This window comes from Amycolatopsis sacchari, from assembly GCF_900114035.1.
Classification (GTDB): domain Bacteria; phylum Actinomycetota; class Actinomycetes; order Mycobacteriales; family Pseudonocardiaceae; genus Amycolatopsis_E; species Amycolatopsis_E sacchari.
The window spans coordinates 453,134-850,596 of record NZ_FORP01000001.1 but is presented as its reverse complement, the minus strand read 5'-3'; the positions used below and the strand labels follow the sequence as shown (position 1 = coordinate 850,596).

The 397,463-nt window shown below is 71.9% G+C and carries 369 protein-coding genes, 1 tRNA gene and 7 pseudogenes (1 of these 377 cut by a window edge); 188 read left to right on the top strand and 189 right to left on the bottom strand.

Annotation, left to right across the window (positions count from 1 at the left end; all coding sequences use genetic code 11):
- Positions 1 to 26 precede the first annotated feature (26 nt).
- Positions 27 to 296 carry a transposase gene (locus BMZ92_RS38760; RefSeq protein ID WP_425425786.1) on the top strand — a complete coding sequence of 90 codons (270 nt, stop codon included), beginning with the start codon at positions 27 to 29 and terminating at the stop codon, positions 294 to 296.
- On the opposite strand, the gene BMZ92_RS04045 is transcribed toward BMZ92_RS38760, so the two are convergent.
- Positions 232 to 1,017 carry an SDR family oxidoreductase gene (locus tag BMZ92_RS04045; RefSeq protein ID WP_177228526.1) on the bottom strand — a complete coding sequence of 262 codons (786 nt, stop codon included), beginning with the start codon at positions 1,015 to 1,017 and terminating at the stop codon, positions 232 to 234. The genes BMZ92_RS38760 and BMZ92_RS04045 overlap by 65 nt on opposite strands.
- A gap of 230 nt (positions 1,018 to 1,247) precedes the next feature.
- On the opposite strand from BMZ92_RS04045, the gene BMZ92_RS04040 reads away from it, so the two are divergent.
- Positions 1,248 to 2,837, top strand: coding sequence for a DEAD/DEAH box helicase (locus BMZ92_RS04040; RefSeq protein ID WP_091504254.1), 1,590 nt, complete (start codon positions 1,248 to 1,250; stop codon positions 2,835 to 2,837).
- Between the two features lie 110 nt (positions 2,838 to 2,947).
- On the opposite strand, the gene BMZ92_RS04035 is transcribed toward BMZ92_RS04040, so the two are convergent.
- A complete protein-coding gene (locus BMZ92_RS04035) occupies positions 2,948 to 3,847 on the bottom strand; it encodes an AraC family transcriptional regulator (RefSeq protein ID WP_091504359.1) in 900 nt (299 codons plus the stop codon).
- Between the two features lie 93 nt (positions 3,848 to 3,940).
- Here BMZ92_RS04035 and BMZ92_RS04030 point away from each other — a divergent pair, with 93 nt between their 5' ends.
- Positions 3,941 to 5,014, top strand: a complete 1,074-nt coding sequence (locus tag BMZ92_RS04030; RefSeq protein ID WP_245782870.1) for an acyl-CoA dehydrogenase family protein — start codon at positions 3,941 to 3,943, stop codon at positions 5,012 to 5,014.
- A gap of 311 nt (positions 5,015 to 5,325) precedes the next feature.
- Here the strand turns inward: BMZ92_RS04030 and BMZ92_RS38755 are convergent.
- A pseudogene (locus tag BMZ92_RS38755) lies at positions 5,326 to 5,514 on the bottom strand (replication-relaxation family protein); the annotation flags it as partial.
- 642 nt (positions 5,515 to 6,156) lie between these two features.
- On the opposite strand from BMZ92_RS38755, the pseudogene BMZ92_RS37990 reads away from it, so the two are divergent.
- The 5 genes and pseudogenes from BMZ92_RS37990 to BMZ92_RS04005 form a co-directional block, all read left to right on the top strand.
- Positions 6,157 to 6,303, top strand: a pseudogene (locus BMZ92_RS37990) (hypothetical protein); the annotation flags it as partial.
- 62 nt (positions 6,304 to 6,365) lie between these two features.
- Positions 6,366 to 6,536: a hypothetical protein gene (locus tag BMZ92_RS37985; protein ID WP_245782869.1), complete on the top strand. Its 171-nt coding sequence runs from the start codon at positions 6,366 to 6,368 to the stop codon at positions 6,534 to 6,536.
- Positions 6,537 to 6,672: 136 nt separating this feature from the next.
- Complete coding sequence (locus BMZ92_RS04015) at positions 6,673 to 7,995, top strand: MFS transporter (protein ID WP_245782868.1); 1,323 nt, start codon at positions 6,673 to 6,675, stop codon at positions 7,993 to 7,995.
- A gap of 25 nt (positions 7,996 to 8,020) precedes the next feature.
- Positions 8,021 to 8,419, top strand: a complete 399-nt coding sequence (locus BMZ92_RS04010; RefSeq protein WP_218153381.1) for a carboxymuconolactone decarboxylase family protein — start codon at positions 8,021 to 8,023, stop codon at positions 8,417 to 8,419.
- Positions 8,416 to 9,303, top strand: a complete 888-nt coding sequence (locus BMZ92_RS04005; RefSeq protein ID WP_091504251.1) for an NAD(P)-dependent oxidoreductase — start codon at positions 8,416 to 8,418, stop codon at positions 9,301 to 9,303. The genes BMZ92_RS04010 and BMZ92_RS04005 overlap by 4 nt, the downstream gene beginning before the upstream one ends.
- A gap of 41 nt (positions 9,304 to 9,344) precedes the next feature.
- Here the strand turns inward: BMZ92_RS04005 and BMZ92_RS04000 are convergent, their stop codons facing one another.
- Positions 9,345 to 10,316: an AraC-like ligand-binding domain-containing protein gene (locus BMZ92_RS04000; RefSeq protein WP_143249786.1), complete on the bottom strand. Its 972-nt coding sequence runs from the start codon at positions 10,314 to 10,316 to the stop codon at positions 9,345 to 9,347.
- A 40-nt stretch (positions 10,317 to 10,356) separates the two neighbouring features.
- The gene (locus BMZ92_RS03995) at positions 10,357 to 11,283 is read right to left on the bottom strand and encodes a LysR family transcriptional regulator (protein ID WP_091504249.1); all 927 of its coding nucleotides are present in this window, start codon (positions 11,281 to 11,283) and stop codon (positions 10,357 to 10,359) included.
- Between the two features lie 122 nt (positions 11,284 to 11,405).
- Between BMZ92_RS03995 and BMZ92_RS03990 the strand changes: the two genes are divergently transcribed.
- From BMZ92_RS03990 to BMZ92_RS03980, 3 genes are read left to right on the top strand one after another with little or no spacing between them, the layout of a single operon-like run.
- Positions 11,406 to 12,596: a cytochrome P450 gene (locus BMZ92_RS03990; protein ID WP_091504248.1), complete on the top strand. Its 1,191-nt coding sequence runs from the start codon at positions 11,406 to 11,408 to the stop codon at positions 12,594 to 12,596.
- A gap of 13 nt (positions 12,597 to 12,609) precedes the next feature.
- Complete coding sequence (locus tag BMZ92_RS03985) at positions 12,610 to 12,936, top strand: 2Fe-2S iron-sulfur cluster-binding protein (RefSeq protein ID WP_091504247.1); 327 nt, start codon at positions 12,610 to 12,612, stop codon at positions 12,934 to 12,936.
- Entirely contained in the window at positions 12,933 to 14,153 is a 1,221-nt protein-coding gene (locus tag BMZ92_RS03980; protein WP_091504246.1) for an NAD(P)/FAD-dependent oxidoreductase, read from the top strand. The genes BMZ92_RS03985 and BMZ92_RS03980 overlap by 4 nt, the downstream gene beginning before the upstream one ends.
- 80 nt (positions 14,154 to 14,233) lie before the next feature.
- Here the strand turns inward: BMZ92_RS03980 and BMZ92_RS03975 are convergent, their stop codons facing one another.
- On the bottom strand, positions 14,234 to 15,157 hold the full coding sequence (locus BMZ92_RS03975; RefSeq protein ID WP_091504245.1) for a LysR family transcriptional regulator: 924 nt from the start codon (positions 15,155 to 15,157) through the stop codon (positions 14,234 to 14,236).
- 60 nt (positions 15,158 to 15,217) lie between these two features.
- Between BMZ92_RS03975 and BMZ92_RS03970 the strand changes: the two genes are divergently transcribed.
- The 15 genes from BMZ92_RS03970 to BMZ92_RS03905 all read left to right on the top strand — a co-directional run bounded on the left by BMZ92_RS03970 (position 15,218) and on the right by BMZ92_RS03905 (position 30,964).
- A complete protein-coding gene (locus BMZ92_RS03970; RefSeq protein WP_177228525.1) occupies positions 15,218 to 16,384 on the top strand; it encodes a CaiB/BaiF CoA transferase family protein in 1,167 nt (388 codons plus the stop codon).
- Positions 16,384 to 17,568, top strand: coding sequence for a thiolase C-terminal domain-containing protein (locus BMZ92_RS03965; protein WP_091504243.1), 1,185 nt, complete (start codon positions 16,384 to 16,386; stop codon positions 17,566 to 17,568). Before BMZ92_RS03970 ends, BMZ92_RS03965 begins: the two co-directional genes overlap by 1 nt.
- Before the next feature lie 7 nt (positions 17,569 to 17,575).
- On the top strand, positions 17,576 to 17,974 hold the full coding sequence (locus BMZ92_RS03960; protein WP_091504242.1) for a Zn-ribbon domain-containing OB-fold protein: 399 nt from the start codon (positions 17,576 to 17,578) through the stop codon (positions 17,972 to 17,974).
- Between the two features lie 13 nt (positions 17,975 to 17,987).
- A complete protein-coding gene (locus BMZ92_RS03955) occupies positions 17,988 to 19,175 on the top strand; it encodes an ABC transporter substrate-binding protein (RefSeq protein WP_091504241.1) in 1,188 nt (395 codons plus the stop codon).
- 2 nt (positions 19,176 to 19,177) lie between these two features.
- Complete coding sequence (locus tag BMZ92_RS03950) at positions 19,178 to 21,085, top strand: ABC transporter permease (RefSeq protein ID WP_091504240.1); 1,908 nt, start codon at positions 19,178 to 19,180, stop codon at positions 21,083 to 21,085.
- On the top strand, positions 21,069 to 21,794 hold the full coding sequence (locus BMZ92_RS03945; protein ID WP_091504239.1) for an ABC transporter ATP-binding protein: 726 nt from the start codon (positions 21,069 to 21,071) through the stop codon (positions 21,792 to 21,794). The genes BMZ92_RS03950 and BMZ92_RS03945 overlap by 17 nt, the downstream gene beginning before the upstream one ends.
- Complete coding sequence (locus BMZ92_RS03940; RefSeq protein WP_091504238.1) at positions 21,781 to 22,524, top strand: ABC transporter ATP-binding protein; 744 nt, start codon at positions 21,781 to 21,783, stop codon at positions 22,522 to 22,524. The genes BMZ92_RS03945 and BMZ92_RS03940 overlap by 14 nt, the downstream gene beginning before the upstream one ends.
- Entirely contained in the window at positions 22,521 to 23,912 is a 1,392-nt protein-coding gene (locus tag BMZ92_RS03935) for an aldehyde dehydrogenase family protein (RefSeq protein WP_091504356.1), read from the top strand. The genes BMZ92_RS03940 and BMZ92_RS03935 overlap by 4 nt, the downstream gene beginning before the upstream one ends.
- A gap of 3 nt (positions 23,913 to 23,915) precedes the next feature.
- Entirely contained in the window at positions 23,916 to 24,746 is an 831-nt protein-coding gene (locus BMZ92_RS03930) for a mycofactocin-coupled SDR family oxidoreductase (RefSeq protein WP_091504237.1), read from the top strand.
- 7 nt (positions 24,747 to 24,753) lie between these two features.
- Complete coding sequence (locus BMZ92_RS03925; protein WP_091504355.1) at positions 24,754 to 25,866, top strand: NDMA-dependent alcohol dehydrogenase; 1,113 nt, start codon at positions 24,754 to 24,756, stop codon at positions 25,864 to 25,866.
- Between the two features lie 288 nt (positions 25,867 to 26,154).
- A complete protein-coding gene (locus BMZ92_RS03920) occupies positions 26,155 to 27,240 on the top strand; it encodes an NAD(P)/FAD-dependent oxidoreductase (protein ID WP_091504236.1) in 1,086 nt (361 codons plus the stop codon).
- 10 nt (positions 27,241 to 27,250) lie between these two features.
- The gene (locus BMZ92_RS37980; protein WP_245782867.1) at positions 27,251 to 27,820 is read left to right on the top strand and encodes a hypothetical protein; all 570 of its coding nucleotides are present in this window, start codon (positions 27,251 to 27,253) and stop codon (positions 27,818 to 27,820) included.
- Positions 27,821 to 27,834: 14 nt separating this feature from the next.
- Complete coding sequence (locus tag BMZ92_RS03915) at positions 27,835 to 28,593, top strand: hypothetical protein (protein WP_342743456.1); 759 nt, start codon at positions 27,835 to 27,837, stop codon at positions 28,591 to 28,593.
- 21 nt (positions 28,594 to 28,614) lie between these two features.
- Positions 28,615 to 29,595 (top strand): LacI family DNA-binding transcriptional regulator, encoded by a 981-nt coding sequence (locus BMZ92_RS03910; protein WP_091504235.1) that lies wholly within the window; start codon positions 28,615 to 28,617, stop codon positions 29,593 to 29,595.
- A gap of 58 nt (positions 29,596 to 29,653) precedes the next feature.
- Positions 29,654 to 30,964: an MFS transporter gene (locus BMZ92_RS03905; protein WP_091504234.1), complete on the top strand. Its 1,311-nt coding sequence runs from the start codon at positions 29,654 to 29,656 to the stop codon at positions 30,962 to 30,964.
- 9 nt (positions 30,965 to 30,973) lie between these two features.
- On the opposite strand, the gene BMZ92_RS03900 is transcribed toward BMZ92_RS03905, so the two are convergent.
- Positions 30,974 to 31,720: an SDR family NAD(P)-dependent oxidoreductase gene (locus BMZ92_RS03900; RefSeq protein WP_177228524.1), complete on the bottom strand. Its 747-nt coding sequence runs from the start codon at positions 31,718 to 31,720 to the stop codon at positions 30,974 to 30,976.
- Between the two features lie 69 nt (positions 31,721 to 31,789).
- On the opposite strand from BMZ92_RS03900, the gene BMZ92_RS03895 reads away from it, so the two are divergent.
- Positions 31,790 to 32,635 carry a LysR family transcriptional regulator gene (locus tag BMZ92_RS03895; RefSeq protein WP_091504232.1) on the top strand — a complete coding sequence of 282 codons (846 nt, stop codon included), beginning with the start codon at positions 31,790 to 31,792 and terminating at the stop codon, positions 32,633 to 32,635.
- Between the two features lie 1,078 nt (positions 32,636 to 33,713).
- Here the strand turns inward: BMZ92_RS03895 and BMZ92_RS37240 are convergent.
- Positions 33,714 to 33,890, bottom strand: a complete 177-nt coding sequence (locus BMZ92_RS37240; protein WP_177228523.1) for a hypothetical protein — start codon at positions 33,888 to 33,890, stop codon at positions 33,714 to 33,716.
- Between the two features lie 722 nt (positions 33,891 to 34,612).
- On the opposite strand from BMZ92_RS37240, the gene BMZ92_RS03890 reads away from it, so the two are divergent.
- Both BMZ92_RS03890 and BMZ92_RS37235 read left to right on the top strand, forming a co-directional pair.
- The gene (locus BMZ92_RS03890; protein ID WP_218153379.1) at positions 34,613 to 36,169 is read left to right on the top strand and encodes a flavin monoamine oxidase family protein; all 1,557 of its coding nucleotides are present in this window, start codon (positions 34,613 to 34,615) and stop codon (positions 36,167 to 36,169) included.
- Between the two features lie 204 nt (positions 36,170 to 36,373).
- The gene (locus BMZ92_RS37235; RefSeq protein WP_177228478.1) at positions 36,374 to 36,544 is read left to right on the top strand and encodes a hypothetical protein; all 171 of its coding nucleotides are present in this window, start codon (positions 36,374 to 36,376) and stop codon (positions 36,542 to 36,544) included.
- A 58-nt stretch (positions 36,545 to 36,602) separates the two neighbouring features.
- Here BMZ92_RS37235 and BMZ92_RS03880 read toward each other — a convergent pair whose 3' ends face one another.
- Both BMZ92_RS03880 and BMZ92_RS03875 read right to left on the bottom strand, forming a co-directional pair.
- Positions 36,603 to 37,331: an SDR family NAD(P)-dependent oxidoreductase gene (locus BMZ92_RS03880; RefSeq protein ID WP_091504230.1), complete on the bottom strand. Its 729-nt coding sequence runs from the start codon at positions 37,329 to 37,331 to the stop codon at positions 36,603 to 36,605.
- Positions 37,319 to 38,074 carry an SDR family oxidoreductase gene (locus BMZ92_RS03875; RefSeq protein WP_091504229.1) on the bottom strand — a complete coding sequence of 252 codons (756 nt, stop codon included), beginning with the start codon at positions 38,072 to 38,074 and terminating at the stop codon, positions 37,319 to 37,321. The genes BMZ92_RS03880 and BMZ92_RS03875 overlap by 13 nt, the downstream gene beginning before the upstream one ends.
- Before the next feature lie 45 nt (positions 38,075 to 38,119).
- On the opposite strand from BMZ92_RS03875, the gene BMZ92_RS03870 reads away from it, so the two are divergent.
- On the top strand, positions 38,120 to 38,719 hold the full coding sequence (locus tag BMZ92_RS03870) for a TetR/AcrR family transcriptional regulator (protein ID WP_091504228.1): 600 nt from the start codon (positions 38,120 to 38,122) through the stop codon (positions 38,717 to 38,719).
- A 16-nt stretch (positions 38,720 to 38,735) separates the two neighbouring features.
- Here the strand turns inward: BMZ92_RS03870 and BMZ92_RS03865 are convergent, their stop codons facing one another.
- Together BMZ92_RS03865 and BMZ92_RS03860 are read right to left on the bottom strand one after the other, a co-directional pair.
- Positions 38,736 to 39,857 (bottom strand): epoxide hydrolase family protein, encoded by a 1,122-nt coding sequence (locus BMZ92_RS03865; RefSeq protein ID WP_091504227.1) that lies wholly within the window; start codon positions 39,855 to 39,857, stop codon positions 38,736 to 38,738.
- A gap of 25 nt (positions 39,858 to 39,882) precedes the next feature.
- Positions 39,883 to 41,298 (bottom strand): MFS transporter, encoded by a 1,416-nt coding sequence (locus tag BMZ92_RS03860; protein WP_091504226.1) that lies wholly within the window; start codon positions 41,296 to 41,298, stop codon positions 39,883 to 39,885.
- A 51-nt stretch (positions 41,299 to 41,349) separates the two neighbouring features.
- On the opposite strand from BMZ92_RS03860, the gene BMZ92_RS03855 reads away from it, so the two are divergent.
- Together BMZ92_RS03855 and BMZ92_RS37230 are read left to right on the top strand one after the other, a co-directional pair.
- A complete protein-coding gene (locus BMZ92_RS03855; protein WP_091504225.1) occupies positions 41,350 to 41,925 on the top strand; it encodes a CGNR zinc finger domain-containing protein in 576 nt (191 codons plus the stop codon).
- A 431-nt stretch (positions 41,926 to 42,356) separates the two neighbouring features.
- The gene (locus BMZ92_RS37230) at positions 42,357 to 42,659 is read left to right on the top strand and encodes a hypothetical protein (protein WP_177228522.1); all 303 of its coding nucleotides are present in this window, start codon (positions 42,357 to 42,359) and stop codon (positions 42,657 to 42,659) included.
- A gap of 606 nt (positions 42,660 to 43,265) precedes the next feature.
- Here BMZ92_RS37230 and BMZ92_RS03845 read toward each other — a convergent pair.
- The gene (locus BMZ92_RS03845; protein ID WP_091504224.1) at positions 43,266 to 43,775 is read right to left on the bottom strand and encodes a GbsR/MarR family transcriptional regulator; all 510 of its coding nucleotides are present in this window, start codon (positions 43,773 to 43,775) and stop codon (positions 43,266 to 43,268) included.
- A gap of 83 nt (positions 43,776 to 43,858) precedes the next feature.
- On the opposite strand from BMZ92_RS03845, the gene BMZ92_RS03840 reads away from it, so the two are divergent.
- The 4 genes from BMZ92_RS03840 (at position 43,859) to BMZ92_RS03825 (ending at position 48,831) form a co-directional block, all read left to right on the top strand.
- Complete coding sequence (locus BMZ92_RS03840; RefSeq protein ID WP_091504223.1) at positions 43,859 to 45,520, top strand: CocE/NonD family hydrolase; 1,662 nt, start codon at positions 43,859 to 43,861, stop codon at positions 45,518 to 45,520.
- A gap of 316 nt (positions 45,521 to 45,836) precedes the next feature.
- Positions 45,837 to 46,847, top strand: a complete 1,011-nt coding sequence (gap, locus tag BMZ92_RS03835) for a type I glyceraldehyde-3-phosphate dehydrogenase (protein ID WP_091504222.1) — start codon at positions 45,837 to 45,839, stop codon at positions 46,845 to 46,847.
- A 3-nt stretch (positions 46,848 to 46,850) separates the two neighbouring features.
- A complete protein-coding gene (locus BMZ92_RS03830) occupies positions 46,851 to 47,882 on the top strand; it encodes a lysylphosphatidylglycerol synthase transmembrane domain-containing protein (protein WP_091504221.1) in 1,032 nt (343 codons plus the stop codon).
- 88 nt (positions 47,883 to 47,970) lie between these two features.
- Positions 47,971 to 48,831 carry a hypothetical protein gene (locus BMZ92_RS03825; RefSeq protein WP_218153378.1) on the top strand — a complete coding sequence of 287 codons (861 nt, stop codon included), beginning with the start codon at positions 47,971 to 47,973 and terminating at the stop codon, positions 48,829 to 48,831.
- On the opposite strand, the gene BMZ92_RS03820 is transcribed toward BMZ92_RS03825, so the two are convergent.
- Both BMZ92_RS03820 and BMZ92_RS03815 read right to left on the bottom strand, forming a co-directional pair.
- Positions 48,809 to 49,756: a galactose-1-phosphate uridylyltransferase gene (locus tag BMZ92_RS03820; protein WP_091504220.1), complete on the bottom strand. Its 948-nt coding sequence runs from the start codon at positions 49,754 to 49,756 to the stop codon at positions 48,809 to 48,811. The genes BMZ92_RS03825 and BMZ92_RS03820 overlap by 23 nt on opposite strands.
- Positions 49,756 to 51,012: a glycosyltransferase gene (locus tag BMZ92_RS03815; protein WP_091504219.1), complete on the bottom strand. Its 1,257-nt coding sequence runs from the start codon at positions 51,010 to 51,012 to the stop codon at positions 49,756 to 49,758. Before BMZ92_RS03815 ends, BMZ92_RS03820 begins: the two co-directional genes overlap by 1 nt.
- Positions 51,013 to 51,159: 147 nt before the next feature.
- On the opposite strand from BMZ92_RS03815, the gene BMZ92_RS03810 reads away from it, so the two are divergent.
- From BMZ92_RS03810 to BMZ92_RS38545, 3 genes are all read left to right on the top strand, one after another.
- The gene (locus BMZ92_RS03810) at positions 51,160 to 51,927 is read left to right on the top strand and encodes a slipin family protein (RefSeq protein WP_091504218.1); all 768 of its coding nucleotides are present in this window, start codon (positions 51,160 to 51,162) and stop codon (positions 51,925 to 51,927) included.
- Positions 51,924 to 52,202, top strand: a complete 279-nt coding sequence (locus tag BMZ92_RS03805) for a 2TM domain-containing protein (protein WP_091504217.1) — start codon at positions 51,924 to 51,926, stop codon at positions 52,200 to 52,202. Before BMZ92_RS03810 ends, BMZ92_RS03805 begins: the two co-directional genes overlap by 4 nt.
- A gap of 110 nt (positions 52,203 to 52,312) precedes the next feature.
- Positions 52,313 to 52,804, top strand: coding sequence for an RICIN domain-containing protein (locus tag BMZ92_RS38545; protein ID WP_091504216.1), 492 nt, complete (start codon positions 52,313 to 52,315; stop codon positions 52,802 to 52,804).
- A gap of 44 nt (positions 52,805 to 52,848) precedes the next feature.
- On the opposite strand, the gene BMZ92_RS03795 is transcribed toward BMZ92_RS38545, so the two are convergent.
- Together BMZ92_RS03795 and BMZ92_RS03790 are read right to left on the bottom strand one after the other, a co-directional pair.
- Positions 52,849 to 53,910 (bottom strand): hypothetical protein, encoded by a 1,062-nt coding sequence (locus BMZ92_RS03795; protein ID WP_091504215.1) that lies wholly within the window; start codon positions 53,908 to 53,910, stop codon positions 52,849 to 52,851.
- Entirely contained in the window at positions 53,907 to 54,428 is a 522-nt protein-coding gene (locus BMZ92_RS03790) for a hypothetical protein (protein WP_091504214.1), read from the bottom strand. Before BMZ92_RS03790 ends, BMZ92_RS03795 begins: the two co-directional genes overlap by 4 nt.
- A gap of 392 nt (positions 54,429 to 54,820) precedes the next feature.
- Here BMZ92_RS03790 and BMZ92_RS03785 point away from each other — a divergent pair, with 392 nt between their 5' ends.
- Positions 54,821 to 57,454, top strand: a complete 2,634-nt coding sequence (locus BMZ92_RS03785; RefSeq protein WP_091504213.1) for a cation-translocating P-type ATPase — start codon at positions 54,821 to 54,823, stop codon at positions 57,452 to 57,454.
- A gap of 123 nt (positions 57,455 to 57,577) precedes the next feature.
- On the opposite strand, the gene BMZ92_RS03780 is transcribed toward BMZ92_RS03785, so the two are convergent.
- The gene (locus BMZ92_RS03780; protein WP_091504212.1) at positions 57,578 to 58,006 is read right to left on the bottom strand and encodes a pyridoxamine 5'-phosphate oxidase family protein; all 429 of its coding nucleotides are present in this window, start codon (positions 58,004 to 58,006) and stop codon (positions 57,578 to 57,580) included.
- A gap of 147 nt (positions 58,007 to 58,153) precedes the next feature.
- On the opposite strand from BMZ92_RS03780, the gene BMZ92_RS03775 reads away from it, so the two are divergent.
- From BMZ92_RS03775 to BMZ92_RS03755, 5 genes are all read left to right on the top strand, one after another.
- Positions 58,154 to 58,771 carry a CBS domain-containing protein gene (locus tag BMZ92_RS03775; protein WP_091504352.1) on the top strand — a complete coding sequence of 206 codons (618 nt, stop codon included), beginning with the start codon at positions 58,154 to 58,156 and terminating at the stop codon, positions 58,769 to 58,771.
- A complete protein-coding gene (locus BMZ92_RS03770; protein WP_091504211.1) occupies positions 58,764 to 59,636 on the top strand; it encodes a universal stress protein in 873 nt (290 codons plus the stop codon). Before BMZ92_RS03775 ends, BMZ92_RS03770 begins: the two co-directional genes overlap by 8 nt.
- Positions 59,633 to 62,005 carry a phosphoketolase family protein gene (locus BMZ92_RS03765; protein ID WP_091504210.1) on the top strand — a complete coding sequence of 791 codons (2,373 nt, stop codon included), beginning with the start codon at positions 59,633 to 59,635 and terminating at the stop codon, positions 62,003 to 62,005. The genes BMZ92_RS03770 and BMZ92_RS03765 overlap by 4 nt, the downstream gene beginning before the upstream one ends.
- Before the next feature lie 81 nt (positions 62,006 to 62,086).
- Entirely contained in the window at positions 62,087 to 62,887 is an 801-nt protein-coding gene (locus tag BMZ92_RS03760; RefSeq protein WP_342743455.1) for a methyltransferase domain-containing protein, read from the top strand.
- Positions 62,888 to 62,977: 90 nt separating this feature from the next.
- Complete coding sequence (locus BMZ92_RS03755; protein ID WP_177228521.1) at positions 62,978 to 63,421, top strand: DUF488 domain-containing protein; 444 nt, start codon at positions 62,978 to 62,980, stop codon at positions 63,419 to 63,421.
- On the opposite strand, the gene BMZ92_RS03750 is transcribed toward BMZ92_RS03755, so the two are convergent.
- Positions 63,403 to 64,197 (bottom strand): hypothetical protein, encoded by a 795-nt coding sequence (locus tag BMZ92_RS03750; RefSeq protein ID WP_245782865.1) that lies wholly within the window; start codon positions 64,195 to 64,197, stop codon positions 63,403 to 63,405. The genes BMZ92_RS03755 and BMZ92_RS03750 overlap by 19 nt on opposite strands.
- 203 nt (positions 64,198 to 64,400) lie before the next feature.
- Between BMZ92_RS03750 and BMZ92_RS03745 the strand changes: the two genes are divergently transcribed.
- The gene (locus BMZ92_RS03745; RefSeq protein ID WP_091504207.1) at positions 64,401 to 67,043 is read left to right on the top strand and encodes a bifunctional acetate--CoA ligase family protein/GNAT family N-acetyltransferase; all 2,643 of its coding nucleotides are present in this window, start codon (positions 64,401 to 64,403) and stop codon (positions 67,041 to 67,043) included.
- A gap of 8 nt (positions 67,044 to 67,051) precedes the next feature.
- Positions 67,052 to 68,146: an acetate/propionate family kinase gene (locus BMZ92_RS03740; protein ID WP_091504206.1), complete on the top strand. Its 1,095-nt coding sequence runs from the start codon at positions 67,052 to 67,054 to the stop codon at positions 68,144 to 68,146.
- 275 nt (positions 68,147 to 68,421) lie between these two features.
- Here BMZ92_RS03740 and BMZ92_RS03735 read toward each other — a convergent pair whose 3' ends face one another.
- Entirely contained in the window at positions 68,422 to 68,646 is a 225-nt protein-coding gene (locus tag BMZ92_RS03735) for a hypothetical protein (RefSeq protein ID WP_091504205.1), read from the bottom strand.
- Positions 68,647 to 68,657: 11 nt separating this feature from the next.
- Complete coding sequence (locus tag BMZ92_RS03730; RefSeq protein ID WP_091504204.1) at positions 68,658 to 69,122, bottom strand: universal stress protein; 465 nt, start codon at positions 69,120 to 69,122, stop codon at positions 68,658 to 68,660.
- Between the two features lie 169 nt (positions 69,123 to 69,291).
- Here BMZ92_RS03730 and ppsA point away from each other — a divergent pair, with 169 nt between their 5' ends.
- On the top strand, positions 69,292 to 71,553 hold the full coding sequence (gene ppsA, locus BMZ92_RS03725) for a phosphoenolpyruvate synthase (RefSeq protein WP_091504203.1): 2,262 nt from the start codon (positions 69,292 to 69,294) through the stop codon (positions 71,551 to 71,553).
- A gap of 7 nt (positions 71,554 to 71,560) precedes the next feature.
- Positions 71,561 to 71,992 (top strand): universal stress protein, encoded by a 432-nt coding sequence (locus BMZ92_RS03720; RefSeq protein WP_091504202.1) that lies wholly within the window; start codon positions 71,561 to 71,563, stop codon positions 71,990 to 71,992.
- Here the strand turns inward: BMZ92_RS03720 and BMZ92_RS03715 are convergent.
- A complete protein-coding gene (locus BMZ92_RS03715; protein ID WP_091504201.1) occupies positions 71,973 to 72,509 on the bottom strand; it encodes a GNAT family N-acetyltransferase in 537 nt (178 codons plus the stop codon). The genes BMZ92_RS03720 and BMZ92_RS03715 overlap by 20 nt on opposite strands.
- 107 nt (positions 72,510 to 72,616) lie before the next feature.
- On the opposite strand from BMZ92_RS03715, the gene BMZ92_RS03710 reads away from it, so the two are divergent.
- Positions 72,617 to 75,286 (top strand): cation-translocating P-type ATPase, encoded by a 2,670-nt coding sequence (locus tag BMZ92_RS03710; RefSeq protein ID WP_091504200.1) that lies wholly within the window; start codon positions 72,617 to 72,619, stop codon positions 75,284 to 75,286.
- Here BMZ92_RS03710 and BMZ92_RS03705 read toward each other — a convergent pair.
- The gene (locus tag BMZ92_RS03705; RefSeq protein WP_091504199.1) at positions 75,238 to 75,465 is read right to left on the bottom strand and encodes a PLDc N-terminal domain-containing protein; all 228 of its coding nucleotides are present in this window, start codon (positions 75,463 to 75,465) and stop codon (positions 75,238 to 75,240) included. The genes BMZ92_RS03710 and BMZ92_RS03705 overlap by 49 nt on opposite strands.
- Before the next feature lie 106 nt (positions 75,466 to 75,571).
- On the opposite strand from BMZ92_RS03705, the gene BMZ92_RS03700 reads away from it, so the two are divergent.
- Positions 75,572 to 75,973: a hypothetical protein gene (locus BMZ92_RS03700; RefSeq protein WP_091504198.1), complete on the top strand. Its 402-nt coding sequence runs from the start codon at positions 75,572 to 75,574 to the stop codon at positions 75,971 to 75,973.
- Positions 75,970 to 78,219 (top strand): heavy metal translocating P-type ATPase, encoded by a 2,250-nt coding sequence (locus tag BMZ92_RS03695; RefSeq protein WP_091504197.1) that lies wholly within the window; start codon positions 75,970 to 75,972, stop codon positions 78,217 to 78,219. The genes BMZ92_RS03700 and BMZ92_RS03695 overlap by 4 nt, the downstream gene beginning before the upstream one ends.
- Positions 78,220 to 78,223: 4 nt before the next feature.
- Here the strand turns inward: BMZ92_RS03695 and BMZ92_RS03690 are convergent, their stop codons facing one another.
- Positions 78,224 to 78,505 carry a hypothetical protein gene (locus BMZ92_RS03690; RefSeq protein ID WP_091504196.1) on the bottom strand — a complete coding sequence of 94 codons (282 nt, stop codon included), beginning with the start codon at positions 78,503 to 78,505 and terminating at the stop codon, positions 78,224 to 78,226.
- A gap of 422 nt (positions 78,506 to 78,927) precedes the next feature.
- Positions 78,928 to 80,817 (bottom strand): ATP-dependent zinc metalloprotease FtsH, encoded by a 1,890-nt coding sequence (gene ftsH, locus BMZ92_RS03685; protein WP_091504195.1) that lies wholly within the window; start codon positions 80,815 to 80,817, stop codon positions 78,928 to 78,930.
- A gap of 146 nt (positions 80,818 to 80,963) precedes the next feature.
- Here ftsH and BMZ92_RS03680 point away from each other — a divergent pair, with 146 nt between their 5' ends.
- Positions 80,964 to 81,620 (top strand): CBS domain-containing protein, encoded by a 657-nt coding sequence (locus BMZ92_RS03680; protein WP_177228520.1) that lies wholly within the window; start codon positions 80,964 to 80,966, stop codon positions 81,618 to 81,620.
- Positions 81,621 to 81,666: 46 nt separating this feature from the next.
- Here BMZ92_RS03680 and BMZ92_RS03675 read toward each other — a convergent pair whose 3' ends face one another.
- A complete protein-coding gene (locus BMZ92_RS03675; protein WP_091504194.1) occupies positions 81,667 to 83,136 on the bottom strand; it encodes a bifunctional aminoglycoside phosphotransferase/ATP-binding protein in 1,470 nt (489 codons plus the stop codon).
- A 214-nt stretch (positions 83,137 to 83,350) separates the two neighbouring features.
- Here BMZ92_RS03675 and ppk2 point away from each other — a divergent pair, with 214 nt between their 5' ends.
- A complete protein-coding gene (gene ppk2, locus BMZ92_RS03670) occupies positions 83,351 to 84,142 on the top strand; it encodes a polyphosphate kinase 2 (RefSeq protein WP_091504193.1) in 792 nt (263 codons plus the stop codon).
- Positions 84,143 to 84,209: 67 nt separating this feature from the next.
- Entirely contained in the window at positions 84,210 to 84,923 is a 714-nt protein-coding gene (locus BMZ92_RS03665; RefSeq protein WP_143249785.1) for a sigma 54 modulation/S30EA ribosomal C-terminal domain-containing protein, read from the top strand.
- A 4-nt stretch (positions 84,924 to 84,927) separates the two neighbouring features.
- On the opposite strand, the gene BMZ92_RS03660 is transcribed toward BMZ92_RS03665, so the two are convergent.
- The 6 genes from BMZ92_RS03660 to BMZ92_RS03635 all read right to left on the bottom strand — a co-directional run bounded on the left by BMZ92_RS03660 (position 84,928) and on the right by BMZ92_RS03635 (position 91,064).
- Positions 84,928 to 86,661, bottom strand: a complete 1,734-nt coding sequence (locus tag BMZ92_RS03660) for a GAF domain-containing sensor histidine kinase (RefSeq protein ID WP_177228519.1) — start codon at positions 86,659 to 86,661, stop codon at positions 84,928 to 84,930.
- Between the two features lie 78 nt (positions 86,662 to 86,739).
- A complete protein-coding gene (locus BMZ92_RS03655) occupies positions 86,740 to 87,930 on the bottom strand; it encodes a sensor histidine kinase (protein ID WP_143249784.1) in 1,191 nt (396 codons plus the stop codon).
- On the bottom strand, positions 87,927 to 88,598 hold the full coding sequence (locus tag BMZ92_RS03650; protein WP_281245141.1) for a response regulator transcription factor: 672 nt from the start codon (positions 88,596 to 88,598) through the stop codon (positions 87,927 to 87,929). The genes BMZ92_RS03655 and BMZ92_RS03650 overlap by 4 nt, the downstream gene beginning before the upstream one ends.
- Complete coding sequence (locus BMZ92_RS03645; RefSeq protein WP_091504190.1) at positions 88,595 to 89,323, bottom strand: FAD:protein FMN transferase; 729 nt, start codon at positions 89,321 to 89,323, stop codon at positions 88,595 to 88,597. The genes BMZ92_RS03650 and BMZ92_RS03645 overlap by 4 nt, the downstream gene beginning before the upstream one ends.
- The gene (locus BMZ92_RS03640) at positions 89,323 to 89,733 is read right to left on the bottom strand and encodes an FMN-binding protein (protein ID WP_091504189.1); all 411 of its coding nucleotides are present in this window, start codon (positions 89,731 to 89,733) and stop codon (positions 89,323 to 89,325) included. The genes BMZ92_RS03645 and BMZ92_RS03640 overlap by 1 nt, the downstream gene beginning before the upstream one ends.
- 11 nt (positions 89,734 to 89,744) lie before the next feature.
- Positions 89,745 to 91,064 (bottom strand): ferredoxin reductase family protein, encoded by a 1,320-nt coding sequence (locus tag BMZ92_RS03635; RefSeq protein WP_245782864.1) that lies wholly within the window; start codon positions 91,062 to 91,064, stop codon positions 89,745 to 89,747.
- A gap of 115 nt (positions 91,065 to 91,179) precedes the next feature.
- On the opposite strand from BMZ92_RS03635, the gene BMZ92_RS03630 reads away from it, so the two are divergent.
- The gene (locus tag BMZ92_RS03630; protein ID WP_091504188.1) at positions 91,180 to 91,686 is read left to right on the top strand and encodes a DUF2231 domain-containing protein; all 507 of its coding nucleotides are present in this window, start codon (positions 91,180 to 91,182) and stop codon (positions 91,684 to 91,686) included.
- A 90-nt stretch (positions 91,687 to 91,776) separates the two neighbouring features.
- A complete protein-coding gene (locus tag BMZ92_RS03625) occupies positions 91,777 to 92,754 on the top strand; it encodes an Acg family FMN-binding oxidoreductase (RefSeq protein ID WP_091504187.1) in 978 nt (325 codons plus the stop codon).
- 22 nt (positions 92,755 to 92,776) lie between these two features.
- Here the strand turns inward: BMZ92_RS03625 and BMZ92_RS03620 are convergent, their stop codons facing one another.
- Positions 92,777 to 93,379 (bottom strand): hypothetical protein, encoded by a 603-nt coding sequence (locus BMZ92_RS03620; RefSeq protein ID WP_091504186.1) that lies wholly within the window; start codon positions 93,377 to 93,379, stop codon positions 92,777 to 92,779.
- A gap of 141 nt (positions 93,380 to 93,520) precedes the next feature.
- Here BMZ92_RS03620 and BMZ92_RS37225 point away from each other — a divergent pair, with 141 nt between their 5' ends.
- Positions 93,521 to 93,679, top strand: a complete 159-nt coding sequence (locus BMZ92_RS37225) for a hypothetical protein (RefSeq protein ID WP_177228517.1) — start codon at positions 93,521 to 93,523, stop codon at positions 93,677 to 93,679.
- Between the two features lie 76 nt (positions 93,680 to 93,755).
- Here the strand turns inward: BMZ92_RS37225 and BMZ92_RS03615 are convergent, their stop codons facing one another.
- Positions 93,756 to 94,361, bottom strand: coding sequence for a DoxX family membrane protein (locus BMZ92_RS03615; protein WP_091504185.1), 606 nt, complete (start codon positions 94,359 to 94,361; stop codon positions 93,756 to 93,758).
- A 158-nt stretch (positions 94,362 to 94,519) separates the two neighbouring features.
- On the opposite strand from BMZ92_RS03615, the gene BMZ92_RS03610 reads away from it, so the two are divergent.
- Genes BMZ92_RS03610 through BMZ92_RS03600 form a run of 3 tightly spaced genes read left to right on the top strand, consistent with a single transcriptional unit; the run spans position 94,520 to position 96,992 of the window.
- Complete coding sequence (locus tag BMZ92_RS03610; protein ID WP_091504184.1) at positions 94,520 to 95,416, top strand: universal stress protein; 897 nt, start codon at positions 94,520 to 94,522, stop codon at positions 95,414 to 95,416.
- Between the two features lie 5 nt (positions 95,417 to 95,421).
- Entirely contained in the window at positions 95,422 to 96,087 is a 666-nt protein-coding gene (locus tag BMZ92_RS03605; protein ID WP_091504183.1) for a CBS domain-containing protein, read from the top strand.
- An 11-nt stretch (positions 96,088 to 96,098) separates the two neighbouring features.
- Positions 96,099 to 96,992: a universal stress protein gene (locus BMZ92_RS03600; RefSeq protein WP_245782863.1), complete on the top strand. Its 894-nt coding sequence runs from the start codon at positions 96,099 to 96,101 to the stop codon at positions 96,990 to 96,992.
- A gap of 81 nt (positions 96,993 to 97,073) precedes the next feature.
- Here the strand turns inward: BMZ92_RS03600 and BMZ92_RS03595 are convergent, their stop codons facing one another.
- On the bottom strand, positions 97,074 to 97,490 hold the full coding sequence (locus BMZ92_RS03595; RefSeq protein ID WP_091504181.1) for a CBS domain-containing protein: 417 nt from the start codon (positions 97,488 to 97,490) through the stop codon (positions 97,074 to 97,076).
- 130 nt (positions 97,491 to 97,620) lie between these two features.
- Between BMZ92_RS03595 and BMZ92_RS03590 the strand changes: the two genes are divergently transcribed.
- The 6 genes from BMZ92_RS03590 to BMZ92_RS37220 are packed head-to-tail and all read left to right on the top strand — an operon-like array spanning position 97,621 to position 100,599.
- Entirely contained in the window at positions 97,621 to 98,190 is a 570-nt protein-coding gene (locus BMZ92_RS03590) for an Rv1733c family protein (protein ID WP_143249783.1), read from the top strand.
- Complete coding sequence (locus BMZ92_RS03585; RefSeq protein ID WP_091504179.1) at positions 98,187 to 98,780, top strand: CBS domain-containing protein; 594 nt, start codon at positions 98,187 to 98,189, stop codon at positions 98,778 to 98,780. Before BMZ92_RS03590 ends, BMZ92_RS03585 begins: the two co-directional genes overlap by 4 nt.
- On the top strand, positions 98,777 to 99,640 hold the full coding sequence (locus tag BMZ92_RS03580) for a universal stress protein (RefSeq protein WP_091504178.1): 864 nt from the start codon (positions 98,777 to 98,779) through the stop codon (positions 99,638 to 99,640). The genes BMZ92_RS03585 and BMZ92_RS03580 overlap by 4 nt, the downstream gene beginning before the upstream one ends.
- Positions 99,641 to 99,651: 11 nt before the next feature.
- Entirely contained in the window at positions 99,652 to 99,921 is a 270-nt protein-coding gene (locus BMZ92_RS03575; RefSeq protein ID WP_091504177.1) for a DUF1918 domain-containing protein, read from the top strand.
- Positions 99,918 to 100,397 (top strand): universal stress protein, encoded by a 480-nt coding sequence (locus BMZ92_RS03570; RefSeq protein WP_091504176.1) that lies wholly within the window; start codon positions 99,918 to 99,920, stop codon positions 100,395 to 100,397. The genes BMZ92_RS03575 and BMZ92_RS03570 overlap by 4 nt, the downstream gene beginning before the upstream one ends.
- Before the next feature lie 37 nt (positions 100,398 to 100,434).
- Entirely contained in the window at positions 100,435 to 100,599 is a 165-nt protein-coding gene (locus tag BMZ92_RS37220) for a hypothetical protein (RefSeq protein ID WP_177228516.1), read from the top strand.
- A gap of 51 nt (positions 100,600 to 100,650) precedes the next feature.
- On the opposite strand, the gene BMZ92_RS03565 is transcribed toward BMZ92_RS37220, so the two are convergent.
- Together BMZ92_RS03565 and BMZ92_RS03560 are read right to left on the bottom strand one after the other, a co-directional pair.
- Positions 100,651 to 100,884, bottom strand: coding sequence for an SHOCT domain-containing protein (locus tag BMZ92_RS03565; RefSeq protein WP_281245140.1), 234 nt, complete (start codon positions 100,882 to 100,884; stop codon positions 100,651 to 100,653).
- Complete coding sequence (locus BMZ92_RS03560) at positions 100,881 to 101,879, bottom strand: Acg family FMN-binding oxidoreductase (protein WP_091504174.1); 999 nt, start codon at positions 101,877 to 101,879, stop codon at positions 100,881 to 100,883. Before BMZ92_RS03560 ends, BMZ92_RS03565 begins: the two co-directional genes overlap by 4 nt.
- Before the next feature lie 168 nt (positions 101,880 to 102,047).
- Here BMZ92_RS03560 and BMZ92_RS03555 point away from each other — a divergent pair, with 168 nt between their 5' ends.
- The 3 genes from BMZ92_RS03555 to BMZ92_RS03545 are packed head-to-tail and all read left to right on the top strand — an operon-like array spanning position 102,048 to position 104,856.
- Positions 102,048 to 103,409 carry a DUF4389 domain-containing protein gene (locus tag BMZ92_RS03555; protein WP_091504173.1) on the top strand — a complete coding sequence of 454 codons (1,362 nt, stop codon included), beginning with the start codon at positions 102,048 to 102,050 and terminating at the stop codon, positions 103,407 to 103,409.
- A 15-nt stretch (positions 103,410 to 103,424) separates the two neighbouring features.
- On the top strand, positions 103,425 to 103,940 hold the full coding sequence (locus BMZ92_RS03550) for a flavodoxin family protein (protein ID WP_091504172.1): 516 nt from the start codon (positions 103,425 to 103,427) through the stop codon (positions 103,938 to 103,940).
- Positions 103,941 to 103,968: 28 nt separating this feature from the next.
- Positions 103,969 to 104,856: a universal stress protein gene (locus BMZ92_RS03545; protein WP_091504171.1), complete on the top strand. Its 888-nt coding sequence runs from the start codon at positions 103,969 to 103,971 to the stop codon at positions 104,854 to 104,856.
- 2 nt (positions 104,857 to 104,858) lie between these two features.
- Here the strand turns inward: BMZ92_RS03545 and BMZ92_RS03540 are convergent, their stop codons facing one another.
- Positions 104,859 to 105,509, bottom strand: coding sequence for a response regulator (locus tag BMZ92_RS03540; RefSeq protein ID WP_091504170.1), 651 nt, complete (start codon positions 105,507 to 105,509; stop codon positions 104,859 to 104,861).
- A 178-nt stretch (positions 105,510 to 105,687) separates the two neighbouring features.
- On the opposite strand from BMZ92_RS03540, the gene BMZ92_RS03535 reads away from it, so the two are divergent.
- From BMZ92_RS03535 to BMZ92_RS03495, 9 genes are read left to right on the top strand one after another with little or no spacing between them, the layout of a single operon-like run.
- Positions 105,688 to 106,641: an Acg family FMN-binding oxidoreductase gene (locus BMZ92_RS03535; protein WP_091504346.1), complete on the top strand. Its 954-nt coding sequence runs from the start codon at positions 105,688 to 105,690 to the stop codon at positions 106,639 to 106,641.
- A gap of 46 nt (positions 106,642 to 106,687) precedes the next feature.
- Entirely contained in the window at positions 106,688 to 107,284 is a 597-nt protein-coding gene (locus BMZ92_RS03530) for a universal stress protein (RefSeq protein WP_091504169.1), read from the top strand.
- A gap of 48 nt (positions 107,285 to 107,332) precedes the next feature.
- The gene (locus BMZ92_RS03525; protein ID WP_091504168.1) at positions 107,333 to 107,599 is read left to right on the top strand and encodes a DUF1876 domain-containing protein; all 267 of its coding nucleotides are present in this window, start codon (positions 107,333 to 107,335) and stop codon (positions 107,597 to 107,599) included.
- 6 nt (positions 107,600 to 107,605) lie between these two features.
- On the top strand, positions 107,606 to 108,706 hold the full coding sequence (locus BMZ92_RS03520) for a 4Fe-4S dicluster domain-containing protein (RefSeq protein ID WP_245782862.1): 1,101 nt from the start codon (positions 107,606 to 107,608) through the stop codon (positions 108,704 to 108,706).
- A complete protein-coding gene (locus tag BMZ92_RS03515) occupies positions 108,703 to 109,161 on the top strand; it encodes a Crp/Fnr family transcriptional regulator (RefSeq protein ID WP_091504167.1) in 459 nt (152 codons plus the stop codon). Before BMZ92_RS03520 ends, BMZ92_RS03515 begins: the two co-directional genes overlap by 4 nt.
- On the top strand, positions 109,158 to 109,985 hold the full coding sequence (locus tag BMZ92_RS03510; RefSeq protein WP_245782861.1) for an FAD/NAD(P)-binding protein: 828 nt from the start codon (positions 109,158 to 109,160) through the stop codon (positions 109,983 to 109,985). Before BMZ92_RS03515 ends, BMZ92_RS03510 begins: the two co-directional genes overlap by 4 nt.
- Positions 109,985 to 110,752, top strand: coding sequence for an NADH-quinone oxidoreductase subunit B family protein (locus BMZ92_RS03505; RefSeq protein WP_091504166.1), 768 nt, complete (start codon positions 109,985 to 109,987; stop codon positions 110,750 to 110,752). The genes BMZ92_RS03510 and BMZ92_RS03505 overlap by 1 nt, the downstream gene beginning before the upstream one ends.
- The gene (locus BMZ92_RS03500; RefSeq protein ID WP_091504165.1) at positions 110,736 to 112,028 is read left to right on the top strand and encodes a Ni/Fe hydrogenase subunit alpha; all 1,293 of its coding nucleotides are present in this window, start codon (positions 110,736 to 110,738) and stop codon (positions 112,026 to 112,028) included. The genes BMZ92_RS03505 and BMZ92_RS03500 overlap by 17 nt, the downstream gene beginning before the upstream one ends.
- Positions 112,025 to 112,483: a hydrogenase maturation protease gene (locus BMZ92_RS03495; protein WP_091504164.1), complete on the top strand. Its 459-nt coding sequence runs from the start codon at positions 112,025 to 112,027 to the stop codon at positions 112,481 to 112,483. Before BMZ92_RS03500 ends, BMZ92_RS03495 begins: the two co-directional genes overlap by 4 nt.
- Here the strand turns inward: BMZ92_RS03495 and hypE are convergent.
- From hypE to hypF, 4 genes are read right to left on the bottom strand one after another with little or no spacing between them, the layout of a single operon-like run.
- Positions 112,466 to 113,518, bottom strand: a complete 1,053-nt coding sequence (gene hypE / locus BMZ92_RS03490) for a hydrogenase expression/formation protein HypE (RefSeq protein WP_091504163.1) — start codon at positions 113,516 to 113,518, stop codon at positions 112,466 to 112,468. The two genes, BMZ92_RS03495 and hypE, sit on opposite strands and share 18 nt — an antisense overlap.
- Positions 113,515 to 114,624 (bottom strand): hydrogenase formation protein HypD, encoded by a 1,110-nt coding sequence (hypD, locus tag BMZ92_RS03485; RefSeq protein ID WP_091504162.1) that lies wholly within the window; start codon positions 114,622 to 114,624, stop codon positions 113,515 to 113,517. The genes hypE and hypD overlap by 4 nt, the downstream gene beginning before the upstream one ends.
- Positions 114,621 to 114,872, bottom strand: a complete 252-nt coding sequence (locus BMZ92_RS03480) for a HypC/HybG/HupF family hydrogenase formation chaperone (RefSeq protein WP_091504161.1) — start codon at positions 114,870 to 114,872, stop codon at positions 114,621 to 114,623. The genes hypD and BMZ92_RS03480 overlap by 4 nt, the downstream gene beginning before the upstream one ends.
- Positions 114,873 to 114,877: 5 nt before the next feature.
- Positions 114,878 to 117,157 (bottom strand): carbamoyltransferase HypF, encoded by a 2,280-nt coding sequence (hypF, locus tag BMZ92_RS03475; protein WP_091504160.1) that lies wholly within the window; start codon positions 117,155 to 117,157, stop codon positions 114,878 to 114,880.
- A gap of 134 nt (positions 117,158 to 117,291) precedes the next feature.
- On the opposite strand from hypF, the gene BMZ92_RS03470 reads away from it, so the two are divergent.
- Positions 117,292 to 118,635, top strand: a complete 1,344-nt coding sequence (locus BMZ92_RS03470; RefSeq protein ID WP_091504159.1) for a wax ester/triacylglycerol synthase family O-acyltransferase — start codon at positions 117,292 to 117,294, stop codon at positions 118,633 to 118,635.
- Here BMZ92_RS03470 and BMZ92_RS03465 read toward each other — a convergent pair.
- Entirely contained in the window at positions 118,596 to 120,092 is a 1,497-nt protein-coding gene (locus BMZ92_RS03465) for a WS/DGAT domain-containing protein (RefSeq protein WP_091504158.1), read from the bottom strand. The two genes, BMZ92_RS03470 and BMZ92_RS03465, sit on opposite strands and share 40 nt — an antisense overlap.
- Positions 120,093 to 120,218: 126 nt before the next feature.
- Between BMZ92_RS03465 and BMZ92_RS03460 the strand changes: the two genes are divergently transcribed.
- The gene (locus tag BMZ92_RS03460; RefSeq protein ID WP_091504157.1) at positions 120,219 to 120,563 is read left to right on the top strand and encodes a spore germination protein GerW family protein; all 345 of its coding nucleotides are present in this window, start codon (positions 120,219 to 120,221) and stop codon (positions 120,561 to 120,563) included.
- 3 nt (positions 120,564 to 120,566) lie between these two features.
- Here the strand turns inward: BMZ92_RS03460 and cydC are convergent, their stop codons facing one another.
- From cydC to BMZ92_RS03445, 3 genes are all read right to left on the bottom strand, one after another.
- Positions 120,567 to 123,539, bottom strand: coding sequence for a thiol reductant ABC exporter subunit CydC (cydC, locus tag BMZ92_RS03455; protein WP_245782887.1), 2,973 nt, complete (start codon positions 123,537 to 123,539; stop codon positions 120,567 to 120,569).
- 339 nt (positions 123,540 to 123,878) lie between these two features.
- Positions 123,879 to 124,886, bottom strand: a complete 1,008-nt coding sequence (gene cydB / locus BMZ92_RS03450; protein WP_091504156.1) for a cytochrome d ubiquinol oxidase subunit II — start codon at positions 124,884 to 124,886, stop codon at positions 123,879 to 123,881.
- Between the two features lie 11 nt (positions 124,887 to 124,897).
- Complete coding sequence (locus tag BMZ92_RS03445; RefSeq protein WP_091504155.1) at positions 124,898 to 126,292, bottom strand: cytochrome ubiquinol oxidase subunit I; 1,395 nt, start codon at positions 126,290 to 126,292, stop codon at positions 124,898 to 124,900.
- 653 nt (positions 126,293 to 126,945) lie between these two features.
- On the opposite strand from BMZ92_RS03445, the gene BMZ92_RS03440 reads away from it, so the two are divergent.
- The gene (locus tag BMZ92_RS03440) at positions 126,946 to 127,620 is read left to right on the top strand and encodes a CBS domain-containing protein (RefSeq protein ID WP_091504154.1); all 675 of its coding nucleotides are present in this window, start codon (positions 126,946 to 126,948) and stop codon (positions 127,618 to 127,620) included.
- Positions 127,621 to 127,660: 40 nt separating this feature from the next.
- Here the strand turns inward: BMZ92_RS03440 and BMZ92_RS03435 are convergent, their stop codons facing one another.
- Genes BMZ92_RS03435 through sqr form a run of 3 tightly spaced genes read right to left on the bottom strand, consistent with a single transcriptional unit; the run spans position 127,661 to position 129,710 of the window.
- Positions 127,661 to 128,128: a DsrE/DsrF/DrsH-like family protein gene (locus BMZ92_RS03435; RefSeq protein ID WP_091504153.1), complete on the bottom strand. Its 468-nt coding sequence runs from the start codon at positions 128,126 to 128,128 to the stop codon at positions 127,661 to 127,663.
- A 14-nt stretch (positions 128,129 to 128,142) separates the two neighbouring features.
- Positions 128,143 to 128,460, bottom strand: coding sequence for a TusE/DsrC/DsvC family sulfur relay protein (locus BMZ92_RS03430; RefSeq protein WP_091504152.1), 318 nt, complete (start codon positions 128,458 to 128,460; stop codon positions 128,143 to 128,145).
- On the bottom strand, positions 128,457 to 129,710 hold the full coding sequence (gene sqr, locus BMZ92_RS03425) for a type III sulfide quinone reductase, selenoprotein subtype (RefSeq protein WP_091504151.1): 1,254 nt from the start codon (positions 129,708 to 129,710) through the stop codon (positions 128,457 to 128,459). Before sqr ends, BMZ92_RS03430 begins: the two co-directional genes overlap by 4 nt.
- A 234-nt stretch (positions 129,711 to 129,944) precedes the next feature.
- Here sqr and BMZ92_RS03420 point away from each other — a divergent pair, with 234 nt between their 5' ends.
- Entirely contained in the window at positions 129,945 to 130,340 is a 396-nt protein-coding gene (locus tag BMZ92_RS03420) for an Hsp20/alpha crystallin family protein (protein ID WP_177228515.1), read from the top strand.
- Between the two features lie 62 nt (positions 130,341 to 130,402).
- On the opposite strand, the gene BMZ92_RS03415 is transcribed toward BMZ92_RS03420, so the two are convergent.
- The 5 genes from BMZ92_RS03415 to BMZ92_RS03395 all read right to left on the bottom strand — a co-directional run bounded on the left by BMZ92_RS03415 (position 130,403) and on the right by BMZ92_RS03395 (position 137,776).
- The gene (locus tag BMZ92_RS03415) at positions 130,403 to 132,022 is read right to left on the bottom strand and encodes an NAD(P)-binding protein (RefSeq protein WP_091504149.1); all 1,620 of its coding nucleotides are present in this window, start codon (positions 132,020 to 132,022) and stop codon (positions 130,403 to 130,405) included.
- Complete coding sequence (locus BMZ92_RS03410) at positions 132,019 to 133,020, bottom strand: thiamine pyrophosphate-dependent enzyme (RefSeq protein ID WP_091504148.1); 1,002 nt, start codon at positions 133,018 to 133,020, stop codon at positions 132,019 to 132,021. Before BMZ92_RS03410 ends, BMZ92_RS03415 begins: the two co-directional genes overlap by 4 nt.
- A 10-nt stretch (positions 133,021 to 133,030) precedes the next feature.
- Positions 133,031 to 134,212, bottom strand: coding sequence for a transketolase C-terminal domain-containing protein (locus tag BMZ92_RS03405; protein ID WP_091504147.1), 1,182 nt, complete (start codon positions 134,210 to 134,212; stop codon positions 133,031 to 133,033).
- Positions 134,196 to 134,786 (bottom strand): 2-oxoacid:acceptor oxidoreductase family protein, encoded by a 591-nt coding sequence (locus tag BMZ92_RS03400; protein ID WP_091504146.1) that lies wholly within the window; start codon positions 134,784 to 134,786, stop codon positions 134,196 to 134,198. Before BMZ92_RS03400 ends, BMZ92_RS03405 begins: the two co-directional genes overlap by 17 nt.
- 176 nt (positions 134,787 to 134,962) lie before the next feature.
- Positions 134,963 to 137,776 (bottom strand): tetratricopeptide repeat protein, encoded by a 2,814-nt coding sequence (locus tag BMZ92_RS03395; RefSeq protein WP_091504145.1) that lies wholly within the window; start codon positions 137,774 to 137,776, stop codon positions 134,963 to 134,965.
- Between the two features lie 1,282 nt (positions 137,777 to 139,058).
- Between BMZ92_RS03395 and BMZ92_RS03390 the strand changes: the two genes are divergently transcribed.
- The 3 genes from BMZ92_RS03390 to BMZ92_RS03380 all read left to right on the top strand — a co-directional run bounded on the left by BMZ92_RS03390 (position 139,059) and on the right by BMZ92_RS03380 (position 143,717).
- Positions 139,059 to 139,370, top strand: coding sequence for a CU044_2847 family protein (locus tag BMZ92_RS03390; protein ID WP_143249782.1), 312 nt, complete (start codon positions 139,059 to 139,061; stop codon positions 139,368 to 139,370).
- Positions 139,371 to 139,372: 2 nt separating this feature from the next.
- The gene (locus BMZ92_RS03385) at positions 139,373 to 143,032 is read left to right on the top strand and encodes a S1 family peptidase (protein ID WP_091504143.1); all 3,660 of its coding nucleotides are present in this window, start codon (positions 139,373 to 139,375) and stop codon (positions 143,030 to 143,032) included.
- 115 nt (positions 143,033 to 143,147) lie between these two features.
- Complete coding sequence (locus BMZ92_RS03380) at positions 143,148 to 143,717, top strand: hypothetical protein (RefSeq protein ID WP_245782860.1); 570 nt, start codon at positions 143,148 to 143,150, stop codon at positions 143,715 to 143,717.
- 62 nt (positions 143,718 to 143,779) lie between these two features.
- Here the strand turns inward: BMZ92_RS03380 and BMZ92_RS03375 are convergent.
- Positions 143,780 to 143,998 (bottom strand): annotated as a pseudogene (locus BMZ92_RS03375) (integrase core domain-containing protein); the annotation flags it as partial.
- 417 nt (positions 143,999 to 144,415) lie between these two features.
- Between BMZ92_RS03375 and BMZ92_RS36740 the strand changes: the two are divergent.
- The 4 genes from BMZ92_RS36740 (at position 144,416) to BMZ92_RS38750 (ending at position 147,995) form a co-directional block, all read left to right on the top strand.
- Positions 144,416 to 145,465: a hypothetical protein gene (locus BMZ92_RS36740; protein ID WP_143249781.1), complete on the top strand. Its 1,050-nt coding sequence runs from the start codon at positions 144,416 to 144,418 to the stop codon at positions 145,463 to 145,465.
- 190 nt (positions 145,466 to 145,655) lie between these two features.
- On the top strand, positions 145,656 to 147,098 hold the full coding sequence (locus tag BMZ92_RS03370; RefSeq protein ID WP_177228514.1) for an ATP-dependent nuclease: 1,443 nt from the start codon (positions 145,656 to 145,658) through the stop codon (positions 147,096 to 147,098).
- Positions 147,099 to 147,730: 632 nt separating this feature from the next.
- Positions 147,731 to 147,901, top strand: a complete 171-nt coding sequence (locus BMZ92_RS36735; protein WP_218153396.1) for a hypothetical protein — start codon at positions 147,731 to 147,733, stop codon at positions 147,899 to 147,901.
- 1 nt (position 147,902) lies between these two features.
- Positions 147,903 to 147,995: a hypothetical protein gene (locus BMZ92_RS38750; protein ID WP_177228513.1), complete on the top strand. Its 93-nt coding sequence runs from the start codon at positions 147,903 to 147,905 to the stop codon at positions 147,993 to 147,995.
- Between the two features lie 281 nt (positions 147,996 to 148,276).
- Here BMZ92_RS38750 and BMZ92_RS03360 read toward each other — a convergent pair whose 3' ends face one another.
- Positions 148,277 to 148,540, bottom strand: a complete 264-nt coding sequence (locus BMZ92_RS03360) for a winged helix-turn-helix domain-containing protein (RefSeq protein ID WP_177228512.1) — start codon at positions 148,538 to 148,540, stop codon at positions 148,277 to 148,279.
- Between the two features lie 879 nt (positions 148,541 to 149,419).
- Between BMZ92_RS03360 and BMZ92_RS03355 the strand changes: the two genes are divergently transcribed.
- Positions 149,420 to 150,841, top strand: a complete 1,422-nt coding sequence (locus tag BMZ92_RS03355; RefSeq protein ID WP_091504140.1) for a hypothetical protein — start codon at positions 149,420 to 149,422, stop codon at positions 150,839 to 150,841.
- On the opposite strand, the gene BMZ92_RS03350 is transcribed toward BMZ92_RS03355, so the two are convergent.
- From BMZ92_RS03350 to BMZ92_RS03340, 3 genes are all read right to left on the bottom strand, one after another.
- A complete protein-coding gene (locus tag BMZ92_RS03350; RefSeq protein WP_091504139.1) occupies positions 150,813 to 151,163 on the bottom strand; it encodes a signal peptidase I in 351 nt (116 codons plus the stop codon). The genes BMZ92_RS03355 and BMZ92_RS03350 overlap by 29 nt on opposite strands.
- Positions 151,164 to 152,531 (bottom strand): transcriptional regulator, encoded by a 1,368-nt coding sequence (locus tag BMZ92_RS03345; protein ID WP_425425785.1) that lies wholly within the window; start codon positions 152,529 to 152,531, stop codon positions 151,164 to 151,166.
- 257 nt (positions 152,532 to 152,788) lie between these two features.
- On the bottom strand, positions 152,789 to 153,172 hold the full coding sequence (locus BMZ92_RS03340) for a transcriptional regulator (RefSeq protein WP_091504137.1): 384 nt from the start codon (positions 153,170 to 153,172) through the stop codon (positions 152,789 to 152,791).
- A 317-nt stretch (positions 153,173 to 153,489) separates the two neighbouring features.
- Here BMZ92_RS03340 and BMZ92_RS03335 point away from each other — a divergent pair, with 317 nt between their 5' ends.
- The 4 genes from BMZ92_RS03335 to BMZ92_RS03320 are packed head-to-tail and all read left to right on the top strand — an operon-like array spanning position 153,490 to position 156,699.
- Positions 153,490 to 153,819, top strand: coding sequence for a WhiB family transcriptional regulator (locus BMZ92_RS03335; protein WP_091504136.1), 330 nt, complete (start codon positions 153,490 to 153,492; stop codon positions 153,817 to 153,819).
- A 50-nt stretch (positions 153,820 to 153,869) separates the two neighbouring features.
- Positions 153,870 to 154,106, top strand: coding sequence for a hypothetical protein (locus tag BMZ92_RS03330; RefSeq protein WP_245782886.1), 237 nt, complete (start codon positions 153,870 to 153,872; stop codon positions 154,104 to 154,106).
- Positions 154,103 to 154,711, top strand: coding sequence for a hypothetical protein (locus BMZ92_RS03325; protein ID WP_245782859.1), 609 nt, complete (start codon positions 154,103 to 154,105; stop codon positions 154,709 to 154,711). The genes BMZ92_RS03330 and BMZ92_RS03325 overlap by 4 nt, the downstream gene beginning before the upstream one ends.
- Entirely contained in the window at positions 154,708 to 156,699 is a 1,992-nt protein-coding gene (locus tag BMZ92_RS03320) for an FtsK/SpoIIIE domain-containing protein (RefSeq protein ID WP_091504134.1), read from the top strand. Before BMZ92_RS03325 ends, BMZ92_RS03320 begins: the two co-directional genes overlap by 4 nt.
- Before the next feature lie 102 nt (positions 156,700 to 156,801).
- Here the strand turns inward: BMZ92_RS03320 and BMZ92_RS03315 are convergent.
- Positions 156,802 to 156,885, bottom strand: a tRNA-Leu gene (locus tag BMZ92_RS03315).
- A 196-nt stretch (positions 156,886 to 157,081) separates the two neighbouring features.
- Between BMZ92_RS03315 and BMZ92_RS03310 the strand changes: the two genes are divergently transcribed.
- Positions 157,082 to 158,275: a thiolase family protein gene (locus BMZ92_RS03310; protein ID WP_091504133.1), complete on the top strand. Its 1,194-nt coding sequence runs from the start codon at positions 157,082 to 157,084 to the stop codon at positions 158,273 to 158,275.
- 1 nt (position 158,276) lies between these two features.
- Here BMZ92_RS03310 and BMZ92_RS03305 read toward each other — a convergent pair whose 3' ends face one another.
- Genes BMZ92_RS03305 through BMZ92_RS03290 form a run of 4 tightly spaced genes read right to left on the bottom strand, consistent with a single transcriptional unit; the run spans position 158,277 to position 162,610 of the window.
- Positions 158,277 to 159,437, bottom strand: a complete 1,161-nt coding sequence (locus BMZ92_RS03305; RefSeq protein WP_091504132.1) for an acyl-CoA dehydrogenase family protein — start codon at positions 159,435 to 159,437, stop codon at positions 158,277 to 158,279.
- 11 nt (positions 159,438 to 159,448) lie between these two features.
- Positions 159,449 to 160,924 carry a 3-hydroxyacyl-CoA dehydrogenase gene (locus BMZ92_RS03300; RefSeq protein WP_091504131.1) on the bottom strand — a complete coding sequence of 492 codons (1,476 nt, stop codon included), beginning with the start codon at positions 160,922 to 160,924 and terminating at the stop codon, positions 159,449 to 159,451.
- Between the two features lie 13 nt (positions 160,925 to 160,937).
- The gene (locus BMZ92_RS03295; protein WP_091504130.1) at positions 160,938 to 161,693 is read right to left on the bottom strand and encodes a CoA-transferase subunit beta; all 756 of its coding nucleotides are present in this window, start codon (positions 161,691 to 161,693) and stop codon (positions 160,938 to 160,940) included.
- Positions 161,690 to 162,610: a CoA transferase subunit A gene (locus BMZ92_RS03290; RefSeq protein WP_091504129.1), complete on the bottom strand. Its 921-nt coding sequence runs from the start codon at positions 162,608 to 162,610 to the stop codon at positions 161,690 to 161,692. The genes BMZ92_RS03295 and BMZ92_RS03290 overlap by 4 nt, the downstream gene beginning before the upstream one ends.
- Before the next feature lie 115 nt (positions 162,611 to 162,725).
- Here BMZ92_RS03290 and BMZ92_RS03285 point away from each other — a divergent pair, with 115 nt between their 5' ends.
- From BMZ92_RS03285 to BMZ92_RS03260, 6 genes are all read left to right on the top strand, one after another.
- Positions 162,726 to 163,625 carry a LysR substrate-binding domain-containing protein gene (locus tag BMZ92_RS03285; RefSeq protein WP_091504128.1) on the top strand — a complete coding sequence of 300 codons (900 nt, stop codon included), beginning with the start codon at positions 162,726 to 162,728 and terminating at the stop codon, positions 163,623 to 163,625.
- 96 nt (positions 163,626 to 163,721) lie between these two features.
- Positions 163,722 to 165,020, top strand: coding sequence for an MFS transporter (locus tag BMZ92_RS03280; protein WP_091504127.1), 1,299 nt, complete (start codon positions 163,722 to 163,724; stop codon positions 165,018 to 165,020).
- Positions 165,017 to 165,475 (top strand): MaoC family dehydratase, encoded by a 459-nt coding sequence (locus tag BMZ92_RS03275; RefSeq protein WP_091504126.1) that lies wholly within the window; start codon positions 165,017 to 165,019, stop codon positions 165,473 to 165,475. The genes BMZ92_RS03280 and BMZ92_RS03275 overlap by 4 nt, the downstream gene beginning before the upstream one ends.
- 129 nt (positions 165,476 to 165,604) lie before the next feature.
- Positions 165,605 to 166,027: a response regulator gene (locus BMZ92_RS03270; RefSeq protein ID WP_177228511.1), complete on the top strand. Its 423-nt coding sequence runs from the start codon at positions 165,605 to 165,607 to the stop codon at positions 166,025 to 166,027.
- Positions 166,024 to 170,448, top strand: coding sequence for a HAMP domain-containing protein (locus BMZ92_RS03265; RefSeq protein WP_245782858.1), 4,425 nt, complete (start codon positions 166,024 to 166,026; stop codon positions 170,446 to 170,448). Before BMZ92_RS03270 ends, BMZ92_RS03265 begins: the two co-directional genes overlap by 4 nt.
- Positions 170,449 to 170,521: 73 nt before the next feature.
- Entirely contained in the window at positions 170,522 to 171,058 is a 537-nt protein-coding gene (locus BMZ92_RS03260) for a hypothetical protein (RefSeq protein ID WP_091504123.1), read from the top strand.
- Between the two features lie 39 nt (positions 171,059 to 171,097).
- Here the strand turns inward: BMZ92_RS03260 and BMZ92_RS03255 are convergent, their stop codons facing one another.
- Positions 171,098 to 172,051, bottom strand: coding sequence for an alcohol dehydrogenase catalytic domain-containing protein (locus BMZ92_RS03255; RefSeq protein ID WP_091504122.1), 954 nt, complete (start codon positions 172,049 to 172,051; stop codon positions 171,098 to 171,100).
- Positions 172,052 to 172,169: 118 nt separating this feature from the next.
- Here BMZ92_RS03255 and BMZ92_RS03250 point away from each other — a divergent pair, with 118 nt between their 5' ends.
- Positions 172,170 to 173,030 (top strand): MerR family transcriptional regulator, encoded by an 861-nt coding sequence (locus BMZ92_RS03250; protein WP_091504121.1) that lies wholly within the window; start codon positions 172,170 to 172,172, stop codon positions 173,028 to 173,030.
- On the opposite strand, the gene BMZ92_RS03245 is transcribed toward BMZ92_RS03250, so the two are convergent.
- Positions 173,021 to 174,619, bottom strand: coding sequence for a phytoene desaturase family protein (locus BMZ92_RS03245; protein ID WP_091504341.1), 1,599 nt, complete (start codon positions 174,617 to 174,619; stop codon positions 173,021 to 173,023). The genes BMZ92_RS03250 and BMZ92_RS03245 overlap by 10 nt on opposite strands.
- Before the next feature lie 52 nt (positions 174,620 to 174,671).
- Here BMZ92_RS03245 and BMZ92_RS03240 point away from each other — a divergent pair, with 52 nt between their 5' ends.
- Positions 174,672 to 175,733 carry an NAD-dependent epimerase/dehydratase family protein gene (locus tag BMZ92_RS03240; RefSeq protein WP_091504120.1) on the top strand — a complete coding sequence of 354 codons (1,062 nt, stop codon included), beginning with the start codon at positions 174,672 to 174,674 and terminating at the stop codon, positions 175,731 to 175,733.
- Here BMZ92_RS03240 and BMZ92_RS38540 read toward each other — a convergent pair.
- The 5 genes from BMZ92_RS38540 to BMZ92_RS03215 form a co-directional block, all read right to left on the bottom strand.
- Complete coding sequence (locus tag BMZ92_RS38540; protein WP_091504119.1) at positions 175,722 to 177,146, bottom strand: sensor histidine kinase; 1,425 nt, start codon at positions 177,144 to 177,146, stop codon at positions 175,722 to 175,724. The two genes, BMZ92_RS03240 and BMZ92_RS38540, sit on opposite strands and share 12 nt — an antisense overlap.
- Positions 177,143 to 177,826, bottom strand: a complete 684-nt coding sequence (locus BMZ92_RS03230; RefSeq protein ID WP_091504340.1) for a response regulator transcription factor — start codon at positions 177,824 to 177,826, stop codon at positions 177,143 to 177,145. The genes BMZ92_RS38540 and BMZ92_RS03230 overlap by 4 nt, the downstream gene beginning before the upstream one ends.
- Before the next feature lie 37 nt (positions 177,827 to 177,863).
- Complete coding sequence (locus BMZ92_RS03225; RefSeq protein WP_091504118.1) at positions 177,864 to 178,643, bottom strand: ABC transporter permease; 780 nt, start codon at positions 178,641 to 178,643, stop codon at positions 177,864 to 177,866.
- Complete coding sequence (locus BMZ92_RS03220) at positions 178,640 to 179,554, bottom strand: ABC transporter ATP-binding protein (RefSeq protein ID WP_091504117.1); 915 nt, start codon at positions 179,552 to 179,554, stop codon at positions 178,640 to 178,642. Before BMZ92_RS03220 ends, BMZ92_RS03225 begins: the two co-directional genes overlap by 4 nt.
- A gap of 108 nt (positions 179,555 to 179,662) precedes the next feature.
- Positions 179,663 to 180,100: an SRPBCC family protein gene (locus BMZ92_RS03215; RefSeq protein WP_342743453.1), complete on the bottom strand. Its 438-nt coding sequence runs from the start codon at positions 180,098 to 180,100 to the stop codon at positions 179,663 to 179,665.
- Between the two features lie 60 nt (positions 180,101 to 180,160).
- On the opposite strand from BMZ92_RS03215, the gene BMZ92_RS03210 reads away from it, so the two are divergent.
- The 3 genes from BMZ92_RS03210 (at position 180,161) to BMZ92_RS03200 (ending at position 182,131) form a co-directional block, all read left to right on the top strand.
- The gene (locus BMZ92_RS03210; protein ID WP_245782857.1) at positions 180,161 to 180,640 is read left to right on the top strand and encodes a hypothetical protein; all 480 of its coding nucleotides are present in this window, start codon (positions 180,161 to 180,163) and stop codon (positions 180,638 to 180,640) included.
- A 69-nt stretch (positions 180,641 to 180,709) separates the two neighbouring features.
- Positions 180,710 to 181,084: a thioredoxin gene (gene trxA, locus BMZ92_RS03205; RefSeq protein WP_091504116.1), complete on the top strand. Its 375-nt coding sequence runs from the start codon at positions 180,710 to 180,712 to the stop codon at positions 181,082 to 181,084.
- A 12-nt stretch (positions 181,085 to 181,096) separates the two neighbouring features.
- Positions 181,097 to 182,131 (top strand): zinc-binding dehydrogenase, encoded by a 1,035-nt coding sequence (locus BMZ92_RS03200; protein ID WP_177228535.1) that lies wholly within the window; start codon positions 181,097 to 181,099, stop codon positions 182,129 to 182,131.
- Positions 182,132 to 182,138: 7 nt separating this feature from the next.
- Here the strand turns inward: BMZ92_RS03200 and BMZ92_RS03195 are convergent, their stop codons facing one another.
- Both BMZ92_RS03195 and BMZ92_RS03190 read right to left on the bottom strand, forming a co-directional pair.
- Complete coding sequence (locus BMZ92_RS03195; RefSeq protein ID WP_091504114.1) at positions 182,139 to 183,569, bottom strand: amidase; 1,431 nt, start codon at positions 183,567 to 183,569, stop codon at positions 182,139 to 182,141.
- A 63-nt stretch (positions 183,570 to 183,632) separates the two neighbouring features.
- The gene (locus BMZ92_RS03190) at positions 183,633 to 185,135 is read right to left on the bottom strand and encodes a long-chain-fatty-acid--CoA ligase (protein ID WP_091504113.1); all 1,503 of its coding nucleotides are present in this window, start codon (positions 185,133 to 185,135) and stop codon (positions 183,633 to 183,635) included.
- Between the two features lie 204 nt (positions 185,136 to 185,339).
- Between BMZ92_RS03190 and BMZ92_RS03185 the strand changes: the two genes are divergently transcribed.
- From BMZ92_RS03185 to BMZ92_RS03160, 6 genes are all read left to right on the top strand, one after another.
- Positions 185,340 to 186,128, top strand: coding sequence for an ABC transporter ATP-binding protein (locus BMZ92_RS03185; RefSeq protein WP_091504112.1), 789 nt, complete (start codon positions 185,340 to 185,342; stop codon positions 186,126 to 186,128).
- Positions 186,121 to 186,828, top strand: a complete 708-nt coding sequence (locus BMZ92_RS03180) for an ABC transporter ATP-binding protein (protein WP_091504111.1) — start codon at positions 186,121 to 186,123, stop codon at positions 186,826 to 186,828. Before BMZ92_RS03185 ends, BMZ92_RS03180 begins: the two co-directional genes overlap by 8 nt.
- Positions 186,829 to 187,707, top strand: a complete 879-nt coding sequence (locus BMZ92_RS03175) for a branched-chain amino acid ABC transporter permease (protein WP_091504110.1) — start codon at positions 186,829 to 186,831, stop codon at positions 187,705 to 187,707.
- Complete coding sequence (locus tag BMZ92_RS03170; RefSeq protein WP_091504109.1) at positions 187,704 to 188,720, top strand: branched-chain amino acid ABC transporter permease; 1,017 nt, start codon at positions 187,704 to 187,706, stop codon at positions 188,718 to 188,720. Before BMZ92_RS03175 ends, BMZ92_RS03170 begins: the two co-directional genes overlap by 4 nt.
- Before the next feature lie 23 nt (positions 188,721 to 188,743).
- The gene (locus BMZ92_RS03165; protein WP_091504108.1) at positions 188,744 to 190,048 is read left to right on the top strand and encodes an ABC transporter substrate-binding protein; all 1,305 of its coding nucleotides are present in this window, start codon (positions 188,744 to 188,746) and stop codon (positions 190,046 to 190,048) included.
- Between the two features lie 99 nt (positions 190,049 to 190,147).
- A complete protein-coding gene (locus BMZ92_RS03160) occupies positions 190,148 to 190,738 on the top strand; it encodes a TetR/AcrR family transcriptional regulator (RefSeq protein WP_091504107.1) in 591 nt (196 codons plus the stop codon).
- A 21-nt stretch (positions 190,739 to 190,759) separates the two neighbouring features.
- Here the strand turns inward: BMZ92_RS03160 and BMZ92_RS03155 are convergent, their stop codons facing one another.
- The 5 genes from BMZ92_RS03155 to BMZ92_RS03135 all read right to left on the bottom strand — a co-directional run bounded on the left by BMZ92_RS03155 (position 190,760) and on the right by BMZ92_RS03135 (position 195,478).
- Positions 190,760 to 191,890 carry an FAD-dependent oxidoreductase gene (locus BMZ92_RS03155; RefSeq protein WP_091504106.1) on the bottom strand — a complete coding sequence of 377 codons (1,131 nt, stop codon included), beginning with the start codon at positions 191,888 to 191,890 and terminating at the stop codon, positions 190,760 to 190,762.
- Positions 191,887 to 192,597: a TetR/AcrR family transcriptional regulator gene (locus BMZ92_RS03150; protein WP_091504105.1), complete on the bottom strand. Its 711-nt coding sequence runs from the start codon at positions 192,595 to 192,597 to the stop codon at positions 191,887 to 191,889. The genes BMZ92_RS03155 and BMZ92_RS03150 overlap by 4 nt, the downstream gene beginning before the upstream one ends.
- A gap of 125 nt (positions 192,598 to 192,722) precedes the next feature.
- Positions 192,723 to 193,601, bottom strand: a complete 879-nt coding sequence (locus tag BMZ92_RS03145) for an SAM-dependent methyltransferase (protein ID WP_177228510.1) — start codon at positions 193,599 to 193,601, stop codon at positions 192,723 to 192,725.
- 298 nt (positions 193,602 to 193,899) lie between these two features.
- Positions 193,900 to 194,499 (bottom strand): hypothetical protein, encoded by a 600-nt coding sequence (locus tag BMZ92_RS03140; RefSeq protein ID WP_091504103.1) that lies wholly within the window; start codon positions 194,497 to 194,499, stop codon positions 193,900 to 193,902.
- 31 nt (positions 194,500 to 194,530) lie between these two features.
- The gene (locus tag BMZ92_RS03135) at positions 194,531 to 195,478 is read right to left on the bottom strand and encodes an Lrp/AsnC family transcriptional regulator (RefSeq protein ID WP_177228509.1); all 948 of its coding nucleotides are present in this window, start codon (positions 195,476 to 195,478) and stop codon (positions 194,531 to 194,533) included.
- Between the two features lie 93 nt (positions 195,479 to 195,571).
- Between BMZ92_RS03135 and BMZ92_RS03130 the strand changes: the two genes are divergently transcribed.
- Entirely contained in the window at positions 195,572 to 196,960 is a 1,389-nt protein-coding gene (locus tag BMZ92_RS03130) for an MFS transporter (RefSeq protein ID WP_091504101.1), read from the top strand.
- On the opposite strand, the gene BMZ92_RS03125 is transcribed toward BMZ92_RS03130, so the two are convergent.
- From BMZ92_RS03125 to BMZ92_RS03115, 3 genes are read right to left on the bottom strand one after another with little or no spacing between them, the layout of a single operon-like run.
- Positions 196,896 to 198,413 carry a CHAD domain-containing protein gene (locus BMZ92_RS03125; RefSeq protein ID WP_091504100.1) on the bottom strand — a complete coding sequence of 506 codons (1,518 nt, stop codon included), beginning with the start codon at positions 198,411 to 198,413 and terminating at the stop codon, positions 196,896 to 196,898. The two genes, BMZ92_RS03130 and BMZ92_RS03125, sit on opposite strands and share 65 nt — an antisense overlap.
- A gap of 21 nt (positions 198,414 to 198,434) precedes the next feature.
- Positions 198,435 to 199,565 (bottom strand): glycoside hydrolase family 3 N-terminal domain-containing protein, encoded by a 1,131-nt coding sequence (locus BMZ92_RS03120; RefSeq protein ID WP_091504099.1) that lies wholly within the window; start codon positions 199,563 to 199,565, stop codon positions 198,435 to 198,437.
- 41 nt (positions 199,566 to 199,606) lie between these two features.
- Positions 199,607 to 200,602 carry an aldo/keto reductase gene (locus BMZ92_RS03115; RefSeq protein ID WP_091504098.1) on the bottom strand — a complete coding sequence of 332 codons (996 nt, stop codon included), beginning with the start codon at positions 200,600 to 200,602 and terminating at the stop codon, positions 199,607 to 199,609.
- 90 nt (positions 200,603 to 200,692) lie between these two features.
- Here BMZ92_RS03115 and BMZ92_RS03110 point away from each other — a divergent pair, with 90 nt between their 5' ends.
- Genes BMZ92_RS03110 through BMZ92_RS03085 form a run of 6 tightly spaced genes read left to right on the top strand, consistent with a single transcriptional unit; the run spans position 200,693 to position 204,031 of the window.
- Positions 200,693 to 201,400 carry a TetR/AcrR family transcriptional regulator gene (locus BMZ92_RS03110; protein ID WP_091504097.1) on the top strand — a complete coding sequence of 236 codons (708 nt, stop codon included), beginning with the start codon at positions 200,693 to 200,695 and terminating at the stop codon, positions 201,398 to 201,400.
- Between the two features lie 10 nt (positions 201,401 to 201,410).
- On the top strand, positions 201,411 to 202,556 hold the full coding sequence (locus BMZ92_RS03105) for a M24 family metallopeptidase (protein WP_091504096.1): 1,146 nt from the start codon (positions 201,411 to 201,413) through the stop codon (positions 202,554 to 202,556).
- On the top strand, positions 202,553 to 203,020 hold the full coding sequence (locus BMZ92_RS03100; RefSeq protein WP_091504095.1) for an Lrp/AsnC family transcriptional regulator: 468 nt from the start codon (positions 202,553 to 202,555) through the stop codon (positions 203,018 to 203,020). Before BMZ92_RS03105 ends, BMZ92_RS03100 begins: the two co-directional genes overlap by 4 nt.
- Positions 203,021 to 203,045: 25 nt before the next feature.
- The gene (locus tag BMZ92_RS03095) at positions 203,046 to 203,279 is read left to right on the top strand and encodes a hypothetical protein (RefSeq protein WP_091504094.1); all 234 of its coding nucleotides are present in this window, start codon (positions 203,046 to 203,048) and stop codon (positions 203,277 to 203,279) included.
- Complete coding sequence (locus BMZ92_RS03090; RefSeq protein WP_091504093.1) at positions 203,266 to 203,565, top strand: hypothetical protein; 300 nt, start codon at positions 203,266 to 203,268, stop codon at positions 203,563 to 203,565. The genes BMZ92_RS03095 and BMZ92_RS03090 overlap by 14 nt, the downstream gene beginning before the upstream one ends.
- A gap of 40 nt (positions 203,566 to 203,605) precedes the next feature.
- Entirely contained in the window at positions 203,606 to 204,031 is a 426-nt protein-coding gene (locus BMZ92_RS03085; RefSeq protein WP_091504092.1) for a pyridoxamine 5'-phosphate oxidase family protein, read from the top strand.
- Here the strand turns inward: BMZ92_RS03085 and BMZ92_RS03080 are convergent.
- From BMZ92_RS03080 to BMZ92_RS03065, 4 genes are read right to left on the bottom strand one after another with little or no spacing between them, the layout of a single operon-like run.
- Complete coding sequence (locus BMZ92_RS03080; RefSeq protein WP_091504337.1) at positions 204,028 to 205,107, bottom strand: GDSL-type esterase/lipase family protein; 1,080 nt, start codon at positions 205,105 to 205,107, stop codon at positions 204,028 to 204,030. The genes BMZ92_RS03085 and BMZ92_RS03080 overlap by 4 nt on opposite strands.
- Before the next feature lie 22 nt (positions 205,108 to 205,129).
- On the bottom strand, positions 205,130 to 205,783 hold the full coding sequence (locus tag BMZ92_RS03075; RefSeq protein ID WP_091504091.1) for an ABC transporter ATP-binding protein: 654 nt from the start codon (positions 205,781 to 205,783) through the stop codon (positions 205,130 to 205,132).
- A complete protein-coding gene (locus tag BMZ92_RS03070) occupies positions 205,780 to 206,397 on the bottom strand; it encodes an ABC transporter ATP-binding protein (RefSeq protein WP_091504336.1) in 618 nt (205 codons plus the stop codon). Before BMZ92_RS03070 ends, BMZ92_RS03075 begins: the two co-directional genes overlap by 4 nt.
- 52 nt (positions 206,398 to 206,449) lie before the next feature.
- Positions 206,450 to 209,029: an FtsX-like permease family protein gene (locus BMZ92_RS03065; RefSeq protein WP_091504090.1), complete on the bottom strand. Its 2,580-nt coding sequence runs from the start codon at positions 209,027 to 209,029 to the stop codon at positions 206,450 to 206,452.
- Between the two features lie 156 nt (positions 209,030 to 209,185).
- Between BMZ92_RS03065 and BMZ92_RS03060 the strand changes: the two genes are divergently transcribed.
- Genes BMZ92_RS03060 through polX form a run of 4 tightly spaced genes read left to right on the top strand, consistent with a single transcriptional unit; the run spans position 209,186 to position 213,454 of the window.
- Positions 209,186 to 209,617, top strand: coding sequence for a hypothetical protein (locus BMZ92_RS03060; RefSeq protein WP_245782856.1), 432 nt, complete (start codon positions 209,186 to 209,188; stop codon positions 209,615 to 209,617).
- A gap of 53 nt (positions 209,618 to 209,670) precedes the next feature.
- Positions 209,671 to 210,591, top strand: a complete 921-nt coding sequence (locus BMZ92_RS03055) for a DMT family transporter (protein WP_091504089.1) — start codon at positions 209,671 to 209,673, stop codon at positions 210,589 to 210,591.
- On the top strand, positions 210,588 to 211,715 hold the full coding sequence (locus BMZ92_RS03050) for a glycosyltransferase (RefSeq protein ID WP_091504088.1): 1,128 nt from the start codon (positions 210,588 to 210,590) through the stop codon (positions 211,713 to 211,715). The genes BMZ92_RS03055 and BMZ92_RS03050 overlap by 4 nt, the downstream gene beginning before the upstream one ends.
- 5 nt (positions 211,716 to 211,720) lie before the next feature.
- Positions 211,721 to 213,454, top strand: a complete 1,734-nt coding sequence (gene polX, locus BMZ92_RS03045) for a DNA polymerase/3'-5' exonuclease PolX (protein ID WP_091504087.1) — start codon at positions 211,721 to 211,723, stop codon at positions 213,452 to 213,454.
- On the opposite strand, the gene BMZ92_RS03040 is transcribed toward polX, so the two are convergent.
- Genes BMZ92_RS03040 through BMZ92_RS03030 form a run of 3 tightly spaced genes read right to left on the bottom strand, consistent with a single transcriptional unit; the run spans position 213,390 to position 216,697 of the window.
- A complete protein-coding gene (locus BMZ92_RS03040) occupies positions 213,390 to 214,223 on the bottom strand; it encodes a pentapeptide repeat-containing protein (protein ID WP_091504086.1) in 834 nt (277 codons plus the stop codon). The genes polX and BMZ92_RS03040 overlap by 65 nt on opposite strands.
- A gap of 14 nt (positions 214,224 to 214,237) precedes the next feature.
- Positions 214,238 to 215,305, bottom strand: a complete 1,068-nt coding sequence (locus BMZ92_RS03035) for an FAD-dependent oxidoreductase (RefSeq protein ID WP_091504085.1) — start codon at positions 215,303 to 215,305, stop codon at positions 214,238 to 214,240.
- A 24-nt stretch (positions 215,306 to 215,329) separates the two neighbouring features.
- A complete protein-coding gene (locus tag BMZ92_RS03030) occupies positions 215,330 to 216,697 on the bottom strand; it encodes a KamA family radical SAM protein (RefSeq protein WP_091504084.1) in 1,368 nt (455 codons plus the stop codon).
- Positions 216,698 to 216,795: 98 nt separating this feature from the next.
- On the opposite strand from BMZ92_RS03030, the gene BMZ92_RS03025 reads away from it, so the two are divergent.
- Genes BMZ92_RS03025 through BMZ92_RS03015 form a run of 3 tightly spaced genes read left to right on the top strand, consistent with a single transcriptional unit; the run spans position 216,796 to position 220,799 of the window.
- The gene (locus BMZ92_RS03025) at positions 216,796 to 218,397 is read left to right on the top strand and encodes an amidohydrolase (protein WP_245782855.1); all 1,602 of its coding nucleotides are present in this window, start codon (positions 216,796 to 216,798) and stop codon (positions 218,395 to 218,397) included.
- Positions 218,398 to 218,407: 10 nt separating this feature from the next.
- Positions 218,408 to 220,009, top strand: a complete 1,602-nt coding sequence (lnt, locus tag BMZ92_RS03020; protein ID WP_091504083.1) for an apolipoprotein N-acyltransferase — start codon at positions 218,408 to 218,410, stop codon at positions 220,007 to 220,009.
- Between the two features lie 25 nt (positions 220,010 to 220,034).
- Positions 220,035 to 220,799, top strand: a complete 765-nt coding sequence (locus BMZ92_RS03015) for a polyprenol monophosphomannose synthase (protein WP_091504082.1) — start codon at positions 220,035 to 220,037, stop codon at positions 220,797 to 220,799.
- A gap of 78 nt (positions 220,800 to 220,877) precedes the next feature.
- Here the strand turns inward: BMZ92_RS03015 and BMZ92_RS03010 are convergent, their stop codons facing one another.
- Both BMZ92_RS03010 and BMZ92_RS03005 read right to left on the bottom strand, forming a co-directional pair.
- The gene (locus tag BMZ92_RS03010; RefSeq protein WP_091504081.1) at positions 220,878 to 221,225 is read right to left on the bottom strand and encodes an RNA polymerase-binding protein RbpA; all 348 of its coding nucleotides are present in this window, start codon (positions 221,223 to 221,225) and stop codon (positions 220,878 to 220,880) included.
- Between the two features lie 248 nt (positions 221,226 to 221,473).
- A complete protein-coding gene (locus BMZ92_RS03005; protein WP_091504080.1) occupies positions 221,474 to 222,217 on the bottom strand; it encodes a thymidine kinase in 744 nt (247 codons plus the stop codon).
- A gap of 212 nt (positions 222,218 to 222,429) precedes the next feature.
- On the opposite strand from BMZ92_RS03005, the gene BMZ92_RS03000 reads away from it, so the two are divergent.
- Positions 222,430 to 223,107 carry a transglycosylase family protein gene (locus tag BMZ92_RS03000; RefSeq protein ID WP_091504079.1) on the top strand — a complete coding sequence of 226 codons (678 nt, stop codon included), beginning with the start codon at positions 222,430 to 222,432 and terminating at the stop codon, positions 223,105 to 223,107.
- A 4-nt stretch (positions 223,108 to 223,111) separates the two neighbouring features.
- Here the strand turns inward: BMZ92_RS03000 and BMZ92_RS02995 are convergent, their stop codons facing one another.
- Positions 223,112 to 223,492 carry a winged helix-turn-helix transcriptional regulator gene (locus tag BMZ92_RS02995; protein WP_177228508.1) on the bottom strand — a complete coding sequence of 127 codons (381 nt, stop codon included), beginning with the start codon at positions 223,490 to 223,492 and terminating at the stop codon, positions 223,112 to 223,114.
- Between the two features lie 87 nt (positions 223,493 to 223,579).
- Between BMZ92_RS02995 and BMZ92_RS02990 the strand changes: the two genes are divergently transcribed.
- Entirely contained in the window at positions 223,580 to 224,398 is an 819-nt protein-coding gene (locus BMZ92_RS02990; RefSeq protein ID WP_091504078.1) for an NAD(P)H-binding protein, read from the top strand.
- On the opposite strand, the gene BMZ92_RS02985 is transcribed toward BMZ92_RS02990, so the two are convergent.
- A complete protein-coding gene (locus BMZ92_RS02985; protein WP_091504077.1) occupies positions 224,395 to 225,171 on the bottom strand; it encodes a glycerophosphodiester phosphodiesterase family protein in 777 nt (258 codons plus the stop codon). The two genes, BMZ92_RS02990 and BMZ92_RS02985, sit on opposite strands and share 4 nt — an antisense overlap.
- A gap of 67 nt (positions 225,172 to 225,238) precedes the next feature.
- On the opposite strand from BMZ92_RS02985, the gene BMZ92_RS02980 reads away from it, so the two are divergent.
- The 5 genes from BMZ92_RS02980 to BMZ92_RS02960 all read left to right on the top strand — a co-directional run bounded on the left by BMZ92_RS02980 (position 225,239) and on the right by BMZ92_RS02960 (position 234,263).
- Entirely contained in the window at positions 225,239 to 225,601 is a 363-nt protein-coding gene (locus BMZ92_RS02980; RefSeq protein ID WP_091504076.1) for a hypothetical protein, read from the top strand.
- Between the two features lie 36 nt (positions 225,602 to 225,637).
- On the top strand, positions 225,638 to 226,072 hold the full coding sequence (locus BMZ92_RS02975) for a helix-turn-helix transcriptional regulator (RefSeq protein ID WP_245782854.1): 435 nt from the start codon (positions 225,638 to 225,640) through the stop codon (positions 226,070 to 226,072).
- A gap of 5 nt (positions 226,073 to 226,077) precedes the next feature.
- Positions 226,078 to 226,488, top strand: a complete 411-nt coding sequence (locus BMZ92_RS02970; RefSeq protein WP_091504332.1) for a VOC family protein — start codon at positions 226,078 to 226,080, stop codon at positions 226,486 to 226,488.
- 2 nt (positions 226,489 to 226,490) lie between these two features.
- Positions 226,491 to 228,878, top strand: coding sequence for an ATP-binding cassette domain-containing protein (locus BMZ92_RS02965; protein ID WP_091504074.1), 2,388 nt, complete (start codon positions 226,491 to 226,493; stop codon positions 228,876 to 228,878).
- A 138-nt stretch (positions 228,879 to 229,016) separates the two neighbouring features.
- On the top strand, positions 229,017 to 234,263 hold the full coding sequence (locus BMZ92_RS02960; RefSeq protein ID WP_091504073.1) for an RHS repeat-associated core domain-containing protein: 5,247 nt from the start codon (positions 229,017 to 229,019) through the stop codon (positions 234,261 to 234,263).
- 320 nt (positions 234,264 to 234,583) lie between these two features.
- On the opposite strand, the gene BMZ92_RS02955 is transcribed toward BMZ92_RS02960, so the two are convergent.
- Together BMZ92_RS02955 and BMZ92_RS02950 are read right to left on the bottom strand one after the other, a co-directional pair.
- Positions 234,584 to 239,875 (bottom strand): RHS repeat-associated core domain-containing protein, encoded by a 5,292-nt coding sequence (locus BMZ92_RS02955; RefSeq protein ID WP_091504072.1) that lies wholly within the window; start codon positions 239,873 to 239,875, stop codon positions 234,584 to 234,586.
- A 228-nt stretch (positions 239,876 to 240,103) separates the two neighbouring features.
- Positions 240,104 to 240,448: a YybH family protein gene (locus tag BMZ92_RS02950; protein WP_091504071.1), complete on the bottom strand. Its 345-nt coding sequence runs from the start codon at positions 240,446 to 240,448 to the stop codon at positions 240,104 to 240,106.
- A gap of 341 nt (positions 240,449 to 240,789) precedes the next feature.
- Between BMZ92_RS02950 and BMZ92_RS02945 the strand changes: the two genes are divergently transcribed.
- Complete coding sequence (locus BMZ92_RS02945; RefSeq protein WP_245782853.1) at positions 240,790 to 242,340, top strand: DUF2235 domain-containing protein; 1,551 nt, start codon at positions 240,790 to 240,792, stop codon at positions 242,338 to 242,340.
- Position 242,341: 1 nt separating this feature from the next.
- Here BMZ92_RS02945 and BMZ92_RS37960 read toward each other — a convergent pair whose 3' ends face one another.
- Complete coding sequence (locus tag BMZ92_RS37960) at positions 242,342 to 242,941, bottom strand: cytochrome P450 (RefSeq protein WP_245782852.1); 600 nt, start codon at positions 242,939 to 242,941, stop codon at positions 242,342 to 242,344.
- 899 nt (positions 242,942 to 243,840) lie between these two features.
- Between BMZ92_RS37960 and BMZ92_RS02935 the strand changes: the two genes are divergently transcribed.
- Genes BMZ92_RS02935 through BMZ92_RS02920 form a run of 4 tightly spaced genes read left to right on the top strand, consistent with a single transcriptional unit; the run spans position 243,841 to position 249,883 of the window.
- Positions 243,841 to 245,661, top strand: coding sequence for a peroxidase family protein (locus tag BMZ92_RS02935; RefSeq protein ID WP_091504069.1), 1,821 nt, complete (start codon positions 243,841 to 243,843; stop codon positions 245,659 to 245,661).
- On the top strand, positions 245,658 to 247,346 hold the full coding sequence (locus tag BMZ92_RS02930; RefSeq protein ID WP_091504331.1) for a hypothetical protein: 1,689 nt from the start codon (positions 245,658 to 245,660) through the stop codon (positions 247,344 to 247,346). The genes BMZ92_RS02935 and BMZ92_RS02930 overlap by 4 nt, the downstream gene beginning before the upstream one ends.
- A 6-nt stretch (positions 247,347 to 247,352) precedes the next feature.
- Positions 247,353 to 248,705 carry a Dyp-type peroxidase gene (locus BMZ92_RS02925; protein WP_091504068.1) on the top strand — a complete coding sequence of 451 codons (1,353 nt, stop codon included), beginning with the start codon at positions 247,353 to 247,355 and terminating at the stop codon, positions 248,703 to 248,705.
- Positions 248,702 to 249,883, top strand: coding sequence for a catalase family protein (locus BMZ92_RS02920; protein ID WP_091504067.1), 1,182 nt, complete (start codon positions 248,702 to 248,704; stop codon positions 249,881 to 249,883). Before BMZ92_RS02925 ends, BMZ92_RS02920 begins: the two co-directional genes overlap by 4 nt.
- A 4-nt stretch (positions 249,884 to 249,887) precedes the next feature.
- Here the strand turns inward: BMZ92_RS02920 and BMZ92_RS02915 are convergent, their stop codons facing one another.
- On the bottom strand, positions 249,888 to 250,649 hold the full coding sequence (locus tag BMZ92_RS02915) for a putative protein N(5)-glutamine methyltransferase (RefSeq protein WP_091504066.1): 762 nt from the start codon (positions 250,647 to 250,649) through the stop codon (positions 249,888 to 249,890).
- An 84-nt stretch (positions 250,650 to 250,733) separates the two neighbouring features.
- Here BMZ92_RS02915 and BMZ92_RS02910 point away from each other — a divergent pair, with 84 nt between their 5' ends.
- Together BMZ92_RS02910 and BMZ92_RS02905 are read left to right on the top strand one after the other, a co-directional pair.
- Positions 250,734 to 251,420: a FadR/GntR family transcriptional regulator gene (locus tag BMZ92_RS02910; RefSeq protein WP_091504065.1), complete on the top strand. Its 687-nt coding sequence runs from the start codon at positions 250,734 to 250,736 to the stop codon at positions 251,418 to 251,420.
- Positions 251,417 to 252,199 carry an ABC transporter ATP-binding protein gene (locus BMZ92_RS02905; protein ID WP_091504064.1) on the top strand — a complete coding sequence of 261 codons (783 nt, stop codon included), beginning with the start codon at positions 251,417 to 251,419 and terminating at the stop codon, positions 252,197 to 252,199. The genes BMZ92_RS02910 and BMZ92_RS02905 overlap by 4 nt, the downstream gene beginning before the upstream one ends.
- On the opposite strand, the gene BMZ92_RS02900 is transcribed toward BMZ92_RS02905, so the two are convergent.
- On the bottom strand, positions 252,156 to 252,860 hold the full coding sequence (locus tag BMZ92_RS02900) for an alpha/beta fold hydrolase (protein WP_091504063.1): 705 nt from the start codon (positions 252,858 to 252,860) through the stop codon (positions 252,156 to 252,158). The genes BMZ92_RS02905 and BMZ92_RS02900 overlap by 44 nt on opposite strands.
- Before the next feature lie 89 nt (positions 252,861 to 252,949).
- On the opposite strand from BMZ92_RS02900, the gene BMZ92_RS02895 reads away from it, so the two are divergent.
- Positions 252,950 to 253,828: a LysR family transcriptional regulator gene (locus tag BMZ92_RS02895; RefSeq protein WP_091504062.1), complete on the top strand. Its 879-nt coding sequence runs from the start codon at positions 252,950 to 252,952 to the stop codon at positions 253,826 to 253,828.
- A gap of 217 nt (positions 253,829 to 254,045) precedes the next feature.
- On the opposite strand, the gene BMZ92_RS02890 is transcribed toward BMZ92_RS02895, so the two are convergent.
- Positions 254,046 to 255,080 (bottom strand): coiled-coil domain-containing protein, encoded by a 1,035-nt coding sequence (locus BMZ92_RS02890; protein WP_091504061.1) that lies wholly within the window; start codon positions 255,078 to 255,080, stop codon positions 254,046 to 254,048.
- Between the two features lie 94 nt (positions 255,081 to 255,174).
- Between BMZ92_RS02890 and BMZ92_RS02885 the strand changes: the two genes are divergently transcribed.
- The 5 genes from BMZ92_RS02885 (at position 255,175) to BMZ92_RS02865 (ending at position 260,195) form a co-directional block, all read left to right on the top strand.
- Entirely contained in the window at positions 255,175 to 256,254 is a 1,080-nt protein-coding gene (locus tag BMZ92_RS02885; protein WP_091504060.1) for a tyrosine-type recombinase/integrase, read from the top strand.
- A gap of 207 nt (positions 256,255 to 256,461) precedes the next feature.
- Positions 256,462 to 256,797 carry an STAS domain-containing protein gene (locus tag BMZ92_RS02880; protein WP_177228507.1) on the top strand — a complete coding sequence of 112 codons (336 nt, stop codon included), beginning with the start codon at positions 256,462 to 256,464 and terminating at the stop codon, positions 256,795 to 256,797.
- A gap of 27 nt (positions 256,798 to 256,824) precedes the next feature.
- On the top strand, positions 256,825 to 257,934 hold the full coding sequence (locus BMZ92_RS02875) for a glycosyltransferase (protein ID WP_091504058.1): 1,110 nt from the start codon (positions 256,825 to 256,827) through the stop codon (positions 257,932 to 257,934).
- A 43-nt stretch (positions 257,935 to 257,977) separates the two neighbouring features.
- Positions 257,978 to 258,739, top strand: a complete 762-nt coding sequence (locus BMZ92_RS02870; protein ID WP_091504330.1) for an SGNH/GDSL hydrolase family protein — start codon at positions 257,978 to 257,980, stop codon at positions 258,737 to 258,739.
- A 106-nt stretch (positions 258,740 to 258,845) separates the two neighbouring features.
- Complete coding sequence (locus tag BMZ92_RS02865; RefSeq protein ID WP_091504057.1) at positions 258,846 to 260,195, top strand: MFS transporter; 1,350 nt, start codon at positions 258,846 to 258,848, stop codon at positions 260,193 to 260,195.
- Positions 260,196 to 260,201: 6 nt separating this feature from the next.
- Here the strand turns inward: BMZ92_RS02865 and BMZ92_RS02860 are convergent, their stop codons facing one another.
- From BMZ92_RS02860 to BMZ92_RS02840, 5 genes are all read right to left on the bottom strand, one after another.
- On the bottom strand, positions 260,202 to 260,657 hold the full coding sequence (locus BMZ92_RS02860; protein WP_091504056.1) for a pyridoxamine 5'-phosphate oxidase family protein: 456 nt from the start codon (positions 260,655 to 260,657) through the stop codon (positions 260,202 to 260,204).
- Positions 260,657 to 262,072 carry an SPFH domain-containing protein gene (locus tag BMZ92_RS02855; RefSeq protein ID WP_245782851.1) on the bottom strand — a complete coding sequence of 472 codons (1,416 nt, stop codon included), beginning with the start codon at positions 262,070 to 262,072 and terminating at the stop codon, positions 260,657 to 260,659. Before BMZ92_RS02855 ends, BMZ92_RS02860 begins: the two co-directional genes overlap by 1 nt.
- A gap of 27 nt (positions 262,073 to 262,099) precedes the next feature.
- The gene (locus tag BMZ92_RS02850) at positions 262,100 to 262,531 is read right to left on the bottom strand and encodes an NfeD family protein (protein ID WP_091504055.1); all 432 of its coding nucleotides are present in this window, start codon (positions 262,529 to 262,531) and stop codon (positions 262,100 to 262,102) included.
- A gap of 73 nt (positions 262,532 to 262,604) precedes the next feature.
- A complete protein-coding gene (locus tag BMZ92_RS02845; RefSeq protein ID WP_091504054.1) occupies positions 262,605 to 263,411 on the bottom strand; it encodes a DUF3097 domain-containing protein in 807 nt (268 codons plus the stop codon).
- Between the two features lie 26 nt (positions 263,412 to 263,437).
- Positions 263,438 to 264,820, bottom strand: coding sequence for an MFS transporter (locus BMZ92_RS02840; protein WP_342743452.1), 1,383 nt, complete (start codon positions 264,818 to 264,820; stop codon positions 263,438 to 263,440).
- Between the two features lie 183 nt (positions 264,821 to 265,003).
- On the opposite strand from BMZ92_RS02840, the gene BMZ92_RS02835 reads away from it, so the two are divergent.
- Complete coding sequence (locus tag BMZ92_RS02835; protein ID WP_091504053.1) at positions 265,004 to 265,363, top strand: winged helix-turn-helix transcriptional regulator; 360 nt, start codon at positions 265,004 to 265,006, stop codon at positions 265,361 to 265,363.
- 20 nt (positions 265,364 to 265,383) lie between these two features.
- Here BMZ92_RS02835 and BMZ92_RS02830 read toward each other — a convergent pair whose 3' ends face one another.
- The 3 genes from BMZ92_RS02830 to BMZ92_RS02820 form a co-directional block, all read right to left on the bottom strand.
- Positions 265,384 to 266,070 carry an aminoglycoside phosphotransferase family protein gene (locus tag BMZ92_RS02830; protein WP_342743458.1) on the bottom strand — a complete coding sequence of 229 codons (687 nt, stop codon included), beginning with the start codon at positions 266,068 to 266,070 and terminating at the stop codon, positions 265,384 to 265,386.
- 150 nt (positions 266,071 to 266,220) lie between these two features.
- Positions 266,221 to 267,024 (bottom strand): SCO1664 family protein, encoded by an 804-nt coding sequence (locus tag BMZ92_RS02825; protein ID WP_245782850.1) that lies wholly within the window; start codon positions 267,022 to 267,024, stop codon positions 266,221 to 266,223.
- 3 nt (positions 267,025 to 267,027) lie between these two features.
- Complete coding sequence (locus BMZ92_RS02820) at positions 267,028 to 267,603, bottom strand: DUF3090 domain-containing protein (RefSeq protein ID WP_091504052.1); 576 nt, start codon at positions 267,601 to 267,603, stop codon at positions 267,028 to 267,030.
- 100 nt (positions 267,604 to 267,703) lie between these two features.
- Between BMZ92_RS02820 and BMZ92_RS02815 the strand changes: the two genes are divergently transcribed.
- From BMZ92_RS02815 to BMZ92_RS02805, 3 genes are read left to right on the top strand one after another with little or no spacing between them, the layout of a single operon-like run.
- Entirely contained in the window at positions 267,704 to 269,617 is a 1,914-nt protein-coding gene (locus tag BMZ92_RS02815) for a S9 family peptidase (RefSeq protein WP_091504051.1), read from the top strand.
- A complete protein-coding gene (locus BMZ92_RS02810; protein WP_091504050.1) occupies positions 269,614 to 270,462 on the top strand; it encodes a S66 peptidase family protein in 849 nt (282 codons plus the stop codon). Before BMZ92_RS02815 ends, BMZ92_RS02810 begins: the two co-directional genes overlap by 4 nt.
- Positions 270,452 to 270,844 (top strand): TIGR03668 family PPOX class F420-dependent oxidoreductase, encoded by a 393-nt coding sequence (locus BMZ92_RS02805; protein WP_091504049.1) that lies wholly within the window; start codon positions 270,452 to 270,454, stop codon positions 270,842 to 270,844. The genes BMZ92_RS02810 and BMZ92_RS02805 overlap by 11 nt, the downstream gene beginning before the upstream one ends.
- Here BMZ92_RS02805 and mptB read toward each other — a convergent pair.
- From mptB to BMZ92_RS02765, 8 genes are all read right to left on the bottom strand, one after another.
- Positions 270,836 to 272,425 carry a polyprenol phosphomannose-dependent alpha 1,6 mannosyltransferase MptB gene (mptB, locus tag BMZ92_RS02800; protein WP_091504048.1) on the bottom strand — a complete coding sequence of 530 codons (1,590 nt, stop codon included), beginning with the start codon at positions 272,423 to 272,425 and terminating at the stop codon, positions 270,836 to 270,838. The genes BMZ92_RS02805 and mptB overlap by 9 nt on opposite strands.
- Before the next feature lie 14 nt (positions 272,426 to 272,439).
- Entirely contained in the window at positions 272,440 to 274,077 is a 1,638-nt protein-coding gene (nikE, locus tag BMZ92_RS02795) for a nickel ABC transporter ATP-binding protein NikE (protein ID WP_091504047.1), read from the bottom strand.
- Positions 274,074 to 274,964 carry an ABC transporter permease gene (locus BMZ92_RS02790; RefSeq protein WP_091504046.1) on the bottom strand — a complete coding sequence of 297 codons (891 nt, stop codon included), beginning with the start codon at positions 274,962 to 274,964 and terminating at the stop codon, positions 274,074 to 274,076. The genes nikE and BMZ92_RS02790 overlap by 4 nt, the downstream gene beginning before the upstream one ends.
- Positions 274,961 to 275,980, bottom strand: coding sequence for an ABC transporter permease (locus BMZ92_RS02785; RefSeq protein WP_091504045.1), 1,020 nt, complete (start codon positions 275,978 to 275,980; stop codon positions 274,961 to 274,963). Before BMZ92_RS02785 ends, BMZ92_RS02790 begins: the two co-directional genes overlap by 4 nt.
- 4 nt (positions 275,981 to 275,984) lie before the next feature.
- Entirely contained in the window at positions 275,985 to 277,778 is a 1,794-nt protein-coding gene (locus tag BMZ92_RS02780; RefSeq protein ID WP_091504326.1) for an ABC transporter substrate-binding protein, read from the bottom strand.
- A 112-nt stretch (positions 277,779 to 277,890) separates the two neighbouring features.
- The gene (locus BMZ92_RS02775) at positions 277,891 to 278,862 is read right to left on the bottom strand and encodes a YVTN family beta-propeller repeat protein (protein WP_091504044.1); all 972 of its coding nucleotides are present in this window, start codon (positions 278,860 to 278,862) and stop codon (positions 277,891 to 277,893) included.
- 291 nt (positions 278,863 to 279,153) lie between these two features.
- Positions 279,154 to 279,927, bottom strand: coding sequence for a hypothetical protein (locus BMZ92_RS37215; RefSeq protein WP_091504043.1), 774 nt, complete (start codon positions 279,925 to 279,927; stop codon positions 279,154 to 279,156).
- A gap of 118 nt (positions 279,928 to 280,045) precedes the next feature.
- Positions 280,046 to 281,059: a polysaccharide deacetylase family protein gene (locus tag BMZ92_RS02765; RefSeq protein WP_245782849.1), complete on the bottom strand. Its 1,014-nt coding sequence runs from the start codon at positions 281,057 to 281,059 to the stop codon at positions 280,046 to 280,048.
- A gap of 94 nt (positions 281,060 to 281,153) precedes the next feature.
- On the opposite strand from BMZ92_RS02765, the gene BMZ92_RS02760 reads away from it, so the two are divergent.
- Genes BMZ92_RS02760 through BMZ92_RS02750 form a run of 3 tightly spaced genes read left to right on the top strand, consistent with a single transcriptional unit; the run spans position 281,154 to position 282,830 of the window.
- Positions 281,154 to 281,891 (top strand): maleate cis-trans isomerase family protein, encoded by a 738-nt coding sequence (locus BMZ92_RS02760; RefSeq protein WP_091504324.1) that lies wholly within the window; start codon positions 281,154 to 281,156, stop codon positions 281,889 to 281,891.
- A 35-nt stretch (positions 281,892 to 281,926) separates the two neighbouring features.
- Complete coding sequence (locus BMZ92_RS02755) at positions 281,927 to 282,532, top strand: molybdopterin-dependent oxidoreductase (protein ID WP_091504042.1); 606 nt, start codon at positions 281,927 to 281,929, stop codon at positions 282,530 to 282,532.
- Between the two features lie 13 nt (positions 282,533 to 282,545).
- Positions 282,546 to 282,830: a DUF6510 family protein gene (locus BMZ92_RS02750; protein ID WP_091504041.1), complete on the top strand. Its 285-nt coding sequence runs from the start codon at positions 282,546 to 282,548 to the stop codon at positions 282,828 to 282,830.
- On the opposite strand, the gene BMZ92_RS02745 is transcribed toward BMZ92_RS02750, so the two are convergent.
- A complete protein-coding gene (locus tag BMZ92_RS02745; RefSeq protein WP_091504040.1) occupies positions 282,809 to 283,399 on the bottom strand; it encodes a class F sortase in 591 nt (196 codons plus the stop codon). The genes BMZ92_RS02750 and BMZ92_RS02745 overlap by 22 nt on opposite strands.
- On the bottom strand, positions 283,396 to 284,211 hold the full coding sequence (locus BMZ92_RS02740) for a choice-of-anchor P family protein (protein ID WP_091504039.1): 816 nt from the start codon (positions 284,209 to 284,211) through the stop codon (positions 283,396 to 283,398). The genes BMZ92_RS02745 and BMZ92_RS02740 overlap by 4 nt, the downstream gene beginning before the upstream one ends.
- 474 nt (positions 284,212 to 284,685) lie before the next feature.
- On the opposite strand from BMZ92_RS02740, the gene BMZ92_RS02735 reads away from it, so the two are divergent.
- On the top strand, positions 284,686 to 285,774 hold the full coding sequence (locus BMZ92_RS02735) for a carboxylate-amine ligase (protein ID WP_091504038.1): 1,089 nt from the start codon (positions 284,686 to 284,688) through the stop codon (positions 285,772 to 285,774).
- Here the strand turns inward: BMZ92_RS02735 and BMZ92_RS02730 are convergent.
- The 5 genes from BMZ92_RS02730 to BMZ92_RS02710 form a co-directional block, all read right to left on the bottom strand.
- Positions 285,771 to 286,211, bottom strand: coding sequence for a GNAT family N-acetyltransferase (locus BMZ92_RS02730; RefSeq protein ID WP_091504037.1), 441 nt, complete (start codon positions 286,209 to 286,211; stop codon positions 285,771 to 285,773). The two genes, BMZ92_RS02735 and BMZ92_RS02730, sit on opposite strands and share 4 nt — an antisense overlap.
- A gap of 213 nt (positions 286,212 to 286,424) precedes the next feature.
- The gene (locus tag BMZ92_RS02725; RefSeq protein ID WP_091504323.1) at positions 286,425 to 287,321 is read right to left on the bottom strand and encodes a helix-turn-helix transcriptional regulator; all 897 of its coding nucleotides are present in this window, start codon (positions 287,319 to 287,321) and stop codon (positions 286,425 to 286,427) included.
- Between the two features lie 51 nt (positions 287,322 to 287,372).
- Positions 287,373 to 288,185, bottom strand: coding sequence for an SDR family oxidoreductase (locus BMZ92_RS02720; RefSeq protein ID WP_091504036.1), 813 nt, complete (start codon positions 288,183 to 288,185; stop codon positions 287,373 to 287,375).
- A 114-nt stretch (positions 288,186 to 288,299) separates the two neighbouring features.
- Entirely contained in the window at positions 288,300 to 289,892 is a 1,593-nt protein-coding gene (locus tag BMZ92_RS02715; RefSeq protein ID WP_143249779.1) for an ATP-binding protein, read from the bottom strand.
- Between the two features lie 101 nt (positions 289,893 to 289,993).
- The gene (locus tag BMZ92_RS02710) at positions 289,994 to 291,649 is read right to left on the bottom strand and encodes an alpha-keto acid decarboxylase family protein (protein WP_091504034.1); all 1,656 of its coding nucleotides are present in this window, start codon (positions 291,647 to 291,649) and stop codon (positions 289,994 to 289,996) included.
- 102 nt (positions 291,650 to 291,751) lie between these two features.
- Here BMZ92_RS02710 and BMZ92_RS02705 point away from each other — a divergent pair, with 102 nt between their 5' ends.
- Entirely contained in the window at positions 291,752 to 292,234 is a 483-nt protein-coding gene (locus BMZ92_RS02705) for an Lrp/AsnC family transcriptional regulator (RefSeq protein ID WP_091504033.1), read from the top strand.
- Here BMZ92_RS02705 and BMZ92_RS02700 read toward each other — a convergent pair.
- Both BMZ92_RS02700 and BMZ92_RS02695 read right to left on the bottom strand, forming a co-directional pair.
- A complete protein-coding gene (locus tag BMZ92_RS02700) occupies positions 292,218 to 292,847 on the bottom strand; it encodes a class I SAM-dependent methyltransferase (RefSeq protein ID WP_091504032.1) in 630 nt (209 codons plus the stop codon). The two genes, BMZ92_RS02705 and BMZ92_RS02700, sit on opposite strands and share 17 nt — an antisense overlap.
- Entirely contained in the window at positions 292,816 to 293,901 is a 1,086-nt protein-coding gene (locus tag BMZ92_RS02695) for a TetR family transcriptional regulator (RefSeq protein WP_091504031.1), read from the bottom strand. The genes BMZ92_RS02700 and BMZ92_RS02695 overlap by 32 nt, the downstream gene beginning before the upstream one ends.
- An 88-nt stretch (positions 293,902 to 293,989) precedes the next feature.
- Between BMZ92_RS02695 and BMZ92_RS02690 the strand changes: the two genes are divergently transcribed.
- Both BMZ92_RS02690 and BMZ92_RS02685 read left to right on the top strand, forming a co-directional pair.
- On the top strand, positions 293,990 to 295,135 hold the full coding sequence (locus BMZ92_RS02690; protein WP_091504030.1) for a cytochrome P450 family protein: 1,146 nt from the start codon (positions 293,990 to 293,992) through the stop codon (positions 295,133 to 295,135).
- A gap of 14 nt (positions 295,136 to 295,149) precedes the next feature.
- The gene (locus BMZ92_RS02685; protein WP_091504029.1) at positions 295,150 to 296,139 is read left to right on the top strand and encodes an LLM class F420-dependent oxidoreductase; all 990 of its coding nucleotides are present in this window, start codon (positions 295,150 to 295,152) and stop codon (positions 296,137 to 296,139) included.
- Between the two features lie 41 nt (positions 296,140 to 296,180).
- On the opposite strand, the gene BMZ92_RS02680 is transcribed toward BMZ92_RS02685, so the two are convergent.
- From BMZ92_RS02680 to BMZ92_RS02670, 3 genes are read right to left on the bottom strand one after another with little or no spacing between them, the layout of a single operon-like run.
- Positions 296,181 to 296,624 (bottom strand): response regulator, encoded by a 444-nt coding sequence (locus tag BMZ92_RS02680; RefSeq protein WP_245782848.1) that lies wholly within the window; start codon positions 296,622 to 296,624, stop codon positions 296,181 to 296,183.
- Positions 296,602 to 298,197, bottom strand: a complete 1,596-nt coding sequence (locus BMZ92_RS02675) for a sensor histidine kinase (protein ID WP_091504028.1) — start codon at positions 298,195 to 298,197, stop codon at positions 296,602 to 296,604. Before BMZ92_RS02675 ends, BMZ92_RS02680 begins: the two co-directional genes overlap by 23 nt.
- On the bottom strand, positions 298,194 to 299,402 hold the full coding sequence (locus BMZ92_RS02670) for a PP2C family protein-serine/threonine phosphatase (protein WP_091504321.1): 1,209 nt from the start codon (positions 299,400 to 299,402) through the stop codon (positions 298,194 to 298,196). The genes BMZ92_RS02675 and BMZ92_RS02670 overlap by 4 nt, the downstream gene beginning before the upstream one ends.
- Before the next feature lie 181 nt (positions 299,403 to 299,583).
- Here BMZ92_RS02670 and BMZ92_RS02665 point away from each other — a divergent pair, with 181 nt between their 5' ends.
- A complete protein-coding gene (locus tag BMZ92_RS02665) occupies positions 299,584 to 300,249 on the top strand; it encodes a hypothetical protein (RefSeq protein WP_245782847.1) in 666 nt (221 codons plus the stop codon).
- Between the two features lie 83 nt (positions 300,250 to 300,332).
- Here the strand turns inward: BMZ92_RS02665 and BMZ92_RS02660 are convergent, their stop codons facing one another.
- Genes BMZ92_RS02660 through BMZ92_RS02615 form a run of 10 tightly spaced genes read right to left on the bottom strand, consistent with a single transcriptional unit; the run spans position 300,333 to position 311,639 of the window.
- Complete coding sequence (locus BMZ92_RS02660; RefSeq protein ID WP_091504027.1) at positions 300,333 to 300,518, bottom strand: hypothetical protein; 186 nt, start codon at positions 300,516 to 300,518, stop codon at positions 300,333 to 300,335.
- Positions 300,515 to 301,975 carry a rhamnulokinase gene (locus tag BMZ92_RS02655; protein WP_091504026.1) on the bottom strand — a complete coding sequence of 487 codons (1,461 nt, stop codon included), beginning with the start codon at positions 301,973 to 301,975 and terminating at the stop codon, positions 300,515 to 300,517. Before BMZ92_RS02655 ends, BMZ92_RS02660 begins: the two co-directional genes overlap by 4 nt.
- Complete coding sequence (locus BMZ92_RS02650) at positions 301,975 to 303,396, bottom strand: L-fucose/L-arabinose isomerase family protein (RefSeq protein ID WP_091504025.1); 1,422 nt, start codon at positions 303,394 to 303,396, stop codon at positions 301,975 to 301,977. Before BMZ92_RS02650 ends, BMZ92_RS02655 begins: the two co-directional genes overlap by 1 nt.
- 10 nt (positions 303,397 to 303,406) lie before the next feature.
- Positions 303,407 to 305,437 (bottom strand): bifunctional aldolase/short-chain dehydrogenase, encoded by a 2,031-nt coding sequence (locus tag BMZ92_RS02645; protein WP_091504024.1) that lies wholly within the window; start codon positions 305,435 to 305,437, stop codon positions 303,407 to 303,409.
- A 5-nt stretch (positions 305,438 to 305,442) separates the two neighbouring features.
- Positions 305,443 to 306,618, bottom strand: a complete 1,176-nt coding sequence (rhaI, locus tag BMZ92_RS02640) for an L-rhamnose isomerase (RefSeq protein WP_091504023.1) — start codon at positions 306,616 to 306,618, stop codon at positions 305,443 to 305,445.
- Positions 306,615 to 306,941, bottom strand: coding sequence for an L-rhamnose mutarotase (locus BMZ92_RS02635; protein WP_091504319.1), 327 nt, complete (start codon positions 306,939 to 306,941; stop codon positions 306,615 to 306,617). Before BMZ92_RS02635 ends, rhaI begins: the two co-directional genes overlap by 4 nt.
- Before the next feature lie 59 nt (positions 306,942 to 307,000).
- Positions 307,001 to 308,065 carry a rhamnose ABC transporter substrate-binding protein gene (gene rhaS, locus BMZ92_RS02630; RefSeq protein ID WP_091504022.1) on the bottom strand — a complete coding sequence of 355 codons (1,065 nt, stop codon included), beginning with the start codon at positions 308,063 to 308,065 and terminating at the stop codon, positions 307,001 to 307,003.
- Positions 308,066 to 308,078: 13 nt separating this feature from the next.
- The gene (locus tag BMZ92_RS02625; RefSeq protein ID WP_091504021.1) at positions 308,079 to 309,071 is read right to left on the bottom strand and encodes an ABC transporter permease; all 993 of its coding nucleotides are present in this window, start codon (positions 309,069 to 309,071) and stop codon (positions 308,079 to 308,081) included.
- Positions 309,064 to 310,116, bottom strand: a complete 1,053-nt coding sequence (locus tag BMZ92_RS02620) for an ABC transporter permease (protein ID WP_091504318.1) — start codon at positions 310,114 to 310,116, stop codon at positions 309,064 to 309,066. Before BMZ92_RS02620 ends, BMZ92_RS02625 begins: the two co-directional genes overlap by 8 nt.
- 5 nt (positions 310,117 to 310,121) lie before the next feature.
- On the bottom strand, positions 310,122 to 311,639 hold the full coding sequence (locus BMZ92_RS02615; protein WP_091504020.1) for a sugar ABC transporter ATP-binding protein: 1,518 nt from the start codon (positions 311,637 to 311,639) through the stop codon (positions 310,122 to 310,124).
- Between the two features lie 172 nt (positions 311,640 to 311,811).
- Here BMZ92_RS02615 and BMZ92_RS02610 point away from each other — a divergent pair, with 172 nt between their 5' ends.
- A complete protein-coding gene (locus tag BMZ92_RS02610) occupies positions 311,812 to 312,867 on the top strand; it encodes a LacI family DNA-binding transcriptional regulator (protein ID WP_091504019.1) in 1,056 nt (351 codons plus the stop codon).
- Here BMZ92_RS02610 and BMZ92_RS02605 read toward each other — a convergent pair.
- The 9 genes from BMZ92_RS02605 to BMZ92_RS02565 all read right to left on the bottom strand — a co-directional run bounded on the left by BMZ92_RS02605 (position 312,821) and on the right by BMZ92_RS02565 (position 319,815).
- Positions 312,821 to 314,266: a sensor histidine kinase gene (locus BMZ92_RS02605; protein WP_091504018.1), complete on the bottom strand. Its 1,446-nt coding sequence runs from the start codon at positions 314,264 to 314,266 to the stop codon at positions 312,821 to 312,823. The two genes, BMZ92_RS02610 and BMZ92_RS02605, sit on opposite strands and share 47 nt — an antisense overlap.
- Positions 314,263 to 314,958, bottom strand: coding sequence for a response regulator transcription factor (locus tag BMZ92_RS02600; protein WP_091504316.1), 696 nt, complete (start codon positions 314,956 to 314,958; stop codon positions 314,263 to 314,265). The genes BMZ92_RS02605 and BMZ92_RS02600 overlap by 4 nt, the downstream gene beginning before the upstream one ends.
- Positions 314,959 to 314,994: 36 nt before the next feature.
- Positions 314,995 to 315,570, bottom strand: coding sequence for a M15 family metallopeptidase (locus tag BMZ92_RS02595; protein WP_143249778.1), 576 nt, complete (start codon positions 315,568 to 315,570; stop codon positions 314,995 to 314,997).
- A 123-nt stretch (positions 315,571 to 315,693) separates the two neighbouring features.
- Entirely contained in the window at positions 315,694 to 316,059 is a 366-nt protein-coding gene (gene crcB / locus BMZ92_RS02590; protein WP_091504017.1) for a fluoride efflux transporter CrcB, read from the bottom strand.
- Positions 316,056 to 316,532 carry a fluoride efflux transporter CrcB gene (gene crcB, locus BMZ92_RS02585; RefSeq protein ID WP_091504016.1) on the bottom strand — a complete coding sequence of 159 codons (477 nt, stop codon included), beginning with the start codon at positions 316,530 to 316,532 and terminating at the stop codon, positions 316,056 to 316,058. The genes crcB (BMZ92_RS02590) and crcB (BMZ92_RS02585) overlap by 4 nt, the downstream gene beginning before the upstream one ends.
- A gap of 114 nt (positions 316,533 to 316,646) precedes the next feature.
- Positions 316,647 to 317,126: a hypothetical protein gene (locus BMZ92_RS37210; RefSeq protein ID WP_091504015.1), complete on the bottom strand. Its 480-nt coding sequence runs from the start codon at positions 317,124 to 317,126 to the stop codon at positions 316,647 to 316,649.
- Between the two features lie 18 nt (positions 317,127 to 317,144).
- On the bottom strand, positions 317,145 to 318,077 hold the full coding sequence (locus BMZ92_RS02575; RefSeq protein WP_091504014.1) for an ABC transporter permease: 933 nt from the start codon (positions 318,075 to 318,077) through the stop codon (positions 317,145 to 317,147).
- Complete coding sequence (locus BMZ92_RS02570; protein WP_218153377.1) at positions 318,074 to 318,700, bottom strand: ABC transporter ATP-binding protein; 627 nt, start codon at positions 318,698 to 318,700, stop codon at positions 318,074 to 318,076. Before BMZ92_RS02570 ends, BMZ92_RS02575 begins: the two co-directional genes overlap by 4 nt.
- Before the next feature lie 20 nt (positions 318,701 to 318,720).
- Positions 318,721 to 319,815 (bottom strand): polyprenyl synthetase family protein, encoded by a 1,095-nt coding sequence (locus tag BMZ92_RS02565; RefSeq protein WP_091504012.1) that lies wholly within the window; start codon positions 319,813 to 319,815, stop codon positions 318,721 to 318,723.
- A gap of 320 nt (positions 319,816 to 320,135) precedes the next feature.
- Between BMZ92_RS02565 and BMZ92_RS02560 the strand changes: the two genes are divergently transcribed.
- Both BMZ92_RS02560 and BMZ92_RS02555 read left to right on the top strand, forming a co-directional pair.
- Positions 320,136 to 321,218, top strand: coding sequence for a terpene synthase family protein (locus tag BMZ92_RS02560; protein ID WP_091504011.1), 1,083 nt, complete (start codon positions 320,136 to 320,138; stop codon positions 321,216 to 321,218).
- Positions 321,208 to 321,465 (top strand): hypothetical protein, encoded by a 258-nt coding sequence (locus tag BMZ92_RS02555; protein WP_091504010.1) that lies wholly within the window; start codon positions 321,208 to 321,210, stop codon positions 321,463 to 321,465. The genes BMZ92_RS02560 and BMZ92_RS02555 overlap by 11 nt, the downstream gene beginning before the upstream one ends.
- Positions 321,466 to 321,469: 4 nt before the next feature.
- Here BMZ92_RS02555 and BMZ92_RS02550 read toward each other — a convergent pair whose 3' ends face one another.
- Both BMZ92_RS02550 and BMZ92_RS02545 read right to left on the bottom strand, forming a co-directional pair.
- On the bottom strand, positions 321,470 to 322,666 hold the full coding sequence (locus BMZ92_RS02550) for a cation:proton antiporter (protein ID WP_091504009.1): 1,197 nt from the start codon (positions 322,664 to 322,666) through the stop codon (positions 321,470 to 321,472).
- 72 nt (positions 322,667 to 322,738) lie between these two features.
- Positions 322,739 to 323,050, bottom strand: a complete 312-nt coding sequence (locus BMZ92_RS02545) for a hypothetical protein (protein WP_091504008.1) — start codon at positions 323,048 to 323,050, stop codon at positions 322,739 to 322,741.
- A gap of 98 nt (positions 323,051 to 323,148) precedes the next feature.
- Here BMZ92_RS02545 and BMZ92_RS02540 point away from each other — a divergent pair, with 98 nt between their 5' ends.
- Complete coding sequence (locus tag BMZ92_RS02540; RefSeq protein ID WP_091504007.1) at positions 323,149 to 324,114, top strand: DNA polymerase domain-containing protein; 966 nt, start codon at positions 323,149 to 323,151, stop codon at positions 324,112 to 324,114.
- 51 nt (positions 324,115 to 324,165) lie between these two features.
- On the opposite strand, the gene BMZ92_RS02535 is transcribed toward BMZ92_RS02540, so the two are convergent.
- The gene (locus BMZ92_RS02535) at positions 324,166 to 326,085 is read right to left on the bottom strand and encodes a glycoside hydrolase family 3 protein (protein WP_218153376.1); all 1,920 of its coding nucleotides are present in this window, start codon (positions 326,083 to 326,085) and stop codon (positions 324,166 to 324,168) included.
- A gap of 246 nt (positions 326,086 to 326,331) precedes the next feature.
- On the opposite strand from BMZ92_RS02535, the gene BMZ92_RS02530 reads away from it, so the two are divergent.
- From BMZ92_RS02530 to BMZ92_RS02525, 3 genes and pseudogenes are all read left to right on the top strand, one after another.
- Positions 326,332 to 327,366: an LLM class flavin-dependent oxidoreductase gene (locus BMZ92_RS02530; RefSeq protein ID WP_091504006.1), complete on the top strand. Its 1,035-nt coding sequence runs from the start codon at positions 326,332 to 326,334 to the stop codon at positions 327,364 to 327,366.
- A 107-nt stretch (positions 327,367 to 327,473) separates the two neighbouring features.
- Positions 327,474 to 327,602, top strand: a pseudogene (locus BMZ92_RS38645) (PhoD-like phosphatase N-terminal domain-containing protein); the annotation flags it as partial.
- Between the two features lie 25 nt (positions 327,603 to 327,627).
- A pseudogene (locus BMZ92_RS02525) lies at positions 327,628 to 328,641 on the top strand (MFS transporter); the annotation flags it as partial.
- 67 nt (positions 328,642 to 328,708) lie between these two features.
- Here the strand turns inward: BMZ92_RS02525 and BMZ92_RS02520 are convergent.
- The 4 genes from BMZ92_RS02520 to BMZ92_RS02505 form a co-directional block, all read right to left on the bottom strand.
- Positions 328,709 to 329,749: an ABC transporter permease gene (locus BMZ92_RS02520; RefSeq protein ID WP_091504004.1), complete on the bottom strand. Its 1,041-nt coding sequence runs from the start codon at positions 329,747 to 329,749 to the stop codon at positions 328,709 to 328,711.
- The gene (locus tag BMZ92_RS02515; protein ID WP_091504003.1) at positions 329,739 to 331,286 is read right to left on the bottom strand and encodes a sugar ABC transporter ATP-binding protein; all 1,548 of its coding nucleotides are present in this window, start codon (positions 331,284 to 331,286) and stop codon (positions 329,739 to 329,741) included. Before BMZ92_RS02515 ends, BMZ92_RS02520 begins: the two co-directional genes overlap by 11 nt.
- Entirely contained in the window at positions 331,273 to 332,229 is a 957-nt protein-coding gene (locus BMZ92_RS02510) for a substrate-binding domain-containing protein (protein WP_177228506.1), read from the bottom strand. Before BMZ92_RS02510 ends, BMZ92_RS02515 begins: the two co-directional genes overlap by 14 nt.
- Before the next feature lie 61 nt (positions 332,230 to 332,290).
- Complete coding sequence (locus tag BMZ92_RS02505; protein WP_091504001.1) at positions 332,291 to 333,166, bottom strand: mycofactocin-coupled SDR family oxidoreductase; 876 nt, start codon at positions 333,164 to 333,166, stop codon at positions 332,291 to 332,293.
- A gap of 166 nt (positions 333,167 to 333,332) precedes the next feature.
- On the opposite strand from BMZ92_RS02505, the gene BMZ92_RS02500 reads away from it, so the two are divergent.
- A complete protein-coding gene (locus tag BMZ92_RS02500) occupies positions 333,333 to 334,172 on the top strand; it encodes a mycofactocin-coupled SDR family oxidoreductase (protein WP_091504000.1) in 840 nt (279 codons plus the stop codon).
- Positions 334,173 to 334,265: 93 nt separating this feature from the next.
- On the opposite strand, the gene BMZ92_RS02495 is transcribed toward BMZ92_RS02500, so the two are convergent.
- From BMZ92_RS02495 to BMZ92_RS02475, 5 genes are read right to left on the bottom strand one after another with little or no spacing between them, the layout of a single operon-like run.
- Entirely contained in the window at positions 334,266 to 335,645 is a 1,380-nt protein-coding gene (locus BMZ92_RS02495) for an FAD-binding oxidoreductase (RefSeq protein ID WP_245782846.1), read from the bottom strand.
- A complete protein-coding gene (locus BMZ92_RS02490; protein ID WP_091503999.1) occupies positions 335,626 to 337,110 on the bottom strand; it encodes an aldehyde dehydrogenase in 1,485 nt (494 codons plus the stop codon). The genes BMZ92_RS02495 and BMZ92_RS02490 overlap by 20 nt, the downstream gene beginning before the upstream one ends.
- A complete protein-coding gene (locus BMZ92_RS02485) occupies positions 337,107 to 339,299 on the bottom strand; it encodes an acetate--CoA ligase family protein (RefSeq protein ID WP_091503998.1) in 2,193 nt (730 codons plus the stop codon). Before BMZ92_RS02485 ends, BMZ92_RS02490 begins: the two co-directional genes overlap by 4 nt.
- Positions 339,290 to 339,652: a MaoC family dehydratase gene (locus BMZ92_RS02480; RefSeq protein ID WP_091503997.1), complete on the bottom strand. Its 363-nt coding sequence runs from the start codon at positions 339,650 to 339,652 to the stop codon at positions 339,290 to 339,292. The genes BMZ92_RS02485 and BMZ92_RS02480 overlap by 10 nt, the downstream gene beginning before the upstream one ends.
- Entirely contained in the window at positions 339,649 to 340,098 is a 450-nt protein-coding gene (locus BMZ92_RS02475; protein ID WP_143249777.1) for a hypothetical protein, read from the bottom strand. The genes BMZ92_RS02480 and BMZ92_RS02475 overlap by 4 nt, the downstream gene beginning before the upstream one ends.
- Positions 340,099 to 340,277: 179 nt before the next feature.
- Here BMZ92_RS02475 and BMZ92_RS02470 point away from each other — a divergent pair, with 179 nt between their 5' ends.
- On the top strand, positions 340,278 to 341,981 hold the full coding sequence (locus BMZ92_RS02470; protein WP_091503995.1) for a sigma-54-dependent Fis family transcriptional regulator: 1,704 nt from the start codon (positions 340,278 to 340,280) through the stop codon (positions 341,979 to 341,981).
- Between the two features lie 39 nt (positions 341,982 to 342,020).
- Here the strand turns inward: BMZ92_RS02470 and BMZ92_RS02465 are convergent, their stop codons facing one another.
- Together BMZ92_RS02465 and BMZ92_RS02460 are read right to left on the bottom strand one after the other, a co-directional pair.
- Positions 342,021 to 343,175, bottom strand: coding sequence for a mandelate racemase/muconate lactonizing enzyme family protein (locus BMZ92_RS02465; protein WP_218153375.1), 1,155 nt, complete (start codon positions 343,173 to 343,175; stop codon positions 342,021 to 342,023).
- A gap of 50 nt (positions 343,176 to 343,225) precedes the next feature.
- Positions 343,226 to 344,833: a flavin-containing monooxygenase gene (locus BMZ92_RS02460; RefSeq protein WP_091503993.1), complete on the bottom strand. Its 1,608-nt coding sequence runs from the start codon at positions 344,831 to 344,833 to the stop codon at positions 343,226 to 343,228.
- A 396-nt stretch (positions 344,834 to 345,229) separates the two neighbouring features.
- On the opposite strand from BMZ92_RS02460, the gene BMZ92_RS02455 reads away from it, so the two are divergent.
- The 6 genes and pseudogenes from BMZ92_RS02455 to BMZ92_RS02430 all read left to right on the top strand — a co-directional run bounded on the left by BMZ92_RS02455 (position 345,230) and on the right by BMZ92_RS02430 (position 351,303).
- Positions 345,230 to 345,793, top strand: coding sequence for a hemerythrin domain-containing protein (locus BMZ92_RS02455; protein ID WP_091503992.1), 564 nt, complete (start codon positions 345,230 to 345,232; stop codon positions 345,791 to 345,793).
- A gap of 458 nt (positions 345,794 to 346,251) precedes the next feature.
- Positions 346,252 to 347,332 (top strand): annotated as a pseudogene (locus tag BMZ92_RS02450) (glutathione-independent formaldehyde dehydrogenase).
- 124 nt (positions 347,333 to 347,456) lie between these two features.
- A complete protein-coding gene (locus BMZ92_RS02445) occupies positions 347,457 to 348,245 on the top strand; it encodes an SAM-dependent methyltransferase (protein WP_091504313.1) in 789 nt (262 codons plus the stop codon).
- 111 nt (positions 348,246 to 348,356) lie between these two features.
- The gene (locus BMZ92_RS02440) at positions 348,357 to 350,402 is read left to right on the top strand and encodes a S53 family peptidase (RefSeq protein WP_091503991.1); all 2,046 of its coding nucleotides are present in this window, start codon (positions 348,357 to 348,359) and stop codon (positions 350,400 to 350,402) included.
- A 66-nt stretch (positions 350,403 to 350,468) separates the two neighbouring features.
- Complete coding sequence (locus BMZ92_RS02435; RefSeq protein ID WP_091503990.1) at positions 350,469 to 350,873, top strand: TetR family transcriptional regulator; 405 nt, start codon at positions 350,469 to 350,471, stop codon at positions 350,871 to 350,873.
- Positions 350,874 to 350,961: 88 nt separating this feature from the next.
- Positions 350,962 to 351,303: a nuclear transport factor 2 family protein gene (locus BMZ92_RS02430; RefSeq protein ID WP_091503989.1), complete on the top strand. Its 342-nt coding sequence runs from the start codon at positions 350,962 to 350,964 to the stop codon at positions 351,301 to 351,303.
- Positions 351,304 to 351,337: 34 nt separating this feature from the next.
- Here BMZ92_RS02430 and BMZ92_RS02425 read toward each other — a convergent pair whose 3' ends face one another.
- Positions 351,338 to 352,612, bottom strand: coding sequence for an MFS transporter (locus BMZ92_RS02425; protein WP_218153374.1), 1,275 nt, complete (start codon positions 352,610 to 352,612; stop codon positions 351,338 to 351,340).
- Between the two features lie 374 nt (positions 352,613 to 352,986).
- On the opposite strand from BMZ92_RS02425, the gene BMZ92_RS02420 reads away from it, so the two are divergent.
- Both BMZ92_RS02420 and BMZ92_RS02415 read left to right on the top strand, forming a co-directional pair.
- On the top strand, positions 352,987 to 353,613 hold the full coding sequence (locus BMZ92_RS02420; RefSeq protein ID WP_091503988.1) for a hypothetical protein: 627 nt from the start codon (positions 352,987 to 352,989) through the stop codon (positions 353,611 to 353,613).
- Positions 353,614 to 353,943: 330 nt separating this feature from the next.
- Positions 353,944 to 354,546 (top strand): alkaline phosphatase D family protein, encoded by a 603-nt coding sequence (locus BMZ92_RS02415; RefSeq protein ID WP_245782845.1) that lies wholly within the window; start codon positions 353,944 to 353,946, stop codon positions 354,544 to 354,546.
- A gap of 6 nt (positions 354,547 to 354,552) precedes the next feature.
- On the opposite strand, the gene BMZ92_RS02410 is transcribed toward BMZ92_RS02415, so the two are convergent.
- Positions 354,553 to 355,350 carry an inositol monophosphatase family protein gene (locus tag BMZ92_RS02410; RefSeq protein WP_091503987.1) on the bottom strand — a complete coding sequence of 266 codons (798 nt, stop codon included), beginning with the start codon at positions 355,348 to 355,350 and terminating at the stop codon, positions 354,553 to 354,555.
- On the bottom strand, positions 355,343 to 355,981 hold the full coding sequence (gene ribA / locus BMZ92_RS02405) for a GTP cyclohydrolase II (protein WP_091503986.1): 639 nt from the start codon (positions 355,979 to 355,981) through the stop codon (positions 355,343 to 355,345). The genes BMZ92_RS02410 and ribA overlap by 8 nt, the downstream gene beginning before the upstream one ends.
- Before the next feature lie 52 nt (positions 355,982 to 356,033).
- On the opposite strand from ribA, the gene BMZ92_RS02400 reads away from it, so the two are divergent.
- A complete protein-coding gene (locus tag BMZ92_RS02400) occupies positions 356,034 to 356,729 on the top strand; it encodes a creatininase family protein (protein WP_091503985.1) in 696 nt (231 codons plus the stop codon).
- Between the two features lie 87 nt (positions 356,730 to 356,816).
- Here BMZ92_RS02400 and BMZ92_RS02395 read toward each other — a convergent pair.
- The 5 genes and pseudogenes from BMZ92_RS02395 to BMZ92_RS02375 form a co-directional block, all read right to left on the bottom strand.
- Positions 356,817 to 357,557: pseudogene (locus tag BMZ92_RS02395) on the bottom strand (lysylphosphatidylglycerol synthase domain-containing protein); the annotation flags it as partial.
- A 23-nt stretch (positions 357,558 to 357,580) separates the two neighbouring features.
- On the bottom strand, positions 357,581 to 358,381 hold the full coding sequence (locus BMZ92_RS02390; RefSeq protein ID WP_218153373.1) for a methyltransferase domain-containing protein: 801 nt from the start codon (positions 358,379 to 358,381) through the stop codon (positions 357,581 to 357,583).
- Positions 358,378 to 359,406 carry a glycosyltransferase family 4 protein gene (locus BMZ92_RS02385; protein WP_218153372.1) on the bottom strand — a complete coding sequence of 343 codons (1,029 nt, stop codon included), beginning with the start codon at positions 359,404 to 359,406 and terminating at the stop codon, positions 358,378 to 358,380. Before BMZ92_RS02385 ends, BMZ92_RS02390 begins: the two co-directional genes overlap by 4 nt.
- A complete protein-coding gene (locus BMZ92_RS02380; RefSeq protein ID WP_091503982.1) occupies positions 359,403 to 359,801 on the bottom strand; it encodes a 6-pyruvoyl trahydropterin synthase family protein in 399 nt (132 codons plus the stop codon). The genes BMZ92_RS02385 and BMZ92_RS02380 overlap by 4 nt, the downstream gene beginning before the upstream one ends.
- Position 359,802: 1 nt before the next feature.
- Positions 359,803 to 360,780, bottom strand: a complete 978-nt coding sequence (locus BMZ92_RS02375) for a zinc-dependent alcohol dehydrogenase (RefSeq protein ID WP_091503981.1) — start codon at positions 360,778 to 360,780, stop codon at positions 359,803 to 359,805.
- Between the two features lie 25 nt (positions 360,781 to 360,805).
- On the opposite strand from BMZ92_RS02375, the gene BMZ92_RS02370 reads away from it, so the two are divergent.
- Complete coding sequence (locus BMZ92_RS02370) at positions 360,806 to 361,606, top strand: CDP-alcohol phosphatidyltransferase family protein (protein ID WP_091503980.1); 801 nt, start codon at positions 360,806 to 360,808, stop codon at positions 361,604 to 361,606.
- Here the strand turns inward: BMZ92_RS02370 and BMZ92_RS02365 are convergent.
- Positions 361,510 to 362,475, bottom strand: a complete 966-nt coding sequence (locus BMZ92_RS02365; RefSeq protein WP_091503979.1) for a magnesium transporter CorA family protein — start codon at positions 362,473 to 362,475, stop codon at positions 361,510 to 361,512. The genes BMZ92_RS02370 and BMZ92_RS02365 overlap by 97 nt on opposite strands.
- A gap of 411 nt (positions 362,476 to 362,886) precedes the next feature.
- Between BMZ92_RS02365 and alr the strand changes: the two genes are divergently transcribed.
- From alr to BMZ92_RS02350, 3 genes are read left to right on the top strand one after another with little or no spacing between them, the layout of a single operon-like run.
- The gene (alr, locus tag BMZ92_RS02360; RefSeq protein WP_342743450.1) at positions 362,887 to 364,032 is read left to right on the top strand and encodes an alanine racemase; all 1,146 of its coding nucleotides are present in this window, start codon (positions 362,887 to 362,889) and stop codon (positions 364,030 to 364,032) included.
- The gene (locus BMZ92_RS02355; protein ID WP_091503977.1) at positions 364,025 to 365,149 is read left to right on the top strand and encodes a D-alanine--D-alanine ligase family protein; all 1,125 of its coding nucleotides are present in this window, start codon (positions 364,025 to 364,027) and stop codon (positions 365,147 to 365,149) included. The genes alr and BMZ92_RS02355 overlap by 8 nt, the downstream gene beginning before the upstream one ends.
- 49 nt (positions 365,150 to 365,198) lie before the next feature.
- Complete coding sequence (locus BMZ92_RS02350; protein ID WP_091503976.1) at positions 365,199 to 365,867, top strand: hypothetical protein; 669 nt, start codon at positions 365,199 to 365,201, stop codon at positions 365,865 to 365,867.
- Positions 365,868 to 365,875: 8 nt separating this feature from the next.
- Here BMZ92_RS02350 and BMZ92_RS02345 read toward each other — a convergent pair whose 3' ends face one another.
- From BMZ92_RS02345 to BMZ92_RS02330, 4 genes are all read right to left on the bottom strand, one after another.
- Positions 365,876 to 367,516 (bottom strand): PP2C family protein-serine/threonine phosphatase, encoded by a 1,641-nt coding sequence (locus tag BMZ92_RS02345; RefSeq protein ID WP_177228504.1) that lies wholly within the window; start codon positions 367,514 to 367,516, stop codon positions 365,876 to 365,878.
- 85 nt (positions 367,517 to 367,601) lie between these two features.
- Entirely contained in the window at positions 367,602 to 367,991 is a 390-nt protein-coding gene (locus BMZ92_RS02340) for an ATP-binding protein (protein ID WP_177228503.1), read from the bottom strand.
- A gap of 84 nt (positions 367,992 to 368,075) precedes the next feature.
- Entirely contained in the window at positions 368,076 to 368,459 is a 384-nt protein-coding gene (locus BMZ92_RS02335; RefSeq protein WP_091504310.1) for an STAS domain-containing protein, read from the bottom strand.
- 85 nt (positions 368,460 to 368,544) lie between these two features.
- Positions 368,545 to 368,967, bottom strand: coding sequence for a DUF5709 domain-containing protein (locus tag BMZ92_RS02330; protein ID WP_091503974.1), 423 nt, complete (start codon positions 368,965 to 368,967; stop codon positions 368,545 to 368,547).
- Between the two features lie 96 nt (positions 368,968 to 369,063).
- On the opposite strand from BMZ92_RS02330, the gene BMZ92_RS02325 reads away from it, so the two are divergent.
- Together BMZ92_RS02325 and BMZ92_RS38530 are read left to right on the top strand one after the other, a co-directional pair.
- Entirely contained in the window at positions 369,064 to 369,564 is a 501-nt protein-coding gene (locus BMZ92_RS02325; RefSeq protein WP_245782844.1) for a hypothetical protein, read from the top strand.
- A 189-nt stretch (positions 369,565 to 369,753) separates the two neighbouring features.
- Entirely contained in the window at positions 369,754 to 371,085 is a 1,332-nt protein-coding gene (locus BMZ92_RS38530; RefSeq protein ID WP_245782883.1) for a CYTH and CHAD domain-containing protein, read from the top strand.
- 2 nt (positions 371,086 to 371,087) lie between these two features.
- Here BMZ92_RS38530 and BMZ92_RS02315 read toward each other — a convergent pair whose 3' ends face one another.
- Positions 371,088 to 372,308 (bottom strand): lytic transglycosylase domain-containing protein, encoded by a 1,221-nt coding sequence (locus BMZ92_RS02315; RefSeq protein ID WP_091503972.1) that lies wholly within the window; start codon positions 372,306 to 372,308, stop codon positions 371,088 to 371,090.
- Between the two features lie 205 nt (positions 372,309 to 372,513).
- Entirely contained in the window at positions 372,514 to 373,290 is a 777-nt protein-coding gene (locus BMZ92_RS02310; protein ID WP_091503971.1) for an ANTAR domain-containing protein, read from the bottom strand.
- Between the two features lie 72 nt (positions 373,291 to 373,362).
- Between BMZ92_RS02310 and BMZ92_RS02305 the strand changes: the two genes are divergently transcribed.
- On the top strand, positions 373,363 to 373,962 hold the full coding sequence (locus BMZ92_RS02305) for a hypothetical protein (RefSeq protein WP_091503970.1): 600 nt from the start codon (positions 373,363 to 373,365) through the stop codon (positions 373,960 to 373,962).
- A 4-nt stretch (positions 373,963 to 373,966) separates the two neighbouring features.
- Here BMZ92_RS02305 and BMZ92_RS02300 read toward each other — a convergent pair whose 3' ends face one another.
- From BMZ92_RS02300 to BMZ92_RS02280, 5 genes are read right to left on the bottom strand one after another with little or no spacing between them, the layout of a single operon-like run.
- A complete protein-coding gene (locus BMZ92_RS02300) occupies positions 373,967 to 374,791 on the bottom strand; it encodes an endonuclease/exonuclease/phosphatase family protein (protein ID WP_245782843.1) in 825 nt (274 codons plus the stop codon).
- 50 nt (positions 374,792 to 374,841) lie between these two features.
- Entirely contained in the window at positions 374,842 to 375,765 is a 924-nt protein-coding gene (locus tag BMZ92_RS02295) for a patatin-like phospholipase family protein (RefSeq protein WP_245782842.1), read from the bottom strand.
- Between the two features lie 9 nt (positions 375,766 to 375,774).
- Positions 375,775 to 379,866 carry an AAA family ATPase gene (locus tag BMZ92_RS37780; protein WP_245782841.1) on the bottom strand — a complete coding sequence of 1,364 codons (4,092 nt, stop codon included), beginning with the start codon at positions 379,864 to 379,866 and terminating at the stop codon, positions 375,775 to 375,777.
- Positions 379,867 to 379,894: 28 nt separating this feature from the next.
- Positions 379,895 to 380,650: an adenylate/guanylate cyclase domain-containing protein gene (locus BMZ92_RS02285; protein WP_091503969.1), complete on the bottom strand. Its 756-nt coding sequence runs from the start codon at positions 380,648 to 380,650 to the stop codon at positions 379,895 to 379,897.
- Positions 380,651 to 380,660: 10 nt separating this feature from the next.
- Entirely contained in the window at positions 380,661 to 381,815 is a 1,155-nt protein-coding gene (locus BMZ92_RS02280) for a low temperature requirement protein A (RefSeq protein ID WP_091503968.1), read from the bottom strand.
- 50 nt (positions 381,816 to 381,865) lie between these two features.
- On the opposite strand from BMZ92_RS02280, the gene BMZ92_RS02275 reads away from it, so the two are divergent.
- Genes BMZ92_RS02275 through BMZ92_RS02265 form a run of 3 tightly spaced genes read left to right on the top strand, consistent with a single transcriptional unit; the run spans position 381,866 to position 384,289 of the window.
- Positions 381,866 to 382,570: a FadR/GntR family transcriptional regulator gene (locus BMZ92_RS02275; protein ID WP_091503967.1), complete on the top strand. Its 705-nt coding sequence runs from the start codon at positions 381,866 to 381,868 to the stop codon at positions 382,568 to 382,570.
- Complete coding sequence (locus tag BMZ92_RS02270) at positions 382,567 to 383,493, top strand: acetamidase/formamidase family protein (RefSeq protein ID WP_091503966.1); 927 nt, start codon at positions 382,567 to 382,569, stop codon at positions 383,491 to 383,493. The genes BMZ92_RS02275 and BMZ92_RS02270 overlap by 4 nt, the downstream gene beginning before the upstream one ends.
- A 43-nt stretch (positions 383,494 to 383,536) precedes the next feature.
- Positions 383,537 to 384,289 carry a hypothetical protein gene (locus BMZ92_RS02265; protein WP_245782840.1) on the top strand — a complete coding sequence of 251 codons (753 nt, stop codon included), beginning with the start codon at positions 383,537 to 383,539 and terminating at the stop codon, positions 384,287 to 384,289.
- Between the two features lies 1 nt (position 384,290).
- On the opposite strand, the gene BMZ92_RS02260 is transcribed toward BMZ92_RS02265, so the two are convergent.
- From BMZ92_RS02260 to BMZ92_RS02245, 4 genes are all read right to left on the bottom strand, one after another.
- Positions 384,291 to 386,435 carry a transglycosylase domain-containing protein gene (locus BMZ92_RS02260; RefSeq protein ID WP_143249776.1) on the bottom strand — a complete coding sequence of 715 codons (2,145 nt, stop codon included), beginning with the start codon at positions 386,433 to 386,435 and terminating at the stop codon, positions 384,291 to 384,293.
- A 93-nt stretch (positions 386,436 to 386,528) separates the two neighbouring features.
- Positions 386,529 to 387,749, bottom strand: a complete 1,221-nt coding sequence (gene fdhA, locus BMZ92_RS02255; protein WP_091503962.1) for a formaldehyde dehydrogenase, glutathione-independent — start codon at positions 387,747 to 387,749, stop codon at positions 386,529 to 386,531.
- Between the two features lie 85 nt (positions 387,750 to 387,834).
- Entirely contained in the window at positions 387,835 to 389,181 is a 1,347-nt protein-coding gene (locus BMZ92_RS02250) for a chitinase (protein ID WP_091503960.1), read from the bottom strand.
- 15 nt (positions 389,182 to 389,196) lie between these two features.
- A complete protein-coding gene (locus BMZ92_RS02245) occupies positions 389,197 to 390,462 on the bottom strand; it encodes a ricin-type beta-trefoil lectin domain protein (RefSeq protein ID WP_091503959.1) in 1,266 nt (421 codons plus the stop codon).
- Positions 390,463 to 390,967: 505 nt separating this feature from the next.
- On the opposite strand from BMZ92_RS02245, the gene BMZ92_RS02240 reads away from it, so the two are divergent.
- Positions 390,968 to 391,090 (top strand): ribosomal protein bL36, encoded by a 123-nt coding sequence (locus BMZ92_RS02240; protein WP_091503957.1) that lies wholly within the window; start codon positions 390,968 to 390,970, stop codon positions 391,088 to 391,090.
- Between the two features lie 51 nt (positions 391,091 to 391,141).
- Here BMZ92_RS02240 and BMZ92_RS02235 read toward each other — a convergent pair whose 3' ends face one another.
- From BMZ92_RS02235 to BMZ92_RS02210, 6 genes are all read right to left on the bottom strand, one after another.
- Entirely contained in the window at positions 391,142 to 391,444 is a 303-nt protein-coding gene (locus BMZ92_RS02235; protein WP_245782839.1) for an EthD family reductase, read from the bottom strand.
- An 81-nt stretch (positions 391,445 to 391,525) separates the two neighbouring features.
- Entirely contained in the window at positions 391,526 to 393,067 is a 1,542-nt protein-coding gene (locus BMZ92_RS02230) for an MFS transporter (protein ID WP_143249775.1), read from the bottom strand.
- A gap of 47 nt (positions 393,068 to 393,114) precedes the next feature.
- Positions 393,115 to 394,104, bottom strand: a complete 990-nt coding sequence (locus BMZ92_RS02225; RefSeq protein ID WP_091503952.1) for a PHP domain-containing protein — start codon at positions 394,102 to 394,104, stop codon at positions 393,115 to 393,117.
- A 484-nt stretch (positions 394,105 to 394,588) separates the two neighbouring features.
- A complete protein-coding gene (gene groL, locus BMZ92_RS02220) occupies positions 394,589 to 396,280 on the bottom strand; it encodes a chaperonin GroEL (RefSeq protein ID WP_091503950.1) in 1,692 nt (563 codons plus the stop codon).
- Between the two features lie 10 nt (positions 396,281 to 396,290).
- Positions 396,291 to 397,316: an NAD(P)-dependent alcohol dehydrogenase gene (locus tag BMZ92_RS02215; protein WP_091503949.1), complete on the bottom strand. Its 1,026-nt coding sequence runs from the start codon at positions 397,314 to 397,316 to the stop codon at positions 396,291 to 396,293.
- Positions 397,313 to 397,463, bottom strand: partial view of an iron-sulfur cluster assembly protein gene (locus BMZ92_RS02210; protein WP_091503947.1) — the final stretch only. Its footprint extends 527 nt past the window's final position; 151 of the gene's 678 nt are visible here — the last part of the coding sequence; the start codon falls outside the window, past its right edge; its stop codon occupies positions 397,313 to 397,315. The genes BMZ92_RS02215 and BMZ92_RS02210 overlap by 4 nt, the downstream gene beginning before the upstream one ends.

Sequence of the window (397,463 nt, the reverse complement as noted above, 5' to 3'; positions counted from 1 at the left end):
GTTTCCGCTCCAGCGCCGCGTTCGCCATGCACACCGGAGCCGCCCCCATCCCCGTCTGGTCCAGCAACAAACCCCAATACCGGCTCAACCGACACGGCAACCGGCAACTCAACGCCTGCCTCCACCGCATCGCCCTCACCCAACTCGTGCACCACCCACCCGCCCGCACCTACCGCGACCACTGGCTCGAACACCACCCCCACGCCACCCGAAAAGCCGCCATCCGCGCCCTCAAACGCCACCTCTCCGACGTCCTCTACCACGCACTCCACACCGACCACCACCACTTGACATAGAAGCTTCCTGGGCACCGAAGCTCTGCACCTGTTCCTCGGGCATGGTCGAGGGGATCAGCGGCGTCCAGATCGGCCCCGGCGCCACGCTGTTCGCCCGGATTCCCTTCGGACCGAGCATCTGGGCCAGCGCGGCGGTCATGTTGGCGAGCCCCGCCTTGGTCACGTCGTAGGGCAGCAGCTGGGGCGGCGGGTTGTCGGAGTTGACCGAGCTGCTGGCGATGATCGAGGAGCCCGGCGCCATGTGGGGCACCGCCGCCTTCGTCAGGTGGAAGAACGCGCTGAGGTTGAGGGCCAGCGTGTGGTCCCATTCCTCGTCGGGGATGTCTTCGATCCACTCGTGGGTCATCTGGAACGCCGCGTTGCTGACCAGCACGTCGATCCGGCCGAACTCGGCCACCGCGGTGGCGATCACCGACCGGCAGTGCGCGGGTTCGGCCAGGTCACCGGGTACCAGGACGGCCTTGCGCCCGGCCTCCTCGACCCACCGCTGGGTCTCCCGCGCGTCCTCGTGCTCGTCGAGGTAGGAGATGAGCACGTCCGCGCCCTCGCGGGCGTACGCGATCGCCACGGCACGGCCGATACCGCTGTCGGCCCCGGTGATGACGGCCGCTTTCCCGGCCAGCCGCCCGGAGCCGCGGTAGCTGTGCTCCCCGTGGTCGGGCGCGGGATCCATGGCGCCGGTGGCGCCTGGCGGGGTCTGCTGCTGGGGAGGCTGGGACACGGGAACTCCTGTCGTCGGTTCTTCGCCTGTCGCCCCGGTCGGTACCCGCTACCACCGCGCTCACACGGGACACGCGCGTGCGTCGGGTACACTGATCACGCGGCCCGTCCAGTTCTGCCTCGGGCCGCATTTCCGTTGTCGGCTACCACGCGCCGCGGTCACCAGGTCCGCGCCGGGCAGGACAACCCTCTACTTACGGAGATCCAGGGCGCCCCGCGTCCACAACGCTTATGACCACACCTACTTTCACCGAACTCGGTCTGTCCGCGACCCTCGTCGACGCGCTGGCCGGGCAAGGCGTCACCAGTCCCTTCCCCATTCAGACCGCCACGCTCCCGCATTCGCTCGCGGGCCGGGACGTCCTGGGCCGCGGCCGCACCGGCTCCGGCAAGACCTACGGTTTCGTGCTGCCTGTGCTGGCCCGGCTCGCCGCCGCCCCGGCGCGGCGCCGGCCCGGCCGCCCGCGGGCCCTGATCCTCGCGCCGACCCGTGAGCTGGCCACCCAGATCGAAGGCTCGATCCTGCCGCTGGCCAGGCCGCTCGGCCTCAAGGTCACCACGATCTTCGGCGGCGTCAGCGCCAACCCGCAGATCTCCCGCCTGCGTGACGGCGTCGACATCGTCGTCGCTTGCCCGGGGCGGCTGGCCGACCACATGCGTTCGGGAGCCATCGGGCTCGACGCCGTCGAGATCACCGTGCTCGACGAGGCCGACCACATGGCTGACCTCGGTTTCCTGCCCGAAGTCCGTCGCATCATGGCGGCCACTCCCGCGCGCGGGCAGCGGCTGCTGTTCTCCGCGACCCTCGACGCGGGGGTCGACGTGCTGGTCAAGCGGTTCATGAACAACCCGGCCACGCACAGCGTGGACTCGGCGCAGTCGCCGGTGTCGACCATGGCGCACCACGTGCTGCACCTGGAGGAGAGCCACCGGCTGCCGGTGCTGGTCGACCTCACCGCCGCGGCGGGCCGGACGCTGGTGTTCACCCGGACGAAGCACCGTGCGAAGCAGTTGACGCGCAAACTGGTCGCCTCCGGCGTGCCGGCGGTCGAACTGCACGGCAACCTCGGGCAGGCGGCGCGGACGCGCAATCTGGCGGCGTTCTCGTCCGGAGCGGCGAGGACGCTGGTGGCGACCGACATCGCGGCCCGCGGAATTCACGTCGACGACGTCACGCTCGTCATCCACGCGGATCCGCCGGTCGAGCACAAGGCGTACCTGCACCGGTCCGGCCGCACGGCGCGGGCCGGGGCGGCCGGCACGGTGGTCACGCTGATGACCGACGAGCAGGTCGCCGACGTCCGCGACCTGACCCGCAAGGCGGGGATCAAGCCCACCACGACGCGGCTCGGTCCCGGTCATCCGCTGCTGTCCGAGCTGGCGCCGGGGGAGCGGTCGTTCACCGCGCCGCCGTCGCGGCCGGCCGCGGACACGCGGCCGAAGAAGGTGTCCGCGAAGGGTGGTGCGGCGCGGTCGCGTGCGGAGGACCGCTCGTCCGGGTCGGGCCGCGGCGGGGCCGGGAGTGCCCGTGGCGCGCGGCGTGGTGCCGTAGCCGGACGGCCGGGGCGGTCCCGGGCCGGCCAAGACCACGGTGGCCCGTCCGCTGGTGAGGGCCGCCGCTCGGCCGAACCCGCCGGACGTCGCGAGGGCGCCGGGAAGTCCGGCCAGGCTCGTCGTGGTGCCGCCGAGTCCCGTCAGCGCAGTTCCGGTGGCGTGAAGTCCGGGTCCGGCCGGGACTCCTCCGGTGGCGTTCCTGCCCGAACCGGCGGTGTCGCCGCCTTCTCGGCCGGTGCGCGCGCTGGTTCCCGCCGCTCGCGCTGACCCTCGTCGGCCGCGGCGCCACGGGCACGCCCGTACCCGGCCCCGCACGGCGGCCACGTGGGGCGGCTCTTCGCCGCGACCGACCGCGATGGTGTCCGCCTTCGGCGCGGTTACGCCCCGAGCTCGGTGGGAGTGCGGCGGAAGCTGGTCGGCGACATGCCGTACTCGCGGCGGAAGGCGCTGGAAAAGGCGAACTCGCTCGAATACCCGGTCCGGCGGGCGATCGTCGCGAGGGTGGCGTCGGTTTCCCGGAGCAGCCGGGCGCCGTGCCCCAGCCGGCAGCTGATCAGGTAAGCCATCGGCGGCCGGCCCACCTCCGCGGTGAAGCGCCGGGTGAACGCCGTCCGCGACATCCCCGCGGCCTCGCTGAGCCCGCCGACGGTCCACGACCGCCCCGGGTCCTCGTGCACCATCCGCAGGACGCCGCCGATCACCGGGTCCTCGGTCTTCGGCCAGCGGGCCGTGGCGTCGTGCTGGTCGTGCCACTGCCTCAGCGTCTGGACGACGATCAGGTCCAGCAGCGCGGGCAACGTCGCCCCGGTGCCCAGCCCCTTCCCGGACGTGTCCACGCGGAGGAGTTCGGCCAGTGCGAGCAGGCCGGGAAGCCGGTCGGCGTCCGGCGAGACCACGATGAGATCGGGCAACGCGCGGAGGTACTGCGGGACCTGGCCGTGGTCGAGCCGGTAGGCGCCGCACAGGAACTCGAAGTCGAACGGCCCCGGCGCCGGCGGGAACGGGCCCAGCTCCAACGGGGGCAGGTCCTGCAGTGCGGCCGGGGCGTGGCTGAGCCCGTGCGCGGCACCGGAGGAGGTGAGCACGACGTCTCCCGGCTTCAGCGCGACCGGCTCCTGGTCCTCGGTGATCAGCCAGCACGAGCCGTGCAGGACGAAGTGGAACCCGCTGCCGGCGAACGCGGGGAACCGCAGCCCCCAGGCACCTGACTGCCGGATCACGCGGCTGCCCACAGCGCCGGTCCGCATGCCGCGGAGCCCCTCGCTCATCAGGTCCATGCGGCCGATGCTAGCGAGCAGCCGCACAAGCGCGCATGGACCGGTGCCGCGCGCGCATGGTCCCGGTGCGGCTTCCGGTGCTTGGCTGGCGCCGTGATCGATGACTCCCCGAAGGACGAAACCAGCGAGATCCTGCGTGCGCACGCGGAAAAGGCGGAACAGTACGACCGGCCCGCGACGGAAAGCCTTGGCGCACTGCGCAAGGACGGCGTCTTCGCGCTGCGCACACCGCGGGCCTACGGAGGCGAGTGGGCGGGCGCGGAGACCATTGGGCGCCGCCTGGCCGGTCTCGGCCGCGCGTGCCCATCCACGGCGTGGATCGCGGGGGCCTGCGTGACCGCGAAGAACCTCGTTGTCGGCTCTTTTCCCGGCTCGCGGTCGGACGAGTTCTTCGCCGACCCGGACGCCCTCTTCTGCGGCTCGGGTGTGCCCGCCGGACAGGGCGTGCGGGTGGCCGAAGGCGTGCGGATCACGGGCCGCTGGCCGAACGTGTCGGGGTGCGAGGACGCGGCCTGGGCCGTGCTCGCCCTCGCGGTGGAAGGCACGTTGTCCTTCACCGTCGTGCCGGTCGCCGACCTGACCGTCGACCGGACGTGGCACATGGCGGGCATGCGCGGCACCGGCAGCCACAGCCTGGTCGCCGACGATCTGCTGGTGCCCGCGCGGCGCGTGGCCGCCGCATCCGCCTTCGCCGCCCAGGACCTGCTGCTGTACTCGATCACGGTGCTCGGTCCGGTGGTCGGCGCCGCCAGGGGCGCGCTCGACGCGACCGCGGCGATGTTCGCCTCGGACCGCAAACCGTTCATGTCCACCTACTCCCGGATGGGCGAGTCACCCGGTGCCCGGCACTGGCTGGCGGAGGCCGCGCACCTGGTGAACCGCGCCGAGAACACCATGCTCACGGTCGCCAGGGCGGCGGAGTCCGCCGGGCTGTCCGGCGCCGCCAGCGCCCGCCTGCACATGGAGCTCGCCGACGCCGGCCGCGACTGCCGGTCCGCCGTCGAGCGCATGCTCGACCTGCACGGCGCGAGCGGCTTCGCCACCGGGAACGTGCTCCAGCGGTACTGGCGCGACGTCGCCGTGGGCAGCCGCCACCCCCACCTGAACCCGTACCTCGCGGTGGAAAGGTTCGGCACGGCCCTGGTTTCCCCCGAGAACACGGACTGAAGGCAGGACGGGCACTGCGGTGAAGGGCGCCGAGGCGGCGTGCGGGTGTGCTTCGGCAACCCCGGCACGTCCGAGATGCATTTCGTGGCGGCCTTGGACGGGGTCGCGCGCTCCGTGTCCGCGTGGCTTTACCGCCCGGCGGACTTCGGCGAACTCAGCCGTGACGTCGCGACGGCCATTGCCGCGACGCGGGGCTTCGGCGACGACCGGTGTCTCCGGTGCGGTCGCGACGGTCGTCGTCGGGGCCGACCTTTCCTGGTCGGACGGCGCGGAACCCGCTGCCGCGGTGCCGCTTTGCCGGCCGGAGACCGGTCGCCGAAGTGGCGGGCGCAGCGGGTCTCCGACCACCGGTTGACGCCGACGGTGTGGGCCAGGCGCAGGTTGTGAGCGACGCCGAAGACCCGGTCGTGCCGGTAGCCGAGGTCCTTGACCTCGAGGTCGTCCCCGGCGGCGAGCACGGCCGCGCCGGCGGGCGCCAGGAAACAGTGGATGGGTGTGGTGTCGATCTGGAATCGCCTGGTCGAAGGGTGCGGTGCGGGTGATCTTTCGAATCCGCGCTACACCGGCACGCCACGTGTGGAACAGGCGGCGGAAGGAGGAAGTCCTCATCGACGTGGACGACGTGGGCTCGGTCACGAAGCCCGGATGCGCTGCAACGGGCGGGACAAGCTGCCCGCGGTGACGCGGGAACGGAACCGCACACGACACCGATATGTGTTGCGTGGTCTGGTGCGCGGCGGGCAGCAGAGCCGGGAGGTGTTGTTCTACGGCTCGCCGTGTGGTGGAGAAGCGCGACCAGGCGCTGGTGCGCCATCGAGCGGCCTTGGAATCGGGGGCGGACCCGCAGCTGCCGACCCGCTGGATGGTTGAGACGCAGGTCCGGCGCGCGGAGACACTTCCGAAGACGCGTCCGGGTGTGCAGTCGTCACGGCTGTCCCGGTGTGCGATCCGGCAGCTCGTCACAGGCCTGAACGATATCCGCCAAGTCTTGACCCTTGTGGACCCAGACGACAAGGCAGAGGTCTACCCATCGGGGCCTGTAGCTGCTGGTGGGTGCCCCTGCCGCCGATCCCGTGCCCGGCGTTGAGCACGAGGCCCGCGCGACGCCCCAGGCGCCGGCGAAGGGACCGGCGCGTTCACCTATGACCCCGCCGACCCCGGTACCGACCACCGGCGGCGCCTTGCTGATGTCGAACGAGTTCCCGCCCGGCCCGCTCGACCAGGCCCGCGGCGAGGCCAGACCCGACGTACTCGTCTACACCACTGACGCGCTCTCCCAGGACCTCGAAGTCACCGGCCCGATCCGCGCCCACCTCACGGCGAAGACCGACGCGCCGGCCACCGCATCCGGGTGCACGTCACCTCCAGCAACTTCCCGCGCTGGGACCGCGACCTCAACACCGGGGAACCCATCGACCAGGCCAGGGACTGGCGCCGGGCCAGGCAGGAGATCGCGCACGACGCGGACCGCCCTTCGCGGATCGTGCTCCCCGTGATCCCCGCCGCGCGACCGGGTTCGTAGCCAGCCGTTCCCGCTCGCAGGTCTGCGCGCCCGTCTGGTGCGCCTGCGGTCAATACCCCTTCAGCGCGAGGCAACGGTGCCGCCCCGCCGCCGGGCGAAACTACCGGGACGGGAGCGCGACGAAGGGAGTTCAACGGTGAACCAGACCCGGAACGTGGTGGCCCCGGCTCGCACATCGGGCCGGACGGTGGGGTGGGCGAGCTTCATCGGCACCAGCGTCGAGTGGTACGACTACCACGTCTACTCGATCGCCTCGGCGCTGGTGATCGGCAAGCTGTTCTTCCCCGCTTTCTCGTCGCTGGCGGGGACGCTCGCCGCGTTCGCGACCTTCGCCGTCGGGTTCGTCGCCCGGCCGGTCGGCGGGATCCTCGCCGGGCACCTCGGTGACCGGATCGGGCGCAAACGCGTCCTGCTCGCCACGCTGATCACGATGGGCGCCTCCACCACGCTGATCGGCCTCCTGCCGACCTACGACACGATCGGCCCCGCCGCGCCGGTGCTCCTGGTGCTGCTGCGCCTGGTCCAGGGGATCAGCGCGGGCGGCGAATGGGGCGGCGCCTCGCTGATGGCCGTCGAGCACGCGCCACCGGCCAAACGCGGGCTGTTCGGCAACTTCACCCAGCTCGGCACACCCGCCGGCATGTTCCTGGCGAACGTCGTGCTGCTGAGCACCACGTTCGCGCTGCCGGACGAGGCGTTCCGCTCGTGGGGCTGGCGCATCCCGTTCCTGCTGAGCTTCGTGATGGTCCTGGTCGGGTACTTCATCCGCCGGCGCGCCGAGGAGAGCCCGGTGTTCCGCGAACTCCAGCAGGCGAAGGAAACCCTCTCGGTGCCGCTCGCAGAACTGTTCCGCCACCACAAGAAGCGCATCCTCATCGCCGTCGGCACGTTCGTGGGCAACAACGCGTGCGGGTACATCTTCCTGACGTTCGTCACCGCGTACGGCACGAGCGCGCTCGGCCTGTCCCGCAACTTCCTGCTCGACGTGCTGCTCGTCGGCTGCGTGTCCTGGTTCGGCAGCATGATCTTCTTCGCGTGGCTGTCCGACCGCGTCGGGCGGCGGCCGGTCTACCTCGGCGGGTACGCCGGGATCATCGTGTGGGCCGTGCCGTTCTTCGCGCTGCTCAACACGGCGAACCCGGGGCTGGTGATCCTCGCCGTGGTGGTGCTGACGTTCGGCCTCGCCGCGACCTACGGGCCGCAGGCCGCGTTGTTCGCCGAGTTCTTCCCCGCCGCGGTGCGGATGAGCGGCAGCTCCGTCTCCTACGCCGTCGGCGCGTGCCTCGCGGGCGGGTTCTCCCCGCTGATCGCGACCGCGCTGTGGGGCGCGTCGGGCACGGTGTTCGCCGTGTCCGCCTTCATGATCGCTTTCTGCCTCGTCAGCGTGCTGGCCGTGCACGCGCTGCGCTGGTACTCCTCGACGCTGCCCGAGGCCGACGGCAGCCACCGCCGACTGTGACCCTCATCGGAAAGGGAGGAAAAGCATGATCCGGGACGAGCACTTCGAACTCGGCCGCGAGCTCCGCAGGCGGATGTTCGGGCGGGCCGGGGCCGACGACCAGATCGAGTCGACCACCGAGCTCGACGACAAGCTGCAGGACATCGTCACCCGCCACGTGTTCGGGGACATCTGGCAGCGGCCCGAACTCGACGTGCGCACCAGGAGCATGATCACCCTGGCCATGCTCGTCGCGCTCGGGCGCGCCCACGAGATCCGCATCCACCTGCGCGGCGCGCTGGCCAACGGCGTGACGCCGGAGGAGATCCGCGAGATCATGCTGCACTCGACCATCTACTGTGGACTGCCCGCCGGGGTCGACGGCATACTGGCCGCCGGCGAGGTCTTCGCGGAGCAGGGCGTGGACACCGGGAGCGCGGCATGACCCGCGTGGCGTTCATCGGCCTCGGCACGATGGGCGAACCGATGTCCCGCAACGTGGCGAAGGCCGGTTTCCCGTTGCTGCTGCACGACGTCGACCGCGCCCGCGCGGAGCGGCTCGCCGCCGAGTACGGGGCGAGCGTGGCGACCGCGGTGAGCGACTTCGCCGAGATGGACTGCGTGGTCACCATGCTGCCGACGAGCGCGCTGGTCGCCAGTGCGCTGACCGGGGACTGGCCGGACGGCGGGTCCGTCGCCGGGGCGCTGCCCGAGGGCGCGGTGGTGATCGACATGAGTTCGTCGAACCCGCTGGAAACCAAGGTGCTGTCGGAAAAACTGGCCGGGCACGGCGTCCGGCTCGTCGACGCGCCGGTTTCCGGGGCCGTGGAGCGGGCTCGGGCCGGGACGCTGTCGATCATGCTCGGCGCTGACGACGAGGACGCCGTCGCCGTGGCGGTCCCGGTGATCGAGGCGATGAGCGAGCGGATCTTCCGCACCGGCCGCGTGGGCACGGGCCACACGATGAAGGCGCTCAACAACTACGTCGCCGCGGCCGCCTACACCGCGGCGTCGGAGGCGTTGCTCGCCGGGCAGCGGCAGGGGCTCGACCCGCAGCTGATGGTGGACATCCTCAACGCCTCGACCGGGCAGAGCTTCGTGACCACGCATGTGCTGGGCCCGCACGTCGTGCAGGGCCGGCACGCGTCCGGGTTCGCGCTGCCGCTGATGACGAAGGACGTGGGCATCGCCAAGGAGGTCACGCACGCGGCCCTCGGCGAGGCGCCGGTGTGCGACGCCGTGCACGGCAGGCTCGCCGACGCGCTGGAGGCGCTGGGCAACGTGGACCACACGCTCGCCTTCGAGCACTGGAAGCGGCGCGCGGAGTAGCCGCCGCGACGGCCGCCGTCCGAAGTGGACGGCGGCCGTCGTCATGCCGACAGGTCGCGGTACCGCGCGGGTGGCACGCCGTAGCGCGCCTTGAAGGCACGGCTGAAGTGGGCCGGGTCGCCGAAGCCCCAGCGCCGCCCCACCGCGCCCACGGGCTCGCCGGCCCGCAGCGGGTCGGCGAGTTCGCGGCGGCAGCGTTCGAGCCGCCGGCTCCGGATCCAGCCGGTCACGGTGTCTCCCCGGTCGCTGAACAGGTTCTGCAGGTACCGCGGGGAAACGTAGTGGGCCTGGGCGATGCGGCCCAGTGAGAGACCGGGGTCGGACAGGTTCGCCTCGATCCAGTCGAGCACGTCCGCCAGGGTCGGGACCCGGTCCCGGCGCACGCGGTGGTGCCCGCCCTCCAGCACGTCCGTGAGCAGGGTCGTGACGAGGTCGAGCGCGTTGTGGGCGAACCGCAGCGCCTGCGCCTGCGGCAGGTCGAGCACGGTGTCGGCGAGCGTGCGGAGGAACGGGACGACGAGCCGCCCCGAGGGGCTGCTGCCGTCGATCCGCACGGCCGTCACCTCGCGCAGACTTCCGGTGCCGAGCCCGATCGCGCTGCGGGGGAAGGCGAACACCAGGCAGCGGATCGTGTCGTCGAAGGCGAGCGTGTACGGCCTCGCCGTGTCGTACACCGCGACGTCGCCCGGGGAAAGGACCGCCTGGCGGCCGTCCTGCACGATGAGACCGCCACCATCGAGCTGCACGCTGAGCTTGAGCAGGGCCGGGTCGTCCGGCGAGATCTGCGACGAGGCGCGGATGACGCGGTGCGAGTCGGCGGTGATCTCCGAGACCGAGACGTCCCGCAGCACGCGCTCGCGCAGCGTGCCGGTGAACGCCGCGCCGTGCTCGCTGACCAGCCGCACCGGGACGAACCGGTGCCCGAGCATGCGTTTCCACTCGTCGAACCCGGACGCGTGCCGGACCCCGTCCTGGCTCGTCCCGCTTCCCGTCGGCAGCGTTGCACCGTCCACGACCCGCTCCTTCGCGACGTGACCCTCATCCTTCACGATCTCATATACGATCTGGAACCGGAAGACCCGTGTCCCGCACCTGGTCCACGGCCGCCGCGATCATCGCCTTCGCGCGGTCGGTGAGGCGGACGTCCCGGGGCCACGCCATCCGGACGCCCACCCCGGGCACCTCCGGGGTGATCGTTCGCGGCACCACCGGCAGGCCCTCGTAGGACCGGTCCACCGCCGGGCGCTGGACCAGCACCGCGTAGCCGAACCCGCGAGCGACGAGTGACCGGGTCAGTTCGAAGTCGGACGTGCGCTGGGCGATGCGCGGGGTCAGCCCGGCGCGCTCGAACAGCGACAACGTGTGCTGTGCCGCGGGCGGCAGGTCGAGCAGGATCATCGGCTCGGCGGCCAGTTCCGCCAGCGTCACGGCGTCCCGTGCGGCCAGCGCGTGGTCCGGGGGCAGCAGTGCATACGCCGGGGTGGTGGTGAGCAGCACCGAGTCGAGCCCGGGTGGCAGCGCCATGTCGTAGACGACCGCGAGGTCCAGCTTGCCCTCCAGCAGGAGGTGGGGCAGCTCGGCCTGGCTGCCCTCGGCGAACGTCAGCCGCACGCGCGGGTGGTGCACCGCGAACCACTCCAGCAAACCGGGCACGATCGTCGGGGAGATCGTGACGTAGCAGCCCAGCACGAGCGGGCCCGACAACTCCCGCCCGCCACTGGGGGCGGCCAGCTCCAGCTCGTCGGCGGTGTGCAGCAGCTCCGCCGCCCTGGCGCGGACGAACGAACCGGTCGGCGTGAGGCTGACGCCGTGGGCCTTGCGGCGCACCAGCAACTGGGTGCCGAAGATCCGCTCCAGCTCGGTCAGCGCGGCGGCCACGGCGGTCGGGGACACGTGCAACCGTTGTGCCGCCCGGGAAATCGAGCCGACCTCGGCGACCGTCACGAGGTACTCGAGCTGCCGCAAGGTGTAGTGCGCCATTGCACACCTCACTAGTGGAAGTTGCGAAGTTCTTTGAACTTTACCTGCGCTGTCCGCCGCGAACACACTCTAGGCGAACGCGGGAGCCAGCGGCGGTCCCCGCGAGGAGGGACAAGTCGACGATGACCGTGGAGCTGACCGGCGCGCGTCCGGTACCCGTGGCCGACTGGGTCACCATCGCGGACCTCTACCGCGACCCCTATCCCATCTACCAGCGGCTCCGGCCCGAGTCTCCGGTGCACTGGGTGCCCGCCGTGAACCGCTACCTCGTGGTCCGCTACGCCGCGTGCCACGAGATCGAACAGGACCAGGAACGGTTTTCCGCCAACGAAACCGGCTCGCTGATGAAGCGCGCGATGGGCCACAGCATGCTGCGCAAGGACGACCCCGAGCACGACGTCGAGCGCCGGTCCTACGGCGGGGTGCTGCGGCCCAAGGCGATCAAGCAGCACTGGCAGGCGGTGTTCGAGGAGAACGCGGAGACCTACCTGCGGCGGTTCCTCGACGCCGGGCCGGGCGCCGACCTGATCGAGCACTTCGCCGCCCCGTACGCGGCCGAGAACCTCCGCCGCATCCTCGGCTTCCGCAACGCCACCCAGGAGGACCTGCAGCGCTGGTCGCAGACCCTGATCGACGGCACCGGCAACTACGGCGACGACCCGGAGGTGTGGGCGAAGGCGGAGCGGTCCTACCGGGAGGTCGACGAGGCGATCGACGAGATGCTGCCCTACCTGCGGGAGCACCCGGACGCGAGCCTGCTGTCGGGGTTGTCGGGGCTGCCGATCCCGCTGGAAGCGGTGCGGGCGAACCTCAAGATGACGATCGGCGGCGGGCTCAACGAACCGCGGGACGCGCTGGGCACCACGGTGTGGGCGCTGCTGCGGCACCCGGACCAGCTCGCCAGCGTCCTCGACGGCGGCCGGTGGTCGGACGCGTTCGAGGAGTCGATCCGGTGGGTCGCGCCGATCAGCATGTACCCGCGCGAAGCCACGGCCGACACCGTGCTCGACGGGGTGCTCGTGCCGCGGGGCGCGCGCCTGGGGGTCGTGGTCGCGGCGGCCAACCGCGATCCGGAGGTGTTCGCCGATCCCGAGTCCTACGACGTCGACCGCCCGCGGCAGCCGCACCTCGCTTTCGGCGGTGGCAACCACTTCTGCGCCGGGGCGTGGGTCGCGCGGGCGTCGGTCGTGGGGGTGGCGTTGCCGAAGTTGTTCGCGGAGCTGCCGGGGCTGCGGCTCGACCCGGACGCCCCGGCGGTCGCCGGCGGCTGGGTGTTCCGCGGGATGCTGCGCCTGCCCGTGCGGTGGGGCTGAAAGGGGAGTTGCGATGCCGAAGGTGACCTACCACCAGCTCGCCGGGGACCCGGACGTGCTGGAGGTGCCCGCGGGCACCAACCTGATGCGAGCCGCCGTGACGAACGGCGTGCGCGGGATCGTGGGGGAGTGCGGCGGCCAGGCGATGTGCGCGACGTGCCACGTCTACGTGCGTGAGCCCTACCTCGGCCGGCTGCCGGAGATCGGCGAGGACGAGGAGGAGATGCTGGAGTGCACCGCTGCGCCGCGCGACGAGCGGCGCAGCAGGCTGGGCTGCCAGGTGACCGTGGGGGACGGCCTCGAAGAGATCGAGGTCGACGTCCCGGAGACGCAGGTATGACGGCGGTCGTGGTCGTCGGCGCGGGACAGGCCGGGCTGCAGGCCGCCGACGCGCTGCGGGCCGGCGGCTACGGCGGTGAGCTGGTCGTCGTCGGCGAGGAGCCCGACCCGCCGTACCAGCGGCCGCCGCTGTCGAAGGACTACCTCATGGCCGAGACGGACCCGTTGCCCTTGCGGGGCCCGGCCTTCTTTGAAGGGATCACGTACGCCGGCGGTGCCCGGGTACTGGCCGTGGACCGCCGGAGACGGGAGGTCGAACTGGACGACGGCCGCCGGATCGGGTATTCGGCGCTCGTGCTCGCCACGGGAGCGGTGAACCGGACGCTCCCCGGAGCGGACCTCGCCGGGGTGCACGGGCTGCGCACCCTCGCCGACGCCAGGGCGTTGCGCGCCGAGCTGGCGGATGCCCGCTCGGTGGTGGTGGCCGGTGCTGGGTTCATCGGGCTGGAGTTCGCGGCGGCCGCGCGGGCACGGGGGCTGGCGGTGACCGTGCTGGAGGCGGCGGAGCGCCCGCTGGCCCGCGCGGTGTCGCCGGTGATGTCGGACTTCCTCGCCGGGGCGCACCGGTCGGCCGGGGTGGAGCTGCGGCTGGGCGAGGGCGTTTCCGCGCTCGAGGGCAGCGGCGGCCGGGTGCGTGCGGTGGTGGGGACCAGCGGCGCGGTGCTGCCGGCGGACGTGGTGCTCGTCGGCGTCGGGGTCCGCCCGCGGACGGAGCTCGCGGAGGCGGCGGGCCTGGCGGTGGACGACGGTGTGGTGGTGGACGAGTACCTCCGCACGGCCGACCCCGCCGTGTACGCGATCGGTGACTGTGCCCGTTTTCCCTGCCACCACGCGGGAGTCCCGGCACGGCTGGAGTCGGTGCAGAACGCCGCCGACCAGGGGCGGCACGTGGCGAAGGTCCTGCTCGGCACGCCGGAGCCCTACCGCGAGCTGCCGTGGTTCTGGAGCCACCAGGGCCCGGTGCGGCTGCAGATCGCGGGCCTCGCGCAGGCGGCGGACACCGCCCTGGTGAGCGGGGACGTCGCAAGTGGACGGTTCTCGGTGCTGCGCTTCCGGGAGGAGCGGCTGGTCGCGGTGGAATCGGTGAACCGGCCTGCCGACCACCTCGCCGCCCGGCGGCTGCTGGCGGCCGGAGGGGCGCTCAGCCCGGCGGACGCCGCGGCGCCTTCGTTCAGCCTGAAGGAGTTCGAGGCACGGGATCGCGCGGCGGTGGGGTAGTCCCCGGGGCCGCGCCCGAGCGCGATCTCCCCTTCGACCCCGGGCGATTCCGCGCCCTCGCGGCCCGCCGTGCCAAGGGCTCAGTCCGCGGCCGCGCTTTCCCGGCTGTACCGCACGAACGCCTCCGCCCGGCGGGTGAGGTGCGTGTGGCGGGGCCAGCCGAGCACGACCGGCACCTCGCGGCCGGGCAGTTCGGCGATCTCCTTGTGCACCACGCGCAAACCCTCGTAGGTCCGGTCGTTGGGCGGGCGCTGCATGATGATCGCGTATCCCAGCCCCCGGCCGACGAGGGCGCGCGCGGTCTCGCCGTTGCGGGCGCGGTAACGCACGACCGGCGTGATCCCGGCTTCGTGGCACAGCCCCAGCGAGTGGTCCGGGCTCGGCGGTTCCTGCAGCAGCACCATGGGTTCGTCGGCGAGGTCGTGCAGCGCGACCACGGGTTCCCCCGCGAGGCGGTGGTCCGCGGCGAGCATGACGTGCGGGCGCATCCGCGCCAGCTCGACCACCTGGATGTCCGGGGTGAGCGAGACGTCGTAGAGCATGACCAGGTCCAGCTTCCCGGCGAGCAGACGCTGCTGCAGCCCCGTCTGGTCACCCTCCTCGAAGTCGATCGTCACGCCGGGATGCCGGTCCCCGAAGCCCTGCAGCAGTCTCGGCAGGAACACCGGGGCCAGTCCCATGAAACAGCCCACGGACAGCACACCGGACAGCGGGCCGTCCACATTGGCCAGTTCGTGCTCAAGTTCGCGCGCCTGCCGCAGCAGGGTGCGCGCGTGCCGGAGCAATTGCGTGCCCGAGACCGTCAGCGTGACGCCGTGCGCCTTGCGCCGCACGCACAGTTGGACCTTCAGCGCCCGTTCGAGTTCGGTCAGCGCCAGCGAGACCGCCGACGGCGAGACGCGCAGCCGTTCGGAGGCCCGGCTGACCGTGCCCTCCTCGGCGACCGCCACGAAGTAGGCCAGCTGGCGGAGCGAGTAGCCCGGCGGCTTCTGCGGTTTTTCCACGGTACCTCCGCACAACTGTGTGCTTTACCTGTGGTTATGGCCGCTGTCACTGTAAAACACGTGAGTTCATCGGAGAACCGCCCAGCCCCGGCGCTGGCCGGCGTGCGGGTCCTCGACCTGACCCACCAGGTCGCGGGGCCGTCGGCCACGCTGGCACTCGCCTTCCTCGGCGCCGACGTGGTGAAGGTCGTACCACCCGGCGACCGGTCCAGTTACGACGCCACCCCCTTCTACCTCAACAACGCGAGCAAGCGGTCGATCGCGATCGACCTGAAGTCCGAGGCGGGGCACGACCTCGCCCTGCGCCTCGCGGACGCCGCCGACGTGTTCGTCGAGAACTTCAGCCCCGGCGTCGTGGACCGCCTCGGGCTGTCCTACGACGTGCTGAGGGAACGCAACCCCCGCCTCGTCTACGCGCAGATCAAGGGCTTCGCGAGCGACTCGCCGTACGCGAACTTCCCGAGCTTCGACCCGCTCGTGCAGGCCGTGTCCGGTGCCTCCAGCATCACCGGCGACCCCGGCGGGCCGCCCATGAAACCCGGACCGGACGTCGGCGACACGGGGACCGGGATGGTCGCCGCGGTCGGCATCCTCGCCGCCCTCTACCAGCGGATCGCGACGGGGGAGGGGCAGCACCTGGAGCTGGCGATGGCCGACCACGTCGCGACGTTCCTGCGCATCCACTACGGCTGGCCGGTCGAGCGCGACCTCGACACGCCGCGGTTCGGCAACGGGCCGCCGTTCCTGGAGACCACCGCGCCGTCGGACATCTACCCGTGCCCGCCCTTCGGTCCCAACGACTACGTGCAGATCCACTGCGGCAACGACAAGCAGTGGCTGCGCTTCGCCGAGGCGATCGGACGCCCGGAGCTGAAGGACGACCCGCGGTTCGCCACGATGGCCGGCCGCGGTGAGCACAAGGCCGAGATCGACGCGATCGTGACCGAGTGGACGTCCACGAAGGACAAGGTCGAGGCGATGGTGATCCTCGGCGAGGCGGGGGTGCCCGCCGGCGCGGTGCGGACCACCGGGGAGGTGCTGCGTGACCCGGACCTGCGCAAACGGGGGATCTTCGTGCCCGTCGAGCACCCGGTGTACGGCGAGGTGCCGATCCCGGCGTGGCCGGTGCGGATGTCGGGTTCACCGGTCACCGTCACGCCGCCCCCGGAGCCGGGCCGCCACCGGGCCGAGGTGCTGCGGGACTGGCTGGGCGAGGAGGAGGGCTGATGCGCCGTGAGGTCGCGATCGCCGGGATCGGGCAGAGCGAGTTCAGCAAGGCCTCCCCGTACCCGGCGTGGGAGCTGGCGCTGCAGGCCATCCTGGGTGCGCTCGCCGACGCGGGGGTCGAGGGGTCCGAAGTGGACGGTATGTGCCGGTTCGCGCCCCCGTTCGAGCCGGTGAGCGAACCGATGGTGGTGCGGGGGCTGGGAATCCGCGAGCTGTCGTTCTTCGCCGAGTCCCCGCTCGGCGGTGAGGCGCTGGGCGCGGTGATCGCCCACGCCGCCGCGGCGGTGAGCACCGGGCTCGCGAACGTCGTCGTGGTCTACCGGGCGCTCAAGCAGAGCGGTGGCGCCCGGTTCGGGCGGGCCGACCAGGGTCCCGCCGGTTCGGCCGCGACGGGCGAGCACGTGCTCGTGCCCGAGGACGAGAACCGCTCGTTCGCCTGGCCGTACGGCCTGCTGTCGCCCGGCCAGCTGTTCGCACTGTGGGCTGCGCGGTACCAGTACGTCCACGGGCTGCGCGAGGAGGACCTGGCGCGGGCGCTGGGCAGCGTCGCGATCCAGCAACGCCGTTACGCCAACGAGAACCCGGCGGCGCTGATGCGGGACCGCGTGCTGGACTGGGACACCTACCTCGGCGCGCGGATGATCAGCCGCCCGCTGCGGCTGTTCGACCTGTGCCTGGAGAACGACGGCGCCTGCGCGCTCGTGCTCACCTCGGCGCGGCGGGCGCGGGCGCTGCGGGAGGACCCGGTGTACGTGCTGTCGGCGACCCAGACGCTGGCGCCCTACCGCGAGCCGATGGGCCTCTACACCGACGACCTGCTGGAGTCCTTCCCGCCCGCGGCGGCGGAGCGGCTCTACCGCACCGCCGGTGTCGGCCCTCGCGACATCGACTTCGCCGAGCTGTACGACGCGACGTCGTTCATGACGGTGAAGGGCCTGGAGAGCTACGGGTTCGTGCCCGAGGGCAGCGGGTGGAAGCACGTGACCGAGGCCGGGATCGGCCCGGACTCGCCCCTGCCGGTCAACACCCACGGAGGGCACCTGTCCGAGGGCTACCTGCACGGGATGAACGGCGTGACCGAGGCGGTCCGGCAGCTCCGCGGAACCGCCGTGAACCAGCTGCGTGACCCGGAGGTGGCGCTCGTGGGTGCCCCGTCGGGCAGCGCCATGATCCTGAGCAGGTGAGGGCGAAATGGCCATCCTTCCCGTTCCCGGTGAGCTGACCGCGCCCTACTGGGAGCACGCGCGGCGGCACGAGCTGGCGCTCCAGCACTGCCGGTCGTGCGACCGCTCCTGGCACCCGCCGCTGCCGCGCTGCCCGCACTGCCACTCCGCAACCCTGGACTGGCAACGCGTTTCCGGCCGCGGCACCGTCTACAGCGCCACCGTGGTGGAGCACCCCACCCACGCCGCGCTCGCCGATCGCGTCCCGTACGTGGTCGCGCTCGTCGAGCTGGCCGAAGGCCCGCGCGTGGTCGCGAACATCCGCGGCTGCGCGCCGGACGAGGTCCGCATCGGGCAACCGGTGCGCGTGACGTTCGAGGACGTCACGGACGAGATCACCCTTCCGCAGTTCACCGTCGAGCGTTAGCGGAGTCGAAATCATGAGAAAGCGTATTCTCCTGGCCGTGGCCGCCGTGTTCGCGGCCACCGCGTGCGCCAGTGGCGGCGCGTCCGGCGGTTCGGCCGGCTCACCCGTCCTGTTGGCCGCGATGGGGCCGAATTCCGGTCCCGAGTACAACCCCGGTCCCCAGAGCACGCAGAACCAGTACCAGGCGCTGGCCGACGCGTGGAACGCGCTCGGCGGCATCAACGGCCACCCGATCAAGCTGGAGTTCCACGACACCCAGTCCTCGGCGCAGACCGCGGTCACGATCGCGCAGAAGGTCCGTCGCAGCGGCGCGAAGGCGTTCTTCAGCTGCTGTTTCGCCGCCGAGAGCCAGGCGGCCAACACGCCGCTGGAAAACAGCGGGCCGGTCACCTTCAACGCCGCGTCGCCGCTGCCGACCCCGGCGAACAGCTACGTCTTCGACGCGGCCGCCCCCGCCAGCACCGGCTACACGGTCATCCAGAAGTTCCTCGGCCTCAAGCAGTGGAAGCGCGTCGCGCTGATCACCGACACCACGCCCGGCGAGGACGCGGCGCGCGACGCCATCAGCGCCGGGCAGGGCACCTACGGCTACCAGCTGGTGACCAGCCAGATCTTTGACGTGAGCGCGACCTCGGTGGCCACCCAGGTCGCGCAGGTGGCGCAGTCCCAGCCGGACGCGATCGTGCTGTTCTCGACCGGACCCCAGGTGGCGACGGTGTTCTCCGCGCTGCGGGCGGCCAACCTCGCGAACGTGCCGGTGGTCCTCGCCGACGGCGAGCTGAACCGGGCCATCCTGGCCAAGTTCGCGGACTCCTTCCCCGCCGAGGTCTACGCCCCCGCCGCCTACTACCTCGTCGCCCCGGCCGACGTCACCGGCGACAACAAGGCCGTGCTGGACCACTTCCTCAAGGCGCAGGGCTTCGCCGACGGCCAGAACGACAACGTCGCCTCCTACCTGGTGGACGATTTCGGCGTCGTGGTCCACGCCTTGCGCGCACTCGGCCCGGACGCGAGCAACGAGAAGATCCGCGACTACATCCAGAACCTCAAGGGCTACCAGGGCATCGGTGGCACGTACAACTTCTCGCCCGCCGATCACCGCGGCACGGGCGGCGAAGGCTGGGGCGTGGTGCGGATCGAGGGCGGCACCCTCGCCATGAAGCCGGTCACCAACCCCGGCGTGACGGCGCTGGCGGGCTGATCATGGGCGGCTTCCTCGGCATCCTCATCGCCGGTGTCTCAGCCGGCGCGATCTACGCCCTGTGCGCGCTCGGGTTCACGCTCGCGTTCAACTCCTCGGGCGTGCTCAACATGTTCCAGGGCGTGTTCATCGTGCTCGGCGGGCTGCTCACCTACACCGGCGTGCACGACTGGCACCTCGGCGTTCCGCTGGCCGTGCTGTGCGCCGTGCTCGTGGTGACCCTGCTGGCCGCCGTGTGCCAGGTGGTGGTCGTCGCGCCGAACCAGCACCGGCTGTCCCTGCAGAACGTGCTGCTGGTGCTGCTCGGCGGGCTCATCCTCACGCAGGGCGCGGCGACGATGATCTGGGGCCAGTTCGCGTACTCGCTCGACCCCTTCAGCGCGAAGGCGAGCGTCGTCGTCGGCGGGCTCGCGGTGCCGACGCAGGTGCTGTGGATCCTCGGCGCCACCGCCGTGGTGTGCCTGGTGCTGCTGGGCGTGCTGCAGCGCACGAACCTCGGCCGCGGCCTGCGGGCGCTCGCGGAGAACCCGTGGGGCGCCAGGGCTCTCGGCATCAGGGTGGGCAGGCTGTCCCTGCTGAGCTTCGCCGCGACCGGCACGCTGGGCGCGCTGGCCGGGGCGTTCGTCACCCCGTACCTGTCGGTCACCGTCGGCGGCGCGACGAACTTCACCGTCATCGGCATCATCGCGATCTCCCTCGGCGGCTTCGGCTCGTACTTCGGCGCGACCGTCGGCGGGCTGGTGCTGGGGCTGGTGGAGACGTTCGCGACGGCGTACGTATCCTCGCTGTTCGGCCAGTCGGTGATGCTCGTGGCGCTGATCCTGATCCTCGCGGTGCGGCCCGAAGGGCTGCTGAGGGTCGTCCGGCGGGTCCGCGCCGACACCGTGGCGCGGGTCGCGGTGTCCTATGTGGAGCGGGCACCGAAGGCGCTCGGGCGCCCGGTGCTGGCCGCGCTCACGCTGCTGATGGCGCTGCTGCCGCTGTTCGTGCCGGGCGAGGCGGTCTACTACGTCAACATCATCGGCATCACCGCGCTCGCGCTCATCGGGATGGACGTGCTGCTGGGCTACCTCGGGATGCTCAACCTCGGGCAGTCGGCGTTCATGGCCGTCGGCGGGTACACCAGCGCGCTGCTGATGGTGCTGCGCGGCTGGTCCCCGCTGCCCGCACTGCTGGCCGGTGTCCTGGCGGCGGTCGCGGTCGCGGCGGTGTTCTCCCTGGTCACGCGGCGGCTTTCGCCGCACTACCTGGCGATCGTGAGCCTGGCGTTCGCGTTGCTGGCACAGGCGCTGGCCGGGCAGCTGACGGTCACCGGCGGCACCGCCGGGCTCAACGGCATCCCGCCGTTCTCGGTCGGCGGTCTGACCTTCGACACCGACACCGGCTTCTACTACCTGGTGTGGGGCCTGGTCGCGGTGTTCGGCTTCGGCACGCTCCTGGTGGTCCGCGGCCGCACCGGGCGGGTCATGAAGGCCATCGCCTTCGACCCGGGCGCGGCCTCGGCGCTGGGCGCGGACGTCCGCCGCTACCGGCACTGGGCGCTGCTGTACTCGGCGGTGCTCGCCGGACTGGCCGGGGGCCTGTACGCGATGTACTTCCAGTTCCTCGCACCGAGCATGGTCGGGATGAGCCTGTCGTTCACGCTCATCGTGAGCACGGTCGTCGGCGGGTCGGGCACGCTGCTCGGCCCGATCCTCGGCGGCGCGCTGTTCACCTACCTCGCCACCGCCTCGCAGTCCTTCCAGACGTGGGCCACCGTCGCGCAGGGCGGGCTGATCATCCTCGTGCTTTCCCTGGCGCCCGCGGGCCTGCTCGGCAGCGTGCTCAACCTGATCGGCCGCCTGCGGAGGCCCGCTCCCGCACCGGTCGCCGCGCCCGAGGAGGTGCTCAGCCATGCCGCACGGCCTTGAGGTCCGCGGGCTCGCGAAGTCCTACGGCGGGGTGCGCGCGGTCGACGGCGTGTCGTTCGCCGCCGCCGCGGGCCGGATCACGGGGCTCGTCGGCCCGAACGGCGCGGGCAAGACCACCGTGCTGAACCTGCTCACCGGCGTCGACCGGCCCGACGCGGGCGAACTGCTGCTCGACGGCCGCCCCGTGGAAACCCGGCAGCCGCACCGGATCGCCCGCCTCGGCATCGTGCGCACCTTCCAGTCGGCGCGGGTCTTCCCGAACCTCGACGTGCTCGACAACGTGCTCGTCGGCGCCGACTGCGGGCGGCAGCGGGACGGGGCGACCGAGCGGGCGCGCGAGCTGCTCGACGTGTTCGGGCTGGGCGCTCGAGCCCGGGACCGCGCGGCGGACCTGTCGTCGGGCGCGCAGAAGATCCTCGAACTGGCGCGGCTGCTGCTGGCCCGGCCCAAGGTGATCCTGCTCGACGAACCCGCCGCCGGGCTGTCCGAGCACGAGACGCAGCGGCTGGCCGACACGCTCGTCGCGGCCCGCGACGCCGGCCTGACCGTGCTGCTCGTCGAGCACAACCTGCGGCTGGTGATGGGGGTCTGCGAGCGCATCGTCGTGCTCGACGCGGGCAAGGTCATCGCGACGGGATCACCGGAGCAGGTGCAGGCCGACGCGGCCGTCCGTCAGGCGTACCTGGGAGGTCAGCGTGTTGCGGGCTGAAGGCGTCTGCGCCGGTTACGGCACGGGCGACGTGCTCACCGGGATCGACGTCATCGTCGAGCCGGGCACCGTCACGGCACTCGTCGGGGCGAACGGCGCGGGCAAGACCACGCTGCTCAAGACGCTCACCGGGCTGCTGCGGCCCCGGCGGGGCCGGGTCGTCGCCGACGGCCGCGACGTGACGGAGCTGAGCTGCTCCGCCCGGGTGCGGGGCCCGCGGATCGTGATGGTGCCCGAGGGACGGCAGATCTTCGGCAGTCTCAGCGTCGAGGAGAACCTCGCGCTGGGCGCGTGGACCGGCCGCGACGGGAGCAACTGGGACCTGGTGTGGGAGCTGTTCCCCGCGCTCACCGAGGTCCGCGCCCGCCCCGCCGGGCTGCTTTCCGGCGGGCAGCAGCAGATGGTCGCGCTCGGCCGGGGCCTGCTGGCCGCGCCGCGGTACCTGCTGCTCGACGAGCCGTCGCTCGGGCTGGCCCCGCTGGTCGTCGACTCGATCTTCGAGCGCATCCGGCTGCTCGCCGGCACCGGGATCGGCGTGCTGGTGGTGGAGCAGAACGCGACCGTCGCACTCGCGGCGGCCGAACGGGGTTACGTGGTCGAAGGCGGGCGCATCGCCGATGAGGGCACGGACCTGCTGGACAAGCCGGAACTGGTGGCGCGGTTCTTCGGCACGCGGGGCGTCATCCGCGGCAGGGCCGCCGGACTGGGAGGACAACTGTGGAGACGATGACGATCGGCGGCCGCGCCGTCGAAGGCGCGGGCACGTTCGGGGTCGAGAACCCCGCGACGGGACGGGTGTTCGCCCAGGCGCCCGAGTGCTCGCCGGAGCAACTCGACGAGGCGCTGCGCGCGGCGTCGGACGCGTTCCCGGCCTGGCGGTCGGACGAGGGCGCGCGGCGTGATCTGCTGCGGGCGGCGGCGAAGCGCGTCGAGGACGCGGCTGACGAGCTGGCCGCGCTGATCACCGCCGAACAGGGCAAACCGCTCGCCGACGCCCGCCTGGAGGTCCAGGGCACCGTCGCGGGCCTGCGGTTCGTCGCGGACCTCGAGGTGCCGCGCGAGGTGCTGGCCGACGACGACCAGGCGCGCGTCGAACTGCTGCACCAGCCGTTCGGGGTGGTCGCGGCGATCACCCCGTGGAACTTCCCGGTCGCGATCGCGGGGCTCAAGCTCGGGCCGGCACTGCTGACCGGCAACACGGTGGTGCTCAAGCCCTCCCCGTTCACGCCACTGTCCACTTTGCACCTCGGCGGGGTGCTGCGGGACGTGCTGCCGCCGGGGGTGCTCAACGTCGTCAGCGGCAGCGACCCGCTCGGCGCGCGCCTGACCGCGCACCCGGTGCCGCGCAAGATCTCCTTCACCGGTTCGGTCGCCACGGGCCGGAAGGTCGCGGCGGCCGCGGCGGACGACCTCAAGCGCGTGACGCTCGAGCTCGGCGGCAACGACGCGGCGATCCTGCTCGACGACTTCGACGTGGACGCGCTGGCCGACCGGCTGTTCTGGGGCGCGTTCCTCAACTCCGGGCAGGTGTGCGCCGCCATCAAACGGGTCTACGTGCCCCGCCGCCTGCACGACGTGGTGGTGGACGCCCTCGCGGACCGGGCGCGCTCGGTCGTGGTGGGGGACGGCACCGCCGAAGGGACCCGGCTCGGCCCGCTCACCACTCGCCCGCAGTTCGAACGCGTGTCGGAACTGGTCGCGGACGCGCTCGCCCGCGGCGCGACCGCGGTGACCGGAGGCGGCCCGCTGGACCGCGAGGGCTACTTCTTCCAGCCCACGATCCTGCGCGACATCGACGACGGGGTCCGGCTGGTCGACGAGGAGCAGTTCGGCCCGGCGCTGCCGGTGCTCGCCTACGACGACGTCGAGGACGCGATCCGCCGGGCCAATGCGACGCACTACGGCCTCGACGGGTCGGTGTGGAGCGCCGACCCGGAACGGGCCGCCGCGGTCGCGGAACGGCTGGAATGCGGCACGGCGTGGCTCAACACCCACGCGCTGCCGCACCCCGCGGTGCCGTTCGGCGGCTGGAAGCACAGCGGGCTCGGCGTCGAATCGGGCGTGCCGGGGCTGCTCGCGTTCACCGAGTCCAAGGTGCTGTACCGGGTGAAGGGATAGGACATGCTGTCAGGGAAGGTCGCGCTGATCACCGGCGCCGCGCGCGGGCAGGGCCGTTCGCACGCGGTGCGGCTGGCGCAGGAGGGCGCCGACGTCATCGCCGTCGACGCGCTCACCACGCCGCCGTGGATGACCTACGAGCAGGCCGGCGCCGACGACCTCGCCGAGACCGTGCGGCTGGTGGAGAAGGAGGGCCGCCGCATCGTCGCGCGGCAGGCCGACGTCCGGGACTTCGCCGCCCTGGACGCGGCCGTCGCCGAAGGGGCCGCGGAACTCGGCGGGGTGGACATCGTGTGCGCCAACGCGGGGATCTTCCCGCCGGGCGCGCTGACCTGGGAGATCGACCCGGGGCAGTGGCGGGACGTCGTGGACGTCAACCTCACCGGGGTGTTCCACACGGTCAAGGCGGCGATCCCGCACCTGCTCGAACGGGGGCCGGGCGGGTCGATCGTGCTCACCAGCTCCGGGGCCGCGCTCATCTCCGGTTCGCACTTCGCCGACTACTCGGCGGCGAAGGCGGCGCTGCTCAGCCTGAACCGGACGCTCGCCTACGAGCTCGCCCCGCACTCCATCCGCTGCAACGCGATCTGCCCGACGTCGGTGGACACACCGATGATCCACAACGACAACCTGTACCGGATGCTGCGCCCGGACCTGGCCGCGCCGGGGCGGGAGGACATCAAGGCGCCGTTCCAGGAGAAGAACCTGCTGCCGGTGCCGTGGATCGAGCCGGGCGACGTGAGCAACGCCGTCGTCTGGCTCGCGTCGGAGCAGGCGCGGTACATCACGGGCGTGACGTTGCCGGTGGACGCCGGCAACGCGCTGAAATGCTGAGGTGAGCATGCGTACGCGAGCGGCAGTGCTGTGGGAGGCCAGGACCGACTGGAAGGTGGAGACGATCGACCTGGACCCGCCGCGGGCGGGTGAGGTGCTGGTGCGGATCGTCGCCGCCGGGATGTGCCACTCCGAGGACCACCACGCGACGGGGGACGTCCCGTTCACCGCGCCGATGATCGGCGGGCACGAGGGGGCCGGCGTCGTCGAGGAGACCGGGCCGGGGGTGACGTCGGTGGCGCCGGGGGACCACGTCGTGTTCTCGTCGCTGCCCAGCTGCGGGCGGTGCCCGTCGTGCTCGGTGGGCCGGCACAACCTGTGCGACCTGGTGATGCACATCGGCGCGGGGCGGCAGCTGTCCGACCACACGGCACGTCACCACCTCGGCGGCGAGGACCTGGCGATCAACTGCTTCCTCGGCGCGTTCGCCGAGCACACCGTGGTCAACGAGATGTCACTGATCAAAGTGGACAGTTCGCTGCCGCTGGAGAAGCTGTGCGTCCTCAGCTGCGGGGTGCCGACCGGCTGGGGGAGCGCGGTGTACGCGGGCGAGGCGAAGCTCGGGGACGATGTGGCGGTGGTCGGCGTCGGCGGGCTGGGCTCGGCCGCGGTGCAGGGCGCCAGGAACGCCGGCGCGCGGCGGATCTTCGCGATCGATCCGGTGGAGTGGAAGCGTGAGAAGGCGCTCGGCTTCGGAGCGACCCACACCGCCGCGGGTGTGGCGGAGGCGTTCGACGTGATCCAGGACGTCACGTGGGGCCGGATGTGCGACGTGGTGGTGCTGACCATGGGCGTCGGCCGCGGTGGGCTGATGGCGGACGTGATGAGGCTGGCGGCCAAGCGCGGCCGGGTGGTGGTGACGAACATCCACCCGGCCGACGAGATCGACGTCAGGCTGAGCATGAATGATTTGATCCAGATGGAGAAGCGGATCGTCGGCGCGATCTTCGGCTCGGTCAACGCCCGGCGCGACATCCCGGCGCTGATCGAGTCCTACCGCGACGGCCGCCTCGACCTCGATGGGATGATCACCCGGGAGTACCCGCTCGACGAGATCAACCAGGGCTACCGCGACCTGCGTGCGGGCCGCAACATCCGCGGAGTGCTGCGAATGGGGTGACGCCGCCTTGGCCCTGGGCGGCGGGGCTGCGAAATGTCGCTCGGGTTGTGAAGATGCGCCCTTGAGGTCCTCCTTCGCGGGCGTCGACCTGTGTTTGCCACTCGCTTCAGCCAGTACTGCGCCATGCCGCCACATTCCAGCGCGGCTCGCGATCTCGTCGCCCGGCGGCTCCCGCGGCCAGGGCAAGTGCTGGAAGGCCGACCTTGACGGGCCGTGAGGTCCCGTGCTCTAGTCATGTAACTAGCTACTGTAACTAGTTACATGCCGCTGAAGAGAGGGAATCGGCTCATGGCCGAGCAGGTCGTTGTCATCGGTGCCGGGATCGACGGCGCCGCGGTGGGCGTCGAACTGGCGCGGCGCGGTGCGCGGGTCACGGTCGTCGATTCGGGCCCGCCCGCGGCCGGGACGTCGGGTGCGACCTTTTCCTGGACGAACTCCAACGGCAAGCAGCCGCGGGCGTATCACGAGCTCAGCATCGGCGGGATGCGGGCACACCGGCGCCTCGCCGGGGAAGTGGCCGGCAGCGACTGGTACCACGAGGGCGGCAACCTGGAATGGGGCGATGACGAAACCGAACGGGAACAGCTGCGGCGCAAGGTGGATTCGGTTCTCGAGTACGGATACGAAGCCCGCTGGCTCACCCGCGCGGAGGTGCTTCGCCTCGAACCCGACATCAACCCCGCCGAACTGCCCGCCGAGGGGATCGCCTACTTCCCGTCCGAAGGCTGGGTCGAACCGGCTCGGCTCATCGGACACCTGCTGTCCACAGTAGACATCGAGCGGTGCTGGCACGACGCGGTCACCGGTATCGACGTGGCCGGCGGCCGGGTGCGGTCGGTTCGGCTCGCCTCGGCACGACGGCTGCCCGCCGATGCCGTGGTGAACTGCGCCGGCCCGGCGGCGGCGCAGGTCGCGGCGCTCGCCGGGCTGGAGCTGCCCATGAACAACACACGCGGGGTGCTCATCTACACCTCGCCGGTCGCGGTCTCCGTCGCCCGGGTCGTGCACGCTCCGCGCGTCCACCTCCGGCCGGACGGCGGCGGGCGCTTGTTGCTGCATACGCACGAACTCGACGACGCGGCGGACGGCGCGACCGTGGACGAGGCCGCGGTCGAGAAGGTCGTCGAGGCCGGGTGCGCGCTGTACCCGGGAATCCGGGCGGCGAGCGTCGAGAGCGTACGCGTCGGCGTACGACCGATCCCCGCTGACGGCCTGCCGGTGCTCGGCCGCGCGCGTGAGCTGCCGAACTTCCACTTCGCCGTCTCCCACAGCGGGGCGACGTTGAGCCTGCACGCGGGTGCCCTCGTCGCGGCGGAGGTGCTGGGCGAGGACCGTTCCGAAGAGCTGGCGCCGTTCCGGTTCGAACGATTCTGAAGGAGGACCTGTGGCGACGACAGTCCTGCACGGCTGCGACCTCATCGACGGCACCGGCGCGGAACCCCGGCACGCTGTCGACATCGTGGTCACGGATGACACGGTCCGCGAGATCGTGCCCACCAGGCCGGCGGAAACCTACGGCACGGTCACCCTCGTCGAGGCCTCGGGCCAACTCGCGATTCCCGGCCTGATCAACAACCACACCCACGGCACCGCCTACGGCCCGCTGTTCCCCAGCGGTCACCAGGCCCTGCCGCCCGAACAGGTGCGGGCCAACCTCGACCGGCATCTCCTGGAGGGGACGACGACCGTGCTGTGCGTGGACGGGTTCGTCACCGCCGAGGGGCTCGCGCGGACCAACGACGACCACCCGCTCACGGTCAAACTGGCCTCCTGCAACACCCCGGCCTGCCTGGAAGCGGCGACGGTCGCGGACGGCGGTGGCCTCACCGGCGAGGCGCGTGCGTTCACCGCGCGTCAGGCCGTCGAAGCGGGGCCGTCGCGCTCGGTGAGATCGGCGCCGGGCACACCCTCGGCGGCGGGGGAGCGAGCTACCTGTACATCCCGGCCGAGGTAGCCAGGCGCACCGGCGTGACGATCACCGCCCGGCAGGCGGACGCGCTCAAGGTCGCCGTGCTGGGCAGGCACATCTCGGCCTCCTCGTTCGACAAGGACGCGGTCGAGGAGGCGCTGGAGGGAGCCGGCCTCACCGGGAAGTTGTCCGTCGAGGAGGTCCGGGAGATGGTCTCGGACATCGTGCTGCCCGCCTTCGACATCGCCCTGCACGGGCTCGCCGAGGCCGCGGACTACGCGCGGCGGGCGGAAGTCCCCGTGCTGGTGCACAACGCGGCGGCGTCCATGACGCAGGTCGCGGCGATCGCCAAAACCGGTGTGCCGCTCATCGCCGGGCATTCGAACCATTCGAGTTTCGAGCTGCGGGAGGCGCTCCAGCACGCCGAACGGCTCAAAGAACTGGACGCGACCATCGATGTGTCCACTTTGGACACCTTTGGGGCGCGGCGGCTGACCAACGGGCCGGAGCTGCTGTACGCGATGTTCGAGGCGGGGCTCGTCGACACGATCTCGACCGACTACGCGGGCGGGCACCACGACCCGATCCTCCTCGCGATCGATCGGGCCGGCAAGGCCGGTGTGGTGCGCCTCCCCGCCGCGATCGCGATGGCCACCGCCCACGTCGCCGACGCCATTCCCGGAGTGGCGCCACGACGGGGGCGGGTCGTCCCGGGCGCGGTCGCGGACCTCGTGTTGACCGACCCGATGGAGCTGCCGCGCGTGCGGACGGTCATCATCGGCGGCGAGATCGTGGTCCGCGACGGCGCACGCGCCTGACCGGCGGGAAAGGACGAGACGGTGAAGCGAGCGACCATCGGCGACGTGGCGGCGGCGGCCGGGGTATCGGTGGCGACGGTGTCGCGGGTGCTCAACGGCGGTGCCGTCCGGCAGGCGACCGCGGCCAGGGTGTGGGAGGCCGTCACCAGCCTCGACTACACGCCGAACGCGCTCACCAAGAGCATCTTCGCCGGGCGTTCGAGCACCATCGGCGTGGTCATCGACGATCTGACCAGCCCGTTCTACCTCGACCTGATGCGCGGGATCGACGAGGTCGCCTCCGCCAACGGCAGCCTGGTCATGTTCGCCAACACCTTCCACGACCCCGGCCGCGAGGTCGCGCACGTGCGGACGATGGACGAGCAGCGGGTGCGCGGGCTGGTCGTCACCAGCGGCGCGTCCACCGACGAGCGGACGCGCCGGATGGCCGAAGGGGGCACGCCGTGCGTCATCATCGCGCGTTCGCTGCCGCAGCCACCGCCGCACCTGCATTCGGTCAAGCTGGACAACCGGGCAGCCGGCCGGATGATGGCCGAACACCTGGTCTCGTGCGGGCGCCGGTCGGTCGCGGTGATCTCGTCGGGCCCCCGGCCGTCCCACACCGAACGGATCGAGGGGCTGCGACGGGGACTCGGCGAGGCGGGCCTGGCGCTCCCCGACGACGCCATCGCCTCGGCGGACGCCAACTCGGAAGTGGACGAAGCGATGGCGGCGTTACTGGTCCGCCGTCCGGACGCGATCGTCTGCCTCACCGGCCGCCGCACCGTCGCGGTCCATTCCGCGCTGGCCGCACGCGGGCTCCGCTTTCCCGACGATCTCGCCTTCCTCACGATGGACGATTTCGCCTGGGGCCCGGCGTTGGGCATCACGGTGATCGCGCAACCCGCCTACCGGATGGGGCAACGGGCCGCCGAGCTCATCGTCGAGAACCCGAACCGGGCCGCGCGCCTGACCTTCAAACCTGAACTCATCACCCGCACCTCGTGTGGCGAGAAGGGCTGACCTCGGGTCCTGCCGCCGACGGCGAAAGCGCCGAAGGCATTCCAGAAAGGGGCGATCCATGCCCGTCGGAAAGCGTGAAAAAATTGTCGCCAGAGAACCAGGGCAGTTCGCGGTGCGCATCGGTGGCGCCGCCGGTCAGGTGATCGAGTGGTACGATTTCACCATTTACGGCTATTTCGCCGTTTACCTCTCGGCTCAGTTCTTCCCGGCGAAGAACGACGTCGCGAGCTTGCTGGCCACCTTCGCCGGCCTGCTTTCGACCTTCATTTCCCGGCCGCTCGGGGCGGTCGTCATCGGCCATTTCGCGGACCGGCTCGGGCGGCGCAGGATCCTCGCGGTCACCGTCTTCGGCGCGTCGGGTGCCGTCGCGATCATCGGGGTGCTGCCCCCGGCCTCCTCGATCGGCGCGGCCGCGCCCGTTCTCGTGGTGCTGTGCCGGCTGGTCCAAGGGGTGTTCGCGGGCGGCGAGGTACCCGCGGCGGGCTCGCTGGTGCTCGAGCACAGCGCCCACGGCCGGCGCGCGTTCTCGGCGAGCTGGGTGCAGGTCGGCGCCACCGCGGGGAGCATCCTCGCCCTGCTGGTCGCGACTTTGCTGTCGTCGACGCTGTCCCATGACTTGATGGGCTCGTGGGGCTGGCGGATCCCGTTCCTCATCGCGGCTCCGCTGGGCGCGGTCGGCTGGTTCGTGCGCTCCCGCCTGACGGAGACGCCGCAATTCCGCAAGATCGAGGAGGAGGGCGCCGTCGCCCGCGCGCCGATCGTCGAACTGCTGACGAACAAAGAACATCTGGGCCGGATGCTCCGGCTGCTCGGGATATTCCTGTGCGGCAGCTTCTTCGCGTTCTACGTTTTCCTCACCTATGCCCCGACGTACCTGATCAGCCATACCCGGATCGGGACGGGTTCGACGTTCCTGAGCGCGCTGATCGCGCAGTGTTTCATGATGTGCGTCATCCCGCTTTCCGGTCGGCTCGCCGACCGGGTCGGGCGCCGCCCCGTGCTGTTCGCGGCACAGGTCCTGTTCATGATCATGGCGGTTCCGGCGTTCCTGCTCATGGGCCGGGGCACGTTCGGCTTCGTGCTGCTGGCGCAGCTCGCGATCGTCATCCCGATCGGGCTGCACCAGGCCGTCCAGCTCCCGGTCATGCTGGAGCTGCTCCCGACCCGCGTCCGGGTCAGCGGTGGCGGGCTCGCGTTCGCGATCGCGTCGGCGCTCTTCGGTGGTACCGCGCCGATCTTCGCGGTGTGGCTCGTGGGCCGGACCGGAACCGGGACGAGCGTCGCCATAGCCGTGGTCGTGGCGGCGGCGATCAGTTTCGCCGCCACCGCGCTGACCCCGGAAACCGGCCGTCGCGAGCTGGCCTCCTAGACCGCCGGCTCACCAGGGCAGTCTGCCGTTGTCGTCGAAGAAGCCGCCCGTCGGACACTCCCGCCCGAGGGTGGCCAGCCGCACCACGATCGCGGCGCCCTCGGCCGCGGTCCGGGTCAGCTGGAACGGCAGGCCCTTGGCGAAGTCCGTGTCACACGCGCCAGGCGCGACCGCGTTCACCAGGATCCCCTCGCGTGACAGCGCTTTCGCGTACTGCACCGTGAGCATGTTCAGTGCCGCCTTCGACACCGGGTAGCCCAGCGAACCCGGCATCCGGCTCAGGTAGTGGGTGGCGTCGGTCGTCCACCCCATCGACGCGGTGCCGCTGGAGACGTTCACGATCCGCGCCGCGGCCGAACGGCGCAGCAGCGGGAGCATCGCCTCGGTCACGGTGACGACACCGAACAGGTTCGTCTCGAACACCGCCCGCAGCCCGTCGAGGTGGGCGGAGCCCGGCGCCTGCGCCGCGAGGTCGCCGGCGATGCCGGCGTTGTTGACCAGGACGTCGAGGCGGCCGAACCGGTCGGCGATCTGCTCGGCCGCCGCGCTCACCCCGCGTTGGTCGGTCACGTCGAGGCCGATCGGGTGCGCGGTACCACCCGCCGCGTTGATCTCGGCCACCGCCTCGGCGCCCTTCTCCGGGTCCCGGGCACCGACCACCACCGTCATCCCGAGCTCCGCGAGCCGGCCCGCGACGGCCCGCCCGATCCCCTTGTTCGCCCCCGTCACCAGGGCAATGGTTGCGTCATCACTCACATGATCAGCGAACCACCCGTCGTCCCCCTGGGCCAGGACCGGCTTGATCTCGCTCGATACCCTCGTTGTATGGACGTCCAGACCCGGGAACTGCGCTACTTCGTCACGGTCGCCGAGGAACTGCACTTCGGGCGGGCCGCCCAGCGGCTGGGCATCGCCCAGCCACCCCTGTCCCGGGCGATCCGCCTGCTCGAACAGCGGATGGGCCTCACCCTGCTGGACCGCACCAGCCGCGGGGTCCGTCTCACGGCGGCCGGGGAGGTGTTCCTGGCGGAGGGACGCGTCGCACTGGATGCTGTGGCCGCCGCGGTGCGCCGCGCGCGAAGGGCGGCGGCCACCACTCCGCGGCTGGTCCTGGCGCTCAAACCCGGCAGCGACGCCGACCTGTTGCAGCCGATCCTGGACCGCTACGCCGCCACCCCTGGCGCCGTTCCGGTCGATCTCGCCTTCAGCGTCGGCGAACGCGCCGCGATGGTCCGCGACGGCCGCGCCGACCTCGCACTGCTGCACCGGCCGCAGAACGACCTGAGCGGCCTGGACAGCGAGGACCTCCACGTCGAAGGCCAGGTCGTGGTGCTTCCGGAGGGGCACCCCCTGACCGCCCGCACCGAGGTGTCGATGGCCGACCTGCGCGGTGGCACCCAGCCCCGCTGGCCGGAGTCCCGCCCCGAGGTGACCGGCCCCCTCGTCAGCGACACCGAGCAACTGCTGCAGCTCGTCCGGCTCGGGCGGATGGTCGCGGTGCTCCCGGAATCGATCCGTGATCGCCTGCCACCCGGTACGGTCAGCCGTCCCGTCGTCGACGCCGAGCCGGCCACCCTCGTGATCGCCTGGCACCGGGAGTCCACGTCTCGCCACGTCGCCGCCTTCATCCGCGCCGCGACCTCCGTCAAGACCGAGCTGGAACAGGTCTGACAGGGGACGGCCGGAACCTTGGCAGTGGGGTTTCAAGAGTCAGCCACCGGCTCTGATGCGCTGCGCGGACGATGGTTCCGGGCTCGTCCGCTGACACCGCTCGGCAACGTCTGGAGGCTGCGGAGGCGAAGCTGCTGCGGCTGCGGTCAGCGATCGAGGCAGGAGTTGATCCGGCCGCGCTGGTCGAAGCGATCAACGACGCGCAGGCGCAGCGGGCTCGACGGGGCGCCGAGACGGAACCTGCTGGCAGCCGCCGAGGTATACGCGATGGTCGACTCACTCGGCGTCGTAGGCTGGGAGCTGAACAGGGCCAAGCCGGAGAAGCTGCAACAGCTGGTACGAGAAGCTCGGCCTGGAGATGGTCTGCCAACATGAAGAACGGGCGGGGATGTCTCCATCCGTCCCGCCCGTAGGGTTAGTACCGGTGTCCGAGGGGGAGCTGCACACTAACCACACGACTTGGGCTGTCCAGATGAGACACGGCCGATTTCATCCATGACGGGCCGACTACGCTCGCAGCTTCCGACGACCTTGCGGGGGAGCGCCTCATGCTCGATGAGCCCGGCCCGCTCGGCGCGGGACCATCCCCGCTCGCGCGGGGAGCACCAACTGCTCAAGCAGGTCAACAGGTTCAATCTGGGACCACCCCGCTCGCGCGGGGAGCACGGACAGATCACGGTCACACCGTCCAATGGGGACGGACCATCCCCGCGCCCGCGGGGAGCACTTACGACTGCCGTGGCTTCGGGTGTGGGGGACCACTCCCGCTCGCCCGGGGACAACCGGGTTCCGACGTCGCCCAAGCCCTCGTCGGTCGGACCACCCCCGCTCGCGCAGGGACAACTCCGGTGTTTCGGCGCGCTGCGCGAGCGCGACCGGACCACCCCCGCTCGGGCGGGGACAACTTCAGTGAGGAATCCGCGAGCACGAACTGCGGGGGACCACCCCCGCTCGCGCGGGGACAGCACTTCTTGAACAGGGGGTTTGTGAATCGAAACGATGTTACTTCGGCGGGAGGCCTTTGCGGAAGGTGGCAGTTGTAGCCGTGCCGGTGGTGACGCCTCCTTCGCACGCTGCTTCATTGGGTGCCCGAAGTGACGGCGACGATGGACCGGACGGCGGCTTCGATCTTGCTGGTGTCGGGCACGTCCGCGAAGACGGAGATGCCGACTTTGCGGAGGTGGCAGGCGATGCGGGCAGCCTGGTCGGTGGTCGGTGGTCGGTGGTCGGTTTCCCCGTCGTCGATGCGCCCCACTGCCCGTCGCGTGCTCGTTCGAGGTGATGGCGGGCGCGCCGGACGGAGTCCAGAGTGTCCCGCGCGGGTCCGGGCAAGTCGGCTGGAGGTCAACCCGGTCAAGCGCACTGGTCGCACGCGACCTTGCGCGACGGGCGCCGGGGGGACGGTGAGCTGTTGACTTTCGTGGTGCGCACCAGCCGCGAGGCGAACATCTTCCATTTCGGCGACTCGGCGCTGCGCACCACCAAGGCAGGGCCCTCGGGTTCACCGTGGCGGCTACGTGCAGGAATCGGCCAAGGAGACTGTACCGGTGCGGGAGCTGTTCCCCGCCAGACTTGAGCACCTGCGCCACTGCGCAATCGATGTTCAGTGGCGATTCCAGGAGTCGGGGCGAAGACTCAGCTTGCCGGATTCGGCGCACCTCTTACCGCCAAGGCGAGCATGCCGGCCGCCATCGACGTTGAGGCGCAGGCGGCCTGCAGTTCCTGGATCGCCACACGCGCTCGGGGAAGTACCTGCCGCCGACGCACGGAGCGGTTCCCGTGCTGCGTGGTGCGAGGAGGAAGCCCTGCCTATCGCTCTCCGCCGGGCACCGGCGATCGCGAGTCAGGCTCACGTGGCAACCGGTCCGGCTGTCCGGCTTCTTGTTACACCGGCGGGAAACAAGCCACCGCCGCTACCAACACGTACGACATCTCCGCGTCATGTGGCTGATCGTCGGCGCGCCTCATGCTGAGGACATGATCACGCGCCGGGCTTTGCTGAAGTCGATCGGGATCGCCGGTGGTGCGGGGGTGATGTTCGAGTCCATGCAAGCATTGGGACTCACCGCGCCTGCGATCGCCGCCGCGGACTACCAGGCACCGGCCCGTGGTGGCGGGCACACGAAGGTCGTCATCCTCGGCGCGGGGATCGCCGGCCTCGCCACCGCGTACGAACTCGGCAAGGCTGGCTACAACTGCACGATCCTCGAAGCGAAGAACCGGGTCGGCGGGCGGAACTGGACGGTCCGCGGCGGCACGACCGAGACCGATCTCGACGGCTACAAGCAGACCGCGCGCTTCAGCGAAGGCCAGTACCTCAACGCGGGCCCGGCGCGGCTGCCGCAGTCGCACATCACCCTCGACTACTGCCGGGAGCTGGGCGTCGAGGTGCAGCCGTTCCTCAACCAGAACGCCAACGCGTTGCTGTACTACGACGGCAAGGCGCCGGTCCGCTACCGCACCGCGAAGGCCGACGTCTACGGCTACGTGTCCGAACTGCTGTCGAAGGCGATCGACCAGGGCGCGCTCGACAAGGAGCTGACCGCCGACGACAAGGAACAGCTGCTGACGTTCCTCGAGGACTTCGGCGACATCGGCGGCAAAGCCGACGGTTTCGCCTACACCGGCAGCAGCCGTCGCGGCTATTCGGTCGAGCCTGGCGCGGGCGACACCCCGGGCGTGGTTCTCGGGCCGCCGCCGTCCCTTTCGGAGGTGATCGCCGCGCGGCTCGGGCGGACGTTCACGTTCGAGTTCGAATACGACCAGGCGATCACGATGATGCAGCCGGTCGGCGGGATGGACGCGATCCCGATGGCGCTCTACCGCGCGGTCGGCACGCACAAGGTTCGCCTCGGCGCGGAGGTCACCCGCGTGACGAACCACGCGAACGGCGTCGAGGTCGCCTATCGCGACGCCACCGGCGAGCGCACGATCAGTGCGGACTACTGCGTCGCCGCGCTGCCGCCGCACATCATGGCGCGCGTGCCGACCAACCTCGGCGACGCCGTGACCGCCGCGCTCAAGACACCTACGCTGACACCTGTCGGCAAGATGGGTCTCGAGTACAAGAGCCGCTGGTGGGAGGCGGAGGACCGGATCTACGGCGGGATCACCGAGACCGACCTCGATCTCACGCACGTCTGGTACCCCTCGTACGGCTTCCACGGCAAGCGCGGCACGATCGTCGGCTACTACAACACCGGCGCCAACGCGCGGACCTATGGATCACTGACGCCGGGACAACGGGTCGAGCGCGCGCTCGCGCAGGGTGCGAAGATCCACGGCGACAGGTACCGGACCGAGCTGGCGAACGCGTTCTCGGTCGCCTGGCACCGCACGCCGTACGTCGAAGCGGGCTGGGTCGGCTGGCCGTCGCGCACGACCGGTGAATACGAGCTGTTGAACCAGCCACAGGGCCGCGTCTATTTCGCGGGCGACTGGCTCACCTACTGGATCGCCTGGCAGAACGGCGCCTTCGACTCGGCGCGGAAAGTGGTCACCGCACTGCATTCTCGTGTCCAAGCGGGCGGTTGATCACCAAACAGGAGTGCGGGTAACGGCCGCCGCCCACCACTTCATGGCCGAGCGAGCCAAGAACGAGATCGTCAGCATCGAGGGCGCGTCCCACGCCGCGGTCGCCTCGCATCCGGCCGAGGTCGCCGATCTAGTTGCACTGACCTGTGGGTGGGCCTGCGAGCGGGGTGTGGCCACGGTGATGGTTATAGGTGTGCGGCCAGTGTGGCGGGCAGGTCGACGCGTTCGACGGCGTGGGTGAGCACGAACCCGTCCATCCGGGTCGACCGCATCGCGGGGTCACTCGGATCGCCGGGCGCGCGGTTCACGCCGCGCCCGCCGCCCGAGGAGAACACGGCCGCCTACGTCTCGCACGGCATCAGCTCGGCGCCGTGAAGCGGGCGCGAAGGACTGTCCGGACCGGTCCAATCCGGACGGCGTCGCCGCGTGGGTCCTACCTGATCGTCAATCCACCGTCGACGTGCAGCACTGTGCCGGTCACCCAGCGGGCGTCGTCCGAGGCGAGGTAAACGGCGGCTTCGGCCACGTCCTCGGGTTCGCCGATCCGCTGGGCCGGATACGCGTCGTGGACGTAGTGCAGGTAATCCGCGCGCTGGTCCGAGGTCATTCGCGCGAGGTAGGCGCGTTCGAACGTCGGCGTGCGGATCGAGCCGGGTGCGATGGCGTTGACCCGGACACGCGGACCGAGTTCGTTCGCCAGCGCCTTGGTGAGCGAGTTGAGCGCGCCGCGGGTGGCCGAATAGACCGAAGAGGGGCGCCCGGCGACCATTTTGTCCGCCCAGTAGCTGGAGATGTTCACGATCGCGCTCAGCCGCTCGCGCAGCAACTGGGTCAGCAGCACCGGTACGCGCAGGTTGAGGTGCACCATCGCGTCGAACTGGGGCTTGGTGAGCTCGGACAGCGGCGGCATGTGCGAGACACCGGCGTTGTTCACGAGCACGTCGACGTCCAGGGATCCGGCAGCGGCGACGAGTGCGTCCTCGTCGTTGAGGTCGACGGCGACGGTGCGCGTGTTCGGCAATGTCACGGCGTCGAGCTTGCGGCTGTCGCGCGCGAGAAGCACGAGGTTCGCCCCTTCCCGCGCGAAGGCCGTGGCGATGGCGAGGCCGATTCCCTCGCTGCCACCGGTGATCAACGCGGTCTTGCCGGTCAGGCGATCCATCGGGTCTCCAAGTCGGCCAGCTGGCGGATCCGGGCGGCGCGGATTCCGGCAGTGGCATCGGTGCCGACGGTGAGCCGCAAGGGCGGTTGCGGCAGGCCGACCAGCGCGATGATCGCGGCCGCCACTTCCTCCGGCTCGGTCGGCCGCCGAGCATCGCGCCCCATGCGGCCGAGCCGGGCGGCGAGATCGTCGTAGTCGGCGATCGTCCCGGGACGCTCGCGTTCGGCCCAGCTCCGCCGAAATCCTGTGTTGACGGCGCCCGGTTCGACGATGCTGACCTGGATGCCGAACGGAGCCAGCTCCTCGGCGAGCGACACCGACAACCCTTCGAGCGCGTGTTTGCTCGCCGTGTACGCGCTCATCCCGGGGGCGCCGATCTGACCGGCCAGCGAGCTGATCTGCACGATGTGACCCGAGCGAGCGGCCCGCAGGTACGGCAACGTCGCACGCAGGACGTTGGCGGCCGCGAAGAAGTTGACCTCGAACTGTTCGCGCAGCGCCGAGTCGGACAGCTCCTCGAAGGCGCCCGCCGCCGCATAGCCGGCGTTGTTCACCACGACGTCGATCCGGCCGACAGCGGTGACGGCCCCGGCGACAGCCCGCCGGACTTGCTCAGGGTCGCTGATGTCCACGGATTTCCTGCTGATCGCGAACACCTCGTCCCCGGCCGCGCGGACCGCGCGCACCAGCGCCGAGCCCAGTCCTCCGGACGCACCGGTGACCAGCCAAACTCGTTTTCCCATGCCCCCACGCTAGACGGAGAACCCCTCTCCGTCTAGCGTGGGGGCATGGCTGGACTGCGGGCGGACGCCCGGCGAAGCGAGGCGGCACTGGTCGCGGCGGCGCGAAAGGCGGTCGCGGAAGTCGGGCTCGACGTGTCGACCAACGAGATCGTCAAGCGGGCCGGTGTCGGGCCGGGCACGTTCTACCGGCGCTTCCCGTCACGGCAGGCGCTGCTCGAGACGATCCTGCTGGAGGTCATCGGCGAACTGGAGGACAAGGCGCGAGCCGCGCTCGAGGATCCCGATCCAGGCCGGGGTTTCGCCCGGCTGTTGCGGGCGTTCACGCTGTCCCAGGTGGAGAACAAGGGCCTGTCGGACGCGCTGGCCGCGCAGGGCGGAAGTCCCGAGGCCGACAAGGCGCGCGACCGTCTGCGCGATCTCATCCGCCGGACGACCGAACGGGCGCAGCGGGCCGGCGCCGTGCGCCCGGACCTGTCGTGGACCGACGTGCCGTTCCTCGCCGCCGCCGCGGCGGGGATGACGCAGAACTGTCTGGACCTCCAAGCCGGTGCCGCACAACGAGACCGGGTGCTCGCCGTACTCCTCGCCGGAACTGCGAATTCCGGCCCCGAACTCCCCGGGGAAGCCGCCGCCTTCGCAAAGTGACGCGGTAGCCGATTCCTTAGCGGACGAGGCGGAAGAACCCGCGCACTTGGTCGACCAGCGACTCCGGCTGCTCCAACGCGGCGAAATGACCGCCTCGCGGCAGTTCCTCGAACCAGCGCAGGTCGGTGAACCGCAGCTCGGCCTCCCGCCGCGACGGGCGGGTGATGTCGCGTGGGTAGACCGAGAGCCCGGATGGCGCGGTGACGGTGTCCCGGAAGTTGGCGAAGCTTTCCCAGTACAGGCGCGCCGATGAGGTGGCCGACGCGGTGAACCAGTAGACCGAGATCTCGTCGAGGATGGTCTGCCGTGACAACGCGTCCTCGGGGTGTCCGTTGTTGTCCGTCCAGGCCCAGAACTTCTCGGCGATCCAGGTGGCCTGGCCCGCCGGGGAATCGGTGAGGCCGTAGCCGAGGGTCTGCGGCCGGGTCGACTGGATGGCCGAATACCCCCGGCCGGTGCGCTGGAACTCTTTCTCGGCCTCGAGGTTCGCCAGCTCCGCGGGTGTCGGGTCGTCGAAGGTGCCCGCCGCCACGGACCCCAGGTTCAGGTGCACGCCGGCGACGCGCTCGGGCGCCACCTCGCCCAGCGCGCCGGACACCGCCGAACCCCAGTCGCCGCCTTGCGCGCCGTACCGCTCGTATCCCAGCGAAACCATCAACGTGTCCCAGGCGCGCGCGATGCGCGTGACGTTCCACCCGGTCGTCGACGGCTTGTCACTCCAGCCGTATCCGGGCAACGACGGCGCGACCACGTGGAACGCGTCCGCCGGGTCGCCGCCGTGTGCGCGCGGGTCGGTCAGCGGGCCGAGGATCTCCAGGAACTCGAGCACCGAACCCGGCCATCCGTGCGTGAGCACGAGCGGGAACGCGTCCGGTTCCGGTGATCGGACGTGCAGGAAGTGAATGCCCAGTCCGTCGATCGTGTCGCGGTACTGCGGGAAGGCGTTCAGCCGCTCGGCGAACCCGAAGTCGTAGTCCTCGGCCCAGCTGCGGCAGAGCTCCTGCGCGTAGGCCAGCGGCACCCCCTGCGACCAGTCGTCCACCGGCTCGGGCTCGGGCCATCGCGTCCGCCGCAACCGTTCCCGCAGATCCGCGATGTCGGTTTCGGTGATGCTGACCTTGAATGGCTCGGGGGCCATGGCGGGCTCCTTTCCGGTCACGGGGTTATCGGATGCCGGCACCGGGGCGCCGGGTCAGGCTGAGGACGAGTCCGGTCAAGGGAAGTGCCGCGAGCATGGCGAGGGCCACCGGCACCGGCGCGATGCCGGACAGACCCGCGACCGCGGCCGGGCCGATCCCGCCACCCAGGTTGATCACGAAGGTGAGCAGGCCCTGTGCGGTGTCCCGATCGTGCGCGGTGACCAGTTCCGGTGCGAGACCCACCAGCACGGCTTGGGCGCCGGCGAATCCACACACGGTCAGCGCCACGCCGACGACAACCGGGATCGGCCCGGTGAAGATCGCGATCACGAGCACGCCGACGGCGGTGAGTGCCGCGAGCCCAGCCGACACCTGCCACGCGGTGAACCGTGCGGACGCGGCGCCGGCCAGCCGCCCTGCCGGTACCGAGCAGGCGGCAGCCGGAACCAGGAGCACGCCGGCTTCCAGGGCGCCACCGCCGGTGGCCTGCTCGATCAGGGACGGGGCGAGGAACAGGACGCCGTAGTAGCCGGCGAAGACCGTCCCGCCGATGAGCCCGGCTGGCAGGAAGCCGGGGGCGGTGATCACCCGCCGGGGCACGAACCCCCCGGGCGTGCGCCGCACGCGCCACCACAGTCCCGCGGCGGCGAGCGCCCCGGCGGCAGCCACGACGAGCGTGACCGAAGTGGACAGACCGACCGAATGGGCCTGCAGCAACGTGATCAGCGAACCGGCGAGCACCGACAGCACGGCCGCGCCGACGATGTCGAGTCGCTCGGCCGAGTTGTTCCCTTCCCTGCCACCGTTCCGCGTCAGTGCGCGCCTACCCGGCACGGCGGCCAGCAGGAGGGGGAGTGCGAGGACCGGGATCGCGAGCACGGCACGCCACCCCAGCCAGGCCGTCACCGCCCCGCCCAACAGCGTCCCGCACCCCGACGCCGTGGCGCTGGCGGCTGCGACGATTCCCAGCGCGCGAATCCGTTCCCGCCGTGGAAGCGCAGTGGCCGCGGCGAAGACGGCGATCACGGTCGTACCCGCCCCGGCGCCACCGATCAGCCTGCCGATGATCACGACTGCCAGTGTCGGGCCGAACGCCGCGAGCGCCGAGCCCGCGGCGAGTGCCACGACCCCGGCGACGAGTACCAGGAAGGGGCTCCGCCGGGCCATCAGGCGACCCGCGACCGGCATCGCGAGCGCGGAGGTCAGCGACCACGCGGCGAGAATCCACGCCGTGGCCCCGAACGGCACCCCCAGCGCGCGGCCGATGACCGGCAGCGCCACCGACGGTGCGCCCAGTGCCACGTACATCGGCAGCACCAGCAGGCCAAGCGCCAGCCCGAGCCGGCGTCCGTCCGGGGCGTGTCCCGATCCGTCGCGGAGGACCCTTCCAGACGGGATCGCCTGCGGCATCGCCATCTCCTCCGGGGTACGCTGTGACATGTAAAAGCTAGAACGGGTGTCACGTTATAAGGCGGCGAGGAGACACGTCAAATGCTTGACGCGTGTTACAACCCATCGGCGGTCCAGGCGGCCGTCGATCTTGCGAACACCTTGAAGCCGGTCAAGGGGGAGGACGAGCTCGAGACCGTGGAGCAGCTGCGGGACTTCCTCGACGAGCATTCCCCAGCCGAGCCCGCGGACCACGGAGCCGGCCGGCGGTGGCGTCTCACCCGCGCCGATTTGGCGGAGGTCCGCGCGTTGCGCGAGACGGTGCGTGCCGTGCTCGAACGAGCGAACACGGACGCGGTCGAAGCCGCGGCCCTGATCAACGACGGTCTGCGCCGCAGCCGCGCCACCCCGGCGCTGCGCCACGATCACGACCGTTGGCGGATCGAGATCACCTCCGACACCGACCGCTGCTGGACGCACCTGGCCGCGACCACACTCAGCGCACTGGCCTCCGTGATCGCCACGCTCGGTCCGGCCCGCCTCGGCGTCTGTGCCGGCCCGGCCTGCCGGGCGACTTTCGTGGACCTCTCGCGCAACGGGTCGAAGCAATACTGCACACGAACCTGCGCACACCGGGCCAGCGTCACGGCCTACCGGAGCCGGCAAAGCGCGCGTTGAGTCCCGGCACGGCCCTGTCGGGCAGGCGCCGGGTTTGGGTGTCCAGACGATCGCTGATCACGGCGGCTGACCCTCGTCGCCGGGCGATGTTCCGTGTGCTGGAACGCCACGGGCACGCGGACCCGGTTCGCCGGCAGCGTCAGCGCTCGGCCTACACCGCCTCGCCGTCCGCCGCGGGAATCGCGCCGCGGAACGACGTTGATCGGCCAACTGTTTGACTCTGATGGGGTGGGTTCGTCGAGTGGGCGGTGTCCCCCGTGAGCGTCGATGCGGTTCCGGTAGGCGCCGTAGACGCGGCGGGTGTCGTCGGTGACCGCGGCTGAGACGATTGGGATGTGCTCATGGAAGGTGGGCATCGTTGGCCGGGCGGCGGGCGTCGTGAGGAGGTCCTCGGGGGACAGGCCCAGGCGGGTCAGCAGCAGGCGCGCGGCGTGCAGGTCGCGCTGGCGCCGGCCGCTCTCGGCGCACGGGTGACCGTGGTGGCTCGTCGAACGGACCGTCTCGACGCGATCGTCGGCAAGACCGCCGCCATTGGTGGCCAGGCTCTCGCCGGGCGCGCCGACATCACGGACGAGGAACAAGCTCACGGTTTGGGCGACATCCGCCGGACGCTGATCAACCCCGACCCGGCGGACAAGGCGGAGGTCTACCACCCTGGAAAACGAACAGTGCGAGTCGAGACGAATCTCGACCCGCACAGTTGGGGTTATGGGAAGTGTCCGAGGGGGAACTGACCCAAGTCCCCAGCCTGGTGTATGCGACCAACCTGCAGCTTCCTTGACGGTGACTGTGCCCTGCGTGTGCGGCGTAGCGCTTCGCTTACGTGCTTGGCCACAAGGGCTGGAGCGCGCGCCGCGGCCCGGGCAGAGCTCGGGGGTCAGGGGTAGGGCGTTGCAGGCGCTGTTGGACGCCTATTTGCTGCACAGCGAGCTCGTGACGAAGGTAAATGTTCCCGGCGCCGAATGCTCCTGAGGCCGCTTCGATCAGGTGGGAAGTCTGGTTCGCGCTGGTCCACGAGATCATCGAGTAGGTCTGTCCGCACCGGCGAAGGTCGGTGCGGACGGGCAGCTCCTGCTGCGACGTGACCGTCGAGGGGGTCCCTGGAACTGTCGGGTCGTCCGGGATCGAAACGACGTCGTGTGCGTTCTACTGGCGCACCGGCCCTGCCGGCCAATCTGACGGCGCTACCTGGCCCGGACGGCACAGCAGGCGGGCCGCCCCATGGCCGATCGATGGATTACTCGGCAGGCCGTGGCACACAACTACTAGCTGACCGAGCTGTGGCGGCTGCTGGAGTACTACGAGGGGTGCGGCCGGGAGCGCCTCGAAGATCTTGGCCGTCAGGCCCGGCCCGCGGTTCGTCGTGTGCGTGGCGCCGCTTTGCGTTCGTGCCAGCGACGCATCATGGCGCGGGTCTCCTCCTTGAGGAACTGGATGAGCTCGAGTGTTTCGGTCAGCCGGTCGGCTGCTGGTGACTCGCCCAGGACGGCGATGCCTTCGCGGAGGTCGGCCTCGCCCCTTTCGAGGAACGGGTTCGCCGTGACTGTGGACTCGTACCACGAGCTGTCGACGACGTAGGCGTGGCGGCGCGTCCCGGGGTCCCGTTCGGTGCGGATGAGGCGGAGCTGGACCAGGTAGCGGACGGCACCCGAGACCCCGCCGGTGCTGGCGCGCAGGCGTCCGGAGAGTTCGGCGGCGGTCATCCGCCCGCTCTCGCTGACCAGCAGCGTCGCGAAGACACGGGCGGCCAGACGGGGAAAGCCGGTGTCGGTGAGGGTGGCGGCGAAGCGTTCGGCGAACCGGCTGACCTCGTCTCTCTCGTCTTCGCGCACGGCGCCCCCTTCGGTCATCTCACCGCCACCCTACCGCACGAACTTTCAATAAATTCTGAAATCTGGTGTAGGTTGTGGTCAGGTGGCGGGACGGAGGACGGATGAACCAGCGAGCCAGGGAACGGACGCTCGGGCAACGGCTCGCCGACCTGCTGTGGACGAAGTACGCCCGGCTGCCCGCCGCGACGACCGGCTACCGCACGACCCGTGACGTGCGGATCCCAATGAGAGACGGTGTCGACCTGCTCGCGGATCTCCTGGAGCCGGAAGGGCCGGTGTCCGGAACGATCCTCGTCAACTCGCCCTACGGCTACAACGTGATGGGCATGGCGATGACCGGCGGGCTGTTCGCCCGCCGTGGCTACCGGGTCCTGCTGGTCCGGTGGCGGGGCACGTTCGGGTCGGGCGGAACCTTCGAACCGCACATGCGGGAGGCCGACGACGCGGCCGACATCGTCGCCTGGATGCGCGAGCAGCCGTGGTTCGACGGGCGCTTCGCCGCGCACGGCTTCTCCTCGGTCGGCTTCGCCGCCTGGGCTCTGCTGAAGGATCCTCCGCCGGAGCTGGTCACCGCCGTCATCGCGCACGCGCCACACGACTTCCGCGCGCTGGTCTATACCAATGGAGCGTTCACGCTCAGCACGGTGCTGGAGTGGTCGTTCGTCACGACCCAGCAGGAGAAGCCGATCCTGTCCCGGATGCTCGCGGTGCTGTCCGCCCGGGGCCGTGTCAAGAAGGCCTTGGCGGGTCTTCCGCTGGTGGACGCGGCCGAGAAGCTGATGGGCGGACAGGCACCCTGGTATCGCGAGTGGGTCAGCCGGCGGGACCTGGACGACCCGTGGTGGAAGCGCGCGGACCTGACCGGTGCGCTGGACCGTGCGCGCGTCCCGGTGCTGCTGCAGGGTGGCTGGCAGGATGGTTTCCTCCGCCAGACGCTGGCGGGGTACGCGCGGCTGGCCGAACGGGGCATCGATGTCGGGCTCACCCTGGGCCCGTGGACGCATGCGCAGGGGGGCGCCGAGGGCGCCCGTGTCCTGCTCCCCGAAGCCCTCGCCTGGTTCGACGAGCACCTGGCCGGATCGGGGGTTCAGCACCGGGTCACGCCCGTCAAGGTGTTCGTCAGCGGCCCGGGCGAGGGGTGGCGCGACCTCCCGGCCTGGCCACCCCCGACGGTCGAGCAGGTCCTGTACCCGCGCTCGGGCGAGCTTCTGGCCACGCGGCCGGCGGAGCCGGGAGAGGTGGGCGGGTTCACCTATGACCCGGCTACGCCGACGCCCACCTGCGGTGGCCCCTTCGTCACGCAGGTTTCCCCTGGTATCACCGCTGGTTACACCGACGACAGCGCGCTCGCCTCGCGTTCCGACGTGCTGGCCTTCACCTCGGAGCCGTTGACCGCGCACCTCGAAGTCCTCGGCAGCCCCGTGGTGGAACTCGGTCACCGGTCCGACAACCCCTTCGCGGACCTGTTCGTCCGTCTGTCCGAAGTGGATACTCGTGGCCGCTCGCGCAACATGAGCGACGGGTTCGTCCGGCTCGACCCGTCGGCGCCCCCGGAGGTGGTCCGGGTCGAGCTTGACCCCGTCGCGCACCGGTTCGCGCGGGGCAACCGGCTTCGGCTGATCGTCGCGGGCGGGTCGCATCCGCGCTGGGAACGCAACCTGGGTACCGGCGAGGACCCGGCCACCTCGACGAGAATGCTGCCGTCGCACCGGACGATCGACCTGTCGGCCTCACGGGTGGTGCTTCCGGTGGCGCCGGTCTAGCCACCGCGGAGGTCCGGGATGGGGGCCGGCGTGCTGGTGGGCCGCGGGCGAGCGAGCAGGAGGTGATCGCCGGCCGGCTGGCCTCATGCGGGTGCGGTGGTGCTCCGCGGGCTTGCTGGTGCGGGCAAGTCCGCTCTGATGGAAGTGGTTGGACCGGGAGTCGGTGGGCGTCCTCGACCTCGCGTCAGTTCGCGCCGTGAGCCGCACCGGAGTCGGCCAAGCGGCCTCGGGCCTCACGGCAAAGGCCGGAAGTCCCTAGGCCGTGCACGCCCGGCGGACGAAGCATGGGCCGAAAGCCCGGCGAAGGAGACGAGACATGGCGACGCGAGTGGCGATCAACGGGTTCGGCCGGATCGGGCGGGACGTGCTGCGGTGCGTGCTCGCCGCTCCCCGCGAGGACATCGAGGTGGTGGCGGTGAACGACCTGGTGCCGGCGGAGACGCTGGCGCACCTGCTGGAGTTCGATTCCACCTACGGTCACCTCGGCACGCCCGTACACGTGCGCAAGTCGGCCATGGTGGTCGGGACGCAGACGGTCCACGTGACCGAGGAGGCCGACCCGGCACGCCTGCCGTGGGGCGAGCACGACGTGGACGTCGTGATCGAGTCCACCGGCCGGTTCCGCACCCGCGAAGCGGCCGCCGCGCACCTGACGGCGGGGGCGCGGAAGGTGATCGTGTCCGCGCCTGGCAAGGGGGTCGACGCGACGATCGTCATGGGGGTCAACGAGGACGCCTACGATCCGCACCGGCACGACGTGGTCTCCAACGCCTCGTGCACCACCAACTGCGTGGCGCCCATGGCGCAGGTGCTGCACCGCGCGTTCGGGGTGCGGCGCGGTTTCATGACGACGATCCACAGCTACACCAACGACCAGTCGCTGCTGGACGGCCCCCACAAGGACCTGCGGCGCGCGCGGTCGGCGGCGGTCAACCTGATCCCGACCAGCACCGGTGCGGCGCGGGCGATCGGCGAGGTGCTGCCCGAACTCGCGGGCCGGCTGGACGGCGTGTCGGTGCGGGTACCCGTCGAGGACGGTTCGCTGACGGACCTCACCGTGGAGCTCGAAGAACCCGCCACGGCCGGGCAGGTGAACCGGGCGTTCGCGGAAGCCGCGTCGGGCGGGCTGAAGACGGTGCTGCGCTACACGGACCGGCCGATCGTCTCGCGGGACATCGTGGGTGATCCGGCTTCGTGCGTGTTCGACTCGAGCCTGACGAAGGCGGACGAGAACCTGGTGAAGGTGTTCGGCTGGTACGACAACGAGTGGGGCTACGCCCACCGCACGCTGGACCTCGTCGAGCTGGTCGCCGCCTACCTCGGCTGACCGGTGCTGCGGGAGGCGCTGCGCACCGCCCGGCGACCTGCCGTGCGGCTGGTCCTCGACGTGGTGCTGGCCGCGGGCGGCATCGGGATCGCGGTGTGGCGGGTCGCGCCGGCGCTGACGACCGTCGGTGACTTCGGCACGCGGTTCGCCGCGGTGCGCTGGCAGTGGGTGGCGCTCGCCGTGGCCGCCGCGCTGTCGTCGTTGGCGGCCTACGGTGAGCTGCACCGCCGCCTGCTGGTCACCGCCGGCGCGCGCGTGCCCGTGGGAACGGTGCAGGCCGTCAACTTCGCCGGAAACGCCATCGCACAAACGATGCCGTCCGCCGGGTCCACCGCCGGCGCCGCCTACACCGTGGCGGCACTGCGCGCGCGAGGTGTGGACACGGCGGCGTCCCTCTGGTCGGCCACGGTGGCGGCGCTGCTGTCGGCGGCGGTGCTCGTCGTGCCCGCTCCCGCGATGCTCGCCGGCGCCGGTGTGCTCGGCTGGCCCGCGGCACTGGGACTGGTCGCGTTGTTCGCGGCGCTCGCGGTTCTCGGTTCGCGGTTGGTTCACCGGCCCGCGGCGGCGCACTGGGCCGCCCGCCGGGTTTTCGCGTTGGTGCGGCACGTTCCCGCGCTCCGCAACGGCCGGTGGGTGCACGCTGGGATCAGTCCGCTCGACGAACTCCTCGGCCGGTTGGCGCGGTTCCGCCCGTCCGCGAGGGCGTGGTCGGGGTTCGCCTCCTGGGCCCTGCTCAGCTGGGCGCTGGACTACGTCGCGCTGGTCGCCTGCGTCCTGGCGAGCGCCAGCACGGTGCCCTGGCTCGCGCTGGCCGCCGGCTACCTCGCGGTCCAGGTGAGCATCGGGATCCAGCTCACCCCGGCCGGTGCCGGACCGGCGGAGACGGGTCTGCTGGCCGCGTTGGTGGCCGGGGGACTGGCCGCACCTGGGGCGGCGCTGGCGGTGGTGCTGTACCGGGCGATCACGTGGCTCGGGCTGACCGCCGCGGGCTGGCTCGTCTTCGCTGTTCACGCGGTGCGGACGGACGGCAGGTGAGAAGTCTTTGGTCCGCCTTCCCGGGGACTTCGGTATCTCGCCGCCACGCTCGTGCCGGGCGCACGGTGGCGGGTGAGGTGATGTGGTCATGAGTGCACCCGTCGAACAACCGTCCCCTCCCGCGTCGAAGTCCCACCGGCGGCGCTGGATCGCCGTGCTCGCGGCCGTCGTGGTCGTCGTCGCCGGGGTGCTGACCGCCGTGCTCCTGCGGTCCGGCCCGGGTGAGCGGGAAGCCTCTCCCGGCTCCCCGCCCGGCACGACCGAGAGCACGCCCGCCCCGGTGGTGCCGGTCCCGTCTTCGCCCCCGGCGCCCCCGCCGTCCAGCTCGCGGAGCCTGCCGGTTCCGGGGTTCGGGTTCCCGCCGTTGTGGCCCTTCACCGGCACCGCTGACGCGCTGGCCTGGCAGCAGAGCTACCGCAGCGGCGGGCACCAGCCGTGGCACCTGGACGCGGGCAGCACCGCCCAGTCCTTCACACAGGGCTACCTGGGCTACCAGAACGTCGACCTCGTCACGGAAACGACCGTGCACGGCCGGGAGGCGTGGGTCGGCGTCGGCTACCGGAACCCGAGCGGAACACCGTCCACCGCGGGGGTGATCCACCTGGCGAAGCTGGGCTCGGGCACGGACGCGCCGTGGGAGGTCGTGGGTACCCGCGACACCCTCCTCACCCTCACACAACCGCGTTACGGCGCCATGGTCGCCTCGCCGGTGACCGTCGGAGGCCGCGTCACCGGCGTGGACGAGAACCTCGTGACCCAGATCCGCGAATCGCGGCTGGGCCTCGTCGGGCAGGCGCCCGGTGTTCCGGCGGGCGGTCAGAACACCCCGTGGTCAGTGCGGGTTTCGTTCAGGGCACCCGTGGGCAGTGTGCTCACGATCGCCGTCGCCACCGGTGGACACGTCACCGACGTCGAACGGTTCGCCGTCACGGCGGTGGTGGCGGGATGACGTCCGGCTCGAGGCCGGCGATCCACGCCCGGAGGCGCTCGGCGGCGTCTTCGGGCGTGACGGTGCTGACCGGGACACCGGTGGCGAGCTCCAGCCCGGCGGGGACGCTCAGCCGGGGCAGGATCCGCAGCCACCACGACAGGTAGGGCACCTGCTCCAGCCCGGTCGGTGCACTGTGGACGATGAGGTTGTACGGCGGGTCGACCAGTCCGATGCGCAGCGCCGCGAGCACGATCCGCAGCACGTGGGCGACGGCGGCCAGTTCCGCGGGGGAGGCCGCGCAGAAGTCCGCGTGGTGACGGGTCGGCACCACGCGGACCTCGAAGTTCGCGGCGGGGGCGAACGGCGTGAACGCGACCGCCTGACCGTGGGAGAGCACGATCCGCTCGCCGTGGGCGAGCTCGCCGGCCAGCAGCTCGACGGCGAGGGGCCGGGTCGTCGCGTCGTAGTGCTCGCGGGCGACGGCGAGCTCCCGCTGGGTGGCCGCGGACAGCACCGGCAGGCCGACCACCTGCGAGTGGGGATGGCTCAACGAGGTCCCGGCGGCTTCTCCGTGGTTGCGGAAGACCAGCACCTGCGCCGTGCCCGCCCTGGTCATGAGGTGGCGGTGCTGCCACGCCTTCAGGAGCGCCGTGGCTTCCGCGTCGGTGGCCATGGCGAGATCCCAGCCGTGGTCGGGTGATTCGATGACGACTTCGTGGTGGTCGGACAGCGCGTACCGGTTGGGCACGGCGCGCATGCGCCAACCGCCGCCGGGATCCGGCAGGCGCCAGGTCTCGGGGGGCGTGTCCTCGCCGGGGCCAGGGCAGAACGGGCAGGTGACCGCGCCGTGCGGACGACCGGCCCGGCCGGGAGCGAGCACGGTCCACTCCCCGCTGTGGTGGTCCCAGCGCAGTTCACCGCCGTGCCAGCGTTTCGCCGTCATCACCGCTCCTGGGCCAGTGCGTCGAGCAGGGTGAGCTCGTCGAGCAGGAGCCGGGGCAGCAGGAAGTGGCGGCGGACGCGTTCGTGGCCGGCGGCGGCCAGCGCCGCCGCGCGGGGCCGGTCGGTGAGCAGCCCGGTGATCGCTTCGGCGCAGCCGGCCACCGAGTCGACGAGGACGCCGCCCACGCCGTCGGCGATCTGCAGCGGGATCCCGCCCGCTCGTCCCGCGACGACGGGGGTGCCCTTCCACAGCGCTTCGCAGACGACGAGCCCGAAACCCTCGCGCAGCGATTTCTGCACCATCACCGCGGACATCCGCTGGAACGCGTTGACCTCGACGTTGCCGACGCCGGTGAGGTTGGTGAACAGGTGCACGGCAGGGTCGTCGCGGGCGGCGTCGGCGATGGTGCGGTAGACCTCCCACGCCTCCGGGTCGTCCAGCGCCATCGACCCGACGAGCGCGAGCTGCAGGTCCGGCACTTCCTTGCGGACCAGCCGGTAGGCGTCGATGACGCCGAGCGGGTCCTTCCACGGGTCGAACCGGGACACCTGCGTGATCAGCGGCCGCCGCGGCTCGATGCCGATCCAGTTGAGCACGGCGTGCGCGGTCCGGTCGTCCAGCGACATGTTCTTGGGGCTCAGCGGGTCGATCGCGGGCGGGATGATCTCAACCCGGCCGGGCGGCAGGTCGGGCGGGACGAACTGCGCCGTGGTGAACACGGTGGCGTCGTAGGGTTCGAGGAAGCGCCGCAGGTAGTGCCAGGTCGCGAGGTCGGGCTGCGACGTGTCGATGTGGCAGCGCCAGACCCACCGGGCGCGGGATCCGTCCACATAGGACCGGACCGCGGTCGGCTGGGGGTCGTGGACGAAGACGTAGTCGAAGCCGGCGAACTCCGGGTCGGCCCGCAGCTGGGCGGCGTTGCGCTCGGCCGTCCGTTCGTACAGGGCCCGGTCCTCGGCGGTGACCGGGGTGGTGGCGCCCTGCAGCGCGTTGTGCATCTTCTTGGTGACGGCGAAGAACGGCGGCAGGCCGGTGATGATCTTCCAGGTCGCGTGGACCCCGAGGTCGTTGTAGAGCGGGACAGCGGACCGCAGCAGCTCCGACACCCCTCCGCCGTAGGGGGTCGCGCTGAGGTGCAGCACGCGGGCGCCACGCAGGCGGCCGGCCACCTCCAGCAGCGGGGCCATGATCTCCTCGGGCACGACCTGCAGGTAGGCGCCGATCGACAGCTCACCCACGTCCACGGTCTGCAGCACGGCGCACCTCCGTCGTTCCGCCTCGAACACTGGCGTGGGCTGCGCCGCGGCACAGGAGACTTCGGTCCCGCGGACGGGGGACTCTCGGTCCCTGTGGAGGCGGTGCCGGCGGACGAGCATGGTGGCCGTCGACCGAAGGAGGCGGCTGTGAGCAGTCTGGGTGTGGCCATCGTCCGCCAGTACCAGCGCGGCGTGGTGTTCCGGTTCGGGAAGATCCGTCCGGTGCGGGAGCCCGGTATCCGGTTCATGATCCCGCTCGTGGACCGGATGCGGAAGGTGAGCCTGCGGACGGTGACGATGCCGATCCCGTCCCAGCAGGTCATCACGAAGGACAACGTGTCGATCGGGGTGGCCGCGGTGGCGTACTTCCAGCGCGTGGACCCGGTGCGCTCGATCGTGGCCATCGAGAACGTGGAGGCGGCGATCAGCCAGATCGCGCAGACGACGGTCCGCAACGTGGTCGGCCGCTCCAACCTCGACCACGTCCTGTCGGAGACGGACAAGCTGAACGAAGCCATCAAGACGATCCTCGACACGACCACCGAACGCTGGGGCGTGCTGGTCGAGCTGGTGGAGCTCAAGGACATCGAGCTGCCGCAGTCGATGCAGCGCGCGATGGCGCGGGAGGCCGAGGCGGAGCGGGAGAAGCGCGGCAAGATCATCGCGGCCGAGGGGGAGGCCCTTTCGGCGGGCAAGCTCGCCGAGGCCGCCGACGTCATCGCACGGCACCCGGTCGCGTTGCAGCTGCGCAACCTCCAGGTGCTCTCGGAGATCGCGATCGAGCGCAACTCGACGATCGTGTTCCCCGCGCAGCTGATGGACAGCTTCCGCTCACTGACCTCGTTCGTGGGCGGGGAGACGACCGCCGCGCCTGCGGGTTTCGAGCCCGTGCTGAAGGGAGATGGCCGGTCATGACCGAGCAGACACCCGAGGAGAGGCCGGACCCGCGTGCGGAGGCACTCGCCCGGCTGAAGAAGAGGCGGGACTTCTACCAGCACGTCCTGGTGTACGTGCTGATGAACGGTTTCCTCGTGCTGATCTGGTGGCTCGTCCTCGCGCCGGGCTTCTTCTGGCCGGCGTTCCCCCTCGGCTTCTGGGGTGTCGGGCTGGCCCTGCACGCCTGGGACACCTTCACCCCCGCGAGGATCAGTGAGGAGAGGATCCGCCGCGAAATGAACCGCCGCCGGTGACGCTCACCGCGAGGGGCGTTTGTCACTGGCACAAGAGCAGAAATGCTGTGTTGCGAGTTCCTCCTGCCCGATTCGCTGGCCCGGCCGTCCGCGAATCCGAGGAGGGAAACATGCGCAGAATACCAGCCGTGCTCGCCATTTTCGTGCTGGTGGTGGCGTCCACCGGACTCTCGCTGTTCTGGGCAGCGCCTGCGAACGCGACGTCGCCTTACACGACAGAGCGCTCTGGCTACAACGGGAGATGTCTGGATGCGGATCTGAACACCATGGGAACCAACGGTGGGAAGGTGCAGCTCTGGGACTGCAACGGGCAGCCGCAGCAGTCGTGGACACCGTTGCGTGACGCCACGATCCGGAGCGCCAACGCCCGGTGCCTGGACGCGGACCTGAACCGGATCGGGTTCAACGGGGTTAAAGTGCAGCTGTGGGACTGCAACGGCCAACCGCAGCAGAGGTGGTTCCTGCAGGAGGACGGTTCGATTCGCAGCGGGTACAACGGCCGGTGCCTCGACGCCGACCTCGCCACGCTCGGGGCGAACGGGACCAAGATCCAGCTGTGGGACTGCAACGGGCAGATCCAGCAGAAGTGGACCACGGAGTAGGAGACCCCGCCCGGCGGGTTCCGCACCCGCCGGGCGGCCCTCGTTCAGCGGAGCGGCACGACCCACGCGGTGGCGGTGTCGTTCCCGGTGTCGCCCACGACCAGTCCGCTGCCGTTGACGAACATCGGGCGGGCATCACCGCGGTCGGGCACCGGCAGCAGCGCGGTCGTGCGCCCGCGGTACCACAGGGCGGCGCCGCTGCCGGGCACGCTGCCCAGCACCGGCCCGAACCCGTGCGCCGCGCTCGGGACGAAGTTGCCCAGGTCGACGAACCTGTCCTGGTACCACAGGAATCCGTGCTCCGACGACGCCCCGGACGGCTGGTAGGTGCCGAAGATCTCGCCCCGCTCGCCCAAGCCGGTCACGCCTGTCGGCAGGGCGATGCGGCGGCCGTGGTCCCAGAGGAAGCGGGACACCTGTCCCTGCTCGTCGGTGCCGTCGACGAGGACACGGCCCTGCTCGTCGAGCGCGGTCACCCGCCCGGGGCCAAGGTCCACGACCCGGCCGCCGGTCCACAGAACCGCGTGCACACCCGTCCCCAGTGAGCTGTACCCGGCCACGTCGCCGCGGTCGTTCACGAACCCCGGGTTGTCGTATTCGGCGCCGGCGAGCGCCGGGAGGACGGTCATGACGCCGCGATACCACGTGACGGCGCGGAACTGCGGAGCGTGGAGTTCCGGCTGGCTGTTCCCCACGATCATCCCGCGGTCGTTGATGGCCGCGGCGAAACTGTTGCCTCCCAGCGTTCCGAGGTCGGTGATCGTGCCGTGGTGCCACAGCACGGCGTGCAGCGGGCCGAGCGGGTAGATCCCGCTGTAACCGGCGATGTCGCCGGACTCGTTGATCGCCGTCGCGAGGCTGTAGTCGCCGCCGGGCAGGGTGCCGAGGTCCGTCACCACGCCCTTGCGCCAGACGTAGCCGTGGACGTCGGCCCCGACGACGTGCGCGCCGAGCACCTCACCGCGCTCGTTGAGTCCGGACGCCCAGCTCGCGCCGTTCCCCGGCTCGAGCGCTACGCCCGGTACGGACGCCGGTGCGGTCGCGGCCGCGGAGACGCCCGGAACCGCCGCGACGGCGAGGGACAGGGCCAGAAACAGCGTTTTCATCGCACTACCTCCTGAGATGAGCTGTCGTGGCAACGCCAGAGCACGGCGTGGCTCTGGCCGTTTCCGGGGGAGCCGGCGAAACCGGCGACGGCGACCGCGGTGGCTCCCGCGTAAGTCCGTCCGCCGACGGTGCCGAGAGCGGGCAGGACGTTCACCCGGCCGCTGATCCCGATGACCACTCCACTGTCGTCGACGGCGAAGGCGTCGCTGCCGGTCGTGCCGGGCCCGGTGGCCAGTCCGGGCAATTCCGCGATCGCGCCCCTGTTCCGGCCGACCGCGTGCGGAAAACCGTTCGCGTCATGGGTGGTACCGACGACCGTGCCCCGGTCGTCGGACGCCGGCGCCGCGCTGTCCGGGTGGCGGGGCAGCGTTCCGAGGTCGGTGGGCCGGCCGGTGGCGGCCCAGGCGACGGCGCGGGTGCCGGCCGCGAGCGACACGCTGCCCACCACCGTTCCGGTGTGGTCGACGTCCGTAGCGTTGGCCGACCAGGCCTCCGCCGGGATGGGCAGCACCGTCACCGGTCCACTCCACCGCTGGCGACGCGTAAGCCAAGCCTGCGACATCGGTGTAACCGGCGATGTCACCGTGGTCGTTGATCCCGCCGTGCCGGTCCCAGCGCACGGTGTGGAACTCCTGCCCCGGGGCCCAGGTTGGCCGGGTTCGCGCAGGCAGCCCCGGCCGACGCCACCCCGGTGAGCGTTCGCGCGGCGAGTGCCGTGATGGTGAGCAGTGTTTTCGTCGCGGTGCCATGCGATCTCCTCGCTGCCGTCGTGTGCCAGGACGTTCGCGGCGAGCCGGACACCGGAACAGAACCGAAAGTCCCCCGTGCGTGGCGCGGAGACCATCGGCCCTGCCGAAAGGACTTAAGCAACCAGCGGTCACCCCCTACGCGCTGCCACTGTCGTGAGCCATGACGCTGACTTCCGCCGCCCCGGTGCCCGACGACATCGATCCGCGGGAGCCTGCCGCCGCGCTGATGCGCGACCTGCGCACCGGCAGCGCCGGGCTCGGTGAGCGGGAGGCGGCGCGCCGGCTGGAGCTGTACGGGCCGAACGAGCTTCCGCAGCGGCGGGGCCGCCGCTGGTGGGTTTCGCTGGGCAAGCAGTTCACCCATCCGCTCGCCCTGCTCCTGTGGCTGGCCGCGGTGCTGGCGCTGGTGTCCGGTTCGACGTCGCTGGGCATCGCGGTGTTCGTCGTGATCGTGCTCAACGCGGTGCTGGCGTTCTGGCAGGAGAGCCAGGCCGAGCACGCGGTGGAGGCGCTGGGCCGCTTCCTGCCGCAGCAGGTCTGGGTCGTGCGCGACGGGCACCGCACCCGCGTCCCGGTGCGGGAGCTGGTGCGCGGCGACCTGCTCGTGGTCGAGGAGGGGGAGCGTGTTCCCGCCGACGCGCGGCTGGTCGACGGGGCCGTCGAGGTGGACATGTCCGCGCTCACCGGCGAGTCGAACCCGGTGCCGCGCAGCGCCTCCGCCGCCGACGACGCGGACCGGACGCTGGATTCGCCGGTGCTGGTGTTCAGCGGAACGGTCTGCACCGGTGGCGAGGGACGGGCCGTGGTGCACGGCACCGGAGTGCACACCGAGCTGGGCCGGATCGCGGCGTTGTCGCAACGGGTGCGGCAGGACGAGAGTCCGCTGGAGCGGCAGGTCCGGCGGGTGGCGTGGCTGATCGCGGCGGTGGCGGTGGGCGCCGGGGTGGCGTTCCTGCCGCTGGGGCTGGTGGCGGGGCTGTCGCTGGGGGCGGCGTTCCTGTTCGCGATCGGGCTGCTGGTGGCCAACGTTCCCGAAGGGCTGCTGCCGACGATCACCCTGGCGCTGGCGGTGGGTGTGCGGTCCATGGCCCGCCGGGGTGCCGTGGTGAAACGGCTGTCCGCGGTCGAAACCCTGGGCTCGACGACGGTGGTCTGCACCGACAAGACCGGAACGCTGACGGCCAACTCGATGCGGGTGGTCGAGGCGAGTGCGGACTCGCCGGAGCTGGGGGAGGTGCTGGCCTGGTGTTCCACGGCGGAGCTGGGGGAGCACGAGGCGGGTGATCCGATGGAGATCGCGCTGCTGCGCTACGCGGAGTCCGCGGGCACCGCGTTGCCGCCGGACCGGCGTGAGGCCGGGAGGCGCGTCCTGAACGCCTTCGACCCGCGCCGCAAGATGATGTCCACTGTGGACCAGATCGGTGGAGCACTTCGGGTGCACGTGAAGGGCGCGCCCGAAGCGGTGCTGCCACGCTGCGGTTCCACTGTGGACGTTCAGGACCGGGTGGACGAGTGGACCGGGCGCGGGCTGAGGGTGCTCGCGGTCGCCTGCCGGGACTGGGACGGGCCGCGCCTGCCGTCGCAGGAAGAAGCCGAGCAGGGGCTGCGTTTCGTCGGGCTGGTCGGGTTGCTCGACCCGCCCCGGCCGGAGGTGTCCGCCGCGGTGGGGGTGGTGCACGCCGCGGGAATCCGCGTGCACGTGATCACCGGCGACAACGGGCGGACCGCGGGGGAGATCGCGCGGGAGGTCGGTATCGGTGCGGACCGGGTGGTCGACGGGACGGCGGTGGACGCGATGTCCGACGCCGAGCTGGACGCGCTGCTGGCCGCGCCGGGCGAGATCGTGTTCGCCCGCGCCACCCCCGAGATGAAGCTGCGGATCGCCGATGCCCTGCGCCACAACGGGGAAACGGTCGCGATGACCGGTGACGGCGTGAACGACGCCCCGGCGTTGCGACGCGCCGACATCGGCGTCGCGATGGGCAGGGGCGGGACCGATGTGGCCCGGGAGGCCGCGACCCTGGTGCTGACCGACGACAACTTCGCCACGATCGCCGCCGGGATCGAGGAGGGCCGCCGGGTCTTCGACAACGTCCGCAAGTTCGTGCTCTACATCTTCGCCCACGCCGTCCCGGAGATCGTGCCGTTCCTGCTGTTCGCGCTGTCCGGCGGCCTGATCCCGCTACCGCTGACGGTGCTGCAGATCCTGGCGATCGACCTGGGCACCGAGACCTTGCCCGCCCTCGCGCTCGGCCGCGAACCCGCGGAGCCCGGGCTGATGTCGCGGCGCCCGCGCCCGCGCACCGAGGGCGTCATCACGCGGCGGCTGCTCGCTCGCGCCTGGGGTCTGCTCGGGGTGGTGTCGGCGGTGCTGGTGACCGCCGGGTTCTTCGCCGTGCTCCTGGCGGCGGGCTGGCACCCGGGTGACCCGGTGGGGGAGGGCACGCCGTTGCACCACGCCTACCTGCAGGCCACCACGGTCACCTTCGCCGGGATCGTCGCCTGCCAGGTGGGCACCGCGTTCGCCGCCCGCACCGAGTGGGCGTCGCTGCGGTCCGTCGGCGTCTTCAGCAACCGGCTGCTGCTGGGCGGGATCCTGTTCGAACTGGTCTTCACCGCCGCGCTGGTCTCCGTGCCGCCGTTGCAGGACGTGTTCGGCACGGCCGCGCTGTCGCCGTGGATGCTCGCGATGCTGGTGCCGTTCCCCGTGGTCGTGTGGGGTGCCGACGAGCTGCTGCGCTACCGGCGCCGCCGGAGGGACCAGTCGCGTCGGGCGGCGTTCCCCGGGAGCTGACCGCGATGCGGCCGTGGATGCATCGGACGGACCGCTTGCGAATCGAAGTCGAGGACGGATCGGGCACCCGGCCCGTGCTGCACCAGTCTCCCTGACCCCGGGTACGGGGGGTAGCCGGTGGCTTCAGCTCGCGGCGACGGTCTCCGCCGGGCCGACGTCGTACGCCTCGAACGTGCGGCCGCTGACGATGTCGATGGGCAGCCGCAGGAAACACGACCGTTCCCCACCCGGCCACGGCCGCCGACGCGGATCGGCGAGGGTCACCAGTTCCTCGATGTTCGTGACCGGGTGAATCTTTCCGACCACGACGACGCTCCAGCCGGTGTGGGTGGCGGGGTCGATGTCGTCGACCTCGAACGCGACCACCTCGTCGACGAGCTTCGCGATCGATCCCGTCCGGCTCGTGCGGATGACGAGGTCTCCGCCGTGCAGCAGGAAGTTGACCGGCCGGATGGCCGGCATCGCGTGCTCGGAGAAGGCCAGCCTGCCCACGGTCCCGGAGGACAGGAGATCCATGCACTGCCGTGGGGACAGCGCGCGCAACTCGGTCATGACTCGATCCCTGCGATTTCGGTGGAGCGATGGTGTCAGGGTCGAGCGTGCCCGGGAGGTCCCGGCTCCGATGAGGGCAGGAAGTCACTTGATCCCGGGACGGTCGGCCGCTGTCCGGCCACCCCTGCTGTTCCTAGCGTGGTCGGCATGCGGGCACAGGACATCATGAGCAGGCCGGTGACCACGGTGACCACCGGCACCGCGGCCAAACACGCGGCGGAACTGCTGACCCAGCACGGGTTCACCGCACTGCCGGTGGTGGACGAGGACGACCGGCTGGTCGGCGTCGTGACCGAGGCCGACCTCATCGCCGACCGGATTCCCCGGGACGCGCGGTGCGCTCCCGGCGAACGGGTGGGACCGCGGACGGCCGGAGCCACTGTCGGTGCCCTGATGAGCACCCCGGCCATCGGGATGGCGCCGGGCGCGGACCTCGCCGAGGTGGCCAGGGCACTGCTGGATTCCCGCATCCGCGCGATGCCGATCGTCGACGGTTCACGCGTGGTCGGGATCGTCACCCGCGGCGACCTCGTGCGCGTCTTCGCCCGGCGGGACAACGACATCGCCACCGACGTCCGCCACCACCTGTCGGTGTACGGCGGGCCGGAACGGTGGGAGGTCGAGGTGCACGACGGGGTCGTGCGCGTCCTCGACGAGTTCGACGACCAGACCGACCGCCACGTCGCGAAAGTCCTGGCGGAATCGGTACCGGGAGTGGTCAGCGCGACCGTGCTGACCCGGAACAGGGAGAGAACCGATGACTGACTCCGCTGGCGCGATCGTCGCCGGTGTCGATGGGTCCGAGTCGGCACTGCGGGCGGTGACGTGGGCGGCGGCCGAGGCATCGGCCCGCAAGCTGCGCCTGCACCTGGTGTCGTGCTTCGACCCGGCCCTGGGCTACTACGGCGCGGGTCTTCCGATGCCGCAGGAGGCCTTCGACGCGGTCGAAAAGCTCGCCGAGGACCGGCTGGCCGAAGCCGCGGAAATCGCCCGCGACGTGGACGGCGATCTGGTGGCGACCACCGAGCGGGTGCGCGTGTCGCCGGTGCCGTTCCTCATCGAACTGTCCCGGGTGGCCCGCATGATCGTCCTGGGACCCACCGGGCGGGGCGGGTTCGGCGGCATGATGACGGGCTCGACCGCGGTCGCGGTGGTGGCCCACAGCGAGTGCCCCGTGGTGATCGTCCGCGGGGACGAACCCGCGAGCGGGCCGGTGGTGGTCGGCGTCGACGGCAGCCCCACGAGCGTCAAGGCGCTGGGAGCGGCGTTCGAGGAAGCGTGCCGGCGCGAGGTGCCGCTGGTGGCGGTCCACGCCTGGAGCGACTACGAGTACGTGACCGCGGTGCCGGTCGAGTACGCGGTGCTCGACCTGGAACCCGCTGAGGAGGAGCAGGCCCGGGTCCTGGCCGAGAGCCTGGCGGGCTGGCAGGAGAAGTACCCCGACGTGCCCGTGGAGCGGGTCGTGGTGAAGGACCGCCCACGCCACCAGCTGCTCGACTGGAGTGCGAAGGCGCAGCTGGTCGTGGTCGGCAGCCGCGGCCGTGGCGGGTTCCAGGGGCTGCTGCTGGGCTCGACGAGCCAGGCGCTGGTCCACCGCGCGCAGTGCCCGGTCATGGTGGTGCGCCCGTGAGCACCGCGACCGAGGTCCGCGCGGCGCTGAGCGAGGACGAGCTGAGCCAGGTGGACGCGTTGTGGCGGGCGGCGAACTACCTGTCGGCGGGGCAGATCTACCTGCTGGACAACCCGTTGCTGCGCGAGCCGCTGCGGCCGGAACACATCAAGCCCCGCCTGCTGGGGCACTGGGGCACCTCGCCGGGGCTGAACTTCGTGTACGCGCACCTGAACCGCCTGATCCGACGCCATGACCTGGACATGATGTTCGTGACCGGGCCGGGTCACGGTGGTCCGGCGCTGCTGGCGAACACGTGGCTGGAGGGCAGCTACCCGGAGGTGGCGCCGGAGGCGGGACAAGACGCCGACGGGATGCGGGTGCTGTTCCGGCAGTTCTCGTTCCCGGGTGGGGTTCCGAGCCACGTGGCACCGCAGGTTCCCGGGTCGATCCACGAGGGCGGTGAACTGGGCTACTCGCTCGCGCACGCCTACGGAGCGGCGTTCGACAACCCGGACCTGATCGTCGCCTGCGTGATCGGGGACGGGGAGGCGGAGACCGGGCCGCTGGCGACGAGCTGGCACGCCAACAAGTTCCTGGACCCGGTGCACGACGGTGCGGTGCTGCCGATCCTGCACCTCAACGGGTACAAGATCGCCAACCCGACTGTGCTGTCCCGCATCCCCGGGGCCGAGCTGGACGAGCTGCTGCGCGGTTACGGGTACGCGCCCCATTACGTGACCGGAAGCGATCCGGCGCTGATGCACCAGGCGATGGCGGCGACCCTGGACGACGTGCACGCGCGGATCCGGCGCATCCAGGACGAGGCGCGCGGCGGTTCCCGCGAGCGCCCGCGCTGGCCGGTGCTCGTGCTCAGGTCCCCGAAGGGCTGGACCGGCCCGTCCACTGTGGACGGCAAGCCGGTGGAGGGCACGTGGCGCTCGCACCAGGTGCCGTTGCCGAACGTGCGGGGCAACCCCGAGCACCTGCGTGCGTTGGAGGCGTGGCTGCGCTCCTACCGTCCCGAGGAGCTGTTCGACCGTGACGGCGGGCCGAAACCGGAGGTGACCGCCCTGGTGCCGCGCGGGGAGCGGCGGATGGGCGCGAACCCCCACGCCAACGGCGGGCTGCTGCTGCGGCCGTTGCCGTTGCCGGACTTCGCCGCGCACGCGGTCGTGGTGCCCGAGCCGGGTGCGTCGAGCGCGGAACCGACCCGGGCGCTGGGCCGCTACCTCAAGGAACTGTTCGCGAATGACGCCGGGCGGCGGGACTTCCGGCTGTTCGGCCCGGACGAGACGGCGTCGAACCGGCTGGACGCGGTGTACGACGTGACGGCGAAGGCGTGGCAGGCTGAGGTCGAGCCGGCCGACGAGCACCTCGCGACCGACGGGCGCGTGGTGGAGGTGCTTTCGGAGCACCTGTGCCAGGGCTGGCTGGAGGGCTATCTGCTGACCGGGCGGCACGGGTTGTTCTCCTGCTACGAGGCGTTCGTGCACATCGTGGACTCGATGGTCAACCAGCACATCAAGTGGCTGCGCACCGCGCGGGGAATTCCGTGGCGGCGGCCGGTCGCGTCGCTGAACTACCTGCTGACCTCGCACGTGTGGCGCCAGGACCACAACGGGTTCTCCCACCAGGACCCCGGGTTCATCGACCACGTGGCGAACAAGAGCGCCGAGGTCGTGCGGGTGTACCTGCCGCCGGACACCAACACCCTGTTGTCGGTCGCGGAGCACTGCCTGCGCAGCCGGGACTACGTGAACGTGATCGTGGCGGGCAAGAACGAGACGCCGAACTGGCTCGGCCCCGAGCAGGCCGCCCTGCACTGCGCGCGCGGCGCGGGCATCTGGGAGTGGGCGAGCACCTTCCCCGAACGCGAACCCGACGTGGTGCTCGCGTGTGCCGGGGACGCGCCGACGATGGAGGTGCTGGCCGCGGCGAAACTGCTGCGCGAGCACCTGCCGCGGCTGGCGGTGCGGGTGGTCAACGTGGTGGACCTCATGCGCCTGCAGCCGGACACCGAGCACCCGCACGGCATGACGGGCTGGGAGTTCGACGCGCTGTTCACCCCGGACCGCCCGGTGATCTTCGCCTACCACGGGTACCCGTGGCTGATCCACCGACTGGCCTACCGGCGCACGAACCACGCGGAGTTCCACGTGCGCGGTTACAAGGAGCACGGCACCACCACGACCCCGTTCGACATGCTGGTGCTCAACGACATGGACCGCTTCCAGCTGGTGATCGACGTGATCGACCGCGTGCCGGGCCTGGCCCGCACGGCGGCGCCCGTCCGCCAGGCGATGACGGAGGCGCGGGAGCGGCACCACCGCTGGATCAGTGAACACGGCGAGGACCTGCCCGAGGTGCGGGACTGGACCTGGAGCTGAGTGACCGCTGTTTGCGGGGCCGGAGGCTCCTCGGTAGTCTCCCATCATGTGGGTTTCGTATCCCACATGATGGGAGATATCGTGGCACCTCGGGACATCTACACCCACGGGCACAGCGAGGTCGTCGTGCGCAGCCATGCGGCTCGCACGGCCGCGAGCTCGGCGGCCTACCTGCTGCCGCTGTTGCGGCCGGGACTGGACCTGCTCGATGTGGGCTGTGGGCCCGGAAGCATCACCCTCGACCTCGCGGAGGCCGTCGCGCCGGGGCGGGTGCGCGGCATCGAGATCACCGAGGCGCCATTGCAGGAGGCTCGCCGGAGCGCCGCCGAGCGCGGGCTGGCCGTCGAGTTCGCCGTCGACGACGCCTACCGGCTCTCCGATCCCGACGACACCTACGACGTCACCCACGCCCACCAGGTGCTGCAGCACCTGTCCGACCCGGTGGCGGCGCTGCGCGAGATGCGGCGGGTGACCAAGCCCGGAGGGGTCGTGGCGGTCCGCGACGCGGACTACGCCGCCTTCACGTGGTGGCCCGCGGACGAGCGGCTGGACGCCTGGCTGGAGCTCTACCGCGCGGTCGCCCACGGCAACGGCGCGGAGCCCGACGCGGGCCGGCGCCTGCTCGCCTGGGCGCACGAGGCGGGATTCACCGAGGTCACGCCCTCGGCTTCGATCTGGAGCTACGCGACCCCCGAGGACCGCGCGAGCTGGGGCGGGATGTGGGCCGAGCGGATCCACTCCTCGGTGGGGCGGATGGCGCTCGAACGCGGCCTGGCCACGGAGGCCGACCTCGCGGCGATCTCGCAGGCGTGGCGGGACTGGGCCGCCCATCCCGACGGCGTGCTGCTGATACCCCACGGCGAACTGCTCGCCCGGGCCTGACCACCGGTGCGGGTAGCGCGAGGTGGCTGCCCTGCAGCGGGCGGCGTCGCCTGTGAAAGGGTGGCGGGCGTGGCAGCGCGTCGAGGTGTGATGGGAGTGGGTTATGAAGGTCGCGACGTCGGCGGTTTCGTCGCCGATCTGCGTGCCTCCGGCGCGGAGCTGCTGGTGGATGTGCGGTTGACGCCGCTGTCCCGTAAACGCGGTTTCAGCAAGCGCGCACTGGCGGCCGCTCTCGAAGAGGCGGGTGTGCGGTACCTCCACCGCCCGGCACTGGGAAACCCGAAGGAGAACCGGCCGGGTTTCGCCGGGAAGGTGGACGAGCTGGCGGCCGCTCGCAGCACCTATGCCGACCTCATCGAGCGGAACCCCGCGAGCCAGGCGGCACTGTCCGAACTCGTCGACCTCGCACGGGAGTCCAAGGTCGCGGTGCTGTGTTTCGAGGCCGACGAGCAGCGCTGCCACCGGCACGTCGTGCTGAACCTGGTCGAACAGCGGTTGCGGGAGACTCGGGATCCTCACCGGGGCGGCGAGTAGACCCCGAGCACGCTGAAGACGTGCTGCCGCTTCGCCTGGTTGCCGACGTAGAAGGCGGCGTTCCGGCCGGGAGCGCAGAGCTGCCCGAGGAACCTGGCGCGCAATTCGCGGGCGAGGGCGTCGTCGTCGAGGTGGTTCAGACGACGTTGCAACGCGACGAACTCCCAGTCGAGGATGCCCTGGCGGTGCCCACGGCAGGAGGCGTCGCAGCGGTAGCGGTACCAGCCCCGCAGTCTCGGAGCTTCCAGTGCACTGCGCTCGGTGCCGAGGAGGTCGAGCTGGCTCACGTACTGGTCGATCTTCGCGCGGTCGTCTTCGTTCCAGCCCGGGTGGGGTTCGATGTCCAGGCCCACGATCCGCGCGGGCCGGACGATGGCGAGCGACCGAGCGGGCGGAGCCGACCGGACAGCGGCGAGGAGTTCGCACATGGTCCCGCCCAGGTACGGCTCGACGTGGGGGCGACGGGGGTTCCACGGGTTCAGGTGCCTCTCGACGCGCAGGCTGTGCAGGTCCGGGCGCCAGCTCTCCACGCGGGGATCGTTGCGTGCGGGCCGCGCGCGGACTCTCACCACGTCGTACTTCCTGAAGGAACGGTCGCTCTCGAGATCGCGGAAGTTGATCGGGTAGAGCCGAACCCAGCCGGGGCTGGCGAGATCGAGCCGGATGCCGGCGACGCACACGGTCTCACCGTAGGTCGCCGACGGGTTCGGAGCCGCTTTCACGGTGATCAGGACGCGCAGCACCTGCCACTGGTCGCCGGCAGGTTTGCCCGTCATGGTTTCACCCGGTCCGAACAAGCTTTCCTGGCTCATCCCGCCTCCCCACGGCCGCGACCTCCCACCGTGCGGGTCCGGTTGATCAGTGTGCAATCCGGCAGCCGGGTGATCGGCGCCTGACCCCGGCGCGAGGGACCTTGGTCATCGCCATTGGGGGACTCCGGCCGCGTCGGGGCCGGGGCGGTTGACGGTTCTCTGAAGGCATGCCTCCTACCTCCGCGGGCACCAGTGCCGTGCTGGCCGACGGCGAGGTCGTTTTCGTGCGGCCCCTGCACCCTCCGGACACCGCCGCCGTTCTGGCCCTGCACGAGGGGCTCGGCGATCGCGACCGCTACCTGCGGTTCTTCGGCCTGCCCTCGGGGCTGGACCGGTTGTGCGCGCAGATCGCCGGAGAGGCTGGGCCCCGGCACGCGGCCGTGGGCGCGTTCCGGCGTGAGCGGCTCATCGGCGTCGCGCACTTCGAGGTCTCGGCCGATCCCACCGAAGCCGAAGTGGCGCTCGCCGTGGACGGACGGGCTCAGGCGCACGGTGTCGGCACGCTGCTGCTGGAGCACCTCGCGTCGCTGGCCAGGAACCAGGGCATCCGCCGGTTCACCGGGGAGGTGATGGCCGAAAACAACCGCATGCTCCGCGTCTTCACCGATCTGGGCTTGCCCTACCGGATGAGCCGCGGCGGTCCGGAGCGGGAGTTCGTCATCGTGCTGGAACCCGGCGAGGATTACTGGACCGCGCTCGCCGAGCGGGAGCGGGTGGCGGACGTCGCGAGCCTGCAGTCGGTCCTGCGGCCGGAGTCCGTCGTGGTGGTCGGGGCGAGCCGCCGTACCGGCTCGGTGGGGCGTGCCGTGCTGAGCAACCTGCTCGATGGCGGCTTTCCTGGGCGACTGTTCGCGGTGAACCCGCATGCCACGGAGGTCGCCGGAGTGCCATGCGTGCCTTCGGTGCCGCAGCTGCCCGAGTGCCCGGAGCTGGCGGTCGTCTGCGTGCCCGCCGCGGCCGTGCCCGAAGCGGTGGAGGAGTGCGGGAAACGCGGTGTCCGTGCCGTGGTCGTCATCTCGGCCGGGCTGACGGGCACCGAGCTCGGCGACCGCGTCGTCACCGCCGCCCGCACCTACGGCATGCGCCTGGTCGGCCCGAACTGCGTCGGGGTCGCGGACCCGGGAGCCGGGCTGAACGCCACGTTCGTGCCCGGCACGGTACCGGCGGGCCCGGTCGGCGTGGTGAGCCAGTCGGGCGGGTTCGCGATCGCGCTGCTGGAGTCCCTGCGCCGGCTGGGACTCGGGCTGTCCAGCCTGGTGTCCACAGGCGACAAGTACGACGTCAGCGGCAACGACCTGCTGCTGTGGTGGCTGCGCGACCCGGCGACGGAGATCGCCGTGCTGTACCTGGAGTCGTTCGGCAACCCCCGCAAGTTCAGCCGGCTCGCCCGGATGCTCGCGCGGGACAAACCGGTGGTGGCGATCCGCACCGGTGAAACCGAGGTGGCTCAGCGTGCCGCCGCTTCGCACACGGCCGCCGCGGCGACTCCGGCGGTCACCCGCGATGCGCTCTACGAGCAGGCCGGGGTGATCGCCGTGGACACGATCAGCGAACTGGTCGAGACCGTCGCCGCACTGTCGTGGCAGTCCTTTCCGGCGGGCAACCGGGTCGCCGTCCTGAGCAACGCTGGGGGTGCCGGGGTGCTCGCGGCCGACGCCTGCGTGCGGCACGGGCTGGTCCTTCCCGGGATCCGGCCGGAAACGGCGGACACCCTGCGTGCGCTGCTGCCGGCCCAGGCTTCCCTGGCCGATCCCATCGACACCACCGCGGCCGTTGCTGCCGAAACCTTCGGCGCGTGCCTGGACGCGGTGCTCGCCGACCCGGAGGTGGACGCCGTGCTCGCCGCGACGGTGCCGACCGCACTCGGCGATCCGATGACCGCGGTACCCGCGCGGATCCGCCGGGCGGGTAAACCGGTGCTCGCCGTGCGCCTGGGGCAGCTCGCCCACGTCGAACCGCTCGCCGACGAGCAGGGGCCGGTGACCGCGAGCTACACCGATCCCGCCGACGCCGCCGCGGCACTCGGGCACGTCGTGCGGTACGCGCGGTGGCGGGCGGCACCGGCCGTGCCCGCACCGGAGCTGTCCGATGTGGACGCTTCGCGCGCGGCGTCCCTGGTGCGTTCGTACCTCGCGGCAGGCCGTCGCTGGCTCGCGCCACCTGAGGTCGTGGACGTGCTGGGCTGCTTCGGCATCCCGCTCGTCGAAACCCGCTACGCCGGGACCGAGGACGAGGCCGTCGCGGCGTTCGCCGACCTGGCGCGGCCGGTGGCGCTGAAGGCCGACGTCGAGGGGATGTTGCACAAGAGCGCCCAGGGCGGTGTCGCGCTCGATGTGTCCGACGAGGCGCGCGTGCGGACGATCGTGGCCGCCTGGCGGCGGGAGTTCGGCGCCGGCTGGCGCGGGGTCGTGCTGCAGCCGATGGCCGCGCGGGGGCGCGAGTTCCTGGTGGGGATCAACTCGGACGAGGTGTTCGGCCCGCTGGTCGTGTTCGGTCTCGGCGGGACCGACACCGACGTGGTCGCGGACCGGGCGGCGCGCCTGGCACCGCTGACCGCGACCGACGCCGATCGCCTGCTCGACGGCCTGCGCTCGTCGACGAAACTGTTCGGCGGCGGGCAGCTCGACCGGGACGCGGTGCGGAACGTGCTGCTGCGCGTCAGCCGGCTGGCGGAGCTGCTGCCGGAGGTCGCGGAGCTGGATCTGAACCCCCTCGTGGCCGGCGGTGATGGGTGCCTCGCGCTCGACGCGCGCATCCGGATCGAGCCGCGCACCCCTGCCGACCCGTTCCTGCGGCGACTGCGGACCTGAGGAGAAGCATGCGCATCCTGACCCTGAACCCCGGTTCGTCCAGCATGAAGGTGTCGCTGGTCGAGGACGGCGAGTCGGTGCACGCCGAGACGTGGGCCGCCGCGGAAGCGGTTTCGGACGAACGCGCGGTGCGGGAGGCGATCGAGCGCTGGGGACGCCCGCAGGCGATCGCCGTGCGGTTCGTGCACGGTGGCTCACGCCCCGGTCCCGCGTTGGTCGACAGCGAACTGCTGCGGCAGCTGGAGCGGCTTGGCACCCTCGCGCCGCTGCACCAGCCGCTGTCGGTGGACATCGCCCGGCTGGTCCGCGCCGCACTACCCGACCTGCCGGTCGTCGCCTGCTTCGACACCGCGTTCCACAGTGGACTCCCCGAGGCCGCGTCCCGCTACGCGCTCCCACGCGCGTGGACGGCGCAGAACAGGTTGCGCCGCTACGGTTTCCACGGGCTGTCGTGTCAGTACTCCGCACGCCGGTGCGCCGAGCTGCTCGCGGCGTCCGACGTGCAGATGCTGTGCTGCCACCTCGGCGCGGGCGTGTCGGTGACGGCGATCCGGAACGGCCGCAGCGTCGACACCTCCATGGGCTTCACGCCGCTGGAAGGCGCGGTGATGGCCACGCGGTCTGGCTCGGTGGATCCCGGGCTGCTGCTGCACGTCCTCACGACCGGGGAGGCGGATGTCGACAGCCTGGCGGACACGCTGTACCACCGCTCGGGCCTGGCGGGGATGACCGGAACGAGCGGGGACCTGCGCGAGGTGCTGGCGGTACGGGCGGCGGGGGAGGACTCGGCGGAGACCGCGGTCGCGGTCTACCTGCACCGGCTCCGGCGCGAGATCGGAGCCGCGGTGACGAGCCTGGACCGGCTCGACGCGGTCGTGTTCACCGGCGGCGTCTCCGAGCACCAGCCCGGGCTCGTCGGCGAGCTGGTGGACGGTCTTGGCGTGCTGGGGCTGCGGACCGACCCGGCGCGGCTCGCGGGCAGTGGCGACAGGGTGATCAGCCCGCCGGAGGCGCCGGTGACGCTGTTCGCGGTGACCGCGCGGGAGGACCTGGAACTGGCCCGCGAAGCGGCGGCCCTGCTGGGGGCGACGGCGCCGGCGTGAGGCTCACGCCGGTCAGGGACTTCGAAGTTGTCGCGCTCCGTCCCGGCTGTCAACGGCGACTTGGGACGCGACGGCGGTGAACGCTGTGACGTCGCGACCGTCCACGCGGCTTGGTGCGCGCGGCCCGGCGGACCGGGTGCCTCCGGAGGTAGTGCAGCACACATTTCCCGCCATCGATGGCAATCAGCTCGCCTGCCAGCAACAACGTGTCTTGGCGGGCTCATCGTGAGGCCGAGGGACCGGCCTGATCTCGATGCTACTCATCGCGTCCGAGTCTAAATGTGCTGCAGCAGCTCGCCCAGCTCGGCGATCGACAGGTGCTTGTTGTGCTGCCGCGGCGCCTGGGGCCGTTCGGGTCGCGGGTGGACGTCGGTGGCCTTGAGGCCGAGCATGTCCAGGAGCTCGACCAGGTCTTCGGCATCCTTCGCGTGACCCGCAACGGTCCGCACCGCTCTCGCACGGCGTTCCGGTTCGGGCATGCGCGGACTGGTGCTCGCCATCGCCGGTCCTTTCAGGACAGTCGCTGTGCGGACTCGGCGGTGAGGACGACCACGGGGCAGTGAGCGTGGCGCACGCACTGCGTCGCGACGCTGCCGAGCAACAGCTCTGTGACCATCCGGGCGCCGTGTGAGCCGACGACCAGCAGGTCGGCCGCGCTGGATTCCTTGATCAGCTCGGTGGCCGGGTCGCCGTCGGCGACGAGGTCCTCGACGAGCGGCGGGTTCTCGATGTTCTGCAGCGTCTTCCGCACGCTCTCCCGGAGCAGGCCGGCGTAGTCCTCGTCCTGGGCCACTGGTCGGCGGCCGTGCGGCTGGATGGCGTACGACGTCCCGGGCAGCAGTTCGTCCCGTGCGCGCACGAGCACCGCGCGGACCTCGCCGCGGTCCGCGGCGGCCTCGCCGACCGCCCAGCGCAGCGCGGCCTCGCTCTGCGGGGAACCGTCGACACCGACGACGATCTTTCGCTTGCGCGCCATGGCTTCCTCCCTTTCCGGTTCGCCACCAGCCTGCGCGCCGCGGGCACGGGGCGGGAGAGGCGAAGGTCATGCCGGGAGGCCTCGTCCCAGAGGACTTCGGGCCCTCGTCCCCGCTTCCGCGCGTGGTGACGCTGGCAGCAACGTCGCCCGGAACACCAGGAGGAGCACGATGGCCGTCGTCAAGGATCTGGGAGAGCTCCGCGCCGTGGACGCCGAATCCGCGGGCGGGAAAGGCGCCAACCTGGGTGAGCTCGCCTCGGCGGGGTTCCCCGTCCCGCCCGGCTTCACGGTGCTGCGGGAGGGGTACTGGGCCGCGATGGAGTACAGCGGGATCCGCGAGGACCTGGCCCGCCTGCACGCCGAGACGCTCGCCGCCGCCGACGACTCCGACCGGCTGACCGAGAACTGCGCGCAGATGCAGAAGATGGTGCGCGGGGCGGCGCTGTCACCCGGGGCACGGGACGAGGTCGTGGCCGCCTACGCCCGCCTCGGCGAGGACGTGCCCGTCGCGGTGCGCTCCTCGGCGACCGGGGAGGACGGCGCCGACGCCTCGTTCGCCGGGATGAACGCGACCTTCACCAACACCACAGGGGAAACCGCCGTGCTGGAACGGCTCGTGGACTGCTGGGCGTCGGCGTTCTCGCCGCGCGTCGTGGCGTACCGAGCCGAGCGGGACTTCACCGGTGAACCCGCCATCGCCGTGGTGGTGCAGCGGATGGTGCGCGCCGAGCGCGCCGGGGTGATCTTCACCGCCGACCCCCGCACCGGCGACCGGGACCGGCTGGTCGTCGAAGCGGTGTTCGGGCAGGGCGAGACGCTCGTCAGCGGGTCGGTGGAACCCGACTCGTACGTCGTGGCCAAGGGCGAGCTGCACGTCGAGGACGTCCGGATCGGCGACAAGAAGTACAAGATCGTGCGCGGGCCCGACGGGCGGGACGCCCGGGTGGACCTGCCCGAGCCCGCCGCGCACCGCCGCGTCCTCGGCGACGAGACCGTCCTGGAGCTGGCGCGCCTCGCCGTCCGCGTCGAGGACCACTACGGCTGTCCCCAGGACATGGAGTGGGCGATCGACAACGGCGGCGCGGTGTTCCTGGTGCAGACCCGGCCGATCACCACGCTGCCGGCCGGTCCGTCCACGCCTGGCGAGCCGATCCTGCGCGGCCTGGCCGCGTCGCCCGGTCTCGCCGGAGGTGCCGTGCGCGTGCTGACCAGTCCCGAGCAGGGCAAGCAGCTGCGCGACGGGGAGATCCTCGTCGCCCCGATGACCAACCCGGACTGGGTGCCGGCGATCCGCCGTGCCGCCGCGCTGGTGACCGACGGCGGCGGCATGACCTGTCACGCCGCGATCGTCGCCAGGGAGCTCGGCGTGCCCTGCGTCGTGGGCACCGAGCGGGCGACTGAACTGCTCACCGACGGCCAGCTCGTCACGGTCGACGGCGGGACAGGAGAGATCACCGCCGGAGCCCGGCGAACACCAGCGCGCACCCAGCCGGTGACGGTCGAGGTCTCGGCCGCCGTCGAAGCCATCGCAACCCGGATGTACGTCAACCTCGCCATGCCGGAGCAGGCCGAGCACGCCGCGGCCCTGCCCGGAGTCGACGGGGTGGGGCTGCTGCGCGCGGAGTTCATGCTCACCGAGGCGTTGGGAGGACGGCATCCGCGCGACCTGCTCGCGCACGGCGAGCAGCAGTCCTTTGTGGACGAAATGACCGAGTACCTGCTGAAGATCACCGAGCCGTTCGCACCGCGGCCCGTGGTCTACCGGGCGACGGATCTGCGCAGCAACGAGTTCCGGGGCCTCGTGGGCGGAACGGCCTACGAGCCGGAGGAGCACAACCCGATGATCGGCTACCGCGGCTGCTACCGCTACGTCCGCCAGCCCGACCTCTTCGCGCTGGAGCTGGAGGTGCTGGCACGCGTGCGTGAGCAGACGCCGAACCTGCATCTGATGATCCCGTTCGTGCGCACCAAGTGGGAGCTGGAGGAGTGCCTGCGGCTGGTCGACGCGAGCCCGCTCGGGCGCCAGCGCGGGCTGCACCGCTGGGTCATGGCCGAGGTGCCCTCGGTGCTGTACTGGCTCCCGGAGTACGTCGGGCTCGGCGTCGACGGGGTGTCCATCGGCAGCAACGACCTGACGCAGCTGATGCTCGGCGTCGACCGTGACTCGACCGAGTGCGCGGAGCTGTTCGACGAGGCCGATCCGGCGGTGCTCGACGCGATCGGCGGCATCGTGTCCAAGGCCCGGGCGCTGGGCATCACCTCGTCGCTGTGCGGGCAGGCCCCGTCGAACCGGCCGGAGTTCGCCGACCACCTGGTGCGGGCGGGCATCACGTCGATCTCGGTCAACCCGGACGCGGTGGCGGCGGCCCGTGGCGTGATCGCCTCGGCGGAGCGGCGCGTGGTGCTCGAACACGCGCAGGGGTTGCGGTAGGTACGCCATGAGCGGTAAGCGCTTTCTCATCGTCGGTGTGGACGGATCGGCTTCGGCCACCGCCGCGTTGCGGTGGGCGATGCGCTACGCGGCCGCCACCGGCACGGAGGTGGTGGCCGTGACCGCCTGTGCGTCTCCGCCCGCGGTCGGCGGCAGCCGCCTGGCGCTGGACGAACTGGTGGGACAGACGCGGCCGCCGGCCGTGACCGTGGGTACGCGGGCGGTCGTGGGCGATCCCGCTCAGGTGCTCCTCGCGGCCGCGGAGGACGCGGACCTGCTGGTGCTCGGCAGCCACGGGCACGGCCTGGGGCTGCACGCGCTGCTGGGCTCGGTGAGCGCCCAGTGCCTGCGGTTCGCGTCCTGCCCGGTGGTCATCCTGCCGGTGCGGTGTGCCGGCCGGACCGCTCGCGACGGCGCCGTCAGCCTGGAGGCGAAGTGAGCCGGGCGGTCGCCTCGGCGATGCCGTCGCTGATCACCCGCGCACCGTGCACCGACGCCAGCAGCTCGGCCACCGGACGGTTGTCGGCCAGGTACAGCGCGGTGAACCCGGTGAACCCCCGCGCCTGGGCCGCCTCGGCGAGCATCCGCAGGAGCGCGCTCGCCAAGCCGTTGCCGCGCCAGCCGGGAGCGACCACGACGGCGACCTCGGCGACACCAGGCGCACCGGTGGCTTCGTAACGCGCGACCGCCACACCCTTTCCGGCGGGGTCGCGGGCGACGAGCGCGAAGCGGCGGACGTAGTCGAGCTCGGTCAGGTACCGCAGCAGCTCGGGGGTGACCTTCGGCGGCGTGCCGCAGAAGCGCCGGTACAGCGTCTCGGAGTCGGCGTGCCGCAGCGCGTCGCCGAGCTCCTCGGCGTCGCCGGCCGTCAACGGCGCGATCACGACTTCGCGCCCGTCGCGCAGGCGCAGCGACCGCCGGAACCCGGTCGGCGGCTCAGGCTCATTTCCGTGCACCGCCCGAGTGTGGCGTGCGCGGACGGTGGCGGGAAAGGTCGTTGGTCCCCGGGATCCGGGCAGAACGGCCACAGTGGTGATCGCCGGGGACGCGGGACCGTTGCCGCATGCAGACAGTCGACGCCACGGCGGGCTTCCACGCGCTGACCGTCCGCGAGAGCGCCGAGCACCTCGGCACCGACCCCAGCGGGGGCTTGACCGCGAGCCAGGTGCGGGATCGTGCGGGCCGGTACGGCCCGAACGCACTGGAGCCCCCGCCCGGCCACGGGGTGCTGTGGCGGCTGGTGTCGCAGGTCCGCGATCCGCTCGTGTACGTGCTGCTGGTCGCGGGAGTGGTCACGGCGGTCTTCGGCGGCTACCCGGACGCGGCGGTGATCGCCGGGGTGGTCGTGCTCAACGCGGTGATCGGCTACGTCCAGGAGTCCCGCGCTCGGCGGGCGCTCGACGCGCTCGCCCGGATGGTGCGCACCCACGCCACGGTCGTCCGCGACGGGCTGGCCGCGCGGGTGCCCGCCGAGGACCTGGTGCCCGGCGACGTGCTGGAACTCGCTGCGGGGGACCAGGTTCCCGCGGACGTGCGGATCGTCGAGGCGCATCTGTTCGAGGTGGACGAGTCGGCGCTGACCGGCGAGTCGCTGCCGGTCGCGAAGACGACGGGGGAACTGCCGCCGGCCACCGCGCTCGCGGACCGGGTGAACACGGCCCACTCGGGGACCATGGTGACGCGGGGATCCGCGCGTGCGCTGGTCACCGCCACCGGCGCGGCCACCCAGCTCGGGGCCGTCCAGCGGATGGTGGCCACCGCCGGCCCGGTGGCCACGCCGTTGACGCGCAAGCTCGCGGGCTTCTCGAAACAGCTGAGTGTCGGCATTGTGGTGATCGCGGTGCTCACGTTCGCCGTGGGGCTCGTGCGCGGCACGGGCGTCGCGGAGATGTTCACCGCCGCGGTCGCGCTCGCGGTCGGGGCGATTCCCGAGGGGCTGCCGGCGGCGGTGTCGATCGTGCTCGCGATCGGCGTGGTGCGGATGTCGAGGCGCCGCTCGGTGGTGCGCAACCTGCCCGCGGTGGAGACCCTGGGCGGTACCACGGTGATCTGCACCGACAAGACCGGCACTCTCACGCTGAACCGCATGACGGTGACCGCGGTGGCCGCTGGAGGCCGCACCGTGGACGCGGGGAACCTGCCGGACGACCCGGCGGTCCGGGAGTGCCTGACGGCCGGGGTCGTGTGCAACGAGGCGGCACTGTCCCGCGTGGACGGTCTCTGGAGCGCCCAGGGCGATCCGACCGAGACGGCCCTCGTGCCGGCCGCCGAGCGCGCCGGACTGGACCCGGCGGAGCTGAGGGCCCGGCACCCGCGGGTGGACCTCGTGCCGTTCGAACCGGAGCGGCGGCTGATGGCCACAGCGCACGCGGGCGGAGTCGGCTACGCGAAGGGCGCGGTGGAAGAGATCCTCGCCCGGTGCGACCGGGAGCTGCGCGCCGATGGCTCCACCGGGCCGCTGGACGCGGCAGCGGCCCACCGGCTCCAGCGGGAGTTCGCCGAGCGGGGCCTGCGGGTGCTGGCGTTCGCCCGGTTCCGGTCCGGTGAGGAGCCGCTCGCCGCGCTCGTCGACCGCGGCGGCTGGACCTTCCTGGGCCTGCAGGCGATGCAGGACCCGCCCCGGCCGGAGGTGGCCGGCGCGATCGCCGCCTGTCACAGTGCGGGCATCGCGGTCAAGATGATCACCGGGGACCACGCGGGCACCGCCCGCGCGATCGGCAGGGCGGTGGGCCTGGCGGACGAGCCGGTGGTGCTCACCGGTGCGGGGCTCGACGAGCTGACGGACGGGGAACTACCCGCCGCGGCAGCGCGCACGACCGTGTTCGCACGCGTGTCGCCGGGCCAGAAACTCCGGCTGGTCAAGGCTTTCCAGGGCGCGGGTCACATCGTCGCGATGACCGGCGACGGGGTCAACGACGCGCCCGCGTTGCGCCGGGCGGACATCGGGGTCGCGATGGGCCGCGGCGGCACGGACGCGGCCCGCGACGCCGCGGACATGGTGCTGACCGACGACGACTTCGCCGCCATCGAGTCCGCGGTCGAGGAGGGGCGCGGGGTGTTCGACAACCTGCGCAAGTTCCTGGCGTGGACGCTGCCCACCAACATCGGCGAGGGCATGGTGATCCTGGCGGCGGTCCTGCTGGGCGCGACGCTGCCGATCGTGCCGGTGCAGATCCTGTGGATCAACATGACCACCGCGGTGTTCCTCGGGCTGACCCTCGCCTTCGAGCCGAAGGAACCGGGCCTCATGACGCGCCCGCCCCGCCCGCCGGACCGGCCGCTGTTCACGCCGGCCCTGTTCCGCCGCGTGGGCCTGATCTCGCTCCTGCTGGTGGTGGCCGCCTTCGCCGCGTACCGGTGGGAGCTCGGCGGCGGCGCGTCCGTGGCGCAGGCGCGCACGGTGGCGATCAACCTGTTCGTGGCCGTGCAGATCGGCTACCTGTTCAGCTGCCGGTCGCTGGAGCACCCGGTGGTGCGGGCCTGGCCGCGCGGGAACCGGATGCTCGCCGTGGGCATCGGCATCACCGTGGGGCTGCAGGTGCTGTTCACCTACCTGCCCGCCATGAACACGATCTTCCACACGGCGCCGATCGGGGCCGGCGCATGGCTGCGGATCCTCGCGGCCGCCGTGCTCGCGTTCGCGGTTGTCGAGGCGGACAAGCTGCTGTGGATCCGGCTGAGGCGCTACACCGCCGGAACGCCGGGGACGCGGCGGCGGCCGAACCGCAGGTAGGCCAGCGGTCCCGCGAAGTTCACGGCGATCGCGAACGCCCACACCGTCTTCGAGCCGCGCACCGCGGCCGCGGGCCGCCGGGACAGGTCCCACCAGGCGAACCCGGCGAGTCCGAACTGCACGAGCGCGGCCCCGGCCAGCGCGGAGACCTGCGGGGCGCTGAGCTTGCGGTGAGTCATGCGGCGAGACTGCCACCCGCCGTTGCGCCGGCGAAGGGCACAAGGTCGCTCCACGCGGGGACGTGCTCCCCTGTGCCGGGCTCGCGGGTGCTTCGACAGTGGGGGCATGAGCAGACTCGACTGGCACAGCGACACCCGGCGGCACGCCTGGCTCGCCTCGTTCACCGGCCTGATCGCGATCCTCGCCTACGCCGGCGCGGTCGCGGTGGCGACCGGAGTGCTCGGGCCCGGGGTCGAGGCGCGGTTGCCCTTCGAGAGCCCGGTCTTCGCCGGGGTGGCGCTGGCGGTGGTCGTCGGCGTGCCGATGACCGTCGTCACCACCCTCGGTCTCCGCGGTGACGCCCGGACCAGTGCCGCGGCGGTGGTCGCGGGCGCACTGTTGATCGCGTGGATCGCCGTCGAGGTGGGGTTCGTGCGTACCTACAGCTGGCTGCAGCCGGTGTTCGCGTTCGCCGGGGTCGCGGTCCTGCACACCGGGCTGCAGGGACTCCGGGGAGTCCGCAGGTGAAACTCTCGTGGGAAGCCCGGCTGCTCATCGCGGTGGCCTCGTTGCTGGCGGCGGGCGGCTTCGCGCGCCTGGCCGGCCCGGTGCCCGCGGACGTGCTGTGGGCGGTGGCTGACGCGCTCGCCCTCGTTCCGGCTGTGTGGTGGGTGGCCGCCGATCTGCGGGCGCACCGGTGGGGCGCCGACCTGCTGGCGGTGCTGGCGCTGGCGGGCACGCTCGCGGTCGGCGAGTTCCTGGCGGGCGCGATCATCGCGGCCATGGTGGCCACCGGCCGCCTGCTGGAGTCCGCAGCGCAGCGGCGGGCGGGGCGTGACCTGTCGGCGCTGCTGGAGCGGGCGCCGAGCCAGGCGCACCGCCGTCGCGGCCATGAGCTGGAAACCGTGCCGGTGGGGCGGATAGCCGTCGGCGACCGCGTGGTGGTGCTGCCCGGCGAGGTCGTGCCCGTCGACGCGACGCTGCTCGGTGACAGCGCCTTCGACGAGTCGGCGCTCACCGGGGAGGCGGCCGCCGTCGCGCGGCGCAGCGGGGACCCGGTGCGCAGCGGCGTGGTGAACGCCGGAGCGGCCGTGGACCTGCGCGTCACCGCCACGGCGGAGGCCAGTACCTACGCGGGCGTGGTCCGGCTCGCCGAGCAGGCCGCCGCCGGAACGGCACCGGTCGCGCGCCTGGCCGACCGGATCGCGATGTGGTTCCTGCCGCTGTCGGTGCTGATCGCCGCGGCCGCGTGGGCCCTCACCGGGGACCCCGGGCGTGCCGTGGCCGTCCTCGTGACGGCCACGCCGTGCCCGCTGCTGCTGGCCGTGCCGGTTGCGGTCACCAGCGGGATGTCGCTGGCCTCGCGGGCCGGTGTGGTGCTCAAGGACGGCGCGGCGCTGGAGCTGCTGGGGCAGGCGCGGCGGTTGGCGATGGACAAGACCGGCACGGTCACCGAGGGACGGCCGGAGGTCCTCGCGGTCGTGTGCGCGCCGGGGGTCACCGCGGGACAGGTGCTGGCCGAAGCCGCCGGGGTCGAGCGGTACTCCCCGCACGTACTGGCCACCGCGGTCACGCGAGCGGCCCGGCGGGCCAACGTCGTCGCGGCGCAAGCGGAATCGGTGACCGAGGAACCCGGGCGCGGCGCGCACGGGACGGTCGGCGGGCACCTCGTCCACGTGGGAAAGCTGGGTTCCGCCGCCGACCTGCCCCCGTGGGCGCGCAACGCGATGCGGCGGGGAAGTCTCGATCTGGCGTCGCTGGTGTGGGTCACACGAGACGGGGTGCCAACGGCGGCGTTGCTCGTGCGGGACCAGGTTCGCCGCGACGCCGCCCGGACGCTGCGGCGGCTGCGCGCGGCCGGGCTCGCGCACGTCGTGCTGCTGACCGGCGACCGGGTGGACAACGCGGGGGAGGTGGCTGGGCTCATCGGGGTCGACGAGGTCCAGGCCGATGCCACGCCCGCGCAGAAGATCGAGCGGGTCCGGGCCGAACACGAGCGCGACGTCACGGTCATGGTGGGCGACGGTGTCAACGACGCACCCGCGCTCGCGGCAGCGGACGTCGGCATCGCACTGGGGTCGCGAGGATCGACCGCGGCCGCGCAGGCCGCCGACGCGGTGATCCTCGACGACCGCATCGACCGGCTCGCGGACGTCATCGAGATCGCTCGCCGCACGCGACGGCTGGCCGTGCAGAGCGCGGGAGCCGGGACCGTGCTGTCGCTGCTGGCCATGGCGGCCGCGGCCTTCGGCTGGCTCGTGCCGGTCGCCGGCGCGGTCGTGCAGGAGGCCATCGACGTGGCGGTCATCCTCAACGCACTGCGGGCCCTGCACCGCCGCCGTCCGCGCACCGGCCCGGACGAGCTGCTGCACCGGTTCTCCGGTGAGCACGCAGGACTTGTGCCGGTCCGCGCCGCGGTCCGCCAGGCCGCCGACGCGCTGGCCGAAGGCGCGGGCCCGGCGGCGGACGCGGCGGTGCGGGAGGCGCACCGGATGCTGGTGGCGGAGCTGCTGCCGCACGAGCGCGCGGAGGAGTCGGAGCTGTACCCGGCACTGACCCCGGTACTCGGCGGCCCGGAGGGCACCGTCACGATGAGCCGCTCCCACGCCGAAATCGAGCGGCTGGTGCGCAGGCTCGGCAGGCACCTGGCGGCGGGGCCGATCCAGCCGGATCAGGTCGACGATCTGCGGGCCACCCTGTACGGCCTGGATGCCGTGCTGACCCTGCACTTCGCCCAGGAGGAAGAGGCGTACTTCACGCTCGCGCGGGAGTGAGGGGTCACCGCTTCCCGGCACGTTCCCGGAGCGACTCGACGTAGTCCGTACGCAACACGCGGCGAGAACGTGGGCGCTTCCCGGCGTTGATGTCGCGCACGTACTGCGCGAGCCGTTGCGGGTTCTTGCCCGACCAGCCGTTGGCGAGCGCCCGGCCCTGCATCGCCTCGCCGTCCATCGGAACGCCGGCGTCGTGCAGTGCGAGCAGGGTGCCGACGACCATGTCCTTCTCGAAACCCGCGGAAATGGTGTTGCTGTGGTTGATCGTCTTGGTGAGGCTCTTCATCTCTGATCGCTTCGTGATCCTGAGCCAGGACGCAGAGCGCGCGGATGCGATGGCCGCTGTGCTGCGTCAGCTGCCCGATGTCGTCCATGTCCGGCCACGCCATCAGCACCGGACCAGTGCCCCGGACGGACCCGCCGCCCCTGCCGGTCACGTGCACGACGTCGGAGTACCGGGCGACGAACTGCTGCAGCGGCGTGCAGTTCCGCAGGTTGGACTTGAGGTAGGTCCACACGGTGAGCGCGTCGCCGTCCCGCAGGTGCTCGCAGCACCAGTCGATCGCGGCGTCCACCCCTTCGTCGTCGTAGCTGGCGACAGCCTTCGGGTAGTCCGCGTCGCGTTCGAACATGTCTGCTCCAGGTTGATCGGCAGTGACAGCCCGACGCTAGCCCCACCCACCGACAGAAAGGACCACGTGTCCGGCTTCACCTCGTCGGTGCCAGTGCGCCTTCCCGCGCCAAGGCCTCGAGGACCGCCCCGCCGTCCACGGTTTCGTGGGTCATCAGCTCGGCGGCGAGGTTGTCGAGCGCCGGGCGGTGCGCGGTGAGCAGCGCGACCGCTCGCTTCTCCGCCTCCCGCAGCAGGCGCGCGACCTCCTCGTCGATGACGCGCTGTGTCTCCTCCGAGTACCGGTGCCCTGCCGCTCCCGGCGCACCGGGCAGGTAGGCCGCCTCGGTCGCCGGGTAGCCGATCGGCCCCAGCGCGGGGGACAGGCCGAACTCGGTCACCATCTTCGTGGCGAGGTCGGTCGCGCCCGACAGGTCGTTCGCGGCACCGGTGGAGCCCTGGCCGAACGCGACCAGCTCGGCCGCGCGGCCACCGAGCCGCACCGCGAGCAGGTCCTTCAGGTAGGCCTCGTTGTAGAGGTGCCGTTCGGCTTCGGGCAGCTGCTCGGTCGCGCCGAGCGCCATGCCGGCGGGCAGGATCGTCACCTTCTCGACCGGATCGGCGTGCTCGCACAACGCCGCGACGAGCGCGTGCCCCGATTCGTGCACGGCGACGGAGTGGCGTTCCTCGGGCAGCAGGGCGTTGGAGGTCTCGCGGCGCCCGAGCAGGACCCGGTCGCGGGCGGCGCCGAGGTCGTCGCGGGTGATGAGGGTGCGGTTGTCCCGGACGGCGTTGATCGCGCCCTCGTTGACGAGGTTCGCCAGGTCCGCCCCGGAGAAACCGGGTGTGCCACGGGCGATCAGCTGCAGGTCCACGTCGGGGGCGAGGTGCTTGTCCGCCACGTGCACCGCGAGGATCGCGGCGCGCTCGGCCTGGTTCGGCAGGGGCACGGTGACCTGCCGGTCGAACCGGCCCGGCCGCAGCAGCGCCGCGTCCAGTGTCTCGGGACGGTTCGTGGCCGCCAGTACCACGATGCCGCTGCTCTGGTCGAAACCGTCCATCTCGGCCAGCAGCTGGTTGAGGGTCTGTTCGCGTTCGTCGTGCCCGCCCACACCGCCGATCCCGCGGCGGCTGCCGACCGCGTCGATCTCGTCGATGAAGATGATCGACGGCGCGCGGTCGCGGGCCTCGGTGAACAGGTCCCGTACGCGGGACGCGCCGACGCCGACGAACATCTCCACGAAGGCCGAGCCGGTGACCGACAGGAACGGCACGCTGGCCTCGCCCGCCACCGCGCGGGCGAGCAGTGTCTTGCCGGTGCCCGGCGGCCCGACCATGATCACCCCGCGGGGGCCCTTCGCACCGGCGGCGGCGTAGCGCTCGGGGTTGCGCAGGAAGTCGACGACCTCGCTGACTTCCTGCTTCACACCTTCGTATCCGGCGACGTCGGCGAACCGGGTCGTGGGCCGCTCCGCTTCGATGATCTTCGCCTTGGACCGGCCGAACCCGCCAAGGCCCCCGGCCAGTGAGCGTTGCGCGTTGCGCCCGGCCCAGGCGATGAACGCGATGAGCAGCACCACCGGTACGAGTCCGATGAGGACGGCCAGCCAGGCGGAGCCCGACGAGGAGACCTTGCCCGTGACCTGAACTCCGTGCGCCTGCAGCTTCTGCTCCAGCTGCGTGTCGCCGAGCGCGGTGGGGAGCTGACTGGTGAACTTCGAGTCGTCGGAGTAGGTGCCGCCGACCGAACCGTGATCGTCGATCTCGACCGCCTTGACCTGCCCGGAGTCCACTTTGGTCACCAGCTCGGTGTAGGACAGCGAGGGCGTGGTACCCGCCGAACTGGTCAGGATGCTGGGCAGGAACAGCAGGAACATCACGGCCAGCAGACCGAGCGAGACCAGCCACGTCCGCCACACCGGGGGCTTGGGCGGCTCCGGTTTCGGCACGGGATCCGGCGGCGGCCCGGACTGGGCGGTTCGCGACATGGGCCTTCCTTTCGTCGGCTTCCAGGAGACCGCACGCCGGCACGGCGGCAGCAGCGGCGAAAGTCCTCCACCGCGATGCCTGAAGTCTCTCCTTCCGCTTGTGGCGCCGCGCCTAGCTTCGGTGACCGAGGAACGAGGAGGAGCCCATGCGAACGTTGACCGTCGGAGCGGTGATGACGAGGGACCCGTACGTGGTCTCACCCGAGGCCGAATTCAAGGATGTCGCGGTGTTGCTGGCGCAACGCGAGATCAGTGCCGTCCCCGTCGTAGGCGACGACGGCACCCTGCTGGGCGTGGTGTCCGAGGCCGACCTGCTGCCCAAGGAGGAGTACGCCGGGGACCAGGAGCCGCCGTCCGGCTTCGCCCGGTCCCGCACCAAGGCAGCGTGGCACAAGGCCGGTGCTGTGCGGGCGCGTGAGCTGATGACCGCACCGGCGCAGACGGTGGACGTCGGCGAACCCCTGCCCGCGGTCGCCCGCAGGCTGGGCGGCGGTGGGTTGCGGCGGTTGTTCGTGCTGGAAAACGGAAAGCTCGTCGGCGTGGTGGCCCGGCGCGACCTGCTCGGGGTCTTCCTCCGCCCGGACGAGCAGATCAAGGCGGACGTCGAGACCGAGGTGTTCGGCAAAGCACTGGGGGCCGCGCCGGGCTGTTACAGCGTGACGGTGCACCACGGCGAGGTCATGTTGCTGGGCCGGCTGGAATACCGCAGTTCGGCCGCGGCAGCCGGGTCCCTGACCGCCTCGGTGCCCGGGGTGGTCGAGGTGTGCAACCGGCTCGGGTACGTGTGGGACGACGGGCGCTGAAACCGCGGAAGGTGCCGCCGGGAAGCCCCGACGGCACCTTCCGCGGTCAGTCCAGGTAGGCCAGCGCCTGGGTGAGGGAATCCCGTTCCGTGCCGGCGGTGAAGACGACGTGCGCGTCGGGCCACGGGTGCACGTGGGTCGCCATGTGCCGCGCGATCCGGGGCGTGGCGTCGGAGATCCCGCCCTTCCGTGAGGCGAGCCGCGTGGACGTCGTCGCCTCCGGCGCCCAGCAGCGCAACGGCTTCAGGCGGCTGTGGGTCCGGGTGCCCAGTGCCGCGGCTACGGCACGGTGCTCGGCGGAGTTCCACGACGCGTCCAGGACGACCGTCTCACCCATCGCCAGCAGGCGTTCGGCGCGCCGGACGAGTTCGTCGTAGGTCCGTTTCGTGTGCTCCGGCGAGTAGATGCCCCGCTCGTACTCGGCGGCGGCGCTCTGCTCGGCGGGCAGGCCGGCCAGCTCCTTGCGCACACGGTCGCTGCGCAGCACCGTCGCGCCGAGGTGGTCGGCGAGCGCACCGGCCAGGGTGGACTTCCCGGACGCCGGGAGCCCGCCGACGAGGATCAGCCGCACCACGCCCTGGCGCAGGTGCCGCAGCGCGATGTCCGCGTAGTCGCGCGCCAGCTGCGCCGACGCGTCGTCGCCCTGCTGGTGGCGCAGGCACGCGACCTTCACCCGGACGAACGCCCGGTAGGCCAGGAAGTGGTGGCGCAACGCGGATGGTGCCGGGTCGCCGGAGAACTCGGCGTAGTGGTCCAGCAGCGACCGCCCGAGCTCGCGTGCGCCCAGCCGCTCGAGGTCCATGGCGAGGAACGCGACGTCGTCGAGCGCGTCCACCCAGCGCAGGTGGTCGTCGAACTCCAGGCAGTCGAGGATCTGGGGGCCTTCGTCCAGGCAGAAGATGTCGTCCGCGAGCAGGTCCCCGTGCCCGTCGACGACACGTCCGGTGTTCACCCGGTGCTCGAACAACGCCTCTCGCCCCGCGAGGAACTCCTCGGTCCGCTGCTCGATTTCGGCCGCGATGTCCGCGTCCAGCACCGGTCCGTGGAAAGGCCGGACCTGGGCGAAACTGGCGCGCCACCGGGCGCGGATGGCGTCCCGGGTGCCCTGCGCGGAGACCTCCGGACCACGCTGCGCCCGGTCGTGGAACCGTGCCAGAACGCGGGCGAGGTCGCGGACCGTGCCCGCCAGGGGTGCGCCTTCGCGCACCAGCGTGGCCAGCCTGCGGTCGTCGGGCATCCGCCGCATCACGACGAGGTGGTCGCACACCTGACCGTCCGGCCCGGTGACGTCCGCGACGCCGAGGTAGGCGTCCGGGGCGAGCCGGCGGTTGAGGGTGACCTCCTTGTGGCACACCCGTTCCCGGGTCTCGCGGCGGGTGAAGTCGAGGAAGCCGAGGTCCACGGGCTTTTTGAGCTTGTAGGCGCGGTCGCCGACGAGGAACACCGAGCCGATGTGGGTCTCGCGCACCGCAGCCCAGTGGCCGGTGGTGCGGGAGGTCAGGGCGCTGACGGTCATGGCCCGAGCGTTCCGCCGGACCCGGCGGGCGGGGAAGGGCACTACGTCATGGTCGCCGGGGCCGGCAGTCCCTAGCCCCGGTTCCGGCCCGGGCGGAGCCTGGGGGTGTGACAGAGCAGACCTACCGGCACACGGTGCCGGAGCGGGGGGACGGACGGCCCGTCGAAGCCGGGCATGAAACCTTCGCCGGCGTGCTGTCCCCGGGCGGCGTGTGATGGGGGACAGGCTGCCGCGCAAGGTCTACGAGCGCGAACTGGCGCGGCTGCAGGCCGAGCTGGTCAAGCTGCAGGAGTGGGTGCGCGCCGAGCGGCGGCGGCTCGTGGTGATCTTCGAAGGGCGCGACGCGGCGGGCAAGGGCAGCACGATCAAGCGCATCACCGAGTACCTGAACCCGCGTGTCGCGCGGATCGTCGCCCTGCCACGCCCCGACGACCGGGAGCGCGGGCAGTGGTACTTCCAGCGCTACGTCGAACAGCTGCCCGCGGCGGGGGAGATCGTGTTGATGGACCGCAGCTGGTACAACCGCGCTGGGGTCGAGTGGGTGATGGGCTTCTGCTCGAACGAGGAGCACAGACGGTTCCTGCACCAGTGCCCCATCTTCGAGCGGCTGCTGGTGGAGGACGGCATCCTGCTGCGCAAGTACTGGTTCTCGGTCAGCGAAACCGAGCAGGAGCACCGGATCCGCGCCCGCCTGAGCGACCCGGTCCGCCGCTGGAAGCTGTCCGCGGTGGACCTGGAGTCCATCGAGCACTGGGACGACTACTCCCGCGCCAAGGACGAGATGATCCTCTACACCGACATACCCGAGGCGCCTTGGTCCATCGTGGACAGTGACGACAAGCGCCGCGCGCGGGTCAACATGATCGCGCACCTGCTGGGCAGCGTGCCGTACCACGAGGTGCCCCCGCCGGCGATCCGGCTGCCGCAACGTCCGCCGGCCACGGGCTATCGGCGCCCGGAGAAGAACCCGGGCAACTACGTGCCCGACCACGCCGCCACGTTGTGACCGACGTCCGGTCCCCGAGGTCTTTGTGCCCTCCGCGCTCACGACCACGCGGAGCAGGGTCGGTGGCGTGAACGACAACGGAATTCCCCTCGGCAGCATCGAAATCAGTGTGCGAGGGCAGTTGCCCGGCGCGGGCGAGCACCTGCGCCGCCGCCTGCACGACGCCCTGGCGCGAGCACCCCGGCCGGTACTGGCGGCCCGGGCGACGATCGCCCGGCGCAACGACGCGGCCGCGGCCGTCCGGATCTCCGCCACCATCGATCTCAACGGGCGGATCCTGCACGTTGACGTGGACGGCGAGACCGTCGCCACGGCCGTGGATCACCTGCAGGACTGCGTGCGGCGGGCGCTGGACCGGGCGGGGCGGCACCGCGCGGCGGCGGACCGCCACCGCCCGGCCCGGCCGGTCGCGGTCCGGGACCGGGAGATCGTGCGGCACCGCACGTTCAGCCTGGCCCCGGTCGCCGTGGCCGTCGCCGCGGAGGAACTGCAGGCGCTGGGCTACGAGTTCCACCTGTTCACCGACGCGGGCACCGGGCAGGACTGCGTGCTCTACCGGGTTCCCGGCGGCCTTCGGCTCGCAGGGCTCGATCCGGCCGTGCAGGGCGGCCCGGCCACGGTAAGCCCCCATCCCGCCCCGCGCCTGACCCTCGACGAGGCCCGCGAGCGCTTCGAGCTCGACGACCGCCCGTTCCTGTTCTTCGCCGAGGCCGGCACGGGCCGTGGCGCCCTGCTGCACCGGCGGCACGACGGCGACCTCGGTCTTGTCACCGCCGGCTGACGCTTCACGAGACGGGCGCGCTCCAGACCAGTTTGGTGCCGCCGGCCTCGGCTGTCTGGACGCGGAAGGCGCCGCTCGCTTCCTCTGCCCGGGTCGCGAGGTTGTGCAGCCCGCTGCGGGCGACCGTGGCGGGCATGCCCCTGCCGTCGTCGGTGACGTCGATGACGAGGTCGTCGCCGACGGAGATGGTGATGGTCACCGTGTTCGCCCGTGCGTGCCGCACGGCGTTGCTCACCGCCTCGCGTACGACGGCCTCCGCGTGCTCGGCCAGCTCGGCCGACACGACGCCGAGCGGGCCGGAGACCCGTACGGTCGACCGGAGCCCGGATTCGGCGGTGATCTCCGCGATGATTTCGTGCAGCCGCTTGCGCAGCTGGGTGGTGCCCTGCAGGCCGCCGTGCAGGTCGAAGATCGCGGTGCGGATTTCGGCGACGATGCTTTGCACGTCCTCCACGGCGTCGGACAGTCGGCGCTGGATTTCGGGGGAGCGGGTGCGCAGTCGGGTGCTTTGGAGGGCGAGGCCGTGGGCGAACAGGCGTTGGATGACGTGGTCGTGGAGGTCGCGGGCGATGCGGTCGCGGTCGGCGAGGACTTCGAGTTCGTAGAGGCGGCGCTGGTCGTCGGCGAGCTGGAGGGCGAGCGCGGCCTGGTCGGCGAAGGACGCCGCCAGGGGCAGCTGGTCGGCCGCGAACGGTTCGCGGCCGAGCCGGCGTAGTGCGACGAGGACACCGGAGACGGTGTCGGCGGAGGCGCGCAGCGGCAGGACGAGCGCCGGGCCGAACTCCTCGTCGAGGTCACGGTCCAGGTCGTAACGCAGCCGGTGGGTGTGCACCGGCTTGGCTTCGTGGAAGGCGGTGCCGCAGCTGGACCCGTGGACGGGGATGCGCCGCCCGCGCAGCCTGTCCGAGTCCAGCCCCACGCTGACGGTGACCACCAGCGTCTGCACCTCGCTGGCGGGCAGTTCGGGATCTTCGGGCTGGGCGAGGAAGGTGTAGTCGGCGCCGGTGAGAGCCAGGGTGCGGTGCGCGATCAGGTCCAGGACCTGCTCGGAGCCGGTCTGGGAGAGCAGTTCGGCGCGGATCTCGCTGGTGGCCTCCTGCCACTGCTGGCGCAGTTTCGCCTCCTCGTAGAGGCGCGAGTTCTCGATCGCGATGCCCGCGGCGGCGGCGAGCGCCTGCACGACGACCTCGTCGTCCTCGGTGAAGGGCTGCCCACCGGCCTTCTCCGTGAGGTAGAGGTTGCCGAACACCTTGTCCCGCACCAGGACCGGCACGCCGAGGAAGCTGCGCATCGGCGGGTGGTGCGCCGGGAACCCTGAGGAGGCCGGATGCTGCCCCAGGTCGTCCAGGCGCAGCGGTTTGGGCTGCTGGATGAGCAGGCCGAGCAGGCCGTGGCCCTCGGGCAGGTGCCCGATCTCGGCGCGTTTTTCCTCGTCGATGCCCTCGTAGACGAACTGCGCGAGCCCGACCCCGTCGGCGTTGAGCACGCCGAGCGCGCCGTAGCCGCAGTCCACCAGCTCGATGGCGGCGTGGACGATCCGGCGGAGAGTTGCTGCCAGGTCGAGGCCCGCGGCGATGGCGAGCATGGCTTCGAGCAGCCCGTCCATCTGGTCCCGGGCGCCGACGAGCTGCTCCACCCGGTCCTGCACCTCGCGCAGCAGCTCCCGCAGCCTCAACTGCGACAACGTGCTGCGCAGCGAGGGAGACGCTTCTCCGTGCCGGGGGTCCTCATCAACCATCGGCCCAGCTTGACATTCGCGCTCCAGGATTACCATGGCTGGCGTCGTCGCTGGTTGCGCCACCTCGGGCCTCAGCCGTCAGGACGCACGGGGCAGGGAGAGGCGCAGGACGGCGCCGTGTCCGTGGGCGTTGTGCGCCGATACCGAGCCGCCGTGGCGGGCGGCGATCTCGCTGACGAGGGCGAGCCCGAGACCGTAACGGCGGCGGCCGGTGGGTGCGTGCCCGGCCGGGCCCGGGGCGAAGCGGGTGAACAGGGTCGGCATGACCTCGGGGTCGATGCCTGTCCCGTCGTCGGTGACGGTGAGGGTGACGTGCTTGCCGGACTGCTGCACGGCGACGGTCACGGTGCTCGTGGCGTGCCGGATTCCGTTGTCGAGCAGGGCGGTGACCGCGCGGCGCAGCGCGGTCTCGGTGCCGTTGACGGGCGTGGCGGCGCTCTCGGCGAGGTCGAGCTGGATGCCTCGTTCGGTGGCGGCGGGACGGGCGGCCGTCACCGCGTCGCGCACGGTCGCGGCGAAGTCGGTGCGCTGGTGGGAACGGCCCTCACGCGGATCCGCGGCGAGGAGCAGATCCTCGAGTATCCCGGTGAGGTGGCGGGCATCGGTGACGAGTTCGTCCACTTCGGACTCGAGCGGGGTACCCACTGCGTGGCGCCGCAGGAGCTGCGCGCGAGTGGTGAGCAACGTGAGGGGGGTGCGCAGTTCGTGCCCGGCATCGGCGACGAACCGGCGCTGCAGGGACAGCGCGCGGGCCAGCGGGACGAGCGCGCGGCGGCCGGACCAGGCACCTGCGGCGGCGGCGAGGACGAGCCCGACCGCGCCGGTGACCAGCAGCGCCTTGATCAGGCGGTCGCGTTCGACATGGGCGGGGCGCAGGTCGAGCACGGCCTGGACCACCTCGTCTCCGCGGCGCTGGGTCAGCGTGCGGTATTCGTCGTGCCGCGCGGACGTCCCGGTCGTGCGGGTGACGCCGTCCGCGGCGGTCGCGGCGAGTGCGTTCCGGTCGAGGGCCTCGGCGGGCAGGCCAGGGGTGAGGTCGAGGTGCCCGTCCCGTTCGATGGCCAGCCACAACCCCGCCGGCGGGTCGGTGACGTCGTCGGTGCGCTCCACGGTGGTGACCAGCAGGGTGTTCTGGTCGGCTTCCTGGCTGCGCAGCACGATGAGCACCGCGACCCCGCACAGCACGCCGACGGTGATCGCGACCGCGAGCGCGGACTGCAGGCCGGCGGCGAGCGCCGTGCGCCGCAGCATCCGGGTCTCGGGGTTCACGCGGTCCGGCCCAGCTGGTAACCGCGCCCGCGCACGGTGTCGATCACTTTGCGGCCGAGCTTGCGCCGGAGGTAGTGCACGTAGCTGTCGACCACGGCCTCGTGTTCGGCCTCGTCGAACACCAGCGCCAGTAAGCGGGCGCGGGAGAACACGTGCCCGGGCCGGGTGGCCAGCAGCGCGAGCAGGGCGGACTCCCGTTCCGACAGCCGGACCGGTTCGGCGGTGTCGCGGACGACCAGGCGCGTGTCGAGTTCGAGCCGTCCGCCGGGCACCGGCAGGGTCCGCGCGGTGTCGAGGTGGCGGCGGCGCAGCGCGCGCAGGCGCGCGAGCAGCTCGTCGATGTCGAAGGGCTTCGCGAGGTAGTCCTCGGCCCCGGCGTCGAGCCCGACCACCCGGTCCGCGGGGTTGCCGAGCGCGGACAGGATCAGGGTGGGCGTCACCACGCCGCGGCCGCGCAGCCGGGCGAGCAGGTCGAGCCCGTCGACGGCGGGCAGGCCCCGGTCCAGCAGCAGGACGTCGTAGTCGCGGGTCAGGCCCAGGTGGAGCCCGCGCTGGCCGTCGGCGGCCTCGTCGACGTCGTAACCTTCCTCGGTCAGCAGCCGGGTGAGCATGGCCAGCAGCTGGGGATCGTCCTCGACCACCAGCACGCGCGGTGCCTGCCCGTTCACGACGCCATTGTGCCGGGCGGCACGAGCAGGCCGCCCAGCGCGGACGAGTGGTGCACCCGGCGTCCGGCGTCGACCGCGTGCACGAGGCATCCCGGCTGCGCGGCGGCCCAGGCGATGCCGTCCCGGCCGAGGGCGAAGGCGGCGGTGGACACGGCGTCGGCCGTGGTGAGGTCGGCGGCTACGACGGTGAGGCTGACGAGCTCGCGCGCCGGGCGTCCTGTGCGGCCGTCGATGACGTGCTCGCCGCGTTCGTAGCTGCCCGACGTGGCGACGGCCAGGTCGCGGACCGCGAGCACCGCGCACACCGCCATCGGCTGGTCGGGGTGGCGGATGCCGACCGACCAGGTCCGGCCCGCGGCGAAGACGTCACCTCCGGCGTTGAGGCAGAACTCGCCCACCCCTTCGGCCCGCAGCAGGTCGGCCGCCCGTTGCGCCGCCCAGCCTTTCACGACGCCGGACGGGTCGAAGCCGCGGCCGGGCAGCCACGCGCGGAAAGCGCCGCCGCTGCGGTGCTCGTAGGTGCGGCAGAGATCGAGGATCTCCCGCATCTCTTCGCTGTGCGGGCCGCCGGGCGTGAACCGGGTGACTTCGCTGTCAGCGCGGAAGGGGCTGAACCGCCGGTCCACCTCGCGCAGCCACGCGAAGGCGCGCTCAGCCGCGTCGGCGGCGTCGGCGGGCACTTCGAGCGAGATGGGCAGGCTCATGATCTGGCGTACCAGCCGCATCAGTGGCCTTTCGCGTCGAGCGCGCCCTGCAGTGACTGCGCGTAGGCCTCGCTGGTGGCGGTGGCGCCGGAGACGGTGTCGATGTGCGCGCTCTGCGCCTGCAGGGCTTCCTGCCGCAGGGTCGGCGCGGCCCGGTTCGCGATGCGCTGGCTGTGCCGGTCCCCGGGTTCGGTGATCAGGGTGACGTCGGTGATGCGACTGCCGCTGAAGGTGACCCGCACCTGGTAGGGACCGTAGTCGCTGTCGACGACTGGACCGTCCACAGTAGACCCGTTGCTGCCGCTCGGTGCCTGGGAGGCCGGGGGAGCGGTAGCGGCAGCGGGCTGGGCGGCCGACGGTGTGGACTGGTAGCGCAACAGCGGCAGCGCGGCCGCGACGCCCAGCACCACCACGACGAGGGTCTTGCGCATCGGGGCTCCTTTCACGCGGCGAAGGCGAACCGTTCGGTGTGGCACTGCCCGGCCGGGACGCCGAGCTCGGCGAGGGTGCGGCGGACGGCGTCGGTCATCCCGGGCGGCCCGCACACGTACACGTCGCGCTCGCGGACGTCGGGCACCATCGCGTGCAGGTGCCGGGCACCCAGCACCGGACCGAAGCGGCCGACCGCCGTGGAGGGCCCGAGGACGAGGAACATCCGCGCGCCGCACAGGGAGGCGAGGCGCCGCAGCTCGTCGGCGAGCACGGCGTTCTCCGCGGTGTTGGCGCGGTAGATCAGGGCGATGTCGTCGTGCTCGCGGGCGAACTCCTCCAGCAGTGCGCGGACCGGGGTCACCCCCACCCCGCCGGCGATCAGCAGCACCCGCCGCCGCGTGCGGCGCCGCGCGGTGAACGCGCCGTAGGGGCCCTCGGCGAGCACCCGCGTGCCGGGCGGGACGGTCTGCAGCCAGGCGCTGCCGTCCCCGAGCGCTTTGACGGTGATCCTCAGGCTCCGGCCGTCCGGCATGGCCGACAGCGAGTACGGGTGGGCTTCGTGCCAGTGGCCGGGGGTGAGGAAGCGCCAGAGGAAGAACTGCCCGGCCCGCGCCGGGAGCGCGTCGAGCGCCCGCCCGGTGATCACCACCGAGACCACGTCTGGGCTTTCGCGGATCACGGACTCCACGCGCAGCCGGTGGCGCAGGTTCCGCACGAGTGGCAGGCCGATGCGGGACACCGCGATCAGCCCGAGTGCGAGCCCGTAGAGCGACCACCAGTACACCCGGCCGATCGGGGAACCCGTGAAGTCCTGGCCGACCGTGACCTGGTGCAGGAACCCCAGTACGACCGCGAGGTAGGCGAGCAGGTGCACCAGGTGCCACGACTCGTACCGCAGCCGCCGCCGCGCCACGCGGGCGGATGTCGCGGCGACCGCCAGCAGCAGGACGAACGCGATTGTCGCGATGAGCACGTCGTCGGTGTGGAACACGAGGGTGCCGACCTCGGCGAGGACGGGCGAGCCGTCCTGCGACGCGTAGCCGAGGGTGATGAACACGACGTGGGCCACCACCAGCCACAGCACCCAGAACCCCGTCCACCGGTGCCACAGCGTCAGCCGGTCCAGGCCCAGGCGGCTCTCCAGCCACGGCAGCCGGGAGATCAGCACCAGCTGCAGCACGAGCGCCAGCGCGCCGTAGAGGCCGGTGAGGCGGCCCAGCGCGGTCAGCGGACCGGCGGGCGCGCTGAGCTCATGGCCCAGGACGAACAGGTCCGTGACCCACGCCGCGTTGAGCCCCAGCAGGGCGGTCAGCCACCATCTCGCGTTCACGAACCCCAGTTTCGGCGCGGTTTCTGGGTGAAACCTGGGAAGTTCGGCGTTCCCAGGAATCTCCCAGGAACCGTCGGCAGGCTGTGCCGCGTCCGCCGCACGAACAGGGGGCTTGATGCCTGTCTTCATCTCCGGTCTGCCGCTGCACGTCATGGTCGTGCACGCGGTGGTCGTCCTGGTACCGCTGTCGGTGCTGGCCGCGCTCGTGGTCGCGCTGTGGCCCGCCGCGCGCCGCCGCTACGGCTGGCTCGCCGTGGGTGTCACCGCGGTCGCGACGGTGTGCATCCCGATCGCGACGAGCAGCGGCGAGGACCTGCGCGACCGGCTGGTGCCCACCGAGCTGATCCGTGAGCACGCGCACCTGGGCGACCAGCTGCTGGTGTTCGTCGCCGCCCTGCTGGTGGTGCTCGCGGCGTTGGTCTGGTTCGCCCGTCGCCCGCGGGAGGCCCCGGGCGCGGCCCGCCCGCCGCTGCGGGCGGTCGTGCCGGTGCTCGTGGTGCTCACGGTCGGCCTCGCCGTCGTGTCCGCCGTGCAGGTGGTGCGCATCGGTGACTCCGGTGCCCGCGCCGCGTGGAGCGGCGTGCAGTACACCGCGCCCCAGCACGAGGGCGACGACGGCTGACGGAGGTCCCGTGGACCGGGGACGTCGGCCTCTCCGGAGCGCTGCCGGCTCGGCGGATCATCCCTCCCACAGCCTCGGAGGAGGAATGAGATGCCTGGTTCCGGTCTCTCCGGCCCGCTGACCGCGGCACTGGAAGCCGCCGTGCGGGCGCCTTCACCGCACAACACCCAGCCGTGGAGCTTCGAGTTCGACGGTGACCGGATCGCGGTGTTCCTCGACCCGCGGCGGGTGCTCGGCGTCGTCGACCCCGACGGCCGGGAGGCCCGCCTGTCGTGCGGCGCCGCGGTCCTGAACATGCGGGTCGCCCTGCGGGCCGCGGGGCGCAGGTCCGTGGTCCACCTGCTGCCGGACCACGAGCGCCCGGAGCTCGTCGCGCTCGTCGGCGCGGGCGGGGTGCACCACCCCGCTCCCGCTGACGAGGTGCTGGCGAGGGCGGTCTTCCGCCGCCGCAGCAACCGGCGTCCGTTCACCGACCAGCCGGTGCCGGTGCGGGTGCGGGAGTCACTGGTGCGGGCCGCGCGGGTGGAGGGCGCGGAGCTGTTCGTGCTCGAGGAGCCCGCGCGCCTCGACGAAGCCGCGAGGCTGCTGCGCCGCGCCGAGCACGTGCAGAGCCAGGACCCGGCGTTCCGCGAGGAGCTTCGGCGGTGGACGGTCGAGGGGCGTGACCGCGAGGACGGCGTGCCGGTGCTCGCCGGGGGACCGCGGCCGGCGGTGGGCAGCCTGCTGTCCCTCCGGCAGTACGCGGACGAGGACACCCGGGCGGAACGGCCTTACGAACAGCAGCCGCTGGTGGCGGTGCTGGCCTCGTACACCGACACGGCCCTGGCACACCTGCGCACCGGCCAGGCAATGCAGCGGGTCCTGCTGACGGCCGCGTCACAAGGGATCAGCGCATCGTTCCTGTCGCAGCCCGTCGAGGTGCCTGCCACCCGCACGGCGCTGCGCGCACTGGTCGGCGGCCGCGCGCACCCGCAGGCCATGCTGCGGTTCGGCTACGGGTTCCCCAGCCCAGGAACGGGACGCCGTCCGGCGGAAGCGGTTGTGCGGCGGGGTGGCGCCTCCCGTTGAGAGGTAGCGGCGATCCCGGTCCTCAGCCCTCCGGCTGCTCGGCGTGCCGCGCGGCCGTGCGCAGTGTCGCGTTCTGCACGGCCCCGACGAGAGGCGCCGCCACGGTCCAGTAGGCGCGGAACTTCGCCTGGCTCGCGCGGTCGGCGAGCGCCACCCGGACGTCGTAGGTGAGCACGGCCCGCGCCCGGCCGTAGGGCAGTGCCGACAGCGAAAAGACGATCTTGCCCCAGCCGGGCTCGGAGAACGACGCGAACTCCTCCGGTTCGATCCGCCGCCACTCGACGACCGGTTTCCAGAACCGGCCGCCCACGCCGGCCGCGATCTCGGTGCCCGGCCGTTCCCCGAGGACGACCCACTCGGAGCCCGCGGTCATGTCGTCGATCGTCAGCCTGGTCGGCCTGCGGGGCATCCGGTGGTGGCGGTTGTGCCACCGTTCCGGTAGCTCGCGGACGCGGAACGCGGCGTCGACGAACCCGCCGCCCACCTCCGTGAAGTCGAGCGCGCGCAGGGCGTGGTACGCCCGCTCCGCAGGAGCCGCGGCCACCAGGTGCCGGGTCTGCATGAAGTCGTAGTGCGGCGCGAAGCGGTCGGCGAGCAGCGTGGGCAGGCCTTCGGTGGTGCTCATGGCGACTCCTTCCGGTGCGTGCCCCGGAGTCCACCCGGGGGGACGGGTGGCGGGCAGCGGCCGAAGGTCCCCCGGACAGGGGCCCAACAGCCCCAGACCGGCGCCCACCCCGGCCGTAGCGTCGCGCCCGAGGTGAGGACGATGACCGTCATCTGGCTGATCGTGTGGCTGATCTACCGCACACCCGAGGTGGCCTCCTGGGGCCCGTGGAACAACTGGGGCGTCGCGTTGTTCGTCTGCCTCGCCATCGATCTCCTGGGCGCGCTCGCCTCCGGTGGCAAGCGGACGGCGCGGCGGTGACCCCGCGGCGGCGGCACCCGTCGCGTAGTGGGGGCCCGGACGAACGCCCGGGCCCCCACTACGCCGAGCCACGCTTTCAGAGCAGCCAGCGGCGCTGCCGCACGACCTGCGCCCACCGGCGGCCGAAGCCCCAGGTGTTGCCGGCGTAGACCGCGGCCAGCGCGATGAGCGCGATCGCGTAGAGCAGGTGGTAGTCGATGATCGGGTTGGTCGAGCCGCTGGGCTGGCCCGCTTCGGTGAACCGGTCGAGCGGCCACTCGGCGACCCACATCAGCAGCAGCATCAGCGTGCCGGTCACGGCGGCGACGCGCAGGCCGATCCCGAGGACCACGGCGAGTCCGATGGCGAGCAGGCCGGTCATGAACAGCCAGTCCGCCCAGGGCGCTCCGGCCCACGAGCGCAGCGTGCCCGCGAAGGGGCCGACGTCGACGTGGCTGAGGAACCCCTTGGTCGGCGAGCCGCCGTTGATCCACGCCTGTGCCGACGTGGTCGAGTAGCCCCAGCCGAAGGTCTTGTCCAGGAACGCCCACAGGAAGACCAGCCCGGTGGCCACCCGCAGCACGGCCATCACCTTCGCCGCGGTCGGGGTCATCACCGCGCCGTGCACGCGGGCGGTCTGCGCCGCGCGCTGGGGCGGCACCTGCAGTTCGTCGTTGAGCTTGGGGTCGTACTGAATGGACATCGGATCTCCTCTCCTCGCTCCGCCCCGGATTCCACTCCCCGGCGCGGAGGGAGTCTGGGGGACAAAGTCCTCTGGGCGGAGGACGAACGCCCGCCGTCGCTGTGCCGCGATGCGGCTAGCTTTCGCTTGAGTGACAAGGAAAAGAGGAGCGAACGGCGATGGTGGACAACAACACGGGCATGCTGGCCGTCGGCGTGGACGCGGCGCCTGGTGCGCTGCACGCCGCTCGCTGGGCCGCGCGGGAGGCGGTGCGACGCCACCGCGGACTGCGGCTGGTCCACGCGACCGACGAGCGGTCCCTGCACTACCCGCGTGGCCTGCCGGTCGGCGACGACCTGCTGGAGGTGGTCCGGATGCGCGGGCACCGCCTGCTGCGGGCGGCCCGCGATGCCGTCCGGGAAGTCGCGCCGGAGTTGCCCGTCGAGCTCGTCCTGAGCCGCGAAGCACCGGGTGAGGTACTGCTGGACGAGTCGAAGGCGGCGCCGCTGCTCGTCCTCGGCACACCGGGGCTGCGGCCGCTGGCGCGGGTGTTCGCGGGATCGTTGTCGATCGCCCTCAGCGCGCACGCCGCGTGTCCGGTCGCGCTGGTGCGCGGGCACGCGGGGGACGACGAACCGCCGTCGGAGGGGCCGGTCGTGGTGGGCGTCGACGGGTCGTCGTCGAGCGAGGAGGCCGTGGCGATCGCCTTCGAGGAGGCGTCATGGCGGGATGTGCCGCTGATGGCGGTGCACGCCTGGGACGACGCGTTCCTGTCCGCGGTGTTTGAGGAGACCCACTGGACCCCCGACGAGGCCGCGGTCGAGGCGAGGGAGTCCGAGGTGCTCGCCGAACGGCTGGCCGGGTGGCAGGAGAAGTTCCCGGAGGTCGCGGTGGAGCGGGTGATCACCCGGGGCAGGCCGTCGGCGGCACTGCTCGACGTGGCCGACCGCGCGCAGTTGCTCGTGGTCGGCAGCCGGGGCCGGGGTGGGTTTTCGGGCCTGCTGCTGGGTTCCACGAGCCAGGGGGTCATGTCGTATGCGTTGTGCCCGGTCCTCGTCGCGCGGCACAGGAGGTGAGGCCGGTGCGGAAGCCGCTGGTGGCGGACCTGATGACCCATCCGGTCGTCACGGTGTCGCCCATGACTCCGTTCAAGAACCTGGTCGCGATCCTCACCGAGTACAAGATCGGCTCGGTGCCCGTGCTCGACGGCGGCGACCACCCGGTCGGCGTGGTGTCGGAGACCGACCTGCTGCTGAAGGAAGGCCAGCGCGAAAAGGCCGAGCCCCCGTCGGTGCTGGCTTCCCGCGCTCGCTGGCGGCGCTGGGACCGCGGCAGGGGAACGACGGCGCGGGACGTGATGAGCGACCGGGTTCACGTGATCGGCCGCGAGGAACCGGCCGCGGCCGCCGCGCGGCGCCTGCTGCGCCAGGGGCTGCGGCGGCTGTACGTCGTCGACGGCTCCGGCCGGCTCGTCGGCGTACTGTCCAAACGGGACCTGCTGCACGTGTTCCTGCGCTCCGACGAGGAGCTGCGCGAGCAGGTCGAGCAGGACGTGCTGCGCCGGTGCCTGTGGGCGGATCCCGACCGGACGAGTGCCCGGGTGCGCGATGGTGAGGTGACGCTGAGGGGGTCGGTGGAACTGCGCAGCGAGGCCCGCCGCGCGGTGGCTCTGACCGAAGCCATTCCCGGTGTCGTCGCGGTGTACGACGAGCTGAAGTTCGACGTGGACGACGCCGGGGCGGTCTGAAGGAGGACGACATGCCTGTCGTATCCACAATGGAGGATGAGCGTGCCGTCGGCGGGATCGTCGTCGGCGTCGACGGATCCGCGCGGGCGCTCGAAGCCGTCCGCTGGGCGGCGCGCGAGGCGGCGAGCCGGCACGCCGGGCTGCACCTGGTGTCCGGGTTCGATCCGGCGATCGCGTGGTACGGCGAGGGCGGTCCCGTCCCACCTGTGCCGGTCGACTCGGTCGAGCAGGCGGCGAAGGCGGACCTGGTGCGCGCGGCCGCGGTGGCCCGCGAGGTCGCGCCGCGGGTTCCGCTGCGGACCGAACGGGCCCGGCACCAGCCCGTCCCGTTGCTGCTCGACGAGTCGCGACGGGCGCTGATGGTCGTGCTCGGCGCGTCCGGCCGTGGAGGCTACCGCGGGATGCTGACCGGCTCCACCGCGGTCTCGGTCGTCGCGCACGCCGCCTGTCCGGTCGTGGTGGTCCGTCCACCCGGGACACCGGGCGGGCCGGTGGTCGTCGGCGTCGACGGCAGCCCAGCGAGCGCGCGGGCGCTGGAGGTCGCCTTCGACGCGGCTTCGCGGCGCGGGGTGCCGCTCGTGGCGGTCCACTCGTGGAGCGACGCCGACTACGTGACCCTTCCCGTCCAATACGGGCTCGTCGAGACCGCGCCGACGCGGGAGGAACAGGCCCGTGTGCTCGCCGAATGCCTGGCGGGCTGGCAGGAGAAGTACCCGGACGTGCGGGTGGATCGCGTGGTGCTGAAGGACAGGCCGCGGCACTGCTTGCTGGAGTGGAGCGGGAAGGCGCAGCTGGTGGTCGTCGGCAGTCACGGCCGGGGCGGCTTCCAGGGCATGCTGCTGGGCTCGACGAGCCAGGCGCTCCTGCACCACGCCCGCTGCCCCGTGCTGGTGGTCCGCCCGTGAGCGGGTGCTGATTCCCCCAGTTCCTCCCCGTCATCGTCCGTACGGGAAACGGGCGATCCGCTGCCGCTCCCGCGCCCTTCCTCAGGTGCGCGGGAGCAACTGCGCCAGCACGTCCCGCCAGCTGATCATGCCCACCAGGCGGTTCCCGTCGGCCACCACGGGCACGCAGCGGCGACCCGAGTCGACCATGATCGCGATGACGTCCGTCAGCTCCGTGGTGACGGGCACCGGTGGAACGGTGTGCACGAGCTGCCGGACGCGCCTCGGTGCGAGGCCGGGGATCGTGCCGCTGTCGGGAGCGGGCTCGCCTCGGGCGCCGGGCACGAACCGGGCGCCGACGAGGTCCGCCTCGGTCACCACACCGAGCAGCCGCCCTTCGCCGGTGACCACCGGCAGCGTGGTGAACCCGCGCTCCAGCATCAGCGCGGCCGCTTCCTCGATGCCGGCATCGGCGGTGACGCCGAACACCGGGCTGCTCATGATGTCGCTCGCTCGCATGACCCGAGCTTCGCGCCCGCACGGCCGCCGGAACAGAGGCACCAGTGCTGACCGGGACAGGGCCTCGGGCACCGCCGGAAAGGACCAACGACCCTTCGCCGCCACCCGTGCGGTGCGGAACCTTCGAGGCATGAAACGGTGGTGGAGAACGGCACACGTGACGCCGAACCCGCTCGTGCGGCCGGTGGACCGGCTGGAGAGCGCGCTGCTCGTCTTCGTGGTGGCGCTGGTTCTCGCGGCGGTCCCGTTCGCCTGCGCGTTCGGCTCACAGACCTACGCCGACCGGCGCGCGGCCGAGGCCGCGACGGACCGGCGGCCCGCGACCGCGGTGCTGCTGGCCGACGCCCCACCTGAAGCCGTTACACCCCAAGGAGTTCCCCTCGACAGCCGGGCCGCGGTCGTAGCGGCGTGGCAGCTGGCCGATGGCAGCGAACGCACCGGGACGATCTCCGCCGACCGCGGTACGGCGAAAGGCACGCGGGTGCCGGTCTGGCTCGACGCGACCGGAAACCCGGTGGCGCCACCGCCGCAGCCGGGAGATCTCGTCGTGGTCGGGGTCATGACCGCGCTGATGACCTGGCTGGGGTTCTCCGCGGTCGTCGGCGGTGCGTTCCTCGCCTCCCGCGCCCTGCTGGACCGGCACCGGCGCGCGCTGTGGGACCGGGAGTGGGCGGTACTACACCTGAGGAGGACCCCGTGAGAGCACGCGACATCATGACCGCACCCGTGGTCGCCATCCACACCGCCGAGGACGTCAGGATCGCCGGGCAGCTGCTGGCCGAGCGCGGCTTCACCGCGCTGCCGGTGGTGGACGACGACAACCGGGTCACCGGCATCGCGACCGAGGCCGACTTCATCGCCGACCGGTTCCCCGGCGAGCCGCGCCGCCCGGCGCACACCGTGGCCGAGCTCATGACGGCCCCGGTGCGGACCGTCGACGTCGACGACGACGCGGCACGGCTGGCACGGCTGATGCTCGACGAGCACCTGCGCTGCCTGCCGGTGGTCGACCGGGGCAAGCTGGCCGGCGTGGTCACCCGCAGGGATTTCCTGCGCGTGCTGGCCCGCCCGGACGAGGCACTGGCGAACGACGTCCGCGGCCGGCTGGCCGTGTTCGGCGGCGGGGACCGGTGGATCGTCGACGTCCGTGACGGCGAGGCCACCATCCTCGACCGGTTCGACAGCGACAAGGACCGCGAGGTCGCCGTGATCCTCGCGGAAGGGGTACCGGGCGTGATCCGCGCACGGTGCTACGTGGGAGAAATCGAGCACCAGGAGGAAAAGGCATGAACGCCCCGGTCGTCGTCGGAGTGGACGGAACCCGGCAGTCGCTGCGCGCCGTCGAGTGGGCGGCCGAGGAGGCCGCGCTGCGCCACTTGCCCCTGCACGTGGTCAACGGGTTCGGCATCCCGGACGCGTTCTACGGCGAAGCGCTCCCGCCCCGGGACTGGCTGGACTCGCGCCGCCTCGAAGCGGAGGAGATCGTGCGGGAGGCCGCGGCGGCGGCCGGGCACCGCGAGCACCACCCGGTGGTCGAGCAGGAGTCCGTTCTGGACTCCCCGGTGCCGTTGCTGCTGCGGCGGTCGGAGGACGCGACGATGCTCGTCGTGGGTTCCGCCGGCCGCGGGGTGCTGGGTGACCTCGTCGTCGGCTCGGTGGCCACGGCGCTGACAGCCCACGCGCATTGCCCCGTGGCCGTGGTGCGGGGTGAGGACCGGGCGGGCACGGCCCCGGTGGTGGCCGGGGTGGACGGCGGACCGGCTTCGGAAGCGGTGCTGGCACTGGCCTTCGAGGAGGCTGCCGTCCACGGCGTGCCCCTGGTGGCGGTGCACGTGTGGGCCGACGCCGACCCGGGCCGGGTGTTCGCCGAAGCGATGGCGCCGTTCGACTTCGAACCGTTGCGGGAGAAGGCGAACCGGGTCCTCGCGGAGGCACTCGCGGGCTGGCGGGAGAAATTCCCCGACGTCGAGGTCCGCCGCGTCGTCGAGGAGGACAAGCCGCGTCAGCGGCTGCTGGACTGGAGCCGGAGCGCGAGGATGGTCGTCGTCGGCAGCCGCGGCCGCGGCGGGTTCACGGGGCTGTTGCTGGGTTCGGTGAGCCAGGCCCTGGTCCAGCACGGCGGCTGCCCCGTGCTCGTCGCCCGCGGTTGAGGAGCGCGGCGATGCGGGCGAGGACGGGCGACTGGATCGTCGTCAAGAGCCGCACGGTCGGTGCGGCGGAACAGCGCGGCCGGATCGTCGAGGTGACCGCTCCCGACGGAGCACCACCCTACGTCGTGCACTGGGTGCACGACGACCACGTCTCGACCTTCTTCCCCGGTGCCGACGCCCAGGTGCTGACACCGGACGAGCTCGCCGCCGCAGAGGAGAGGCAGCGCAGGCGGTTCCTGGCCGTGCAGCAGGAGATCTTCCGGACGAGGAGGGCATCATGAGCGAACACAAGATCGTGGTCGGCGTGGACGGTTCGCCGATGAGCGCCGCCGCGTTGCGGTGGGCGGTGCGCCAGGCCGAGCTGACCGGCGGTGCGGTGCACGCGGTCACGGCCTGGTCCTACCTCCCCGTGCTCGACCTCGGTGCGGTGCAGAGCACGGCCCAGGAGATGGCCGAAGCACACCGGCGCGCGCAGGCGAAGTTCGTCGACGCCGTGCGCGTGCCCGGCGTACCCACCCGGGCGGAGGTCGTCGAGGGCGATCCGGCCGACGTGCTGCTGGCGGCGGCCCGGGACGCGGACCTGCTCGTGGTGGGCAGGCACGGGCACGGGAGGCTGGTGCGGGCGCTGGTCGGTTCGGTCAGCGCGAAGTGCCTGCGGGACGCGACGTGCCCGGTGGTGGTCCTGCCCGCGAAGGCCGCGGAGGCCGAGCGCGAGGTGATGGGCTCCCTCGGCTACGAAGCCGGGCCGATCGTCTGATTCGTCCACGGTGTCCACAAGGGACAGGAGAGGTGTCATGAACGACAGGGAAAGCGCCAACGCCACCCGCGAGGCGAAGGAGTCGGCGAAGAACCGCGTCTCGTCGCACAGCACGGAGGAGCTCGCCGAGCGGGCCATCCGGGTGTACTTGGCCACGCAGAAGCGGGAGAAGCAGGACAAGCACGACGACGAAGACGAGTGACGACAGCGGCGACCGCCGCCGGGATCCGTGGTGTCCCGGCGGCGGTTCTCGTCATTCGAGCAGCGCGGCACGCCGCCGTTCGTACTCCTCCTGGTCGATCTCCCCGCGCGCGAAGCGCTCGTCGAGGATGCGCAGCGCCTTGTCCTCGGGCCGGGCGCGGCTGCCCCGCAGCAGGACGGCCACCAGTACGACGAGGGTGACCGCCAACAGCACCGACAGCAGGAGTGCCGGCAGTCCCCAGCCGGCGTTCATGTGGTTCCAGTACGGCATTTCGTCGCTCCTCATCGGCGGACGGGACGGTCCAGGGGCGCCAGGACCTCGGCGAGGTCGCGCCGGGGTGTCGCGGGCAGCGGGTCGGCGTTGATCGGGGCCCAGCCGACCCGCAGCACCATCTGGGGGTAGCTGCCGCCGGTCACGCGGGTGCGCAGGATCTCCCGGGTGTCCGCGACTTCCAGCGGTTCGCTCAGCGGGCAGGTGGCGAGCCCCAGCGCGGTCGCGGTCAGCAGGACCGCGCTGGTCGCCTCGCCGGCCCGCAGCTGGGACATCCGGTCGTCGGAGGTGGTGCCCAGGACGAGCAGCATCGTCTCGTCCGCCTCCCCGTCGGCGTCGGCGGGCTGCGCCAGCCGAGGATCGGCGAACCGGCGGCCGGGCAGTGCTCCCGGTTTCGGATCCGGCGCGGGCGTGTTCGCACTCGGGACTCCGTCGGGTGCGGCGTGGCGGCCGCTCCACTCGGCGAGCTCGGCCCGGTACGCGGGATCGTGCTCGTGGTGCCGCGCGGCCGTGACGATGGCGCGCCACAGGTGGTAGCGGGCCGATCCGTCGCTGGTGCTGAGAAAGGTGCCTTCGGCCGCGGCGCGCCGGGCCATCAGCTGGACGTCCTCGTCCGGCACGGGCCAGGAGCTGTGGCGGCGCCGGTCGCTGCGCCGCCGCGGGATCGCGGCGGCGAGCTCGATGTCCTGTTCGGACGCGTCATGCCGGTGCAGCTCGACCGCGGCGAGGTGGTCGGGGTCGGCGGGGTTGGGCAGCCGGTGCACCTGGGCGCGCCAGCCCAGCGCGGCGAACCCGGTGCGCAGGTGGTGCAGCGCCGCACCGCAGCTGAGCAGGAGGTCCCGGCCCTGCGGGTCGGTCTCGGGCAGCAGCCGGGTGCGGTCGGCGTAGAGGTGCACGCTGCGGTCGCCCACTCGCCAGCGCCACGGCTGCGAGTTGTGCAACGACGGCGCGCGGACCGCGAGGGCGATCGCCGCTTCGACGGTCTGGGTGTCGGGAAAGCCACGGTCCATCGAAAAAACCTGCCTCGGTCTGCGGATGACGGCCTACGGCCCGAATCTCGCAGCCCGGGGGCGAGGTGGAGCAGAGCCGAAGTTCCCGAGCACCGGGGACCTTGGTGCCTGGCCCCGCCCCTGCCGCGGCGCGCACGGTCGGGGGGACTTCGAAGGAGGTGGCTCCCGATGACCGCTCCCGCGCCGTACCCGGTCCGGGTGGAAGCGAGACCGGACCCCGTGCTGTCCCGGTGGCTGTGGCTGGTGAAGTGGCTGCTGGCCCTGCCGCACTACTTCGTGCTGGCGTTCCTGTGGTTCGCCTTCGCCGCGCTGACCGTGGTCGCGTTCTTCGCGATCCTGTTCACCGGCCGCTACCCGAGGGCGATCTTCGACTTCAACGTGGGAGTCCTCCGCTGGACGTGGCGGGTGCAGTACTACGCCTACGCCGCGCTCGGCACCGACCAGTACCCGCCCTTCACCCTCGCCGAGGTGCCGGAGTACCCGGCGCGGCTCGACGTGGCCTACCCGGAGCGCCTGTCGCACGGGCTGGTGCTGGTGAAGTGGCTGCTGGCGTTCCCGCACCTGGTCGTGACCGGACTGTTCGTCGGCGGCGGGGTGTGGCTCGCCGGAACGGACCGCGGCGGGAACTTCGACTGGGCCGCGGGCGGGCTGGTCGGCGTCCTGGTGCTCGTCGCCGCGGTGGTGCTGCTGTTCACCGGCCGCTACCCGCGGCCGATCCACGACTTCGTCGTCGGCATGGACCGGTGGGTCATCCGCGTCGGCGCCTACCTGGCCCTGATGACCGACGAGTACCCGCCGTTCCGGCTCGACCTGGGTGGTGAGGACACCGGCGGATCGCTGGGCGGTCCCCACGAGGCACGCCCGTCGCAGCACCGCTGGACGGCCGGGCGCGTCGTGTCCGTGGTCGCCGGGGCGGTGCTGGCGCTGACCGCGATGGGTCTGCTGACCGGCGGGGCCGCGCTGCTGTGGGCGGATCGGACCGGCCGGGACGCCGACGGCTACCTGTCGGCGTCGAACACGTTCACCACGGGCACATACGCCTTGATCACCGAGCCGTCCGGTCCCGTTCCGTTCACCGCCGCGGTCGGGGACGTGCGGGTCCGCGTCGCGGCGGCCGATCCCGCGAGCGCTGTGTTCGTCGGCGTCGCGCCCGCCGGGCAGGTGCGCGACTACCTCGCCGGGGTGAACTACGTGACCCTGCGCGGGCTGTCCGGCCGGGACACGACTGTCCACAATGGAAGTGCGCCCGCCGTTCCGCCGCAGGACACCAGGATCTGGACCGCCCGCGCGAGCGGCACCGGTACGCAGACCGTGCGCCTGCCGGCCACCGGCGGCGACTGGACGCTCGTGGTGATGAACCTGAACGGCGCTCCCGGGCTCGCTGTGCGGGCCGAAATCGGGGCCACGGCACCCGGTCTCGGCTGGATCGCCACGGGCGTGCTGGTCACCGGCGCGGTGCTGCTGGCCGGTGGGGCCGTCCTCGTCGCGGTGCCGGTGCACCGGGCGTCGAAGCAACTCCAGAACCTGTAGGAAAGGAGAGGACCGATGCGTGCGCTCATCGTGTACGAGTCGATGTTCGGCAACACCGAGGCGGTCGCCAAGGCCGTCGCGGGAGGAATGGCGCCCGAGGTCAGCGCGAAGGTCGTCAACGTCGATGACGCGCCCGGCGACCTCGCGGAGTTCGACCTGCTCGTCGTCGGCGGCCCCACCCACGTCCACGGCATGAGCCGGCCCGCGACCCGCAAGTCCGCCGCCGAGCAGGCGAAGGACGGCGTGTGCTCCCGCGGGGGCGTGCGGGAGTGGATCGCTTCGCTGAAGCCGGTACCGGCGGGCCTGCTCGCCGTCACCTTCGACACCCGGCTCGACAAGCCGCGCTGGCTCGTCGGTTCCGCGGCGGCCGGGGCGGCCAAGGCGCTGGAGCGACGCCACGTCCGGATCATCTGCAAGCCGGAGAGCTTCTTCGTCACCACAGCCGAGCCGCCCGCCCTCGCCGGCGGCGAACGGGAACGCGCGTGGGGCTGGGGCACGGCGATCGCGGCCGAGATGACCGCCAAGCCGTGATGCGTCGCGACTTCGAGGGGCGAGGCGGATGAACACCAGCGGTGTGGTGGTGGGCGTCGACGGTTCCGCGTCGGCACTGGCGGCCGTTCGCTGGGCAGCCGAGGAGGCGCGGTCGACGGGGGAGCCGCTGACCCTCGTGCACGCGTACTCCCCGGGCGGGCAGAGCTACGCGGCCCGGGAGCTGCGCGCGGTCCAGCAGCGTGAACAGGGCACTGCCCACCTGCGCGAGGCGGAGGTCGTGGCGTCGCTGGCGGCTCCCGGTGTGCGGGTGGCGAGCCGGCTGCGTGCCGGTGACGTGCGGAAGGTGCTGCTGGCCGAGTCGAGCGGGGCGCGGCAGGCGGTCCTGGGCTCGCGCGGAGCGCACAGCGTCAGCCGCCTGCTGCTGGGCTCGGCAGGGCTGGCGCTCGCGATGAAGGCCTTGTGCCCGGTCGTGGTGGTGCGCGACCGGGCACCGGCGACGGGGCCGGTGGTCGTCGGGCTCAACGGGTGGCCCGAGTGCGCCCCCGCCGCCCGGTTCGCGTTCCTGTGGGCCGCGGCGCACGGAGCACCGGTCACCGCGCTGCGGGTGTGGCGTGCGCTGGGCACCACGAACTCGGCGGGCGTCCACGAACGCGCACGAGCGGCCCTCGCGGCTGAGCTCGCCCCGATCGCGGGCGAGTTCCCCCAGGTACCCGTCGAGCACCTCGTGCTGCGCGGACCGGCGGGCGAGACCCTCTTGCAGTTCGGCGAGCACGCCAGGCTGCTGGTGGTCGGCGCGCGGGGGCACACGGGATTCGCGCGGCTGCTGCTGGGCTCGACGAGCACGCACGTGGCCGGCCAGGCGGCGAGTCCGGTCGCCGTGATCCGTTCCGCGGAAGTCGTGCGGCACTGGCGGGAGGGCGCCCGGCTGGATCCGGCGGCCGACGGGGCCGGCTGAGATCAGTCCCCGTCGGGGTGCCGGCGCTCGTGCAGCTTGGTCGCCAGCACGGCGGCCTGGGTGCGGCGTTCGAGACCCAGCTTGGCGAGCAGGCGCGAGACGTAGTTCTTCACGGTCTTCTCCGCGAGGAACATGCGCCCGGCGATCTGCCGGTTCGTCAGGCCCTCGCCGATGAGCTCGAGCAGGGTGCGCTCCTGCTCGCTGAGGTGCGCGAGCGGGCCGTGGTCGGCCGCGTCGGCACGCAGCTTGGCCATCAGGGTCGCGGCCGCGCGGTTGTCCAGCAGTGACCGGCCCGCGCCGATCTCCCGCACCGCCGAGATCAGCTGCAGGCCCTGGATGTCCTTGATGACGTAGCCGCCTGCCCCGGCGAGGATGGCGTTGAGCATGGCCTCCTCGTCGGTGTAGGAGGTCAGCATCAGCACGTTGAGGTCGGGCAGCTTCGAGCGCAGCTCGCGGCACAGCTCGACCCCGTTGCCGTCGGGCAGGCGCACGTCGAGCAACGCCACGTCGGGGCGGAGAGCGGGAATGCGCGCGAGCGCCTGCGCGGCGTTCGACGCCTCACCGATGACCTTGAGGCCCGGATCGGTCTCGAGCAGGTCGGCCACGCCGCGGCGGACGACCTCGTGGTCGTCGACCAGGAAGATCGAGATCACAGTCCTCACCTTTCCGCTCGGTCGTCATCCAGGTTAGGACCACCCCTTGTCCCGGCGGCGTGGCGTTTGGTCCCCGGCTTCGGGGACCAAGGTCATCTCTTCGGTAGGCAGCGGGGCTCTGTCGTCCCCCTCGCCGCACGCGAACGCTGGCGGCGGAGGAAACGGGAGGGTGGTCACGATGACCTGGTCGGACATCGAGGTGGGAGTGCTCGCGCGCGCGGCGGCGAACGCGCCGTCGGTGCACAACAGCATGCCGTGGGCGGTGGAGATCCACCCGGACGGAGCCGAGGTGTACGAGCGGTTCGAGGCCCGGCTGCCGCGGCACGACCCGAGCGGGCGCGACCGGATGATCTCCTGCGGCGCCGTGCTGACCAATGTGGAGCTTGCCGTGCGCGCACTCGGCCGGCGCGCGGAGGTGACCCTGTTCCCCGACGGCGCCCGCCCGGACCTGGTCGCCCGCGTCGCCGCCCGCGGACGGGAACCGGCGACCGAGGACGAGGTGAACCGCTACAGCGCGATCTACCGGCGGCGCAGCTACCGCGCACCGTTCGCGCTGCAGCGGCTGGCCAGGCACGAAGTCGCCGCGCTCGTGGCGGCCGCCGGTGTCGCGGGCACGCAGATCCGGCCGGTGCACGCCGACCGGGAGTCCCCTGCGCTGGCCGAACTGCTCGGCTACGCGGGGCGGGTGCTGCGCGCCGACCGGGCCTACCAGCGCGAGCTGTCCGCGTGGTCCGACCAGTTCCGCGACCCACTGCCGCTCGAGCCGACGCTGCCGTGGAGCGGGCTGGTGCGCGCCGACAGCCACCTGCCCGACACGATCACCCTGGCCGAGCGCCTCGCCAGGGAGCAGCTGCTGCTGGTGCTGACCCCCGACGACGCCCGGCGCGACCACGTGCTCGCCGGGCGCGCGTTGCAGCAGGTCTGGTTGACCGCGGTGGCGAACGGCCTGGTCGGCTCGGTGCTGACCCAGCCGCTGCAGCTGCACGAGGTGCGGGCCGGGCTCATCGCACGACTCGGCCTGGCGGGACACCCGCAGGCGTTCCTGCGGTTGGGCTACCCGGTCAACGGGGTACTGACGGCGCAGCGCGCGGCGGCAGGTTCCGGTACGGGCCTTGGTCCCCGCCGCCGGTGACCCCGGACCCTGCCGGAACGCGAAACGTGGCGCCACTCTGGCCCGCATGGGTGAGACAGCAGCACAACGCGCGATCCTCGTGGGCGTCGGCGGATCGGCTTCCGCGTCCCGCGCAGTCGCACGGGCGGCGAGAGAGGGGGCGCGCCGCCACGTTCCGGTGCACCTGTTCCACACCTGCGACTTGCCTTCGCTGGGCCCGCACATCACCGCGGGCAGCAGGCACGGCCTGACCGAGACCCCCGTCGAGCAGGGCCACCACCGGCTGCACCTGGCGAAGGTGCAGGCGCGCGAGGCGGCGGCGCGGACCCGGGTCGAGACGGAACTGAAGGTCGGACCGCCGACGGGCGAGCTCGTAGCGGCTTCGGCCCACGCACTCATGGTGGCGCTGGGTTCCCGTGGCTTCGGTGGGTTCCGCGGCATGCTGATGGGTCCGGTCTCCAGCAGCGTCGCGGTTCACGCACACGGCCCCGTGGTCCGCGGCGGTGAGCCGCACGCGCGCGGCGCGGTCGTGGTGGGAGTGGACGGGTTCCAGCCCGCCGAGGCCGCTGTGGCGTTCGTTGCCGACCGGCATCGACTGGGAGGCCGTGGGCCGGGACGAGCAGCGGCTGCTGGTCGTCGTCGGCTCACGAGTGCCCTGTCGTGATCGTCCACACCGGACACGAGGGAACCGCGAGCCAGGAGGAGGAAGAAAATGCGTGAGAAGCGCTGGCGCGTCGACGTCTTCATCGACGAGCACGACAACCGCACCCGTGCCCAGGCCCGGCTGCACAACCCGGACGACACGGGCTTGGCCGGTACCGGCCTGGCCCGGCTGAACCCCCGTGACGCCGACGTGCCGGAGATCGGCGACGAGCTCGCGGTGTCCCGCGCGCTGGCCGACCTCGCCCACCGGTTGCTCGACGCGACCGCGGCGGACATCGAAGCCATCACCCACCGCGAAGTCCACCTCGGACGGTGAGGCACCGTGGCGACGGTGGTGCTGGACCTGGACGGGCTCGACCGCTTGATCCGGGTGCTGGGCGAGCGCGGGTACCAGGTGATCGGGCCGACCGTCCGCGACGACGCGATCGTGCTGGCCGAAGTGGACTCGGTGCGGTGCCTGCCCGCCGGCTGGGGTGTCGACGCCGCGCCGGGCCGGTACGCGCTGCGGCGGCGCGAGGACGGCGCGCTGTTCGGGCACTCGGCCGGCCCGCAGTCGTGGAAGCGTTTTCTCCATCCGCCGCGGCGGCGTCTGTGGTCCGGTGACTTCGAGCCGGATCACGGGGAGGCACCGCGCTACGCGTTCCTCGGCGTACGCGCGTGCGACCTGGCGGCGATCGGCGTCCTGAACGGAGTGCTGGGGCGGGGCGCGTTCCCCGACGAGTCCTTCGCCCGGCGGCGTCGGCAGGTGTTCGTGATCGCGGCGAACTGCACCGAGCCCGGTGGCGTGTGCTTCTGCGCCTCGATGGGCACCGGCCCTGGCGCCACGAGCGGGTACGACCTCGCGCTCACCGAGCGGATCGACGGCGGCACCCACCACTTCGTGACCGAGGCAGGCAGCGCCGAGGGCGCCGAGGTCCTCGCTCTGGTGCCGCACCACGAAGCTCCCGCCTCCGAGGTACGGGCCGCGGCCGGCGCCGTCGAGGCGGCGGCCGGCGCGATGGGACGGCAGATGCCGCCCGGTGATCTGCGGGCGCTGATGCGCGAGTCACGCGAGTCACCGCACTGGGAGGACGTCGCGAGCCGCTGCCTGACGTGTGCCAACTGCACGATGGTCTGCCCGACCTGCTTCTGCACCACCACCGAGGACGTCACGGATCTGTCCGGACAGCACGCGGAACGCTGGCAGCACTGGGCTTCGTGTTTCGAGCTGGACTTCTCGTACCTGCACGGCGGCAGCGTGCGCACCTCGGGGGAGAGCCGCTACCGGCAGTGGATGAGCCACAAGCTCGGCACCTGGCACGACCAGTTCGGCACCTCGGGCTGCGTCGGCTGCGGCCGCTGCATCGCGTGGTGCCCGGCGGGGATCGACATCACCGAGGAGGCCGCCGCGCTCGCGCGGTACGCCGGGCAGGAGCGGTCATGACCGACCTCGCCACCCTGCCGCTGTTCGGCGGGCTGACGCCGGAGGAGCGAGGGCTCATCGCGGAAGCCGCCGCCGAGGTGAGCTACACCGCCGGCGAGCGGCTGTTCTCCACCGACGAACCCGCCGACGCCTGCTGGATCCTCTCCAGCGGGCTGGTCGAGCTGACCACCGCGGTGCCCGGCCGGGGCGACGTGGTGATCCAGACCCTCGGGCGCGGTGACCTGCTGGGCTGGTCCTGGCTGGTGCCCCCGTACCACTGGCACTTCGACGCGACGGCCGTCCAGCCGGTGTCCGCGGTGCGGCTGGACGCCGCCCGGCTCCGCGCGCTCGCCGAGCGGCACCCCGCCTTCGGCTACCGCCTGGCGACGGCGGTGGTGGAGGTGCTGTCCGGCAGGCTGCAGGCCACCCGCGCCCGCCTGCTGGACCTCTACGGCAACCCCGGTGATCGGGCGTGACCGCGGCGATGATCCCCGTCCCGCACCGCGTCGCGAACCGGGTGACCGAGACCCACGACGCGGTGACCGTGTGCCTGGAGCCGGTGCGCGACGCGCTGCCGCGCTCGCGGCCGGGGCAGTTCATGATGCTCTACGCGCACGGCGTCGGCGAGGTGGCGATCTCGGTCAGCGGTGATCCGTCCACATCGGACGGTACAACCACCCACACGATCCGTGCGGTGGGCGCCGTGAGCCGTGCCTTGCACGACACGCCACCGGGCGCGGTGCTGGGCGTGCGCGGCCCCTTCGGCACGGGATGGGACCTCGCGTCGGTACGAGGCAGGGACCTCGTCGTCGTCGCGGGCGGGCTCGGGCTGGCGCCACTGCGCCCCGTCGTCCTCGCCGCACTCGCTGACCGGGCGTCCTACCGGCACGTCGTGCTGGTGGCGGGTGCCAGGACGCCCCGGGAGTTCCTCTACCGCCACCAGCTCAACGCGTGGGCCTGGCACGAGGACATCGACGTGTGCCGGACGGTGGACGTGCCGGGGCCCGGCTGGGCCGGCGGCGTGGGGTTCGTGACCGAACCACTGGCGGCACTCGACCTCGAACCCGCGGGTACCACGGCGCTGCTGTGCGGCCCGGAACCGATGATGCGGTTCTGCGCGCGGACGCTGCAGGGCAGGGGAGTCGCGGCCCGCGACATCCAGGTTTCGCTGGAACGCAACATGAAGTGCGGCGCCGGGCAGTGCGGGCACTGCCAGCTCGGTCCGCTGCTGGTGTGCCGTGACGGTCCGGTGGTGACCTACGACGTCGCCGGGCCGCTGCTGAAGGTGCGGGAGCTGTGATGGGCAAGCCGACACTGGCCGTCTGGAAGTTCGCCTCTTGTGACGGCTGCCAGCTGACGCTGCTGGACTGCGAGGACGAGCTGCTCGCGCTGGCGGGCGAGATCACGATCGCGCACTTCCTGGAAGCGTCCAGCGCGGTGGTGCCAGGGCCCTATGACGTCTCATTGGTGGAAGGGTCGATCACGACGCCCGCCGACGAGCGGCGCATCCACGAGATCCGCGAGCAGTCGCGGGTGCTGGTGGCGATCGGGGCCTGCGCTACGGCGGGCGGGATCCAGGCGCTGCGAAACTTCGCCGACGTCCGCGAGTTCACGTCCGTGGTGTACGCGCGGCCCGAGTACATCGACACGCTCGCCACCTCGACCCCGGCCTCGGAGCACGTGCGGGTCGACTTCGAGCTGCGTGGCTGCCCGATCGACCGCGGCCAGCTGCTGGAGACCCTGTGTGCGCTGCTCGCCGGGCGGGAGCCCGCGACGCCGCGGACGAGCGTGTGCACCGAGTGCAAGCGGCGTGGCCTCACGTGCGTCATGGTCGCCGACGGCACGCCGTGCCTGGGTCCGGTCACCCAGGCCGGGTGCGGGGCACTGTGCCCGGCCTACCGGCGCGGCTGCTTCGGCTGCTTCGGGCCGATGGCCGAGCCGAACGTGCCGGCGCTGCTGCCGCTGCTGCGGGCGCGCGGCATGAGCCAGGGCGAGGTCGAGCGGGTCTTCGCCACCTTCAACGTCGCCGCGTTCGGGCGGGGGAGCCACGATGAGCCATCGCACTAGGCAGCTCAAGGTCAGCTCGCTGGCACGCGTCGAGGGGGAGGGAGCGCTGCACCTGACCGTCCACAACGGACAGGTGCAGCGGGCCGAGCTGAACATCTACGAGCCGCCGCGGTTCTTCGAGGCCTTCCTGCGCGGGCGCGCCTACACCGAGCCCCCGGACATCACCGCGCGGATCTGCGGGATCTGCCCCGTGGCGTACCAGACCAGCGCGTGCAACGCCCTCGAACAGGCGTGCGGCGTGGAGCTCGACCCGCCGCTGGCCGCCCTGCGCAGGCTGCTGTACTGCGGCGAGTGGATCTCCAGCCACGCACTGCACATCCACCTGCTGCACGCCCCGGACTTCCTCGGCTACCCGGACGCGATCACGCTCGCGAAGGACCACCGCGAGATCGTCGAGCGGGGCCTGGAGCTCAAGAAGGCGGGCAACGCGATCCTGGAGCTGGTGGGCGGCAGAGCGATCCACCCGATCAACGTCAGGGTCGGCGGGTTCTACGCCGTGCCCGCCCCCGCCGACTTCGTGGCGCTGGCCGAACAGCTGCGGCGCGCTCTGGACCAGGCGATCGAGACGGTGCGGTGGGTGGCCGGGTTCGAGTTCCCGGACCTGGAGCTCGACCACGAGCTGCTGGCCGCATGGGAACCCCACCGGTACGCGATCGAGCGCGGTGATCTGCGCCGGACCACGGGCGGGGTGTTTCCCCCCGCGGAGTTCCCCGAGCACGTCGTCGAGGAGCAGGTCCCGCATTCGACCGCGTTGCACGCCCGGCTCGACGGCCGCCGCTACCTGACCGGGCCGCTCGCGCGCTACACGTTCAGTTCGAGCTCGCTGTCCCCGCTCGCGCGGCAGGCCGCGGTCGAAGCAGGCCTGGGAGCCGAGTGCCGCAACCCGTTCCGCAGCGTCGTGGTGCGGGCGGTCGAGGTCGTCCACGCGGTGGACGAGGCACTGCGGCTGATCGGCGACTACGAGCGCCCGGCACGGGCCTTCGTGCCCGTCGCGCCCCGCGCGGGGACCGGACACGGGGTCAGCGAGGCGCCACGGGGCCTGCTGTACCACCGGTACGAGCTGGGGGAGGACGGGCTGATCCGCTCGGCGGTGATCGTCCCGCCCACGGCGCAGAACCAGCCGGCGATCGAGGAGGATCTGCGGCGGGTCGCGGCGGCGAACCTGCACCTGGCCGACGCCGAGCTGACCGCGCTGTGCGAACGGGCCATCCGCAACCACGACCCCTGCATCTCGTGCTCGGCGCACTTCCTCGAACTCACCGTGGACCGCACGTGAGGGCGGTGCTGATCGGCGTCGGCAACGAGTACCGCCACGACGACGGAATCGGCCCGGCGGTGGTGGCGGACGTCGCCGCGCGGAACCTGCCCGGTGTGCGGGCCGTCGTGTCCGACGGCGAACCGGCCTCGCTGCTGGAGGCGTGGACCGGGGCCGCGCTGGCCGTCGTGGTCGACGCGGTCCTGTGCGAACCCGCCACGCCCGGCAGGCTCTGGCGCTCCACAGTGGACGATCTGCCCGGCGGCACGGGGGTGGCGAGCTCGCACGCGCTGGGGATCCCGGAAGCGCTGCTGCTGGGGCAGGCGCTCGGCCGGGTGCCGGGACGGCTGGTGGTGCTCGCGGTCGAGGCCGCGGACCTCGGCCTCGGCGTCGGCCTCTCCCCGGTCGTCCAGGCCGCGGTGCCCGCCGTGGTCGACGCGGTGCTCGCGGAGCTGGCCTCAGCAGATGCGCGGTAACTGCTCGCCGACGAGCATGTCGACGATGCGGGAGGAGCCGACGAGCGTGCGCGCGGTGACCCGCCCGCGCGGCGCGGCGGACACGGTGCCGATGACACGGGCGTCACGTCCGGCGGGGTCCGCCCGCATGGCGGCCAGCACGGCGTCCGCGGACCGGGGGGCGACGAACGCGACCAGGCATCCTTCGTTGGCCACGTGCAACGGGTCGAGGCCGAGTAGTTCACAGGCGGCGTGCACCTGGGCGGGCACGGGCAGCGCGGGTTCGTCGATCTCGACCGCGACGCCCGAGGCGGCGGCGAGCTCGTTGAGCGCGCCGGCGAGACCGCCGCGCGTAGGGTCGCGCAGCGTGTGGACGTCTCCGCCACCGGCGTCGAGCATCGCGCTGACGAGGTGGTGCAAAGGCCTGCTGTCGGAGGAGATCGCGGTCTCGAAGCCGAGTCCTTCCCGCGCGGACAGGATCGCGGTGCCGTGGGAGCCGATGGGCCCGGACAGCAGCACGCGGTCGCCGGGACGCCCAGCCGCGGCTGACGGGCAGGTCTCACCCAGCCGGATCCCGATACCGGTCGTGGTGAGGTAGAGACCGTCCGCGGCGCCGCGCTGCACCACCTTGGTGTCACCGGTGACGACCCGGATGCCGCATCCGGCCGCGGCGGCGGCGACGGACGCGGTGATCTCTCGTAGCTCCGCGATCGGCAGTCCCTCTTCCAGCACGTACGCCAGCGCGAGGGCGACGGGCCGGGCGCCGCGCATGGCCACGTCGTTCACGGTGCCGTGCACCGCGAGCGAGCCGATGTCCCCGCCGGGGAAGAACCGGGGTGTCACCACGAAGGAGTCGGTGCTGACCACGACCTCCACATCGCCGAGACCGACCAGTGCGGCGTCTTCCAGCGGCCCGGTTGCACCGAGACTCCCGGTGACGAGGTCGTCGAGCAGCTCGGCCATGAGCTGACCGCCGGAGCCGTGCCCGAGCAGTACCCGCTCGGAGCCGCCGGCCGGGGTGGGGCAGGTCGCGCGCAACGGGTCGATCGTGGTCATCGTTCCTCCGAAGTGGACAGTGGACGTCGGCCGGCGTGGTGGAACGCGGCGCAGGTGCCCTCCGCGGAGACCATCGGCGCGCCCAGCGGGGTGCGCGGGGTGCAGCGGACACCGTAGGCCGCGCAGTCGGTGGGCAGCGCGGTCCCGCGCAGGATCGCCCCGGAGATGCACTCCGGGTGCTCCGCGGTCCGCACCCCGGTCGTGGCGAAGCGAACGTCGGCGTCGAAGCCGGCCAGCTCCGGCACCAAGGCCAGGCCGGAGGCGGGGATGTCGCCGATCCCGCGCCACGTCCTCGTGGTGACCCGGAAGGCCCGCCGCACGGCGTCCTGGGCGGCGGTGTTGCCGGAGCGGCGTACCGCACGCGCGTACTGGTTCTCCACCTCAGCGCGGCCCGACTCCAGCTGCCGCACGGTCATCAGGATGCCCTCCAGCAGGTCGAGCGGCTCGAACCCGGTCACCACGATCGGCACCCGGTAGCGGGCGGCGATGGGCTCGTACTCGGTCCAGCCCATCACCGCGCACACGTGGCCGGCCGCGAGGAAGCCCTGCACCTGGTTCGCCGGATCGTCGAGGATCGCGGTGATCGCGGGCGGCACCAGGACGTGGCTGACGAGCACGCTGAAGTTGCTCACCCCGGTGGCCGCCGCGTGCAGCACGGCCATGGCGTTGGCGGGCGCCGTGGTCTCGAACCCGACGGCGAAGAACACCACCTCGCGGTCCGGGTTCTCCCGCGCGATCCGCACCGCGTCCAGCGGTGTGTACACGACGCGGACGTCGCCGCCCGCGGCCTTGACCGCGAGCAGGTCGCCGGTGGTGCCCGGCACGCGGAGCATGTCCCCGTAGCTCGTGAAGATCACCCCGGGCAGCGCCGCGATCGCGACGGCCTTGTCGATCATCTCCAGCGGGGTCACGCACACCGGGCAGCCGGGGCCGTGGATCATCCGGATCCCGGCGGGCAGCAGCTCGTCGATGCCCTGGCGCACCAGGGTGTGCGTCTGCCCGCCGCACACCTCCATGATCGCCCACGGGCGCGTGGTCGTGGCGCGCAGCCGCGCCAGCAGCCGCCGGGCGAGCTCCGGGTCGCGGTACTCGTCGAGGTACTTCACGCGTCCTCCCCGAGCTCCGACGCGAGCGCGCCGGGGATCGCGGACAGCACGGCGAGGGTCTTGGCGGCCTCGGCCTCGTCGACCTGGCTGATGGCGAAACCGACGTGCACCACCACGTAGTCGCCCACGTCCGCGGACGGGGTGTAGGCCAGGCACACCTCGCGCCGGATGCCGTCGAAGTCGACGGTTCCCATGCGCAGCACCCCGTCGCGCACTTCCGTGATCCGGCCGGGAATGCCGAGGCACATCCCGTTCACCTCCCCGCGAGGCGGGCCGCGGCCACCGCCGCCTGCCCGTAGCTGATACCACCGTCGTTGACCGGGATCCGCTGTCCGGTGAACACCTCCAGGCCCGCCGCGGTGAGGCTGCCGAGCACACCGGTCGTGAGCAGCGCGTTCTGGAACACCCCGCCGCCCAGGCACACGGTGCGGGTGCCCAGCTCCGCTGCGGCCTCGGTGGCGAGGGCGGTCACCACTTCGACAAGGGTGTGGTGGAAGCGAGCGGCGAGCCGGGCCGCGGGGCCGCCTGCGCTGAGCAGATCGCGCAGGGTCGGCACCGGGTCGTACACCCACAGCCCGTCGCGCCTGTGGAGCCGCCATGCCAGTGGTGCACCTGCGCCGCCGTCGGCGGCCGCTTCCAGCCGGACGGCGGCTTCGCCCTCGTACCCGGCGTCGTCGCAGACACCGAGCAGTGCGGCGACGGCGTCGAACAACCGGCCCGCGCTGGAGGAGAGGGGGCAGTTGAGCCCGCGGTCGACCATGGTCCGGACCACCTCGACCTCACGCGGATCGAGCCGCGACAGCAGGGGTTCCGCGAGCTCCGGAGGAACCCGCTCGCCGAAGTCCTCGGCGCCGAACAGGTAGCCGAGCGCCATCCGGGCGGGCCGCCGGATCGCGGCGGCGCCGCCGGGCAGGGGAGCGGTGGCGAACCGGGCGAACCTCCGATAGCCGCGGAAGGTCGCCAGCAGCACCTCCCCGCCCCAGAACGTGCCGTCGTCGCCGAGCCCCAGCCCGTCGAGCGCGACACCCACGAACGGCTCGCGGACGCCGTGCTCGGCGGCGGTCGCGGCGACGTGCGCGTGGTGGTGCTGCACAGCGATGCGTTTCGCCGCGGGCCAGCGCCGGGCGTACTGGGTGGACAGGTAACCGGGGTGCAGGTCGCAGGCGCAGACCCGGGGCTGCACGCGCGGCACCTCGCACAGCTTGTGAGCGGCGTCCTCGAAGGCGGCGAACGTCGCGGCGTCCTCGAGGTCGCCGGTGTGCGGCCCGACGACCGCGGCCGCTCCGACCGCGAGTGCCGTGGTGTGCTTGAGTTCCGCGCCGAGCGCCAGCACCGGTTCCGGTGCGGCGACCGGGAGCGGCAGCGGGGCCGGCGCGTATCCCCGGGCGCGGCGGACGACGAGCGGCCGGTCACGCACGACGCGCACGACGGAATCGTCGTAGCGGGCCCAGATGGGCCGGTCGTGGCCGAGGATCCCGTCGCAGACCGGCGCCAGCGCTTCGCGGGCTCCGGCGTCGTCGACGATGATCGGTTCGCCCCCGCGGTTGCCGCTGGTGACCACGAGAGGCCGCGCCAGTTCGGCGAGCAGCAGGTGGTGCAGTGGCGTGTAAGGCAGGAACACGCCGATCTCGCGGAGCCCCGGGGTGACCTCCTCGGCCACCGGCGCGCCAGGACGGCGCGGCACCAGCACGATCGGTGCCGCGGCGGAGGTCAGCAGCTCGCGCGCCGCGCTGTCCACAAGCGACACCCGGGCCGCGGCGTCGACATCGGGAACCATGACCGCGAGCGGTTTCGCGGGCCGGTTCTTCGCCACTCGCAGCCGGGACACCGTGTCCGCGGCGCCCGCGTCGCAGACCAGCTGGTAACCCCCGACGCCCTTCACCGCGACAATGCCGCCGTCGGCGATCGCCGCGCACGCCTCCCGCAGCGCGTCCTCGCCGTGCGCCGGGGTCTCGCCCCACCACGCCAGGCGCGGTCCGCAGTCCGGGCAGGCGATCGGCTCGGCGTGGAAGCGGCGATCCGCCGGATCGCGATATTCGGCGGCACAAGCCGGGCAGAGGGGAAATCCGCGCATCGCCGTGCTCGCCCTGTCGTAGGGCAGGTCCGCGACGATCGTCGCGCGCGGCCCGCAGGCGGTGCAGTTGAGGAAGGGGTACCGGTAGCGCCGGTCGCCGGGGTCGAACAGCTCACGCAGGCAGTCGCGGCAGGTCGCCAGATCGGGCGGTGGCTGCGCGGCCAGTGGAAGGGCCGGCACGCTCTCGGCGACCGCGAACCCCGGTCCCAGCGTCACATCCTCGGGCAGGGGCGCCACCTCCAGCCGTTCGACGCGGGCGTGGCGGGGCGCGGAGTCCCGCAGAGAGGCCAGGAACTGCGCCAGTGGGTCGGCCGCACCCGCTGCGCGGACCACCACGTGGCCGCCGGCGTTGCGCACGTCGCCTTCGATACCGAGACGCGTGGCCAGCCGGTACACGAACGGCCGGAATCCGACACCCTGCACGGTGCCGTGCACTTCGATCCGCGTCCGTGTCGTCATCGCCGTCCACGCTGCCGGGGCGCGGGCTGGGCCGGGCAGGGCGGAAGGTCATCGGCAACGGGGGCCGTAGGTCCCTGGAACCGCTCACCGCCGGCGGACGAGCGTGGGTGGGTACCGGGCGGAAGGGGTGGATCATGAACGGCAGCGACCGGCTCGACCCGCTGGCGGCGGCGTTCCTGGAGATCGAGGACGCCGATCCGCAGGTGGCGCTGGCGATCGGCTCGGTCGCGGTGCTTGAAGGGCCCGCGCCGCGCCAGGACGAGGTCGTCGCCGTGATGGCGCCGCTCGTCGCGCGGCTCGCGCCCTACCGGCGCAGGGTCGTGCGGACCGCGTTCGGCGCGCTCGCGCCCGTATGGGCCGAGGACCCGCACTTCGACCCGGCCGGCCACTTCTACCGCGCCCGGGTCCCCGGAGACGGCACGGAGGCGGAGCTGTACGACCTCGTCGCGTTGTTGATGGCCGAGCGGTTGCCGCGCCACCGGCCGCTGTGGGAGTTCTGGGTGCTGGAAGGGCTGGCGGGCGGGCGCTGGGCGGTGCTGTCGAAGGTGCACCACAGCCTCGCCGACGGTGTGTCCGGCGTCCACCTCCACGAGCTGGTCTTCGCGGGCGGCGCGCCGGAGCCGTCGCGGCCCGCGCAGCCGGCACCCGGAGGGATCACCCCAGCCCTGCGTGCCGCTGCGAAAGCCGTGGAAGGGCTCGGCGCGCTCGCGTCCGCGCTGGTGCCCGTCGCACCGTCGTCGCTGACCGGCCGGCTGGGCAGGCAGCGGCGTTACGAAGTGGTCCAGACCTCGCTGTCGCAGGTCGCCGCGATCGGGCACACCCTGGGCGCGACGGTGAACGACGTCGCACTCGCGGCGATCACCGCGGGCCTGCGTGAACTGCTGCTGGCGCGGGGTGAGACACCAGAGACCGACACGGTGCGGGCGCTGGTCCCCGTTTCCACGCACGGTTCCACGGACAGGGCAGCCACCGGCAACCGGGTGTCCCTGCTGCTGCCGACGCTGCCCGTCGAGCTGACCGATCCGGCGTTGCGCCTCGCCGCCGTGCACCGCCGCCTCGCGACCGTCAAGCGCAGCGGGGAGACCGAAGCGGGAGACGCGGTCGTGCGGTGGGCGGGACGGGCGGCCTTCGCCCCGGTCGCCGCGGCCGTGCGTGCCGTGGCCCGGCTGCCGCAGCACAGCGTGGTGACGGTGGCGACGAACGTGCCGGGACCGCGCGGCCGGGTGTCCCTGCTGGACCGGAAGGTCCTCGCGCTGCACCCGTACGTGCCGATCGCCCTGCGGTTGCGGGTGGGAGTGGCGATGCTCAGCTACGACGACCAGCTGAGCTTCGGCGTCACCCTCGACCACGACGGCGTGCCCGAGCGCGGGATGCTCTCCCGCGCCATCGCACGGGAGATCGCCGCGTTGTCGGCCCGGGCCGAGGCGGTGCACGGGCGTCACGAGGCGGTGGTGGCGCCCATCACGGCTTCGGCGTAGCGCACCTCGTCGTCCAGGGCCCGCACCAGCCGCCCCGGATCCGGGATCAGCGTCTCGTCGGTGGCGAACCCGAAGCGGATCCGCCCGGCGTAGCTGAAGATGCACACCGTGATCGGCTGGCGGCCGCTGCACGGTGCCCAGCCCACGGCACCGAGCACGCGGGCTCCGGCCAGCGCCATCTCCTCGCGTGGCCCGGGCACGTTGGTGAGCACGCCTGCCGAGCGGGCGGTCAGGTAGCGGGTCAGCGCGACCGCCGCGCCGCGGGAACCGCGGCCCACCAGGTCCTGCACGCCGACGTTCACCAGTGGCTCGTAGGAGTCCCGGATCCGCGCCATGCGGCGGTGGACCTCCAGCAGCCGCTCGGGGAAACCGGCCCTGGCCAGCGGCAGCGCGGCCAGGACGAGGGCGAAGTGGTTGCCCAGCAAGGGAGGCAGTGCCGCGTCGAACCGTTCGAGGCTGACGGGCACCATCCACGGCATGTCGTGGAGGAGGTCGTGGTCGCGTCCGGCCAGGTAGCGGTCGAGCGCGCCGGTCAGCAGCGCCGCGCAGACGTCGTTCACGGTCGTGCCGGTGCGGTGCGCGATGCCGTGAACGAGGTCCAGCGGGACGGGCTCGCTCCACGCGGCTGCCTTGGCCAATCCCGGTTCGCCGTGCCACGGGCCCCGGTAGGCGGGGCGCACGAGGTGGCTCGCGCCCACGGCGGTGTGCCAGGCGGTGACGGCCTGTTCCGCCACGTGCCCGGCGAGGCGCCGGGGACCGCCGGGCAGCCTGCCCGCCACGCCTTCGACGAACGCTCCGGTCACCGCGAGCGCGGCGGCTCCGCCGAGGGTGCCCAGCGCCAGCGCGGCGCGGACGGGCGGCACCTCCACGTGCTCGCCCAGCCGCGTCAGCAGCTGCACGCCCGTCGTGGCCAGCCGGGCCGCCGCGTGCGCGGTGGGGCCGTGCCGGACCGCGGTACCGCCGACCGGCGCGGGCGGGGTGGGGTCCGGCCGCAGCGGGTCGAGCATGCCGAACATGACCTGGGTGAGGCGGATCCCGTCGGCCATCGCGTGGTGGAAGCGGGAGACGACGGCTGAGCCGGGACCGTAGCCCTGGAGCAACTCGATGGTCCACAGTGGATGGTCCAGGTCCAGTCGGCTTCCCAACCGCCGCGCGACGTGCTCCCGCAGGGTCGCGGTGTCACCGGGCGGGGGCAGAGCGGACACCGTGAAGTGCCTGCCGAGGTCGAAGTCCGGGTCGGCCTCCCAGACCCGCCTGCCCACGGGCCGCTGCAGGAAGACCGGGTAGCGGGCCAGCACCCGGTCCGCCAGGACCGAACGGAGGGCACCGGGATCGACCGGGGTGGCCGTCCACAGCACGGACGTCACGACGAGCCGGTTGACGGGGGTGTCGAGGTGGAGCCACAGGTGGTCCTGGGCGCGCATCGGCCGCCGGAGCGAGGGATTGTGTCGCGTCATCGCGGCCTCCTTCCACACACCGCCAGCGTGCGCCCGCGGGGAACCGGCGCAAAGGGCCCTTCGGCTCTCGTTGCGGGCCCCGCGCGGGGTGCAGTTTCGAACGAGCGAAACCCTGAGGAGGAGGACATGAAGTTCACAGAACTGGCGACCACGGTCCGGGAGGCCATCTCCGTCCGGCGGGTGTACGGGGAGCCCTACGAGCACGACGGTGTGGTGATCATCCCGGCGGCGACGGTGTCCGGTGGCGCGGGCGGTGGGAACGGGCGCGACGAGAAGGGGCAGGAAGGGGAGGGCGGCGGCTTCGGCGTCGGCGCCCGGCCCGTCGGTGCCTACGTCGTCAAGGACGCGAAGGTCACGTGGCTGCCCGCGGTGGACGTCAACCGCCTGTTCCTGACGATCGGCGCGGTCCTGATCGCGCTGCTGGCCACCCGGGCCCGCAGCGTGAAGGCCCGGGCCAAGGCCGCGGGGTGAGCCTCACCCCACGGCTCGCACCCGGACCACTGGCAGCTCCGGGAAGTCCGCGGGCCGGTGGGTGACCAGTACCGCCGGCCGGTTGCGCGCCACCGCGGCCAGGTCGGCCGCGAGCCCGGCCGCGGTGCGGGCGTCGAGGTGGGCGGTGGGCTCGTCCAGGAGCAGCACGGGCCGGTCGGCCAGCAAGGCCCTGGCCACGCCGAGGCGCTGGCGTTCGCCACCGGAGACGGGGGTGCCGTGCGCGCCCAGCGGGGTGTCGAGACCGTGGGGGAGCCCGGCGAACCACGTGCCCAGGCGCGCGCGGGCGAGGCACGCCGCGAGGTCGGCGTCCGTGGCCAAAGGCCGGGCCAGCAGGAGGTTCTCCCGCAGCGTGCTGTCGAACAGGTGGGTGCCCGGTCCGCACCAGCCGAGCGCGGCGCGGACCTCGTCTCCCGCACACCGTCCGATGTCGGTGTCGTCGAGGCGGATGCGCCCCGCGGACGGGCTGAGGTGGCGCATGACCGCCGCCAGTGTGGTGCTCTTGCCGGAGCCGGACGGGCCCGTCAGCACCACGCTGCGCCCCGGGCCCGCGGCGAGGTCCACATCGGACACCGCCTCACGGGAGGCGCCGGGCCAGCGGACCGCCAGGCCGCTGACCGTCAGCGCGGCCGGTGCGGGCAGCGGCCGCGGTTCCGCGGGTTCCACCACCGGCGAGGGGGTGCGATTGAGCTCGGCCAGCCGGTGCGCGCTGTGGCGGGCGGCGAGGAACCGCTGCGCCGCTTCGGGCAGGGCGGCCACCAGTTCCGCGGTGGCCAGCGGCGTCAGCGCCAGCACCGCGAGCTCCGGACCGGGCAGCCTGCCCGAGCGCAGGGCCGCGATCCCGGCGAGCAGGCAGCCGAGCATCGCGGCGCCGAGCGAAAGCGTGCCGACCCCGGCACCCAGCCCGCGGGCGCGCGCCGAGCGCCGCAACGCGGCCGTCAGCGCGGCACCGGTCGCCCGCACCGCGTCGTGCCGCGCGTCCTGCGCGCCGAACGCGATCAGGTCCGGCGCCGCTTCGAGGACCTCGACGGTCCCGGACGTCGTTTCGGCGCGCAGGACGCTGGTGTCCCGTTCGGCCCTGCGCGCCGCGAGTGCCGACAGCGCGGGCGCGAGGATCCCGGCGCCCAGCAGCCCGAGGAACAGCAGCCCTCCCGCTTCGGGCAGCAGCACGCCGATACCCATCGAGACCCCGCAGGCGACCACCGCCGCCGACACCCCCGGCACGAGCACGCGGACCAGCAGGTCCTGCTGGTTGTCCACATCGGACAGCAACCGTGCGAGCAGGTCGCCACGCCGCATCCGCTCGGTGAGCGCGGGCCCGAGCCGCACCAGCGAGGCCCACACCCGTACCCGCAGACCGGCCAGGGTGCGGAGCGCGACATCGTGTGACAGGAGACGTTCGCTGTAGCGCAGCACCCCCTTCGCGATGCCGAACGCGCGCACGGCGACGATCGCGACGGTCAGGGTGAGGATCGGCGGGTGCAGCGCGGCCGTGGAGATCAGCCACGCCGAGGTGGCGGTGAGCGCGACGCCGCTGCCGAGTGCGAGCGCCCCGGCGAGGCAGGCGAGGGCGAGCCGCCACCGGTACGGCCTGACGACGGCGGCGAACCCGCCGCCGGTCCGGTCCTCGGCGTCCTCCTCCTGCGGGCGCTCCAGCCGGACCGGTGCGATCGCCGGGACCGGAGCCGGATCGGGCGCGGGAAGCTCGACCACGCGGTCGCAAACCCCGAGCACGGCTTCGTGGTGGGTCACGATGACGGCGGTCCGTCCCGCGAGCGCCAGTGGCAGGCAGCTGAGGATCTCCGCTTCGGTCTCGGCGTCGACGCCCTCGGTGGGTTCGTCGAGCAGCACCAGCGGGCGGTCGAGCAGGAGCGCGCGGGCCAGCGCGACGCGGCGTTGCTGCCCGGTCGAGAGCCCGGCGCCCAGTTCACCGACCGGGGTGTCGAGCGGCAGGTCCAGACCGGCGGCGCTCGCGGCGGCCGCCACGTCCGCGTCCGGTGCGTCCGGTCTGCCGAGCCGGATGTTGGTGGCGATGGTCCCGGTCAGCAGCCGGGGCCGTTGCGGAACCCATGCGACCCGCTGTTGCCACGCGGCCCGGTCCACCTCGGCGAGGTCGACCCCGTCGGCGAGCACCCGGCCCCCGTCCGGCGGGTACCAGCCGAGCAGGAGGTCCAGCAGGGTGGACTTCCCGGCGCCGCTGGGGCCGGTGACGCCGACGACCTCGCCCGGCTCGATCCGCAGGTCGAGGTCGTCGAGCACCGGCGCGGACCGGCCGCGTACGGTGACCCCGCTCAACCGGACGGGCACGACCGACGGGTCCGGCGCCGGCCTGCCCGCCCCCCGCGCTGGTGGCTTCTCCTCCAGCAGTTCGAAGATCTCCCCGGCCGCGGCGACGCCTTCGGCGCTGTCGTGGAAGCGGGCTCCGACGGTGCGCAGCGGGAGGTAGACCTCGGGGGCGAGGATCAGGACGACGAGCGCGGTGTGCAGGTCCAGTTCCCCGGCGACCAGCCGCAGGCCGATCGAGACCGCTACCAGCGCCACCGAGAGGGTGGCGAGCAGTTCGAGCGCGAGCGCGGACAGGAACGCGACGCGCAGGGTCTTCATGGTCTGCACGCGGTAGGCGCGGGTGATTTCGCGGAGGCTACGCAGCTGGGCCCGCGCCCTGCCGAACGCGGTGAGCACGGCGAGCCCGGCGACGAGGTCGAGGAAGTGGTTGCCCAGCATGGCCAGCGTGCGCCACTGCTTGCCCGCCTCGCGCTGGGTGTACAGCCCGATGAGGACCATGAAGACGGGGATCAGGGGCGTGGTGATGCCGACGATGACCGCCGAAAGCCAGTCCGACAACAGGATCCGCGCCCCGACGACGGCGGGCACGACGGCGGCGACGAGCAGCGTCGGCAGGTAGCGCGCGAAGTAGCCGTCGAGCCGGTCGACGCCGCGGGTGGCGAGGGTGGCCAGCTCGGCGGGGGAGCGCTCCGCCCGGCGCCCCGGCCCCGAGGACGTGGCCGACGATCGCCGCGCGCAGCTGCGTCAGCACCGCCGCCGAGGCGCGGTGCGCGGAGGTCTCGGCGAGCCAGGACACGAAGGAGCGGCCGAGCACCACGAGCGCGAGCAGGAGGACCGGCACCGCGACGGCGGCGAGCCCCGCCCCGCCGAGGAAGGCACGCGAGATCGTCGTGGCGAGCAGATCGGCCTGGGCGATCACGAGGCCGGCGGTGGTCACACCGAGCGCCGCGCACCCGAGGATGAAGGGGCGCGCGGCGGCGGCGTGGCGCAGCAGGCGCGGGTCGAGCGGTTTCACAGCCCCTGGCCCGCCGGGATCGAAGCGCGGGTGACGCGCTTGCGGAACACCCAGTACGTCCAGGACTGGTACAGCAGCACGATCGGGGTGAACGCGACGGCGACCCACGTCATGATCTTCAGCGTGTACGGCGTGGACGAGGCGTTGGTGGTGGTCAGGCTGTTCGCCGCGTCCGTCGTGGACGGCAGGACGTCGGGGTAGAGCGAGCCGAACAGCAGCACGGTCGTCGCCACGATCGCCGTGGCGGTGAACAGGAACGCCCAGCCCTCGCGCCCCGCACGGGCCACGAGCACCGCACCGGCCAGCGCCACCGCTGCGACGGCGAGCGGCGCCCACGTCCAGGTCTCGCCGTGGGCCAGCTGGGTCCACAGCAGGAAGGATCCGGCGCACAGCACGGCGAGCGCGCCCAGCGGCCCGGTGAGCGTGCGGGCGCGCTGTCGCAACTCGTCAGTCGTCTTCAGTGCGAGGAACACCGCGCCGTGCAGGGTGAACACGCTCAGCGTGGCCAGCCCGCCCAGCAGGGCGTAGGGGTTGAGCAGGGTCAGCAGGTTCCCGGTGAAGTGGTGCTGGGCGTCCAGCGGGACACCACGGACGATGTTGCCGAACGCGACGCCCCACAGCAGCGCGGGCACGAGCGAACCGCCGACGATGGCGCGGTCCCACCAGGCTCGCCAGCGGGGGCTGTCGATCTTGCCGCGGAACTCGAACGCGACCCCTCGTGCGATGAGCGCCACGAGGATCAGCAGCAGTGCCAGGTAGAACCCGGAGAACAGGCTGGCATACCACAGCGGGAACGCCGCGAAGGTCGCGCCACCCGCGACGAGCAGCCAGACCTCGTTGCCGTCCCAGACCGGGCCGATGGTGTTGACCAGGACCCGGTGGTCGGTGTTGTCGCGGGAGAGCACCGGCAGCAGCATGCCGACCCCGAAGTCGAAGCCTTCCAGCACGAAGTAGCCCGTCCACAGCACCGCGATGAGCAGGAACCAGATGTCGGTGAGAGCCATGGCTTCTTCTCCTAGTAGACGAAGACCGGAGGACGCTCGGCGTCCACTTCGGAGGGTTCCGGCGCGGGCTCGGGCGGTCCCGCCTTCGCGTAGCGGAACATCAGCACGCCGTCGACGGCGGCCAGGATGCCGTAGAGCACGGTGAACACGATCAGCGAGGTGAGCACGCTCCCGGCGCCGACGGTGGGGGAGACGCCGCTCGCGGTCTTGAGCACGCCGAACACGGCCCACGGCTGCCGGCCCATCTCCGTGAAGATCCAGCCTGCGGAGTTGGCCACGAACGGTGCGGCGAGCGAGGCGATCGCGGCACGGTAGAACCAGCGCGAGCGCGGGATGCGGCCCTTGCGGAAGGCCCACAACCCGACCAGCGACAGCAGGCCCATCAGGAAACCGAGGCCGATCATGATGCGGAACGTCCAGTAGGTCGTGGGGATGTCGGGCTTGTAGTAGCCGGGCCCGTAGGTCTGCTGCTCGGTGGCCTGCAGGTCGTTGATGCCCTCCACCTTGCCGTCGAACGACCCGGTCGCCATGAACGACAGGACCTTCGGCACGCGGATGCTGAAGACCTCCTTCGACCCGTCCAGCGAGCCGACGGTGAACAGCGAGAACGACGCGGGCGAGACGGTGTCGTAGAGGGCTTCGGCGGCGGCCATCTTCATCGGCTGCTGCTGCGTCATCAGCCGTGCCTGCAGGTCACCGGTGACGATGACGCCGAGGCTCGCGATCAGGACGGTCACCAGCGCCAGCTTCATCGACGGCCGGTAGACCTCCGTGGCGCGCTTGCGCTTGAGCTGCCACGCGCTGATCGCGACGACGAAGACCCCGGCGGTGAGGAAGCACGCCGTGATGGTGTGCGCGAACGCGCCGACGGCCGTGGAGTTGGTGAGCACGGCGCCGAAGTCCTTCAGCTCGGCGCGGCCGGTGGCGGGGTTGACCGCGTAGCCGACCGGGTGCTGCATCCACGAGTTCGCGGCGAGGATGAAGTAGGCCGACAGCACCGTGCCGATCGCGGCGAGCCAGATGGTGGCCAGGTGCAGGCGTTTCGGCAGCCGGTTCCAGCCGAAGATCCACAGCCCCAGGAACGTGGACTCCAGGAAGAACGCCAGCAGGCCTTCGATGGCCAGTGGCGCGCCGAAGATGTCACCGACGAAGGTGCTGTAGTCGCTCCAGTTCATGCCGAACTGGAACTCCTGCACGATGCCCGTGACGAGGCCCATGGCGAAGTTGATCAGGAACAGCTTGCCCCAGAACTTGGTCATCCTCAGGTACTTCTCGTGGCCGGTGCGCACCCACGCCGTCTGCATGCCCGCCACGAGGAGGGAAAGCCCGATCGTCAGCGGCACGAAGATGAAGTGGTACACGGTGGTGACGCCGAACTGCCACCGCGCCAGATCCAGCGGGCTCATCGGTCCCTCCCTGCTCCCGGGTCAAGATCGCGTTCAGACTGGCCGTGCGACGGCGGGACGAGCGAGGGTCCTTGGTCATCTCATCGGAGGGACTACGACCGTCCGGCGCACGAGCGCGAATCTCGGACGCTTCTCGGTGGAACACCCGCCCGTGCGGCCGGGAGACCGGGTCGAAAGCGCGGTGCTGGCTGGCTCGACGGACGCGGGAACCCGGCTCCGCTGCCTACTTCACGCGCCTCGGCGCAATGACCGTCGCCGTGACCGCGACCGTGGTGATCCGTGTTCGCGCTTGTCCTCTGTGGACGAATCGTATCGCTGCTGTGCGCCGGAGACCGGCGGCGCCACGCGCGCTGGGAACGCGAACGGGCGCGGCTGGCAATCGGCCACCGCCGTTCCTAGCCGGTGACGGGGTAAGCGCGGCGCCCGCTCGCTTTCGGCGAACCCTGTCGAGTCCCTAGCCCGGCCGGCGACATAGCCGACGACCTCGTGTCCAGGCACGAAGGGCTGAAGGACTCCGCCGAGGGGCACGTTCGGCCCGGGACGCGCGAGCAGAGGGCCAAGGTCGTCCCGGGTGGGGACGTGCTGCTCTCCCGCGGCGGGTCAGGCGCGGTGACCCTGGAACTGTCCCTGATGACACGACTCGAGGAGCGGTTATGAGGCGGCTGCTGGTGCGTGACCTGATGACCACGGCGGTGCGGTCGGTGCGGCGGACGACTCCGGTCAAGGACGTCGTGGGCATCCTCGTCGGGGCCGGGATCTCCGCGGTGCCGGTCGTCGACGACGAGCGCACGGTGGTCGGTGTCGTGTCGGAGGCCGACCTGATGGACAAGGAGGTCCCGGCGGGCCGGTGGGCCGGGCGGTACCGGCGGGCCCGGTCCTCGGCGCGGACGGCCGAAGACCTCATGGCAGCGCCGGTGTCCACCATCGGGCCGGAAGAGTCCATCGTGGAGGCCGCGCGCAGGATGTCGCGGCGGCACGTGAAGCGGCTGCCCGTCGTCGACCGCTACGGCAAGCTCGAAGGCGTGCTGAGCCGCTCGGACATCGTGCGGATCTTCGCCCGCGGCGACGAGGAGCTGCGGGAGGAGATCGCCGTCGAGGTCTTCGAAAGGGCCTTGTGCGTGCCGGAGGGCGACGTGAGCATCGAGGTGACCGACGGCGTCGTCACCCTGACCGGGCGCCTGAAGCGGCGGAGCGCGGTGCCCATCGCGGAAACCCTCACCCGCCAGGTACCCGGCGTGGTGGATGTCGTCTGCCGCCTCTCGTTCGACTTCGACGACAGCCACGTGCGGGCACAGGAGCCCACGAACCGCGGCGTCTGGCCGAGGTGAGTACGCGCCTCCGCCGCGGAGTTGAACGTGCGACACGCCGTCAGGTGAAGATGATCTGCCCGCCCGCCGCGAGGTCGTAGAACTCGCCCACGGTGATGATGTCCCGCACCTGGTCGATGAAGTCGTCCTTGCCGAGCCCGAACAGGTCGACGGAGGCCTTGCAGGCGTAGAGCCCGGCACCGCTGTCGGAAATCATCTCGACGAACTCCGGGATCGGCGGGATGTCGAGGTCGTCCATCTTGCGCGACAGGTAATGCGTCATGACGCTCGACATCCCCGGCAGGCCGCCCGCCCACGTGGCCAGGTGCAGGCCGGGGTTGCCGACCGTCGCGAGCTTGATGTGCTCGTGGCGCTGCCGGTGGATGGCGTCCAGGCCGAAGAAGGTGAAGAACAGGTTCGCCTCCATGCCCTCGGCCCGCGCACCGTTCGCCATGATCAGCGCCGGGTACACGCCCTCCAGCGAGCCCTTCGACACGATCACGGACACCTTCTCGATCTTGTCGCTCATCGTCGTCTCCCGTCTCAGATGCAGCCGCGGGGCTTGGGGATGCCGGCGATCCTCGCGGCGAGTTTGGCCGGCCCCTTCGGGAACAGCCGGTAGAGGTCCTTCACGGTGACGCCGGAGGTCTTGCCCAGCGCCCGGACGGTCGGTCCGGTGCCCTTGCTCTCGTACTCGGCGCGCATGAACTTGATGACCTGCCAGTGCTGGTCGGTGAGGTCGCCGAGACCGGCGTCGCGGGCGATGGCGGGCGCCATGTCCTCGCGCCACTGCGCGGGGTCGGTGAAGAAGCCCTCGTCGTTCACCTCGACGGTGGTGCCGGCGTAGGTCCGGGTCGTCATGACGGCGTCCTTTCCTGCTCAGGGAGGAGCTTTCCCGCGTGCGGCATGGCGGAGCCGATTCCGGGGATGTCGCGGCCGGGCAGCAGGCTGTGCCAGTACAGCCACGAGAACATCAGCTTGCCCAGGTGGTTGAGCCGGGACTGCTTGAGCAGCGGCAGGCCCGCGCCCGTGGGGTAGTGCCCGGGGAGGGGCTCGGTGTCGTAGTTGAAGTCGATGAGCAGTGCCTTGCCGAAGCCGCTTTCGATGAAGCAGTTCGTGTGCCCGTCGAAGGTCGCCCGCAGCGGCTCGCCCGCGAGGAAGCGGGCGACGTTGGCGGCCAGCGTCTCGCCCTCGAAGTGGGTGACCGAGCCGGCCTTGGACGCCGGCAGACTGGTGGCGTCGCCCAGGGCGAAGACGTTCGGCGCGGCTTTCGACTGCAGCGTCGCGGGATCGGTGGGCACGAAGCCGAGCTCGTCGCCGAGCGCTGGGGAACGCCCCACGTAGGCGGCGCCGCCGTGCAGCGGCACGACGACGGCGAGGTCGAAGCCGACCGTGCGCTCGTCGTAGGAGACCAGCCGTCCCGCGGTGCCGTCGACCTCTCCCGTGTTGAACTCCGTGACGAGACCGACGCCCTTCTCCTCCAGCAGGCCGCCCAGCACCCCTGCGGCCACGGGTTTGGTGAACGCGCTGTCGAGCGGGGTCACGTAGGTCAGCTCCACCCGGTCACGGATCCCGCGTTCCCGGAAGTACCAGTCCGCCAGGAAGCAGAACTCCAGTGGCGCCACCGGGCACTTGATCGGCAGGTCCACCACGTTGACCACCAGGCGGCCGCCCGCGAACCCGGCGAGTGCGGCCTCCAGCGCCAGTGCGCCGTCGAGGTCGTAGAACGTGCAGACGTTCTCCTGCCAGCCCGGTCCCGTCAGGCCCTCGGTCTCCTCGGGCTGCAGCACCGCCCCGGTGGCTACGACGAGCACGTCGTAGTCCAGTGTGGTGCCGTCCTCGAGGAGCACCGTGTCCCCCTTGAGGTCGACGTGGCCGACCGCGCTCTCGTGGTAGGAGATGCCGCGGTGCAGCTGCCGCTCCCGCGGGCGCACGAGGTCCTCGGGATGTGCCAGTCCGAACGGGACGAACAGCAGTCCCGGTTGGTACACGTGGTCGCCGTCCCGGTCCACGACGACGATCTCGACGTCGTCGCCGAGGCGCCGGCGCAGCCGGTTGGCGGTGAGCGTTCCCCCGGTGCCACCGCCGAGGATCACCACGCGTCTGGTCATGCCCCCACGTTCGGCGTTCCCCGGGTGGCCCGGTAGGGACCGGGGACCCGGGTCCGGAGGACGATCGGCCCTCCGGCCGGACGCGCGATGGTGCTCCTCGCCGTCGCGCGCGACGACAGCCGAGCGCGGGTCGAAGGTCCTCCGGTGCGGTGACCAGCCGCCCTTTCCCGGCGGCGGGACCCGGACTTGCCTGGAAGGTGTCCGGAGACGATGACCGGAGGAAGGAGAGGTCAGATGCCTACTTTGATTCCGCGGACCACACTCATCCCCGACGTGGTCCGGTTGCTGGGAGAGGAGTTCGGCGACCAGCACCCCGTTCGCGTCGAGGACTACTTCGAGGACGGGACGTACGTCGTGCGTGCGGAACTGCCCGGGATGGACCCGCAGAAGCAGATCCACCTCACCGTGGACCGGGGTGAGCTGCGGCTGCGTGCCGAGCGGGAGTTCGTCAAGCACGACAAGGCGCACACCGAGTTCGCCTACGGCGCGTTCGGCCGTACCCTGCGGCTGCCCGAAGGCGCGGACCCCGCGCACGTGACGGCGGCCTACGAGGCGGGCGTCCTCGAAGTCCGGATCCCCGTGCGGGTCAAGACCGAGCCGCGCGAGATTCCGGTCAAGGTGGCGACCTGACCACCTGAGGAAAGGGGCGCCGGCATCCTCTCAGAGGTGCCGGCGCCCCGTTTCGTTCAGCCCTACTCCGGCCGCATCTCCATGGCGCCGCAGGGGCATTCGGCCACGCAGAGGCCGCAGCCCTTGCAGTAGTCGTAGTCGATGGCGTACCCGCCGTCCGCGAGCTTGACGACCGCGTTGTCCGGGCACACGGCGAAGCAGTTGTCGCAGCCGAAGCAGTTGCCGCACGACAGGCAGCGCCTCGCCTCGAACAGCGCGCTCGACTCGTCCAGGCCGCCCTCGACCTCGTCGAACGTGGACGTGCGCCGCGCGGCGTCGAGCTGGGGCCGCACCGTCGCGGGCGCGTCGCTGTAGTACCAGGTGTTCAGGCCGCCGTAGTCGGCCGGCGGGTGCTTGGGGCCCTGCTGGTACGCCTCGCCGCGCAGCCACGCGTCGATCGCGCGCGCGGCCTTCTTGCCGTCCCCGACCGCGGCGGTCGCGGTGCGCTCACCGCCGACGACGTCGCCGCCCGCGAACACACCGGGGTGACCCGTCATCCGGTCCTTGCCGACAGCGACGTGACCGTCCTCTTCGGACACGTCGGGTAGCCCGGACAGCACCGACAGATCGGCCTCCTGCCCGAGCGCGAGGACGACCGAGTCGGCGGTCAGCTCCTCGAACTCCCCGGTGGGCCGCGGAAAACCGGTGTCGTCCAGGCGCATCTTCTCCACGGTCACCGCGCCGGGCCCGGCGTGCGCGAGCGTCGACAACCACCGCAACCGGACGCCTTCGGCCTCTGCCGCGGCGACCTCGCTCGCGTGCGCCGGCATGCGCTCCCGCGTGCGGCGGTACACCACCAGTGCGTCAGTGGCGCCGAGGCGCCGGGCGGTGCGGGCGGCGTCCATGGCGGTGTTGCCGCCCCCGTAGACGACGACGTGCCTGCCCAGCGACGGCCGGTGCTCGCCCTCCATGTCGTGCAGCACCGCCACGGCGTCGAGGACCCGGGCGGAGTCGCCGGCGGGCAGGTACGCGCGTTTCCCGATACCCGCGCCCACGCCGAGGAATGCGGCGTCGAACCCCTCATCGCGCAGGGTCGCGTCGAGATCCGAGACCCGACGACCGGTTTCGATCACGACGCCCAGCGCAGTGATCCGCCGGATCTCCCCGTCGAGGACCTCCCGCGGCAGCCGGTAGCGCGGAATGCCGTAGCGCAGCATCCCGCCGGGCTCGGACTCCGCCTCGAAGACCGTAACCGCGTGGCCCAGCATCCTCAGGTGGTACGCGGCCGAGAGGCCGGCCGGGCCGGATCCGACGACCAGCACGTGCTTCCCGGTCGCCGGGGCGGGTGCGTCCGGCGTCCAGCCTTGCTTCAGCGCTTCGTCGCCGAGGAAGCGTTCGACGGAGTTGATACCCACCGCCTCGTCGAGCTGCCCGCGGTTGCACGCCGTCTCACATGGGCGGTAGCAGACGCGGCCTAGTACGGCTGGCAGCGGGTTGTCGGCCATGATCTGCCGCCAGGCACGCTCGTAGCTCCCGTCCTCGGCGTCGTAGAGCCACTGCTGGACGTTCTGGCCCGCCGGGCAGGCGTTGTTGCACGGCGGCAGCAAATCGCGGTAGACGGGGCGCTCGCTGCGCCACGAACCGGTCTTGTTCGCCAGGCCGGAGTCGGCGCGCAGGGTGATCGCGAACGGTTCGGTCTTCATCGTTCCTCCTCGCCGAGCAGGCCGTAGCGGCGGATGTTGCGGTCGGCGAGCTCCTGGATGCGGGCTAGCACCGCCGTGGCGGGCGGTTCGCCGAACAGGTGGGCGTAGCGCGCCTGCGGGCGTAGGTACTCCTCGACGGGCACCCGGTGGCGGATCTTCGACACCGCCACGACCTCCCCGCGCTCGGCCTCGAACACGGGGAACACGCCGGATTCCGTCGCCAGCCGGGCGAGCCGGATCGTGTCGCGGGAGGCGCTGCCCCAGCCCAGTGGGCACGGCACCAGCACGTGGAGGTACCGCGCGCCGCGGAACTCCATCGCGCGGGCCACCTTCGCCTCGAGGTCGTGCAGGTCGGCGACCGTCGCCGTCGCGACGTAGGGGATCTCGTGCGCCATCGCGATGCGCGGCACGTCCTTGCCCTGCCCGAACACGTTTCCGGGCTCCGCCCCGAGCACCGGGGTGGTCGCGGTGCGGGCGGCCGGGGGAGTGGCGCCCGAACGCTGCACCCCGGTGTTCATGTAGGCCTCGTTGTCGTAGCAGATGTAGAGGACGTCGTCGTCGCGTTCGAACATGCCCGACAGGCAGGCGAATCCGATGTCGACGGTGCCCCCGTCCCCGCCCTGCCCGACGACGCGGATGTCGGTGCGGCCGTTGGCCTTCAGCGCCGCCGCCACGCCGGTCGCGACCGCGGGCGCGTTGCCGAACAGCGAGTGCAGCCACGGCAGCCGCCAGGACGATTCCGGATACGGCGTCGAGAACACCTCCAGGCACCCGGTCGCGTTGACGGCGATCAGCTGGTTGCCGGTGGCGCGCATCGCCGCGTCGAGCGCGTACCGCGCGCCCAGCGCCTCGCCGCAGCCCTGGCACGCGCGGTGCCCGGAGTCGAGCGCGTTCGTCCGGGCCGTGCTGGCCTGCACAGTGCGCACCTCGACGTCGAGCAGGCGGTTGCCCGCCACGAAGCTGCCGGTCTGGTAGAATTTCACGGGCTGGGTGTTCATGATCGGCTCCTCACCGGGCCCTGGCCAGCTCGCGCTCAACGCTGACCCGGTCCAGATCGAGAAAAACCAGTGGTTCCAACGTGTCCGCGAGCGCGTCGGCGAGCGCGAAGTGCAGCGACCGCTTGGTCACCGGCCGGCCGCCCAGGCCCGCGACGACCGTGTGGCAGGGCACGGGCACCCCGCCGAAGGCCAGCCGCAGCTCCGCGGTGACGATCCCGCCCGAACCGAGCGAGAACGCCCGCTCCAGCACGACAACGCGCCGGGCGCCGCCCAGCAGTTCGCGCACGATCCGTGCCGGGAACGGCCGGAAGCTCGTGATGCCCAGCGCGCCGATGCGGGCGCCGGTCTCCCGCAGCTCGTCGATCGTGTCGTAGAGCGTCCCGAGCACCGAGCCGAGCGCGACGACGACCACGTCGGCGTCTTCGATCCGGTACGGGTGCACCAGGCCCCCGGAGTCGCGCCCGAAGACCTCGGCGAACCGGCCGGAGACCTCGGGGATGACGTCCAACGCCCGCTGCTGCTTGAGGTGGGCGAGGTAGCGCACCTCGGTGAACGCCTCGGGCCCGACCATCGCGCCCATCGTCACCGGCTCGGCCGGGTCGAGGACCTGGCGTGGCGCGTACGGCGGGAGGAACGCGTCGACCTGCTCCTGGGAGGGCAGGTCGACGCGTTCGACGGCGTGCGTGAGCACGAACCCGTCCATGCACACCATCACCGGCAGCGACAGCTCCTCGGCGATGCGGAACGCCTGCACGTGCAGGTCGGCGGCCTCCTGGTTGTCCCGCGCGTAGAGCTGCAGCCAGCCGGAGTCGCGCTGGGACATCGCGTCGCTGTGGTCGTTCCAGATGTTGATCGGCGCGCCGATCGCCCGGTTCGCGACGGTCATCACGATCGGCAGGCCGAGCCCGGCCGCGTTGTGCACGGCCTTGGACATGTAGAGCAGGCCCTGGCTGGCGGTGGCGGTGTAGGCGCGAGCTCCGGCGGCGGACGCGCCGATGGCGACGGACATCGCGGCGAACTCGGACTCGACGTTGACGAACTCGCACGGCGTCAGCGCGCCGCTCTTCACCTTCTCGGAAAGCGCTTCCACGATGTGCGTCTGCGGGGAGATCGGATAGGCGCAGACCACCTCGGGACGACATAGCGCGGTGGTGTCGGCGACCGCGCGGGAACCCTCAATCTGCCGCAACACGGGACTGCTCCTTCAGCTGTTCGCGGACGTGGTCGCAGGCAGCGTTGGCAGCCGCGACGTTGCCGTCCGCCACGCGGCCGGAGAACCGCTCGCGGATGGCTGCCTGGACGGACTCGATGCGGACCTGCCCGGTGAGAGCGGCGAAAGCGCCCAGCAGCACCACGTTCGGCACCGGACGGCCCAGGTGCTCCCGGGCCAACGCGGTCGCGGGCACGGTCAGCGCGCGGCCCGGTGGCAGCCGGGCGACGACGTCGGCGAGACCGAGCTCGGCGAAGTCGTGCGGTGAGTTCACCAGCAGGCACCCGTCGTGCGCGAAGCCGTCGAACACGGGTACCTGGTGCAGCAGGGTCGCGTCCTGCACGACGAGCCCGTCCGGACGCACGACGGGCTCGCGTGAGCGGATGGGCTTGCCGTCGAGGCGGCAGAACGCGACGACGGGCGCGCCGGTGCGCTCGGAGCCGAAGCTCGGAAACGCCTGTGCGTGGCGCCCGTCGAGGAACGCGGCCACCGACAGCAGCTCGGCGGCGGTGACGGCCCCCTGGCCGCCACGGCCGTGGATGCGGACCTCGAACACGTCGGCCTGCCTTCCGGGTCGGGACGTTGCCGCCGACGATCGCAGTGGCCGCGGTGGCCCTCGAAGGGCGGCAAGACACCGGTGGCGTGGACCAAGGTCCCGAAACGGTGTGCGGCCGCCGGGGCCTGCCCAGGCAGACGACGTGGTCGGCGAGCCCGGCACGGCGTCGGCCGCCGTCAGGACTTGCTCTGGTCCTTGATGGTGTTGAGGTTCGCGCGAATCGCCTTGGTCAGGGGATGATCGGGTGCGAGTACGCGTTCAGCGTCGGCGAGCGTGGTTTCGTACAGCCTCCTCGCTTGCTCCCTGTCCTCCGCGGCCAGGTAGGCGCCGGCCAGGCTGTTGCGTGTCGCCAAGGTGTCCAGGTGATCCGCACCCAGCACCCGGTCCCGCCCGGCGAGTGCCGTCTCGTACAGCGCGATCGCCTGCCGCACGTCGCCCGTCGCCAGGTAGGCGGCGGCCAGGTTGTTCCATGAGCGCAGGGTGTGGGGGTGGTCTTGTCCGAGGACCCGCAGTTGGTCGGAGAGCAGTTGTGTGAGCGCGGCGGCGGCGCCCGCCGGGTCCCCGGCCTCTCCGCGGAAACGCGCGAGGTTGCCTCGGGTGTGCAGTGTGTGGGGGTGGTCGGGTCCCAGGATCCGCAGTTGGTCGGAGAGCAGTTCGGTCAGGGCTGCGGCGGCACCCGCCCGGTCCCCGGCCTCCCCTCGCCAGTACGCGAGGGCATGGCGGGTGATGAGCATGTAGAGGTGGTCGGGTCCCAGGACTCGCAGCCGGTCGGGAAGCAGTTCGGCGAAGACCGCGGCTGCCCCCGCGGGGTCTCCGGCTTCCCCGCGCCACCGGGCGAGGCTGGCGCGCACGGCGAGGGTGTGGGGGTGCTCGGGTCCCAGTACTCGCAGTTGGTCGGGGAGCAGCTCGGCGAGGGCCGTGGCGGCGCCCGCTGGGTCCCCGGCTTCTCCTCGCCAGTAGGCGAGGCTGTGGCGGGTGGCGAGGGTGTAGAGGTGGTCGGGTCCCAGGATTCGCAGCCGGTCGGGAAGTAGTTCCGCCAAGGCGGTGGCCGCGCCCGCGGGGTCTCCGGCTTCCCCGCGCCACCGGGCGAGGTTCGCGCGCACGGCGAGGGTGTGGGGGTGCTCGGGCCCCAGCGCGCGCAGCTGGTCGGCGAGCAGTTCCGCGTAGGCCGCGGCTGCGCCCGCCGGGTCCCCGGCCTCCCCGCGCAACCGGGCGAGGTTGTAGCGAATCGTGAGCGTGTCCGCGTGATCGGGACCGAGCCGGGCGGAGGCCTGAGCGAGCAGTCGGTGGTTGACGGCGACGGCGGAATCCAGAAGCCCGGCGTCGCCGAGACTGCGCGCGAGGCGGAACAGCACCGGATGTCCCCCGGCACGCCAGAGGTGTTCTTCGGCGATGCTCTGGAGCGTGGTGACGTTGGACCGCAGTGCCTGGGCGAGTTCTTGGTTCGTTTCGATTTCGGGCCAGACGAGAACCAGCGCGTCCGCGGCGGTCCTCGCGAGCTCGGCGAGGTGGCCGGTCGTGAGAGGATCGCGGACGGCGCGCTGGACGAGGGCGTGCACACGGACGGCGTGGTGGGGTTGCTCGGGGTGCAGGGTGATCAAGCTGAACCGTCGCAAGCATTCCAGGCCGTCGAGGACGTCGTCGCCGGTGACATCGCGGTTGAACCGCGCGGTGAGGTGGTTCGTGAAGGCGCGTGTGGTGAAGACGGCGGTGGGGATTCCCGCTGGGTCGAGCAGCGAGGCCAGCTCCAGCGCCGGGCGGGCGAGGCCGGCGGGGTCGAGTTCGTCGGCGGCCTCGATCGACAGAGACCAGGTCGCGGCCACTGTGCGCTCGTGTTCGTCGGGCAGGTGCGGTTCCCGGGGCAGCACGTCGGGCAGTTTCGTTCGCCGATCGGCGAGTCTGGCTCGGTAGGCGGCGGTGGTGAGCATCGGCTTGTTGGCCAGGTAGGCGGCGGCTTGGGCCAGGGCCAAGGGCAGGTGTCCGAGGTCGCCGGCGAGACCGGCCAACTCCGTGGTCACGGGGCCCCGCTCGGGGAGTCTCTCGGTGAGGTAGGCCAGCGCCTGCTCGGGGGCGAACAGGCCGACCTCGACGACATGACGCTGGTAACTGTGCAGGGCGGCGTCGCGACGGCGAGTGGTCACCACCACCTGCCCGCAGGGGGTGTGCGGTGGCCACAGTCCCGTGAGGTGGCTGGGGTCCTGCAGGTCGTCGAGCACCACCAGCCAGGGGTCGGTGGTTTCGGCGAGCCACTCCAGCAGCCGCCTCCAGGCCCGCTCCGGCGTGGCGGGGTCCTGACCGAGCAGCTCGACCGCGACCTCGGTGTAGGCGGAGGTGATCGCCACTCGGCTGCGGGCGGAGATCCACACCAGCAGCCGCACCCGCCCGTGGTCCCACTGGGTGTGGGCGTGGTCGGCGGCCAACTGGGTCTTGCCCACCCCACCGAGGCCGGTCAGTACTTGCGCTGTTCCGGTACCGATGAGGACGGTGGTGCCCCCGCCCGCGGCGGTGTCGGCCAGCGCCCTCGCCGCGAGACGCTGCTGGAACGCCCCGGCACGCGGTGGCACCGCTCCGAAACGACGCCGTCCCCCGCCCCGCGCCGACCCCGGATCTGAGCCGCCGCCGTGTCCGAGGCCCACCCGGCCAACCTCGGGGGTGCCGTTGTCGGCTGGCGCGCCCCGGTTGCGGGGAGGGACCTGGTCCAAGGCGACGGCCAGGAACTCGTGCCGGTGCCGCCACTGTTCAAGCAGGATCTCGTCCGGCGGCATCACGCGCTTCTTGGCCTTGCCGATGCGCACGCACGCGGTCACGAACGCCGAGACCCGCTCCCAGGGCGGCACCCGCGCGAACTTCCCGTGGAGCAGATCGGACACGGTCTTCTGGTTCAGCCAGGCCGGGTCCTGCGTCTCCAGATCGGCCAGCGTCGGGTTGCCGGCCTGCACCCGCAACTGCTTGAGCTGGTCGACGAACCGCGCTCGCGGATCTGGCTCCACCCGCCGCGCTCCCTTCCGATGCTTCCGGAGTCCACCGGACCTCGAGCCCTCGGAAACACCAACGACCTGGGACAACAATGCAGGACTCCCGGGCTGTACCGGAGAACGCCCACCCGATTGGCCTAGCACCGCATCGTGGTCACAGCAGGCCTGCAGCACTCCCGCACCACAACAACGACCACGAGGAGCATCCAATGAGCCACATCCACCGCCACGGGCCCCGCCCGATGGTCACCACCGTCGTCGGATCCATCGCCTCCGGCATTGTGCGCGCGCTTTTTGACTGGCTTCTGCAACACTTCACGCATTGACCGGCCAAGTACTGCGACGGCAATCGGGTGAGCGGATAGCTGCGCGTTGGCCAAGCTCCCGGTTCCAGGCTCGGCGAAGAGGTTGTCGAACTGGTCGTTCGTGTCGCCCGCGGTGAGTCACGGCACCGAACACCAGTGTCCGCACGTTGACCGCAAGCCGCCGACGCCGATGACCGGATCGAACCGGAGGTCGGCGTGCTTGCGGTCAACGGATCTCGCCACCGAGCTTCGACAGCGGTCCGGACCCGCCGATGAACACGACGATTCTCCGGTGCTGACCACGCGTCGAGTAACCATCGCGGCGCTGGAAGCCGGCGCTGACCCGCGTTTGGTCACGCGGTGGATGGCCGAAACGCAGGCAGGCGTGCCGAAGCCCTCACCGCCCTGCCGCTCGCCCGCCGAGAATGACGAAGATCGAGATCCGCCACCTGGCCGAGGAGTTGGGGGGACATCCGCCAGGCACTGATCGATGCCGACCCGGACGACAAGGCCGAGGTCTACCGCCAGCTCGGCCTGCGGCTGACCTACCATCCCGCAAAACGAACTGTGCGGGCCGAGACGAATCTCGACCCGCACAGTTGAGGTTATGGTAAGTGTCCGAGGGGGAGTTGCACACTAACCACACGGCTCGGACTCAGCTGATCTGTCCGCGTAGACCGCGGATCGCGACAGCTAGCCGAACTCCTACTATTGGGCAACTATGCACCCGAGTCAACCTCGCATGTTGACCAGCTGCTTGGGCGATGTCAAGCTTCGACGTTGTCCGTGACCGGCAACTTCTGGAATCCGGGTCCGTACAGGGGCCGGGGTCCACATCGCTCGTAGCCGTCCCGACGACGGACTGACGTGCAGAAATACCTGGTCGGCCGCTAGTCGCGCGTCCAAGGCTCGTGATGATGATTGTTGTCGATAACTCGCCGTCAGGGAGGGACACGATGGCCAAATCTGGTGAGCGTGAGGACGATCAACCAGTGGAGATACTGCTGGAAGTTCGTCCTAGCTCGGTTTCCGGTGATCTTTCTCCGCGGGTGGCGGTGCCGGAAGACTTTCGCCGGCGTGCCTCCGAAATCGCCGACAGTGTGGCGCAGGTAGCGGACCGGTTCCGAGCTCGGCTCGAGCGCGTCCTAACCTCCGACAACGAGAGTCCGTGGGCAGTTGACACCATCGAAGTCGGGTTCGACATCGCCGTGCAGGCCGAAGCCGGCGTGGTGATCGCAAAGGCATCGACTGGAGCGACGCTGTCCGCAAAGTTGATATTGAAATCCCGGCAGAGCGAAAGGTGACTATGGCGGTCGGCCGGTTGCTGGATGCTGCAACCGGCGATGAGCGCGGCACCGTCTTCGCGGTCACAGACCGTCTCGCATTGACTGCCTTTCACTGCATCGGTGACAGGGAGACCGGCGAGATCGCATTCTCACGGCTGCGATGCGTGTGGACCGGGCACGTCAGTGACGCCACTGTCGATGAGGGCGATCACCATCTCGATATCGCCCTGCTGCGCCTCGGGCGCGCTCTGCCGGAGGGTCTCGAACCGATTCAGCTGACCCGCGATGCCGTAGAACACACGCCGTTCGTCGCACCGGGGAGGCCAGCGGCTGTACGTGCAATGCCTGGTTTCGCTGTGTCCGGCGAGATCACCTGGGTTTCGGGGGAGCTTCCCGACGGCGCTCCCGTCATGCAGCTGGCTTGCCGGGAGTCCGCAGCAGCGTTACCACTGGCCGGAGTGAGTGGCGCGCCAGTGCTGATCGGACAGCCGGCGTGTGCGGCGGGCGTAGTCCGGTTCAACGTTCCTCGTGTGGACCAGCCAGAGCTCGCCGCTGGTGCCGCCGTCTTCGCCACACCAGCCACTGAGGTGCTGCGCCGCTGGCCGTCGCTACCCTCGGCCGACGGCGACGACCCGACGACCCTGCTCGCGTTGGTCAGGCGCCTCGCCACCCGCGACGCCGACCGAACCGATGCGCATGTCCGCGACGACGTCACGCGGTTGCTGCGGGCGAGCAGCCTGGGACTTCCTGCGCACGAGTTCGGCGGAGCGAAGGGCCCGATCGAGACCGCGACGGGCACTGCCGTCTTCGTTGTGCGGCGGGACCTGCGGGATGACGCCGCGGAAAACGCTGCGAGGCGGCAGCTTGCCAAGTCTCTCGCCGCGCACGACGATGAGCCCGAACGTCGATGGGTTGGAGTGATGACCGATGGTTTCGAATGGCGGGTCTACCGCCGTCTCGGCGGCAAGCTCCACACCGTCCAGGCCACCATGGAGGTCGGTTCCGGCAAAACGGACGTCGACAAGGTGCTGGCATGGCTCGAATCCGTACTCGCCAGCGGGAACGAGGTAGAACCGACGCCCACGGAGATCGTTCGCAGGCTGGGAGCCGGCAGCCCTTCATATGCCATCGACTCCACGGAACTGCGCGCGATCTACGCACGACATCGAAACATGCCCGAAGTCAGGGTGAAGCGAGCGTTGTGGGCCAAACTGCTCACTACAGCTTCCGGCACGCATTTCAGTGACGACGACGCACTCTTTATCGATCACACACTTTTGGTTCTGATGGCGGAGGTCATCGGTCACGCCGTGGTGGGGTTCGACCCGATGGATCCCGCACTCACCGCCGCCGCGATCACCTCCGGTGAGCTCTTCACCCAAGCACAGATCGGGGGTGTGATCGAGGCTGACTTCTTCGACTGGGTGGTCGAGGTGCCCGGTGGCAGCCGGTTCGTCAAGGACCTGGCGCGTCGACTGACCCGCTTCTCATGGCACCATGTCGAGCACGACGTGATGAAGGTTCTGTACGAGTCGATCATTCCCGCGGACGTTCGGCACCTGCTCGGCGAGTACTACACCCCGGACTGGCTCGCCGAAAGCATCGTTGACGAATGCGTGCAGAACCCGCTCGAGGAGCGCGTGCTCGACGCGAGTTGCGGCAGCGGCACCTTCCTATTCCATGCCGTCCGCCACTATATCTCAGCGGCGGAGGCTGCCGGGACCGGTGGACCTGCTGTTGTCCGTGCGGTGACCGAGCACGTCGTGGGCTTCGATGTGCATCCGGTCGCGGTGACGCTCGCCCGCGTCACCTACCTCCTCGCGATCGGACCCCGCCGCCTGCAGCACGGTGGGCGACCCGCGTTCGCCGTGCCGGTGTACCTTGCGGACTCACTGCGGTGGGGACAGGAGAACTCGTTGTGGTCGGACGACAATCTCACCATTCCCGCTGAACTTGACCATTCGACATTTGTCTCGGACGCTACTTTTGCTGACCCTGCGGTTCGGATGTTCAGTTTCCCTGATCGGATCGTCGCGAGTGCGGACCTGTTCGACCGTCTTGTCGCAGAGTTGGCCGATCGCGCCACCGACCGGGTACGCGGGGCACCAGTGCCGTCGCTCACTGGACTTTTCCGGCGACTCGACATCGACGACATCGACGAACGCGCGATGCTGAAGCAGACCTTTCGAGTCATGTGCGAACTGCACGACGAGAAGCTGGATCACATCTGGGGCTATTATATCCGCAACGTTGCCCGGCCTGATTGGCTGAAGCGCTCGGACAACAGGGTGGACGTGCTCGTCGGCAATCCGCCGTGGCTGTCCTACCGGCACATGACCGGACCTCAGAAAGCCGCGTTCCGCGCCATGAGCGTCGACCGATCGTTGTGGGTGGGAGGAAGCCATGCCACCAACCAAGATCTCTCCGCGTTATTTGTCGCGCGGTGTATCGAGCAATACCTCCGGCCGGGAGGCCGCTTCGGGTACGTTATGCCGTGGGATGTCCTGCCACGAAAAATCCATAGTCATAGCACCTACGAAGGGTTCCGCAAAGGGAACTACTCCGCACCGACCGAAGGTGTGACGGTCGCCTTCGAACGCCCATGGGACTTGCACCTCGTTAAACCCTCGTTCTTCCCCGTTCCTGCATGTGTTGCGTTCGGCACGCGCCGCAATGCGGCGAACAATGTCCCGCTCATTCAGAAACCGCAAGTGTGGGCCGGACGCCTGAACCTCAACGGGGCATCTCGCGCCGAGGTCCTAGCCGGCATCTCGCGCTACATCGGCGAGCCGGTGCGCACAACAACTGCCTCTCCATATATGGGCCGGTTCGCGCAGGGAGCCACAGTGGTGCCCAACATGTTGTTCCTCGTCGAAGAGATTGATAGCGGACCACTCGGCTCCGGCGCTGGCCGCATAGCGGTTCGAAGCCGTCGCAGCGCGAACGAGAAACCGCCATGGAAACACCTTCCTTCAATGACCGGCGTCGTTGAGAAGGATTTCGTTCGGCCCCTATACCGAGGTGACAGCATTCTGCCGTTCCGTGGCGCATCGAGCGTCAGCGCAGTGATCCCCTGGAGTGGCAATCGACTTCTCGACGGTCACGATGAACAGCTCGACACCTATCCAGGACTTGCCCAGTGGTGGCGAGCGGCCGAGAAGGTTTGGGAACGGCATCGAAAAAGCGACCGACTCAGCCTCGCGGAACAGCTCGACTATCGCAACAAACTGTCACGCCAGTTACCGGCGACAAAGTACCGGGTGGTCTATGCCGCCAGTGGCATGTACTCCGCCGCCGCAGTGGTAACCGACGAGAAGGTCATCATCGAGCACCAGTTGTACTGGGGTTCGGCCACAGATATAAACGAAGCCCGCTTCCTGGCCGCATTTCTCAATTCGGAAACCCTAACGATGGCCGTTCGACCGCTGCAACCACGCGGAGAGCACAATCCACGACACTTCGACAAGTCCGTATTTCAGCTACCTATACCTTTGTATGACCCCGCCGACGAGGTACACCGTCGACTTGCAGACCTGGCCGAACAGGCGGAGATGATCGCTGCTGATGTCCTCCTCCCCGCGAAGCGATTCGAGACACAGCGCAACGTGATCCGGCAGGCCCTGACTCAACAAGGTGTGGCGGTGGAAATCGACTCAATCGTCAAAGACCTGTTCGCCTAGGTTCACATGGCGAGTCTCACATCAACGTCGCGGCCAGGCTGAGCGCGGCGCCCGGAAGACCGCACGGTCGAATCTGCTTCGGGGCCTCGTCCGATGTGGAGCATGCGGCCGGAAGATGCGAGGCGCGACGATCAGGAAGCGTGCCTACTACCGCTGCACCTCGCGGACCATGGCGCCCGGCGCGTTGAAGCTAGCGGATCACCCGAAGACGGTGAACCTGCGCGAAGGCGTGGTCGTCGAGGCGCTCAACGGACGGCTTCGCGAGCTGTTCCATCCGGACAACCCCGACCAAACAGCGGCCGCGCTACTCGGCTCGGAAGGGAGCCAGGCGGGCGGTGGTTCGCTGGAAGCTGCGCGAAACCGGCCGGCCGACGCAGAGGCGAGGCTTCGGCGGTACCAGGCCGCGATCGCGGCCGGCGTCGAGCCCGAAGCACTCGTCGACCCGATCAACCAGGCACAGGCCGAACGAGCCGCCGCGAAGGCCCCGATCGAGAGCGTGCCAGCCGACTCGACGGTAAGCCGCGCCGAAATACGCGAGGATCGATGCACCCGGCGACGTCTGCGGCACCCTGGCCCACGCAACCACGGCAGGCCTGAGCCGCCTGTACCGAGCGCTAAACCTGGAGCTACGCTACGAACCAAACGGGCTGGCCGTCTATGCGACGACCAGCCCGGGTGTAGATAGTGCGTGTGTCCGAGGGGGGAGTTGTGCACTATCCACACGGCTTGGGCTGTCCCGATGAGGTACTAGCTGTATGAGGCCATGAGGTTGGTGACGCCGGTGTGGAGCCGGGACGCTGGTGGCTGGTTTCCGGCGGCGGTGTGTGGTCGATGGTAGTTGTAGTGCAGGTTCCAGACGGCGAGTGCGTTGGAACGGTGTTGTTCGCTGGTCCAGATTCGGGCATATAGGAATTCCTCGGTCAGGATCCGGTTGTATCGCTCGACCTTGCCGTTGTGGCGTGGGGTTCTGACAGCGCTGGACCAGCCGCCGACGGCCTTCGACCGACAGCGGGGCGTTACGGTGGAGCATGGACGGGTCTTTCAGCCGTGGTGGACGAGTTGGTGGTACTTCTCATCCTGCCGCCGAAAGGCCCGTCCCCTCACCTCAGGCTCCCTCAGCCGACACCAACGTCATGACCCGCAACAGCTAGCGTCGTGCGGAGCCGAATAGCACCTCGTCCTCAAGCCGGAGCAACACGCGGTGGCTCGGACAGGGGCAGGCTCATGACGCGCCCGCGCGGTCGAAACTTGGACCGACCTGGGGTTCGTGCACCTCCGTGCTGCTTCGGTATTGTCATGATCGTGGCTGGTCACGACCCCTATGCAAGCGAGCTCCGCGGTTGGGCAGCTCGTCAGATGCTTGCCGAGGACGCACGGTGGGCTATGGATGTCGTCCTCTCGGCCCGGCAAGCCGGTGACATCGAGGGCGCCATTCCCCTACTGCTGGGGCACCATTTCGTGCGCATCGCACATGAGGGCGCGATCGCACTCGGGTCCTCGAACCGGCACGTGGGAATACCCGAACTTGCTGCCTTGCTCAGCGAGCAGTACACCGCGATTACCGCTAGGGCACGACACACCACCAAACTGCTCGACGACACCAAGAAAAGCTACGACGACGTTCTCCTCGACCTTGAGCGGATCCTCGAAGCGCATCACAATCGACTTACTGGAAACACGTTTCGGTGGGCACGCTGGGTTGAGACCGATATCGGGCTCTACCTTTGCCAAGGTAGACTCGCTGGAGCGACCCTGCCATCCGCCTACCGCCTCGGACTCGACATCGCAAACACGGACACTGTCTCCGGTGAAGACTTGCGCGCCGTCACTGAAGAATGGGGAGGCACTTTGGCGGTACTGGGGGCGGCCGCGCTGGATGGCAGCACCCCGTCGGCCACCATTAATCTCGAGCGCAGATGTGAAATTACCTACCGCAACCGGCTTTCATCCCGATACTTTCCACAGCGGTTCGAGTTCGACTTCCCGGACAGCCTCAAGACGATGCTAATCTTAATTGAGGGCGACCTGAATACGGCCCTTACCCTCTTGCCGAACACGGCGGCGGGCTACGAGCAGGCCGTTTTCCGGATATGCACTATCACTTTGTATCACTCGTTGACCGCACTTCAGCGCATTCTTGAGCGATACCCAAGTCTGGACACCGCCGGGGCAAGAGGACTTCGTGATGTCTTGGCCGATGCGCCGACCCGACGCGTGCTCTCGCGGGAGGGGCGACAGGTGCGGAATCGCTGCATGCACTACGAACTGCGGGACCCGACAGTCGGGATCGATCCTTCACTTCCGATGTTCGGGATCGTCGAAGCCGTGTATCCCGGAAACAGTTGGCAACGGTTTGAACGCGATGTTGCTTCAGTCACCAGTCGCGTGGCCGATCACTTAGGCGGTTGGAAACCCGCCAAACACTGCAACTAGCTCCTTTTGCCGAGTCGACTTGGGTGGCTATGATCAGCAGTATATGATTACATGCAGTATCTACCCGGGGAATAATTCCCTCGGTTGACGAAAATCGTAAAGGCAGCACTGAAGGCTCCATCTCCCGTAAAATCTTGACTTGAGAGGGCAAATTTTGCGTCAGTCATCCATGCCAGTAACCCTTTCCCCTTTGAGCAACGACTGGCAGACGGAGAGGACATCGAACCGAGGATGGCCTCAATTTCTTGAATCGGTGCGAATTGACGGCCTGCGAGGCTGGAAGGATTCTCTGGTCGAATTCCGGTTTCCAGTCGTGGCGCTGGCTGGTGAAAATGGTGCAGGGAAGAGTACAGTACTAAAAGCTGCCGCCGCGGCCTATGGGGACGGAAAAAAGAAGCCAGAAAGTAAGGCGTTCTATCCCGACGACTTTTTTCCCAATACTCCGTGGGAGGTTGTGAAAGGCGTGACTCTCACATACCAGATTCGCCGAGGAGATTCGTCAGATACTATTGCTTTACGGAAGCCGACGAGTCGTTGGCGAGGGATGCCAGAAAGATTTACTAGGCCTGTATTTTTTCTAGACATTAGTCGTACGCAGCCTATCAATACGACTGTTGGCTACGGCAAGTTGGCTAATCAGAGGAACTTCTCTGGCGATCTGAATCCTTTCTCGGAGAAAGACACAGCTCTTCTCTCCCGCATCATGAACAAGGCATATACGCGTAGTGTGATGGCGAGCATGGAGGGAAAACAGATTGGAATTCTGTCAACCGGCGATGGCGACTATTCCAATTTTCATCAAGGTGCAGGCGAAGACGCTACTGCAGATCTTGTTGCTCTACTAAGGGAAGCACCAAAGCACTCCCTTGTGATTATCGATGAGGTTGAGGCGTCCTTGCATCCCCGAGCGCAGAAACGTCTGCTCCGTGAGTTATTTGCCATAGCCCGGGATAGTAGGATGCAATTCATTCTCTCAACTCATTCTCCATACATCCTCGAACAATTGCCTGCGGAGGCGAGGGTTCATATCCAGCTAGAGCGAAATGGTACTCGGAACCTTCTCTATGGTGTAACTTCCAACCTATCGCTTTCTCTTATGGACGATGAAGATCATCCCGACTTGACCTTATATTGTGAAGACGATCGTGCGGTTCAGATGGTTGATGCATTAATTGCCCAGGAGCGCCCCGAACTCCGGCGTCGCGTTGCAATTGTCGAGGCTGGACCTGCATCGGTTATACGGACTCTCGGAGATCTCGCGGGAAAGGATAAGCTTACAAGTGCCTCAATGGGCGTCCTTGACGGTGATCAAGGAGAAAGTGACGGTTGCATCCGTCTTCCGGGAGACGCGGCGCCTGAACGCGTCGTTTACCCGAACATGCCGGAAGATCAAGTTGAAATTGTGGCTGGGCGGCTCGGGGTGCGAACGGGGGATCTGCTCGACGCTATCGACGATGCCCTGAGGATTGAGAACCATCACGCATGGACGCGGCGCATTGCGGAACTGCTTGGCTCCCGAATGCGACAGACGCGCGTGTGGGAAGATTTCGTGGCGGTTTGGGCGTTGAATCTGGACCCAACTGAGCGTGCATCTTTTGTAGATTCGATTGATGCGGCCTTGCCGAAGCACTGAGTTTTCCGCCATATACCCTCTTGGCGTTGCAGATATCCTGTGTTTCTCCGCGGCAACGGGCGATGGTGACGCCTGCAGATGGGCGCGCCGGGATGCGGGTCCGCGCGGCAGTACGGGGCCGGGAAGTGCGGTGAGTTTCGGCGCGTTCGCGGCTGCCTCACCTTCGACTCAGCTCGTACAAGGGACTTGGTGCTGCGTGGTGACGTCGCCGTGCTCGAGTTGGAATTCTTACCGGGGTTGGCCTGGTGGTGTGATGCGAGCTTGAGTCACCGGGTTGCGAGTTGATTGAGCAGTGTCTACCGAAGCCGGTGCGACCGAAGACCGCGGGATACCACCCGGCCGCTGGCGCCGCAGTCGATTGTGAGCTTCGTGCGCGTGATCTAGTTATTAGATCAAGTGCAAGGTAAACCTGAAATGGAAGATGCCTCAACCCAATCACCTGAGCGCGACGTATTGAATGTACTCTTGACTATTCTGCGCCAGTCTGCCCGGCAGTCCAGTAACTACGGCCACGACCATGATCGCATCGCGCCGACTCCGCACGAAGTCGGGAGGGGGTGAGCCCGTGGTTGAAGGCACTGAAGGATCCCGCGGCGGCGGCAGTCGGTGGTGCTCGTGGGCGAAGGGACGCGGTGCTGGTTTGGGTGCCGGAGCTGGGCGGGAAGTTCGAGGCGCGGAACCCGTCGCACAAGATGCTGATGAGCGTGCTCGGCGAGATGAGCGAGTCCGAGCGGCAGCATGTTCAGCCGCGGGTGCGGGCGGCGATAGGTGCGGAGGTGATCAACGAGGGGCGGCATCAGTGAGGTGGCACGTGATCTGGCGGTGCTGGAGCAGACTCTCCGGAATTGGGTGAAGAAGTACCGTGAAACTCACCGATCCGGCGAGGAGGAGTTGTAGGTCTCGAACCGCGCCCTGCTGAAGGAACTGGAATACCGTATCCGGGAGCTCGATGGCCGGCACCCACGTTACAACGAGGCCTATCAATTGGCGGCCGTGTCCCTATTCATCGGTCCCTCGATGCCACCAGGCCCGGCGACACTCCCCGGGGCATGGCCCCAATTGGAGCATCAGTCATGCTGAACCTGGCGACCGCACCTCCCTGCTCAAGAGCCACGCAAAAGGTAACGGGGAGAATTCACCCACCCGTAGATGAAGTCCAGTGCAATCGGCCGGGAGGTTCAGGGCCGCTCATCGGAACGACGGCGGCAATCGACCACATAGGTGCCTTTGCTGCGCACCGTGACAACGAGCCCGCGGTAGCGCAGGAGTCGGGTGGCGTGGCGGGCTGTGCCGAGCGCGACGCCGTACTCCAGAGCCAGTCGGCGTTCCGCCGGTAGGGGCGTGTTCGGTGCCAGTTCGCCGGACTCGATGCGAGCTGCGAGGTGTTGAGCCATCTGTTCATACAGATAGCCGATGGCTGGATTGGGCTCGAAGTCGGTCATTCCGTGCTCGCTGGGTGGACGTCTTGATCGCGGCTCGGCCAGCACCAGTTGGGTGGCAGGTTCGTCGTGCTCTGGCGCCATCGATCGGTCGCCTGAACCTTTCGCTCGTGCTCGATCCGGGCGATCAGATGCGCGACGGGTATGCGGTTCCGGCGTCCGCGGCGTTGCCTCAGCTTCCGGCGAGTCAGGACGACCAGGAATCCCAGAATCCACGGTCCGAAGTAGGCGCAGGCGGCCAGTTCTACCCGGTTCATGACTGCTCATCACTCCGTCCCGTCCTGCTGACGGTTCGGGATGGCAGGTCCAGTGAAGCCAGGCGCGTCTCGGACGGCATCGGTGGAGCATCGAAGCTGCTTGCTGAGTAGCAGCGGGCCGGTCGTGGTGGATTGGCGCAGGTTCCCGGGCCGCCTGATGTCAGAGGTGAAGCGATGGAGGCGGCCCAGGAGACTGGGGACCATCTCAGGTAGAGACATGCGCTTGCCGCAGGCGGGTGCGCTATCGGTCGAAGGACAGTGGTTTCGCAGTCGGACGGTCATGGTGTTTTGGCCTCCTCGTCACTGCCAGCCTCTCGGCGACCGACCGCGGGCGACAGGACACAGCCGTGCCATAGCGCGGCCATAGCGGTCTGTCGTGGTTGGACGCGCTGGTCCGCGGTTGGTCGAGCCCGTCCCCTGGGCGATCACGACGGGACGGCGTTCGGGACGGGTTGAATAGCGCGTTGAGCTGCGGAGATGCTGCTCAGATGCACTGGGACGGGTTCCGGCAACCTGTCCCGATGGGCCTTCGGAAACCCGGTTTTTGGCGGGACGATGACGCACCGGGACGGGACACCTGGCCGCAGTGCCCAGCGGGAGCCGCGGCGGATGGCATGATGAAATCATGCGTAGATCAGCCTCGGGTCAGCTCCGATCGGGCACGCGGTACAGGACGCTGCTGGAGCAGAAGATCCGGGAGCGCCGGTTGACGCTGGAGGAGTTCGTCGAGTTCGCGGAGGTGTTCGCGCGCGAGCATGGCGAGCCGGGGACCTTGAGCCACCGACACCTCCGGCGGCTGGTGGCCGGGCACGGGGAGAACGGAGCGCCGGTGGGGCAGCCGCGTCCGGCGACGGCGCGGCTGCTGGAGCGGATCTTCGGCGTCGGTATCGACGAGCTGCTGGCGCCACCGCCTGATCGGCCCGCGGCTCATGAAGTCAGAGACCAGCGGGTGAGGAGGGCTCGCGTCGGGCGGTCGGTCATCGCGGAGGCGCTTCGGCGCTACTACGGGGTGGATACCTACCGGTTCCGGTGTGCCGGGTCGGAGCCGGTGACCAGCATCGTGGGGGAGTCCGGGTGGTCGGACCTTGGGTGCTCGTTAGTTCCCGGCGGTGAGGGATTGCGGCTGGCTTCCGGGTCGGCGAGTGACAGCGAGCGGTTCGAAGATGCGCGGGAGCCGGGCGTTCGGATGACGGACGCCCCGCTGTACCGGCTGCTCGACGTCGATCCTCAGCCGAGCACGATCACGGGGACGCTCGCTTTGGCGTCGTTCGTCGACTACGCGCTGACCGCGGACCTGCTGGAAGGCGAACTGCTCGACGCTCTCGCGGCGGGGGAGCGCGGCAACCTTCCACTGCGGGAGAGCCTCTTACCCGACGTCGAAGCGGTCTTCGACCTGCCCAATCGGCTCTGTGCCGGGGGAGCGCTCGCGCTGTGCGCCATCGCGCGGCCGGCGAGCGGTGAACAGGGTCCCGACTACGCGCTGCTCGTCCAGCAGCGGTCCGACCAGGTGCTCAACATGGCACGACGACTGTCGGTGATCCCCAAGGCGTTCCACCAGCCGCTGCGAGACCCGAGCGGAGACGTCTCGATCCGCGCGACCCTGCTCCGCGAGATGGAGGAGGAGCTATTCGGGCGCGTCGAGGTGGACAGCACCGGCGCCCAGCGGGTGGCCGCGCCAATGCATCCCAGCCGGCTGTCCAAGCCGATGCGCTGGTTGCTCGACGAGCCGGACAGGCTGCGGATCGAGTGCACGGGCTTCGGGTTGAACCTGGTCAGCGGGAACTACGAGTTCGCGGGGCTCATCGTGATCGACGACGAGGAGTTCTGGTCCCGGTACGGCGGGCACATCGAGGCGAACTGGGAAGCCTCCGGCCTGACCGTGTACTCAAGCCTGGACTACGAGCTGAACGCCGAGCTGGTCACGGACGAGCGCTGGAGCAACGAAGGGCTTTTTGCGCTGCTGCAAGGGTTTCGGCGGCTGAGCGAGATCGGGGGAGCGCGCGTACGGCTCCCGGACGTCACGCCGCTGACGGCCACCGAACCGTGATCACGACGGAGTCGGCGAGCGCTTCCCACGAGTGGTCGATGCCGGGGCCCCACATCACGTAGTCACCCTGCCGGTTGAGGGTCACGCTGCCTTCGGTGAGGTCGAGGCGGAACGTGCCCTCCACCATGAGCAGAAGCGTCGTGCGCTGGTCGTCGGAGGTCCATCCGGCGCGCTTGTCGCCGGCGGGGTGGATGCCCCACTTCACCTCGACGTCCTTCGTGGCGCGGACGTCGTCGGCAGGCTGGATGAAGTGGCCCAGCAGCCAGCCGCGGTTGGCGGGCGCGTCGTCGTTGGCGTTGCCGCTGTACCATTTGGCGCCCACCTACCGTGTCTCCCATTCGATCGTCGGCAGGTTCACCCGATCGCCGCCGATCTGGTTGAGCCGCCGCAGGCCTTCGAGCAACGCGAACAGTCCTTCGTTGCTCCACGCTACATCCCCGGCCAGGTCCGTCAGGAGGTCCCGGTCGAGGGTCGAATACTGCCGCAACGTGGACGACTCCCAGTTCGCCTCGATCACGCCGCCGTAGCGCGTCCAGAACTCCTCATCGTCGACCACGATCAAGGCCGGGAACTCGTAGTTGCCGGACACGAGGTTCAGGCCGAACGCCGTGCACTCCATACGCAGCCGGCCAGGCTCGGCGGTTAGCCAGCGCATCGGCTCGGACATCCTGCTGGGGTGCATCGGGTCCGCGGCGCGCTGGTGTCCCACCGTGTTGTCGATGTCGTCGCGCCCGAACAACTCCTCTTCCATCTCGCGACGCAGGGTGGCGGCGATCTTCGCGTCCGCGCGGTAGTCCGTGACCGGTTGGTGAAAGCCCTTCGGGATGACCGCGAGGCGCCGGGCAGCGTTCACGACATGCCCCGAGCGTTCCTGAACGAGCAGCACGTAGTCCGCCGGTCCACGAAACGGGTCCGCGGGCCGGGCGAACGCGCACAACGCCAGCGTGCCGCCCGCGCAGAGCCGGGCGGACAGGTCGAGGACGGTGGCGATGTTGGGGAGATGCCTGTCCCGCAGCGGCAGTGAACCCCCGCCGGAGGTCAGCGCGTCGACGAGTTCGGCTTCGAGCAGGTCCATCGTCAGCGCGTAGTGCACGAAGTGGCTCACGCCGAGCGCGCCGCTGATGCCGCCTGCGGTATCGATGCCGAGCAGGCGGTACAGGGGCATGTTCACGAGCTTGGTGCCCAGCTCCAGGCCCTCGGCGAGGCGCTGTGCGGCGTGCCCGGCGGCCTCGGCGTCGAGGACGGCTGGACTGTCGGGAAGGCTGGAGGTCAGGCGGAGCTGTTCGGCGCCAAGAGGGCTGTCGAGGTCGAGCCAGGCTGGGTGCGTGAGGATGCTCGTCGTGATCTCGGTGTCGTCGACCCGCGCGGAGTAGCAGCCGTAGTCGTCGGGGCGGTCGGGGTAGTAGCGCTGAAGGGCGTCGGCCACCTCGCGCTGATTGACCCGGCTCCGGCGCGTCCCGCGGTCCTGTAGCTGACGGAGGTCGAGTCCGGACAGGCGTCGCGAGACTTTGCGCCGAGCTGTGCCGGGCTCCCACCCCGCGTGCTCGTCGAGCCATTCCAGCGCGGCCGTGATGTTCGGGTCGGAGACCACCCTGTCGTCAACCGGGTTGGCGTCGCCGGTGAGTGCGGCGAACCGGTCCTTGACGGCGGCCGGGGCCTGGTCCAGCGCGGTGTCCAAAAGCTGCTGCATCTCGGACTTCGGGCGCAGGTCCGGCTTCTGATGCCAGGCCGCGACGGTCCGCACGCCGATGCCGAGGTGCTCGGCGAACCCTTCGTTGCTCAGCCGTAGCGCGGCCTGTAGTGCGCACGCCGTCTGCCCGGTCCAGCCGGTCGCCGGATTCACCGTTCCCCCAACCTGCACTGGTCCTGCATTCGACCTGCACTGGACGTGCCTGGGGCCGGTGCCCGTTTGGCAGTGGAATTACTGGCATGCAAAGGAAATCAGCCCTACCGCTCCCGCCGGACGTGATCGAGCACCTGCGACAGGGTCGCTTGCAGGTCGTCGAGCCGATCGGTGATCTCGTCCAGCCGGCGCTCAAGCCCGTCCACTCTCGACCAGACCGTGTCGCCGCGGTCCACCACGGGATCTGCGGGCTTCGGCGGGCGACGGCCGTGCAGCACAGCGTCGAGGTGCTGCGGGTGCCAGCCGAGCGCGACGGACAGGGACTCCAGCGTGCGCGGACTGCGCCGGCGCTCCACGACGTGGTGCTGGATCTCCCGGACCACGGCCTGCGAGACGTGCGAGCGCTGCGCCAGCTCCCGCTGGAGCCAGCCCAGCTCGTTCACCCGGGCGTTGATGGCCTTCGCGACCGCCGCCCAATCCTCCGCCATCCGTTCCTCCGCGCTCCGCCTCGGCGACGAGGTTAGCGGCTCCGCTCCCTAGCGCGATCTGACGCGCCCTGACGCGGTGGAGCGCGCTCATCGAATGTCGAAATCAGCAACGAAATCAACTATCGAAGGGCTTCACTCATGTCTGCCAACACCTATTACTCAGTTCGTACCGCGGCGTGGATTCTCGGTGTCCCGTCATCCCACATCTCCCGGGCGATCCGTCGCGGGACCTTGCGCTCGACCTGGCGCAATGGTCGGCCGCTGGTTCCTGCGTCGGCGGTGACCAGGCTGCTCGGGCAGCCGGACAGGGAGATCGCGTGACGAACGATCTCCGCCTGATTGGTCTCGCGTGGGACCTGGACCGGCTGCGGTGGGTGCCCACGGACGTGCTCGACGATGTCGTTCGAAGGGATGGCTTGTGCTTCTGGGCTTGGTCGGACGAGCCGCCCGAGGCCCGGAACGACCGCGAGCTGGCTGCCCGTCTCTGCGCTGGCTGCCCTGTGCTGGACGAATGCCTGGAGCTGGAGCTCCGAACCGCGGGTGAGGAGACCGTGGGTGTGTGGGGCGCGATGTGCGAGCAGGACCGGCGCGCGCTCTATCCGCATTGGCTGCGGCGCGGGGAGCGTGCGGGGAGGCGAGGCCAGTGACGCCTACGCACGTCCTCATCGGGGTCGGGGTCCTCATCGTGTTGCTGTCGATGCGGCGTTCCGGTGCTCGCCGAGCGCGCGAGGTCGTGTCGCTGGCGGGGCGGGTGCTGGTCACCGCGGGGTTCATCGTCGGCGCGCAGTGGGTGGTCGTGCTGCGGGCCGGTCCGGGGTGGCTGCTGTTGGCCGTCCTGGCAGTGCCGGCGCTGTTCGCCGCCTACACGCTGACGCGGGCCCTGACCGTGACCACCTACGACATGCCGGCTCGCCGCCGAGGTGGTCGCCGGTGAACGACGTCGAACGCGTGGCGCGGCAGGTGGACCGGCTGTGCTGGACGGGAATCCTGCTCGGGTTGGCCTTCACGATGACCAACGTCCAGCAGTTCGCCGCGGCGGGCGCCCGGACGTGGTCGCTGCCCTGGTTCGGGGCATGGCTGCTCGACCCGATGGTGTCGCTCGTGCTGCTGGCGATCCTCCGGGCCGAGCAGGTGACCGCACGGCACGGTGTCCGGACCGGCGGTTGGGTACGCGGGGCGAAGTGGTTCACGCTCGCCGCCACCTACGTCATGAACACCTGGCAGGCGTTCAGTGAACGGTCACCGGCGCTCGTCGTGCTGCACTCGGTGCCGCCGCTGGTGGTCTTCGTGGCGACCGAGGCCGTGACCGACCTGCGGGACAAGCTCGGCGCGGCCGTCGCGGCCGTCGCGGCAGCGCGGCAACCGGAACGGGCCGTGCCCCGGACGACGTTCGGCGAGTACCTCGACGCGGCGCGCGCGGCCCTGACAGCGGAGGTCGTGATCACTCCGGCGTGGGTCCGCGAGGTGACGGGGTGCTCGCGCGGTCTGTCGTCGAAGCTCGCCGCCACGCTGCGGGCCGAGGCTGGGGAGCGGTCATGAGCCAGGAGATCGAGCGCGCCGAGCCTGTGTATGAGGCGGAGCTGGTGGACGATGCCGCTCCGCGGCTGCGACGGTGGGATTGGCGGGAGGTAGCCGGGTGGCTGGTGCGGTCGCCCTTCCGGTTCGCCGGCGCAGTCGGCCGGGGTCTCGTGGTGATGACTCGGGTGTGGCGGCGGTGGGTCCAGGTGCACGACTACCGGGAGGCGGCCGTGCAGTCGGAGAAGCTCGCCGACAAGTTCGTGGAGATCCGGGCGCTGACGCTGTTCCGCTGGAAGGTGACCGCCGCTGTGACCGGTGCCGTCTCGGTGGTCGTGCTGGTCGCGGATCTCGTCTGGGGCGCAGTGGTGCTGTGGGCCGCGGGCCTCCTCGCCGCGGTGGCGCTCGCAATCGCCGGACGGAGGCGAGACGGATCGCCGGGCCGCAAGGCTGTGCTGGCCGGGCCTCGCGCGTTGGCGTGGACGATGGACGTGCAACTGCTGGTTGACGCCTTCCGCGACGCGAAACTGCTCGGCAAGGACGAATCGCTGCGACTGGTGGAGCGGGCCACGCGGACCGGCGCGGGATGGGCGATCACGGTGGATCTTCCCGCGACGCGCAAGGCCGCGGACGTGATCAAGCACCGTGACGCGCTCGCGTCCGCGCTGGCCGTTGACGAGGTGCAGTTGGTCGTTGAGCGGGTGCGGGGTGTCGGCGGGCACGCGGGCCGGGTGTTCTTGTGGGTTGCGGACGAGGACCCGTACGGAGGTTCGCCGCAGCGGACGCCGTTGCTGGACGTCGAGCGATGGGACGCGTGGCGGCCCGTCCCGTTCGGCCGGGACGCGCGTCAGCGGCGGGTCGAGTTGCCGCTGGTGTGGACGTCGTTGTTGGTGGGCGCGATCCCGCGGCAGGGGAAGACGATGGCGGCCCGACTCGCGGCCGCTGGTCTGATTCTTGATCCGTACACGCGGCTCTACATCTTCGATGGTAAGGGCGGTAAGGACTGGAAGGCCGCGGAAGGTGTGGCGCACCGGTTCGTCTGTGGGGACGGGCTCGCCGAGGTGGAGGCCGTGCGCGATCACCTCGTGGAGCTGGTCGCGGAGGTGCAGGACCGGTACGCCCGTATGTCTGCCTTGGACGACGAGGTGTGTCCGGAATCGAAGATCATGCCCGGGATCTCGCGGGACCGGTCGCTGAACATGCCCATCACAGCGGTGGTGATCGATGAGGTTCAGGTGTTCCTGGAGCACCCGGCGAAGGTGTTGGTGGGCGGGAAGAAGACGACGCTCGGCGAGTACATTGTGGACCTGCTCGCCTACCTCGCGCGGAAGGGGCCGGCGGCCGGGATCGTGGTCATCCTCGCGACGCAACGGCCGGACTCCCAGACGATCCCCTCGCGGCTGCGGTCGGTGCTCGGGTCGCGGTTCGCGTTGCGGGTGATGGACTGGCGGGACTCGAACATCGTGCTCGGCGAGCAGATGAACACCCGCGGGTACGACGCGTCGACGCTCCTGCCGACGCACAAGGGCGTCGGCATCCTGCGGCCTGACGGGGAAACCGGGGCGGACGCGCTGGCGCTGGTGGTGCGGACGTACTACATGGCCAATCCGGAGTGGCAGGAGATCTGCGCTCGCGGGCGCGTGCTGCGGGAGCAGGTCGGGACGCTCTCGGGTCACGCAGCCGGGGACGACAGCAGCCCTGGGGTCGACGCGGTGTCGGTCTTTGGGGTGCTCGGCGCGGGTTCGGTGCCGGACGTCGAGCTGCCGGAGCCGTTGGCGTCGGTGCTGCATTATCTCGGCGGCGAGCTGGACGAACGCGAGTTCGTGCCCACAGCGGAGCTCGTCGAGGCCCTGGACGTCGAACCGACCACATTCGGGCGGCAGATGGGGGAGCTGGGCTGTCGGCCGGTGCGGCAGTACGTGCCCGGGGACGACGGGGAGGTTCGCCGGGTGCGCGGTTACCTCACTGCGGACCTCCGCACTGCCGTTGCTGAAATCAACAGCGAACGATGAACTACAGCAGCCGTACGAGAAGCTCGACCTGGAGATGGTCTACCAACATGAAGAACGGGCGGTGGATGTCTCCATCCTTCCCGCCCGTAGGGTTGGTACCGGTGTCCGAGGGGGGACTTGAACCCCCACGCCCGTTAAGGGCACTAGCACCTCAAGCTAGCGCGTCTGCCATTCCGCCACTCGGACTTGCTGCAGAGAAGATTAGCCCATCCCTCAACCCGCCGGAATCGGGGGGTGCCTTCAACCGCGACGAACGGTTGCGATATAAGGCCCCCTCGGTCACGGTGTGCAACCGGGAGGGGAGCGCGCCAGGGATAGTTGCGAAATCCAACTCAGCAGCGTATACCGGGGAGTAACGTCATCGAGCGGTAGGAGGACTCCCATGCGGGACGCTGTCATCGTGGACGCCGTGCGGACGCCGGTCGGCAAGGGGAAGCCCGGTGGGGCGCTCTCCGGCGTACACCCGGTCGACCTGCACGCGCACGCCATCCGCGCCCTGGTCGAGCGCACGGGGATCGACCCGGCGCGCATCGACGACGTGATCAGCGGCGCCGTCGGGCAGATCGGCGAGCAGAGTGGCAACACGGCCCGCTGGGCGGCGCTCGCCGCGGGGCTGCCCGAATCCGTGCCCGCCGTGACCGTCGACCGCCAGTGCGGGTCCTCCCAGCAGGCGATCCACTTCGCCGCCCAGGGGGTGCTCGCTGGCGCCTACGACATCGTGATCGCCTCGGGGATCGAGTCCATGAGCCACGTGCCCATCGGCAGCCAGGCCGCCGGGCGCGACTTCCTCGGGCCCCAGGTCGCGGCGCGCTACCCCGACGGGCTCGTGCCGCAGGGGATCAGCGCGGAACTCATCGCCGATCGGTGGCAGCTGTCCCGGGAGCAACTGGACGAGTTCGCCGCGGAAAGCCACCACCGGGCCGCGCGGGCCTGGCAGGAAGGGCGGTTCGCCCGGGACGTCGTGCCCCTCAAGGCTCCCGGCAAGGACGGCGAACTGGTGCAGGTCACCCAGGACGAGTCCGTCCGGCCGGGCACGACGACGGAGATCCTCGCCGGCCTCAAGCCCGCCTTCGAGGCCGACATCTGGCGGGAACGCTTCCCGCAGCTGGACTTCAAGGTCACGGCCGGGAACTCGTCCCCCATCAACGACGGGGCGTCCGCCGTGCTGATCACCAGCAGCGAGACCGCCGCGCAGCTCGGCCTCCAGCCGCGCGCCCGGCTGCACAGCTTCGCCGTCGTCGGGGACGACCCGCTGTTCATGCTCACCGGCATCATCCCCACCACCGCCAAGGTGCTCGACCGCGCCGGACTGTCCCTTTCGGACATCGACGCGTTCGAGGTCAACGAGGCGTTCGCGAGCGTCGTGCTGGCGTGGCTCGCCGAGACCGGCGCCGACCCCGCCAAGGTCAACGTCCACGGCGGGGCCACCGCCATCGGGCACCCGCTCGGCGCCAGCGGCGGCCGCCTCATGACCACCCTACTGTCCGTGCTCGAACAGCACGAGGGCCGCTACGGCCTGCAGGTCATGTGCGAGGCCGGCGGGCTCGCGAACGCCACCATCGTCGAGCGGCTCTGACTCACGCCAGGGCGTTCACACCCGTCAGGTCACGGCCGATGATCAGCTTCTGCACCTGGCTCGTGCCCTCGTACAGCGTGAGCACCCGCGCGTCACGGACGTACTTGCCCACCGGGTACTCGTCGATGAACCCGTAGCCCCCGAAGACCTGGAGGCAGTTGTTCGTGACGCGCACGGCGGTCTCGCTCGCGGAGTACTTGGCGGCGGACGCGTCGACGGCGTAGTCCTTCGGCGCGAGCCCCGCGTCCGCCATCCGCGCCACGTGGTGCGTCAGCAGCCGCGAGCTCTGCACGTCGACCGCGGCGTCGGCGAGCAGCTCCTGCACCAGCTGGAACGACGCGATCGGCTTGCCGAACTGCTCCCGCTCACGCGCGTACCGCGTGGCGGCGTCCAGCGCGGCCTGCGCCACCCCCACCGAGCCCGCGGCCACCGAGATGCGGCCGCGGGACAGGGCACCGAGCGCGATGCCCAGGCCCCGGTCGACCTCGCCGAGGCGGGCGGAGTCGGGCACGCGCACGTTGTCGAACGTCAGCTCCGCCGTCGCCTGGCCGCGCAGGCCGAGCTTGCCCTTGATCTCCCGCGCGGTGAACCCGGGGGAGCCGGCGGGCACGAGGAACGCGGTGATGCCCTTCTCGCTGGTGCGGGCGAACGTCAGCGCCACCTTCGCCCACGTGCCGTTTGTGATGAACATCTTGCTGCCGTTGAGGATCCAGTCGGAGCCGTCGCGCTTCGCCGACGTGCTCAGCGAACCGGCGTCCGAACCCGTGCCCGGCTCGGTGAGCCCGAAGCAGCCGAGCGCCTCACCGCTGATCAGCCGCGGCAGCCACTCCTGCTTCTGCTCCTCGGTGCCGTACGCGGCGATCGTCTTGCTCACCAGTCCCAGCGACACCGACACGATGCCGCGCACCGCCGAATCGCCGCGGCCGAGTTCCTCCGTGACGAGCGTGTAGGACAGCATGTCCGCGTCGACCCCGCCGTAGGCCTCGGGCAGCATCAGCCCGAGGAAACCCAGCTCGCCCAGGCGCCGTACGACGCCGGGGTCGACCGCCTCGGCGCGGTCCCAGTCGCGCGCGTTCGGCACGATCTCGGCGTCGACGAACTCGGCGGCCATCGTGCGGAAGTCGCGCTGGGTCTCGGTGAGCCCGAAATCCCTTGCCAGCATGGGAGATCTCCTTACAGCGTCGCGGCGGGGGCAGTCAGCGGGAGCCCGAGCTGGGCCCGTTCGGTGAGCCAGCGGGTCGGCCGGTAGCGGGGGTCGCCGGTGGTCTCCTGCAGCGCGCGCTGCAGGGCGAGCATCCGCTCGGCGCCCACCTGGTCGCCCCACGCCAGCGGTCCCGCCGGGTAGCCGAGGCCGGTCGTGACGCCGAGGTCGATGTCCGCGGGGGCGGCGATCCCGCGCTCCGCGATCGAGCACGCGACCGACACGATCGACGCGAGCAGCCGCTGCGCCACCGACCCGGGTGTGTCACGCACGGTGGAGACCCTCTTGTCCCCCAACGACAACACCGCCGCCGCGTCCCGAGCGGCGACCGGATCGGAGGCGGGCGTCACGGCGAGCACGCGGCGCGCGGCGGGCAGGGACAGGGGATCGACGCCGAAGGTGCGGGCGGCGGGCAGCCGGTGCTCGGCGATCGCGGCCGCGACCGTCGTGCCCCACGTGGGGACGAGCACCACCGCGTCGTCCGTCAGCGTCGTCTCGACCCGCGCCCCGGCTTCGGCCAGCGCGTTCTGGACCGCGGGCTCGGCCGCGTACACGGGCCTGGCCGCGTCACCCGTGATCGGCGGTTCCGCGGGCTGCTCGGCGCTGTAGTCGTACCAGCCGCGCCCGGTCTTGCGGCCGTGCAGGCCGGCGGCGACGCGGTTGGGGGTGAGGTAGGACGCGCGCAGCCGGTCGGAGTACCGGAAACCCCGCCACACGGACTCGATCACCGCCGAGGTCACGTCGAGGCCGGTCAGGTCCATCAGCTCGAACGGGCCCATCCTCAGGCCCAGCACGTCGCGCGCGACGCGGTCGAGCACCGCGGGCTCGGCGACGTTCTCCTCCAGCAGGGCCAGCGCCTCGGTGACCAGGCCGCGGCCGGCGTGGTTGATCAGGAACCCCGGCGTGTCGGCGACGACGACCGCGCGGTGTCCCGTCTCGCGCACCAACGACGTGAGGGTCTCGACGATCTCCGGCCGCGTCTTCGCGCCGGGGATCACCTCGACGATCTTCATCAGCGGCACGGGGTTGAAGAAGTGCAGTCCGGCCAGGCGGGCCGGGTCGGACAGCGTCGCGGCGATCTGCGTGATCGGCAGTGAGGACGTGTTGCTCGCGAACACCGTGCCCGCGGGCAGCACGCGCTCCAGCTCGGCGAACAGGGCGGCCTTGGTGTCGAGGTCCTCGCGGATCGCCTCGACCACCAGCTCCACGTCGTCGCCGGGTTTGCCGGGGGAGTCCAGCGGCACCAGCCGCGCGGCGACCGCTTCCGCCTCCTCGGCGCTCGCGCGCCCCTTGGCCACGGCGCGGTCGAGCATCGAGCGGACGAACTCGATCGCCTCACCGACGGACTCCGGCCGCGCGTCGGCGAGTTCGACGGTGTGGCCCGCGGTGGCCGCCCACTGCGCGATCCCGCGCCCCATCACTCCCGTGCCGACGATCCGAATTCGCATGACACCCCTTCCCTCAGCGCAGGTAGACCCGGTCCGGATCGACATCCTCACGCAACAGCCGCAGCTCGGCGCCGGTGGGCGGTTCGATCTCGGTGACGTCGTCGGCGACTTCGAGTGCCCAGCCCGTCGCCTCGCGGACCTGCGCCACCGTCACGCCGGGCTGCACGGCGACCAGCCGCAGCGGTTCGCCGACGCCACCGCGGGCGAGGATGCCCAGCTCGGTGACGACCTTCGTGACCCCGGCGCCCAGCGGGCGGATGCCCTCCGCCAGCGCCCGGTCGGGCCCGGGGGAGGTGCAGAAGTCCAGTTCGTCCACAAAGGACCGGCGGTCGTGGCGGCGCATCACGACGAACACCTCGCGCGCGTTGGCCATGACCTCCATCGCGCCGCCGGAGCCGGGCAGGCGGACCTTGGGGGAGTGCCAGTCGCCGATCACCGACGAGTTCAGGTTGCCCCAGCGGTCGATCTGGGCGGCACCGAGGAAGCCGACGTCGATGTGCCCGCCCTGCAGCACGTACCCGAACAGCGCGGGCATGGACAGGACCGCCTCGGCGCCGGTGATGAGCACGGCGTCGGCGATGGTCTCCGGCAGGTGCGAGGGGTGCGCGCCGCACACCCCGGACTCGTAGACGATCTCCAGCTCCGGGGCGACCGTCAGGTGCGCCAGCGACGCGGCGAGCGTCGGCAGGCCGATCCCGGCGAACACCGTGCGGCGGCCGGCCAGCTCGCGGGACGCGACGACCGACAGCCGTTCCGACGGGGTGATCACAGGCGCCTCCCGTAGTTGACCGGCAGGCTCATCGCCTCGCCGACGGCCAGCCCGGCCCAGAACTCCTCGCCGAGCTTGGCGACGTACTCCGCGTGGTCCGCCGTGCCGTGGACCCACTCGGCCATCCACTCCCGCAGCCGCTCCCGGTCCCTGCTGATCCCCGACCACGCGCGGTAGAAAGCGTTGTCCCGGTCGTAGTAGCCCTGTGCGAAGGACGGGTGCGCCCCGCGCGGGCACTCGACCACGGCGTCGACGGCGTGCGCGGGGATCACGGTGCGGTTCGGGTCCGAGCGCACCACGTCGTCGTCGACGATCTCCTCGACCACCACAACCGCCTTGTGCGCGGCGAACACGGCTTCGGCCTGCACTCCTGTCAGGCCCCAGATCTGGGTGTTCCCGGCGCGGTCGGCGCGCTGGGCGTGCACGATCGTCACGTCGGGGTTGACCGGCGGCACCACGTGGATTCGCTCGTCGGAGTACGGCGAGGACACGGTGCGGATGGCCGGGTTGACCGACGGCAGGTCGCTGCCGGCGTAGGAGCGCAGCGGGAAGAACGGCAGGCGCTGGGCGCCCGCGAGGTACCGGCAGATCATGCCGTGGTGGCTGTACTCCTCGAACTCCAGCGGTTCGGGGTCGGCGTGTTCGATGCGGCGGCGCAGTTCCCCCAGCGAGCCGGCGGAGGAGTTGCCGACGAACGAGGACACCAGCTTCGTCACGCAGCCGCCCGCGAGCAGCTGGTCCACGACGATGTCGGCGGTCATCCGCACGATCGTGAGGTTCCGGCGCCCCTGGCGGATGATCTCGTGCCCCGCCGCCGTCGGGATGAGGTGCGTGAAGCCCTCCAGCGCGACGGTGTCGCCGTCCCGCACGAACGAGGCGATCGCCTCGCGCATGCTCGTGGTCTTGTCCGGCCGCATCGCCGCTGGGCCTCCTCGCCGAGCCGATCGGGTGGGTCAGCACCACCGTGGCAGGAGGATTGATTACTGTCCAATACCGAATAAAGGTCAGATCGAGACGAACGGGATAACAATCATGGAGCTGCGCTATCTCGCGTCGTTCCTCGCGGTGGCGGAGGAGCTGCACTTCGGGCGGGCCGCCAAGCGGCTGCACATGGCGCAGCCGCCGCTGAGCCAGCAGATCCGGCAGCTCGAGAAGGAGCTGGGGGTGCAGCTGTTCGAGCGCAACACGCGCTCGGTGCGGCTGACGAGCGCGGGGCAGGCCTTCGTCGACCCGGTGCGGCGCACGCTGGAAGACCTCGACGTCGCCACGCGCGCGGTCAAGGCGGCCGGGCGAGGGGAGTACGGGCGGGTCACGATCGGGTTCGCCGGGGCGTCGAGCCACCAGAGCCTCCCGCTGCTCACGCGGGCGGTGCGCGCGGCGCACCCCGCGCTGGAACTGGTGCTCAAAGGGCAGACGTACGCGAACGTCGCGCTGGCCCACGTCGCCGACGGCTCGCTCGACCTCGGCTTCGTCCGGCTGCCGATCACCAAGCCGGGGGTCGAGGCGCGGGTGATCGACGAGGAGGAGATGGTCGTCGCGGTGCCCTCGGACAACCCGCTCGCGCGGGCCGACCGCATCGCACTCGAGGACCTCGCAGGGGAGTCCTTCGTCAGCTTCCCCGCCAACGCCGGGTCGAGCGTCCGGGAGGCGACCGTGCAGGCATGCGAGGCGGCGGGGTTCACGCCCCACGTCGTGCAGGAGGCGCCGGACTCGTACACGATCCTCGCGCTCGTCGCCGCCGGGGTGGGCGTGACGCTGACCCTGACCTCGTGCCAGCACATCCAGCAGACCGGGCTGGTCTACCGGCCGCTCGCGGGCCCGGGCGTGCGGATGCAGGCGGCGCTGGCCTGGCGCCGGGACAACCCGTCGGCCGCGCTGCGGACGGTCCTCGCGATCGCGGAGGAGGCCCTGCCGACGCCGGTGAGACGCTGATCGTCTCACTGCGCCCTGGATTCAGTATTGGACGTTATCGGTGGTCTTTTGCCACGGTGTGCTCAGTTTGCGTTCCTCGGTCTCAAGGGAGAGCACATGAGCGCGGCGAAACGCGCCGGCATCGGGTCCTTCATCGGCTCGACCATCGAATGGTTCGACTTCTACGTCTACGGGACGGCCTCCGCGCTGGTCTTCGACAAGGTGTTCTTCCCCGAACTGGACGGCGCCGTGGGCACGCTCGTCGCGTTCGCCACCTTCTGGGTCGGGTTCCTCGCCCGGCCGCTCGGCGGGATCGTCTTCGGGCACTACGGCGACCGGCTGGGGCGGAAGAAGACGCTGGTCATCACGCTGCTCATGATGGGCGTCTCCACCACGCTGATCGGCGTGCTGCCCGGGTACGCGACGATCGGCGTGGCCGCGCCGATCCTGCTGGTGTGCATCCGGATGGTGCAGGGCATCGGGCTCGGCGGCGAGTGGGGCGGGTCGGTGCTGATCGCCTCCGAGCACGCGCCGAAGGGCAAGTCGGTGCTGTACGGGGCGTTCGCGCAGCAGGGCTCGCCGGTGGGCAACACGCTCAGCACGGTGAGCTTCCTGGCGATCAGCCGGCTGCCGGACAGCGCTTTCGTGTCGTGGGGCTGGCGGGTGCCGTTCCTGGCCTCGGCGCTGCTGGTGGTCGTCGGCCTGTTCATCCGCCTGCGGGTGGCGGAGTCCCCGGCGATGGCGGAGCTGATCGAGTCGAAGAAGGTCGCGAAGATGCCGCTGGGGGAGGTGCTGCGCACCCAGCCGGTGCTGATCGTGCTCGGCATCGGGGCGTGCACCATCGGCCTGTCGGCGACCTACTTCAAGTCCACGTTCGCGTTGTCGTGGGCGACGTCCGAACTGGACTTCGACCGCAGCTCGTTCCTGACGATCATCCTGGTGGCCAACGTCCTGCAGATCCTCGTGCAGCCGTGGGGCGCGGTGATCGCGACGAAGATGCGCAGCTGGACGAAGGCGGTGTGCGTGATGCTGCTGCCCGAGGTGGTGCTGCTGCCGCTGATGTTCGTGCTCATCGGCACCGGGAACTACGCGGTGGCGATGGTGGGCACCGCGATCGCGACGATCCCGCACTGCCTGTACTACGCCGCGCTCGCGGGCATGCTCGCCAGCCGTTTCCCGGCGAACGTGCGCTACACCGGCATTTCCCTGTGCTACCAGCTGTGCGGCACGCTCCTGGGCGGCACGACGCCGATCATCGGGCAGTCCCTGCTGACCTGGACCGGCTCGATCACCGCGGTCATCGCGTACGCGGTGTTCCAGGTCCTGCTGACGCTCGGCTGCATGGTGCTGTTGCTGCGGCGCCCGAACCACGACGAGCGCGCGGTGCCTGCGTCGGCCGAGGTGGTGGCGGCATGACCCTCGTGGTGCGCGGCATGGACGAGATCCGGGCGCTCGCGGGGCGCGATCTCGGGCACTCGTCCTGGCGCGAGGTGACGCAGGAGCTGATCGACGCCTTCGCCGACGTGTCCGGCGACCACCAGTGGATCCACACCGATCCGGAGCGCGCGGCGGAAGGCCCGTTCGGGCGGACGATCGCCCACGGGTACCTGACCCTGAGCTGGGGGATCCCGCTCGTCGCCGAACTCCTGCGCGTCGAGGGCGTGGGGATGGCGCTCAACTACGGCGTCAACAAGGTGCGGTTCCCGTCGCCCGTGCCGGTGGGCAGCAGGGTGCGCCTGCACGCCCGCGTCGTGGACGTCGTCCCGGTCAAGGGGGACGGCGTGCAGGTGACGCGGGAGTTCACGTTCGAGGTGGAGGGGCAGGAGAAGCCGGCGTGCGTCGCCGAATCGCTGACGCGGTACTACCCCTGACGCCTGTATAACGCCCTATACGGCGGCTCGTAAAGCGAAAATCGCCGCCCCCCGAATGGGGGTCGATCGCGGAGGAGAAGGCGACCTAGACTCCGGTGCGCAGGGGTGCCCAGCCGGGAGATGATGCTGGTGAGACCGCATTCCGACACGATCCGGCTGCTCCTGGTCGAGGACCACGCCCAGGTGGCGATGGCGCTCGACGCCGCGTTCGAAACCGTCACCGACATCGAGGTCGTCGGCAGCGTGCGCGCCATCGAAGAAGCCGTGTCCGCCACCGGCGAGCACCGGCCCGACGTGGTCCTGCTCGACCGGCGCCTGCCCGACGGGGACGGCATCGACGCGATCGGCAGGCTGCGCGAGCAGAGCCCGGACAGCCGCGTGCTCGTGTTCACCGGGGGAGCGGACCGCTCCATCGCCGAGCGGGTGGCGGCCGCCGGTGGCGCCGGGCTGCTGTTGAAGGCGGGGCTGCTGGAAGACCTGCTGGATACGATCCGCCGGGTCGCGGCGGGGGAGGACTCCTTCGACGTCGACCTGCCGGGCGGTGCGTGGTGAGCGCGAACGGGCTGGTCGGGGACGAGCGGCTGCAGCAGCTGCTCGACGGGCTGAAGTCGGTGCGGGACGGGGATTTCAGCACGCGCCTGCCCCAGGTCGGGGACGTGCTGCTGGACGAGATCGCGGTCGTGTTCAACGGCATGGTGGACCAGCTGGCGTTGTTCACCACCGAGGTCACCCGCGTGGCCCGCGAGGTCGGGACCGACGGCAAGCTCGGCGGGCAGGCGTCGGTGCCGGCGGTGTCGGGCACGTGGAAGGACCTCACCGAGTCGGTCAACGCGATGGCGGGCAACCTCACCGCGCAGGTGCGGGACATCGCGAGCGTCGCGACCGCCGTGGCGAAGGGCGACCTGACGCAGAAGATCACCGTGCACGTCAAGGGCGAGCTGCTGGAGCTGAAGAACACCATCAACACGATGGTGGACCAGCTGTCCTCGTTCGCCGACGAGGTGACGCGTGTGGCGCGGGAGGTCGGCAGCGAGGGGCGGCTGGGCGGCCAGGCGGAGGTGCCGGGCGTCGCCGGGACGTGGCGTGACCTCACGACGTCGGTGAACTTCATGGCGGGCAACCTGACGGCGCAGGTGCGTTCGATCGCGGAGGTGACGACCGCGGTCGCGAAGGGCGATCTCACGCAGAAGATCACCGTGGACGCCCGCGGCGAGATCCTGGAACTGAAGTCGACGATCAACACGATGGTCGACACCCTGTCCTCGTTCGCCGACGAGGTGACCCGCGTGGCGAAAGAGGTTGGTACCGAAGGGATCCTGGGCGGTCAGGCGCAGGTGCCCGGGGTGGCGGGGACGTGGCGGGACCTGACCACGTCGGTGAACTTCATGGCGGGCAACCTCACCGCGCAGGTGCGTTCCATCGCCCAGGTCGCCACGGCGGTGGCGCGCGGCGACCTGTCCCAGAAGATCACTGTGGACGCCCGGGGCGAGATCCTGGAGCTGAAGTCCACGATCAACACGATGGTCGACCAGCTGTCGTCCTTCGCCGACGAAGTGACCCGCGTGGCGCGGGAAGTCGGTACCGAGGGGCGGCTCGGTGGCCAGGCTGACGTGAAAGGCGTGTCGGGCACCTGGAAGGGGTTGACCGAGTCGGTCAACGTCATGGCGGACAACCTGACGGACCAGGTGCGCTCGATCGCCCAGGTGACCACCGCCGTCGCGCGAGGCGACCTGTCGCAGAAGATCCGCGTCGACGCGCGCGGCGAGATCCTCGAACTCAAGGACACCATCAACACGATGGTGGGTCAGCTGTCCGCCTTCGCCGACGAGGTCACGAGAGTGGCCCGCGAGGTGGGCACGGAAGGGCGCCTCGGGGGACAGGCCGACGTGAAGGGCGTCTCCGGGACGTGGAAGGGGCTCACCGAGTCCGTCAACGTCATGGCGGACAACCTCACCGACCAGGTGCGCTCCATCGCGCAGGTGGCGACCGCGGTGGCGCGTGGCGACCTGTCGCAGAAGATCACGGTGGAGGCGAAGGGCGAGGTCGCGGCGCTCGCTCAGACGATCAACACCATGGTCGACACGCTCTCGGCGTTCGCGGACGAGGTCACCCGTGTCGCGAGAGAGGTCGGCACGGAAGGGATCCTGGGCGGTCAGGCACGGGTGCCGAACGTGGCGGGCACGTGGAAGAGCCTGACGGACAACGTGAACTCGATGGCCAACAACCTCACCAACCAGGTGCGCTCCATCGCCCAGGTCACCACGGCGGTCGCGCGGGGCGACCTGTCGCAGAAGATCGACGTGGACGCCCGCGGCGAGATCCTGGAGCTGAAGACCACGATCAACACGATGGTCGACACGCTGTCCGCGTTCGCCGCGGAGGTCACGCGCGTCGCCCGCGAGGTCGGCAAGGAGGGCAGGCTCGGCGGGCAGGCCGAGGTCGAAGGCGTGTCCGGCACCTGGAAACGGCTCACCGAGAACGTCAACGAGCTCGCCGGGAACCTGACCCGCCAGGTGCGCGCGATCGCCGAGGTCGCCAGTGCCGTGGCCACCGGGGACCTCACCCGCTCGATCTCGGTGGAGGCCAAGGGCGAGGTCGCGGAGCTGTCCGACAACATCAACGCGATGGTGCACTCGCTGCGGGAGACCACGCGCGCCAACGAGGACCAGGACTGGCTCAACAAGAACCTCGCGCGGATTTCCGGTCTGCTGCAAGGACACCGGGACCTGCGAGCCGTCGCGCAGCTGATCATGCACGAGCTGACGCCGCTCGTGGGCGCCCAGCACGGCACGTTCTTCCTCATGGAGGCGGGCGAGCCGGTGCTCAAGCTCATCGCGGGCTACGGCAGGGACGTCACCGGCGAGGTGCGGTTCGACCTCGGCCAGTCGCTCATCGGGCAGGTGGCGGAGACGAAGAAGCCGATCGTCGTCGACCAGACTCCGCCGGACTACGTGAAGATCTCCTCCAGCCTCGGCTCGGCGCCGCCGGCGAACCTGATCGTGCTGCCGATCGTGTTCGAGGACCAGGTGCTGGGCGTGATCGAGCTGGCCTCGTTCACCCGCTTCACACCGGTGCACCGCGATTTCCTCGAACAGCTCATGGAATCCATCGGCGTCAACGTCAACACGATCATCGCCAACGCGCGCACCGACGCGCTGCTCGACGAGTCGCAGCGGCTGGCGTCGGAGCTGCAGACCCGCTCCGGTGAGCTGCAGGCCCAGCAGGTGAAGCTCCAGCAGTCCAACGCCGAGCTGGAGGAGAAGGCCGAGCTGCTGGCGCGGCAGAACCGCGACATCGAGATCAAGAACTTCGAGATCGAGCAGGCCCGGCAGGAGATCGAGGAACGCGCGCAGCAGCTGGCGCTGGCGTCGAAGTACAAGTCGGAGTTCCTGGCGAACATGTCGCACGAGCTGCGCACGCCGCTGACGAGCCTGCTCATCCTCGCCGGGGTGCTCGCGCAGAACTCGACGCAGAACCTGACGGCGAAACAGGTCGAGTTCGCGAAGGTCATCCAGTCCGCGGGCACCGACCTGCTGCAGCTGATCAACGACATCCTCGACCTGTCCAAGGTCGAGGCGGGCAAGATGGACATCCACTGCGAGCAGGTGCAGCTGCGGCAGCTGCTGGAGTACGTGCAGGCCACGTTCCGCCCGCTGACGGCCGAGAAGGGGCTGGAGTTCGAGGTGACGGTCGAGCCGGACGTGCCGGCGCGGCTGCTCACCGACGAGCAGCGGCTGCGCCAGGTGCTGCGCAACCTGCTGTCGAACGCGGTGAAGTTCACCGAGCGCGGCGGGGTCGAGCTGCGGGTGCGGGCGGTCGACGAGGACGAGCCCGCGGTCGAGTTCGCCGTGCGCGACACGGGCATCGGCATCGCCGAGGAGAACCTGCAGACGATCTTCGGCGCCTTCCAGCAGGCCGACGGCACGACCAGCCGCCGCTACGGCGGAACCGGGCTCGGGCTGTCCATCAGCAGGCAGGTCGCCAACCTGCTCGGCGGGGAGATCCGGGCGAGCAGCAGGCTGGGGGAGGGGAGCACGTTCACCCTCACCCTGCCGGTGACGCCGGTGTTCGCGGCGGGCAACGGCCAGCCGAGACCGCGGCCGGACAGCGAACCGCAGCGGCGCGTGCTGGTGGTCGAAAGCGCGGACAACGCCCTGCTCACGTTGCTGGTGCGGGAGTTCCTCGCGGACCTGGCGGACGCGGGGGAGCCCGTGCTGATCGAGTCCGCTGGCACCCCCGACGAGGCGGTGGCCGCGCTCGCCGCGCGGGGGCACCGCCTCGTCGTGCTCGACGCGAGCCTGCCGGGCGCCTCGGCGCTGACCTTCCTGCAGCGGCTCGGCGAGGGCGATGACGAGCACGACGCGGTGCCGGTGCTGGTGCACCCCACGCGCAAGCTCAGCCCCGCGCAGGAGCGGCTGATCGAGGCGCACGCGCGGGCCGCGCACGTCGAACTGGTGCCGTCGCTGGACGAGCTGCGGGAGCGGGTCCTGTTGCTGCTCGGGGAACCGGCGGGCCTCGATTCCGCGGTGATCGAACCCGAGCTGGTGGCCGACCCCGCGCCCGTGCCGGCGATCGAGGCGCGGCCCGGGGTGCGCGGCCGGCGGGTGCTGCTGGTCGACGACGACGCGCGCAACGTGCTCGCGATCGCGGGCATGCTGGAGCTGCACGGGATGGTGGTGCGGCACGCGCCCAACGGCCGCAAGGGGATCGAGGAGCTGCTGGCCGATCCGGAGGTGGACCTGATCCTGATGGACGTGATGATGCCGGAGATGGACGGCTACGCGACCACGGCCGCGATCCGCCAGATGCCGCGGTTCGACCGGCTGCCGATCATCATGGTCACCGCGAAGGCGATGGCCGGTGACCGGGAGAAGAGCCTCGACGCCGGTGCGAGCGACTACGTCACGAAGCCGGTGGAGCCGGACGAGCTGCTCACGTGCATCGGGCGCTGGCTGCCGGAGAACGTCTCATGATCGGCGTCCGGGGACCTTGGTCCCTAGCTCCCCGCACCGGGCGGCGGGATCATCGGCCCGTGAGGGAGTGCCGATGAGCTTGATCGACCAGTGCGTCCCCCGGTCCGACCTCGTCACCAGGGAGCACCGGATGCTCTCCGTGCCGCCGCAACGGGTCTGGCCGGCGTTGCGCCCGGCGACCGAGACCCCGCCGCGCGTGCTGGACGGCGCCGGGCCGGGGTTCCGCCCCCGCGCCGGGATCGCGGGGTTCGACGAGCTGCTGGCGACGGCGAAGTGGGTGCGCCTCGGGCTCAGCGACGCCGAGGTCGTGCTGGGCGCGGCGGGCCGGTTCTGGACCCCGTTCATGGACTGGCAGCACCTCACGGCGGCCGAGTTCGCGACGTTCTCCCGGCCCCGGCGGGCGGTCATCGCCGTCGCCTTCTCGGTGCTGCCGTACGGGGAGGAGCAGACGCTGCTGTCGTTCGAGTCCCGGGTGCGCGCGACGGACGTGATCGCCTTCCGCTGGGCCGACTGGTACTGGCAGTCGATCCAGCCCTCGGCGCGCCTGGTGGTGCGGGACCTCCTGCGCAACGTCGAGCGTCTCGCGCTCACCGGCACTTCAGGTGTATAACGCCGAATACGGCCCGGGATTCAAGCGCCTACCCGGCTCTCACGGTACAAGAACGACCTTGCCGAACTTTCCCAAACCGCCAAGACGGGCATAGGCCTCGGCGAACTGTCCGAGTGGGAACATCGCGTCGACGGGGACGCGCAGGCGGCCCTGCGCCAGCAGGGGCACCACGGACGTCCGCACGCTGGCGGCGAGGACCGCTTTCTCGGCGGGTGAGCGACCGCGGATGGTGGTGCCGATCAGGCGGGCACGCTTGAGCATGAGGTCGAACATCCGCAGCGGCGCCGTGGTCCCGGCCTGGACGCCGACGACGAGCACCGTGCCCCGGCTGCGGAGCAGAGCCACCCGCTGCAGGCAGTCCTCGCCACCGACCAGTTCCACGACCACGTCGTAGGGCGCGTGCGCGGCTTCCTGATCGAGCGTCACGACGTCCACCCGGCCGTCCTCGGCGAGGCCCCGCACGCGCGGGTGGAGTTCCGCCCGGCGCACGCTGGCCACGACGTGCGCCCCGGAGACCGCGGCGACCTGCACCATGGCCGTGCCCACGCCGCCGGCCGCGCCGGTGACGAGCACCCGGTCGCCCGCCCGGACCCCGGCCTGGGTGACCAGTGCGTCCCAGGCGGTGCTGAACGCCTCCGGGAAACCCGCGGCCTCCTCCCACGACAGGCCATCGGGAACCGGCAGGAGGAGGTCCGCGGGAACCGTGATCCGCTCCGCGTGCCCGCCGCCGCCGACCAGTGCCATCACCCGGTCCCCGGCCGCCACTCCCGTGACGCCGGGCCCGACCTGCTCGACCTCGCCCGCGACCTCCAGGCCGGGCACGTCGGCGGGCCAGCCCGGCGGCGCCGGGTAGTCACCCCGGGCCTGCTGCAGATCGGCGGCGTTGAGCCCCGCCGCCCGCACCCGGACGACGACCGTTCCCGGTCCCGCGACCGGATCCGGGCGCTCCTCCAGCCGGAAGCCGCCCTGCGCGTTGATCACCACCGTTCGCATGATCGCAATGTAGGCGCCGGGGCGGAGCGAGCCTCCGCCGCCACCGCTTGCGCGTGATCACCCCAGCCGCGAAACTGGCTCATCAGCACGACAAAACCGCAGGTGTGACGATGGGACGATGACGCGGGGGAGCCGGGAACCCGAGCCAGGCAGTGTGTGGACGGCGGGACAGGTGGCCCGCCACCTGCGGATCGCCGAATCGACGCTGCGCACGTGGCACCGCCGGTACGGCGTCGGCCCGCACAACCCCCAGCCCGGTCGCTACCGGCGCTACAGCGCGGAGGACGTCAACCGCCTGCGCCGCATGCGGGACCTGATCACCGCGGGCATGCTGCCCTCCGACGCGGCGAAGTCCGTGGAAGCGGCGATCCGCGAAGGCGGCACACCCGGTGAGGACCTCGCGCGGCTGGTCACCTCGGCCCGCGCGCTCGACTCGGGGCGCTGCCTGCGGGTGATCGAGCAGGCGGTCGCCAGGCAGGGCGTCGTGGAGACGTGGGAACGGCTGTGCCGTCCCGCGCTCGTCACGCTGGACGGCGACCAGCGCCACGACCCGGACGTCGTCGACACCGAGCACGTGCTGTCGTGGGCGGTTTCCGCGGCGCTGCACCGGGTTCCGCGTCCGGCCGAGCGCGCGGACCGGCGGCCGGTCCTGCTCGCCTGCACCGAGGGCGAGTACCACTCGCTCGCGCTGGAAGCGCTTTCCGCCGCGCTGGCGGAGCGGGAGCTGCCGGTGCGGATGCTCGGCGCCGCGACCCCGCCCCGCAGCCTCGACCACGCCGTGGCCGCCGCCCGGCCGCTGGCGGTGGTGCTGTGGTCGCACCAGCAGGAGACGGCCAGCAGTGCGGCGGTCGCGGCGTTGCGGCGGCACCGGGTGCGGCGGCTGATCGCCGGGCCCGGCTGGCCCGCCCGGCGTCCCGCGGGCACCGAGTTCCTCGGCAGCCTCAAGGAAGCGCTGCTGATGCTCACCGGTCACGTGTAGAGCGCGGCGTTGAGCCGCTGGACCACCTTCCGGTAGGCGCCACCCCCACGGCCCGCGCGGCGCAGTGCGGCCTTCGCGGCGTTCGCGCCGGGCCCGCCGTGCACCGCACCACCGGGATGTGCCGACGCACCGGCGAGGAACAGCCGGTCCACGGGGGTGTCGGGCCGGGAGAGGCCGGGCACGGGCCGGAAGAACAGCTGCTGGTGGATCGCGGCGGTGCCGGCGTTGATCGCACCGCCGACGAGGTTGCCGTCGATGTGGAAGAGGTCGTCGGGGCCGTGGATGCGGCGGGCCTGGATGCGGCCCGTGAAGCCGGGCGCGTGCCGTTCCACGACCGCTTCGAGGCGGTCGGCGAAGTGCCGCAGCGAGTCGGTGTCCCACTTGTGGTCGCGGGGCACGTGCGTGTACACCCAGGCCGACTCGGTGCCCGACGGCGAGCGGGTCGCGTCGGCCGTGGTCATCTGGCCCAGCAGCAGGAACGGGTCCTCGGGCAGGCGGCCGTTGGCCAGGGCGTGGTGGTAGTCGGCGAGGCCGGCCATGTCCGCGTCGAGGTGCACGGTGCCCGCCTGGCCCGCCTCGGGGTTGCGCCACGGGATCGGCTGGGACAGCGCCCAGTCGACCTTGACGGTCGGGTCGTCCCAGTGGAACCGCCGCAGGTCCTCGCGGAAGCGCGGCGGCAGCACGTCGGGGTCGAGCAGCTCCTGGTACAGCACGGGGGCGGGCACGGTCGCGAGCACCGCGCGGCGGGCCCGCACGAGCCGGCCGGAGGCGTCGGAGACCGCGACCGCCTCACCGCCCGCGGTGTGGATGCGGGTGACGGGCCGCTGGCAGGCGACGCGGCCGCCCGCGGCGGTGAGCCGGTTGGTGAGCGCGATCGCCAGCCGCCCCGCCCCGCCCTCGGGCACGGGGAACCCGACGTCCTGGGCGAGCATCGCCAGCAGCCAGCCGAACACGGCGCTGCCCGCGTGGCCGGGGCCGAGGTCGGTGTGCTGGGCGTTGCCCGCCAACAGCAGTTGCGCGCCGGCGCCGGCGAAGCGTTCCGCGGCCATGACCCGGACCGGCATCGTGACCATGCGGGCGAAGCGCAGGCCGTCGGCGAGGCCGAGTCGCTTGCCGAGCCGGGCGGCGGCGCGGACCGGCGGGAAGGGCTGGAACAGGGCGTCGAGCAGCTGGTCCCGGATGGCCGTCCAGGAGTGGAACTCGGCGCGCCAGGCGTCGCCGTCGCCGGGGGCGAACTGCGCGACGGAGGCGGCGGTGCGGTCGAGGTCGCGGGAGACGAGCGCGACGCGGTCGTCGGGCAGGACGTGCGCGAGCGCGGCGGGGGCGTGCCGCCAGCGCAGGCCGTAGTCCTGGAGGTGGAGCGCCGAGATGATCGGGGACGCGGCGGCCAGCGGGTAGAAGGCGCTGCACACGTCGTTGCGGAAGCCGGGGGCGGTGAGTTCGGCGGTGCGGACGGCGCCGCCGGGGGTCTCGGCCGCTTCGAGCACCAGGACGTCCCATCCCGCGTCGGCGAGGATGTTGGCCGCGACGAGCCCGTTGGGCCCGGCGCCGACGACGACTGCGTCCACCGTTTCGGCTGTCTGCTCCATGGTGACACCTGTACCCGTTTTGACGGCGCCGCGAACGGGCACCAGGTTCGGCGTGCGCATCGTGGTGACCGGGGCGACCGGCAACGTGGGAACGGCACTGGTCCGGCTCCTGCGGCAGGAACACGCGGAAGTGACCGGGCTGGCGCGGCGGGTGCCGCCGCCGGAGGGGCCGTACGCGGGGGTGCGCTGGGTGGCGCACGACCTGACGGGCGAGGTGCCGCTGGAGCCGGTGTTCGCGGGGGCGGACGCGGTGGTGCACCTGGCGTGGGCGGTCAACCCGAGCACGGGGGATCCGCCGATGACGGCGACGAACCTGACCGGGACGCGGCGGGTGCTGGACGCGGCCGCGCGGGCCGGGGTGCGGCACGTGGTGTGCGCGTCGTCGGTGGCGGCGTACTCGCCGGCGCCTCGGTGGACGCGCGTGGCCGAGGACTGGCCGTGTGACGGGATTTCGGTAAGCGCTTACAGCCGCGGGAAGGCGGAGCTGGAGCGGATGCTGGACGTCTTCGAGCGCGAGCGGCCCGGCGTGGTGGTGACGCGGGTGCGGCCGTGCGCGATCCTGCAGCGGGCGGCGGGCGGGCAGTTCGGGCGCTGGTTGCTGAGCCCGTTGCTGCCCGCCGGGGTCCTGTCGGTGCGGGGGTTCCCGATGCCGCTGTGGTCGGAGCTGCGGTTGCAGGTGGTGCACTCCGACGACGTGGCGGACGGGATCCGGCGTGCGCTCGCGGCGGGGTTGCCCGGCGGGCTGAACCTGGCGACGGATCCGGTGCTCACGGCGGAGGACGTCGCGGAGCTGCTGGGTGCGGTGCGGGTGCCGGTGCCGCGGCCGGTGCTGACGCGGGCGGCGTGGGCGTTGTGGCGGGCGGGGGTGCAGCCGACGCACCCCGGCTGGCTGGAGCTGGCGGACCAGGCGGCGCTCGGCGACACCGGCCGGGCGCGGCGGGAGCTGGGCTGGCGCCCGACGCGGGACGCGGCTTCGGTGTTCACCGAGTTCGCCGACGGCCTGCGCACCCAGGCGGCGACGTCGGCGGAGGCGCTGGCGCCGCGCCCGTCGCGGTGGTGGGAGCGGCTGGGCACGGTGCCGTGGGGGCGGCCGAGCCACCAGTCACAGGCCTGAGGGCAGGACGAGCCGGAAGCAGGCGCCCTGTCCGAGCGCGGTGGTCAGTTCGACGTCGCCGCCGTGGGCGCGGGCCAGTGAGCGCGCGATGGGGAGGCCGAGCCCGGCGCCCGCGCCGGGTGAGCGGGTGCGGGAGCGGTCGGTGCGGTAGAAGCGGTCGAACACGTGGGGCGCCTGCTCGGCGGTCATGCCGGGGCCGTGGTCGGCGATCTCCAGCACGGCGTGCCCGTCGACGGTACCGACGCCGATGCGCACGGGGGTGCCGGGAGGGGTGTGGACGACGGCGTTGCCGACGAGGTTGGTGACGACCTGCCGCAGCCGGGCTTCGTCGCCGTGGACCGGGGCGGGACCGGGTGGACCGTCGCCCCCGGGGCCGGTGAGTTCGACAGAGCGGGCCGGGTCGAGGGCGTGCAGGTCGTGCCGGGCGTCCCCGGCGAGGGTGCGCAGGTCCATCGGCGCCGGGTCGAGTTGTGCTTCGGGGGCTTCGTCGAGCTGGGCGAGCAGCAGCAGGTCCTCCGTGAGGCCGGTCAGCCGGGTGGCTTCGCGTTCGATGCGGCGCATCGCGGCGTCGACGTCGGTGCGTTCGCCCATCCGGTACAGCTCGGCCGAGCCCTTGATCCCGAACAGCGGGGTGCGGAGTTCGTGGCTGACGTCGGAGACGAAGGCGCGCATGCGGGCTTCGGAGGCCGCGCGGTCGGCGAAGGCCTTTTCGAGCTGCCCGAGCATGGCGTTGAGGGACTGCGCGAGGTGCCCGATCTCGGTGCCGGCCGGGGCGAGCCCGGGTACGCGGCGGGTGAGGTCACCGCCGGCGATGGCGGCGGCGGTGTGCTCGACGCGGCGCAGGGGGCGGAGGCCGTGGCCGAGTGCGAACCAGCCGGCGGCCGTGAGCAGGACGAGCAGGGCTGCTCCGCTGACGAGGCTGCTCGTGCGCAGCTGGGTGAGGGTGGCGTCGGCTTCGGTGAGCGGGGCGGCGGCGAGCAGGGTGCCGCCCCAGGAGGTGCGTTCGGCGGTGGCGCGCCAGGGGGTGGCGCCGTCAGCGGAGTCGAGGTCGGTGCCGGTGCCGTCGGGAGGGACCGCCCGCAGCGCGTCGGGCGGGGGCAGGGCCGTGTCGTCGAGGCGGGAGAGCCGGATGACGTGGGTGATCGTGCCCGCGGGGTCGAGGTAGGCGACGTAGGGGGTGCCGATCATGTCGAGCGCGGGGTCGATCAGGTCGGTGCGGGCGGACACGTCGCCGCGTACCGGCGGGCCGGCGCGGGCGACGAGCGCGGTGAAGCCGCGGAGCTGGTTGTCGAGGCGGGTGAGCTGGTAGTGGCGGAGGTTTTCGGACACCAGCGCGCCGGTGAGGCCGAGCCCGGCCAGCAGCAGGGCGGAGGTGAGCAGGAGGAGCCGGGTGCGCAGCGACAGCCGGGTCATCGCCGTGGCTCCCGCAGGACGTAGCCGGTGCCGTGCACGGTGTGGATGAGCTTGGGGTGGCCGGCGTCGAGTTTGCGCCGGAGGTAGGAGATGTAGGTGTCCACGATGCTGGTGTCGCCGCCGAAGTCGTACTGCCAGACGCGGTCGAGGATCTGGGCGCGGGAGACCACCTGCCCGGCGTTCTCCATGAGGTAGCGCAGCAGCCGGAACTCGGTGGGGGACAGGCGGACGGGTTCGCCGTCGCGGGTGACCTGGTGGCCGTCGGGGTCGAGGACGAGGGGTCCGCTGGTGAGCAGGCCGGTGCGGCGGCCGGTGGTGCGGCGCAGGATCGCGCGGATGCGGGCGATGAGTTCTTCGAGGTCGAAGGGTTTGGTCACGTAGTCGTCGGCGCCGAGGGACAGGCCGGTGATCTTGTCGGCCTGCCGGTCGCGCGCGGTGAGGAACAGGACCGGCACCGGGTGGTGCTCGCGCAGCCGCCGGACGACCTCGAAACCGTCGAGGTCGGGCAGCATGACGTCGAGCAGCACCAGGTCGGGCGGGGAGTCCGCGGCCGAGGCGACGGCTTCGGCGCCGGTGGCCGCGGTGCTCACCCGGAACCCGGCGAAACGCAGTGTCGCGGCGAGCAGTTCCCGGACGGTGGGTTCGTCGTCGACGACCAGCAACCGTTCCGCGCCACTCACGACGGTCACGATACGAACGCCTTCCTGAGAGAACGCTTCACACGTCCCGGCGCCGGAACAGCACGAACGCGGCGGCCAGCACGGCGACGGCCCCGAGGCACATGCCGCCGAGGTTGAGCCACGGGTGCGGGTAGTCCGGATCCGGGACGACGGAAAAGATCGCCGCGCCGCCCGCGCTGGGCCAGAAGTCGAGCACGCCGGCCAGCCAGGACGGGAACAGGCCGGACAGGGCCGGGACGAGGAAGACGACGCCCACCAGTGTCGCGAGCGCGCCTGCCGTCGCCCGCATGATCGTGCCGAGGCCGACCGCGAACACCGCGATCGCGGTCAGGTACAGCCCGCCGCCCGCGACGGCGGGCAGCACACCGGGGTCGCCGATCGCGGTGTGCGGCAGGTGCTGGGCGGCCATCAGCGCCTGCCCGGTGAAGAACGCGGCGAACATGAGGACCTGGCCCGCGACGACGGCGATGGCGGCGGCGAGGACGAGCTTGGCGGCGAGCAGCCGGTGCCTGCGGGGCGTGGCGGTGACCGAGGTGCGCATGAGGCCGGTCGCGTACTCGGAGGTGACGATGAGGATGCCGAGGACCCCGATGACCAGCTGGGCGACGATGTAGGACATCAGGCTCAGCTTCGTCGGGTCCCAGCTCTGGCGTTCCTCGAGTGTCGCGGTCGCGTACTGGCCTCCGGCGGAGCTGGTGCTGAGCACGGCGATGCCGAGGCCGACGGCGAACAGGCAGGCCAGGGTGTACCAGCTGGAGCGCAGGCTGCGGAGCTTGATCCACTCGGCGCGCAGGGTGGATGCGAAGGTGACGGTCATGCCGGGGCTCCCTGGTAGTCGACGCTGTCCTCGGTCAGTGCCATGAAGGCGTCCTCCAGCGACGCCCGTTGCGGGGTGAGCTCGCTGAGCGCGACGCCGTGGTAGGCGGCGAGTTTGCCGATCTCCTCGCTGGTGAGGCCGGTGACGAGGAGCCCGGGCTGCGGTGCCTCCCGGACGGTGGCGCCCGCGGCGGTGAGGTGGCGGGCGAGGGTGTCGTGCTCGGGGGTGCGGACGAGGACGGTGCCTTCGCCGCTGGAGTCGAGGAACTCGTTCATGCCGGTGTCGGCGATGAGCCTGCCGCGGCCGATCACGACGAGGTGGTCGGCGGTCTGCGCCATCTCGCTCATGAGGTGGCTGGAGACGAGGACGGCGCGGCCTTCGCGGGACAGGGAGCGCAGGAGGTCGCGGATCCAGCGGATGCCTTCGGGGTCGAGGCCGTTGACCGGTTCGTCGAAGATCAGGACGCTGGGGTCGCCGAGCAGTGCGGCGGCGATGCCGAGTCGCTGCCGCATGCCGAGTGAGAAGCCGCCGGCGCGTTTGCCCGCGACCGCGGTGAGCCCGGTGCGTTCGAGGACTTCGTCGACGCGCCGGCGGGGGAGGGCGTTGCTCGCGGCGAGGGCGTGGAGGTGGTCGCGGGCGGTGCGGGCGCCGTGCACGGCGCCGGCGTCGAGCAGTGCGCCGACTTCGGTGAGGGGGACGGGCAGGTCGCGGTAGCGGCGGCCGCCGATGGTGAGCGAGCCGCGGGTGGGTTCGGCCAGTCCGGTGATCATGCGCATGGTCGTGGACTTGCCGGCCCCGTTGGGGCCGAGGAAGCCGGTGACCCGTCCTGGGGTGACGGTGAAGGACAGGTCGTCCACCACGGTGTCGGGGCCGTACCGCTTGGTGAGGCCCTGGATCTCGATGGCTGTCATGGCCGCGAGCCTGGCGTGCGGTCCTGGGTGGTTTCCCGGTGTTCCTGGGAGAACTCTGGGAGTCCGGCCGGTCAGGGCGCCGGGGTGCGGCTCACGTACAGGAAATGCTCAGCGCTCGCGCCCCACGGCGATGTCGGCGAGGCGGCGCAGGGCTTCGGCGTTGCGCGGCCAGAGCGCGAGGCCCTGCACCAGGCCGGGCACGAACCGGGCGGGGCCCGCGGTGAGCTTTTCGGCCATGGTCACGCGGGTGCGGTGGGCGCCGAGCGGTTCGAGGGTGAGGCGGATGTCGGCGGCGCCGAACAGCCACAGCTGGGCGTGCAGCTCCAGTGACCGCTCCGGCTCCGCCGTCCGCACGACGGTGACGTCGTTGATCCGCAGCGGCCAGACGCCGGCGCTGTGGTGGATGCGGCTGCCCGGCGCGGGCCAGGTCTCGTCCACCTGGCGCACGCGGGAGTTGCCCACCACCCAGCTGCCGTAGCTCCACCCGTCCGCGAGCACGCGGTAGACGGCCGCCGGCGGCGCGTCGATTTCCCGGCTGATCTCCACCAGCGGCCTCCTGTGCAACGTTCGTGCATCGTTGTGCCCGCGGCGGGTACCCGGCCTCCCATGGCACACACTCCGGACGAAACGTCTGATACCCGCCTGCAGGGCGAGTCACTCGTCGGCACGCGGTTCGATCCCACGACCGTCGAGGCGGTGGGGGCGCTGAGCGCGGCGCTGGAGACGGTGGAGGTCGCGCGCGGGCACCTGTACCAGTTCCACCGGCTCAGCGGCACGGCGGACTTCGCGGTCGGCAAGGCGATCGGGCTGCTGCGCGAGGCCGGGCACGGCAAGCTCGCCGACGAGCTGGAGGCCGAGCTGCTGGGCCGCAACGTGCTGCCGGGCCGCAACGTGCTGCCGGGCCGCTGGACGTTCCAGGTGGTGGAGGGCTACGACGAGACCTACTACCAGCCGTTCCGGGAGTTCGAGGCGAAGGCGCGGGAGCTGACGGGCGGGCTGCGGCACGTGTACGAGGCGCAGCTCAAGCGGGACCGCCGCACGCCGGGCCTGCCCGGGCACGAGGCCACGCCGTCGTCGTCCGATTAGGACCCGCGGAATGCCGGTACCGTGGGCTGTGTTGTGCCTGGTGTCCATCCCCCGGTTGAGGAGTATCGCGTGGCTACGGTCGAACTGACCAAGGAGAACTTCGACGAGACGGTCGGACAGCAGGGCATGGTGCTGGTCGACTTCTGGGCGTCCTGGTGCGGGCCGTGCCGCATGTTCGCCCCGGTGTACGAGAAGGCGTCGGAGAAGCACGGGGACGTGGTGTTCGGCAAGGTCGACACCGAGGACCAGCAGGAACTGGCCGCCGCGTTCGGCATCTCGTCCATCCCGACGCTGATGATCGTGCGGGACGGCGTGGTGCTCTACGCCCAGCCCGGTGCGCTGCCCGAGCCGGCGCTGGAGGAGCTGATCGGCAAGGCGCGTGAGGTCGACATGGACGAGGTCCGCGCCGAGGTCGCCAAGCAGCAGCAGGAACAGCAGCAGTAAGCCGTGGGCACGATGCTCGCCGGGCGGCTGCGCCTGGACCCCCGCCGGTTCGAGGTGCGGGAGGTGCCCGTGCCCGGACCGGGCCCGGGGCAGGTCCGCGTCAAGGTCGAGGCCGCGGGGGTGTGCCTGTCCGACGTGCACCTGATCGACGGCAGCCTGACGCCGCTGTTCCTCGACGGGCCGGAGGTCACGCTGGGCCACGAGGTGGCCGGCGTGATCGACGCGCTGGGCCCGGACGTGCCCGGCGGCTGGCAGGAGGGGCAGCGGGTCACGCTGCAGGCGGGCGAGCGGTGCGGCCGGTGCGCGAACTGCGTCCGGTTCCGCGAGCCCTGCCTGCAGGTGCGCACGCGGGGCGTCGACTACGACGGCGGCTGGGCGGAGTACGCGCTGGCGAGCGCGCACACGCTGGTCGCGCTGCCCGACGACCTGCCGTTCGACCAGGCGGCGATCGTGCCCGACGCGGTGTCCACGCCATGGGGTGCGATCACCGGCACCGCCGGCGTGCGGCCCGGCCGCCCCGCCGGGGTGTGGGGCGTGGGCGGGCTGGGCGCGCACGCCGTGCAGCTGCTGCGCCTCGTGGGGGCGGCGCCGATCGTGGCCGTCGACCCGCTGGAGCCGGCGCGCGAGCGGGCGCTGGAGTTCGGCGCGGACATCGCGTTCGACTCCGCCGATCCGGACCTGGTGCGCAAGCTCTTCGCCGAGACCGGGGCGCTGGACGTCGCGTTCGACATGGCGGGAGTGCCCGCGGTGCGGGAGCAGGCGGTGAAGTGCCTGGGCTTCGGCGGCAAGCTGGTGCTCGTCGGCCTGACCCCGCAGCCGCTGACGATCCGCGACAGCATCCCGCTGAGCTACCTGCGCAAGCAGGTGCTGGGCCACTACGGGTCCGGCGCGGGTGACGTGGAGACGCTCATCGGGCTGGCCCGCCACCACCGGCTGGACTGGAGCCGCTCGATCAGCGGCCACGTCCCGCTGGCCGACGCGGCGGACGCCGTCGAGCGTCTCGTGCGCAAGGAAGGCAACCCGATCCGGCTGATCCTGCGCCCCTGACGGCGGCCTATCGCGGCGTCTCGAAGCCGCCGATCCGCTGTTCGAGCAGTTCGGCCAGCCGCAGCGGGGTGCGGTCCTCGAACATCGGGCCGATGAGCTGCACCCCCACCGGCAGGCCCTCGGGCGACCGGCCCGCGGGTATCGCCGTGGCGGGCAGGCCGGGCATGGTGGCCAGGCCCGCCCACACGAGCTGGTCGAAGTAGGGGTAGTCGACGTCGTCGATGTCGATGCGCCGTTCCATCGGGTTCGGGTGGTGGTCGTGCGGGAACGCGGGCGTCGGCGTGATGGGGCAGACGACGGCGTCGAACTCGGTGAACAGCTGCCGCCAGCCGTGGCGGTGGAGTTCGCGGCGGTTGTCCGCCTCGAGCCAGTCGTGGTGGCTGAACGCCATGGCCCGCAGCCGCACGGCGTCGAGGCTCTGGTCGTCCTCGTCCGGCCGCTTGAGCGATTCGACGGGAAAACGCGCGACGGCACCGGAAATCAGCAACTGCATGTACAGCGTCGCGGATTCGGCCAGGTCGGGCAGCAGCGCGCTGCGCCGTTCCACGCGGGCGCCGCCGTCGGTGAGCGCGGCCGCCACCCGGTGCACGCCCGCCCGCACAGCCGCCCCGGTCGGGATGAGCGGGTGCTCGTCCAGAACGAGGACCCGGAACTCGCTCAGCCGCTCGTGGCGCGCGGGCGGCAGGGCCAGGTGATATGCCTTGCCGAACGTCAGCGGGTCCGGTCCGGCCATGACGTCGAGCAGGAGCGTGAGGTCGCGGGCGGTGCGCGCCATCGGGCCGACGACGGCGAGGTCGAGGTCGGCCGGCAACGCGGGCGAGGCCGGGAAGGCCATGCCGCGGTGCGCCACGAGCCCGAGTGTCGGCTTGTGCGCGTAGATCCCGCAGAAATGCGCGGGGGTGCGCAGCGAACCGGCGAGATCCGAACCGATCGACAACGCACCGAACCCGGCCGCCAGCGCCGCCGCCGATCCGCCGGAGGAACCACCTGACGTACGAGTGTGGTCCCACGGGTTGGTGGTGGTGCCGTAGAGCTCGTTGAAGGTCTGGATGTCCTGCAGGCCCAAGGGCACGTTGGTCTTGCCGAGCACCACCGCACCCGCGGCCTTAAGCCGTGACACGGGTACGGCGTCCTCGGTGGGCACGAAGTCCCGGTACCGCGGGACGCCCCAGGTCGTGGGCAGTCCGGCGATGTTGTAGGACTCCTTGACCGTCACCGGAATTCCGAGCAGCGGCCGGTCCTCGCCGCGGGCGCGCGCCTGGTCGGCCTCTCGCGCGGCGGTCCGCGCCCGGTCGAAGTCCGTCACGCAGATCGCGTTGAGCACCTCGTCGTCCCGCTCGATACGCGCGATGGCCTCGTCGGTCAGCTCGAGCGAGGTCACGTCACCGGCACGCAAGGCGGTCAGGAGTTCTGCGGCGGCCGGAAGGTTCGATGGCATGGAAGCGACCGTAACCGCCTGCCGGAAAGGCCATAAAATCCCGGTTCCCACAAGGGAAACGCGTCAACCCAGCGCGCGTTTCAGTACCTTGCCGGTCGAGGTCATCGGCAGCTCGTCCCGCACGACGATGCGGCGCGGGTACTTGTACTCGGCGAGCCGTTCCCGGGCGTACGCGCTCAGCTCGTCCGGGTCGATCCGGGCACCGGCGCGGGGGACGACGTGGGCCACGACCTCCTGGCCGAGCCGTTCGTGGGGTTCGCCCACCACCGCCGTCATCGCCACCGCCGGATGGGACAGCAGCACCTGCTCCACCTCAGCGGGGTAGACGTTGTAGCCGCCGCGCAGGATGAGGTCCTTGGCGCGGTCGACCACGTAGAGCCAGCCGTCCTCGTCGAAGCGGCCCAGGTCGCCGGTGTGGAACCAGCCGTCGCGGATCGCCTCGGCGGTCGCCTCGGGCCGGTTGTGGTACCCGAGCATCAGGCAGTGCCCGCGGATGACGATCTCCCCCACGGTGCCCGCGGGCACCGGCCGGTCGTCGCGGTCGACGACGCGGATGTCCACGCCCCACACGGGTTTCCCCACCGAGGCGGGCCGGATGGGTTCGTCCCACGGGCAGAACGTGACGGTGGGGCTGGTTTCGGACAGCCCGTAGCCCTGCCGGATCCGCAGCCCGCACACCCGCTCGAAGCGTTCGAACACCGCGACCGGCAGCGGCGCCCCGCCGGAGGTGATGAGCCGGATGGTCTCGGCGGCCTTGCGCAGCCGCGTGCCTTCGGGATCGGTCTGCAGGAACGCCTGGAACATCGACGGCACGCCGGAGAACAGCGTGACCCGGTGGCCGACGAGGAGGTCGAGCGCGGTGTCCGGGTCGAAGCGGGGGAGCAGGACGAGCGTGGCGCCGCTGTGCACGTTGCCGTTGAGCACCGAGGTCTGCCCGAAGATGTGGTACAGCGGCAGCGCGACGAGGACGACGTCGTGCTCGTGCTTCGGGATGAGCAGTTCCTTCATGCGGGCGTTGAGCAGCAGGCTCAGGTGGGACAGCACCGCGCCCTTGGGGGTGCCGGTCGTGCCGCTGGTGTAGATGATCACCGCCGGGTCCTCGGCGGCGGTCGGCTCGGCCTCGGCCGTGCCGGGGAACGGCGCGAGCAGGCCGGGCAGCTCGCCGAGGGCGAAGACCTCGCGGACGGACGGGGTCGCGGCCGCGGCGCGGCGGACGTTGCCGAGCACGGGCAGCTGCTCACTGCCCTCCCAGGCGAACACGGCGGTGGTCCCGCTGTCGCCGAAGATGAACGCGAGCTCGCGCTCCTTGAGCAGCGGGTTGAGCGGGATCACCACGGCCCCCGCCATGAGCAGCCCGTAGTAGACGACGGGGAAGGCGAGCAGGTTCGGGCTGACGAGCGCGACCCGGTCGCCGGGGCGGATCCCGCGGGCACGCACGGATTCGGCCACCTGCCGGGCCTGCCGGTCGAGCTCGGCGTAGGTCAGCGCCTGGTCCCCGCAGCGCAGCGCGGTGCGGGCGGGGCGCGTGCGCGCGGTCGAGGACAGCAGGACCGAGAGGTTCAGCATCGGCTCCCCATTCCAGAACGCCGTTCGGTTTACTCCGACGGTAGCAAGGTCACGATCACGGTGCCGTAACAGCGCGGCGTGTCGCGGAGTCCTTTGCCGACAGGTCTGGGCAAGGCGGACATAACGCTGTACCGTTCGCCGCGAACCGAATCGGATTCGGTTTGCTGGATACCGGACGCTGCGATGAGGCGGTGGTCGCGACCCATGCACGACGATGATCCGTTGCTGCGGGCCGAGGGGCTGAGCGTGTCCTTCGGGGGCCTGCGGGTGCTCGACCGGGTGTCGCTGGCCGTGCCCCGTGGGCGCGTGCTCGGGGTGATCGGGCCGAACGGGGCGGGCAAGACCACGCTGTTCAACACGATCTGCGGCTTCGTCCGCCCCACCTCGGGCACGCTGTTCTTCGACGGAAGGCCGCTCCGGCACCCGCGGCCGCACCAGCTGACCCGGCACGGCATCGCCCGCACGCTGCAGGGGCTGGGCCTGTTCCCGCGGCTGACCGTGCTGGAGAACGTGCTCGCCGGAGCCACCCACCGCGCCCGCACCGGCGTGCTGTCCTCGCTGCTCGCCTCACCGTGGGCGCAACGGCACGAACAGCGGCTGACCGAGCAGGCCATGCGAGTACTGACCACAGTGGACATAGCCGCCGAAGCGCATCGCGTGTGCGCCAGTCTTCCTTACGGCACAAGGAAACGCGTCGCCCTCGCGCGGGCGCTGATCAGCGAACCCCGGCTGCTGCTGCTCGACGAACCGGCGGCGGGACTGTCCGAACAGGAAACCGCGGACCTCGCCGGGATCGTGCGGGGCCTGCGGCAGCACACCACGGTCATGCTCGTCGAGCACCACATGGACTTCGTGATGAACCTGTGCGACGAGCTGGTGGTGCTCGACTTCGGCGAGGTGATCGCGCGCGGCACCCCGGAGCAGGTGCGGGCCGACCCCGCCGTGCAGCGCGCCTACCTCGGCGAAGCGGTGCCGGGAGGTGCCGATGCTTGAGGTGCGCGGGCTGGCGGCGGCCTACGGCCCGGTGCGGGCGCTGCACGGCGTCGACCTGCACGTCGAGCGGGGGTCGATCACCGCCGTGCTCGGCGTCAACGGCGCGGGCAAGACCACGCTCCTGCGGGTGATCAGCGGTCTCCTGCCCCCGAAGGCGGGCAGCGTGGTGCTCGGCGGGCGGGACGTCACCCGGCGCGCGCCGGAGGACCTCGTGCGGCTGGGCATGGCCCACGTGCCGGAAGGCCGCGGCGTGATCGTCGAGCTCACCGTCGAGGAGAACCTGCGGCTCGGCGGGCTGTGGCGGCGGGACCGCGGCTGGCTGAAAACGGGGACGGCGCGGATGTTCGAGCTGTTCCCGCCGCTCGCCGAGCGCAGGCACCAGCGCGCGGAAGCGCTTTCCGGCGGCGAACGGCAGATGCTCGCGATCGGGCGCGCCCTGATGAGCCGACCGGAGCTGCTGCTGCTCGACGAACCCTCCCTCGGCCTCGCCCCGCGCACCACCGCCCGGATCATCGCCACCCTGCGTGCCCTGCGCGAGCAGACCGGGCTGACGTTGCTGCTGGTCGAGCAGAACGCGGCCACCGCCCTGTCGGTCGCCGACCGCGCCGTCGTGCTCAACCTCGGCCGCAAGGTCGCCGACGACGACGCCACCCGGCTGGCCGCCGACGACCGCGTCCGGCGCGCTTACCTGGAGGGCTGAATGGGCCGTTTCCTCGACCTGACACTCGCGGGCCTGACCACCGGCGCGGTCTACGCCGCCGTCGCGCTGGCGCTGGTGCTGATCTGGCGCTCCACCCGGATCGTCAACTTCGCCCAGGGCGGCATGCTCATGGTCACCACGTTCCTCGCCCACACCGTGGCCGGTTCCGGTGGCTCCTACTGGCTCGCGCTGCTCGTGGCCGTCCTCAGTGGACTGGTGCTGGGCGCGGTCGTGGAGCGGGTGCTGATGCGCCCGGTCGAGCGGCGCCCGCCGCTGGACGCCGTCGTGGTCACCTTCGGGCTGCTCGTCCTGCTGCAGGGCGTGGCGGGCATGGTCTTCGGCGGCACCCCGCGCTCGTACCCGCCGGGGTTCGACATCACCGGGTTCCGCGTCGCGGGCCACCAGCTGCTGTTCTCGCCCAACGACCTGTGGGTCGTGCTCGTCGTGCTCGGGGTGATGGCGGTGCTCGCCTTCGTGTTCCGGCGCACCTCACTCGGGCTGCGGATGCGCTCGGCGGCGTTCGCGCCCGAGGTCGCGCGGCTGCTGGGCGTGCGCGTCGGGCGCATGCTGACCGTCGGCTGGGCGCTGGCCGCCGTGGTCGGAGCCGTCGCCGGGGTGCTCATCGCGCCGGCCACGTTCGTCAGCCCCACCGCGTTCGACGCGACACTCGTGTTCGGCTTCACCGCCGCCGTCATCGGCGGGCTGGACAGCCCACCCGGTGCCGTCGTCGGCGGGGTGCTGCTGGGCGCGGTGCTGAGCTACGTCTCCGGCTACCTGGGGCCCGACGTCGTCACGTTCGCGGCGCTCGTGGTGCTGATCTTCGTGTTGATGGTGCGGCCGAACGGGTTGTTCGGCAGGGGAGCGGAGCGGCGGGTATGACGCGGGTGTGGCGGTCCACTGTGGTCAGGCACCTGAGCTGCGCCGCGCTCGGCCTGCTCGCGCTGTACCTGCTGTCGATCTCGCTCGACCCGTTCGGCGACCTGCAGCTCGCCCAGATCTGCTACACCACGATCGCCACCGCGGGCCTCACCGTGCTGTCCGGCCTCAGTGGACAGATCTCGCTCGGGCACGGCGCGTTCGTCGCCGTCGGCGCCTACACCACCGCGCTGCTGCTGGCACACCAGCAGTGGCCGCTGGCGCTCGTGCTCGTCGCCGCGACCGTGCTCACCGCACTGCTGGGCGCGCTCGTCGGGGTCGCCGCCGCCCGGCTGCGGGGCCCCTACCTCGCCGGGGCCACGCTCGCACTCGCCGTCGGGCTGCCGTCGCTGGCGGACTACCACGGCCTGCGGGACGCCCTGGGCGGCGCCAACGGCCTCGTCGTCACCCCGCCGCCGCCCCCGTTGTCGCTCGGCGAGGCGTTCCCGGTGGAGCGCTGGCACGCCTGGATCGGCGCGCTGTGCCTGGTGCTCGTGTTGTTCCTGCTCGCGAACCTGGTGCGCAGCCCGCTGGGCCGCAACATGCGGCTGGTGCGGGAGGACGAGGACGCCGCCGCGCTGTCCGGGGTGCCCGTCGCCCGCACGCAGATCCTCGCGTTCTGGGTCAGCGCCGGCTGCGCGGGACTCGCCGGGGCGCTGTTCGCGACGGTCAACAACCTCGCCTCGCCCGGCGCGTTCGGGCTCACCCTGTCGCTGTCGCTGCTCACCGCCGCCGTGCTCGGCGGGCTGGGCAGCCTCGCCGGGGCGGTCTACGGCGCGGTGCTGGTGACCTTGCTGCCCACCTGGTCCAACGACCTGGCGCAGGCCGCCGACCTGCCCGAAGAGATCTACGCCAACGTGCCGCTGGTGCTCTACGGGGTCGTGCTGATCGTGGTGATCCTGCTGTTCCCCGGCGGGCTGCAGTCCGGCGTCCGCTGGGCCGGCCGCACGGTGCGCGCCAGGCTCCACCCCCGATGACGGTCCGAGGAAAGGGAGAACAGATGGCTCCTTCGAGACAGGTGCGGGCAGGGATCGCGCTCACCGCCGCACTGGCACTGGCACTGTCCGGGTGCGCCGGCGGGGGCAGCGGTTCCGGCGGCAGCCCCGGCGTCACCGACACCACCGTGACGATCGGCAGCACGCTGCCGCTCACCGGCACCGCGGCCCCCGGCTACAGCGAACAGGGCCCGGCGGCGAAGGCGTTCTTCGACTACGTCAACGCGCAGGGCGGCGTGCACGGCAGGCAGATCGTCTACAAGTACCTCGACGACGGCTACAACCCCGCGCAGACGGTCACCCTGACCAAGCAGCTGGTGTTGCAGGACAACGTGTTCGCCATCGTCGGCGCGCTGGGCACCCCCACGCACACCAAGGTCGTGGACTTCCTCAACAGCTCCCGCGTGCCCGACCTGTTCGTCGCCTCCGGCTGCACCTGCTGGGACAACCCGAAGGACCACCCCTACACCTACGGCTGGCAGCCCGACTACACCGTCGAGGGCAAGATCCTCGGCGACTACGTGAAGAAAACCTTCGCCGGCAAGAAGATCGCCTACTTCTACCAGGACGACGACTTCGGCCACGACGGCATGAAGGGCCTGGACAAGTTCATCGACCCCGCGCGGGTCGTGGCCCGCGAGCCCTACCAGCCCGGCAACACCGACGTCGCCGCGCAGGTCTCGGCGATCGCCCGCGCCCAGGCCGACGTCGTCGTGCTGGAGACCATCCCCGCCTACACCGCGTTGTTCAAGCTGGCCGCGCTCAAGCTCGGCTACCGGCCCGCGCTCGTCGCGTCCAGTGTGGGCTCCGACCCGATCACCGTGTCCGGGCTCCTGGAGAACTTCGCGCAGCGCGCGGGTTCGCCGGTGCGGGGCGCGGACCTCATCGAAGGGCTCGTCACCAGCGCCTACCTCCCGCCGCTGGACGACACGGCGAACTCCTGGACGGCGTTGTTCCGCAAGATCCACGACCAGTACATCCCCACCATCCCCTTCGACGGCAACGTGTACTACGCGATGTCCTACGCCTACACCTTCGTGCAGGCGCTGCAGGCCACCGGCCGCGACCTGACCCGGCAGAAGCTCATCGACACCCTGAACAAGGGCGGCTTCCGCGGGCCGGGGCTCGTGCCGTTCCGCTACAGCGCCGACAGCCACGCCGGGTTCACGGGCGGGCAGATCGCGACGGTGCGCGGCGGGCGGCAGACCGGGGAAGGCACCCCCGCCACCACCGACGACGGCGCCGGCCCGATCGTGCCGTACCTGGGAGGCCAGCCCAGCGCGCCGCCCAACGGCATCCCGCCGGCCTGACCGCACGATGGGGCGGTCAGGCCGCCCCATCGTGCGAAACCGCGGGCCGGACGCGCGTGCCCGCGGTCCCGGCCGCCCGGCATCCGGCAGAATCGGGGCATGACCGAGGTGGCAGGCAGCAGGAGAGCGCAGACCACGCGCGCCGCGCTGCTCGAGGCGGCGCGCGAGGTGTTCACCGCGTCCGGGTACGACGCCGCGAACATGGTCGAGATCGCCGACCGGGCGGGCGCGAGCATCGGCAGCCTCTACCACCACTTCGCCGCGAAGTCCGATCTGTACATCACGCTCTACAACGACTACCAGCGGCGGCAGCAGCACCGCTCGGCGCAGGCGTTCCGGTCCGCGCTGGCCCGCGGGGAGGACGACGCGCTGCGCCTGTTCATCGTCGGCACCCGCGCCTACCTGGAAGGCTGCTGGGAGGAGCGGGAGCTGGCGACGGTGTTCCTCTCCGGCGGCGGGCCCGCGGGGTTCGGCATGCTCACGCGGGAACGGTTCCGCGAGTGGCTGCACGCCAACTCCACGCTGGTGAACGGCCACACCCGGCCGTTGAGCGACATGCTCGTGCTGTGCCTGACGGCGATGGCGACCGAGGCCGGCCGGGAGGTGGCCACCGCTCCCAGCCGCGCCAAGGCCCGCAGGCTGATCGACGAGGTCCTCGAACTGATGGGACGGCTCTACCCCGCCGACTGAGGCCCGTCCACACGCGACTGCTCAGTCCGAGATGGCGGCGAACATGTCGAGCACGCCCTGCGGGGCGTCGGCGCGGAACATGATCTCCATGCTCCGCGCGGATTCGGCCGCCGCGTGCTCGGCACGCGGGAACAGCGCACGCTCGTAGGCGGCCAGCGCGGCTTCGGTGTCCCCGGGGTGCGCGGCGAGCGCGAGCCCGAGTTCGGCGCCGTCCTGCATGGCGAGGTTCGCGCCCTCCCCGGCGAACGGGGACATCACGTGCGCGGCGTCGCCGAGCAGCGTCACGCCCGGCACCCGCTCCCACCGGTGCCCGACCGGCAGCGCGTGGATCTCGCGGCGCACGAGCGGCCCGTCCGCTTCCGCGATCAGGGCACGCAGGCTCTCGTCCCAGTCCGCGAACTCGGCGAGCACCGCGGCCTTGGCGCGGGCGGTGTCGGTGAAGTCCAGACCGGACAGCCAGTCCTGCCCGGCGCGGACCCCGGCGTAGATGTGCAGGCTCCCGTCGGGCTCCCGGTGCCCCAGCAGGCCCCGGCCGTCGCCGAGCGCGAACAGCATGCCGCCGCCGACGACCTCGGCACACGCCGGGTGGCGGCGGTCGGCGTCGAGCAGGTCGGCCTCCACGAAGGACATTCCCGTGTAGACCGGCTCAGCGTCCGACACCAGCGGCCGGATCCGGGACCAGGCGCCGTCCGCGCCGACGAGCAGATCGGTGGTGAACACCGTGCCGTCGGCGAGGGTGACCTCGTGGCGGCCGTCGCCGAGCGGGCGGGCGGCGGTCACCTTCGCGTGCCAGCGGATGGTTCCCTCGGGCAGCGAGCCGAGCAGCAGGTCCCGCAGCTGCCCGCGGTCGACCTCCGGCCTGCCGCGGTCGTCGTCCTCCTCGGCCAAGCGCAGCACGCCGTGCCGGTCGAAGACGTGCATCGCCTGCCCGCCGGGGTGCACGAGCTCGCGGAACGCCTCGTGCAGGCGCGCGGCCCGCAGTGCCTCCTGGCCGGAGTCGTCGTGGATGTCGAGCATGCCGCCCTGCGGGCGGTCGTGCGGACCCGGCGCCAGGTCGAACACCGCGGCCTCGAGACCGTGGACGTGCAGGACGCGTGCCAGCGTGAGGCCGCCGAGCCCGGCGCCGATGATCGCGATGGGGTAGTGGGTCATGACTTGTGCTCCTCGGAGTTCCTGGCCGCGTGCCGCGGCGTGTAGGCGATGCCGTTGATCAGTGCGAGGAAGCCCCAGGTGAGGCGCTCGCGGGGTTCGCCGGACAGCAGCTCGCCCGCGACCGCGGCGAGGTGCGGGTGGGACGGCGACGCGGCGCGCAGCGCGCGGACGAGCGCGTCCCACCCGGCGGCTTCCTCACCGTCCGTCCGGCCGGTGTGTTCGGTGGCGGTGGCGGTGGCCTGCAGCAGCAGCAGGTCCACTCCCCAAGCCGCCTGGGCCGGCGGGACGCCGCCCTCGTCCAGCAGGGCCAGCAGCCCTTCGACGAGCCGCAGGTAGTGCCGGCCGCTGGGCCGCGCGACGAGCGCCGCCCTGGCCAGCTCGGGATGCGCGAACAGCACGGTGGTGTAGGAGGTCAGCACCCCGATCAGCCGGTCCCGCCAGTCGCCCCGCGCCCGCACGGGCTCGAGATCGACGGTGCCGAGCAGTTCGTCCAGCACGGCGGCGTGCAGCTCGGCCGTGCTGGCCACGTACACGTAGAGCGACGCGGGGCCCGTGTCGAGCTCCTGCGCCAGGCGGCGCATCGTGACCTTCTGCAGGCCTTCGGCCCGCATGAGCCGCACCGCCGTGGTGACGATGCCTTCGCGGGTGAGGGCGGGTTTCGCCGGGCGTTCCCGGCGGCTGCGGATCGGGTTCTGGTCGACGGCCATGCCCCCACTATAGCGAACATGTTCGTGACGAACATGTTCGCTGCGTCTCATCGATATGGTTGGGCCTGGTCAGGGTAATGGAAGAGGACGAACATGATCGTGCTCGCCGGGAGCACGATCCGGCGTCATCCCCTGAGTACGGCCTCGATCAGCCACACGGGCACGCGGTCGGCGGAGTCGGCGAACACGTCCGGCACCTCGCGGCCGTGCCGCCGCAGTTCCGCGGCGATGTCGGTCACCTCGGCCGCCCACCCGAAGCGGCGCAACCACTCCTCAGGCCCGGCGTCCGGCCCCGAGCGCACGAGCGCGGCCATCATCATCGCGGAGATCCGCTCGGCCTCGTCGGTGGCCCGCCGGGTCATCGTCTCCTCGTCCACCTGCCGCGCGGGGTACTCGGTCAGCAGCCGCGCCCCGGCGCCCGACAGGCCCGTGACCGTGGCGACCAGCCGGTCGCTCTCCTCCGCCGTGAAGTACATCAGCACCCCCTCGGCCAGCCACAGCACCGGCTCGCCAGGCCGGAACCCGGCCTCACGCAACGGTGCCGCCCAGTCCTCCCGCAGCTCCACCGGCACCGGCACGCGCCGGCACGTCGGCTCGGCGCCGTGCCGGATGAGCACACCGTTCTTGAAGTCCAGCACCGACGCGCCGTCCAGCTCGAACACCGTCGTGTCGCCCGGCAGCCCGAGCCGGTAGGCGCGCGTGTCCATGCTCGCGCCGAGCAGGACCACCTGTCGCACCCCGGCCGCCACCGCCCGCCGGACCCGCTCGTCGTAGAACGGGGTGCGCACGGCGAAGTAGGAGCTGAAGGCCCGCCACAGCGGCGAAATCCCGTCGTCACGGGCCATCCCGATCCGGGGCAGCCCGGCCCCGGTGAACGCGGTCGCCTCGGCCACGAACAAGCGCGCCCACGGGTCGTCGAACAGCCGGTCCTGGCGCGCGGACTCCTGCGCCCGCGCGTAGGTGGTGAGCAACGCGGTGGCGCGCACCCCCTCCGGTGCGGTCACTCCTGCCACGCTCCTCGGTCTCGCGCTGGCCTGCTGGTGCCGGAAGACGATAGCGAAGGGGATGGACCCCGGTCCCCACCACGTTGGGACTTACGGCCGTATCCACACTGGACCGTTCGCCGCACACTGGATGGCGTGCCGGTGCTCGGGGCCCCGGCACGACGGGGGCGGGTGGCGGTCGTTCGGGGACCGAGCCGCTCGCAGGGGAGCAGTCGCGACGTCCGGTCGGGGCCAGCGTTCGCTCGATTGCTCCAGGCTGGGGCGGCCCGGTACCGCCGGACCGCCCCAGTCGCACAGCTCATGCCGCGGCCGCCCGGCCCGCGGCGAAGAAGCCCGCGATGTCGGGCAGCTCGCGCAGCGGCCGGGCGGCGCCGAACGGGGCGGTCCAGAACGGACCCCGCCGCGGCCGGTGCGGGCCGACGTAGGCGTAGGGCTCGCCGAGGTAGCCGTCACCGGGGGAGACGCCGTAGTTGATCTCGTCGACGGTGACGGCGACGTCGAAGTGCTCCGGCCACAACACCAGCTCCACGCCCGGCGCGAACGCGCGCAACGCGGCATCACCGGCGGCGTAGGCCGCGAGGATTTCCCCGGTGGTCGCGGGGTCCAGATCGATGGTTTCCCCCGGCGCCACCCCGGAACCGTCGGCGTACACGCCCTCGGGCGCACCGGCCTCGATCCCCGCCTCCGCGGCCACCTCCGCGAAAGTCCGCCCTGGCAAGGAGATCCGGCGCTCACCCACCACCAGCTCGGTGCCCGCCACCCGCAGGTCGGGCTCCAGCACCGTGCCGAACCCGCCCGGGGTGATGCGCAGCCGGATCTTCCCCGTGGCCCGGTACTGCGGCCCCGCGAGCAGCAACTCCGCCACCCCGTGCAGCGACCGGCGTGTCCCGTCCGTCATCGCGTCCCCCTCCTGTTGCGCTCCACGGTAGTCACGCGGCGCGTTTCAGGGTCCGGATGACGGGCGCCGTTTCGACGTGGCCCACGCCGTCGATCGCGGCGATCGTCTCCGCCAGGTAGGTGTAGAGCGCGTCGACGTCGGGACACAGCACGCTCGCGAGCAGGTTGGTCGGCCCGGTGGTCGCGGCGACGAGCGCGACCTCCCGCTGCCCGGCGAGCGCCTCCGCCACGGCGGCCAGCCGGGGCTGGCGCACCGACAACCACAGCAGCGCCTGGGCGGCGAACCCGAGCGCGGCGGCGTCGAGGTCCACGTCGAGGTAGAGCACGCCGTCCCGCCGCAGCTGCTGGACCCGCCGCCGCACGGCCGGTTCCGGCTGCCCGGTGCCGGCGGCGAGCTCGGCATAGGTGGCGCGGCCGTCGCGGGCCAGTGCCGCGAGCAGCGCAGCGTCCCCGCTGACGTCCACGAGCCCGCCGGCCGTGGCGGCCGGTTCCGGGGTCAGACGGCGGACCTGCTCCTCGGTGAGCGTCGTCGCGCGGCCGGGCCAGCCCACGGGCCCGCCGACGAAGGTGCGCAGCAGGCAGTGCGCCGACACCGCGACCACGCGGGGCGTGCGGGGCAGCTGCCGCAGCAGCAACGCGTCCGGCGCCTGTGCCCCGGCGGCCCGCGTCACGCACACGATCTCGGTGCCGCCCGAGGTCAGCTGCACCCAGGAGGTGTCGTCACGGGCGGCGAGGGCGTGCGCGACCTTGAGCGCCGCGTCGGGCGTGGCCCGCAGCCGCACGAACCACTCGACCTGGCCGATCCGACGCGGGGCCGGGCGGGCGATGACCCGCAGCCCGTGCTCCTCGCGCAGCCGCCGGTAGCGGCGGGCGACGGTCTGCTGCGAGGTGCCCAGCACGTCGGCGATGAGCGCTAACGGCGCCCGCCCGTCGAGGTGCAGCGCGTGCACGAGGGCCCGGTCGAGCTCGTCGAGTGGCATGTTCCGCATCCTATCCGGGCTTGCGTGGAGGAAACCGTCAGAAGTGCCGCGATCACTGGAGGGCAAGACGGGCTGCTGCCTAGCGTCGCGGTCATGACCGACGTCCTCCACCCGCGACGCTGGGGTGCGCTGACCGCGCTCCTCGTCGCCGAAGCCATGAACCTGCTGGACACGACCGTCGTCCAGGTCGCCGCCCCGGTGATCCGCGACGACCTCGGCGCGGGCCCGGGCGAGCTGCAGTGGCTCACCGCCGGGTACACGCTGCCCTTCGCCGTCCTCCTGATCACCGGCGGCCGCTTCGGCGACCGGTTCGGGCGCCGCCGCGTGTTCGTCACCGGGCTCGCGGTGTTCGTCCTGTGCTCGATCGCGTGCGCCCTCGCGCCCGGCATCGGCGTGCTGCTCGCCGCGCGGGTCCTGCAGGGGGCGGGGGCGGCACTGCTGGTGCCGCAGACGTTCGGGCTGATCAAGGCGATGTTCACCGGCGGGGAACTGGCCAAGGCGCTGGGCACGATCGGCCCGGTGATGGCGCTGGCCGCCGTGTGCGGGCCCCTCACCGGCGGCGCGGTGACCGACGCGGCGAGCTGGCGCGCGGTGTTCCTGATCAACGTGCCGCTCGGCGTGGGGGTGCTGCTCGCGGCGCCGCTGCTGCGGGAGGACCGCTCCCCGCGCCCGCCGCGCCTGGACGGCACCGGCACGGCGCTGGCGGCGGTGGCGACCGGGCTCCTGGTCTACCCGCTGGTGCAGGGCAACGACGGGGGCTGGCCGTGGTGGACCTGGGCGTGCCTGGCCAGCGGGGTCCTGCTGCTGGCCGCGTTCGCCGCGCACCAGCGCCGTCGTCCACACCCCCTGGTGGAACCCGGGCTGTTCCGCGGCCGCGTGTTCCCCGCGTCGCTGGCCGGGTCCCTGCTGTTCTTCGCCGTGATGAACGGGCTGATGTTCGTGCTCGTGGTGGTCCTGCAGTCCGGCGGGGCGAGCGCCTTCCAGGCCGGGCTGTCGATGCTGCCCTGGTCGGCCGGGCTCGGGCTCGGCTCCCTGGCCACCGGGCTGCTGCTGGTGCCCCGCTTCGGGGCGCGCGTGATGCGCGCCGGGGTCGTGGTCGTCCTGCTCGGCGCCACGGCGATGGCGGTGCTGCTGCGGGCGCCCGGCCCGCAGGTCGCCTGGTACCTCGCCGTGCCGCTGCTGGTCGCGGGGACCGGGCTGGGCGTGTTCACGGTGCCGTTCTTCGGCAACGCCCTGTCGAGGGTCGAACCCCACGAGACCGGCTCGGCGTCCGGGCTGCTCAACGCCGTGCAGCAGCTGGGCGCGACGGTCGGCGTGGCGATGCTGGGGGCGGCCTTCTTCCACGCCGGCACGCCCGCGGGCGGCACGCGGCTCGCGCTCGGCGTGGCGGCCGGGCTGCTGGTGGCGGTGTTCGCGCTCACCTACCCGATGCTGACGCGACGGGCCGCGTCTGCGCGAGAAACCGTGCCAGCGCCCCGGTGAGCTCGGCGCGGGCGGCACGCTCCCGCCGGGCGAACCCGCCCAGCAGCTCACCCATCGCCAGCAGCGTCGGCGCACTCGCGAGGCCGGCGTCGAGCAGCTCCTGGGCGTAGGCGCGCAGTTTCGTGCTCTGCACCTCGCCGTCCTGGAACGCGCCGAGCACGTCCTGCAGCCGTTTCAGCTCTTTGAGCGCGCCGCGGTCCGCGGGCCGCACCGGCTGGAACACCTCCAGCGCGTACCGCAGCTCCTTCGCGCGCTTGCGCAGCGCGTGCACGTCCTCGGCAGGAGACTCGGGAGTGATCGCGGCCGCGCGGCGGATCACGCGTTTCGTGATGCGCCGCAAGCGTTCCGCCGTGAGATCGTCCACTGTGGAGTGCCGGTCCGGCTCGGCGACCACCCCGGACAACGCGGCCCGCCACGACTCCATCAGGCGGGCGAAGCGCTGCGCGCGCAGCCCGCGCACCAGGATCTTGCGCTCGGCGTCGCGGCGGCGCCGCAGGTGTTCGGCGAACGGGGCGAGGTCCTCGGGGGCACCCGCGACCAGGCTGTCCGCGAGCGCGTCGAACTCCAGGAGGTAGACGTCGAGGTCGCGGGTGGGGGTGGTGAGCTCGCCCAGCTCGGCGAACCGGGGCGCGAAGCGGGCGGCGAGGTTGCCGGGCAGGACGTCGCCGGCGACCTTGAGCAGGGACCGGGTGCGCCGCACCGCGACCCGCAGGTCGTGCAGGAACTCCGGGTCGACGTCGTCGACGGTGCCCTCGACGTTGCTGGTGATCGCCTCGGCGAACCCGAGCAGCGCGGTCGCGACCGCGGCGTCGGCGGGCATTCCCGGGGTGATGGCGTACCGCCCGGTCTCGCCCGGCAGGCCGCACGCGTCGAGCAGCTGGTCGTAGCCGACGGCGTCGGCGGGCTCGAAGTCCTCACCGGACAGGAGCGTGCGCGCCACCCACTTGACGTCGCGGCGACGGCCCGGCGCGGCCAGCACCGTGACCCGCACCAGCGGCGGCTTCCGGACCGGGTGCAGGGTCCCGGCCTCGGCCCACCTCAGGCGGGCGGCCTCCTCGCCTTCGCCGTCGCACAGCACGATCTCCCGGACCACGGTGCGGCTGCGGATCTTCGGCGCGAGCGCCCGCACGCCCACCGCCGTGGCGATCGCGTCACGCAGCTCGCCGCCGGGCAGCGCCTCGATCCGCGCGGGCCACACGGGCGGTTCGGTGAGCTTGACCGAGTGCGGCGCGAGCACGAGCGACCCCGGCCCGGACGCGCCTTCGTGGGTGAGTTCGAGGCCGCCCCGCCGCAACCGCCAGTCCGCGGTGTCCAGATAGGACGCGGTGTGGACGCGGCGCGCGCCGAGCCGCGGCTGGAAACGCGGGGACAGCGGGGCGAGCGCCTTCAGCAGTTCCGCGGGTTCACCGCGGGTGGGGCGGCCCCGCCAGCCCAGTGTCACGACGTACGGCACAAGGCAGTATAAGGGTGATCTTCACCCGCACGAGTGCTTCGCGCGCAGGACCCGGGACAGCGCGTCGGTCACCCGCGCGGCCGGCAGCTCACCCGACGCCAGCGCCTGCTGCAGCCGGTCGAGCACGGGGCCCACGTCGCCGCCCGAGGACCACAGCGCCTGGTCGGCTCCCGCGAGCAGGGCGTGCAGCACCGCGTCGGGCAGCCGGTAGGTGCTGGTGATCGCCTTCATCGCGCCGAGGTCGTCGGTGAGCACCGGGCCGGTGAAGTGGTAGTCGGTGCGCAGCAGCCGGTACGCCGCGGGGGACAGGGAGGCCGGCTGCCCGTCGGTCAGGCCGGGCACGGTGAGGTGCCCGACCATGACCGCGCCGCCCGCGAAGCCGGCGACCGCCTCGTAGGGCCTCAGGTCCGCCGCACGCAGCTCCGCCAGCGGCGGGGTGGTGACGCCGCCGCTGTGCGAGTCGCCCTGCGCGTGGCCGTGCCCGAGGAAGTGCTTGAACACCGGGGTCACCCCGGCGTCACGCAGGCCCTCCGCGAACGCGATCCCGTAGTCGCGCACCACCGCCGGGTCGGCGCTGTAGGAGCGGTCGCCGATCGGGCCGTCGTCGGGCTGCGAGCTGACGTCCAGGCTCGGGGCGTAGTCCACCGTCACGCCCCGGGCCCGCAGCTGGCGCCCGCGTTCCCCGCCCAGCGCCCGCACCTGCGCGACGCTCATCGTGCGCGCCATCTGCCGGGCACTGGGGATGGACCCGTCGAGCTGGTCGATGCGCTGGACGCGGCCGCCCTCCTCGTCCACCGCGACCGACACGCCGAACCGCGCGGCCTGCTGGACCCGGTCGAGCGCGCCGTCGCGCAGCAGGGCGGTGGGGTTGCCGCCGACGAACACCCCGCCGACCTGCTCGTCACGCACGAGCCGCACCGCCGCCGCCGGATCGCCGGGGTCCACACCCACGACCAGCAGCTGCGCCAGCCGCTGCCGGTCGGACAGCTGCGCCACGACCTCCGCACACGCCGCCGGCGTGGTGCTCGTGACCGGCGGAGCCGAGGGCTTCGCTTGCGGGGCTGGTGGGACGGCGGCCGGGGGCGGCGCTTCACCCGCGCACCCGGCGAGCAGCGTGACGGCCAGGACGGTGGTGAGGATACGGGACTTCATGGTCTCCTGTGATCGGGTGCGGGCACCCCGGCGAGTCTAGGTCACCGCTCGCTGTCGAGCTCGGCCATCATCGGCGCCGCGTACCGGTCACCCGCGGCGGCCCCGGCGGGCACGGCCCGCTCGATCTCCGCGAGGTCGTCGGCGGTCAGCGGGAACCCGGTCGCCCCCAGCGACTCGGCCAGCCGCTCCCGGGTGCGCGCGCCGACGAGCGGGACGATGTCCTCGCCCTGCGCGGCGACCCACGCGATGGCCAGCTGCGCGACGGTGGCGCCCGTGCGCTCGGCGACCGCCCGCAGCGCCTCCACGAGCCGCAGGTTGCGTTCGAGGTTACCGGCCTGGAAGCGCGGGCTGATGCCGCGGAAGTCACCGGCGCCCAGCGCCCGGTCGGCCTGCCACCGGCCGGACAGCAGACCGCGGGACAGCACGCCGTAGGCGGTGATCCCGATGCCCAGCTCGCGGGCCGTGGGCAGGATCTCGTCCTCGATACCGCGCGAGAGCAGGGAGTACTCGATCTGCAGGTCGGAGATCGGGTGCACGGCGGCCGCGCGCCGCAGGGTCTCGGCGTTGACCTCGGACAGCCCGATGTGGCGGACGTGCCCGGCCTTGACCAGCTCGGCGATCGCGCCGACGGTCTCCTCGATCGGCACGGCGGGGTCGACGCGGGAGGGCCGGTAGATGTCGATGTGGTCGGTGCCCAGGCGGCGCAGGCTGTAGGCGGCGAAGTTCTTCACCGCCGCCGGCCGCCCGTCGTAGCCCGCCCAGCCGCCGTCGGGGTCCCGCAGCGCCCCGAACTTCACGCTGATGACGGCGTTGTCGCGGTTGCGGCCGCGCAGGGCGTCGCGCAGCAGCAGCTCGTTGTGGCCCATGCCGTAGAAGTCACCGGTGTCGAACAGGGTGACCCCGGCCTCGAGCGCGGCGTGGATGGTGGCGACCGACTCGGCCTCGTCGGCGGGGCCGTAGAGGTCCGACATGCCCACCAGGCCGAGGCCCAGTGCGGAGACGGCGGGACCGTGCCGGCCGAGTTCGCGGATGTCCATGACAACTCCAGAGGTGTTTCCGTTGCTAACACTGCAACCATATCACCGGTAACGTAACGCGGCTACTGTGATGCTGTTATCATTGCCAACATGAGTTCGACCGAAGCACCCTCCACACGCGACCGCATCCTGCGGGTGGCCGCCGACCTGCTGGCCACCGACGGCAGGGATGCCCTGTCCACGCGCGCGGTAAGCGCGGCGGCCGGGGTCCAGGCCCCGACGCTGTACCGCCTGTTCGGGGACAAGGAGGGCCTGCTCGACGCCGTCGCGAGCTACGGCTTCGAGTCCTACCTCGCCGACAAGAACGCGATGGGGCACACCGACGACCCGGTGGCCGACCTCCGCCGCGGCTGGGACCTCCACGTCGAGTTCGGCGTGGCCCGGCCCGCGTTCTACGAGCTCATGTACAGCCGCAACCGGCTCTCGCCCGCCGCGCGGGAGGCGGAGGCGATCCTGCGGCACATGGTGGGCCGCGTCGCCGAGGCCGGGCGCCTGGCGATGAGCGTCGAGCGCGCCGCGCGGCTGGTGCACTCCGCCGGCATGGGCGTGGTGTTCACCCTCAACACCACCCCGCCCGAGCAGCGGGACCCGCAGCTGTCCGAGGTGACCCGCGAGATGGTGCTGCGCACGATCACCACCGACGCCGCACCCTCCGCGCCCGGCGGCACCCCGGCACTGGCCAGCGCGCTCGTCGAAACCCTCCGCGCGCAGCCACCGGAAAGCCTCAGCCCGGCCGAGCACGCGCTGCTGACCGAATGGCTGACCCGGCTCGCCGACACCGCCGCACTCCGGCGGTAATGTCTGCCCCATGTCGCGCCGATCTCCGCAGAGCCCGCCACTGGACCCGACGATCCTGCGTGCCCGCCTGGACCGCGCGCGCCAGGCCGCCGACGCCGCCGAGACCGACGCCCTGCTCATCGCGCCCGGCTCGGACCTGCGCTACCTCCTCGGTGAGGCCGGCGGCTCCTTCGAACGGCTGACCGCGCTCGTCCTGCCCGCGGGTGACGGCGTCCCCGCGCTCGTGGTGCCCAAGCTCGAAGCCCCCGGCTACGCCCACGTCCCCGCCGAGGACCTGGGTGTCGAGGTCGTGACGTGGGTGGACGGGGAGGACCCGTACCGGATGATCGCCGACCGCCTCGGCAAGCCGGGCCGCGTCGCCGTCAGCGACAACACCTTGGCGCTGCACGTGCTCGCGTTCCGCGATGCGCTGGGCGACGCGGAGCAGACCCTCGCCGGGCCGGTCGTCCGCGAGCTGCGGATGCGCAAGGACGCCGCCGAGATCGACGCCCTGCGCCGCGCGGGTGCGGCGATCGACCGGGTGCACGCCCGCGTCGGCGAGTGGCTGCGGCCCGGCCGCACGGAAGCCGAGGTGGGCGCCGACATCGCCGCCGCGATCGTCGAGGAGGGGCACGCGCTCGCGGACTTCGTGATCGTCGGCTCCGGCCCCAACGGCGCCAGCCCGCACCACGACGTGTCCGACCGCGTCATCGAACGCGGGGACGTCGTGGTGGTCGACATCGGCGGCCCGCTGCCCGAGGGCTACAACTCCGACTCCACCCGCACCTACGCCGTCGGCGAGCCGCGTGACGCGGACGTGGCGGAGACGTACGCGGTGCTGCAGCGCGCGCAGCGGGCGGCGGTCGAGGCCGTCCGGCCGGGCGTCACCGCGCAGGACGTCGACGCCGCGGCCCGCTCGGTGATCACCGACGCCGGGTACGGCGAGTTCTTCATCCACCGCACCGGCCACGGCATCGGGCTGGACGTGCACGAGGAGCCCTACATCGTCGGCGGGAACACGCTGCCGCTGGAGCCGGGCATGGCGTTCAGCGTCGAACCGGGCATCTACCAGCCGGGGCGCTGGGGTGCGCGGATCGAGGACATCGTCGTGGTCACCGAGGGCGGTGTCGAGTCGCTGAACAACCAGCCGCACGAACTCGTCGTGCTCGGCGCATGAGCGCCACCCCCGGGCCGCTGGAGCCCCTGGACCAGGCGATCGCGCGGGAGCTGGCCGTCGACGGCCGGTGCAGCTTCACCGATCTCGCCGAGCGGGTGGGGCTGTCGGTGTCGGCCGTGCACCAGCGGGTGCGGCGGCTGGAACAGCGTGGCGTGATCCGCGGGTACGCCGCGCAGCTGGACGGCGAGCTGATCGGGCTGCCGCTGACCGCGCTGATCTCGCTCACCCCGAACGACCCCGCCGCCCCGGACGACTACCCGCAGCGGCTGGAGCACATCACCGAGATCGAGTCCTGCTACTCGGTCGCCGGGGACGAGTCCTACATCCTGCTGGTGCGGGTCGCCTCGCCCCGGGCGCTGGAAGACCTGCTGCGGCGCATCCGCGAGGCGGCGAAGGTGTCCACCCGCACGACGGTCGTGCTCTCCACGCCGTTCGAGGGCCGGACGCCGATGCTGTCGCCGTAGCCGTAGCAGCGGTACGATAAAAGGTATGGCAACTCGGAAGGTGACCCTGTCGCTGGACGCGTCCGCGGTCGAGTACGCGGAGCGCGCCGCGAAGGCGCACGGGGTGTCGTTGTCGTCGTGGCTGTCGAAGGCGGCGCGCCGCGAGGCGGTGCGCACCGGGTACCGGGCGGCCCGCCCGTCCGCGGAGGCCGAGGGTCTCGCGGTCACCGACGAGGCCGAGGTCGCCGCCGCGGAGAAGGAGCTGCGTGCGGAGGGGTGAGGTCTGGACGTACCGTCCGCCGACGCAGCCCGCGCGCGAGCGCACCGTGCTGATCCTGTCCTCCGACGGCGTCAACGAGTCCGAACGCCCGTGGCTGCTGGGCACCGAACTGCTCGAACAGGACCCGCAGGACATCCTCGGCGTCGCGCTGGACTCGCGGTTCTGGGTCTCGACCCTGTTCCTCACCCGGCTGTACCGGGGCTGGCTCACCGAGCGGGTCGCCGAGATCGAGCCCGCCGTGCAGGACGAGATCGACGCGGCGCTGCGCGCGGCGCTCGACCTGTGAACCCGCCGGAACTGTCGGTGGGAAGCGGTAGCGTCGCGGCATGGCGTTGTCTGTGGAAGAACGAGAGCGATTCCTGGCCGAGCCCCACGTGGGCGCGCTGGCGGTGGCGTGGCAGCCCGACCGGGCGCCGCTGACCGTCCCCATCTGGTACCAGTACACGCCGGGCGGCGAGCTGTGGATCTCCACCGGCCCGGATTCCCGGAAGACGCGGGCGATCCGCGCCGCCGGCCGGTTCAGCATCATGGTGGAGCGGGTCGAGCCGACCGTGCGGTACGTGTCGGTCGAAGGGCCCGTCACCGGCATCGAGCCCGGCTCGCTGGAACGGTCGCGCGAGATGGCCGCCCGCTACCTGCCGCCGGACAAGGTGGACGCCTTCGTCGAGTACGAACGCACCGAGCTCGGCGAATCGGTGATCATCTCGATGCGGCCGGAGCACTGGCTGTCGGCGGACCTCGGGTCGTTCTAGCCGGCGGCGGGCACGGTGGCGGCGGCGTGCAGATCGCCGTCGCTGCCGGCCAGGCACGCCGCCGAGGGCAACGCGGTCGCGAGGAACTCCGTGAGGCAGCGGCCGATCTCGGCGTGGCCGTTCGCGTTGGGGTGGAAGGACTCCTGCAGCGCGTGGCCGGCGCGGTCGGCGTCGGTGAGGTCGTTGAGCCGGAGCGTGAGCCTGCTGAACCATTCCTTGCCCGGGTCGGCCCCGCCGCTGCACGCCTCGTGCCCGCGGCCCGCCCGCGAGAGGTCCAGGAAGCGCGCGCCGGCCTGCGTCGCGGCCTTGGCGAGCCCGGCGGACAGGGTGAGCACGCCTTCGTCCCGCACCCACCGCAGGTCCTCGGTGCGGAACGGGCAGCCGTTGAGGTTCTGCAGGTCCGGCGGGATGTCCGGGCCGATCGGCGCGGCGTAGGACTGCAGCACCAGCTGGTAGTCCTCCGGCTGGTACCCGGCGCGCGCGAGCACGGTCTTGACGTCCGCCAGCGCCGAGACGACCTTGGGCACCATGGCGTCGATGCGCCGCTGCCAGTCCGCCCTGATCGAGGTGCTGCACGGGCCGTTGCCGGAGAGGAACCACGCCTGGAAGCACTGCGAGATCAACGCCGAGAAGTGCGGGTCGTCGTTGGCGCCGACGGCGACCACCACGACCGCCACCCGGTGGTCACGCACGAGGTTCGCCAGCTGCCCGGCCTGCGACGGTTCGGTCCACTGCTTGACGTCCCCGAGCGCGACCTGCGCGGCGGGCGCGCCGGAGCAGGCGAGGTTGCGCTTCTCCACGATGCCGGGCACGTCGGTCTGGAACACGGCGGCGTGGGGGGAGCGGTGGCACCAGTCGCCGTTCGTGCCGTTGGTGTCGGGGGTGTAGTCGCCCGCACCCTCCCCGGACAGGGTGCTGTCGCCGAGCGAGACGATGGTCAGCGGACCGGTGCCGGGCGGCCCGGGGCGCTTGACCGGCCCCGGTGGCGTGCCCGGCCCGGAAAACACGAAGATCCCGGCGAGCACCACCACGAACAGCAGAACGCCCCCGCCGATCCACCACCGATACCGTCGCATCACCCGGCAGTCTACGGAGTGATCACACCGTGGAGAGGACGCCGTCGGCCAGCCGCACCCGCCGGTCGGCGATGGCGTGCACCGCGTCGTCGTGGGTGGCGACGATGACCGCCGCGCCCTCGGCCGCGCACCGGCGCAGCAGCCCCAGCACCGCGGGGGTGCTCGCCGCGTCGAGGTGCGCGGTGGGCTCGTCGGTCAGCAGCACCTTCGGCCGTCCGGAGACCGCGCGGGCCAGCGCGACCCGCTGCTGCTGCCCGAAGGACACCTCCCCGGGGTAGCGGTCGGCCAGGTGCGCCACGCCGAGGAGGTCCAGCAGCTCGCCGACCCGCCGCTCGACGTCGTCACCGCTGGGGCGCAACCGCAGCGGCAGCGCGACGTTCTCGGCGACGGTGAGTTCCTGCGCGAGCCCGAGCGCCTGCGGCAGCACGGCGCAGGTGTGCCACGGCGGGGCGCCGTCGATGGGTTCGCCCGCCAGCAGGACGCGCCCGGCGTCGGGCTCGTCGAACCCGCCGAGCAGTGCCAGCAGCGCGCTCTTGCCGGAGCCGGAGCGCCCGGAGACGGTCACGAGTTCCCCGGCGTCGACCGAGAGTTCCAGGCCTCGCAGGACTTCGACGTCGCCGCTGGGGTGGCGGAAGCGGCGGCGCAGTCCGAGTGCGTGCAACACGGGGGTGGTCATCGCCGCTCGATCCCTTCCAGTCGTCCGTCCCGCAGCCGCGCCACCCGGTCGCCCAGGGCGACGAGCCGGTCGTCGTGCGAGGCGACGAGCACCGCGAACTCCCGCTCGGCGAGGTAGCGCAGGGTGTCCAGCACGAGGTCGGCGGACGCCTCGTCCAGCTGCGAGGTCGGTTCGTCGGCGAGGATCACCGAGGAGCCGCGGGCGAGCGCGCAGCCGAACGCCAGCCGCTGCTGCTGCCCGCCCGACAGCGCCGAGATGGGCCAGTCCCCGGTGCCGCCCAGCCCCAGCTGCGCCAGGATCTCCTCCGGCTCGCACGTGCGGCGCGCCGACTGCGCCGCCGCACGCAGGTTGTCGCCGACGCTGAGGTAGTCCAGCAGGTTCTCCACGGGGTTCTGGAACACCAGGCCCAGCTGCTCCCGCCGCAGCGCGCGCCGCGCGGAATGCCGCAGCGGCCCGGTGTCGACGCCGTCGAAGCGCAGCACGCCGCGGGCGGGCCGTTCGAACAGGCCCAGCACGCGCAGCAGCGTCGACTTGCCCGAGCCCGACGGGCCCGCGAACACCGTGATGCCCGCGCGGGGCACGTCCAGGGTCACCTCGTGCAGGCCGGTCACCATCCCGGCCGGGGTCGGGTAGTCCACGCCGATCCGGTCCAACTGGAAAACGCTGTCAGCCACGCAGCAGCTCCGCGGTCCTGGCGGTGCGGACGCTGCGCACCGCGAGCCAGCCCGCCAGCAGCACGACGGCCAGTCCGGCCCCGGCCACGGCGAGCACGAACAGGGTCTGGTCGGGCAGTGCGGACCGGGGCGCCAGCCAGCGCACCGGGTCGAACCGCGGCACCGCCAGCCCGGCCACCGCGAGTCCACACGCGACACCCGCGACCGCGGCGAGTCCCGCGAGCAGGCCGAGTTCGATCAGGTGGCTGCCGAACAACGTCCGCACCCGCATGCCCATGCGCAGCACGAGCGCGCCCGCCAGCGCGTTCTGCCGCCGCCGCACCTCGACGGCCACCAGCAGCGCCAGCACCGCGACCACGCCGAGGACGCCGCCCAGCACGGTGACGAACGAGAAGGTCCACTCCACGACGTAGAACGGCAGCGCGTCCAGCGCCCCCTCCTGGCTGGTCCGGTTGACCTGCACCAGGTCGGCGGCCGACAGCGCGGCGGAGAGCTGGTCCAGCGGCGTCCGCGACAGCACGGTCCACTGGGGGATCGCGGCCAGCTGCGCGGGGGTCAGCGCCGTACGGGACACGACATAGCCGGGATTGTTGCCCAGCAACGGGAACCACGGCAGGTCGGCGATGGGCACCGCGGGCGGCAGCCCGGGCAGGGCCGTCGGGGCGTGCCCGATCCGCAGTGCGGGCAGGCCACCGCCGGCGGGCTGGTTCAGCCGCGGCAACAGCTCGGTGATGCGCTCGCGCAGCGGCCCGAGGTAGGCGGCACCGGCGAAGGTGGCGGGGTCGACGACGAGCACGACGCTGCCGGTGCCGCTCGTGCGCCCGGTGACCGTGCTCGTGTCGCGCACCGCCTCCGGCAGCGGCGTCTGGCCCAGCCCCACCTTGGTTTCGGTGTCCACCCGGCTCGTGGCGCCGACGAGGATGCCGGACTTGGTGTCGAGCGCGGCGCGCTGGCCCTGCGCGATGCCGCTGCCCGCGGCGAGCGTGCCGATGGCGAGCACCCCGATCACGAGCACGCCCGTCACGGGCGCGCGGGCACCGGCGAGGCGGCGGATCGCCAGCTGCAGCGGCGGTTTGGACCACCAGCGCACGCGGTGTGAGGCCCGCAGCAGCAGCCACACGACGCGGGCGGCGACGAGCCCGGCGGTGAGCACCACGAACACCGGGTACGTCAGCGCCAGCGGGTTGATCTGCGGCAGCGGGGTGCCCAGCCGCGAGGACGCGCCGTAGTCGGCGAGCCGGCTCCAGCCCAGCACCGCCAGGCCCGCGGTGACCAGCTCCCACGGCAGCAGCGCCAGCACGCGCCTGCTCAGCCCGCGTCCCGGCCGGGTACCCACCTGGAACTCGCGGTGCGCCCGCAGCGCGACCACCGCGCCGAGCAGGACCAGCGCCACCAGCAGCACCCCCAGCGCGATCCCGAACGCCGCGGCCTGCCAGCCGACGGCGATCGTGCCGGGCGGGGCGTAGAGCGGCAGCCCGAACCGGGCGAGCACGATGCCCGCGATCCCGCCGAGCACCACGGGCAGGCCCAGCTCGGCCACGGCGAGCCCACCCAGCGCGGGCGGGCTCGCGCCACGGGCCGCGAGCAGCCGCACCTGCGGGCGGCGCCGCTGGTACCACTGCAACGCCACCGTCGCGACCCCGCCGCAGCCGACCAGCACGCTGATCGCGGCCAGCGGCAGGATCGACACCAGCACGTTGGACTGCGCCTGCTCGGCGATCTCCACGGACCGCGCGAACGGCGTCTGCATCGCCACCGGGTCGGTCAGACCCTGCTGCCGCAGATCCGCGTCCACGGCGGCGATCAGCGCGCGCGAGCGGTCGAGGTACTCCCGTGCCTGTGCCGGGGTGCGCGGCGGGTCGAGGTAGAAGGACACGTAGAAGTTCGCGAGCGTGGGCAGCCCCAGCGTGCCGGCCGTCTGCCGGAAGGTGGCCTCGTCGCTGGCGAACACGATCGTGTTCAGCGGGTCGTTGGCGTAGAGGTAGACCGTGGCGTTGTTCTGCTGCGAGCACCACCAGCGCGGCGGCGGCACCGACAGCGCGTGGTACACCCCGGCGACCGCGGGCAGGGCCACGCCCCGGACGTCCACCGGGTCACCGGGCCGCACCGGGCTGAACCGCGTCAGGTCGTCGCCGACCCACAGCCCCGGGCGGCCGCCGTCCTGCAGCCGCCGCACCTGGTCGAGCCCGCCGTCGCGGTAGCCGAGCACGACCTTGCGGGCCGCCGCGGGACCGAAGTCCACGGGGAAGAGCACGCCGCTGTACATCGAGGCGACCGGCTGCGGGAAACCGTGGGCCGCGGCCTGCCGCCGCACCGCGTCGAGCACCGCCGGGGCCTGGTCGGCCCGCAGCCCGGCCCGGGAGAACACCGGGCCGTAGGCGTCGGGACACGCCGTGGCGGCCTGGTAGTCCAGTGCCGCCCCGCCCGCCGCCGAGCCGATCAGCACCGCCGAGGTCGCCAGGAAGCACGACAGCAGGGCGGTCACCGCGGCCACGACGAGGGTGAGCTTGCTCGACAACGCCGCGCGAGGTGCGCGCGACCACGGCAGGGAGACCCCCCTCGGTTCTCGCATGACGCGAAACGCTACCCCGGAAGTGTTTCCGGTCGGGGAAAACCCGCCGAATCGTTGCGGAGCGTGACCGGAGAGCAGGGGTGTTTTGCCTGGCGGTGGCGGTGGAACACCCCGGTAGGGAGTGCAGGGCGAGCATCGGGGAAGGACACGCGGGGCATGACTGCCGAAACCATCGACCTCACCCGGGTCACCGAAACCGTTGAGCCCGGGGAGCGCGCCGAGAGCACGGAGTACCTGGTCAACGGCCGCACGGCGCCCTGCCGGTTCTGCGGCAGGCCCGGCGCCGAGGGGCTGCACCGCGCCCCCGGCCCGCGCGGCCCCGTGTGCCCCGACTGCCTGGAGGTGGGGAGCCTGCTCTGCCAGGACGGGCAGGAGCGGTTCCTCGGTGAGCTGAACCTCGCCCGCCTGGTCACCGCGCCCGGTGTGCCCTGCGAGTTCTGCGACCGCGACTCCCGCCGTGCCCTGCCGTGGCGGCGCCGCCCGCTGCCGCGGATGCGGTGCGTCCCCGGCGACGCCGTGATCTGCGCCGACTGCCTGGCCCGCGGCCGGCAGCTGCTCGCCTGCGTTTCCCGGGTTTCCCGCGGCTGAAATCCCGGTAAGGTCGGCAGCGCAACGACTCTGCCAGTCCTTGTGGAGGGGGCATGGTGTCGGCTGACGGCACCTCACTGCTGCTGGCGGTGCCCGCTGCCGTCGTCGGCGCGGCGAGCATGGGCCTGGCCAGCGCGGCGCAGGCGCGGGCGACGAAGGAGGTCGAGGTCGGCCGGATCCTCGACCCCGGACTGCTGCGGGGGCTGGCCCACCGGCCGCTGTGGCTCATCGGCATGGTCGCCACCGGCCTCGGGCTGGCGCTGCAGCTGGTCGCGCTCGCCTTCGCACCCCTGCTGGTCGTGCAGCCCCTGCTGATCACCTCCCTGATGTTCGCGGGCGTGTTCTCCGCCCGCCTGGAACGCCGGCCGCTGGACCGCGTGATGGTCGGCGGGGCGCTGGTGTGCATCGCCGGGCTCGCCGCGTTCCTGCTCGTCGCCCGCCCCAGCGGGGACTCCCAGGGCTTCTCGCCGTCCTCGCACCCGCTGCCGCTGGCGATCGCGCTGGGCACGCTGACGGTCGTCGCGCTCGGCGTGTCGCTGCTGACCCACCACTCCGTGCGGGTGCTCGGCCTCGCCGTGGCCACCGGGGTCCTCTACGGCGTGACCGCGGGCCTGATGAAGGTCGTGGCGGGCCAGGCGCGAGCGGGGCTGGACGAGCCGTTCCGCAACTGGGCGCTGTACCTGGTGTGCGTGGTCGGCCCGCTGGGCTTCCTGCTCAGCCAGAACACGTTCCAGCAGGGCCGGTTCCTCACCCCGGCGCTGGCGGTGATCACGGCGCTCGACCCGCTCGTCGGGGTCGCCATCGGCGTGTGGTGGCTGGGGGAGACCGCGAACGCCGATCCCGCCGCGCTGGCCGGGCAGGGCCTGGCAGGCATCGTCATCCTCGTGGGCATCGCGATGCTGGCCAGCCGGGCCGAGCACCTCGCCGCCGCGCAGTCCGACGCTCCGCAAGACGCTCCGGAAGGGACCGCATGAACAGGGTGCTGGTCGTCTCGGCCGCCATGGGGGAAGGCCACAACGCGACCGGCCGGGCGCTGGAGGACGCCGTGCACCGGCTGTGGCCGGACGCGGACGTGGCCTGGCTGGACACGCTCGACGTCATGGGCAGCGGGGTGGGGCCGCTGTTCCGCTGGATCTACGTGTCCAACGTGCAGCGCACCCCGTGGCTGTACGAGTACTTCTACCGCTCGCTGTGGCGGCACCGGTGGTTCGCCACCGCGTCCAAGCGGTTCGTGGGCGCGTGGTGCGGCAGGCGCCTGGCGGGCCGCGTGGAGGACTACGCACCCGATCTGGTGCTCTCGACGTACCCGCTGGGCTCGGCCGGCCTGGAGTGGCTGCGCCGCCACGACCGGCTGCCCATGCCGACGGGTGCCTGGATCTCCGACTTCGCCCCGCACCCGTTCTGGGTCTACGGCTCGCTGGACCTGACGTTCGTGATGCACGAGCAGGCCGTACCGCCCGCGCTGGCGTGCGTACCGGAGTCCACTGTGGAGGTTTCCGCACCCCCGGTGCGCGCCACGTTCCGCCCCGGTGACCGCGACACCGCCCGGGAACGGCTGGGGCTGCCGCCCGGGGCGTTCGTCGCGCTGGTTTCCTGCGGCTCGCTCGGATTCGGTGACGTCGAGGACGCGGCCCGCGCGCTGCTGGCCGCGCACCCGGAGGTGGTGCCGGTCGTGGTGTGCGGGCGCAACACCGCGCTGCAGCGGCGGCTGGCGCCGCTGGCCGAGGCCGATCCCCGGCTGCGTGTGCTCGGCTGGACCGACGAGATGCCCGCGTACACCATCGCCTCCGACGTCGTGGTCACCAACGCCGGTGGCGCGACCGGGCTGGAAGCCCTCGCGTGCGGGCGCCCGGTGCTCATGCACCGCCCGATCGCCGCGCACGGCCGCGCCAACGCCGAGCTGATGGCCGACGCGGGGCTGGCCATCGTGTGCGAAACCGACGCCGAACTCGGTGACGCCGTGCGGACCCTCATCACCGAACCGCAGCGCTGGAAGGCGATGGCGGAGGCCGCGACGCGGCACTGCGACAGCACCGGCACCCTCGAAGACGGGCTGCTCGCGCTGACCGGTGTGCACCCCGCGCGCGAACTACGCTGACGGGCATGGCCAGGGCCAACGACGAGGTCGAGGCGCTGCTGCGCGAGTACGCCGACCTGCTGGCGCTCACCGGCGGGGAGGCGTTCAAGCAACGCGCCTACGAAAAGGCCGCCCGCGCCATCGCGGGACACCGCGACGACATCGCCGGGCTCGGCGTGACGGAGCTGCGGGCGATCCCCGGGGTGGGCAAGTCCATCGCCGAGAAGATCGCCGAATACCTCACCTCGGGCCGCGTCGCCGCGATCGAGGAGGTCAGGGCCCGCATCCCGGCGGGTGTGCGCGCGCTGACCGAGATCCCCACGCTGGGCCCGAAGAAGGCCGCGGTGCTCTACCACGACCTGGGCATCTCCTCAGTTGACGAGCTGGTCGACGCGATCCAGTCCGAGCGGCTGCGTGACCTCAAGGGCTTCGGCCCCAAGACCGAGGAGAACATCCTGCACGGCGTGGAGCTGCTGCGGGCCTCCGGCGGGCGGATGCTCCTCGACGTCGCCACCGAGCTGGCCGAGCACGTCGTCGCGCGGCTGTCCGCGCTGCCCGGCTGCGTCCGCTGCACCTACGCCGGTTCCCTGCGGCGGTTCCGGGAAACCGTGGGAGATCTGGACATCCTCGTCGCGTCGGACGACCCCGAGCCGATCATGGCCGCGTTCCGCGAACTGGACCTGGTCGCCGAGGTCATCGCGAGCGGGCCCAAGAAGACCTCGATCCGCACCGCGAAGGGCTTCCAGATCGACCTGCGCGTGGTGCCGCCCGACTCGTGGGGCGCGGCGCTGCAGTACTTCACCGGCTCGCAGGCCCACAACGTCCGCATCCGCGAGATGGCCGTGCGCGCCAAGCTCAAGCTCTCGGAGTACGGGCTGTTCGACGCCGAGACCGGCGAGCTGATCGTGTCCAAGACCGAGGAGGAGGTCTACGCGCGGCTCGGCCTGCCCTGGATCCCGCCGCCGCTGCGGGAGGACCGCGGCGAGGTCGACGCCGCGCTGCGGGGCGAACTGCCGGAGCTGGTGGGGGAGCAGGACCTGCGGGGCGACCTGCACACCCACACCGATCTCACCGACGGTGTCGCGTCACTGGAGGAGATGCTGGAGGCGGCCGCCGCCCGCGGCTACGCCTACTACGCCGTCACCGACCACGCGCCCAACCTCGTCATGCAGCGCATGACCGACGAGAAGATGCTCGCGCAGCGCGAGCGGGTGCGGGCGCTGGACCGCGCCTACCGCGGCATGCGGGTGCTGCACGGCACCGAGCTCAACATCGACCCCGACGGCGGCGTGGACTGGCCGCCGGAGTTCCTCGCCGGGTTCGACGTGTGCGTGGCCTCGGTGCACTCCGCGTTCACCCAGTCCCGCGCCGACACCACCCGCCGGCTCGTGCGGGCCTGCGAGAACCCGCACGTGCACATCCTCGGGCACCTCACCGGGCGGCAGATCGGGCACCGCCCGCCGATCGACGCCGACTTCGACGAGGTGTTCCGCGCCTGCGCCCGCACCGGGACCGCGCTGGAGGTCAACTCCTTCGCCGACCGGCTCGACGCGCGCGACGAGCACATCCTGCGGGCCCGCCGGTACGGCGTGAAGTTCGCGATCGACAGCGACGCGCATTCCGTGCGGAACCTCGCGCAGATCCGCTACGGGGTGGGCACCGCGCAACGCGGCTGGCTCACCCCCGACGAGGTGATCAACACCTGGCCGCTGACGCGGCTGCGCGCCTTCCTGAAGAAGCCCAGTGCGCGGGAGGCGTGAGCGGCGCCGACAACCGCGTCGAGGCGTCACCCCGGGCCGCGGTCAGCTGCGCCTGCGTCAGGAACAGGCAGCCGGTCAGGTCCGCGCCCCGCAGGTCGGCCCCGCGCAAGTCCGCGCCCGTCACGTCCGCCGAACGCAGGTCCGCCTTCCGCAGGTCGGCGCCGATCAGCAGGGCACCGCGCAGCGACGCGCCACGGAGGTCGGCGCCCCGCAGCTTCGCGCCGATCAGGTCGGCGCCCCGGTGGTTGCGGCGACGGCCCGGCACGCTCGCCCGCGCCCGCTCGGCGGCACGCACCAGGAGCTCGTTGACCTGCTGCCGGACCGCGGGCACGTCGACCGCGGCCAGCTCGTCCGGCGGCAGCTGGGTCAGGCGCTCGGTGTCGGCCAGCGCCTGTCGCAGTTCGGGGTGCAGCGGCGCGGCGGCGGGCAGCGCGAGCGCCTCGGTGAGGTACCACAGCAGCTCGTGCAGCCCCCGCATGACCGGGAAGACCGCGAACATCGACCGCGCGGTCGCCGGGTCGTCCTGCCAGTCCCGGCCGCCGAAGGTGACCTGCGAGACCTGCTGCCCGGCGCCGAAGCAGTCGAACACGGTGCAGCCCGTGAAGCCCCGGTCCCGCAGCCGGTCGTGGATGCCGCAGCGGAAGTCCTCCCTCAGGTTCGGGCACGGCGTGCCCGCGTCCTTGTCGAGGGCGAAGTCGGCGGAGGCGGCGAAGGGCAGCGCCACGCAGCACAGCCCGAAACAGGAGGAACAGTCGGCGACCAGGGACATCCCGCCATTGTCCCTCACGACGATGCCAGCGCGGTGGCCCAGTCCAGCTGCCGCGCCAGCTCCTCCTCGTCCACCGGCGGAGTCCCCGCCACGGGCAGCCCCGCGCTCATCCGCGCGCTCGCCGCGGTGTTGTACTCCACCCGCGGTCGCCGCAGTCGCTCATAGGCCTCCAGCGGGAAACCGGTGTCCCGCAAGGCTTTGCCGAGCACCACGGCGTCCTCCAGCGCCATCGAGGCGCCCTGGCCGGTCGCGGGTGAGGCGGCGTGCGCGGCGTCGCCGAGCAGCAGGATCCGCTCGCCGCGCCAGCGCGGCACGTTCGCCAGGTCACGGGCGTTCGTGGCCAGCAGGGGACCCTGGGTGGCCTCGACGATGCCCGCGCACTCGGTGCCGTCCGGCCGCAGCAGGGCGAGCAGCCACGCGGGGTCCGGCACAGTGCCTTCCGGCAGCGGATCGCTTGTCACACGGGCGAACCAGTACACCTCGCCGCCGGGGGAGACGGCGTAGCCGAAGGCCGCGCCGCCCCGCACCATCACGATCCGCCCCGGCTCGGCCGGCGGCTCGGCGAGCCTGCTGTAGCCGTAGAACACCCGCTGCCCCGCGTAGCGCGGTGCGACGCCGGGGTTGAGCAGCTCCCGCACCGTCGAGTGCAAGCCGTCCGCGCCGAGCAGCAGGTCCCCGCGCACGGTCTCCCCATCGGCGAAGCGAGCGGTCACCCCCGAGGAGTCCTCTGTGGCGTCGATCAGCCGCCGCCCGTGGTGCACGGGGATCCCGCGGCGGACGACCTGGCCCTGCAGCACCCGGCACAGCTCGCCGCGCCGCAGGCACCGCGTGCGCTCCAGCGCCTTGGTGCGCCCGGCGAACTCCAGGGTGTGCAGTGCGAACCCGGCCCGGCCGACCGCCTCCGCCGCGTCGAGCTGGTCGAGCGCGGCGTGCCCGTTGGCGGCCAGCGTCAGGAACGCGCCGAGGTCCTCGGCGTTGTCCGGATGCCGTTCGTACACCACGGGATCCCACCCCGCCTTGCGCACCGCGAGGGCCGCCGCGGCGCCCGCGACACCGCCACCGATGATCAGGATCCGTCCCATCGGTGCCGAGGATAGGGCGGTGCCTCAGCCCCGCCCCTCGCGCCACCACCGCTGCCCGGCCTCGGGCAGCGTCTGGATCGGGTCGTAGTAGGGGTAGCAGCGCTCCAGGGCCTCCGGGTCGTCGTGCTCGATGCCGGTGCGGTAGTTCTTGGTCCAGTAGGAGATGCCGCGCTCGCGGTCGTAGTCGGCGAGCTGGTGCACCCACCGCTTGCCGACGTAGGGCACGTCGCACACGATGCGCGGCGTCGCGTAGCCGGGCAGGTAGCCCATGATCGCGTGCTGCAGCTCCTGCGCCTCCCAGACGGCGACCCGCCAGTGCTCGGCGTTGGGGATCATGTCGCACAGGTAGAAGTAGTACGGCAGGATGTTCGCCTCACCCTGCAACGCGAAACACAGGTCCAGCAACGCGGCGGGGGTGTCGTTCACGCCCCGCATGAGCACGCCCTGGTTGCGCACGTCCCGCACCCCGACGTCCAGCGCCGTCCGCGCCGCCTCGGCGACCAGCGGCGTGACTGACTGCGCGTGGTTGACGTGCGTGTGGATCGCGAGGTTCACGCCCCGCCGGTGCGCCGTGCCCGCCACGCGCGCGAGGCCCTCGACGACCTTCGGCTGCAGCCAGTGCTGCGGCATGCCCGCCAGGGCCTTGGTCGCCAGGCGGATGTCCCGCACCGTCTCGATGTCCAGCAGTCGCATCAGGAACGACTCCAGCTGGTGCCACGGCACGTTCGCGACGTCGCCACCGGAGACCACCACGTCCCGCACGCCGGGCGTGCGCCGCAGGTAGCCGATCATCGCGTCCTGCCGGTCGACGGGCTTGAGCGCGAGCTTGTGCTTGGCGACCTGCTCCGTGGAGTTGCCCACGAGGTCCATCCGCGTGCAGTGCCCGCAGTACTGCGGGCAGGTGGACAGCAGCTCGGCCAGCACCTTGGTGGGGTAGCGGTGCGTCAGCCCCTCCACGACCCACATCTCCGCCTCGTGCAGGGAATCGCGGGCCGAGTGCGGGTGGCTCGGCCACTCCGGGTCGCGGTCGCTGCGCACCGGCAGCATGTAGCGCCGGACCGGGTCGGCGTAGAACGCCTCCGTGGAGCCGACGTCCATCGTGTTGAGCATCTGCGGCGGCAGCAGCATCGACATCGTCGCCAGCTCGCGCTGGTCGGCCTCCAGATCGGCGTAGAACTCCTCGCCGACCAGGTCACCCAGCACCGCCCGCAGCTGCCGGACGTTGCGCAGGCAGTGCACCCGCTGCCACTGCGCGTCCCGCCACTGCGCCTCGGTGACGTCCCGCCAGCCGGGGAACCGGCGCCAGTCCGGTTCGCTCAGCTCGCGGCGCTCGTAGGCATACGGCTGGCCGTAGGTGTCGGCAGGTGAGACAGCATCCTGGATCGCAGTCATCTGTGCTCCTCGTCGGCAGATCGGCGTGAAAATCTCCGGTCGAGACGACAATAGGGCGTAAATATTTCTGCCGCATCACATCAGGCAGACTCGACACCGTGAACGAGACGACGCTTCTGGTCGGCGGGCGCATCCACTCGCCGAGTTCGCCCGACGCGACCGCCATGGCGGTCACCGGGAACACCGTGGTCTGGGTCGGGCAGGACGGCCCCGGCCGCGCCCTGCACCCCGGCGCGGAGGTCGTCGACCTCGACGGCGCCTTCGTCGCGCCCGCCTTCGTCGACGCCCACGTGCACGCCACCGCCACCGGCCTGCACCTGACCGGCCTCGACCTCACCGGTGTGCACGACGCCGCCGACCTGCTCGCCGCGGTCCGCGCCGCCGTCCGGCCCGGCGAGGTGCTCATCGCCCACGGCTGGGACGAGTCGGCCTGGACCAACCCCCGCCTGCCCAGCCGCGCGGAGCTCGACGACGCCGCCGCGGGCACGCCCGTCTACCTCAGCCGCGTCGACGTCCACTCCGCACTGGTCTCCACCGCGCTCGTCGACCTCGCCCCCGGCGCCCGCGAGGTGGACGGCTGGTCCGCCGAAGGCCCGCTGACCCGCGAAGCCCACCACCGCGTCCGCACCGCCATGCAGGCCGCGATCACACCCGACCACCGCCGCCGCGCCCAGGACGCCTTCCTGCGCCACGCCGCCGCACGCGGCGTCGTCAGCGTCCACGAATGCGCCGGGCCCGACATCTCCGGCGAAGCCGACCTCGCCGGGCTGCTCGCCCTCGCCGCCGAACCGGGGCGCCCGGAGGTCGTGGCCTACTGGGGCGAAACCGGCGCGGTGGAGCTCGCCCGCCGCCACGGCCTGCGCGGACTGGCCGGGGACCTCTTCGTCGACGGCGCCCTCGGTTCCCACACCGCCGCCCTGCACGAGCCCTACACCGACCGCCCCGACTCGACGGGCGCCCGGTACCTCGACGCGGAGGCCATCGCCGAGCACCTCGTCGCGTGCACCGAAGCGGGGCTGCAGGCCGGGTTCCACGTCATCGGCGACGCCGGTGTGGCCGAGGTCGTCCGCGGCTTCCAGCTCGCCGAGAAGACCGTCGGGCAGCGCGCCCTCGCCGGAGCCAAGCACCGGCTGGAACACCTGGAGATGGTCGACGCCGCCCAGGCCGAACTGCTCGCGGGCTGGGCCGTCACCGGCTCGATGCAACCCCAGTTCGACGCGCTGTGGGGCGGTGCGGACGGCATGTACGCCACGCGCCTCGGCGAGCGGGCCGCCGGGCTGAACCCGTTCGCCACCCTCGCCGCCAAGGGCGTCCTGCTCGCCTTCGGTTCCGACAGCCCCGTCACCCCGCTGGAACCGTGGGCCGCCGTGCGCGCCGCCGTGCACCACCACACCCCGGGCGCCGGGCTGTCCGCCCGCGCCGCGTTCAACGCCCACACCCGGGGTGGCCACCGCGCCGCCGGGGTCAACGACGGCCTCACCGGCACGCTCCAGCCCGGCGCCCCCGCCCATTACGCGATCTGGGACGCCGCCGACCTCGTGGTCGCCGCGCCGGATTCCCGCGTGCAGCGCTGGTCCACCGACCCGCGCTCCCGGGTGCCCGCGCTGCCGCCGCTGGACCCGGACAGCCCGCTGCCCACGTGCCTGCGCACCGTGCGCGCCGGGGAGATCCTCTACGACGCGTTCACCTCGGCTGCCTAGAGTTGGGGCCGTGGCCGTAACCGCGCCGGAGTCCACGGCGACCGACGACACCCCCGCACGCCGCCGCCGGAACTGGCGGCCCTGGCTGCTGCGCCTCGCGCTCGCCGCGGCGTCCGGGTTCGTGTTCTACCTCAGCTTCGCGCCCCGGCCGCTGTGGTGGCTCGCGCCGATCGCGTTCGCCGGGCTCGGCTTCGCCCTGCGCGGGCGGCGGCTGTGGGGCGGGCTGGGCTACGGCTTCGTGTTCGGGCTCAGCCTCTACCTCCCGCTGCTGACCTGGCTGCAGGACTTCCTCGGCACCGAGTTCGGGCCGTGGCCCTGGCTCGGGCTCTCCGCCGCACTGGCCGCCTACCTCGGGATCGGCGGCGCGCTGGCCACCCTCGCCGCCCGGCTGCCCGGCGGTCCGGTGTGGATGAGCCTCGTCGTGATCGCCACCGAAACCCCGCGCACCTGGTGGCCGCTGGGCGGGTTCCCGTGGGGGCGCGTCGCGTTCAGCCAGCCCGAAGGCGCCTACACGCCGCTGGCGTCCATCGGCGGCGCCCCGCTCGTCGGGTTCGCCGTCGTGCTGACCGGCTTCGCCGTGCCCGCACTGGTGTCCCGGCTCCGCACCCCGCGCCGGGCGCTGCTGCCCGCGGCCGGTGTCGTCGTGCCGGTGGTGGCCGGGCTCGCGCTGTGGCCGACCATCGGCACCGGCGCCCAGACCGGCAGCCTCACCGTCGGCACCGTGCAGGGCAACGCACCCAACGCCGGGCTCGCCCTGATGGATGACTCCGCCACGATCAGGGCCAATCACCTCGCGCAGAGCGACCGCCTCGCCGCGGAAATCCACTCGGGCGCGGTGCCGAAACCCGATCTGGTGGTCTGGCCCGAGACCGCGACGCAGATGGCGGCGGGCGTGGACCCCGGCGTCGACCAGGCCGTCGCCGACCTCGGCGTGCCCACCCTCATCGGCGCCATCTACCGCCCCGCGGGCGGCGGGCGCGTGCAGAACAGCGAGATCGTCTGGGACCCGCGCAGCGGACCGGGGGAGCGGTACTCCAAACAGGAACTGGTGCCCTTCGCCGAGTACGTGCCCGCGCGCGCCATCGCCCAGTGGGTCACCCCGTTCGTCGACGACACCAGCGACATGCAGCCCGGTGACGCGCCCGCCGTCCTCGACATCGCGGGTACCAGGGTCGCCACCCCGATCTGCTACGAGATCGCCTACGACCACGTCGCCCGCGACGCCGTGGACCTGGGCGCCCAGCTGATCGTGCTGCCGACCAACAACGCGTGGTTCGGCGAGAGCGAGATGAGCTACCAGCAGCTGGCGATGGCCCGCCTGCGGGCGGTCGAGCACAGCCGCGCGGTCGTGGTCTCCGCCACGAGCGGGGTCTCGGCGATCGTCGAGCCCGACGGCTCGATCCAGCGCTCGACCAGCGAATTCACCGCCGCATCCCTGGTCGGGCGCGTGCCGCTGAGGGACACGACTACGCTGTCGGATCGACTCGGTGCGTGGACGGAGTACGGCCTGGTCGGCGCCGCACTGGTGGCGGTGCTCGCCGGCGTCGTGGTCCGGCTGCGCACCAGGCGCGCAAGCGCCGAGAACACGACGCGAGCGACCGGGGCGGGATGAGGACTCCCGCCGAGGGAGGACACGGATGGCGCAGGCGCCACGGGCAGCACAGCCGATCGAGCCCGTCCTGGTGGTGATCCCCACCTACAACGAGCGTGACAACCTCACGCCCATCCTGCGCAGGCTGCACGAAGCCCTGCCGGAGGCGCACGCGCTCGTGGTCGACGACGGCAGCCCCGACGGCACCGGGGAGCTCGCCGACAAGCTCGCCGCGGACGACAAGCGCGTCCACGTGCTGCACCGCACCGAAAAGGCCGGCCTCGGCGCCGCCTACATCGCCGGCTTCCGCTGGGGCCTGGAGCGCGACTACGCCACCATCGTCGAGATGGACGCCGACGGCTCGCACGCGCCCGAGGACCTGCCGCGCATGCTCGCCGCGCTCGAGGACGCCGACCTGGTGCTCGGCTCCCGCTACGTCCCCGGCGGCAGCGTCGTGAACTGGCCCAAGCACCGCGAGTTCCTCTCCCGGGGCGCGAACCTGTACTCCCGGATCGCACTCGGCGGCAAGATCACCGAGTACACCTCCGGCTTCCGCGCGTACCGCCGGGCCGTGCTGGAGAAGCTCGCGCTCGACGAGATCGCCTCCACCGGGTACTGCTTCCAGATCGACCTCGCCTGGCGCACCCTCCGGGCCGGCTTCGAGGTCGTCGAGGTGCCGATCACCTTCACCGAACGCGAGATCGGCGAGTCGAAGATGAGCAGCTCGATCATCCGCGAGGCGATGATCCGCGTCGGTGTCTGGGGCGTCCAGCACCGGCTGAACCAGCTCCGGAGTCTCTTCCGCCGCTAGCCCCGGACACGAACAAGGCCCCCGCGGCGGGAGGACGCGGGGGCCTTGTCGTTCTTCGTGGTGGGCTGGTTCAGCCAGCTACGCCGAGCGGGAGGTCCGGCGGCCCTTGAGCTCGGCCAGACGCTCGTTCAGCAGATCCTCGAGTTCCGGGATCGACCGCCGCTCGAGCAGCATGTCCCAGTGCGTGCGCGGCGGCTTGACCTTCTTCTGCTCGGGCTGCCCGCCGTTGACGATCTCGGACTCGCTGCCGTGCAGGCGGCACTCCCACACGGTCGGGATCTCCGCGTCGTCGGAGAAGGGCACCTCGAACTCGTGGTTCTTCGGGCAGGCGTACCGCACCGTGCGGCGCGGCGCGAGGTCGTGGTTCCGGTCGGTCTCGTAGCTGACCGCTCCCAGCCGGCTGCCACGGAGTACACGGTCGGCCATGATGACGTCCTTTCAGTCGGCTCCGGTCCTTGAGAGCCAGGGTGATGCTCACCCTATGCAACGACTCGTCCGGCCCGGGAATTCCCGGCGGAACATGTCGTGGCTCACGATGAGCGTGTTCACCCCTCGACAACAGCTTCCACCCCAGGGACACCGTTCGCCTCGCTAAGTGACGCGGTTTGGCCGTTCTTTCTGCGATTATCCCCCAGTCGGGCTATCGCTTGGCGGTAATTGCGGTACCTCCGGCGTCACGTCAGGCGCAGCTGCCCCCGCTGTCCCGCGCCCGGCCCGAGGTCCCCGAGACGGAAGTGGCGGCGGCACAGTACCTGGTAACGCAAAGTAGCGAAATCGGTCTGCGCCGGTGATGAGATTGCGTTTTCAACCACATCGGCGACCACCACGGTGTCGCCCTCGCGCAGCACCTCGCCGTCCCGCACGCGGGCGTTGAACCGGCCCGGCGCGCCGCACCAGCACAACACGTCCACCTGCACGGGCTGCAGCTCGTCGGCGAGCTCGAACAGGCGCCGCGCACCGGGGAACAGGCGGCTGCGGAAGTCGGTGGCGATGCCGAAGCAGTACACGTCGATGCGCACCTCGTCGGCGAGCTCCGCCAGCTGCTCCACCTGCACGGGGGAGAGGAACTGCGCCTCGTCCACCACGAGGTAGTCCACGTGCCGCCCCGCCACCCACTGCTGGCGGACCAGCTGGCGCACGTCGGTGTCGGCGCCGACCTCGATGGCCCGGCGGGTGATGCCGATGCGGCTGGTGATCTGCGGGGCGCCCGACCGGTCGTGCCGCACCAGCAGCAGCCCGCGCCGCCCCTGGCGCGCGTGGTTGTGGTCGATCTGCAGCGCCAGCGTCGACTTCCCGCAGTCCATCGGCCCGTAGCAGAACCGCAGCAGCCCCCGGTCGGGGGCGCGCCGCGTGCCCGCGCCGGGCACGGCGGACAGCGCGTCGGTGGGGTCGGGATCTTCGTCGGAAAGCGAGGTCACGACGCTCGACCCTAGCGCTCCCTTGATCGGGTGAATCGGGGGAGAGCGGCCCAACCTCGCCCCGGCTCGCGCGTCGCGGCGCCGCGGGGCTCCTACCGGGCCTTTCGCATGAAAACGGCGTGTCGCTGCGGGCGTAAACAGTCGGTGCGTGTGATGCTGTTGGGTTCCCTGTGAAAGTTGTGACTCCTGAGCAGCGAATTTAGTGTGCTCGCATGATCACCCACCGGCTCAGACGGGCGCCCCGCATCCTCGTGCGACTCCTGCTCGTCGCACTCGTCGCGGCAGGCCTCCAGCTGGTCGCGAGCAGCACCGCCTCCGCCGACCCCGCCGCCTCGACCTGGCTCAAGCTGCGCATGTGCGAGTCCAGCAACCGCTACGCCACCAACACCGGCAACGGCTACTACGGCGCCTACCAGTTCGACCTGCCCACCTGGCGCAGCGTCGGCGGCCAGGGCAGGCCGGACCTCGCCAGCCCGGCCGAACAGGACTACCGCGCGCTCTACCTGTACCGGATGCGCGGCTGGCAGCCGTGGGAGTGCGCGGGCATGCTCGGCCTGCGCAACGACGCCGACGCCCGCAGCAAGCGCGTCCCCACCTACGCCGAGTCCGCCTACATCGGTGGCGGCGGCCGCCCGGCGCCTGCCCCGGCACCCGCGGGCAAACCGGCGTGGCCCGGCGTGGTCTACGCCTACGGTGACTGCGCCCCCGCGCTCAAGACCTTCCAGCTGCGCATGAACGCCTTCGGCTACGGCTTCACCGGCACCGGCTGCTACCTCGACAAGACGAGGCAGGCCGTGCTCGACCTCCAGCGCGCCAACGGCATCAACGACTCCGGCCGCCTCGGCCCGAAGACGTGGAACGCCGCGTGGAACGGCAGACCACCCCGCTGACCGGTCAGCGCCGGACCCGCTGCTTCGCGTCGTAGTCCGCGCGGGCCCGCTCGACCGCGTCCAGGTTCACCGACCACTCCGCCAGCGTCGCGAACAGCGGGGCGAGGCTGCGGCCCAGCTCGCTGATCTCGTACTCCACCCGCGGTGGCACCTCGGCGTGGTAGGTGCGCACCACCAGCCCGTCACGCTCGAGCTGCCGCAACCGCTGGGTGAGCACCTTGGGCGTGATCGAGGCGATGCGGCGTTCCAGCTCGACGAAACGCTGGCGCCCGTATTCGTGCAGCGTCCACAGGATCGGCGTCGTCCACCGGCTGAACACGAGATCGACCACGGGCGAGACCGGGCAGGCCTGTTCCGGTGCCGGCTTCACCGTGTTCTCGGTCACGAACGCCCTCACTTTCCTCTAGGTACCTACTAGCCCCACGACAGTAGCGTCGCCACGACCACCAGGGGAGAACGAGAGGAAACCGGAATGATCGTGGTGACAGGCGCAACCGGGAACGTGGGACGGCCGCTGGTCCGCGCGCTGCTGGCGGCGGGGGAGCAGGTGACCGCCGTGTCCCGCAACGCGGCGCCGCAGCCCGCGGGGGTGCGGGCGCACCAGGCCGACCTGACCGAGCCGCACACCCTCGAACCCGCACTCGACGACGCGGACGCCGTGTTCCTGCTGACCTCCGGCGAATTCCTGGCGCGCGGCGACCTTGGCGAGGTCGTCGACGTGGTGCGGAACGCCGGAGTCCGCCGGGTGGTCCTGCTCTCGTCACAGGGCGTCGGCACCGGCCGTCACCCCGCACACCTGGAGGACGCGGTCCGGCAGCCGGACCTGGACTGGACGATCCTGCGGCCCGGGAACTTCGCCTCCAACGCACTGCAGTGGGCCGGTTCGGTCCGCACTGAGCGGACGGTCGTGGCCCCGTTCGGCGATGTCGCGCTGCCCGCGGTCGACCCGGCCGATATCGCCGCGGCCGCCGCTGTGGCGTTGCGCGACCCCGGGCACGCGGGCGCCGTGTACACGCTGACCGGACCGGCGCGGATCTCACCCCGTCAGCAGGCGGCGGCCATCGGCGAGGCACTGGGCGAGCCGGTGCGCTTCGTCGAGCAGAGCAGGCAGGAGGCACGGGAGCACATGCTGCGGTTCATGCCCGAACCGGTCGTGGAGGCGACGCTCGCGATTCTGGGCAGCCCGTCCGAGGCCGAGCAGACCGTAAGTGCGGACGCCGAACGCCTCCTCGGGCGGCCGCCACGCGCCTTCGCCGACTGGGCCGCCACCAACGTGGAGGCGTTCCGCTAACGCCACTCGCCGCGTTCGCGCAGCACCTCACGCAGCAGGTCGGGCCGGTCGCTGACGATGCCGTCCACCCCGAGGTCCAGCAGCCGCCGCATCTCCGCCGGGTCGTCGATCGTCCACGTGTGCACCTCGACCCCGGCCTTCGCGGCGCTGCGCAGGAACGAGCGGTCGACCACCGTCAGCGCGGCCTGCCGCACCGGCACCTGCGCCATCGCGCCCCGGCACAACCGGCCCAGCCGCAGCCACGGCGCCCAGCCGTTCGCCCACAGCACGGCCACCGAACGCGGCCCCATGGAGGTGATCAGCTTCGGCCCGGCGAGCCTGCGGATGCGGGCGAGCCGGGCATCGGAGAACGACGCGGCCGCCACCCGGTCCGCCGCGCCGAGCCGCTCGACGGCGCTGACGAACGGCACGACCGCGCTGTTGGCCTTCACGTCGATGTTGAACCGCGCCTCGGGCAGCTCCTCGAGCACGTCCTCCAGCCGGGACACGGGTTCGCGGCCGCCGATCTTCGCGCGCTTGACCACCGACCACGGCTGCGCGGCGATCGCGCCACGGCCGTCGGTCGTGCGGTCCAGCACCGCGTCGTGGTGCACGACGACCACGCCGTCGGACGTGGCGTGCACGTCGGTTTCGATGTACTGGAAGCCCTCGGCCACCGCGCGCCGGAACGACGACAGCGAGTTCTCCATGCCGTCGAGGTCGTCCAGGTGCCAGCCGCGGTGGACGAACGCCCGGGGGAAGGGGCCGGCGAGGTACGGGTGAGCGCTGCGCACCCGTCCCAGTGTGCTGCATCGGCGTGGCCGGGGCATGAGCTTCCGGTGGCCGGTTAGGGTCTGGCACGTGAGCGAGACCGTCGACCTGCTGGCTGGCATCCCCCGCAACACCGCACCCCTGCACTGCGGCTGGTGCGGGCGGCGCCTCGAGCAGACCACGGCGAAGGGCCGCCGCCGGCGCTACTGCGGCCAGTCCTGCCGCCAGCGCGCCTACGAGCGGCGCACGGCACTGCAGCGCAGCGGCCTGCCCGAGGACGCCGTCGTGCTCTCCGACGCCGAACTCGCCGCGTTGCAGGACAGGCTCTTCCAGCTCCGCTGCGCCGCCGAGGACGTCGCCACGGCCGCCGACGACGGTGCCGCCGCCGACGAACTGCGCCGCATGGCACTCGAACTGGCCTCCTCGGCGCGGGAACTGGAACGCCTGCGGTGAGCCCCTCCGGCTGTCCGATATGGCACGATCGCGCACGTGACCAGTAGTTCCCTGCAGGACCTCGCGCGGCTGCGCCGTGTGCGCGACCGGATCGACCGGGAGTACGCGCAGCCGCTGGACGTCGAGGCCCTCGCCCGCGGCGTGCACATGTCAGCCGGGCACCTCAGCCGCGAGTTCAAGCGCGCCTACGGCGAATCGCCGTACTCCTACCTCATGACGCGGCGCATCGAGCGCGCCATGGCCCTCCTCCGCCGGGGGGACCTGAGCGTCACCGAGGTCTGCTTCGAGGTCGGCTGTTCCTCGCTGGGCACCTTCAGCACCCGCTTCACCGAACTGGTCGGGATGTCGCCCAGCGCCTACCGCCGCGAGGCCGCCGGGGAGACCGAGGGGATGCCCGCGTGCGTCGCCAAGCAGGTCACCAGACCGATCAGGAATCGAGAAGCGCCCGCGCGCGCCCCGAAGCTAGCGTGACCGCCATGGACATCACCATTCACGCGAGCTACCTGCCGCAGAACGACCCCGAAGCCGCCACGAAGTTCTACCGCGACATCCTCGGTTTCGAGGTGCGCAACGACGTCGGCTACAACGGACTGCACTGGATCACCGTCGGCCCGCCCGCCCAGCCCGACGTCTCCATCGTGCTGTTCCCGCCGGAGGCCACCCCCGGCATCACCGACGACGAACGCCGCACCGTCACCGAGATGATGGCCAAGGGCACCTACGCCAGCATCAACCTCGCCACCAAGGACCTCGACAGCGTCTTCGAGCGGCTGCAGGCCGCCGACGCCGAGGTGGTGCAGGAACCGGTCGACCAGCCCTACGGCGTCCGCGACTGCGCCTTCCGCGACCCCGCCGGCAACATGATCCGAATCCAGGAGCTTCGCTGACGATGAGCACCGCCACGAGAACGGGCGCGCGCGCCGCCCAGCCGCACGTCGCCGACACCCACGACCTCATCCGGGTGCACGGCGCCCGCGAGAACAACCTCAAGGACGTGAGCGTCGAACTCCCGAAGCGCAGGCTGACGGTCTTCACCGGCGTGTCCGGCTCGGGCAAGAGCTCACTGGTGTTCGGCACGATCGCCGCCGAGTCACAGCGGCTGATCAACGAGACCTACAGCACCTTCGTGCAGGGTTTCATGCCGACGCTCGCGCGGCCCGAGGTCGACGTGCTCGACGGGCTCACCACCGCGATCATCGTCGACCAGCAGCGGATGGGCGCGGACCCGCGGTCCACCGTGGGCACCGCGACCGACGCCAACGCCATGCTGCGCATCCTGTTCAGCCGCCTGGGGCAGCCGCACATCGGCTCGCCCCAGGCGTTCTCCTTCAACGTCGCCTCGGTCAGCGGCGCGGGCGCGGTCACCTTCGAAAAGGGCGGGCAGACCGTCAAGGAACGCCGCAGCTTCAGCATCGTCGGCGGCATGTGCCCGCGGTGCGAAGGCCGCGGCTCGGTCAACGACATCGACCTGACCCAGCTCTACGACGAGGACAAGTCCCTCAACGAGGGCGCCATCACGATCCCCGGCTACAGCATGGACGGCTGGTACGGCCGGATCTTCAAGGGCAGCGGGTTCTTCGACCCCGACAAGCCGATCAAGAAGTACACCAAGCGGCAGCGGCACGACCTGCTCTACAAGGAACCCACCAAGATCAAGGTCGACGGCATCAACCTCACCTACGAGGGCCTCGTCCCCAGGATCCAGAAGTCGATGCTGTCCAAGGACGTCGACTCGCTGCAGCCGCACATCCGCGCGTTCGTCGAGCGCGCGGTCACCTTCGCCACCTGCCCCGACTGCGAAGGCACCCGCCTGAGCGCCGAGGCGCGGTCGTCGAAGATCAAGGGCATCAGCATCGCCGACGCCTGCGCGATGCAGATCAGCGACCTCGCCGAGTGGGTGAAGGGGCTGGACGAGCCGAGCGTCGCGCCGCTGCTCGCGTCGCTGCGGCACACCCTCGACTCGTTCGTCGAGATCGGGCTGGGCTACCTCTCGCTCGACCGGCCCGCCGGCACGCTGTCGGGCGGCGAGGCCCAGCGCACCAAGATGATCCGCCACCTCGGCTCGTCGCTGACCGACGTCACCTACGTCTTCGACGAGCCGACGATCGGCCTGCACCCGCACGACATCCAGCGGATGAACAACCTGCTGCTGCAGCTGCGCGACAAGGGCAACACGGTGCTCGTCGTCGAGCACAAACCGGAGACCATCGCGATCGCCGACCACGTGGTCGACCTCGGTCCCGGCGCGGGGACCGCGGGCGGCACCGTCTGCTTCGAGGGCACCGTCGAGGGGCTGCGGGCCAGTGACACCGTCACCGGGCGGCACCTGGACGACCGCGCCTCGCTGAAGCCCGCGGTGCGCACGCCGTCGGGTGCGCTGGAGGTGCGCGGCGCGAACACCCACAACCTGCGTGACGTGGACGTGGACATCCCGCTCGGGGTGCTCGTCGCCGTGACCGGGGTGGCGGGCTCGGGCAAGAGCTCGCTGATCCACGGGTCGGTGGCCGGGCGCGAGGGCGTGGTGGTGGTCGACCAGACGCCGATCCGGGGTTCGCGGCGCAGCAACCCCGCGACCTACACCGGTCTGCTGGACCCGATCCGCAAGGCGTTCGCCAAGGCCAACAACGTCAAGCCCGCGTTGTTCAGCGCCAACTCCGAGGGCGCCTGCCCCAACTGCAACGGCGCCGGGGTGGTCTACACCGACCTCGGGATCATGGCGGGCGTCGCGATCACGTGTGAGGAGTGCGAGGGCAAGCGCTTCCAGGCCTCGGTGCTGGACTACAAGTTCGGCGGCAAGGACATCAGCGAGGTCCTGGCGATGCCGGTCTCCGAGGCCGAGGCGTTCTTCGCCGACGGCGAGGCGAAGACCCCCGCGGCGCACAAGATCCTGGCCCGCATGGCCGACGTGGGGCTCGGCTACCTGACACTGGGGCAGCCGCTGACGACGCTGTCCGGCGGCGAGCGGCAGCGGCTCAAGCTGGCCACGCAGATGGGGGAGAAGGGCGGCATCTACGTCCTCGACGAGCCGACGACCGGTCTGCACCTCGCCGACGTCGAGCAGCTGCTCGGCCTGCTCGACCGGCTCGTCGACTCCGGCAAGTCGGTCATCGTGATCGAGCACCACCAGGCGGTGATGGCCCACGCGGACTGGATCATCGACCTGGGTCCCGGCGCCGGTCACGACGGCGGGCAGGTCGTGTTCGAAGGCACGCCCGCCGACCTGGTGGCGGCCCGGTCGACGCTGACGGGGGAGCACCTGGCGGCCTACGTCGGGTGAGGGCGCCGGGGGGCGAACGGGCAGTGTCACCGACCTCTTCGGGCAACATCGGCCCCCTGACGCAACGGTGCGAGATTTTCGTCGTCGAATGGCGCGACCGGCGAGGGCCGGGGGGACAGAAGAGGACGTGGTAGTCGCGTGAGCAACCCGCTGGTGGCGCAGGAGCAGAGTTCGACGAAGGCCTACTCCGGTGTCTCGATACTGGAGACGGCCTTCGACCTGGACAACGCGATCAAGAGCGGGGACTGGGCCGCGGTGGCGCTCGGCGCGGTGGGCACCGCACTCGACGCGCTGTCCATGGCGATGGACCCGTTCGGCGCCATCCTCGCCGCAGGCGTCGGCTGGCTGATGGAGCACGTCGGCCCGCTCAAGGAAGCGCTCGACGCGCTCGCCGGCAACCCCGACAAGATCACGGCGCACTCCGAGACCTGGGCCAACGTCGCCAAGGAGCTCGGGGACATCCAGACCGAGCTGAAGAACGCCGTCGACGCCGACCTCCAGTCGTGGACCGGGCCGGCGGCCGACAGCTACCGCGCACGGGCGGCGGACACCGGGAACCTGCTGGAGGCGGCGGAGAAGGGCGCGGACGGCGCTTCCTCGGGCATCAAGACCGCGGGCGAGGTCGTCGCCGCGGTGCGGTCACTGGTGCGCGACATCATCGCCGAGCTCATCGGGCACCTGATCAGCTGGGCGCTGCAGGTGCTGTTCACCCTCGGCATCGCCTCGGCGTGGGTCGTGCCGCAGGTCGTCGCCGCCGTCGCGAAGGTCGCGTCCAAGATCGCCGACCTGACCAAGCGGGTCGTCAAGGCGTTGCAGGCGCTGGGGAAGCTGCTCAAGCAGGCGAGCGAGATGTTCGGGAACGCCGGCAAGGCGTTCCGGAACCTCAAGCCGGGCAGCAAGACCACCCCCGGCAAGCCCAGCGACCTCGGCGGCACCTCGAAGAGCGGCGCGACAACGCCGTCCAGCACCACCGATTCCGCGCCACCCCCGGGCGGGAAGGGCGGCAGCAGCGAGGGCACCGGCTCCGGCTCCAAGGGCGACACCGACGCCACGGACACCTCCAGCGCGTCGAACGGCAACGGCAACACCACGCGGGGCAACCCCGGGAGCAACGGCAACACGAACCCGGCCGGCACCGGCAAAAACGGCGACAACTCGAAGAGCCTCAGCGAAAACAACCAGAACCTCAACGAGAACAAGAAACCGGTCGAGAAACGCCCCGACTGCGGTGACCCGATCGACGTCGCGACCGGCTGGATGATGCTGACCCAGACCGATCTGCGGGTCGACGGTGCCCTGCCGCTGGAGTTCTCCCGCGCGCACATCTCCTCCTACCGCGCCGGGCGCTTCTTCGGCCCCTCCTGGGCGTCCACTGTGGACCAGCGGCTCGAGGTCGCCGAAGACGGGCTGCACGTCGCGCTCGCCGACGGCAGCATCCAGCGCTACCCCGTCCCGATGGGATCGCCCGTGCTCCCGGACGGCGGGCCGGCCCGTCCGCTGCGCGCGGTCGAGGACGGCTACCTCGTCGAGCACCCCGACGAGCAGCGGACGCTGTTCTTCGAGGCGTCCCCGGACGGCGTCCACCCGCTCCGCACAATCATCGACGGCGACGGCAACCGCATCGACATCCTGCCCGGCGCGGACGGCGTCCCCGCCGAGCTCGTGCACTCCTCGGGCACCAGGCTCCTGCTCGACAACGAGAACGGCCTCATCACGGCGCTGCGCACCCCCGAAGGCACCGTCCTCGCCAGCTACACCTACGACGAGCGCGCCCGCCTCACCAGGATCGTCAACGACACGGGCACCCCGACCTGGTTCACCTACGACGCCGAGGGCCGGATCGTCCGCTGGGAGGACGTCAACGGACGCTGGTACACCTACCAGTTCAACGGCGAGGGCCGGGTCGTGCGGGCCGCCGGCACGGACGGCTACCTCGACTGCACCCTCGACTACGACCGGGAAAACCTCGTCACCACCGTCACCGACTCGCTCGGGGCGGTGCGCCGGTACCAGCTCGACACCCGGCTGAACGTGATCGCGGAGACCGACCCGCTCGGCAACACCACGACGTTCTCCTACGACCGGCACGACCGCCTCCTCACGCGCACCGACCCGCTGGGCGGGCGGACCCGCTACGAACGGAACGAGGCCGGCCGCGTTGTCGCCGTGACCGCCCCGGACGGCACCCGCACCCTGACCGAGTACAACGAGCTCGGCAGGCCGTCGGCCCTCATCACGCCGGACGGCGCGACGTGGCGTTACTCCTACGACGAGCGCGGCAAGCTCGTCGCGGTGGTCGACCCGCTCGGCGCACGGACCACCTACGCCTACGACGAGCGCGGCAACGTCGCCGTGATCACCGACCCGCTCGGCGGCGTCAGGCGCATCGAGTCCGACGCCGCGGGCCGGCCGCTGGTCGTGACGGACGAGAACGGCGCGGTCACGCGCTACACCTACGACTCGCTCGGCCGCCCGACCTCGATGACCGACGAGCTGGGCGGCGTGACCCGCTACTCGTGGGCGACCCCGGACGAACTGGCCGAGCTGGTCGGCCCGGACGGCGCGGCCCTGCGCTGGCGGTCCACCCCGGTCGGCAACGTCGAGGAGAGCATCGACGCGCTCGGCAACGCCAGCCGCGTCGAGTTCGCCCACTTCGACCTGCCGGTCGCCGAAACCGGCCCGAACGGCGAGCGGGTCACCTACACCTACGACACCGAGCTGCGCCTGGTCGCGATGACCAACGAACAGGGCTTCGTGTGGCGCTACCACTACGACCCCGCCGGGAACCTGATCAGCGAGACCGACTTCAACGGCCGCACCCTGCGCTACCGGTACGACGCGGCGGGCCGGCTGGTCGAGAGCACCAACGGCGCGGGGGAGACCACCGTGCTGGAGCGCGACGCGATGGGCCGGGTGGTCCGCCGCGTGACGGGGAACGACGTCACGACGTTCACCTACGACGTGGCCGGGAAGATGGTCGCCGCGCGCAACGCCGACGCCGAGGTCACCTTCACCCACGACGCGGTCGGCCGCGTGGTCGCCGAGACCATCAACGGCAGGCCGGTGCGGTCGGCGTACGACGCACTGGGCCGGCGGATCGCGCGCCACACCCCGTCCGGCGCCGAATCCCGCTTCGAGTACGACCCCACCGGGTCGCTCACCGCGCTGCACACCGGCGGCCGCACCATCCGCTTCGAACGCGACCTCGCCGGCCGGGAACGGGTGCGCCGCTTCGCGGGCACCGAACTGCGCCAGGCCTGGAGCCCGGCGGGGGAGCTGACCGCGCAGACGGTCGTCGCGGGCAGCCGCACGCTGCAGCGCCGCGAATACGCCTACCTCGCCGACGGCTACCTGAGGTCGGTGTTCGACGCGATCTCCGGCCCCCGCACCCTCGACGTCGACCGCACGGGCCGCGTCCGCGCGGTGACGGGCCCCGGCTGGCAGGAGAACTACGCCTACCACCTCTCCGGCGTGATCTCGCACGCGCAGACACCGGGGGAGCCGGGCCCGGCGCCGCGCGAGTACCGCGGCACGCTGCTGGCGTCCGCCGGGCGGCTGCGCTTCGCCTACGACCCCGAAGGCCGCGCCACGCGCCGCGGCGCCGGCCCGGACGGCCCGCACTGGCAGTTCGGGTGGAATGCCGACAGCCGGCTGACGTTCGTCGTCACGCCCAACGGTGAGCGCTGGCGTTACCGCTACGACGCGCTGGGCCGCCGCGTCGCCAAACAGCGACTGGCCCGCGACGGCCGGGTGGCGAAGCAGGTCCTGTTCGCGTGGGACGGCGATACGCTCGCCGAACAGGTCCACAGTGGACCCGGGCGCCCGCAGGTGGCGACGGTGTGGGAGTGGGACCCCGACACCGGAAGGGCGCTGACCCAGACCGAGCGCGTGCTGGGCACGACGGACGAGCGGTTCCACGCGATCATCACCGATCTGGTAGGCACCCCGACCGAACTGCTCGACGAGTCCGGCGCCGTCGCGTGGCACCTACGGGCGACGCTGTGGGGCAAGGTCGTGTCCGCCCCTGGCCGCGCCACCACGCCGCTGCGTTTCCCCGGCCAGTACTTCGACGCGGAGACCGGGCTGCACTACAACGTGCACCGCTACTACGACCCCGAGGTCGGCCGCTACCTGTCACACGACCCGCTGGGGCTGGACCCCGGACCGGATTCGCAGGCCTACGTGCTCAACCCGACGGCGCTGGTCGACCCGCTGGGCCTGATGCCGAAGGCCGCCACCACGACGCCGTGCAAGAAGGCCCAGGCGAGGCCCAGTCCGTACGGCAACGCGAAGCAGAAGGTCAAGAACGCGGTACAGAAGATCAACCCGTTCGGGACGAAGAAGCCGAGGGGCAACCCGGACAAGTCCGACGGGACGTACGGCAAGACGCAGAACGAGCAGGCGCGTACCTGGCAGAAGTTCCAGAACGACATCAAGAACGACCCGGACTGGAAGGACCCTGACGGGCTCGTCAGCGGCAAGACCCACGAGTCCGAGCACCCGATCGGCTACAAGGCGATCGGCGGTGACGACTTCCAGCGCGCCAACGCGCACGCCCAGCAGATCAAGAAGGACAAGGACGCCGGCAAGCGCCCCAACGACGCGACCCCGGCCGAAAAGGCCAACATGAAGCATGCGCGGCGCCTGGAGGACAACGCGCCCGCGTACCAGGAGTCCTACGACTCGCACCGCGCCAACATCGGCACCGGTACGAAGACCGACCGTGACGGCTCCAACATGAACGCCGACGAGTACCGCGAGTCGCAGCGGAACCTCCTGGCGGGCAACAACGCCCCCGGGCACAACACACCGGGCAACGCCGGTGACGCCGTGCAGCTCAACCAGCTGACCTACGCCCACCAGCACTACAAGCCGGAGATGGTGGACAACCCCAGCTACAAGGCCGACGGCAGCACGCCCAACGAGCCGGAGAAGCTCTACGCGAGGGATTCCCAGGACCCGGACAAGCTCAAGGAAGTGCCCACGTCCGACAGCTTCCGGCCCACCAAGGGCACCACGCAGGGCAACGTCGCCGACGACTCGTACCACCACATGGTCGACAACATGGTGGGGAAGAAGATCGAGTTCAGCGACGGCCAGGGCGGCTTCCGGTTCACACCCGAGATCACCAAGGACGACGCGCTCGGGATGCACACGGCCCGCGACATGGTGCGGGACGGCCCCATCCCGAAGGACCAGATGGAGAAGTACCTCAACGACAAGCGCGACACCTACCTCGACAGGGAGCTCGGCCGCACGTTCGACGACAAGCCCACGCCGATCCAGGACCCGGACGCGAAGGACGCGGCGGCGAAGATGCGCGAGCACCAGGAGCGGCTGATCGCCGAGCAACGGGCCACCCGCGACTGGATGGATCTGGACTGAGGCGGTTCGCGTCCGGCGTCTGATGGGGTTCGCGATCGGACGCCGCAGTTCGATCGCCTGTGCGGCACAGCGGCGGCCGAGCACTGGTGACCGTGCTCGGCCACCCCTCTCACAGCGGCGCGCCCCAAGCGCCGATAATGTACATTATGTTAAGTAGGCATGATCGGCCCGTCCCCGGGGACGATGAGCCGCCGGGCCGCAGGCGCGAACCTCAGTCACCGCCTCCTGGACTGGGTCACGGACGAGGCCGCTGGGTTCGAGCACGTCACTAACCCAGCGGCCTCGCGCCAGCCCGTGAGCCACGTCGGCTCAGGCCGTCCTCAGGAGAAATCGAGGTCCATCGGGCTCCCCGGCGAGATCGGCGACAGCTGCGGCGGGTCGAAGTCGCCGCGCTCGAGCTTCGCCCAGTCCTCCGGGGTCGGGTCCTTGTAGTACCGCTGCCAGACGTCGTCGCCGGGCCACTGGCCCGTGCGCGCCGCGTTGCGCGCCTCGTGCAGTTCGAACGCGTCCAGGTCGTCGATCGGCCTCGTGGTCACGTGGTTGCCGCCCCCGCTGACCGGCACCTCGTGCCCGCCCGTCGGGACCGGCTGGCCCGGGCGCGGGTTGTACCGGATGCCCTCGCCGCTCTCGCGCATGTCGTCGATCATCTTGTGGTACGAGTCGTCGGCCATCCGCATCCGCAACCGCTCGTACTCCAGTGCCGCGCGGTCCGGGTGGTTCGGGTTGGCGTCGATGGCGTCCCTGCGCTCCTGCTCCCTCTTGGCGAAGTCGGCCTTTTCCTTGTCGTACAACGGATGCGGGTCCAGGTTCTTCTCCGGGTCCCCCGCGAAGTGGACGTGGTTGGGGTCGTCCCCGTGGTAGACGCGCTCGGAGAAGCTGTGCGGGTGCGTGTACTTGTCCAGCGTCTCCGGCGTCTGGAAAGCCTGCTGGTGCGCGTAACCGAGCTGGTTGAGCTGGATCGCGGTGCTCGGGTCGTTGTTCTCGATCGCGGTGCGCTGGTCGTGCCGGTAGGAACCCAGGCGTTCCCGGTAGGACAGGTCACCGGGGCTCGTGTTCGGCCCCTCTTCGACGCCGCCCTTGGACCACCCGGACTCGTGCGCGGCCGGACCCTTGCCGGTACCCGGGTGGTACCGGTGGTTGGCCCAGTCCTCGAAGTAGGCGTAGGCGTTGTTCTCCAGCGGCTTGTTTTCCTTGTCCCCGCGCGAGCCCTTCGCGCCACCGTTGTCGGCCAGGATGTCGTAGCCGGCCACGTGCTCCGACTGGTGCGTCTTGTTCCCGTTGATCTTGCTGCTGTACTTGTTCTCCAGGCGCTTCCGCTCGGCGTCCTTGTCGCCGTACGTGCTTTCCGGGTACTTGCGCTTCTTCCCCGGTTTCCCGGCGGCCGAGTCGGCGGGCTTCTGGTACGGGTGGAACCGGTCCGGCTTCTTCCCTCCCCCGGAACCGCCCGCCGAGCACGGCGGCGCGACCTTGGCCAGCCCCAGCGGGTCGATCATCGCGGTCGGGTTGCCGACGTAGGCCAGCGAGTCCGGGTCCGGCGTCAGCCCCAGCGGGTCGTGCGAGAGGAAGCGACCCGTTTCCGGGTCGTAGTACCGGTGCCGGTTGTAGTGCAGCCCGGTCTCGGGATCATGGTACTGGCCCGGGAACCGCAACGGAGTACCGGCCGCTCCCCCGGCCGAGATCACCGGCCCCCACAGCGCGGTGTGCTGGTGCCCGGCCAGCGCGCCGGTCTCGTCGAGCAGCTCCGACGGGCTGCCGACGAGGTCGGCGACAACGGCGTGGAACCGTTCAGGCCCCGGGCCGCCGAGAACCCGTTCGAGCTGCGTGAGCAGCAGTTCGCTGTCGGGCGCCCACTCCCACACCGTAGCGACCAGCGGCTTGCCGTGACCGCTGTGCACCTGTTCCGCGGGCAGCTGCCCGTCCCAGGCGAACTCGACCTGCTCGACGACGGTGCCGGTGTCGTCCAGGCGTTGCTTGGCGATGCGGCGGCCGAGAGCGTCGTAGCGGTAGCGCCAGACCGCGCCGTCCGGGGTGCGGACCCCGACCAGCCGGTTCTCCGCGCTCCACTCGTACGTCCAGCGCCGCCCACCCCGTTCGCGGGCGACGACGCGGCCTTCGGCGTCGTGGGTGTAGGCGGTGGCACCGGCGGCGGTGAGCAGTGTCCCGGTGTAGGAACGCGGGCCGTGCGCCTCCGGGGAACCGGGCCAGCCCGCACGGGTGAGCGCACCCGTCACGTCGTAGTCGTAGCTCTCCTGCCAGCGTGCGCCGCGCACGGCACGGACGCGGCCGTTGGGGTCCACGTCGAGCGTGCGGGGCCCGGAGATCAGGTCGGACACCGTGCCGAGGTAGCCGTCGGGCAGGTAACCGTACTCGCGCCGTTGCACGGTGTCGGTGCCGCGGACCACGGTCTGCGCGGCCAGCTGGCCGGTGGGGGTCCAGGTCTGCCGCAGTTCGGCCACCGGGCCGGCGGCGGTGACGAGCGTGCGCAGGGTCTCGCGGCCGGCGGCGTCGTAGGTGAAGCGCAGGGTGCGTCCGGCGGTGGTGAGTGCCGTCGGACGGCCCTCGGTGTCGTAGCCGAACACCGACTCCGCGCCCGAGGGGGTGCGACGGCTGGTGCGGCGGCCGAGCCGGTCGTAGCGGGAGTACACGACGCGCCCGTTGATCGACTCCGACAGCACGCGGCCGAGCGCGTCGTAGGTGAACCGGACTTCGCTGTGCTCGTTGCGGGCCACCACCATGCGGTCGGCGGCGTCGTAGGCGAACTCGGCGACCTCGTCCGCGCTGCTGCGCCGGACGACGCGCCCGAGGCTGTCGCGCTCCAGTGTGATCGTCTGCCCGGCGCCGTTGGTGCGGCGCACGAGCCTGCCCACGGCGTCGTACTCGTAGCGGAGGACCCGGCCGTTGTAGTCGGTCTCCCCCACCATGCGGCCCACGGCGTCGTACTCGTAGCGCCACACCAGGCCGCGTTCGTTCGTGACCGAGGTGAGCCGCAGTTCGGTGTCGTAGCCGTACTTCAGGGTGCTGCCGTCGGGCCGCTTCTCGGTGACGGGCAGGTCGAACTGGGCGAACTCGACGCGGCTGACCCCGCCGCGCGCGTCCGTCCGTTCCTCGGCGTTGCCGCGCGCGGTGGTGGTGAAGCGCTCGACCACGCCGTCGGCGTCGCGGGCCTGCACGAGGTTGCCCGCGGCGTCGCGGACCATCGTGGTGGTGCCGCCGAGCGGATCGGTGATGCTCGCGGTGTTGCCCAGCGCGTCGTAGCCGTAGCGGGTGACCGCGCCGTCGGGGGTCGTGATGGCCACCGGGAGGCCGGCGGCGTTGGCCTGGACCCTCGTGACGCCGCCGAGCGCGTCGGTCACCGAGTCGATGGTGCCGGTGTGCGGGTCGTAGGTGTAGGAGGTGGCCGCCCCGGTGGGATCGACGCTGCGGACGAGGCTGCCGCGCGCGTCGTACTCGTAGCGCCACACGGCGCCGTCCGGCCCGGTCACCGCGGTGGGCCGGCGGCGAGCGTCGTATTCGACGACCATGCGGCTGCCGTCCGGCCGGGTGACCGACACGAGGTTGCCGACCTCGTCGTACTCCCAGCGCGTGACGTGGCCGAGTTCGTCGGTTTCGGCGAGCACGCGGCCGAAGCGGTCGAGGTCGATGCTGATGCTGTGGCCGAGCGGATCGGTCCGCCCGATGACGCGCAGCCGTTCGTCCAGCCGGTAGCGGGTGACGTGGCCGAGTGAGTCGGTGACGGTGGTGACGCGGTTTTCGGAGTCGTAGGCCAGTTCCGTGTCGAGGTAGCCGTCGGTGCCCTGGGCGCGCACGCAGCGGCCCTGGGAGTCGTAGCCGTAGCGGTACCAGCGGCCGTTGACGTCCTCCCAGCGGAGGAGCCTGCCGTCGGCGTCGTAGCTGAACTTCAGGGGGGTGCCGGCCGCGTCGGTGACCTCCACGAGCCTGCGGGCGGAGTCGTAGCGGTACTCGGCCAGCGGAACGGGCGAGTCCGGGGTGCGCAGGGCGGTCACGAGGCCGTCGGCGGTGTCGATCTCGATGCGGTAGCCGCCGGAGTGCTCGATGGCCGCGGGCACTCCGGCGCGGTACCGCAGCACCATCCGGTTGCCGGCGCCGTCCACGACGGCGCGCAGCGGCAGCGTCGGCTGCCCGGGAGCGGCGGCGAAGTAGCGCATCCGGTCGGACTGCGGGTCGCCCACGATGAAGCCGTGCCGCACGCGGCGCAGGGCCAGGTAGGGGCCGCGTTCGGGCAGCACCGGCTCCATCCCGCGCGGGACGGGGTACCGCAGCAGGGTGCCGTCGGCGAGCGCCAGGTGCAGCCCGTCGTCCTCGACCTCGATCCGTTCGTCCAGGGTGGACGCCCAGGTGGGGCCGAAGTGGCGGCCCGCGCGGTAGGAGGACAGGTGCGTGCGGGCGACGACGAGCGGCAGCGCGCCGGGCAGCGAGACGTCCTGCTGTTCCAGCAGCACCGCGCCGGTGGCGACGTCGATCGGGTCACCGTTGAGGCAGCGGTTGACGCTCGGCGTCGTGTGCTCGTCGGGATTCGAGTTGTTGTTCGCGATGCGGGAGCCGTCGTCCTGGCCGCCCTTCGTCGCGGACGACGTGGTGGTGCCGTCACCGCCCCTGGCCCCGCCGCCCGTGCCACCGGACCCCGTGGTGTCGCTGCCGGGATCGGACCTCGGGGCCGGCCCCGGGTCGCCGTGGGGTGTGCCGTTGCCGGCGCCGTCGTGGGAGGTGGACGACGGGCTCGTGTTGCCGCCGGGGTCGGTGTTCGGGGTCGACGACGGCGTGGTGGAGCCGTTGTCCTTCGGGCCGCTCTTCGTGGCGCCGCCGAGGTCGCTCGGCTTGCCCGCGGTGGACCTGCCACCGGCCTTGAGGTTGCGGAAGGCCTTGCCGGCGTCGCCGAACAGCTTGCCGGCCTGCTTGAGCAGGTCGCCCAGCGCCTTGAGCGCCTTGACCAGCCGCTTGGTCAGGTCCGCGATCTTGGACGCCACCTTGGCGACCTCGGCGATCACCTGCGGCACGACCCACGCCGAGGCGATGCCGAGGGTGAACAGCACCTGCAGCGCCCAGCTGATCAGGTGCCCGATCAGTTCCGCGATGATGTCGCGCACCAGTGACCGCACGGCGGCGACGACCTCGCCCGCGGTCTTGATGCCCGAGGAAGCGCCGTCGGCGCCCTTCTGGGCCGCGGTCAGCAGGTTGCCGGTGTCGGCGGCGAGTGCGCGGTAGGTGTCGGCGGCGGGACCGGTCCACCCCTGGAGGTCGGCCTCGACCAGGCTGGTGAGGTCCTGGCTGATCTCGCCGAGTTCCTTGGAGATGTTGCCCCACGTCTCGGAGTGGGCGTTGATGCGGTCGGGGTTGCCGGCGAGCGCGTCGAGCGCTTCCTTGAGCGGGCCGACGTGCTCCATCAGCCAGCCCACCCCGGCGGCGAGGATCGCGCCGAAGGGGTCCATGGCCATGGAGAGGGCGTCGAGCGCGGTGCCGACCGCGCCGAGCGCGACGGCGGCCCAGTCCCCGCTCTTGATCGCACTGTCCAGGTCGAAGGCGGTCTCCAGCAGCGACACTCCGGAGTACGCCTTGGTGGAGCTTTGTTCCTGTGCGACCAGCGGGTTGCTCAAGCGAACACCTCGTCCTCTCGATCTTCGCGTCCACCGGACGTTATCAGCGCTCCGACCGCTCGTTCTGAAGCGCCGTTGCCTCTCAGCCGGGTTGCTGCCCGTGCGGACGTGGTGGATTGCCCTTCCGGGTGGTCAGGGTGGCGGCAGGGTGCCTGCGCCTTCCGGGGCTGGTCGGCGAGGGGTTCGAACCACCAGGCATCCGGGCACGAGGACGAAGGTGAGCCCTGGTCAGTCCCCCGCCTCCGGCCGGTCGAGGATGCGGAGCCACGTGCCATCGGGCTGGCGGCGGGCGACCTGGACCCGGCCGCCGGTGCCGTCGGCAGGGCGGGTGGCCGTCAGCGCGAGGTCGCCGTAGCGGAGCGTGGGCAGCGGGTCCTCCAGCCGGAACCGGATGTCCTGGAGCAGCATCTGCTCGAACACCGCCCGGATCGCGTCCCGCCCCACGGTGGTGGCGCCGGGCGGGTAGGCCAGCACGGCGTCCGGTGCGTACAGCTCGGCGAGTCCTGCGGCGTCGCGGTCGTTGGCCCGCTCGACGAACAACCGGGCGAGATCTTCGGGTTCTTTCGCGTTCATGTCCTCACTGTGCGACGGCTCGAATCAGAAATCCAAGAGCTGGTTCTGCTGGCGACTAGAAGCAACAGTTATGGAGCTAGGGCAGCTCGAGTGCTTCGTGGCCGTGGCCGAGGAGGCGAGCTTCACCCGACAAGGCCGCCCAGCGTGGCCGCCGCTAGATACGACTGGCCACGGCGCGCAACAATCCCCGGCTCCGCCGCTACTACGAGACTCTGCATTCCACCCCGTCACGCTCGCCGGCCCACCAGCCTCCACCAACGCCCCTGTGGGCCGAACCGGTGACCTCGTATCCACGCGTGCCCCGCTGTGCTCTGATGGGCACGAGGAAGGGGTGGTTTCCCGTGCGACGACTGATCATCTGCTGCGACGGCACCTGGTGCGACCCCGACGTGGAGTCCGTGACCAACGTCCGCCGGTTCTACAATGCACTGTCCGATCAGGACAGTTCCGGGCGGCGCCAGCTCGCCTGCTACCAGCCCGGCGTCGGCACCACCGGCGGGGTGCTGCGCCGCATGCTCGGCGGCGCGCTGGGCAGCGGGCTGTCCGACGACGTGATGGCCGCCTACCAGTGGCTCGCCACCACCTACTCCCCTGGCGACGCCGTCGCCTTGGTCGGTTTCAGCCGGGGCGCCTACACCGTCCGCAGTCTCGCCGGGTTCGTCGGCGCCTCGGGGCTGGTGGACCTGCGGGAACGGCCCCCGGCGGAGGCCGGGAAGCTCGTCGCCCGGGCGTACCGCCACTACCGCGCCCGTGACGACTCCCCGGAGTGGCGCGAAGGGCTGGCGTTCCGCTACGACCCCCGCTCCGGTGGCGAGTTCCCCATCGACTTCCTCGGGGTGTGGGACACCGTCGGCTCGCTCGGCGTCCCCGGCTACTTCACCGGGCTCAACCTGCTCGACCCGCCCGATCGCTACCGGTTCCACGACATGAAGCTGAACCCGCGCATCAAACACGGGCGGCACGCACTCGCCCTCGACGAGCGTCGCCGTCCGTTCACCCCGACCCGTTGGGTGGCCCCGGAACCCGGCCAGGACATCGAGGAACGCTGGTTCCCCGGCAGCCACATGGACGTCGGCGGCGGGCACCGTGAGACCGCGCTGAGCGACCGCGGCCTGCAGTGGATGATCGGCGAGGCGGAGAAGCACGCCGGGCTCGGCTTCCACCGCGCGAGCGTGCAGGCGCTGTCCCCCGACCCGGCGGGACTGCTGCACAACGACGACCGCGGGGTGTTCGGGGTCCTGCCCACCGTGGTCGAGCCGCTGATGCAGCCCATACTGGAGGCCGCGTTGCAGTACCGGCCGCGGGCCGTGCCGCGCGTGACGGCCGAGGTCGCCGAGATCGATCCCTCCGCTGTCGAGCGGCGGCGCGCGCAACCCATCACGGGCGGGCGGTACCGGCCGACGCAGGTGCTCGCCCCCGGGGAAAGCGCGACCGTCGGCGTGGCGGCCCACGAACTGTGGCACGACACCGGGCTGTACCTCGAACCCGGGCACTACCGCTTCTCGGCCTCCGGCCAGTGGTACGACGGCACGGGCTGGTCGGGTCCTGAGGGCCGGGCTGTCGCCGGTCTGCTGCGGCACGTGGTGGGCAGCGTGCTGGCGCTGGGCCTGCGGTGGTACCGGCGCCTCCCGGGACAGGACGTCGCGTACGCGCCGCTGGCGCCGCGCGAGGTGGACCTGCCGTGGATGTCGCTGGTGGGGTACGTGGCGAACGACGCCCACCCCTGCCCCGGCGCCCCGAACGGGCGCGAGCACCAGCGGATCGCGATCGGCGCAGGCGCCGGGTGCGAGGTGCGCAGCCCCGGGTACTGCTACGCGTTCGCCAACGACGCGTGGGGCCGCTACGGCACCAACCGCGGCACGGTGACGCTGACGGTGAGCCGGGACAGCTGAGTCAGGCGACCGCGACGCGGATGCCGAAGAAGTCCAGCATGTGCGGCAACGGCTCGTCCTCGGGCAGCCGCGGCGCGGTCACCGCCAGGGTGTGTTCCAGCGCCACGCGCAGGATCGCGGTGCCGGTCAGCTCGGCCAGCGAGATCCCGGGGCAGATCTGCCGCCCGCCGCCGAAGTGCACGAACGGCGGCGACCCCGCCGCGTCCGGGGCGAAGGTGTCGGGGTGTTCCAGCCCGTCGGGATCGCGGTGCTGGTACGTACTGGCGATGAGCACCTGGGTGCCCGCGGGGACGAGCCCGCCGCCGGGCCAGCGGATCTCGCGGCGGGTTTCCCTCGCCAGCAGGGTGGTTGTCGGCCACAGGCGCATGGTTTCGAGCAGGCACGCGGTGCGGTAGCGGTCGTCGGCGAGCGCGCGGCTCCGGTCGGCCGGCCGCTGCGCGACGACGGCGAGGGTGCGCAGGGTGTTGATGGCGAGGGTGTCGCCGAGGGCGAACAGCCAGTGGGTGAGCTGGCCGGTCGGGTCCGTCCAGCCGGTGGACGGGGTGTCGGTGAACCAGCCCGCGAGGCTGTCCCGCCCGGCGTGGCGGACGTGCTCCCCCACGCGCTCGTGGAAGCCCGCGAGTTCGCGACGGCCGTCCCGGCAGGAGGTTCGCGCGGCTCATCATGCGTTCCAGGGTTTCGCTGAGCTCCTGGTCGTCCGCGGCGGTGTCCCCGAACAGGATCCGCCGGGCGATGCGCTGCACGGTGCGGTGCCAGGAACGCCAGTCCAGCACGGGTCCCGCGGCGACGAGGTCCTTCGTCTCCTGCTCGGCGCAGGCGGTGAAGTGCCCGGCCAGGCGGGGTAACCGCCCGAGCACCGTTTCGGTGAAGGTGCGGCGGTCACGCCACAGGTGACCGCGGGAGATGGTCAGGGCGGTGGGCTGGAAGTGGCTCATGCCGCGGCGTTTCGCCGGGGTGTCGGCCGCGTAGTCCTCGACCGGCCCGTTCAGCACCCGGTGTGTGTCGGCGGGGTCGAGCAGCAGGAGCCCGCCCCGCACCCGCACGGGGCCGCCGTCGTAGCGGCGCGAGAGCGTGGAGAGCACGCGCACCGCGGCGCGGTCGACGTCGGCCAGTGTGGCGAGCCGGACGGGTACCCGCCAGCGGTGGAACAGCCCCTGCACGAGGTTGGGCGCGAGCACGGTGGCGGTGACGGCGAGATCGTCGAGCGGGCGTGCGCGGGGAAATCGTGGGGTGCCGGCCATCGGAATCTCCTGATCCATTTTCCGGAACCGCGGGGGAAATGCGCTCCCCAAAGTAACGCGGTGGCCGGACCGCCGCCAGGTCCTGCTGGAATTCGCTGTCTCGACGGGGCTTTGCTCCACTTGGGTATTCGGGTCACGATCCTGGACAGGCAGCGAGATCCGGTGCGAGTCTGGTTCTTCCGCGCGCCCGGGTTGCGGCCGGTGATTTGTTCGCGGACGAGCGTGGTCGAGCGCGGAAAACACTCGGAGGGGAATTTCCATGAACAATTCCGAACCCGCTGACCGGAGTTATCGCAGGGCGTTGCCGTGGCGGTTGTTCACGGCCGTGACCGGGCTGGTGGACCAGGTGGTCGGGTGGGACCGGCTGCCGGTGCCGCTGGGGTTGCTCGAGCTGATCGGGCTGCGGACAAAACTGCGGCAGGACAACCTGTACGACACCGGGCACCTGCCCGCCGTGGACCCGCCCGAGGCGCCTGCGTTCTCGCGTGACTACCTCACCGGGCGCACGGCGGACGGCAGCCACAACGACCTGGACCGCCCGGCCACGGGCATGGCGGGCACGCGGTTCGGGCGCAACATCCCGCTGGACCGGATCGCGGCGGCGACGGAGACCTCGGTGCTGTCGCCGAACCCGCGGGAGATCAGCCGTGCGCTGCTGACCCGGACCACGTTCGTGCCGGCCTCGTCGGTGAACTCGCTGGTCGCGGCGTGGTTGCAGTTCATGATCCGCGACTGGTTCAGCCACGGCAAGAGCCCCAAGGACAACCCGTGGGAGGTGCCGCTGGCCGCCGACGACCCGTGGCCCGAGCGGCCGATGCGGATCATGCGCACCCCTGACGACCCGACGCGGCCCGCGGGCGCGGACCAGCCGCAGACCAGGGTGAACGTGCTGACGCACTGGTGGGATGGTTCGCAGATCTACGGCGTCGACCGGCGGCAGCAGCAGTGGCTGCGCAGCGGTGAGGGCGGGAAGCTGCGAGTGCTCGACAGCGGGCTGTTGCCGCTGCCGGACGACCCGGCCGACAACCCGGCGCTGGTGCCCGGGTTCTGGCTCGGTCCCGAGCTGTTGCGGACGTTGTTCACGCTGGAGCACAACGCGATCTGCGACCGGCTGCACGCCGACTACCCGTCGTGGCCGGACGAGGAGCTGTTCCAGCGGGCGCGGCTGGTGAACTCGGCGTTGCTGGCCAAGATCCACACCGTGGAGTGGACGCCCGCGGTGATCAGTCACCCGACGACGAAGGCGGCCTTGCGGGCCAACTGGTTCGGGCTGGCCGGTGAACGGGTGCAGCGGCTGTTCGGGCGCATCAGCGACAGCGAGGTGGTCAGCGGGATCCCGGGTGGCTCGACCGACGACTACGGCGTGCCGTTCTCGCTCACCGAGGAGTTCGTCGCGGTGTACCGGATGCACCCGCTGCTGCGGGACCACTGGGACTTCCGCTCGGTGGCCGACGACCAGACGGTGCTGGAGTGCGATTTCCCCGACCTGGCCGGGGAGAACGCGTTGAAGGTGCTCAACAGCGTGTCGCTGACCGACCTGCTGTACTCGTTCGGGACGCTGCCGCCGGGGCTGGTGACGTTGCACAACTTCCCGCGGCACCTGCAGGAGTTCCACCGCCCGGACGGGCACCTGCAGGACCTGGCGGCGACGGACGTGCTGCGCTCGCGTGAGCTGGGTGTGCCGCGGTACAACGAGTTCCGGCGGCTGCTGCACCTGCGGCCCGCGCGGGACTTCGACGAGCTGACCGGGAACCGGCAGTGGGCGGAGGAGATCAGCCGCTGCTACGGCGGGCGGATCGAGGACGTCGACCTGACGGTAGGCATGTTCGCCGAGCGCAAGCCGGCGGGGTTCGCCTTCAGCGACACCGCTTTCCGCGTGTTCATCCTGATGGCCTCGCGGCGGCTGAACAGCGACCGGTTCTTCACCGAGTACTACACGCCGGCCGTGTACTCGCAGACCGGGCTGGACTGGATCCGGGACAACTCGATGCTGAGCGTGCTGCTGCGGCACTACCCCGGTCTGCGGCCCGCCGTGGCCGAGGTGGACAACGCGTTCGCGGCGTGGCCGGTGCGGTCATGAAGGTCGTCGACGAGCAGGGGCTGCTGTCGGCCGCGGACGACGAGCTGATCCGGTTGTTCCGCGCCAGCCCGCCCGGCGAGGTGCCGCTGGGCGCGATGGACGGCACGGCCGTGATCGGCGCCGGCACGGGACTGGCGAAGCCCGTCGCGACGCTGGCGCGGGCGCTGGCGTGGCGCGGCAAGGTGTTCGACGGCAGCGGGCAGTGGCTGAACAACCGGGTCGGCCCGCTGGGGCTGCGGGCGATCCGGGCGACCGTGGCGCCCGGCCGGAGCTGGCTGGACGGCCGCGACTGCACGGTCATCGACTATTCGGAGTCGTCGCTGGTGGCACGCGGGGTGCGGGACGAGATCCGGCTCGTCGCGCCGGGGCTGTACCTGGGCGTGGTGTGGCTGTGGCGGCGCCGGGTGGCGTGGTTCGTGCTGCGGCGCCCGCCCACCGCGTCGGCCGGACCGGCCCCGCACCAGGTGGCGCTGACGATCCGGGCGCGGCTGCGGCGCGGTCGCGAGGCGGAGGTGCCGGGACTGCTGGAGCAGTTGCGCAAGAGCGTGGAACTCGACGGTGGCCCGTTCCGGGAGCTCGCGGGGGTGCACTTCGCGCGCGTGTTCCTGTTGCCCGCGGAGGACAACGGGCCGCCGACGCTGATGTACCTGGCCGAAGTGGACACTCCGGTCGGGGCGCACCTGCGGGATCTGGCGTCGGCGCCCAACGATTCGCTGCCGTCGTTGCTGGCGATGTGCGAGGACCACCCGGACAACGGCAGTGTGCAGGACCGGGTGCGCTGGCTGGCGCAGCGGCGCATCCCGGCGGCGTCGGCGTACGTGCACCACGTGGGGCGGAGCCTTGCCCGGATCCAGGACGAAGCGCGGCTGCGGGAGCGGATCGAGGACTTCCTCGACGAGGGTGACTGGTCGGGTGCGGACGAGCGGGAGGTGCACCGCGCCGTGCGCGCCTTCGTGGCGGGGCGGCCGGAACTGTCGTGGGCGTTGCGCCCGCCGGAGGCGCCGTCGGCGGCGTTCCGGGCGCGCGAGGCGGTGCACCGGGTGGTCGTGCCCGCGGCCGTGCCGTTGCTGCTGCCCGCGCTGCCGGTGTGGGCGCTGCTGATCCGGCGGCTGGAAGCGCGTGACACGCCGGAGATCGGCCGGGTGTCGCCGGAGCGGCTGGCGGAGCTGACGCAGCAGGAGGACCTGTCCACGCAGAACCCGTTCACGGCGGCGGGGACGGTGAAGCCGGGGCTGGTCAGGGCGGTCACGTTGCGGACCGTCCTGTTCGGACTGGACTACTTCAACCGGCACGTGTACGCGCGGGGCGGGCTGGCGGGTGTGCGGACGATCCACTTCGCGCGCTGGGTCTACGTCGACCGCGGGCGGCGGCTGGTGTTCGCCAGCAACTACGACGGCAGCCTGGAAAGCTACATGGATGAGTTCATCGACAAGCTCGCCCCGGGGCTCAACGCGGTGTTCTCCAACGGCGTCGGCTACCCCGCGACGCGCTGGCTCGTGGGCGGCGGGGCGCGCGACGAGCAGGCGTTCAAGGACTACCTGCGGGCGCACCAGCTGCCGAGCGTGTGGTACTCGGCGTACCGGGACCTGTCCGCGCGCAACATCGACGACAACTCCAAGATCCGCGAGGGCCTGTCCCGCGACCTCGGCGCCGCCGAGGCGCGGTCGTGGCTCGCGTTGCTGTGAGGCGGTATGGACACCCTCGATCTCGACGACGTGCAGGGCCTGGTGGTCCGGGGCTACGGGCGGCTGAGGCACGCGGCGTTCCTGCTCTACGGCGTGGCGGACGCGGAGACCGCGCGGAACGCGCTGGGCCGGTGGGCGGGGCAGGTGACGAGCGGGGCGGTGGTCTCCCCCGAGTCGGCGGTCAACGTCGCGCTGACGGCGGCCGGCCTGCGGGCGCTGGCGGTGCCCGCCTCCATCGTCGCGTCGTTCTCCCCCGCGTTCGCGGAGGGCATGACGACCGAGCACCGGTCGCGGCTGCTCGGGGACGTCGGCGACGCTGACCCGCGGCGGTGGTCGTGGGGCGGGCCGGGCGGCGCGGAGGTGCACGTGCTCGTGCTGGTGTACGCCGCGACGGCGGATGCGTTGCGGCGGCGGGTGAACGCGCTGGAGCGCGGGGCGGGCGGGCTGTCCCGGCTGGCGGTGCTGCCGACGGATCCGCTGACCGGGCGTGAACCGTTCGGGTTCCGCGACGGGCTGTCCCAGCCGCGGCTGGCCGGGGTGGTGGGCGGTGACGGCGGGATCGCGCCGGGAGAGTTCGTGCTCGGGTACCGCAACGCCTACGGCCGGTTCACCGAGCGTCCCGTGCTGCCCGCGAGCGTGGATCCGAACAACCTGCTGCCGCGGGACGAGGCCGGGTCGGGCGGAGCGGACCTGGGCCGCAACGGCAGTTACCTGGTGCTGCGGCAGCTGTCGCAGGACGTCGACGGGTTCTGGTCGTACGTGCGTGAGCACGGCGGCGACGGGGCCGAGGGGGCGCGGCGGCTCGCGGCGAAGATGATGGGCCGGTGGCCGAGCGGCGCGCCGGTGGTGCTCTCCCCCGAGCGGGACGACCCGGAGCTGGCCGGGCACGATTTCCGTTACCACGAAACGGATCCCGATGGACTGGCGTGTCCGCTCGGGGCGCACGTGCGGCGGGCCAACCCCCGGGACTCGCTGCCGCCGCGGCCGGGTTCGGCGGAGTCGATGACGATCAACGACCGGCACCGGTTGCTGCGCCGCGGCCGCAGCTACACCAGGCGGCAGCGCGGCGGTGACACCGAGCGCGGGCTGTACTTCCTGTGCCTCAACGCGAACCTGGCGCGGCAGTACGAGTTCGTGCAGCACAGCTGGCTCAACGACCCCACGTTCAACGGCCTGCGGGACGACCCGGACCCGGTGGTGGCGCCGCGGGTCCGGGAGGGCGCGGTGTTCACCGAGCAGGCCCGCCCCGTGCGGGTGCGGCACCGCGCCCTGCCGGAGTTCGTGCGGGTGCGGGGCGGGGCGTACTTCTTCCTGCCGGGGATCGCGGCGCTGCGCTACCTCGCGACGGTGATGGCGTGAACCTCCGGAAGCAGGTCAACGACGCGGTGTCGCGGCTGGTCGCGCTGGAACGGCGGATCGACCCGTACGTGCGGCCCGCGTTCGACGCGGTGGTGCGCCCGCCGGTGCAGGGCCTCGTGCAGGCGCTGGTGCGGCGGTGGACGTTGCCGGTGTCCGGGGTGAGGGCCGAGGAGCTGTCGATCCCCGGTGAGGACGCGGCGCGCGCGGAGATCGTGAAGCTGATGAGCCGGTTCGTGCTGCGCGAGTACGCGCCGGGGCAGGCGCAGCGGGCGGGCAACACCAAGACCTACGGGGTGGTGCGGGCGTCGCTGGAGGTCCTGGACGACCTGCCGTTCCCGGTGCGGCACGGGTTGTTCGCGCGGCCGGCGACGTACGCGGCGTGGGTGCGGTTCGCCGGGCCGGGGCCGTTGTCGCCGCCGGACCTGGAGGACAACGGGATTCTGAGCATCGGGGTGAAGGTCGTCGGCGTGCCGGGGCCGAAGCTGCTGGACGACGAGCGGCACACGCAGGACTTCACCGGGATCAGCGCGCCGACGTTCACCACGCCCGACGTGGTGGCGAACGTCAAGCTGCAGCGGCACATCGGGAACGGCACTCCCCTGTGGTACTTCCTGGACCCGCGCGACAGCCACCTGGCGGACCTGGTGATGCAGGGCCTGTACGCGCGGACGCACACCAGCCCGCTGGAAACCGCTTACTGGAGCTGCGCGGCGTACCTGCTGGGGCCGGGGCAGGCGATGCAGTACCGGTTCGTGCCGCGCGCGGCGGGGCGGACGCGGGTGCCGTGGAACCCGCCGGACGACTACCTCGCGCAGGCGCTGGCGCGGACGTTGAGCACGCGGGAGGCGGAGTTCGACGTGCTGGTGCAGGTGCAGAACGACCCGCTGCGGATGCCGGTCGAGCACGCGTCGGTGATCTGGCCGGAGCGCGTGTCGCCGCCGGTGCGGGTGGGCGTGCTGCGGCTGCCGGTGCAGGAGCTGGACCCGGCGGAGCAGCGGGCGCGCGCGGACAGCCTTTCGATCAACCCGTGGCACGCGCTGCCCGAGCACCGGCCGCTGGGCAACCAGAACCGAGCGCGGCGGGAGATCTACCGGGAGCTGTCGGCGTTGCGGCAGGACATGAACGACGTCCCGCACGTGGAGCCGGGGCCCGACCGGTTCTTCCCGGTGCGGCGCTGACGGGTCAGGGCCTGGTGCCGCGCACGACGGTCGCGCCGCTGTCGTCGTCGGAGAACACGGACGGCGTGAGCCCGGCCGCGGTGAACACCGCGCTCGCGACCGGTGCCTGGCCTTCGCTGGTCTCCACGTAGAGGTGCCCGCCGGGGGCGAGCCAGTCCGGTGCTCCGGCGGCGACGCGGCGCAGCACGGCCAGCCCGTCGCTCCCGCCGTCGAGTGCGACGAGCGGTTCGTGCTCACGGGCTTCCGGGGGCATGTCCGCGATGGCGTCCGTCGGGACGTAGGGGACGTTGGACAGCAGCACGTCCACCCGGCCGCGCAGATCCGCGGGCAGCGGGGTGAACAGGTCGCCCTCGAAGACGTGCCCCGGGACGTTGCGGCGGGCGCAGCGGACGGCGGCGGGGTCGAGGTCGGTGGCGTAGAGCGCGCTGACGGGTGCGGCGGCCGCGAAGGCCGCGCCGAGCGCACCGGATCCGCAGCACAGGTCGACCACCACCGGTTCCGGCGGGGCCGCGGCGAGTGCCTGCTCGACGAGGAACGCGGTCCGCTGCCGGGGCACGAACACGCCCGGCTCGACGGCGATGCGCAGCCCGCGGAACTCCGCCCAGCCGAGGAGGTGTTCGAGCGGTTCCCCCGCCACCCGGCGCGCCACGAGCGCGGCCAGCTCCGCCGGGTCGGCGGTGGCCTCGACGAGCAGGCGCGCCTCGTCCTCGGCGAACACGCAGCCGGCGGCCCGCAGCCTGGTGACGAGGTCAGTGGTGGGAAGCACGGCCCACCTTAGCCCGGGGCGGCGACCGCCTTGGCGCCCGGTAGTCCTCAGACGTCTGCGTGATCTCTGGTAGCGTCCTCCGCCGTGGTGACGCTGAAACACGGACCCGTCGTGCCGCAGGTGGAGACCCTGCTGCGCGAGCGGCTCCGCGAGGGGCACTGGAAACCCGGGGAACGCCTGCCCAACGAGGTCCGCCTCGCCGCCGAGCTCGGCGTCGGGCGCTCGTCGGTGCGTGAGGCGGTCCGGCTGCTCGCCCGGGACGGGCTGCTCGACGTCCGGCACGGCTCCGGCACCTACGTCACCGACGCCCCGGCCGGCTCCCCCGACGTCGGCGTGCTGGTCCGGCGCGCCCACCTGCTCGAGGTGTACGAGGTCCGCCGCGCGCTGGAGGTCGAAGCGGCCCGGCTGGCCGCCCAGCGGGTGCGGCCGGAGGACATCGACCGCCTGCGGGCGGGCCTGCGCAGGCGCCAGGAGCTGCTGGACGCCGACCCCGCCGAGTTCGTCGCCGCGGACCTGGAGTTCCACCGCGCCGTCGTCGAACTCGCGGGCAACGGGCTGCTGCGGGACCTGTTCGCCGCCGCCCTGCCGGTGCTGCACGACGCGATCGTCGAGATGTTCCGGCACGAGCCCCGGCTGCCCGACGTCTCGGCCGCCCACGCGGACCTGCTCGACGCGCTCGAGCGCGGGGACGCCGACGCCGCGGCCGCCGCGACCGTCGCCCACCTGCAGACCATCGTCTCCCGGATCCGGTCGGCGGTGGCGGACTCGTGACCGCGGTACTGGCCGTCGACGAGGTGGACCTCGTCCGCGACGGGAACTACCTGCTCAGCTCCGTCTCGCTGACCGTCCGGGAAGGCGAGCACTGGGCGCTGCTGGGCGGCAACGGCGCGGGCAAGAGCACGCTGCTGAGCCTGCTCGGCGCCCGCGCGCACCCCACCCGGGGCACCGTCGAGGTGCTGGGCCACCGCCTCGGCCGGGTGGACATGCGCAGCCTGCGCGCCGAGATCGGGCACATCGACCCCCGGCACCCGCTGCGGACGCCGCTGCGCGTGCGCGAGGTGGTGCTGACGGGGCTGACCAACACCACCGAGCTGGTGCCCCGGTGGCGGCCCACCGCCGAACAGGTCGCCCAGGCCGACGAGCTGATCGCCATGCTGGGCCTGAGCACCCGGCGCGACGCGCTGTGGCCGGTGCTGTCGCAGGGCGAGCGCGGCCGCGCACTCATCGCACGGGCGCTGATGCCGCGACCCCGGCTGCTGCTGCTCGACGAACCCGCGACCGGCCTCGACCTCGCCGCCCGCGAGCAGTTGCTGACCAGCCTGGACGCGCTGCGGCGCCGTCACCCCCGGCTGGCGACCGTGCTCGTCACGCACCACCTGGAGGAGCTGCCCGGCAGCACCACCCACGCGCTGCTGCTGCGCGAGGGCCGGGCGCTCGCGGTCGGGCCGGTCGACGAGGTGCTGACCAGCGACCTGGTGACCAAGTGCTTCGACCACCCCGTGCGGATCACCCGCGAGGACGGCCGGTGGGCGGCGCGGGCCGACCGCTGAGCAGGATCGCCAGCAGCTCGTCCGGGGCGTCCCGCATGAGGTTGTGCTTGCTGTCCAGCTCGTGGACCGTCCACCTGGGATCGTCGCGCAGCCGCTCCCACGTGGCCCGGAAGGGGGACTCGCCGTCCCAGATCCGGGCGTAGACGTAGTCGCGGCGGATGTCGGCCGGCTCGCGGGCGAGGCGGATGCGCTGCAGGAACGTGGCCAGCGGGTGCGGTGTCGCGCGCGGGTCGAAGAACGGCAGCGGCTTGACGCCGTACCCGGTCTCCCCCACGTCCAGGTACCACTCCCGCTGCGCGTCGTTGGTCAGCGTCCAGCAGGATTCGCCGTCGCGCGGCACGAAGGCGTCGAGGTAGACCAGCGAGCCGACCCGCTCGGGTGCGCGGTCGGCGACGCCGGTGATGACCACGCCGCCGTAGCTGTGCCCGACGAGCACGGCGTCGGTGATCTGCTCGTACTCCAGCACGTCGAGCACGTCCTGGATGTGCGTGTCGAGGTTGACCGCCCCGGTCAGCTCCGCGGCGCGCTCCGCCAGTCCGGTCAGGGTCAGCGGGAACGCGCGGTGCCCGGCACGGCGGAGGTCCTCGGCGAGGGGCTGGAAGCACCAGGCGCCGTGGCAGGCGCCGGGCACGAGGACGAAGGTGGTCTGTTCCGCGTTCATGTCCCCAGCTTCGGGCGGAGCGAGCCAGAAGTCCAAGAGCTGGTTCTGCTGGCTGCGAGAAGCGATGGTTATACCTAGACTCGGCCGTTGTGGAACTGCGGCAGCTGGAGTACTTCGTGACCGTCGCCGAGGAACGCAACTTCACGCGCGCCGCGGAGAAGCTGCACGTCGCGCAGCCGGGCGTGAGTGCGCAGATCCGGCGGCTGGAGCGGGAACTCGGCCAGGAGCTGCTGGACCGCTCCGGCCGGGCGGTGCGCCTCACCGAGGCCGGGGCCGCGGTCCTGCCCTACGCCCGCGCGGCCCTCGCCGCGGTCGACGGGGCGCGGCACGCGGTCGACGAGCTGGCCGGCCTGCTGCGCGGGCGCGTCGCGCTGGGCATGGTGACGTCGCACAACGTCGACCTGCCGGGATTGCTGGCCGCGTTCCACCGCGACCACCCGGGCGTCGAGGTGACGCTCACCGAGGCCGGCTCGGCAGAGCTGGTCGAATCGCTGCGCCGCGGCACCCTCGACGCGGCGATCGTGTCGCTCGGGCCCGAGCCACCGCCGGACCTGGTGTACGCCGTGGTGACCGACGAAGCGATCACGGCCGCGGTCGCGGTGGACGACCCGTTGGCGGCGCGGTCGGAGATCCCGCTCGCCGCACTGCGGGACCGCCCGTTGATCAGCCTGCCCCCGGGCACCGGCATCCGCTCGCACCTCGACACCGCCTGCGCCCGTGCCGGTTTCGCCCCACGGATCGCGTGTGAGGCCAGCGATCCGTCGATGCTGGCCCAGTTCGCGACGCGGGGCCTCGGCGTGGCGATCCTGCCGGACTCGCTGGCCCGCTCCTGGCCGGGACTGCACCCGCTCACCGTCGTCGACCCGCCGCTGCGGGGCCGGCTGGTCTTCGCCTGGCGGGCGGCGGGACCGCCGGGCCCGGCCGCGAGGGTGCTGATCGACCGTGCCCGCCACCTGCTGGGCGGCTAGGAGTCTCACGCACCACCACGGCTCGCCTTCGCTCGCCGAGACGGTCGATTCGCCGGGGTGTCCCTGCTGCGCGTCCTCGGCTGGCTCTCCCGCTTACCGCCCTCGGCTGCCTCCATGGCCGGTGCACGGGCTGGTCGTGCCGGGTCCTCGACCGTCACCACGACCGACTTCCCCGGGCAGCTCCTACCCGGCGCCTTCGACCTTCCCGGCGGTCGACTCACCCGGCCTGCCCCTGCTTCCCACCCTCGCCGGTCGGCTCACCACGCTCCTCCTCCGCCGGGGGCGCGGCGGTGCGGGCGGCCAGCGCCGCCCGCATCTCGGCGAGTTCGGCCCGTGCCTCCGCCAGGCCGCTCGCCAGCGTCTCCGCGCGGGCTTCGGCGACGCGGCGTGCGGTGCGCTCCTCCGCCAACAGGTCCAGCACCTCCTGTCGTTGCGCCCGCTGGGCCTCCGCCTCCGCGCGGACACGCGTTGTCTCCTCGCGGGCGTGGTCGACGGAGCGTTCGGCCGCGGCCAGCTGCGCACGGGCGGCGGCGAGCCGCTCCGACAGCACGGTCAGCTCCGTCGTGCTCTGCCGTAGCTCCTCGCGGAGCTGGTCGACTTCCTGCCGCGCCGCGGCGCGTTCGGCGTTGAGCTGGTCGCGGCGCGCGTGCTCGGCACGGAGTTCTTCGGCGAGTTCGTCGCGCGCCTTCTCCGCCGCGAGGCGGGCGGCTTCGGCGGCACCTTTCGCGCGCTCGTGCTCCGCGACTTTCGCCCAGGCTTCGCGCTTCTCCCGTTCAGCCTCCGCAGCCGCACGCTCGGCCAGTTTCTCCGCCTCGGCACGGGCCGACCGGTCCTCGCGCGCCTGCACCAGGGCCTGGTCCCGCGCCCGCTCCGCCTGGTCCGCCCGCCGCAGGGCGTCCTCGGCCTCGGCGCGGGCAGCCCGTGCCTCTTCCTCCGCCTGCCGCACCTGGGCGAGCGCCCCCTGCTCAGCCTCGTCCAGCCGCGCCCGCAGTTCGGCGATCGAGTCCAGCAGCGGCTGCGCCAACGGCCCGAACGCCTCGGCCACCCGCCGCATCTCCACGAGGGGATCCACGATCGCCGAGGTCTGCGCGGCCCGTCGCGCGCGGGAGGCGGCGTCGGCGTGCCCCTTGCAGCAGTACGACGACGGCCGCCCGCCCTTCCGCCGCCCGTGCTCGTCCACCGCCGGGGGCGGCAGCGGGTTGTCACAGCCCTCCAGAGCGCAGATCTGGCCCTCGACCAGCCCGTTTTCCATGGCTCTAGTTTCGCGTACGCGATAGCTAAACCGGTAGCACGACACGCGAAACTGCTCAACCTTTCCGATATCTTGCTCCGTGATAATCACAGTTATGACGGAGCTGGCGCCCTGGGGTGGTTCACGCGGCGATCTGGAGGACCTCGCGGAGGCGGTGTCGCTGCTGCCCGCGCTGCCTCCCGCCGACCCCGGGGATCGGTACGCGATTCGTCACGTGACGGTGCTGTGGCTGAAGGCTGACAAGAGCGAGCACACGCAACGCGCCTACTACGCGGACCTCGCAGCGTGGCTGTCCTGGTGCCAGCGGACGGGGCTCGATCCGCTGAAGGCCCGGCGGGCGGACGTGGACGCCTGGAAGACGACGCTCACCGTCACCGGCCGGGACGGTGTTCCGCGCCCGGCCGCACCGTCGACGGTGGCGCGGACGCTGGCGGGCGTGTCGAGCTGGTACCGCTACCTGCAGTCCAACGACGTCACCGAACGCAACCCCGTCGCGGCCGCGGGGCGCCCCAAACGCGACCGCACCTCTCCCCTGCCGGCCCTCGACGAGAAGGCGACCGCAACGCTGCTGGACCACGCCGAACGCCGCGCCCGCTCCGAGGCGTCCTGGCGCGACGCGGCCCTGGTCGCGCTGCTGTTCTACACCGGGCTCCGCGTCTCCGGGATCACCGGCGCGCAGGTCTCCGACCTGGCGATCGACGCCGGGCACACCATCCTGCGCTACACGGGCAAGGGCGGCCGCCGCGACTTCGTGCCCCTGGTCGCGCCCGCGCTCCGCCCGCTGCGGCGGTACCTGGAACTGCGTGCCGAACGCGAGCACCGCGGCCTGGACGACCTGGCCGGTCCGCTGCTGGCCACGACCCCGCACCCGCACGACCGGAGCAAGCCCGGCGGCAAGCCGTTGCGGCAGCGCGACGTGTGGCAGACCCTGCGGCGGCTCGCCGCCGAGGCGGGCATCCCCGGTGCGGCGAGCATCAGCCCGCACACCGCCCGCCGCACCACCGGCACCCTGCTGCTCGCGCACGACGTGCCGGTGCAGAAGGTGCAGGACCTGCTGGGCCACGCCGATATCCGCACGACCCGCGACCACTACGACGCGCACCGCCACAAGCTCGACAGCTCGCCGGTGCACACGCTGGCGCAGATCCTCGCCGAACGCCGTGGCGGGAAGTGACTGAACCGGATCAGGCGACGAGAGGACCTGCCGGACCCCGTGATCGGGCCTAGACTGCCACGCAACGGTTCAGCCGGTAGCCGTTCCCAGCCGTCGACTCCATCCGCTTCCCCCGGATGGGAGATGGAGGCCCTCATGGCCGCCGCAGATGCCGTTCCGGTCCAGCGCACCGCCCTGCCCCTCCAGCGCGGAAGCCACGCTCCCGCCGTGACCCCGCAGCTGCGGCTGTCCGTCGAACGGCCCGAACCCGGTGCCGCCGTCGTCCACGTCCTGGGCGAGCTCGACGGGATCACCGCCCCCCGGCTCACCGAGCTGCTGGCCGCCCGGCTCCGCGGCACGCTGCGCACACTCGTCGTGGACCTGCGTGACGTGGACTTCCTCGGCGCCGCGGGGCTTTCCACGCTGCTGTACGCCGACCTGCTCGCCCGCCAGCGCCACATCGCGCTGTGCGTCCTGGCCGATGGCAACCGCGCGGTCAACCGCATCCTGGAGATCACCGGCGTCGACCGCCGCCTGACCGTGCGGCGGACCCCGGCCTGCTGACCGGCGGCCCCCAGTACCGTCGACCGCGTGCGCATCCTGTTCACGTTCGTCGGCGGCAGCGGGCACTTCCGCCCCCTCGTGCCCCTCGCGCGGGCAGCGGCCGCCGCCGAGCACACCGTCGCCTTCGCCTGCCCGGGCCGGATGGTGCCCGCGGTCGAGAAGGCCGGCTTTCCCGCGCTGGCCACCAGCCCGCCCGGCGGCGCGCCGCCCGACCGGCTGCCGCTGTCGGCACCCGATCCGCAGCGGGAGGAACGCGACCTGCGGGAACACTTCGCCCGGACCGGCGGGCGTGAGAACACCCCGGTCCTGCTGAAGCTCGCCGGGCAGTGGCGGCCCGACGTTGTGGTCCGCTGCGAGGTAGACTTCGGTGCCGCGCTGGCCGCCGAGCGCCTCGGCCTGCCGTGTGCGGTGGTCCTCGTACTGGCCGCGGGCGGGTTCCTGCGCCCGGACGTCGTCGCCGAGCCGCTGCACGAACTGCGTGCCGAGCACGGGCTGCCCGCCGACCCGCGGCTGCGGATGCTCGCCGGTGACCTCGTGTTCGCCCCGTTCCCGCCGTCCTTCCGCGATCCGCGGTTTCCCTTGCCGGACGGCACTTTCGCCTTCCGCCAGGGCGATCCCCGCCCGCCGGCCGGGGGCGAGGTCGTGTACTTCACCCTCGGCACGGTGTTCAACACCGAATCCGGCGACCTGTTCTCCCGGGTGCTCGCCGGGCTGCGGAAGCTGTCCGCCCCGGTCGTCGCGACCACGGGTGAGCACATCGACCCCGCCGAGTTCGGCCCCGAGCCGGAGCACGTGCGCATCGAGCGGTTCGTGCCGCAGGAGTCGCTGCTGCCGCGGTGCGCGGTCGTGGTGTCGCACGGCGGTTCCGGCAGCGTGCTGGGCGCACTCGCCCACGGCGTGCCGTCGGTGCTGCTGCCGATGGGCGCCGACCAGCCGCACAACGCCCGCCGCTCACTCGACCTGGGCACCGCGCGCCTGCTCGATCCGGTGACCGTGACGCCCGAGGACGTCGAAGCCGCGGTGTCGGCCGTCCTCGCCGACGAGCGCTACCGGCAGGCCGCCGACCGCCTGCGGGAGGAGACCAACACGCTGCCCGGGGCGGACGCGGCCGTGCCGCTGCTGGAAAAGCTCACCTGACCACGCGCCGGAGCCGCCACCGCGACCGCATAGAGTGATCGGCATGAGCAAGCGCTTAGTGGCCCTCGGCGACTCCTTCACCGAAGGCGTCGGCGACGACGACCCCGGCCGCCCGAACGGCGTGCGGGGCTGGGCCGACCGGGTGGCCGAGGTCCTCGCCACCCGCGAACCGGACTTCCGCTACGCCAACCTCGCCATCCGCGGCAGGCTGCTGGGCCAGGTGCTGTCCGAGCAGCTCGAACCCGCGCTGGCGATGGACCCCGACCTGGTCACGCTGTACGCGGGCGGCAACGACCTGATGCGCCCCAAGGTGGACATCGACGCGCTCGCCGACGAGTACGACAAGGCCGTCGCCCGGCTCACCGAGACCGGGGCGACCGTGGTGCTGTTCACCGGTGTCGACGGGGTCGAGGACCCGCTGTTCCGGCGGATGCGCGGCCGCACCGCGATCTACAACGAGCACGTGCGCGTCATCGCCGCCCGGCACGGCGCGCGGATCGTGGACCTGTGGGCGATGCGGCAGCTGCGCGACCGGCGGCTGTGGTCGACCGATCGCCTGCACCTCAACGCGCTCGGGCACGCCGAGGTCGCGATCGCCGTGCTCGACGTCCTCCAGGTGCCGCACGAGCTCACCCCCGCCGCGCTCGGCCCGCGCCCGGTCCTCCCGGTGCGGCAGCAGCGCGCGGAGAACCTGCGGTGGGCCCGCGAGCACGCGCTGCCGTGGATCGGGCGGCGGCTGCGGGGCGAGTCCTCCGGGGACACGGTCGGCCCCAAGCGTCCGGCCCTGGCCCCCGTGGAGAGCTGACCCGCGCCCGGCGGTCACGGAAAGTTGTTGTCCGCCCGGTCTGGACTTCGCCCGGTCCGTCAGCGAAGGTGGCCCTGCAGAGTGATCCCCGTCACGGGAGGCCACGATGGTGCTCGGACGCAACGAAGCGAACAAGGTCATCGACAGCCCGGCCACCGAACAGCGGACGCAGGTCCGCCGTGCCGCCTTCGCCAGCGCGATCGGCACGACGATCGAGTGGTACGACTTCTTCCTCTACAACACCGCCGCCGCGTTGATCTTCCCCCAGCTGTTCTTCCCCGCGTCGAGCAGCTACGCCGGGGCGATGCAGTCCTTCGCCACCTACGCCGTTGGGTTCGCGGCCCGGCCGGTCGGCGCGGCGATCTTCGGCTACTGGGGTGACCGGATCGGCCGCAAGGCCACGCTGGTGATCACGCTGCTGCTGATGGGCCTGGCGTCGGCGCTCGTCGGCCTGCTGCCCGGTGCCGCGTCGATCGGGATCGCCGCGCCGATCGTCCTGGTGGTGCTGCGGCTGGTCCAGGGCATCGCGATCGGCGGCGAGTGGAGCGGGTCGGTGCTGCTCGCGATGGAGTGGGGTGACCAGCGGCGCCGCGGCCTGCTGGGTAGCTTCGCGCAGATCGGCGTCCCCGTCGGGCTCGTGCTCGGCACCGGCGGCATGACGCTGCTGTCGGCGGTGCTCAGCGACGCCGCGTTCGACTCGTGGGGCTGGCGGATCCCGTTCCTGCTCAGCTTCGTGCTCGTGGGCATCGGGCTGGTGATCCGGCTCCGGATCATGGAGACCCCCATGTTCGCCGCGATCGTGGCCAAGCAGCAGACCTCGCGCAGCCCCGTGGTGGACGCGATCAAGCACCACTGGCGCGAGATCCTGCTCTCGGCGGGCCTGCGGTTCAGCGAGCAGATGCCGTTCTACCTGTTCACCAGCTACGTGCTGGTGTACGTCGTGGCGGAGCACCACTACTCGAGGACGTTCGTGCTCAACGCGGTGCTCGTCGCGGCGGCGCTGGAGCTGGTGACGATCCCGCTGTTCTCGCAGCTGTCCGACCGCATTGGTCGCAAACGGGTGTACCTGTCGGGCGCGGTGCTGACGGGCCTGCTGGCGTTCCCGTACTTCGCCGTGCTCAAGGCCGGCGGGTACGTGCCGATCTTCCTCATCGTGATCGCGTCGATGATCGGGCACGCCATGCAGTACGGGCCGCAGGCGGCGTTCATCGGCGAGAGCTTCCCGACGCACCTGCGTTACGGCGGCGCCGGGCTGGGCTACCAGCTCGCGTCCGTGTTCGCGGGCGGGCCGGCCCCGCTGCTGGCGACGTGGCTGCTGCAGGTCACGGGCACGCCGTACTCGATCTCGGCGTACATCCTGCTGGCCGTGGTCGTCACGGTCCTGTGCGCGGTGCTGATCACCGACCGCTCCCGGGCCGACATCGCCGACTACGCCACCTACGCCCGCCGGAGCTGACCGGGACTACTCCCGTTCGACCCTGCGCAGGCCGTGTGCCGGTGTCCACCACTCGACGACGAGGACCGTGGCCGCGTCGTCGAGGTGGGTGTGCACGACCTCGGTGATGTCGGTGTGGAAGCGCTCTCCCGCCGGGCCGTCCTTGATGGGCCCGGCGGGGATCGCGCGGCCGGAGATCTTCGCCTCGCCCGGCCAGTCCGCCTCGGCGCCCTGTACCGGGTCGACGGTGGCGCTGTGCAGGGCGAAGCGCGGGTCCCGGTGCAGGTCCGCGCCCTTGCGGGCCTGCGGCATGGAACCGAAGACCAGTTCGCCGTCCTCGAACTCCGCTTCGATGCCGGAGATGCGCGGCCCGCCGTCGGCGCGGATCGTCGCGATCGTCTTGTGCCGGTGCGCGTCGAACAACGCCCGCACGCGCCGCGCGAACTCCGGTACGTCGGCTTCGACGTCTCGCCAGGCCGTCATCACTGCTGGGGGTACTGCGGCGGCTGGGGCGGCTGCTGCGACGGGTACGGGCTGGCCGGCGGCGTCGTGTAGTGCTGGCCGGGCTGCCGCAGCGGCAGCCCCTGCTGCGGCCCGGTCGCCGGGCCCGCCTGCGGCGGCGGAGGCGGCGCCTGCGGGGCGGGTGCCTGCTGCACGGGCGGCTGCGGTGCGGCCTGGGGCGGAGCGGCGGGCGGCGGCGAGTCGACCGGGGCCTCCGGTGCCTGCTGCTCGGACCCGGACATGCTGCCACCCCGGAGCAGGTCCGGCGGCGGGGTGGACGGCGCGGCGCCCAGCGGGCCGGGCACCTCCTGGCGCGCCACCTTCTCCGCCTCACGCACCGCCTCGGCGATCCGGGGGTCGGTGGAGGTGTCGAACCAGCTCGCGACGTCGTCGTCCTCGAGGTTCGGCGGCGCCACGTCCTCGTCGGCGGGCGCCTCGTAGCGGAACACGCCGTCGTCACCGGACTTGCCGAACGCGCGGGCGAAGTTCTCCAGCGCCTTGCCGTAGTCGCTGGGCACGAGCCACACCTTGTTCGCGTCGCCCTGCGCCATCTGCGGCAGCGTCTGCAGGTACTGGTAGGCCAGCACCTCCGGCGTCGGACGGCCGGCCTTCACCGCGGCGAACACCTTCTCGATCGCCTTCGCCTGCCCCTGCGCCTGCAGGTAGCGGGCCGCCCGCTCACCCTGCGCGCGCAGGATGCGGGACTGCCGGTCGGCCTCGGCGGCCATGATCGTGGCCTGCTTCTGGCCCTCCGCCGCGAGGATCTGCGACTGCTTCTGGCCCTCGGCCGTCTTGATCGCGGCCTCCCGCTGGCCCTCGGCGTTGAGGATCATCGCGCGCTTCTCCCGGTCCGCGCGCATCTGCTTCTCCATCGAGTCCTGGATGGACGGTGGCGGGTCGATCGCCTTCAGCTCGACGCGCGCGACGCGGATGCCCCAGCGGCCGGTGGCGTCGTCCAGCACGCCCCGCAGCTGGCTGTTGATCTGGTCGCGCGAGGTCAGCGCCTGCTCCAGCGTCATCCCGCCGACCACGTTGCGCAGCGTCGTGGTGGTCAGCTGCTCGACACCGACGATGTAGTTGGAGATCTCGTACACCGCGGCCCGCGAGTCGGTCACCTGGAAGTAGACGACGGTGTCGATGGAGACCGTCAGGTTGTCCTCGGTGATCACCGGCTGCGGCGGGAACGACACCACCTGCTCACGCAGGTCGATCCGGGCGCGCACCCGGTCGAGGAAGGGCACGAGGAAGTTCAGGCCCGGCGAGGCGACGGTGCGGAAGCGGCCCAGCCGCTCGATCACGGCGGACTGCGCCTGCGGGACCACCATGATCGCCTTCGCGATCGTGACGATCACGAACAGCGCGATGACCGCGACAACGATGATCGCTGCGGTTCCCAAGTTCTCTCCCGATCTCCGGTGGGTTGCTCAAATCTCCGGGGACACCACGGCCGTGGCGCCCGCTATCTGTACCACGGTCACCTTCGTGCCGGGCTCGATCCGCTGACCTTCGGCGACGCTGCGCGCCGACCACACGTCGCCGCCCAGCCGCACCTGCCCGCCCTCGCCGTTGACGGTGGCCACGACGACCCCCGTGGTGCCGATGAGCGCCTCGGGCCCCATCTTGATCTCGGGGGTGTGCAGGAACCGCCGCTTGAGCGCGGGCCTGGCCAGCCACAGTAGCGCGACCGAGGCGACGCCGAACACGATGACGTCGACGACCACGTTGCCGGTGACCAGCGCCGCGCCCGAGGCCAGCAGGGCACCGCCGCCGAGCATGAGCAGCACGAGGTCGCCGGACAGCACCTCGGCGGCCATCAGCGCGATGCCCGCGATCAGCCAGATCAGCGCCGGTGTCATGGGGCTCATCGTGGCAGAAGGCGGCCGGTCGCAGCCACTGAACACGCGAAGCCACCCCGGGTGGACCAGCGGTTCAGCCCTCCGGAGCGGTGACGAAGTCGATCAGCCGCTCGACCGCGCCGAGCAGCGGGGTCTCCAGGTCGCGGAAGCCGGCCACGGCGCCGAGCACGCGCTGCCAGCCCTCGTACGGCTCGCCCCAGCCCAGCTCCGCGCAGACGCCCTCCTTCCACGGCACGCCACGCGGGACCACCGGCCACCGCTCGATGCCGACCGCGGCCGGTTTCACGGCCTGCCAGATGTCCACGTACGGGTGACCGGTGACGAGCACGTGCTCGTCGTGGATCGCCTCCACCAGCCGGGATTCCTTGCTGCCCGCGACGAGGTGGTCGACGAGCACGCCGAGCCGCCGCTGCGGGCCGGTGCCGAATTCCCCGATGCGCTCGGCGAGCACGTCCACCCCGTCGAGCGGTTCCACCACGACGCCCTCCACGCGCAGGTCGTGGCCCCACACGCGTTCGACGAGCTCGGCGTCGTGCTTGCCCTCGACCCAGATCCGGGAGTCACGGGCTGTGCGTGCCCGCAGGCCCTCGACCTTCACCGAGCCGGACGCCGAGATCCTCCTGGCCGGCTGGGCGGGCGCTTTCGGCGGCACGAGCGTCACCGGCTTGCCCTCCAGCAGGAACCCGGCGGGCTCCAGCGGGAACACCCGGTGCCGCCCCTGCCGGTCCTCCAGCACGACGGTGCCGGGTTCGAGCCGCACCACCGCCCCGCAGTAGCCGCTGCGCGGGTCCTCCACGACCAGTCCCGGCTCGGCCGCGACCTCCGGGATCTTCCGCCTGCGCGGCCCGGCGAGGATGTCGTCATACGAATGGGAGCGCACGACCGGGGACGGTAGCGCCGGATTCCTCAGCGCGTCGCGCCGCCACGCCGGGCGGGGAACAGCAACGCCGTCAGCACGGTGGCGGCCGCGACGAGCCCGGCGGCGACGAGGAAAGCCAGGTGGTAGCCCGCGGTAAGCGCTTCCCGGACGGGCAGGCCGGGCAGCGCGCCGGTGCGCACGGTGGCCAGCACCGCCAGCGCCGACAACCCGAGCGCACCCGCGACCTGCTGGGTGGTGTTGAACAGTCCTGACGCCAGGCCGCTGTCCTCGGCCCGGGCGTCGCGCATGCCGAGTGCGATGAGCGCGGGCATCGCCAGCCCGAACCCGACTCCCAGCAACAGCAACGCGGGCAGCAGGTCCGGTGCGTAGTGGCCGCCGGCCGGCACGCGGGCCAGCAGGAGGAGCCCAGCCGTGATCAGCACCAGGCCGGTGAGCAGGACCGTGCGCTCGCCGAAGCGGTTGGTCACGCGGGCGGACACGGCGATCGAGACCACGGCGATGGCGGCGGCGACCGGCACCATCGCCAGGCCGGTCCACTCGGCGGTGTAGCCCAGCACCTGCCGCAGGTGCAGCACGACGAGGAACTGGAAGCCGAACATCGCGGCGATGAGCAGTCCCAGCACGACGTTGGCGCCCGACAGCGTGCGGACGGCGAAGATCCGCAGCGGCAGCAGCGGGCGCGTGGCCTTGGCCTCGCGGAACAGGAACGCGGCGAGCAGCGGCACCGCCAGTGCCGCGGCGACGAGGTCGTTCTCGACGATCGCGTACACCCCGAGCATCAGTGCCGCGGTGACGAGCAGCGCGCCGAGCACGTCCGCGCCGTCGCGCGGGCCCGTGCCGCGGTCGCGGTCGAGCAGGCGCAGCGCGGCCAGGCCCGCCACGAGCCCGATCGGCAGGTTGATCAGGAAGATCCAGTGCCAGCTCGCGGCCTCGGTGAGCACCCCGCCCGCGACGGCGCCGATCGAGCCGCCCGCGGCCTGCACGAAGCTGAACGCGCCGATCGCCTTGGCCCGCTCCCGCAGGTCGGGGAACAGGGCGACGATCATGCTCAGCGCGACGGCAGACGAGGCGGCGCCGCCGATCCCCTGCAGGAACCGGGCGGCGACGAGGATCCCGGCGTGCCACGCGAGGCCGCACAGCAGCGACGCGACGGTGAAGACCGCGAGCCCGGCGAGGAACACCCGGCGCCGGCCCACCAGATCGCCGAGGCGGCCGCTGAGCAGCAGCAGCCCGCCGAACGCGATGAGGTAGGCGTTGATCACCCAGGCCAGCCCGGCCTGCCCGAAGCCGAGGTCGGCGCCGATCGAGGGCAACGCCACGTTCACGATCGTCTGGTCGAGCACGATCATCAGCGTCTGCGCGCACAACACGGCCAGCGCGAGCCAGCGGCGCCGAGCTGTGGCGGGCACGGTTTCCAGCACCTGACCTCCAAAGGGGCACGATTTGTAACAGGCTCATCGTGCGGCGGCCGGTGAGAGCGCGGAAGAAGGCAGTTTCGTGTTCCGCTGGCACATGGAGGTAACCGTCCAGGTCAGCCGCGCGGGCTCCGGGAGAGTTTTCCGGCGGGGCTTGGATGCGGGTAGTTTCAGGGCATGGCCGACACCGCGCAGCTGACCGAAGCCTGCCCGATCGCCGAGGTGCTGGACCACGTCGCGGGCAAGTGGAGCATCGGGGTGCTCGTGGCCGCCGCGCACGGTCCCGTGCGGTTCACGGAGCTGGAGCGCGAGGTGGCCGGCATCAGCAGGCGGATGCTGACGCTGACGCTGCGCAAACTCGAACGCGACGGGCTGCTCGTGCGCACGGTGTACCCGACGGTGCCGCCGAAGGTCGAGTACTCGCTCACCGACATGGCGCGCGAGCTGTACACGTCGCTGACCGGCCTGCTCGGCTGGGCCGAACGGCACCGCGGCGACATCGCCCGCGCCCGCGCCGCCTACGACGCGGCGGGATAGCGCTCGCCCGCATCCGGCGCTCAGGTGAGGGACGCCGAGAGTGCGAGCAGCGAGTCGGTGAAGGCGCTGCGGCCCTGCCGCCGCAGCGGACCGAGTGCGGCCAGCACGGCCATCGCCCGCGCCCACGCCTGGACGCGGCTGGGGTCGAAGGAGGGCAGCGCGGCGACCGCGTCGTCGAGGTCCCGGCCGGGCAGCAGCACCCAGTCCACGGTGTCGAACGCCGGGTCCCCGGCGCACGGCCGCGGGTCGATCACCACGGGCCCGTCGGCACCGGCGAGGACGTTGGCGGGGTGCAGATCGCCGTGCAGCAGGGCGTTCCCGTCGTCGGCGGCCAAGGCCAGTGACGCGGCGAGGGAGGCCTCCATCAGCTCGGCGGGGACGCGGCCTTCGGCGTGGGGCGCGGCCAGCGCGAACATCTGCCGCACCCGGTCGGTCAGCGGCGGAATGCCGGGCGGCGCGGGCACGGCGTGCAGGCGCGGGAGCAGGTCGTCGATCTCCTCGGGCCGCCACCCGCGCTCGGACAGCGGAGTGCCGGGCTCGATCCCCGCGAGCAGGAGCGCCCCTTCCGCCACGTCGGCGTCGACCACGTCGACGACCTGCGGGCAGCCCGCCCACGCACGCAGCGCACTGGCCTCGGTCCGGGTGATTTCCGTGTCGGGGCACAGCTTGAGCACCACCAACGCGCCGTCCCGGGTGCGGCATCGCAGCGTGCGGCCGGTGTTGCCGGACAGCGCGGCCTCGACCGTGAGACCCCAGCGGCGGGCCAGCCGCGCGACCCGCGCGGGCAGCTCGTCGCACCACGCGGCGGCTTCCGGGCCGAACCGGGTCAGCAGCCGCGCGGGCGGCGTCGTCCAGGATCAGAACAGGGGCCAAGGGATCGCCCGCCAGTCGTCCCCCGGCTCGGGGAACACCCCGGCGGCCAGCAACGCCTCGGCGCGTTCGGCGATCGCGCTGATCTCCAGCCCGGTCAGGTGCTGCGACAGCTCCTCGCCCAGCGGGCCGTAGATCTTCTCCGGCAGCGCGCGCAGCTTCTCCACCGCGTCCTCGGGCAGCCGCTCCCCGATCCAGCCCCACAGCACGGTCCGCAGCTTCGGCTCGGCGTGCAGGCAGATGCCGTGGTCCACGCCGTAGACCCGGCCGTCGGCGCCCGCGAGCACGTGCCCGCCCTTGCGGTCGGTGTTGTTGGCGACGATGTCGAGCACCGCGAGGTCACGGACACCGGGGTGGTCGGCGTGCGCGAGGACCGCCGGGTCGCCGAGCCGGTCGTGGGCGTGCAGCACGGTCCGCCAGCCGGGCGGCACGTCCTCCGGGGCACGCACGTCGATGAGCTCGTCGTCACCGGTCTCGATCCACAGCTGCACCATGCCGGAGCCGAACGGCCCGTCCCGCAGCACGGTCGGCGGGATCAGGCCCAGCCCGGAGGCGTCCGAGAGCAGGAACGTGGCGACCTCGCGCCCGGCGAGCGTGCCGTCGGGGAAGTCCCACAGCGGGCGTTCACCCGACACCGGCTTGTACACCGCGTTGGCGGTCATGCCGTCCAGCTCCACCGAGCAGAACAGCGTGACGTTCGAGGCGTCCACCAGCCGGCCCTCCACCTCGAGCCGCCCGTGGGACAACAGGAGCCTGACGGCCGGATCGGCCGGGCTGAGGGACTCGGCCACGCGCTATTCCTCGGCCAGGTCGGTCTCGCGGCGGTAGCCGTTCTGCCGCGGGCAGATGTGGCCCGCCGGGTCGAGCGGCTCCCCGCACAGCGGGCACGGCTTGCGCCCCGCGTTGACCACGCGGTCGGCGCGTTCGGCGAAGGCGCGGGCGGCGGCGGGCGTGAGGAACACCCGCACCGCGTCCGGGCCCTCCTCGGTGTCGTCGAGCACCACCGTCTCGTCGACCTCGCCCTCGGTGATGGCGAGCAGCTCGACGACGACGGCCTTGCTCTCGGCGTCCCAGCCCAGCCCCATCGTGCCGACGCGGAACTCCTCCTCGACGGGCACGCTGAGCGGTTCGACGTCGACGAGGTCCTCGGGGACGGTCTCGGGCACGTCGGCGCCGAAGCGGCTGGCGACCTCTTCCAGCAGCGAGCCGAGGCGCTCGGCGAGCACCGCGACCTGCTGCTTCTCGATGGTCACGCTGATGGTGCGGACGTCCTCGGACGCCTGCAGGTAGAAAGTGCGGTCGCCAGGTTCCCCGACGGTTCCTGCGACGAACCGGTCGGGCTGGCGGAAGACGTGGATTACACGAGCCATGGCACCTCCGACCCTAGGCCACCGTTGCATGATCGGCATCCGCCGCCCCTGCCGAAGCGCAGTGGAGCCGGTCACGTCCGGCGCCGACTAAAGTGCAGCGGTGCCCCGAACCTCACCGTACGGAACCTGGACCTCACCGATCAGCGCCGCCGACGTCGCCGCCGCGGGTGGCGGCGCGCAGTGGCTCGACGCCGTGGACGGCGAGCTGTGGTGGGCCGAGGCCAGGCCGGCGGAGGGCGGCAGGCTGGCGGTCGTGCGCGCGGACGGCACCGAGGTGCTGCCCGCGCCGTGGAACGCCCGCAACAGGCTGCACGAATACGGCGGGCGCCCGTGGGTGGCGATCGGCCGTTCCCTGTACTTCACGCACTGGGACGACCAGCGGGTGTACGTGCGTGATCTGGACACCGGGGACGTGACGCCCGTTTCGCCGGAACCGCCTGTGCCCCAAGGCGTCCGCTACGGCGATCTGCGGCGTGGTCGCGACGGCGAGGTGTGGGCCGTCCGCGAGACGAGCACCGGGCCGCGGCGCACCGACGTCGAACGCGACCTCGTCGCGTTCGCGGGAAGCGAACTGCGCTCGCTCGCCGCCTCGCACCGGTTCCTCACCGCGCCCCAGCTGTCCCCGGACGGCCGGCACGCGGCGTGGCTCGGCTGGAACCACCCCGCGATGCCGTGGGACGAAACGGAACTGTGCGTCGCGGAGGTGCGTCCGGGCGGCGCGTTCGGGCCGCACCGCGTGCTCGCCGGGGGCGCCGGCGTCTCGGTGTGCCAGCTGGAGTGGGAGTCGCCGGAGACGCTGCTCGCGCTGGCCGATCCGGACGGCTGGTGGAACCTGCACCGCGTCGGGCTCGACGGTGCGCTGACCAAGCTGGCGCCGGTCGAGCAGGAGCTCGGCGGTGCACTGTGGAAGGTCGGCTCGCGCTGGTTCACGCCGTTGGGCGGCGGGCGGCACGCCGTGCTCAGCTCGGGCCGTCTCGCGGTGCTCGACGAGCACGCGCGCACCGTCACGCCGGTGGTGCCGGAGCTGACCGAGTGGGCGCCCGCGCTCGCCGCGTTCGACGGCGGGGTCGCGGGGATCGCGGCAGGGGCGGACCGGGAAAGCGCGGTCGTGCGCGTCGATCTCGGCACGGGCACGGCGACGCCGGTCGTGTCCTCGGCCGAGCCGCCGCCCGCGGCGTACCTGCCGGTGCCGGTGGAGCGGGTCTTCACCGGTCCGGACGGCGAGCGGATCCCGGCGTACGTCTACCCGCCCGCCAACGCCGACTTCACCGCGCCGGACGGGGAGCTGCCGCCGTTCCTGGTCCACGTGCACGGCGGGCCGACCGGCCGCAACTACCCGGTGCTGGACCTGGACTTCGCCTACTTCACCAGCCGCGGCATCGGGGTCGTCGCGGTGAACTACGGCGGCTCGACCGGTTACGGCCGCGCCTACCGCGAGCGGCTGCGCGAGCAGTGGGGCGTCGTCGACGTCCGCGACTGCGTGACCGTGGCGCGGGCGCTGGTCGCCGAGGGCGTCGCCGACCCGGCACGGCTGGCGATCCGGGGCGGCAGCGCGGGCGGGTTCACGTCGGCGGCCGCGATGACCACCGAACGCACCTTCGCGGCGGGCACGATCAAGTACCCCATCCTCGACCTGGCGGGCTGGACCGGCGACGGCGGCGAGACGCACGACTTCGAGTCCCGGTACCTCGACGGCCTCATCGGGCCGTTGGACACCGCGCGGCAGCGCTACGCCGAGCGCTCCCCGCTCACCCACGCCGCCGCGCTCACCGGCCCGGTGTTGTTCCTGCAGGGCCTCGACGACCAGATCTGCCCGCCCGACCAGGCCGACCGGTTCGTCAAGGCGTTGCGCGGCACCGGGATCCCGCACGCGTACCTGACGTTCGAGGGTGAGCAGCACGGCTTCCGCAGGGCCGAGACCATGATCACCGCGCTGGAGGCGGAGCTGTCGTTCTACGGGCAGGTGTTCGGGTTCGACACCCCGGGCGTGCCGCGGCTGGAGCTCCAGCGGTGAGCACGGTCGCGCTCGTCACCCCGGCCGGGCCGGTCGCGCCGGAGCTGCTGGACGCGGCGACGGCCGAACTGGAGTCGTGGGGGCTGACGGTGAAACGCTTCGCCACCGCGGGGAACCGGCACCCGTCGCTGCGCTACCTCGCCGACACCGACGAACAACGCGCCGCGGACTTCCAGGCGGCCTGGCTGGAACCCACCGTGTCCGTCGTGATCGCCGCCCGCGGCGGCTACGGCACGCAGCGCATGCTGGACCTGCTCGACTGGGACGCGCTGCGCGCCGCCGGGCCGAAGCTCTTCGCCGGCAGCAGCGACGTCACCGCCCTGCACGACGCGATCGCCACCCACCTCGGGCTGCCGACCCTGTTCTCCCCCATGCCCGCGGGAACGTTCTGGGACGCACCCGCCGCCGCGGGGCTGCGCGCAGCGTTGTCCGAGCCCTCGCGCCCGGTGGTCGTGCGGGGAACGGCGGTCGTGCCGGGCACGGCCCGGGGCGTCACGACGGGCGGGAACCTGAGCCTGCTCGCCGCGGGCGTCGGGACGCCGGAGCACCGGCGGCCGGCCGGGGCGATCGCGTTGCTGGAGGACGTGTCCGAGGCGCCGTACCGGATCGACCGGATGCTCACGCAGTTGCTGCGCGCCGGCTGGTTCGACGCGGTCACCGGCATCGTGCTGGGCTCGTGGACCGACTGCGGGAACCCGGAGGAGGTGCTGCTCGACCGGCTGGCGCCGCTGGGCGTGCCGATCCTGAGCGGTGCCGCGTTCGGGCACCTGCCCGGCGCGGCGACCGTGCCACTGGGTGTTCCGGCCACCCTCGAAGCGGGCACCCTGACCGTCGATGGACGCTGAAACCCGGTTCGCCGCCGCCCGCGTCGCGCGGCTCGCCACCGCCGACGCGGCCGGGGTGCCGCACCTGGTGCCGGTCACCTTCGCGCTGGACGCGGGCGAGATCGTGTTCGCGGTGGACCACAAACCCAAGCGCAGCACCGATCTCAAGCGGCTGCGCAACATCGCCGCCAACCCCGCGGTGAGCTTCCTCGCCGACGGCTACGACGAGGACTGGACGCGCCTGTGGTGGGTCCGCGCCGATGGCCACGCCCGCGTCCTCGACGCCGACCCGGCGGCCGTCGCCGCCCTGCGCGCGAAGTACCCGCAGTACCGCGACCACCCACCGGAAGGGCCGGTGGTGCGGACGACGGTCAGCGCGTGGCGGAGCTGGGCGTCAGGCTGAGACCCCGCCGCCCTCGGCCACCGACCCGGCCGCGGGGCGGCGCCACGCCCCGATCAGGCCCAGCGGGTCCGGGCGCAGCAGCGACGCGGCCGCGTACACGCCCAGCGCGATCGTCACCACGACGAACCACCAGTCGTACAGCGCCTGCTCGCCCGTCGGGTAGTACGCCATCACCAGGAACACCGCGACCCCGACGACGACCGCGAGGTGCCTGCGGCGCCACGGGAACGCGGCGGCGACCACGAAGCCCCACGTGAGGTACCAGGGCAGGGTCGGCGGGGCGAGGATCGCGGTGGCCAGCAGCGTCATGGCCATCCGGAAGATCGCCTCGTTGCCGCCGAACCGCGAGCGCCACCACTGCCGCACCGCGAACACGGCGAGCGTGAGCATCGCCAGCGCACGGGCCACGGTGACGAACGGCGACTCGGGCACGTTGATCACCAGGTGCACCAGGGTGTAGGCGATCTGGCCGAGGCCGGTCGGGAAGTTCACCCAGTTCGTCACCAGCGTCGGCGCCTGCAGGCCGGTCACCCAGCCGAGGTTGAACGAGCCGAGCGACACCCAGGTGCCCAGCACGAACACGACGGCGAAGATCCCGACCGACGCGGCACCGGCCTTGAGGAAGTTGCGCACGCGGCTCTCACCGGACAGGTGGTTGGCCCACACCCACACCAGGAACGGCAGCGCGACCGCCGCCGTGGGCTTGATGAGCATGCCCAGCGTGACGAGCGCGATCGCCAGCGCGTGCTTGCGTTCCAGCGCGGCGAGCACGCCGATGGTGAGGAAGCCGAGCATCAGCAGGTCGTTGTGCGGGCCGCCGACGAGGTGGATCACCGTCATCGGGCTGGCCACGGCGAGCCACATCGTGATCGGCAGCTTGCCGCCGAGGTGGCGCACGAGCCGGGGCAGCGCCCACAGCATCGCGCCGAGGCCCAGCAGCAGCACCAGCCGCGTCACGATCACACCGGCGATGACGTTGTCCCCGGTGAGGGCGACGACCCCCTTGGCGACGAGCAGGAACAGCGGGCCGTAGGGCGCCGGAGTGGTCTGCCACACCGGGTGCACGTTCTGCACGACGTTGGGCAGCGTCTCCAGCTCCGCGGGGCCGTGCGCGTACGGGTCGAGCCCGTGCAGCAGCTGCGCGCCCTGGCCGAGGTAGGAGAACACGTCCCGGGTGAACAGCGGCGGCGAGATGATCAGCGGCGCCATCCAGCACGCGGCCGCGATCACGATGGGGCGGCTGCCGATCCGCCCGGCGAGCATGTAGCGGCCCAGCCGCACCCACGCCCACACCACGAGCCCGAACCCGGCGTAGAGCACCGCGTTGGCGAGCATCCGGCCGTGTCCGTAGCGGACCCACGACAGCGGGCCCGTGCCGATCACCGGGTCGCGGATGAGCACACCGCCCGCGCCGAGCGCGCCGAGCAGCAGCAGGACGCTGCCGATCGTGCCCATCGAGATGGTGCGGTACGGGAACCGGGAGGGCACCCGCGCACGCGCCGTCCCCGGGTGCGCCTGCGGCGCCCCGGCGTCGGAGTCCAGTGCCGGGACCTGCGCCGCGGGATCAGTAGTGGTCGCCATTTCGTCTGAGGAGACTACACACCGCGCGCGGGCGGATTCGCGGCGGCGGCGGATTGCACGCCTCCCGGCAGCGCCGCGAGCAGTGACCGCGTGTAGTCGTGCTGGGGCGCCAGCAGAACCTCCTCGACGGTGCCCACCTCCACCAGCCGCCCGCGGTACATCACCGCGACCCGGTCGGCGATGTTCCACGCCAGTCCGAGGTCGTGGGTGATCACCAGGCCCGCGAGGCCCAGTTCCCGGCGCAGCCGCAGCAACAGCCCCAGGATCTCCCCGCGCACGGAGGCGTCGAGGGACGCGACGGGTTCGTCGGCGACCAGCACGCTGGGTTCGAGTGCGAGCGCCCCGGCGATCACGACCCGTTGCCGCTGCCCGCCGGACAGCTCGTGCGGCAGGCGGGACAGGAACTGCTCGGCCGGGCGCAGTTCCGCGGCCTCCAGGGCCTCGACGACGCGTTGTCGTTCGTCGCCGGGCAGCCCGTGGATGCGTGGTCCCTCCGCGACGGCCTCGTACACCGTGTGCCCGGGGTTGAGCGCGCTCGCCGGGTCCTGCAGGACCAACTGGACCTGCCGCCGGTACGCCTTGAGCCCGCGTTCGGTCAGCGGGGAGCCCCGGTACAGCACCTGACCCGCGGTCGGCTTCTGCAGCCCCAGCAGTGTCCGGGCGAGGGTGGTCTTGCCGGAGCCCGACTGCCCCACGAGCGCGACGATCTCGCCCGCCCGCACCTGGAGGTCCACCCCCGCCACCGCGGCGATGTCCCCGTACGACACCCGCAGGTCCCGTGCCTCGAGCAGCACGTCCTGCTCGGGCCTGGTCTCCGGTTCGGGCGGCAGCGGGCTGCTCGTCGCGGGTGCGAAGCGTGAGGCGGGATCGCCGACGGTCGGGAACGCCGCGGCGAGTGCGCGGGTGTGCTCGTGCCGGGGCGTGGCCATCAGTTCCTTGCCGGGGCCCTCCTCGACCAGTTCACCGCGGTACATCACGGCGATGCGGGCGCACGTGGCGGCGAGCACGGACAGGTCGTGGCTGATCATGATCAGCCCCAGCCGCTGCTCGGCGACCAGCTTGCTGAGCAGCTGGAGCACCTGCGCCTGCACGATGACGTCGAGCGCGGTGGTCGGCTCGTCGGCGATGATCAGCCGGGGGCGGCAGGCGAGCGCCATCGCGATCATGACGCGCTGCTTCTGCCCGCCGGACAGCTCGTGGGGATAATCCCCGGCGCGCGACGCGGGCAGGTCGACCTGCTCCAGCAGTTCCGCGACGCGGGCCTTGACCTCCGCGTCGCCCGGCGGTTTCTCCGCGTGCAGGCGGATCGGCTCGGCGATCTGGGTGCCGATGCTGCGCACGGGGTTGAGCGCGTGCATCGCGCCCTGGAACACGATCGAGGCCTCGGACCAGCGCACCGCCCGCAGCCTGCCCCAGCGCATGGCCGTGACGTCCTCGCCGTCGAGCAGGATCTCCCCCGACACCCGCGCGGACTTCGGCAGCAGCCGCAGCACGCTCATCGCGACGGTGGACTTGCCCGAGCCCGACTCCCCCGCCACGCCCAGCGTGTCGCCGGGCTCCAGGCGCAGGTTCACCTCCCGCACCGCCTCGACTTCCCCGGCCGCGGTGCGGTAGGTGATGCCCAGGTTCTTCAGCTCCAGCAAGGGACTCACGAGCGGCGTCCCTTCAGGCGCGGGTTCACGACGGTTTCCAGCGCGCGGCCGACGAGGGTGAAGCACAGCACGATCACCACGATGGCGAGCCCCGGCGGCAGCAGGTACCACCACGCGCCACCGGTCACCGCGCCCGAGGACAGCGCCCGCTGCAGCATGGAGCCCCACGACACCGCGGTCGGGTCCCCGAGGCCGAGGAAGGACAGCGTGGACTCCGCGATGATCGAGTTGCCGACCACCAGCGTGGTGTTGGCCAGCACCAGTGGCAGGACGCCGGGCACGACGTGCTTGCCGATGACGTGCAGGTGCCCGCCGCCCAGTGCCCTGGCGCGCTCGATGTAGGGGCGGCTTTCGATGGTCAGCGTCTGCGCCCGCACGAGCCGCGCGGTCGTGGGCCACGACGTGACGCCGACGGCGAGGATGATCGTCGCGATACCCTGCGGCAGCACCGTGGACAGTGCGATCGCCAGCACCAGCGACGGCAGCACGAGGAAGAAGTCGGTGAACCGCAGCAGCACCGCGGCCACCCAGCGGCCGAAGTGCCCGGCCGCGATCCCCACCACCGTGCCGATGAGCACCGACAGCAGCGTCGCGGCGAAACCGACGAGCAGCGACACCCGCGCCCCCCACAGGGTCAGCACGAGCACCGAACGGCCGTCGATGTCGGTGCCCAGCAGGAACTCCGTGCTCGGGGCCTGCAGCGGGCGGCCCGGCGCGTTGGTGACGTCCAGCTGCGCGGGGTCGGTGAGCACGGGCGCGAGCAGCGCGAGCACGACGATGGCCACCAGCACGGCCAGGCCGGCCAGCCCGCCGCGGTTCGCGGCGAACTCCCGCCACACGCGCGCGGCGGCCGAACGCCGCCGCTGCCACACGATCGCCGCGGTCACCGGGCACGCACCCGCGGGTCGAGCACCCGGTAGAGCACCTCGGCGAGCAGGTTCATCACGATGACCGATCCGGCCAGCACCAGGAAAACTCCTTGCAGCAGCGGGAGGTCCGGCACCCGCAGCGCCTCGAACGTCAGCAGCCCGAGGCCGGGCCACGAGAACACGGTCTCGACGGTGACGGTGCCCGACACCACCATGCCGAACTGGAGGAACACCAGCGTCACCATCGGCAGCATCGCGTTGGGCACCGCGTGACGGCGGCGCACCAGGTCGTCCCGCAGTCCCTTCGCGCGGGCGGTGGTGAGGTACTCGGCGTCCATCTCGCCGAGCAGCGACGAGCGCATGACGAGCATGTACTGCGCGTACTGGACGAGCAGCAGCGTGACGCACGGCAGCACCAGGTGGTAGGCGATCGTGCCGGTCTGGGCGAAGAACCCGGGTCCGGCGTCGGGTGAGCGCATGCCGCCGCTGGGGAACAGCCCGCGCGTGGCGATGAGCAGCAGCAGGCCGAGCCAGAACTGCGGCACCGACCACAACGTCAGCGCGACCCCGGTGTGCGCGCGGTCGAAGGCACTGCCCCGCCGCCACGCCGCACGCACGCCCAGCCACATGCCCAGCGCCACCGCCAGCACCGTGGCGGTGCCGACGAGCAGCAGCGTCGGCAGGAACCGCTCCGCGATGAGGTCGGCAACCGGGCGGTTGTAGCCGAACGAGGTGCCGAGGTCGCCGTGCAGCAGCCCCCACACGTAGTCGCCGAACTGCTGGTACAGCGGCTTGTCCACGCCGAGCCGGGCCCGCAGCTGCGCGAGCTGCTCCGGGCTGGTCGGGCGGTCCTTCGTCAGCGTGGACACCGGGTCGCCGGGGATCATCCGGAACAGCAGGAACCCCAGCGCCGCCACCAGCACGAGGCTCGCGACGGCCGCGCCGGCCTTGCCCAGCAGGAACCGGGTGGTCCCGGTACCGCCCCGCCGCTCACCGGGATCGGTCAGCTCGGGACCGGCCAGTACTTCGGTCACGGCGCTACTCCTGGTCGTCGGCGGACTTGCGCCGGCGCGAGGCCGTCACGCCACCGATCACCACGACGACCACGACCGCGGCGCCGATCGCGACCCACGCCCCGGCGGGCAGGCCGCCTCCCCCGCCGCCGCCCTCGGCGGGCACGGCACCGTAGAAGCTCCAGTAGCCGCTCTGCTCCATGATGTTGCCGGTGTTCGCGGGCTGCTTCGGGAAGCTGGTGAACCGGTCGGAGCGGTAGGCCTCGAGCGGGTTGTCGTAGTCGAGGACCAGGCTGGGCACCTGGTCGTAGTAGCGGGCCTGCGCCTGCTTGACCAGGTCGGCGCGTTTGGTCTGGTCCAGTTCGGTGCTCTCCCGCTGGTAGAGCGAGTCGAACTCGGCGTCGCAGAACAGCGAGGCGCTACTGCTGCTGCCCGAGGTCGCGGGCAGCGCGGCACACGTCTGCTTGCTGAGCACGTAGTCCGGGTCGGGGCTGGTGCCCCAGCCGGAGAACGCGAGGTCGTAGTCGCCGTTGTCGGTGCGGTCCTGCACCTCGTTGTCCGACACCAGCTGCTTGGTGACCTTGATGCCGAGCCCGCCCAGCCAGCTCACGATGTAGTCGGACCCGCGCTGCGCGAAGTCCTCGCTGGCGCGGCCCAGCAGCCGCAGCTCCAGCGGCTTGCCGTCGGGGCCGACGCGCGTGCCGCCGGGACCGGTCCGGTACCCGGCCGCGTCGAGCGCGGCGGCCGCGGCGGCCTGGTCGAACTTGTAGCGCTGGTCCGGCGCGGGTTCCCAGTGGTAGAGCGGGAACGCGGCGGGCACGAGGCCGCCGCCGAGCTGGCCGTAGCCGCCCAGCACCTTGTCGATGAGGGTCTGCGGGTCGATGGCCTGCGCGATCGCCTTGCGCACCCGCACGTCCTTGAGCGCCGGGTTGCCGTCACCGATGGGCTGGTGGGCGGCGTTCTGCGCGCCGGGGTTGATCAGCAGTTCGCGGTAGCGGCGGCCGGTGGCCTGGTTGACCGCTATGCCGGACTCGTGCTTGAGCTGGTCGAACTGGGTCGCGGTGAGCCGGTTGACCAGATCGACCTCGTCGTTGCGCAGCGCGTTGACCGCCGCGTCGGCGTTCTTGTAGCTGATGAACTGCAGCTCGTCGTACTTCGCCTTGCCTCGCCAGTAGTCCGGGTTGGCCTTCAGCCGCACCAGCTCGTTCGGCCGGTACTCGGTGATCAGGAACGGGCCGTCCCCGACCCCCACGACCGGCACCGAGTCGGTCTTGGCGTCGTTCATGTCGCCGATGCCCGCCCAGACGTGCTCGGGCACGATCGGCACGTCGATGGCTGTCATGCTGGCCTGCGGCGCCTTCGTGCGGATGACCAGCGTGTGGTCGTCCGGCGCGGTCACGCTGGCGAAGTTCTCGACGTAGGTGCCGTTGGCCTCCTGCGCCTTCTCGTCGGTCATGATCCGGTTGAAGGTGAACGCCGCGTCCTTCGCGGTCACCGGCTGCCCGTCGGACCACTTGAGGCCCTGGCGGATCTGGTAGGTCCAGGTCAGCTTGTCGTCGGAGGTGGTCCACGATGTCGCCAGGCCGGGGCTGGGCGTGTTGTCCTCGGCCGAGGGCAGCGTGAGGAACTCCCACGTCATCCGGCCGATCATGGTGCTGGAGGCGAACGAGGCGAGGAACGGGTTCAGGTGGTCGATCTCCTGCACCAGCGCCACCCGCAGCACCTTGCCGCTCTGCTGCGCCTGCGCCGCGGGCGCGAACGGGCCCGCCACGAGTACCGCCGCGAGCACCGCCGCGCCTGCCCGGAAGCGCCTGAACATGGACGACCGCACCTGGTTTCCGCCTTTCCGTACATTCCCCGAGGCGGAAAAGTAACCACATGCGCGTCTATCCGCGCAATATCTCCCCAACACTCTGCGTGCTGGATCGTGACTAACCGGGCGACACGGCTACGCCCTCCGGCTGGCTGCCCACCGGCACGGTCGCGGTGACCGACGCGGACCGGACGTCGAGGACGGACATCGCGTCCGAGCCCGTGTTGGTCACGTACACGTAACTGTTGTCCGGTGCGGCCGCGATGCCCTCGGGCTGGTCGCCGACCGGGATGGTCGAGGCGACGCTGGTGGCACCCGACGGCAGCTGGGAGACGGTGTCGGAGCCGCTGTTGGTCACGTACACGGTGCCGCCGCCGGTGCTGGCGACGCCGATCGGCGCGTCCCCGACCGGCACGGTCGCGGTGACCAGGCCGGTGAGGACGTTGATGATCGAGACCGTGTCGCTGCCGGTGTTCGCGACGTACGCGCGGCCTCGCGGCGTGATGGCGATCCCCGCCGGGAACCGGCCGACCGGGATGGTGCCGGTGACGCGGTTGGTGCCGGTGTTGAGCACGGTGACCGAGTCGGCGCCGTTGGCGGTGACGAGCAGGCTGCGGCCGTCGGGGCTGAGCGCGGGGGTGTGCGGGAACCGGCCGACGGGCACGGTCGCGATCGGGGCGTTGGTGGCCGCGTCGATCACGGTCACGGTGCTGTCGCTGAAATTGGCCACGTAGACCCGGGACGGGCTCGCCGCGACGCCGAAGGGGTGTGAGCCGACCGGCACCGTCGCGAGCACGCGGTGGGTGTTGGCGTCGACCACGGAAAGCGTGTTCGACAGTTCGTTCGCGACGTAGACCCGGTCACCGTTGGGCGACACGGCCACCCCGACGGGCGCGGCCTGCACGGGGACGTCGTCCAGCAGCTGCGTGGTGCGGGTGTCGTAGACCGTGACGTTGCGGGAGCCGGTGTTGGCGACGAAGACCTTGATGCGGGGCGGATAGGCCAGCGCCGGTGCGGTGCCCACCGCCAGGCCGGCCGCGAGCAGGATCGCCGAGCAGGCGAGCGAAACGGTCCGTGGCCACCTGGACAACTGTTGTCTCCATTCTCGAAAATCTTTTCACTGAGCGCCGGAGTCGACGCACCGAATGTAGGTGTGCGATTTCGCACGCGCAGGCTCTGGTACCCGGACGAGTCCGGCGCCACCCTTCCTACCGGGTGAAACGTCGCCGACGAGTGTCCACTGTGGCTGATCGACTACGAAAGAGAATCACATTCCGAGCAGACGCGAACTCTTTTTAAGGAAACGGTTTCGCGGTTTTCCGGGCCCGGACATGACGATGCCCCGGCCGGGAGGGCCGGGGCATCGTCGGAGGAAGGGAGTTCAGCGGTGGGTGGCGCGGCGCTGCCGCGGCGGCAGCGCCGGCGCGTAGTCGAACGCCAGCACCGCCTGCGGGTTGAGCTGGTGGCCGAGGAAGGTGCGCAGCTCCGGCCGTGCCTTCTGCACGGCTTCCGGCCGCAGCAACACGGCCGTGCGCGCGCCCTGGACGCACCCGGTCAGCAGCACGCGCTGCAGCGCACGGCCGGCCTGCACCTGCCCGCGCAGGCTGTCGGTGTAGGAACTGAGCACCGCCACCAGGCCGGCCGGGCCGGCGGCGGCACCGGGCAGCCAGCCCGCGTCGCTCAGCACACCCCGCAGCGCGGTGACCTCGCCGGGCGGTTCGAGCAGCAGGAGGTCGGCCTCCTCGCGTTCGGCGGCACGCACGAGCGTCTGCCGCACCGCGGCGGGTACCGGGCCCGCCCCGTCCGCGCGGGGCGGCGCCGACGCGGCGGGGATGGCCCGCGCCAGCGCCCGTTCCTGGGGGCTCGGCAGGCAGCGGGCGCGGATCGACACGGTCGCCAGCAGTTCGGGCCGGGTCCGGTCGGGCAGCAGGTCCACGGTCGCCGCGTGCCCCGCGGCCCGCAGGGCCAGCTGCAGGTTCAGCACGCTCCCGCCGCAGGCGGCGAGCGCCTCGCGGTCACCGTCCTCGAGTTCCACGTCGATGCGGCCGGGCCCGGGCAGCAGCCGGCACGGGTGCGCCGGATCCGCGAAGGACACCAGGTTCGCGGCCGCCAGCGCCGAGGCCAGGTAGTCCGGTTCCGACAGGGTCTTCGTCATCGGAAAGCTCCAAGCTGAGGGATTCCTCGAAACCATCGCGCTCGTCGACGGCGGCGTGGAAGAGCACGGCGTCCCCGCCTACGGGGTCTTTTGTACTCTCTCCCTCCTCGGGCTCATGTCAATAGGGGTTCACCCGGTTCACGTACGCCGCGGCCACTTTTTCGCTGTCCCCGCGGGGATAGGAGATGCGCTCGGGGTCGCCGTCGGAGGTGTAGCGCGAGCCGGGGTCGGCCGCCAGCTTGTCGAGCCAGACCGTGGAGCCGTATTCCGCCTCCTTCCCGGTGGCGGCCTGCGAGCGGATGCGCGGGATCTGCAGCGGGTCGAACTTCGCGGAGTACGGCGAGCGGGACGGGTTGGCGCCGACGAGGAACGCGCCGCGGTAGTCGTAGCCGGGCCCCTTGAGCGCCAGGTCCTGCTGCCGCGGGTGGATGCCGAACGGCAGCGCGATCGTCGTGGGGTTCGCGCCGGGTGCCGCGGAGCGGATCTCCTTGTCGTTCCCGGCGATCTCCTCCGTGGCCGCGTCCGCGGACTCCTGCCGCAGGTTGGCGTGGGTCAGCGTGTGGTTGCCGATGTCGAACCCGTGCGCCAGCAGCCACGGCAGCGTCCTGTGGCCGCCGGGATCGCCGAACGGGGTCTGGTTGACGTACAGGGTCGCGACCGGGCGGAAGCCGGGGTGGGCGCGGGCGACGTCGAGCAGGATGCCCACGGCCGTCTGCGGCGCGGGGTTTCCGTCCGCGCCCAGTGCGAACTGGCTCGGATCGCCGTCGTCGAAGGTGAGCACGACGGGATGCGCCCCGGCGGGCACGTCGATCGTGCCCGCGGTGAACTCCGCGGCGGTGACCGGCACGTAATTCTCCCGCGCGAGGCGTTCCAGTTCCGCGCGGAAGTCGGCGGGGCTGCGGTCGTAGACGGACTTGGGCTGCTCGACGATCCGGTGGTACATCAGCACGGGCACCAGTCCCAGCTCGTTGGCACCCACCGCGGCGGGATCGGGCGGCGCGGGTGCGCTCGACGTCGCGCGCAGCGGCGCCAGCGACGACCACGCCTGCTCGTCCTTCGAGGCGCTCTGCCCGGTGCTGCACGCGGCCAGCAGGCCGGCCGCGGCGATGAGGGGAACCAGCTTGATCTTCACCCTTCGACGGTGCGGCGTCGGCGCCCGGCCCGCAATCGGAGCGGACCCGATGGGCTGAACCGGCCGGGGCGGGGTTTGAACTAGTGTCCCTGCGGTGCGCGTCGAAACGCCCGGTCCCGAACCCCAGGTGGGTCTCGGTGTCGTGGCACCGTACGACTTCTCCCGCGACCGCGAGCTGTGGCGGTGGGTGCCGGACACGGTGTCGGTGTTCATCGCCCGCACCGAGCGCGTCACGGGTGCGGACAACCTCGGCACCGTGTCCGCGCTGGGTGATCCGTCCGTCGTGGCACGGCCCACGCGGGAGGTGTGCGAGATCGGCGCCCGGGTCGTGGCCTACGCGTGCACGTCGTGCAGTTTCGCCGGGGGTGCGCGGGCGGAAGGCGAGCTGCGCCGGGCGATGCTGGCGGCCGGTGCCCCGCACGCGCTGACCACCAGCGGCGCCGCCGTGCGTGCACTGCGGGCCGTGGGCGCGCGCCGTATCGCCGTGGTGCACCCGTACGAGGAACCCGTGGGCGAACGGCTGGCCCGCTACCTGGCCGAGGCCGGGTTCGAGGTCGCGGACACCACCGCGCTGGGCGTGCCGGTGGACGAGGCGCTGACCGCCTCCTACACCCAGGTCGCCGACCTGGTCCTCACCGGGAACCGGGCCGACGCCGACGCCGTGTTCGTCAGCTGCACCGCTTTGCCCACCTACGACCTGATCGCACCGCTGGAGCGCGAGCTGGGCAAACCGGTGGTCACCGCGAACCAGGCGACGATGTGGGCCGCGCTGGAGGTGCTCGGCCTGCCCGCGACGGGGCCGGGTCAGCGGTTGTGCCGCGTGCACGCGTAGTTGTCCCCCGCCTGCGGCGGCGGCATGATGCGCGCATGGCTCTCGTGACCCGCGGTTTCTCCGGCCGTCGCCGTGGCGGCCCGCCCGGACGGCTCCCGCCCGGGCAGTACGACGTCGGCGACGGGTTCCCCGTGCTGTCGGCGGGTCCCGTGCCGCGGCGGCACCTCGACGCGTGGGACTTCACCGTCCGCGGCGAGATCGCCGAGCCGAGGCGGTGGAGCTGGGCGGAGTTCCAGCGGCTCCCCCACGAGACGACCACCGTCGACATCCACTGCGTGACCAGCTGGTCGAAGTTCGACACCACGTGGTCCGGGGTCAGCCTCGACCTGCTGCTCGGCGACGTGCCGGCCGAAGCCGAGTACGTCGTGGCGTTCTGCGACGGCGGGTACACCACCAACCTGCCGCTGGCCGACGTGCTGGGCGGCAAGGCGTGGGTGGTCGACGGCTACGCGGGTAAACCGCTCGCCCCCGAGCACGGCGGGCCGGCGCGGCTGCTCGTGCCGCACCTCTACTTCTGGAAGTCGGCGAAGTGGGTGCGCGGCATCGAGCTGTCCCGCACCGACCGGCCCGGGTTCTGGGAGACCTTCGGCTACCACAACCACGGCGACCCGTGGCAGCAGCAGCGCTACGCCGGTGACTGACAGGAGGACGACCGTGACCGCACCACTGGACGGCAACGCGATCGCCGGTCCGCTGAGCGAGTTGTTCGCCGTCGACCTCGCCGCGGCGACGGTCACGTGCGCCTCGTGCGGGTCCAGCGGCCCGCTCGCCGCGCACGACCTCTACCCGGACGCGCCCGCGCTCGTGGTCCGCTGCCCCAGCTGCACCGAGGTCGTGCTGCGCTTCGCCTCGGACAGCCGGGGCATCCGGCTGGAGATGACGGGGACCCGGCTGCTGACCGTCGCCACGCCGGGGGATCAGGCCGCCAGCCTCGCGTAGACGATCACGTTGTCCAGGTAGTTGTGGTTGGCCGCGTCGTACGCGCCACCGCACGTGATGAGCCGCAGTTCGGGCTCCGCGGTGTCACCGTAGACCGCCTCGGTCGGGAACGAGCTCTTGGCGACCTGGTCCACTTTGGTCACCGTGAACGCGAGCGTGCTCCCGTCGGCGCGGCCCACCTTGACCTGGTCGCCGGTCTTGACCTCGTGCAGCCGCCAGAAGATGCCTTTCTGGTGGTTGCCGTCGATGTGACCGAGGATCACGGCGGGACCGGTCTGGCCCGGTGGCGGGCTGTACCGGTACCAGCCCGCCTGCAGCGGCTGGTCGACCGGCGGCACCTCGACGGTGCGGTCGGGGTTGAGGCCGAGCTGCACGAGGCTGGAGCGGGCGTCGATGCTCGGCAGTTCGACCCACGTGGGCAGCACGGGCCCGGGGTCCGCGGTGACCGGGGCGGTAGGCGCGGGCGGCGGCGCCGTGCTCGCCGGACCGGCCCCGCAGCCGCCGAGCAGCAGCGCGGCGGCCAGCGCGAGCAGCAGGACCGCCCAGCGGCGGAGGGGTGTGCCGCTCATCGGTCCGTCGCGAGGCTGCCGTCGCCGGTCTGCGGGGCGCCGACCGGGATGACGCGGACCTGACCGCCACCGCTCGCGGCACCGGCGGGCGGCGCCTGGGTCGGCGCCGGGGTGGGCGTGCTGGTCTCGCCGCGCGGGGTGGTGGCCTTGCCGCACGTGGCGGACGCGAGCACCACGTCACCGTTGCCGAGCGCGCCGGTGACGGCCCCGCCGAGCAGCTTGATGTGTAGCGCGTTCACGGTCAGGCTGCCGTCGGCGTGCCGGACCTGCTCGTTGACGATCACCCGCACCACCCCGGGCACGCCGAGTTCGCGGTTGGGGCCGGTGCCGACCGGAAGGCTGCCGAGGCGGCCGAGGTCGAGGCCGGCGAGCTCAGAGCTGCCGGTGACGCCGTCCGCCGTGCCGGCGCACCGGGCGCTGATCACGCGTGCGGTCGGGGTTCGGCCCGCGAGCGGCGCGAGCACCGGCAGGGCGGCGTCGACGATCGCAGCGGTCGCGGCCACCTCCCCGCTGGTGCTGTCGTGCTTCGCGGAGCTGGTGATCGCCTTCGCGGTGACGAGGCCCTTCAGCGGGGCGTCGACGACCGAGGCGCTGGTGGGACCCCCGGTGCTGGAGGACGCGAGGCGCCCGGTGTCGACGGTGAGGCCGGGGGCGCCCAGCACACCGGGCAGCAGGGAGACGGTGGCGGACGCGCCGTACGCCGATCCGTCGCCGGGCCCGGTGGCCGCGGCGCCGGCCGGCGTGGTGACGGCGAGGAGCGCCGTGGCGGCGAGGCCGGCCACCCCGGCGGAACGCAGCGCGGAAACCCGCATGGATCATCCTTTCGGCAAAGGGAAAAGGACGCTCACGACGCGGAACCGGTCCCCCGACACGGTGTGCTGCACCAACGGATGCGAGCGAGCGACGGCGAAGCTACCCGCCGGTCGCGGAGCCGCCAAGGACCGCGGGAACCCGCTGCCACGGCCACGACACGCCTGAGTAGAAAGCGGTTTCCCGGCGCTCACACCATCGGATGACCACCGGCGGAGCGCGGTCGGCCGTGCCCGTCACTGCCCGTGCGGATCCGGGGTGCGCTCCGGACATTCGCCCGCTCCCCCCACCTGGTGAGGTGATCATTGGGCCGGGTGCCGGAAAACACGGTGCGTCATGTGACGGACACGGCCGGGCGGGCCGTTCAAGCCCTGCGGGTCACTCGGGTGGCCGATACGATGACCGCGGTCCCGTGTTGAGCAGCAGCCCGGCGACCGCCCTTTCCCGACCACTCCCGATTGGCCCCGTCTGCGCCCATGAGCGACCACACCCTCACCCTCGGTGTCGAAGAAGAGTTCCTGCTGGTGGACCGCGAGGCCCACCTGGCCTCCGACGGCCCCGCCGTCACCGACGAGGTGTCCGACCCGCCGGGACAGGTCGAGCACGAGCTGCGCACGTGCCAGGTGGAGTCCGCCACGGAGGTCCAGACCACGGTCGAGGAGGTCACGCACGGGCTGCGGGAGCTGCGGAACGGCCTGGCGGCCGAGGCCGCCACCCGCGAGCTGCGGCTGCTGCCCTCCGGGGTGCCGCCGCTGGCCGAGGACCGCACCCTGGCCTTCACCCCGAGCCCCCGCTACCAGCGGATGGCGGGCGAGTTCGGCGCCGTCGCCCGCTCCGCCCTCACCTGCGCCTGCCACGTGCACGTGGCGATCCCCGACCGCGTGACCGGGCTCGCGGTGAGCAACCGGATCCGGCCGTGGCTGCCCGTGCTGCTCGCGCTGACCGCCAACTCGCCGTTCCACGACGGCGACGACACCGGCTACGCCAGCTGGCGGCACGTGATGTGGGGGCGCTGGCCGTCGTCGGGCCCGCCGCCGCACTTCGAGTCCGAGGACCACTACGAGTCGCTCGTCGACGCCATGCTGCGCACGGGCGCGTTGCTCGACCGCGGGATGGTGTACTGGGACATCCGGCTGTCCGAGCACCAGCCGACGCTGGAGGTCCGCATCTCCGACGTGGCGGCGACGGTCGAGGAGGCCGGCCTGCTGGCGGTGCTCGTGCGCGGGCTGGCGGCGCGGGCGATGGACGAGGGGGACGCGCCCGACGGCAAGGCGGGGCCGCCGCCGGAACTGCTGCGGACGATGCTGTGGCGTGGCGCCCGTGACGGGCTGTCCGGCAAGGCCGTGGACCCGGAGGACGGGGACCTCGTGCCGGCGTGGCACCTGGTGGACCGGCTCGTCGAGCAGGTCCGGCCGCACCTGCGGCAGACCGGGGACGAGGAGTTCGTGCGGGAGGTGCTGGACCGCCTGCGGCAGACGGGCGGCGGCGCCGACCGGCAGCGTGCCGCCTTCGCACGCCGCCGGCAGCTCACCGACGTGGTGGACGCGCTGGCCTGGCAGGTCTAGACCGGCCGGACCAGGTATCGGCCCTGGGGCCGGAAACCGTGGCGGCGGTAGAGGGCCGCCGCGTGGGTGTTCGTTTCGCGCACTTCGAGCCGGACCTGCCGGGCACCCTGGTCGGCCGCCCAGCGCAGCACGGCCCGCACGAGGGCGTTGCCGACGCCGTGGCCGCGGACGGCGGGCGCCACCCACAGCGAGATCAGCTCGACCTCACCCGCCTCGTCCGGTGCGGTGCCGCACACCACGCCCGCCGGGCGGCCCTCCCATTCGGCGCACATCGTGTACGGCACGTCCGTGAGGCGCCGCCGCCAGCGCCGCTCGTCGGCGTGCAGCCAGTCCGCGAGTGGGGTCTCGAAGGCTTCGGGCGCGTCACGCAGGGACGCCAGGCGCAGGTCGCGGAACACGGCCCAGTCGTCCGGCGCGAGGCGTCGCAGGGTGATCACGCCTCCAGTGTCGCGGAGACGGGGAAGCCCCGGCGCAGCCTATCGGGATTCGGCGCTGCCGGCGCTGGTTTTGGGGGTCGGCGCGGCGGTCGCCTCTCGGCGAAGGGCACGAACGCGGCTCCAGCCGGACTGGTGTTCCGCGACGGCGAAGTGGTGAGGCCCGGGGGACACGGACCGCACCGACCGCCTCGTACAACCACCCCTCCCCCGGATCTATTCCGGGGTCGAGGTCCGCGGGTCGATGTCCGTCGCGAGCCGATCCCGGTCGGCCGCCCACGACGCCAACAGGGCCAGGCCGTCGGCGGTCGCCGTGCCGGCGGGCGCGGTGTAGACGTTCAGGAGCAGGCCTGGTTCGGCGGGCAGCTCCATCGACTCCACGTCCAGGTCGAGGCGGCCCACCACCGGATGATGCAGCCGCTTACGCCCGGAGCGGTGCAGCCGGACGTCCTGGGATGCCCACCGCTGCCGGAAGAGTTCGCTGCGGGTGGACAGTTCGCCGACCAGGGCGATCAGTTCCCCGTCGTGCGGAGTGCGGCCGGCTTCCATGCGCAGCTTCGCGGCCACATCGCGGACGATCCGGTCGTAGTCGACGAAGAACGCTTCGGCCGCCTCGGGATGCAGGTACACGAACCGCGCGGTGTTCGCCGGCCGCCGCGTGCCGGCCAGCATGGGTGCATACAACGCACGGGCCAGCTGGTTCGTGGCCAGCACGTCGTAGCGGCCGTTGCACAGCCACGCCGGCGCATCGGTGATGGCGTCGAGCACCTGCTGAAGCGCCGGCCGCACCGTCGCGGCGGGACGCCGTGCACCGCCGGGCGCCCTCGACTGCCGTGCGAGGTGGAACAGGTGATCGCGCTCGGCCTCGTCGAGTTGCAAGGCCGCGGCCACCGCGTCGAGCACCCCGTCGGAGGCGCCGGTGAGGTTGCCGCGCTCCAACCGCACGTAGTAGTCGACCGACACCCCTGCCAGGAGGGCGACCTCTTCGCGGCGCAGGCCGGTGACCCGGCGGTGGCCGCCGTAGGCGGGCAGCCCGGCCCGCTCGGGCGTGATCCGCGCGCGGCGCGAGCGCAGGAACTCCTTGATCTCGGTGCGCAGATCGATCACGGCCACCCCGTCACCGTAGGCCCTGCCCACAGGCGAAGGGAGGTTCTGCTGGTACCCCTACGTCCCCGATGCGGTCGTGGCGATGCCGCCGTCGACCGGGACGATGGTGCCCGTGAGGTAGGACGCGGCCCGGCTGGCGAGGAACACGGCGACACCCGCCATGTCGTCGTCGCGGCCGAGGCGGCGCAGAGGGGCCTTCGCCGCGATCGTGTCGCCGACCGCTTCGAGCGTGGCCGCCATCATCTGCGACGGGAACGGCCCTGGGGCCACCGCGTTCACCGTGATGTGCTGTGGGCCCAGTTCCCTGGCGAGCACCCTGGTGAGCTGGTGGAGCCCCGCTTTGCTGCTGGCGTACGAGTAGTTCGGCGACTCGGCGACGTGGATGCCGGCGATGCTGCCGACGTTGATGACCCGCGCGGGATCGTCGGCGGTGCCCGCCCTGCGCAGTGCGGGGAGCAGCGCCTGCACCAGCCAGAACGGCGACTTGAGGTTGAGGTCGAGCACCGCGTCCCAGCCTTCGGGCGGGAACGTCTCCAGGGGCTCGCGCCACATCGCGCCCGCGTTGTTGACGAGGATGTCCAGGCGTGCCGAGTCGGCCTGGACGAGATCAGCGAGGCGCCGGCACTCGTCGTACCTGGACAGGTCGGCGGAAACCGCTCGCACGTCGCCGAATTCGGACAGCAGCCGCTGCGCCTCCGCGCACGCGTCCGCCTTGCGGGAGCTGATGACGACGCGGGCGCCGGCCTGCAGGAGGCCGCGCGCGATCATCGATCCGATGCCCCTGGTGCCGCCGGTGACAAGGGCGTGTTTCCCGCTCAGATCGAAAAGGTCTGCGTGGGCGGTGAACCGGGTGTTCGCCCGTGGGGTCATTGCTTTTTCCCTCTGTGTAGCCGAAAGCCGACTCACCCAGGTTCACAGGCGTCATGGTCTTCTGGGAGAGCGTGGCTGTACAGGTACTGCGAGAGCCCCTGTGGCGACGAGGGGTTACAGCGCCGCGGGCAGGGTGTCGAGCCACTGGGGCAGCGGCACCTCGCGCCAGTCGTGGGCGAACAAGGCGTGGCGGCGTCCGTCGATGCGGCGGTCGCCGCCCGGCACCGGGTGGTAGTCGGCGTAGGCGAGCAGCGGCTGCCAGAAGTCCGGGTCCGACCACACCGAGAAGGCCACCACCATGCCGATGTCCCGCAGCGACGCGGCCAGGCAGTCCTGCAGCATCAGGTCCATCGCCGGGGACGGCCGGCGGGGCGCGGCCGGGTCGACCAGGAACCGCACGATGCTGAAGTGCTCCCCCGCGGCCAGCCCGCCCGTCGCCCGGCAGCGCTCCCACGCCGCGGCGACCATCGGGTCGGCGGCCAGCTCGGCCTCCTCGACGGTGGCGAACCCGAGCCGCGCCATGAAGGCGACCGGCCGCGCGGTGCCGCGGCTGCGGTACACCGCGAAGTTCTGCGGCTGGTGGTCCAGCCAGAACGCCACCATGCGGGCGGTCTCCTCGCCCTCGGCCTGGTGTGCCATCGCCAGCAGCTCGGCGCGGTCCTCGGGCCGGTAGCTGTCCTGGACGAGCTGGCCGTGGCCGTCGAAGGTGAGGTACCGCCGCTTCACGTCACCCACGCGGTAGATGTACTGGGTGGCGTCCTCGACGGCGAGCGGTTCTCCCGCGGTGCAGGCGCGTTCCACCAGGTGCTGCAGGATCCGCCGGTGCATCGAGCGGTACTCCCGCTCGCCGCCGCCCCGCACGCCCTCGTCGAGCGCCTGGCGCACCAGGTCGTGCGGGTAGAGGCCGGCCTGGCAGGACTCGACGAACGGCAGCGCGGCCAGCCACGCGTACAGCGCGGCGGTGTCCTCCCAGGGCAGGGCGGCCCGCAGCAGTTCCGGGGTCGTGGTCCTGGCGTGGGCGAACAACCGCAGCGCGTGCCGGTGCGCGGCGGAGGGGACCTCGCCCGCGAGGGCCTCCAGCAGTGCGCTCGCGACGTCTTCGGTGTGCTGCCAGCCGTGCTCGCGCAGCGCCAGTTCGGCGGCGAGCGACAGCGCGAGCGGCAGTCCGCCGGCGTCGGCGAGCACGCTCGCGTGCAGCTCCGAGGGCACTCCCCGCGCGGTGAGCAGCGCGCCCGCGTCGCGGGGCGGCAACTCGCCCAGCGCGATCGTCCGCAGTACCGGCGCCCACCCCGGATCGCGCCGCCACTCCGGTGCCAGCGGCAGGCGCCCGGCGATGACGATCACCGCGTGCTCGGGCAGCCGGGGCAGGAACCGCGTCCGCAGCCACCATTCGAGGCCGCGGCACTGCTCGAAACCGTCGATCACCAGCAGGACGCGGTCGTCCCCGAACGCGTCGCGCGCCGCGGCCTCGATCGCTTCCGGGCGGCCGCCGACGTCGTGCCCGTCCACGCTCACCACGTGGCGGCCCGCGGCCAGCGCCTCGGCGGTGAACCGGCGCAGCAGCGCGGACTTGCCGATGCCGCCGGGGCCGTGCAGGTGCAGGAGCACGGGGGCGGCCGGGCCACCGGCGAGCGCCTGCCGGAACGCGGCGAGTTCGGCGACCCGTCCCACGAAGACCTCGTCGCGGGCAGTGGCTGCATCGGGCATGCGCGCAGCATAAGCGCCGGATCGCCGCGGCAGACGGGTGCGAACGGCCCCGTGGGGCGGTTCGGTCCGGGAGTGCCGCCGGTCCTGCCCCTTCGCGCGAGTCAGGACCGGGTGGCGGACAGCCCGCGGGCGATGGCGCCCAGCAGGGGCGGCACGTCGTCCCGGTCCAGCACGGCCTCGATGACGGTGACGCGGTCCGGTGCGCTGTCCGCGAGCGCGGTACGCAGCTGCTCGCCGGTGCGCACCGTGGCGGTGCGCACGCCCTCGCCGCCGAGCGCCCGCAGCAGCTCCGGCCACGCCCACGGCGTGATGTCCTGGTACACCGCGTCCGGGCTGCGGATCGCGCGTTCGACCGTGTAGCCGGCGTTGTTCAGCACGAGGACCACCGGGGCGGGGTGCCGCCGGGCGAGCGTCGCGAACTCCTGCACGGTCAGCTGTGCCGCGCCGTCGCCGATCAGCAGCACCGGGCGGCGGGCCGGCTCGGCCAGCTGCACCCCGAGCAGCGCGGGCAGCGTGTACCCGATGGACGACCAGATGGGCTGGCCGATCAGTTCGGTGCCCTCCGGCAGGGCGAGCCCCGCGGCACCGTAGTAAGCGGTTCCGGCGTCGGCGAGCAGCGCGGTGTGCGGCGGCAGCCAGTCCTGCAGCGCCGCCCACAGCCCGGCCTGCGTCAGCGGGCCCGGCTCGGCGGTGCTCGGCACGGGTGACGCCGCGGGGGCGGGCAACGGGGCGCGGCCCGCCCGGTCGACGAGGTCGGCCAGCGCGGCCACGGCGTCGGCCAGTTCCACGCCGGGGAACTCCGCGAGCCCCACCCTCGCCTGGTGCAGGTCCAGCACGACGGCGCGGGTCAGGTCGAGGTCGTGCGTGAACATGCCGGTGACCAGGTCGCTGAACACCGCGCCCACGACGACGAGCGATTCGGCCTGTTCCACGGCCTGGCGCACGTCGTCGTCGGCGGTGAAGCCGCCGATGTAGACCCCGAGCGAGGCGGGGTGCCGCTCGTCGAGCAGGCCCTTGGCGCCGAGCAGGGTCGCGACCCTGGCGAGTCCGGAGTCGGCGATGCGGCGCAGCACCTGCCCGAGGTCGCGGCGGCGCGCGAGGTGCCCGGCCAGCAAGGTGAGCTGCGCGCCACGCAGGTGCTCGCCGAGTGCGGCGGTGAACGCGGCCAGCGCCTGCGAGTCGCTTTCGGGGCGCCGCAACGGGATTTCCAGCCGGGCGGCCGACACGCGGGCGGTCGCGACGTCCACGGGCACGCTCAGGTAGCCGGGTTTCGACTCTCGCAGGGCGGCGGCGAGGACGCGGTCGATCTGGTCGGCGGCGTGCTGTTCGGTGAGGACCTCCGCGGCGGCGGTGACCTCGGCGTAGGCGCGGGCGAAGTGGCCGAAGTCGCCGTCGGCGAGGGTGTGGTGCGTCAGCGACCCGGCGCGGGCGGCGGTCGTGGCCGGGGCGCCGGTGATCTGCACGAGGGGCACGGACTCGGCGAAGGAACCCGCGACGCCGTTGATGGCGGACAGTTCGCCCACGCCGTAGGTGGTGACGAGGGCGCCGAAGCCGCGCACGCGGGCGTAGCCGTCGGCGGCGTAGGCGGCGTTGAGCTCGTTGGTGCTGCCGACCCACGTCAGGCCGGTGCCGTCGAGCAGTGCGTCGAGGAGGGCCAGGTTGAAGTCGCCCGGCAGGCCGAACAGGTGCTCGACCCCGAGCTGGCGCAGCCGCGCGGCGAGGTAGGCCGCGACGGACACAGTGGGTTCGGTGCTCATGCCCCGATTCAGGCACTGCCGGGTCACCGTGAACAATGTGATGTCGGTGGAGTAGTCAGATTGCGCACTGGAAGCGTTCTTGGCGCGCAGACAGGAGTCAACGTGAGCACTCTCGACGCGACGGACCGCCGGATCCTGCGCGCGCTCGACGACGACCCGCGCGTGCCGGTGCTGCTGCTCGCGCAGCGGCTGGGCCTGGCGCGCAAGACGGTGCAGACCCGGCTGGCGCGGCTGCAGGACGCCGGCGTGCTGCGCCCGCACAGCGACCGGGTGCGGCCGTCGTCGCTGGGGTACGCGGTGAAGGCGCTCGTCACCGCGGAGGTCGAGCAGGCGCGGCTCGACGAGGCGGTGGCCGCGCTGCGGCGGATCCCGGAGATCCTGCACTGCGCGGCGACCACCGGGGACGGCGACATCGTGCTGCAGGTCGTCGCCCGCGATCCCGACGACCTGTACCGGGTGGGCCAGCGGATCCTCTCCTGCCGCGGGATCCGGCGCACGAGCAGCGCGCTGCTGATGCGCGACCTCATCCCCTACCGCACGACCGCGCTGCTGGAGGCGGCGGACGAGGTCAGCGCCGCGCGGTGAGCAGCAGGTGTTCCTCGGGGCTCGCGCCCGGCTGGTCCGGCGCGAAGACCTCCGAGTGGGTGGACAGCACCGTGAGCCCGGCGGCGGCGACCCTGGCTTCCAGGTCCGGCGCGGCGAAGCTGGTGAGCCGCACCTGGTGACCGAGGAACTCGACCGGCACGTCCTCGGCGTCCATCGGCACCGTGATCAACGACAGGTAGCCGCCCGGCACGAGCCACTCCGCGACACGGGCGAGGACCGCTTCGGTGTCGGCGCGCGGCATCTGCAGGAACGGGAAGTACGCGCACACCGCGTCCCAGGACGCCGGCGGTGAGGTCCAGGTGCGCACATCGGCCAGTTCGAACCGCGCGTCCGGCACGTTCCGGGTGGCGAGTTCAACCATCACGGGCGAGACGTCCAGCCCGGTGACCCGGCAGCCCGCGGCGGCCAGCTCCGCCGCGACCGGACGGCCGGTGCCGCTGCCGATGTCGAGCACCCGGGCCCCGGGCGGCAGGACCGCCAGCAGCTCGCGCACGGCGCGCGTCAGGATGGGCGGGCGGCCGAACGCGTCCTCGTACCCGGCGCCGATGGCGTCGAACAGCTCAGCCGCGGAGGTCACGCGCCGCTCGTCCATGCCCGGAACGTAACAAACCGGACGCCTCGGTGGCCACGGCGTCGCAGGCGGAAGCGCCGTCGGCGCGTGCCACGATCCGGCCGCCCACGGCCAGGAAAGCGGTTTCCGTGTCGTCGCCCGGCATGACACCGGCCGCCGCGGCCAGCCGTCCGTCGTCGTCGAACACCACCCGCAGCCGGGGCCAGGCGGTACGCGGGAAGGCCTGCCGCAGGCAGTGCGCCGTCTCCGCGACCGCCCAGCGGGCGAGCGGCAGGAACTCGGCGGGCTCGTCGGCGACCAGGACCGCGGTGACCTCCGCCCCGGCCCGCACCGCCTCCTCGACCGCGGCCAGGCGGTGCGGCCCCAGCACCGCGATCACGCCGTCGACCCGCACCGGCTCACCCGTCACGGCGTCGACGCGTTCGGCGGCGGGCCACGGTTCGTCCGCACGGGACGGTTCACGCAGCGGCGGAGGGGCCCAGAAGTCGTTGAGCTCCAACGTGGTCAGCCGTTCGCACGCGCTGATCACGTCGAACGGCTCGGCGAACCCCGGTGCCGCGGCGGCGAGCTGGGTCGCGCCCTGCAGGGTGGTGAGCACGGCGCCGGCCGCGCGGACGAGCCGGACCGGGGGCGCACCCGGCGGGCTCGGCGGCGGTTCCAGCGCCTCCCACGCGAGGGACAGCAGCACCGCGTCGAGCCGCATGAGCTGGGTGAACGCCGCGCGCAGCCGCTCGTCCGCCATCACCTCCGGCAGCAGGTCCCGGCCGAGCGGCGGTTCGTCGAGCCGGGAGACCCACGCCCGAGCGAAGGAGGCCACGGAGTCCTTCGCGGTCGCGCCGGGCCGCGCCCCGGGCGGACGGGAAGCGTTCTCGGCGAGATCGGCCAGCACGGCGAAGTACAGCGCGCGTTTGCCGGGGAAGTTCGAGTAGACCGCGCCCCTGGTCAGCTCGGCCCGCTCGGCGATCGCGTCCACCTTCGCGTCCCGGAAGCCGCGTTCGGCGAACTCCGCGCGCGCGGCGGCCAGCACCTTCGCCCGGTTGCGCTCCTGCGCCTGGGCCCTGGTGAGCCGAGCCATGCCACCCCCGTCATTGCCTCACGACGGCCTTCAAGCTACCTTCACCATCCAGATGATGACATCATCTGAATTTTCCCCTGGAGGCCACATGGTGCCCGAACTCGACCTGTCCGACCCCGCCGTGCTGCACGATCCCTTCGCCACCTACGGCGCCCTGCGCGAGAAGAGCCCCGTCGCGCGCTTGCTCGCACCGGGCTTCGGCTCGATGTGGGCCGTGCTGCGGCACGCGGAGGCTCGCGAACTGCTCGCCGATCCCCGCTTCGGCCCCAGCTCGGCCAGCTACCTGCGGCCGGACGTGCCCGAGCACTGCCGGCCCTACCTGCGCACGATGCAGGAGGTCGGCGGCGACGAGCACCTCCGCCTGCGCCGCACCGTCGCCCCCGCCTTCACGCCTCGCCGTGCCGAGGACTTCCGGGCGCGCGTGGCGCGCATCGTGGACCGGCTGCTCGACGCGCTCCCGGACGGCCCGGTCGACCTGCTGGAGCACTTCGCGCGGCCGCTGCCGGTCGAGGTGATCTGCGAGCTCGTGGGGGTCCCCGGCGCGGACCGGCCACGGTGGCACTCCTACGCCGCGACGATCGCCACCGGCGCGGGGCCGGCGTTCGCCGAGGCGCTGCCCTCGGCCATCGAGGACGCGAAGGGCACCGTGGCGCGCGCACGGGTGGCGCCGGGCGACGACCTGGTCACCGACCTGCTGCGCACAGATCTGTCCGAAGTGGACACGGTCACGCTCGTCTGGCACCTGGTCCTCGCCGGACAGACCCCGGCGAACCTCGTCGCCAACGCGGTCGAAGCCCTGCTCACCCACCCCGAGCAGCTCGCCGCGGTGCGGGCCGATCCGGCGCTCGCCCCGAGGGCCGTCGAGGAGGCGTTGCGGTGGTGCGGCCCGCAGCCGCTGACCGTGCCCCGGTTCGGTACCGAGGACGCGGAGATCGGCGGGGTCCGGATCCCGGAGGGCGAACCCGTCACGGTCGTCATCGCCGCCGCCAACCGGGATCCGCGCGTCTTCCCCGACCCCGACCGGTTCGACATCACCCGGGAGCCGGGTGCCCAGCACCTGAGTTTCGCCCACGGGCCGCACTTCTGCCTCGGCGCGTCGTTCGCCCGCGTGCAGACCGAGGTGGCGATTTCGGCCCTGCTGGGCCGTTTTCCCGATCTCGCGCTCGCCGACCCGGTGGAGCGGGCGCCGGATCCGGGGACGTGGCGACCGGTCGCGTTGCCGGTGCGGCGGTGACTAGGATTTCGGCCATGCGATTCGGATTGTTCGTGCCCCAGGGCTGGCGCCTGGATCTGGCCGGTATCGACCCCGCCGAGCAGTGGAACACCATGCTCGGCATCGCCAGGATCGCCGAGGAGGGACCCTTCGAGTCGATCTGGGTCTACGACCACTTCCACACCACGCCGGTGGCCACCGAGGAGGCCACGCACGAGGCGTGGGCGCTGATGGCGGCGTTCGCCGCGGCGACCAGCCGGGTGCGGCTGGGCCAGATGTGCACCTGCATGGCCTACCGCAATCCCGCCTACCTCGCGAAGTTCGCGGCCACCACGGACGTCGTGTCCGGCGGCCGCGTGGAGATGGGCATCGGCGCCGGCTGGTACGAGCACGAGTGGCGCGCCTACGGGTACGGGTTCCCGCCCGCCGGGGAGCGGCTGGGCATGCTCGACGAGGGCGTGCAGATCATGCGGCAGCTGTGGACCGAGGGCAAGGCCACGCTCGACGGCCGCCACTACCACGTCGACGGTGCGATCTCCCGCCCGCTGCCGCTGCAGGAGGGCGGCATTCCACTGTGGATCGCCGGTGGCGGCGAGAAGAAGACGCTCCGGATCGCCGCGCAGTACGCGAACTACACCAACTTCGCCGGCGGTCCCGAGGACTTCGCCCACAAGTCGGAGGTGCTGGCCGCGCACTGCAAGGACGTCGGCACCGACTTCGACGCGATCGTGCGCTCGGCCAACTACAACGTGGTGATCGGCGAGACCGAGAAGGACGTGCGGGACCGGCTGGCGTGGCTCCGCTCGCACTTCCAGCCGCACCTGCCCGCGGACGTGCTGGAGTCGACGTACCGGGCCTTCGAGACCGGCCCGCTGGTCGGCACGCCGGAGCAGATCGCCGAGCGGCTCACCGAGCTGCGTGGCCTCGGGATGACGTACGCGATCACGTACTTCGCCGACGCGGCCTACGACCGCTCCAGCATCGACCTGTTCGTGCGTGACGTGATCCCGGCACTGGCCGGTTAGGACGCTGGGGCGGGCCTGGGTCGCCAGGCCCGCCCCACATGTCACTGCGGCAGTTTGACCACGGTGACGAAGAAGTCGTCGATCTGGCGGATCACTTCGATGAACCGTTCGAAGTCGACGGGTTTGCTGACGTAGGCGTTGGCGTGGAGGCTGTAGCTGCGCAGGATGTCCTCCTCCGCCTCGGACGTCGTGAGCACCACGACCGGGATCACGCGCAGCTCCGGGTCGTTCTTCAGCTCCGCCAGCACCTCGCGCCCGTCGCGGCGCGGCAGGTTCAGGTCGAGCAGGATCAGACCCGGGCGCGGCGCGTCGGCGTACTCGCCCTCGCGGTGCAGGAACTGCAGCGCCTGCTCACCGTCCTTGACGACGTGCAGCTTGTTGCGGATCTTGTGGTGCTCGAACGCCTCCTGCGTCATCAGGACGTCACCGTCGTCGTCCTCGACGAGCAGGACGTCGACGACGTCAAGCGGTTCCGGGATGGTCATCGGTTTCCTTCTCCTCCTGGAGCACGGGCAGGGTGAAACAGAACCGGGCACCGGTCTGGACCGTGGTGTCGAGCCAGATGGTGCCGCCGTGGTGTTCGACGATCTTCCGGCACATCGCCAGCCCGATGCCGGTGCCGGGGTAGTCCGCCTTCGCGTGCAGGCGCTGGAAGATCACGAAGATCCGCTCCGCGTACTCCGGGTCGATGCCGATCCCGTTGTCCTGCACGCAAAACCGCCAGAAATCACCGTCGCGTTCCGCCGTGACGGTGACGTGGGGCTGGTTGTCGCCGTGGAACTTCAGCGCGTTGCCCAGCAGGTTCTGGAACACCGCGGTGAGCAGGGGTACCTCGGCGCGCACGGTGGGCAGCTCGCCCACCTCGATCGTCGCGCCGGACTGTTCGATCGCGGTGGCCAGGTTCGTCTTCGCCTGCTCGACCACCTTCTCGCACGACACGGGCACTGCCTCGCGGACGATGCGCCCGACGCGGCTGAACGCGAGCAGGTCGTTGATGAGCACCTGCATGCGTTTCGCGCCGTCCACGGCGAAACCGATGTACTGGTCGGCCCGCTCGTCGAGCTGCCCGGCGTAGCGGCGCTGCAGCAGCTGGCAGAAACTCGCGACCTTCCGCAGCGGCTCCTGCAGGTCGTGCGAGGCCACGTAGGCGAACTGCTCCAGCTCGGCGTTGGACCGCTCCAGGTCCTGCGTGCGGGCGTCGAGCACGGCGTGCGCGGACCGCAGCGCCGAGAGCTCCTGGAGGATGCGCTCACGCATCCGGTTCACGTCGTCGCCCAGCTCCCGCACCTCGCGCGGCCCGCTCTGCGCGACCTCGTGCGCGAAGTCGCCGTCGGCGACCACGCGAACCTCCCGCGCCAGCCGGGTCAGCGGCGTGATGGCGGCGGCGCGCAGCCCGAACGCCAGCGCGAACACGATCAGCACGAACACCACGGCGATCGCGATGCAGGCCACGTAGAGCACGACCCACGTGCGGTTCAGCGTGGCCGTGCCCAGCTGGCGGGCGGTGTTCAGCTCGTCCTGCAGCGCCGTCACCGCGGTGCGCACGGCGTCGAAGGCGTTCTTGCCGCGGTCGACGCCGGTGCCCACGGCGGGCTGCCCGGTGGTCCGGACCAGCTGGATCGTCGGCTCCGCGTACTCCGTGCGCCACGCATCGGCGAGGGTCACGACCTCGCGCAGTCCCGCGGCCGCCTCGGGCAGGTCGGAGCCCAGCAGTCCGGTGAGCCGGTCCACGGCGTCCCGTTGCGCCGCCAGCCCGTTGGTGTAGGGCTGCAGGAAGTCCTGCTGGGTGGCCAGTCCGTAGCCCCGCACACCGGTCTCCTGGTCGACCAGCGCGGCCTCCAGGCGCAGGGACTGCTGCAGCGCGGGGTCGATCCGGTCGATGACGCGGCTGCGGGCGGTGGACAGGCTGGTCAGCGCGATGACGCCGACCACGATCGAGATCACCGAGAACGCGGCGACGATCGCGACGCCGACGCTGGTGATGCGGCGCAGCGGCCAGCGGTGCGCGTGGCGGCGCGGTTCCCGCTCGACGGGGGCGGGAGGTGCTTCGACCGTCACCGGGCGCCTCCGCCCAGCGCGAGCACCGCCAGGTCGTCGTCCAGATCGCCGCCGTTGAGCGCACGCACCCGCTCGATCACGTCGTCCAGCAGTCCTTCCTCGGCGCCGCGCGCCGGATAACCCGCGGGCAGCACGGATTCCACGAGCCCGAGCAGCCCGTCCACGTCCAGCCGCCTGCTGCCCGCGCCGATGCGGCCCTCGATCAGGCCGTCGGTGTACATCAGGATCGACCAGCGGCGGTCCAGCGGCAGGTCGGCGCTCGGCCACACCGAGCCGTCGCCGATGCCCACCGGCGGGCGCAGCGGCGCCTCCAGCTGCCGCACCCCGCCGGGTGTGATGACCAGCGGCGGCGGGTGGCCCGCGAGGTACACGCGGACGAACCGGCGGCTCGGGTCGATCGACAGCATGGTGAGCGTCGTGAACAGCGCCTTCTTGTGCCGTTCGTGGGCGAAGACCTGGTCGAGGGTGGTGAGCACCTCGACGGTGGGGCGCGCGGCGAGCACCATCGTGCGCCACGCCACGCGCATCGACACCCCCAGCGCGGCTTCGTCGGGGCCGTGCCCGCAGACGTCGCCGACCACGGCGTGCACCCAGCCGTCGGCGGCCTGCACGACGTCGTAGAAGTCGCCGCCCAGCAGCAACCGCTGCCCGCCGGGCGAGTACCGGCTCGCGACGGTCAGCTCCGGGTCCGACACCAGCGGCGAGGGCAGCAGGCCGCGCTCCAGGCGCGTGTTCTCCTCGGCGTAGATGCGGGCTTCCCGCAGCTCGCGCTGGACCTCCTCGGAGCGCACGCGTTCGATCGCGTAGCGGATGACCCGGTCCAGCAGCTGCCCGTCGACCTGGCCCTTGACCAGGTAGTCCTGGGCGCCGGCGCGCACGGCGTGCTCGCCGAGGTACTCGTCGGCCAGCCCCGTCAGCACCACCACGGCGACGTCGGGGCGGTGCGCCTGCAGCCAGCGGACGCCTTCGAGCTCGTGGGTGTCGGGCAGGCCCAGGTCGAGCAGCACGCACGCGACACCGGCCAGGTACGGGCGGGCCTCGGCCAGCGACCGGACGCGCTGCAGCTCGACGGCCGCGCCGACGTCGATGAGCAGCTCCTCCACGAGCAGGGCGTCACCGTCGTCGTCCTCGATCAGCAGGACCCGGGTGGGCCCCAGCCGTTCCGGAGAAGGTGCGCGGGTGAGCGCAGCATCCCGAGCCACCATCGGTGCCTGCTCGTCCTCGCTGTGTCGGGTGCCGGCCTCGGCGGTCGGCGCGGTCAGCACAGCATAGTGGGCAACCCCGGCGCTCCGCCGTGCAACGTGCGCGGCATGCCATGCTGTCGCGAACCTCCGGCGCGGCGGCCGCGTCGGAGTGGGTGCCGGCCGGTGAGGGAAAGGGCATGCGGTGGTGCGGAGCAGATCGGTGTGGGGCGTACTGCTGACCGGGATCGTGGCGCTGGCGGTCGCGGGGTGCACGGAGGCGGTGAAGGGACAGCCTTTCGCGGCGGGGACGAGCTCGTCCTCGGCGGCGCCTTCGTCGTCGCGGTCCGCGGCACCGTCGTCGTCATCGGCTTCATCGGCGCCGGGGGGCACGGTGACGGTGGCGACGATGACCGTGACGTTGCCGCAGGGCATGCGGTACACCGGCGCCTCCTCGGGCGGCGCTCTCGACGGGTGCGTCTCGGACGGGTCGGCGCAGTGCGTGGCGCGGATGCTGGACCTGCGCGCGGCGGCGAACGACCCGAACGCGCCCTTCAACGCCCCCAGCGTGAACCGGCCCTACGGCTGGTACACGGGCACGGACGTGCCGCAGTGCATCACCCCGTCCGCGCCGCCCGGGTCGGGCCCGGAAGCCACCGGCAGCACCGTGATCGAGTCCGGTCTCGCCCCGATCGGCCCGAAGAAGGCCGAGTACGCACGCTGGCAGGTCACCTGCGCGGACGCGACGCAGAACAACCAGGTCCGGATGTGGTGGCTGCCGACGAGCAAGATCCTGGTGACCGAGTACGCCGCCTCCCCCGACCTCGACGCGCGCATCGACGCGATCCTCGCCGGGGCGACGTTCGGCTGACCCGTCAGGGGGCCGCCTCGGCGGCGGTTCTGACGTGCTCGTTGCAGGAGGAGGGGCTTGCCATGGTGCCCGGAACGGACCGCCTACTGCAGGTCTCGCCTGGCGGTCTCCACTGCCTGGACGGGTGCCGCGAAACCGAGGCGGTCGCAGAGGGCCCGCGGGCGGCGGCGCACCCTGCGACCGGACAGCTCCAGGCGTCGCACGATGGCGTTGAGCGTCAGGTCTTCGGCGCGCAGGTCCAGTTCCCGCCGTTTGAGGGTGATCGTCACGGCACGCTCCTCCGCTCCAGTCTCGCCTGCGCGGCCGCCCAGTCGCCGCCCGTGGGGTCGTACCGGCGCAGCGGCTGGGTTCGGCGGATGAGCGCGCGCATCGCCGCCAGGTCCGGCAGGTCCTCGCCGAGGGTACGGGCCTGGACGAGGACGTTGCCGAGCGCGGCGGCCTCCACCGGCCCGGCGAGCACGGGCACGCCGCAGGCGTCGGCGGTGAGCTGGCACAACAGTTCGTTGCGCACTCCGCCACCCACCAGGTGCACGACGTCGACGGCGCGGCCGGTCAGCTCCGCGGCCTGGCGCACAGTGCGCCGGTACGCCAGCGCCAGACTGTCCACAATGCACCGGACGATCTCGCCGCGGGTCTCCGGTGGCCGCTGACCGGTTTCCCGGCACGCGGCGGCGATCCGGGCGGGCATGTCACCGGGGGCGAGGAACGCGGGCGCGTCGAGGTCGACGACGGCCGCCAGCGGTGGCGCGTCGGCGGCTTCGGCGAGCACCCGTGCCAGCTCCACCCGCTCGCCCCGGGCGGCCCACGTGCGCAGGGTCTCGGTGAGCACCCACAGGCCCATCACGTTGCGCAGGAAGCGGAACGTGCCGTCGACGCCGCCTTCGTTGGTGAAGTTGGCGGCGCGTGCGGCCTCGCTCAGCTCGGGACGCGTCAGCTCCATCCCGACCAGCGACCAGGTGCCGGAGGAGATGTAGGCGAACTGCGTGCCGGGCTCGGCGGGCACGGCCACGACCGCCGAGGCGGTGTCGTGCGAGCCGACCGCGATGACCGGCAGCTGCGGCAACACCAGCTCCTCGGCGACCTCACGGCGCAGGCTGCCCACCACCGAGCCCGGGTCGCGCAGCGGCGGGAACAACCGGGGCGGGATCCCCGCGCGTGCGGCGATGCCGGTCGCCCAATTCTGGGCACGCACGTCGTAGAGCTGCGTGGTCGAGGCGTTGGTGCGTTCGGCGCCGACGGCACCGGTGAGCCAGTGGTTCAACAGGTCCGGGATCAGCAGCATCGTCTCCGCGGCCGCGAGCCGGTCGCCCTCGGCGATCAGCTGGTAAAGCGTGTTAAACGGCAGCTGCTGCAACCCGGTGACGTCGAACAGCTCCCGCGGCGGGATGGCCTTCCCGACCTGTTCGGCGATGCCGTCGGTGCGGGAGTCTCGGTAGTGCACAGGGTTGCCGAGCAGGGCGCCGGACGCGTCAAGCAGCCCGTAGTCCACCGCCCACGAGTCGATGCCCACCCCCGCAACGTCTCCGGCCGCCTGCAGACCCGCCAGCGTTTCGCGGTAGATCCCGAGGATGTCCCAGTGCAACGTGGAGCCCGCACCCCGCGCGACGCGGACGGGCCCGCCGTTGGGAAACCGGTGCACCTCGTCGAGTTCGAGGCGCCCCGGCCCCACGGTCCCGGCCATCACCCGCCCGCTGGACGCACCGAGGTCGACCGCCGCGAGGCGCATCATGGCCGTACCACGACCAGTTCGAGGCCCAGCAGATCCGCGACGGCGGTCAGCTCCGCGACCCGGTGGCCGGTCCCGAGCGCCCAGTGGTGGTCCACCCCGCTGGCCGACCACGCGTCGGTCCACTCCCCCGGGTCGCAGCCGAAGTCCACGCGCGAGGTGGTGTTGCCGATTTCCAGCAGCGGCCCCGGCACGACCTCGCCCTCCGCGGCCACGAGCACGAACCTGCCGTCGCGGTGCTGCCCGAGCCCGCACAGGGTGACCGGGCCGTGCTGGACGTCGAACTCGACCGACACGCCCCAGCCCCGTTTGCCGTGGTACACGCCGAGCCCGCGCAACAGCGGTTTGCGCGCGCTGATCGCCAGGTGCGCGGGCCCGTCGTGCCCCATTTCCACGACCCGGTCGCGGAAGTTCAGCGCCTGCAGCTCGGTGAAGGACCCGCCCGCGCCGAGCCGGTCCATCAGCAGCATCGCGAGCGAGGTGCGCAGCTCGTACTCGCCGACGGCGGGGATGCCGCGCGCGGTGAGCAGCGACGCGCCGAGGATGAACCCGGCGCCGACGCGTTCGTGGGTCTCCCCGTCGAGCCCGCGGTGGTAGTAGGCCAGCGAGTCCAGCGCGAAGTCCTCGACCAGGCGGTCGAGCGCGACGGAAACCCTGGCGCCCCAGGCGAAATCCTCCTCGGTGACGGAGGAGTGCACGGTGAACACCTCGCGGGCGAGGTCCATCCTCGCCCGGGTCTCGTCGTCGGTGACCTTCTCGACGCGGACCCGCAGGTCGTCGACCTCCAGGATCTCCACGTGCCCGCCGAGCTGGGCCGGCACCAGCGTCGGGTCAGTCGCGACGTCGAGCATGCCCGGGTACAGGTGGCCGAGCAGGCCGTGGCGGCCGTGCCGGAACGCCGCCCGCACGCCGGCGGCCTTGATCCACCGCTCGATCCGCGTCCAGGCCCGCTCGTCCTCCAGGTGGCCGGAAACCGAGCGGAACTCCACCCCGAGGCGGCGGAAGGCGTTGGCCATCTCCGGCAGCGGGCACGCGCCGCAGTAGGCCAGCCAGGCGCCGGTGTCGAAGGTGGCGTGGTCCATGGCCTCCGTGGGCTGGAGGTTGATCAGCAGCACCGGGGCGCCGCTGCGCTGGGCGACCGGGGCCAGCATGCTGGACGTGAGGTACGTCGTCAGGAACCCGATGATCAGGTCGCAGTCGGCCACGCGCAGTGTTTCCGCCGCGGCCGCGCCTTCCCGCGCGTCGGAGACGAACCCGGCGTCGACCACCTCGCAGTCCAAACCGGACAGACGCTCGGCCACGCGCCGCGCCGAGGCCTGGAGTTGCGGCAGCAGCTCCGGGAACTGCGGCCAGTACGCCCCGAGCCCGCCGGAGACGAGCCCGACGCGGGTGCGGCGCGGCGTGATGCGCTCCAAGGACATGGTCTCCCCCTCAGCGCAGGAAAGCGGCGGCCACGCCCGCGTCGACGGGCACGTGCAGGCCGGTGGTGTGGGTCAGGTCGCCCGCGGTGAGCGCGAACACCGCGGCGGCGACGTGCTCGGGCAGCACCTCGCGCTTGAGGATGGTGCGCTGGGCGTAGAACTTGCCCAGGTCCTCCTCCGGCACGCCGTACACCGCGGCGCGCTGCGCGCCCCAGCCCCCGGCGAAGATGCCGGAGCCCCGCACGACGCCGTCGGGGTTGACGCCGTTGACGCGGATGCCGTGCTCGCCCAGTTCGGCGGCGAGCAACCGCACCTGGTGCGCCTGGTCGGCCTTCGCCGCCCCGTACGCGACGTTGTTGGGGCCCGCGAACACGGAGTTCTTCGAGGAGATGTAGACGATGTCACCGCCCATCCCCTGCGCGATCATCGCCCTCGCCGCCGCGCGCGAGACCAGGAAGGAGCCCTTGGCCATCACGTCGTGCTGGATGTCCCAGTCCTTTTCGGTGGTTTCCAGCAGTGGCTTGGAGATCGACAGCCCGGCGTTGTTGACCACCAGGTCCACCCCGCCGAACGCGAGCGCGGTCGCGTCGATCGCGGCCTGCACGGCGTCGGCGTCGGTGACGTTGGCCGTCACCGCGACCGCCTTGTCGGTGCCGCCGATGCCGCGGGCGACCTGTTCGGCGGCGTCGGCGTTGAGGTCGGCGATCGCGACGCAGGCGCCCTCGGCGGCGAGGCGTTCGGCGATGGCCTTCCCGATGCCCGAGCCCGCGCCCGTGACGAGCGCGATGCGGCCCGCGAGCGGTTTCGGCTTGGGCATCCGCTGGAGTTTGGCCTCCTCCAGTGCCCAGTACTCGATCCGGAACTTCTCGCTCTCCGGGATCGGCGCGTAGGTGGAGACGGCTTCGGCGCCGCGCATCACGTTGATGGCGTTGACGTAGAACTCGCCCGCCACGCGCGCGGTCTGCTTGTCCTTGCCGAAGGAGAACATGCCCACGCCGGGCACGAGCACGATGGCCGGGTCGGCGCCGCGCATGGCGGGGCTGTCCGGGGTGGCGTGCCGCTCGTAGTAGGCGCGGTAGTCCTCGCGGTAGGCGGCGTGCAGTTCCTTCAGCCGCGCGAGCACGTCCTCCAGCGGCGCGCTGCCGGGCAGGTCGAGCACGAGGGGGCGGACCTTGGTGCGCAGGAAGTGGTCCGGGCAGGACGTGCCCAGCGCCGCGAGCGGCTGGAGCTTCTCGCGGGACAGGAAGTCCAGCACCACGTCGGTGTCGGTGTAGTGGCCGACCTGGCGCTGGTCGGTCGAGGCGAGCCCGCGGACCACCGGGGCGAGCGCGGCGGCGCGTTCCCTGCGCTCCTGCTCCGGCAGCGGCTCGAACCCGGGCACGACGGCGCCGAACGGCTCGGCCCCGCCACGTTCGGCGAGGAACTTCTCGGCGGTGCGGATGATGTCCAGCGAGTTGCGCCGGCACTCCTCGGACGTGGCGCCCCACGCGGTGATGCCGTGCCCGCCGAGGATCACGCCGATCGCCTGCGGGTTGGCCTTCTTCACGGCGGCGATGTCGAGGCCGAGCTGGAACCCGGGGCGGCGCCAGTCGACCCACACCACGCGGTCGCCGAAGCACTCCTTGGTCAGCGCGGGACCGTCGGCGGCGGTGGCGAGCGCGATGCCCGAGTCCGGGTGCAGGTGGTCGACGTGGGTGGCGTCGACGAGGCCGTGCATGGCGGTGTCGATCGAGGGCGCGGCACCGCCGCGGCCGTGCAGGCAGTAGTCGAACGCGGCGACCATCTCGTCCTCGCGCTCGACACCGGGGTAGACGTCGACCAGTGCGCGCAGCCGGTCCAGCCTCAGCACGGCGAGCCCGGCCTCGGTCAGCGTGCCGAGGTCGCCCCCGGATCCCTTGACCCACAACAGTTCCGTGGGCTGTCCGGTGACGGGGTCGGTCTCGCTGCCCTTGGCGGAGGTGTTGCCGCCGGCGTAGTTGGTGTTGCGGGGGTCGGCGCCCAGCGCGTTGCTGCGGGCGATGAGTTCTTCCGGCACGGTCATGGTTCTCAGGCTCCCCATCCGGCCTGCCGGCCGTCGGCCCGCTCGGCCTCGATCTGCTGCTGGTACCCGCTGCGGTGGTAGGCGGCGACCGGGTCGGGATCCAGGCCCGCCTCCTCTCGCAGTTCGGCGAGGAGCGGCCGCACGTCGGTGTTGTAGGCGTCCATCAGGATCGCGTTGGCCTCCAGGACGTTCCCCTCACGCTGGGCGGTGCGCAGCGCGTCACGATCGACCAGCAGTGCCTTGGCGGTGGCCTCCTGGACGTTCATCACCGAGCGGATGATCGCGGGGATCTTGCGCTCGATGTTGTGGCACTGGTCGAGCATGAAGCTGATGCCGTAGGACGGGTCGAGCGCGTCCCCGCGGACGATCTCGTACATGATGCGGAACAGCTGGAACGGGTCCGCGGCGCCGGCCATCAGGTCGTCGTCGGCGTAGAAGCGGGAGTTGAAGTCGAACGCGCCGAGCTTCCCGGCCCGCAGCAGGAAGGCGACGATGAACTCGATGTTCGTGCCCGGCGCGTGGTGGCCGGTGTCGATGCACACCGTCGCTTTCGGACCGAGCTCGAGGCAGTGCGCGTAGGAGGTCCCCCAGTCCGGGACGTCGGTGGCGTAGAAGGCGGGCTCGAACAGCTTGTACTCCAGCAGCAGCCGCTGGCCGTCGCCGAGCCGCTCGTAGGTCTCGTGCAGCGCGGCGGACAGCCGGTCCTGCCGGTCGCGCAGGTCGTCCTGGCCGGGGTAGTTGATGCCGTCGGAGAACCACAGCTTCAGGTCGCGGGAGCCCGTGGCGTCCATGATGGAGATCGCCTCGAGCAGGTGGTCGGTGGCCTTGCGGCGGATGCCGGGGTCCGGGTTGGTGACCGAGCCGAGCTTGTAGTCCTCGTCCTGGAAGACGTTGGTGTTGATCGCGCCGATCTCGACGCCGAGGTCCCGCGCGTAGCGGGCGAGCGCGCCGTAGTCCTCGACGCGGTCCCACGGGATGTGCAGCGCCACACTCGGGGCGACCCCGGTGAACCGGTGCACGGTCGCCGCGTCGGCGATCTTCTCCTCGGGCGTGCGCGGCACCCCCGGCTGCGGGAACACCTTGAAGCGGGTGCCGGAGTTCGCGTAGCCCCAGGACGGGGTTTCGATCCGCTGGGCCCGCAGCGCGGACTTCACAGCAGTCAGGTCGGACACGTGGATCACTTTCCTTCTAGGTGGAAGACCTCGGTGAGCAGCTGGAAACCCTCGTCGGGGCCGCGGCCGTCGAGGCCGGTGAAGAACCCGGCCATCTCCGCCTGCCAGCGGGCGTTGACCTCCGTGCGGGCCATCGCGGCCTGGGCGGCTTCGAGGTCGTCGGCTTCGACGTAGCCGATCAGGAGGCCGTCGTCGCGGAGGAAGAGCGAGTAGTTGCGCCAGCCGGTGTCGGTCAGCGCCTGCCGCATCTCCGGCCACACCGCGCGGTGCCGCTGCGCGTACTCGGTCATCCGCTCGGGTTTCACCTGCAGGCAGAAGCAGTATCGGGCCACGATCACGTCCTCCGTGGAACCCGGCCGGGCCGCGGGACGCGCGGCCCGGCCGGAAGTGCTCAGAAGTTGTACTGGTCGATGTTCTGGGCGGTGAACACGGTGGGCGGGCCGAGCACGATCTCGCCACCGGCGCCGATCGTGTACTCACCGAGCTTGCCCGCCTTGAACTTCTGCCCCTCGGCGCCGGTGATCTGCCCCGACGCGAGCGCGACGCCCGCGTAGGCGGCCAGGTAGCCGATGTCGGCGGGGTTCCACAGCGCGAACTGCTGCACCGTGCCGTCCTTGACGTACTGGCGCATCTGGTTGGGCGTGCCGAGCCCGGTCACCGCGACCTTGCCCTTGTAGCTGGACGAGGAGATGTAGCGGGCCGCCGCCGCGATGCCGACGGTGGTCGGCGACACGATGACCTTGAGGTTCGGGAACGACTGCAGCAGCCCCTGCGCCTCCTGGAACGACTTCTGGTCGTCGTCGTTGCCGTAGGCGATCTTGTCCAGCTTCAGGCCCGCGTACTGCGGCTTGGCCAGCTCCTGCTTGACGACCTCGATCCAGGCGTTCTGGTTGGTGGCGTTGGGGGTCGCCGACAGGATCGCGATCTCACCGGAACCGCCCGCGAGCTCGCTGGCCATCTTCACCAGCTGCTCGCCGATGCCCTGCGTGGTGGCCTGGTTGATGAACACGTCGCGGCAGTCCTTGGCGGCGTCCGAGTCGAACGCGACGACCTTGATCCCGGCGTTGCGGGCCTGGTTCAGCGACGGGCACACCGCGTTCGGGTCGTTCGCGGCGATGCCGATGACGTCCTGTTGCTGCTGGATCAGCGTGTTGATGTAGCTGACCTGCGAGGACGCGCTGGCGTCGTTGGGGCCGACCAGCTTGTACTCGCCCTTGAGCTCGTCGAGCGCGGCCTTGCCGCCGCCGACCTCGATGTCCGAGTACGGGTTGTTGAGCTGCTTGGGCAGGAAGGCCATCTTCACGCCGGTCTTGGTGGCGGCGTTGGGGTCGGCCTGCGCGGTGGACTGGCCACCACCGCCGGACGAAGAGCTGTCGTTCTTGGTGGTCCCACCGCACGCGGCGAGCGTCAACACCAGGGCCGCTGACACCGCACCGGCGAGGAGTCGCTTGGTCATGGAGTTTGCCTTTCTAGGTTGTAGCCCGGCGCCGCAGCGAAGCCCGGGTTCTGGTGACGAGGTTGGGCAGGAGCACCGAGATGATCAGCAGCACGCCGGTGACGATGTTGAGCGCCTCGTTCGACACGTCCTGCAGGCGCAGCGCGTTCTGCAGGGTCGCCAGCAGCACCACGCCGGCGAGCACGCCCGGCAGCGTCCCCTTGCCGCCGAAGATGGAGACGCCGCCCAGCAGCACCGCGGCGACGACGGCGAGTTCCAGGCCGAAACCGTTGTCCGCGCGGGCGCTGGAGTACCGCAGGGTCCACAGCACCCCGGCCAGCCCGGCGACCGCGCCCGACACGACGTAAAGCCAGAACTTCAGGTGCCCCACGCGGATCCCGGCGAAGCGGGCCGCCTGCTCGTTCGCCCCGGCGGCGAACACCGCGCGCCCGATCGGCGTCGCGTGCAGCACCACGCCGAAGACCACCGCCAGCACCACGAGCGGGATCAGCACGTTGGGAATCGGCCCGTCGCTGATCGTGCCCGTGACCCACGACGTGTAGTCGCGCGGGAAGTCGGCCACCGCGCTGTCGCCCAGCACCACGAACGCCAGCCCGCGGTAGAGCGCCAGCGTGCCGATCGTGACCGCCAGCGACGGCAGTTTCAGCACCGTGACGAAGAACCCGTTCAGCGCGCCGAGCACCGCCCCCAGCACGAGGCACAGCGGGATGATCGACTCGATCGTCATCCCCCGGTTCCACAGGTCACCCATCACCGCGGACGTGAGCCCGAGCGTGGAGGCCACGGACAGGTCGATCTCCCCGGTGACGACCACGAACGTCATGGGCAGCGCCACGAGCGCGATCGGCAGCAGGTCCAGCAGCAGGAACGTGAAGTTGCGGCTGGTGCCGAAGTTCTCGACCGCGCCGGAGGCGATCACCAGGACCACGATCGTCACCACGATGACGGCGGCGTCCCAGCTCGCTAGCCGCGACAGCCACGCCGGCCGCGTTGCCTTGTCAGACATGGGAATCCCTCTTCTGCGTCTCCAAGCGCCCTGACAGTGTCTTTTGCACCCGGACGGCCACGAGCCGGTCCGCGCCGATGGCCAGCAGGATCAGCGCGCCGACGATGGCCTGCTGCCAGAACTGGTTGATGTCGAGCACGGCCAGCGCGCTGCCGATCACGGTGAGCAGGAGCGCGCCGAGCCCGGCACCCCACACCGTGCCGCTGCCGCCGAACACCGCCACCCCGCCGACGACCGCGGCCGCGACGACGTTGAGTTCGTACCCGTTGCCCGCGGCGGCGTCGATCGTGCCGAACCGGGCGGCGAACAACACGCCCGCGACCCCGGCCAGCGCGCCGCTGACGAGGAACGCCGCGATCGTGTTGCGCCCGACCTTGATGCCCGCCAGCTCGGCGGCCTGCGGGCTGGAGCCCATCGCGTACAGCTCGCGGCCGGCCCGGTAGTTGCGCAGCACGATCCCGGCCACGACGAGCACGACCACCGCGATCAGCACCAGCCACGGGATGCCGAGGAACGAGTCGTGCCCGAAGGACAGGAACGAGCCGGGCAGCTTGTCGGCGTTGATCTGCTGGCCGCCCGCCCAGAAGTAGATGATCCCGCGGTAGGCGTACAGCGTGCCGAGGGTGACCACGAGCGCGGGCACCTGCCCGAAGCGCACGAGCACCCCGTTGAGCAGCCCGCACGCGGCGCCGAGGCCGAGCCCGGCGAGCAGCGCGACGACCACCGGCAGGCCCGGGTTGTCCCGCAGCAGGGCACCGACGGCGAACGCCGACAGTCCCAGCACCGACCCGACGGACAGGTCGATGTTGCGGGTGATCATCACGATCGCCTGCCCGACCGCGAGCACCGCGAGGATCGCGGTGCCCAGGAGGATGTCGCGGATGCTCTGCCCGGACAGGAACCGCGAGTTCTGCGTCGCGGTGAACGCGACGAGCACCACCAGCGCGAGCACGATGCCCGACTCGCGCGCCTTGAACACCGTGCCCACCACCGAACGCCCTCCCGGTGTGGTCGCCTCACGCGGCGCGGGCGCCGCCACTTTCATCGCGTTCACGCCGCGGCTCCTTGTCCCATCGCCGCGAACATCACCGAGTCCTCGGTCGCCTCGGCGCGCGGGATCTCCGCCACCAGGTGGCCCTCGCGCATCACCAGCACCCGGTCGGCCATGCCCAGCACCTCCGGCAGTTCCGAGGACACCATCACGACCGCGACGCCCTCGGCGGCCAGCGCCGACATCAGCCGGTGCACCTCCGCCTTCGTGCCGACGTCGATTCCGCGGGTGGGCTCGTCCACGATCAGCACCTTCGGCGCCATCGCGAGCCACTTCGCGAGCACGACCTTCTGCTGGTTGCCGCCCGAGAGGGTGCCCACCGGGTCGCCGAGGCGGCCGTACTTGGTCTGCAACCGTTTCGTCCAGTGCAACGCCTCACGACGCTCACCTGGTCCAAAGAGGAAGCCCAAAGTGGACAGTGCGCGGGAGCGCGGCAGCGTGACGTTGCGTTCGATCGACAGGTCCATCACCAGCCCCTGCTGACGGCGGTCCTCCGGCACGAGAGCCATGCCCGCGGCCATCGCCGCGCGGGGCGCGTGAGGTTTCAGCTTCTTCCCGGCCACCTTCACGGTTCCGGCGTCGCGTTCGTCCACCCCGAACACCGCCTGCACGACCTCCGAGCGGCCGGACCCCACCAGCCCGGCGAAGGCGACGATCTCGCCCGCCCGCACGGAGAAGGAGATGTCGCGGAAAACGCCTTCCCTGGTCAGGCCTTCGACCTCCAGCACGACCTCGCCGGGTTCGACGTCCTGCTTGGGGAACAACGCGTCCAGCTCACGGCCGACCATCCGCTTGACCATCTCGTCGACGCTCAGGTCCTCGACCGGGTCGGTGGAGACGTGCCTGCCGTCACGCATGATCGTGACGCGCTGGCACAGCTGCGTGATCTCCTCGAAGCGGTGCGAGATGAACATGATCGCCGCCCCCTCTTCGCGCAGCGCTCGCGCGACGGAGAACAGCCGCTCGACCTCGACGAGGCTCAGCGCCGCGGTCGGCTCGTCCATGACGAGCACGCGCGCGTCGGCGGAAAGCGCTTTCGCGATCTCCACGATCTGCTGGTCCGCGATGGACAGCCCGCGGGCGGGCCGCGACGGGTCGATCCGGACGCCCAGGCGCGTGAACAACGCTTCGGCCTCGGCGCGGATCGCCGCGCGGTCGATCATCCCCAGCCTGCCGCGCGGGTGGCGGCCCATCACGATGTTCTCCGCGACCGAAAGGTCGGGGAACAGCGTGGGTTCCTGGTAGATCACCGCGATCCCGGCGGCCTTCGCGTCCGCGGGTGAGGAGAACTCGACGGGCTGCCCGTCCACCAGCAGCGTGCCCGTGTCGGGGCGGTGCACCCCGGCGAGCATCTTCACGATGGTCGACTTGCCCGCACCGTTCTCCCCCACCAGCGCGTGCGCTTCCCCCGCGTACAGCGGGAAAGAGACCCCGGCGACGGCCGCGACCGCCCCGAAGGACTTCGTGACGCCGCGGACCTCCAGCAGGGGCACGCGGCCCGGGTGTGGGCGCTCCATCGCGACCTCCGGAATGAAAGGTTTCACAAACCTGGCGCGGTGACGCTACTATGCATCCGATCACACTGTCAATGAACTCGTTCCACCGCTGATCAGAAGGGGTTTTCTCGCTCCCGGTCGCGTTGCGCGACCAGGATTCACCTCGCTGTTACGTTTCAACGGAGGCTTTCCGATGGCGGTGCACGGTGCCCACGAGGCCGGTCCGGCCGAACCCCGCGTCGCGGGGATCAAGGACGTGGCCGCGCTGGCCGGCGTTTCACTGGGCACGGTGTCCAACGTGCTCAACCGGCCGGACCGCGTCAGCCCGCGGACGCGGGCGAAGGTGGAGGCGGCGATGGCGGAGCTGCGGTTCGTGCGCAACGAGTCGGCGCGCCAGCTGCGCGCCGGGCGCAGCCGCGTGCTGGGTTACGTGATGCTCGACGGCAGCAACCCGTTCTTCACCGACGTCGCCGCGGGCGTGGAGGACGCGGCGGACGAGGGTGACCTGTCGCTGTTCCTGTGCAACAGCGACAACCGCGCGGAACGGGAAAGCGCTTACCTGAGCAGGCTGGAGCAGCAGCGGGTGCAGGGCGTGCTGATCACCCCGGTCGACCCCGACGCGGCCGTCCTGGACGAAATCGCCCTGCGCGGCACGCCGGTGGTGATCGTGGACCGCACGCGCACGGCGGCCACGCACTGCTCGGTCGCGGTGGACGACGTGCACGGCGGGATGATCGCGGTCCAGCACCTCGTCGAGAGGGGGCACGAGCGGATCGCGTTCATCGGCAGCCCCGCGACGTCGGGCCAGGTGCGGGACCGGCGCGAGGGCGCGCTGCGGGCGTTGGCGGAGGCCGGGCTGGGCCCGGACCACCTGGTGGACCTGACCACGGCGGGCCTCACGGTCGCCGACGGCCGCAACGCCGGCGCGCGCCTGGCCGGCCTGCCGGCGCCGGCGCGCCCGACGGCGGCGTTCTGCGTGAACGACCTGCTGGCGCTGGGCCTGCTGCAGACGTGCGTGAGCCTGCACCTGCGGGTGCCCGACGATCTCGCGATCGTGGGTTACGACGACATCGACTTCGCGGCGGCCGCCGCGGTCCCGCTCACCTCGGTCCGCCAGCCGCGGCGGCAGCTCGGCCGCACGGCGGCGGAACTCCTGCTGCAGGAGACGGCCGATCCGCACCACGAGCACCAGCAGGTGGTGTTCACCCCGGAACTCGTCGTGCGGGCGTCGACCCACGCGGCAGGGTGAGGGTGAACGCGGCGCCCGCCCCCTCGACGTCGCGCACCGTGATCCGGCCGCCGTGCATGATCGCGTTCTCCTGGGCGATCGACAGGCCCAGCCCGCTGCCCGCGGTGTAGGACCGGGCGCGGTCCCCGCGCACGAACCGGTCGAACACCACGGGAGCGAGGTGGGCGGGCACGCCCGGCCCGTGGTCCACGACCGTCACCGTCACCAGGTGCGGGTCGGTGCCGTCGATGGTCACGCCGACCGGCGGTGCCCCGTGGTGCTCGGCGTTGCTGAGCAGGTTGCGCACGATCGTGTGCACGCGCCGCGCGTCACCCTCGACGGTGGTGTCCCCGGTCGCGGTGAGCGCGACCTCCTCCCCCGTCGAGACCATGCCGATCGCGTCACGCACCAGTTCCGCGAGGTCGATGGGCTCGGGCCGGAACTCCGCCACGCCCGCGTCGATGCGGGAGATCTCCAGCAGGTCCTCGACGAGGGCGCCGAGGCGGCGGACCTGGGTGCCGAGCAGCTCGACCGACCGGGCCCGGTCGGGGTGGTCCGGGCTGTCGAGGCTGTCGGTGAGCACGGCCAGCGAAGCGAGCGGGGTTCGCAGGTCGTGGGCCACGTCGGCGACGAACCGGCGTTGCTGGGCGTCCTTGCGGCGCAGTTCGTCGATCGACTCGCCCAGCCGCTGCGCCATGAGGTTGAAGGACCCGGCGAGTTCGGCGAGCTCGTCCCGCCCGTGGACCGGCAACCGGGTGTCGAGCGCGCCTGCCCCGAGCCGCCGCGCCGCCACCGCCGCGGCCCGGACCGGCCGCTGGATCTGCCGGACCGCGAGCAACGCGATGGCGGCCGCGGTGAGGGCGACCACCACGGTCAGCACGGCGAGCTGGGTGCGCAGGTTGCCGATCTCGCGGTCGAGCCCGGCGGTGTTGTAGAACTCCGCCAGTACGATGCCCGGGGCGATCAGCCCGGTCACCACGAAGAACGAGCCGTCGGGCCCGGTGTAGTCGTAGGTCACCGGCTCGCCGCCCGCGGCCCGTGCCTGCTCGACCCGGTCGACCGGGAGCTGACCGTCCCGCCAGCCGGTGTTCCCCTGGACGGGGACGAACCCGCGCTCCCGCGGACCGGGCGCCTCCTGCCGCAGGTCGACCAGCGCCCAGGTCAGCCCGAGCCGCCCGCCCATGTACTCCGCGGCGGCGTCCACCGTGCAGTCGGGGACCGCGGCCCGGCAGGGCGCGCGGTGCTCCACGGCCTGCTGCACGTCCGACCGGAACCCGAGAGTCGCCGAGGTGACGAAGCGGTCCCTCGCCGAGGCGGACTGGGTGGTGTAGACCGCGACGGCGAGCGCGGCGGAGGCCCCCACGGTGGTCAGCACCACGGTGATCGCGATCCGCGCGCCCAGCCCGAGGCGACGCTTCACGGTTTGACCAGCCGGTAGCCGACTCCCCGCACGGTGCGCAGCAACGAGGGGTTGGCCGGGTCCGGCTCGATCTTCGCCCGCAGCCTGGCCACGGCCGCGTCCACGAGCCTCGCGTCCCCGCTGTAGCCGTAGTCCCACACCCGCTGCAGCAGGGTGCGCCTGCTGAGCGCCTGGCCGAGGTGGTCGACGAACTCGAACAGCAGGCGCAGCTCCGTCGGCGTGAGGTGGACCTCCTCGCCGCCACGCGTCACCAGCCAGGCGGCCCGGTCGACGGCGAGCTCACCGAGGGTGAGCACCGGCGGCGCCGCGTCGGGCGGCGCCGCGGGCGTGGCGCGGCGCAGGACGGTCTTCACCCTGGCGTCCAGCACCCGCGGCTGGACCGGTTTGACCACGTAGTCGTCGGCGCCGCCCTCCAGCCCGGCGACGACGTCGATCGGGTCGCCGCGCGCGGTCAGCAGGATCACCGGCGTGGTGTCGCGGGCGCGGATCCTCCGGCACACCTCGAAGCCGTCGACACCGGGCAGCATCACGTCCAGCAGGACGAGATCGACGGGGTTTCCGTGCTCGTACAACGATTCCAGCGCCTGTTCACCGCTGCCCGCGACGGTGACCGCGTGGCCGAGGTCGCGCAGCGCGCGGGACAGCACCTCCGCCAGCACGGCGTCGTCCTCGACCAACAGCAACCGGGACACCGGCACCTCCCCTCCTCCGGTGGTACGGATCCGAACCTATCGCGCCGCGCGGGCGGGACGGGGCGATGCCACCGTTCCGGGGTGTGCGCGGCGCGGCGGGGGGCCGGCGTCCGCGGGGAAGTACTCGAAATGCCACCACTCGTTGTCGTAGGTCCGGTGGAGGCCGTACTGCGCGCCGTGCTGTTCCAGCCACCGCGCGCCTTCGCGCGGGCGGACGTCCAGCGCCGTCCCCCGGACGTGGGCGGATTCCTCCGGCGGCAGGACGCGCCGCCGCGCCGCCTCGTCGGACCCGGTGCGCCGGACTTCGGCTGCGTACAGCCGCAGCTGCTCGCCGCTGTCCCGGTGTCCCGAGGTGAGGCCGATCAGCTGGCCGTCCCGCCAGAACCCCACCGTACGGGCGCGGGTGAACGCCGCCCGGGTTTCCGGGGACAGCCCCGCCAAGGTCTCCCCGGGGAACCGCAGGCCCAGCGCCCATTGGCAGGCCACGTGCCGTGCCCGGCGGGGTGCTCGCAGCGCCGCGACCGGGAGCAACAACACGGCCAGGACGAACGTGGCCACGCGCAGGACCGGTTCCCGGTACCCGGCGGCACGCGGTGTGGTCGGTTCGGTCATGCCTCCGACGATCGGCCGCCGGGGTGCCGGTGCTGCCCGGGTTTTGTGACCGGTTCTCGACAAGATGTGACGGATCGGCGACCGCTCGGCCGGCCGTCCACAAAGGAATGGTCCGGCAGGCCGTCAACGGAATAACCAGGCGCCAGCGAACACGATGCCCACGTATGCCGCGCCGAGCCCGGCGACCAGCGACACCACCATGTTGGAGACCGCGGGCAGCCAGGAACCGGAGCGCACCAGTTTCCACGTCTCGTAGCTGAACGTCGAATACGTCGTCAGCGCGCCGCAGAAACCCGTGCCCAGCAAGGACGCGAGCAGCGACGGGGCGGGCAGCGCCGTCAGCAGTCCCAGCAGGAAACAGCCGAGCACGTTGACGGTCAGCGTGCCCCAGGGGAACCGGGAGCCGTGCCGCGCCTGCACCGCGCGGTCGAGCAGGTACCGCGCCGGCGCACCGACCGCGGCGCCGAGCGCGACGAGCAGCACCGTCACGACAGCTCTCCCTCAGCAGCGGGCCGGGTGAGCAACGCGGTGGTCGCCAGCGAACCGAGCGCGACCGCTGCCAGCGCGGCGAGCGCGGTGCCGCCGAGGTAGAGCAACGCCGGCGCCGGCCGGTGGGCGTCGACCAGCTGCACGACGTCGAGCGTCGCCGTGGAGAACGTCGTGTAGCCGCCCAGCACACCGACGCCGAGGAACGGGCGGAGCAGCCGCTGTCGCGGCCAGACGTGCTCGATGAGCGCCATCAGCACCCCGATCGCGAGGCAGCCGCTCACGTTGATCAGCAGCGTGGACCACGCCCACTGCCCGGCCTGGTGCGGCAGCAGCGCGCCGACGGTGTACCGCGCGAGCGCCCCGCTCGCGCCACCGAGGGCGATCACGCCGAGTACGGTGCCGGGCCGGTCACGCAGTTCCCGCCGCTGCTGCGGCACGGCGAGCGACACGTCGGGGTCCACGGGGTCGTGCATGCGGTCTGCCTCCACCAGCAGCGTCGAGTCACTGGCAGGGACCGTTGGCGAACGTCTCGCGGTTTCCCCCGTGCGGGATGCGGCGGGCCCCACCGCCGCGCCCAGTCTAGGACATCACGACGACCCCGGGTCCCCGGCCCACAACCGCAGCTCCACCTCGGTTTCGCGCAGCACCCGCGCGGGCTCGCCCAGCCCCGTCAGCGCCCGGCGCCGCGCCTCGAGCCGCTCCGAGCGGTACCGGGGGAACGCCAGTTTGAGGCTCAGGTCGAGCATCTCGGTGTGGTAGGTGAGCAGCTCCGCCACCCGCCGGGGCAGCGACCCCGGTGCCTCGTCCTCGCACAGGTCCTGCGCCCAGCCCTGCAGCCGCGCGTACTCACCCGCGACCCGGCGGCCGCGCCGCGCCACCGCCCACGGGGTCTCCCCCGGGCGCCCGCACGCGACGATCACCTCGTGCGCCTCCGCCTGCAACGCGATCGCTCGCCGGACCAGTTCCAGGAGCGTCACCGGCCGCAGTGACCGCGCGGCGGCCGGATCGAGGGCCACATCGCCCTGGCCACCGCGGTGCGCGGGGGAACTGCGCCACCGGAAGCGCATGGTTCACGATAGCGCGGCTCAGCGCCGCTCGACCTCCTGAACGACGACGGGACCCCGGCGCGACTCGATCTCGAAGGTGCCGTCCGGCAGCAGGCGCACCGTCACCGCGGCCGTGGGGGCATCGGCCTCGCTGCGCGTGTGGTCCTTCGTCCGGAGGTAGAACGCCGACAGTCCGAACAACGCGAACACCAGCAGCCACAACGGTCCCAGCATCAGGTACCCGAACGACCCCGTGTCGGTGAACGTCGCCGCCACCGCGCTCTGCATCGGCCCGTAGGTCGGCAGGAACTGCAGCACCGTCTGGTTGCGGCCGGGGTTGATCACCGGGTTCTGCACCATCACGTCGACGAGGCTGACCATGATGATCACGAACATCCCGGCGAGCTCGGTGCTCACCGCGACCCCGAGCGCGATCCCCAGCCCGCCGTAGACGAGCCCGCCCGCGACCAGGCTCAGGAACAGCAGCCCCGGCTGGCGCACGTCGGTGTACAGCGACAGCACGATCGTGGCGTAGCCGCCCACCGTCAGCGCGACCAGCCCCAGCCCGATCAGCTTCGCCAGCAGCAGGCACGGGCGCGGGTACCCCGCCAGCACCAGCCGCTGGTCGAACTCGCGCGCCCGCCGCACCGTCGCGAACAACATGAACCCGATGATCAGCGTGGTCGCGTTGAGCACGGCCGAGATCAGCGCCAGCCGCCCCGCGTCGACCGTGATCGGCGCGTCGGTGATGCGCGACAGGTAGGCGACCGGCCGCGCGGGGATGATCGTGCGCACGATCGCCAGCCACACCGGGATGAAAAACACCACGAGCGTCAGCGCCAGCCGGTTGCGCAGGTGCTGCGCCGTCTCGAACCCGACGGCCCGCAGCAGCGCCGCCTGCCACGTGGTGCCGCCCAGCACGTCCGCCCGCCACCGTCGCGCGCCGGTGACCAGTGTCTGCACCGTGGTCATGACGCCACCCGCTCGGCCGCCACGACCCGGCCCGACTCCAGGTGGAACAGCCGGTCGAACCGTTCGGTGTCGTGCGCGATGTGGGAGATCACCAGCACCGACCGCCCGGTGTCGCGCAGCTCCGTGGCCAGCTGCCAGAACGTCAGGTAGTTCTCCCAGTCGAAACCCTGGTACGGCTCGTCCATCAGCACCACGTCCGGGTCGTGCATCAGCGCGAGCGTGAGGTTGAGCTTCTGCCGGGTGCCGCCGCTGAGCGAACCGGCGCGGATCGTGCGGTAGGGCGCCAGCCCGAGCCGTTCCAGCAGCTGCTCGGCGCGCGCCAGGCTCGCGATGTGGTACGCGCTCTGGAAGTACCGCAGGTGCTGGCCCACGGTCAGCTCGTCGTTCACGACGATGCGCTGGGGGCAGTAGCCGAGGCTGCCCCGGTGCAGGACCTCGCCGCGGTCGGCCCGCAGCACGCCGGCGAGGATCTGCAGCAGGGTGCTCTTGCCCGCACCGTTCTCGCCGATGATCCCCAGCAGCTCACCGGGGCGCAGCTCGAACTCCACCCCGGACAGCACACTGCGGTGCCCGTAGGACTTGTGCAGGTCGATCGCGTGCAGAACTGGGTCCTTCGTGGACACTCGGTCTCCTTCCTCGGCGGTCATCGGGTGCGCCGCGCGACGGCGTCGGCGAGCTGGGTGGCGGCGGTGCGCGCCCGCGCCGGGACGGGTGCGGCGTCGAGCGCGGCGAGCGCCTGCGCGGTCTTCAGCTCGATCAGCTCGGTGACGGCGGAGTCCGCACCCGTCCGGCGGATGATCTCCCGCAGCCGCTCGGCACCGGCGTCGTCGAGCTCCCGGTTCCCGTGCAGCTCCTTGATCACCGCCCGCTGCCGGGCACCCGCCCGCTGCCACGTCAGGTTCATCAGCACGGTCGGCTTGCCCTCGCGCAGGTCGTCGAGCACCGGTTTGCCGGTCACCTCGGGCGAGCCGAACACCCCGAGCAGGTCGTCACGCAACTGGAACGCCTCACCGAGCGGCCTGCCGTAGGCGGTGCACAGCCGCAGCACCTCCGGGCCGCCGTCGGCGAGCATCACCCCGACCTGCAGCGGACGCTCCACCGTGTACCCGGCGGTCTTGTGCCGCAGCGCGCGCCAGCTGCGGTCGAGCGCGTCGTCCGTCCGCTCCCCCGCCAGGTCGAGGTACTGGCCCGCCATCACCTGCGTGCGCATCGCGTGCAGCACCGGCTCCGCGCGCCGGCGCCACCGCTCGCCCGCCGCGCACAGCAGCTCGTCCGACCAGGCGTGGCACAGGTCGCCGACCAGGATGGCCGCGTTGAGCCCGAACCGGGCCGCCGCTTCGGAGTCCTTGCCGGAGTACCGGTCCGCGAGCACCCGGTGCACGGTCGGGCGGCCGCGCCGCAGCCGCGAGGAGTCCATCAGGTCGTCGTGGATGAGCGCGAACGTGTGGAACAGCTCCAGCGCCGCTCCCACCTTCACCACCGGGCCGCCCTCCGGCGCACCCCCCGCGGCCAGCCAGCCGCAGTAGCAGAACAGCGGCCGCAGCCGTTTCCCGCCGCGCACGAACTCCCGCACGACGTCGACGAGCGGCGGCAGGCACGCGTCCACCGGGTGCCGCGCCTGCGCCTCCAGGAACTCGTCGAGCACCGCGTCGACGCGGCGCCGCAACCAGCCGAAGTCCCCTTCCACCGGTGCCCGTGGCTCGGGGGCCGGTGACACGTCGACGAGCCGAGCTGACATGGTGCCTCCTCGCGAAACGACGGTTCCGGGCGTGCCGGCGCCCGTCGCGCTAGATAACACCGGCACCACGGGCAAAACCAGGGGGCGATCCCCACCACTCGTCCGGGCCGCCCGCACCGACCGGATGGGCGAAACCCGCACCGCTGCGTAAACCCCTTGCGCACCAAGGCAATCCGCTACTCGTTCGCGTGACTGCTGTTGCTGCCGGGCGGCGGGGGCGGTCATAGTGATCTCACCGGCGCTCGCCGGAAAATCCGAAATCCCTTTTCGCGCACGGCTTTTTCCGCCGTCGTGCCCGCACGTCCTGCCAGGAGCCGCCCATGACCACGCTCGAGCTGCGCCCGTTCTACTGCCCCATCGAGCCGGCGATCCACCCGGACGTCGACGAGATCGAGCGCACGGCGGTCACCTGGCTCGACCGGTTCCGGTTCTACGGGGACGCACGCGGGCGCGCCCGCGTGCTCGGCACGAACAGCGCCGAGTTCTACGCCCGGTTCGCCCCGCACGGGTGCCGGGACGGGCTCCAGGCCGCGGTGCACTGGGTCTACTGGGGATTCGCGTTCGACGACGTGCGGTGCGACGCCGGCGAGCTGAGCGCGGACCCTGCCCGGTTCCTGGCCATGGTCGGCCCGCTGCAGCGGGCGCTGGAGAACCCGTGGCACGACCCGTCCTCCGGCGACCCGTTCGTCCTGGCGTTGCAGGACATCGGCCGCGCCATCGCCGCCTGCGGCACCCCGGTGCAGGCCCGCCGGTTCGCCGACGCCCACCGCGCCTGGCTGTTCGGCGTCGCCTGGCAGGTGGCGAACCGGGCCGCGGGCCGCGTGCCCACCCTGGACGACTACACCGCGATGCGGCTGGGCAGCTCGGGTGGCCCGCCCACCCTCGCCCTGCTGGAGATCGCGATGGGGGCCGAGGTACCGGCCGCGGAGCTGGACTCCCCGGCCGTGCGCGCACTGACCGAAATGGCCAACCTCATCGCGTCGTGGGACAACGACCTGCACTCCCACCGGAAGGAGACCACCGAGGACCACACCGACCAGAACCTGATCACCGTGTTGCGTGCCGCCGAGGGACTTTCCCCCGAGGAGGCCCTCGCCGAGGCCTACCGCCTCAGGGACCGCGTCATGGCGCGGTTCCTGACCGTGCGGGAGCGGGTCGCGTCCGGACCGGACGCGAGCCCCGCGCTCCGCGCGTACCTGGACTGCCTCGGGCACGCGATCCGCGGCAACACCGACTGGGCGCTGCGCGTGCCGCGCTACCGCGGCTACGGCGCCCAGCCGGTGTCCGCCGGGCCGGGCTGGGCCGGCACGCCCTCCGACACCCGGCAGGACCCGTTGCCCATCCCCGCCATCGCCTGGTGGTGGGACCCGTTGGAAACCCCGTGGAGGAGACATGAACCGTAGGACCGTCCGCCGCCTCGCCACCGCCGCCGCGGCCGGCACCGCACTGGTGCTGGCCCCGCTCCCGGCGTCGGCCGTGACGTCCGACGACGGCGACTGGACCAAGGTGCAGGACTTCGGCAGCAGCTACTTCTGCGAGGCCGCCGGCATGGCCGGGCAGCTCGCCGGCCGCTGGCTGCCCGGCCAGTGGCACTGCGTGGGACCGGTGCTGTACCTGCGCAACGAGCCGCTCATGGTCCCGCAGTCCTGACGCCTCACCCGCCCGGCCTGCCCGCCTCCACGCGGAACAGCCGGGCGGGCAGGAGGCGCGTGAGGCGGTCCGAGCGCAGCACCGCCAGCGGCCCGACGACCGCGAGCAGCAGCACGTACCCCGCGACGAAGGGAGAGATCCGCGGATCCAGCCCCGCGGCACCGGCCAGCGCCGCCAGCACGAGCGACAGCTCACCCCGCGTGAGCACCGTCAGACCCACGTTCACCGCGGCCTGCCGGTCGTAGGAGTGCAGCTTCGCCGCGGCCGCGCCGGCGGCGAGGTTCAGCACGACCGTCAGCACCACCGCCACGAGCACCGGCACCACGACCGGGCCCACCGCACGCGGGTCGATGCTCAGGCCGAAGATGAAGAAGAACAACGCGCCGAACGCGTCCCGCAGCGGCTGGACCAGCCGGTGGATGCGCGGCGCGGCCGAGGAGCCGCCCAGCAGCACACCCACCATGAACGCGCCGATGGCGTCCGACACCCCCAGCTCCTCGGCCACCGCGGCCCCGAGCACCGCCATCCCGACGAAACACACGGTGAGCAGTTCGTCGTCGGCCGAACCGAGCAGACGCGACACCGCGCGCCCGCCCCACCGCGCGAGCGCCGCGAGCACCACCAGGAACCCGAACGCCTTGCCGAACTCGGCCAGCGCCGCGCCCAGGCCGTCGGCGGCTCCCAGCACCGGCTGCAACATCGCCAGGTACAGCGCGAGGAAGACGTCCTCCAGCACGACGATGCCCAGCACCAGCCGTGATTCCGGGTGGCGCATCCGCCCGGTCTCCAGCAGCAGCTTCGTCACGATCGCCGAGGACGAGATGCCCACGGCCCCGGCGAGCACGAGCGCCTCCCTGCTCCCCCAGCCCAGCGCGAACCCGAAGGCGAGCCCGCCGCCGATGTTGAGCACGAGGTAGATCGCGCCCGCGGCGGCGAGCCTGCGCCCGCCGGCGACCAGGTCGCCGAGCGAGAACTCCAGCCCGAGCGAGAACAGCAGGAACACCAGCCCGAGCCCGGCCAGCACACCGAGCTCGGCCGGATCATCCACAAGCGACAGTCCAGGGGTGTTGGGGCCGAACAGGAATCCGGCGAGCATGAACAGGGCGATGGTGGGAAGGCCGATGCGGCGGCCGGCTCGGGCGAGCAGGCCGGCGGCCAGGAAGGCACCGCCGACGGCGAGCAGGGCGTGTCCGGTCGTCATGAGGGGTCTCCGAAAGGCAGGCGGAAGCACACCACCCCGGTCGGGAGTGGTGGCGTGGACGGGATTCGGTGCCTAGGAGACCGGGGGATCCCGTGCGGAGACGTGAGACGGCACGCCGGGCCGGGTCACCCACGACGCGACCCTCGGCGCGTCCAGCGCGGGACGCAACGGCGGCGGTTCGGGGCAGCCGGGCGGCAGCACGACGGGCACGGACGCGACCGCGCAGTGCGGCAACGGCTGCTGCGCGAGCACGGCGACGCGGTCGGTGTGCCGGGGAGCGGCACCGGGCCAGGTCGGCGTCGCGAGCGACAGCAGCAAGGTGGCGACGGCGAGCAGCAGGAACACGGACCGGTGCCGGGAAATCCGCTCCCCGGTACCCCGCATGCCACCCCTCTCGTTCCCGCCGTCGTCCTCAGTGTACCAGACAGTCGAGTCCACAGTAGACAGTTGCCGACCGGGGCCGCGCCTGGTTGGCTGTCCGGATGAGCGGGAACGACGAACGCGACGGCGTCGCGCTGACCCACCTGGACCAGCCGTTGTTCGACGGCGCGGGAGCCGTCAAACGCGACCTCGTCGACTACCTCGACGCCGTCGCGGACCGGATGCTGCCCGCCCTGCGCGGCCGCCCCCTGTCGGTCATCCGCGTGCTGCGCGGGCAGGACGCGTTCATGCAGAAGAACCTGCCGAAGTACACGCCGGAGTGGGTACCGCGCACGACCCTGTGGGCCGAGAGCTCCCGCCGCCAGGTCACCTACGCACTCTGCGACGACCGGCGCACCCTGCTGTGGTTCGCCAACCAGCGCGCCATCGAGTACCACCCCGGCCTCGCCGCCGCGAGCGAGCCGCAGCACCCCACCCACCTCGTGCTCGACCTCGACCCGCCCGAGCAGGACGACTCGTTCGCACTCGCGGTCCAGGCGGCGCACCTGGTGCGCCAGGCCCTCGCCGACAGCGGGCTCGCCGGAGCGGTGAAGACCAGCGGCGCCAAGGGGGTGCACGTCTTCGTCCCGCTGGCCCCGGGCGTGGACGCCGAGCAGGCCGCCGCGGCCGGGCGGGCGCTGGGCGCGCGGGCCGAGCGGCTCGACCCCGCGCTCGCGACCACCGCGTTCATCAGGGAGGACCGGCACGGCAAGGTGTTCCTCGACTCCACCCGCGCCGGCGGCGCGACCGTGGTCTCGGTGTACAGCCCCCGCGTGCGCCCGGGGCTGCCGGTGTCCTTCCCCCTCGACTGGGCGGAGCTGGACTCCGGGACCCCGGGCGACTTCACGATCCGCACCGCGCTGGAACGCCTCGGCGACGCCGACCCGTGGGCCGAGCTGATGCCCGAGCCCCAGCCGCTGCCGGAGGACCTCGTCGAGGAGGGCAGGGCCATCCCCATCGCCCGCGTCCAGGCCATGCACGAAGGAAAACGCCGGGCTCGCGCCCGGCGTCAAGCCGAAGGGGGATGACCCGGTGCCCACCGCGCCGCGGGAACGAGGCGGGCACCGGGTCCGGCGGGGCTACCGGCGGGTGGTGAGCCCGTAGCCGTAGGGGAACAGCGGGTCGTAGTTCCGGTCACCGATGTTGATCGGCTCCTGCGCCTCGCTGCGCGGCCAGCTCACCGAGAGCTTCCCGGTGAACGGCTTCTTGCCGAACAGCACGTCGGCCACGCCCGCGCCCTCGCTGCCGGGCAGCCAGGACATCACGAAGGCGTCCATCTTGCCCAGCTCGTCGGTCACGATCTGCGGCCGGCCCGCGACGTCGAGCACGACGCACGTCTTGATCGCGCCGCACACCTTGTCGATGTTCGCCCGATCGGCGGCCGAGATGTTCAGCGTGTGGCCGTTGCCCACGTCGCCGACGCCCTCCGCGTAAGGGGTCTCACCGATCACGACGACACCCACGTCCGCACCGGCGGTCGGCGCCGACGCGTCCGCGCTGTAGGTGACGTTCCGCGCCACCTGCTGGATGCCCTGCAGGATCGTGGTGCCCGGGAAGCTCGTGTTCCCGGACTGCCCCTGCCACGTCACCGTCCAGCCACCGGCCTGGTTGCCGAGGTCGTCGGCGTTCACGCCGGCCACGTAGATCTTCTGCGACGGCTTGAGCGGCAGCGCGCCACCCGAGTTCTTCAGCAGCACCTGCGACTCGGCGACCGCCTGCCGCGCCACGGCCCGGTGCTGCGGCGAACCGATCGTACCGGCGTTCGAGCGGTCGGTGTAGGGGTGCTCGAACAGGCCCAGCTCGAACTTCGCCTTGAGGATCCGGCTCACGGCGTCGTCGATGCGGGACACCGGCACCCGGCCCGCCTGCACCTCGGCGGTCAGCGTCGACACGAACTGCGGCGCGCTGTAGGGCTCCATGAACATGTCCACGCCCGCGTTGACCGCGGTGCGGACCTGCGTGGCGTAGTCGCCCGGCAGCTGGTGGATGGCTTCCCAGTCGCTGATCAGGAACCCGTCGAAGCCGATCTTGCGCTTCAGGACGTCGGTGAGCAGTTCCTTGTTCGCCGTCATCTTCACCGGCGTGCTGCCCGGCCGGTCGGTCCACTGCACGCTGGAGAACGACGGCATGATGCTGCCGACGTCGTGCTGCTGGACCGCCGTGACGTAGGGCGCGAGGTCGACCTGCGCGAAGTGCTGCCAGTCGGTGATCGTCACACCCTGGTCGGTCGTGTACGTACCGCTCGTCGACGTGCCGTAGGTGGTGTCGCCGTCACCGGCGAAGTGCTTCGCGGTCGCCAGCACGTGGTCCGGCTTCGCGAGGTCCTTCGGGCTGGTGCCCTGGAACCCGTCGATCGCCGTCGTCATCTGCTGGACCAGCTTCGGGTCCTCGCCGAACGACTCGTAGGTGCGGCCCCACCGGTCGTCCCGCGCGACGCACACGCACGGCGCGAACGCCCACTGCGGGCCCGTCGCCCTGGTCTCGGTGGCGGTGATGTGCTCGACCTCGCGCACCAGCCGCGGATCACGCGTGGCGCCGAGACCGATGTTGTGCGGGAAGATCGTGGCACCGACCAGGTTGTTGTGGCCGTGCACCGAGTCCACGCCGTACAGCAGCGGGATGTGCAGCCGCGTGGCCAGCGCTCGCGACTGGTAGCCGTCGACCATGTCCGCCCAGCCGGCCGGGGTGTTGTCCGCGGGCGTCGAACCGCCGCCGGAGAGCACGGACCCGAGGGCGAGGTCCGTGATCTGCTGCTGGCTGGAGTCGATGGCGCCGCGCTCGGCCTGGGTCATCTGGCCGACCTTCTCCGCCAGCGTCATCCGGCCGAGCAGGTCCGCGACCCGCTGGGCGACCGGGAGCCGGGCGTTGAGGTAGGCCGGGGTGCGCTCGGCGGTGACCGGCGCCGCGCTCGCGGCGGGTACCGCGGTCGCGGTCAGCGCGGCGGCCGCGAGCACCGCCCCCGCGAAGCGGGAACTGCGTCTGCGGGAAAGCGTTCTCACACGAATCCTCCTCCGTTGCAGGGTGCGTGCAGGACCGGGTCGGGCCGCGCCAGAAGTGCGCCGGCCCGTCGGGGTGGGTGGAGCCGCTCGATCGAGCAATGTTGCGCGTCACAACATATTCCACAACCCGGCGGGAGGGAAGGGTCCGAAAGTCGCATTCGGCACTGGTCCGGTCCACTCCCGCGCGGACTAAAAGCGCGGCTCGTCCTGTTAGTGTCGATGACACGTCAACCAAAGGCAGGGACCATGGAACTCGGCATCTACAGCTTCGGCGACCGCCACCGCGACCCCCTCACCGGCGAGCAGGACTCCGTGGCGGACAAGCTCGCGCAGACGCTCGAGCGCATCAAGCTCGCCGACGAACTGGGCCTGTCGTTCTACGGGCTGGGCGAGCACCACCTGGAGGACTACGCGATCTCCAACCCCGGCACCGTCCTCGCGGCCGCCGCGAGCGTGACCCGGCAGATCACCCTCAGCAGCGCCGTCACCGTGCTCTCCACCGAAGACCCGGTCCGGCTGTACCAGCAGTTCACCACGCTCGACCAGCTCAGCCGCGGCCGCGCCGAACTGCTCGCCGGGCGCGGCTCCTTCACCGAGTCCTTCCCGCTGTTCGGCGCCGACCTGGCCGAGTACGACGACCTGTTCGACGAGAAGCTTGCCCTGCTGCTGCGCATCGACCGCGAGCGCCCGCTCACGTGGTCCGGCCGGTTCCGCCCGCCGCTGGAAAACGCCCAGATCTACCCGCGCCCGTACCGCGACCACCTGCGCATCTCCATCGGCACCGGCGGCAACCCGGAGTCCTCCGCCCGCGCCGGCCTGCTCGGCCTGCCCGTGGTCTACGCGGTGATCGGCGGGCGCCCCGAGCGCTTCGCCCCGCTGGTCGACCTCTACCGCCGCGCAGGCGAGTCGGTGGGGCACGCGAAGGAGGACCTGCACGTCACGATGGGTGCGATCGGCTTCATCGCGAGGACTGCGCAGGAGGCCAAGGACACCTTCTACCCGTACTGGCTGGAAACCATGAAGTACGGGGCGAAGGCCCGCGGCTGGCCGATCCCCACCCGCGCCGAGTACGACGCCTACACCCACAACGCGCAGGCCCTGTTCGTCGGCACGCCCGAGGAGGTCGCCGACCGCATCATCAGCGTGGGCAAGCTGACCGGCGCCGACCGGTACGCGATGCAGATGGACTGGTCCGGCGTACCGCACGAGAAGGTCATGACGGCGATCGAACTGCTCGGCACCGAAGTCCTGCCGCGCGTGCGCAAGGCGCTCGGCGACTGAGCCGCGTCGCCGTCCCGCCCGTGTCCGGGGTATGAGACCGAACCGCCGCGTGCTGCCCGGCGAGCGCGGCCGCACTCGGTGCGACCGCGCTCGCCGGGCTCGGCGGCATGCCTGGCGCACCGGTACCCGTGGAGTGGCAGGTCGCGGCCGACGAGCGGTTTTCCCGCGTCGAGCGGAGCGGCACCGTGCTCGCCACACCGGAGGACGCACACGCGGTGCACGTCGAGGTTCGGCGGTGTCTCCGGCCCGGGTGCCGCGGTCGGCATGCTCCTCGGCGGCATACTCACCGAATTCCTCAACTGGCGGTTCACGCTCTACGTCAACGTCGCCATCAGCCTCATGGCCGTCATCGGTGCCGCTGTTCTCTCCCTCGCCAGGCCAAGACCAGCCGGGGGCCGCGACTGGACGTCCCCGGCACGCTCATCGGCTGCGTGGGCCTGTTCGGTGTCGTCTACGGGTTCGCCGGCGCGGAATCACACCCCTGGTCCGCTCCGGGCACCTGGGGTTTCCTTGCCAGAGGCGTGGCCCTGCTCGCGGTGTTCGCCTGGTGGCAGACCCGCGCCGTGCACCCGCTGCTGCCGCTGCGTCGTTCTCGACCGCACCCGCGGCGGCTTGCACCTCGCCATCTTCATCGGCGGCATCGGCCTGTTCGGCGAGTTCCTGTTCCTGAACTACTACATGCAGCAGAGCCTGCGCTACTCACCGGCCATGACCGGCGTCGCGTTCCTGCCGATGGTCGCCACCCTCGTGATCGCCGGAGGAGCGTGCACCACGCAGCTCTACCCCCGCTTCGGCGCGAGGTTCCCGGTGGCGGCCGGCATGCTCATCGCGGCAGGCGCGATGGCCTGGCTCACCCGCATCGGCCCGGCCGGCTCCTACACCGGAAACATCCTCGGCCCACTGATGCTCTTCGGCCTCGGTGTCGGCGCCACCATCGCCCCCGCGATGAACGCCGGCACCACCGGCGTCCAGTCCCAGGACGCCGGCGTCGCCTCGGCCACCGTCAACGTCGCCCAGCAGATCGGCGGCTCGGTCGGCATCGCACTGCTCAACTCAATCGCCGCCGCCGCGCTGACCCGGTACCTCGCCGGCAAGGACGGCACCAGCCGGATCGTCCAGGCGGACGCCGCGATCCACGGTTATGCCGTGGCGTTCTGGTGTTCGTGCGCGATCTTCGCCGCCGGTGCCGTGGCCTGCGGCCTGATCCTGCGAACCGGAAAACCCGAAACGCGCACGTCCGCCATCGAGCCGGAGGATTTCGCCGATCCGCGCTGAGCAGCACGCCGAGCGGGCTGCTCAGCGCGGATGCGCACGTCGCGCTCCGAAGCCGACCGCCGGTGCTTCAGGATCGGGCGCGCCGGAACACGAACCCGAGCAGAGTGCGCAGGCGCACGCCCTCCCGCCGGGTGCTGATGACGACAGCCAGCAGGACGATGACACCGCGGGCCACACCCTGCGCATACGAACTGAGGTCCAGCAGCACCATCCCGTTGTTGAGGAGTCCGAGAAAAATGACCCCCAGGAAGGTTCCGACCACCGAACCCCGGCCACCGAACAGGCTCGCACCGCCGATGATGACCGCGGAGATCGCCGTGAACTCAGCGCCCACCCCGATGGTGGAGTCCCCTGAGCTCAGTTGCGCGGACTGCAGGACGCCGGCCAGCCCCGCGGCCGCTCCGGTGAGGCCGAACACCAGCGCGCGGATGCGGCCAACGCTGATGCCGGAGAGCCGGGCCGCGTCCGGGTTCCCGCCGACCGCGAAGACCGAGCGGCCGAAGGTCGTGCGGGTCAGCACGAACCAGCTCACGGCGAGGAACAGGAACATGATGACGGCCGGCACCGGTACGCCGAACACGTCGCCGTTGCCCCACTGGCTGAACCCCGCGCTGGAGATCTGCACGGGCACGGCGTCGGTCAGCATCTGGGCGAGACCGCGCAAAATGCTGAAGAGCGCCAGCGTGACGATGAAGGACGGCACGTCGAACCAGACACGTACCAGCCCCGCGAGCAGCCCGGTGACCGCACCCACGAGCAGCACCGCGAGTGCGGCCAGCGGCAGCGACCACCCGTGGTCGGTGACCAGAACCCCGAACAAGGAGGAGGCGAACGCCATCGCCGACCCCACGCTGATGTCGATCTCTCCGGCGACGATCACGAAGGTCATCGCCAGCGCGATCACACCGACGAACGCGGACTGCTGCAGCACGTTGAGCAGGTTCTTGGTCGTCATGAAGTACGGCGCGCAGAGCGACAGGACCACGAAGAGCAGGACCGTCGCCGTCAGCAGCCCGATGTGATCCAGATGCTTGATGCGCGCGAGCAAGCTCGGGCGTGCAGGCCGCACAAGTTCGGTGGCGGCGGGCTCGGCCAGGTCAGTCTTCATTGTCGGTCCCCGTCCTCGTCGGTAGTGAGAGTCCTTCCTCGCCCATCGCGAGCATCATCAGCTGCTCCTCGCCGGTGTCGCGCAAGTCGACGTCCCCGACGAGTTCTCCGTGCCGGAGCACCAGCGAACGCGTGGCGAGCCGGTACAGCTCCTCGAACTCGGACGTGGCGAAGATGGTGCTGACGCCGGAAGCGGACAGCTCCAGCAGCAGGTCGTAGATCTCGCGCTTGCCCCGGATGTCGACGCCACGCGTCGGCTCGTCCAGGAGGAGCACGGTGGCCCCGTTCGCGAGCCAGCGCCCGAGCACCACCCGCTGCTGGTTGCCACCGCTGAGGGTCGACGGCGGATCGTTGAGCCGCCAGTGCACCCTGAGACGCTCCATCGTCTGCCGCAGCAGGCGCCCCCCGGAGCCCGACGAGACCACGCCCGCCCGGCTCACGAGGGGCAGACATCCCATCAGGATGTTGCTCCGGATCGGCAGGGACATCGCCAGTCCGTGCGTACGGCGGTTCTCCGGCGCGAGCCCGACTCCGTGGCGCCTCATCCGGCCCACGGTGCGGCGCTCGGCGGAGACGCCGTTCACCGTGACCGCACCCGTGCTCGGCCGCGCGCCGGCCAGCGCCTCGAGCAGGCTAGTGCGGCCGGAGCCGAGTACCCCGGCCACGCCCAGCAGCTCCCCTTCGCGGAGGTCGAAGGAGATTCCGCGGAGTGCGTCGCTGCGCAGGCCGCGCACCTTCAGCACCACCGGCGAGTCCACCGGACGAGCGGGCGCCTCGCCGGGTTCGAGCTGCCGGTGTCCGGTCATCATCCCGAACAGCGCTCTCGAGGTGGTCTCCGCCATCGCCACCGTGCCGACCAGCTGACCGTCCCGCAGCACGGTCGCCGAATCCGCGACACAGTGGATCTCGTCCATGCGGTGCGAGATGTAGATGACCGCCACGCCCGTCGCCGCAAGCCGCTTCACGAGCGCGATCAAGTCGTCCGCCTCCTGCGCAGACAGGGAGCTGGTCGGCTCGTCGAGGATCAGGACCCGTGACTCCCGCCCCACGGCCCGCGCGATCTCCACGAGCTGCTGCTGACCGATGGACAGCTTCCCGGTCCGCGTGGCCGGAGCCACCGAGCAGTGCACGCGTTCGAGCACCTGCTTCGCCGCATCCTGCAGGGCGCGGCGGTCGACGACGGACCCGGGCCGCGTCGGCCACCGTCCCAGGAAAACGTTGTCGGCCACGCTGAGCCCCGGTACCAGACTCAGCTCCTGATGGACGGTGGCGACCCCGCAGCCCATAGCGTGGTGCGGGGAACGGAAAACGGTTTCGGCCCCGGCAACGCGGATCACCCCGGCATCCGGGACGACCACACCGCTGAGCATCTTCACCAGTGTCGATTTGCCCGCCCCGTTGAGCCCGAGGAGAGCCCGGACCTCACCGGGCGCCACCTCGAGGTCGACATCACGCAGCGCCTGGAGTGAACCGTAGGCCTTGCTCGCCCCCCGGACCGAGATGGCCGGGAGCGTGCCCGGGGCGCTACTTGCGCTCATCGATGTAGGCACGGAGGGTCTCCGGGTGGTCGGCGGAATAGGGAACCGCGGCGATGAGCTGGGTCTCCTTGACCGGCGGCGTCCCGTTCAGCACGGCGACGGTGGCGCGGACGGCGTCGGCGCCGAGCTTGCCCGCGTCCTGTCCGGCGGTGAACAGCAGCGCCGGGTCGGGCTGCAGCATCAAATCGGCGATGACCGTGGTGATGTCGATTCCGAAGACGTGCACGCCGGCGCGCTGGTCGGACTTGACGGTCAGCGCGGCGCCGATCGCGCTGCCCTCGTTCTGCCCGAAAATGAGGTTGAGCTCGGGGTGTGCCGTGAGCATGTCGGAGGCCAGTGGCTTGGCCTTGTCGACGACGTAACCCTCCTGTTTGGCCACGATGTCGTACGAGCCGGGCGCCAGCGCGGACTCGAAACCCTTCTGACGCTGGCCACAGATGGCGTAGCTCGCGTCGCAGCTGAGAATCCCGATCTTGGCATGACCGCCGAGCTTCTCGGTGATGTATTTCGCCGCGGCCTCACCGGCGGTGCGTCCCAGCCCCTCCTGGTCGGAGGTCAGGTAGCCCTTGATCAGTTGCTGCCGGGCACTGTCCTCGATGCAGGTGTCGTAACACAGGACCGTTATGCCGGCGTTCACCGCCCGCCGGATCGCCGGGACGGAGCCGTTGGCGGAGATCGGGTCGACCAGGATGGCGTCGACGTGCTGGGTGATGTAGGTGTCGATGAGCGAGGCTTCCTTGGAAACGTCGCTGTCGGAGGTGTTGATCTTGAGGGTGACGCCGGTCCCCTGCACGGCCTCCTGCATGCCGCGGGTGTACTCGTTGATGATCGGCGACGAGAACAGGGTGGTCACGCCGATGACGTAGTCGCCGTCCTTCTTGTTCGAGCCGGCCGTGGCGGCACACGCGGAGGCCAGCAGGAGTGACGCGCCGACGGCTGCCACCCGGTAGGAGAATTTCATGGTGATTCCCTGAGGTTGTGGGCACCGGGAAGAGATCCGGCGGTCAGTCCAGTGCGGCCAGACGCTCGGCGGCGATCGCCGGGACGCCACGAGGGGTGGTGAAAAAGCCCGCGTCGACGGTGAGATTGGTGCCGGTGATGTAGCGGGCCTCGTCCGAGGCGAGGAACAGCACCGCGTTCGAGACGTCGACCGGTTCGACCCACGGCACGGGGAGGAGGTTCATGGCCTGCGCCGGGAACCGGATGTCGTCGATCGTGGCGTCCGCTGCACCGCCGGAAAACATCTTGGCGATCATGTCGTTGAGCAGCATCGGCGATCCGACGTTGCCGGGACAGACGGTGTTCACCCGCACGTTGTGCGGCCCCATGGTGGCGGCCAGCGAGCGCATCAGGCCGACCACTCCGTGTTTGGAGGCGTTGTAAGGCAGCATGCCGACCTGGGCCAGCAGCCCGGAGACCGACGCGGTGAAGATGACCGACCCGGACCCCTGTTCGACCATGTGCGGCAACACCGGCCGGGTGGCGTTCCAGACGCCGTTCAGGTTCGTGTCGATGACCGTGTTCCAGTCGTGTTCCGTCCACTGGTCCCACGGCTCCGCGATGAGAATCCCGTGGTTGACGGCCAGGATGTCGATCTTCCCGAACTCCGCGATGGCCTGGGCCACGACGGCGGCCATCTGCTGCGCGTCGCGAGCGTCGGCCTTGACGGCGAGGCAGGCCTGGTCCTGCTTCTCGACCAAACGAGCCGTCTCCTCGAGGTCGGCCGGAGTCGCGAGCGGGTAGCCGACGTTGTCCAGCTGCTCGCACAGGTCGGTCGCGATGATCGTCGCGCCCTCCTCGGCGAGCCGGACGGCGTGTGCGCGTCCCTGGCCGCGTGCGGCTCCGGTGATCAGTGCGACCTTTCCAGCAAGTCGTCCCACGTTCCTGGTCCCTTCTGCTACGTGCCTCGTTGCGCCGTGGCGGCGGACACCGGAAGAATCGCAGCGGCGAAAGAGCTTCAGACGTAAGAAATCGCAACAGTGCCGTCAGCGACCCGCACACCTAGCGTCGTGATCGATCCGATCGACCAAAGACGGGAGAGACGTGATGGGGAGACTGGACGGAAAGGTGGCTTTCGTGACCGGTGCCGCCCGCGGACAGGGACGGAGCCACGCCCTGCACCTGGCGCGCGAGGGCGCGGACATCATCGCGGTGGACATCTGCGAGGACGTGGAGTCGGTGCCTTACGCCCTGGCCACCAAGGCGGACCTGGACGAGACCGTACGGGCCGTCGAGGCGCTCGGCCGGCGCATCTTCGCCACCAAGGCCGACGTGCGTGACCTCGCCCGGCTCGAGCAAGCCGTTCAGGCCGGAGTGGCCGAGCTCGGCCGCCTCGACGTGGTGGTCGCCAACGCCGGTATCTGCACCATCGCCCCGGCGCTGGAGATCGAGCCGCTCATGTGGCAGCAGATGATCGACATCAACCTCACCGGTGTGTGGCACACCCTCAAGGCGTCCCTGCCGATCGTCCGGGAGCAGGGCGAGGGCGGCTCGATCATCGTCACCAGCTCGGTCTCCGGGCTCAAGGCGGTGCCGCAGCTCGGCCATTACACCTCGGCCAAGCACGGCGTGGTCGGCCTCGCCAGGACCCTGGCGGTCGAGCTCGGCCAGGAGCGGATCCGCGTCAACGTGGTCTGTCCGACCAATGTGGACACAGACATGATCGACAACGACGTGATACGGAAGATCTTCCTCGCCCACCTCGAGCACCCCACGCGCGAGGACGCGCTCGACCCGAGCTCGCCGTACCACGACTTCCACGTCATGCCGATCCCGTGGGTCGAAGCTTCGGACGTCTCCGAGGCCGTGGTCTACCTGGCCAGTGATGCCGCTCGCTACGTCACCGGCATCACCCTCCCGATCGACGCCGGAGTCCTCATCAAGTGACGCCGCGCGGGGTCGTGGACCGCGGTCCCCGGCTCCTGAAGCACGGAAGCGGGTGGCTCGCCGTATGGCCGCGAGCCACCCGCTGCGGCGTCGTCAGAAAACGGCTCCGGGGTTGAGGATTCCCTGCGGATCCAAGGCCTGCTTCACCCTGTGGTTCAGAGCCAGCGCGTCGTCGCCGAGATAGGAGCCGAGCCAGGGCTTCTTGAGGCGCCCCACCCCGTGTTCACCGGTGATCGTGCCGTCGAGCGCGATGGCCAGGTCCATGATCTCGCCGTAAGCGGCCTGGGCACGTGCGGTCTGCCCCGGGTCGGTGGGGTCGAAGACCACGAGGGGGTGGGTGTTCCCGTCGCCGGCGTGGGCGATCACGGCGACGACGATGTCCCGGGCGCGTGAGATCTCCTCGATGCCCCGGACCAGGGCACCCAGCCGCGGTAGCGGCACGCCCACGTCCTCGAGCAGCAGGGAGCCCTTCTGCTCGACGGCGGGGATCGCCATGCGGCGGGCCGTCACGAACATCTCGCCGGTCTCCGCCTCATCGGTCGAGAAGACCTCGGTGGCGCCGTGTTCCTCACACAGCCGGGACATGTCCGCGATCTCGACGGCGGCGTGCCCGGCAGGCTCGTCGGTCTGGATGACCAGCATGGCCTCGGCGCCGCGGTCGAGCCCCATCCGTGTCACGTCCTCGACGGCGTTGATCGACACCTTGTCCATGAATTCGAGCATCGAGGGCCGCATCCTCCGGGTGATGGCCAAGACCGCCTCGGCCGCCGCATCGAGGGCGGCGAACGTCGCCACCAGTGTCGACGGGATGCGTTGCGCCGGGATCAGCCGCAGGACGATCCGGGTGACGATCCCGAGGGTGCCCTCGCTGCCGACGAAGAGCTTCGTGAGGGAGAGGCCCGCGACATCCTTCAGCCGCGGGCCTCCCAGCTCCACCGCCGTGCCGTCCGCAAGCACGACGGTCAGGCCGAGCACGTAGTCGGTGGTGACCCCGTACTTCACACAGCACAGCCCGCCGGCGTTGGTGGCGACGTTGCCTCCGATGCTGCAGAACTCGTACGACGACGGGTCGGGCGGGTACCACAGACCATGCGCGGCGGCAGCCGCCTTGACCTGTGCGTTCAGCGCTCCGGGACCGGTGACCAGCGTCCGGGTGACCGGGTCCACCTCGATGTCGCACATGCGCTCGGTCGAGACGACCAGACACCCGTCGACGGCCGACGAGCCGCCGGAGAGGCCGGAACCGGCACCCCGCGGCACGACCGGGATCGCGTGCCGTGCCGCGAACCTCACCGCGGCCTGCACGTCCTCCGTGCTGGTGGCCCGAACTACCGCGAGTGGCGTGCCCACCTCCGGGGCACGGGCCCGGTCCCACCGGTAACCGGCCATCCGGTCCGGGTCCGTGATCACCCGGTCCGCGGGCAGGGAATCGAGGAGCTCGGCCAGGCCGGGGTCAGCGTGCGAAGGGATCACGGCTCTCCCCCGTCAGCTCGATCCAGATCGTCTTCGTCTCCAGGAAGTCACGCACCGCCTCGATGCCGTTCTCCCGCCCGATGCCGCTGTGCTTCATGCCTCCGAACGGCGCACCGGGGGCGATCGCCCGGTAGGCGTTGATCCACACCGTGCCGGCGTTGATGGCGTCGGCCACCCGGTGTGCACGCTGGATGTCCTTGGTCCACACCGCGCCGGCCAGACCGTACGGCGTGTCGTTGGCCAGTTCGATCGCCTCGGCCTCGGTTTCGAAGGTCAGCGCGGTCACGACCGGCCCGAAGATCTCCTCGCGGAACACCCGCATCTCCCGGCCGGCGTCGGCGATGACCGTCGGCTCGACGAGCAGTCCGCCGTCGCGGTGCCGGTTCCCGCCGTGGCGGATGGAGGCCCCCTCGGCGCGTGCCGAGTCGCAGAAGTCGAGGACCCTGCGGAGTTGCGCGTCGTTGATCAGCGGGCCCATATCCGTTTCCGGGTCCATCGGATCACCGACCACGAGCGTCGCGGCGCGCTCGGCAACGCGCTTCACCAGCTCGTCGTGGATTTCGTGGTGAGCGATCACGCGGGAGCCGGCCATGCAGTTCTGCCCGCTGGCCGAGAAGATCCCGGCCAGCACGCCGTTGACCGCGGCGTCGAGGTCGGCGTCGGGGAAGATCACCTGTGGAGACTTGCCCCCGAGTTCGAGACTGACGCGCGTCAGGTTGTCCGCGGCCGCTCGTGCCACCGCGATGCCCGTGGTGGTCGAGCCGGTGAACGCGACCTTGTCCACGCCTGGGTGCGCGACGAGCGCCTGGCCCACGGTCGGTCCCACACCCGTGACCACATTGACCACCCCGCCCGGCAGTCCTGCCTGCTCGAGCAGGTCCGCGACTTCCAGTGCGGTGGCGGGCGTGAAGTCGCTCGGCTTGACCACTATCGTGCAACCGGCGGCCAGTGCGGGCGCGAGCTTGAACGCGAGCATCAGGAGTGCCGAGTTCCACGGCACGATCGCGCCCACCACCCCCACCGGCTTGGGGCGGGTGTAGAGGGCGAAGCCCGGCTTGTCGCTGGGGATCGTGGCCCCTTCGATCTTGTCGGCCAGGCCCGCGAAGTAGTGGAACCACTCCGGCATGTAGCGGGCCAGGCTCCGGGTTTCCCGGATGACGCGGCCGGAGTCGCGCGTCTCAATCTCCGCGAGCCGGTCCGCGTTCTCCTCGAGGAGATCGGCGGCACGGCGCATGATCCGGCCGCGCTGGGTGGCGGTCATCCGTCCCCAGGGCCCCTCGATCGCCGCCCGGGCACAGCGCACGGCGTGATCGACGTCCTCGGCCGTTCCGTCGGGCGCCTGCGCCCAGTCGAGTCCGGTGTAGGGGTTCCGGGAGGCGAACGTGGCGCCGCCCCGGCTGTCGACCCGCTCGCCGCCGATGATCATCCGGTAGTGCTGGAGTGTGCTGGGTGCTTGCGTGGTCATCTGCCTTCCTTGATGTCAGAGGTGGGATGTCCGGGCGTGAGCGCGACGTCGACGGCGACCGACCCTTGACCGGACGGCATCACGAGCACGGGATTGAGGTCGAGGGACGCCACCTGGCCGGCCAGGACCGCCGGGGTGGTTGCCAGGTCGAGCACCAACCGCACGAGGCTGTCGACGTCACGCGCCGGTGCGCCACGGAAGCCGTGGAGCAGAGGGGCTACGCGGAGGCGATGGATGGCCTCGCGCACCAGCTCAGTGGTGAGCGGCGGGATGAGCAGCTGCACGTCGGCGAGCACCTCGGCCGCCGTGCCGCCCGCACCGACGACCACCACGTTCCCGACTGACGGATCCCGCAGCAGCCCCACGCTCATCTCGAGCCCGCCGTCGAGGCAAGGCTCGACCAGGAGCCCGTCGACCTGGCCGTCTCCGTGGACGTTCGCCTCGGTGGCCGCCAGCATCCGCGCGGCCGCCGCCCGCAGTTCGGCCTCGTCGCCGATGCCGACGTCGACCAGCCCCAGCTCTGTCTTGTGCGCGAGCCCGGCGGCGGAAACCTTCAGCACGACCGGGAAACCCAGCTCGCGAGCGGCCGCCGCGGCCTCGTCGGCCGACACGGCCAGCCGGCCGTCGACGACGGGCAGGCCCCACGAGCGGAGCAACCGCTTGCCCGCGGCCTCGGACAGGGGGCCGCCCGCCGCGCGCGGCAGCGGGCCGGTCAGCCGGGCGGTCGGCACGGACGTCTGCGGGTCGGCGCGGCGCTCGCGCTCGACGTGCCGCGCATGGGCGACGAAGGCGCCGAGCGCCCTCATGGTCGCGGCGGTGTCGTCGTACGTCGGAATCCCGGCGCCGGCCAGCCGCCCGGGCATCGCGGCGTCACCGGCGACCCAGCACACCACGACGAGCTTCTCGGTCCGGCGGTCCAGCTCGACCACGTCGGCGAGGATCCGGTCGAGATCGTAGTAGTCGCCGAGGATGCCGAGAGCGACGACGACCACGTCCACGCCGGGCTCGGCCTCCACCGCCCGGATCGCCGCGCCGAGCAGCTCCGGGCGGCTGAGCAATTGAGCGGTCACGTCGATCGGGTTGGCCGTCGCCGCGAAGGGTGGCAGGGTCTCGGTGAGCCTGGTGCGGGTGTCCGGGCCGAATTCGGCCATCGCGAGCCCGTTGACCGCGGCCTCGTCGGCCAGCAGCACGCCGAGGCCGCCGGAGTTGGTGACGATGCCGACGCGGTTGCCCCGCGGCTTCTTCCGCCCCGCGAACAGGCGGGCCAGCTCGCTCATCTGGCGAGCGTCCCGAGCACGCACCAGACCATGGCGGGACAGGAACGCATCGACCACCTTGTCCTCCTGGGCCAGGGCGCCGGTGTGGGAGGAGGCGGCCCGGGCGCCCTCCTCCGACGCTCCCGCCTTCAGCACGAGGACAGCCGCTCCCCGCTCGTGCGCGGTCCGTGCTGCCTGGACCAGGCGATCGGCGGCGCGCATGTTCTCCAGGTAGACCTGCACCACGCGGACGCCGGGGTCGGTCGCGACCTCAGCGACGAGGTCGGCCACGGTCAGGTCGAGCTCGTTGCCGGTGGCCGCCCAGTAGCGAACACCGTCGACGTGCCCGGAGGACAGCTCGGTGAGCACCGCGGCCATGGCCCCGCTCTGGCTGATGACCGCTGTGGTCCCGTCCGGCACCTCCTCCGTGCGCCCGAACACGGAGGAGAAAGAGGCCGCGAGTCCCACCGACGTGTTCGCCACACCCTGACAGTTGGGCCCGAGGACCCGCATGCCGCTGCGCCGCGCGCAGTCGCGGACCTCGTCCTCGAGCGCGCGGCCCGCGTCTCCCGTCTCGCCGAAGCCGGAGCTGACGATGACGGCGACGCGGACACCGCGGTGGGCCAGCGACCGGATCGTCTCCGGCACCCGCACGGCGGGCACTGCCACGATCGCCAGGTCCAGGGCGCTGTCCGCGGGCAGCTCGTCGACCGAACGGTACGCGGCGACGCCCTGCACTGCCGGGTCGGACGGGTGGACGACGTACAGCCGTCCCGTGTACCCGTAGCGCAGCAGGTGGCTCAGCAGGCGGCCCCCGATCTTCGTGCGCTCGTTCGACGCCCCGACCACCACGACCGAAGCCGGCCGGAACAGGGCGTCGAGGTTCGAAGCGGGCGGCGTGGTGCGGCCGCGGTCGAGCTCGCTCAGGGCCACTGGGTCTCCTCGGTCGGGTGCAGGACGGCGACCAGTACGGTCCCGGCGCTGGTGGTCGCTTCGAACCGCGCACTCGTGCCCTTGCGGGTGTGCGTGATCGCGACTTCGTCGCCAACCCCGACGGGCGCGACGAAGGTGACGTCGAGCCGCGAGTCAGCCCGCGCCGGGGACTCCACGAGCTCCACCGCACGCTCGACGAGGGCGACCAGCAGCATGCCCTGGACCAGGGTCCGGCCGAACGGCGTCGAACGCGCGTAGCCGGGGTCGGTGTGGATTCGGCCGTCACCGCCGCTGAACCGGCCGAACCGGTCCACGTCGTCCTGGCCGAACGTCATACGCAGGACCGTGGTCATCGCTCGTCCTCACGCGCGGCCGAGAACCCCCACAGGTAGCGGCTGCGGGTGCTGCACACGCGGCGCCCCTCGTGCCGGTACTCGGTGGCCACCTCGACGAGGCGGCGGCGGTCCGCGGTCTCCTCGGCCCGGACGACGGTCACCTCGACGTCGAGCACATCCCCGGCCCGTGCCGGCGGGGTGGCCACGGTGACCGACTGGTGGGTGTGGATGGTCCCCTGCTCCATCCGTCCGCCCAGTGCCTCGAACATCGGCCGGAAGGTGGAGTACACCGCCGGCGGCACGAGCTCGCCCACGTGCGGGATCTGGTTGCGCCCAGGTGCGGCGGCCGCCCGGAAAGCCGCCACCAGATCGAGGCCGAGCTCGTAGCTGGTGCGGTACGGCTTTCCGACCCGCAGCTCCGCGAACGCGATGTCTTCGAACCGAGCGGGAGGCCTGGTCGACATGCTCGGGTCCACCTCTTCCTGACTCCGGGTCCTGGCCGCGCCGGCACGATCGGCGGCGGCCCTGCGTCCGGAAGTCTCGCCGGTGGATGCCCCCCGTTCCCCGTTCAAGTTTCTTACAATGTGACTCCTGCCACTGGGCTCCATGCTGGGAGACACACGTGGCGATGAGAGAGGTGAGCATGTCCAGCCGACTCGCATGGGAGGCCTTCCAGCACGGCGATGAGCCTCCTGACCTGCGCGAAGAGATCCTGACCTCGTGGCGGCGCTCGCGACTCAGCGGCGTCAGCCCGCTGGCGCAGGACTTCGAGCGCATCGAGATCGACATCGAGAGCCGCTTCGCCCGGGTCGCCATCCCCCTCATGACCGAGATGGCCGAGCTGCTGGCGGACTCCGAGACCTGCCTGGCCATGGCGAATGGGGCCGCCCACGTCCTGTGGCGCTGGGCTCCCGATTCGCGCCTGCGCCACCAGCTCGACCTGGCCGGCCTGCTGGTCGGGCACTCGTTCAACGAGGAGCTCATCGGGACCAACGCGGTCGGCACCTCGCTGGAGGTCGGCCGGACGGCCGCGGTCCGGTCCGAGGAGCACTACCGGGAGGCGTTCCACCGGTTCAACTGCGTGGCGACCCCGGTCGTCGACCCGATAACGCACCGGATCCTGGGCACCATCAACCTGACCTGGTCGCCGAACTACCAGGAATCGGCCGTCGCGCCGCTGGTGCAGAAGATGGCACGCGAGGTCCAGACCGCGCTGAAGGATGCGGCCGGGGCGCGCGAGCGCCGGCTGCTCGATGCGTTCCTCGACGCTCGCGCGCGCAGCGCCCACCCGGTCGTCGCCCTGAACAGCGAGTTGATCATCGGCAACCATCTCGCCCCGGTCCCGAACTTCCGGCACGAGGTGCTCTGGGGTCGCGTTCTCGACACGGTCGACGGCCCTGACCTCACGATAGAGGTGGCGCCGGGGTGGAGCGCGACCGTCCGCGCCATCTTCGACGGCAAGAGCCTCCTCGGTGCGCTCCTGGTCTTCGACACTCCCCAGCACGAGACGCCGGTGCCCACCGTGAGCGCGGGGCCGCCGCACGGCGCCACGGCTTCGGCGCACGCCCGGGTCCGCGAGACCGTCGGTCGCGTGGTGCGCGACGGTGGTGCCGTCGTCCTGCGTGGCGAACCCGGGGTGGGCAAGAAGCACGTGGTCGTCGACGCCCTGGGAGCCGGGGCCGAGGTCCTCGACGCCTCCGACATCGCGGCCGACGGCCCGGAGGCCTGGCTGGGTATGCTTCGCCGGTCCCTGAACCGCACGACGCCCTTGGTCGTCACCCATCTGGACAGCCTGGACCAGCGCACCGCCCGGGCGGTCGCGAGCATCCTGTCCGCGGCGGCCGAACCCCCACGGCTCGGCGCGACCGTCACGGTGGGGCGCGGGGAGCAGCCCGCGTGGCTGCTCTCGATCGTGGACGCCCTCGGCGCCACCGTCATCGACCTGGGGCCGCTCCGGAACCGCCAGGACGAGATCCAGCCGCTCGCCGACACCTTCGCCGGCGATGTGCCGCTGGCGCCGGAGACCCGGGAGGTGCTCCAGCGCTACACCTGGCCCGGCAACGTCGCGGAGTTGCGCCAAGCCGTGCGCACCGCGGTCGTGAGCTCGGACGGCACCGTGGTGAATCCGGCCCACCTGCCCGACAGCGTGCGGCTGGAGACCTGGACCAATCGTCATCTCTCGCTCATCGAGCGAGCCGAGGCGGAGGTGATCACCAGGGTGCTCACCCGCGCCAACGGGAACAAGACCGTCGCCGCGCGCGAACTGGGCGTTTCCCGTCCCACGCTGTACGCCAAGATCCGGGCGTACCGAATTTCGGTGCCCACGACCCACGTGGAGGTCGGCTAGCTCGGATGTCCGCCACGTCGTTTCCGGCGGAGCTGATGTTCACGGGACGAAGTTGGGCCCCGGGACGAAGGGATGCGCGGCGATGAAGTCCTCGTCGACGCGCACCCCGAGCCCCGGGGCATCAAGCGCCCGGACAGTACCGGGCGAGCTCGTGTCGTGCGGCGTCGAGGTCAACCGCTCACGAAAGGCGTGCTCGGGGGTGACGTCCGACTCGTAGAAGCCGGGGTTGTCGATCGCGGACAGCACGTGGACGGTCGCGGCCTGGCTGAGCCCGGTCACGGAGCTGTGCGGGCTGACCCGCACTCCGGCCGCCGATGCCAGCGCGGCGATCCTCATGAACTCGGTGACGCCACCGGTCTTCGCGACGTCGGGCTGGACCTCCCCGAGGAAGCCAGACCGGAGAACCGGCGCGAACTCGTAACGTGTGTACAGGTTCTCGCCCGCGGCGAGCCGGATCCGGGTGAGACCGGCCGCCCGCCGGTAGCTGTCTACGGCCTGTGGCGCGAACGGCTCCTCGATCCACTCGACGCCTGTCTCCTCGAAGGACGGCAATGCCCGGACCAGCTCACCCGGCGAGTAGGCCGTATTGGCGTCAACCATGATCGTGAGCCGCTCGTCGGCCGCTCGCACGGCCGAGACGCGTGCCGCATCCAGGTCGGGCCGTTCACCCACGCGGAGCTTGACCGCGCGGTATCCCCGTGCCGTGGCGGCAGCGACCTCCTCGACCAGTCGCGGCACGGGTTGCCAGCCCAGCGCGACGCCCCCGGCATAAGCCGGGAGGTCGCGCCGTGTGCCTCCGAGCATGCGGTAGAGAGGCCAGCGGGCCGCTTTGCCCCTGATGTCCCACAACGCCATGTCGAGGCCGCTCATCGCCAGCACCGTCGCCGCGCCGAGACCGTGGCTGCGCAGCTGGCCGTCGTACACCCGTCGCCAGATGCCGACGACGTCCAGCGCCGAGGCGGGAAGCACGAGGTCCGGAAGAACGGAATCGACGATCCTCGCGACCACACCCGCCGCCCGTCCGTGATGCGCTTCGCCGTACCCCACGAGGCCGCCGGCCGTTGTGACCTTCACGATCACGGCGTCGCGCTTGACGGCCCGCCCCAACGCCAGCCTCGGGCCGTCCACCAGTGGCAGGGAGATCGGGAAGGCCTCGATGGTCCGGATGTCGAGGTCAGGATCGGGGCCGCTCAAACTCGCCTCCTGGCTGCCGGATTCGTGCAGTCGGTGTCAATGGTCGACGATCAGCTGCTGAGCACGAAGCCGTCGTAGCCGTTCTCGGTGACCTCGTCCAGGATTCCCCGGTACGTCGACAGGCCACCCATGTAGAAGCGGGCGGTGGTGGGTTTGCCCTTGACGTTGTGGCCGAAAATCCACGACTCGACCTTGGGGAAGAGCGTCTGGTTCGCGATGTCCTCGCACTGCCGCATCCACCGGTCCTCGGCCGCGCCGGTCGGCTCGATCAGCGTGTGCTCACTGCGCTCCAGGAAGCCGACGGTCCGCCCGATCCAGTCGACCTGCGAGGAGATCATGGGCGGGTTGTTGCAGAAGCTGCTGTTGGGCCCGAAGATCGTGAACAGGTTGGGAAACCCGGCCACGGTCATTCCCAGGTACCCCCTCGGCGCCTCCGACCAGTGGTCGGCCAGTTTCACGCCACCACGGCCGCGGATGTCGATGGAGCGGTAGCTGCCTTCGACGGCGTCGAAACCGGTGGCGAAGATCAGCACGTCCAGGCCGATCTCGGCACCGTCGGAAAGAACCACTCCTCGCGGCGTCACCTTCACGATCGGCGTCTCCCGGACGTCGACCAGCGAGACGTTGTCGCGGTTGAAGGTCGCGTAGTAGCCGGAGTCACAGACGGGGCGCCGCGCGTAGTAGTCGGTGGGGGTGAGCTTCCGGGCTGTTTCGGGGTCGTCGACGATCTCGGCGATCTTGGTGCGGATGAAGGCCGCGGCCTCCTCGTTCGCCTCCGGGTTGGTGCCGATGTCGCTGAAGGTCCCGAACATGAAGTAGAAGCCGCCACCCTTCTGCCAGGCTTCCTCGAAGATCGCGCGGCGCTGCTCAGGAGACACGCTCATCGCCGGGATCTCCGACTCCACGAAGCCGAACCCCAGCCCCGAGTTGTAAACCGAGTTCCAGATCTCCTTGTAGTTGCTCCGGATGTCGGCGATCTCCTGCGGCTCCAGCGGCCGGTTCCGCAGTGGCACGCAGTACTGCGGTGTGCGCTGGAAGACGGTGAGCTCCCCCACCTCACTCGCGATGGCGGTGATCAGCTGGACACCGGTGGAGCCGGTGCCGACCACTCCGACGCGTTTGCCGGTGAAGTCGTGGGTCTCGGGCCACTTGCTGGTATGGATGACCTGTCCGTCGAAGGTGTCGATCCCGTCGATCTCGGGGACGTTCGCGGCCGACAGCGGTCCCAGCCCCGTCACCAGGTAGCGCGAGGTGACGGTCTGCCCCGTGCTCGTCGAGATCACCCACTGGTTCGCGGTCTCGTCGAAGCGGGCGGCGTTGACCGTCGTGTCCAGCTGGATGTCGCGCGCGAGGTCCTTCCTCTCGACGACGCTCTCCAGATAGCGCAGTACCTGGGGCTGGGTGGCATACCGGGTGGACAGATCCTGCTGCTGCAGCAGGTCGTCGTCGAAGGAGTAGGCGTAGACGTAGGTCTCGCTGTCCGAAAGCGCTCCCGGGTAACGGTTCCAGTGCCATGTGCCGCCGACGCTCGTGCCCTTCTCGAAGAGCCGGACCGAGAGCCCCAAGTGGTCGCGGAGCTTGTGGAGCGCGTACAGGCCGCTGAATCCGGCGCCCACCACGACTGCGTCGTACGAAGTACCCGACTGTGTCATCTTCATTCCGTTCTCGTTGCTGGTGCGGGTGCGTCCGCGTCGCAACGGACGCTACGAGCGGGCCGTCGCCGTGACGTGTTCCATTTCTTGACGGTGGGCCGGCACGGACCCGGTCACGCGTACCGGCGGACATCGCACTGACGCCACACGGCATCGTGCGACAGGTGCTCGCGGAACCGCGGTACGGCCCACAGAACGAAGCCGCGCTGGTCCCGCGGACACTCCATTGTGGAGAGGGGCCGGCATGGCCCGTCCGAAATGGGCGCCTCAGCTGGCCGACGCCGAAGAAATGCTCGGGAAGCTGCGCCGAGCCGAACCAGGCACACTCTGCTGACGCGGTTCATCCGCGACGGAGAGGGTACGCCAGAGCCCGTCCGATTCCTTCCCGAACGGAGCGTCGAGATGACCGCCACTGACAAGACCGACCTGATCTCCGTCATCACCACCGACCACCGCGAGGTCGAGCAGATCTTCCAGGAGCTGGAAACCGGCGAGGGCACCCCTGACCACCGCCGGCGGCTCGCCGACCACGTCATCACCGAACTGGTGCGACACTCCGTGGCCGAGGAACAGCTCATGTACCCCGCGGCCCGCCGCTACCTCGACAACGGCGACGAGCTCGCCGACCACGAACTCGAGGAACACGCGGAAGCAGAACAGGTGATGAAGCAGCTAGAGAACGTTCCCGCCGACGACCCCCGCTTCGACCAGCTGCTCGGCGATCTGATGAAGGACATCCGCCACCACATCAAGGACGAAGAAGAAGACCTCCTGCCCAAACTGCAGCAGGCCTGCAGCGCCGAGGAACTGCGCGAACTCGGCGAGAAGGTGGTCAAGGCCAAGAAGATCGCCCCCACCCGACCGCACCCTGCCGCACCCGACAAGCCCCCGGCCAACCTGATCCTCGACCCCGGCGCCGGGCTCATCGACCGCCTGCGCGACGCGCTGCGCAACCGTAACGGCTGAACCCCGTGCCGGCGCGCGAGCGGTGTGGAGCACGGTCAACGGCGCGCTGGTCCTGGTCGCCGTGACGCTGCCCGAGTACTACCGCAGCGTCGACCGGTTCGAGCTGCACAGCCGGGCGCGTCACCGTGAGCTCAACCGGGCCGCTGTTCGCGCTCGCCCCTGCCGGCCTTCCCCCGTCCACCACCGGGCAGGGCAAACCCCGGGGACGCCGTACGCCGCGTCGGGCCACACGGCGCCGGAAACCGCGTGGCCTCCGGTTCGTCCGACCGCGCGCGGTGTTGGTCGCCCTGCTCGCGACTCACGCCGGACGTGTGCCAGTCCCCTTCGCGTGCTCAGGCTGGTGCCGGCGGTCTCCACCGCTTCCATTCCGGTCATCCGGTGCCGCAATGCCGACCGGGTTGCTCGTCCTGCCCTGAGCGCGCGGCGACGTTTACCCGCCGCAGGCTCGGGTAGGCCGCCTGGACCGCTCGTCGCCGGGTGATGCGATCGTGCACATCACCACCACCAACATCTGCGGATCCGATCTGCACATGTACGAAGGCCGCACTTCGGTGGAGGAAGGCAAGATCCTCGGCCACGAGAACATGGGCGTCGTGGCGGAGGCGGGCAGCGCCGTCGGCCGCATCGAGGCCGGTGGCCGCGTCTCGGTGCCGTTCAACATCGCCTGCGGGTCCTGCCGCAACTGCGAGGCTGGCTGGGCGTCGTTCTGCCTGCGCACCAACCCCACCGAAGGCATGGACGGCGCGGCCTACGGCTACGCCAACATGGGCCCTTACGACGGCGGGCAGGCCGAATACCTCCGCGTGCCCCACGCGGACTTCAACCTGCTCCGGCTGCCGCCTGGCAACGACCACGAGAACGACTTCACCATGCTCTCCGACATCTTCCCCACCGGCTGGCACGGCGCCGAACTCGCCGGGTTGCGTCCCGGCGAGTCGGTGGTGGTGTTCGGCGCGGGGCCCGTCGGGCTGATGGCCGCGCACAGCGCGATCATCCGGGGCGCCGCCAAGGTTTTCGTGGTGGATAAGGAACCCGGACGGCTCGCGCTCGCCGAGAAGATCGGCGCGCAGCCGGTCGACTTCTCCCAGGCCGACCCGGCCCAGCAGATCCTCGACGCGACCGGCGGGAAGGGCGCCGACTGCGGCGTCGAAGCCGTGGGCTACCAGGCACACGACCCCTCAGGACAGGAGCATCCGGAACTCGTGCTGGACAAGCTCGTCGAGTCGGTGCGGTCGACGGGCGGGATCGGCGTCGTCGGCGTGTACCTGCCCCAAGACCCCGGGGCCGCGACCGAACAGGCCCAGCAGGGCCCGGATTCCCTTCCAGTACGGCACTTTGTTCAGCAAGGGTCAGCACATGGGCACCGGGCAGTACCCGGTCAAGCGCTACAACCGGCAGCTGCGCGACCTGATCGTCGCGGGCCGCGCGAACCCGTCGTTCCTCGTCTCCCACGAACTCCGCCTCGACGACGCCGCCGAAGGCTACGACAAGTTCGACCACCGCGAGAACGGCTGGACCAAGGTCCTGCTGCGGCCGTAACCGAGCAAGCTGGAAACCGTGCCCGCGCACGCCGGGGACCTCCACCGCACCGGCTGCGGCGCGATCGGCATCGCAGCCGGTAATGGTGTTGCCCGGGTTAGTGATCCTCTCTAATCTCCGCGGCATGAGCGACCTGTTCGACGCGGCGGCGATGTACGACGAAGACTACTTGCATTTCTTCGCTGCTCCCGATGGCGGAACCGGATTCCCCGGGCGAGGACCGGCCCTTCCCGCCACTGGGTTGTCGGGCGAGACGGTCGCGGAGTTGGCGTGGCGGTTGCTGGATCTGCGACCGAACCTGAGCGTGCTGGACCTCGCCTGCGGGCACGGGGATCTGGCCAATCGTCTCGCCGCGCGCGGCTGCCGGGTCACCGGTCTCGACTCCTCGGCCGTTTTCCTGGAGCGGGCCCGCGCCGACGCGGCTGCCATCGGCGTCAGCGTCGAGTACGTGGCCGGCGACATGCGCCGGATTCCGTGGACGGCACGGTTCGACCGGGTGATCAACTGGTCCACGGCGTTCGGCTATTTCGACGACACCACCAACCGCGTCGTCCTGCGGGCCATCGTCGGCGCCCTGCGGCCGGGCGGCCGGCTGGTGATGGACTTGGACAACCTCACGTCGTTTCTCGCTGCGTACACGCCCTCGCGGGTCGTGGCAGCGCGAGACGACGGTGACATGCTCGTCGACCGCTACCGCCTCGACGCGTTGACCGGGCGGTTCGAGGCTGAGCGAACGGTCCTTCGCGATGGGCGATCCCGCCGGACGTCCTTCGTCAAGCGGTTGTTCGGGTTCCCCGAGCTCCGCGACTGGCTGCTCGCAGCGGGGTTCGCCGCGGTGACCGGACACGGCGAGGACGGACGACCGCTGACGGCCGATCACAGGCGGATGATCGTTGTGGCCAGCCTGCCCTAACGGGCACCCTGCGGCGGCGGGTCGAAGACCTGTTCCAGTCTCCTCAACGAAGCCGGTGTCGCGCCGCGTCTTACGGGATGTCCTCGCCAGCTTTCTCAGGAACGGAGCAGCATGTCTGTGCATGTGTACGCGGCGGCCCGGCGGCGGGCCCGACGCTGGGGCGGGGCGGCGCTGACGCTGGTCGCCGCGGGGGCGCTGATGGCTCCTTCGCCGCCCGCCGGCGCGGCCTCGGTCCCGTCCAGGGTCGTGCTGCCCAGCCCCGATCCGACGAACCTGTCCGGCACCAGCAAACCGCTCGACCCGGCCCAGGTGCTCAACCTGCGGGTGTACCTGGCCGACCGGCCGGGTGTCGCGGCCGCCGCGACGGGCGTGTCCGATCCGGATTCGCCGCAGTACGGCCATTTCCTGACCCCGGCGCAGTTCCAGCGGACGTTCGGCCCGACGGCCGACCAGGTCGCCGCGGTGCGCGACTGGCTGACCGGCCAGGGCATCACGATCACCGCGACCACCGACCACTACCTCGGCATCACCACCACGGCCGCCACCTTCGACACGGCCTTCGCCACCCGGGTCGACGAGTACGACAGCCCGGCCCCCATCGGCAGCTCCACCTTCCGGCAGGTCGGCGTGACCGGTGATCTCACGGTCCCGGCCGAACTGGGGCCGGACATCCTCAGCATCACCGGCTTCGACGAAACGGCGCTGCCCAGGACAACCGGCTCGCCCAACGACTCCCCCACCGTCCCGGCGGCCCGCACCACCCGGACCGCGAGCGCGACGGACATCCCCTGCTCGCACTACTGGGCCGAGCACACCACGCCGATTCCCGAGGCCTTCGGCCAGACCACCGCACCCACCCCGATCTGCGGGTACACCCCGCAGCAGATGCGGCATGCCTACGGGCTGGACACCAGCCCGCAGAGCGGCAAGGGCGCCACGGTCGCCGTCGTCCTGGACGACCGCAATCCCGACATGCCCGCGGACGCCGACCGGTTCTTTGCCGACCACGACCTGCCCGGTTTCGCGCCAGGGCAGTACGTCGAGGACGACGTCAGCCCCCCGTCGTCATCCCACTGCACCAGCGATTCGGCCGCCGCCGCGTCCCACTCGAACGCGCCTGGCGGCCTGGCCGGGCAATGGATCGAGTCGGCCATCGACATCGAGGCGGTGCACCTGGCGGCGCCGGACGCGAAACTGGTCTACGTCGGCATGGACTGCACGACCTTTTCCGGGGCCGGGTCTGACTATTTTCGCCACGGCCTCGACGCGGTGACCAAGGTCGTGGACGAGCGGCTCGCGGACGTCGCCACCGGCTCGTGGGCACGGGGTGAGCAGACCTACGGGCCCGCCGACCTGCTGCCCTGGGACGAAATCCTGGAACAGGGCGCCCTGGAGGGTATCGGGTTCGACTTCTCCGCGGGCGACAGCGGTAACACGCTCTCCGGAAAACCGGTCTACGTGGCCTTCCCGGCCGACGACCCCTGGTCCACCGACGTCGGCGGGACCAGCCTGGCCCTCGGCGCGGACGGCTCGGTGATCGGGGATTACCCGTGGGGGCGGCACGTCACCCAGCCGAACGCCGACGGAACCGGGTACCAGCCTGCTCCGCCGGGCGATTTCGATGGCGGCACCGGTGGCGGGGTCAGCCCCTACTACCCGCAGCCGGACTACCAGAAACCGGTCGTGCCGACCGAGCTGAGCACGCTGGACGGCAGCCAGCGGCCCGGCCGCGCCGGACCGGACATTGCGCTGGACGCCGGTATTCCCACGCTCATCGGCTACACCGGGGCGCTCGTCGAGGGGCAGTACGACGAGGCGGCCCAGGGCAGCGGCACGAGCCTTTCGTCTCCGCTGCTGGCCGGGATGGAGGCCGACGTGATCCAGGCGGTCGGGCACCCGCTGGGTTTCGTCAACCCGCTGCTGTACCGCGCGCGGGCCACCGGGGCGTACCGCGACATCCTGCCGGTTGATCCGGCCCACCCGCCGATCGAGTACGGCTTCGAGTCACCGGCCCAGACCGACCCGATGCTGTTCACCGAAGGGGAGGACGGCGTGCTGCAGGCGACGGCCGGCTACGACGACGCCACCGGCCTGGGTGCGCCGAGCACGACGTTCATCGCCGACCTCAGCGCTGTCTGCCCCGCGCGGCGGAGGTAAGGCCGAGCCGCCCCGCCTGCCACGGCGCAACCTGTGGACGATGAGGGTCGGTGGCACAACTAGGGTTTGGGACGTGCCGTCGCCGTCGTGACCGGTGCTTCGAAGGCCACCCTCTACCGGCATTGGTCGAGCAAGCAGGAATTGTTCGTCGCCGCGGTCCGGCGGAACGTTTCCCGGGAATGGAGCGTGCCGGCGCACGGCTCCTTGCGCGAGGACGTCCTGTCCGGTCTGCGGCTCGCCGCCTCGGCGATCGACGCGAACGGCATGCTTTTGCAGTCACTCGCCGAGGCGGCCCGGCACGACCCGTTGCTGCTCGCGGAGAGCCGACGGCACATCCCCGCGCGCCACGAGCAGATGTGGACGGAGATCGTCCGGCGGTGGCGCGACGATCCGCGGCTACGGGGAACCACCGACCTCACCTGGCTCACGGAGCTCTGCGAGTCCCTGCTCATCGGCAGAGAAACCGAGTAGTTTCGCCACAAGGAAAGGGGCCGCACCATGGCCGACGGCCCCGCCGACGTCTTTCCGTCGCGCACTCGACATCCTGCTCAGCAAGGACATGACGGCCTTCCTCGACGTGTCCGCCGAGAATGCCGTGATGGAGCACCCGTTCGCCCCCGACGGCTGGCCGAAGCGCCTCGAAGGCCGCGACGAAATCTGGAGCCACATCCACAACTACCCCGACTTCCACGAGGTGCGCGACCTGGCGATCCTGGAGACCACGGACCGGAAGGTGATCATCGCCGAGTTCGTGGTGGACGGCGCCGTCACACCCACCCAGCAGCCCTACGAGGTGCGCTACGCCGACGTCGTCCGGATCCGCGACGGCAAGGGCATCACCTGGCGGGACTACTGGGATCCCACCCTCACCGCGAGCCTGGTCCCGACCGGCCTCGGTTGAGCGGGACAACCTGACGCCGGGAGCCGGAAATGGCTCAATCCGGCACCGGGGAACAAAGCCGCCCGGCCTCGCATTCGGCCGGTTCGTACTCGTATCGCACCAGCGCCCGGGCCCCCGCGGCGACCATGCCGATTCCGGCGACGCACGCCAGCCCGCCGGTCCACACCGCGCGCCGGATGCCGAGAAAACCGCCGAACACGCCCGCCCGCAAGTCGCCCAGCTGCGGGCCCGCGGAGCCGACCAGCAGTTCGATGCCCGCCAGGCGACCGCGCAAGCGGTCCGGGACGAGGTGGTTCCACAGCACACCGCGGAAGAGGTCGGCGACGAAGTGGGCCGCACCACCGAGCGCGAGCGCGCCGAGTGTCAGCGGCCACCACGGGCTGAGCCCGGCACCGGCCACCGCCACCCCCCAGGCGGCGGAGGCGAGCAGCGTCGCCACGCCGTGCCGCCGGATCCGCGCCGCCCATCCGCTGGTGGCGGCCGCGAGCACACCACCGGCGGCGGTCGCGGAGAACATCAGGCCCAGCGTCCACGGCGCGCCGAGATCCGCGCCGAGATCCGCGGCGAGGAACGCGAACAGCGCGAACGGCAGGGCCAGCGCGGTGGCCACCAGATCCACCAAGTAACTGCCCACCAGCACGGGCCGGGCCAGCGCGTACCGGACTCCCGCGGCCAGCGGGCTCAGCGACGGCGCCGACGAGTGACCGGTGACCGGCTGCGGCCGCACCCGGAGCATCAGCAGCACCGAACACGCGAACGTGACGACGTCGACGAGGTACGCGGTCGGCAGACCGAGCAGGGAGATCAGCACGCCGGCGACAGCGGAGCCGCCGATCGCGGAGATGTTGGCGCGCAGTGAGTTCAGCGCCATCGCCTCGGCCATCAGGTCGGCGGGCACCAGCCGCGGCACCATCGCGGTCAGCGCCGGTCCCTGGAGCCCCTGCACCACGGCCGCTGCGCTGACGGCCGCGTACAACGGCCAGAGCAGGGGCCGGTCCAGCAACGCGTTCACCAGCAACCCGGCCGAGAGCACCCCGAGGACCAGCTCGGTGACCACCGCCATCAGCCGCCGGTCGAGGGCGTCGGCGAGCACCCCGCCGTACAGCCCGAAGACGACCATCGGCACGAGCTCGACCGTGCCCAGCAGGCCGACCGCGAGCGGAGAGCCGGTGATCTCCTTGATCTGCACCGGGATGGCGAGCAACGTGAGCACGGTCCCGAACGAGGTGACGAACCCGGAGCACCACAGCAACCGGAAATCCCGGGAACTCCGCAGCGGTGCCGTACCGGGCAGGAGTCCTCGCAGCATGCAGTACCTCCGGATCGGCCTTCGTGGCTCGGGGAGCCGCGACCGTAGCACCGGCTGCTGGAAGCCGCCCAGTCCTTTTCCGGCCCGCACCGGAGGAGCGTTCAGAACGCTGCCGGTGCGGGCGTGTCCGTAGGACGCCAGGCCGCGCGTCGGTCCGATGAGGACCCTGCTTGCTGCTCGCCGGCCTCGCGGCGAGCCACCGCTACTACGGCGCGCTGGGGGCCGGGCCGGGCGTTACGGGCGCCGCTGACTGCCGGTCTGCTCACTGGTCCAGCTGGCGAGGAAGCCCAGGGATTCGGCAGCCGGTGTGCCGCGGGCCGCGCTGAACGGTCGTGTGCCGCCCAGCGGATCCGAAATGGGCGACTGGACCTCCGGTGCCGCCGCACCGCGTGCGCACCGTGCTCGACACCCTCGCCGAGTACGACCTGGCCTACGACGAGGCCGCGGACAACACGACCCTGCACCTGGCCGAGCGGTACACCGCCGCCAGCTTCCCGTGCGGCAGCGCCATCGTCCTGGCGCACGCGCTGATCGAGAAAGCCCCCGCGGTCGGGTTCACCGTCTACGAGGAACCTGCCTACGAGTGGATCGGCACGAGCTGCACCTACGTCGCCGACCTCGGGCTGTTCACCGTGGGCTGCGACGCCGACGGCGATCCGCTGTTCACCCAGAACCAGGTGCTGGAGCTGGACGGCAAGCCCGACGACGTCCGCCTGAAGGAACTCGGCGTATCGTGGCTGACCGCGATCGCCGACATGCCGGCCGGGCCCGTCGTCGAACCGGACCGGTTCGCCACGCACTGGAATCGCCGCCACGGCGAGGCCGTGGTCGTCGAGGGCCAGCCGCGCGGTGGCGACCTCGTTGTCCCTGCGGCTGCCACCGCCGCCGAGGTCGACGCGGCGCTGGCCGAACGGGGATTCCGCCGCGCTGACGACTGGACGCAGCTGGACGAGACCGCGCAGCTGTGGCGCACCGACGTCTATCGCCTCCCCGCGTCCTGATCCCCCCTGATCCGGGGCCGGGCGGCCCGACCGGGCTGCCGCCCGTGTCCGCCGCGCCGTCCGAGCAGGCCAGGGTCGCCAACCTGCGGCTGCCCGCTGTCGGCACGCCAGGCCCTGCAACAACTGCCCGCGCTGGGCCATCTGCTGGCGCGAGGACGTCATCGCCGCGATCCGCGCCTCGGAGAACTACACCGCCCACGCCCACCTCGCCGAGGAGGAGCTGGACCTGGTGGTGTTCCTCGGCGACTACATCTACGAAGGCGGTTCGCAGGGCGGCATCGGGCGCGGGCACCTCCCCCGCGCGAACTGCGGACACTGGCCGACTACCGGGTGCGTTTCGCCCAGTACAAGTCCGACACGAACCTCCAGGCGGCCCACGCGGCCCTCCCGTGGATCGCGGTGTTCGACGACCACGAGGTGCAGAACAACTGGGCCGGCGACCACTCCGACACCGGCATACCGCGCGGCGAGTTCCGTGCACGCCGGGCGGCGGCCTTCCAGGCGTACTACGAGCACCTGCCGTTGCGCCGCGCCCAGCGCCCCACCGGGCCGGACATCCGGATCCACCGGAGGCTGGTGCTCGGGGACCTCGTGGACTTCCACGTCCTGGACACCCGCCAGTACCGCAGCCCGGCACACACGATGCTCGGTGCCCCGCAGAAGGACTGGCTGTTCCACAACGCCCACGGCAACTTCGTCGCCGACGTGCACGCCGACTTCGACGATCCCACCTCGCCCGTGGTGGCCACCGAGTTCGTCGGCACCTCCATCAGCTCCGAAGGCGACGGGATCGACCACCCGCCGGGCGCCGCCGCACTACTGCGGGCCAACCCGCACCGGAAGTTCGACCGCGTGTCCCGGCCGCAGGCTTCGGTCTGCGTCGTCGCGAGTTTTGAACTGGAAGCCGGATGCCGGGGTGCCCAGCCACGATGAGTCGCGTCAAACCCGTGCGGTATATGGCGTTATACACTTCATCAGGTCTTCGCGCAGAGCCGGGCAGACGGCGATCGTCGCGCTCGACTCCACCGTGTGCTCGGTGCCGTCGCCGTCCAGGACGAACCCGCCCGCCTCGCGGACCAGCAGCACGCCGGCCAGCGTGTCCCACGGCAGGTTCGCCAGGATCACCGCGGCCTCCAGCCGCCCCGAAGCCACCCACGCCAGGTCGACCGCCGCCGTGCCCAGCATCCGGATCCGCTGGGCACGGCGGCCGAGGTGCTCCAGCAGCCGCAGGCGCGCCTGGTTCTTGACCTCCGCCCCTTCCCCGACCGCGAAGTCCCCGACGGCGATCATCGCGTCGGACAGCTGGGCCGCTGTGGACGCGGAGATCCGCTCCTCCCCCGCGTACGCGCCGGAGCCCTCCACAGCGGAGTACGTCTCGCCCAGGTACGGCAGGTCGATCGCGGCGAGCACCGCACGCCGTCCGTCGACGAGCCCCAGCGAGACGCCGCACAACGGGATGCCTCGGGCGAAGTTCGCGGTGCCGTCCACCGGGTCCAGCACCCACCACGCCCCGTCCGCCGCGCCGGACCGCCCGTGCTCCTCCCCCAGGACTCCCAGGTGCGGCGTCTCGCGGGACAGGAACTCGCGCACCGCGTCCTCCACCGCGAGGTCCACATCGGTCACCGGATCCCGGTCGCCCTTGCTGCGCACCGAAACCGGAGCCCGCGCGAGCACGATCCGCCGCGCGACCGCCACCGCCTCCCGCGCCACCGGCAGCAGCCCGGCGACGTCAGCCATGCCGCTCCCCCACCGCGAACCGGTCCAGCTGCGGCAGGTCGTGCCCGAGCCGGTCGCGTTTGGCCTTCAGGTACGCGATGTTGTTCTCGCTCGGCGGCATCAGCAGCGGAACCCGTTCGGTCACCCGGATCCCGTGCTCCTCCAGCGAGGCGATCTTGTCCGGGTTGTTCGACATCAGCCGCACCGACCGCACGCCCAGGTACGCGAGCACGACCGCGGCGGGCGTGTAGTCCCGCACGTCCACCGGCAGGCCGAGGCTCGTCGCGGAGTCCACCGTGTCCAGTCCCTGCTCGTCCTGCAGCACGTGCGTGCGGACCTTCGCCACCAGCCCGATCCCGCGGCCCTCCTGCCCGCGCAGGTACACCAGTATCCCGCTGCCCTCGCGGACGATCGCGTCGAGCGCGGCCCCGAGCTGCTCGCCGCACTCGCACCGCAGCGCGCCGAAGATGTCCCCGGTGAGGCATTCCGAGTGGACACGCACGAGCACGTCCTCACGGGACCGCACGCGGCCGTGCACGAGCGCCATGTGCTCGTGGCCGCCGTGGCGGAAGGCGACCGCGGAGAACCGGCCGCGCCGCGTCACCAGTTCGGACTCCGCGACGTCCTCGCGGGCGATGATCGGGTCGGGCATTGCTTCCCCCTGTTCCCTGTGTCCGGGCAGCTTTTCCCGGTATACACGACTGATGGACCTGTTGCCGTTCACGACGAGCGCGGAGTTCCGCGACCGGGCGAGCGGGGTGGCCGTGCTGCCGGTGGGGAGTTTCGAACAGCACGGCGACTTCCTGCCGTTGGCCACGGACACGCTGATCGCGTGCGCGCTGGCCTCGGAAATCGCCGCGGCACACCCCGTGCGGTTGTTGCCGCCCCTCACGATCTCCTGCTCGCACGAGCACGCGGCCTGGCCGGGGACCGTGAGCATCTCGGCGAAAACGCTGTACGCGGTGGTCACCGACATCGCCGATTCCTTGCGCGACAGCGGGGTTCCGCACCTGGTGCTGGTCAACGGGCACGGCGGCAACTACGTGCTCGCGAACGTGGTGCAGGAAAGCCGCGGCAGGCTCGGCCTGTTCCCCGGGCTGCCGGAGTGGGAGGCGGCGCGGGCCGCGGCCGGGCTGAGCACCACCGCGGACACCGACATGCACGCCGGGGAGCTGGAGACGTCGATCCTGCTGCACGCCTTCCCCGAGGCCGTCCGCCCCGGCTTCGAGACGGCCGACTCACCGGCCCCCGACCGCCGCCACCTGCTGACGCTCGGCGTCGCGGCGTACACGCGGTCCGGGGTGATCGGCTACCCGTCCCTGGCGTCCGCGGAGAAGGGCCGGGACGCGCTCGCGGCGCTCGCCGACGCCTTCGGCGACCACCTGGCGCTGTTCGCCTGACCTGCGGGTGAACAACACGACCACGCCCGGCAACGCGGCGACGAGGGTGAGCACGCCGTAGACCACGGCGGTCGTCACCCCCGCCGCCGCGCCGACACCGGCCGCGCCGAAGGCGACCGCGGAAAACGCTTCCCGCGGTCCGTACCCGCCGATGTTCACCGGAACAGCCATCACCAGGAGCGCCAGCACGACCAGCGGCACGAGCTGGGCGACGGGTGCGGTCACCCCCGCCGCCCGCGCGGCGACGAGGTACATCGTGACGTGGCCGGCGAGCGTCACCGCCGACAGCGACGCCACTCCGGGTCCGCGCAACGCCGCCCGCGCGTCGGTCAGCGTGTCGGCCACGGCCTTGCGGACGCGGGAGGTACCGCGCCCGAACCTCACCCAGCACACCAGTGCCGCGACCAGCACCGTGACCGCGGCCCCCGCGAACCCCAATGCCTGGACCGACACCAGCCCGCCCGGTACCGCCGGGAGCACCGCCAGGGCCGCGACGAGGAGCACCGCCTGCCCGGCGAACCGTTCCAGGAACACCGCCCGCACCCCGCGCCCGACCTGCCCGGTCGCCTGGCCGTGGCTCACGGCGCGGTGCACGTCGCCCAGCACCCCGGCAGGCAGCACCGCGTTGAGCAGCAGGGCGCGGTAGTAGTCCGACACGGCCGTGCCCAGGCCCAACGGCAGCCCGAGGCGACGCGAGACGAGGCACCACCGCGCCGCGCTGCACACCGTCGTCAGCACGCCCAGTCCGAGCGCGGTGAGGACGGCGGTGCCGTCGACGGCCCTGATCCCGTCGAGGAAGGCGGCCGTGCCCAGCCGCCAGGCCAGCACCCCGAGGATGCCGGCGGCCAGTATCAGCCGGAGCCAGGGCCAGAGTCTGGGGAACAAGGCGCACCACCGATCGCGAGCAGGTCGACGTGGCCGACCACGGCCTCGCTGCCGAGCCGGCGACTCAGGTATCCCGCGGCGTGCGGTCGCAGCTGGGGCTGCTGTTCGCACGCCGCTTCAACCCATCCACGGAGCCACTCGCGGAAAAGTTCACCGGGGCCGAGCCGCCACGGGCTGCGCCTGCTGTGCACGACCGCGCCGCGGCGCACGAACGCCTCGGTCGCGACCCGCACCGCGTCGGGCCCGAGCAGCGTCCTGCCGTCCACCGTCCGCCGCTGGTGGTCGTCGAAGGCGGCGGCGAAGCGCAGGTCCAGCGGCTCGGCGGGGCTCAGCTCGACCTCACCGGCCACCGACAACGTCAGCAACGCCGGGCAGCCCGCGCCCGTGCAGGCGTCCGCGAGCGCCTCCACCTCGTCGGCGGTGAGCAGGTCCAGCAGCGCCGACGCGGTGACGAGGGAGGCGCCCGCCAGGTCCGCCGCGCGGAGCCGGGTGAGGTCACCGGCGCGCGTTTCCACCGGCACCGGGACGCTCTTCGCCGCGTGCGCGAGCAGGACGGGATCGCGGTCGTGCAGCACCCACCGCTGCGCGCGCGGCAGCAGCGGGGCGAGCCAGCGTGCCATCGACCCCGTGCCGCAGCCGAGGTCGTGGATCACCAGCGGGCCCGGCGGCAGCACCGCCAGCAGGGGTTCGACGAGTTCGGCCGCTCGCGCCGCCGCGTCCGCCTTTTCCCGCAGTGCCAGCCAGTCCGGGCTGAAACCCGGCGTCACAGCCGGGCCAGCACCGCCGCCATGCGGCGCGAGGTCTCGGTCCACGGCGCCAGCATGCCACGGCGGACGCGGGCGGCGTCGCGAAGCGACTGGCGCTTCCCGGCGTCACCGAACCACGTTCGCAGGCCGTCCGCGAGCGCCCCGGCGTCACCGGGCGGTACCACGATTCCCGCTCCCGCCAGGGTTTCCGCGATACCCGCGACGTCGGTCGCGAGCACGGGCACACCCCGGGCGAGCGCTTCGGTCACGACCATGCCGTAGGTTTCCGCGCGCGAAGGCAGCACGACGAGATCTGCCGCGTCATAGGCATCCTCAAGCGCCTGCCCGGTCAGGGGCCCGGCGAGGATGCACTGTTCGCCGAGCCCGTGTGTCGCGATCAGCTCCCGCACCCGCGCCACGTACACCGGGTCGCGCCGGAACGGTCCGGCGAACACGCACCGCCAGCTGCCTTCGACGCTCGCCAGCGCCTCCACCAGCAGGTCCTGTCCCTTGCGAGGTGTCACCGACGCGACACACAGCAGGTGTGAGACGCCGTCGGTGCCCCGCGCGAGCGGCGCCGGGTCCACGCCCGGCTCGACGACGTGAACCTTTTCCGGCGACAGGCCGTGTTTCTCCGTGAGGTGCCGCGCCGTCCACTGACTCGTCACGACGACGGCCGCGACCGCGTGCAGCGTCTCGCGCTCGCGCCTGTCCAAATCCGCCGCGACGCCGGGCTCCAGCCCGGTCTCCTCGGCGAGCGGCAGGTGCACGAGCACCGCGATCCGGAGCCGTTGTGCTTGCGGTACCACGACTTCCGGCAGTCCACATGCGACGATGCCATCCAGCAGCACGACCCCGCCGTCGGGCACCGCGGCGAGGGCGGCGGCGAGGCCCGCGGTGGACGCGGGCCTCGGCCACGAACCGGGAAGCGCTGTCTCGTGCACGCCGGGCAGGCCCTCGCAGAGGCGCCGGTCGTACCGGTTGCCGCCGCTGGGCACCGTCGCGTCGTCGACGTCGCCGGGCAGCACGACGTGCACGGCGGTCACAGCGTCCGCTCGTAACTCGCCCAGGCCACGTGGGATTCGTGCAGCGTCACCGCGATCCCGGACAGCCCCCGGGCGCCCTCCCCCAGCGCCCCGGCGTGCACCCGCTCGGCCAGCCGGTCCGCGATCACCTTCGCCAGGAACTCGGTGGAGGTGTTGATCCCGCGGAAATCGGGTTCGTCGTCGAGGTTGCGGTAGTTGAGGTCGGCGAGCACCGCCTTCAGCTCGGTGGTGGCGAGTCCGATGTCGACGACGATGTTGTCCTGGTCCAGTTCGGCGCGGCGGAAGGTCGCGTCCACGACGAACGTGGCGCCGTGCAGGCGCTGCGCGGGGCCGAAGACCTCGCCGCGGAAGCTGTGGGCGACCATGACGTGGTCGCGGACGGTGATGGCGAACATTTCACGAACCGTAGCGAATCCGGTGGCACAGCGCGGGAAGCTCACCGTCGGCGAGCCGCGGCAGCACCGAGGGCAGCTCGTCGAAACCGCTTTCCCCGGTGATCAGCACGTCGAAGGCGGGCTCGGCGAGCAGGTCGAGCGCGAGCGCCAGCCGGTCGCCGAAGGTCCGCCGGGACCGGCGCGCCGGGGACACCGCCCCGACCTGGCTGGCCCGCACCGCCAGCCGCCGCGAGTGGAAGAACTCCCCCAGCGGCACGCTGACCCGCCGGTCGCCGTACCAGCTGAGCTCGATCACCTCCCCCTCCGGCGCGAGCAGCTCCAGCGACCGGACGAGCCCCGCCTCGGTGGCGCTGGCGTGCACCACGAGGTCGCAGTCCCCCGCGGCGTCCTCGGACCGGGCAAAGGGGATGCCGAAGGCTTTCGCGATCTCCGCCCGCGCCGGATCGGGGTCCACGAGCTGCAGCCGCACCCCGGGAAACCGCGCCAGTATCCCGGCCACGCTCGACCCGACCATGCCCGCGCCCACCACCGCGATGCGGTCGCCGACGAGCGGGGCGGCGTCCCACAACGCGTTCACCGCCGTCTCCACCGTGCCCGCGAGGATGGCGCGTTCCGGCGGCACGGTGTCGGGCACGACGGTGACCGAGGCGGCGGGGACGACGTAGTGCGTCTGGTGCGGGTACAGGCAGAACACCGTGCGCCCCAGCAGCTCCGGCTCACCCGCCTCGACCACGCCGACGTTGAGGTAGCCGTACTTCACCGGGCCGGGGAACTCGCCCTCCTGGAACGGCGCGCGCATCACCTCGTACTGGTTCTCCGGCACCCCGCCCCGCAGCACCAGCGACTCGGTCCCGCGGCTCACGCCCGTGTAGCGCGTGCGCACCAGCACCTCACCGGGGCCCGGCTCGCCCACCTGGGCGGTCCGAATCTCCCCGCGTCCCGGCGGGTTGAACCAGAACGCCCGTGCGCTTCGTGTCATGGAAGACCTCCCAGGAAGGGGCACGATGATCACTCGGGCTCAGTACAGCACGGCCGTCGCGGCATCCGAGCAGACCGCGGCGGCGGGAGCGCAGCTGCTGCTGCTCGCCGGGCTCGCCGCGGCCGTCGGGCTGGGCCCGGCGGGCTGGCTCACCGGTGCCGCGTTCGCGGCCGCAATGCTGGCGTTGCTCGCGTCCGCGCAGCGCCGCGCCCGCGTCACCGCGCTCGGGCCCGCCGATCTGGTCACCCTCGCCCGCGCGGTGCTCGTCGGCGGGGTGACGGCGCTGGTAGCCGACCGCCTCGGCGGCGCGCAGCCGGTGGCGGTGTTCACGACACTGGCGTCGGTCGCGTTGCTGCTCGACGCCGTGGACGGCCAGGTCGCCCGGCGCACCAACACGGTCTCCGCGCTCGGCGCGCGGTTCGACATGGAGGTCGACGCTTTCCTGATCCTCGTGCTGAGCGTGCAGGCCGCGTTCACGCACGGCGCGTGGGTGCTGGTGATCGGCGCGATGCGCTACGGCTTCGTCGCGGCCGCGTGGGTGCTGCCGTGGCTGCGGGCGGCCCTGCCGCCGAGCCGCGCCCGCAAGACCGTCGCGGCGCTGCAGGGGATCCTGCTCGTCGCCGTGTGCTCCGGCGTGCTGCCCACGCTCGCCGGGACTGCCGTGGCCGCGGCCGCGCTCGCGCTGCTGACCTGGTCGTTCGGGCGCGACGTGCACTGGCTGTGGCGGGCTCAGAGCCAGTCGCGGCGTTTGAACAGCACGTACAGCGCACCGGCGATCACCACGATCGCCGCCGTGGACACGATGAAGCCCCACCACTGGTCGTAGCCGGGGTAGGGCACGTTCTGCCCGTAGAAGCCGGTGATCGCGGTCGGCACGGCGATGATCGCGGCCCAGCCCGTCAGCTTCTTCATGATGATGTTGAGCCGGTTGCCCTGGATCGCCAGCTGCGTCTCGCGGATCGTGGTGACGAGGTCCCGCAGCGACTCGGTCCACTCCGACGCGCGGAGCACGTGGTCGTAGACGTCCTGGAAGTACGGGGTCATCGTCTCGTCCGCGAGCCCGACGTCCCGCCGCATCAGGGAGTTCACCACCTCCCGCATCGGCAGCACCACCCGCCGCAGCTTGACCAGGCTCTTGCGCAGGTGCAGCGACCGGCGCTGCATGTCCCGGTGGTCGACCTTGTCGGCGAAGACCGAGTCCTCCAGCCCCTCGATCTGGTCGTCGAGCGACTGCACGGCCTCGAAGTAGCCGTCGACGACGTAGTCGAGCAGGCCGTGCACGAGGAACCCGACCCCGCTCTTCGCGAGCTCCGCCGCCGAGTCCCAGCGGGCCACGACGGCCTCGATGTCGAAGTCCTCGGACTTGCGGACCGTCACGAGCGCGCGCTCGGTGATGAACGCGTCCACCTCGTCGGCCGCCAGCACCCCGTTCTCGAGCCGCACGCCCCACGCGGTGAGGAACGAGTGCGTGTCGTAACGGTCCAGTTTGGACCGCTGGTGCTCGGACACCGCGTCCTCCACGGCCAGGCGGTGCAGGCCCAGCTCCTCGCTCACCACCGCGAGGTCGGCCTCGCCGGGCGCGCACAGGTCCAGCCAGACGGTCACGCCCGTGTCCCGCAGGTACGTCGAGAGCTCCTCCGGCGGGAAGTCCTCGGCTTCGAGGACCCCGTTGCGGTACGCGCGCGTGCGGGTCATGGACGCCAGCGTAAGGCTGCCGGCACAACCTCGTGCTTCACGGCGCGGGGTGCTCGACGTACGGACCGGCGGGTGGCGCGGCGGGGCGACTGTCAGCGTGACCCGCGGCGGCGCGGCGAGCACCTCCGCAGGTGGCCGCGCAGCGCGATGCGGACCGACAACAAGATCGCGAGCGGCCACCGCGCCGCCCGCGCTCACGAGAGGAGCGACTCGCGGTCACGCTCTCCCCCGATCCAGGCGCCCATTGGTGATCAACCACGGCGGCGGCGGGCCGGGCAACTCCCGCGCTCGCCCGCGCGGGGGACGGCACCTGGCGGCAAGGGTGCCCGTTCGCTTCGCCACGTGTCCCGGACAGGCAAGATCGCCGGGTTTTCCTTGCCGCTCCCCTGCCCCGGGACCACCCTCACCCGAGTGCGAGGCGACGTCATGACCGAGGCCACCGTGGACCTCGGCGCCATCGCGCACAACACGCGTGTCTTCGCCGCCGCCACGAACGCCGAGGTGATGGCGGTCGTCAAGGCCGACGGGTTCGGCCACGGCGCGCTCGCCACCGCCCGTGCCGCGCTGGCCGCCGGAGCGACCTGGCTGGGCGTGGCCACCTGCGGGGAAGCCCTCCAGCTGCGCGCCGCCGGCGTCGACGCGCCGCTGCTGAGCTGGCTCCACGCCCACGACGCGGGCCTGCGTGAGGCCATCGCCGCCCAGGTGGACCTGTCGGTGTCCTCGCTCGAGCACCTCCACGCCGTGCTCGCCGACGGCCTCGTCCCGACCGTGCACCTCAAGGCGGACACCGGGCTGCACCGCAACGGCGCCGTCGCCGAGGACTGGCCCGCGCTGGTCCGCCGGGCCGCCGAGCTCGAACGGCAGGGCCGCGTCCGCGTCCGCGGCGTCTGGTCACACCTCATCCACGGCGAGGACTCGACCGCGCCCGGTCTGTCCGCCCAGGTCGCGCGGTTCCGGGACGCGCTCGGCGTCGCCACCGGCGCCGGGTTGCGGCCCAGCGTCCGGCACCTGGCCAATTCGGTCGCCGCGCTCGGCGCTCCGGAGACGCACTACGACCTCGTCCGGCCCGGTATCGGCCTGTACGGCATCGAGCCCGACGTCAACCGCACCTACGGGCTGCGTCCCGCCATGACCCTGCGGGCGCGGCTCGTGCTGGTGAAACGGGTGCCCGCCGGCAGCGGTGTGTCCTACGAGCACGACTACCGGACGTCCTGCCCCAGTACGCTCGGCCTCGTCCCGCTCGGGTTCGCCGACGGCGTGCCCCGCTCGGCCGGGCCACGGGCCCAGGTGTGGTGCCGCGGAAGGCGCTTTCCCGTCGCGGGGCGGATCGCGATGGACCAGTTCGTCGTCGACTTCGGCGAGTCCAGCCCGCGTCCCGGCGACGAGGTCCTGGTGTTCGGGCCCGGCGGGCAGGGCGAGCCGACCGTGACGGAGTGGGCGGAGTGGGCCGGCACGATCCCGCACGAGATCTTCACCGGGATCGGCGCCCGGGTGCCGCGCCGCCACGTCGGCCTGCCGGTGCCGGCGACATCGACCGAGGAGTTGCGCAGTGGCTGACCGGATCACCCTCGCCGTGTTGTTCGGCGGGCGCAGCGGCGAGCACGAGATCTCGTGCCAGTCCGCCGCGAGCATCTTCGTCAACCTGGACCGCGGGCGTTACGACGTGGTGCCGGTCAAGATCCAGCCCAGCGGCCGCTGGACGGTCGGGCAGGACGAGCCCGCGCTCGCCGGCCGGGGTTCGGAGGACGCGCTCGACTGGCTGCGCACCACGTTCCCGGAGGACACCACCGCCACCCCCGCGGCGAGCATCGCCGCCGCGCTCACCGCGATGTCCGCCGCCGACCTGGTCTTCCCCGCTCTCCACGGCCCCTACGGCGAGGACGGCACCGTCCAGTCGCTGCTGAGCCTCGCCGGCCTGCCCTACCTGGGCAACGGGGTGCTCGCGAGCGCGCTGGGCATGGACAAGGAGTTCACCAAGAAGGTGCTCACCGGCGCGGGGCTCGCCGTCGCGCCGGGTGCGGTGCTGCGGCCCGGCGACGAGCTGAGCGAGGCCGACCGCGAACGGCTCGGCCTGCCCGTGTTCGTCAAACCCGCCCGCGCCGGTTCCAGCCTCGGTGTCTCCAAGGTCGCGTCCTGGGACGAGCTGCCCGCCGCGCTCGCGACCGCCCGGCTCAGCGACGGCAAGGTGCTCGTCGAGGCCGCGGTCCCCGGCCGCGAGGTCGACATCGGCGTGCTGGAGGTGCCGGGTGGCGGCCTGCGGGTCAGCCCGCCGCTGGAGATCCTCACCGGCGAGGTCTTCTTCGACTACCAGGCCAAATACGCGGACGCCTCCACGGTGCTCGACGTCCCGGCGTCGATCGACCCGGCGATCGAGGCCGCGATGGGCGAGCAGGCGCTGCGGGCCTTCCGCGCGCTCGACTGCCGTGGCCTGCTGCGCGTGGACTTCTTCGTCGGGGAGGACGGCGGCCTCGTAGTCAACGAGGTCAACACCTTCCCCGGGTTCACCAGCCACTCCCAGTACCCGGCGATGTGGGACGCGACCGGGCTGAGCTACCCGAGGCTGATCGACGCGCTGGTCGACGCCGCGCTGTGGTACCACGAGGAGTCCGCAGTGGACACCGCGGTGCTGGGTCCCGCAAACCGGAACGCGCGTTTTCCATCGAACGGGCGGTAACCGGCGGCACCGGATTGCAGGGCGCCGGTCCTCGGCTGAGGATCGGGGCATGGCTGAAACCACCGCTTCGGACGAGTTCGACCTCCGGCCCGAGTTCCCCGGCTCCTTCCGCGGCTACCGGCGGCAGGACGTCGACGAGTGGGTCCGGGCCGTGCGGGTCCGCTTCGAGCGCCAGGCGGCCGCGCTGCGGGAAGCCGAGCAGCGGCTGGCCGAGCTGGGCGCCGACCCCGGCGTGCCGATCGAGCACGCGGGCTCCGGCACCATCGGCGCCAGGGTCGAGCGCATCATCGCGCTGGCCGAATCGGAGGCGGAGGAGCTGCGGGAACAGGCCGAGCTCGACGCCGCGAGGATCCGCGCCGCGGTCGAGCACGAGGCCGACCAGGCCCGCCGCTTCCGCGAGCAGGCGGCCAAGGCCGCGGCCGACGAGTCCCGCCGGATGATCCAGCGGGCCGAGGAGGAGGTCACGCGCCTGCGCGAGACCCGCAAGGACCTGATGGCGCAGCTGCTCAAGATCGGCGAGACCGTCGACCGCGTGACCGACCGGCTGGAGGAGACCGCGCCGAAGCCGCGGCAGCCGGAGGCCGAGCCGGCCGAAACCAAGACCGAAACCAAGGCCGAGGCCGAAACCGGGACGACCGAGCCGCCCGCCGACGGCACCCCCGTGCAGCCGCTGGCCGACGCCAAGGCCCGGCTGGAGAAGGTCGCCGCCACCCCCTGAGCCCGCCGCTATTCGTAGTGCACGTACAGCAGCGCCACGTCGTCGTCGTGGCGGCCGCCGGTGAGGCTCTCGATCACCTCGTCGCAGGCCGCCTCGACGTCGGCGCTCACGGCCAGGTTGCCGAGCTTGCCCAGCAGGACCTCGATCCCCTCGGTGAGGTCCCGCGTGTGGCTTTCGATGAGCCCGTCGGTGTAGAGCACCAGCCGCGTGTCCCGCGGGAAAGCGCACTTCAGCTGCGGGAAGTCCGCGCCGACGCCCAGCGGCATCGCGAGCGCCTCGCCCAGCTGCTCGACGGCCCCGTCCGGGTGCAGCAGCACCGCGGGCAGGTGCCCGGCGTTGGCGAAGGTGAGGGTGCCCGCCCCCGGGTCGAGCACGGCGTAGAAGCACGTCACGAACGACGCGCCGGGCGTCGTCCCGACCAGCTGTGACACGGTGCGCAGGACCTCCGACGGCGTGAGGTCGAGCAGTGCGCAGGACCGGATCGCCGTGCGGACCTGGCCCATGATCGCCGCGGCGGTCACGCCCCGGCCCACGACGTCGCCGATGACGAACGCGGTGCGGTGCCCGCCGAGCTCGATCACGTCGAACCAGTCGCCGCCGACCTTCGAGCCCGTCGCGGCCGGCTGGTACCGCGACACGATCCGCAGTCCCGCCGGTTCCGGCAGCACGGGCAGCATGCTGCGCGCCAGCTCGCTCGCCATGGTGCGCTCCCTGGCGAAGAACCGGGCGTTCTCCAGCGCGATGGCGGTGTAGCCCGCGATGCCCTCCGCCAGGTACTCGCCGCGCTCGTCGAACCGGCCCGGCTGGTCGTGCCCGAAGAACAACCCGCCCAGCACCTCCCCCGTCGACGGGGCGATCACGGGCACGGCGAGGTAGCTGCGCACGGGCAGGTGCCCCTCCGGCATCCCGTGGTAGGGCTCGTTGTGGCCGTAGCGCGGATCCCGGGTGATGTCGTCGCTGCGGACCGTGCCGACCCCGTCGAAGGTCGGGCCGAACACCTTGGTGTTGCGCGGCATCGGGAAGTTCGCGAAGGCCTCGCGGGGCGCGCCGGAAAGCGTGTACAGGGTGTAGGACTCGCCGTACTCGTCGATCAGGTTGTAGAAGAACGCCCCGAAGGCGGCGCCGGTGGCCGTGGTCGCCGCGTCCGTGGCGTCCTGCACCAGCGCGTCCACCTCCAGCTGGGCGGTGAGCCTGCGGCCGACCGTGTGCAGGGAGTCCACGACGGCCGCCTCGTTGCGCAGCCGGCGCACCGTCGTCTCGAGTTCGGCGACGCGGGCCGCGGCGGCGTCCCCGAGCGTCGCGTTGTCGTCCCCGTCCAGCACGCCGCGGACGGCCTCGGCGAGCAGCGGGAACTCCGCCCGCGCGGATCCGGGCGCCGGGCGCGGCGCCAGCAGTTCGACGCGGAAGCGCTGCCCGTCGCGCAGTGCACCGGAGAACTCGCCGGCGACAGGTCCATCCGCCGAGCCCGCGAAACCTTCGCACCGGTCGCCCACGAACACCCGCACGCCAGTCAGGGCATCGCCGAAACCGTCCCGCAGTGTGGTCGCGACGGCGGCCGCGGGCCTTGCGGCGGCAGGGTCGAGCCGCCGGAGCGCGGCGGCGAGCCGCAGTGCGGCCGACAGCCCGAACGACGCGAGGTGGTCGGCCACCTGACGACTCCTTCCTCCGGCGCCCTCACCCTAATCGGTGGCCCAGCCCCACGCAGGGTCACCACCGGTACCGGAACGCGTCCCCCTACCCCACGAAACCGTCGACGGGCCAGGAAAGGGTCACGGTCGTACCGTCCGGGGTGGCGGCGATTTCCACCACTCCCGCCAGCGCCTCCATCAAGGGGATGCCACGGCCCCGCAGCCCGTCCACCGAGCCCGGCCGCAGCCACTCGCCGTCGTCCTCGATCCGCACCACGAGGGTCCCCGCGTCCCCCGGCGGGCCGGTGATCACCGCGTGCACCCGCAGCGCCCCCGGTTCGCGCCCGTGGTAGGCGTGCTCGACGGCGTTGGCCATCGCCTCGTACACCGCGAGGCTCACCGCCTCGACCAGCTCCGGCGGCAGCCGCACGGCCCGCGCCCAGTCGTCGACGGCGCGGCGGAGCGCGCTCGCGTTCTCCGCGAGCGCCGGCAACACGGCGCGCAGCTCCGGGGCCGCGGAGGACGCCCGGTGCCTTCCGGAGTCGATGGGCCTCGTCCCCTTTCGCCGCGGCGCCGGCGGTCAGCCCGCCAGCGCCTGCTCCGTGGTCGGGAACACGGCCAGCTCGGCGGTGAGCTTCGTCAGCTGGAGCGGCCGCAACGTGACGCGGCTGGCGGCGACGACGCGGACCGCCGTGCCGGGAGCGGCCTGCCGGTGGGCGGCCACCAGCACCGCCATCCCGGCCGAGGCCAGGAACGTGACCGCGGTCAGGTCGATCACGAGCACCGGTGGCCGCTCGCGGAGCGCCGCGTCGGTCTTCTGCTGGACCTTCGGGGCGGTGGCGAGGTCGAGCTCACCGGTGACCCGCAGCACGACGGCGTCACCCTCCCGCTCGAGGGTCACCACGCCGTCCGCGCCGTCGTCGTCCCGCTGGGACTCGCCGGAGAACACCGGATCGCTGGCCATGCGCCACATCATGCCCGGTGGCGCCCCCGGAGGCCATCCCGTCCTGCGGACCGGCCGCGCACCGTCCACGGTGGACGGGGCGCGGTCAGGAGGTTTCGGGTTCGTCGACCAGGTGCACGGCGGCCTCTTCCGCCGAGGCCCCGGCACCGTCGACGCCCACGTCGGTGGCCCACAGCTCGGTGTCGCCGCCGTCGGACGCCAGCAGCCGCCCGGCCCGCGACGTGCCGACCTCGTCGTCGAGCAGTTCGCCGTCAGTGTCCCCCGCGTCACCGAGACCGTCGCCGTCGTAGTCGGCGTTCTCGGGCAGTTCGCGGGCCAGCCGCCGGTCCAGCCCCTCGCCGGTCTCCTCCTCGCGCGGCGTGGTGCCCCAGTCGCGCACCGCCCACGGCCGCTCGGCCGCGGTGTAGCCCTCGTCGAGCGGGTCGGCGGGGCGTCCGCTTTCCAGTGTGTCGTCGCCGTCGAGTTGCTCGAAGACGTCGTCATCGTTGTCATCGGGCCAGTCGGCCATCGGTGCTCCTCGTGGTAGCTCAGGCCGAACATAACGATTCCGGCCGGCGGCGGAAAGGGACTGCGGTCCCGCCGGCGGTACTCTAAGTTTCCCCGCATGACCGAGTCACCGGGCCCTTACGAGGCCTATCCCTCCGGTGGGGAGAGCACCGCTCCGCCCGCCAGGCCCCAGCCGCCGTCGTCGATCAACATCGCGTTCTGCGCGTTCCTCCTCTCCACGGTGATCAGCCTCGTGTCCGCGCTGCTGCTGCTCGGCAGCAAGGACGAGGTCGCCGACCAGCTGCGGCGGAACAACACGGCGCGGCTGACGGAGGACCAGATCTCCACCACCGCCCAGATCACCGTCACCGCGTTCGTCGTCATCGCGATCGTGATCGCCCTGATCTACCTGTGGCTCGCGTTCAAGCTCCGCGCCGGCCGCAACTGGGCCCGCATCACGCTGACCGTGTTCACGGTGCTGCAGGTGATCTCGCTGACCGCGGGCCACGGCACCATCGTCGGGTACCTCAGCGTGCTCGCCGCCGCCGTGGGGCTGGTCTTCTCCTACATCGGCGGGTCGAACGAGTACATCAACACCGTCAAGGGATCACGGGCGTAAGGAGTTTCCGCACCGTGCGCGCCGGGAAGCCGGGACCATGACGGCACCGGTGAGCGTGGTGGAACGGGAGCGCAAGTTCGACCTCGACCCGGACCAGCCGGTACCCCGGCTGGCCGGGACCGGGCCGGTCGCGGCCAGCGCGACCCCGTCGAGACGACCCTCGAAGCCACCTACTTCGACACCCCTGATCTGCGGCTCACCCGCGCCCGCATCACGTTGCGGCGCCGGACCGGCGGCACGGACGAGGGCTGGCACCTCAAGCTGCCGCGACCGGACGGGGCCCGCGAAGAGCTGCACCTCCCGCTGGACGAGGGCACCGCCGTGCCCGCGCAGCTCGCCGAACTCGTGCGGCCGCAGCTCGGCGACGGGGAGCTGTCCGCGGTGGTACGCCTCAAAACCGTGCGGCGCAGCCACGACCTCGTCGACGCCGACGGCACCGTGCTCGCCACCCTCGCCGACGACCAGGTGGCGGGTGAGCTGGCCGGGGACGTCCTGCACCTCGACGGCTGGCGTGAACTGGAGGTCGAGCTGGCCCCGGGTGCGCCGCCGGAGCTGCTGGGCACCCTCGCGCACGCGTTGATCGCCGCCGGGGCCCGCCCGGCGTACTGGCCGTCGAAGCTCCGGCGCGTGATCGCGCCCCGCCTGCCCGACAAGCCCCCGGCGCCGGGCCGGCGCGCCACGGCGGGAGAGGTGGTGCTCGCCTACCTGCGTGCGCAGGTCGCGGCGATCCGCGAGCACGACCAGCGGGTCCGGCGGGACGCCGGGGACGCCGTGCACCAGCTCCGGGTGGCCATCCGCCGCACGCGGTCCGCGCTCACCGTGTTCCGGCGGGTGCTCGATCGCGACGCCACCCGTGCACTCTCCGCCGAGCTGAAGTGGGCGGCCGGGGAGCTCTCCCCCGCGCGGGACACCGAAGTGCTGTACGAGCACCTTTCCGGGCAGCTCACGCACCTGCCCGAGGCCGCGGTGGTCGCGAACGCGCCCGCGCGCCTGCGGTCCCGGTTCGAGCAGCGGACGGCGGAGGCGCGGGAGCGGGTGCGCACCGCACTCCGCAGCGGGCGCTACGCCGCGCTGTTCGAGTCGCTCGACCGCCTGCTGGCCGAGCCGCCGCTGACCGAGCGCGCGAACGCACCCGCGCGCGCCGAGCTGGAGCAGGCGCTGAAGCGCGCACACGGCAGGCTCGCCGACCACGTCGCCCGGCTCACCGAACTGGCCCCGGGGCCCGAGCTCGACGCGGGGCTGCACGAGGTGCGGAAGAAGGCGAAGCGGGCGCGGTACGCGGCCGAGGTCGTCGTGCCGGTCGCCGGAAAGCGCTTACAGCGTTGGCAGCGCGAGGTGAAAGCGCTCACCAAGGTGCTCGGCGAGCACCACGACTCCGTGGTCGCGCGCGAGGCGCTGCGCGACCTGGCCGGCGACGAGGGCGCGTTCACCTTCGGCGTGCTCTACCAACGGGAACTCGACTGCGGGCACCGGCTGCACGAGCGGTTCTCGCGGCTCTGGAAGGGCCTCGGCGCGCCCTGACCTCAGCAGGGCGGCGGGGTGTTCGTTGTGGACGGTGCCGTCGTGCTCGTCGGCGTGGTGCTGGTGGTCGGCGTCGCACTGTCCGAAGTGGACGACGGCGGCGGGCAGGTCGGCGGCGGCGTGGTCGAACCACCACTGCTGCTCGTGGTGGTCGTGGTCGTCGTCGTGGTGGTGCTGCTCGACGAGCTCGTGGTCGTGGTGGTCCTCGAAGAGGACGAGGACGACGTGGTGCTCGTGGCGCTGGACGTCGTCGCCGGCGGGGCGCTCGACGGCGGCGGCGTGGTCACCGGCGCGGACGGCGGGGCCTCCGGGGTCACCGGTGCCGGCGGGGCCTCCACGACGGGACCGGGCAGCGCGGCGGAGCCCGCGACCGGCCCGGCGGGCAGCTGCCCGTCCGGGACGGAACTGGCGCCGCGGGCGTACGCGTCGGCCCACAGCAGCACCGTGCGGACGTAGGAGTCCGAGTGGTTGTACCGGAACACCGCCTGCGCCCGCTGCTGCGGGTCACGCAGGTCACCGCCTCCGGCGCACAGGTACTTCCCCGCGGCGAGCGCGGCGTCGTACAGGTTGCCCGGGTCGGCGACCCCGTCACCGTTGCCGTCGGAGGCGTAGTTCCGCCACGTGCCCGGGATGAACTGCATGGGCCCGACGGCCCTGTCCCACCGGGTGTCCCCGTCGTACACGCCGCCGTCGGTGTCCGGGACGGCCGCGAAGCCGACCCCGTTGAGGATCGGGCCCAGTATCGGGTTGACGGTGGTGCCCCGGCCGTCGACGCGGCCGCCCCTCGCGTGGTTGGACTCCACGCGGCCGATGGCCGCCAGCAGCGACCAGCTCACGTGGCAGCCCGGCGCGAGCCTGGCCAGCTCCTGCTCCGCGCGCTGGTAGGCGCGCAGGGCCGACTCCGGGATGCCCAGCGCGCCCACGACCGGCGCGTCGAGCGTGCTCAGCGGCACGTCGGCGAACGACGGCAGCTGCTGCGCGAGCATCGCGGGGTCACCGGCCGCGGCCAGGACCTCCGGGCTCAGCGCGGGCTGCTGCGGCACCTGACCGTCCGCATCGAGCACGGGAGCGTCCACAGTGGACTGGATCGCGAGTGGAACGCCGCCGCCCCCGAGGAACGGCACGAGCGCGAGGGAGGCCGCGGCCAGCGCACCGGCCTTCGCCCTGGGCGCCTGCGCTCTGCCGCTCCGCCGCTTGGCGTCCCGGCGTTCCGCACGTCCCATTTTCCCGCTCCCCCGCATAGGTTCGTCGCCGGTGTCCGTCACCCGGCCCGGCCGATGATATAAACCCCGCCGCCCCAAGGGAACCGGTTGTACCGCGTCAATTTCCGTTCGTCCGCGCGTTACGGCGACGCCGCTGAACTTTCGTACGAAAGTGCCGGACAACCGGACAACAAACCTGACAGGACGCGGATTTTCTGGTAGAGCGCTACAGTTCTCCGCGCCGGTTCACCAGGAGCGTCGCCACCTGGACGAGCTTGATGTTCAGATCCTGTGAAGTGCGGCGCAGGATGTCGAACGCCTCCTCCGCGCCGATCCCCTGCCGCTGCATGAGGATGCCCTTCGCCTGGCCGATGACGTCCCGGCTCTGCAAGGCCTCGCGCAGCTGCGCGGCTTCCAGCTGCGCGGGTGTGACCGCTTCGGTGGCGGCGAGCGCGGTGGCCGCGTACCCGCCCAGGACGATCGCCAGCTGCCGGTCGAGCCCCGCCAGCCCGTACGGGCGCCGCGAGTAGAAGTTGAGCGCGCCCAGCCTCGGTGGTGTGGCGGGAAACAGCCCGACGGAGAACACGCTGTGCACCCCGGCCCTCGCGGCGGCCGGACCCCAGCGCGGCCACGGGGAGCCTTGGGTCAGGTCGTCGACCCCGACCAGGCCCGCACCGGGGGTGCGCGTCGCCTCGACGCACGGGCCTTCGCGGTGGGTGTACTGCAACTGGTCCAGCTCGTCGGCGAGCGCGTCGGTGCGCACCGGGGTCGTGTAGATCCCCGACGGCGCCCGCAGCGTCACGCTCACGAAGTCCGCGTCGGGCACGACCGCCTTCGCCGCGGTCACCACCCGCTCCAGCACCTCGGCGACCGTGCTCCCCGCCAGCAGCAGGCGTCCGACCTCGGCGAACTGCTCGGCGAGCGGGCCGGCCCAGTCCTCGTCGTCCTCCGCGAACCGGGCCCGGTCCGCGACCCATTCCTGTTCGCTGGTCACCGCTCCCATACTGCACCACCGTGCCCGGACGCCCGGCGGTAGGTTCCCCGCGTCCCCGCAGCCCGCCGGAAGGTGCCGCCGATGAAGCTCTACGCCGAACTCCCCGCCCGCCGGACCACCCAGGCCGTCAGCGACCTCGTCGCCGTCCTGCTCACCGTCCTCGCGGTGTGGCTGGGGCTGACCGTGCACGACGAGGTGCTCCGGCTCCAGGCACCGGGCACGGGGCTGGTCGACGCGGGGTCGAGCCTGGCCCGCACCTTCGACTCCGCCGCGGACCACGCCGACGACGTGCCGCTCGTCGGCGGGGCGCTGGCGGGGGCGCTGCACAGCGGCTCGGCCGCGGGGACCAAGCTGGCCGACGCCGGGCAGTGGCAGATCGACGCGGTGGGGCAGCTCGCGTTCTGGCTCGCCGCGGCGCTGATCTCCGTGCCGGTGCTGTTCCTGCTGGTCACGTGGCTGCCGCTGCGGTGGCGCTTCGCGCGCCGGGCCACCGCGGGGGTGCGGCTGCGCGCGCTCGGCGACGAGGGACGGGACCTGCTGGCGCTGCGAGCGCTGACCGGGCAGGGCCTGCCGCGGCTGGCGGCGGCGGGCGACGTCACGTCGGGCTGGCGGGACCGCGACCCCGAGGTGCTGGCGCGCCTGGCCGGGTGGGAGCTGGCGCGGCTGGGGTTGCGGGGCTGACGCGTCAGCGCACGACGACGTCCGCGACGACCGGCCGGTGGTCGGAGGCGAGCGTCGCCACCGTGCGCGCACCGACCACGCGCACGTCCGGCGAGACGGTCACCAGGTCGATGCGGCTGGCCGGGTCCGCCGCCGGATAGGTCGCCCCCGCCCCGGCCGCGGCGTCCCGCAGGTTCGTCCACAGTGGACCGAGTTCGGGTGCGGCCGCGTCGGCGTTGAAGTCCCCGACGAGGATCTTCGGGCCGCGGTCCTGGCCGAGCACGGCGAGCATGTCGGCGACCTGGCGGGCCCGCACCGCCGGATCGGGCCGGTAGTCCAGGTGCGTGGCGTAGAAGTGGACGAACGTGCCGCGGACGGCGACGACCGCTTCCGCGAAGCCGGGTGCCGGCGCGGGCACCGGGTCGGGGTCCTGGGTCGACAACCGCGTGATCTCGTGGTTTTCCGTGGCCAGCACGGGAAACCGGCTCAGGATCGCGACGCCGAACCGGCGCCGCGGCTGCCCGGGCGCGGCGGGGTCGAGGTCGTAGATCGGCGCGAAGAACACCCGCATGCGCAGCTTCGCGGCGAGTGCGTGCGCCTCGTCGGCGAACTCGCTGCGCTCGCCCCAGTGCACGTCGGCCTCCTCCAGGCCGATCACGTCGGCGTGCAGGTCCCGCAGCGCGGCGGCCGTGCGCTCCAGGTCGAACACGCCGTCCTCCCCCGCCCCGGCGTGGATGTTGTAGGTGGCGACCCGCAAGGGCGGCGGCGCGGCTTCGGCGGGCGCGGCGCCGAGCACGGCGAGGCTGAGGGCGGAAACCACGGCGGCGGCGCGGCAGAGCGAAGTGTGCACGGCGCACAACCTACTGGCGCCGGCACACGAGCGCCTGAACACCAGGCGAACTACCGCCCCGCTTCGAACGCCGTCGCCATCGCCGAGGCGCCGAGGTCGAACGCGCGGCGCAACAACGCCGGGTCCACGGCGAGCCGCGACACGTCCGGCGCGCCGGGCGGCACCAGCACCTGCGTGAGCGCCTCGGATCCCGCCAGCTGCTCGTCGTCGGTGCGGCGGCGCTCCGGCCGCCCGCGCCAGGCGGGCAGGGTGGCCGGGGCCGTCCGGCGCAGGAACGCGGTGACCGCGAGGTTCTCCACCCGCGGCGGCTGCTGCGGGCGCTCGTCTGCGCGGCGGGTGCGCAGGACGAGCACGTGCGTGCAACCGTCGCGGAGCGCGGAGTGGAACGGGATCGGCTCGGTGAGCCCGCCGTCGAGGAGCCGTCGCCCGCCCAGCCGCACCAGCGGGCCCGCGAGCAGCGGCAGCCCGGCCGAACCCCGCAGGGCGAGCTTCAGCGTCTCGGCGTCCCGCAGGTGCGGCGCGAGGTCGACGGCGGCGCCGGTGTCGGCGTCCGTGCCGATGGGGTGCAGCCGCACCGGGTTCGCCAGCACGCCGTCGAAGTCCAGCCCGGCCCACCGCTGGTACACCTCGTTCATCAGGAACTCCAGGTCCACCACCGGTTTGCGGCGCAACGCGGCCCGCGGCCGGATCACGTTGGGCAGCACGTCGGGGTGCCACCAGAACGAGGCACCGTGCTCGGCCTTGCCCGACAACAGCCACGCGCCGGTGATCGCCCCCATCGAGGAGCCGTACACGTCGTCGAACACCGACGTCAGCCCGCGCCGCTCCAGTTCGACGGCCATCCCGCTGGAGTACGTGCCGCGGCTGCCGCCCCCTTCGATCGCCAGGCCGAGCCGGTAGGGGTCCCGCCGCGCGCCCGGCACACTCCCCTCCGCCGCCCGCGCCCGCACCACGTCCAGCACCGAAACACCCACGGTCCGACCCTAGCCGGTGACGTTCCGGTCATTGGCGTCCGAAGTGGACGAACCGGGAGGAACCTGGCTCGCCAGCTGGCGGTCCTCCATCGTGGCGAACCACTCACGTGGCGGGGTCTGGCGCCAGTCGAACACGAACGGCGTGCAGCGGCGGCCGTCGGCGTCGGTGATCTCCGGCAGCCGCCGGTGCCCGATGAACTCGAACACCGGCGCCCAGAACGCGCCCTCCGCGACGCTGGTGTAGCTCAGTGCGGTCCCGGGCGTGGTGGTCCAGCGCAGTGTGAGCGCGCACGCGGTCGGCAGCATGCCGCTGCCGCGCAGCTCCTGGTAGCTTTCCTGGCCCATGATCCAGCGGCCCAGCAGCAGGTGCTGCCCCGGCCGCAGCGGCGCGGTCCGCTCCGCCCACGCCAGCGCCGCCCGTGCCACCGGGTCGTCGGGCACCGGCAGCGTGTCCGGTGCCAGCCGCGGCTGCACGAGCAGCCCGTCGATCCCGCCGCCCCGGCGCCGGAACACGGTGAAGGCGTCCGGCTGCGCCCGCCACCACGCCTCGGCGAGCCGGGCCGCCTGCGGGCCCTCGTTGTGGTCGATGAGCTTGAGCACGGCGTCCCGGTCGGCGGGCGCCGCCGGTTCGGCGCGCGTGTCCGGGACGGCCTCGAACAGGAAGTACTCGCGCAGGGCGCCGTACCGGCTCAGGTAGAGGTAGTCCAGCGCGTTGCGCTGCCCGTCCCCGACGCGGCTGAGCAGGCGCTCGGCCACGTGGCGGTGCACCCGGCGGAACACCTGCTCGTAGTGCGGCCGGTCGCGCAGGCCGGCGAGCAGCGCCTGCCGCGCGGTGGGATGGGGTACCAGGCCCTCGGCGGTGGTCTCGACGAACGACAGCCCGCGCAGCCATTCGAACAGCGCCTCGACGTCGCGGGGCGGTTCGGACAGGCAGTGCCGCAGGAAGTCACCCGTCGTCACGCGGGCCAGCGCGAGCACCTCCAGCGCCTCGCGGTGCCGGTCCGAGGGCACCTCGCGCATCAGCCGCCGCAGCAGCACGGCGACGACGTCGGACGACTCCTCGATGTCCCACGTCCGCTCGTCGCCCGTGCGGTGCCCGGCCACGTCGGCGACGAGGGCCAGCGCGAGCGGGTGGCCGGAGGTGAACCGCAGCACCGCCGGGATCTCGTGCTCGGGGATGCCGCGCCGCCGCAGCAGCTCGGCGGCGTCGGCGGGCGGCAGGTCCCGCACCGGCATCGTGCGCAGCCGCCGCCACCAGCCGCCGTCGGCCCGCCAGTCCGCCCCCGGCTCGTCCCGGCCCGCCACCACGAGCAGGCTCCCCTCGGGTGCGGTCAGCAGGAACGACTCCCGCAGCCACCGTTCGAGCGGGGCCAGCAGCTCGGCGGTGTCGAGCACGAGCAGCCGCAGCCCGGCGGGCCACTCCGCCGAACCCAGCGCGTCGGCGAAGGCCTGCGGGGTGGGCTCGAACATCCGCGCGTCGAGCAGCACGCAGGACTCGCCGTCGGCGACCGCGTCGTCGACGAACCGCTGCAGCAGCGTGGTCTTGCCGACGCCACCAGGCCCGTGCAGCCACAGCACGGAGAACGGCGGCGGGTCCGCCTGCCGCGCCGTGCGCAGGAACGCCAGTTCCTCCGCACGGCCGGTGAAGGCCTGGTTGCGGGCGGCCTGCAGCCGGTCGGACAGCCGGGCGGGCCGCGGTTTCGGGTCGGCCAGCCGCTCCGCGAGCTGCCGCGCCTGCGGCGTGCCGAGGTCCTCGCACAGCGCCACCGCCTCCCGCCGGTGCTTGGCGGCGCCGGTGGTGTCGCCCTGGTGCTCCAGCACGGCGGCGAGCTCGGCCAGCGCCTGCGCGCGTTCCCAGCGGTTCGGGACGCCGGTGAACACCGACAGCGCGAACCGCAGCGGTGCCAGTGCGGCGGGCTGGCGTCCCGCCCGCCGCCACGCCATGCCCTCGTGCAGCGCGGAGTCGGCCTCCAGCAACGGCAGCGCGACCGTGGCGAACAACGCGCGGGCCCGCTGATGCGTCTCCGCCGCCTGCGGCCAGTCCTCCAGCGCCTCCAGCGCCCGCCCGACCAGCAGCAGCGTGAACGACCGCAGCATCCGGTAGGTCTCGGGGTTGGCCTGCTCGCGGGAGAACTCGGCGTCGGCGAGCACCGCCCGGTGCACCGCGAGCCCCTCGTCCGGCCTGCCGACGGCACACAGGATCTGGCCCAGCGCGTTGCGGATCGTGCCCTGCCCGAGCCAGAACCCCAGCTCCCCGGACATCGCCACCGCACGGCGGATGCGGTCGAGCCCCTCCTCCGAGCGGCCGAGGCGCATCAGCACCGCGCCGAGGTAGGCCAGCGCCCACGTCTGCTGCGCCCGGTCCCCGATCGCGGTGGACAGCGCGAGCGCCTGTTCGAGCACTTCGCGGCCGGCCTCGTTGTCGCCGAGGCAGTAGTAGCGCGCCCAGCCCAGCGAGTTGAGCATCGCCGCCTCCTCGGCGCGGCTGCCCAGCGCGCGGGCGGCGGCGAGCCCGAGTGCGGCGACCTCGTCCCACGGCAGCTGCTGCATGCGGCCGTCGGAGAACCAGTGCAGCGCCTTGGCCAGGTCCAGCACCGCCCGGTGCTGCCCGGCACGCGCGGCCGCGCGCTGGGCGGCCAGCCAGTTGCCCGCCTCCGCGTCGAGCCACGCGCGCGCCCCGGCCCGGCTCGTGAACCGGCCGGCGGGTTCCGGCGAGCCCTGGGCGAGCGCGTTGGGCAGGAACAGCCTGCCCGCCTCGACCGCCGTCGTGAGCAGGTGGTCCCACACCCGCGCCCGTGCCTGCTCCGCGGCGGCCTGGTCCTCCTCCGCGGCAAGCCGCTCGCCCGCGTAGAGGCGGATGAGGTCGTGGTAGGCGTACCGTCCGGCGACCCGCGCGGCGAGCAGGATGTTGGCGTCGACGAGCTCGTCGAGGTGCGCCTGGACCTCCGCCTCGGGCAAGCCGGTGGCCACCGCCGCGAGTTCGGCGCCGAAGTCGGGACCGGGCACCACCGCGGCGCGGCGGAACACGAGCCGCGCCGCGGGCGAGAGCCGCCGGTGCGAGATCTCGAACGCCGGGCGCACCCGCAGATCGCCCGCCGCGAGCGCGGCGAGCCGCGTGTGCTCGTCACGCAGCTGCGTCACGAGGTACGCCAGCGACCAGTCGGGCCTGCTCGCCAGCCGGTTGCCCGCGATGCGCACCGCGAGCGGCAGGTGCCCGCACAGCTCGACCAGCTCCGCGGCGGCGCCGGGTTCCGCCGCCACGCGGTCGGGGCCGATGATCGACGCGACGAGCGCCGAGGCGTCCGCGGGGCCGAGCGGGCTCAGCCGCAGCCACCGCGCCGACTCCAGCCCGGCGAGCGCGCGACGGCACGTGATCAGGGTCAGGCAGCCCGCGGTGCCCGACAGGAGGGGCCGCACCTGCGCCTCGTCGGCGGCGTTGTCGAGCACGACGAGCAGCCGGCGCCCGGCCAGCAGCGAGCGGTACAGCGCGGACTGCCCCTCGACGGTGGCGGGGATCCGCGCCGGGGGCACGCCGAGCGCCCGCAGCAGGGTGTCCAGCGCGGCACGCGGGGTCACCGGCTGGTCGTCCATACCACGCAGGTCGAGCGACAGGAAGCCGTGCGGGAACCTCTCGCGCAGCGTGTGGGCGGCGGACTGGACCAATGCCGTCTTGCCCACGCCCGGCTGGCCCACCACGGACACCACGACGCCGCCGGGGGTGTCCGCCGCGGCGTCCGCGGCTTCCCGCAGCCGGTCCAGCTCGGCCGTGCGGCCCACGAGGTCCGCGACGGCGGGCGGCAGCGTGCCCAGCACGGTGCCCGCGGCGGGCGCGGGCGCGCGCTCGGTGCCGCGCCGCCTGCCTTCCCGCGCCGCGGCGAGAAAACCCGCCCGGTCCGCGCCCGCCAGCCCCAGGGCGTCGGCCAGCACCTCGGTCGACCGGCGCTGCGCCGCGCGGGCGCGGCCGCGTTCGAGGTTGCTCAGGGCGCGGACGCTGACGCCGGAAGCCTCGGCCAGCTCGGCCTGGGTCATCCCGGCGGCGTGCCGGTACCGCCGGAGCAGCTCCCCGAACGCCGGGCCTTCGTCGTGTTCGTCCCCGTTCACCGCCGCCCATTAAACCGGCATCGCCGCCTCACGTGTGCCGCGGCACGACGGAGTACACCTCCAGGTCCCGGGGCGCGCCCTTGGCCCGGAAGCGGCGCCGACGCCGGACCACGTACCCCGCAGCGTCCACAGTGGCCAGTGCGGGACCGGAGACGAGCACCTCGCCCGCCGTGGCCGCGGCCGCGACGCGGGCCGCCACGTTGACGTCCACGCCGAGGTAGTCGCCGCGCACGCGGCGCGGGTGCCCGGTGTGCAGCCCCGCCCGCAGCTGCGGCCGGTAGCCGTCGAGCGTGATCGCGCTGACCGCGGTGCACGCCTCAGCCGCGGCCCCGATCGCCGCCCCGGCGGCCGGGAACACCGCCATCACGCCATCCCCGAGGGACTTCACCACCTTCCCGCCGTGCCGCGAGACCACGGCGCCGGTGACGTCGCCGACCTCCCGCAGCAGGCGCAGGACGGAGTCGTCCCCCGCGTCGAGCGCCCAGCTGGAGAACCCGACGAGGTCGGTGAACAGGATCGTCACCTCGCCGCCGGCGGCGCCCGGTCGCGAGAACGCCTGCCAGGTCCGCACCGCCGCGAGCCCCAGTTCCCGTGCCGCGCTGGGCCTGCCGCCGCCCGCCTCTTCGAGCAGCCGGGCGACGCGGTCCGACGGGCGGTCCGAGCCGGGCAGCGCCACCACGTCCGCCCCCGGCGCCAGCCGCCGCACCGCTCGCGCGGCACGGATGGCGACCGCGTGCCGGTCGGCGTCCCGCAACCACCGCCGCGCCCTCGGCTCCTCGCTCACGCCGCTGACCCTACTGGCGCGTAACCCTCAGCTGGAAGCGCGTCACCGCCACCTGCGCCACCACCACGAGCACCAGCAGCCACACCACCGCGCTGCCTTCCGCGCCCAGCCAGCCCACCAGCCCCGGCCCGGCCACGGCGATCGACGCGACCGCGAGCGCCCACCAGCCGCCGCGGCCGGCGACCAGTCCCATCACCGACCCGAGCAGGCCCAGCGCGGCGACGGCCCCGCACAGCAGCCACCGCGTGCCGGCCGGGGGTGGCCCGTGCCCGATGACGTCCCCGAGTCCGCTCGCCAGTGCCACGACCACGCCCGCGGTGAGGCAGTGCAGCGGCAGCATCACCCGCGCGGGCAGCGCGTGCCCGCCGAGGAACGGCACACCGCCGGAACCGTGCCGCAGCATCACCGCCCAGAGCGCGGCCAGCAGCGCCAGCGCGCCGAACACGGTCCGGTACAGCGGGGTCGCCCAGTGCTCCGTGGCGGTCATCGCCTCGGTCACCACGAGCACGCCCTCGCCGAGCACGATGATCATGAAGAGGCCGAGGCGCTCCCCGATGTGCGCGGCGTCGAGGTGCACCAGCTGCGCCTGGGGCACCGGGCGCGATCCGCGGTGCTGCTCGCTCCTCCGGCTGAACCCGGCCACCGCCCGCTTCCCCGCGAACAGGAAGGTGATCACCAGGTCGAGCGCGAGGCCCAGGGCCCACAGCACGTACCGCCACGGCGCTTCGGCCCACAGCGACACGATCCACGGCACCACCCCCGAGCCCACCTGGACGGCGGGCCAGTCGACGACGATGCGCCGCACGTCACGGCTCTGCCACACCCGGTCCGCCAGCACGCGCACCGTGACGTAGGCGATGGCGAAGGTCCTGGCGTGCTCGCCGCCGACGCCTTCGACCGCGGCCGCCATGATCGCCAGCCCCAGCATCGCGCCGAACACGGGCGCCACCCGCGTCGCGCCACCGGCCACGTTGCCGTAGACGGTGAAGCACATCCAGGCGGTCCAGAACGCGAGGAAGCACACCACGTACAGCCCGGCGTCGCCCCAGGAACGCGTGGTGTGGACCAGGTGCGACAGCTGCGCGACGCCCGCCACCGCGACCAGGTCGAAGAACAGCTCCAGCCAGGAGGCGTGACGCTCCCCGGTCCCGGTTCCTTCGGTCACGCGGCTCAGTATGGGGCTGGCTGGACCACTGATCCACTAGGCTGGCGGCTGTGTCCGATCCGCTGCGCCCGGTGAGCCGGCCCCGCCTGTACGAGCAGGTGGTGGAGCAACTGCGAGCCTATGCCGACGCGGCGGGCCTCAAGGCGGGCGACCGGCTGCCGTCGGAACGGGACCTCGCCGAGCGGCTGCGCGTCAGCCGCGCCTCCCTCAAGCAGGCGATAGTCGTGCTGGAGGTGCAGGGGCTGGTCGAGATCCGGCACGGGGGCGGCACGTACCTCCGCGCGGACAGCCTGCACCCCGAACCCGTGGCGCGCCTGGTCGAGCGGCGGCGCCGCCTGCCGGACGTGCTGGACGCCCGCGAGGCGATGGAGACCAAGCTCGCCGAACTGGCGGCGCAGCGCCGGACGGACGCCGACCTCGCGGAGATCGACGCCGCGCTGACCGCGATGCGTGCCGAGATCGACGACGGGAAACCCGGCGAGGAGGGTGACCGCCGTTTCCACGCCGCCGTCACCGCGGCCGCGCACAGCGAGCTGCTCGCCGATTTCATGGCGCGCATCGCCGACCAGATCGCCGAGACGCGGCACGAGTCCCTGCAGCAGCCCGGCCGGCCGCCGCAGTCCCTCGCGCAGCACACGAAGATCGCCGACGCCATCCGCGCGCAGGACGCGCGGGCCGCGGTCGAGGCGATGCGCGCGCACCTGGAGACCGTGCGGCGCGTGCGCCTGCTGAGCTGGAACCCCGAGGAACCGTGACGACGACGCACCGGCTCGACCCCACCCCGACGACGACCATCGACGTGTTCAGCCGCGACACCCCGCCGGTGCTGACGGTGGATCCCGGCGACACGGTGGTCGTGTCGGCCCTCGACGCGCATGGCAACCTGGAGCCACACCGCGTCCCCGGTGACGACCGGCCGAAGATGTTCCCCTCCCGCCGCGGCCACTGCCTGACGGGACCGATCGCCGTGCGAGGCGCCGAGCCGGGGACGGTGCTCGCCGTGCACCTGAAGTCCGTGCGCCCCGGCGACTGGGGCTGGACGGTCGCGGGCGGCAAGGACAACTGGCTGACGCGACGGCTCGGACTGGCGGACGAACCACCGACGTGGTTGCTGTGGGAACTGGATGCCGAGTCCGGTACGGCACGGAACCAGCTCGGCCACACGGTGCGGCTCTCACCGTTCCCCGGTGTCGTCGGGCTGCCTCCCGCGGAACCGGGCGAGCACTCGACGATCCCGCCGCGCACCGAGGGCGGCGGCAACATCGACTGCCGGGAACTGGTCGCCGGTTCGACGTTGTACCTGCCGGTCACCGTGCCCGGGGCGCACCTGCTCCTCGGCGACGGCCACGCGGCGCAGGGCGACGGTGAGGCAGGCGGCACGGCGATCGAATGCCCGATGACCGTCGAGGTGGTGCTCGACGTACTCCCCTCGACGCCGGTGCCGAGGTGCCACGCCGAAACCCCGGCGGGCCGGATCACGTTCGGTTTCGCGGAGCACCTCGACGACGCGATGGCGGACGCGCTCGCCGCGATGGTCACCTGGCTGCAGGCGTCACACGGGCTGGCCCGCGGCGCGGCACTGGCGCTCGCGAGCGCCGTGGTGGACCTGCGTGTCACGCAGGTGGCGAACCGGACGTGGGGCGTGCACGCGGTGCTGCCGCCCGGCGCGGTGCGCTGACCTGCTACAAAAGGATGTGCGGTTCGCCCGGTGGGGATGTCTCGTGCTCGTCCTCGCGGTGCTCGGGGGCGGGCTGGCCTGGCTCGTCCTCGCCCAGCGCAAGCCACCGCCGCCCTCGTGCGGGGTGGCGGGTTACAGCCTCACGCCCGAGCAGGCGCAGAACGCCGCCACGATCGCGGCCGTCGGCGGGCGGCTGGGCATGCCGGACCACGCGGTGACGGTCGCGCTCGCGACCGGGTTGCAGGAATCCAAGCTGCGCAACCTCACCGGCGGCGACCGCGACTCGGCGGGGTTGTTCCAGCAGCGGCCGAGCCAGGGCTGGGGCACCTACGCCCAGGTCACCGACCCGGTGTACGCCGCGACGACGTTCTACCAGCGCCTGCGGGCCCAGCCGCACTGGGCGGACCTGAGCGTGACCGAGGCGGCCCAGCTGGTGCAGCGCTCGGGGCTGCCGGAGGCCTACGCGCAGTGGGAGCCCGAGGCGCGGGCGCTCGCCGGCGCGCTCACCGGCCAGACGCCCGCTGCCTTCACCTGCCACGACCTGGTGCTCGGCGCCCCCGCGGCCGACCTGGTCCCGGTCGCGAACGCGGAGCTGGGCTCGGCGCGCCTGACCGGTGCCCACGAGCTCGCGGCGGGCTGGGAGCTGGCGAGCTGGCTCGTGGCGAACGCCACCCGCTTCGCGATCGACACCGTCACCTTCGACGGCCGCACCTGGACGGCCGACGCCGGCGGCTGGTCGGAATCCGGCCCGTCCGACGGGCGGCTGACCTTCCACCAGCGCACGCCGGGGCAGTAGCTCAGCGCACCGGGTGGTGCCGCGAAACCGACGTCGTGGAGGGTTCCCCCGGGCAGTCCCCCGGCAGGCAGGTCGGTGGCGGTGGCGGGAACGGGTGCCGCGGCCGGCTCGGCGGGGTTTCCGTCGGGCTGGGCGGTTCGCTCGGGCTGCTGCTCGTCGGGGACGGCGGCACCGTCTCGCTCGTCGTCGTCGACGGCGGCGGGGTCGTGGTGGGCGTGGTGAGGTCGGGTGCCTGCGGGAACGACTGCACGGGTTTCCCGGACAGGTAGGCGGCCATGTAGGCCTGCCAGATGTAGCCCGGTTCCTCCCGTCCGTACACGTCGTACCCGTGCTCGCGCCCCTTGCCGTTGTGGTAGTTGCCGTAGATCGGCGCCGGCTGTTTGACGTTGCCGAACCACACGGCGGTCACCACCTGCGGCGTGAACCCGACCATCCACGCCTCGGAGTTGTGCCCGGTGTTCCCGAACTGCGCCGTCCCGGTCTTGGCTGCGTTCGGCCGCGCGCCGGACAGCCCGTCCCCCGACGACGACGCCACGTCGGTCATCGACTGGGTCACGATCGACGCGATCGCCGAGTTCGTCGCCGCGTCGTCGCTGAACGCCGGCTTCGGTGCCGTCGTGAACCCGTAGACCGGGTTGCCGCTGTCGTCGGTCACGCGCGCGACCAGGTGCAACGGCACATACATCCCGTTCGCCGCGAACGTCGCGTACCCCTGCGCCTGGTCGAGTGGCCGCACCGGGTACTGCCCGATCGCGATGCCCAGCTCGGTCGTGCCGGTGCCCTTGCCCGTGGCCGGGTCGTCGTTCTGCAGCGAATCGAACGTGGCGCCCAGCGACGTGGTGATCTGCTTCGGGATCCCGGCGTCCCACGCCGCCTGCCGCACCGCGGAAACGCCGACGTCCGCGCCCATCCGGTAGAACACCGTGTTCACCGACTGCGTCATCGCGTCCTTGACGGTGATCTGCGGCGAACCCTCGCCGTCGGAGTTGTGCACCAGCTGCCCGGCGATCGTCTGGTTGTCGCTGCCGTCGTAGACCGTGTCCAGGCCGATCTTGTCCGGCTGTGCCCGCACACCGGCCGCGAGCACGTACGGCTTGAACGACGAACCCGGCTGCTGCGGGGTGGTCGCCAGGTCGTAGGCGGTGGAGCCGTTCCCGCCGTAGTAGGCCAGGATCTCGCCGGTCTGCGGGTTCGCGGACACCAGCGCGCTGCCCTCGTCCGGGTACTCGGCGTCGGCGGCCATGATCTTCTGCACCGCCTGCTCGGCCTTCTGCTGCGCGTCCGGCTGGATGGTGAGGTAGATCTTGGCGCCGGACGCCGTCAGCGACTGCTCGGAGTAGCCCGCGGCGGCCAGTTCGGCGAAGGCCTCGGAGACGATGTACTGCCGGTCCGCGAGGTTCGAACCGCCGTTCTTGGCGGCGTTCGGCACCGGCGTGGGGAACTGCGCCGACGAGTACTCGGCCTGCGTGATCCAGTGGTTGGCCAGCAACCGCCCCATCACGTAGCTGTAGCGCCGTTGCTGGTAGGCGGTGTTGTCCGCCTGCCCCGGCAGCTGCACCAGGCCCGCGAGCAGCGCCGACTGCTCCGTCGTCAGCTTGCTCACGTCCTCGTTGTAGTACGCCCTCGCCGCGGCCGAGATCCCGTACGCCCCGCGTCCGAAGTAGACGGTGTTGAGGTATGCGGTGAGGATGTCCTGTTTGGAGTAGGTACGGGTCATCTTGTACGACTCGACCATTTCCACGAACTTCCGCTTCAGCGTCGCGTCGTCGTTGCCGGTGGCCTTCTTGACGTACTCCTGGCCGATCGTCGAACCACCGCCGGTGCCGCCGGTCAGCCGGTTGTACACCGTGCGCAGGATGGCCTTGAGGTCGAAGCCCGAGTTCGTCATGAACGTCTCGTCTTCAGCGGCGATCTGCGCGTTCTTCATCGTCTGCGGGATCTGGTCCCACGACACGACCGCGTGCGCGCCCTCGGTCGACTTCGTGTACAGCGTCGAGCCGTCGGCGTAGTACAGCGTCACCGGCTGGTTCAGGCTCGCCGCCAGCGCGTTCGGGTCCGGCACGTCGACCATGAAGTACGCCACGACGAACGCCGCGACCGGGACGAACATACCCAGGCCCAGCACCACGTACAGGGTCCGCCGCACCCGCCGCCACCCGGGCCGCTCGCCGTAGCTCGCCAAAATCGACCTCCGAGAATCCCGCCCGTCACTGTAAACGACGGGCGGGACGCCCGTGGTTCAGTGCGCCGAGAGCAGCCCGTGCGGGTCCAGCACGTACTTGCGGGCCGCGCCCTGGTCGAACTCCTCGTACCCTCGTGGCGCTTCGGCGAGCGGGATCGGCGTGGCGTTGACGGCGTCGGCGATGTGCACCCGGTCGTGCAGGATCGCCATCATCAGCTGCCGGTGGTAGCGCATGACCGGGCACTGCCCGGTGGTGAAGGCGTGGGATTTCGCCCAGCCGAGCCCGATCCGGAGGGACAGCGAGCCCTGCCGCGCCGCTTCGTCCGCGGCGCCCGGATCACCCGTCACGTACAGCCCGGGGATGCCGAGCGCGCCACCCGCGCGCGTGAGGTCCATGAGTGAATTGAGCACGGCGGCCGGTTTTTCCGTTTCCGCGTCCCTGCCGTGCCCGCGTGCCTCGAAGCCGACCGCGTCCACCCCGCAGTCCACCTCCGGCACGCCCAGGATCTCCGCGATCTGCTCCTTCGGGTCACCCTGGGACACGTCGACCGTCTCGCAGCCGAACGAGCGCGCCTGCGCCAGCCGCTCCGGGTTGAGGTCGCCGACGATGACCACGGCGGCACCCAGTAGTTGGGCGGACGCGGCGGCCGCCAGCCCGACCGGGCCCGCCCCGGCGATGTAGACCGTCGAGCCGACCGTCACGCCCGCGCTGACGCAGCCGTGGAAGCCGGTCGGGAAGATGTCCGAAAGCATGGCCAGGTCGAGGATCTTCTCCATCGCCCGGTCCCGGTCGGGGAACTTGAGCACGTTCCAGTCCGCGTACGGCACCATCACGTACTCGGCCTGCCCGCCGACCCAGCCGCCCATGTCCACGTACCCGTACGCGGAGCCCGGGCGGTCCGGGTTGACGTTGAGGCAGATCCCGGTCTTGCCCTCCTTGCAGTTGCGGCACCGCCCGCACGCGATGTTGAACGGCACCGAGACCAGGTCGCCGACGTGCACGAACTCCACGTCCCGGCCCGTCTCCACCACCTCCCCGGTGATCTCGTGCCCGAGCACGAGCCCCTCGGGGGCGGTGGTGCGGCCGCGCACCATGTGCTGGTCGCTGCCGCAGATGTTGGTGGCCACGTTCTTCAGGATCACGCCGTGGTGCACTTCGCGCCCCACGTTCGCCTTGTTCACCCCGGGACCGTCGTGCAGGACGAAGTCGGGATAGTCGATGTCCTGGACTTCGACGGTGCCCTTGCCGACGTAAGCGACTGCCTTGTTGCCCGCCATCGGTGCACCTCGTTTTCCTCGTCGAAAACCGGTGTGCCCATGCTAGGCGCGCACAAGGCAGCCGCCCTACCGCCGATCGCGGGGCCTACCCCGCGTACTTCGCGAACACCTTGGTGTAGTCCCAGTTCGACTGGGAGACGCCGGAGCAGGAATCCGCCGCGCCGCCCGTGCAGGGCCGGTCGCGGTTGACCGACCAGAACGTGAGGCGGGCGAGGTGGTGGCTGCCGGCGTAGTTGAGGATCGTGTTGAAGTCGTTGACCGTCACCGTCTCGCTTTGGTCGGTGATCCCGTTCATCGACGAGATCCCGCTGTGCCGGTAAGCGCTGTCATCGCTGTAGCCGTAGGCGCTCTTGAGCGCGTTCTTCAGCCCCTCGGCGGCCTGCACGGTCAGGTTGCCCATGTTCTGCCCGGCCCCGCCGAAGTCGAACGGCATGATCGTCCACGCGTCCGCCGCGAACCCGCTCGCCGCCGCGCGGTTGATCAGGCTCGTGTCGGGCCCGGACTGCCCGGTGCCGATCGTCACGTAGATCTTCACCGACGGGTTGTTCGCCCGGATCGTCTTGAGCGCGTCCACCGTCCGCTGCTGCACGGTCGCGCTCGAGTAGGCGTCGGCCTCCAGGTCGATGTCGATCGCCTTGAACCCGAAGGCGTTGATGACGGCCTGGTACGCGCCGGCGAGCGCGCTCGCGCTGCCGCACGACTGCTCGAGCTTGTTGCCGCTGTAGCCACCGAACGAGGGCACCACGTCCCCGCCGTTGCCGCGGATGGCGTTGATCGTCGAGCCGTCCACGCCGCCGGTGAGCGGCCGCGAGCCGTCCCACTGCGGGTTGCACGTGCCGTTGGAGAGCACGAACGCGAGCGTGAACCACTTGACCCCGGTGGAGTTCATGACCTCGATCGGGTTGGGCGGGCTACCCCAGCCCTCGTACAGGTAGGGCGCGACGGCCATCGGCGCGCTCGGCGCGGCGGTGCTGCCGTTCGGCGCCGACCACTGCTGGTTCGCGGTGGCCGCGCACGTCCAGATCTGCAGCTGCGTGCCGTTGGTGGTGCTCCAGTCCGTGTCGTCGAGGCACTTGCCGGAGCCGGTGTTGACGTACTGCCTGGTCGAGGTGTTGTAGCTCCACTGCTGCGCGCCGGTGCCGTTGCAGTCGTAGAGCTGGACCTTCGTGCCGTCGGCGGTTCCGGCGGCCGTGACGTCGAGGCACTTGCCCAGCGCGCGCAGCGTGCCGTCACCGGGCGCGGTCCACTGCTGCGCGTTGGTGCCGTTGCAGTCGTAGATCTGCACCGGCGTGCCGTTGGCGTTGCTGGCCGCGGCGACGTCGACGCATTTGCCGCCGTAGCCGGTGATCTGGCCGGTCGCCGCCTGCGCGGCGAAGGGGGACAACACGGTCAGCGCGAGTGCGCCGACCGCGGCGAGCACGGTCTTTCTCATGGGAACTTCCTTTGTTCAGACGGGGACGGTCCACTTCTGGTTGCTGCCGCCGGTGCAGGTCCAGATCTGCGGCCGGGTGCCGTCGGCCGAGCTCTGCCCGGTCGCGTCGAGGCATTTGTTCGCAGCGGGATTGACGACGTCGCGGGCGGCGCTGACCACCCGTTGCTGGTTGGGGGTGCCGCCGCAGTCCCACAGCTGGAGCTGGGCACCGTCGGCGGTCGACCGGTCCTTGACGTCGAGGCACTTGCCGCCGATGCCGGTGATGGGTCCCGTCGGGCTCGTCGGGGTGCCCGGCCACGTGCTGCCGGTGGTGTTGCAGGCGATCAGGGCCTTGGAGCCGTCGGGGTTGCGCCAGGCGACGTTGCGGGAGTCGATGCGCACCGCGCCGGGCCGGACGAACTTCGTCAGGTGCCCCATGTCGTAGTACTCGACGGTGTAGTCGACCTGACCGTGCCGAGAGTCTCCATTGTGGACGGGGATGAGGCCGGTGCAGGTGCCGCAGCCACCGAAGTGGGGCCAGGGGTACTGGTTGTGGACGGTGGTCTGCTGGGCGACGTCGCCGCCGTAGCCGTGCCAGGCGATGCCGCCGAACAACGGGTCGTTGCGGATCGAGGCGTCGTCGACGGTCGGGGCGCCGTAGGCGGCGTAGGCCCGGTAGTACTGGGCTTCGAGCCAGCCCTGGGCGAGGTTGTCGTTGTCCTTCATCCAGGCGGGGGCGGTCCAGGGGGTGCCCATGAGTTTGAGGGCGGGGTTGAGCTGCTTCGCCTGCTTCGTCAGGGGCACCACGTCGGCGAGGTCGTGGGCGATCGTGAAGTTGGCGAGGCCGGGGTCGGTTTGTCCGGCGGGGACGTCGCCGTAGGTGTAGCCGAAGCGGGCCAGGCCGGAGGAGCCCATAGGGTTGCGCACGAAGCTCAGGCCGATGCCCGTGTCCGGGTCGAAGAGTCTGCGCATGGTGTCGTCGCGGGTGGTTTGCGAGAGGGCGCCGCTGGAGTTCATCAGCCAGGCCGCGGTGTCGGTGAAGGAGGCGCCGCCGCCCTCGAAGGTCTGGTAGGTCGTGTTCTCGTTGACGGTGATGGTCTGCCCGCCGCTACCGGTGCCGGCCGTGAAGGCGATCGGGGTCTGCTGCTGCAGCCCGCGGGTGACGTTCACGCCGCGGGCGTCGTCGGTCGTGGTGAGCCAGACGTTGACGGTCGTCCCGGCGGCGGTGGCCGGGGCGGGACCGATCAGGAGGAGGCCGAGGAGTGCGGTCGCGAGCAGGACGGACGTGCGGCGGGGAGACATCGGTGTCACCACCTGAGCGTCGTTTTGTTCGAGGTGACAACGAAGTATGCATGGTCTGGACCAACCGAGCAAGAGGCCGGTTGGTGGGTACCTCACCGATGGGATCCGCCGGAGGGACCCGACTTCCGGCGGGTTGACACGGCGGTGGCTCGCGGGGTTTGGCTTCGGTGGGAACGCGCGGGTGGCTCAACTCGGGTGCCAGTCGGTCCGGCGCTCCGGACCGACTGGCCGTGGCACTTCTCACCGCAGTGGGCCGCGCGCATCATCGGGCAGCCGCCGGAGCCGCCCGTCCGCCCCCTGACCGAATCACCAAGCGGCTCAAGACGAGCATCAACCCCGTGCGCGGCGCAGCCCGGGTGCACCGATGCGACGCCCCGAACGAAGCCCCGCCGATCGGTTCCGCGCACCGGAGGCGCTGCCCCGCCGATCGGTTCGCGATGAGCCCGCACGGGGAATGTCCCCAGGGGTGCCGTTGTTATTCCGGGTGCGAGAGAAAGGAGCGAGCATGAAGGCCAGGAGTTCGGTCAGGTCGCTCAAGCAGAAGCCGGGTTCGATCGTCGTACGGCGGCGCGGGCACACGTTCGTGATCAACAAGCGTGACCCCCGCTGGAACACCCGGCAGGGCTGACTTTTCAGGAACGGGAGCCCCGTGGTGCGCGCCACGGGGCTCCCGTCGTTCCTAGACGACCTTGGTCACCTCGGCGAAGCTGGTGTGGAACTCGCCCGGCTTGGCGAAGTTGGCCACGTCGGCACCGGCCGCCCGCCCGGCGTCGGTACCCAGCGAGGCGAGCGCGTCATCCTTGCTCTCCCAGTCCAGCACGGCGATGAGGAAGTGGTCGGGCGTCGTGCCGTCCGGGCTCTCGCAGAGGCCCCACTCGAACGCCAGGAGGTTGGGCAGCGCGGCCACAAGCGGAGCGTGCACGTCCCGGTAGTGGGCGACGAACGCGTCCGGCTCGGCAGGCCGGTCGTAGACGACGGTCATGCGGTACATCGTGAGCCTCTCCGTTGAGCTTCCGGCCTCCCATCATGCCTGTTCCCGCAGCTCACGGCTGTACGACAAACGTCAGTCCCCGGCTACAACCTCCACCCGGGCGTTCGCGGGCTCCCGCCGCTTGGCAAACACCACCGCGACGAGTACCGCGCAGGCGATCAGCAGGACTGCACTGATCATGCTGACCACGGCCATGCCCTGCGCGAACGCGCTGTGTGCTGAGCCGAGCAGCTCAGCTGCAGGCCCTGCCGGCAGCCCCTGCGCAACCGCGTTTGCTCCGCTGACCGTCTCCCGCGCGGTCGTCACGGCACCAGCGGGTATACCAGCGGGGACAACCAACTGAGCCCGGTACAAGCCAAAGCCGATGCTTCCGAGCACGGCGAGCCCTAACGCGCCACCGAAGGTGTTGTTGGTCGACACGATGGCAGAGGCTGTTCCCGCCAGCCCCTGCGGCGCAGCGTTCATGATGAACACGGTGCCCAGTGCCGTCAACCAGACGACTCCCATCGAAATCAGCATCGAACCGACGATCAGCACCGATATCCATGCCTGAAGTGCCCCCAGCGCCAGCAGCAAGCAGCCCACCATCGCTACTGCCGTCCCAGCTCCCGACACCCAAAGGAGGCGCAGGCGTTTGGCCAGGCGCGGTAACGTCAATGTCGACGCGACGGTCGCGATGGACTGGGGGACCAGCAGCAAGCCGGCAGCCATCGGGGTGAAGTCAGCCACCGACTGCAGGTAGATCGGGATGAAAAGACTGATACCTGTGAGTAACGTGGTGCCAACTAGGACGATCAGGGACATGGCGCCGAAACGCCGGTCGCGGAACCAGCGGAGCTCGAGCAAGGGCACACGCAGGTTCAGTTGCCTCACACAGAACACGAGGCCGAACACGAGACCACCGACGATCGCAACTCCTACGACTAAACTCCATCCGTCGCGGGCCAGCTGTTTGAGGCCGTAGACGGTCGGCAGAACCGCTGCGAGGGCCAATCCCGCGCTGACCACGTCGATACGCGCTCGTCGGGCCGGAGATGGCGGTTCGGGCAACACGAACGGGCCGATGATCAGCAGAAAAGCCACCATGACCGGCCCCACCATCAGCACAGCGCCCCACCAGAACCATTCCAGGAGGATTCCGCCGACAACGGGACCCGCGGCTGCTCCCAGCAATACCGCACTCGCCCGAACGGTGATGCCCACCGCCCTCTGATGGGGATCATGAAAAATCGCACTGACGAGTGTGAGAGTGGCGGACAACAATGCGGCTCCCGCAATTCCCATGAGAGCCCTTGACGCGATCAACATGCCGACACTCGTGCTGAAGGCCGCAATCAGCGAGCCGCCCGCATACACCGTTGCCGAGAGGAGAAGAAGCCTCTTGTGACCGATCCAATCGCCAACCGCGCCCATCATCGCGACGAATCCCGCCACCATGAACGCATAGATGTCGACGATCCACAGCTGTTCGGTGCTTGACGCCCCCAGATCGACGCTGAGCTGCGGTAAGGCAAGCAAGAGGCTGGTACCGCCGATCGCGACCGCGGTCACCGGCGATACCACCACCAGCAACGCGAGCCACTCCCGGCTCCCGGCTTTCATCGATTCATTCACAACAGGCCAGTATTGTGCCACAGCTCCGGGATTTCACGAAGACGAATTCAGGCGCCTGTAATCTCTGCCGCTGTTCGGGAATTGATCACGCGTTCCGGGCCGATGTCCAGCGCCTCCGCGCGCAGGCAGCCCGACGTCAGCCAGTCCAGCTGGCCCGGCGCGTGGGCGTCCGTGTCGATGGCGAAGTCGCAGCCCAGCGAGGCCGCCAGGGACAGCAGGTCGTCGGGTGGGTCTTGGCGTTCTGGGCGGCAGTTGATCTCCACCGCGGTACCCGCGTCACGGCAGGCGGTGAAGACCGCGTGGGCGTCGAACGTCGACTGGGGGCGGCCGCGGCCTGTGATCAGGCGACCGGTGCAGTGGCCCAGCACGTCCGTGTGCGGATTGCGCACCGCCTCGATCATGCGGGCCGTCATCTCCTTCGCGGGCATGCGCAGCAGCGAATGCACGCTCGCGACCACGACGTCGAGCCTGCCCAGCAGGTCGTCCCGCTGATCGAGGGAGCCGTCCTCCAGGATGTCGACCTCGATGCCCGTCAGGATCCGGAACGGCGCCAGCTCGGCGTTCAGCTCCTCCACCAGCGCCAGCTGCGCCTCAAGCCGCTCGGGCGACAGGCCGCGCGCCACCGTCAGGCGCGGCGAGTGGTCCGTGAGCGCGATCCACTCGTGCCCCAGCGCCCTGGCCGCCTCCGCCATCTCGCGTGGCGGGCTGCCACCGTCCGACCAGTCGGAATGCGTGTGGCAGTCGCCCCGCAGCGCTGTGCGTAGGGCGGAATCGGTTGGCGGAGCAGCCGAGGAGACCAGCTTCGTGAGATACGCCGGTTCCTCCCCTGCCGCGGCCTGCGTGATCACTTGCGCCGTCGCGTCACCGATCCCCGGCAGGGCCTTGAGCGTCCCGGCCGCGACGCGTTCCGCCAGCTCCCCCGCCGGTAGCTCCTCGACCACCGCCGCGGCCCGGCGGAACGCCCGCACCCGGTAGGTGGGCGCGCCGGATCGCTCGAGGTGGAACGCGATCTGCCGCAGTGCCCATACCGGATCCATGATCGAGGAGTACCACGGCGGAGGCGAACTCTCACCCTGGAGCTTGGGGGAACGAGAGCGCCGGGGCCTCAGCCGCCCAGCTCACCGACGGGGCGAGAGGAACGACCCGACCCTGCCGACGGGCTCCGGGTGGCTGAGGCCCACGGCCTGGCGGACGAAGCCGCCCCAAGCCCCGCTGCCCGACCACTCCCGCCGCCGACCAGGTCCGGCCGAACGAGCTCACCCAAAACCCCGGCCTCCCGGCCCACGGCCTGGCGAAGGAGCTGCCTCGAACCCCAACCTCCCGGCCCACGAGGCCCGGGCGAATGACCCACCCGAAGCCTCCGTTGCCCGGATGAAGGGCCCGGGCAAGCAACGCCCGCGGAAGCCGCGACCGCGCGACCCGCGGGCCTGGCAAACGATCAGCCGGGTAGTCGGCCTGAGGGCGGCTCAGCACGACCGAGCCAGCCCCCGCGGCCCAGCGCGACCAAGCCGAGGCGCCCCATCACCCCACCGAAGGGCCCATCCCCAGCGACTGGGGCGTGCTGGCATCCGGCGAGGGCTGGTGCAGGCCTTCGTCCAGCGGGCCGTACTCCGTCATCAGCGCCGGGCTGCCGCCCCACGGCGTCTGCTCCTCCGCGATCAGCGAGTTCGTCGTCAGCAGCAGGCCCGCCACCGACGCCCCGTTCTGCAGCGCCGAGCGGCACACCCGCAGCGGGTCGACGATCCCCATCTCCACCAGGTTCCCGTACCGGTCCAGCAGCGCGTCGAAACCCTCGTCGTCCGCCAGCTCACCCACCCGCGCCACCACGTCGTGCGCCGGGTAGCCCGCGTTGTACGCGATGAGGTACGCCGGTTCGCTCAGCGCCCGCCGCACGATCTCCGCTCCCGTCGCGTAGTCGCCCTCCAACCCGAGGTCCTCCAGCACCCGGGCGGCGTGCAGCAACGCCGCGCCGCCACCCGCCACGATGCCCTCCGCCATCGCAGCCCGCGTGGCCGACAGGGCGTCCTCCACGCGGTGCTGCAGCTCCTTCAGCTCCGCCGGCGTCGCGGCGCCCACCTTGATCACCGCGACGCGGCCGGTCAGCGCTCCAATCCGCTCCGTCAGCACGTCCTCGTCGATGCCGTACTGCGCCCGCGACAGCTCCGCCCGCAGCTGGTTCACCCGGAACTCCACCGCCTCCGCCGACCCGCCGCCCCCGACGATCGTCGTCGCGTTCTCGGTCACCCGCACCTGCCGCGCCCGGCCGAGGTGCTCCAGCGTCATGGTCTCCAGCGTGAACCCCGACTGCTTCGACAGCACGGCACCGCCCACCACCGCGGCGAGGTCCTCCAGCTTGTGCAGCCGCCGGTCGCCGAACCCCGGCGCGCGCACGGCCACCGACGAGAACGTGCCGTTGACGTGGTTGTGCACCAGCATGCTCAGCGCGGGACCCTCGACGTTCTCGGCGATGACCACCAGCGGCCGCGGCTGCCGCATGATCCGGTCCAGCAACGGCATCAGCTGCTGCACCTTCGTGATCTTCTCCGCGCACATCAGGATGTACGGGTCGTCGAGCACCGCCTCCAGCCGCCCCGGATCGGTGACCAGGTACGGCGACACGTAACCGTTGTCGAACTCGAACCCCTCCACGAACTCCACCGACATCCCCAGCGCCGGCGACTCTTCGACCGTGACCACTCCCCCGTCGCCGACCGTGTGCAGCGCCTTCGCGATCACCGAACCGACCGCGTCGTCGTCGTTCGCCGAGATCGCGGCCACCCTCGCGTAGTCCTGTTCGGACACCACCGGGTGCGCCGCCTTCTCCAGGTGCTCCACGAGCCGCCCGACCGCGTGGTCGATGCCGCGTTTGACCAACACGGGATTCCCGCCGCGGGCGATGGCCCGCATCCCCTCGCGCACGATCGCCTGCGCGAGCACCGTCGCCGTGGTGGTGCCGTCGCCCACGACGTCGTTGGTCTTGATCGCCGCTTCCTTGACCAGCTGCGCCCCCATGTTCTCGAACTGGTTCTTCAGGTGGATCTCCCGCGCGATGGTCACGCCGTCGTTGGTCACCACGGGCGAGCCGGTGATCTTCTCGATGATCACATTGCGCCCCTTGGGTCCCAGCGTCGACTTCACCGCCTCCGCGAGTTTGTCCACTCCGGACAGCAGCAGCTCCCGCGCCTCCGCGCCGAACCGCAGTTCCTTGGCCATGCCGCAACTCCTAAGGCGTGAGGATCGCGCGGCCGCGGACCCGGCCGGCGTCGAGGTCGGCCAGCGCGTCGAGCGCCGCCTCAAGCGGGTACTTCCTGGTGTGCAAGGTGACCCTGCCGGTCTGCGCCAGCACCATCAGCTCGGCGAGGTCGTTGTACGTGCCGACGAGGTTGCCCACGACGTTCCGCTCGGTGGAGATGAGGTCGATCGTCGGGACTTCAAGCGTGCCACCGTAACCGATGACGAAGTGTGACCCGTCGCGCCTGGTCATCGCGAAGGCGTCCTGCTGGGCGCCCTGTTCGGCGACGAAGTCGAGCACGACTTCGGCCCCGTGGCCACCGGTCAGATCGAGCACGGCCTCCACGTGGGAACCGTCACCCAGCACGGTTTCATCCGCGCCGAGCTGTTCGGCGAGCTTCAGCGCGTCCGGGTTCCGGTCCACCACCACGACTTTCGCCGCGGTCAGCGCCCGCAGCGACTGGATGCCGATGTGCCCGAGGCCCCCGGCCCCGTTCACGACGCACACGGTGCCCGGGTACAGCAGCGGCACGGCCTTGCGCACGGCGTGGTAGGCGGTGATCCCGGCGTCGGCGAGCGCCGCCACGTCCGCCGGGTGCGTCGACGGGTCGAGCTTGATGCACGCCCGCGCCGACGTGAGCAGGTACTCCGCCATCCCGCCGTCGCGGTTGAGGCCGGGGAACACGCTGTTCTCGCAGTGCATGTCGTTGCCCGCGCGGCAGGCGTGGCACAGCCCGCAGGTCGGTGTCGGGTGCAGGATAACCGTGTCCCCCACCGCGACGTTGGTGACCGCGGAGCCGACCTCGTGCACCCAGCCCGCGTTCTCGTGGCCGAGGGTGTACGGCATCGTGATCTCGGCCAACCCGTCCCACTGCCCCTCGATCAGGTGCAGGTCGGTGCGGCATACCCCGGCGCCGCCGATCTTCACCACCACGTCGAACGGCTCCTTCGCGGTGGGTTCCGGCACCTCCTCGACGACGGGTGAGCGGTGGTACTCGTGCAGGCGGACGGCTTTCATCCCGTGCCCTCCTCTTCCGCGATCCCCGGGTAGCGCACGCGCAGCATCCCGCGGCACACCCCCGAGTTGGCCTCCATGCTGGTGCGGGTGAGCCGGGCGACCGCGAGGTGCCGCCGCACCTGTCCCGGCCCGATCCCGCCGCCGCTG

Coding starts and splice junctions, on each gene's coding strand:
- BMZ92_RS02715 (WP_143249779.1), bottom strand. CDS start 289,892: ATGCCCGATGCAGCCACTGCCCGCGACGAGGTCTTCGTGGGACGGGTC.
- BMZ92_RS03730 (WP_091504204.1), bottom strand. CDS start 69,122: ATGGCGCGCAAGCGAAAGATCGTCGTCGGTGTCGACGGTTCCCCGCAG.
- BMZ92_RS03385 (WP_091504143.1), top strand. CDS start 139,373: ATGGCGGTCGGCCGGTTGCTGGATGCTGCAACCGGCGATGAGCGCGGC.
- BMZ92_RS02425 (WP_218153374.1), bottom strand. CDS start 352,612: ATGCTGCGAGGACTCCTGCCCGGTACGGCACCGCTGCGGAGTTCCCGG.
- rhaS (WP_091504022.1), bottom strand. CDS start 308,065: ATGACCAAGCGACTCCTCGCCGGTGCGGTGTCAGCGGCCCTGGTGTTG.
- BMZ92_RS02935 (WP_091504069.1), top strand. CDS start 243,841: ATGAACAATTCCGAACCCGCTGACCGGAGTTATCGCAGGGCGTTGCCG.
- BMZ92_RS02690 (WP_091504030.1), top strand. CDS start 293,990: ATGGTGCCCGAACTCGACCTGTCCGACCCCGCCGTGCTGCACGATCCC.
- BMZ92_RS03675 (WP_091504194.1), bottom strand. CDS start 83,136: ATGACCGTCAGCGCCCTGACCTCCCGCACCACCGGCCACTGGGCTGCG.
- BMZ92_RS03470 (WP_091504159.1), top strand. CDS start 117,292: ATGAACGGCAGCGACCGGCTCGACCCGCTGGCGGCGGCGTTCCTGGAG.
- fdhA (WP_091503962.1), bottom strand. CDS start 387,749: ATGGCGGGCAACAAGGCAGTCGCTTACGTCGGCAAGGGCACCGTCGAA.
- BMZ92_RS02335 (WP_091504310.1), bottom strand. CDS start 368,459: ATGGCCAGCGATCCGGTGTTCTCCGGCGAGTCCCAGCGGGACGACGAC.
- BMZ92_RS03180 (WP_091504111.1), top strand. CDS start 186,121: ATGCTTGAGGTGCGCGGGCTGGCGGCGGCCTACGGCCCGGTGCGGGCG.
- BMZ92_RS02545 (WP_091504008.1), bottom strand. CDS start 323,050: ATGCGGGGTACCGGGGAGCGGATTTCCCGGCACCGGTCCGTGTTCCTG.
- BMZ92_RS02315 (WP_091503972.1), bottom strand. CDS start 372,308: ATGGGACGTGCGGAACGCCGGGACGCCAAGCGGCGGAGCGGCAGAGCG.
- BMZ92_RS03160 (WP_091504107.1), top strand. CDS start 190,148: ATGACCGAGGTGGCAGGCAGCAGGAGAGCGCAGACCACGCGCGCCGCG.
- BMZ92_RS03895 (WP_091504232.1), top strand. CDS start 31,790: ATGGACGTCCAGACCCGGGAACTGCGCTACTTCGTCACGGTCGCCGAG.
- BMZ92_RS02400 (WP_091503985.1), top strand. CDS start 356,034: ATGGACCTGTTGCCGTTCACGACGAGCGCGGAGTTCCGCGACCGGGCG.
- BMZ92_RS37210 (WP_091504015.1), bottom strand. CDS start 317,126: ATGCGCTTCCGGTGGCGCAGTTCCCCCGCGCACCGCGGTGGCCAGGGC.
- BMZ92_RS03115 (WP_091504098.1), bottom strand. CDS start 200,602: ATGGACATCCGCGAACTCGGCCGGCACGGTCCCGCCGTCTCCGCACTG.
- BMZ92_RS02740 (WP_091504039.1), bottom strand. CDS start 284,211: ATGCGGGTTTCCGCGCTGCGTTCCGCCGGGGTGGCCGGCCTCGCCGCC.
- BMZ92_RS02480 (WP_091503997.1), bottom strand. CDS start 339,652: ATGACCACGGTCCTGCGTATGACGTTCGGCCAGGACGACGTGGACCGG.
- BMZ92_RS02655 (WP_091504026.1), bottom strand. CDS start 301,975: ATGCGCCTCGCGGCGGTCGACCTCGGTGCGTCCAGCGGGCGGGTGATG.
- BMZ92_RS03570 (WP_091504176.1), top strand. CDS start 99,918: ATGAGCGAACACAAGATCGTGGTCGGCGTGGACGGTTCGCCGATGAGC.
- BMZ92_RS03185 (WP_091504112.1), top strand. CDS start 185,340: ATGCACGACGATGATCCGTTGCTGCGGGCCGAGGGGCTGAGCGTGTCC.
- BMZ92_RS03380 (WP_245782860.1), top strand. CDS start 143,148: ATGCGAGGCGCGACGATCAGGAAGCGTGCCTACTACCGCTGCACCTCG.
- BMZ92_RS04010 (WP_218153381.1), top strand. CDS start 8,021: ATGATCCGGGACGAGCACTTCGAACTCGGCCGCGAGCTCCGCAGGCGG.
- BMZ92_RS38545 (WP_091504216.1), top strand. CDS start 52,313: ATGCGCAGAATACCAGCCGTGCTCGCCATTTTCGTGCTGGTGGTGGCG.
- BMZ92_RS03750 (WP_245782865.1), bottom strand. CDS start 64,197: ATGACGGGCAAACCTGCCGGCGACCAGTGGCAGGTGCTGCGCGTCCTG.
- BMZ92_RS02460 (WP_091503993.1), bottom strand. CDS start 344,833: ATGAAGATGACACAGTCGGGTACTTCGTACGACGCAGTCGTGGTGGGC.
- ppk2 (WP_091504193.1), top strand. CDS start 83,351: ATGGGGGACAGGCTGCCGCGCAAGGTCTACGAGCGCGAACTGGCGCGG.
- BMZ92_RS03435 (WP_091504153.1), bottom strand. CDS start 128,128: ATGAGCGACAAGATCGAGAAGGTGTCCGTGATCGTGTCGAAGGGCTCG.
- BMZ92_RS03355 (WP_091504140.1), top strand. CDS start 149,420: ATGCGTAGATCAGCCTCGGGTCAGCTCCGATCGGGCACGCGGTACAGG.
- BMZ92_RS03855 (WP_091504225.1), top strand. CDS start 41,350: ATGCTTGACGCGTGTTACAACCCATCGGCGGTCCAGGCGGCCGTCGAT.
- BMZ92_RS03110 (WP_091504097.1), top strand. CDS start 200,693: ATGAGTTCGACCGAAGCACCCTCCACACGCGACCGCATCCTGCGGGTG.
- BMZ92_RS03200 (WP_177228535.1), top strand. CDS start 181,097: ATGCTCGCCGGGCGGCTGCGCCTGGACCCCCGCCGGTTCGAGGTGCGG.
- BMZ92_RS03535 (WP_091504346.1), top strand. CDS start 105,688: ATGACCTGGTCGGACATCGAGGTGGGAGTGCTCGCGCGCGCGGCGGCG.
- BMZ92_RS02540 (WP_091504007.1), top strand. CDS start 323,149: ATGAGCGGGAACGACGAACGCGACGGCGTCGCGCTGACCCACCTGGAC.
- BMZ92_RS03640 (WP_091504189.1), bottom strand. CDS start 89,733: ATGCGCAAGACCCTCGTCGTGGTGGTGCTGGGCGTCGCGGCCGCGCTG.
- BMZ92_RS03345 (WP_425425785.1), bottom strand. CDS start 152,531: ATGCAGCAGCTTTTGGACACCGCGCTGGACCAGGCCCCGGCCGCCGTC.
- BMZ92_RS02615 (WP_091504020.1), bottom strand. CDS start 311,639: ATGGAGCGCCCACACCCGGGCCGCGTGCCCCTGCTGGAGGTCCGCGGC.
- BMZ92_RS03175 (WP_091504110.1), top strand. CDS start 186,829: ATGGGCCGTTTCCTCGACCTGACACTCGCGGGCCTGACCACCGGCGCG.
- BMZ92_RS02310 (WP_091503971.1), bottom strand. CDS start 373,290: ATGGGAGCGGTGACCAGCGAACAGGAATGGGTCGCGGACCGGGCCCGG.
- BMZ92_RS02620 (WP_091504318.1), bottom strand. CDS start 310,116: ATGAAAGTGGCGGCGCCCGCGCCGCGTGAGGCGACCACACCGGGAGGG.
- BMZ92_RS03610 (WP_091504184.1), top strand. CDS start 94,520: ATGGTGGACAACAACACGGGCATGCTGGCCGTCGGCGTGGACGCGGCG.
- crcB (WP_091504016.1), bottom strand. CDS start 316,532: ATGCACGACCCCGTGGACCCCGACGTGTCGCTCGCCGTGCCGCAGCAG.
- BMZ92_RS03000 (WP_091504079.1), top strand. CDS start 222,430: ATGATCACCCACCGGCTCAGACGGGCGCCCCGCATCCTCGTGCGACTC.
- gap (WP_091504222.1), top strand. CDS start 45,837: ATGGCGACGCGAGTGGCGATCAACGGGTTCGGCCGGATCGGGCGGGAC.
- BMZ92_RS02325 (WP_245782844.1), top strand. CDS start 369,064: ATGACCGAGTCACCGGGCCCTTACGAGGCCTATCCCTCCGGTGGGGAG.
- BMZ92_RS03860 (WP_091504226.1), bottom strand. CDS start 41,298: ATGTCACAGCGTACCCCGGAGGAGATGGCGATGCCGCAGGCGATCCCG.
- BMZ92_RS02870 (WP_091504330.1), top strand. CDS start 257,978: ATGAGCAAGCGCTTAGTGGCCCTCGGCGACTCCTTCACCGAAGGCGTC.
- BMZ92_RS03985 (WP_091504247.1), top strand. CDS start 12,610: ATGCCGAAGGTGACCTACCACCAGCTCGCCGGGGACCCGGACGTGCTG.
- BMZ92_RS03705 (WP_091504199.1), bottom strand. CDS start 75,465: ATGACTCACCGCAAGCTCAGCGCCCCGCAGGTCTCCGCGCTGGCCGGG.
- BMZ92_RS02500 (WP_091504000.1), top strand. CDS start 333,333: ATGGGGAGACTGGACGGAAAGGTGGCTTTCGTGACCGGTGCCGCCCGC.
- BMZ92_RS03445 (WP_091504155.1), bottom strand. CDS start 126,292: ATGAGCCCGCTGGATCTGGCGCGGTGGCAGTTCGGCGTCACCACCGTG.
- BMZ92_RS03990 (WP_091504248.1), top strand. CDS start 11,406: ATGACCGTGGAGCTGACCGGCGCGCGTCCGGTACCCGTGGCCGACTGG.
- BMZ92_RS03195 (WP_091504114.1), bottom strand. CDS start 183,569: ATGCCATCGAACCTTCCGGCCGCCGCAGAACTCCTGACCGCCTTGCGT.
- BMZ92_RS02625 (WP_091504021.1), bottom strand. CDS start 309,071: ATGTCTGACAAGGCAACGCGGCCGGCGTGGCTGTCGCGGCTAGCGAGC.
- BMZ92_RS02410 (WP_091503987.1), bottom strand. CDS start 355,350: ATGGCTGACGTCGCCGGGCTGCTGCCGGTGGCGCGGGAGGCGGTGGCG.
- BMZ92_RS03105 (WP_091504096.1), top strand. CDS start 201,411: ATGTCGCGCCGATCTCCGCAGAGCCCGCCACTGGACCCGACGATCCTG.
- BMZ92_RS02330 (WP_091503974.1), bottom strand. CDS start 368,967: ATGGCCGACTGGCCCGATGACAACGATGACGACGTCTTCGAGCAACTC.
- BMZ92_RS03140 (WP_091504103.1), bottom strand. CDS start 194,499: ATGACGGACGGGACACGCCGGTCGCTGCACGGGGTGGCGGAGTTGCTG.
- BMZ92_RS03255 (WP_091504122.1), bottom strand. CDS start 172,051: ATGCGAACGGTGGTGATCAACGCGCAGGGCGGCTTCCGGCTGGAGGAG.
- BMZ92_RS03410 (WP_091504148.1), bottom strand. CDS start 133,020: ATGAACACCCAGCCCGTGAAATTCTACCAGACCGGCAGCTTCGTGGCG.
- BMZ92_RS03430 (WP_091504152.1), bottom strand. CDS start 128,460: ATGACGACCCGGACCTACGCCGGCACCACCGTCGAGGTGAACGACGAG.
- BMZ92_RS02900 (WP_091504063.1), bottom strand. CDS start 252,860: ATGAACGCGGAACAGACCACCTTCGTCCTCGTGCCCGGCGCCTGCCAC.
- BMZ92_RS02490 (WP_091503999.1), bottom strand. CDS start 337,110: ATGACCACGCAAGCACCCAGCACACTCCAGCACTACCGGATGATCATC.
- BMZ92_RS02650 (WP_091504025.1), bottom strand. CDS start 303,396: ATGTCCTTGGAGCGCATCACGCCGCGCCGCACCCGCGTCGGGCTCGTC.
- BMZ92_RS02965 (WP_091504074.1), top strand. CDS start 226,491: ATGAGCACCGCCACGAGAACGGGCGCGCGCGCCGCCCAGCCGCACGTC.
- BMZ92_RS03310 (WP_091504133.1), top strand. CDS start 157,082: ATGCGGGACGCTGTCATCGTGGACGCCGTGCGGACGCCGGTCGGCAAG.
- BMZ92_RS02240 (WP_091503957.1), top strand. CDS start 390,968: ATGAAGGCCAGGAGTTCGGTCAGGTCGCTCAAGCAGAAGCCGGGTTCG.
- BMZ92_RS02370 (WP_091503980.1), top strand. CDS start 360,806: ATGATCACTCGGGCTCAGTACAGCACGGCCGTCGCGGCATCCGAGCAG.
- BMZ92_RS03755 (WP_177228521.1), top strand. CDS start 62,978: ATGGGAGTGGGTTATGAAGGTCGCGACGTCGGCGGTTTCGTCGCCGAT.
- BMZ92_RS37215 (WP_091504043.1), bottom strand. CDS start 279,927: ATGACGAAGACCCTGTCGGAACCGGACTACCTGGCCTCGGCGCTGGCG.
- BMZ92_RS03290 (WP_091504129.1), bottom strand. CDS start 162,610: ATGCGGCCGGACAAGACCACGAGCATGCGCGAGGCGATCGCCTCGTTC.
- BMZ92_RS02470 (WP_091503995.1), top strand. CDS start 340,278: ATGTCCAGCCGACTCGCATGGGAGGCCTTCCAGCACGGCGATGAGCCT.
- BMZ92_RS02430 (WP_091503989.1), top strand. CDS start 350,962: ATGACGGCCTTCCTCGACGTGTCCGCCGAGAATGCCGTGATGGAGCAC.
- BMZ92_RS02235 (WP_245782839.1), bottom strand. CDS start 391,444: ATGACCGTCGTCTACGACCGGCCTGCCGAGCCGGACGCGTTCGTCGCC.
- BMZ92_RS02455 (WP_091503992.1), top strand. CDS start 345,230: ATGACCGCCACTGACAAGACCGACCTGATCTCCGTCATCACCACCGAC.
- BMZ92_RS02990 (WP_091504078.1), top strand. CDS start 223,580: ATGATCGTGGTGACAGGCGCAACCGGGAACGTGGGACGGCCGCTGGTC.
- BMZ92_RS03600 (WP_245782863.1), top strand. CDS start 96,099: ATGCCTGTCGTATCCACAATGGAGGATGAGCGTGCCGTCGGCGGGATC.
- BMZ92_RS03120 (WP_091504099.1), bottom strand. CDS start 199,565: ATGAAGTCCCGTATCCTCACCACCGTCCTGGCCGTCACGCTGCTCGCC.
- BMZ92_RS38760 (WP_425425786.1), top strand. CDS start 27: ATGCACACCGGAGCCGCCCCCATCCCCGTCTGGTCCAGCAACAAACCC.
- BMZ92_RS02710 (WP_091504034.1), bottom strand. CDS start 291,649: ATGAGCACCGAACCCACTGTGTCCGTCGCGGCCTACCTCGCCGCGCGG.
- BMZ92_RS03865 (WP_091504227.1), bottom strand. CDS start 39,857: ATGGCCCCCGAGCCATTCAAGGTCAGCATCACCGAAACCGACATCGCG.
- BMZ92_RS03935 (WP_091504356.1), top strand. CDS start 22,521: ATGACGATCGGCGGCCGCGCCGTCGAAGGCGCGGGCACGTTCGGGGTC.
- BMZ92_RS02560 (WP_091504011.1), top strand. CDS start 320,136: ATGACCACGCTCGAGCTGCGCCCGTTCTACTGCCCCATCGAGCCGGCG.
- BMZ92_RS02530 (WP_091504006.1), top strand. CDS start 326,332: ATGGAACTCGGCATCTACAGCTTCGGCGACCGCCACCGCGACCCCCTC.
- BMZ92_RS02445 (WP_091504313.1), top strand. CDS start 347,457: ATGAGCGACCTGTTCGACGCGGCGGCGATGTACGACGAAGACTACTTG.
- BMZ92_RS02350 (WP_091503976.1), top strand. CDS start 365,199: ATGGCTGAAACCACCGCTTCGGACGAGTTCGACCTCCGGCCCGAGTTC.
- BMZ92_RS03460 (WP_091504157.1), top strand. CDS start 120,219: ATGAAGTTCACAGAACTGGCGACCACGGTCCGGGAGGCCATCTCCGTC.
- BMZ92_RS03770 (WP_091504211.1), top strand. CDS start 58,764: ATGACTGACTCCGCTGGCGCGATCGTCGCCGGTGTCGATGGGTCCGAG.
- BMZ92_RS03035 (WP_091504085.1), bottom strand. CDS start 215,305: ATGGGACGGATCCTGATCATCGGTGGCGGTGTCGCGGGCGCCGCGGCG.
- BMZ92_RS03590 (WP_143249783.1), top strand. CDS start 97,621: ATGAAACGGTGGTGGAGAACGGCACACGTGACGCCGAACCCGCTCGTG.
- BMZ92_RS03505 (WP_091504166.1), top strand. CDS start 109,985: ATGGGCAAGCCGACACTGGCCGTCTGGAAGTTCGCCTCTTGTGACGGC.
- BMZ92_RS03825 (WP_218153378.1), top strand. CDS start 47,971: ATGAGTGCACCCGTCGAACAACCGTCCCCTCCCGCGTCGAAGTCCCAC.
- BMZ92_RS03465 (WP_091504158.1), bottom strand. CDS start 120,092: ATGACGCGACACAATCCCTCGCTCCGGCGGCCGATGCGCGCCCAGGAC.
- BMZ92_RS02695 (WP_091504031.1), bottom strand. CDS start 293,901: ATGGCTCGGCTCACCAGGGCCCAGGCGCAGGAGCGCAACCGGGCGAAG.
- BMZ92_RS03075 (WP_091504091.1), bottom strand. CDS start 205,783: ATGACCACCCCCGTGTTGCACGCACTCGGACTGCGCCGCCGCTTCCGC.
- BMZ92_RS03130 (WP_091504101.1), top strand. CDS start 195,572: ATGACCGACGTCCTCCACCCGCGACGCTGGGGTGCGCTGACCGCGCTC.
- BMZ92_RS02550 (WP_091504009.1), bottom strand. CDS start 322,666: ATGACGACCGGACACGCCCTGCTCGCCGTCGGCGGTGCCTTCCTGGCC.
- BMZ92_RS03625 (WP_091504187.1), top strand. CDS start 91,777: ATGCCTGGTTCCGGTCTCTCCGGCCCGCTGACCGCGGCACTGGAAGCC.
- BMZ92_RS03880 (WP_091504230.1), bottom strand. CDS start 37,331: ATGGATCGCCTGACCGGCAAGACCGCGTTGATCACCGGTGGCAGCGAG.
- BMZ92_RS02575 (WP_091504014.1), bottom strand. CDS start 318,077: ATGACCACGGTGCAGACACTGGTCACCGGCGCGCGACGGTGGCGGGCG.
- ppsA (WP_091504203.1), top strand. CDS start 69,292: ATGGCCGTCGTCAAGGATCTGGGAGAGCTCCGCGCCGTGGACGCCGAA.
- BMZ92_RS03945 (WP_091504239.1), top strand. CDS start 21,069: ATGCCGCACGGCCTTGAGGTCCGCGGGCTCGCGAAGTCCTACGGCGGG.
- BMZ92_RS02670 (WP_091504321.1), bottom strand. CDS start 299,402: ATGGTGGCTCGGGATGCTGCGCTCACCCGCGCACCTTCTCCGGAACGG.
- BMZ92_RS02780 (WP_091504326.1), bottom strand. CDS start 277,778: ATGTTCAGGCGCTTCCGGGCAGGCGCGGCGGTGCTCGCGGCGGTACTC.
- BMZ92_RS02380 (WP_091503982.1), bottom strand. CDS start 359,801: ATGTTCGCCATCACCGTCCGCGACCACGTCATGGTCGCCCACAGCTTC.
- BMZ92_RS03065 (WP_091504090.1), bottom strand. CDS start 209,029: ATGCGAGAACCGAGGGGGGTCTCCCTGCCGTGGTCGCGCGCACCTCGC.
- BMZ92_RS03565 (WP_281245140.1), bottom strand. CDS start 100,884: ATGAGGAGCGACGAAATGCCGTACTGGAACCACATGAACGCCGGCTGG.
- BMZ92_RS03250 (WP_091504121.1), top strand. CDS start 172,170: ATGACGCGGGGGAGCCGGGAACCCGAGCCAGGCAGTGTGTGGACGGCG.
- BMZ92_RS02645 (WP_091504024.1), bottom strand. CDS start 305,437: ATGACCGTGCCGGAAGAACTCATCGCCCGCAGCAACGCGCTGGGCGCC.
- BMZ92_RS03995 (WP_091504249.1), bottom strand. CDS start 11,283: ATGGCGCACTACACCTTGCGGCAGCTCGAGTACCTCGTGACGGTCGCC.
- BMZ92_RS02850 (WP_091504055.1), bottom strand. CDS start 262,531: ATGACACCGGCGCTGATCTGGCTGATCGCGGGCATCGCGCTGATGGCC.
- BMZ92_RS03840 (WP_091504223.1), top strand. CDS start 43,859: ATGAACCAGCGAGCCAGGGAACGGACGCTCGGGCAACGGCTCGCCGAC.
- BMZ92_RS03245 (WP_091504341.1), bottom strand. CDS start 174,619: ATGGAGCAGACAGCCGAAACGGTGGACGCAGTCGTCGTCGGCGCCGGG.
- BMZ92_RS02565 (WP_091504012.1), bottom strand. CDS start 319,815: ATGTCAGCTCGGCTCGTCGACGTGTCACCGGCCCCCGAGCCACGGGCA.
- BMZ92_RS03545 (WP_091504171.1), top strand. CDS start 103,969: ATGAACACCAGCGGTGTGGTGGTGGGCGTCGACGGTTCCGCGTCGGCA.
- BMZ92_RS02365 (WP_091503979.1), bottom strand. CDS start 362,475: ATGACCCGCACGCGCGCGTACCGCAACGGGGTCCTCGAAGCCGAGGAC.
- BMZ92_RS02520 (WP_091504004.1), bottom strand. CDS start 329,749: ATGAAGACTGACCTGGCCGAGCCCGCCGCCACCGAACTTGTGCGGCCT.
- sqr (WP_091504151.1), bottom strand. CDS start 129,710: ATGACCAGACGCGTGGTGATCCTCGGCGGTGGCACCGGGGGAACGCTC.
- BMZ92_RS02680 (WP_245782848.1), bottom strand. CDS start 296,624: ATGACCATCCCGGAACCGCTTGACGTCGTCGACGTCCTGCTCGTCGAG.
- BMZ92_RS03700 (WP_091504198.1), top strand. CDS start 75,572: ATGAGCAGACTCGACTGGCACAGCGACACCCGGCGGCACGCCTGGCTC.
- BMZ92_RS04005 (WP_091504251.1), top strand. CDS start 8,416: ATGACCCGCGTGGCGTTCATCGGCCTCGGCACGATGGGCGAACCGATG.
- BMZ92_RS03595 (WP_091504181.1), bottom strand. CDS start 97,490: ATGCGAGCGAGCGACATCATGAGCAGCCCGGTGTTCGGCGTCACCGCC.
- BMZ92_RS03680 (WP_177228520.1), top strand. CDS start 80,964: ATGCGAACGTTGACCGTCGGAGCGGTGATGACGAGGGACCCGTACGTG.
- BMZ92_RS03135 (WP_177228509.1), bottom strand. CDS start 195,478: ATGCCACTCGACGAGCTCGACCGGGCCCTCGTGCACGCGCTGCACCTC.
- BMZ92_RS03875 (WP_091504229.1), bottom strand. CDS start 38,074: ATGGGAAAACGAGTTTGGCTGGTCACCGGTGCGTCCGGAGGACTGGGC.
- BMZ92_RS03845 (WP_091504224.1), bottom strand. CDS start 43,775: ATGACCGAAGGGGGCGCCGTGCGCGAAGACGAGAGAGACGAGGTCAGC.
- BMZ92_RS03170 (WP_091504109.1), top strand. CDS start 187,704: ATGACGCGGGTGTGGCGGTCCACTGTGGTCAGGCACCTGAGCTGCGCC.
- BMZ92_RS02835 (WP_091504053.1), top strand. CDS start 265,004: ATGGCCGACACCGCGCAGCTGACCGAAGCCTGCCCGATCGCCGAGGTG.
- BMZ92_RS03820 (WP_091504220.1), bottom strand. CDS start 49,756: ATGACGGCGAAACGCTGGCACGGCGGTGAACTGCGCTGGGACCACCAC.
- BMZ92_RS03925 (WP_091504355.1), top strand. CDS start 24,754: ATGCGTACGCGAGCGGCAGTGCTGTGGGAGGCCAGGACCGACTGGAAG.
- BMZ92_RS03360 (WP_177228512.1), bottom strand. CDS start 148,540: ATGACCGACTTCGAGCCCAATCCAGCCATCGGCTATCTGTATGAACAG.
- BMZ92_RS03620 (WP_091504186.1), bottom strand. CDS start 93,379: ATGAGCACCACCGAAGGCCTGCCCACGCTGCTCGCCGACCGCTTCGCG.
- BMZ92_RS03615 (WP_091504185.1), bottom strand. CDS start 94,361: ATGTCCATTCAGTACGACCCCAAGCTCAACGACGAACTGCAGGTGCCG.
- BMZ92_RS02755 (WP_091504042.1), top strand. CDS start 281,927: ATGGCTCTCGTGACCCGCGGTTTCTCCGGCCGTCGCCGTGGCGGCCCG.
- BMZ92_RS03555 (WP_091504173.1), top strand. CDS start 102,048: ATGACCGCTCCCGCGCCGTACCCGGTCCGGGTGGAAGCGAGACCGGAC.
- BMZ92_RS02890 (WP_091504061.1), bottom strand. CDS start 255,080: ATGGAAAACGGGCTGGTCGAGGGCCAGATCTGCGCTCTGGAGGGCTGT.
- BMZ92_RS03710 (WP_091504200.1), top strand. CDS start 72,617: ATGCAGACAGTCGACGCCACGGCGGGCTTCCACGCGCTGACCGTCCGC.
- BMZ92_RS02250 (WP_091503960.1), bottom strand. CDS start 389,181: ATGAGAAAGACCGTGCTCGCCGCGGTCGGCGCACTCGCGCTGACCGTG.
- BMZ92_RS03100 (WP_091504095.1), top strand. CDS start 202,553: ATGAGCGCCACCCCCGGGCCGCTGGAGCCCCTGGACCAGGCGATCGCG.
- BMZ92_RS02720 (WP_091504036.1), bottom strand. CDS start 288,185: ATGACCCCACGGGCGAACACCCGGTTCACCGCCCACGCAGACCTTTTC.
- BMZ92_RS03580 (WP_091504178.1), top strand. CDS start 98,777: ATGAACGCCCCGGTCGTCGTCGGAGTGGACGGAACCCGGCAGTCGCTG.
- BMZ92_RS03780 (WP_091504212.1), bottom strand. CDS start 58,006: ATGACCGAGTTGCGCGCGCTGTCCCCACGGCAGTGCATGGATCTCCTG.
- BMZ92_RS03920 (WP_091504236.1), top strand. CDS start 26,155: ATGGCCGAGCAGGTCGTTGTCATCGGTGCCGGGATCGACGGCGCCGCG.
- BMZ92_RS03415 (WP_091504149.1), bottom strand. CDS start 132,022: ATGAAGACCGAACCGTTCGCGATCACCCTGCGCGCCGACTCCGGCCTG.
- groL (WP_091503950.1), bottom strand. CDS start 396,280: ATGGCCAAGGAACTGCGGTTCGGCGCGGAGGCGCGGGAGCTGCTGCTG.
- BMZ92_RS03630 (WP_091504188.1), top strand. CDS start 91,180: ATGCCTGTCTTCATCTCCGGTCTGCCGCTGCACGTCATGGTCGTGCAC.
- BMZ92_RS03015 (WP_091504082.1), top strand. CDS start 220,035: ATGGCGCAGGCGCCACGGGCAGCACAGCCGATCGAGCCCGTCCTGGTG.
- cydB (WP_091504156.1), bottom strand. CDS start 124,886: ATGGCTCTCACCGACATCTGGTTCCTGCTCATCGCGGTGCTGTGGACG.
- BMZ92_RS03030 (WP_091504084.1), bottom strand. CDS start 216,697: ATGACTGCGATCCAGGATGCTGTCTCACCTGCCGACACCTACGGCCAG.
- BMZ92_RS03060 (WP_245782856.1), top strand. CDS start 209,186: ATGACTGCCGAAACCATCGACCTCACCCGGGTCACCGAAACCGTTGAG.
- BMZ92_RS03530 (WP_091504169.1), top strand. CDS start 106,688: ATGGGTGAGACAGCAGCACAACGCGCGATCCTCGTGGGCGTCGGCGGA.
- BMZ92_RS02930 (WP_091504331.1), top strand. CDS start 245,658: ATGAAGGTCGTCGACGAGCAGGGGCTGCTGTCGGCCGCGGACGACGAG.
- BMZ92_RS37220 (WP_177228516.1), top strand. CDS start 100,435: ATGAACGACAGGGAAAGCGCCAACGCCACCCGCGAGGCGAAGGAGTCG.
- BMZ92_RS03690 (WP_091504196.1), bottom strand. CDS start 78,505: ATGAAGAGCCTCACCAAGACGATCAACCACAGCAACACCATTTCCGCG.
- BMZ92_RS03795 (WP_091504215.1), bottom strand. CDS start 53,910: ATGAAAACGCTGTTTCTGGCCCTGTCCCTCGCCGTCGCGGCGGTTCCG.
- BMZ92_RS02970 (WP_091504332.1), top strand. CDS start 226,078: ATGGACATCACCATTCACGCGAGCTACCTGCCGCAGAACGACCCCGAA.
- BMZ92_RS02925 (WP_091504068.1), top strand. CDS start 247,353: ATGGACACCCTCGATCTCGACGACGTGCAGGGCCTGGTGGTCCGGGGC.
- BMZ92_RS03785 (WP_091504213.1), top strand. CDS start 54,821: ATGACGCTGACTTCCGCCGCCCCGGTGCCCGACGACATCGATCCGCGG.
- BMZ92_RS03280 (WP_091504127.1), top strand. CDS start 163,722: ATGAGCGCGGCGAAACGCGCCGGCATCGGGTCCTTCATCGGCTCGACC.
- BMZ92_RS03305 (WP_091504132.1), bottom strand. CDS start 159,437: ATGCTGGCAAGGGATTTCGGGCTCACCGAGACCCAGCGCGACTTCCGC.
- BMZ92_RS03515 (WP_091504167.1), top strand. CDS start 108,703: ATGACCGACCTCGCCACCCTGCCGCTGTTCGGCGGGCTGACGCCGGAG.
- BMZ92_RS03560 (WP_091504174.1), bottom strand. CDS start 101,879: ATGGACCGTGGCTTTCCCGACACCCAGACCGTCGAAGCGGCGATCGCC.
- BMZ92_RS03905 (WP_091504234.1), top strand. CDS start 29,654: ATGCCCGTCGGAAAGCGTGAAAAAATTGTCGCCAGAGAACCAGGGCAG.
- BMZ92_RS03225 (WP_091504118.1), bottom strand. CDS start 178,643: ATGACCGTCACCTTCGCATCCACCCTGCGCGCCGAGTGGATCAAGCTC.
- BMZ92_RS03330 (WP_245782886.1), top strand. CDS start 153,870: ATGCGGCGTTCCGGTGCTCGCCGAGCGCGCGAGGTCGTGTCGCTGGCG.
- hypE (WP_091504163.1), bottom strand. CDS start 113,518: ATGACCACGATCGACCCGTTGCGCGCGACCTGCCCCACCCCGGCCGGC.
- BMZ92_RS03275 (WP_091504126.1), top strand. CDS start 165,017: ATGACCCTCGTGGTGCGCGGCATGGACGAGATCCGGGCGCTCGCGGGG.
- BMZ92_RS02475 (WP_143249777.1), bottom strand. CDS start 340,098: ATGTCGACCAGGCCTCCCGCTCGGTTCGAAGACATCGCGTTCGCGGAG.
- BMZ92_RS38540 (WP_091504119.1), bottom strand. CDS start 177,146: ATGACCCGGCTGTCGCTGCGCACCCGGCTCCTCCTGCTCACCTCCGCC.
- BMZ92_RS02805 (WP_091504049.1), top strand. CDS start 270,452: ATGGACGCTGAAACCCGGTTCGCCGCCGCCCGCGTCGCGCGGCTCGCC.
- BMZ92_RS03950 (WP_091504240.1), top strand. CDS start 19,178: ATGGGCGGCTTCCTCGGCATCCTCATCGCCGGTGTCTCAGCCGGCGCG.
- BMZ92_RS03870 (WP_091504228.1), top strand. CDS start 38,120: ATGGCTGGACTGCGGGCGGACGCCCGGCGAAGCGAGGCGGCACTGGTC.
- BMZ92_RS03960 (WP_091504242.1), top strand. CDS start 17,576: ATGGCCATCCTTCCCGTTCCCGGTGAGCTGACCGCGCCCTACTGGGAG.
- BMZ92_RS02820 (WP_091504052.1), bottom strand. CDS start 267,603: ATGGCTCGTGTAATCCACGTCTTCCGCCAGCCCGACCGGTTCGTCGCA.
- BMZ92_RS03550 (WP_091504172.1), top strand. CDS start 103,425: ATGCGTGCGCTCATCGTGTACGAGTCGATGTTCGGCAACACCGAGGCG.
- BMZ92_RS03965 (WP_091504243.1), top strand. CDS start 16,384: ATGCGCCGTGAGGTCGCGATCGCCGGGATCGGGCAGAGCGAGTTCAGC.
- BMZ92_RS02865 (WP_091504057.1), top strand. CDS start 258,846: ATGGTGCTCGGACGCAACGAAGCGAACAAGGTCATCGACAGCCCGGCC.
- BMZ92_RS37225 (WP_177228517.1), top strand. CDS start 93,521: ATGACCGTCATCTGGCTGATCGTGTGGCTGATCTACCGCACACCCGAG.
- ftsH (WP_091504195.1), bottom strand. CDS start 80,817: ATGTCGCGAACCGCCCAGTCCGGGCCGCCGCCGGATCCCGTGCCGAAA.
- BMZ92_RS03300 (WP_091504131.1), bottom strand. CDS start 160,924: ATGCGAATTCGGATCGTCGGCACGGGAGTGATGGGGCGCGGGATCGCG.
- BMZ92_RS03340 (WP_091504137.1), bottom strand. CDS start 153,172: ATGGCGGAGGATTGGGCGGCGGTCGCGAAGGCCATCAACGCCCGGGTG.
- BMZ92_RS03155 (WP_091504106.1), bottom strand. CDS start 191,890: ATGACCCACTACCCCATCGCGATCATCGGCGCCGGGCTCGGCGGCCTC.
- BMZ92_RS03165 (WP_091504108.1), top strand. CDS start 188,744: ATGGCTCCTTCGAGACAGGTGCGGGCAGGGATCGCGCTCACCGCCGCA.
- BMZ92_RS03660 (WP_177228519.1), bottom strand. CDS start 86,661: ATGGTTGATGAGGACCCCCGGCACGGAGAAGCGTCTCCCTCGCTGCGC.
- BMZ92_RS03050 (WP_091504088.1), top strand. CDS start 210,588: ATGAACAGGGTGCTGGTCGTCTCGGCCGCCATGGGGGAAGGCCACAAC.
- BMZ92_RS02215 (WP_091503949.1), bottom strand. CDS start 397,316: ATGAAAGCCGTCCGCCTGCACGAGTACCACCGCTCACCCGTCGTCGAG.
- BMZ92_RS03805 (WP_091504217.1), top strand. CDS start 51,924: ATGACCGAGCAGACACCCGAGGAGAGGCCGGACCCGCGTGCGGAGGCA.
- BMZ92_RS03320 (WP_091504134.1), top strand. CDS start 154,708: ATGAGCCAGGAGATCGAGCGCGCCGAGCCTGTGTATGAGGCGGAGCTG.
- BMZ92_RS03745 (WP_091504207.1), top strand. CDS start 64,401: ATGCCTCCTACCTCCGCGGGCACCAGTGCCGTGCTGGCCGACGGCGAG.
- BMZ92_RS02440 (WP_091503991.1), top strand. CDS start 348,357: ATGTCTGTGCATGTGTACGCGGCGGCCCGGCGGCGGGCCCGACGCTGG.
- BMZ92_RS03525 (WP_091504168.1), top strand. CDS start 107,333: ATGCGTGAGAAGCGCTGGCGCGTCGACGTCTTCATCGACGAGCACGAC.
- BMZ92_RS02555 (WP_091504010.1), top strand. CDS start 321,208: ATGAACCGTAGGACCGTCCGCCGCCTCGCCACCGCCGCCGCGGCCGGC.
- BMZ92_RS03055 (WP_091504089.1), top strand. CDS start 209,671: ATGGTGTCGGCTGACGGCACCTCACTGCTGCTGGCGGTGCCCGCTGCC.
- BMZ92_RS02610 (WP_091504019.1), top strand. CDS start 311,812: ATGGCGGTGCACGGTGCCCACGAGGCCGGTCCGGCCGAACCCCGCGTC.
- BMZ92_RS04035 (WP_091504359.1), bottom strand. CDS start 3,847: ATGGACCTGATGAGCGAGGGGCTCCGCGGCATGCGGACCGGCGCTGTG.
- BMZ92_RS03085 (WP_091504092.1), top strand. CDS start 203,606: ATGGCGTTGTCTGTGGAAGAACGAGAGCGATTCCTGGCCGAGCCCCAC.
- BMZ92_RS03890 (WP_218153379.1), top strand. CDS start 34,613: ATGATCACGCGCCGGGCTTTGCTGAAGTCGATCGGGATCGCCGGTGGT.
- BMZ92_RS03955 (WP_091504241.1), top strand. CDS start 17,988: ATGAGAAAGCGTATTCTCCTGGCCGTGGCCGCCGTGTTCGCGGCCACC.
- BMZ92_RS02950 (WP_091504071.1), bottom strand. CDS start 240,448: ATGAACGCGAAAGAACCCGAAGATCTCGCCCGGTTGTTCGTCGAGCGG.
- BMZ92_RS02595 (WP_143249778.1), bottom strand. CDS start 315,570: ATGACCGAACCGACCACACCGCGTGCCGCCGGGTACCGGGAACCGGTC.
- BMZ92_RS02225 (WP_091503952.1), bottom strand. CDS start 394,104: ATGGATCCGGTATGGGCACTGCGGCAGATCGCGTTCCACCTCGAGCGA.
- hypF (WP_091504160.1), bottom strand. CDS start 117,157: ATGACGACACGGACGCGGATCGAAGTGCACGGCACCGTGCAGGGTGTC.
- BMZ92_RS03285 (WP_091504128.1), top strand. CDS start 162,726: ATGGAGCTGCGCTATCTCGCGTCGTTCCTCGCGGTGGCGGAGGAGCTG.
- BMZ92_RS03210 (WP_245782857.1), top strand. CDS start 180,161: ATGGCACACACTCCGGACGAAACGTCTGATACCCGCCTGCAGGGCGAG.
- BMZ92_RS03440 (WP_091504154.1), top strand. CDS start 126,946: ATGAGGCGGCTGCTGGTGCGTGACCTGATGACCACGGCGGTGCGGTCG.
- BMZ92_RS02735 (WP_091504038.1), top strand. CDS start 284,686: ATGAGCGACCACACCCTCACCCTCGGTGTCGAAGAAGAGTTCCTGCTG.
- BMZ92_RS03930 (WP_091504237.1), top strand. CDS start 23,916: ATGCTGTCAGGGAAGGTCGCGCTGATCACCGGCGCCGCGCGCGGGCAG.
- BMZ92_RS03480 (WP_091504161.1), bottom strand. CDS start 114,872: ATGTGCCTCGGCATTCCCGGCCGGATCACGGAAGTGCGCGACGGGGTG.
- BMZ92_RS36740 (WP_143249781.1), top strand. CDS start 144,416: ATGGATGTCGTCCTCTCGGCCCGGCAAGCCGGTGACATCGAGGGCGCC.
- BMZ92_RS03735 (WP_091504205.1), bottom strand. CDS start 68,646: ATGGCGAGCACCAGTCCGCGCATGCCCGAACCGGAACGCCGTGCGAGA.
- BMZ92_RS03775 (WP_091504352.1), top strand. CDS start 58,154: ATGCGGGCACAGGACATCATGAGCAGGCCGGTGACCACGGTGACCACC.
- BMZ92_RS02685 (WP_091504029.1), top strand. CDS start 295,150: ATGCGATTCGGATTGTTCGTGCCCCAGGGCTGGCGCCTGGATCTGGCC.
- BMZ92_RS03010 (WP_091504081.1), bottom strand. CDS start 221,225: ATGGCCGACCGTGTACTCCGTGGCAGCCGGCTGGGAGCGGTCAGCTAC.
- BMZ92_RS02305 (WP_091503970.1), top strand. CDS start 373,363: ATGAAGCTCTACGCCGAACTCCCCGCCCGCCGGACCACCCAGGCCGTC.
- BMZ92_RS02860 (WP_091504056.1), bottom strand. CDS start 260,657: ATGACGGCCTGGCGAGACGTCGAAGCCGACGTACCGGAGTTCGCGCGG.
- BMZ92_RS03740 (WP_091504206.1), top strand. CDS start 67,052: ATGCGCATCCTGACCCTGAACCCCGGTTCGTCCAGCATGAAGGTGTCG.
- BMZ92_RS03220 (WP_091504117.1), bottom strand. CDS start 179,554: ATGACAGCCATCGAGATCCAGGGCCTCACCAAGCGGTACGGCCCCGAC.
- BMZ92_RS03080 (WP_091504337.1), bottom strand. CDS start 205,107: ATGCGACGGTATCGGTGGTGGATCGGCGGGGGCGTTCTGCTGTTCGTG.
- mptB (WP_091504048.1), bottom strand. CDS start 272,425: ATGGCGACCACTACTGATCCCGCGGCGCAGGTCCCGGCACTGGACTCC.
- BMZ92_RS03040 (WP_091504086.1), bottom strand. CDS start 214,223: ATGTCCCTGGTCGCCGACTGTTCCTCCTGTTTCGGGCTGTGCTGCGTG.
- BMZ92_RS02700 (WP_091504032.1), bottom strand. CDS start 292,847: ATGGACGAGCGGCGCGTGACCTCCGCGGCTGAGCTGTTCGACGCCATC.
- BMZ92_RS03575 (WP_091504177.1), top strand. CDS start 99,652: ATGCGGGCGAGGACGGGCGACTGGATCGTCGTCAAGAGCCGCACGGTC.
- BMZ92_RS04040 (WP_091504254.1), top strand. CDS start 1,248: ATGACCACACCTACTTTCACCGAACTCGGTCTGTCCGCGACCCTCGTC.
- BMZ92_RS03190 (WP_091504113.1), bottom strand. CDS start 185,135: ATGCTGAACCTCTCGGTCCTGCTGTCCTCGACCGCGCGCACGCGCCCC.
- ribA (WP_091503986.1), bottom strand. CDS start 355,981: ATGCCCGACCCGATCATCGCCCGCGAGGACGTCGCGGAGTCCGAACTG.
- BMZ92_RS02515 (WP_091504003.1), bottom strand. CDS start 331,286: ATGAGCGCAAGTAGCGCCCCGGGCACGCTCCCGGCCATCTCGGTCCGG.
- BMZ92_RS02885 (WP_091504060.1), top strand. CDS start 255,175: ATGACGGAGCTGGCGCCCTGGGGTGGTTCACGCGGCGATCTGGAGGAC.
- BMZ92_RS03150 (WP_091504105.1), bottom strand. CDS start 192,597: ATGGCCGTCGACCAGAACCCGATCCGCAGCCGCCGGGAACGCCCGGCG.
- BMZ92_RS02245 (WP_091503959.1), bottom strand. CDS start 390,462: ATGTCTCCCCGCCGCACGTCCGTCCTGCTCGCGACCGCACTCCTCGGC.
- BMZ92_RS03645 (WP_091504190.1), bottom strand. CDS start 89,323: ATGCGGCTGGTACGCCAGATCATGAGCCTGCCCATCTCGCTCGAAGTG.
- BMZ92_RS03260 (WP_091504123.1), top strand. CDS start 170,522: ATGAGCTTGATCGACCAGTGCGTCCCCCGGTCCGACCTCGTCACCAGG.
- BMZ92_RS03070 (WP_091504336.1), bottom strand. CDS start 206,397: ATGGTGACCGGCCTGCACGAGGTGACCCTGGACGTGCCCCGCGCGGGC.
- BMZ92_RS03095 (WP_091504094.1), top strand. CDS start 203,046: ATGGCAACTCGGAAGGTGACCCTGTCGCTGGACGCGTCCGCGGTCGAG.
- BMZ92_RS03420 (WP_177228515.1), top strand. CDS start 129,945: ATGCCTACTTTGATTCCGCGGACCACACTCATCCCCGACGTGGTCCGG.
- BMZ92_RS02745 (WP_091504040.1), bottom strand. CDS start 283,399: ATGAGCGGCACACCCCTCCGCCGCTGGGCGGTCCTGCTGCTCGCGCTG.
- BMZ92_RS03980 (WP_091504246.1), top strand. CDS start 12,933: ATGACGGCGGTCGTGGTCGTCGGCGCGGGACAGGCCGGGCTGCAGGCC.
- polX (WP_091504087.1), top strand. CDS start 211,721: ATGGCCAGGGCCAACGACGAGGTCGAGGCGCTGCTGCGCGAGTACGCC.
- BMZ92_RS02375 (WP_091503981.1), bottom strand. CDS start 360,780: ATGACACGAAGCGCACGGGCGTTCTGGTTCAACCCGCCGGGACGCGGG.
- BMZ92_RS03720 (WP_091504202.1), top strand. CDS start 71,561: ATGAGCGGTAAGCGCTTTCTCATCGTCGGTGTGGACGGATCGGCTTCG.
- BMZ92_RS03500 (WP_091504165.1), top strand. CDS start 110,736: ATGAGCCATCGCACTAGGCAGCTCAAGGTCAGCTCGCTGGCACGCGTC.